General features: G+C 41.7%; 401 protein-coding genes, 5 tRNA genes and 1 pseudogene (2 of these 407 running past the window's edge). 180 read left to right on the plus strand and 227 right to left on the minus strand.

Features of this window, described 5'->3' with window-relative positions; translation table 11 throughout:
• The 8 genes in view from CRO16_RS00300 to CRO16_RS00335 are tightly spaced (at most 21 nt apart) and all read right to left on the minus strand, a layout consistent with a single transcriptional unit that may run on beyond the window.
• Positions 1-293 carry the start of an O-antigen ligase family protein gene (locus CRO16_RS00300; protein ID WP_097054365.1) on the minus strand. 1,081 nt of this gene lie to the left of the window's left edge, so the window shows 293 of its 1,374 coding nt (coding positions 1-293); it begins with the start codon at positions 291-293; its stop codon lies beyond the left edge, outside the window.
• Entirely contained in the window at positions 271-1,407 is a 1,137-nt protein-coding gene (locus CRO16_RS00305; RefSeq protein WP_097054366.1) for a glycosyltransferase, read from the minus strand. The genes CRO16_RS00300 and CRO16_RS00305 overlap by 23 nt, the downstream gene beginning before the upstream one ends.
• Complete coding sequence (locus CRO16_RS00310; protein WP_097054367.1) at positions 1,404-2,498, minus strand: glycosyltransferase family 4 protein; 1,095 nt, start codon at positions 2,496-2,498, stop codon at positions 1,404-1,406. Before CRO16_RS00310 ends, CRO16_RS00305 begins: the two co-directional genes overlap by 4 nt.
• Positions 2,485-3,813 (minus strand): glycosyltransferase family A protein, encoded by a 1,329-nt coding sequence (locus CRO16_RS00315; protein WP_097054368.1) that lies wholly within the window; start codon positions 3,811-3,813, stop codon positions 2,485-2,487. Before CRO16_RS00315 ends, CRO16_RS00310 begins: the two co-directional genes overlap by 14 nt.
• Positions 3,814-3,834: 21 nt before the next feature.
• The gene (locus CRO16_RS00320; RefSeq protein ID WP_097054369.1) at positions 3,835-4,707 is read right to left on the minus strand and encodes a polysaccharide pyruvyl transferase family protein; all 873 of its coding nucleotides are present in this window, start codon (positions 4,705-4,707) and stop codon (positions 3,835-3,837) included.
• A 12-nt stretch (positions 4,708-4,719) separates the two neighbouring features.
• Positions 4,720-5,787: a glycosyltransferase family 4 protein gene (locus CRO16_RS00325; RefSeq protein ID WP_097054370.1), complete on the minus strand. Its 1,068-nt coding sequence runs from the start codon at positions 5,785-5,787 to the stop codon at positions 4,720-4,722.
• Positions 5,787-6,392 carry a sulfotransferase family protein gene (locus CRO16_RS00330; protein ID WP_143544379.1) on the minus strand — a complete coding sequence of 202 codons (606 nt, stop codon included), beginning with the start codon at positions 6,390-6,392 and terminating at the stop codon, positions 5,787-5,789. Before CRO16_RS00330 ends, CRO16_RS00325 begins: the two co-directional genes overlap by 1 nt.
• Positions 6,382-7,272 (minus strand): hypothetical protein, encoded by an 891-nt coding sequence (locus CRO16_RS00335; RefSeq protein WP_143544380.1) that lies wholly within the window; start codon positions 7,270-7,272, stop codon positions 6,382-6,384. Before CRO16_RS00335 ends, CRO16_RS00330 begins: the two co-directional genes overlap by 11 nt.
• 135 nt (positions 7,273-7,407) lie before the next feature.
• Between CRO16_RS00335 and CRO16_RS16060 the strand changes: the two genes are divergently transcribed.
• Positions 7,408-7,575, plus strand: coding sequence for a hypothetical protein (locus tag CRO16_RS16060; protein ID WP_179670460.1), 168 nt, complete (start codon positions 7,408-7,410; stop codon positions 7,573-7,575).
• A gap of 5 nt (positions 7,576-7,580) precedes the next feature.
• Here the strand turns inward: CRO16_RS16060 and CRO16_RS00340 are convergent, their stop codons facing one another.
• The 28 genes from CRO16_RS00340 to CRO16_RS00475 all read right to left on the minus strand — a co-directional run bounded on the left by CRO16_RS00340 (position 7,581) and on the right by CRO16_RS00475 (position 37,171).
• Positions 7,581-8,474 carry an FkbM family methyltransferase gene (locus tag CRO16_RS00340; RefSeq protein ID WP_097054373.1) on the minus strand — a complete coding sequence of 298 codons (894 nt, stop codon included), beginning with the start codon at positions 8,472-8,474 and terminating at the stop codon, positions 7,581-7,583.
• Positions 8,467-9,669, minus strand: a complete 1,203-nt coding sequence (locus CRO16_RS00345; protein ID WP_245858829.1) for a glycosyltransferase family 4 protein — start codon at positions 9,667-9,669, stop codon at positions 8,467-8,469. The genes CRO16_RS00340 and CRO16_RS00345 overlap by 8 nt, the downstream gene beginning before the upstream one ends.
• The gene (locus CRO16_RS00350) at positions 9,641-10,498 is read right to left on the minus strand and encodes a sulfotransferase family protein (protein ID WP_097054374.1); all 858 of its coding nucleotides are present in this window, start codon (positions 10,496-10,498) and stop codon (positions 9,641-9,643) included. Before CRO16_RS00350 ends, CRO16_RS00345 begins: the two co-directional genes overlap by 29 nt.
• Position 10,499: 1 nt before the next feature.
• On the minus strand, positions 10,500-11,594 hold the full coding sequence (locus CRO16_RS00355; RefSeq protein ID WP_097054375.1) for a glycosyltransferase family 4 protein: 1,095 nt from the start codon (positions 11,592-11,594) through the stop codon (positions 10,500-10,502).
• The gene (locus tag CRO16_RS00360) at positions 11,578-12,975 is read right to left on the minus strand and encodes an asparagine synthase-related protein (protein WP_097054376.1); all 1,398 of its coding nucleotides are present in this window, start codon (positions 12,973-12,975) and stop codon (positions 11,578-11,580) included. The genes CRO16_RS00355 and CRO16_RS00360 overlap by 17 nt, the downstream gene beginning before the upstream one ends.
• Positions 12,972-14,153, minus strand: a complete 1,182-nt coding sequence (locus CRO16_RS00365; protein WP_097054377.1) for a glycosyltransferase family 4 protein — start codon at positions 14,151-14,153, stop codon at positions 12,972-12,974. Before CRO16_RS00365 ends, CRO16_RS00360 begins: the two co-directional genes overlap by 4 nt.
• Positions 14,153-15,151, minus strand: coding sequence for a glycosyltransferase family 2 protein (locus tag CRO16_RS00370; RefSeq protein WP_097054378.1), 999 nt, complete (start codon positions 15,149-15,151; stop codon positions 14,153-14,155). The genes CRO16_RS00365 and CRO16_RS00370 overlap by 1 nt, the downstream gene beginning before the upstream one ends.
• Complete coding sequence (locus CRO16_RS00375; protein ID WP_097054379.1) at positions 15,151-16,035, minus strand: glycosyltransferase family 2 protein; 885 nt, start codon at positions 16,033-16,035, stop codon at positions 15,151-15,153. The genes CRO16_RS00370 and CRO16_RS00375 overlap by 1 nt, the downstream gene beginning before the upstream one ends.
• Before the next feature lie 30 nt (positions 16,036-16,065).
• Positions 16,066-16,884 carry a class I SAM-dependent methyltransferase gene (locus CRO16_RS00380; protein WP_097054380.1) on the minus strand — a complete coding sequence of 273 codons (819 nt, stop codon included), beginning with the start codon at positions 16,882-16,884 and terminating at the stop codon, positions 16,066-16,068.
• A 2-nt stretch (positions 16,885-16,886) separates the two neighbouring features.
• Complete coding sequence (locus CRO16_RS00385) at positions 16,887-17,915, minus strand: glycosyltransferase family 4 protein (RefSeq protein ID WP_097054381.1); 1,029 nt, start codon at positions 17,913-17,915, stop codon at positions 16,887-16,889.
• Positions 17,916-17,963: 48 nt separating this feature from the next.
• Entirely contained in the window at positions 17,964-19,103 is a 1,140-nt protein-coding gene (locus tag CRO16_RS00390) for a glycosyltransferase family 4 protein (protein ID WP_097054382.1), read from the minus strand.
• Between the two features lie 87 nt (positions 19,104-19,190).
• Positions 19,191-20,150 (minus strand): glycosyltransferase family 2 protein, encoded by a 960-nt coding sequence (locus CRO16_RS00395; protein ID WP_097054383.1) that lies wholly within the window; start codon positions 20,148-20,150, stop codon positions 19,191-19,193.
• Positions 20,147-21,154: a glycosyltransferase family 2 protein gene (locus CRO16_RS00400; RefSeq protein ID WP_097054384.1), complete on the minus strand. Its 1,008-nt coding sequence runs from the start codon at positions 21,152-21,154 to the stop codon at positions 20,147-20,149. Before CRO16_RS00400 ends, CRO16_RS00395 begins: the two co-directional genes overlap by 4 nt.
• A gap of 43 nt (positions 21,155-21,197) precedes the next feature.
• Positions 21,198-22,052, minus strand: a complete 855-nt coding sequence (locus tag CRO16_RS00405; RefSeq protein WP_179670461.1) for a glycosyltransferase family 2 protein — start codon at positions 22,050-22,052, stop codon at positions 21,198-21,200.
• 11 nt (positions 22,053-22,063) lie between these two features.
• Entirely contained in the window at positions 22,064-22,906 is an 843-nt protein-coding gene (locus CRO16_RS00410) for a glycosyltransferase family 2 protein (protein WP_097054386.1), read from the minus strand.
• Positions 22,907-23,076: 170 nt separating this feature from the next.
• A complete protein-coding gene (locus CRO16_RS00415; protein WP_143544381.1) occupies positions 23,077-24,363 on the minus strand; it encodes a glycosyltransferase in 1,287 nt (428 codons plus the stop codon).
• Positions 24,364-24,365: 2 nt separating this feature from the next.
• Complete coding sequence (locus CRO16_RS00420; protein ID WP_097054388.1) at positions 24,366-26,063, minus strand: FkbM family methyltransferase; 1,698 nt, start codon at positions 26,061-26,063, stop codon at positions 24,366-24,368.
• Complete coding sequence (locus CRO16_RS00425; RefSeq protein ID WP_097054389.1) at positions 26,060-26,707, minus strand: class I SAM-dependent methyltransferase; 648 nt, start codon at positions 26,705-26,707, stop codon at positions 26,060-26,062. Before CRO16_RS00425 ends, CRO16_RS00420 begins: the two co-directional genes overlap by 4 nt.
• Positions 26,708-26,717: 10 nt before the next feature.
• Positions 26,718-28,004, minus strand: a complete 1,287-nt coding sequence (locus tag CRO16_RS00430; protein WP_097054390.1) for an ABC transporter ATP-binding protein — start codon at positions 28,002-28,004, stop codon at positions 26,718-26,720.
• A 31-nt stretch (positions 28,005-28,035) separates the two neighbouring features.
• Positions 28,036-28,896 (minus strand): ABC transporter permease, encoded by an 861-nt coding sequence (locus CRO16_RS00435; protein ID WP_097054391.1) that lies wholly within the window; start codon positions 28,894-28,896, stop codon positions 28,036-28,038.
• A gap of 127 nt (positions 28,897-29,023) precedes the next feature.
• A complete protein-coding gene (locus CRO16_RS00440) occupies positions 29,024-30,517 on the minus strand; it encodes a glycosyltransferase family 39 protein (RefSeq protein ID WP_097054392.1) in 1,494 nt (497 codons plus the stop codon).
• Entirely contained in the window at positions 30,505-31,209 is a 705-nt protein-coding gene (locus tag CRO16_RS00445) for a class I SAM-dependent methyltransferase (protein ID WP_179670462.1), read from the minus strand. The genes CRO16_RS00440 and CRO16_RS00445 overlap by 13 nt, the downstream gene beginning before the upstream one ends.
• Positions 31,206-32,153: a glycosyltransferase gene (locus CRO16_RS00450; RefSeq protein WP_097054394.1), complete on the minus strand. Its 948-nt coding sequence runs from the start codon at positions 32,151-32,153 to the stop codon at positions 31,206-31,208. Before CRO16_RS00450 ends, CRO16_RS00445 begins: the two co-directional genes overlap by 4 nt.
• A gap of 50 nt (positions 32,154-32,203) precedes the next feature.
• Positions 32,204-33,484, minus strand: a complete 1,281-nt coding sequence (locus CRO16_RS00455; protein WP_097054395.1) for an ABC transporter ATP-binding protein — start codon at positions 33,482-33,484, stop codon at positions 32,204-32,206.
• A 54-nt stretch (positions 33,485-33,538) separates the two neighbouring features.
• A complete protein-coding gene (locus CRO16_RS00460) occupies positions 33,539-34,399 on the minus strand; it encodes an ABC transporter permease (protein ID WP_097054396.1) in 861 nt (286 codons plus the stop codon).
• 121 nt (positions 34,400-34,520) lie between these two features.
• The gene (locus tag CRO16_RS00465) at positions 34,521-35,348 is read right to left on the minus strand and encodes a glycosyltransferase (protein WP_097054397.1); all 828 of its coding nucleotides are present in this window, start codon (positions 35,346-35,348) and stop codon (positions 34,521-34,523) included.
• A 13-nt stretch (positions 35,349-35,361) separates the two neighbouring features.
• Positions 35,362-36,168, minus strand: coding sequence for an FkbM family methyltransferase (locus CRO16_RS00470; RefSeq protein ID WP_143544382.1), 807 nt, complete (start codon positions 36,166-36,168; stop codon positions 35,362-35,364).
• Between the two features lie 175 nt (positions 36,169-36,343).
• Complete coding sequence (locus tag CRO16_RS00475) at positions 36,344-37,171, minus strand: sulfotransferase domain-containing protein (protein WP_097054399.1); 828 nt, start codon at positions 37,169-37,171, stop codon at positions 36,344-36,346.
• 746 nt (positions 37,172-37,917) lie between these two features.
• On the opposite strand from CRO16_RS00475, the gene CRO16_RS00480 reads away from it, so the two are divergent.
• Both CRO16_RS00480 and CRO16_RS00485 read left to right on the plus strand, forming a co-directional pair.
• Positions 37,918-38,850, plus strand: coding sequence for a glycosyltransferase family 10 domain-containing protein (locus CRO16_RS00480; RefSeq protein ID WP_097054400.1), 933 nt, complete (start codon positions 37,918-37,920; stop codon positions 38,848-38,850).
• Positions 38,851-39,774: 924 nt separating this feature from the next.
• A pseudogene (locus tag CRO16_RS00485) lies at positions 39,775-40,260 on the plus strand (FkbM family methyltransferase); the annotation flags it as partial.
• Positions 40,261-40,296: 36 nt separating this feature from the next.
• Here CRO16_RS00485 and CRO16_RS00490 read toward each other — a convergent pair.
• Together CRO16_RS00490 and CRO16_RS00495 are read right to left on the minus strand one after the other, a co-directional pair.
• Positions 40,297-42,765 (minus strand): exopolysaccharide transport family protein, encoded by a 2,469-nt coding sequence (locus CRO16_RS00490; RefSeq protein WP_097054402.1) that lies wholly within the window; start codon positions 42,763-42,765, stop codon positions 40,297-40,299.
• A 3-nt stretch (positions 42,766-42,768) separates the two neighbouring features.
• Positions 42,769-43,557, minus strand: coding sequence for a polysaccharide biosynthesis/export family protein (locus CRO16_RS00495; RefSeq protein WP_097054403.1), 789 nt, complete (start codon positions 43,555-43,557; stop codon positions 42,769-42,771).
• A gap of 153 nt (positions 43,558-43,710) precedes the next feature.
• Here CRO16_RS00495 and CRO16_RS00500 point away from each other — a divergent pair, with 153 nt between their 5' ends.
• Positions 43,711-44,541: an exostosin domain-containing protein gene (locus tag CRO16_RS00500; protein ID WP_097054404.1), complete on the plus strand. Its 831-nt coding sequence runs from the start codon at positions 43,711-43,713 to the stop codon at positions 44,539-44,541.
• Positions 44,542-44,609: 68 nt separating this feature from the next.
• On the opposite strand, the gene CRO16_RS00505 is transcribed toward CRO16_RS00500, so the two are convergent.
• The 3 genes from CRO16_RS00505 to gmd form a co-directional block, all read right to left on the minus strand.
• Positions 44,610-45,305: an outer membrane beta-barrel protein gene (locus CRO16_RS00505; RefSeq protein WP_097054405.1), complete on the minus strand. Its 696-nt coding sequence runs from the start codon at positions 45,303-45,305 to the stop codon at positions 44,610-44,612.
• A gap of 464 nt (positions 45,306-45,769) precedes the next feature.
• Positions 45,770-46,690 (minus strand): GDP-L-fucose synthase family protein, encoded by a 921-nt coding sequence (locus CRO16_RS00510; RefSeq protein ID WP_097054406.1) that lies wholly within the window; start codon positions 46,688-46,690, stop codon positions 45,770-45,772.
• A 116-nt stretch (positions 46,691-46,806) separates the two neighbouring features.
• On the minus strand, positions 46,807-47,940 hold the full coding sequence (gene gmd, locus CRO16_RS00515; protein WP_097054407.1) for a GDP-mannose 4,6-dehydratase: 1,134 nt from the start codon (positions 47,938-47,940) through the stop codon (positions 46,807-46,809).
• 650 nt (positions 47,941-48,590) lie between these two features.
• On the opposite strand from gmd, the gene CRO16_RS00520 reads away from it, so the two are divergent.
• The 13 genes from CRO16_RS00520 to tnpA all read left to right on the plus strand — a co-directional run bounded on the left by CRO16_RS00520 (position 48,591) and on the right by tnpA (position 62,131).
• Positions 48,591-50,456, plus strand: a complete 1,866-nt coding sequence (locus CRO16_RS00520) for an ABC-F family ATP-binding cassette domain-containing protein (protein WP_097055718.1) — start codon at positions 48,591-48,593, stop codon at positions 50,454-50,456.
• Positions 50,457-50,541: 85 nt separating this feature from the next.
• On the plus strand, positions 50,542-51,429 hold the full coding sequence (locus tag CRO16_RS00525; protein WP_097054408.1) for an O-methyltransferase: 888 nt from the start codon (positions 50,542-50,544) through the stop codon (positions 51,427-51,429).
• Positions 51,430-52,277: 848 nt separating this feature from the next.
• Positions 52,278-52,985 (plus strand): ABC transporter ATP-binding protein, encoded by a 708-nt coding sequence (locus CRO16_RS00535; protein ID WP_097054410.1) that lies wholly within the window; start codon positions 52,278-52,280, stop codon positions 52,983-52,985.
• Positions 52,986-53,111: 126 nt separating this feature from the next.
• Positions 53,112-53,276: a hypothetical protein gene (locus CRO16_RS16065; RefSeq protein ID WP_179670463.1), complete on the plus strand. Its 165-nt coding sequence runs from the start codon at positions 53,112-53,114 to the stop codon at positions 53,274-53,276.
• A gap of 82 nt (positions 53,277-53,358) precedes the next feature.
• Positions 53,359-53,553 carry a hypothetical protein gene (locus tag CRO16_RS16030; protein ID WP_143544383.1) on the plus strand — a complete coding sequence of 65 codons (195 nt, stop codon included), beginning with the start codon at positions 53,359-53,361 and terminating at the stop codon, positions 53,551-53,553.
• A gap of 313 nt (positions 53,554-53,866) precedes the next feature.
• The gene (locus tag CRO16_RS00540; protein ID WP_097054411.1) at positions 53,867-54,442 is read left to right on the plus strand and encodes a cob(I)yrinic acid a,c-diamide adenosyltransferase; all 576 of its coding nucleotides are present in this window, start codon (positions 53,867-53,869) and stop codon (positions 54,440-54,442) included.
• A gap of 153 nt (positions 54,443-54,595) precedes the next feature.
• The gene (locus CRO16_RS00545) at positions 54,596-54,817 is read left to right on the plus strand and encodes a DUF2795 domain-containing protein (RefSeq protein WP_008272287.1); all 222 of its coding nucleotides are present in this window, start codon (positions 54,596-54,598) and stop codon (positions 54,815-54,817) included.
• Positions 54,818-54,904: 87 nt separating this feature from the next.
• Complete coding sequence (gene secA, locus CRO16_RS00550; RefSeq protein WP_097054412.1) at positions 54,905-58,264, plus strand: preprotein translocase subunit SecA; 3,360 nt, start codon at positions 54,905-54,907, stop codon at positions 58,262-58,264.
• A gap of 428 nt (positions 58,265-58,692) precedes the next feature.
• Positions 58,693-59,211: a DUF4199 domain-containing protein gene (locus CRO16_RS00555; protein ID WP_097054413.1), complete on the plus strand. Its 519-nt coding sequence runs from the start codon at positions 58,693-58,695 to the stop codon at positions 59,209-59,211.
• A 192-nt stretch (positions 59,212-59,403) separates the two neighbouring features.
• Complete coding sequence (locus CRO16_RS00560) at positions 59,404-60,129, plus strand: VIT1/CCC1 transporter family protein (protein ID WP_097054414.1); 726 nt, start codon at positions 59,404-59,406, stop codon at positions 60,127-60,129.
• A 159-nt stretch (positions 60,130-60,288) separates the two neighbouring features.
• A complete protein-coding gene (locus CRO16_RS00565) occupies positions 60,289-60,786 on the plus strand; it encodes a DUF2383 domain-containing protein (RefSeq protein WP_179670464.1) in 498 nt (165 codons plus the stop codon).
• A 128-nt stretch (positions 60,787-60,914) separates the two neighbouring features.
• The gene (locus CRO16_RS00570) at positions 60,915-61,496 is read left to right on the plus strand and encodes a DUF2911 domain-containing protein (RefSeq protein ID WP_097054416.1); all 582 of its coding nucleotides are present in this window, start codon (positions 60,915-60,917) and stop codon (positions 61,494-61,496) included.
• Between the two features lie 173 nt (positions 61,497-61,669).
• Positions 61,670-62,131 (plus strand): IS200/IS605 family transposase, encoded by a 462-nt coding sequence (gene tnpA / locus CRO16_RS00575; protein ID WP_097054417.1) that lies wholly within the window; start codon positions 61,670-61,672, stop codon positions 62,129-62,131.
• 271 nt (positions 62,132-62,402) lie between these two features.
• Here the strand turns inward: tnpA and CRO16_RS00580 are convergent, their stop codons facing one another.
• The 5 genes from CRO16_RS00580 to CRO16_RS00605 form a co-directional block, all read right to left on the minus strand.
• Positions 62,403-63,089, minus strand: coding sequence for a peptidoglycan DD-metalloendopeptidase family protein (locus CRO16_RS00580; RefSeq protein WP_097054418.1), 687 nt, complete (start codon positions 63,087-63,089; stop codon positions 62,403-62,405).
• A 19-nt stretch (positions 63,090-63,108) separates the two neighbouring features.
• Positions 63,109-64,509 (minus strand): hypothetical protein, encoded by a 1,401-nt coding sequence (locus CRO16_RS00585; RefSeq protein ID WP_097054419.1) that lies wholly within the window; start codon positions 64,507-64,509, stop codon positions 63,109-63,111.
• A complete protein-coding gene (locus CRO16_RS00590; protein WP_097054420.1) occupies positions 64,490-65,104 on the minus strand; it encodes a hypothetical protein in 615 nt (204 codons plus the stop codon). Before CRO16_RS00590 ends, CRO16_RS00585 begins: the two co-directional genes overlap by 20 nt.
• Entirely contained in the window at positions 65,088-65,633 is a 546-nt protein-coding gene (locus CRO16_RS00595; RefSeq protein WP_097055719.1) for an RNA polymerase sigma factor, read from the minus strand. Before CRO16_RS00595 ends, CRO16_RS00590 begins: the two co-directional genes overlap by 17 nt.
• Before the next feature lie 297 nt (positions 65,634-65,930).
• Positions 65,931-66,365, minus strand: coding sequence for an organic hydroperoxide resistance protein (locus CRO16_RS00605; protein WP_097054422.1), 435 nt, complete (start codon positions 66,363-66,365; stop codon positions 65,931-65,933).
• Between the two features lie 71 nt (positions 66,366-66,436).
• Here CRO16_RS00605 and meaB point away from each other — a divergent pair, with 71 nt between their 5' ends.
• Positions 66,437-67,510, plus strand: coding sequence for a methylmalonyl Co-A mutase-associated GTPase MeaB (gene meaB / locus CRO16_RS00610; RefSeq protein ID WP_097054423.1), 1,074 nt, complete (start codon positions 66,437-66,439; stop codon positions 67,508-67,510).
• Positions 67,511-67,537: 27 nt separating this feature from the next.
• On the opposite strand, the gene CRO16_RS00615 is transcribed toward meaB, so the two are convergent.
• Entirely contained in the window at positions 67,538-68,476 is a 939-nt protein-coding gene (locus tag CRO16_RS00615) for an NAD-dependent epimerase/dehydratase family protein (RefSeq protein ID WP_097054424.1), read from the minus strand.
• 138 nt (positions 68,477-68,614) lie between these two features.
• Here CRO16_RS00615 and CRO16_RS00620 point away from each other — a divergent pair, with 138 nt between their 5' ends.
• From CRO16_RS00620 to CRO16_RS00630, 3 genes are read left to right on the plus strand one after another with little or no spacing between them, the layout of a single operon-like run.
• On the plus strand, positions 68,615-69,331 hold the full coding sequence (locus tag CRO16_RS00620; RefSeq protein WP_097054425.1) for a glycosyltransferase: 717 nt from the start codon (positions 68,615-68,617) through the stop codon (positions 69,329-69,331).
• Entirely contained in the window at positions 69,324-69,947 is a 624-nt protein-coding gene (locus CRO16_RS00625; protein WP_097054426.1) for a lipid-A-disaccharide synthase N-terminal domain-containing protein, read from the plus strand. The genes CRO16_RS00620 and CRO16_RS00625 overlap by 8 nt, the downstream gene beginning before the upstream one ends.
• Entirely contained in the window at positions 69,940-71,559 is a 1,620-nt protein-coding gene (locus CRO16_RS00630; RefSeq protein WP_179670465.1) for an ArnT family glycosyltransferase, read from the plus strand. Before CRO16_RS00625 ends, CRO16_RS00630 begins: the two co-directional genes overlap by 8 nt.
• On the opposite strand, the gene CRO16_RS00635 is transcribed toward CRO16_RS00630, so the two are convergent.
• The 4 genes from CRO16_RS00635 to CRO16_RS00650 all read right to left on the minus strand — a co-directional run bounded on the left by CRO16_RS00635 (position 71,525) and on the right by CRO16_RS00650 (position 75,413).
• Positions 71,525-72,115 carry a phosphatase PAP2 family protein gene (locus tag CRO16_RS00635; protein WP_097054427.1) on the minus strand — a complete coding sequence of 197 codons (591 nt, stop codon included), beginning with the start codon at positions 72,113-72,115 and terminating at the stop codon, positions 71,525-71,527. The two genes, CRO16_RS00630 and CRO16_RS00635, sit on opposite strands and share 35 nt — an antisense overlap.
• Before the next feature lie 5 nt (positions 72,116-72,120).
• Entirely contained in the window at positions 72,121-72,348 is a 228-nt protein-coding gene (locus CRO16_RS00640; RefSeq protein ID WP_097054428.1) for a hypothetical protein, read from the minus strand.
• 18 nt (positions 72,349-72,366) lie between these two features.
• On the minus strand, positions 72,367-73,725 hold the full coding sequence (locus CRO16_RS00645; protein ID WP_097055721.1) for an MATE family efflux transporter: 1,359 nt from the start codon (positions 73,723-73,725) through the stop codon (positions 72,367-72,369).
• A 269-nt stretch (positions 73,726-73,994) separates the two neighbouring features.
• Positions 73,995-75,413, minus strand: coding sequence for a M20/M25/M40 family metallo-hydrolase (locus tag CRO16_RS00650; RefSeq protein WP_097054429.1), 1,419 nt, complete (start codon positions 75,411-75,413; stop codon positions 73,995-73,997).
• Between the two features lie 165 nt (positions 75,414-75,578).
• Here CRO16_RS00650 and CRO16_RS00655 point away from each other — a divergent pair, with 165 nt between their 5' ends.
• A complete protein-coding gene (locus tag CRO16_RS00655; protein WP_097055722.1) occupies positions 75,579-76,166 on the plus strand; it encodes a hypothetical protein in 588 nt (195 codons plus the stop codon).
• A gap of 143 nt (positions 76,167-76,309) precedes the next feature.
• Here CRO16_RS00655 and CRO16_RS00660 read toward each other — a convergent pair whose 3' ends face one another.
• From CRO16_RS00660 to CRO16_RS00685, 6 genes are all read right to left on the minus strand, one after another.
• Positions 76,310-77,473 (minus strand): sigma-54-dependent transcriptional regulator, encoded by a 1,164-nt coding sequence (locus CRO16_RS00660; protein WP_097054430.1) that lies wholly within the window; start codon positions 77,471-77,473, stop codon positions 76,310-76,312.
• A gap of 4 nt (positions 77,474-77,477) precedes the next feature.
• A complete protein-coding gene (locus CRO16_RS00665; protein WP_097054431.1) occupies positions 77,478-78,374 on the minus strand; it encodes a DUF6268 family outer membrane beta-barrel protein in 897 nt (298 codons plus the stop codon).
• 60 nt (positions 78,375-78,434) lie between these two features.
• The gene (locus CRO16_RS00670; RefSeq protein ID WP_097054432.1) at positions 78,435-79,727 is read right to left on the minus strand and encodes an ABC transporter permease; all 1,293 of its coding nucleotides are present in this window, start codon (positions 79,725-79,727) and stop codon (positions 78,435-78,437) included.
• A complete protein-coding gene (locus tag CRO16_RS00675; RefSeq protein WP_097055723.1) occupies positions 79,720-80,649 on the minus strand; it encodes an ABC transporter ATP-binding protein in 930 nt (309 codons plus the stop codon). The genes CRO16_RS00670 and CRO16_RS00675 overlap by 8 nt, the downstream gene beginning before the upstream one ends.
• A gap of 219 nt (positions 80,650-80,868) precedes the next feature.
• Positions 80,869-81,993, minus strand: coding sequence for a molecular chaperone DnaJ (dnaJ, locus tag CRO16_RS00680; RefSeq protein ID WP_097054433.1), 1,125 nt, complete (start codon positions 81,991-81,993; stop codon positions 80,869-80,871).
• A 31-nt stretch (positions 81,994-82,024) separates the two neighbouring features.
• Positions 82,025-82,621, minus strand: a complete 597-nt coding sequence (locus CRO16_RS00685) for a nucleotide exchange factor GrpE (protein WP_097054434.1) — start codon at positions 82,619-82,621, stop codon at positions 82,025-82,027.
• Between the two features lie 149 nt (positions 82,622-82,770).
• On the opposite strand from CRO16_RS00685, the gene CRO16_RS00690 reads away from it, so the two are divergent.
• Positions 82,771-83,451, plus strand: a complete 681-nt coding sequence (locus tag CRO16_RS00690; protein WP_097054435.1) for a YceI family protein — start codon at positions 82,771-82,773, stop codon at positions 83,449-83,451.
• Between the two features lie 51 nt (positions 83,452-83,502).
• On the opposite strand, the gene CRO16_RS00695 is transcribed toward CRO16_RS00690, so the two are convergent.
• The 3 genes from CRO16_RS00695 to CRO16_RS00705 form a co-directional block, all read right to left on the minus strand.
• Positions 83,503-84,408, minus strand: coding sequence for a TIGR01777 family oxidoreductase (locus CRO16_RS00695; RefSeq protein ID WP_097054436.1), 906 nt, complete (start codon positions 84,406-84,408; stop codon positions 83,503-83,505).
• Between the two features lie 65 nt (positions 84,409-84,473).
• Positions 84,474-85,157 (minus strand): tRNA (5-methylaminomethyl-2-thiouridine)(34)-methyltransferase MnmD, encoded by a 684-nt coding sequence (gene mnmD, locus CRO16_RS00700; protein ID WP_097054437.1) that lies wholly within the window; start codon positions 85,155-85,157, stop codon positions 84,474-84,476.
• Between the two features lies 1 nt (position 85,158).
• Positions 85,159-85,650 carry a DUF4920 domain-containing protein gene (locus tag CRO16_RS00705; protein WP_097054438.1) on the minus strand — a complete coding sequence of 164 codons (492 nt, stop codon included), beginning with the start codon at positions 85,648-85,650 and terminating at the stop codon, positions 85,159-85,161.
• Positions 85,651-85,756: 106 nt separating this feature from the next.
• On the opposite strand from CRO16_RS00705, the gene CRO16_RS00710 reads away from it, so the two are divergent.
• On the plus strand, positions 85,757-86,830 hold the full coding sequence (locus CRO16_RS00710; protein ID WP_097054439.1) for a branched-chain amino acid aminotransferase: 1,074 nt from the start codon (positions 85,757-85,759) through the stop codon (positions 86,828-86,830).
• Here CRO16_RS00710 and CRO16_RS00715 read toward each other — a convergent pair.
• Both CRO16_RS00715 and CRO16_RS00720 read right to left on the minus strand, forming a co-directional pair.
• Positions 86,827-87,837: a Gmad2 immunoglobulin-like domain-containing protein gene (locus CRO16_RS00715; RefSeq protein WP_097054440.1), complete on the minus strand. Its 1,011-nt coding sequence runs from the start codon at positions 87,835-87,837 to the stop codon at positions 86,827-86,829. The genes CRO16_RS00710 and CRO16_RS00715 overlap by 4 nt on opposite strands.
• A gap of 163 nt (positions 87,838-88,000) precedes the next feature.
• Entirely contained in the window at positions 88,001-88,390 is a 390-nt protein-coding gene (locus CRO16_RS00720) for a pyrophosphohydrolase domain-containing protein (protein WP_097054441.1), read from the minus strand.
• Positions 88,391-88,422: 32 nt separating this feature from the next.
• Here CRO16_RS00720 and CRO16_RS00725 point away from each other — a divergent pair, with 32 nt between their 5' ends.
• A complete protein-coding gene (locus CRO16_RS00725) occupies positions 88,423-88,611 on the plus strand; it encodes a hypothetical protein (protein WP_097054442.1) in 189 nt (62 codons plus the stop codon).
• A gap of 64 nt (positions 88,612-88,675) precedes the next feature.
• Here the strand turns inward: CRO16_RS00725 and CRO16_RS00730 are convergent, their stop codons facing one another.
• Positions 88,676-90,715, minus strand: a complete 2,040-nt coding sequence (locus tag CRO16_RS00730; RefSeq protein ID WP_097054443.1) for a dipeptidyl-peptidase 3 family protein — start codon at positions 90,713-90,715, stop codon at positions 88,676-88,678.
• Between the two features lie 151 nt (positions 90,716-90,866).
• Here CRO16_RS00730 and CRO16_RS00735 point away from each other — a divergent pair, with 151 nt between their 5' ends.
• Complete coding sequence (locus CRO16_RS00735) at positions 90,867-91,895, plus strand: SRPBCC family protein (RefSeq protein WP_097054444.1); 1,029 nt, start codon at positions 90,867-90,869, stop codon at positions 91,893-91,895.
• Positions 91,895-92,263: a fluoride efflux transporter CrcB gene (gene crcB / locus CRO16_RS00740; protein ID WP_097054445.1), complete on the plus strand. Its 369-nt coding sequence runs from the start codon at positions 91,895-91,897 to the stop codon at positions 92,261-92,263. The genes CRO16_RS00735 and crcB overlap by 1 nt, the downstream gene beginning before the upstream one ends.
• On the opposite strand, the gene CRO16_RS00745 is transcribed toward crcB, so the two are convergent.
• The 4 genes from CRO16_RS00745 to CRO16_RS00760 all read right to left on the minus strand — a co-directional run bounded on the left by CRO16_RS00745 (position 92,260) and on the right by CRO16_RS00760 (position 95,317).
• Complete coding sequence (locus tag CRO16_RS00745) at positions 92,260-92,862, minus strand: DUF1684 domain-containing protein (RefSeq protein ID WP_097055724.1); 603 nt, start codon at positions 92,860-92,862, stop codon at positions 92,260-92,262. The two genes, crcB and CRO16_RS00745, sit on opposite strands and share 4 nt — an antisense overlap.
• A 13-nt stretch (positions 92,863-92,875) precedes the next feature.
• A complete protein-coding gene (locus CRO16_RS00750) occupies positions 92,876-94,276 on the minus strand; it encodes a hypothetical protein (protein ID WP_097054446.1) in 1,401 nt (466 codons plus the stop codon).
• Between the two features lie 159 nt (positions 94,277-94,435).
• The gene (locus CRO16_RS00755) at positions 94,436-94,627 is read right to left on the minus strand and encodes a cold-shock protein (RefSeq protein WP_029035283.1); all 192 of its coding nucleotides are present in this window, start codon (positions 94,625-94,627) and stop codon (positions 94,436-94,438) included.
• Between the two features lie 75 nt (positions 94,628-94,702).
• Entirely contained in the window at positions 94,703-95,317 is a 615-nt protein-coding gene (locus tag CRO16_RS00760; RefSeq protein WP_097054447.1) for a MarC family protein, read from the minus strand.
• Positions 95,318-95,492: 175 nt separating this feature from the next.
• Between CRO16_RS00760 and CRO16_RS00765 the strand changes: the two genes are divergently transcribed.
• From CRO16_RS00765 to CRO16_RS00780, 4 genes are read left to right on the plus strand one after another with little or no spacing between them, the layout of a single operon-like run.
• Positions 95,493-96,086 (plus strand): DNA polymerase ligase N-terminal domain-containing protein, encoded by a 594-nt coding sequence (locus tag CRO16_RS00765; RefSeq protein ID WP_097054448.1) that lies wholly within the window; start codon positions 95,493-95,495, stop codon positions 96,084-96,086.
• A 3-nt stretch (positions 96,087-96,089) separates the two neighbouring features.
• Positions 96,090-96,911 carry a non-homologous end-joining DNA ligase gene (ligD, locus tag CRO16_RS00770; protein WP_097054449.1) on the plus strand — a complete coding sequence of 274 codons (822 nt, stop codon included), beginning with the start codon at positions 96,090-96,092 and terminating at the stop codon, positions 96,909-96,911.
• 14 nt (positions 96,912-96,925) lie between these two features.
• The gene (locus tag CRO16_RS00775) at positions 96,926-97,354 is read left to right on the plus strand and encodes a YkvA family protein (protein WP_097054450.1); all 429 of its coding nucleotides are present in this window, start codon (positions 96,926-96,928) and stop codon (positions 97,352-97,354) included.
• A 33-nt stretch (positions 97,355-97,387) separates the two neighbouring features.
• Positions 97,388-97,840 (plus strand): hypothetical protein, encoded by a 453-nt coding sequence (locus tag CRO16_RS00780; protein WP_245858831.1) that lies wholly within the window; start codon positions 97,388-97,390, stop codon positions 97,838-97,840.
• Positions 97,841-98,255: 415 nt separating this feature from the next.
• On the opposite strand, the gene CRO16_RS00785 is transcribed toward CRO16_RS00780, so the two are convergent.
• A complete protein-coding gene (locus tag CRO16_RS00785; protein WP_097054452.1) occupies positions 98,256-101,687 on the minus strand; it encodes a methylmalonyl-CoA mutase family protein in 3,432 nt (1,143 codons plus the stop codon).
• A 180-nt stretch (positions 101,688-101,867) separates the two neighbouring features.
• On the opposite strand from CRO16_RS00785, the gene CRO16_RS00790 reads away from it, so the two are divergent.
• Together CRO16_RS00790 and CRO16_RS00795 are read left to right on the plus strand one after the other, a co-directional pair.
• Positions 101,868-102,572, plus strand: coding sequence for a DUF4197 domain-containing protein (locus tag CRO16_RS00790; protein WP_097054453.1), 705 nt, complete (start codon positions 101,868-101,870; stop codon positions 102,570-102,572).
• Between the two features lie 185 nt (positions 102,573-102,757).
• Entirely contained in the window at positions 102,758-103,030 is a 273-nt protein-coding gene (locus CRO16_RS00795) for a Lacal_2735 family protein (protein ID WP_245858834.1), read from the plus strand.
• On the opposite strand, the gene CRO16_RS00800 is transcribed toward CRO16_RS00795, so the two are convergent.
• From CRO16_RS00800 to prfA, 3 genes are read right to left on the minus strand one after another with little or no spacing between them, the layout of a single operon-like run.
• On the minus strand, positions 103,012-103,809 hold the full coding sequence (locus CRO16_RS00800) for a helical backbone metal receptor (RefSeq protein ID WP_097054454.1): 798 nt from the start codon (positions 103,807-103,809) through the stop codon (positions 103,012-103,014). The two genes, CRO16_RS00795 and CRO16_RS00800, sit on opposite strands and share 19 nt — an antisense overlap.
• A gap of 57 nt (positions 103,810-103,866) precedes the next feature.
• Complete coding sequence (gene pyrF / locus CRO16_RS00805) at positions 103,867-104,676, minus strand: orotidine-5'-phosphate decarboxylase (protein WP_097054455.1); 810 nt, start codon at positions 104,674-104,676, stop codon at positions 103,867-103,869.
• Between the two features lie 53 nt (positions 104,677-104,729).
• On the minus strand, positions 104,730-105,806 hold the full coding sequence (gene prfA / locus CRO16_RS00810) for a peptide chain release factor 1 (RefSeq protein WP_097054456.1): 1,077 nt from the start codon (positions 105,804-105,806) through the stop codon (positions 104,730-104,732).
• Between the two features lie 198 nt (positions 105,807-106,004).
• Between prfA and CRO16_RS00815 the strand changes: the two genes are divergently transcribed.
• Positions 106,005-106,505 carry a peptide-methionine (S)-S-oxide reductase gene (locus CRO16_RS00815; RefSeq protein WP_097054457.1) on the plus strand — a complete coding sequence of 167 codons (501 nt, stop codon included), beginning with the start codon at positions 106,005-106,007 and terminating at the stop codon, positions 106,503-106,505.
• A 21-nt stretch (positions 106,506-106,526) separates the two neighbouring features.
• On the opposite strand, the gene CRO16_RS00820 is transcribed toward CRO16_RS00815, so the two are convergent.
• The 5 genes from CRO16_RS00820 to CRO16_RS00840 form a co-directional block, all read right to left on the minus strand.
• Positions 106,527-106,904, minus strand: coding sequence for a GxxExxY protein (locus CRO16_RS00820; RefSeq protein WP_097054458.1), 378 nt, complete (start codon positions 106,902-106,904; stop codon positions 106,527-106,529).
• A 138-nt stretch (positions 106,905-107,042) separates the two neighbouring features.
• The gene (locus tag CRO16_RS00825) at positions 107,043-108,026 is read right to left on the minus strand and encodes a hypothetical protein (protein ID WP_097054459.1); all 984 of its coding nucleotides are present in this window, start codon (positions 108,024-108,026) and stop codon (positions 107,043-107,045) included.
• Positions 108,013-109,194, minus strand: coding sequence for an AIR synthase related protein (locus CRO16_RS00830; RefSeq protein ID WP_097054460.1), 1,182 nt, complete (start codon positions 109,192-109,194; stop codon positions 108,013-108,015). The genes CRO16_RS00825 and CRO16_RS00830 overlap by 14 nt, the downstream gene beginning before the upstream one ends.
• Positions 109,195-109,308: 114 nt before the next feature.
• Positions 109,309-111,495 (minus strand): glutamine synthetase III family protein, encoded by a 2,187-nt coding sequence (locus tag CRO16_RS00835; protein WP_097054461.1) that lies wholly within the window; start codon positions 111,493-111,495, stop codon positions 109,309-109,311.
• Between the two features lie 116 nt (positions 111,496-111,611).
• Complete coding sequence (locus CRO16_RS00840; protein WP_097054462.1) at positions 111,612-112,559, minus strand: calcium/sodium antiporter; 948 nt, start codon at positions 112,557-112,559, stop codon at positions 111,612-111,614.
• A 172-nt stretch (positions 112,560-112,731) separates the two neighbouring features.
• Here CRO16_RS00840 and CRO16_RS00845 point away from each other — a divergent pair, with 172 nt between their 5' ends.
• The 7 genes from CRO16_RS00845 (at position 112,732) to CRO16_RS00870 (ending at position 118,313) form a co-directional block, all read left to right on the plus strand.
• The gene (locus CRO16_RS00845) at positions 112,732-113,091 is read left to right on the plus strand and encodes a BlaI/MecI/CopY family transcriptional regulator (protein ID WP_097054463.1); all 360 of its coding nucleotides are present in this window, start codon (positions 112,732-112,734) and stop codon (positions 113,089-113,091) included.
• A complete protein-coding gene (locus CRO16_RS00850) occupies positions 113,091-114,584 on the plus strand; it encodes a M56 family metallopeptidase (RefSeq protein ID WP_097054464.1) in 1,494 nt (497 codons plus the stop codon). The genes CRO16_RS00845 and CRO16_RS00850 overlap by 1 nt, the downstream gene beginning before the upstream one ends.
• 126 nt (positions 114,585-114,710) lie before the next feature.
• Positions 114,711-114,860, plus strand: coding sequence for an SsrA-binding protein (locus CRO16_RS00855; RefSeq protein WP_097054465.1), 150 nt, complete (start codon positions 114,711-114,713; stop codon positions 114,858-114,860).
• A 485-nt stretch (positions 114,861-115,345) separates the two neighbouring features.
• On the plus strand, positions 115,346-115,501 hold the full coding sequence (locus CRO16_RS16035; protein ID WP_029038389.1) for a lmo0937 family membrane protein: 156 nt from the start codon (positions 115,346-115,348) through the stop codon (positions 115,499-115,501).
• 327 nt (positions 115,502-115,828) lie between these two features.
• Positions 115,829-116,197: a four helix bundle protein gene (locus tag CRO16_RS00860; protein WP_097054466.1), complete on the plus strand. Its 369-nt coding sequence runs from the start codon at positions 115,829-115,831 to the stop codon at positions 116,195-116,197.
• 125 nt (positions 116,198-116,322) lie between these two features.
• The gene (locus tag CRO16_RS00865; protein ID WP_097054467.1) at positions 116,323-117,078 is read left to right on the plus strand and encodes an SDR family oxidoreductase; all 756 of its coding nucleotides are present in this window, start codon (positions 116,323-116,325) and stop codon (positions 117,076-117,078) included.
• Between the two features lie 590 nt (positions 117,079-117,668).
• On the plus strand, positions 117,669-118,313 hold the full coding sequence (locus CRO16_RS00870; RefSeq protein ID WP_097054468.1) for a hypothetical protein: 645 nt from the start codon (positions 117,669-117,671) through the stop codon (positions 118,311-118,313).
• 327 nt (positions 118,314-118,640) lie between these two features.
• Here CRO16_RS00870 and kynU read toward each other — a convergent pair whose 3' ends face one another.
• Positions 118,641-119,912, minus strand: coding sequence for a kynureninase (gene kynU / locus CRO16_RS00875; RefSeq protein WP_097054469.1), 1,272 nt, complete (start codon positions 119,910-119,912; stop codon positions 118,641-118,643).
• 215 nt (positions 119,913-120,127) lie between these two features.
• Here kynU and CRO16_RS00880 point away from each other — a divergent pair, with 215 nt between their 5' ends.
• On the plus strand, positions 120,128-120,538 hold the full coding sequence (locus tag CRO16_RS00880; RefSeq protein WP_245858836.1) for an endonuclease domain-containing protein: 411 nt from the start codon (positions 120,128-120,130) through the stop codon (positions 120,536-120,538).
• Between the two features lie 204 nt (positions 120,539-120,742).
• On the opposite strand, the gene CRO16_RS00885 is transcribed toward CRO16_RS00880, so the two are convergent.
• From CRO16_RS00885 to CRO16_RS00920, 6 genes are all read right to left on the minus strand, one after another.
• Positions 120,743-121,387 (minus strand): O-methyltransferase, encoded by a 645-nt coding sequence (locus CRO16_RS00885; RefSeq protein WP_097054470.1) that lies wholly within the window; start codon positions 121,385-121,387, stop codon positions 120,743-120,745.
• 479 nt (positions 121,388-121,866) lie between these two features.
• A complete protein-coding gene (locus tag CRO16_RS00895) occupies positions 121,867-122,148 on the minus strand; it encodes a Sec-independent protein translocase subunit TatA/TatB (protein WP_097054472.1) in 282 nt (93 codons plus the stop codon).
• 812 nt (positions 122,149-122,960) lie between these two features.
• Positions 122,961-125,270, minus strand: a complete 2,310-nt coding sequence (locus tag CRO16_RS00905; RefSeq protein WP_097054474.1) for a M1 family metallopeptidase — start codon at positions 125,268-125,270, stop codon at positions 122,961-122,963.
• A 55-nt stretch (positions 125,271-125,325) separates the two neighbouring features.
• Entirely contained in the window at positions 125,326-125,829 is a 504-nt protein-coding gene (locus tag CRO16_RS00910; RefSeq protein ID WP_097054475.1) for a DUF6702 family protein, read from the minus strand.
• A gap of 587 nt (positions 125,830-126,416) precedes the next feature.
• The gene (locus tag CRO16_RS00915; protein WP_097054476.1) at positions 126,417-127,223 is read right to left on the minus strand and encodes a carboxypeptidase-like regulatory domain-containing protein; all 807 of its coding nucleotides are present in this window, start codon (positions 127,221-127,223) and stop codon (positions 126,417-126,419) included.
• Positions 127,224-127,456: 233 nt separating this feature from the next.
• Positions 127,457-128,242 (minus strand): hypothetical protein, encoded by a 786-nt coding sequence (locus tag CRO16_RS00920; protein ID WP_097054477.1) that lies wholly within the window; start codon positions 128,240-128,242, stop codon positions 127,457-127,459.
• A 356-nt stretch (positions 128,243-128,598) separates the two neighbouring features.
• Here CRO16_RS00920 and pepE point away from each other — a divergent pair, with 356 nt between their 5' ends.
• Both pepE and CRO16_RS00930 read left to right on the plus strand, forming a co-directional pair.
• Positions 128,599-129,306, plus strand: coding sequence for a dipeptidase PepE (gene pepE, locus CRO16_RS00925; protein WP_097054478.1), 708 nt, complete (start codon positions 128,599-128,601; stop codon positions 129,304-129,306).
• Positions 129,293-130,222 carry a glutaminase gene (locus tag CRO16_RS00930; protein WP_097054479.1) on the plus strand — a complete coding sequence of 310 codons (930 nt, stop codon included), beginning with the start codon at positions 129,293-129,295 and terminating at the stop codon, positions 130,220-130,222. The genes pepE and CRO16_RS00930 overlap by 14 nt, the downstream gene beginning before the upstream one ends.
• Here the strand turns inward: CRO16_RS00930 and CRO16_RS00935 are convergent.
• Positions 130,200-130,799, minus strand: coding sequence for an alpha-ketoglutarate-dependent dioxygenase AlkB family protein (locus tag CRO16_RS00935; protein WP_097054480.1), 600 nt, complete (start codon positions 130,797-130,799; stop codon positions 130,200-130,202). The genes CRO16_RS00930 and CRO16_RS00935 overlap by 23 nt on opposite strands.
• An 82-nt stretch (positions 130,800-130,881) precedes the next feature.
• Here CRO16_RS00935 and CRO16_RS00940 point away from each other — a divergent pair, with 82 nt between their 5' ends.
• Entirely contained in the window at positions 130,882-132,213 is a 1,332-nt protein-coding gene (locus CRO16_RS00940) for a S41 family peptidase (RefSeq protein WP_097054481.1), read from the plus strand.
• Entirely contained in the window at positions 132,210-132,968 is a 759-nt protein-coding gene (locus tag CRO16_RS00945; RefSeq protein ID WP_097054482.1) for a hypothetical protein, read from the plus strand. Before CRO16_RS00940 ends, CRO16_RS00945 begins: the two co-directional genes overlap by 4 nt.
• Here the strand turns inward: CRO16_RS00945 and CRO16_RS00950 are convergent.
• The 5 genes from CRO16_RS00950 to CRO16_RS00965 form a co-directional block, all read right to left on the minus strand.
• Positions 132,955-133,776: a type II CAAX endopeptidase family protein gene (locus tag CRO16_RS00950; RefSeq protein ID WP_097054483.1), complete on the minus strand. Its 822-nt coding sequence runs from the start codon at positions 133,774-133,776 to the stop codon at positions 132,955-132,957. The two genes, CRO16_RS00945 and CRO16_RS00950, sit on opposite strands and share 14 nt — an antisense overlap.
• A 36-nt stretch (positions 133,777-133,812) precedes the next feature.
• Entirely contained in the window at positions 133,813-134,625 is an 813-nt protein-coding gene (locus tag CRO16_RS00955; RefSeq protein ID WP_097054484.1) for a GNAT family N-acetyltransferase, read from the minus strand.
• 35 nt (positions 134,626-134,660) lie between these two features.
• Entirely contained in the window at positions 134,661-134,816 is a 156-nt protein-coding gene (locus CRO16_RS16070; RefSeq protein WP_179670466.1) for a hypothetical protein, read from the minus strand.
• A gap of 406 nt (positions 134,817-135,222) precedes the next feature.
• Positions 135,223-135,295, minus strand: a tRNA-Gly gene (locus CRO16_RS00960).
• 53 nt (positions 135,296-135,348) lie between these two features.
• The gene (locus CRO16_RS00965) at positions 135,349-135,801 is read right to left on the minus strand and encodes a GNAT family N-acetyltransferase (RefSeq protein ID WP_245858837.1); all 453 of its coding nucleotides are present in this window, start codon (positions 135,799-135,801) and stop codon (positions 135,349-135,351) included.
• 31 nt (positions 135,802-135,832) lie between these two features.
• Here CRO16_RS00965 and CRO16_RS00970 point away from each other — a divergent pair, with 31 nt between their 5' ends.
• The 4 genes from CRO16_RS00970 to CRO16_RS00985 are packed head-to-tail and all read left to right on the plus strand — an operon-like array spanning position 135,833 to position 138,759.
• Positions 135,833-136,393 carry a ClpP family protease gene (locus CRO16_RS00970; RefSeq protein WP_097054485.1) on the plus strand — a complete coding sequence of 187 codons (561 nt, stop codon included), beginning with the start codon at positions 135,833-135,835 and terminating at the stop codon, positions 136,391-136,393.
• Positions 136,394-136,395: 2 nt separating this feature from the next.
• Positions 136,396-136,692, plus strand: coding sequence for a GNAT family N-acetyltransferase (locus tag CRO16_RS00975; protein WP_097054486.1), 297 nt, complete (start codon positions 136,396-136,398; stop codon positions 136,690-136,692).
• 12 nt (positions 136,693-136,704) lie between these two features.
• A complete protein-coding gene (locus CRO16_RS00980) occupies positions 136,705-137,139 on the plus strand; it encodes a GNAT family N-acetyltransferase (protein WP_097054487.1) in 435 nt (144 codons plus the stop codon).
• Between the two features lie 6 nt (positions 137,140-137,145).
• A complete protein-coding gene (locus CRO16_RS00985) occupies positions 137,146-138,759 on the plus strand; it encodes a L,D-transpeptidase family protein (RefSeq protein ID WP_097054488.1) in 1,614 nt (537 codons plus the stop codon).
• A 1-nt stretch (position 138,760) separates the two neighbouring features.
• Here CRO16_RS00985 and CRO16_RS00990 read toward each other — a convergent pair whose 3' ends face one another.
• Positions 138,761-139,483, minus strand: coding sequence for a murein L,D-transpeptidase catalytic domain family protein (locus CRO16_RS00990; RefSeq protein WP_245858838.1), 723 nt, complete (start codon positions 139,481-139,483; stop codon positions 138,761-138,763).
• Between the two features lie 293 nt (positions 139,484-139,776).
• On the opposite strand from CRO16_RS00990, the gene gpmI reads away from it, so the two are divergent.
• The 6 genes from gpmI to CRO16_RS01020 are packed head-to-tail and all read left to right on the plus strand — an operon-like array spanning position 139,777 to position 144,454.
• Positions 139,777-141,294, plus strand: a complete 1,518-nt coding sequence (gene gpmI / locus CRO16_RS00995) for a 2,3-bisphosphoglycerate-independent phosphoglycerate mutase (RefSeq protein WP_097054490.1) — start codon at positions 139,777-139,779, stop codon at positions 141,292-141,294.
• Between the two features lie 3 nt (positions 141,295-141,297).
• Positions 141,298-141,849 (plus strand): thioredoxin family protein, encoded by a 552-nt coding sequence (locus CRO16_RS01000; RefSeq protein ID WP_097054491.1) that lies wholly within the window; start codon positions 141,298-141,300, stop codon positions 141,847-141,849.
• A gap of 36 nt (positions 141,850-141,885) precedes the next feature.
• Positions 141,886-142,302: a BT0820 family HAD-type phosphatase gene (locus tag CRO16_RS01005; protein ID WP_097054492.1), complete on the plus strand. Its 417-nt coding sequence runs from the start codon at positions 141,886-141,888 to the stop codon at positions 142,300-142,302.
• Positions 142,299-143,114 (plus strand): type I methionyl aminopeptidase, encoded by an 816-nt coding sequence (gene map / locus CRO16_RS01010; RefSeq protein WP_097054493.1) that lies wholly within the window; start codon positions 142,299-142,301, stop codon positions 143,112-143,114. Before CRO16_RS01005 ends, map begins: the two co-directional genes overlap by 4 nt.
• Positions 143,115-143,678 (plus strand): HNH endonuclease, encoded by a 564-nt coding sequence (locus CRO16_RS01015; protein WP_097054494.1) that lies wholly within the window; start codon positions 143,115-143,117, stop codon positions 143,676-143,678.
• Entirely contained in the window at positions 143,675-144,454 is a 780-nt protein-coding gene (locus tag CRO16_RS01020; protein ID WP_179670467.1) for a class I SAM-dependent methyltransferase, read from the plus strand. Before CRO16_RS01015 ends, CRO16_RS01020 begins: the two co-directional genes overlap by 4 nt.
• A gap of 216 nt (positions 144,455-144,670) precedes the next feature.
• Here the strand turns inward: CRO16_RS01020 and CRO16_RS01025 are convergent, their stop codons facing one another.
• The 8 genes from CRO16_RS01025 to CRO16_RS01060 all read right to left on the minus strand — a co-directional run bounded on the left by CRO16_RS01025 (position 144,671) and on the right by CRO16_RS01060 (position 152,122).
• Positions 144,671-145,684 (minus strand): FAD:protein FMN transferase, encoded by a 1,014-nt coding sequence (locus CRO16_RS01025; RefSeq protein ID WP_097054495.1) that lies wholly within the window; start codon positions 145,682-145,684, stop codon positions 144,671-144,673.
• A 2-nt stretch (positions 145,685-145,686) separates the two neighbouring features.
• Entirely contained in the window at positions 145,687-146,043 is a 357-nt protein-coding gene (locus tag CRO16_RS01030; protein ID WP_097054496.1) for a Na(+)-translocating NADH-quinone reductase subunit F, read from the minus strand.
• A gap of 94 nt (positions 146,044-146,137) precedes the next feature.
• Entirely contained in the window at positions 146,138-147,427 is a 1,290-nt protein-coding gene (gene nqrF / locus CRO16_RS01035) for an NADH:ubiquinone reductase (Na(+)-transporting) subunit F (protein ID WP_097054497.1), read from the minus strand.
• Positions 147,428-147,436: 9 nt separating this feature from the next.
• Positions 147,437-148,051 carry an NADH:ubiquinone reductase (Na(+)-transporting) subunit E gene (nqrE, locus tag CRO16_RS01040; RefSeq protein WP_097054498.1) on the minus strand — a complete coding sequence of 205 codons (615 nt, stop codon included), beginning with the start codon at positions 148,049-148,051 and terminating at the stop codon, positions 147,437-147,439.
• A gap of 25 nt (positions 148,052-148,076) precedes the next feature.
• Positions 148,077-148,832 carry an NADH:ubiquinone reductase (Na(+)-transporting) subunit D gene (locus CRO16_RS01045; RefSeq protein ID WP_097054499.1) on the minus strand — a complete coding sequence of 252 codons (756 nt, stop codon included), beginning with the start codon at positions 148,830-148,832 and terminating at the stop codon, positions 148,077-148,079.
• A gap of 5 nt (positions 148,833-148,837) precedes the next feature.
• On the minus strand, positions 148,838-149,578 hold the full coding sequence (locus tag CRO16_RS01050) for a Na(+)-translocating NADH-quinone reductase subunit C (protein WP_097054500.1): 741 nt from the start codon (positions 149,576-149,578) through the stop codon (positions 148,838-148,840).
• Positions 149,579-149,580: 2 nt separating this feature from the next.
• Positions 149,581-150,765, minus strand: a complete 1,185-nt coding sequence (locus CRO16_RS01055; RefSeq protein WP_097054501.1) for an NADH:ubiquinone reductase (Na(+)-transporting) subunit B — start codon at positions 150,763-150,765, stop codon at positions 149,581-149,583.
• Positions 150,766-150,775: 10 nt separating this feature from the next.
• Positions 150,776-152,122: a Na(+)-translocating NADH-quinone reductase subunit A gene (locus CRO16_RS01060; RefSeq protein WP_097054502.1), complete on the minus strand. Its 1,347-nt coding sequence runs from the start codon at positions 152,120-152,122 to the stop codon at positions 150,776-150,778.
• 159 nt (positions 152,123-152,281) lie between these two features.
• Here CRO16_RS01060 and CRO16_RS01065 point away from each other — a divergent pair, with 159 nt between their 5' ends.
• The 4 genes from CRO16_RS01065 to CRO16_RS01080 all read left to right on the plus strand — a co-directional run bounded on the left by CRO16_RS01065 (position 152,282) and on the right by CRO16_RS01080 (position 157,691).
• On the plus strand, positions 152,282-153,535 hold the full coding sequence (locus CRO16_RS01065; RefSeq protein ID WP_097054503.1) for a type IX secretion system plug protein: 1,254 nt from the start codon (positions 152,282-152,284) through the stop codon (positions 153,533-153,535).
• A gap of 16 nt (positions 153,536-153,551) precedes the next feature.
• Positions 153,552-154,646 carry a DUF3667 domain-containing protein gene (locus CRO16_RS01070; RefSeq protein ID WP_097054504.1) on the plus strand — a complete coding sequence of 365 codons (1,095 nt, stop codon included), beginning with the start codon at positions 153,552-153,554 and terminating at the stop codon, positions 154,644-154,646.
• 1 nt (position 154,647) lies between these two features.
• Complete coding sequence (apaG, locus tag CRO16_RS01075; RefSeq protein WP_097054505.1) at positions 154,648-155,034, plus strand: Co2+/Mg2+ efflux protein ApaG; 387 nt, start codon at positions 154,648-154,650, stop codon at positions 155,032-155,034.
• Between the two features lie 461 nt (positions 155,035-155,495).
• A complete protein-coding gene (locus tag CRO16_RS01080; RefSeq protein ID WP_097054506.1) occupies positions 155,496-157,691 on the plus strand; it encodes a vanadium-dependent haloperoxidase in 2,196 nt (731 codons plus the stop codon).
• An 82-nt stretch (positions 157,692-157,773) separates the two neighbouring features.
• On the opposite strand, the gene CRO16_RS01085 is transcribed toward CRO16_RS01080, so the two are convergent.
• Entirely contained in the window at positions 157,774-158,484 is a 711-nt protein-coding gene (locus CRO16_RS01085) for an NRDE family protein (RefSeq protein ID WP_097054507.1), read from the minus strand.
• A gap of 140 nt (positions 158,485-158,624) precedes the next feature.
• Here CRO16_RS01085 and pruA point away from each other — a divergent pair, with 140 nt between their 5' ends.
• The 3 genes from pruA (at position 158,625) to CRO16_RS01100 (ending at position 178,128) form a co-directional block, all read left to right on the plus strand.
• A complete protein-coding gene (gene pruA / locus CRO16_RS01090; RefSeq protein WP_097054508.1) occupies positions 158,625-160,250 on the plus strand; it encodes an L-glutamate gamma-semialdehyde dehydrogenase in 1,626 nt (541 codons plus the stop codon).
• Between the two features lie 299 nt (positions 160,251-160,549).
• The gene (locus CRO16_RS01095; protein WP_143544385.1) at positions 160,550-170,458 is read left to right on the plus strand and encodes an Ig-like domain-containing protein; all 9,909 of its coding nucleotides are present in this window, start codon (positions 160,550-160,552) and stop codon (positions 170,456-170,458) included.
• A gap of 194 nt (positions 170,459-170,652) precedes the next feature.
• Complete coding sequence (locus tag CRO16_RS01100) at positions 170,653-178,128, plus strand: HYR domain-containing protein (protein ID WP_097054510.1); 7,476 nt, start codon at positions 170,653-170,655, stop codon at positions 178,126-178,128.
• A gap of 40 nt (positions 178,129-178,168) precedes the next feature.
• On the opposite strand, the gene rsmG is transcribed toward CRO16_RS01100, so the two are convergent.
• Positions 178,169-178,798: a 16S rRNA (guanine(527)-N(7))-methyltransferase RsmG gene (gene rsmG, locus CRO16_RS01105; RefSeq protein WP_097054511.1), complete on the minus strand. Its 630-nt coding sequence runs from the start codon at positions 178,796-178,798 to the stop codon at positions 178,169-178,171.
• 106 nt (positions 178,799-178,904) lie between these two features.
• On the opposite strand from rsmG, the gene CRO16_RS01110 reads away from it, so the two are divergent.
• Together CRO16_RS01110 and CRO16_RS01115 are read left to right on the plus strand one after the other, a co-directional pair.
• Positions 178,905-180,005: a fatty acid desaturase family protein gene (locus CRO16_RS01110; RefSeq protein ID WP_097054512.1), complete on the plus strand. Its 1,101-nt coding sequence runs from the start codon at positions 178,905-178,907 to the stop codon at positions 180,003-180,005.
• A gap of 18 nt (positions 180,006-180,023) precedes the next feature.
• Positions 180,024-181,211, plus strand: a complete 1,188-nt coding sequence (locus CRO16_RS01115; RefSeq protein WP_097054513.1) for a pyridoxal phosphate-dependent aminotransferase — start codon at positions 180,024-180,026, stop codon at positions 181,209-181,211.
• A gap of 187 nt (positions 181,212-181,398) precedes the next feature.
• Here the strand turns inward: CRO16_RS01115 and CRO16_RS01120 are convergent, their stop codons facing one another.
• Together CRO16_RS01120 and trkA are read right to left on the minus strand one after the other, a co-directional pair.
• Positions 181,399-182,895, minus strand: coding sequence for a TrkH family potassium uptake protein (locus CRO16_RS01120; protein ID WP_097054514.1), 1,497 nt, complete (start codon positions 182,893-182,895; stop codon positions 181,399-181,401).
• On the minus strand, positions 182,895-184,244 hold the full coding sequence (gene trkA / locus CRO16_RS01125) for a Trk system potassium transporter TrkA (RefSeq protein ID WP_097054515.1): 1,350 nt from the start codon (positions 184,242-184,244) through the stop codon (positions 182,895-182,897). The genes CRO16_RS01120 and trkA overlap by 1 nt, the downstream gene beginning before the upstream one ends.
• Positions 184,245-184,381: 137 nt before the next feature.
• Here trkA and ubiE point away from each other — a divergent pair, with 137 nt between their 5' ends.
• The gene (ubiE, locus tag CRO16_RS01130; RefSeq protein WP_097055729.1) at positions 184,382-185,110 is read left to right on the plus strand and encodes a bifunctional demethylmenaquinone methyltransferase/2-methoxy-6-polyprenyl-1,4-benzoquinol methylase UbiE; all 729 of its coding nucleotides are present in this window, start codon (positions 184,382-184,384) and stop codon (positions 185,108-185,110) included.
• Positions 185,111-185,114: 4 nt separating this feature from the next.
• Complete coding sequence (gene porT, locus CRO16_RS01135) at positions 185,115-185,822, plus strand: type IX secretion/gliding motility protein PorT/SprT (RefSeq protein WP_097054516.1); 708 nt, start codon at positions 185,115-185,117, stop codon at positions 185,820-185,822.
• On the opposite strand, the gene CRO16_RS01140 is transcribed toward porT, so the two are convergent.
• Positions 185,809-186,552, minus strand: coding sequence for an RNA methyltransferase (locus CRO16_RS01140; protein WP_097054517.1), 744 nt, complete (start codon positions 186,550-186,552; stop codon positions 185,809-185,811). The two genes, porT and CRO16_RS01140, sit on opposite strands and share 14 nt — an antisense overlap.
• A 37-nt stretch (positions 186,553-186,589) precedes the next feature.
• Between CRO16_RS01140 and tamL the strand changes: the two genes are divergently transcribed.
• The 8 genes from tamL (at position 186,590) to CRO16_RS01180 (ending at position 198,699) form a co-directional block, all read left to right on the plus strand.
• The gene (tamL, locus tag CRO16_RS01145) at positions 186,590-189,154 is read left to right on the plus strand and encodes a translocation and assembly module lipoprotein TamL (protein ID WP_097054518.1); all 2,565 of its coding nucleotides are present in this window, start codon (positions 186,590-186,592) and stop codon (positions 189,152-189,154) included.
• A 42-nt stretch (positions 189,155-189,196) separates the two neighbouring features.
• Positions 189,197-190,264, plus strand: coding sequence for a class II fructose-bisphosphate aldolase (gene fbaA / locus CRO16_RS01150; protein WP_097054519.1), 1,068 nt, complete (start codon positions 189,197-189,199; stop codon positions 190,262-190,264).
• Between the two features lie 63 nt (positions 190,265-190,327).
• Positions 190,328-191,185 carry an acetyl-CoA carboxylase, carboxyltransferase subunit beta gene (accD, locus tag CRO16_RS01155; protein WP_097054520.1) on the plus strand — a complete coding sequence of 286 codons (858 nt, stop codon included), beginning with the start codon at positions 190,328-190,330 and terminating at the stop codon, positions 191,183-191,185.
• Positions 191,186-191,312: 127 nt separating this feature from the next.
• Positions 191,313-191,582: a 30S ribosomal protein S15 gene (rpsO, locus tag CRO16_RS01160; RefSeq protein ID WP_097054521.1), complete on the plus strand. Its 270-nt coding sequence runs from the start codon at positions 191,313-191,315 to the stop codon at positions 191,580-191,582.
• A gap of 305 nt (positions 191,583-191,887) precedes the next feature.
• Positions 191,888-194,131 (plus strand): polyribonucleotide nucleotidyltransferase, encoded by a 2,244-nt coding sequence (locus tag CRO16_RS01165; RefSeq protein ID WP_097054522.1) that lies wholly within the window; start codon positions 191,888-191,890, stop codon positions 194,129-194,131.
• Between the two features lie 170 nt (positions 194,132-194,301).
• On the plus strand, positions 194,302-196,644 hold the full coding sequence (locus CRO16_RS01170) for a TonB-dependent receptor (protein WP_097054523.1): 2,343 nt from the start codon (positions 194,302-194,304) through the stop codon (positions 196,642-196,644).
• A 43-nt stretch (positions 196,645-196,687) separates the two neighbouring features.
• Positions 196,688-197,758 (plus strand): PepSY-associated TM helix domain-containing protein, encoded by a 1,071-nt coding sequence (locus CRO16_RS01175; protein ID WP_097054524.1) that lies wholly within the window; start codon positions 196,688-196,690, stop codon positions 197,756-197,758.
• A 77-nt stretch (positions 197,759-197,835) separates the two neighbouring features.
• Positions 197,836-198,699 (plus strand): sigma-70 family RNA polymerase sigma factor, encoded by an 864-nt coding sequence (locus CRO16_RS01180; protein WP_029035204.1) that lies wholly within the window; start codon positions 197,836-197,838, stop codon positions 198,697-198,699.
• Between the two features lie 113 nt (positions 198,700-198,812).
• On the opposite strand, the gene CRO16_RS16375 is transcribed toward CRO16_RS01180, so the two are convergent.
• Complete coding sequence (locus tag CRO16_RS16375; RefSeq protein ID WP_262507399.1) at positions 198,813-198,938, minus strand: hypothetical protein; 126 nt, start codon at positions 198,936-198,938, stop codon at positions 198,813-198,815.
• A 124-nt stretch (positions 198,939-199,062) separates the two neighbouring features.
• Here CRO16_RS16375 and rpe point away from each other — a divergent pair, with 124 nt between their 5' ends.
• Both rpe and CRO16_RS01195 read left to right on the plus strand, forming a co-directional pair.
• Complete coding sequence (gene rpe, locus CRO16_RS01190; protein WP_097054526.1) at positions 199,063-199,725, plus strand: ribulose-phosphate 3-epimerase; 663 nt, start codon at positions 199,063-199,065, stop codon at positions 199,723-199,725.
• Complete coding sequence (locus CRO16_RS01195; protein WP_394341388.1) at positions 199,718-200,692, plus strand: YpdA family putative bacillithiol disulfide reductase; 975 nt, start codon at positions 199,718-199,720, stop codon at positions 200,690-200,692. The genes rpe and CRO16_RS01195 overlap by 8 nt, the downstream gene beginning before the upstream one ends.
• 290 nt (positions 200,693-200,982) lie before the next feature.
• Here CRO16_RS01195 and CRO16_RS01200 read toward each other — a convergent pair whose 3' ends face one another.
• From CRO16_RS01200 to CRO16_RS01210, 3 genes are all read right to left on the minus strand, one after another.
• Positions 200,983-206,094, minus strand: coding sequence for a YDG domain-containing protein (locus CRO16_RS01200; protein ID WP_097054528.1), 5,112 nt, complete (start codon positions 206,092-206,094; stop codon positions 200,983-200,985).
• 535 nt (positions 206,095-206,629) lie between these two features.
• On the minus strand, positions 206,630-208,756 hold the full coding sequence (locus CRO16_RS01205) for a Tex family protein (protein WP_097054529.1): 2,127 nt from the start codon (positions 208,754-208,756) through the stop codon (positions 206,630-206,632).
• Between the two features lie 98 nt (positions 208,757-208,854).
• Entirely contained in the window at positions 208,855-209,217 is a 363-nt protein-coding gene (locus CRO16_RS01210; protein WP_097054530.1) for a hypothetical protein, read from the minus strand.
• A gap of 232 nt (positions 209,218-209,449) precedes the next feature.
• Here CRO16_RS01210 and CRO16_RS01215 point away from each other — a divergent pair, with 232 nt between their 5' ends.
• The 7 genes from CRO16_RS01215 (at position 209,450) to CRO16_RS01235 (ending at position 215,858) form a co-directional block, all read left to right on the plus strand.
• The gene (locus CRO16_RS01215; protein ID WP_097054531.1) at positions 209,450-211,003 is read left to right on the plus strand and encodes a protein adenylyltransferase SelO; all 1,554 of its coding nucleotides are present in this window, start codon (positions 209,450-209,452) and stop codon (positions 211,001-211,003) included.
• Positions 211,004-211,189: 186 nt separating this feature from the next.
• Positions 211,190-211,315, plus strand: a complete 126-nt coding sequence (locus CRO16_RS16380) for a hypothetical protein (protein ID WP_262507400.1) — start codon at positions 211,190-211,192, stop codon at positions 211,313-211,315.
• Positions 211,316-211,395: 80 nt separating this feature from the next.
• The gene (locus CRO16_RS16275; protein WP_245858841.1) at positions 211,396-212,085 is read left to right on the plus strand and encodes a sensor histidine kinase; all 690 of its coding nucleotides are present in this window, start codon (positions 211,396-211,398) and stop codon (positions 212,083-212,085) included.
• A 43-nt stretch (positions 212,086-212,128) separates the two neighbouring features.
• Positions 212,129-212,473 carry a sensor histidine kinase gene (locus CRO16_RS16280; RefSeq protein ID WP_245858843.1) on the plus strand — a complete coding sequence of 115 codons (345 nt, stop codon included), beginning with the start codon at positions 212,129-212,131 and terminating at the stop codon, positions 212,471-212,473.
• The gene (locus CRO16_RS01225; RefSeq protein ID WP_317042507.1) at positions 212,463-213,143 is read left to right on the plus strand and encodes a response regulator transcription factor; all 681 of its coding nucleotides are present in this window, start codon (positions 212,463-212,465) and stop codon (positions 213,141-213,143) included. Before CRO16_RS16280 ends, CRO16_RS01225 begins: the two co-directional genes overlap by 11 nt.
• A 225-nt stretch (positions 213,144-213,368) precedes the next feature.
• Positions 213,369-215,159 carry a TrkH family potassium uptake protein gene (locus CRO16_RS01230; RefSeq protein ID WP_097054533.1) on the plus strand — a complete coding sequence of 597 codons (1,791 nt, stop codon included), beginning with the start codon at positions 213,369-213,371 and terminating at the stop codon, positions 215,157-215,159.
• Between the two features lie 3 nt (positions 215,160-215,162).
• Positions 215,163-215,858, plus strand: a complete 696-nt coding sequence (locus CRO16_RS01235) for a potassium channel family protein (RefSeq protein WP_097054534.1) — start codon at positions 215,163-215,165, stop codon at positions 215,856-215,858.
• Between the two features lie 224 nt (positions 215,859-216,082).
• Here the strand turns inward: CRO16_RS01235 and CRO16_RS01240 are convergent.
• Positions 216,083-216,156: transfer RNA gene (locus CRO16_RS01240), tRNA-Arg, on the minus strand.
• 85 nt (positions 216,157-216,241) lie between these two features.
• On the opposite strand from CRO16_RS01240, the gene CRO16_RS01245 reads away from it, so the two are divergent.
• The gene (locus tag CRO16_RS01245) at positions 216,242-216,511 is read left to right on the plus strand and encodes a hypothetical protein (protein WP_097054535.1); all 270 of its coding nucleotides are present in this window, start codon (positions 216,242-216,244) and stop codon (positions 216,509-216,511) included.
• 83 nt (positions 216,512-216,594) lie between these two features.
• On the opposite strand, the gene CRO16_RS01250 is transcribed toward CRO16_RS01245, so the two are convergent.
• The 17 genes from CRO16_RS01250 to mraZ form a co-directional block, all read right to left on the minus strand.
• On the minus strand, positions 216,595-217,032 hold the full coding sequence (locus CRO16_RS01250) for a hypothetical protein (RefSeq protein WP_143544386.1): 438 nt from the start codon (positions 217,030-217,032) through the stop codon (positions 216,595-216,597).
• Positions 217,033-217,198: 166 nt separating this feature from the next.
• Entirely contained in the window at positions 217,199-217,648 is a 450-nt protein-coding gene (locus tag CRO16_RS01255) for a GatB/YqeY domain-containing protein (RefSeq protein ID WP_097055730.1), read from the minus strand.
• Positions 217,649-217,716: 68 nt separating this feature from the next.
• Positions 217,717-218,142, minus strand: a complete 426-nt coding sequence (locus CRO16_RS01260; protein WP_179670468.1) for a sensor histidine kinase — start codon at positions 218,140-218,142, stop codon at positions 217,717-217,719.
• 86 nt (positions 218,143-218,228) lie between these two features.
• Positions 218,229-218,363, minus strand: coding sequence for a hypothetical protein (locus tag CRO16_RS16385; RefSeq protein ID WP_262507402.1), 135 nt, complete (start codon positions 218,361-218,363; stop codon positions 218,229-218,231).
• Between the two features lie 132 nt (positions 218,364-218,495).
• Positions 218,496-220,505: a cell division protein FtsZ gene (gene ftsZ / locus CRO16_RS01265; protein WP_097054538.1), complete on the minus strand. Its 2,010-nt coding sequence runs from the start codon at positions 220,503-220,505 to the stop codon at positions 218,496-218,498.
• Positions 220,506-220,574: 69 nt separating this feature from the next.
• The gene (gene ftsA, locus CRO16_RS01270; protein ID WP_097054539.1) at positions 220,575-221,927 is read right to left on the minus strand and encodes a cell division protein FtsA; all 1,353 of its coding nucleotides are present in this window, start codon (positions 221,925-221,927) and stop codon (positions 220,575-220,577) included.
• Positions 221,928-221,930: 3 nt separating this feature from the next.
• Positions 221,931-222,647 carry a cell division protein FtsQ/DivIB gene (locus CRO16_RS01275; protein ID WP_097054540.1) on the minus strand — a complete coding sequence of 239 codons (717 nt, stop codon included), beginning with the start codon at positions 222,645-222,647 and terminating at the stop codon, positions 221,931-221,933.
• Positions 222,637-223,992 carry a UDP-N-acetylmuramate--L-alanine ligase gene (murC, locus tag CRO16_RS01280; protein WP_097054541.1) on the minus strand — a complete coding sequence of 452 codons (1,356 nt, stop codon included), beginning with the start codon at positions 223,990-223,992 and terminating at the stop codon, positions 222,637-222,639. The genes CRO16_RS01275 and murC overlap by 11 nt, the downstream gene beginning before the upstream one ends.
• Positions 223,992-225,095 (minus strand): undecaprenyldiphospho-muramoylpentapeptide beta-N-acetylglucosaminyltransferase, encoded by a 1,104-nt coding sequence (gene murG, locus CRO16_RS01285; protein ID WP_097054542.1) that lies wholly within the window; start codon positions 225,093-225,095, stop codon positions 223,992-223,994. Before murG ends, murC begins: the two co-directional genes overlap by 1 nt.
• Positions 225,092-226,300, minus strand: coding sequence for an FtsW/RodA/SpoVE family cell cycle protein (locus CRO16_RS01290; RefSeq protein ID WP_097054543.1), 1,209 nt, complete (start codon positions 226,298-226,300; stop codon positions 225,092-225,094). Before CRO16_RS01290 ends, murG begins: the two co-directional genes overlap by 4 nt.
• 28 nt (positions 226,301-226,328) lie before the next feature.
• The gene (gene murD, locus CRO16_RS01295) at positions 226,329-227,699 is read right to left on the minus strand and encodes a UDP-N-acetylmuramoyl-L-alanine--D-glutamate ligase (RefSeq protein WP_097054544.1); all 1,371 of its coding nucleotides are present in this window, start codon (positions 227,697-227,699) and stop codon (positions 226,329-226,331) included.
• Positions 227,699-228,940, minus strand: a complete 1,242-nt coding sequence (gene mraY / locus CRO16_RS01300) for a phospho-N-acetylmuramoyl-pentapeptide-transferase (protein WP_097054545.1) — start codon at positions 228,938-228,940, stop codon at positions 227,699-227,701. Before mraY ends, murD begins: the two co-directional genes overlap by 1 nt.
• 25 nt (positions 228,941-228,965) lie before the next feature.
• Entirely contained in the window at positions 228,966-230,429 is a 1,464-nt protein-coding gene (locus tag CRO16_RS01305; protein WP_097054546.1) for a UDP-N-acetylmuramoyl-L-alanyl-D-glutamate--2,6-diaminopimelate ligase, read from the minus strand.
• Entirely contained in the window at positions 230,426-232,432 is a 2,007-nt protein-coding gene (locus CRO16_RS01310; RefSeq protein ID WP_097054547.1) for a penicillin-binding protein, read from the minus strand. The genes CRO16_RS01305 and CRO16_RS01310 overlap by 4 nt, the downstream gene beginning before the upstream one ends.
• Positions 232,433-232,438: 6 nt before the next feature.
• The gene (locus tag CRO16_RS01315) at positions 232,439-232,756 is read right to left on the minus strand and encodes an FtsL-like putative cell division protein (RefSeq protein ID WP_097054548.1); all 318 of its coding nucleotides are present in this window, start codon (positions 232,754-232,756) and stop codon (positions 232,439-232,441) included.
• Positions 232,753-233,655 carry a 16S rRNA (cytosine(1402)-N(4))-methyltransferase RsmH gene (gene rsmH, locus CRO16_RS01320; RefSeq protein WP_097054549.1) on the minus strand — a complete coding sequence of 301 codons (903 nt, stop codon included), beginning with the start codon at positions 233,653-233,655 and terminating at the stop codon, positions 232,753-232,755. The genes CRO16_RS01315 and rsmH overlap by 4 nt, the downstream gene beginning before the upstream one ends.
• Entirely contained in the window at positions 233,642-234,112 is a 471-nt protein-coding gene (gene mraZ, locus CRO16_RS01325; protein ID WP_097054550.1) for a division/cell wall cluster transcriptional repressor MraZ, read from the minus strand. The genes rsmH and mraZ overlap by 14 nt, the downstream gene beginning before the upstream one ends.
• Before the next feature lie 286 nt (positions 234,113-234,398).
• Here mraZ and CRO16_RS01330 point away from each other — a divergent pair, with 286 nt between their 5' ends.
• A complete protein-coding gene (locus CRO16_RS01330) occupies positions 234,399-235,163 on the plus strand; it encodes an alpha/beta fold hydrolase (protein ID WP_097054551.1) in 765 nt (254 codons plus the stop codon).
• 9 nt (positions 235,164-235,172) lie between these two features.
• Positions 235,173-235,781, plus strand: a complete 609-nt coding sequence (yihA, locus tag CRO16_RS01335) for a ribosome biogenesis GTP-binding protein YihA/YsxC (RefSeq protein WP_097054552.1) — start codon at positions 235,173-235,175, stop codon at positions 235,779-235,781.
• A gap of 114 nt (positions 235,782-235,895) precedes the next feature.
• Here the strand turns inward: yihA and gldC are convergent, their stop codons facing one another.
• Entirely contained in the window at positions 235,896-236,234 is a 339-nt protein-coding gene (gene gldC, locus CRO16_RS01340) for a gliding motility protein GldC (RefSeq protein ID WP_097054553.1), read from the minus strand.
• The gene (gene gldB / locus CRO16_RS01345) at positions 236,234-237,193 is read right to left on the minus strand and encodes a gliding motility lipoprotein GldB (RefSeq protein WP_097054554.1); all 960 of its coding nucleotides are present in this window, start codon (positions 237,191-237,193) and stop codon (positions 236,234-236,236) included. Before gldB ends, gldC begins: the two co-directional genes overlap by 1 nt.
• 104 nt (positions 237,194-237,297) lie before the next feature.
• On the opposite strand from gldB, the gene nadE reads away from it, so the two are divergent.
• Positions 237,298-238,086 (plus strand): NAD(+) synthase, encoded by a 789-nt coding sequence (gene nadE, locus CRO16_RS01350; protein ID WP_097054555.1) that lies wholly within the window; start codon positions 237,298-237,300, stop codon positions 238,084-238,086.
• Between the two features lie 140 nt (positions 238,087-238,226).
• Positions 238,227-238,868, plus strand: a complete 642-nt coding sequence (locus tag CRO16_RS01355) for a response regulator transcription factor (protein ID WP_097054556.1) — start codon at positions 238,227-238,229, stop codon at positions 238,866-238,868.
• Here the strand turns inward: CRO16_RS01355 and dnaG are convergent.
• From dnaG to CRO16_RS01375, 4 genes are all read right to left on the minus strand, one after another.
• Positions 238,861-240,816 (minus strand): DNA primase, encoded by a 1,956-nt coding sequence (dnaG, locus tag CRO16_RS01360; protein WP_097054557.1) that lies wholly within the window; start codon positions 240,814-240,816, stop codon positions 238,861-238,863. The genes CRO16_RS01355 and dnaG overlap by 8 nt on opposite strands.
• 94 nt (positions 240,817-240,910) lie before the next feature.
• Positions 240,911-241,933, minus strand: a complete 1,023-nt coding sequence (locus tag CRO16_RS01365; protein ID WP_097054558.1) for a hypothetical protein — start codon at positions 241,931-241,933, stop codon at positions 240,911-240,913.
• 70 nt (positions 241,934-242,003) lie between these two features.
• Positions 242,004-242,711 (minus strand): hypothetical protein, encoded by a 708-nt coding sequence (locus CRO16_RS01370; RefSeq protein ID WP_097054559.1) that lies wholly within the window; start codon positions 242,709-242,711, stop codon positions 242,004-242,006.
• Complete coding sequence (locus CRO16_RS01375) at positions 242,692-243,261, minus strand: RNA polymerase sigma factor (protein WP_097054560.1); 570 nt, start codon at positions 243,259-243,261, stop codon at positions 242,692-242,694. The genes CRO16_RS01370 and CRO16_RS01375 overlap by 20 nt, the downstream gene beginning before the upstream one ends.
• 185 nt (positions 243,262-243,446) lie before the next feature.
• On the opposite strand from CRO16_RS01375, the gene CRO16_RS01380 reads away from it, so the two are divergent.
• From CRO16_RS01380 to CRO16_RS01395, 4 genes are read left to right on the plus strand one after another with little or no spacing between them, the layout of a single operon-like run.
• Positions 243,447-244,346, plus strand: coding sequence for an alpha/beta hydrolase (locus CRO16_RS01380; protein ID WP_097054561.1), 900 nt, complete (start codon positions 243,447-243,449; stop codon positions 244,344-244,346).
• 9 nt (positions 244,347-244,355) lie between these two features.
• Positions 244,356-245,543, plus strand: a complete 1,188-nt coding sequence (locus CRO16_RS01385; RefSeq protein ID WP_097054562.1) for a CehA/McbA family metallohydrolase domain-containing protein — start codon at positions 244,356-244,358, stop codon at positions 245,541-245,543.
• Between the two features lie 11 nt (positions 245,544-245,554).
• Entirely contained in the window at positions 245,555-248,140 is a 2,586-nt protein-coding gene (locus CRO16_RS01390; RefSeq protein ID WP_097055731.1) for a glycoside hydrolase family 2 TIM barrel-domain containing protein, read from the plus strand.
• Positions 248,140-249,189, plus strand: a complete 1,050-nt coding sequence (locus tag CRO16_RS01395; protein WP_097054563.1) for a formylglycine-generating enzyme family protein — start codon at positions 248,140-248,142, stop codon at positions 249,187-249,189. The genes CRO16_RS01390 and CRO16_RS01395 overlap by 1 nt, the downstream gene beginning before the upstream one ends.
• A gap of 348 nt (positions 249,190-249,537) precedes the next feature.
• Here CRO16_RS01395 and CRO16_RS01400 read toward each other — a convergent pair whose 3' ends face one another.
• The 21 genes from CRO16_RS01400 to rsgA all read right to left on the minus strand — a co-directional run bounded on the left by CRO16_RS01400 (position 249,538) and on the right by rsgA (position 281,749).
• Entirely contained in the window at positions 249,538-251,238 is a 1,701-nt protein-coding gene (locus CRO16_RS01400) for a sulfatase family protein (protein ID WP_097054564.1), read from the minus strand.
• Between the two features lie 102 nt (positions 251,239-251,340).
• On the minus strand, positions 251,341-253,338 hold the full coding sequence (locus tag CRO16_RS01405) for a DUF4886 domain-containing protein (RefSeq protein WP_143544388.1): 1,998 nt from the start codon (positions 253,336-253,338) through the stop codon (positions 251,341-251,343).
• A 79-nt stretch (positions 253,339-253,417) separates the two neighbouring features.
• A complete protein-coding gene (gene bglX, locus CRO16_RS01410; protein ID WP_097054565.1) occupies positions 253,418-255,688 on the minus strand; it encodes a beta-glucosidase BglX in 2,271 nt (756 codons plus the stop codon).
• Positions 255,689-255,720: 32 nt separating this feature from the next.
• The gene (locus tag CRO16_RS01415) at positions 255,721-257,526 is read right to left on the minus strand and encodes a family 43 glycosylhydrolase (RefSeq protein ID WP_097054566.1); all 1,806 of its coding nucleotides are present in this window, start codon (positions 257,524-257,526) and stop codon (positions 255,721-255,723) included.
• Positions 257,523-258,323 carry a carboxylesterase family protein gene (locus tag CRO16_RS01420; protein WP_097054567.1) on the minus strand — a complete coding sequence of 267 codons (801 nt, stop codon included), beginning with the start codon at positions 258,321-258,323 and terminating at the stop codon, positions 257,523-257,525. The genes CRO16_RS01415 and CRO16_RS01420 overlap by 4 nt, the downstream gene beginning before the upstream one ends.
• Entirely contained in the window at positions 258,313-259,689 is a 1,377-nt protein-coding gene (locus CRO16_RS01425; RefSeq protein WP_179670469.1) for a glucoamylase family protein, read from the minus strand. The genes CRO16_RS01420 and CRO16_RS01425 overlap by 11 nt, the downstream gene beginning before the upstream one ends.
• 12 nt (positions 259,690-259,701) lie before the next feature.
• Positions 259,702-261,069, minus strand: coding sequence for a glucoamylase family protein (locus tag CRO16_RS01430; RefSeq protein ID WP_097054569.1), 1,368 nt, complete (start codon positions 261,067-261,069; stop codon positions 259,702-259,704).
• Positions 261,070-261,144: 75 nt separating this feature from the next.
• Positions 261,145-262,857, minus strand: a complete 1,713-nt coding sequence (locus tag CRO16_RS01435; protein WP_097054570.1) for a LamG-like jellyroll fold domain-containing protein — start codon at positions 262,855-262,857, stop codon at positions 261,145-261,147.
• Positions 262,858-262,860: 3 nt separating this feature from the next.
• Positions 262,861-264,438 carry a RagB/SusD family nutrient uptake outer membrane protein gene (locus tag CRO16_RS01440; RefSeq protein WP_097054571.1) on the minus strand — a complete coding sequence of 526 codons (1,578 nt, stop codon included), beginning with the start codon at positions 264,436-264,438 and terminating at the stop codon, positions 262,861-262,863.
• A gap of 12 nt (positions 264,439-264,450) precedes the next feature.
• The gene (locus CRO16_RS01445; protein ID WP_097054572.1) at positions 264,451-267,453 is read right to left on the minus strand and encodes a SusC/RagA family TonB-linked outer membrane protein; all 3,003 of its coding nucleotides are present in this window, start codon (positions 267,451-267,453) and stop codon (positions 264,451-264,453) included.
• Between the two features lie 216 nt (positions 267,454-267,669).
• The gene (locus CRO16_RS01450; RefSeq protein WP_097054573.1) at positions 267,670-270,414 is read right to left on the minus strand and encodes a helix-turn-helix and ligand-binding sensor domain-containing protein; all 2,745 of its coding nucleotides are present in this window, start codon (positions 270,412-270,414) and stop codon (positions 267,670-267,672) included.
• Positions 270,415-270,540: 126 nt separating this feature from the next.
• Positions 270,541-271,518 (minus strand): polyprenyl synthetase family protein, encoded by a 978-nt coding sequence (locus CRO16_RS01455; RefSeq protein WP_097054574.1) that lies wholly within the window; start codon positions 271,516-271,518, stop codon positions 270,541-270,543.
• A 65-nt stretch (positions 271,519-271,583) separates the two neighbouring features.
• Positions 271,584-272,639 carry a 23S rRNA (adenine(2503)-C(2))-methyltransferase RlmN gene (rlmN, locus tag CRO16_RS01460; RefSeq protein ID WP_097054575.1) on the minus strand — a complete coding sequence of 352 codons (1,056 nt, stop codon included), beginning with the start codon at positions 272,637-272,639 and terminating at the stop codon, positions 271,584-271,586.
• A 448-nt stretch (positions 272,640-273,087) separates the two neighbouring features.
• Positions 273,088-274,137 (minus strand): tRNA preQ1(34) S-adenosylmethionine ribosyltransferase-isomerase QueA, encoded by a 1,050-nt coding sequence (queA, locus tag CRO16_RS01465; RefSeq protein ID WP_097055733.1) that lies wholly within the window; start codon positions 274,135-274,137, stop codon positions 273,088-273,090.
• Between the two features lie 130 nt (positions 274,138-274,267).
• Complete coding sequence (locus tag CRO16_RS01470; protein ID WP_097054576.1) at positions 274,268-275,500, minus strand: 3-phosphoshikimate 1-carboxyvinyltransferase; 1,233 nt, start codon at positions 275,498-275,500, stop codon at positions 274,268-274,270.
• Positions 275,500-275,760 carry a hypothetical protein gene (locus tag CRO16_RS01475; RefSeq protein WP_097054577.1) on the minus strand — a complete coding sequence of 87 codons (261 nt, stop codon included), beginning with the start codon at positions 275,758-275,760 and terminating at the stop codon, positions 275,500-275,502. Before CRO16_RS01475 ends, CRO16_RS01470 begins: the two co-directional genes overlap by 1 nt.
• A gap of 1 nt (position 275,761) precedes the next feature.
• Positions 275,762-276,088 (minus strand): nucleotide pyrophosphohydrolase, encoded by a 327-nt coding sequence (locus tag CRO16_RS01480; protein WP_097054578.1) that lies wholly within the window; start codon positions 276,086-276,088, stop codon positions 275,762-275,764.
• Positions 276,089-276,351: 263 nt separating this feature from the next.
• Complete coding sequence (locus tag CRO16_RS01485) at positions 276,352-278,361, minus strand: DUF3857 domain-containing protein (protein WP_097054579.1); 2,010 nt, start codon at positions 278,359-278,361, stop codon at positions 276,352-276,354.
• Between the two features lie 2 nt (positions 278,362-278,363).
• Positions 278,364-280,292, minus strand: coding sequence for a DUF3857 domain-containing transglutaminase family protein (locus tag CRO16_RS01490; RefSeq protein WP_097054580.1), 1,929 nt, complete (start codon positions 280,290-280,292; stop codon positions 278,364-278,366).
• 51 nt (positions 280,293-280,343) lie between these two features.
• Positions 280,344-280,796, minus strand: coding sequence for a D-aminoacyl-tRNA deacylase (gene dtd, locus CRO16_RS01495; RefSeq protein ID WP_097054581.1), 453 nt, complete (start codon positions 280,794-280,796; stop codon positions 280,344-280,346).
• The gene (gene rsgA / locus CRO16_RS01500; RefSeq protein ID WP_097054582.1) at positions 280,793-281,749 is read right to left on the minus strand and encodes a ribosome small subunit-dependent GTPase A; all 957 of its coding nucleotides are present in this window, start codon (positions 281,747-281,749) and stop codon (positions 280,793-280,795) included. Before rsgA ends, dtd begins: the two co-directional genes overlap by 4 nt.
• 88 nt (positions 281,750-281,837) lie before the next feature.
• Between rsgA and CRO16_RS01505 the strand changes: the two genes are divergently transcribed.
• Positions 281,838-282,491 (plus strand): hypothetical protein, encoded by a 654-nt coding sequence (locus CRO16_RS01505; protein WP_097054583.1) that lies wholly within the window; start codon positions 281,838-281,840, stop codon positions 282,489-282,491.
• A 53-nt stretch (positions 282,492-282,544) separates the two neighbouring features.
• Here CRO16_RS01505 and CRO16_RS01510 read toward each other — a convergent pair whose 3' ends face one another.
• Both CRO16_RS01510 and CRO16_RS01515 read right to left on the minus strand, forming a co-directional pair.
• Entirely contained in the window at positions 282,545-283,630 is a 1,086-nt protein-coding gene (locus tag CRO16_RS01510; RefSeq protein ID WP_097054584.1) for a bifunctional 3-deoxy-7-phosphoheptulonate synthase/chorismate mutase type II, read from the minus strand.
• Positions 283,631-283,692: 62 nt separating this feature from the next.
• Complete coding sequence (locus CRO16_RS01515; RefSeq protein WP_097054585.1) at positions 283,693-284,565, minus strand: prephenate dehydratase; 873 nt, start codon at positions 284,563-284,565, stop codon at positions 283,693-283,695.
• Between the two features lie 264 nt (positions 284,566-284,829).
• Here CRO16_RS01515 and gldA point away from each other — a divergent pair, with 264 nt between their 5' ends.
• Complete coding sequence (gldA, locus tag CRO16_RS01520; RefSeq protein WP_097054586.1) at positions 284,830-285,729, plus strand: gliding motility-associated ABC transporter ATP-binding subunit GldA; 900 nt, start codon at positions 284,830-284,832, stop codon at positions 285,727-285,729.
• A gap of 248 nt (positions 285,730-285,977) precedes the next feature.
• Here the strand turns inward: gldA and CRO16_RS01525 are convergent, their stop codons facing one another.
• From CRO16_RS01525 to CRO16_RS01550, 6 genes are read right to left on the minus strand one after another with little or no spacing between them, the layout of a single operon-like run.
• The gene (locus CRO16_RS01525) at positions 285,978-286,748 is read right to left on the minus strand and encodes a head GIN domain-containing protein (protein WP_097054587.1); all 771 of its coding nucleotides are present in this window, start codon (positions 286,746-286,748) and stop codon (positions 285,978-285,980) included.
• Positions 286,745-287,836 carry an acyloxyacyl hydrolase gene (locus tag CRO16_RS01530; protein ID WP_097054588.1) on the minus strand — a complete coding sequence of 364 codons (1,092 nt, stop codon included), beginning with the start codon at positions 287,834-287,836 and terminating at the stop codon, positions 286,745-286,747. Before CRO16_RS01530 ends, CRO16_RS01525 begins: the two co-directional genes overlap by 4 nt.
• A gap of 18 nt (positions 287,837-287,854) precedes the next feature.
• Entirely contained in the window at positions 287,855-288,280 is a 426-nt protein-coding gene (locus tag CRO16_RS01535) for an OsmC family protein (protein WP_097054589.1), read from the minus strand.
• Positions 288,277-289,353 carry a homoserine dehydrogenase family protein gene (locus tag CRO16_RS01540; RefSeq protein ID WP_097054590.1) on the minus strand — a complete coding sequence of 359 codons (1,077 nt, stop codon included), beginning with the start codon at positions 289,351-289,353 and terminating at the stop codon, positions 288,277-288,279. The genes CRO16_RS01535 and CRO16_RS01540 overlap by 4 nt, the downstream gene beginning before the upstream one ends.
• Positions 289,316-290,326 (minus strand): alpha/beta fold hydrolase, encoded by a 1,011-nt coding sequence (locus CRO16_RS01545; RefSeq protein ID WP_097054591.1) that lies wholly within the window; start codon positions 290,324-290,326, stop codon positions 289,316-289,318. The genes CRO16_RS01540 and CRO16_RS01545 overlap by 38 nt, the downstream gene beginning before the upstream one ends.
• 53 nt (positions 290,327-290,379) lie before the next feature.
• Positions 290,380-291,684, minus strand: a complete 1,305-nt coding sequence (locus CRO16_RS01550) for an O-acetylhomoserine aminocarboxypropyltransferase/cysteine synthase family protein (RefSeq protein ID WP_097054592.1) — start codon at positions 291,682-291,684, stop codon at positions 290,380-290,382.
• A gap of 1,246 nt (positions 291,685-292,930) precedes the next feature.
• Between CRO16_RS01550 and metK the strand changes: the two genes are divergently transcribed.
• A complete protein-coding gene (gene metK, locus CRO16_RS01555; RefSeq protein WP_097054593.1) occupies positions 292,931-294,187 on the plus strand; it encodes a methionine adenosyltransferase in 1,257 nt (418 codons plus the stop codon).
• Positions 294,188-294,332: 145 nt separating this feature from the next.
• On the opposite strand, the gene CRO16_RS01560 is transcribed toward metK, so the two are convergent.
• Complete coding sequence (locus CRO16_RS01560; protein ID WP_097054594.1) at positions 294,333-294,713, minus strand: PH domain-containing protein; 381 nt, start codon at positions 294,711-294,713, stop codon at positions 294,333-294,335.
• A gap of 211 nt (positions 294,714-294,924) precedes the next feature.
• On the opposite strand from CRO16_RS01560, the gene CRO16_RS01565 reads away from it, so the two are divergent.
• The 3 genes from CRO16_RS01565 to CRO16_RS01575 all read left to right on the plus strand — a co-directional run bounded on the left by CRO16_RS01565 (position 294,925) and on the right by CRO16_RS01575 (position 297,938).
• Complete coding sequence (locus CRO16_RS01565) at positions 294,925-296,289, plus strand: acyl-CoA dehydrogenase family protein (RefSeq protein ID WP_097054595.1); 1,365 nt, start codon at positions 294,925-294,927, stop codon at positions 296,287-296,289.
• A 178-nt stretch (positions 296,290-296,467) separates the two neighbouring features.
• Entirely contained in the window at positions 296,468-297,388 is a 921-nt protein-coding gene (locus CRO16_RS01570) for a 2-hydroxyacid dehydrogenase (protein ID WP_097054596.1), read from the plus strand.
• 55 nt (positions 297,389-297,443) lie between these two features.
• Positions 297,444-297,938 carry a universal stress protein gene (locus CRO16_RS01575; RefSeq protein WP_245858845.1) on the plus strand — a complete coding sequence of 165 codons (495 nt, stop codon included), beginning with the start codon at positions 297,444-297,446 and terminating at the stop codon, positions 297,936-297,938.
• A 43-nt stretch (positions 297,939-297,981) separates the two neighbouring features.
• Here CRO16_RS01575 and CRO16_RS01580 read toward each other — a convergent pair whose 3' ends face one another.
• The 3 genes from CRO16_RS01580 to CRO16_RS01590 form a co-directional block, all read right to left on the minus strand.
• Complete coding sequence (locus CRO16_RS01580; RefSeq protein ID WP_097054597.1) at positions 297,982-299,709, minus strand: tetratricopeptide repeat protein; 1,728 nt, start codon at positions 299,707-299,709, stop codon at positions 297,982-297,984.
• Between the two features lie 143 nt (positions 299,710-299,852).
• A complete protein-coding gene (locus CRO16_RS01585; RefSeq protein WP_097054598.1) occupies positions 299,853-302,300 on the minus strand; it encodes a zinc-dependent metalloprotease in 2,448 nt (815 codons plus the stop codon).
• A 308-nt stretch (positions 302,301-302,608) separates the two neighbouring features.
• Complete coding sequence (locus tag CRO16_RS01590; RefSeq protein ID WP_097054599.1) at positions 302,609-303,145, minus strand: hypothetical protein; 537 nt, start codon at positions 303,143-303,145, stop codon at positions 302,609-302,611.
• A gap of 205 nt (positions 303,146-303,350) precedes the next feature.
• Between CRO16_RS01590 and CRO16_RS01595 the strand changes: the two genes are divergently transcribed.
• Positions 303,351-304,289, plus strand: a complete 939-nt coding sequence (locus tag CRO16_RS01595) for a pyridoxal-phosphate dependent enzyme (RefSeq protein WP_097054600.1) — start codon at positions 303,351-303,353, stop codon at positions 304,287-304,289.
• A gap of 160 nt (positions 304,290-304,449) precedes the next feature.
• Here CRO16_RS01595 and CRO16_RS01600 read toward each other — a convergent pair whose 3' ends face one another.
• The 7 genes from CRO16_RS01600 to CRO16_RS01630 all read right to left on the minus strand — a co-directional run bounded on the left by CRO16_RS01600 (position 304,450) and on the right by CRO16_RS01630 (position 311,260).
• Positions 304,450-305,157 (minus strand): hypothetical protein, encoded by a 708-nt coding sequence (locus CRO16_RS01600; RefSeq protein WP_097054601.1) that lies wholly within the window; start codon positions 305,155-305,157, stop codon positions 304,450-304,452.
• A 116-nt stretch (positions 305,158-305,273) separates the two neighbouring features.
• Positions 305,274-306,074: a CPBP family intramembrane glutamic endopeptidase gene (locus CRO16_RS01605; RefSeq protein ID WP_097054602.1), complete on the minus strand. Its 801-nt coding sequence runs from the start codon at positions 306,072-306,074 to the stop codon at positions 305,274-305,276.
• A gap of 5 nt (positions 306,075-306,079) precedes the next feature.
• Positions 306,080-306,760 (minus strand): hypothetical protein, encoded by a 681-nt coding sequence (locus CRO16_RS01610; protein ID WP_097054603.1) that lies wholly within the window; start codon positions 306,758-306,760, stop codon positions 306,080-306,082.
• Positions 306,761-307,075: 315 nt separating this feature from the next.
• Entirely contained in the window at positions 307,076-308,629 is a 1,554-nt protein-coding gene (locus tag CRO16_RS01615) for a glycosyltransferase family 39 protein (RefSeq protein ID WP_097054604.1), read from the minus strand.
• A 130-nt stretch (positions 308,630-308,759) separates the two neighbouring features.
• Positions 308,760-309,716: a hypothetical protein gene (locus CRO16_RS01620; protein ID WP_097054605.1), complete on the minus strand. Its 957-nt coding sequence runs from the start codon at positions 309,714-309,716 to the stop codon at positions 308,760-308,762.
• A 296-nt stretch (positions 309,717-310,012) separates the two neighbouring features.
• Positions 310,013-310,384, minus strand: coding sequence for a VOC family protein (locus tag CRO16_RS01625; RefSeq protein WP_097054606.1), 372 nt, complete (start codon positions 310,382-310,384; stop codon positions 310,013-310,015).
• A gap of 309 nt (positions 310,385-310,693) precedes the next feature.
• Positions 310,694-311,260 carry a hypothetical protein gene (locus CRO16_RS01630; RefSeq protein ID WP_143544389.1) on the minus strand — a complete coding sequence of 189 codons (567 nt, stop codon included), beginning with the start codon at positions 311,258-311,260 and terminating at the stop codon, positions 310,694-310,696.
• Between the two features lie 266 nt (positions 311,261-311,526).
• Between CRO16_RS01630 and CRO16_RS01635 the strand changes: the two genes are divergently transcribed.
• The 4 genes from CRO16_RS01635 to CRO16_RS01650 all read left to right on the plus strand — a co-directional run bounded on the left by CRO16_RS01635 (position 311,527) and on the right by CRO16_RS01650 (position 317,568).
• Positions 311,527-314,808 (plus strand): amidohydrolase family protein, encoded by a 3,282-nt coding sequence (locus tag CRO16_RS01635; protein WP_097054608.1) that lies wholly within the window; start codon positions 311,527-311,529, stop codon positions 314,806-314,808.
• A 509-nt stretch (positions 314,809-315,317) separates the two neighbouring features.
• Positions 315,318-315,686 (plus strand): DUF6122 family protein, encoded by a 369-nt coding sequence (locus CRO16_RS01640; RefSeq protein WP_097054609.1) that lies wholly within the window; start codon positions 315,318-315,320, stop codon positions 315,684-315,686.
• Positions 315,687-315,933: 247 nt separating this feature from the next.
• Entirely contained in the window at positions 315,934-316,551 is a 618-nt protein-coding gene (locus tag CRO16_RS01645; RefSeq protein WP_097054610.1) for a deoxynucleoside kinase, read from the plus strand.
• A gap of 318 nt (positions 316,552-316,869) precedes the next feature.
• Positions 316,870-317,568 (plus strand): protein-L-isoaspartate(D-aspartate) O-methyltransferase, encoded by a 699-nt coding sequence (locus tag CRO16_RS01650; RefSeq protein ID WP_097054611.1) that lies wholly within the window; start codon positions 316,870-316,872, stop codon positions 317,566-317,568.
• A 139-nt stretch (positions 317,569-317,707) separates the two neighbouring features.
• On the opposite strand, the gene CRO16_RS01655 is transcribed toward CRO16_RS01650, so the two are convergent.
• From CRO16_RS01655 to CRO16_RS01670, 4 genes are all read right to left on the minus strand, one after another.
• On the minus strand, positions 317,708-318,742 hold the full coding sequence (locus tag CRO16_RS01655) for an App1 family protein (protein ID WP_097054612.1): 1,035 nt from the start codon (positions 318,740-318,742) through the stop codon (positions 317,708-317,710).
• Positions 318,743-318,855: 113 nt separating this feature from the next.
• Positions 318,856-321,222 carry a sodium-translocating pyrophosphatase gene (locus CRO16_RS01660; protein WP_097054613.1) on the minus strand — a complete coding sequence of 789 codons (2,367 nt, stop codon included), beginning with the start codon at positions 321,220-321,222 and terminating at the stop codon, positions 318,856-318,858.
• A gap of 225 nt (positions 321,223-321,447) precedes the next feature.
• A complete protein-coding gene (locus tag CRO16_RS01665) occupies positions 321,448-321,963 on the minus strand; it encodes an inorganic diphosphatase (RefSeq protein ID WP_179670470.1) in 516 nt (171 codons plus the stop codon).
• A gap of 295 nt (positions 321,964-322,258) precedes the next feature.
• The gene (locus CRO16_RS01670; protein WP_097054615.1) at positions 322,259-323,239 is read right to left on the minus strand and encodes a pyruvate dehydrogenase complex E1 component subunit beta; all 981 of its coding nucleotides are present in this window, start codon (positions 323,237-323,239) and stop codon (positions 322,259-322,261) included.
• Positions 323,240-323,404: 165 nt separating this feature from the next.
• Between CRO16_RS01670 and CRO16_RS01675 the strand changes: the two genes are divergently transcribed.
• The 11 genes from CRO16_RS01675 (at position 323,405) to asnA (ending at position 333,061) form a co-directional block, all read left to right on the plus strand.
• Positions 323,405-324,151 carry an electron transfer flavoprotein subunit beta/FixA family protein gene (locus CRO16_RS01675; RefSeq protein WP_097054616.1) on the plus strand — a complete coding sequence of 249 codons (747 nt, stop codon included), beginning with the start codon at positions 323,405-323,407 and terminating at the stop codon, positions 324,149-324,151.
• 79 nt (positions 324,152-324,230) lie between these two features.
• The gene (locus CRO16_RS01680) at positions 324,231-325,199 is read left to right on the plus strand and encodes an electron transfer flavoprotein subunit alpha/FixB family protein (protein WP_097055735.1); all 969 of its coding nucleotides are present in this window, start codon (positions 324,231-324,233) and stop codon (positions 325,197-325,199) included.
• A gap of 85 nt (positions 325,200-325,284) precedes the next feature.
• Positions 325,285-325,908: a bifunctional nuclease family protein gene (locus CRO16_RS01685; RefSeq protein WP_097054617.1), complete on the plus strand. Its 624-nt coding sequence runs from the start codon at positions 325,285-325,287 to the stop codon at positions 325,906-325,908.
• Positions 325,909-325,920: 12 nt separating this feature from the next.
• Positions 325,921-327,633 (plus strand): NupC/NupG family nucleoside CNT transporter, encoded by a 1,713-nt coding sequence (locus CRO16_RS01690; protein WP_097054618.1) that lies wholly within the window; start codon positions 325,921-325,923, stop codon positions 327,631-327,633.
• Between the two features lie 250 nt (positions 327,634-327,883).
• A complete protein-coding gene (locus CRO16_RS01695) occupies positions 327,884-328,708 on the plus strand; it encodes a thymidylate synthase (protein ID WP_097054619.1) in 825 nt (274 codons plus the stop codon).
• A gap of 29 nt (positions 328,709-328,737) precedes the next feature.
• Positions 328,738-329,112 carry an energy transducer TonB gene (locus CRO16_RS01700; protein WP_097054620.1) on the plus strand — a complete coding sequence of 125 codons (375 nt, stop codon included), beginning with the start codon at positions 328,738-328,740 and terminating at the stop codon, positions 329,110-329,112.
• A gap of 17 nt (positions 329,113-329,129) precedes the next feature.
• Positions 329,130-329,543, plus strand: coding sequence for an energy transducer TonB (locus CRO16_RS01705; RefSeq protein WP_097055736.1), 414 nt, complete (start codon positions 329,130-329,132; stop codon positions 329,541-329,543).
• Between the two features lie 10 nt (positions 329,544-329,553).
• Positions 329,554-330,336, plus strand: coding sequence for a hypothetical protein (locus tag CRO16_RS01710; RefSeq protein ID WP_097054621.1), 783 nt, complete (start codon positions 329,554-329,556; stop codon positions 330,334-330,336).
• A gap of 116 nt (positions 330,337-330,452) precedes the next feature.
• Positions 330,453-331,427: an L-histidine N(alpha)-methyltransferase gene (gene egtD, locus CRO16_RS01715; protein ID WP_097054622.1), complete on the plus strand. Its 975-nt coding sequence runs from the start codon at positions 330,453-330,455 to the stop codon at positions 331,425-331,427.
• Positions 331,424-331,705 carry a DUF427 domain-containing protein gene (locus CRO16_RS01720; RefSeq protein WP_097054623.1) on the plus strand — a complete coding sequence of 94 codons (282 nt, stop codon included), beginning with the start codon at positions 331,424-331,426 and terminating at the stop codon, positions 331,703-331,705. Before egtD ends, CRO16_RS01720 begins: the two co-directional genes overlap by 4 nt.
• Positions 331,706-332,038: 333 nt before the next feature.
• The gene (gene asnA, locus CRO16_RS01725; RefSeq protein ID WP_097054624.1) at positions 332,039-333,061 is read left to right on the plus strand and encodes an aspartate--ammonia ligase; all 1,023 of its coding nucleotides are present in this window, start codon (positions 332,039-332,041) and stop codon (positions 333,059-333,061) included.
• A 151-nt stretch (positions 333,062-333,212) separates the two neighbouring features.
• On the opposite strand, the gene CRO16_RS01730 is transcribed toward asnA, so the two are convergent.
• Positions 333,213-334,286, minus strand: a complete 1,074-nt coding sequence (locus CRO16_RS01730) for an aminotransferase class V-fold PLP-dependent enzyme (protein WP_097055737.1) — start codon at positions 334,284-334,286, stop codon at positions 333,213-333,215.
• Positions 334,287-334,349: 63 nt separating this feature from the next.
• On the opposite strand from CRO16_RS01730, the gene CRO16_RS01735 reads away from it, so the two are divergent.
• From CRO16_RS01735 to CRO16_RS01760, 6 genes are all read left to right on the plus strand, one after another.
• Entirely contained in the window at positions 334,350-334,799 is a 450-nt protein-coding gene (locus CRO16_RS01735) for a 2TM domain-containing protein (RefSeq protein WP_097054625.1), read from the plus strand.
• A gap of 3 nt (positions 334,800-334,802) precedes the next feature.
• Positions 334,803-335,297, plus strand: a complete 495-nt coding sequence (locus CRO16_RS01740) for a dihydrofolate reductase (RefSeq protein WP_097054626.1) — start codon at positions 334,803-334,805, stop codon at positions 335,295-335,297.
• Positions 335,278-336,138, plus strand: coding sequence for a fructosamine kinase family protein (locus CRO16_RS01745; protein ID WP_097054627.1), 861 nt, complete (start codon positions 335,278-335,280; stop codon positions 336,136-336,138). Before CRO16_RS01740 ends, CRO16_RS01745 begins: the two co-directional genes overlap by 20 nt.
• A 92-nt stretch (positions 336,139-336,230) precedes the next feature.
• On the plus strand, positions 336,231-336,731 hold the full coding sequence (locus CRO16_RS01750) for a pyridoxamine 5'-phosphate oxidase family protein (protein ID WP_097054628.1): 501 nt from the start codon (positions 336,231-336,233) through the stop codon (positions 336,729-336,731).
• Positions 336,732-336,815: 84 nt separating this feature from the next.
• A complete protein-coding gene (gene fabD, locus CRO16_RS01755; RefSeq protein WP_097054629.1) occupies positions 336,816-337,697 on the plus strand; it encodes an ACP S-malonyltransferase in 882 nt (293 codons plus the stop codon).
• Between the two features lie 219 nt (positions 337,698-337,916).
• The gene (locus CRO16_RS01760) at positions 337,917-340,292 is read left to right on the plus strand and encodes a hypothetical protein (protein WP_097054630.1); all 2,376 of its coding nucleotides are present in this window, start codon (positions 337,917-337,919) and stop codon (positions 340,290-340,292) included.
• A gap of 39 nt (positions 340,293-340,331) precedes the next feature.
• Here the strand turns inward: CRO16_RS01760 and CRO16_RS01765 are convergent, their stop codons facing one another.
• Together CRO16_RS01765 and CRO16_RS01770 are read right to left on the minus strand one after the other, a co-directional pair.
• A complete protein-coding gene (locus CRO16_RS01765; RefSeq protein ID WP_097054631.1) occupies positions 340,332-341,609 on the minus strand; it encodes a metal-dependent hydrolase family protein in 1,278 nt (425 codons plus the stop codon).
• A gap of 7 nt (positions 341,610-341,616) precedes the next feature.
• Positions 341,617-342,750 (minus strand): DegT/DnrJ/EryC1/StrS family aminotransferase, encoded by a 1,134-nt coding sequence (locus tag CRO16_RS01770; protein ID WP_097054632.1) that lies wholly within the window; start codon positions 342,748-342,750, stop codon positions 341,617-341,619.
• 84 nt (positions 342,751-342,834) lie between these two features.
• On the opposite strand from CRO16_RS01770, the gene CRO16_RS01775 reads away from it, so the two are divergent.
• The 4 genes from CRO16_RS01775 (at position 342,835) to CRO16_RS01790 (ending at position 345,713) form a co-directional block, all read left to right on the plus strand.
• Positions 342,835-344,073, plus strand: coding sequence for a 3-deoxy-D-manno-octulosonic acid transferase (locus tag CRO16_RS01775; protein ID WP_245858846.1), 1,239 nt, complete (start codon positions 342,835-342,837; stop codon positions 344,071-344,073).
• A gap of 102 nt (positions 344,074-344,175) precedes the next feature.
• Positions 344,176-344,415 (plus strand): hypothetical protein, encoded by a 240-nt coding sequence (locus tag CRO16_RS01780; RefSeq protein ID WP_097054633.1) that lies wholly within the window; start codon positions 344,176-344,178, stop codon positions 344,413-344,415.
• 68 nt (positions 344,416-344,483) lie between these two features.
• Positions 344,484-344,708 (plus strand): hypothetical protein, encoded by a 225-nt coding sequence (locus tag CRO16_RS01785; RefSeq protein ID WP_097054634.1) that lies wholly within the window; start codon positions 344,484-344,486, stop codon positions 344,706-344,708.
• 141 nt (positions 344,709-344,849) lie between these two features.
• Positions 344,850-345,713 carry a glycerophosphodiester phosphodiesterase family protein gene (locus CRO16_RS01790; RefSeq protein ID WP_179670471.1) on the plus strand — a complete coding sequence of 288 codons (864 nt, stop codon included), beginning with the start codon at positions 344,850-344,852 and terminating at the stop codon, positions 345,711-345,713.
• Here CRO16_RS01790 and CRO16_RS01795 read toward each other — a convergent pair whose 3' ends face one another.
• Positions 345,714-346,082, minus strand: a complete 369-nt coding sequence (locus CRO16_RS01795) for a response regulator (protein WP_097054636.1) — start codon at positions 346,080-346,082, stop codon at positions 345,714-345,716.
• A gap of 3 nt (positions 346,083-346,085) precedes the next feature.
• On the minus strand, positions 346,086-348,722 hold the full coding sequence (locus CRO16_RS01800) for a sensor histidine kinase (RefSeq protein ID WP_097054637.1): 2,637 nt from the start codon (positions 348,720-348,722) through the stop codon (positions 346,086-346,088).
• Positions 348,723-349,273: 551 nt separating this feature from the next.
• Between CRO16_RS01800 and CRO16_RS01805 the strand changes: the two genes are divergently transcribed.
• The 5 genes from CRO16_RS01805 (at position 349,274) to CRO16_RS01825 (ending at position 353,538) form a co-directional block, all read left to right on the plus strand.
• Positions 349,274-350,575: a tyrosine-type recombinase/integrase gene (locus CRO16_RS01805; protein ID WP_097054638.1), complete on the plus strand. Its 1,302-nt coding sequence runs from the start codon at positions 349,274-349,276 to the stop codon at positions 350,573-350,575.
• A gap of 82 nt (positions 350,576-350,657) precedes the next feature.
• Positions 350,658-351,437, plus strand: a complete 780-nt coding sequence (locus tag CRO16_RS01810; protein WP_143544391.1) for a hypothetical protein — start codon at positions 350,658-350,660, stop codon at positions 351,435-351,437.
• Between the two features lie 90 nt (positions 351,438-351,527).
• The gene (locus CRO16_RS01815; RefSeq protein ID WP_097054640.1) at positions 351,528-351,803 is read left to right on the plus strand and encodes a helix-turn-helix domain-containing protein; all 276 of its coding nucleotides are present in this window, start codon (positions 351,528-351,530) and stop codon (positions 351,801-351,803) included.
• Positions 351,804-351,814: 11 nt separating this feature from the next.
• Positions 351,815-352,207 (plus strand): hypothetical protein, encoded by a 393-nt coding sequence (locus CRO16_RS01820; protein ID WP_097054641.1) that lies wholly within the window; start codon positions 351,815-351,817, stop codon positions 352,205-352,207.
• Between the two features lie 92 nt (positions 352,208-352,299).
• Positions 352,300-353,538 (plus strand): hypothetical protein, encoded by a 1,239-nt coding sequence (locus CRO16_RS01825; RefSeq protein WP_097054642.1) that lies wholly within the window; start codon positions 352,300-352,302, stop codon positions 353,536-353,538.
• A 178-nt stretch (positions 353,539-353,716) separates the two neighbouring features.
• Here the strand turns inward: CRO16_RS01825 and CRO16_RS01830 are convergent, their stop codons facing one another.
• Positions 353,717-354,187 (minus strand): DUF4468 domain-containing protein, encoded by a 471-nt coding sequence (locus tag CRO16_RS01830; protein WP_179670472.1) that lies wholly within the window; start codon positions 354,185-354,187, stop codon positions 353,717-353,719.
• A 576-nt stretch (positions 354,188-354,763) separates the two neighbouring features.
• On the opposite strand from CRO16_RS01830, the gene CRO16_RS01840 reads away from it, so the two are divergent.
• Positions 354,764-355,177 (plus strand): hypothetical protein, encoded by a 414-nt coding sequence (locus tag CRO16_RS01840; protein WP_097054645.1) that lies wholly within the window; start codon positions 354,764-354,766, stop codon positions 355,175-355,177.
• A 1,521-nt stretch (positions 355,178-356,698) separates the two neighbouring features.
• Here CRO16_RS01840 and CRO16_RS01850 read toward each other — a convergent pair.
• From CRO16_RS01850 to mutS, 3 genes are all read right to left on the minus strand, one after another.
• Positions 356,699-356,784, minus strand: a tRNA-Leu gene (locus CRO16_RS01850).
• A gap of 112 nt (positions 356,785-356,896) precedes the next feature.
• A tRNA-Gly gene (locus tag CRO16_RS01855) sits at positions 356,897-356,969 on the minus strand.
• 137 nt (positions 356,970-357,106) lie between these two features.
• Positions 357,107-359,695 (minus strand): DNA mismatch repair protein MutS, encoded by a 2,589-nt coding sequence (gene mutS / locus CRO16_RS01860; protein ID WP_097055740.1) that lies wholly within the window; start codon positions 359,693-359,695, stop codon positions 357,107-357,109.
• Between the two features lie 402 nt (positions 359,696-360,097).
• On the opposite strand from mutS, the gene CRO16_RS01870 reads away from it, so the two are divergent.
• Positions 360,098-362,500: a hypothetical protein gene (locus CRO16_RS01870; RefSeq protein ID WP_143544394.1), complete on the plus strand. Its 2,403-nt coding sequence runs from the start codon at positions 360,098-360,100 to the stop codon at positions 362,498-362,500.
• Positions 362,501-362,576: 76 nt separating this feature from the next.
• Positions 362,577-363,116, plus strand: coding sequence for an RNA methyltransferase (locus CRO16_RS01875; RefSeq protein ID WP_097054648.1), 540 nt, complete (start codon positions 362,577-362,579; stop codon positions 363,114-363,116).
• 85 nt (positions 363,117-363,201) lie between these two features.
• Here CRO16_RS01875 and folK read toward each other — a convergent pair whose 3' ends face one another.
• Entirely contained in the window at positions 363,202-364,323 is a 1,122-nt protein-coding gene (gene folK / locus CRO16_RS01880) for a 2-amino-4-hydroxy-6-hydroxymethyldihydropteridine diphosphokinase (protein ID WP_097054649.1), read from the minus strand.
• Between the two features lie 174 nt (positions 364,324-364,497).
• Here folK and CRO16_RS01885 point away from each other — a divergent pair, with 174 nt between their 5' ends.
• Positions 364,498-367,143 carry an AsmA-like C-terminal region-containing protein gene (locus tag CRO16_RS01885; protein WP_097054650.1) on the plus strand — a complete coding sequence of 882 codons (2,646 nt, stop codon included), beginning with the start codon at positions 364,498-364,500 and terminating at the stop codon, positions 367,141-367,143.
• A 45-nt stretch (positions 367,144-367,188) separates the two neighbouring features.
• On the opposite strand, the gene CRO16_RS01890 is transcribed toward CRO16_RS01885, so the two are convergent.
• Complete coding sequence (locus CRO16_RS01890) at positions 367,189-367,983, minus strand: DUF2797 domain-containing protein (protein WP_097054651.1); 795 nt, start codon at positions 367,981-367,983, stop codon at positions 367,189-367,191.
• Between the two features lie 108 nt (positions 367,984-368,091).
• On the opposite strand from CRO16_RS01890, the gene CRO16_RS01895 reads away from it, so the two are divergent.
• Positions 368,092-369,621, plus strand: a complete 1,530-nt coding sequence (locus CRO16_RS01895) for a GH3 auxin-responsive promoter family protein (protein ID WP_097054652.1) — start codon at positions 368,092-368,094, stop codon at positions 369,619-369,621.
• A 359-nt stretch (positions 369,622-369,980) separates the two neighbouring features.
• Here CRO16_RS01895 and hemL read toward each other — a convergent pair whose 3' ends face one another.
• Genes hemL through CRO16_RS01915 form a run of 3 tightly spaced genes read right to left on the minus strand, consistent with a single transcriptional unit; the run spans position 369,981 to position 373,035 of the window.
• On the minus strand, positions 369,981-371,270 hold the full coding sequence (hemL, locus tag CRO16_RS01905) for a glutamate-1-semialdehyde 2,1-aminomutase (protein WP_097054654.1): 1,290 nt from the start codon (positions 371,268-371,270) through the stop codon (positions 369,981-369,983).
• A 9-nt stretch (positions 371,271-371,279) separates the two neighbouring features.
• Positions 371,280-372,095, minus strand: coding sequence for a glucosaminidase domain-containing protein (locus tag CRO16_RS01910; RefSeq protein ID WP_097054655.1), 816 nt, complete (start codon positions 372,093-372,095; stop codon positions 371,280-371,282).
• 1 nt (position 372,096) lies between these two features.
• A complete protein-coding gene (locus CRO16_RS01915; protein ID WP_097054656.1) occupies positions 372,097-373,035 on the minus strand; it encodes a 1-aminocyclopropane-1-carboxylate deaminase/D-cysteine desulfhydrase in 939 nt (312 codons plus the stop codon).
• 121 nt (positions 373,036-373,156) lie between these two features.
• On the opposite strand from CRO16_RS01915, the gene CRO16_RS01920 reads away from it, so the two are divergent.
• Entirely contained in the window at positions 373,157-374,539 is a 1,383-nt protein-coding gene (locus CRO16_RS01920) for an FAD-containing oxidoreductase (protein WP_097054657.1), read from the plus strand.
• Here the strand turns inward: CRO16_RS01920 and CRO16_RS01925 are convergent.
• Positions 374,536-374,862: a hypothetical protein gene (locus CRO16_RS01925; RefSeq protein WP_097054658.1), complete on the minus strand. Its 327-nt coding sequence runs from the start codon at positions 374,860-374,862 to the stop codon at positions 374,536-374,538. The two genes, CRO16_RS01920 and CRO16_RS01925, sit on opposite strands and share 4 nt — an antisense overlap.
• 33 nt (positions 374,863-374,895) lie before the next feature.
• Between CRO16_RS01925 and CRO16_RS16075 the strand changes: the two genes are divergently transcribed.
• The 4 genes from CRO16_RS16075 to CRO16_RS01940 all read left to right on the plus strand — a co-directional run bounded on the left by CRO16_RS16075 (position 374,896) and on the right by CRO16_RS01940 (position 379,595).
• On the plus strand, positions 374,896-375,069 hold the full coding sequence (locus CRO16_RS16075; protein ID WP_168024351.1) for a DUF5522 domain-containing protein: 174 nt from the start codon (positions 374,896-374,898) through the stop codon (positions 375,067-375,069).
• Between the two features lie 6 nt (positions 375,070-375,075).
• Complete coding sequence (locus CRO16_RS01930) at positions 375,076-377,142, plus strand: urocanate hydratase (protein ID WP_097054659.1); 2,067 nt, start codon at positions 375,076-375,078, stop codon at positions 377,140-377,142.
• 13 nt (positions 377,143-377,155) lie between these two features.
• Positions 377,156-377,692, plus strand: a complete 537-nt coding sequence (locus CRO16_RS01935; RefSeq protein WP_097054660.1) for a DUF4136 domain-containing protein — start codon at positions 377,156-377,158, stop codon at positions 377,690-377,692.
• A gap of 142 nt (positions 377,693-377,834) precedes the next feature.
• Complete coding sequence (locus CRO16_RS01940; RefSeq protein WP_097054661.1) at positions 377,835-379,595, plus strand: aromatic amino acid hydroxylase; 1,761 nt, start codon at positions 377,835-377,837, stop codon at positions 379,593-379,595.
• Here the strand turns inward: CRO16_RS01940 and CRO16_RS01945 are convergent.
• From CRO16_RS01945 to alaS, 3 genes are all read right to left on the minus strand, one after another.
• Entirely contained in the window at positions 379,592-380,206 is a 615-nt protein-coding gene (locus tag CRO16_RS01945; protein WP_097054662.1) for a DUF4230 domain-containing protein, read from the minus strand. The two genes, CRO16_RS01940 and CRO16_RS01945, sit on opposite strands and share 4 nt — an antisense overlap.
• Before the next feature lie 57 nt (positions 380,207-380,263).
• Entirely contained in the window at positions 380,264-381,202 is a 939-nt protein-coding gene (locus CRO16_RS01950) for a GSCFA domain-containing protein (RefSeq protein WP_097054663.1), read from the minus strand.
• 288 nt (positions 381,203-381,490) lie between these two features.
• Entirely contained in the window at positions 381,491-384,103 is a 2,613-nt protein-coding gene (alaS, locus tag CRO16_RS01955; RefSeq protein WP_097054664.1) for an alanine--tRNA ligase, read from the minus strand.
• Between the two features lie 125 nt (positions 384,104-384,228).
• Here alaS and CRO16_RS01960 point away from each other — a divergent pair, with 125 nt between their 5' ends.
• Genes CRO16_RS01960 through CRO16_RS01980 form a run of 5 tightly spaced genes read left to right on the plus strand, consistent with a single transcriptional unit; the run spans position 384,229 to position 387,380 of the window.
• Positions 384,229-385,206 (plus strand): M23 family metallopeptidase, encoded by a 978-nt coding sequence (locus CRO16_RS01960; RefSeq protein WP_097054665.1) that lies wholly within the window; start codon positions 384,229-384,231, stop codon positions 385,204-385,206.
• A complete protein-coding gene (locus CRO16_RS01965) occupies positions 385,206-385,538 on the plus strand; it encodes a MerR family transcriptional regulator (RefSeq protein WP_097054666.1) in 333 nt (110 codons plus the stop codon). The genes CRO16_RS01960 and CRO16_RS01965 overlap by 1 nt, the downstream gene beginning before the upstream one ends.
• Before the next feature lies 1 nt (position 385,539).
• The gene (locus CRO16_RS01970; RefSeq protein WP_097054667.1) at positions 385,540-386,139 is read left to right on the plus strand and encodes a LemA family protein; all 600 of its coding nucleotides are present in this window, start codon (positions 385,540-385,542) and stop codon (positions 386,137-386,139) included.
• Between the two features lie 9 nt (positions 386,140-386,148).
• A complete protein-coding gene (locus tag CRO16_RS01975) occupies positions 386,149-386,583 on the plus strand; it encodes a TPM domain-containing protein (RefSeq protein ID WP_097054668.1) in 435 nt (144 codons plus the stop codon).
• Complete coding sequence (locus CRO16_RS01980) at positions 386,583-387,380, plus strand: TPM domain-containing protein (protein ID WP_097054669.1); 798 nt, start codon at positions 386,583-386,585, stop codon at positions 387,378-387,380. The genes CRO16_RS01975 and CRO16_RS01980 overlap by 1 nt, the downstream gene beginning before the upstream one ends.
• A 258-nt stretch (positions 387,381-387,638) precedes the next feature.
• Here the strand turns inward: CRO16_RS01980 and CRO16_RS01985 are convergent, their stop codons facing one another.
• The 3 genes from CRO16_RS01985 to era form a co-directional block, all read right to left on the minus strand.
• A complete protein-coding gene (locus CRO16_RS01985; protein ID WP_097054670.1) occupies positions 387,639-390,407 on the minus strand; it encodes an outer membrane beta-barrel protein in 2,769 nt (922 codons plus the stop codon).
• Between the two features lie 88 nt (positions 390,408-390,495).
• Positions 390,496-391,800 (minus strand): ribosome biogenesis GTPase Der, encoded by a 1,305-nt coding sequence (gene der, locus CRO16_RS01990; protein WP_097054671.1) that lies wholly within the window; start codon positions 391,798-391,800, stop codon positions 390,496-390,498.
• A gap of 183 nt (positions 391,801-391,983) precedes the next feature.
• Positions 391,984-392,874: a GTPase Era gene (gene era / locus CRO16_RS01995; protein WP_097054672.1), complete on the minus strand. Its 891-nt coding sequence runs from the start codon at positions 392,872-392,874 to the stop codon at positions 391,984-391,986.
• A gap of 167 nt (positions 392,875-393,041) precedes the next feature.
• Here era and CRO16_RS02000 point away from each other — a divergent pair, with 167 nt between their 5' ends.
• Positions 393,042-393,548, plus strand: a complete 507-nt coding sequence (locus CRO16_RS02000; protein WP_097054673.1) for a hypothetical protein — start codon at positions 393,042-393,044, stop codon at positions 393,546-393,548.
• Between the two features lie 60 nt (positions 393,549-393,608).
• Here CRO16_RS02000 and CRO16_RS02005 read toward each other — a convergent pair whose 3' ends face one another.
• Complete coding sequence (locus CRO16_RS02005) at positions 393,609-394,235, minus strand: DUF4403 family protein (protein ID WP_097054674.1); 627 nt, start codon at positions 394,233-394,235, stop codon at positions 393,609-393,611.
• A 357-nt stretch (positions 394,236-394,592) separates the two neighbouring features.
• On the opposite strand from CRO16_RS02005, the gene CRO16_RS02010 reads away from it, so the two are divergent.
• The 3 genes from CRO16_RS02010 to CRO16_RS02025 all read left to right on the plus strand — a co-directional run bounded on the left by CRO16_RS02010 (position 394,593) and on the right by CRO16_RS02025 (position 397,151).
• Positions 394,593-395,123: a gamma carbonic anhydrase family protein gene (locus CRO16_RS02010; protein WP_097054675.1), complete on the plus strand. Its 531-nt coding sequence runs from the start codon at positions 394,593-394,595 to the stop codon at positions 395,121-395,123.
• 482 nt (positions 395,124-395,605) lie between these two features.
• Positions 395,606-396,295 (plus strand): hypothetical protein, encoded by a 690-nt coding sequence (locus CRO16_RS02020; protein WP_097054677.1) that lies wholly within the window; start codon positions 395,606-395,608, stop codon positions 396,293-396,295.
• A 94-nt stretch (positions 396,296-396,389) separates the two neighbouring features.
• Positions 396,390-397,151 (plus strand): DUF72 domain-containing protein, encoded by a 762-nt coding sequence (locus tag CRO16_RS02025; protein WP_097054678.1) that lies wholly within the window; start codon positions 396,390-396,392, stop codon positions 397,149-397,151.
• Between the two features lie 358 nt (positions 397,152-397,509).
• On the opposite strand, the gene CRO16_RS02030 is transcribed toward CRO16_RS02025, so the two are convergent.
• The 3 genes from CRO16_RS02030 to CRO16_RS02040 form a co-directional block, all read right to left on the minus strand.
• Positions 397,510-397,582, minus strand: a tRNA-Met gene (locus tag CRO16_RS02030).
• 76 nt (positions 397,583-397,658) lie between these two features.
• Positions 397,659-397,841 (minus strand): CPXCG motif-containing cysteine-rich protein, encoded by a 183-nt coding sequence (locus CRO16_RS02035; protein ID WP_097054679.1) that lies wholly within the window; start codon positions 397,839-397,841, stop codon positions 397,659-397,661.
• Position 397,842: 1 nt separating this feature from the next.
• On the minus strand, positions 397,843-399,750 hold the full coding sequence (locus CRO16_RS02040; protein WP_097054680.1) for an ABC-F family ATP-binding cassette domain-containing protein: 1,908 nt from the start codon (positions 399,748-399,750) through the stop codon (positions 397,843-397,845).
• 54 nt (positions 399,751-399,804) lie between these two features.
• Between CRO16_RS02040 and CRO16_RS02045 the strand changes: the two genes are divergently transcribed.
• Positions 399,805-400,191: a DUF983 domain-containing protein gene (locus tag CRO16_RS02045; RefSeq protein WP_245858849.1), complete on the plus strand. Its 387-nt coding sequence runs from the start codon at positions 399,805-399,807 to the stop codon at positions 400,189-400,191.
• Here CRO16_RS02045 and CRO16_RS02050 read toward each other — a convergent pair.
• The 7 genes from CRO16_RS02050 to topA all read right to left on the minus strand — a co-directional run bounded on the left by CRO16_RS02050 (position 400,164) and on the right by topA (position 409,686).
• Positions 400,164-401,246 (minus strand): NAD(P)/FAD-dependent oxidoreductase, encoded by a 1,083-nt coding sequence (locus CRO16_RS02050; RefSeq protein ID WP_097054681.1) that lies wholly within the window; start codon positions 401,244-401,246, stop codon positions 400,164-400,166. The two genes, CRO16_RS02045 and CRO16_RS02050, sit on opposite strands and share 28 nt — an antisense overlap.
• A 69-nt stretch (positions 401,247-401,315) precedes the next feature.
• Positions 401,316-402,209, minus strand: a complete 894-nt coding sequence (gene porN, locus CRO16_RS02055; RefSeq protein ID WP_097054682.1) for a type IX secretion system ring subunit PorN/GldN — start codon at positions 402,207-402,209, stop codon at positions 401,316-401,318.
• A 10-nt stretch (positions 402,210-402,219) separates the two neighbouring features.
• The gene (gene porM, locus CRO16_RS02060) at positions 402,220-403,764 is read right to left on the minus strand and encodes a type IX secretion system motor protein PorM/GldM (protein WP_097054683.1); all 1,545 of its coding nucleotides are present in this window, start codon (positions 403,762-403,764) and stop codon (positions 402,220-402,222) included.
• A gap of 47 nt (positions 403,765-403,811) precedes the next feature.
• Positions 403,812-404,456, minus strand: a complete 645-nt coding sequence (porL, locus tag CRO16_RS02065) for a type IX secretion system motor protein PorL/GldL (protein ID WP_097054684.1) — start codon at positions 404,454-404,456, stop codon at positions 403,812-403,814.
• 59 nt (positions 404,457-404,515) lie between these two features.
• On the minus strand, positions 404,516-405,871 hold the full coding sequence (gene porK, locus CRO16_RS02070; RefSeq protein WP_097054685.1) for a T9SS ring complex lipoprotein PorK/GldK: 1,356 nt from the start codon (positions 405,869-405,871) through the stop codon (positions 404,516-404,518).
• A 113-nt stretch (positions 405,872-405,984) separates the two neighbouring features.
• A complete protein-coding gene (locus CRO16_RS02075) occupies positions 405,985-407,139 on the minus strand; it encodes a formimidoylglutamase (protein ID WP_097054686.1) in 1,155 nt (384 codons plus the stop codon).
• 3 nt (positions 407,140-407,142) lie between these two features.
• On the minus strand, positions 407,143-409,686 hold the full coding sequence (gene topA, locus CRO16_RS02080) for a type I DNA topoisomerase (RefSeq protein WP_097054687.1): 2,544 nt from the start codon (positions 409,684-409,686) through the stop codon (positions 407,143-407,145).
• A 176-nt stretch (positions 409,687-409,862) separates the two neighbouring features.
• On the opposite strand from topA, the gene miaB reads away from it, so the two are divergent.
• The 8 genes from miaB to CRO16_RS02120 all read left to right on the plus strand — a co-directional run bounded on the left by miaB (position 409,863) and on the right by CRO16_RS02120 (position 417,333).
• A complete protein-coding gene (gene miaB / locus CRO16_RS02085; protein WP_097054688.1) occupies positions 409,863-411,308 on the plus strand; it encodes a tRNA (N6-isopentenyl adenosine(37)-C2)-methylthiotransferase MiaB in 1,446 nt (481 codons plus the stop codon).
• Between the two features lie 71 nt (positions 411,309-411,379).
• Positions 411,380-412,633: a sigma-54 interaction domain-containing protein gene (locus tag CRO16_RS02090; RefSeq protein ID WP_097054689.1), complete on the plus strand. Its 1,254-nt coding sequence runs from the start codon at positions 411,380-411,382 to the stop codon at positions 412,631-412,633.
• 24 nt (positions 412,634-412,657) lie between these two features.
• Entirely contained in the window at positions 412,658-413,161 is a 504-nt protein-coding gene (locus tag CRO16_RS02095) for an LptE family protein (RefSeq protein ID WP_097054690.1), read from the plus strand.
• Positions 413,161-414,000 (plus strand): hypothetical protein, encoded by an 840-nt coding sequence (locus CRO16_RS02100; protein ID WP_097054691.1) that lies wholly within the window; start codon positions 413,161-413,163, stop codon positions 413,998-414,000. Before CRO16_RS02095 ends, CRO16_RS02100 begins: the two co-directional genes overlap by 1 nt.
• 3 nt (positions 414,001-414,003) lie before the next feature.
• Entirely contained in the window at positions 414,004-414,336 is a 333-nt protein-coding gene (secG, locus tag CRO16_RS02105; RefSeq protein WP_097054692.1) for a preprotein translocase subunit SecG, read from the plus strand.
• A 143-nt stretch (positions 414,337-414,479) separates the two neighbouring features.
• A complete protein-coding gene (locus CRO16_RS02110; protein WP_029038864.1) occupies positions 414,480-414,755 on the plus strand; it encodes a co-chaperone GroES in 276 nt (91 codons plus the stop codon).
• A gap of 101 nt (positions 414,756-414,856) precedes the next feature.
• Entirely contained in the window at positions 414,857-416,494 is a 1,638-nt protein-coding gene (groL, locus tag CRO16_RS02115; protein WP_097054693.1) for a chaperonin GroEL, read from the plus strand.
• Between the two features lie 173 nt (positions 416,495-416,667).
• Positions 416,668-417,333 (plus strand): porin family protein, encoded by a 666-nt coding sequence (locus tag CRO16_RS02120; RefSeq protein WP_097054694.1) that lies wholly within the window; start codon positions 416,668-416,670, stop codon positions 417,331-417,333.
• A gap of 76 nt (positions 417,334-417,409) precedes the next feature.
• Here CRO16_RS02120 and CRO16_RS02125 read toward each other — a convergent pair whose 3' ends face one another.
• From CRO16_RS02125 to CRO16_RS02180, 12 genes are all read right to left on the minus strand, one after another.
• Positions 417,410-417,874 carry an SRPBCC domain-containing protein gene (locus tag CRO16_RS02125; RefSeq protein WP_097054695.1) on the minus strand — a complete coding sequence of 155 codons (465 nt, stop codon included), beginning with the start codon at positions 417,872-417,874 and terminating at the stop codon, positions 417,410-417,412.
• A gap of 106 nt (positions 417,875-417,980) precedes the next feature.
• Complete coding sequence (locus CRO16_RS02130) at positions 417,981-418,565, minus strand: DinB family protein (RefSeq protein WP_097054696.1); 585 nt, start codon at positions 418,563-418,565, stop codon at positions 417,981-417,983.
• Positions 418,566-418,625: 60 nt separating this feature from the next.
• Positions 418,626-419,066: a VOC family protein gene (locus CRO16_RS02135; protein ID WP_097054697.1), complete on the minus strand. Its 441-nt coding sequence runs from the start codon at positions 419,064-419,066 to the stop codon at positions 418,626-418,628.
• Positions 419,067-419,159: 93 nt separating this feature from the next.
• On the minus strand, positions 419,160-421,535 hold the full coding sequence (locus CRO16_RS02140) for a GH92 family glycosyl hydrolase (RefSeq protein WP_097054698.1): 2,376 nt from the start codon (positions 421,533-421,535) through the stop codon (positions 419,160-419,162).
• Between the two features lie 173 nt (positions 421,536-421,708).
• Positions 421,709-422,941 (minus strand): ATP-dependent Clp protease ATP-binding subunit ClpX, encoded by a 1,233-nt coding sequence (gene clpX / locus CRO16_RS02145; protein ID WP_097054699.1) that lies wholly within the window; start codon positions 422,939-422,941, stop codon positions 421,709-421,711.
• 54 nt (positions 422,942-422,995) lie between these two features.
• A complete protein-coding gene (gene clpP, locus CRO16_RS02150; RefSeq protein WP_097055742.1) occupies positions 422,996-423,670 on the minus strand; it encodes an ATP-dependent Clp endopeptidase proteolytic subunit ClpP in 675 nt (224 codons plus the stop codon).
• A gap of 127 nt (positions 423,671-423,797) precedes the next feature.
• The gene (tig, locus tag CRO16_RS02155) at positions 423,798-425,111 is read right to left on the minus strand and encodes a trigger factor (RefSeq protein ID WP_097054700.1); all 1,314 of its coding nucleotides are present in this window, start codon (positions 425,109-425,111) and stop codon (positions 423,798-423,800) included.
• 85 nt (positions 425,112-425,196) lie between these two features.
• Positions 425,197-425,538 (minus strand): phage holin family protein, encoded by a 342-nt coding sequence (locus CRO16_RS02160; RefSeq protein ID WP_097055743.1) that lies wholly within the window; start codon positions 425,536-425,538, stop codon positions 425,197-425,199.
• Between the two features lie 87 nt (positions 425,539-425,625).
• Entirely contained in the window at positions 425,626-427,191 is a 1,566-nt protein-coding gene (locus CRO16_RS02165) for an SGNH/GDSL hydrolase family protein (RefSeq protein ID WP_097054701.1), read from the minus strand.
• 18 nt (positions 427,192-427,209) lie between these two features.
• The gene (locus CRO16_RS02170) at positions 427,210-428,457 is read right to left on the minus strand and encodes an OmpP1/FadL family transporter (RefSeq protein WP_097054702.1); all 1,248 of its coding nucleotides are present in this window, start codon (positions 428,455-428,457) and stop codon (positions 427,210-427,212) included.
• A 123-nt stretch (positions 428,458-428,580) separates the two neighbouring features.
• Positions 428,581-429,342, minus strand: a complete 762-nt coding sequence (locus CRO16_RS02175) for an alpha/beta fold hydrolase (protein ID WP_097054703.1) — start codon at positions 429,340-429,342, stop codon at positions 428,581-428,583.
• A complete protein-coding gene (locus CRO16_RS02180) occupies positions 429,342-430,058 on the minus strand; it encodes a pyridoxine 5'-phosphate synthase (protein ID WP_097054704.1) in 717 nt (238 codons plus the stop codon). The genes CRO16_RS02175 and CRO16_RS02180 overlap by 1 nt, the downstream gene beginning before the upstream one ends.
• Positions 430,059-430,146: 88 nt before the next feature.
• Between CRO16_RS02180 and CRO16_RS02185 the strand changes: the two genes are divergently transcribed.
• From CRO16_RS02185 to CRO16_RS02255, 14 genes are all read left to right on the plus strand, one after another.
• Positions 430,147-430,803, plus strand: a complete 657-nt coding sequence (locus CRO16_RS02185) for a CBS domain-containing protein (RefSeq protein ID WP_097055744.1) — start codon at positions 430,147-430,149, stop codon at positions 430,801-430,803.
• Between the two features lie 2 nt (positions 430,804-430,805).
• Complete coding sequence (locus CRO16_RS02190; protein WP_097054705.1) at positions 430,806-431,690, plus strand: NAD kinase; 885 nt, start codon at positions 430,806-430,808, stop codon at positions 431,688-431,690.
• A gap of 100 nt (positions 431,691-431,790) precedes the next feature.
• On the plus strand, positions 431,791-432,507 hold the full coding sequence (porG, locus tag CRO16_RS02195) for a type IX secretion system protein PorG (protein WP_097054706.1): 717 nt from the start codon (positions 431,791-431,793) through the stop codon (positions 432,505-432,507).
• A gap of 1 nt (position 432,508) precedes the next feature.
• Positions 432,509-433,249: an isoprenyl transferase gene (locus CRO16_RS02200; protein WP_097054707.1), complete on the plus strand. Its 741-nt coding sequence runs from the start codon at positions 432,509-432,511 to the stop codon at positions 433,247-433,249.
• On the plus strand, positions 433,182-435,917 hold the full coding sequence (locus tag CRO16_RS02205) for a BamA/OMP85 family outer membrane protein (protein ID WP_097055745.1): 2,736 nt from the start codon (positions 433,182-433,184) through the stop codon (positions 435,915-435,917). The genes CRO16_RS02200 and CRO16_RS02205 overlap by 68 nt, the downstream gene beginning before the upstream one ends.
• A gap of 43 nt (positions 435,918-435,960) precedes the next feature.
• The gene (locus tag CRO16_RS02210) at positions 435,961-436,773 is read left to right on the plus strand and encodes an OmpH family outer membrane protein (protein WP_097054708.1); all 813 of its coding nucleotides are present in this window, start codon (positions 435,961-435,963) and stop codon (positions 436,771-436,773) included.
• A 58-nt stretch (positions 436,774-436,831) separates the two neighbouring features.
• Positions 436,832-437,341 carry an OmpH family outer membrane protein gene (locus tag CRO16_RS02215; RefSeq protein ID WP_097054709.1) on the plus strand — a complete coding sequence of 170 codons (510 nt, stop codon included), beginning with the start codon at positions 436,832-436,834 and terminating at the stop codon, positions 437,339-437,341.
• A gap of 65 nt (positions 437,342-437,406) precedes the next feature.
• Positions 437,407-438,195 (plus strand): glutamate racemase, encoded by a 789-nt coding sequence (murI, locus tag CRO16_RS02220; RefSeq protein WP_097054710.1) that lies wholly within the window; start codon positions 437,407-437,409, stop codon positions 438,193-438,195.
• A gap of 359 nt (positions 438,196-438,554) precedes the next feature.
• Positions 438,555-439,466 carry a NifU family protein gene (locus CRO16_RS02225; protein ID WP_097054711.1) on the plus strand — a complete coding sequence of 304 codons (912 nt, stop codon included), beginning with the start codon at positions 438,555-438,557 and terminating at the stop codon, positions 439,464-439,466.
• A 79-nt stretch (positions 439,467-439,545) separates the two neighbouring features.
• On the plus strand, positions 439,546-439,842 hold the full coding sequence (locus CRO16_RS02230) for a hypothetical protein (protein WP_143544396.1): 297 nt from the start codon (positions 439,546-439,548) through the stop codon (positions 439,840-439,842).
• Positions 439,843-440,049: 207 nt separating this feature from the next.
• Positions 440,050-441,225 carry a tyrosine-type recombinase/integrase gene (locus tag CRO16_RS02235; protein WP_097054713.1) on the plus strand — a complete coding sequence of 392 codons (1,176 nt, stop codon included), beginning with the start codon at positions 440,050-440,052 and terminating at the stop codon, positions 441,223-441,225.
• 58 nt (positions 441,226-441,283) lie between these two features.
• The gene (locus CRO16_RS02240) at positions 441,284-441,832 is read left to right on the plus strand and encodes a hypothetical protein (RefSeq protein WP_097054714.1); all 549 of its coding nucleotides are present in this window, start codon (positions 441,284-441,286) and stop codon (positions 441,830-441,832) included.
• 142 nt (positions 441,833-441,974) lie between these two features.
• Positions 441,975-442,523 carry a hypothetical protein gene (locus CRO16_RS02245; protein ID WP_097054714.1) on the plus strand — a complete coding sequence of 183 codons (549 nt, stop codon included), beginning with the start codon at positions 441,975-441,977 and terminating at the stop codon, positions 442,521-442,523.
• A gap of 691 nt (positions 442,524-443,214) precedes the next feature.
• Positions 443,215-443,691 (plus strand): hypothetical protein, encoded by a 477-nt coding sequence (locus CRO16_RS02255; protein ID WP_097054716.1) that lies wholly within the window; start codon positions 443,215-443,217, stop codon positions 443,689-443,691.
• A gap of 17 nt (positions 443,692-443,708) precedes the next feature.
• Here CRO16_RS02255 and CRO16_RS02260 read toward each other — a convergent pair whose 3' ends face one another.
• Entirely contained in the window at positions 443,709-444,674 is a 966-nt protein-coding gene (locus CRO16_RS02260) for an IS110 family RNA-guided transposase (RefSeq protein ID WP_097054717.1), read from the minus strand.
• Positions 444,675-445,029: 355 nt separating this feature from the next.
• On the opposite strand from CRO16_RS02260, the gene CRO16_RS02265 reads away from it, so the two are divergent.
• The 5 genes from CRO16_RS02265 to CRO16_RS02285 all read left to right on the plus strand — a co-directional run bounded on the left by CRO16_RS02265 (position 445,030) and on the right by CRO16_RS02285 (position 450,242).
• Positions 445,030-445,695: a hypothetical protein gene (locus CRO16_RS02265; protein WP_218839719.1), complete on the plus strand. Its 666-nt coding sequence runs from the start codon at positions 445,030-445,032 to the stop codon at positions 445,693-445,695.
• A 281-nt stretch (positions 445,696-445,976) separates the two neighbouring features.
• Complete coding sequence (locus CRO16_RS02270) at positions 445,977-446,510, plus strand: dihydrofolate reductase family protein (RefSeq protein WP_097054718.1); 534 nt, start codon at positions 445,977-445,979, stop codon at positions 446,508-446,510.
• A 207-nt stretch (positions 446,511-446,717) separates the two neighbouring features.
• Positions 446,718-447,191, plus strand: a complete 474-nt coding sequence (locus tag CRO16_RS02275) for a hypothetical protein (RefSeq protein ID WP_143544398.1) — start codon at positions 446,718-446,720, stop codon at positions 447,189-447,191.
• Positions 447,192-447,393: 202 nt separating this feature from the next.
• Positions 447,394-448,227 carry an alpha/beta fold hydrolase gene (locus CRO16_RS02280; RefSeq protein WP_097054720.1) on the plus strand — a complete coding sequence of 278 codons (834 nt, stop codon included), beginning with the start codon at positions 447,394-447,396 and terminating at the stop codon, positions 448,225-448,227.
• A 521-nt stretch (positions 448,228-448,748) separates the two neighbouring features.
• Positions 448,749-450,242: a M61 family metallopeptidase gene (locus tag CRO16_RS02285; RefSeq protein WP_097054721.1), complete on the plus strand. Its 1,494-nt coding sequence runs from the start codon at positions 448,749-448,751 to the stop codon at positions 450,240-450,242.
• A gap of 302 nt (positions 450,243-450,544) precedes the next feature.
• Here CRO16_RS02285 and CRO16_RS02290 read toward each other — a convergent pair whose 3' ends face one another.
• Positions 450,545-452,833, minus strand: a complete 2,289-nt coding sequence (locus CRO16_RS02290) for an inorganic phosphate transporter (protein ID WP_097054722.1) — start codon at positions 452,831-452,833, stop codon at positions 450,545-450,547.
• 199 nt (positions 452,834-453,032) lie between these two features.
• Between CRO16_RS02290 and CRO16_RS02295 the strand changes: the two genes are divergently transcribed.
• The 3 genes from CRO16_RS02295 (at position 453,033) to CRO16_RS02305 (ending at position 454,940) form a co-directional block, all read left to right on the plus strand.
• Positions 453,033-453,539: a nicotinate-nucleotide adenylyltransferase gene (locus CRO16_RS02295; protein WP_097055747.1), complete on the plus strand. Its 507-nt coding sequence runs from the start codon at positions 453,033-453,035 to the stop codon at positions 453,537-453,539.
• Positions 453,540-453,747: 208 nt separating this feature from the next.
• The gene (locus CRO16_RS02300) at positions 453,748-453,951 is read left to right on the plus strand and encodes a dodecin family protein (protein WP_097054723.1); all 204 of its coding nucleotides are present in this window, start codon (positions 453,748-453,750) and stop codon (positions 453,949-453,951) included.
• A gap of 146 nt (positions 453,952-454,097) precedes the next feature.
• A complete protein-coding gene (locus tag CRO16_RS02305) occupies positions 454,098-454,940 on the plus strand; it encodes a mechanosensitive ion channel family protein (RefSeq protein WP_097054724.1) in 843 nt (280 codons plus the stop codon).
• A 221-nt stretch (positions 454,941-455,161) separates the two neighbouring features.
• Here CRO16_RS02305 and tsaB read toward each other — a convergent pair whose 3' ends face one another.
• The 6 genes from tsaB to CRO16_RS02335 all read right to left on the minus strand — a co-directional run.
• Positions 455,162-455,818 carry a tRNA (adenosine(37)-N6)-threonylcarbamoyltransferase complex dimerization subunit type 1 TsaB gene (gene tsaB / locus CRO16_RS02310; RefSeq protein WP_245858851.1) on the minus strand — a complete coding sequence of 219 codons (657 nt, stop codon included), beginning with the start codon at positions 455,816-455,818 and terminating at the stop codon, positions 455,162-455,164.
• Positions 455,819-455,835: 17 nt separating this feature from the next.
• Positions 455,836-457,095: an efflux RND transporter periplasmic adaptor subunit gene (locus CRO16_RS02315; protein WP_097054725.1), complete on the minus strand. Its 1,260-nt coding sequence runs from the start codon at positions 457,093-457,095 to the stop codon at positions 455,836-455,838.
• Positions 457,096-457,098: 3 nt separating this feature from the next.
• Positions 457,099-458,535, minus strand: a complete 1,437-nt coding sequence (locus tag CRO16_RS02320) for a TolC family protein (RefSeq protein WP_097054726.1) — start codon at positions 458,533-458,535, stop codon at positions 457,099-457,101.
• A 66-nt stretch (positions 458,536-458,601) separates the two neighbouring features.
• Entirely contained in the window at positions 458,602-459,714 is a 1,113-nt protein-coding gene (locus CRO16_RS02325; protein ID WP_097054727.1) for an efflux RND transporter periplasmic adaptor subunit, read from the minus strand.
• A gap of 27 nt (positions 459,715-459,741) precedes the next feature.
• A complete protein-coding gene (locus CRO16_RS02330) occupies positions 459,742-461,007 on the minus strand; it encodes an ABC transporter permease (protein WP_097054728.1) in 1,266 nt (421 codons plus the stop codon).
• 2 nt (positions 461,008-461,009) lie between these two features.
• Positions 461,010-461,373: the 3' portion of an ABC transporter permease gene (locus tag CRO16_RS02335; RefSeq protein ID WP_097054729.1), read on the minus strand. Its footprint extends 881 nt past the window's final position; the window shows 364 of its 1,245 coding nt (coding positions 882-1,245); the start codon falls outside the window, past its right edge — the gene reads right to left on this strand; it ends in the stop codon at positions 461,010-461,012.

Raw genomic sequence — 461,373 nt, forward strand, 5'->3', positions numbered from 1 at the left:
GCACCTTTATAGAACATTCCAATCAACAAAAATAGAATAACTGAATACTTTCCTGTTTCCCAAAAAACCGTTGCATGGGTCATCCGAAAAAAAACTTCGCCCCCGGCCATGTAGGCAGCAGCCATTAAGGCCTCGTTATTTCTATTGCGGTTATTTATGACCAGCAAAATAAGCATTACCAAAACTACCGGAAGAATCAAAGCAGCCAAAGGTCTGTATAAAAACACTACAAATCCCAGGGCTACATGAAGCAGCACAAGTGTAAAATAATTATAATTTAATATGCTCCCCATAACCCATTACCTCCTTCTGCAAAATTTTTTCCTGAACTTCGTTTAAAAAAGAATTAAAAGTAAATTGGTAGGACAACATATAATTCCGTTTCACAATTTCCCTGTAATCTTCGTTCTTCAGCAAGAAGCTTTTTTTCAAAATGGAAAATAATCTTTCTTTAGTTATCGGCATTATTAAAAATCCGTTTTCTCCATCTTTAATTATTTGTCCAATGCAGGAGACATCTGAAACTATAGGTACACACCCATAATTCATTCCTTCAGCTATCACCTTTGGGAAACCCTCACTTAGAGAAGGCAGAACAATAAAGTGACACTTTGAAAGAATTACATGTACCTTTTCTCTTGGTTGAAAACCGTGAAAGACAATTCCGGGGATCATTTGTTCATATTTCTCTTTTAATTGCCCATCTCCTACGATATGCACCTGGTTAAATTTTAGTCTGAGATCTACCAAAGCAGACATGAAAATATCGAAACCTTTCTTTTCAGTCAGGCTTCCTACAAAACATATATTGGCACCCTCTGTAATTGTTTTTTGTTCAATTATGCTCTTTCCTAATTCCCTATTCTGTTGAGTTAAACAGGGGTTTTCAAAAGGAACAATGTTCTCAGCCTGATCTGGCCAGGAACCATTCACAGTAACCTTACGACTCTGCTGCTTTAACATCCAGCGTTGCAAGGCATACCCGAAGGGAGGATTTTTTTGTTGCCAATTACCGGCATATTTGAACCAGCCCTTCTTCTTATATTTCATGGTTAGGTAAGGGATAAGATAGATACCTATTCCGGTCGGGGCCCGAAACTGAAATATATCTGATTTTTTCAATACCCCTGATACAATACCTATTGTTTTCCTCAATTGGCTTAAAACCGTCCATTTTTCTTTTAGAGAATTTCCTCCGGAAGGCGGCAGAGGTACAAATTCCACCTTGTTAGACTGGTAGGGAACCGCGCTGCGAGGAGCATTTTCATCATGTAGAAAGGCAACATGATAGATCTTTTTGAAAATTAATGACAGATGATCGATTTCAGCCACTGTTGGTCCCCATCCCACAATGCGTCCATCGGATGTTCTGTAGTGAGCAGTATGTGAAATAATTGCTAGGGTCATTCTTCCAGTATTTGTATATATTTCCCTACCACGTTTTCCCAACGGAACTTCTGGGCCCACTCCATAGCGTTAGAACTATATTCCTGATAATCCTCGAGAATTCTATTAACTGCTGCAAATACTTCTTCCGTATTGCTTTTATTAACCACCAATCCTGAAAAACCATCCTGAACAGCTTCTTCAATTCCGCATCCTTTCGAACCTACGGATGGAATACCAAGAGAATTGGCTTCAAGTATGGCAATACCAAATCCTTCTACATCACCCTCTTCCGTATTTTCACTTAACATCATGAAAATATCAGCTTTTCCAAGCAAGGTACATTTTTCAGCTTCACTCACAGCACCACAGAAAACAACTGCCTTTTCGACCTCAAGTTCTCTTGCCAGGTTTTGTAACTTCTCTATTTCACTAGGAATACCTACTATATAATATCTAAGATCGGGATATTTCTCAAGAAGGCGGGGAAGAGTTTTAATAACATTCTGTTGTCCCTTTCTTTGAGTTACATTCCCAACGGTGATCAGAATAGGCCCGGTTTCAGATCTACTATTTTCCATCGGGGAACAAAAAAGACGAAAACCATTATGGATAACATGTACTTCTTTTAAAGATGAAAGTTTAAGCAGGGATTTTGTGAAGTTACTAACAGAAATTACTTTATCAAAACGTCTTAAAGAAAATTCTGTAAAGCTCCGTAAACCTTTATGTGGTAGTAAAAGCTCACTTCCATGGACTATGGCAATATTTTTTTTCTTCTTACAAAATGATAACAATGCTCCTAACCACAATTGAAATTTGCCTGAAGCCAAAATCACTTCACTCCTACCCGCCAGATAAAAAGCCATTTTTATTCTGTGCAAATAACTTAAAATCATCAGCTTTTTTCTCGGAATTCTTATCACCTGGAACTCGAGAGCAGCATCAAACTTACTTTCTTCTTCTCCTTTTGCTGAACGTCTGTCAGTAAGAACAGTAACAGTATACCCGTGATCTGCCAAACCCTGAGCAAGATTATAGGAATGATTTCCAATACCGCCGGGCTGAGGTGGAAATTCGGAAGTAAATATGGAAATTTTACTTAAACTCATGAATTCGTGCTCCTTGCTCTAATTTTTTAGTTGCCAGTCTCCAGGAAATCAAAACCTGAAGCAAGACCAATGGAAACAAAAGTAGAGAGATAAATGCTCCAAACACTACAAATTTTCTTTCATTTCTGTACCGATAAGGTATTATAGAAGGCGGTACTGATTTTAGCAGAGCTAGAATGCTTCTTTTTGTACCAAAATATTTCCTGTAATAGTATAAGACACTGGGAACAGGTCTGGGAGAAAATAAATTTTTGGGTCGGAAAGAATCCCAACTACCCAGTTCTCTTAATCCTCCACTATGCGCTTTAAGATCAGTACAGTAAGCATAAGGATTGGAAATACTTCTAAAGCCAAAAAGAAAAGCTCTTAAACCAAATTCCCCATCCCCCATTCTCTGCTTTTCGAACTGCCTGTCGAACAGACCTGTTTTTTTAAAAATGTGTTTGTAGAGCATTGCGTTTCCGGAAGCAAATTGCGAGGCAATCGCAAAAAATGATCGGTCTTGAGGAATCTCCGCTCCCTCCGGGAAAAAAACCCCGGCTGAAATATCTGCATCGAAAAAATCCAGACAAACCAAATGACTGCTTAACCAGTCTGTAGGTATTCGCACATCATCTTCAGAAAATGCAACAATATTGGCTTTGGCCTCCTCTACCGCCCTGTTGCGGGCGAGCCACAGCGCTTTTTCCCTCTGTTTCAGCACCTTGATCTGCAGCCGAAAATCTGAATAGAAATCCTCCCTAAAGGGTTGTGATTGATCAACAATAATAATTTCGAAATTTTTATAATCCTGTCTCTCAAAATCAGATAAGACATCCCCCAGGTATTCATAGCGATTTAAAGTGGGAATAATAACACTAACGAGCGGATTTTCCTTTACCAGAGAAGATTGGTAATTGTCCCATTCCAAATCGTTATTTAGGATGGAAAAATTTGTTATCCTTTTTTTACTGCTACTCCGTCTCCAGGCAATGACCTCTTTAACGATGTTTTTGAAAGTCAGCACTCGTAGGAGAAAAACATACACCGCCCAAACCGGGTGAAAATATTTTCTGAGAAAACGATATTCATCCTCCAGAGGGATTTCTTTAAACTTTGAATATGTTGGAGCTGGACCTGTATACCCAAATTTTACAGCCCGCCAGGATCTGTCATATTCAGCGGCAGAGGAACTAATGAAATCCTGATCGGGAAGGATCTGTTCCAATACTCTCTCGGGCAGATGGGAAACAACAGGGAAGATCGAAGTTCCATCCTTTCGGTATAACTGGAAGTAATGTGTCGGTTGAAGATATTTCAGGAATTGGAACATCATAATTTTCTGAGAGAGAACATTTTATTTTTGACTGATTTCGGAAAAAACTGAATTATAAATTCTTTCAATTTCCTGCTGTTTTTCAACTAGATAATTTTCAGTATATCTTAGTTTACACCTTCCAATGATCTCCTCTACAGATAAATCCGGCCTATAATCAAGATGTTCAGGATCAACATCCATTCCCAGGTAATAATCGCAAAACTTAAAAATGCCGCCAACCGGCCTGTCTCCTAACCGAAGGTGAATATTCGGAATTCTGAATGAATCGGCAAAAATAAGTCCGTGAAGGGAAGAGGAAGCTATAAAACGACATTGCTTAATCTGTTTGGCTACCTTAAATGGATGATCTCTCGGATCTATGATCTTAGTTTCAGCAACACAAGATAAATGTTTAATAAAATCTATATCTCTTTTATGGGGGACTATTCCCAATTTAAACTTTTTCTTCTCCTGACATGGGTATATTTTAGAAGCAAGTATTCCCGGATCAGCATATAAAACTTCAGAGGGGGCATCACATCTTTTTCCGCTCAGGGGTCCTCTGATTATTCTTATTTTCCATTGATTAGAATTTCTTACATATCTTTCCGAAATAAAACCTGCACCAAGTATATATCCTGAATATTCTCTTTTAAAGTTTCCAAGAATCGATCCTGTGAAAACGGTTTGACTTTTTTCGGGAACAACATAAATTAATTCTGCATCAAAATAATTAACAAGATCTCTGTTAAAGCTATCTCCAAAATTATTGATGCGGGCATAATAAGAATAAATTATTCTTTGGTTAAAAATTTTGGCCTTCAATTTCCTCCAATTATTTACCTGATCAAGATATAACCGGTGAAAAATAAGATAGGTAGTTTTAAAAAAAGAATATTTCCCTTTTGCCATTCCTGAAATTTCTTATTCTATTAGAACGTCGAGAACTTCCCGGTATATTTTCTCTTTTTTAAAATGTTCTGTATACAAGGTTTTATAAAAATCCCGGTCTATTCTTTTCTGACCTACAATATCAGAAATTTTATTAGCTAACGCTTCAGGATCTTCAGGATCGAAAAGAATCTCTTTGACATCCTTGTTTTCTTTATTCACAAAATCAAGGGCCCCAAATCTATCTGATACAAGAACAGGTATACCTAAAGAAAGTGCTTCAATAAAAACCAATCCAAAAGATTCAAAAAGACTAGGTAAAACGATCAGATCCATTTTTTTATAAAAATCCACCATCTGGCCTGCTGACAAAACACCTAAAAAGTTCACTTCCTCTCCAAGGTTGAGTTTGCTCACCTGCATTTCCAGGTTTTTGCGGTTAGGTCCATCTCCCGCCAAATAAAATTTCAGCTCTTTCGAAGCATTAGCTTTTGCCGAGGCAAGAGCCGTTATAATTACCTGCTGATTTTTAATTATTGTAAATCTTCCGGGGCAACCTATTAAAAATTGATCGCTTGTTTCTCCTATTGCGATCAGGTTTGGTTTAACCTCCTGAATATTTGACCAAAAAGGTATAGGGATAATTTTTGACCCTTTAACGTGAAAAACCTCCTTTAGCTCTTTCTCAAGAATACAGGAATTGACTATGATCTTGTCGGCAAGTTTATAGAACTGCCTCTTTATCATAATTACATAATGTCCCGGATCACCGTGTTTTTTTAAAGAGTGTACCCAGACAATATTTCTTTTTATTTTCAAAATTTTACCGGCTAACATGGAGGGATTAGCATAACTAAAATTGGAAATAATAACATCGGGAGAAATTTCATTTATGGATCTAAAAATTCTAAAATAGTCGCTTCCATAACCTCCTTTTTTTTCTACAATAATTTCTATACTTCCAACCTTATATCTTCCCGGGTGTTCTTTTAAAGAATATACCTTTACTTCATGACCATCTTCAATTAGCTGTTGACCTAAGTCCATGAAAAAATCAGAGAGTAATCCTTTGTTGTAGGTAAAAAGAAATAAAATCTTCATTACTTCCAGTTATTCTTTTTATTCCAGTAAAAGGATCTCAGATCCCGGTATAATTTAATTTTTGCCCGTAACCTGGTATTTTTTCTACTATGAGGAAATTCTTCAGGAGGGATCCCCAAACTTAGAAAATCACACAAGGTTTTATAATCGAAATTCTTTCCTTGTTCCATAACCAAAAAATTGGGTTTATTTTGAAAGAAATCTAAAACCTTCTTATTATGGCCGGTATAGATCCTTTTGTAGGTTTCCTCGAATCCTTCAGCACAGGGAACATTATAGATCTTTCTATGCAATGGCACCCTAATGCTTCCCCAGTGCCTTACAACACTATTTATCCAGCCTTCGGTTTCTCTTAGGGTCATAATGAATTTTGCATCGGGATAAAGATCGTGCAATTCTTTATAGAACAGAGGCCAGGGCATATCCTGCACTGCATCCCAATCTTGCAATGCTCTATGGATATATTCCTTCAGATCCTTACTATCATCAAACTTCAAAAGATTCTTATCGCCTCCATAGACCCGGTAACCCAAATTTTCCAGTGCTGTTTCAAGCGAGGTTGTGCCTGTTTTATGGAATCCTATGACAAACACTTTACTCTTCATTCCCATTCCACGAAATTTCTGTAGCTAATATAGTTTTAAAATATGTCCCAAGAGTTAAGCGTTCCTCCCATAGTTTCCTGTTATTGATCAACAGTTTCTGAAACGCCCCCGAATCCATTTTTTTATGAAAATGATTGATCTTTTCTCCTATATAATTTATTTCGCTCTTTTCTACCCACACCACATGATCCTTCCATTCAATCTGGTTATCCAGTGGCAAACCTCCGTTGGTATTTACATAAACAGGAATTCTTCCCATAGCCAGGGTTTCATAAAACCGCACAGAAAAATTCCCTGATCCCCTCGCGCAAAAAACGTAGTCTGAGTCTTTAATATTATTAAAAAATTCTATTACGGTGTTATGGGAAATATCGTGCATTATACCTGCTCTATAATTCTTTCTAACTATAAAATTTGTTTTAATCCCGGGAGATTTTTTAAGAATACCCAGAACTCTACCTCTAAAGTAAGAACTCGAGAGGAATTGTTGTGGCTCTTCAATTCTCAGATCCAGGAGAGACAATATATTTTGAAGTTCAATTTTCATCAGTTCAATTGCTGCATCTACTCTTGATGTTTTAGCAAAACCACAAAACCCTACTTTGGGTTGATCAGCATAGGTTCTCATAAATATCTTGCGGGAACTGTAAAAAGTTTTTAGAGGATCCTGTATAAACGGTGGAATAACTATCTCATTGTCCTTCCTGGGGCTTTTATTAACTGCCAGTCTGAATATTAGGACATTTGGAAAAAACGGGATTTTAAGACCTATATCCCCGGCATTATAAATAAAAATTTTTTTGCCCAATTGGCTAAAGTGATCAATAAATTTTAATGCAGACTCCCTGTTCCCGGTAAGTACATAGTAATTCCAGGACATGGGAAGTATTAAAATATCCGCTAGTATGGGATCCTCAACAAAAGAAATATCACTTGAAGATATTCCATATAAACTTATTCGTTCCGAATCGGAATATCCTATATTTTTCAAAAAAGGCTTAAGAAGAGGAAACATATGGCCACGATAACCGGGATCATAAAGCTCCTTGGGGTAAAATATTTTCGCGATCTTCATTTCCATAGTCAATTCCATAATATTTTTAATATGGTAACTGTTGATCTTTTTGTAATGATGGTAAATATGTTCAACTTTTTTAACAGGTATTCTATAGATATTATATAAAAAAATTAAAATTCGTGTTTTTTAATTTTAATCGCTTTACTTCTCAAAACCCTGTTTTGAACCGCTTCTTCATCCCTGATGAAAATTGTATTGAATTTTTCTTTGTTGTAGGAATTAAGGACTATTAAGCTTCTGGTAATATAATTATAAGCATAAGGAGTAAAACCCATTTCGACAATTTCCTTAAAAATATCCTTATCATCAAAACCATACCTTTTCCCAGATCCGTTAAGTTCCATTATCAGCACATTAAGTTTTTCAGATCTCAATATTTTATTTGCTCCTTTTAGAGCAAAATATTCATATCCCTCAACATCCAGTTTAATGGCATCCGGGATTTCATTTTTTAATAATTGATCTATAGTGGTAACCTTGACCTGGACAGAGTTAGCGTAAGAATCAGAAACAATTCTGTCCATAGTATTTCGGTCAGTTGAAAAAAATAAATTATCCTCCGAATTTGAAATACCAAGGTTTAAGGGTTGTATTAAGTGTTCCAGACGGTTTAATTTAATATTACGACACAGTTGTCTGAAAGTTTGAGGAACCGGCTCTACAGCAATTGACCTGCATTTGGTAAGACCGGAAAGGAGCATAGAATAATGCCCTAAATTTGCTCCTATATCCAAAAAGAGATCATCTTTCTTCATGAAATGCCTCAAAAAGATTGATTCCTCGAATTCATACAGTCCGTAATAAATATTAGCAACTAAGCCTGCATCACCCTTTCTGGCATAAAATTTTAGTCCCTCGATCCAGGATATCGTTTGTTCCTGCTTAAACCTGTTCCTTATATGGAATAACAAGTAGCGCCCTAAGGCTGCCACTGCATTTTTGCGGGTAAGGGGATGGCTCCTGAACTCTTTATACCTCTGACTAATTCTCTTTAGATTATTCATAAAATCTCTGGAATAAGGTATTTTGCATATCAGTGGAAAAATTATTTTTCACCCTCCGAACTGCATATTCTGAATAATCCAATAGTATGGATTCAGGGAATGCCAGCACCTCTGTTATTTTGACCGCCAGTTCCTCTGCTGAAAGAGTATCTACCAAAAATCCGGATTTTTCATTCACAATATTTTCAGGAAGGCCTCCTACAGAAAAGGCAATACATATCTTTCCCAGGGCCTGAGCTTCTAAAACTGCGTTACAGAATCCTTCGCTTAAACTTGTTTGCACATAAATATCTGCATCATTAATATTTTGAATCGTCTGTGCATGGGGAAGAGCTCCTAAAAAAATAACATGTTTCTCCAGCTTTTTTTCATATACATGAAATCGGTAACGCTCCTCTTCCTTTTTATCCCCGGCTCCAGCAATTAACCATTCAAATTCAATATTTTTTTCTCTCAAAATTTCTGCTGCAGCTATTAGTAGATCTATGCCTTTGATCCAATGTAATCTTGCAACGGTTATGAGTTTTAATTTTTCATTTTTACTCCTAAACCTGGGAGAATTTTGAAGCATCACCGGGTTCACGGCCGGATGTATAATCTCAGCCGGTTTTTCTTTAGGTAAGCCCAGATGGATCGCTTGATTGAGAAGGTATTCAGAAATAGCATGTACCTTATCGACCTTTTTCCAAAGTAATTGATAACACCCGGAATTTTTTAATGGGTATACGTCAATATCAAAGCCCCGGAAACTTACTGCCATTTTAGCTCCAATAGCTTCTGCCACCAACTCCCGCTCCAACGCCATGGTGGCAAAACCAAAATGCAGCCAGTCCACCTCTGCCTTCAGCATGTGGGAATTCAAATATATTTTTTTCAGGATTTTAGATAAAGTCGTGCCTTCCTTCTTTTCTAAACCTATAAATCTCCGGACATTATTAAGAGAACCTACCAGTCCGATGTAAGTGAAAAGCGTATGAAAAATCTGAAATGCAGGGCTTTTGGATAGAGGTGGCCTGGAATATACCGGGCATAGATCAAAACCAATTTTATTCTCCTGACAGTATATATTTACTTTTAATCCTTTTTCCTGCAGCCCCTTGATCTTTGACCTGAAAAATGTTTCGGTATATCCCGGTGGTTTTGCAAGTACGATCCCTATGGTCATATTAAGAGGTTTGTCTTTGATAAAGCTCACATTTAAATTTATCAAGGATACCATTAATTTCCCTGTATTGCTGTGGTGAAAATTTTGCCTGATTTATAACCGAACCTCTTATCTCACTACCGGGGTGGGTTTTGCTTGAGGGTAAGCTATATTTTTTGGAAAGATCATTAATTGGCTGCAGCCCAAAATACTCACACAGTTCAAGAAAATTATCCATGTCGCTTCTCAAATGTTCATGGTAAACAATTTTGGATTTATAAGAATAAGGTTCTCTTACCTGAATCGGAATTACATTTTCCAGGCACCATCGTATGGCAAGAACTTCAATCTCAGAATATTTATCAACTTCATTTAAATTGACCTTAAATTTTGAGTATACCAGTTCCACCAATTCTTCCTGCTTCAGAAAATGGCTGAGATCATAAAGCCAGGAAAATCTCACCCTTTGCTGGGAATGAATAACGTCATAAGGATTCCGGAGTATGTGAATCAGGGGAATTTGAAAATGCTCATTCATGAAATGTGCAGCCAGGTTTGCACGAACAAATTTGACGATGATCTTTTTTGGGATCAAAGGCCAGAGATGTCTTTTAAATTTCCTGTTACTGCATTGGGCTATCCAGTCATTATCCACCTGATTTAAAAAAATCTTTTTGAAATAATTTTCAGTAAGAGGAGAAATATTACGGGAATTAAGGTCCTTATCACAGATCAGCTTTCCGAGTTCCGTATTAAATTCATGTTCCGGTTCAAATAACAGACGATACCGATGCTGCGCTGCAATGGTTTCAGCCAGCCAACTCGTACCGCTTCTGGCAGAACCCACTATTATTATATGTTTATTGTACCTGTTTTTCAAATTAAGAGCAAAGCTTTACATATAGTTTTTCATGATCCTGAATAAACTGATCCATAGAAAAATGTTCCACCGTATAATTTCTTAATGTGTGACCTAATTCCTTTCTGTAAATTTCCCCACTACCTTTTAATTCCCTTAATTTTTTGGCAAGTTCTTTCTCATTAGAGGCTTCGAACATAAGCTCGGGGAAATCTTTCAGGACAAAATTAATTCCTGAAATAGCAGATCCCAGCACAGGGATACCCATACTCATCGCTTCCACCAAAGCCATTGGCATTCCTTCTTTCCTTCCCTCATCCAGGGTTGGAATAACATATACGTCAGCTTCGGTAATAAAAGGCCTCACGTCTTTCTGTTTCCCTTTGAATTCCACTTGCTGCTCAAGATCTAACTGACCTGTAAGTTGTCGTAATTTTTCTGAATAAGGATCCCTGTCGTTTCCCACTATCGTTAACCTTACCATCTTATCATCAAGTAGATGTACTGCCTTAATCAAAATTTCAATTCCCTTGACAGGAACAAGATTGGCCACTGTGACAATTTTAAAAGTTTGATTTTCTTCTTTTTTTGTTGATCTGAAGATGCCCGGATTGTAATAACCGGTGTCAATACCAATTGGGATAAGCTGTTGGGATTTTTTGTAAGCAAAATAATCCCGCATTTCATGATTTATGGTGATTATGTAATTAGCCATAAAACTTCGTATTTTCCAGTGTCTGTTACCCCAACTCATCGCTTTCTTGGTATAGATCCATTTCACACCGGCCAATTTTGCTGCCAGGGCTTCGGTCCAGTCACTACTCCAGTGCCAGGAGTGGATAAGGTCAAAATGATTTTCTTTAAAAAAAGCGATTACAGGCTGCAGTCTTTTAATTAATGTAATATATGGCCGGTAATCGACATTCGTATTCATAATAATATTAGGAACGTTCAGCTTCTCTACTTCCTTAAAAAAATCACCTCCGTTATGTTCACAGGCTATGCAAATTTCAAACCTGTTCTTATCCAGGCCTTTGACCAGATCATACACCACCTTGCCGCTACCGGCAGTATCAAAATTAGGAATGGTAAATAAGATCTTAATTCGCCGTTCCATGATTGAATTTTTTATTCCAAACTGATAAAGTCAGCAAGGTACTTACTGAATGGGAGAATTGCACCCCATCCTCCTCTTTGAATTTCTTATAAAATTCTTTGACTATTGTTGGAGGGATAAATTCCTTAAATGAATCTTCATAAAGATAGTTAAGCAAATTCTGCTCATTTTTACTTCCCAGGAATTGCAGTTCCCAATTACGCTGTATATATTTTTTTCCAACCAGGGCAGCAGATTCCCTTTGAACTTTACTTATGACTCTATAGGGCAAATTATAAGGTACTTTATTAAAGGGGTAATTATTTAAATTAAAAGGTTTATGAGCTTCCCATGTAATTTTTCCCAGGTCCTTATGCTGTTTTATATAAGCAAGCTGTAAACGCCGGTTTGCGAGATAAGCTTCAGGTATTTCACAGATGAATTCACACATTCTGTCATCATAATAAGGCAGACTTACAGGATTCGCACTGGCAAAAATTGCAAGATTGGTTGAGGTCCACCGGGGGGCCCAGTACATAGATTTAAAAGCTCTTATCCTCGCACTGGAGTTTTCTATTTTGATAGCTGAAAGTAAATCTGATATTCTTTCTTTAATATATACCTCAAAGCGGCCTTCAAGACCCCAGGCTTCCCAAAGAGAAACCGCCAGTTCCATTCCGCTTTTCTTTACCACGCCTTTTAACAGGTGAGATACCTCATCTTTTTCTGTTAAATCTTCCGGAGCCCCTTTGTCGAATAATACATCTCCCCAGTGCCCAAGGGAAAATATTCCATGCATATTCTTTAATTCCGGCAGCACCGCCATTTGCCGTGGATGTGTGAATTCAGAAAAGCATTTATTGATCTGTGCAAGCTCATCGAGCTCCTGCCACAGATAACCTGCAGGAATTTGAAATTCCTTAAATGGGAATTTGCAAACTTCTGCAACTTTCCTCGCTATTTTACTTTCGGGGTACCCACCGGAAAAAGAATAACTATAGCTCGAAACTTCATTTCTTAACCTCAGTAAGGCCAATGCCTGACTCCTGCTATCCAGTCCTCCTGACAAGGGAAGGATCACGGGGGAATCCTGCACCTGATCTTTTACAATGTGTTCAAATAAGCTTGTAAATTCAGCTAAAGCCTGCTCAAAGCTAATTTGCCGGGGCTGGTAATACCATTCGAAACGGGAAGCGCTATTTATTAAGCAACCATGATCATCCAGTGAAGTAATGGTGCCGGGCCTCATTACTTTTTCATCTTTCCAATAGGTATCCTGATCCAGAAAAAAGCCGATAGCTGCAAATATACAAATGGCTTTAAGATCCGGCTCAGAGGGGGCATCCTTCACCTTATAAAAGGAAGGAAAAACAGGAATAATGCCGGTGCTAATCTCCTTCATATTTTACTCCTTTGTAAAACTTTTTTATATAAGCTTTCCATACCCCGGATCATCTGATTACTGGAATGCTGGTTCTCCACTTTTTCCCTTGCAGCTTTTCGAACAATTTCAATTGATTCTTCAGGCAAGGTGGTAAATAATTCGATTTGTCCTGCTAAAGCCGCCGGATCCCGTGTAGGCACGACCCATCCCTCCCTGTCATGAGCTATAAGTTCCTCAACACCCCCACAGGAAGTGCTAATTACCGGAATTCCAAGGACCATCGCTTCCACCAATACATTAGGTATCCCTTCTTCCAAACTTGAAACGATGAGTAGATCAGCTTCTGTCATAAGCTCGTAAACCTTCTTCTGAGGTAGTTTTCCTAAAATATTCACCCTCTCCTCCAGTTTGTACATATTTGTCAAAAATAGGATTTCCTCATTACCCTTACCTCCTATAATAGTTATTTCAAATTCAACATCTTTTTTAAACAGGATTGCGCAGGCATGGATTGCATCGTGTAAACCTTTTTTCCAGTGTGGCCTGCCTACTGTAATAAGTTTCAGCTTCTCATTTCTGGAATAATTTTCCTGAAATTGAAAACCTTGAAGGTCCAGTCCTGTGTAAACAACTTCATCTAACTTTGCAGGTGAATTCCATATCTTATCTCCCTCCTGAGATATGGCCTTAGAGACGGAATGAAAGCCTGATAATTTAGGGAAGATAGAGCTCAGTTTTTGAAAATAGCTATTATTAACAAATGGCTTTACGTTTATCTGATATCCCCGCTGACTAAGAACAACGGGATATTTTCCCTCATTTATCACCTCTTCCAACACCTCCAGAAGAGCCGGCCATTGAACATGAATAATGTCCGGTTCTAATTCATTGAGCAGAACCTTTAAATTCCTCTTTTGCAGGTTTTTTCTATTGCCGAGAACAATTTTTTTAAAAGTGAAAAAAGTTGCAAAAATGTTATAATCAAAAGCAATTTTAAGGCTTTGAAAAATTAACTGAATGTTATTTTGACTACTTCCAAGAGAAAGATATTTTAAATTTTCTTTGGATGGACTTATGTTTCCTCCAAAGTGCAGGAGGTAAATACTATGTCCCTCTTCAGCTAAACCTTCCATTAATCTTCTTATAAAGACCGGGGGCTGCAAACTACCTTCAAATACTACAATTTTTAAAGGCATTACTTTATCAAATTTTGAAAGACATTCTGAACAGAAGTGATTTCGGTTAAAACAGGTACTTCCCTTCTAAAGATCAGATAAACCCTATTCCTCTGCATTTTTCGGATTTCCTTTTCCTGAAACATAAGATTTTTTTCGAAGTAATCCTCAAGCTCCTTATTATCCTTCCCACAATGATTTACTACCGAAATCAAAAACATTTTCAACTTCTCTACCTTTCTCCCGGAGAGATAAGTTTTGGGGTGGGAATCAAAATTCTCGTACTTTTTTATAAAATCTTTGGCATCATAGGAGTGATAATGCAATAACATTCCCTTGACTAACGTGTTAGGCTTTTCACCTTCGTGATCGATAAAGCGATGAACATTAAATGGAGTTAAGCCTTTATTCAGGCGAATTGCCATTTTACCCATTTGATGACCATACCAATAAATATACTTCTCATGCCTGCTGGTAAATGGATTATAGAATTTTTTAAAAATATTTTGGAAATATCTTTTAAATCTGGGTTGAGATTTAAAACGAGTCTCTTCTGCGAAAACGTTGTGATAATTCTTCTTTGCCTGCAAAACTTCCTTCACCGGGAATTTTACCGCATTAAAGTCGACACTGATTTGGGAGAAAAAATCTTTAAGATTAGAAATTTTCTCTGTTCCGGTTGCTATTAATTCATCAGCATCGAGGGATATTAGCCATTCAAAACCATCTTTTTCTGCTTTAATTGATGCATCAAAAGCATTAAGGCATTGCCGGGCAGTATGATGTTCATCTGCCTGTCTCGTAAACTTTTCCAGATAAGAATATTGAAGCAAATTATCGGCAGAAACAGAATCGCTCATTTCTACAAAGTGCAAATCCTGAATATTGTCTCTCCCATTGTCTGTAGTGTTATCAAAATAAACATACACCTTCTCTACTCCTATGGCGTGGTGATACAAAAGATTACTCCTTAAGAGACGCTCTTCGTTTCTTACAGTGAGAATTAATGCAATCTTCATCAGGAAAGAATTTTTGTTTTAATTAATTCACTTTGATAACAGCAATAGAGTCTAAAATAATCAAGGGATAATTTCCTTTTTCTTGAAACGCGGTTTCTTACCCTTTTGAAAAACCGATGAATATAAGGATTAACCTTTTGATCCAGGGCTCCTTTTTCCTTTTTTGCAGCCAAACGAATAAATCTTACGTGTTCCTCGAAATACCTGGTCAAATAATCCAGATCCTTTTCTTTAAGATTAGAAAGCCCTGAAGTTTCCTTTCTAAAATATGCTGTTGTTTCCTTATTATCAATAACTGATTCATGCTGGAAAAACTCAAAATAAAAAACACGATCTCCAATGAGCTGAAATGTGGAAAATTGTGACCTTGCTATTTCTTCTAATGCAGGAGCTCTAAAAACAATTGCACTTACATTTAGAACCGGACAAAATAAGATCTGTTCATTTCCCATTATCGATGCATTTTCTTTAAATACAGGATGCTGGATTCCCCCCTGAATTCCTTCCTGATTAAATTTAAGGGTCTTTGCAACACTTATACCGGCACCTTCTAGCTGCTGAACCTGGGTTTCAAGAAAATTACTTTCACACCTATCATCACTTTCAGCGATCCAGATGATTTCCCCCCGGGCGAGTTCCAGGCCTTTTTTCCACTGCACAAAAGGACTTCCCGTATTTATTTCATTAACCAGAAATTGCGTTACCTTTTCGTGATCCCGGTATTTTTCAAATATTTCAAGACTTTGATCAGTGGAAGCATCATCGAGAATGATCAGTTCAAAGTTTCTATAAGTTTGATTTAGAATACTATCCAACCGCTCCTGCAGATATGCAGCGTGATTATAGTTTGGAAGTATTACAGATACCAGAGGCCTCTCAAACATTTGCTTGTTACTGTTTAGAAGAATATTCAATTAGGTATTTCGAAACAACATTGTCACCTGCATACAATGGTAAACCTGCTCGGGATCCTGTGCATTCCAGTCATTTTCAATGAGTTTTTTAATTGTTTTCTCTTTATACGCAGCTTTTAAAGGCAGCAGGTTAATTAAAAGACCATATTTACTTTTACCCAGGATTCCCCTCACTTCCTCAATTTTAAAGTGCCGCTCGAATTCTTTCATTGTCTTTTTAGTGAAAGGCCATTCCCAGTCTTTATCACTTTGAAAAGGCCTGTATAATTTTCTCAGTACTTTCACAGGTGCACTTGTATCTAAGGGATCATAGGATATCACTGTACCACCAATTTTCAATTTCTGCTTGATTCTTTCCATTAAGATCTCAAGATTCTCAAAATGATGCAAAACTCCATAGGCATATATAATATCAAAGTCTTTCTCTTTAAAATCTGAGGACAGGAAATCAACTGCAATTGCTTTTGCTCTTGGGCAATCTGCTTTTCTTAATTTTTTATTTAGGTCCTCAATAGCTCTGTCGCTAAGATCAATGCCAATGTATTCTTTGGCATTTTTTGCCATGTAAAGGGAAAGCGCGTTTCCCCTAAGACATCCCAGGTCCAGGATCTTTTTATCACTAAGATCGCCAAGCCATACCTTGTGTTGCTCATATACCCGGGATTTAATATTAAAAGTCCTTCTGAAAGGATCCAGAAACTTGTTTCGCAAACTGAACCACAGCCTGGTGGGCAGACTCTTTTTGGCCTCCCGTGTAGAATTATAAAATTCCTTTTGCCTGTCATTGGCTTTAAGAACCTCATCTATGTTTTGCTTCATTTCTATCCCTTTGATAAATCTTCATAAAAAGCTGTCACCTTCTGAGCAATTTTCTCCCAGCTTAGTCTGAGTGCTTTTTCGCGGGAAGAAATGGCCATTTCCAGTAAAGTTTCAGGTGTACTTAACAGGTGGACTATGGCATCAATATAAGCAATATTCTCCCCTTTTGGTAGCAATACATTTTTTGTTCCCTCCATGTATGATCTATTTCCGCCTACATCTGTGCTCACTATTGGGAGGCCACAGGCCAACCCTTCCAGTAAGGAATTACAGGCAGTAACATTTTTGAGGGGTAAAAAGAGTAAGGAAGAAAGATTATACAATTGTTTTAATTCCTGATCCCCCACATTTGAGTGAATTGAAATGCTTTTATGAGGTGTAATCCTGTTTTGGTGATCTTTAGGAAGCACTACATGCACCTTTAAACCCTTTACTTTTTCTGCAATCCTGGGAATACAAAAATTAAAAGCATCAAAATCTCTGAGATGGTTACCTACAAAGATAATGGTGTTTGATTCTTTCTTTACTGGATCTGGTGTAAAAAATCCAGTATCCACTCCATGTGGAATAAAAGCAATGTTCTGCAGTCGTAACTTTTCTTTCAGAAATTCAACCTGGTTCTCTCCAACTGCAATAGCCCCATGAAGGTTCTGCAATATTTTAAAGTCTGTTATAGTTTGATATAATACCTCCGGCGGCTTGTGAAATGTGCCGTAAAACTTTGTAACCGGGAAGAACTTCCTGAATTTGACGAAATAACGTACATCCCTTTCTGCATTAAGGTAATGAACTACAGAGCTTTCCTTCCTGCTCCTTCGCAAATGATCCAATAATTCTGCTTCCTTCCAGACGCTCCCGGCATTGTACAAACCTCTTTTGTTGGAATGAGGCTTACTCACTAGTTTAGCCACATAATAAGGTAATCGGGTATTTCCATAAATGGAGGTTACAGGCATATAATCAGTCAACCTGCTATAACCAGATTTACCTGCATGGTTTTGGGAACGATGGTGAATATGGATCAGGTTCAAGAGAGTTTATTTTGTTTCTATTATGTCGAGGGTATAAAAGATATGAGTTCAGGCTTTAGTATGGTAAACTGAATCTACAGAATTTTCTAAAGCTTTGTATGTTGCCTGAATACTGAAAGACCGCTCCACCTTTTCCCTTGCTCTTTTAGACAAATAAATTTGTTTCTCCTTCTTCTTAAAATATTGAAGTATCTCTTCCCCATAATTTTCAGGAGAAGCTATAATTCCATCTTGTCCGTGCTCAATGATTTCTCCTGGACCACCCGAAGAACTCATTGCAGCCACAGGAGTTCCGCAGGCCATAGCCTCAACCATAACCATTCCAAAGGATTCGCTCTTGCTGGGAAGCATCAACAAATCGGCTCCTTGATAATGACTTACCAATTCCAAATGTTCCATTTCCCCTAAGAAATGTACATTCTTTTCCAGCTGAAGCTTTAATACCAACTCCTTTAATTGAACAAAATAAACCTTAGAACTAACGGGGCCAATAATATCTAATTGAGCATTTAAAAAGCCATTCTCAACCAATTTTTTTAAAGCTTCCAACGCGAAATGTGTTCTTTTTAACTCCAAAATTCTTCCGACATATAATAAGTAAGGAGATTTATTACATTTTTCCACGGGAGTAAATACAGAACTATCCACACCCAATGGAAAAATATGAATATCTACATCTTTAAACAGATCAAGTTTCAGCATCTCCCTTTTCTGTAAAAGCGTATGAACCAGAATATGATGTGCATTTTTATAATAGTCCCTGTTTCTTTCATTATCACTGTAATGCTGTCCTCCCAACATGGCGATATACACTTTATCCCTGCTTTTAATTATCTTGGATAACTCATAAGAAAAAGGACTTGAATGGCCCGACATATTGATAATGGTGACATCAGGTGTGTTTTTATTATAATACCTTAAACAGGAGGTAGAGCTTTGTTTCTTCCATTTTTTATGATCCCCACTCCACTTATAAGTTACCGGGTAAAACCTATAGATGACATCTTCTATTTTTAAAGAGTATGCACGTGATCTTGAGGTGAAATATTCCATCGAACATTCAAAATTTCTCTCTTTTGAAAGAATTTGTAAAGCCTTCAAATGGGGCTGACTATGAATAGTTGGCAGATTCTTTTCATTTAATCCTACTACCTCAGGAGTAAAGGGGTGAAGAATTGATATTCTCATAAAACAAATATACTGATAACGGCAAAGGAGGAAGCCGGAGTTTAAGTTAAATAGAGGAATAGACAATTAATCTGATGTCCAATGAAGTTAATCAAAAAAATGTTTTAATCTTTTTTCAATTTTATAAGAGCCCTTCCCAATAAAGATAAAGATCCTACCCCAAAACAGTAGCTCTAAACTTAGTGCAAAATTAATCCTTCGAACTAACGGTACTAATTCACCTAATACATGTACTGAGTTTGACATTTGTCTCGTATCCAGCGATCTAAAAAACATCGACACAAGTTTTTTATAATAAAAATTTATAAGCTCAGTATCTTTCCTTTCAATGCCACGAGAAAGATTTTGAAGAGCGACATACATAACAGAGAACCTAAAAGCAGGATCAGGCTTTTCATTCTGCTTTGTTTTACTTGCATCGTGTTGGCGGTAAAGAAATAAAGGCTTATTGATAATAATATGAGAAGGTTCAGGTTCCCTATAAAAGATCCTAAGAAACAGTTCAGTTTCATCTCCATATTTCAGACCAGGTACAAACAAAATTTTGTCTTTAAAAATTTTCCTGTTAAACAGAACGGAGTTAGTTACCAACTTGAGTTCATATAGTGCATAACTCCTAAACAAACTAAAAGATTTTTTTAAGGACACTGCCGCTTTCCTGCTCAGCAATGGATCAACAGGAAAAAAGGAACAGATCAATACCTCCACTCCTTGGTTCATGTAGGGAGTGCGTTCAGAAAGAAAATCTGGCAACATCACATCGTCATCATCAAACCAGTTAATATAGTCACCTATACTCATTGCAAACCCATAATTCCTACAATTGTTAGCTCCATTTGTTAATGAATCAGGTCTTTTAAAATACTTTATGCGTTCATCCTTACTACAATAAAAATCAACTAGTTCTTTGGTATAATCCGTGGAGCCATCATCTACAATTATACACTCCCAGTTCGAATATTGCTGAACCAAAATAGAATCCATTGTCTCCCCCAGAAAAGCGCATCTGTTGTAGGTAGGTACAATAATGGATACTAAGGGATTCATTTGTTTCTCAGGACCTTTTTAATTTTATAACGAAATTTATAGGGATGCTGTTTAGGAGCAATTCTGGTAATTAAGGTATACAATTTCAACAGAAGATATTTTTGAAAAGATAAATATCCGGCCTTATAAAATCTGTTCAAAAGCTTTTCAATTTCCTGAAACAAGCCAAAATCAGTAACCTTCAGGAAATTTTGCCTTAGATAATTATTAAAAGCTTGCTTGGATGCGGGAAACTTCATTAGTGCTGAAAAAAAATAATTTATAATATCTATTCTTTCCTTATATATAATTCCGTTTTCAAAATTTAGTGCTGTTGTATTTCTTCCATGGATTCGTCTGTAATTTAAAGGCCTGTTAAGATAGATCATTTTGTGTTTGAGGTATAGCGCAATATAGGCAAACTGGTCACCAGTGTTTTTATATTGCTCTAATTGTTCAAGATCAACCCTCTCTCTAAGCTTCTTTAGATCAAAAAGAACAGAACTCGCATTTAAGATCAACATATTATCTATAAAATAGTCTGGGACCTTAGTATGATCGTCAAACCAGTAGAATTCCTGTTCTATTGAGGAAATGAGGGTGTGGCGTTCGGACACTTTTCCTTTCACATTTCCATGCTCATCTATATTAAATGAATCAGTAAAAACTAATCCGGCATTATCATGTTCTTCTGCCAGTTTTACAGTTTCTTCCAGAAAAGTTTCGTGAGCGAAGTCATCACTTTCTGCAATCCATAGATATTTTCCTGTAGCAAGATTAATCCCTTTAACCCATTGTCTAAAGACCGATCCTGTATTCTTCCCGTTCGAAATTACCGCCTTCACCCTCGGATACTCTTCGTACTGATTTAGAATCTCCAGACTTCCATCCGTAGAACCATCGTCAAGTAAAAAAACCTCGAAATTAGAATAAGTCTGTTTTAAAACACTCTCAATTCTTTGCCTTAAAAAATCAGCATGATTGTAATTGGGGATAATCACTGAAACCAAAGGAAAGCTGCACATACCGTTGTTTGATTTGGATCCCCAATTTAGGGAACCTCTATACTTACCGACGAAGATAATGATATAATTTGCCTATGGGATGGAATCGCTTTATAAGCTTCTTTTGGGTTTTATAATCCAGGTACCAGAAAAAATTCCTGTACAAGAGCCGGTAATACTTTTCGTAATCTTTCGAGATCTTGTTTTTATTGACATTCGTAGCCTGAGCAGGATGAATCCTGAAGGCAACTAATTCCTTGTCTACAATAAGGATCTTTCGGTGTTTTAATATGCGGTAGTAAAATTCAATATCTAAAACCTGTATCAGGTCTTCTCTAAAAAGACCTACTTTCTTTACCAGAGCACGTGAAAACAATACTGTGGAAGGTTCTCCCACCTTGTTATTTTTTATGAATTTTTCATCCTTTAAAAACGCAAAATCCAAAGTATAAGATTCTTTGGTATTCAGCTCAATTCCCTCCTGAAGATTTCCAAAATTACTTTTCCATCTCTCTGTCTCTGCAGAAGCTTCTCCTTCTACCAGGATGGATCGTTTACAGGCAACCAGTCCTACTTTTTCGTCACTGGTCAAGACATTAACCAGTTCTTCCACGCAGGTTGGATAAAGAATGTCGTCCTGAAATAGAAACTTAATATATTCCCCACTGGCATTTTTTATGCAATTATTCCAGTTAGCCCCTATTCCCGAAGGTCGATGATGATATATATGGATAGGGATATCCGTTTTTTGCTTAATTTTTTTTATGCACTTAAGCGTATTATCTGTTGAAGCATCATCTGAAATGATAATTTCCAGATTCGTATACGTCTGGGCGATTGCTGATTCCAGCGCTTCTAAAATATATTTTTCCCCATTAAAGGTGGGAATACAAATGGATACCAAGGGAAGGTTTTTCACTGAAGGAATATTTACTTTTTGAATTTATGGGAAATGAATTTATGGGAAATGAACTTATGGATCCTAAGAATAAACCTTACCACTTTTAAAAATCCAGGCAAAACAACCGATTTTTTCTTTTGGGATTCTTCTATGGCGAGATTACAAATATCCCTCCTGGCTGCAGGAGGTAATTTTGTAAAACCATGAATAAGCAATTTTAAATTTTTCCGCTTAATAAAAAGTACATCTTCATTAAGTGAGCTTAAACCTCCATCAGCATAATACGCAATAGTTGCATCAGTATAGTACTTCTTAATACGTGAAGAATAGAACCACCGGATATTATGATCCCAATCTGCCCAAATTTTATATTTGAGATTAAACTTACCTATTTTTTGAAAAACACTTCTTCTAAAAAAGATGGATTGGTGACAAATGTTCTTAGTGGCCAGTTTGTAATATGAAAATTCTCCATCATATGGATGAGCAAACCTTGTGGATTGGACATTTCCATAAATCACATCATGTGTTTGAGCTGCTCGAAGAGAAAAAATCTTTTCTAGAACATGTGCACTAAAGAGTGAGTCATCACTTCCCATAAAAAAAAGCCATTCCCCTTTAGCTAAACTGATTCCTTTGTTCATGGCATCATATATTCCTTTATCAGGTTCGGAAACCACAGTGAGAACTTGAAAATGCGATTTATATTTTTGTGCAATTTCTAGAGTGTTATCTGTAGACACTCCATCTATTATCAGAACCTCTAAATCCTTAAACACCTGTCTTTTAATACTGGCCAGGGCTATGGACAGAGTTGCACCCGAGTTGTAGGTGGGAATGATAACGCTTATAGTTGGTTTGGGTTGGATCAAGGTTTATTTAATTAACAAATGCTGGATTATAGACTTTAAAAATAGTTTCAAACAAAGCAATTTTACTGTACTATAAGAAGATTTTCGGCATTTAATCCTATGTACATTATCATCTTTGAAAAGAATTATCTATAACCCGCCCCACCTTATCGGTTCTTATTTTTCAACTTTTATTTTAATTTCTCGTCTTTTAAAATTTCCTGAAAAAGCCGGATATAATTATTAGCTTGGACCTGAAGCCCATACTTTTCAACTGCATCTTTTCTTATCTGTTTTCTATCAAAGCTCTCTATTGAATCCAAAAATAAATTAATAGTTTTAGACAAAGAGGAGACGCTAATTTCTTTGGTTAGCATTCCATTGATTCCTTCCTGTATCATTTCCGGTATTCCTCCAACAGGAAAACCAAGGACAGGAGTGCCACACATAAGAGATTCCAAAACTGTATTTGGCAGATTATCCATTAAAGAGGGAATAACAAAAACATCGGCTGCCGAATATGCAGAGCTCATTTCTTTTTCATCTTTTATTTCTCCTAAATCTACCATATGTTTATTAACCGACCTATCGGCATTGCTTCCCACAGCACAAAGAACTAAATCAGTCCTATTTAATTGTTCTATTGCTTTTTTAAGAAAAATAAAACCCTTTCTGTTATTTTGTATGGAGTCTGAAACAAATAAAATCACTTTCTTTTCTCCAGGTATATTAAATTTTTTTCTGGATGAAAATTTATCTTTTGGATAAAAAAGATCCTGATCCAGTCCATATGGTAAATGATAAACTGGCCTCCCCTTAAAGATTTCACTTTTTCTTGCCTTTTCGGCCAGCCATTTTGATGGAGCGACCAAAGTTAAATTCTCTACCAGAGATACTGCCTTTTTTTTGTATTCAACATTTTTATTTATAACAGACAGTTCTTCTTCTGAATATTTTCTTTTTAAAGGAAGTCCGGAATCACTAATGCCATAAAATTCTTCTTCATAATGTTCACCTCCCGTAAAAGGACTCATATCATGTAAAGTCCATACTACTGGTTTTGAATTCTTTTTAAAGAAAGATTCATAATCCATGAAATTCGCTACCCAATGCAAATTAATTATATCTCCCTCATTGTATAAGGGAGAATTAGTTATATCATATGGGGTTTCAGGAAAACTAAACATTTCCAGTCCTTTGGGTCTGCTTTGTAAAAGTTCGGCGTTATGATCTATAACTTTACCAGGCTTAAATTTCTTTAATTCCTGCGCCAGGCTTCTTATTTTTCTTTTAATCTTATGCTTTAAGGAGAATTTTGGCTCAATTTGGTCAAACTCGTAGCTTTCCGGCCAGTTGTTCTGCTTATGTTTTAATAGAACTTTAGAATGCACACCCCCATTCAGTAGAGCAAGATGTAACCTTTTACATGAATTGGCTGCTCCACCCCTGTCGAATGTATTTACAAGTAAGATCTTCAAATTCAATATATTTTGAAAGCATAAATATTTAATTGCATATCCATATTATTATAGGTGTTCAATTTCACAAAAGGAGATTTGCTCGAAATACCCGGGGAGTTAATATGAAATCTGAATCCTGCAGAGATCAAAATATTTAAAACTTCATCTAAATTCTGGGGTTTATCCTTAAAGGAATGGTACTCAATGAAAATACGCTTCACTTTATCCAGATTATGTTGTATATCCTTTAGCACTACTGTTTCTGCCCCCTCTATATCTAATTTCAACAAATCTACTTCCTGGTTTAAAAATCTCTTTAAAGAAACTGTTTCTATTTTGACAGAAGCCTTATTTGAACTATCGACTTTTGTAAATAGCCCACCATCTGCTCCTTCAGACCAGAAATCCAATTCTCCTTCCTTATCCCATAAACCTTTGTTGACCAGGTTTACTTCTTTATAATTGAATTTGTCAATATTTACCCTAAGAAATTCAAAAATTTCAGGATCAGGTTCAAAGGCAATTATTTTTGAATGAGGATATAGTTTTTTGAAATAAGTGGTAGAAAGACCTATGTTGGCTCCCCCGTCAATTATATATGGGGCTTTCTTTCCTGTATAAAACTTATAGATTTCATGTACGAAAATCTCCCTGTACATAAAATTGAATGAAGCCAGATCGGGTATATCAAACTCCTTCCCTAAAACCTGCTTCTTAGTCCTTGTATAGCGGGGAAATTGGTATTCATTCTTTGGATGCTTAATTTCACGATTTAATTTCCGGCGGGCGAACTGAATAAATTCCGGCGGCATTCTTCGTTTCAAAAATCCCATGATCCCCCCATCCCTTTTTACTTCAGAATGATAAGTACCTTTCTTAATATTTTCTACTATATCCCCCTCCAGTATAACTGCTTTTCTTTTAACCTCTATTTTTTCATCAGGTTTCTCAGAGCTATTATAATGGGAAGGTATTGAAGAGCCGGAATGGATCCCGGTACCATCGAAGCCAATATTTCTGAGCAAAGAGGTATTGGGGAAAAGAAAAACTCCTTTTTTTAAAAACATGGAAGCATAAAAGCAAATTGCCCAGGAATCAATCTTGCCTTTTACTTGATCCTGCAACATGTTATAAAAGGGAATATTTCCAAAGTCCAGCTCTTTGCCAATATGTCTTGAATTAATCTCTGCCTGTAATGCTCTAGCACTAAAGTTGATACTATTCCATCTGTCTGCCCAGGTTCCATACCCCCAGGAACTCATTAATGGCAAAAAAAATGTGGATTCCTGGATTTTTTTTATAGATTGAAATTTATAACCTGAAATTCCATAAATTTCTTTCTGGGTATCATATTCATTTAAACCGTCGTTTAGAAACTCCAGAAAGTACTTACCTAGTATCAAGTCATCTTCCAGGACAATTACTTTACCATGGTCAGAGATAATTTCAGAAACCCCACTTATGACAGACTGGGCCAATCCTAAGTTCTGCTCTCTTTCAATAATTTCTACTTCTCCACACCAATTGTCTTCACGTATTAGCTCCCTTACTTCCTGAATCCAGGAAATTTCATTATGACCAGCATTCTTTTTCGCTCCGTCACTAAAAATATATAGCTTACTATTACCGGCAAGAGTATTGGCTTTTAAAGATTCGAGCACCTGCCGGGTATGCCAGGGACGATTATAGACAAATATTATTACAGGTGCTAAATTCATGTTTTTACAGCATCCACAATTAAAGAAGTGTAATTTAGCTTGCCATCTATATTTCTTTTATCAAATTCTTTTGAACGATTTACTTTACCATCTTCGATATTCCATTTATTGGAATGAAAATTTCCATTCTCGTCCCAATATTCTATCAAGTTTACCTTAAATCCTACTTTCCGGAGCCTGGAAGAAAGGGTTATATAATCATATAAAACTTTATGGTCTTCAGAGCCAATACCCGTACCGTTAGGTTTAACATGGTTTAAGTAATCTTTTGAAGGATGAAATCCATCAGGAACTGCGAGCCTGAGTTTACCCTTTCCTCTTAAGAATATATAACAATTATAGTTTGCAGCACGGGCTTCTTCTTCCGTCAGGTGCTCCCATACATGTTCCGCAAAAATATTCTTTAGACGAGTTTTGCCTAATAGTCTTTTCCAGCTTTGCTCCATGGTAATATCCAAAATATCCTTATCACAATAAAACCATCCTCCATTAGACTCTGTTTTACCAGAACCAACGTTCAGCTTTTGATTATGGTTAAGATAATTTTTATATCTAAGTAACCTATAATTCTGTTTGTACTTATTATAAAATTTTTGAATTTGACTTCTTACTTTTTTAAGCAACCCTTTAATCCTCCTCTTCATCGAAAATCTATTAGAAATTGGATGGCAAATACCAGTGATGATTTACTAAAACACTAACATGACTTTTCGGAACAATTTTACCCTTACCAAAAAAATCTCCATCAATTACTTCAATTTCGAAAGCATTTTGCAAGTAATCAGCTATATTTTCATTTTCCCACACTATAATGCTGCAGTTGTACTTCCCTCCCATAAAAGGTAGTTTCTCTATTATACATCCAAAGATAATTTCATTTGAGTTTTTTAAACTGAAAGATTCATTGGTAAGCTGAGACATAAACGTGGCCAACAATTCACCATTTTTTTTATAAACGGTAAATGACACTTTTAAATTTTGAAGATTTTGGCTTCTTGATCTACATTTTAATTTAAAAATGACTTTCTGACCACTATATAATGAAGTAAGCCTTTTATTCTTTTCATCAGTTAATGAATAATCAATAAATTCCAATTTCCCATTTCCTTCGCGATCTATTCTATCCTGAAAATTTTCAGTTATTACAGAATTTTTACTATTTAAATAGAAGTTAATTGCATCATTAGTATTTCCCCCAAAACTCATCCCTCCATTCTCTAAAACAATTGTTCTTGTGCATAAGCTTTGAATGCTAGCCATATTATGGCTTACAAAAAGTACAGTTCTCCCCTGTCCTCTGGAAAGATCCTGCATTTTTCCGATAGCTTTTTTCTGAAATTCTGCATCTCCCACCGCAAGTACTTCATCAACCACAAGGATCTCCGGCTCAAGATGGGCTGCAACGGCAAAACCTAGTCGAACAGTCATTCCACTACTGTATCTTTTAATAGGAGTGTCGATGTACATTTCACAACCAGAAAAATCAATAATCTCATCAATTTTCCTGTTTATCTCCTGTTTGGTCATTCCCAAAACCGCGCCGTTCATGTATATATTCTCTCTTCCGGTAAGTTCACCGTGAAAACCTGTACCTACTTCCAGGAGAGATGCAATGCGACCCTTTGTTTTTATGGTACCGGTAGTTGGGGAAGTAACCCTGGATAAAATCTTTAACAATGTAGACTTACCCGCTCCGTTCTGCCCAATAAGGCCTAAAACTTCTCCCGTTTTCACTTCATAATTAATATCTCTTAGCGCCCAAATATATTCTTCAGTAGCTTTCTTGTCGCGATAATTTACGGCTCCCATTTTCAGATAAGGGTCCTCTTTACCATTAATTTTATGCCACCACCTATTGAGATCGTGCTTTAGACTTCCGGTTCCCACGAGTCCCAGTCTATATTGTTTGGATATATTTTGAGCTTTTAAAATGGTGGACATCCTCTGAAATTAGAATATTAAATCAATAAGTTTAAACAGTATCTATAAAATTCTTTTCAGTCCTGTTAAAAAATACAAGGCCTATGAAAAACAGACCAAAAGATATGGCCAATGTATAAAAAAAAGAATTCCAGCTAAAGATACCTGTATCCAGCAGCATATACCGGAAACCTTCAATAATATGAGTTAAAGGATTGTACTGTACAATCCAGGCATATTCCGGCATTTCCTTTTGTACTTCAGCGAGAGGATAAGGCACCGCAGATATGTATAATAAAAGGGATGTGGCGAAACCTACTAAAACAGACAAATCTCTATATTTAGTGGTGAAAGCAGAAATGATCATTCCTAATCCCAATCCCATTGTGGCCATCATTAATATATATATGGGAAACAGTAATAAGTTAGTATTAGGTGTAACCTTAATTCCTGTATAAAGCACATACAGATAAGCGATAAGTAAAACCCCTAACTGTATCCCAAACTTAAAGAGATTAGTAATTACATTGGAAAGAGGCATTATAACCCTTGGGAAATATACCTTGCCAAATATAGCTGCGTTAGATTTAAAGGTATTGGAAGTACCGGTTAAACATTGGGAAAAATAGTTCCATGCGGTAATCCCGGTTAGATTAAACAAAAATGGTGGTATTTCGCCAGTAGGAACTTTGGCTATATTGTTAAAAACTAAAGTAAAAGTTATAGCTGTAAATAATGGCTGGATAAAATACCACAGAGGCCCCAGGATGGTCTGCTTATAGACGGTTACAATATTTCTTTTTACAAAAAGTATAAGTAAATCGCGATAACGCCATATTTCTTTAAAATTCAGATCTATGATCTTACGCTTTGGAGAAATCTCATAAAGCCATCCCTCTTCATTTTCTGTCATTTAAAAAATATTAATTAAAACCCCGAAGGTAAAAGTTTTGTTTTTGCCCTAAAAAGACAAATTTAAATAAACTTAAATGCTTGTAATTCTTACAGCAAGCTTTGGATAAACTTTTTATATAGAAAGTTCATTTTTGTGTGTTAGAGATTAATTCATAAAGGTAATAATTGCGGTATTTAATTTTCAAGGAATAATGCTTCTTTATATCAATACCATATAAATTTGTTCTGTTAGGATGAATAATGATGAACCTGAGGTTTTCTTTCGCCCATTTTTTCAATACAGAATAGTCGTAAACTTCCCGCTTGTATGTTATAAGATGAATTGGAGTTGGAAATAATACTGATCTATTGGGAAAAGACTGAGCAATATCTATGTTATCAGAATAAAAATAGCCGCTCCCCAGGTTTGAATTTAAGAAACCTATTATTTCTGAAATATCACCCTCCTGTTCATTACCAGAAGTCAAATGAACAAAATTGTTCATTAATCTTGGTCCATAATTAAAAAAATGAGTGATTCCAATGGAAACACCAAAAACCATAAAGCCAATCAGGTATAATTTCTTTTTAATTATATGATAACTTTTCAAGAAAGATATGGTAAAAAGAATTAAACACAGTAAGAGCTCATTAAAGTAGTTAATTGCCGAACCAACTTTCAATGCCGAGAAAAAAGAGAAAACAGCAACGGAACAACTTAGTGTAATAAGAAAAAGTAAATCAGTATCTGTTTTTTCGTATTTCCAATTCTTCAAATAAATGATAACAAATAGGATAAAAATTAGGGAAAACAAACCGAAGTATAATAAATATGGCTTGTAAGATGTCTCCCATGCTAAATTAATGGAAATACCATTATTGACACCCTGGATTATATTTTCGTGAAGATATGATAAATCGTAACCTAATAGTTGAATTATTGCAGACATTAAGAACAACGACAGTACGCATGAAATAGCTGAAAAGAATGCCAGTCTCCATTGTTTTGCTATTATCATATAAAATCCAAAGGCCATTATATAAAGTCCCATCGTTAATTTCGACAGAATACCCAGAGCGAGAAAAATTCCTAACAGAATTGCTGTATTCGTTTTGTTGCCATCTTTTTGGTACAACATTACACTTCGAACAGACAAAGAAAAAAATAACAGGACCAAAACATCAGGCCTTGAAATATTAAACCAGGGAAAACTAATTACGAAAAAAGCTAAGGCAATAATTAGACTCGCATTCTTCTTAAACCCAATAAATTTTCGGAGAATGTCTCTTACCACTAAAAATGATAAAAGCAGTAACAATACTGATATGGTTCTCGTGACAACGCGAATTATAAAATATTCATCTGCCTCAATAAACAACGAGGTAATAATCACATCGCTTAGAATATAATACAATGGGGAGTACTGAGTTATATTGAAAGGAGGTGCTTCAGGAGAACTGTATAGTAATCCATTATCTTCCAGAGCCAATTGAACCGAATAAATTACATTAGATTCAACTCCCCTTAAATCAGATCGAAAAAAAATAGCTAAAAAAATCAGAAACACTAGTCCAATAACGACAAGATAAAAGGCTTTTTTGACCCACTTATAAATAAAATTGCGATCTATTTTTTCCATACCCCTACCAATGATTTTCCTACGGAATGAAAGATCAGCGGGTCAATTACTTTTGATAAAGGCACGATCATCTTGTCATATTTTAAAATTTGTTCTCTAGTAGGATAAGATTGTTTTAAAACAAACTTGTTTAACAAGGATGCGCATACTCCTACAGAGTCCAGGTAGAATAATCTTAGCATTGTCAATCCATCGGGTATGGTGTTAACGATCATTTTTTTATTATATCTTCTGTAGTGCCCAATGGCTTCATCAAAAGGACTAATTAAAAAATTATAGGAAGGAACCAGAATGATTAAAATACCTCCATCTTTTAGATGTAATTTTGCCCTTCTAAGTTCTCCAGCATCATCTTCTATATGTTCGATAACATCAATGTATATAATGGTATCAAATCTTTTATCAGGGGAAAAATCCTGTAAATATTGATTAAGTACTGTCACTTTTGAAGAACCCAGCGTCAAATTACTTAAGATTTGATCTGCCATTGATTTGTCTGGTTCAATAGATAAGAGACTTCTTATATTAGAATGACTTTGGAGGATTAGGTTAGTATTAATACCTATTCCCGCACCTACTTCAAGTACATCTCCTGAAATAAATTTACTGATTGAATTGAACCAATACTTTTTCCAGTTTACGGCATCTTTAAAGATGTCTAATTCATCACCCTTGTAATTAAAATCATTCACGGTTTTTGTGTAACAATATAGGATTTGTAAAAATCAATAGGTTTGGAAATAGGTTTATTTCGGTTGTGCAGGTGGGTAAGAATAATTAGTAAATTGAACAGTACCACTGTAATTAGTAAATTGAGAATAAATCCAAATACATTGGTAGCCCATCCTGGAATTGCGTATTCCGAACTATACTTAACATATATCACGAGAATACTTATAAAAATTAAGAATACAAAAACTATAAAACTTAACTTAAGTACCCTGATTATAACCGACTCGATATAAACAGACAGTGAACTTAGTCCATGAAGAATTAAGCTGTTATAATTCATTTTCGAATGCCCGGAATACCGTTTACCTCTTTCTGTAGAGATGATACTATATGGCAGCTTAGCTTTCATTACCGATGCAGAATAATGATTCCAAAAACTTGGATTGTTGCAAATTTTGGATAATAGAGAATTTGGGACACAACTGAAATTTCCAAAAGAAATCGAGGAACCTGTCAATATTCTAAATAATAGTTTATACAAAAAATAGAATAGCTTAAAAGACAAATTTTCTGAACGTTTTGACCTCTTTGCGAATATTATTTGATCCTTACCAGATGAATTCACTTTGTCCAGAAATTGACTAATATATTTCGGATTATCTTCTCCATCAGAATCCATAACAATTATATATTCAGTATCAATTGCCTGTTCAAAACAATAACATAGGCCAATCAGGATAGCCCTTTGATGACCAACGTTTGTAGCGAGATCAACCTTTGAATAAGTCATATATCCAGGAATTTCTAATGACTTGGAAGGTAATTCAGTAGAACAGTCATTTATAAAGACTAAATGGATAGCCTCAAACTTTCCTGCCAGTGCAATATTTATATTGTGGATTAAATGTTCAATACATTCCCAATCATTAAAAACAGGAATTACTATTGCGATATTATTTCTCATGATTTCTTATAACACACATTAATAGCACGATAATATTATTCTTTTTCCCTTTATATATCGGTTTTCAATTTCACTTCTGAAGGAAAATAAATTTGTCCCCAGTTTTTTTTCCAGTTCACAAAATATTCATTCCTTTCCTTCATTTCTATCTCAAAACTAATGGCTTCAAAGGCATGATCTACTTCAGATAAGTGGGCATTTTTCAGGCTTCCTTTTGAGATGGTCAGGTTAATATAATAAGAGCCCGGTGCCAGGTTATGATCTGCAATCGTTAAATTTATGGTACTTTCCTCCTGATGAACATAAATCTCTTCAGAGAAAAAAGAACCAATTTCCATATCTGAAAAGTTCATGATGGTACCGGTCAGGCAAACTGGAAAGGTGATATTCTTGTTCTTCCGTATCAGTACATCAAAACACATCCTGCTTCTTGTGTGAAGATCATTATGGGATGAACTTATACTCAAAAGCTCTAAGGCTCTGGAATTTTTATGCCGCCTATGAGACTCATTTATTTTATTTTGAATCTGCGGTATTCTCCTGTAATTAGAAAGATAATGATCAACACTTTCCCTGGCCTCGCCTGCAAAATCGACTTCACCATTGTGCAGCACCAGACCCCGTTGGCATAAGCTTTTCACGGCATCCATATTATGGCTCACAAAGAGGATGGTTCGCCCCGAATCACTGGAAAGGGTATTCATTTTTCCAATAGCTTTCTTTTGAAACTCGGCATCCCCCACGGCCAGCACTTCATCTACCACCAGGATATCAGGTTCTAAATGCGCGGCAACCGCAAAGCCCAATCTCACGGTCATACCGCTACTGTATCTCTTAACCGGAGTATCTATATAACGTTCACAACCCGAAAAATCAATAATTTCATCAAGCTTGGTTTTAATTTCACGTTTAGTCATCCCTAAAACCGCGCCGTTCATAAATATGTTTTCTCTACCCGTAAGCTCCCTGTGAAAACCTGTACCAACTTCCAATAGTGAAGAAATTCGACCTCTTACCTCAATAGATCCCGTGGTGGGCGCAGTGATCCTGGAAAGGATCTTTAATAAAGTGGATTTACCTGCACCGTTCTTTCCAATAATCCCCAGGATCTCTCCAGGTTTTACTTCAAAATTTATATCCTTTAATGCCCATACGTAATCACCGGAAGCCTTCGTGTCCTGCCTGTTCTTCTCTCCAATTTTAATAAAGGGATCTTCTTTTCCTCTTTTAAGATACCACCAACGTTTTAGATCATGTCTAATATTACCGGTACCTATCACACCCAGACGGTATTGCTTTGAGATATTTTCTGCTATTAAAATAGATTTCATTTAAAAATTTTGAGTCTCTTCTTGATTATAGGCTTACCCGTAATATTCTGGTATTTAAACAGTGTCAATAAATATCTTTTCAGACCTATTAAATAAAACTAAACCGGTCAAAAATAAAATTATTGAAAAGACAAAACTAAATACGAACCAGGCCCAGTTAAATGTTCCGGTGTTCAGAATAATATATCTAAAGCCCTCCATCACATGGGCTAATGGATTGTAATTAACAATCCATGCATATTCAGGAATTTTATTTTCCACTTCTTTAAGCGGATAAGGAACTGCTGAAATATATAATAATAAAGAGACTGCGAATCCTACTAAGAAACCAAAATCCCTGTATTTTATAGTCACTGATGAAACAATCAAGCCTAAACCCAAGCCTGATAAAGCCATTATTAGGATATAAACAGGTAATAAGAATAATTTTAAATTTGGATGAATATGAAACCCCCCGGAAAGTAAAAAAATATACACGACTATCACTATACCCAGCTGAATGCCAAATTTAAAAAGCATTGTAATAACGCTGGCAATTGGGGTTATTATACGTGGGAAATAAACCTTGCCAAAAATTTCCGCATTTGCCCGAAAGATATTTGAAGTACCAGTTAGACACTGAGAGAAATAATTCCAAGCGGTGATCCCAACCAGATTGAACAGGAATGGAGGAACCTTACCAGTAGGAATTTCTGCAATATTATTGAAAACCAGGGTAAAGGTTAATGCGGTTAATAATGGCTGAATTAAATACCATAGCGGACCAAGAATGGTTTGCTTATAAACTGTAATTATATCGCGTCTAACAAAAAGAAATAAGAGATCCCTGTACTTCCATATCTCTGGGAAATTTAGGTCTAGGAGTTTTCTCTTAGGCGTTATTCGATAATGTACTTGGTTACTAACTTTCCCCAAAAACTTGAAATTAATAAATCATCTTCATATTGATATTCTAGAATATCTAATCACAAAATTATTATACGTATAAAAGTTTTCTAATTACCCTCTTATAGTAAAAAAAATCAAAAAAATTACTTCAATCCCTCCCCGTTAAGGATATAAAATTCCAAAAAAGAAATTTTAAAAAATTTTTAATGCTTGCTCTGTCTATACCTAAATTAAAACTGTAATAAACTCTGTTTACAAAACTTATTTCCTCCCTTAAGAGTCTTTTATACCAAAAATTTCGAACTACACTTTTCTCCTGAGAATTGCAGATATCAAAATGGTATTTTCTTTTATGAAAATTTATTGATGACCTAATCCACATATTATCAAATTTGCCTAAGGAGTAATGAATTATTGGAATTCTTGAAGTTACAAAATTCTCGAAATTTTCAGAAGCTCTTAAAGAAATGTCTAAATCATAAAAATGAAAACCTTCTATTTCTTCACTAAATTTTAATTCTTCCCATCTCTTCCTGGTCAGACTTAAAAATACTCCATCTAAGGTTTTAACTTGTCTTAATTCATTTTTTGAAAAAAAATTGGTTGCTTGCTTTTCATTCCGTGGTATAAAATTATGTTTAAGTTGGTAGATTCCTGATTCGAAACCAGTTGGTAATAAAAATTTTTTAGTTCCCCCAGCTAAACCAATGATACCAATATTTTCATTGGAATTATGAATCTGTAGTAACTCCAACCCCCAATTATTTTGAAGAAATTTTATATCTTCGTGGATAAACAACAAATGGTTAAACTTAGCTTTTTTAGCACCTTTGTTATAAGCAACCCCAATGCTCATTATTCCTGGGTTGTTAATTCTTATGATTTCATAAGTAATATTACCAATAGTTTTTTTTATGTTTTCTTCTAATGAGAAAAACAGACCATCTTTAACAGAAGAAATGATTATGGTTATCATCTTGATAAGTCATTCAATTTCTGTAGCCAAAAATATTAATGGCAAGATCAAACTTCTCACATGAGAGTGTATGATCTACAAAAGGTTTATTTCTGGAAAAAGATTCTTTTAAATGATACCTAAATCCACTTTGCTTTAAAAGATTTAAAATATCATCTAGATGTTGACCCTCATTATATGTGCTATGATATTCAATAAAGATATGATCAACAAGATATAATTTTTCTTCACAATCCTTCAAAACATCAAATTCCGAACCCTCAATGTCTAATTTTAGCATGTCGATCTTCTTGGTGAGGATTTCTTTTAACCTTACTGTTTCTACCCGAGTGGATTTTTGCCCTGAATATTCCTTGTTTAGACGCCCTCCCAAACCTTTATCCGTATAAAAATCCAAAGAGGATTCACTAATCCATACAGCCTTCTCTTCTAAATGAACATTCTCCAGGATTTGGGATTTCATGTTTTTTTTAAGAAAAGGAAACACATAGGAATCTGGTTCAAAAGCTATGACCATTGCATCTGGGTAATACTTAGAAAAAAATAAAGTGCTTAAACCCATATTAGCTCCACAATCAATGATAGTGGGATTTTTACTTACTGGTTTAAATTGATAAATTTTTTTCTGAAAAATTTCTCTATAGGAATCATAAAAGGCTCTACCATGATGATAAAAAAAATTATTGTTAAACAGTAAGATTTGTCCAGCATTTTTTCTTTTGGTACAAATTAAACTTTTTTGGAAAGTGTTATACCATAGATAATATTTAGTATCCCTAAAAATCTTTTTCGCAACTTTCCGCATCCATAGTTTACTCACACCTTAAACTTTTAGATAATTAATTTAATACATTTTATTAATGCTTAATTTCTGTTAGAAGGAAGATTAAATAACTCTTTTCCTGCATTTTTTTAATAATTTTTTCACCTGATGACCAAAATTTATGTATTAATTGGAAATATTTTCAAATTTTCGTTTAAGGAGGTAACAGATTTTAGTAACTAATGCCCGTTAACTTAAACAATTCTTCATTTGCATTCGAATAAAGAGAATTAAGCATTTTTTCAGTTTCAACAGGCATAGTTTCTATATAATTTCCTTTAAAAATTTCTACGTTATGAAATCTTTCCCAATCAAAACTCTGGATTTTAAAAAACTCAGCAATTTCGATTAACTTTTCTGAAGTATTTTTTTTTAAATCTTCATTCTTAATAACAAGAAAATTATCACCAAAGAACCTTTGGAAAATTTTAATCCCCTTATAATACTCCCCCATCTTAATAATATCACATGCTATTTTCTGATTTTTATTAATAACAGCCAATTCGTTTTCAACATAAAGGTTAAAATCCTGATACTCTTTTTTAGTTCGGGAAATAGCTAAAGGTTTTCTGCCTGTTTTATTTTTCATCCATTCAAACCACCATTCATCACCTTTTTCGAAATATCTTTTTCTATACATATTCCACGCACTAAATGCTCTATCTGTTGGATTACGCACTAAACAGATCAATTTTATTTTAGGATTATAGGTATAGATTCTTTTAGCTGTTTCGGTTATATCTTCATCAGTCAGATAAGTTGGAGATGATTCCATAAATTTGACATTTCTATACCAATCTTTAATTGATCTTTTCAGAGAGTTATCCTTTCCAAAATGTGAATGGTAATAATTAAAACCTTTTTCATACACGTGCCTATAATTAAAAAAATCTGTTTCCTTAGGATTGGAAGTTTTTACTTGAGGATGATGTTTCATAAATTTATGAACAGCAGTTGTACCACACTTTTGTCCTCCGACAACAATAAAGTTCACCTTCATATCAACTGATATTTATATTCTAATAAGAAAAATTTATTTAGTTTTAAACCTTGTCCTTCAACAGAAACGTAGGGGTTGATATTTTAAATAATGGCATAACAGGCAGGTTGTTATTGAAAAACAAACCGAAATTTTGCCAAATATAGACAATTTCCGTGTGCAGATTATATTGGAGTGAACCTATGTAAGACCATCTTGTTATGAATGAAATAAAACAGAAGAATTCAACAGGATGAGTACCTAAGTTTTTAGGTGACAATTTTTAGCTGCTAATTTTACGAAAGGAAAAAATATTAAGGTGATTTTAGCAAAAAAAGTGATAAAAAATAAAATTAACCTTTTGTATAAAAATTTTATAAAGTCTGAATTATCCGAAATATTTTCAGAAATAGCATCATTATCCATGGTTCTGAATCGCCTGGAGAAAAAGTATGATTTATCACAAACAGGAGCTCACATTACGGAAACTATAATGGGATATAAATAATACCAGCCTATAGCTATTCACTTTAAATTTCTTAATAAATGAGATTTTCATTGCTGGTGAATACTCCTTTAATAGTCTCAAGAAGAATTCGAAGATATTTGATTGTGGGGCAAATATTGGTATCCCAATCTTGTGCTTTAAGAAAATATTGCCAAACTGCAGGATAATAGCTTTTGAACCAAATCAATTCCCTTTAAACTACTCAAACAAGATATAAAAGAATATTACCTTTATTATTTATATTAAACCAATAGTGATAATGAACACCTTAAAATTAAACTTTTCTGACTTTTGGCCAGGATTTAATAAGCACGATAATTATTTTATAAATTTATTAAGAAAGTATTATGATGTTCAAATTGTTGAGGATCCAGAGGTACTTATTTATTCCTGTTATAGCTTCAATTTTTTAAAATATAATTGTCATAAGATATTTTTTGCCCCTGAGAATGTTCGTCCAAATTACAACGAATGTGATTTCAGTTTCAGTTTTGATTATAGTGAGGCTAAAGGGAATAATTATAGGCTTCCATTATTTATCCTCTACGGCAATGTGGAGAAATTAATTGAGGAAAAAAATATTGATCAGATTTCTTCCGAAAAGAATAAGTTTTGCAATATGTTGGTAAGTAATCCCCGGGGAAAAGAGAGAAATCAATTTTTTCATCTTCTATCAGAATACAAAAAAGTAGATTCGGGAGGTAAATTTCTCAACAATATTGGATCTCGGGTCAAAAACCGGTTCCACTTTATAGAGCCGTACAAATTCACTTTAGCCTTTGAAAATTCTTCTTATCCTGGCTATACTACAGAGAAAATTTTTGAACCTATGAAAGTTAATTCAATTCCTATATATTGGGGAAACCCTAAGGTGGACACCGATTTTAATCCAAAAAGTTTTGTGAATGTACATGATTATGACAATTTCAATAATGCCATTGATGCAATTAAAGAAATTGATCAAAACGAGAACATATATAAAATTTATCTAAAAGAGCCATATTTTAAGGGAAATGAAATACCAAAAGAGTTCACCAATGAAGTTGTATTAGGTAAATTTATTGATGTAATTTCTTCTTTTAAGAAAACAAATCCTGTTTTAAATAGAAGAGACAAGCTATTTCTAGGCTACTCAAACATGGTTAGAAAACGTTTTCTGAATAAGTTCATTTTTGAGAAACGTATATATTGAATAATTTCTAAAAGACTAGGAAAATCCCTGGCTAGTCAAAATCTCCAGTGTGGGCAAGATTTTGATTTTATTTAAAAGCTTTTTTAGAAGCTTTTAAATTTCAGCTCTCATTTTTAGTCATCCCGTGGGTTGTTATTCCCGGCAGAATTTAGAAGATTCAAAAAGTCAGCAAAACACCAATTCCCCAAATCAAACTTAATAATAAAGCTGAGTTATCCAGATCTAATAATTGCTTTGGTGTTTAGCATCTATATTTCTATTACACAATCCTATCTATTAGCGCCTTAGTTACATTTTCGATTTCAAAATTATCTTTTAATCAGTATGCTAATTTTCAGTAAAATGCAACGTTTTTATCACTTACAGAGGATCGGACCATTGTGAAGGCTATAAAAACTGTTTCATTGAAATTGATTTCAATAAGACTGTCCTTGGAATTTTGTGTTACAAATATTAAGTAAGATGCTTAAAAAGCAATTATTTTCTTGGGTAGATCTGGTTTTCAGAAATATGAGTTCCAAAATTTTCAAGATAACAGAATGTCCCATATACATTTAAACATAGCATCGAAAAAATGATGAAATTTATTGTTGACAATTTTTAAAGAAGCTTTCTAAAGTCAAAATTAACTCACAAATTTTTAGAGAAAGTATCTTTATTTCTGGCCCTAAATCGACTACACAAAAAATCACAAATACCAAAAAAAAAAAAAACAATCATTTCTGAAAAAATACAGGGTTATAAAATCTATGCCTACCGCCATTCCACTTTATTTTATTTGGTGAATGAAATTTTTATTGCCGGTGAGTACTCATTCCGAACTACATTAAAAAAACCTTTGATAATTGATTGCGGTGCAAATATTGGAATCTCTGTTTTGTATTTTAAAAAAATTCTACCCAAGTGTAGAATTATGGGTTTGAACCAAATCCATATTCCTTTAAACTGCTGACTCAGAATATTAGAGCAAATAATATTACCGGTGTAGAGACATATGAAGCAGCCTTGTATAGTGAAGAAAAAGCTATACCATTTTTTATTCCTGAAGATATTGGAACCGCCAGTGCGTTTATAAGGAGCGACCGCGGAGGGAAACAAATGTTGGAGGTCCAAACAATGAGATTATCTACCTTCTTAAAAGAATTAGACTCTGTAGACTTAGTGAAAATGGATGTTGAGGGCGCAGAAAGCCTGATTGTTAAAGATCTGGTGGAAACCTCAACCATAAGTAAGGTGAAGAATCACTATATTGAATATCATCACAACCTGAAAACTGATAAGTCAAGCCTTTCCTCTTTTCTAAAAGATTTTGAAAATAATAGATATTCTTACAAGATTAGGGGAAGCTTCAGAAATCAGAAGGGTAGGCGCTTTCAGAATATATTTTTTCATTTCTTCAGGGAAAAATAATCCTCTCTTCTACAAATTTCTCTATTCCAGGCTTAATTATTCAAAATTTCTTTTAAATTCTGCCCACTTCCTTTTCAGGTTATTCCTTTTATTACTCTTTTCACCGTAGCCTTTTCCGTATTGCCCATACCCATAACCATACCCGTAGCCATAGCCGTAGCCATAGCCGTAGCCATATTTGGCCCGATGAACGAAATGGTTAAGTACGAAGCTGATGTTCTTTATCTCACCTTTTCTATACTTCTCATTGATGACCTCCAGCATTCCGCGTTTAGTGTAATCCTGACGTATCAGGTACAAAGTTGCGTCTGCATATTTTACAAGATTCAGGGCATCTGCAACTACTCCTACAGGCGGAGTATCCATAATAATATAATCATATCGCTCCTTCAGCTCATTCATAAGTACCTCCATCTGCTCGTTCATTAAAAGCTCGGAAGGGTTTGGCGGTATAGGTCCGGCAGTGATCACATCAAGATGTGGCACCATACTCGGCTGAATAATGTAATCAAGCGTCTCCTGCCCGATGAGATAATTTACGACCCCCACGTCATTGTTGATCTTAAAATCATCAAAGATCTTGGGCTTTCGTAAATCGGCACCTACCAAGACGGTTTTCTTTTCACTCAGCGCGAACACAGTGGCCAGGTTCATGGCGCAAAAGGTTTTTCCCTCTCCCGAAACTGAGGATGTTATCAGAACAGTCTTTGAACCAGTTACTCCCTGCTTTTTGTACATAAATTGAAGACTGGACCTCAACCCCCTGAATCCTTCTGCAATTGCAGATTTCGGTCTATTAAATACTGCAAGGTTGGTATCCATCCTGCTTCTACCTATCATACCGAGAATTGGAATTGGAGATAGCCGTGTCACCTCCTGTGCATTATGAACATTAGTATTGAGAAATACCAACAGGAATACAAATGTGAGCGGGATCATGCCACCCACCATTAAAGCCATCACATAGTTGAGTTGTGTATTTGGTCCAATTTTACCTCCTCCCGTATCTTTGGCCATATCAATTACCATTACATCGCTCACATTGGCTGCCTTTATCAATCCTGCTTCGCTACGTTTTTCAAGAAAGAGGTTATAAGTTTTTTCACTTAAGGAGTATTTCCTCTCAATCTTCAGAAGATCCTGCTGCTCCTGGGGTAACTTTCTTATCTCAGCTTCCGCCAGAGCCACATCTCTATTGATTTCCTGCAGCTCTCTTCGCAAAAGGCTTTGGGAGGAACTAAGATTTTCGAGCAAAACTGCTTTAACCGCGTTTATTTGCCGATCTATGTTATCAAATACAGGGGAATTTTGCTGTAAGGAATACTCATATTTCCTGCGTTCCTCTGCCAGGGTAAGAATTCGACTTACACCACCAACAATGCTACCTTCAGAAATGCCCGCAACAGAGGGCGCAGGAACTTCTGAGTAGTCACTCCGGGTTTTCAGATAATCCTCCAGAATTTCATAGTAGGCCAATTCTCTTTGAACTTCTTCCTTACGTACGTCCAATCCCTGGAGCCGGCTATTAAGTTGCCCCGTCTCAGCGCTTAGGTCAATGATCTGGTTCTCATTTCTGAACCTGTTCAATTCTTCTTCAACATTTTGAAGTTCCAGGGATTTAACAGAAAGGCTGCTATCTATAAAACGAATGGTTTTTGTTGCAAAGAGATTCTTCCGCTCCAGCATGTTTTGACTCAAAACTTTTACCGATCCATTGAGGTAATCCACTATCTCTGCTTTGTTATTTCCAGTTAGAGCTAGGTTTAATACAGATGCACCCTGGCCCTGGGCATTAACAGAGATCCCTTTCCACCTGTTCACCACCCTGTCAAAATTCTCAAAACTTACATAAAATGGCTTCCCAACAACAGGCTCAATACCGGTCGGTAAAAAACTACCGCTAAAGAAAGGTAAAACAACCTGGTCACCTAATTTGTAGTCCCTGCTGAATCTTCCCTGTTCTACCTCAACCTGCAGGTACTCCTGCGTAGCATAATTATAGGTTGTTGATTTCCCGCCGGAAAAGTTAGTACTCAACGAAAAAGTTTCCGGATCTTTAAAGCGTATTTCAAAAGTTGTGTTCAACGCCTGAAATCCGGCTGTATCTGCTACCACCTTAAAAGGAGTGTTGCCGTATGCATTAACTCTTTGGTACTCTCCATCCTCCAGGTAATTTATATAATACTGTAAACGTTCAACCACTTCTTCATTATGAGAACGGGATTTTAAAATTGTGATCGCTGTATTCACCTTATCTGAAGTTCCACCCCAATTAAAGGTGAGGCTGGTGTTAGTGGTAAAAAAAGGGTTTTGGTCGTCTTTTATACTTATGGAATTATCCAAGCGATATACGGGCAACTTCCGAACATTGTTGTAATAGGCAACTCCAAGGCTAATGGCAATAGAAAGTAGTATAAGTTGCCAATAACTCAGCACCTTAAGAATAAAACCCTTGAAGTCAAAGGTAGAGCCAATGTCTGTTATGTGATCATCTTCATGTGCCATACATCATCGGGTAATTAATAAAATTGTTGTGGTCACAAATGCCAAAAGACTCGTAATAGTACCTAATGCTTCCATCCCGGTTGTACCAAAGCCTAATGCTTTTTGAGGTAGCGGATTTACAATAATCAGGTCATTTGGCTGAATATAATAATACGGAGACCGCATTGCATCTATAGTGGTAAGATCTATATGGTGCCGCTTCTCCCCTCCCGGGTACTGTCTCACGATCACCACATCTGTGCGATCACCAAATTCATTAATATCTCCGGCCTGTGCAATGGCTTCCATGATAGTCACCTGCTCTTTGTAGATCACCTGACTTCCGGATCCTATTTCTCCTATGGTCGTATATCTTATCCCAGCCAGTTTAACAGTTACGAATATGTTTGCCTGTTCCCTAAAATAACTTTCTAAAAGAGCTTTTTCGATCTTCTCTCTAACCTCATCTACAGTAAATCCCAAAACGTTCACCTCCCCCAAAGTTGGTACTCTGATGTTTCCGTGGGCATCAACCAGAAAGCCGTCATAATAAAGTCTTTCCTCCCCGGTGGCAGTCGGATTATCTTCTCCAATTGGATTGAACATCCCCACTAGTTCCTGATCAAGTGCCTTTACTCTGATACTCAGCAGATCATTCACCTGTATGCGATATGGTTTTTGAATTCGCTCCACTGTAATAATACTGTCTGTCGCCGCACCATCTTCCTGCAGATACATTAATCTTTTAGTGGGGACACAGGAAGAAACAAAAAGCAAAACACTTAGAATAAAAATTAACTGCCTGTAACTCATTTGGGACTAATAGGTAAAGACAAATATAGGTGTTGAATGTTAATAATAAAATAAATGTATAGTATTGTTGTTCCTGCTATCATTATAACCCCGGTTCTTTAGAATGTTGTGATATCGGGACATTATTCTATTTTTGAAAACCTACCTTAAAGAATGGAAGTAAAGAATATATTATTTGAAACTGAGATAAAGCTCCTACAGGAGCTGCGTTTAATTCATGCCATTGCTGAAACCGGTCATAAGATAAATGTAAAACCATCAGAAAAATTTAAGTTAGAACCTCTTGAGAAAAAATTTAATTTTTCCGTAGGCACAGGATCAGAGGATGATTTTCCAATTGCCAATCTTGTAAAGATTGATCATAAAACACCAAAAGTCAGTATAGGAAATATTACCAGAACACTAATTTTTCCTCACTCCATAGTAACCTATTGCAAATCTCTATGGAAGGGGGAACGCACGTATAGATTTGTCTTCACAGGATGGATGAGTTATAAGCGAAAAAAAGAATTAGAGCATTGGATTAGCGAAAAATGGGGAATTAAACAGAGTATTCACAGTCACAAAGAATATTTACCCAAAATAAAAAATCATTTCCGTCTCCTGCTTGGTTTACCTGAAATTGAAATTAGTTATAATAGAGAATTAAGAATCATACCCTCCGGGAAAGGGAGAAAATTTCCCGATAAAGCCTGGGATGAGGAATACTATCGGACTTTAGCAAATTCAAAATTTGTACTATGCCCCAGCGGTAACAGTGTATGGACTTATAGATTCTTTGAAGCCATTCTTTGTGGTGCTATCCCGGTGGTTGAGGAAACATGTGAAGCTTATATCGGCTTCACCTATTTTTCATTCAATGATCCCATAGAAGAAATGAACTGGGATCAAAAAATCGTCGATGAAAACTTTAAACTTTGTCTGGAGAGAATAACGGTTGCACCGGAAATATCAAAGCGAGAACTGGAGAAAATTTTAACCTAATTATAATCCTAATACACCTCCTTACCTGGTTTGAACTGCCACTAAAAACTGCCTAGTGCAAACTTTTTCTAATAACAGGCTCTCCGTCTCCTTTCGTTCAGACCGGGTCCGCCGATTTTAAATATAATGCTCACGATTACCTGGTTTAATCTGGCGTCATTAAACCAGCCTTTATTAGCTCCTCCATTGGGACCCCCAAATAGATTATTATCAAGATCTATGTCCTGCCGCTCAGCAGTAGAAAGAGAATGTTCATATCTCACGTCAATTCCAAACCTACCAACTTCCACCTTTACCCCGGCCTGGGCATTAATAGGGGTATTTTGAACAACAATAAGTTGATCGTTTTGTTCTCCATATATTTTTGCATCCAGTACATTTGAATAAACCGGACCTGCATAAACATCAAGAGGACCATAAATATTATATCCCAGCAATAAGGGAATTGTAAAAGTTTGAACCGAGTATTCAGTATTATCCTCCCTCAGTGGTATTTCGAATTCCTGGGTAAGTGAACTGTAAACTACTTCGGGTCTAATAAAAAACTTGCCAAAGTTCACCTGTCCAAATATTCCACCATGATAACCTATTCCTCCAACACCCTGAACCGTTTCACCCCAATAGTTGGCATTTGATTTACTTCCTCTAATTTCTCCGCCCATGGAATAGTTTATTCCTCCTTTGAGGCCATATTCGAATGTGGTCTGGGAAAAACCGGAAAAAGTCATGAATATAAACAGGAGGGCAAAAAAATATTTTTTCATAAGGTCTGGTTGTGCTTCAATTGGTATACAAATAAAAAGGAAATTTTTAAATACCTCCAATAAATTTGCTCTAATCTAACGGGGAAGATAGAAATTTATTTTGTGAAGTGTTCAACTCAGTATGCAGTAGGCAGTGATTAGTAGCAGTTAAATTGGCAAAAAAGCTCTTAGCCTAAAAGGTTGCAGGTTGCAGGCTTTCGAACAGTTGCCGGTCAACCGTTGCCTGTTGCCGGTTGTGAAATGCGTATTGCGGATTACATTTTATTATTATTCCGGCATCTGATATTCACTCTGGCGCTTCCACCCTTTAGTCCCGATAGCAATCGGGAGGGGCAGAGAAGCGCGGGTAAATTATAAAATCACTACTCACTACTCCTACTCCTAACTATGGACTATCTACTGAAATATGGGTTGTTAATTCTAAATTCTACTTGGTGCCTAGAATTTAGAATTTGGTGCTTTATCTAGAGGAATCTCTCCCCATAAACTGTTCTTATCCCCTCCTTCAGAGAAATTGAATGTTTCCATCCCAGGCTGTGGATCAGCGCAACATCCAGCAGTTTTCTTGGAGTGCCGTCGGGCTTTGTGGTGTCCCAGGAAATTTCTCCGGAGTAGCTGGTAGTCTTCTTAATCAAATCTGCCAGATCTTTAATAGAAATATCCTCTCCAGTTCCTATGTTGACACTGACGTTTCCGCTGTAGGTTTGCATGAGATGCAGACAAGCTTCAGCCAGGTCATCAACATGTAAAAATTCCCTTTTTGGAGCACCTGTACCCCATACTTCTACTGAGGGTTTATTTTGCTCTTTAGCTTCATGAAATTTACCCAGCAACGCCGGCAGGACGTGAGCGGTTTCAGGATCATAATTATCATTGGGTCCGTAAAGGTTGGTGGGCATTACCGAAATAAAATCACGACCGTACTGCCGATTATAATTCTCACACATTTTAAGTCCGGCGATCTTGGCTATGGCATAAGGCTCATTCGTAGGTTCCAACTTGCCGGTGAGCAGGTATTCTTCTTTTATTGGCTGCGGAGCCATTTTGGGATAGATACAGGAAGAAGCCAGGAAAAGCAACTTTTTGACACCATAGACATAGCTTTGGTGGATCACATTGTTCTGGATCATGAGGTTCTCATACAGGAATTGCCCCCTGTAAGTATTGTTAGCCATGATCCCTCCAACCTTAGCTGCTGCCAGAAAAACATAATCGGGTCTTTCCTCTTCAAAAAAGTTTTTTACAGCCTGCTGTTCAGTAAGATCCAATTCGGAAGAGGTTCGAAAAATTAGGTTTTTGAAACCTTCCTGCTTAAGCTTCCTGACCAAGGCCGAACCCACCATCCCGGTATGTCCCGCTACGTATATTCTTGAATCTTTTTCCACTCGCCCAATTTAATGTTACTGTTTATGGTTGTTTTTTGAAGCCTTAGAATTTGGGATTTGGTGCCTGGAATTTTTTACTTACTGATCACTGAGCACCGAACACTGAACACTTATTTTCATTCTCCATTATAATTCAGCGTCCTATGTCCGCCGTCTCTCAGGTACTTTTCTCTGCGGAAGAGTTCCACATCTGCTGTCACCATCTCCTCTACAAGATCCTGCAGACTATGTTTAGGTTCCCAACCCAATTCTTTCCTACATTTGGAAGCATCACCAATTAACAGATCCACCTCTGTAGGTCGATGATACTTCGGATCAACCTGAAGCACAATAGTTCCCGGGGCTACCTGAAAATCGGAATTGTTACACTCCACTACTTTTGCCACTTCCCTTTCTCCCTTTCCAGTAAATTCCAGGGTGATACCCACGCAGCTAAAAGCCATCCGCACCAGCTCTCTTACGGAAGTAGTTTTTCCTGTAGCGATCACATAATCATCCGGCCTGTCCTGCTGCAGCATAAGCCACATAGCTTCTACATAATCCCTGGCATGTCCCCAGTCCCTTTGCGCATCCAGATTTCCCAGGAAAAAAACTTCCTGCATCCCCAAAGCAATTCGGGCTACTGCCCGGGTGATCTTTCGGGTGACAAAAGTTTCTCCCCTTAAGGGGGATTCGTGGTTAAACAAGATACCATTGCAAGCGAACATGTCATAGGCTTCCCGGTAGTTAACAGTGATCCAATAAGCGTATAATTTCGCCACTCCATAAGGGCTTCGGGGATAGAACGGAGTTTTCTCCGTCTGCGGCACCTGTTGCACCAACCCATATAATTCTGAAGTCGATGCCTGGTAGACCTTTGTCTTCTTTGTAAGACCCAACAGCCTCACCGCCTCTAAAATTCTCAGGGTGCCAAGTCCGTCAACGTTGGCTGTATATTCCGGGGTATCAAAGCTCACCTTTACATGAGACATGGCGCCGAGGTTATAGATCTCATCGGGCTGCACTTCCTGGATGATCCGCGTAAGATTCATCGAATCGCTAAGATCCCCGTAATGAAGTTTAAACCGAATATCCTTTTCATGCGGATCCTGGTACAGATGATCTACCCTTTCTGTATTAAAAAGACTGGATCTCCTCTTGATCCCATGTACCACATATCCTTTTTCCAGTAGAAGTTCTGCTAAATAAGCCCCATCCTGCCCGGTGATGCCGGTGATGAGTGCGGTTTTTTGAGAAGTTGTAGTTTCGATGCTGTTACAGATATTAATTAACTGAAAACAAATATAAGTTTTTATAATGGTCGGTCTTGTGGTTCCCTAATTTTCTGTTAGCTGTTGGCTGTTGACTGTTAGTTTTTAGCCTTTAGCTAATAGCCATTCGTTTTTCTGTTCGACGGAGGAAGTTAAAGCCTCTGTTCTTGAAATAATTATTAAAATAACCAGTCGAACGAACTGCAGAAAAATTCTTAGCACTTCCTCCTTTAATCCCGATGGCTATTGGGAGGGGCAAAATAGCGCGGATACGGAGACAAATTCGTGTTCTCATCAGGAGATTGCCGCGGTCGGGCTGCCCCCCTCCCTCGCAAAGACGGTGGAAATTGACCTCCCGCATCATAGCGCCTCCCTTTAGTCCCGATAGCTATCGGAAGGGGCAAAGAAGCGCGGATACAAAATTTTTCCTCTTATCATTTTGTTCGACCCCCACCCGACCTGCGGGCATCCATACCCCCACCCCAACCTGCGGCCCTCCTGAAACAAGTTCAGGACAGGCTCCCTCCAAAGGAGGGGACACTATTAATGAAGTTTTTTGGAATTTGGTGCTTGTAATTAGGAATTTACTCCTGTTAAATGTTCATTGCTAATTGATCATTGAAATACCTACTTTTGCCAAAAATAACTGCGTGAATTATTTATCTGTTGAAAATGTAGCCAAGGCCTATGGCGAAAGGGAGCTGTTCAGAAATCTTTCTTTCGGGATCAATGAAGGGGATAAGGTGGGATTTGTGGCGAAAAATGGAACGGGGAAAACTTCCCTGCTAAACATCCTTTCGGGTGCCGATACTCCCGATGCCGGGAATGTGGTTTACCGCAAGGACATCACCACTGCATTTCTTCCGCAGGAACCCAACCTCGATCCAAACTTAACGGTTGAGCAGACTATTTTCGCTTCAGACAATGAGATCCTCAAGGTGATAGAGCGCTATGAAAAGGCCCTTGAAAATCCTGATGATGCCGATGCGTACCAACAGGCATTTGAGCAGATGGATGCGCACCAGGCCTGGGATTTTGAGACGACCTACAAACAGATCCTCTTTAAACTGAAACTGGAGGACCTGCACGCAAAAGTGGGCAGTCTTAGTGGCGGACAAAAAAAACGCCTCGCCCTGGCCTCCATGATCCTCAACAAACCCAATCTCATTATAATGGATGAACCTACCAACCACCTGGATCTGGATATGATCGAGTGGCTGGAAGAGTTCTTCCGCAAGGAAAATTTCACAATATTTATGGTAACGCACGACCGCTACTTCCTAGAAAGGGTGTGTAACGAGATCGTAGAACTCGAGGACGGCAATCTCTATACTTACAAAGGCAATTACTCCTACTACCTAAGCAAAAAGGATGAACGCATTGCTTTAGAACAAACGAATACAGACAAGGCCAAGCAGCTTTTCAAAAAGGAACTGGACTGGATGCGCCGGCAGCCAAAAGCCCGTACTACAAAGTCAAAGTCGCGCATCGACGATTTCTTTGAAATAAAAGACCGTGCTTCCAAGCGTCGAAATGACCACGAGGTACAGCTGGAGATCAATATGGAGCGCCTCGGGAATAAGATAGTCGAATTCCACAATGTCTCGAAAAGCTTTGGAGATCTTACACTGCTTGATAAATTCAACTATAATTTCCAACCGGGAGACCGCATTGGGATCATTGGAAAAAACGGGACCGGAAAATCCACTTTTCTGAACATCCTTACCGGTGGCATTGAACCCGACTCCGGAAAGATCACCATAGGCGAGACTATTAAGTTCGGTTATTACACCCAAAGAGGAATCGAGGTCAAGGAAGGTCAAAAGGTGATCGATGTGATAAGGGAATTTGGGGATTATATTCCGCTGAAGAAAGGGAGACAGATCTCTGCTCAGCAACTCCTTGAGCGCTTCCTTTTTGACCGCAAGAAGCAATATGATTACGTGGAAAAGCTGAGTGGCGGGGAAAAGAAAAGATTGTACCTGTGTACCGTTCTCATTCAGAATCCCAACTTCCTCATCCTGGATGAGCCTACCAACGACCTTGACATTGTAACCCTGAACGTGCTGGAGAACTTCCTGCTCGATTTCCCGGGCTGCCTGGTAGTGGTTTCTCACGACAGGTATTTCATGGATAAGATCGTAGATCACCTCTTTGTATTCAAAGGAAAAGCCGAAATTGAAGATTTCCCCGGAAATTACTCCGATTACCGGGAGTATGAAGCCAGCTCTGTTTCTGAACCTTCTGAAAAACCTGAAGCTTCAACCGATAAAAAAGCCTGGAAAAAAGAAAGCAGCACTAGTGCCGGACTCACCTATAATGAGCAGAAAGAGTACAACAAGCTCGAGAAAGAGATCCACAATCTTGAAAAGAAAAAGGAAGAGGTGCAAAAAAAATTCCTGCAGGATCTAAATCCGGAGGAGATTGAAAAGGCTTCCAAGGAGTTGAGCAAAATCGAAGACGAGATAGTGCAAAAGACGGAGCGGTGGTTTGAGCTTGGGGCGAAGATGGAGTAATGGGATTGGTTAATTAGGGATTAATTAATCAGATAATTATTAGCCGTGTTAATTGTTAATTGATAATAGTTCATTGTTCATTGTAATGGCTTACATAAAGTTCCTTTTCCGCTCCACAAATCAGCATGGAGTGCATTCACCTTTTGTATACAGTCTTGTGACAAGATGCTTTAACGACAGGAAGAAATATTCCGCTTATAGAATTCTGAAAGATTACCGCAAATCTCTGCTGAAAGACAAAAGAACTATTCATATAAAGGATTTCGGAGCAGGAAGCAGAGTGTTCAGATCTGAGGAAAGAAAGGTGTCAAAAATGGCAAAAACCGCAGGGATTTCCCCCAAACGCGCCCGACTCCTGAATCGGCTGGTGAGGTATCTGGAGGTAGACAGTGCTCTTGAACTTGGGTCTTCCCTGGGACTAGGTACGGCAGCAATGGCAGCAGGAAATAGAGTAAAGATCACCACAATTGAAGGGTGCCCGGAAACAGCTGCGATAGCAAAGGAGAAATTTGAAGAATTCAACCTTAAAAATATTCAGCTAAAGGTTGGGAGATTTGAAGATTTTCTGAAGGAAAGTGCAAAAACAAATTCCAATTCCCAAATCCCAAATCCCAAAAAGTCCGATGGCGCGGATTTACAATCCGTGCCGACTCATTTCTCAATACTCAATACTCACAAATCACAACCCGCAACAGATAACTCTGAACTCTTAACTCATAACTTTGACCTACTATTCGTTGACGGTAACCATCAAAAAGAGGCTACTCTAACTTATTTCAAAAAACTACTTCCCACAGTCCATAATGACTCCGTCATGATCCTGGACGACATCCACTGGTCTAAAGGCATGGAAGAAGCCTGGGAAGAAATTAAAGCCCACCCACGGGTAAAAGTCACTATAGATACTTTTCAGTGGGGGCTGGTCTTTTTCAGAAGAGAACAGGAAAAGGAACATTTTGTGATCAGAATGTGAACAAGCTGTTGGCTATTGGCCATTAGCTTTTTTTCTGTCTTTGCGAGAAGCCGACAAGGCGACGAAGCAATCTGCCACTTCAGGAGTTTTTCATGACCTTCTTTCTTTCTTTTCTTAATTCTGCTACCCATCAGAGATTGCCGCAGTCGGGGTGTCCCCTCCCTTGCAATTACACTTGGAGTAAAAAAAGCTGTTGGCTGTTAGCCCTTGGCCATTAGCTTTTTTCCGTCTTTGCGAGAAGCAGACAAGGCGACGAAGTAATCTCCTTCTCCATGAACTTTTCACGTCATTCTTTCCTCCTTTTCCTAATTCTGCTACCCATCATGAGATTGCCGCGGTCGGGGTGTCCACTCCCTTGACACTCGGAGCAAAATAAAGCCGTTGGCTATTAGCTATCGGCCTTTGGCTTCTTTTTTTAGGAATATTTTGCTCCTCAAATGTTTTTGTGCGCTTCCTCCCTTCAGGGCCGGTGCAAGGAAGCGCGAAAAATTTTTATTTCTCCCCACTCCGACCTGCGGCCATCCTGAAACAAGTTCAGGACAGGCTCCCTCCGTAGGAGGGGACCACTTCACAAGCTTTAGTACAGGAAACAATAATTCAAAGCAGTTGGCGCGGATCTGTGAGCCGTGACGAGCTCCATCATTATAATAAAAACCGGCTTCGACCAAATTTCTACACCTGCCGGCTGTAGAAATAGCTCAGCCTGACAATGTGTGGATATCGAATGAGCACGAACAAATCTTCAATTCGATTATGTTCATTGCTAATTGATAATTGCTAATTGTTAATTGAACAGATTGTAACAAACTCCCCTACCTTGCGTCTAACTTTGTGAATTCAGACTTTATATGAGCAGCGTAATCAAGATCAGGCAAATTACCAGGGATTTTTTCCTGGGGCAGGAAATAGTAAAAGTTTTAAAAGGCATAGACCTGGATATTGAAAAAGGGGAATATGTCGCCTTTATGGGTCCGTCGGGATCGGGAAAATCAACCCTGATGAACCTGTTAGGGTGTTTGGATACACCAACTTCGGGACAATATATCCTCAATGGAAAGGATGTAAGCCAAATGAGTGACGACGAACTTGCCGAGATCCGAAACAAGGAAATCGGATTTGTATTCCAGACGTTCAACCTTCTCCCCCGCACCACCGCTTTGGACAATGTAGCCTTACCCATGATCTACGCCGGAGCCTCAAAAGCTGAGCGGAAGGAACGAGCAGAAAAAGTACTTGCCGATGTGGGACTTGCAGACAGGATGGACCATAAACCCAATCAGCTTTCGGGAGGTCAGAGGCAAAGAGTTGCTGTGGGACGGGCGTTGGTCAATAATCCATCCATTATTCTTGCCGATGAACCAACGGGAAACCTGGATTCAAAGACCTCCGTGGAGATCATGAACCTGTTCGATGAGATCCATGCCGCAGGAAACACAGTGATCCTGGTGACCCACGAAGAAGATATTGCCCGCCACGCCCACCGAATCATACGCCTCAGGGACGGAATAATCGAAAGTGACGAAAGGAAGGAAATGAATGTGGAAGTACGAAGTTAGAAGTACGACTTTTAAATTCTACTTTCATTGAAAATTTGCAATTGGAAACTGACAAAAAGACCCTTTTTCGGACTTCTAAGTTTTCAATCTACTTGCAAAAAATTATCACATCTAACTTCTCGATAAATGTCTTTTTTTGACAGCGATATACTCCTATACATCATCCTAATCGTGGTATTCCTGGCATTTTTTTTTGGAACAGAAATCAGTCGAAGAAGAACCGGAACAATAGCAGGAACAGGAGCTTCAGGAAACGATACAACGAGAGAAAGAAAAAATATTGATACATAATTATCTAGTTTTTAACACTCCTTCCCCTTCCGCATATCAGGTTTTTTAGGTAAATTATATTCCACTTTAAAACCGTGTTGCCATGGAAATCTCCTGGACCAACGAAATTTTCCTCTACCTCGCACTGTTATGCATTTGCGTCTCATTTTTCCTGTGGCTAAGAAGTCGTAAAAGAAGAAAAAAGGAGCTGGAATGGCGTCGTTCGCTCAGTGACAGGATCCGTGGAAAATTCAACAGAAGAAATAATTCCCCTCCCGAAGTTAATATTGGCGAGTAGAAGTATGAATTAAGAAATTAGAAGTAGGATTTTAGAAGTACGAAGGGATGAGGACTGGCAACGGGAAACCGGCAACAGTTTTTCCAACCGGCACTCTTCACTCGCAACCACCATGAAGCATTGCGTAATTTTAAGTTGCGGGGGCGCGGCAACCGGCAACAGGATCCCGGCACCACTTTTTCCAACCCGAGACCCCCAACCTTCACAACCTGAAACCAAACCTGCAACATTTTCGAACCTCCACCTCTTATATTAAACACAAATTTTTTCCTATTTTAGGCACCCTTCCGCAGAGGAAGCTTAAAGAGAAACTATGAAGATATATACCAAGACCGGGGACAAAGGTACTACTGCACTTTTTGGCGGTACCCGCGTTTCCAAACATCATATTCGTATTGAAAGCTATGGCACTGTAGATGAACTTAATTCCCACCTGGGCATGTTAAGGGATCAGCAAATTGATGAACACAGCCATGAGATCCTTTTGAGAATACAGGACCGACTCTTCACCATTGGTTCCACTTTGGCTACAGATCCCGAAAAAGCGGTCCTTAAAAGTGGAAAACAACGCCTGGAAATCCCAAAGGTTTCCATTGAAGACATTGAGCTGCTGGAGCAGGAAATGGACAAAATGAACGAAGAGCTGCCGCCTATGACACACTTTGTGCTTCCGGGTGGTCATCAAACCGTGTCAGTTTGTCACATTGCCCGCTGCGTCTGCCGCCGCGCCGAACGTCTTGCAACTGCCTTATATGAAATTGAACCCTTTGAAGATACCGTATTACAGTACCTCAACCGCCTAAGTGACTACTTGTTTGTGCTGGCACGAAAGTTGTCTCAAGATTTGCAGGCAAATGAGATCCAATGGATCCCCCAAAAGGAATCATGATCTTACGAACCACTACTTCCCTAAAAGCCCTTTAAATACAAGGCTTTACAGTTGAAGCCTACGTTCTTTTAAATTATTGATAAAAAAGTGATTTTTTTCTTGACTATCTCGTCAAAAAAATTATTTTTGCAGAAATTATAAACCGATTAACCAATGTATTGGACATTAGAATTAGCATCCTACCTTAGTGATGCCCCATGGCCCGCCACAAAAGATGAGTTAATTGACTACGCCATCAGGACGGGTGCCCCACTGGAGGTCGTTGAAAACCTTCAGGCAATTGAAGATGAGGGTGATTCCTATGATTCAATTGAGGAGATCTGGCCGGATTATCCTACAGATGAGGATTACCTCTGGAATGAAGATGAATATTAAACGCATACAAAGATAAACACAGAAAAAAGTCTCAGAATTGAGGCTTTTTTTTTGCGTAACTTTGATTTATTAAAACCACAAAAACATATGAGTTTTTTAGATACCGTATTGAAAGTTTTTGTTGGCGACAAGTCTAAAAAAGACATAAAAGAAATTCAGCCTGTCGTTGATAAGATCCTTGCCCTTGAAAAAGAGTTCGAAGCCTATAGTCTGGACGAACTTCGAGCGAAAACCACCGCTTTTAAAACCAGAATTCAGGAGGCCCTTAAGGAGGTAAATGAACAGATCGCCGCCCTTACCGCGGAAGCTGAGGAAACCGAAGATATCACGAGGAAAGAAGATATTTATTCTGAAATAGATGCACTTAAAGAAAGATCCTATGAGATTTCTGAAGGGGTATTGAATGATATACTTCCGGAAGCTTTTGCGACTATAAAAGAAACTGCAAAACGCTTTAAGAACAATCAGCAATTAAAAGTAACTGCCAATGCTTTTGACAGGGAAATTTCTGCCGAGAAAGATTACGTCAATCTTGACGGAGATTTTGCAATTTGGAACAACTCCTGGGATGCTGCAGGAAAACCTGTAACCTGGGATATGGTACATTACGATGTACAGCTCATTGGTGGGGTTGCCATGCACCAGGGAAAAATTGCAGAGATGCAAACAGGGGAAGGTAAAACGCTTGTGGCTACATTACCAATGTACCTCAATGCTCTTACCGGAAAAGGTGTGCACCTGGTTACAGTAAACGATTACCTTGCAAAAAGGGATAGTGCCTGGATGGCACCTTTGTTTCAGTTTCACGGCCTTACCGTTGACTGTATAGATTACCACAGACCAAATTCCGCAGCGCGAAGAAAAGCCTATAACGCAGATATCACCTACGGAACCAACAATGAATTCGGTTTTGATTACCTGCGCGATAATATGTCTCACTCCCCGGACGACCTTGTGCAGCGTTTTCATAATTATGCTATAGTGGATGAGGTGGATTCTGTATTGATCGATGATGCAAGGACACCGCTGATCATCTCAGGACCAATTCCTAAGGGGGATGTTCACGAGTTCGACCAGTTAAAACCTGCTATTGCCAATATCGTTGATGTACAACGAAAATACCTTACCGGAGTTTTAGCTGAAGCCAAAAAACTTATTGCTGCCGGTAATACTGAAGAAGGGGGACTACAATTACTACGCGTCTACCGCGGACTTCCAAAGAACAAAGCTCTTATTAAATTTTTGAGTGAGGAAGGCGTAAAAGCTCTCCTTCAAAAAACTGAAAACAAATATATGGCCGATAACAACCGGGAAATGCCTACGGTTGATGCAGAGCTGTATTTTGTGATCGAAGAAAAGAACAACCAGATCGATCTTACCGATAAAGGAATTGAATTCCTTTCCGGAAAGGATGATCCCGATTTCTTTGTGTTGCCCGAAATTGGGATGGAGATCGCTAAGATTGAAAATGAAGGCCTTTCTAAAGAAGATGAAGCCGAAAAGAAAGAAGAACTTTTCCGTGATTATAGTGTAAAGAGTGAACGTATCCATACCATGCGTCAGCTGTTGAAAGCATACACCCTGTTTGAAAAAGATACAGAATATGTGGTGATGGATAACAAGGTGAAGATCGTGGATGAGCAAACCGGTCGTATTATGGAAGGACGTCGCTACAGCGACGGTCTCCACCAGGCGATCGAAGCTAAGGAAAACGTAAAGATCGAAGATGCCACCCAGACCTTTGCAACGGTTACCTTACAGAACTACTTCAGGATGTATAGCAAACTCTCAGGAATGACGGGTACGGCAGTGACCGAAGCCGGGGAATTCTGGGAGATCTATAAACTCGATGTTGTCGAAATTCCAACGAACCGTCCTATTGCAAGAGCAGATAAGGAGGATCTGGTTTATAAGACCAAAAGAGAAAAATATAACGCGGTGATTGACCATGTAACTGAACTTTCCCGTGCGGGAAGGCCGGTGCTCATTGGTACGACTTCCGTAGAAATTTCAGAATTGCTTAGCCGTATGCTTACGCTTCGCAAAGTACCTCATAATGTACTTAACGCGAAACTGCATAAAAAAGAAGCCGATATAGTTGCCGAAGCAGGTAATTCAGGCGTTGTGACCATTGCTACTAACATGGCGGGTCGTGGTACTGATATTAAATTATCCAAAGAAGTGAAAGAAGCCGGCGGTCTTGCCATTGTAGGTACCGAACGCCATGATTCCCGACGCGTTGACCGGCAGTTAAGAGGTCGTGCAGGACGGCAGGGAGATCCGGGAAGTTCACAGTTCTATGTATCTCTTGAAGATAACCTAATGCGTCTCTTTGGTTCCGAAAAGATCGCAAAACTTATGGACCGTATGGGTCTTGAAGAAGGTGAAGTGATCCAGCATTCCATGATCTCAAAATCTATCGAGCGGGCCCAGAAAAAAGTAGAAGAGAACAACTTTGGAGTACGTAAAAGGCTGCTGGAATATGATGATGTGATGAACGCTCAGCGTGAGGTTGTTTACAAACGTCGCTATCATGCCTTGTTTGGAGAAAGACTTCGTGTGGATATCGCCAATATGATCTATGATACTTCGGAAAATATTGCGGAAACCAATAAACTTGCGAACGACTATAAGAATTTTGAATTTGAACTGATCCGCTATTTCTCCATGAGTTCTCCTGTAACTAAAGAGGAATTTGAAAAAATGGATTTCCAGAAGGTTGCCAACGTGGTCTATGAAGCTGCGTATAAGCATTACCGTGAGAAGATGAAGCATAATGCTGAAGCTGCTTATCCGGTGATCAAGCAGGTTTGGGAAGATAAAGGCAATAATTTCGAACGTATAGCGGTACCATTTACCGATGGGGTTAAATCCCTGCAAGTGGTCACAAATCTTCAGAAAGCTTATGAAACTGAAGGTAAACAGCTTATTACCGACTTTGAAAAGAACATCAGTTTAGCCATTATAGACGACGCTTGGAAAACCCATTTAAGAAAAATGGATGAGCTGAAGCAGAGCGTTCAGTTGGCGGTACACGAGCAGAAGGATCCTTTATTGATCTATAAGTTTGAAGCCTTTGAACTGTTCAAGGTTATGCTTGACCAGGTAAATAAGGATGTGATCTCTTTCCTTTTCAAAGGAGAACTTCCTGCACCTAACCCCGATCAAATTAGGGAAGCAAGACAAACCAGAAGAAAAGAACAGGTTGAAACGTCGAAAGAAGAAATCCCAAATATGGACGAGAGAGCTGCACAAAGCAGAGCGGCTGGTCAAACTCAGCAGCGACGCCCGCAGGTGACAGAAACCATTACCAGGGAACGGCCAAAAATAGGGCGCAATGATAAAGTCACTATTAAAAATGTGATGTCCGGTGAGAATAAAAGCATGAAGTTCAAACAAGCTATCCCGCTTCTTGATAAAGGGGATTGGGTGCTTGTTGATGAATAACCGCTAAATCAGAACACAAATATTTCTCCTCTTACAAAATGGAGAGGGGTGTGATCAGTGGTAAGTATATTTTTATTAAAAAGGTCTGAAGGCAAAATTGCTTTTCAGACCTTTTACTTTTTAGAATAACCTGCGCCGCTAAATTTATTCCTGTATCTCATCTTATTAAAGAGGGAACACCGTCATGCTGAATTTATTTCAGCATCCCTTCAGAATTTTTTTAACCTTAAAACTCCCTAAGACTAAGGACAGGTTGATAGGTAAATATTTATGTGAGACTGTATAAATTTTAGCATCTCTTCAAATTGCATTTTTATCGAGTAAACCTGAAAGCTCAGAAGGAAGTGTATCCTAAATTCAGCCTCTTTTTTAACGACTTATTTTAATAAGACTTTTTTCGTTAAATTTAGATCACTAACCTGAGCGTCATGAGCAAGTATCGCATTGAAATCAAATGGGCCATAATTTTTTCGGTAGTCATGATCCTTTGGATGATTGGAGAAAAATTATTCGGGCTGCATGATGAGTATATCTCCGAGCATGCTTTCTACACCAGCTTTTTCGCAATTGTAGCCATTGGGATCTACCTGTTTGCTCTTTATGACAAGCGTAAAAATTTTCATAATGGTTTCATGAGCTGGAAAGAAGGTTTTAAAGCGGGAGCTATTCTAACCTTGGGGATTGTGATCCTCTCCCCTTTTGTACAACTGCTCATAAGCCAGGTGATCACTCCGGAATATTTCAGAAATATCACGGAGTATTCCGTTCAAGCCGGTGAAATGACAAGGGAAGAAGCCGATACCTATTTTAACCTGAAAAATTACATTATCCAAAGTATGGTATGGGCAGCAATTACCGGCTTAATAACAGCAGCTATCGCTGCACTTATTCTCCGGCGAAAAGTTCCTAATCCGCATCAGGTAAAAGGCACTACTCCTTACAGGTAGTTAACTAAGAACCGTTTAAAGACTGCTTCCGTTGAAAAAGCACAAAAGAAAGATTATGATTTTCCAATCCAACGGCATAATGAGATCAAAGGAAACAGGTACAAAGAGGATGTGAATGTGGAGATCGAAAATGAACTGGAAACCGGTAGGGAACCTCACGGTCCCCAATAATTATATTTAATAATACTCCACATGCAGGAAAAACAACTCCATTCCGGCGGCAAAATTCTCTTTTTTAATAAAGACTATATATCTGAATTCGTTTACGGCGGAATTGACGGAGCCATCACCACCTTTGCCGTTGTCGCAGGAGCCGAAGGTGCCAGCCTCGGAATTTCAGTTGTGATCATTCTGGGCCTGGCCAACCTGATTGCTGACGGTTTCTCCATGTCTGTAGGGAATTTTTTCTCCACTAAAGCTGAAAGGGACGCTTATGAGCGCCACCGGCAGGTTGAGTACTGGGAAGTAGAAAACCTGAGAGAAAAGGAAGTGCAGGAAATAAGAGAAATCTATGCCGCTAAGGGATTTCAGGGAGAATTGCTGGAGCAGGTTGTGGGGGTGATCACTGCCGATAAAGATGTGTGGGTGGATACCATGATGAAAGAAGAACTGGAAATGGTGAAAAGCGATAAGACTCCATACAAGACTGCCGGAATGACTTTTATAAGCTTCCTGATAGTTGGCGCGGTTCCCCTACTCTCCTATGTTTTTGTAGGTTCAGGGCCTGCCATTCAAAAAGATCTTTTTCTCTACTCCTGTATCCTGACGGCGGTAGCACTTGCGATAGTAGGCAGTTTCAAAAGTTTTGTGACAGAGAAGAATATCTTCGTCGGGATCTTTGAAACCTTATTCCTTGGAGGGATTGCAGCAACTCTTGCTTATTTTGTCGGTGATGTTCTGGAAAAGCTTTTCCTGTAGAAGTAAGAATTTTCTATACCTACAGATTCTTAAGGTTTTAATTTCAATTCTTAAATTTTACTGAATATTCTATTAAAAATCAGCGTTTTAACAATTGCTTGGCAGATGTGATGGCTTTGGCGTGATTATCTTCGAATCATACTCTAAAAACGCATGTCTATGGAAGATCGTTTCTCTAAATTTAAAAAGTTGAACTGGCTGCTTTCAGAAAGTTTTGAAGCAGAACGTATTTATTATAATGCGGGCGAAGACGTACAGCAAGTGGAGTTGAAGCGATTTTTCAACCACGAAACTGTAAACAGGAACCGCTTTAGCTATGAAATTTCAGAACAACTTGTACAGGCGGGCGTAGAACCTGCCAAGGAATGGGTCCAAAAAGGTCATCTTGACCGCGACTGGAGAGAAGAGAAGAAAGCTCTTACCAAAAGTCGGCCCCTAAAACTGCTGAAAAAATGCAGAAAAAAGGATGAAGAGAATCTCGAACTTTACAATGAGCTTCTTGAGCAAAAGCAACTGCCAAAGGATGTTTTAAACATCCTGAAAAAACAGAAAAAGGTAATTACCGAAGCCATTGAAAAATGTCAGAGATTTGAATCCGGGGAACAGGCGCTGGATCCACAGAACAGGCCACGGGTTCGCAAACTTAAGGCCATGTAATGGAATTATTTACTTATCTGAACCATTATCAGCCCCTTATAGGGGCTATTGTTTTTCCCGGAAATAGAATCCCGAAATGTCATTTTTGAAAGTTCATGATACGGCCTGGAAATTGATTAAATTAGACCATGCTTACATTGAAAAGGACATTACTGGGCATGGGGATCGCGATAGCGGTGATCATGCTTTCTTACATCATCTATAAGAATAACACTAAATCATTTAGTCCCGAAGATACCGTAGAATACAGTAGCGGCGATCTCGTACTCGAAGTTTTCTATAACCGGCCTTATAAAAAAGACCGGCTGATCTTCGGCGGACTCGTCCCTTACAATGAGGTCTGGCGAACAGGTGCTAATGAGGCCACTACCTTTTTTACTTCAAAGGATATTTTAGTAGATGGCTCTCTCCTTCCCAAAGGGACCTATACTATTTGGACTATTCCTATGGAAAAATCCTGGAAAATAATCTTTAATTCAGAAATGTATCCCTGGGGAATTACGGCAGACGGAATTCCCTCCCGCCTTCCTGAATATGATGTTCTAACTATAGAAGCTCCCGTAAGAAATCTAAAAAACCCGGTGGAGCAGTTCACCATCTTTTTTAATGAAAAGCAGGGGTTCACACATCTCAATTTCGCCTGGGATAAAACCCTGGTGCGAGTCCCCATTAAAGATCCGGAGAACATGGAGCGGGTAAAGGGGGTGTGACTTGATTTGCGTTCAGAATTAAATTGTAAAACGGATAAAATTGTATTACGGCTGGCATCAGAATAAAGAGATTCTGGTTAGTAAAAATTTATGTCCTGCTAAGGACATCATACAGGTAGAAATTAATAATATTAAAACCATCCGTGCCTTTAGGTACGGAATCCAATTATTCTATGGCAAATACATACACGCAAATTCACATCCAGGTAGTTTTTGCCGTACAAAACCGACAGAGTTTAATTCAGCAGAAATTTAAGGATGAACTTTTCAAATACATTACGGGTATAATTCAAAACCATGAACACAAAGTGCTTCAAATAAATGGAATGAAGGACCATATCCACATTCTAATCGGAATGCGCCCCAGCCAATCTCTTTCAGATCTGATGAAGCAGGTAAAACAAGATTCTTCGAAATGGATTAATAACAAGAAATTTATAATGGGAAGATTTTCTTGGCAAGCGGGGTATGGTGCTTTCTCTTATTCTAAATCGCAGTTACCAGATGTGATTAGATATATCCAAAATCAGGAAAAGCATCATCAAAAAATGACCTTTCAGGAGGAATACCTGGCACTTTTAAAAACACATATGGTGGATTTTGATGAACGTTTTGTTTTTAAACCTATAGAATGATTTTACATGCCGTACCTAAAGGCACGGAATTCGAACCTGAAATATTTTTCTACCGATATGCTGTCCCTAAAGGGACAACTGCTTCTCAGCCCACTACCTAAAGGTCATGTTCCCCTTTTGAAAACCTTCTATCGTTCCTACGGAACTCATAATCCAATACCGAGATCTCTCATGCTACCGATCTGCCGCCCCTATGGGATTGTACCAATTTATCATCCCTGACGGGATCCTATCAACCTACCGCCCCTACAGGGCTTCATTTTAGATTGAATTACCTAACCTTCACCAACAAATCAGGATCCGGGCAATTTTGGAGAAAATGATTCAAATCCTTTTTATTGGTAACTCCGGGGTAATCACCTTCTTTGCCTTCCATATCATAAATGATCTGAAAATGTAAATGAGGGGCATAATTACCATTTTCACCGGCATCACCAAGAGCTGCAATTTGTTCCCCCTGCCCTACCTGCTTCCCTATATATAAACCCTGCAGGGAGTTTTTCTGAAGATGTCCGTAAAGCGTATAGAACTTTTCCTCATCCACCTCATGTTCAATAATAATCGTAGGTCCATAATCTCCAAAATTATCATTGTTTTTAAAACTATGAATTCTTCCTTCCAGCACTGCCAGAACTGCTGTCCCTGCAGGTGCCCAGATGTCCAGGCCCAGGTGAATATTTCGGATCAACTCCTCATCTTCAGCAGCCGAAAATAATCCGCTGCGCTTGTACAATCCGCGATGTTCATTGTAACCTCCAAAGGCTACCTGTTTTCCCTGCTTCCGAAGAAAATCATTCAGGTATTGCTGAAAAGCTTCAGGCGAATCAAGTTGTGCCTGAGAGAGTTCAGGGTTATTGATGGAAAGATCTACATGCTGGTAGGTGTCCAAAGAAAAACCGGCATCGATCACAGGAGTAAACCTTGTGGTGAGGCCGGTCAAAAATGTGTTTTCGGGCATTGTTTTTTGCCAAAAATAACTACTTCAGCAGAACATCGCTGAACTTTGCATGAATATTTATAGTACCTCCTGAATTTTGACTGCCGTTGTAACCCTTGAGTTTTTGGTTATCATAGTTACTGCTGGTGCTAAGCTTTAATCCCTTTGGATAATTGACTTCGCTATTGGTGCCGTTATAAGTAATATTGTAGGAAGATTCAGGTAAATCCAGTTCCAGATCACTGTTTTCAAGAGTGATGTCCAGGCTTTTAAAATTCGAAGCCAGTTTGTCGATCTTCAGCTCCCCAAAACTTCCTGCAAGGATCCCATTCTCACTTAATTCCCCAATATGTACGTCACTGGAATTGGAATCCAATTTTATACTCAGGGCTTTATCGATCCTTAGATCCTGTACATAGGCTGCATTAAGCACCCCATAATTCCAGGTCTTTACAGCCACAGGGGTATAGGCCACTTTTAAATTTGTATTCTTTCCGTTAATGCCTGCAGCACTGAATTTTGAATGGGAAATATTCCCCCTAAGATTGTTGGTGTTTCCCGCCAGTTTCACTTCTCCATATCGCACGTCAAGCTTAAGCTGACCGGATCCTGGCATTTTCACCTTAAGCACCTTTTTCGCTGAAGAACCATCTTTGATGATGATCACTCTTTTCTTGCCGTTACCCGGCTGTGACTCTGCCTGTCTTTCAATATTTGCGGCCCAGGCTTCCATTTCCTTACCAAATTCCTCTCCCCATTTCTCCATATCCTTACCGAATTTTTCTCCCCAGGCTTCCATATCCTTCTCAAAGTCTTTGCTCCAGGCTTCCATTTTTAATTCCTGCTTTTTCCATTTGGCAGAATCTTTTTCGAAATTGGCAGCCCATTCTTCCATAGCCTTCTCAAAATCTTTTCCGAAGTTCTTTTCCATTTTCTTCTCAAACTTCTGAAGGTATTTTTCGCCATCTTTCTGATATTCCTGGTAATCGAATTTTACCTCGCTCATACTCGCAAAGAATTCCGGCGGCAGGGGTTGTCCTGAAAGATTTTCCAGCATGGGACCAATCATTTCGGTTAATGGAGCTATCATTTCGGGAAGTTTAGCAAGAGGAGCCTGCAGCCCCGCCATGTTGAAATCTCCCGGATGTCCAGGTGCCCCGGTCGAATTGATCCTGACTTCGGAAGCATTTGCATCAACATCAAGCTTCCATTTCATCAAGGCCTCGTTGGAATTATCTTTTTGTCCACCTTCTAAAAAAGCAGAGACCTGTACTTCATTTTTATCCCAATACTCAACCAAAACCTGTGTATGTCGTGCATCTATGTGTACTGTAACATCTTTATTGGTCTTAAAGGTCTTGTCGAATTTGCTGGTCTGTGCTATCGTAGTGCCTGCACACAACAGCGCCAGCACCAGATATTTAAGCTCTATGATTTTCATTTTCTTTGATTTTAGATTGATTGATATCGTTTATTTTATTTTTCAGTTTATACAGCAGGTCCAGTCTAAGCTGTAGATTCGAGACCATCGCTTCTATCGTACCTTCTGTCAAACCTGTTTCATTTATTTCGGCATTCAATTTTTGATATTCCCTGTCCAATCCTGCGAGCTGCGTCATAAAAGAATCTATAAGCTCTTTGTTGGAATCGTTTACGTCCAGCTTTGCAAGTTCCATATTAAGACTGGCCAGGTAATAATCCTCAATTTTCTTGAACTCGGGAGAAACATCGCTTAACTGGTATTCCTTCGTTACCGGAATTTCCTCCGCAGATTCTTTTTCAGTTTTTACCGGGGCATCTGTGAACTGTTCCCCTCCCATTTCGCTCTCTCTGTTCAGAAAGAAAAAGCTTATTCCGAGCACCACCACTAGTACAGCGGCAATTCTAAGAAAGTAGAACATTCTTCCGGAATCCTTTTTATTTTCCTGCGGAAGGGCCTCCTCCAGCCTGGCCTCAAATCTTTTTTGATGTCCTTTAGGGGGGTTGGAAGGCAGGGTGGTGTCTTCCTGAAACATCTTTCTAATATCCTGTGCCATGTCTTTTATGTTTTAGTTCTTCCTGTAATTTTTTCTTTCCTCGATGCACCAGTGTCCTTGATGCAACCTGAGAGATATTTAATATTTCTGAAATTTCGTCATGATCATATCCTTCAATGAGGTACAACATCAATGGAACTTTATATTTTTCCGGTAGTTCTTCCATGGTTTTCTTCACCTCTTCAATTCCAATTCCATCCTCAACAGACCAATTTTCCTCCTCCTCTACCGTCCCCAGTACCTGTTCATTAATGGCAATTAATTCCAGGCGTTTAGCTTTTAACTTGTCTAAACATTTATTGATCACGATCCTTTTTAGCCATGCGCCAAAAGACACTTCGCCTGTGAACTGATGCAGTTTCGTAAAGGCTTTAATAAATGCCTCCTGCATCGCATCTTCAGCTTCAAACGGGTCGTTGATAAACCTTTGAGCCACATAGTACATGCCGTCGCAATACTTGTTGTAGAGCTTTAGCTGGGCCCTGCGGTCATTGTGTTTGCAAGCCTCTATTAATTGATGTTGTATCAAAATAACTTCAGTTTGGTTGGGTTTCACTTTAAAGACGACAGAAAATTTGTCGTGTTGCAAAAAAGAATTCTTTTTTGACAAATAAATTTAGTTAATAATAAGAAATGAGTTTTCAAGCTTCAATGGACAAGCACCAAATCCCAAATTCCAGAAAATCTTGATCAATTCTTGAGAAAAAAAGTGCAGCAGGAAAAATGCTCTTTTCAGGAAGATTGGGATATAAAAAAAAGGCTTCTCCCGAAGCCTCTTTATTCTAACAATTTTCTGATCACTGATCACCGTTCACTGATCACTAAATTACTCTTCCTCGTCATCAAGCATCAGGTTGAGCGTAACGTCAATGTTATCACGGGTAGCTCTTGAATAAGGGCATATCTCGTGTGCCTCATTTACCAACATTTCTCCTGTCTCCACATCTACTCCGGGAATATAGGAGTCAAGGATCACAGAAAGCTGAAGCTCATCCTCCTCTGTTTTTCCCAGATCTACAGATGCAGTTACAGAAAAGTCTCCCAGATCTATTTTATGTTTTTTTGCAACCACCTGTAAGGCGCTGCCATAGCAGGCAGAATAGCCCGCAGCAAAAAGCTGTTCGGGGTTGGTTTTTTCCTCTCCCTTACCTCCCATGCTCTTAGGTACGCTTAGGTCCAGGTCCAGTATTCCGTCATCACTGGTTACATGGCCTTCTCTCCCGCCGGTTGTTGTTGCCGTTCCGGTATACAATGTCTTCATAATGATGTTTATTTTATCTAAATTAGTTTTCAATATACAAATAAGATCCCACCTGATAATAATATTAAGATTTGACTAAGAAATCGGCATTAAATGAAGCTGAAGGCACCCGTCCCGCCTCGGGAATTAATCCGGGGGCAGCACAAAGGGTCAGGAGTTCCCGAAAAAAAGAGATTGTAATAGAAGAACTAACGCGGGAGATCCTTGCCGGCAATAAAAGGGCCTTAAGCCAGGGCATAACTTTAATTGAAAGCAGGCAGCCTTTACATGGAGAAAAAGCTGCAGCACTGGTAGAAAATTGCCTGCCTTATGCCAACAAATCTATTCGAATCGGAATCACCGGTGTACCGGGTGTTGGAAAAAGTACTTTTATTGAAGCCTTTGGCACCTTCCTGGCAGATCATGGTAAAAAAGTGGCAGTCCTGGCAGTAGATCCTACCAGCAGCGTTACCGGCGGAAGTATTCTTGGCGATAAGACCCGGATGGAAACCCTGGTCAATCATGAAAATGCCTTCATTCGCCCTTCTCCTTCGGGAGATTCCCTTGGAGGCGTGGCGAAAACCACACGTGAAACCATCATTTTATGCGAGGCTGCAGGATTTGATACCCTGCTCATAGAGACCGTTGGCGTTGGGCAAAGCGAAACCACAGTCCATAGTATGACCGATTTCTTTTTGCTGCTGAAATTGGCCGGTGCCGGGGATGAACTGCAGGGAATTAAGCGAGGCATCATGGAAATGGCCGATGCTATTGTCATTAATAAAGCCGATGGAGAAAACCTGAAGCCGGCTGAAAAAGCCAGATCTGAATTCCGGAGAGCCCTACATCTTTATCCGGCGAAGGAAAGTGGCTGGACCCCAAAAGTGCTTCTTACCAGCGCCACAGAAAAGACAGGAATAAAGGAGGTGTGGCAGTTGATCGTGGAATACGAACAGCTGGTAAAAGAGACGGGCCACTTCAGTCAAAAAAGGCAAAATCAGAATAAATTCTGGCTGCTGCAAACCATCAATGAGCATCTAAAGAACAGGTTTTATCAGGATCCGGAGATAAAGAAACTGCTTCCGAAGCAATTGGAGGCTATAGAAAAAAATGAGACTACCCCTTTTGAAGCTGCAGCCTTACTACTTTCAAAATACAGGGATTAGGTAAAACTTTATAAATAGAAATGCGCGTTACTGATTTTCTTTATACCATTCCACCTGCAGCCGTAGACCTTCTTTGAGGCTGGTTTTTGGGTTATAATCCAGTAACTTCTGTGCTTTTTGAATATTTGCCAGGGTGCGGGATTGATCTCCCTGACGTCGGGGTTTAACTTCTAATTGGATCTTTTTTCCCAGGAGCTCCTCCACAATGTCGATGCCCTCCTGGGTCTTATGTTCCTCATCGGCACCCAGGTTGATGATCTCTCCGTCAAGAATTCCATGCTTTTGAACTGCTTTTACTATTCCGTCAACAATATCTCCCACATAGGTAAAACTTCTAAGGTGCTTCTCACTTCCTTCAAAAATGGGAAAAACCTCATCTTTTACCCCGCAGGCGATAAGTTTGGTGTACAGCTTTTCGGGTCTTTCCCGCGGCCCGTAGACGGAAAACAATCTTAACGAAGAAGCTTTCATTTCATTAGACCTGCTCTTAGCAAGGACGAGTTGCTCCCCTGCCAGTTTTGAAACTCCGTACCAGGAAGCCGGTTTTGGGGCAACAGTTTCAGGAAATGTCGCCTCCAACCCATAGACAGATGAAGTGGAGATATAGAAAAAGTGTCTGAGATCCTGATTCTCTTCAGCAAAATTCAGCAGCAGTTGGGTTGCGATCACATTATTACTAAAGTAATCTTCAAAATAATTTTCAGAAGAAATACCGGGTTGTCCGGCGAAATGTAGAATAAATTGAAAATCTCTCCCCAGGTTTTCATAAGCTGAAGCATCACGCAGATCTATTCTTACAACTTCGATTCCTTTTTTACGAAGGGCGTCGGCATTCTTCTGCTTTAAGGAAACATCATAATAATCTGAAAAATTATCGGCCCCGGCTACCTCATAACCCTCCTGTTGCAAACGTTCCGCAGCATGAGAACCTATGAATCCGGCCGCGCCCGTCACCAGTATTTTCATCTTAAAAAGATTTTTTCCGAAGAAATTCCGGTAAATTGTTCTTACAAAGTAACAAGTATTTTTTTTTAAAAAGGCTTTTTAATCCACTGCCTTTCAGGAAAAGGAATATGTTTACCTTTGTTTTGCATATCTACTTCAATGGAATACGAATTTACCATCGTGGTCCCTCTCTTTAATGAAGAACCCAACCTGTTAAGAGTGGAACAGGAACTGGAGAACTACCTAAAAACTGCACCGGTGAAGACCTGCATCCTTTTCGTGGAGGACGGCTCTACAGATGGAAGCCTGCAACTGGTCCAGGAAATTTCCCGGAGAAATAACGATTTTAAATACATCTCCTTTGACCGCAACTATGGGCTAAGTAGTGCTATTAAAGCCGGGTTTGATCATGCCGAAACTTCCCTGATAGGTTATATAGATTCCGATCTGCAAACAGATCCCGCAGATTTTGACCTGTTGCTGGAGCATATAGGAGAATTTGATTTGGTAACTGGAGTACGCACCAACAGAAAAGATTCCTTCATAAAAAACCTTTCTTCGGTAGTCGCCAATGTTATAAGGCGCAGTTTTACCCATGATGGGATGGATGATACAGGTTGCCCGCTCAAGGTTGTAAAAGCAGACTATGCCAAAAGAATTCCCATGTTTAAAGGATTACACCGGTTCCTTCCTGCTATGATCCTGCTGCAAAACGGAAAGATCAAACAGGTCCCGGTGAGGCATTACCCCCGAATTGCAGGTAAAGCAAAGTTTCACCTGTTAAACCGGCTCGTAGGGCCTTTAGTGGATTGTTTTGCATATTTATGGATGCGAAAGAATTACATCAATTATAAGTTAGCCGAAAAACATGAGTAACTGGCAGATCTATACCATTGGATTTACGGCGCAGTTACTCTTCTCGGCCAGACTTCTTCTACAATGGATAGCCTCTGAAAAACAAAAAAAAGTTCTCACCCCTTCCAATTTCTGGAAGGTGTCCCTGTTCGCATCTTTTTTGCTCTTTGTCTATGGCTACTTACGCCATGACTTTTCGATCATGCTGGGGCAGGCGCTAACTTATTTCATCTACATTAGAAATATGCAATTGCAGGGAGAATGGAGAAAAATGTCCCGACTGCTCCAGCTGTTCCTGTTCCTTTTTCCGGTCATGTTGTTCATTTATTCCTATAACAACGACACCTATGACGTCCAAAACCTGTTTTTTAACGAAAAGATCCCATTGTGGTTATTAATCCTGGGATCTGCCGCACAGGTAGTGTTCACCTTAAGGTTTGTTTACCAATGGATCTATTCTGAAAGAATAAAAAGATCTGTTCTACCCCTGGGATTCTGGCTCCTGAGTTTTGCAGGAGCTGTTTTGATCCTGATCTATGCCGTGCTCAGGAAAGATCCGGTTCTTTTTCTGGGGCATATGGTGGGGAGCGTGATCTATGTTAGAAATATGATCCTTATAAGAAGAAGCGATGACTGAAGACAGAAAATACCTGTTCTACATCCTCCTTGTTTGGGCCTTGATCTTCCTGGCACACCTCGACCTTATCTACGTGAATATTATGGAAGCCCGGAATTTTATCACCGCCCGGGAAATGCTGGTGGACAACAACTGGCTCCTCACCACGATGAATGCCGAGGCGAGATATGAAAAACCCCCACTGCCTACCTGGCTTACGGCCATAAGCGCCGGGATCTTCGGAATACAAAGCCTTTTTGCACTACGACTTCCGGCTGCGCTGGTGACCCTCCTTCTTTTATACATCTTCTACAGGTTCATTCCGAAGTTGGAATTAAGCCTGAAGCAATCATTTTTGGCAACTCTTATCCTGGGCAGTTCATTCTACATTATTTTCATGGGTCGCAACGGGCAATGGGATATTTTCACCCATTCCTTCATGATGGTTGCAATCTATTTCCTCTGGAATTTTTTCAGCAGCAAAAAGAATCTGCTCAAAAATGCCATTTTTGCCGCCCTTTTCTTCGGCGCCTCTTTTATGAGCAAAGGTCCCGTTTCCCTGTACGCTTTGCTCCTGCCTTTTCTTATCGCTTACGGCTTTACCTATGGCTATAGAGGCTTCAGAAATAAGTGGAAAGAATTCCTGATCTTCCTGGTGCTTGCAGGATTCCTGAGTAGCTGGTGGTTTGTTTATGTAAGGCTTGCAGACCCAGTTTCATTCCTGGAGATCACTTCCCGGGAAGCCACCAGATGGACCAATTATAATGTAAGGCCTTTTTATTACTACTGGAGCTTCTTTACCCAAAGCGGGATCTGGACAATTCCAGCGTTTGTCGCGCTGTTATATCCCTATCTCAAAACCAGGGTAGTCAACCGAAAAGCCTATGATTTTGCCTTTTTCTGGACCCTGGCAGCAGTTATTTTACTCTCTTTAATTCCCGAAAAAAAGTCCCGCTATCTCCTGCCGGTACTTATTCCGCTGGCATTGAACACCAGCTTTTATATAGAATACCTTTTTAGAAGCTTTAAGGAACTTTCAAAAAAAGAAAAATGGCCTGTCGTTTTTAACCACGGTCTCATTGCCACAATAGGTATTGCTTTTCCAGTTGCAGCCTGGTGGATTCTTGACTTTCAGGGGCATCAAAATTGGTATCTTTTAACCTCCATTGTTCTTGCAGGCATTGGAATTGCCATTTTTTATTTTCTGAAAAAGCTTAAATACCCGCCTGTCTTCTACCTCACTGTTGCTTTTATCTGCGGAATTATGGTCTTTGGATTTCCGCTTTCAAATGCCCTGCTGAGCAATCCGAAATTCAGGAATTTTGGGGAGCTTCGGGAATTTGCTGAAGCTGAAAACTTTCAGGTGTACGAATATAATGCTGAAACTCCCGAGATCATCTGGGAGTACGGGAAACCCATTCCGAAGTTACATATAGAAGATCCTGTATTGGCTTCAGAAGAAAGATTTGGCATTATTCTTCAGGAAAAAGATTCCGCTTTCATAGACACTCTAAAAGGGGATTTTGAGGTACTGTCTTCAGCAAGATATGACCTCAACTATGTCAATCCGGAAGCAGATGGCTATAAGGACCGACTCATCAGGCTGTTTTACCTGCTTCAGAAGAAGGATTAAAATACTTTTTCAGTAAAAACAGGAAAAGCCGGTAGAACAGGAAGCCTATTAGAATTCCGAAGATCCAGCCTGTAAGGATGTCTCCGGGATAATGTACCCCAATGTAAATTCGGCTGTAGGAGACCAACAGGCCCCAAACTATAAGCACGGAAAAAATATTTTTCCAGTAATTCCGTAGGATCATCCCAAGAAACAACACCAATGCTGCCGAACTGGCGGCGTGGGCAGAAAAATAGCCATACCGCCCACAGCGGACGGCCACAAAACGGGCATATTCCATCACCCCTTCCTGCCTGCAGGGACGGGGACGTTCGAAAAAATGTTTAAAAAGATTAGACAGCTGGTCTGTACTGGTGATCACTGCCGCGATAAGTACGAGGCAAAGCAAAGTCTTTTTCCAGCCTAAGGCCCTGTAAAGAAAAAAAACCAGCAGTGCATAAAAAGGAATGGAAGCGAACTTGTTGGTAATAAAATTCCAAAAATCATCCCAGGCAGGGTTGCCAAGGTTGTTGAGAAACAAAAATAATTCCCGGTCCAGTTCTACCAGCTGCTCCATTTTCTCTAGTCTTCGTATCGCGAGATCTCCCGGTCATAGAAGTCGGTGGCCTGTTGGATGAGGCTTTCGGCTTCGGCTTCCAGTTCTTTTTCATCTGCAGGTTCAAAATCTTCCAGCCATTCTACCTCATCATTTCCGAGATTGAGAATGAAACGCGGGAATTCTGTGTGGACAATAAATATTGCATCGGGATAATCTGTGTTATCGCCAAGGAGGAATTTGGGAAAATCCATAGTGAATTATGATAAATTTTATGCTGAAGCTTCCGAAGAAAGCAACAGCTTTTTACTTAAATAATTGAATCGAATATACAACATTACCGCCGAAGCTGTTAAGCCGGCGAGCAATCCATACCAGATGCCCATGCTGCCCAGCACGTCTTCCTTTCCGAGGAAAAAAGATACGGGAAAGCCAATGATCCAGTAAGCTATAAAACAAATTACCGTTGGAATCTTTACATCCTGAAGCCCTCTCAAAGCTCCCAGGATCACTACCTGCATCCCGTCGCTTAGCTGGAAAAGAGCAGCCACAATAAGCAGTTGAGCGGCCAGCAGGATCACTTCAATATTGTCAATGTAAATGGTGGGCAACCAATCTTTAAAAACAATAAATCCAACTGCAAATACCGCTTCAATGAGGAACACCAGTAAAAATGTTGAAAAAGCGATCCGCCGCAGTTCCTTAAAATTGAATTTCCCTTTTTGGTTTCCTACCCGTATGGTTGCCGTCACTCCCAGACCAACGGCTACCATGAAGGTCATAGAGGCCAGGTTAAGCGCGATTTGGTTTGCAGCCTGCGGATTTGTCCCCAAAGTTCCTGCAAGAAAGACCGTAGCGGTAAAAATAGCAACTTCAAACAGCATCTGTAACGCCGTAGGGAAGCCGAGGGCAAATAACCTTTTAAAAATTGGCAATTTGAGAAACTCTTTTTTTGACCAGATAAAATATTGTTTAAACTTTTTCTTTCGCCTAAGGATCTCCCAGATAAACCAGAGCATAAAAAATCTGGAGATGAGAGTTCCCAACGCTGCACCCTGCAACTCCAGCCGTGGAAAGATCCAGATCCCGTAGATCAACAGGTAATTGAAAAGCACGTTTACCACGTTTGCTATTAAGGTGGCGTACATGGCATAGCGGGTTTGGGAAAGCCCGTCGGCAAACTGCTTGTACGCCTGGAACAACATCAGGGGAATCATCGAAAAAGCAACGATCTCCAGGTATGGAATGGCAAGGTCTACTACCTCGGGAGGTTGATCGAGATGGTATAAGATCGGTTTTGCCAGCAAAAGCACGATAAAAAGAAAGATCCCGTTGATACCGCACATGATGATCCCATGGTGAAAATAGCTTTTTCCGGTTTCTATATCTCCCGCGCCGTCAGCTTCCGCGATTAAGGGAGTAATGGCAAAAGAAAATCCTATACCCAAAGAAAGCGCAATGAACACCAGACTGTTTCCCAGGGAAACTGCAGCCAGAGGCGCGGCTCCCAACTGACCTACCATGATGTTGTCCACCAGTGCCACCATGACATGCCCCAACTGTCCCAGCATCACCGGATAGGCAATGTTGAGATTTTTACCAAATTCTCGTGTATAGGCAGAAATTTGCACCTGTGGAAATTTAAGGCGCAAAGATAGGAAGTTAATCCGTTCCGGATCGTGAATTAAGGGTTCAGATTTTTTGAGGACATGTTTCCGAGAAATCTGCTTCATCGGCGGGAAACCAACGGGTTGCAGAATCAATATTCCGTACCTAAAGGCCCGGGTGATGAGGAAGGATACTTTTTATCTACCCGGATTTAGTCCCTAAGGGTACAAAATTGAAAACCCCGGATTAAAATCCGGGGCTATAAATATTCATTCGGCCGGAGCCAATTTTTTCAATTACTTAAGGTAGGTTCCTCAGTTTGAATGTTATCAAATCCATACTTATCTACCAGGTAGATCAGCGAAGCCATGGTTGCGGCTCCCAGCTCCAGTTCTCTTTTATTCACGGCTTCAAAGGTATCTGTAGCAGCGTGATGATAATCAAAGTAACGCTGAGAATCGGGACGCAATCCTGCTAATACTATATCACCATTCTTTAACGGACTGATATCGGCACCACTACCGCCTTTTTCAAAGTAATGGATAAGATAGGGCTTGAAAAGAGGTTCCCAGCTTTGGATCTTTTCGAATTGTGATTGCCGGGCATCAATGGAAAACCCTCTCGGGGTAAATCCGCCGGCATCGCTTTCCAGGGCAAAAATGTGACTTTCATTGTTCTTTTTGGCTTCTTCGGCATATTTATTTCCGCCTCTAAGGCCATTTTCTTCGTTCATAAAAAGCACTACCCGAAGTGTTCTTTTTGGCTTTATTCCTGCTTCTTTCATTAGCCTTAGCACTTCCATGGATTGTACCACTCCGGCACCGTCATCATGAGCGCCATCCCCTACATCCCAGGAATCAAGATGACCACCAACAACAATATACTCATCTGGGCGCTCGCTCCCTTTGATCTCTCCTATCACATTATAGGATTCCACATCTTCATAATTGCGGCTGCTTGTTTTGAAGTAAAAGTCCAAATCTTTATTTAGCTTAAGCATGCTGCTCAAATATTCTGCATCTTTTGTACTTATTGCTGCTGCCGGGATTCTTTTTTCATTCGGCAAATCCCCATAGCTCATGGACCCGGTATGCGGATGCTCATCGATTTTGTGAGAAAGGGATCTTACAATAACTCCGGAAGCTCCAAATTTTGCCGCTTCGGCTGCACCAGAATAACGCTGGTCCACACAGGCACCATAGGCAGAAAAGGTATGAATTAGATCGGCAGGCATTGGCCGGTTGAAGAAAACTATCTTCCCCTGAATTTGCTCTTTTCCATAGCGGGCTATATCTTCTATTCCCTGTACTTCGATCACATTTGCACGTAAACCGGTTTCAGGAGTTGCTACAGATCCTCCCAAAGCTAAAATATTCACTGTATTTGTAGGTCCTCCCTGGGTCTGCACATAAGCATATTCCGCATTACCACGAGTCCATTTTGGCACCATCACCGGTTGCAACCAAACCCGGTCCAGGCCTAGCGCCTCCAATTCGGCTTTGGTATAATCCACTGCCTGCTGTGCACTCACAGATCCCGACAAGCGGCCGCCAATCTTGTTGGAAAGATGATCCAGCCATGCATAACTTTGCCCCTGGAGCAAAGCCAGGTCGTATATCTTTCGTAGCGCCAGAGAATCTTCCTGAAAATTATTTTGAGCCTGAATAGAAAGGCTAAGCATTATGAGTAGAAGGGCAGCTATTTTTTTCATGTTGGGTATGTTTAAAAAACAAATGTAAAAAACCATTTTTAAGCACCTTCAAAAATGGCAAATTTCACATGTTTTTTTCTCCGGTATCTTGGAGTGACATTTTTTAATCCACCGGAGGGGCTTAACTGCAGTCAATTTTTTATCTTTCGGCAAAATTTAAGCCCTTTGGATAAGCAGCAAATCATCAGGAACGTAGCCATTTTACTTCAGGAGATCCCTACCTCCATGGAAATTGTAAAAGACGATTCTAAAAGTAATCAGCGTTTTCATTACCTCGCAAAATATATGGTGGAAAAGGCTATTGAAAAGGATGCTTTGATCACTTCTGAAGATGGAAAAGGTATTGCTATTCTTTTTCGCACCAACAGCAAAGACAAGAACTTCTGGAAAGATCTCATCACCGATCTCAAATTGGCCTGGAACGTTACCGGAATAAAGAAAGGCCTCAAGGCCATGAAGGTGCAGGAGTATGTAAAGGCACAGCGACCAAAGGAGGGGGATTATCTATACTGCTGGTTTTGGGGAATTCTGACTGACGCCCGCGGAAGTGATGATGCCAAAACTGCGTATGATATGAAAAACCAGTTTTTTGTCATTGCCAAAGACCTGCAGCTTCCAATTTATGCCGAAACCCGTAACCGACGGATCAGCTTAGCGTACCAGCGCTACGGTTTTGAAATGTTCAATGAATGGAATCACCCAAGCGGAGATAAAATGTACTTTTTAAGGTACTCTCCACCGGCTAAAGATTAGTGTTCAGGAATCAGTGGTCAGTGATCAGGAGTTGGAAGGTGGCAGTAAAGATTAAAATCAGAAACTTTCTTTTCTCCATCGGTTTATGTGGGTAGACAATTTCCTTTACTCACTACTCAATACTCACTACTAACTACTCAATACTATTTACTCGCGAATAATCTTACATCTTCTTCGCTCACTTCCTGTCCGCCAAGAATAATAAGTCGCTCCACCACGTTTCTAAGTTCCCGGATATTTCCGGTCCAGTTGTATTCCTTCAGCAGTTCGAGCGCATCATCGGTAAAGGATTTCTTATTGATTCCCTGTTCTTCAGAAATTTTTTCAGCAAAGAAATTTACAAGTAGCGGAATATCGTCCTTTCGTTCGTTAAGTCCGGGGACCTTGATAAGGATCACTGCCAGCCTGTGATAGAGATCTTCTCTGAACTTCTTGTCTTCGATCTCCTTTTTAAGATCTTTATTGGTCGCAGCAATTACCCGCACGTCAACCTTAATATCTTTATCACTTCCAACCCTGGAGATCTTACTTTCCTGAAGGGCACGCAGCACCTTTGCCTGGGCAGAAAGACTCATATCCCCCACCTCATCCAGGAAAATAGTCCCTCCGTTTGCGGCTTCAAATTTTCCCGCACGGTCTTTAGCAGCAGAAGTGAAGGCACCTTTTACATGACCAAAGAGTTCACTCTCGATTAATTCTGAAGGAATCGCCGCACAATTCACCTCGATCATTGGGCCTGCAGAGCGATCACTCTTTTGATGCAGCCAGTGAGCTACCAGTTCTTTCCCGGTACCATTTGGTCCTGTGATAAGAACCCTCGCATCTGTAGGTGCGACTTTTTCAATAATATCTTTGATGCGGGAAATGGCTTCAGATTCTCCAACCATTTCAAGGTTTTTCCCAACCTTCTTCTTAAGTCGGGAATTTTCCACTACCAGCTCCTTACGATCTAAGGCGTTTCTCACAGTATTCAGTAGGCGGTTAAGATCTGGCGGTTTGGAGATATAATCGAAAGCTCCCAGTCTCATGGTATTAACTGCAGTGTCAAGATCGCCATGACCCGAGATCATCACCATGGGAATTTCGGGCTTCAGCTTTTTTACTGCTTCCAGCACTTCCACCCCGTCCATCTTTGGCATCTTTATATCGCACAAAATAAGATCGTATTCCTGCTCTTTAATTTTTTCTATTCCTTCAAGTCCGTCGGTAGCTTCATCTACTTCATAAGCCTTATTTTCTTCGGTAAGGATCTTGATCAATACCCTTCTAATGGCTGCTTCGTCCTCTATCAATAAAATTTTCGGCATGCTGTTATATTTTAAATTTTAGACCGCTACGGCCATAAAAGGTATTGGTGTCATTAATTATATAGACGTCATCCCTGTTATCATCCCTTAGCCGAATATCGTTCATCAAGGTATGGCCGGCATAGAGGTAATATACTAAATGTTTGGTGAAATTGTATTCATAACCCAGGCCGGCTAAAACGATAGTCATTGAAATATTTTCGGCTACCTGGCCGGTTGTGCTGAGAGTTCTGTTTTCCTGAACATTGGCATAAAATCCGTCTAAAGTGGCAAATGCCTGAAGATGATGCTTTTCGTTAAAGGAGTATTTAAGGTTGGATTTAGGAACTCCGGCAGAATATGACCATTTTGGGGAGATCTCCCGGTAATAATTGATCACCGGTAGTGGAAAAGGATATCCCGAGGTGGTAGAATAATGCAATCCAAGAACAAGCCTCCATGGCTTTAAGGCTTCTCCCTCCCCGGTTTTGTCTTTGATCATAAAAGCTGAACCTGTATAAAGAAAATCATCTTTTATTGCTTTGCCTTCTTCAAAATTCGAAGCCAGCATCCCACCTACGGTAGCGGCAAACCTCCAGTCATTTCCCGTCTTAAAAGTATAACCCAGGCTAAGAGTAAAGGATTGATATCTATCAAGTTCCCCATTTTTGTCAAACGGGGTGGCATCTTTAAACTTGAAATTGATGTTCTCATATTCCACTCCCGGCACCAAATACCTGTCTTCTCCACCTATCTTAATAGGAAAATTGACAAAGGTTCTGAATCTGCGGAAGGAATTATCTGAATCCGACTGCGGAAAATATGTGTATTCTATTCTTGCCAGGTCTGTCGACTGTGCCTGCAGGTTTTCGGCCGATATGAACAGAAGGGCGAAAAACAGGAAATAGGGGATAGTTCTCATTTTTTCGGTTTTACTAAGTAAAGTAAAGAATACTCTCTGCCGAACCTTCTCAAAAATTTCTTAATATTTAAGCCATTTATATAATTCCTTATATCCGGGCTTCTTCCCGTACATTAGTATTCCTACTCTGTAGATCTTCGCTGCCACCCAAACTACTCCCGCAATGGTTAAGACTAAAAGACTAAAAGAAATGGCAAGTTCCCACCAGGGCACTCCAAAAGGTATTCTCATAAGCATTACAATGGGAGAGGTAAGCGGGATCATCGAAAAGACTGTTGAAACCACTCCATGCGGATTTTCTATGACAGCAAAAAATCCCACGTAGATTCCCAGCATAAGCGGCAGGATCACAGGAAGCATAAATTGTTGGGTATCTGTCTCGTTATCTACAGCCGCCCCTATGGCAGCATAAATAGCACTATAAAGAAAATAGCCGCCAATAAAATAGACCAGGAAGCTCACCAGCAATAGTAACATAGGTAGCCTGGCAATATCCATGACCAGTTGCTGCAGCTCGTTATCACTCATCTGCTCGATGGCCTGCTGTTGTGGCCCCTGCATGGCAGACATGTCCACACCTGCGATCATAGAAACCAGAGTAAGCATTACGCCACCCAGGATCACCCAGATCACAAACTGGGTAATTCCGGCGAGGGAAGTTCCCAGGATCTTCCCCAGCATCAGGTGAATGGGTTTTACCGAGGAAATGATGATTTCAATAATACGGTTTGTCTTTTCCTCGATTACACTGCGCATTACCATATTGCCATAGATAATAATGAACATCATCAAAAGATAACCGGCCGCACCACCAAAAAACATTTTTACATAGGTCGACATTTTCGAGGTGCGTTCTCCTGAAAAATTCTGGATCCCGATTTCCACTTTTGCCTGTGAGGCCTCTATAAGATCTACATCAATACCGCGGTCCAGCAGTTGTCTATTGGTAAGTTTATCGGCTATGGTGCGTTCTATTCGATCGAGAAAACCGAATGCAGGAGCTTCCTTTGCAAAAAACTGGATTTCAGGAATAGTATTTTCTGCAAATTCTGAAATATGGAGCAGCCCGTAATATTCTTTTTCTTTTACTATTCCTTTCGCTGCCTCTGTTTCTACGGAAGACAGATCGATAAATTTTACCTCATCGGAATCTTTAAACTCATTGACAAACTGCCCGCTCTCATCATTGATCGCCACTACCCTTTGCACATCTGAATTTAGATTCACGAGGTAAGCGATAAGCACAATCATCCCCACGAAAATAAGGGGACTTAAAAAGGTCATTACCACAAAGGATTTATTCCTCACCCGTGCGAGGTATTCTCTTTTAATAATAAGCTTGAGGTTACGCATTGGTAGTGACAGTTTTTATAAAGATATCATTTACTGAAGGGATCACCTCCACAAAATGGTTGACCTGCGCCTTGCCTGTAAGGTAGATCAAAAGGTCATTGGGAGAATCATTTGGATCTATCTGGATCTGCAACTTTAGATCATCATTGATACTTTTGAATTCGGTATCAGAGATCCTGAACTTCGTCTCCAGTTCCTTCCGAAGGGCTTCGGCATCAGAACTTACAAGTCCTACCTCAAAGGTATTGGATTTATACCTGCGCTTAATATCGTTCACCTGCCCGTCAAGCAATTTATTGCCACGGTGAATGAGCGCCATATAATCACACATTTCCTCGACACTTTCCATACGGTGGGTTGAAAACAAAATTGTTGCCCCTTCTTTTCTTAATTGTAGTATCTCCTCCTTTATCAGGTTAGCATTGACAGGGTCAAAGCCACTGAAGGGCTCGTCAAATATGAGTAGTTTTGGACGGTGAAGTACAGTAACTACAAATTGGACTTTTTGAGCCATCCCTTTGGACAACTCCTGAATTTTTTTACCCCACCAATCCTGGATCTGTAACCTTTCAAACCAATATTGCAGTCGCTCTTTGGCTTCGGCTTTGGAAAGACCTTTCAGCTGTGCCAGGTAAAGTGCCTGCTCCCCTACTTTCATAGACTTGTATAAACCCCGTTCCTCGGGAAGATAACCTATGTGTTGAATATCATCGGGACGCAGCGGGTGACCATCCAGCAGCATCCTGCCGCTATCGGGCATTGTTATTTGGTTGATGATCCTTATAAAAGTGGTTTTTCCAGCGCCATTTGGTCCAAGGAGACCAAAGATACTGCCTTCCGGAATTTCCAAAGAGATATTATTAAGTGCTGTAAAGGTGCCAAATTGTTTAGAAATATTTTCGGCCACCAGGAGGTTATTCATAAATAAGGTTTGTATAAAGATAGAAATTAGGAAAAAGCCTTCCGGAAATTGGGAAGATTTTAAGATTCCCATTTGACAGGAAGACTGTGCCTCTTTAAAAGCAAAACCCACCCTTAATTGCTTAAGGATGGGAAAAAAATTGCTATGAAAAAGAAAAATTTATCACTAACCTGAATTAGTGATGCTCAAATATATGCAAAAATTTTTAACAATTACAAATTATGTAAACATATCTTTAACTTTTTCAAAAAACGATTTATCCGATTTTTCGGGCTTTGGCTGGAAGTGTTCATCTGTAGCCATACGCTCAAAAAATTCTCTTTGTTCCCTGCTTAAGGTTTTTGGGGTCCAAACATTTACGTGCACCAAAAGATCTCCTCTTCCGTAGCCGTTAATATTTGGAACTCCTTTGCCGCGAAGACGAAGGATCTTTCCGGATTGCACTCCTTCATCGACCTTAATCCGGACTTTTCCGGAAACTGTTTCAATTTCTTTTGAAGATCCCAAGACAGCTTCAGAAAGACTTATATAAAGGTCATAATGAAGATTGTCTCCTTCTCTCTGAAGGAATGGGTGCTCTTTTTCTTCTATGGCAACCAGGAGATCTCCCGGCACTCCATTTCCCGGGGCATCATTACCCTTACCTGACACCTTTAGTTGCATTCCTTCAACAACCCCGGCAGGGATCTTAATAGACACAGTCTCTTCACTCATCACCAGGCCTTGTGCATCGGCATCGGCAGGTCTCTTATCGATCATCTGCCCGCTACCGCCACAGGTGGTACATGGAGATGCAGTTTGCATCCTTCCTAAAATTGTATTGGTGATGCGGGTTATCTGTCCAGTTCCATTACAGGTAGAACAGGTTTTATAGGTTGTACCCGCAGCCTGGACTTTACGTTTTACTTTTATCTTTTTCTCTACCCCGTTGGCGATCTCTTCAAGAGTTAGTGCCACGCGAATTCTCAGGTTACTACCCTTCATTCTGCGCTGGCCACCGCCACCAAAGCCGCCAAAGCCGGAGAATCCACCACCACCGCCAAAGGCACCGCCAAAAATGTCTCCAAACTGGCTAAAGATGTCATCCATGTTCATACCTCCACCGCCGCCAAAGCCGCCGTTCTCGAATGCCTGGTGACCAAAGCGGTCATAACGTGCCCGCTTATCTTCGTTGCTTAGAACTTCATAAGCTTCGGCAGCTTTTTTAAACATTTCTTCTGCCTTGGCGTCTCCCGGATTTTTATCCGGATGAAATTCAATAGCTTTTTTCCGGTATGCCTTTTTAATCTCGGCCGTACTCGCGTTCTTACTTATTCCTAGTATTTCGTAATAATCCTGTTTCATTGCTTTTGTCTTGTGGTATGAAAGGGTTTAACTATTTCCCTGTAACAACTTTAGGGTAGCGAATTATTCTATCGCCCAGTTTATAACCCGTTTCTACTACGTCAACAATCTTGCCTTTTAATTTATCTTTTGGGGCAGGAATTTGCGTAATAGCTTCATGTACCTCTGCGTCAAAGGTATCTCCCTCTTTCACCTCAATCTCCTCCAGCCCTTTTGATCTAAGAGTGCTTCGGAATTTATTGCTAATAAGTTCCACTCCTTTAAGCAGCTCTTTATCCTTGGCTTTTTTAAGTTCTCCTAAAGCCCGATCAAAATCATCCAGAACCGGAAGCATTGACACTATGACGTCCTGACTGGCAGTCTTGAACATTTCTACACGCTCCTTGCTGGTGCGACGTTTGTAATTCTCAAATTCGGCAAATAGCCGCAGGAACTTATCTTTTTCCTTTTCCAGATCTGCCTTAAGCTGTTCCTTTTCATCGGGCTGCTCATTTCCGGAAGAGGATTTATCGCCCGCAGCGTCTTTTGAGTCTGCTTCTTCTATGGCCTCATCAAGTATTTCCTCTACCTGATCTTTTATACTTTCTTCGTTAGATATATTTTCCTGATTCTGCTCTTTTTCGCTCATTTGATCCAAATTTTAATTCTGTGAGACAACTGGCAAAAGTACTGCCAAGAAACCTTAAATGCCAATTTGTCACCAGAAACTTTTAATAAACATTTGGGAAAATAGAAATGTTAAAACCATAATTTTGCGCATTAATAAAATAAATACCCATGAAAAAAAGAGTTTTAAACTTTGTAGTTGTAGCAGGAGTCACTTTAGGTAGTGTTGCCTGTAAGGATGATAAATCAAATAAAGTAGAACCAGGCGAAGCGCAGGAAGCTGCTGTAGCCACAGAAGAGGCGGTTACCTATGAAATTGATACTACCGCTTCAACCATCGAATGGAGAGGTACCAAACCTACAGGAGAGCACAAAGGAACTATTGCTATCCAGGATGGAACTCTTAGCGCTACCCAGGAAGAAATTACCAGTGGAAGCGTGACCATCGATATGAATTCCATTGAGGTTACCGATGAAGGAATGGACGATAAAGACCGTACTTCTTTGGAAAACCACCTTAAAGGAACAGTTGAAGGAAAAGAAACAGATTTTTTTAATGTAAAGGAATATCCTACTGCGTCTTTTGAGATCACCGGAGTGACTGAAGAAAACGGACAAAAAATGCTTCAGGGTAATCTTACTCTTAAGGATTCTACCAAGAACATTCAGTTTCCTGTAAGTACGGATATCGACGAGGAGGAGATCACTCTTGAAAGTGAAACTTTTACTATCGACAGAACAAATTGGGGTGTGAACTACGGATCTAAATCTGTATTTGACAACCTTGGTGACAATTTCATCAGTGACGAAATGGAACTAACAATTAAGGTTACTGCAAAAAGAGCGCAGTAATATCCCGACTGTCTTATGATCTTTAAAAAACCGGCTAAAAGCCGGTTTTTTTTATTTGTAGATATCCCTTATTGCCTGCCTTAGATTAATAAACTGAAAATTAAATCCCTCCTCTTCTACTTTTTTACTGCTCACCAGTTGACTCCCTAAAACCACCGTAGACATTTCGCCCATCACAAGTTTTAGAGCGAATCCCGGCACTTTTGGCAACCAAATTTTTTTATCCAATACCGCGGCCACTTCCCGGGTGAGATCTTCATTGGTCACGGGATTCGGTGCCACCCCATTGAATACTCCTTTTGCACCATTAGAGATAAGGAATAAGAATAAACGGGCAAGATCTGTCACATGAATCCACGATTGCCACTGTTTACCGGAGCCCAGGGCAGTTCCCACATTATATTTCACGGGACGGGCAATTTGTGGTAAAGCGCCACCATCACGAGCCAGGACTATTCCAATACGCACAATGGCCACCCGCACGCCTAAATTTGAAAATTTTTGTGCCGCAACCTCCCATTTTTCTGAGACCTCTCCCAGGAAATTATCTGCCACTTCCTTCTCCTCCTCATAATGCATTTTTTGGGTAGAGCTGGGATATATACCAATTGCACTGGCCGATGCTAATTGCCCTACCTCATGATCATTTTCCTCTAATGTTTTATAGAGCAGGTTAAGAGAATCGATACGGCTGTTTAATATTTTCTTTTTATTGGATGCCGTCCATGGCTGAAATACGCTTGCCCCGGCCAAATTGATGATCGCCCCTACTCCTTCCAGGCACTTGGTATCAATTTCCCCTTTTGAGGGATTCCAATAAAATCCTTTATAGTTGTCGCTTTTTTCGATCTTGGATCTACTGGTAGTGAGATAGTTGATATTGATCCCCTTTTCGTGAAGCAGCCGTGTGATTTCAGAACCTACCAGCCCAGTGGCTCCGGTGATAAGAATGCGCATTTTATTTTATAATTTACAGGATTCTCAACTTTAATGCTGCCCGTTTATTAAAGCTTTAACAGGATTTACACCTGTTTGAGCTTAGTTGCCCGTAACATTTCCCTCTTTCCGGGAGGACCGGGTAATCTTTCCACCTCAAAACCTGCCGCCTGCATTGCCCTTCTCACACTTCCTTTTGCCGAATAAGTGACAAGCACTCCCCCTGGTTTCAAGGCGCTGTACATATTTTCGAAAACTTCTTCACTCCACAGATCCGGTTGAACCCGCGGACCAAAAGCATCAAAATAAATAAGATCATATGTTGATGTTGCAGCAATTTCACTGAAGAATTTCTTCTCTTTCTTAAGGTCGAAAAATGGAGAAATTACACTGCTTTTTTCCCAGTCGGCTTTGTGTATCTTTTTAAAAACTTCCGAAGCATTATCTTCAGTAATAGCAGCGGCATAATCCAAAGCCTGCAACTCTTCATTAGAAACGGGATAAGCTTCAATTCCCGTATAGGCAATCTTCACAGGGATCCTTTCAGCTTCAAAAAAAGTAAGCAATGCATTCAATCCTGTCCCGAAGCCTATTTCCAAAATTGAAATATCCTCTGGGTGATTTTTTTCCTGATAATAGAAAAGGCCGGTTCTTATAAAAACATGCAACGCCTCCTGCACAGCACCGTGCTTGGAATGATAGTGTTCATTCCACTCTGGCAGATAAATGGTGGCCGAGCCATCGGCAGTTTTGATGATTTCCCTTTTCAAATCAATTTTTGATCTTCACCCCGTTTGCCAGAAAGGAGAGAGTAATTTCAGGTTCATTAATGGCGCTCACTTCAGCTGCCGACTTCCCTGCGTCTTCGGCATAATGTCTGCGATCTTCAACAGACATTTCGGTTACATAAGCTTTGCCTTCCATGATTACCTCTTTGTTTTCAATATATTTAGGAACAAAGAAGGCATAATCTTTAAATTTTACCATTACCTCCCGGCCGTCCTCCAACGCCACTTTCATCCAGCAACCTTTATTCTTACAAACCGAAGTCACATCTGCCTTAAAAGTCACGTTTAAAGTATCTCCGGTTTTAAGACCCTGATATCTTTCCTGCATCTGCTGAGCAGAAAGAATATTAGCCACCTCAACGTCCTCACCCACAGAAAAGTAAGCGTCCTGTTTACCGGTATTTTTTTCCTGAGAAAAACCGGCAAAACTTATCATTAATAAAGACAATAGCAGTAAATAATTAAGATTCCTCATTATGTTCCTGTTAAAGGTTTAGAAAATTGAAATTAAGATTAAATTAGTTAAATCACACCTTTAGAACCTGTATTTATTTCGGTAAATTTGCAGCAAATATTCGAACATGAAAAATGTACCTCTCGCAATCGATGTAGTTGAAGCAAAAGCTTCAAGAATCGATTCGGTGGATTTTGAAAATCTGATCTTCGGTAATGTCTTTGCAGACCATATGATGGAATGTGACTTTAAAGATGGTCAATGGCAAAATCCGGTTATTAAACCTTATGGTCCTATTCAGCTGGATCCTTCAGCAAAAGTTTTCCATTACGGGCAGGCTATTTTTGAAGGAATGAAGGCTTTTAAAGATGACGAGGACCAGGTGTGGTTATTTCGTCCCGAAGCAAATATTGAAAGGTTCAATATTTCTTCTAAAAGACTGGCGATCCCTGAGTTTCCTAAAGAAGTATTCCTGGAAGGTTTAAAGACCCTGCTTAACCTTGATAGAGATTGGATCAAAAAAGGTTTTGGTAATTCTCTGTACATAAGGCCTTTTGTTATTGCAACAGAGCCCGGGGTTTCAGCTTCTCCTTCCAAAACATATAAATTCATGATCATTTGTTCCCCCGCAAAGGCTTACTACAGTGGAGAGGTACGGGTGTTCTTTGCAGATAAATATAGTCGTGCTGCCGATGGTGGCGTGGGTTACGCCAAAGCTGCCGGAAATTACGGTGCTCAATTCTATCCTACCAATCTTGCCAAGGAGCAGGGTTACCAACAGATCGTCTGGACAGATGCCAGTACCCATGAATACCTCGAAGAAGCAGGTACCATGAATATCTTTTTTAGGGTAGGTGAAAAATTGTTGACAGCTCCAACCAGCGACAGGATCCTGGACGGGGTTACCCGAAGAAGTGTAATTGCCCTGGCCGAAGAATACAATATCCCGGTAGAAGTAAGACGCGTTAAAGTTGCCGAAATCGTGGAAGCAGCGAAAAAGGGAGAGCTAAAAGAGATTTTTGGCGCCGGTACTGCTGCTACCATAAACCCTGTAAAAGGATTTGGCAATAAAGGTGAAAAATTCGAATTACAGGATCAGGAGGATTCCTATGCGACCTTCTTCAAGAAAAAACTAATGGAGATCCAATATAATAAAGCCGAAGATAAATTTGGCTGGAGAATGTTGGTCGAAAAAGATTAATTGAAAACAACCGGAATACGCATTACTCTGTCATGTTCCGGTTTTCCTGAAGCATTGGCGCGGTTAAAGATCAAATAGCCGCGCTTTTCTTTTGTTTTAAATTCAAGTTCGGCTTCAAACGGCACCCAATCCTCGGTCATCCAGTCATCTGTGGCAGAAATGTATTTTTCCGCAAGTACTTTACCGCTTTCGCTTACGAGTCTCACGGGAGCTGAAGCTTCAAAGAACCAATATCCCCTTGCTTTACCGGAGATTTTTAAAGGGGAAGAAACAGTACTATTTTCCTGCGGCTGTTCCACCTTTATCAATTCTTCGATCTCCCTTCGTTCCCGGTTGGGATCTGTAAAATACAGACTCTCTAAAATGTCATTTAAGGCACTCCTTTTTTCTTCGGAAACTTCTCCGTAAAATTTCATCGCATCTCCCTCCATAGGATTACACTCCTTCATATCGACTTCCTCTCCCGTATTGCTGCTGAAGCATTCTGCCCTAAAATTATTTACCTCATAAAACACATAGATGCTTCCGTATTCATTCCAGCCCGGAGGTGGCGTTTGAAACCTCACACTTATTGCCCATGGTTCCCCATTCTCCAACAAATACGCATAAGAAGATTCCGGATCTGCCTGAAATGACAATGGCAAATCTCCCTTCCACTCTTTAAATGACCTTCTGGGACCACCGGGAGCATCCACTCCAAATCCTTTTGGCAGAACAGCTATATAGGCATCTTCGGCATCATTGTGAATGGCAAAAGGTGGCTCTTCTTCAATTTCGGGATCAAAAAAGTTGATTACCGGCGACTCTCCCGGCAGCTCTCCTTCAAAGATCTCAAATCCCTCCGGGATCTCTGCTGAAAAATGCCATTTTTGAGAGGTATAGTTTTTAGTTGATGCTGTCATTTTGGGTTCGGGTGCTTCTGAGGTTGTCTCCTCCTGCTCCTTCTCGGCAGCATTGCGGCAGGAAAAGAAAATCAATGCTATCAGGGTGAAATATATTGGTCTCATCTTTACAAGATAATAAAAAAGTGAGGCAGGAACCAAGCGTCAGGATTCAAGACCTAAATTGTATTTGAGTTCCGGGTCTGAGCATTAGGTTTCGGGTTGGGAATCCATGGGCTGAAGGCTAATAGAAAATATAAATAAATAATAATCCTGTTCGTTTCTTTTTTTACCCTTGAATAAAGATCTTTTCCAATTCGGGTTTAGAAAAATTTGGGCCCTTAAGGACTTTTCCGTCTTCACGGTAAACCGGCTTCCCGTCTTCTCCAAGTTTGCTCATGTTGCTGCGTTGTATCTCCTCAAAAACCTGGGTGATTTTGTCCTGCATCCCGTGTTCTATGATAGTGCCGCAAAGGATGTAAAGCATATCTCCCAGAGCATCGGCAATTTCTACAAGGTTACCTTCTTTTGCCGCTTCCAGATATTCCTCGTTTTCTTCCTTCATTAGTTCATATCGCAATTGCACTTTTTCCGAAGAAAGATCTCCCGTGGGTTTCGGGGCAATACCAAGACCAAAAGCCCGATGAAACTCCTGTACTGCCTGTAAGCTTTTTCTCATTTTAAACCTGTAAATTTGCCTAAAATTAAAAAATGTTTAGCACCGGACAGTTAATATTCGCCGGATTGTTTTTTGTGGTTTTTGTAGCGGTTATCTTTTTTAGTTACCGTAAAGACCTGAAACTTCACCGCAAGTACTATAAAGGCACTTTTTACATCCTGCTTGGATTTATAGCTTTTATCCTCCTTTTATTCCTGATGAAGCTTTACTTAAAAGGCTAACCCAGGAGCAAAAAAAACCGCCATTCTGAAAAGAATGGCGGTTTCTTGTTAACTGTCTTCAATACTAGTTCTCCAGAGGAAGAACATCATAATTTTCAGAATAGTCAAGCATTTGTTCTTCAAAAGAAACAGGCTGCTCTACACGAATGGAAATGATCTCTCCACTTTCATCTGTTTCCGGTACCAGCACAGGATTTACGAATCCGCTGTAAGGAGCAGATTTAAATTGAACATTTCTCTCCAGCACTTCTTTATGAATATTCTGATCTACTTTTACTCCGTAATTCTCTACCAGATTCTTTGCTGCTTCATAATCTCCTTCAGACTTGATCCTCTGGGTTTCCTTAAGCAACTCTCCAAAAAGGTCACGCAGGGCAGCATAATCTGTAATATTAAAATAGGTCTTCCCATCTCTGGTCACTTTTTCAATAATATTTCTTTCACGACCTTTTTCAAAAACCCATGCACTTACCCACTGACGGTTTCTCATGTGAGCTTCTTCAATATTTGCTCCCGGCTCCAATCTTATTAGCTGAGTCATCAATCCATTTCTGATGTAACCATCATAGGCTGCTTTTCCCAGTTTTTCATAATCATCTACCAGCCCAAGTTCTTCAAGTTTTGGATCCATAAGATAATACAGTCCCACTAGGTCGGCACGTCCTTCTTCCATGGTAGAAGCATAGCTTTTAAGTGTTTCCTTTGTTTCGCCTACTCCGGGATTGATCTGCCCCGAAGCGTGCCCTACTACTTCATGCAGGGCAGTATGCAGTTTATCTGCCAGTTCACCATATTCCTTTTCAAGAGCAACTTCCTCTTCGTCATGAGCGAACTCTTGCAATCTTCCGGTACTACCGGCATTGTTGTAAGCTTCAATAATGTTTCCAAGAGATACAGATTTACTTCCGTATTCTTTTCTTATCCAGTTTGAATTAGGCAAATTCACACCTATTGGAGTAGCAGGTGATGCATCTCCGGATTCCCCGGCAACGATCACAGTCTTATATGTAACCCCAACCACTGAATCTTTTTTATGCTCTTCCATTAAAGGTGCATTATCTTCGAACCACTGTACATTATCCTCAAGAACGCTCATTTTCTCGCTCATATCAAAATCCTTGATCTGCACGATGTTTTCGTAAGAACCGGTATAGCCAAGAGGATCATTATACACTTCAATAAAACTGTTGATGTAATCGATATTCCCTTTGGTAGCCTGTACCCATGCAATATTATATTCATCCCAGGTTTTTAGATCTCCACTCTTGTAATAGTCGATCAAAAGACCAAGTGCCTTCGCCTGTTCCTCATTTTCAGCTACACCCTTAGCTTTTTCCAGCCAAAAGGTAATCTTGTCTATAGCAGGACCATACATGCCTCCGCTTTTGTAAACTTTCTCTACGATCTGTCCGTTCTCTTTTACAAGTTTGGAATTCAATCCATATGCAAGAGGTCTGTTGGGGTCCGGAGATTTTTTTGTAGCATAGAATTCTTCCACATCTTTTGCTGTGATCCCTTCCCCATAGAAGTTTACTGCAGAACCTTCCACTAATCCTTTAGATTCATCAAGATTAACTTTCTTAGAATCCTTGTCATTGAAAATCACTTCATAAGCCTCCCCGGTAAGTTCTGTCCCGGTCTCATCCAATAAGGTGTCAAAATATGCCTTGCTGAAACCTGGCTTTAGCTTGTCCATAGAATAATGATGGTGGATCCCGTTAGAGAACCATACCCGCTTAAGATAGGTCTCAAAATTCTTCCAATCTTCGGAAGATTTATCGCCCTGGTAAGTGGTGTAGATATTTTCCAGAGCTTCCCTTATCTTCAGGTTGTGACGATAATTTTGGTCCCAAATGATATCCCTTCCGCTAAGTCCGGCCTGCACAAGGTAATACACAAGTTTTTGCTCTTTTAGGCTTAGATCTTCCCAGCCAGGGATCTGGTAGCGTAATACCTTGATATCGGCAAATTCATCTACCTGGTAATCAAAATCTGAAGTTTGTGTAACTTCTCCTGTCTCAGTGGGGTTTACTACCGCAGTGTCTGCACAGGAAAATAAAATTGTTGATGCCATTAACAGCATCAGGTAACTTTTAATTTTCATTTTCAAGAATTAAGGGTTTATATAAATATTGAATCACTTTCACCTCAAAAACGGTTCGTTTTTTAGCAGCTTTTCAATAATTAACAAATGTAAGAATTAGCATCAAGCAAATTATTATCTTAGCGGTAATAATTAACCAAACCTCCCGGATATGAAGATCATTAAGTACCTGCTTTTCCTGTTCCTTATCATTTTTATTGCAGGTTCCATTTATGTGGCAACAAAAGACGGAAAATATGAAATCACATCCAGCAAAGTGATCAATGCTCCTGCCCCGTTGCTTTTTAGAGAAGTGGCAGATCTTGAGAACTGGAGGACCTGGAACGCATGGCAGGAGATTGAAGGCATGGAAATGAAGATAACCGGTGACGGAGCGAGGGAAGGAGGAGGAATTACCTGGCAGGCAGATGAAATTAGGGATGGTAGAATTCAAAATACCTCGGTAATTCCCTACAGCAATATTGAGCAGGAACTCATCATGCAAACCATCATTGGAGAAACCGACGGTAAGGTGACCTGGAATTTCGAACCCGAGGGAGAACAAACCAAAGTTACATGGCGATTGCAAGGGGAGCAGAGTTTTAAAGAAAAACTTGCCTTTACGGTACAGGACGAAGATCTCGCGGAACTTTTTCAACCCATATTCCAACAAAGCCTGGAAAACCTTGAGCAGAATGTGATAAGAAAAATGGAAGCCTATTCCATAAATGTGCAGGGTGTGACCCAACATGGCGGAGGTTACTATATGTTTACTACCACAGCTTCAAAAATGAGTGAAGTGAACACCAAAGCTGCCGATATGGTCAAGCAGGTGAGGATCTTTATGGAACAGAACAATATCTCCATTAGCGGTAAGCCATTGATCATCTATAATCAACGTGATGACCGCAACGGCACCACCATTTTTTCAACAGGAGTTCCTACTCCCAGCCAGGTGATCACCCCCTCGGGAAGTGAGATCCTTAATGGATATCTGGAGCCACAAAAAGTGGTGAAAACAACCTTGAAGGGACATCACAAAAATGCTTCGGAAGCCTGGGAAAAAACCTACCGTTACATTGAAGAAAACAACCTGATGGTTAACCCCCAGGGGCAGCCATTCGAGATTTTTATTACGGATATTACCGAAGTAGACAACCCTGCTTTATGGGTTACCGAAATTTACATTCCGGTAGAGTAATGAAACAGGCACTACTGGTTTTTCTTGGCGGCGGGGCAGGAAGTGTGTTGAGATTTGTGATCTCAAAAAACCTTAATCCGGTCACCACCCTTCCTTTGGGGACTTTGCTGGTAAATATAATTGGGAGTTTATTGATAGGTCTATTTCTGGGCCTGGGACTTAAAGAGGAATATCTTTCTCCCAACACCACTCTACTCCTTGCAACGGGTTTCTGCGGAGGATTTACCACCTTTTCGGCATTTAGTTATGAGAATCAGGCGCTGTTGAAGTCAGGCGATTACCTCAACTTCGGAATTTATTCCGCAGGGAGTATTTTCCTGGGAATAGCCGCCGTTCTTGCAGGACTTTGGCTCTCCCGTAACATTTAATGTTTTTCATATGCCTTTACCCCGGCAGTTATGGCAATTTCAAGATGATTTTCCTGCGGAACAATAGGACAGGAATATTCCCCACTGTAGGCACAGTAAGGATTATAAGCCTTATTGAAATCCAGAACTACCTTACTGCTTTCCGGAATCTTCATATCCAGATACCTCCCACCCGAATAGGAAGTCTCTCCATTGGTTAGGTCTGTAAAAGGTAAAAACAGATAATCCTTATACTCTTCCTTCCGGGAAAGGTCTTGACTTTGATAGATATTTAATTTAAATTCTTTTCCATCAAGTTTAAAATACACCTCCCCAAACTTTACATAAACCGGTTTTCTGTTTGTGGTGGTAAACATTTCAAATGGAACTTCATTTGGAGTCCTGACAAATTCAGCCTCCACTGTAAATTGGGGTGCTGCAGGAAAAAAGTCAAGAGTTTTAAAACTTTTAAGTTCCTTTTCAGGTAGGGGGGATTTTTCAGGATCCTTGAATTCAGCATTAAGGTGTTTCTGAAAAGCAGCAACTGCTGTATCCCTGACCTCCTGGGCGGCCGCACCAATACTAAAACAAACCAAAAGGAAAAGGGTCAAAAATTGCATTTTTGACGGGGCTTTAATTATGGTCCTCATGGAATTTTGCCTTTCCGAGATAATTTTCGATGATATTGTTATAATCCGGCGTGAGCCTTAACCCCAAAGTTCCTTCAATGTCATACAGTGCATCCATATCCTTGTAGCCATGCTTCAACATCTCTTCCAGGTAGAAATAGGCGGTTTGATAATCGTTATCCTGAGCACTTAATGAAATAATATTGCGGTAGGCATCAAATGCCTGCGGATCAAAAATTGTTTGCAGCATATTAGCAAGCATTCTGCTTTCCAGGGGAGTGCGGTTTTCCTGGAACTCATTTCGTTTTAGCCGTATATATTCCTGGATAAAACCTTTGAGCCTTAATGCCATTTTTGCCTCCCCATTTTGCTTTTGTCCCAGGGAATCCAACTGTTTCTTCTGGAAATTCCACCAGCCCAGGTTTTCAAAATTTGCGGTACGTATATCTTCCTCCAGGTAATAGACAAAATCGTCTAACAGCCTGCTTTCTTTTTGGTTAATCGTTTGCTGTTCTCTTTTTTGAACAATATAATTTCGGGACCGGGAAAGCTGATTTTGTTTTGCCTTTATTTCAGTTGCATTTACAAATCCATCATATTTTTCTTCCATTACCTCCAGCAAGTTTTGAGCATTCAGCAATTGATTCTGACTCATAAGCTTATTCACCCATCCCAGGTCCTGCTCATACAGTTGCTGAATTAATTGACGGTCCACCGGCCTCTTTTCTTTTCGCATGGCATCCAGAGTAAGGGCACCGACGGCACTGTCGAGAATATCTGCGGCAGGCCAGTCTTCTCCTCCATCATACGTATAGAGTTGGGAGGGGAATTTTAATTCAGAAAGACCATCGGTGGTCATCCCCATCCCCATTGCAGAATATTGTTCATCTCCCACTATTCCAATGAAGTTGAAACTTTTCTTCTGGTCCAGCAGGTTGAAATTCACCCAATGATCGCCTACAGCAACAGCCCCATGTATATTATCGAAGATCAGCGGAATAGAACTGGCGGCTTTGGCTCCCGCCATTGAACCTAAAGTTGAAACCTGGCTGAGATCAACAGGAAGTTTTTTGGTCACCTGTTGCAGCAAACGTGCAGCAACCATAACATTTTCCTCCAGGGTATTCTCCCTTTTTATATCATTGGAGGAAACTACAATATAGCCTTGTCGTTCGGCAGTACCCTTTAAAAGTTGTGCTGCAGTTCTCCCGCGGCCCCGGGAGTCAAAAACAAACAAAGTGGGCCAGGTCCTGCCATTCTCATATGTGGTGGGAAGATAAAGCGAATAGGTTTCTGTAAGGGTATCGGCCACCTTCAGGTCATCTACTACCACCCCTTTGCGCACAGAAAATTCCTGAGCCGACATATGAAGGGTCAGGAATAAAAAAAAGATCAGTTTTTTCATGGAATTAAGGTAAGAAAAATTCCAAAATGGAAAATCATTGGATAATAAACAATTAACAGGGATCTATAGCATGAAAATTTATTCCGGAATGGAATATCGGCAAATAAAAAAGCCTCACATTGCTGTGAGGCTTAAGAATATAAATATCAAAAATTAAGACTAAGCTTGTCTTACGTTTACTGCATTTACACCTTTTCTACCTTCTTCAAGGTCGAAAGTAACTTCGTCATCTTGTCTAATCTCGTCTACAAGACCATTAGCATGTACGAAATACTCATCATTTGATTCTTCGTCTTTAATAAATCCGTAACCTTTTGATTCGTTAAAGAACTTAACTGTACCTTTATTCATTATATAAAATTAAATTGATGGCGAAGGTACAACTATAAAAATGATAACCTACTATAAATCAATTTATTATTTATTTTATTCCATAAAGGCTATATGTATCCCCTCTATCAGCATGTTAACTCCAATAATTGCAATGATCAAACCCATTATCTTCTCTACCACCACGATCTTATTGGCGCCAATGTACCGCACAAGGTATTCACTGGAGAGAAAGGCTAAATGATTAAGATACATAACAAGGGCGAACATGACCAGAATAATTCCCAGTTGAAGATAGGAGGCTGTGGTAGTGAAGTTCATTGCGGTAACAATCGTCCCCGGCCCCGCAAGAATTGGAATTCCAAGGGGAGAAATGGAGATCTCTTCATTGAAGTTCACTTCCTTCTGGTTATCGATACTGGAGACCTGTGCCCTTATCATTTCAAAACCTACAAAAAAGACAAGAATTCCCCCGGTGATCTTAAAGGCAGGTATGGTCAGTCCAAAGAAATCAAAAATATACTTACCTAAAATGATAAAACCCGACACTATAATAAAGGCCGTAAAAGTGGCTTTTCGCGAGATCACTTTTTTTGTGGGTCTATCTGCCTGGCGGGTAAGGCTAAGAAAAATGGGCACATTGCCCACAGGATTATTGATGGCAATAAACCCGGTAAAAACGGCAATGGCAAATACCCAGATTCCCTCCATTATAAATTCCTGTTGTTTTTAGATTAAAGCGGTAAAAGTATCTAAAATAAATCAGCTGCAAAAATAGTCATGCTCCCTTTCTCCATTCCTTCACAAAACCAGAAGTTTTGAGACTTCTTTAACGAAGCTACAGGTGCAATTTTTGTATTTTTTCCGGTCAGGAAGAAAAAATTCCATGAAGAGTTACAACGAAAAAAGAGATTTCAGCAAAACCAGGGAGCCTAAAGATGCACCTTCAAAAAAGGGAAATAAGGATCCTATTTTTGTGATTCAGAAACATGATGCCACCAATCTTCACTACGATTTTAGGCTGGAGATCGACAATACCTTAAAATCCTGGTCGGTTCCTAAAGGTCCCAGCACAGACCCTTCAGTAAAGCGAATGGCAATTCCAACAGAGGATCATCCCCTGGCATATGCCGATTTTGAAGGCACCATTCCCCAGGGAGAGTATGGCGGCGGCACAGTAATGATCTGGGATAAAGGAACCATTGCAAGTAATAAAAAAGATGAAAACGGGAATATCATTTCTCTGGAAGAAAGCTTTAAAAATGGCAGCATTGAAGTTGTTCTCCACGGAAAAAAATTAAAAGGCGGCTACAATCTCGTTGAAATGAAAGGCGGAAAGATGAAAGGCAACTGGCTGTTGATGAAACAGGATGATGCCGAAGCCGATGCACGTCGCAACCCCGTGAGTACCCAGTCAAAAAGCGTAGTTTCGGGAAGGACCCTGAAGCAAATCGCCAAAAACGAATCTGAAACCGACTAAGGTATGGAAATAGCAGGAGTAGAGATTTCTCATCCCGATAAAATGCTTTTTCCGCAGAAAAAGATCACTAAAGGAGATATGGTGCAGTATTATGAGAGGATCTCCCCGCATATGTTGCCTTTTTTAAAAGACCGCCCCCTCACCTTGCACAGGTTTCCAAATGGTATAAATGAAAACGGATTCTATCAGAAAAATGCTTCGGAATATTTTCCGGATTTTATCAGGACCGTTGAAGTTGAAACTGAAGAGGGCACAAATACCCAAATTCTTTGTAATGACGTAAAAAGCCTGGTCTACCTTGCAAACCAGGGCACTATTGTTTTTCACATCTGGTTAAGCCGGAAAGATAAAATGCGGCAGCCGGACAAGGTGGTCTTTGATCTGGATCCTTCCGAAGCAAACTTTGATATGATCAAGGAAGCCGCCACTGAGCTACGGGATCTTCTAAGAAATAAAAATATTGACCCCTCTGTTATGACCAGCGGAAAAAGCGGCTTACATTTATACTATACTGTAAGACGCGGAAAAGATTTTGATGATGTAAAGGAAGAAACCAAAGAAATAGCTGAAGAGGCGGAAAGGCTGCGCCCCGACCTTTTTACTACCCAAATAAGGAAGAATAAGCGGGAAGGAAAGATCTTCGTGGATTTTTTGCGGAATGCCTACGCACAAACAGCAGTTTGTCCTTATTCATTAAGGGCAACAGAAGAAGCGGGAATAGCCACTCCTTTAGAATGGGAAGAATTATTTCGCATCAAAAGCGCTTCTCAATTCAATATGGAAAATATTTTTAGACGCTTAGGACAATTAAACAGAGATAAATAAAAAATACGACACAAATGAAAGAGATCAGCCCCGAAAAGGCCAATAAGGCATTGCACGACCAGGCAGAAAAAGTAACAGATAAAGACCTGGAAAAGGTACTGGCCAAGGAACAAAAGATCGAAGACAAATTCAGAAATAACGACAGTATAAGCGGGTATCTTGATCGCGCCAAAAGTATGTTTGGGCTTATACGTGACTATTGGAGCGGAAATTACCGGCAGGTGCCATGGAAAACCATCGCCGCTGTGGCAGGTGCCCTTCTTTACGTCCTTATGCCGCTCGACCTTATCCCCGATTTTATTCCTGTTGCCGGATTTCTGGATGATGCGGGTGTAATTGCCGCATGTTTAAAGCTGGTGAGCGATGATCTTGTCACCTACGAAAAATGGAAAGTGCAGCAGGACCACGGCATTACAGAGAAAGATAAAGAAAGACTGTCTTAGGCTCAAAGGATGAGAAAAGAAAAACTGGAATCAATGCCTTTGTATAAAAAGGCATTGGAGATCCTTAATATTGTAGATAGGATTGTACAGCTTGTCCCCGAAGAGAACGAGTTCACCACTACTATTGCCCAAAACATGTATGCAGATGCACTGCAGCTGGCACCAAAGATAGCCGGTGCAGAGGGCGTGGATCTTTACGACATCAAGATGGAAAATGCTGCCATTATCAGAAAATGCGCCCGGGAGATCTATGTGGGCTGCAACGGATTTTTAATAGAAGGTTTTAAAGAGGTGGAGTACCTGGAGATGCTCAGGGAGGAAATAGAGAAATTCAGGATACTTTTTGCCGAATGGGTAAAAACCTTTGATCAATGGAATTATATCATCGACCGTTGGGGGTTGTTCAATCCGCCGGGAGTGAATTATGATGATAAGGATCCAGATGATGATATTCCCTTTGACAATCCTTTTGATGAGGAGGATTGAGATTAAGAACCCTTTCAGAGTTTGAAACTCTGAAAGAGTTGAGGCTTCAAAAAAGGAAAAAACCTCAAAGGTTTTAATAACCTGTGAGGTTTATTTTTTAAGGTTCCCGAGTCGGCTGCGCCTCTCGGGATAAGCGATTCGCACAGCTTTCACACAGCGAACAAGATTTGTGAAAAAAAGATCCCGATATCGCTATCGCTTATCGGGATAAGCAGCCTGCACCTTTTTCTCCGCCCTTCGGTTGAAAACTCTCCAAAAGAAAAGATCCCGAGTCGGCTGCGCCTCTCGGGATAAGCGATTCACACAGCTTTCACACAACGAACAAGTTTTGTGAAAATAAGATCCCGATATCGCTGCCGCTCATCGGGATAAGCGATTCGCACAGCTTTCACAAAAGTGAAAACTGGCTCTCTGCTTACATATTTCTTCGATACTGCCCTCCTACTTCAAACAAGGCTGTGGTGATCTGGCCCAGAGAGCACACCTTCGTGGCTTCCATTAAGACCTCAAAAATATTCTCATTTTGAATGGCGGCATTTTTCACCTTTTCCAGAGTTTCATGCTCCAGTTCCTTTTTGGCCTCATGCAGGTCCTGTAAAGTTTTGATCTGGTTCTGTTTTTCCTCTTCCGTAGCTCTTATCACTTCTCCGGGAGTTACTGTTGGTGAACCGGTAGAACTCAGGAAGGTATTTACTCCAATAATAGGGAAATCTCCATTGTGTTTCAGGGTCTCATAATAGAGACTCTCCTCCTGGATCTTACTTCTCTGGTACATGGTTTCCATAGCTCCCAGTACGCCACCTCTCTCGGTGATGCGATCAAATTCAAGAAGTACGGCTTCTTCTACAAGATCTGTAAGCTCTTCTATAATAAACGATCCCTGAATTGGATTTTCATTCTTGGTGAGCCCCAGCTCTTTATTGATGATCAACTGAATGGCCATCGCTCTTCTTACAGAAGCTTCTGTCGGCGTAGTGATCGCCTCATCATATGCGTTAGTGTGAAGGGAGTTACAGTTATCATAGATCGCGTAGAGCGCCTGAAGCGTTGTTCTAATATCATTGAAATCTATCTCCTGCGCGTGTAAAGATCTTCCGGAGGTCTGGATGTGATATTTCAACATCTGCGCCCGCGGATTTGCTCCGTACTTATACTTAAGCGCCTTACTCCAGATCTTTCTCGCTACTCTTCCAATAACAGCATATTCAGGATCGATTCCGTTAGAGAAGAAGAACGACAGGTTAGGCCCGAACTTGTTGATGTCCATTCCTCGGCTCAGGTAGTATTCTACATAAGTGAATCCGTTGGCAAGGGTTAGTGCCAGTTGGGTAATTGGATTGGCTCCTGCTTCGGCGATATGGTAACCTGAAATCGAAACTGAATAGAAGTTCCGCACATTTTCACGAATGAAATATTCCTGCACGTCTCCCATCAACCTCAACGCGAATTCCGTTGAAAAAATACAGGTATTCTGCGCCTGATCTTCCTTTAAGATATCGGCCTGTACGGTTCCCCGCACCTGGCTTAGGGTCCTCTTCTTGATATCCTCATAAATATCGGCAGGAAGCACCTGATCTCCGGTTACGCCAAGCAACATCAATCCAAGGCCATCGTTCCCTTCAGGTAACTCGCCGCGGTATTTTGGCTGCCCCATTCCTTTTTCGGAATAGATCTTGTCGATCTTTTCCTGCACTTCTTTTTCAAGGCCGTTCTCCTTAATGTATTTTTCGCACTGCTGGTCTATAGCCGCATTCATAAAAAACCCGAGCAGCATCGGCGCGGGACCATTAATGGTCATACTCACCGAAGTCATAGGATCGGCAAGATCAAAGCCTGAATACAACTTTTTAGCATCATCCAGGCAGCATATGGATACCCCTGCATTTCCGATCTTTCCATAGATGTCGGGACGATGATCGGGATCATTTCCGTAGAGGGTAACAGAATCGAAGGCGGTGGAAAGCCTTTTGGCCGGTAAGCCCATACTCACATAATGGAAGCGGCGGTTAGTACGCTCCGGCGAGCCTTCCCCGGCGAACATCCGGGTTGGATCCTCTCCCTGTCGCTTGAAAGGATATAGCCCTGCAGTATATGGAAATTCCCCCGGCACATTTTCCTGCAGGCACCATCTTAAAATGTCACCCCAGGCCTGATATTTTGGAAGTGCCACTTTTGGGATCTGCGTATGTGATAAAGATTCAGTGTGGGTTTCGATCTTGATCTCCTTATCACGCACCTTAAATGAATAGATTGGATCTTTATACTTATTGACTTTATCATCCCAGCCGGTAATGATCTCCCAGTTATAGGGGTCGAGATCCATTTTTACCCGGTCAAATTCTTTTTTTAGAAGGTTTAGCAGGTCTTCATTTTCTGAAGTTGAGGCGTCCTTGAAGCCATCCTCATCAAGTCCGTACTGGTTCAGCCCCAGCTTTACTCCTGAAACTGATTCAATGGTCTTGTAAATTCCGTAGAGCTTTTGAGCCACTTCTGCCTGCGCAGCAGCTTTTTCATCGTAGGAGCGATTGTTTTCTGAAATTTCAGATAAATAGCGCGTCCTGCTAGGAGGGATCACAAAGATCTTCTCGCTCATCTCCTTAGAGATGTTGAAAGTAGAGTTAAAATGACCACCGGCTTTCTCATCGATCTTATCCATGATCTTTTTGTAAAGCGTGTTCATCCCCGGATCATTAAATTGGGAAGCAATTGTTCCATAAACGGGAAGATTATCCGGATTTTCATGCCACAGCCCATGATTCCGCTGATATTGCTTTTTCACATCCCGCAAGGCATCAAGCGCTCCCCGTTTGTCGAATTTATTGATCGCTACAAGATCGGCGAAATCGAGCATATCGATCTTTTCCAACTGCGTAGCCGCACCAAATTCCGGTGTCATTACATATAGCGAAACATCTGAGTGCTCTAAAATTTCGGTATCAGATTGCCCGATCCCCGAAGTTTCTAAAACAATAAGATCATAATTTGCCGCTTTAAGCACCTGAATGGCTTCAGCAACATATTTGGAAAGGGCAAGATTTGATTGTCGGGTTGCCAAAGAGCGCATGTACACCCTCGGATTATTGATGGCGTTCATCCTGATACGATCTCCTAAAAGAGCACCGCCGGTCTTCTTTTTAGAAGGGTCAACAGAAATGATCCCGATCGTCTTTTCAGGGAAATCGATAAGGTAACGACGCACGAATTCATCTACCAAAGATGACTTTCCTGCACCACCCGTCCCGGTAATACCAAGAACCGGAATTTCACGCTCCTTATTTTCTGAATGTATCTTATCAAGGGTGTCTTTGGCTACTTCCGGAAAATTTTCCGCAGCAGAGATCACCCTCGCTATCGCTCCCGGTTTCTTTTCGGCCAGCTGACTTACTTCCCCGTTCAGGTTGTCGCCCAAAGGATAATCTGATTGTTGTACAAGATCATTGATCATGCCCTGCAGGCCCATTTCCCGGCCATCATCGGGTGCATAGATCCTGGTGATCCCGTAATCCTGAAGTTCTTTGATCTCCTCGGGCAGGATTACTCCGCCGCCGCCGCCAAAGATCTTGATATGTCCCGCACCTTTCTCCTGCAGGAGGTCATGCATATATTTAAAATATTCGGTGTGCCCTCCCTGGTATGAGGTCATGGCAATAGCGTTGGCATCTTCCTGTATGGCGCAATTCACCACTTCTTCCACACTGCGGTCGTGGCCCAGGTGAATCACCTCCACTCCCGTGGACTGAATGATACGGCGCATAATATTGATGGCAGCATCATGGCCATCAAAAAGAGAAGCTGCAGTGACAATTCTTACTTTATTCTTGGGTTTATAAGGAGCTTGTTGTTCCATTATTTCGAAAACGTTTTAGGGCGTGCAATTTACGAATTTAGAAACGAAGTTGCCATTTTTCGTGGTTTATTCAATGGCCAATCCAATTTGGCACTATTGCTGAAGATCATCAGCAGCAGGATAACTTTTGTTTATGATTTTCATTCGCCATATATAGATACCTTTGTTAAAACTTGAAGCATGAAGAAATTTTTACTCCTGGCCATTGTGCCTTTGTTTATGGGTTGTGCAGAATTACAACAAATTGCCGATTCCCTGCCACAGGAAGGCCCGGCCATGACCAATACCCAAATCGCTGCCGGTTTACGCCAGGCACTTGACTTTGGAATAGAAAAACAGGTCACAAAACTTACTGAAGAAAATGGCTTCTGGAGCAATGAACTTGTGCGGATAGGTTTACCTCCCGAATTGCAGAAAGTAGATAAAACCCTACGCGACCTGGGCATGAGTAACCTGGCCGATGAAGGCCTGAAAGTGCTCAATCGTGCTGCCGAAGATGCAGTGAAAGAAGCAACACCTATTTTTGTGAATGCAGTAAAGGAGATCACTTTTACCGATGCTAAAAATATTTTGCTGGGGAACGACACCGCCGCTACGACCTACCTGTCCCAAAAAACCACAGATCCGCTTTACGCCAAATTCAATCCGGTAATCACTACCTCTCTAGACCGGGTGGGTGCGACGCAGGTTTGGACCAACATCATCAACCGCTACAATGCCCTGCCCTTATCCACAGATGTAAATCCAGATCTTGCAGATTATGTCACACAGCAGGCTTTGGAAGGTGTCTTTACAATGATCGCCGTGGAAGAAAAGGAAATACGAAACAACTTCGCCTCCCGAACCACAGATCTGTTGAAAAGGGTATTTGCGCTACAAGACTAACAAGGTTTAAGGTTTAAGGTTTAAGGTTTAAGGTTTAAGGTTTAAGGTTTAAGGTTTAAGGTCGAAAATTCAATATTCAATATTCAATATTTACGGTTATAAACAATTGAATTACTGTCTTAACCATAGTAGAATCTACAGAAGTGTCCTACATCTTATAAGTTTTTAACAAGAGCTGTAGGTAAATGGCGAACATTTATAAGAATGTTAACTTCAGGTTAGGAAAAGTTCGAAAACAGGCAGGATATCTTTGTCTCAATAACACAAAGCATATGTTCCGACTATTTGAACCCCGGTCTGCAATGGAAAGGCTTCAGGAGAAATATTGTTTCCTGATGCGCCGGTCTTTTGAGCTTGCCCTGGTAGATAAAACCAGAAGCGATCTGCTCAACGAGAAGGCATGCAAGATCTTACAGGAGATCCGCCGGATGGAGAAGACTCAGGAAAAATTTTCCTGAAGTTGCCTGAAGTAAGTAAACGCCGCCGTTAGACGCGAGCCGTACCAGCTAAAATATTCCCCGTCCACGATTTGGACCCGAGCCTTTCCCACCTCATTTCTCAACGCCTGTACATGATCCTCCTTAAAAGGATACGGCTCTGTTGACAAGAGCAATAAATCCACCTTTTTTTGCCCCAAATCCCCCAAATTGATCTCAGGATACCTGGAATCTTCTTCGGAAAATACATTCTGTAGTTTATTAAGCTGAAGAAGGTGATCTATAAAAGTATCTTTTCCTGCCACCATCCATGGATCTTTCCAGATAAAATAAGCCACCTTCCGTACCGGAAGATTGTGCATATCCTCCTGAAATTGACTTCTTAATAATGTGATTTTCTCTGCTATTTCTGAAGCTTTTGCAGTCACTCCGAAGATTTCTCCATACTGAAAAATGAGCTCCAGGGAATCATCTATAGATTTTATATCAGAAACATGAACAGGAGCGATCTTTTCCAGCTCTGTCACCATTTCTTCTGTATTCTCTTCCTTATTACAAAGAATAATATCAGGTTTCAGGGCAGCAATCCTGTCGAAATGCACTTTTTTGGTGCCGCCTACTATTTTTTTCTCCTTCCGCAGGTCCCGGGGATGCACACAAAATTTCGTGACTCCAAATATTTGCTCTCTAAGACCGAGATCTACCAATAATTCCGTCTGACTCGGCACCAGAGAAACGATGCGTCGGGGAGTCCCCTTCACTTCTATCTTTCGGTTTAACTGGTCCCTAAATACTTTCATAGACAAAAAGAAGTGTCAAAAAAGGCATTTTTGAAGCTCTTACTTCAGCAGCTGCTTTTAAAGATAGCTGGCCATTTCCTGCTGAAGTTTTTTAGCTTCAGTTGCAGCGGCTTCAGCAAAATTTTCATCTTCCGAAGCATAGATAACGGCACGGGATGCATTGACCAGCAGCCCCACCTTCCTGTTCATACCAAATTTACACACTTCTTCCAGGCTGCCTCCCTGAGCTCCCACTCCAGGAACCAACAAAAAACTTTCCGGAATGAGGTGACGGATCTCCCTGAGATGTTCAGCTTTTGTCGCACCCACTACATACATCAGGTTTTGGCCGTTATTCCAGTCTTTAGAAGTCTTAATTACTTTCTTATAAAGTTCCTCCCCATCAAAGCTCTGCGTCTGGAAATCAAAAGCTCCTTCGTTAGAAGTCAGCGCAAGTAAAATCGTGTGTTTATTCTCATAAGCCAAAAATGGCTCCACGGAATCCTTTCCCATGTATGGCGCCACTGTGACCGAATCAAAATTAAGGTCCTCAAAAAAGGCTTTTGCATACATGCCCGAAGTATTGCCAATATCGCCACGCTTGGCATCTGCAATAGTAAAGATCTCAGGATGATTCTCATTAAGGTAATCAATGGTCTTTTTTAAAGCCTGGAATCCTTTGATCCCCTGCGCCTCATAGAAGGCAAGATTGGGTTTGTATGCCACAACCAGCTGATGTGTGGCATCAATAATGGCTTTATTAAAAGCAAATATGGGATCTTCTTCTTTTAAAAGGTGCTTCGGAATTTTGTCGATGTCCACATCGAGTCCAATGCACAGGAAGGATTTTTTAAGATGGATCTGTTCGGTAAGCTGAGAAGTGGTCATGGGCTGGAAATAAAAAAGCTGCCGGAGTGCGGCAGCTTTGAATTTTTTATGATTTAAAAAACGTCTGAATTCTCTTTCAGTTTTTCGGTGTTTTCAACAAGTTGAAGTTCGTCGATGATCTTTTGAATATCACCATTGATGATGTTTCCAAGATCGTAAAGCGTAAGTCCTATCCTGTGATCGGTCACCCGGCCCTGGGCATAATTATAGGTACGGATCTTTGCACTCCTGTCTCCGCTGGAAACCATGGAGTTTCTCTTAGCAGCATCTGCTTCCATCTTCTTGGCAAGTTCCTGCTCATAAAGCCTTGACCTCAACACGCGGAATGCCTTCTCCTTATTCTTGTGTTGGGATTTTTGATCCTGACACTGCGCCACCAAACCGGTTGGAAGGTGAGTCAATCGTACCGCGGAATATGTAGTGTTCACCGACTGTCCACCCGGACCTGAAGAACAGAAGTAGTCAATTCTCACGTCTTTAGGATCGATCTCGACGTCGAACTCTTCAGCCTCCGGCAGCACCATTACTGTTGCGGCAGAGGTGTGCACGCGTCCCTGGGTTTCGGTTTGAGGTACCCGCTGCACACGGTGTACTCCCGCTTCAAACTTTAGAGTTCCGTAGACATCCTCTCCGGTCACGTCAAAGATGATCTCTTTGAATCCGCCGCTGGTACCTTCGCTAAAATCCACGATCTGGTGTTTCCAGCCACGGCTTTCAATATATTTGGTATACATGCGGTAAAGGTCTCCGGCGAAAATACTGGCCTCATCCCCACCGGTACCGGCACGGATCTCCATCACCACGTTCTTGGCATCCTCAGGATCTTTAGGAACAAGCATCATCCTGATCTTCTCCTCCATCCCCGGGATCTTCTCCTTGGCCTCTTCCAGCTGCATTTTGGCCATATCGGTCATCTCGGGGTCACTGCCATCGGCAATGATCTCTTCGGCTTCCTTCTTATTTTCAACAAGACTCAGGTATTCGGCGCGAACCTCCATGAGTTTCTTAAGCTCCTTGTATTCTTTGTTCAGCTCGATATAGCGCTTTTGATCTGCTATTACAGAGGGTTGAATGATCAGGTCATTCACCTCGTCAAAACGCTGCTTCACAATATTTAATTTCTCGATCATATCATCTCCTTAAAGTGGCAAATTTACAATAAATCCATTGGATTCCTGTAAAGGATTTATAAGGGAGTAAAAAATTCTTAAGCGGGAACGGAATAGAAAATTTTCCCTGTTTCACACAAAGATCACCGGGAAAAAAGCAAGAACACAAAGAAGAACAAAAGGTAAGAGATTCTTCTGATTTTCATTATTTTGATTGGCATGGAGAAGATGAAAAAAATCGGGTTGGGCGGAGGCTGTCACTGGTGTACGGAAGCGATCTTTCAGCAGGTGGAGGGTGTTGTAAAAGTTGAGCAGGGGTATATTGCTTCTGAAGCTCCCGCCGATACTCTTTCTGAAGCTGTTATTGTTCACTACCTCCCAAAAAAGGTGAATTTGGAGAGGCTTTTGGAGATACATCTTCATACCCACAATTCGACTTCAGATCATTCCTTCAGGAAAAAATACCGGAGTGCGGTCTATTTCTTCTCTGCGGAAGAGGAAAAGGAGATAAAAAGTTTACTTGTAAAACTTCAGAAAAAATTTGAGAAAAAATTGGTGACGCAGGTGTTGGCCTTTCGGAAGTTTGAAGCTTCAAGAGAATCCATTCAAAATTACTACAAGAGAAATCCTGAAGCTCCTTTTTGTAAAAGATATATAGAGCCGAAGCTGAAATTAATAAAAGAACTCGATCTTATTCCACGCAAAGAGCGCAAAGTCTAAAACGCAAAGGACGCGAAGAGTCTACAGATCATTGACAATCCTATGAATTCCCTCTTTAAGAGATTTCGTATTAAAATTCATTAGAAGTCCAAGCTTTAATCCGGAAAGTTTTAAATAAGTAAGTAATTGTGAGAAATGAACAGGCGCCAAATTCTCAACAGATTTGATTTCGATTATAACCTTATTATTCACCCAGAGATCAATCCTATATCCAACATCCATTTTTACTTCTTTATACAAAAAAGGCATGGGTACCTGTTGCTGAACATCAAAACCAGCCTTGCGAAGATCAAAAGCTAATGCATTTTCATATGCTGATTCCAGCAAACCAGGTCCTATTTTACGGTGCAATTCAAGAGCAGAACCAATAATCCTATATGAGAGCTCATTTTCTGTCATTCCTTTAAATTAGAAAAAATTGCTTGAACTAATAGAAAATCTTGTGGCTTGATTAAAAAAATCGGAAGAACTTTTCTAGTTAACTTCTTTGCGTCCTTTGCGAAATTCTTTGCGCTCTTTGCGAGAAAAATATTTCTATCACCTCTTATTCCCTAACAAAATTTCCTCCTTCATCCTCAAGATCAAAAGCTTTTCCACTTTCTCTGCATCGGGGAGTTGCCCGGCTTTTTCTGCGAGGGTGGTGAGGTGGCCGGTGGCAATGAGGTCGCGGTAGAGCTTTTGGAAACTTTCGCCTTTAGGTTCGTAAGAATCGACTTTGATCTCCAGGAGAGAAATGATCACCAGCATATAATACTGCAGCTGCTTCTCATCATGTATGTCCATCGCATCCTTCATCAACTCCTCAAAAGTGATATTCAAATAGTCCATTCCCTGTACAATGGTGCGGGCGGCATTATAGAATGCTTCCCAGTTAGGATCAAAAAGAGCATTTTTGAAGTAACTTTTTCCTTCTTCGCCACAAAGAGAAAAACTCAGAAAAATCCCTGCATTACAATCGGTAGAAATGATGGTTGCCCCAGATTGGTAGAGCTGCTCCAGAAGTTCCGCCCTATTCTCCAGTTTGCAAATGAGAGCAGGAAGATATTCCGGAAACAGGTTTTTATCGAGCACCTTCACAATACTATTACGGATCTCTTCCCGATATTCTTTGCAGTCAAAATTAAGCAGACCCAGTACAGCCGCTTTGTTCAAATAATATTCGGTGGAATTAAAAGCATAATGCGCCAGCAAAGGTTTTGCGGGCTCATATCCAAGTTGGCCTAAAATCTCCAGTACGATTTCAGGATAATTTTCCTGCAGCCGACCATCAGAGATTGAGGATCTGAAGATCTTTTCGGCATGAGTGGAATCTCCCCACCTGCCTACAATTTCAAGCAGGTCTCCGGCATAAGGATCTGTGGGGTTTTGAAGAAAATGCTGCAGAAGTTCTTCCGCATCGGCTTTGCTTCCGAAGCTGAGAATGGTATTTTTAAAAGCGTTGATGATCTGAAAATCTGCTTTTCCTGATATTTCCTTCAGCAGACCAAAAGTAGCGGGAAAAACAGCCTTAGCGGTATTCAAATTCCCCGAATTCACTTTTGATGGTCAGTTTTTTCTCTTCGGAAGCCTCTACCCTGCCCACGATCTTCGCATCCACATTGAAGGATTTTGAAATTGCGATCAAATCTTCAGCAATGGCTTGATCTACATACAACTCCATACGATGGCCCATGTTGAATACCTGGTACATTTCCTTCCAATCGGTTTTGCTTTCCTGCTGAATGAGTCTGAAAAGCGGCGGAACCTCAAAAAAATCATCCTTGATCACATGCAGCTTGTCCACAAAATGTAAAACTTTGGTCTGCGCACCACCGCTGCAGTGTACCATTCCAAAAATGTCATTTTTAGAATACTTTTCAAGGATCTTTTTAATGATTGGGGCGTAGGTTCGTGTAGGGGAAAGCACCAGTTTACCCGCGTTCAGCGGACTCTCTGCCACTTCATCGGTCAGGGTTTTTGAACCGCTGTACACAAGGGCTTCAGGTACTGAAGGATCAAAACTTTCAGGAAATTTTTCTGCCAGACTTTTTCCGAAGACATCGTGACGCGCAGAGGTGAGTCCGTTGCTGCCCATGCCGCCATTATACTCCTTTTCGTAGGTCGCCTGTCCAAAAGAAGCCAGTCCTACGATCACGTTTCCGGGTTTAATGTTAGCGTTATCGATCACTTCAATGCGCTTCATGCGGGCGGTAACGGTAGAATCAACAATAATGGTACGAACGAGGTCGCCAACATCGGCAGTTTCGCCCCCGGTGGAGTGAATATTTATTCCGAAGTTTTTAAGGTCTGAAAGCAATTCTTCGGTCCCGTTAATAATTGCAGAGATCACCTCCCCCGGCACGACATTCTTGTTACGGCCAATGGTAGAGGAAAGCATAATGTTATCTACTGCGCCGACACATAGGAGGTCGTCGATGTTCATTATGAGCGCGTCCTGGGCAATCCCTTTCCAAACACTCAAATCCCCGGTTTCCTTCCAGTACATGTATGCAAGGGAAGATTTTGTTCCGGCACCGTCGGCATGCATGATGAGGCAGTAATCTTCGTCGCCGGTAAGATGATCGGGGACAATCTTACAGAATGCCTTGGGAAAAAGTCCTTTATCAACATTTTTGATGGCGTTGTGAACGTCCTCTTTTCCGGCAGAAACTCCGCGGCCGGCATATCGTTTACTTATTTCCTCACTCATGCTTTTGGATTTGAGGTTCAAAGATAATTAGTTTAAATTTTTCAGCCTTCAGATTAGAAAAAATAAAGCCACCTTGAAAAAAGAGTGGCTTTAAAAATGTCATTTTTGACAGGATTAACGGGTAAACAATAATTCCCTGTACTTGGTCAATGGCCAGATCTCATCATCGATCAACAGCTCCAGCTTATCGCAATGGTAACGGATCACTTCAAAGAAAGGCTTCACCTCGTTGCAATAGGCAAAGGCTTTTTCTTCGGCCTCTTCCAGTTTATTTGCCTTTTTACGTGCCTCGATCATATCGGTAATTCCGGAATTGATCTTCTCAATATGCACAGAAATTTCTTTGGTGATTTCCAGCTGTTCCTTCGAGTGCATTTTAAAATCATCTCCAAAAATGTCTTTTAATCCACGTACGTTCTTGATCAAAATATTCTGGTAACGAATAGCCGTAGGGATCACGTGGTTACGGGCAATGTCACCAAGAATCCGACTTTCGATCTGTACTCTCATTATGTATTCTTCAAGCTGAATTTCGTAACGGGCTTTAATCTCCACATCGTTCATCACCCCCAGCTCCTTGTACATTTCAACAGTTTCCTTTTTTATAAGGGCTTTAAGGGCTTCAGGCGTGTTTCGGTTGTTGCTAAGACCACGTTTTGCGGCTTCTTTTTCCCATTCATCTGAATATCCATCTCCTTCAAAACGAATATTTTTTGAATCCTTGATGTATTCTCTAAGGACGTTAAAAATAGCGTCGTCTTTCTTCATTTTTTTGCCTTTGATAAGGCTATCTACCTCCTTTTTAAAATCCCGCAGTTGCTTGGCAACGATGGAATTCAAAGCGGTCATAGGTTCGGCACAGTTTGCAGTCGATCCAACGGCGCGGAATTCAAATTTATTTCCGGTGAAAGCAAAGGAAGAGGTCCTGTTTCTGTCTGTATTGTCCAGCAGAATTTCAGGAATTTTCCCAACCACATTCAGTTTTAGTTCGGTTTTTTCCGCAGGAGAAAGTTTTCCGTCGGTCACCTTTTCCAGCTCGTCAAGAACTTCAGTTAACTGAGAACCGATAAAAGTGGAAATTATAGCAGGAGGCGCTTCGTTGGCACCAAGCCTAAAGTCGTTTGACGCACTTGCAATAGTTGCTCTTAGCAGTTCCTCGTTATCGTGTACGGCTTTAATGGTATTGATGAAAAAGGTTAAAAACTGAAGGTTCTTCATAGGGGTACTACCCGGACCTAAAAGGTTTACTCCGGTATCTGTACTTAAGGACCAGTTGTTATGTTTCCCGCTTCCGTTGATGCCTGCAAAAGGTTTCTCATGGAACAAGACCACGAAATTATGACGCTCGGCCACCTTGTGCATAATATCCATAAGCAAAGAGTTATGATCTACAGCAAGGTTTGCCTCTTCAAAAATGGGTGCAAGCTCAAATTGATTTGGTGCCACCTCATTGTGACGTGTTTTCACCGGGATTCCCAGGAGCATCGATTCTTTTTCAAGGTCTCTCATATAAGAAAGGACCCGTGAAGGAATTGAACCAAAGTAATGATCATCCAATTGCTGACCCTTAGCAGGCGAATGCCCTAACAGGGTTCTTCCCGCAAGCTGAAGATCGGGCCTGGAGGCCGCCAAAGCCGAGTCGATAAGGAAATATTCCTGTTCCCAACCGAGGGTCGCCTGTACTTTATTTACATTCTTGTCAAAGTATTTAGCCACATCTGTCGCAGCCTGATCTACAGCATGCAGGGCTCTTAAGAGCGGTGTTTTAAAATCAAGTGCGTCCCCTGTATAGGAAACAAAAACGCTGGGAATACATAGGGTAGTCCCATAAATAAAAGCCGGAGATGTAGGATCCCAGGCCGTATAACCACGAGCTTCAAAAGTATTCCTTATCCCTCCGTGCGGAAAGCTGGAGGCGTCTGGTTCCTGCTGAACTAATTGTCCGCCGCCGAACTTTTCGATTGCAAGTCCATCTCCGATGGTTTCAAAAAATGCATCATGCTTTTCGGCAGTAGTCCCTGTAAGAGGCTGAAACCAATGAGTGTAATGTGTAACTCCTTTGGTGATCGCCCATTCTTTCATTCCGGTGGAAATATGATCGGCTATAGAGCGGTCGATCTTTTTTCCGGTGGCATTAGCTTCCATGACACTTTGAAAGGCCTCTTTAGTTAGAAACTGTCGCATTACGCTTTCGGTAAAAACATTTCTTCCGAAGAGTTCCGAGCGCCGCTCTTTTTCTTCAATGGGGATAGGTTTCCTGTTGAGGGTTTCCTTGAGTGCCTGAAATCTTAAAGTTGCCATGAGAATTTTTTAATGGTTTAACGGCAACAAATATATTTGTTTTTTTAATACACCCCCTAAAATTTTAGGGTAGGTTTATTAAAAATTATATTTTAATTATGAACACCCCCTATTTTTTAGCCCAATAGCGCCTGGCTCACAAAAAAAGCATAAGCTCCAACCAAAAGAAAACCTTTTAACCTTCCCAGAGAATATTTTGTTGGCAGGTAGGCCAGCGGGATAAGTACAAAGGCAATTCCCACCATCCAAAAAATATCATTGGTAAGGATCTCATTAGACTTTACAGCCACCGGTTGAATAATAGCTGTGATCCCCAAAACAGATGCGATATTAAAAATATTGGATCCTATTAAGTTTCCAAGAGAAAGAGCTTTTTCTTTTTTCACCGCTGCAATGACCGAAGCAGCCAATTCAGGAATACTTGTTCCTACTGCAATCATGGTAACTGATATTACCCTTTCACTTATTCCAAATGCCGAAGCTAAATCCACAGCGCCATCCACAAGCAGTTCAGACCCAAAGTACAAGGCCAGTCCTCCTATGACAAGCCAGAGGATCGTTTTAAAAGAGGAGGCTACTTTAAGGTTGGGATCGATCTCTTCTGCCAGTTCCTCGGGTTTATTGCGCGCACGTCGAATGAGGAACACCAGGTAAATCAAGATCGCCAACAGCAAAAGGATCCCCTCCATAGTGGAGAGCACATGTTCTGAAGAAAGGAAAAAGTAGAGCGCAATCGAAAAAAGCATCATTATAGGCCAGTTGAACCTTATAAAGTCCCTATCAATTAGTAAAGGAGAGATCATTGCTGTAATACCCAACACCAGACCTATATTGGCGATATTGGAACCTATTACATTGCCCAGAGACATATCTGAATATCCATTAAGAGCTGCCTGCAGGCTCACCAGTAATTCTGGTGCCGAGGTGGCGAAGGAGACCACGGTTAGACCTATCACCATTCGGGAAAGGTCCAGTTTTAAGGAAATTGCAACAGAAGACCTTACCAGAAATTCACCTCCCACGACCAATAAAACAAAACCAATAATAATAAAGATAACGCTCATTAAATTTTTTTCGCGAAGATAGGAGATTCTTGTTTAATGCCGGAAATGACCATTGGCAGTGGCAGTAATAATCCCTGAAGAAGTAAAATGTAAAAAATAACTATAAAAATAGTTATTAAACGAATTTTATAGTTATGTTTGTTTTCAGAAAATATTTAATTCCAAATCATCCATGGAAAAACTCACCAATAAAGAAGAAGAGATCATGAGGATCCTGTGGGACCTGAAAAAGGCTTTTGTAAAAGAAGTAATTGCAGAGATTCCCGACGAGAGCCTGCATTACAATACGGTATCAACCATCATTCGAAATCTGGAGGATAAAGGGTACGTGGGTCACAAAGCCTATGGAAAAACGCATCAGTACTTTCCTGTGGTGTCAAAAGAAGATTACAGAAAGCAGTTCATGAAAATGGCCACCAATAGATTTTTTGACAACTCCTATAAAAATGTCGTCTCCTTTTTTGCCAGGGAAGAAAAAATCAGCGCAGAAGAATTACGGGAGATCCTGGAACTCATAGAAAAGAAGAAGTAATGCAGGAACTGATCATTTATCTTTTGAAAAGCTCTGGGTTGATTAGCCTGTTTTATGTCGGCTATTACCTGCTGTTGAGGAACGACACCAGTTTTTGGGCCAACCGTTTCTATTTGCTTGCCGGCATTATCACTTCCCTGCTCCTGCCTTCCCTTCAAATCACGAGAAATATTGTAGCAGAAAAATCAGCCACGCAGCTATCCGAAAGTTTTTCCGGCCAGTTCCCTGATTTGCCGGTGGTGCAATCCGGTGCCGTGGATTGGTGGCAAGTCGCAGGAATCTTTTATTTAATTGGTCTCACATTCTTTCTGCTGAAGTTCTTTTTGGAACTCGTTTCCCTTCTGAAGCTGATCTACACCAACAAATCGGTACGAACTAAAAATTACACTCTAATTCAGAAACCGGGAATTTTCCAACCTTTTTCCTTTTTTAGATACATAGTCTTAGATCCCGCCCAACACAGCCCGGGAGAACTGGATATTATTCTGAAGCACGAGCAGGCACATGTGCGTCAATGGCATTCCCTGGATCAACTTTTTAGCAGCTTATGTATGTATGTTCTTTGGTTCAACCCCTTGTGTCGGCTGTACAGCAAAAGCATGGTTCAGAATCTGGAATACCTGGCCGACCAGGAAGTGATCCACGCACAGGTGTCAAAAAAGGAATATCAGCAAGCACTTCTAAAAATTTGTACTGCCGGGTTTCAACTGGCGCTCACCAATCATTTCTACCAATCCTTAATTAAAAAACGTATTATGATGTTAAACAAAAACACTCCTCAAAAATTGAATATCTGGAAACTAAGCCTTGTGCTGCCCTTTCTTGCCGTATTTATCTTCTTTTTTAATGTTAAGACTGTTGCTCAGGAATTAGAGAAGAAAACAGAAACCTCTGTTGATACAAAAACTAATCCTGACCAAAAATTTTTTAAACATGATCCTGAATTTAAATCTGATGATATTCCTGCAATGCACCTGGAAAATAAAGATGTAAAAATTCACAGCTTTCAGGAAGTAACCCCTTTAATGGTAGTAGACGGGAAAAAAATGGAACCGAATTTTGATGCCGGTTCTATTGCAACTTCTTCTATAGATAATATAAAGGTCCTTAAGGACGAGACCGCAGTTGAGAAATATGGAGAAGCCGGGAAACACGGGGTGATAGAAATTTACCTGAAGTCCAATGAAGCCGGCAACGAGGAAAAATCATCTTCTGAAGCAAAGGCAAATCCCACGACTTTAGAAGTTACCAAAGTAAGATTTGAAGAGTCGACAGGGCTATCTGTAAGAGATGTGGGCAATGCAGATCCTGATGCGTCCAAACCTTTATATGTCATCGACGGAAAAATCGCCGACAAAGATTTCGAACCCAAGGCTATCGCCCCTGAAAATATTAAATCTGTTACCGTACTTAAGGGGAATGAGGCTATTGAGAAGTATGGGGAGAAAGCTAAAGCGGGAGCAATAGAAATAACTCTAAAAAAACATAATTAGCCAGATTAAGAAAGTCTGCACTACCAGCAAAATGCACTTCCTTAGATTGGATCAACTCTGACCGCGGACTAAAGCCCCGGCCAGAGTTTTTTATTTCTTACCTTTATTAGAAATCAACCAACCCTTATGAAAAAGAAATTTTTCAGACAGCTTTCAAAACTCAACAAAAAACTCTTACCCAGTTACAGTAAACAACAGCTGGATCTTGCCAAAGCCACAAAACTTCAGAAGGCAATTATAGGATGGAAACTGTGGGTGACGAAGAATGCTTTATAGTATTGAGTATTGAGTAGTGAGTAGTGAGTAGTGAGAAAGTTATGAGTTATCAGTTGTCAGTTATCAGTTGTCAGTTATGAGTTGTGAGTTCAGATACCGGTTTTGAATTTTTAAATTTTGCCGTGAAACACGCTGTTGCCTAAGAAAGTCACGCTGAACCTGACTGCAGGGAGGAAGGTCTTATGTTTTTTTCTGCTGCAATTTTCCCTCATACTCCACATCCTCCTTCCAGGAGCAGTTAAGTTTATAAAGGAGGAGAAGAAGATTGAAATAATCCTGAATTTTAAATCCTAATCATAAGTAAGCCGCTGCGCGGCTCCCGTTAAACCTCCGTTAAAGTAGGAATTGCAATACGAAAGCTTTTGTACATTTATTAGATAATCGGCAGTAAAGGCTTTGGAAACCCGAAAAGTTTTCGGTTTTACTGTGAAAGCACAACCAAAAAATTTAACCAGCAGCCTAAAATGCTGCACAAACTAACAATTATGAGAGATTTAGTATGGCTTATTATCGTTTTACTGATCATTGGATGGTTGATTGGCTATTTTGCCTTTCCTGACCTTGGAAGCATCATTCACATCCTGATCGTGATCGCAGTAATTTTGATCATTTACAAACTTTTGACAGGAAGAAGCCTGTAAAGGGAAACTTGCAGGCCATTGAATAGAGGGCCGCTCCATTAAATACCAACAAGAATTTTTCTAGATCTACCAGATTTTGGAATGGTTTAATAATTTTTTCTTGTTTGTGTTTGGGGCGGCTTTTCAATTTAATGAAGTTAGAAAGACGAAGTTAGAAGTACGAAGTGGGGGGATTAGGGATTAGGGATTAGGGATTAGGGATTAGGGATTAGGGATTAGGGATTAGGGATTAGGGATTAGGGATTAGGGAAAATAAAAAACCTAACCAATCCCAATTAACCACTCCCCAATTAACCAATCACCAGTTAACCAATTATTTAAAAACAAATGGCTGAGAATTTTGAAAAGCTACAATGTTGGCAGGTATGTAATGAACTAAAAATTTACATCAGAACCATAATACTTCCTTCTTTGCCAAAAACGGAACGATTCGAATTGTATACCCAATTATTGCGAGCTTCAAGATCAGCTACAGCAAATATTGCTGAAGGTTGGGGAAGATATCATTATAAAGAAAACATCAAATTTCTTCTGAATGCCCGCGGCTCAGTAGCAGAGGTATTGGATCACAGCCTGGAAGCAAAAGGTTGGAATTACATCTCAGATAAAAACCTGCAAAACATCCGCCTCCAAACTGAATCCTGTATAAAACTGATTAATGGATATATTAAGTACCTTAGAAATCAAGGAGAGTAGGGATTGGAGAATAGGAATTATGAATTAGAAATCAGGAATAGAAAAATGAATTTATCTGTCTCCATTTAACTCAACACCAATCAACTAATCACCAATTCACCAATTAACTAATAACAAATCAAAAAATGTGGAACTTAAAAGGACAAACAGCAATTATCACCGGCGGCTCTAAAGGAATCGGGCGCGCGACGGTTTCAGAATTTCTAAAACTCGGAGCCGACGTGCTTTACACCGGCCGGAATGCAGATGACATTTTAAGAGTAGAAGATGAATTTACGGCAGCCGGGCACTCTGTAAAAGGAATAGTAGCCGATGTTACCGTTGCTGAAGACAGACACAAGATCGCCAATTGGGCAGAAAACAATTGGAAAGCAGTGACTATCCTGGTAAATAACGCCGGAATCAACATCCGGAAAAAAGCCATGGACTTTTCTGAACAGGAATACCGGCAAGTGGTTGAGACTAATCTCATGTCACCCTTTCTCCTTGCAAGAGAATTGTATCCTTACCTAAAGAAATCGGGCAACGGAAAGATCATTAATGTCGCATCCTCCGCCGCCACGCAGGACGTAGGCACAGGAACACCTTATGCCATGGCCAAAGCCGGCCTACTGCAGCAAACGAGAAGTCTGGCGGTAGAATGGGCCCGGGATAACATTCGTGTAAATGCCGTCTCTCCCTGGTACACCCGCACTCCGCTCACCGAAAACATTTTGGAGGGGGAGCGCAAGGAAATGATCCTCCGCCGCACTCCGCTCAACCGCATCGCCGAACCTGAGGAAATAGCTTCGGTAATTGCATTTTTAGCTATGGACAACTCCTCTTTCATCACCGGACAAACCATAGTGGCAGATGGAGGGATGAGCGTGAAAGCGCTTTAGGGCCTGCGGCCGTTTCGGGTTCAAGGTTTAAAGTTCAAGGTTGTTACAGGATGCAGGTTCAATTGGTGCGGGTTTAAAAAGCTATTAGCTCTTGGCTTTTGGCCATTGGCTTTTTTACGTCTTTGCGAAGGAGCTTCTCTGCGATTGAAGCAATCTCCTCCTCGAAAAACGGAAAGATCACTGCTAGATCCTCTCCCCTTTTTTCGGGATTCAAATATTGGTAGTTGCCCAAAAAGCTATTAGCTCTTGGCTTTTGGCCTATGGCTTTCTTACGTCTTTGCGAAGGAGCTTTTCTGCGACTGAAGCAATCTCCTTCTCGTGAAACGGAATAGGTAATGTACAGCCTCTCCGAAACTTTTTCCTGTTTTGCCCTTGCCCTATCTTGAAGGTTCGGGAGGAACCGGGAAAAAAGTTGGCAGTGCTCAGTGATCTTGAAAGCTTTTGGTTGTTGGCTGTTAGCTTTTAGCTTTTTTTATTTTGAGGCCTTTGCGCGCTTTGCGAGAAAGATTTCGGGTTCAAAATTCAGGATTTAAGATTCTTGTCAGCAACTCATCCCAGTTTTGCTATCTTTATTAATCTAATTCCAACCCATGAAAAAATATACTCTCCTCCTGTTTCTAATTTCCCTACTCCTTTCCTGCACAGATACACAACAAGAACAAACCATAGTCCAAAAAATAGCGAATGCTAATGGTTTTGAAAACTGGGAAGATGTAAAGGAACTCCGCTATACCTTCAATGTAAGAGTCAATGACACTTTAAGGACCAGCAGGGCCTGGACCTGGCAACCTAAAACTAATATGGTCACTCTCACTACTCCTGACAGTACAGTAACCTATAACCACAAAACAGAAGCTGCGGCTAATGAAAAGACAGATCAGCGGTTCATTAATGATCAGTACTGGCTACTCTTCCCTTTCCACCTGGCATGGGATGAGATGGAATGGGAGCATACAGAAGAAGCCACAGCTCCTATCAGCGGCGAACAAATGCAGCGGGTCACTGTGACTTATCCCGGCGGAGCCGGTTATACTCCGGGAGACCAGTACGAAGTTTATTTCGGAGACGATCATATCATCAGGGAGTGGGTATATCTCTCCGGCGGCAGCAGGGAAAATCCTTTCCCCGCCACCTGGGAAGATTACAAGGATTTCAGCGGAATCAATATCGCACAGATGCACAGGAGTAAGGATGGGAGTTTTGAGCTGTTTTTTACTGATGTGAGTGTGGAGTAGCTAGTATTGAGTAGTGAGAAAAAGCTTTTGGCCTTTAGCCTTTAGCTTTTGGCTTTTTCCGTTATCAGTTGTCGGTTGTCGGTTTATTCGGTTACACTCAAATCCCTAAATACCGACTTGCTATTACATACTGCTGAATATATTCCTGGTTGCGGTTTCTTCTTATCATCTCAACAGAGTTTTTTTCGGCAGAAAGAAGGCACGTTGAGCAATCTCATTTTTTCGTCTTTTGGCTTTTGTTCCCGTGTACGGTGATCAGTAGAAAACGAACTTAATTATTGTTAACTGTTCCCTGATCATTGAAAATTAAAAAGTCTTGGCTCTAATTTATTGGCTTTCAGAAAAATATCCCTTCAACACCTGCCCAAACTCATACATATTTTCAAAAGAGCAATAAAACGGTGCCGGTGCCAGCCGGATCACATTAGGTTCCCGCCAGTCGGTGATCACCCCGTTCTTCATTAGGTAGTGAAAAAGTTCCTTCCCCTGTCCGTGCAGGAAGACTGATAGCTGTGTTCCCCTTTCCTGTGGTGTGATGACCTCAAAGTTGCCGCCGACTTCTTCTTCAACTTCCTGAAGAATGTACTCAAGGTAAGCAACGATTTTGTTGCGCTTTTCAATTAATGCAGGCATACCAACTTCCTCAAAATATTCGAGCGACGCCAGGTAAGGGGCTAAAGCAAGTATGGGTGCATTGCTAATCTGCCAGGCATTAGCGCTGGGTTCAGGTTGGAATTCGGGTTCCATGAGGAAACGTCTCTCTTTGTTGTGTCCCCACCAACCTTCGAATCGGGGTATATCTTTTTGATCATGGTACTGTTCATGAACAAAACATCCCGATGCATTTCCGGGACCGGAATTCATATATTTATAACTGCACCAGGCAGCGAAATCGACATCCCATTCATGTAACTTCAACTCCACATTTCCCGCAGCATGGGCAAGGTCCCAACCTACATAAGCTCCGGCTTCTTTCCCGATTTTAGTGATGGTTTGCATATCCAGGACCTGCCCGTTATAATAATTCACTCCGCCCATCAAGACCAGGGCACACTCCTCTCCTACTTCCCTGATCTTTGCCAAAATATCCTCAGTTCTGAAATGATGCTCCCCCTCCCTCTTTTTGACTTCAACAATAACCTCCTTAGGATCCAGACCATGAAACCGCACCTGACTCGCGATCATGTATTGATCACTGGGAAAGGCTTTTTCCTCCATGATAATCTTATAGCACTCTTTGGTAGGTCGGTAAAAAGAAACCATTAACAGATGCAGGTTTACTGTGAGAGTATTCATCACAGTAATTTCAGAAGGCATTGCACCTACTATAGGTGCCAGTTTTTCTGAAAACCGCTCGTGGTAATCCCACCAGGCCTTCTCTGCCTGAAAGTGTCCCTCCACAGCCAACTCCGCCCAATCGGTCATCACCTCATCAACATATTTCTTTGCATTCTTAGGCTGCAAACCCAATGAATTCCCGGTAAAGTAGATCACTTTTTTGCCGTTGACTTTTGGGAAGTGGAATTTATTGCGGAAGTTTTTAAGAGGGTCTTGTTGATCGAGTTGCTGGGCGTATTGAAGAGTATTTTCAAAAGTCATTTCTGAAAGTTTGGCTCAAAAATACGTTTTTTGGAACGAATTAATTTCAATGAATGGTCGATCGGAGTCGAGACCTCATGATGGTATTTTTTCCTTATTTGCATGACTATCCCTTTTTCCGGTTCACTTTAGGTCCGGTGCCACCGGAAAAAGAAAAACTAATTCTTTTGCCCCTCCCTAAAGGGTGAGAATTAGTTTTTCCTAAATTTATTGTGGTGAAGAAAGATAATCCATATCATGATAATAGCATGTGGAAAGGTGCTCGATCTGAGATCTTTAAGCGGGCAGAGTATCTTCGCCACAATCCTACAGAGGCAGAAAAAGTTCTGTGGGAGAAATTAAATTGTGATCCCTATAAAAAATATCATTTCAGGAGACAACATCCTATATATCATTTCATTGCCGACTTCTATTCGCATAGGCTAAAATTGATTATAGAATTAGATGGAGGTTATCATGAAAAAGAAGACCAACAGAAGAAAGACGAAATACGCACAGATCTGCTCAGTTTTCAGGGGCTGGATATCATCCGTTTCACAAATCAGGAGGTAATGGAGAACATGGAAACAGTTCTAAAAACACTAGAAGAAAAAATTAAGACTATCCCTTTTTCCGGCTCCCTTTAGTCCCGATAGCTATCGGGAGGGGCAACCGGAAAAAGAAAAACTAATTCTTTTGCCCCTCCCTAAAGGGTGAGAATTAGTTTTACCTAAATTTAATTTGTTTCACACTACGAGTAAATAGGACCTTTTCCCGGCTCCCTTTAGGGCTGGGGCAAAACGGGAAAAAGTTGAAGCTTTACTTCATCACTCCGTTACTTCATTACTACATCACCGTATTCTCCTCGAAATAGTCAACCCATCCCTCACCGGTAACATCACCGTCTCCAGCCTGTCATCTTCAACCAACAACCGGTTGTATTCCAACAAGGCTTTGGTAGATTCATCATCTTCCTGCACGGGTTCTACTACTTTTCCGCTCCAAAGAACATTATCCGATAGGATCACTCCTCCCGGCCGCAGCTTTTCCATGATCTGTTGAAAGTAAACAGGATAATTCGGCTTATCTGCATCAATAAACACCAGGTCGAAATCCTCTTTTAGAGAGGGAATGATCTCTGTAGCATCTCCAAGATGCTGCACGATCTGCTCTTTCCGGGGAGAGGCTTCAAAATACCTTTTTTGAAGATCTATTAGCTCTTCGTTGATATCGATGGTGTGAAGGATTCCGTCCGACCTCATGCCTTCTGCCAAACAAAGTGCCGAATACCCGGTATAGGTACCTATTTCCAGAATATTTTTTGGATTGATCAGCTTCGACAGCATACTCAGCAGCCGCCCCTGGTAATGTCCGCTTAACATTCGTGGCTGTAATACCTTCTGATTAGTTTCCCGGTTGAGTTGCTGCAGCAATTCGGGTTCTTTAGATGAGTGTTGAACTACGTAATCATCGATGGCTTGTGGCAGGAAATGCATGTTGTTAGTATTGAGAAGTGAGTATTGAGTATTGAGAGGTCAAAAATACAATTTTTGAGAATCTGGAGCCTAGAGACGAAAGACTAGAATTTATACTTTTTCTGCTACAATTATTGTTTAGAATTTGGTCCTCCCCGGCTGAACCTCTAACGGATAAAATCATCGAGACTAAAAGATGGCGCGGATTTGCAATCCGTGACGGGGTATAATAAAAAGGATGTTTCAATTATTGAAAGAAGCAGATTGCTTCTTTCGCTATAAAGCTATTTTTCTGTGTAAACAATCTTACAAAAACGTAACGATTCAAATCCAAAAGCACTTCGACTTTTCCTCCTGCTACCGCATTCGGGCTCAGTGTAACATCCAAAAAATTAGAATTTGGGGGTGGAAAGCAGGAATGGTAGAGATAAAAATAACAGATGTAATAACCTTAATTTTATGAAGTTGAAAGCCAAAGACCAAAAGCTATAAGCTAATGGCTAAAACCTGCGTTTCACCGAACCGGTTATCTCCTCGATCTCTTCCTTGACTTTGTCGATCTCCTTCTTCACATCATTCCCCATGGAAGTATCCATGCCGTGTTTTTCTGCACTGCGCATGACCTCAGATTTAATATCGTTAGTGGCATTTTTGATGCTGCGCATACCTTTTCCCAAACCACGGGCTATCTCCGGAATTTTATCTGCACCAAAAACCATCACCAGCACAAACATGATGAACGCCATCTCGGCACCACTGATAAAAAGAGGAAGTGTTTGCATAAGACTACAAATATACTCAGATTTCTATTCAGAAGAAAAAGGGGCTTGTTAATTCTGTCTTGGCTGCAAATCCTTCTTTTTCAAGAAGTTTTTAGGAAGAAAAAGACATGTTTTCAACAGCTGCGCACCTCCTGCGGAGGGATTTGTCTCCGGACCACCCCGTCTGCCTGCGGCAGCCACCCCTCCTTATTAAGGAGGGGAACTTCTGAGGTGCCTTTGGCACCACTGCCTTCGGCAGGTTTCTGCCCGAAAAGTCAACTTATATGAATACTATTAGTCTACTACAAATAAGAGCGAAAATTGGAATCCAACTATCTCCCCTTCTTCGGAAGGATTGGGAGATAAGGAAAAAAGAGAACCAGGCCTGCTTTGTTGCCCAAGTTGTTTTTTCGGCTGCTGCGCACCTCCTGCGGAGGGATTTGTCTCCGGACCACCCCGTCTGCCTGCGGCAGCCACCCCTCCTTATTAAGGAGGGGAACTTCTGAGGTGCCTTTGGCACCACTGCCTTCGGCAGATTTTCGGCTCGAAATGGCAACCAAAATCTGTACTACTGGCTACTTCAAATAAGGGCCAAATTTTAATTCCAATCAGCTCCCCTCCTTTGGAGAGGGCGGGGGGAGGATGAGCACAAAAAAAACCCTCTAAAAGAGGGTTTTCTTTAAATTTAATTCCGGAGCCTCCTCCCAAAGGGAGGAGAAAACACCTTCAGGTGTTTTGAACCCCAACCGGCTCCCCTCCTTTTTTAAGGAGGGGTGGCAGGCGATAGCCTGACGGGGTGGTCCGGAGACGACACCGCCACAGGCGGCAAGGTTTTACTGCTGGGTTTTCTCTTTGAATTCCTGAAACTTATCTGCTTCAGCAGCCTGTGGCCATGAATTGTTGCTGGTATCAACATCGGCAGTTTCAAGATCGGGATCAACCACGATCTTTGTGATCTCTTTGTCTGTTGCCAAAGCTCTGCTAACCTGTGTGTCATTCTTTCTCCAGATCTGTACAGGATAAGTCACTTTTTCAGTACTGCCATCGGCATAAGTGTATTCCACAATGATAGGCATTACAAGTCCACCCGGTTTATTGAAGGTTACCTGGTAAAAATACTTCGGCATCTTCATCTCTGCTCTTTGCTGCGGAGTAAAATTGTCCATCAGGTATTCATTCAATGTAGGTGCATTTTCAGCAGGAGTCTTGCCTTTCATGCTCTCATTGTACTCTTCACCGCCTTCTTCTACCACGTAAAGCACATCCATGGAAGATGGATCTTCCACGCCGTAACGCTTCAGCAGTTCAGTTCCTTCTTTCGTAGGCTTATCGGTCACATAATATTTTTTCACTTCCTCCACGCCTATATCTACAAAGTCGGTAGTATAGAACCAGCCTCTCCAGAACCAGTCAAGATCAACGGCAGACGCATCTTCCATTGTTCTGAAAAAATCTTCAGGGGTAGGGTGTTTAAACATCCATCTCTGAGCATAAGTTTTAAAGGCATGATCAAACAGCTCTCTTCCCATCACAGTTTCGCGAAGGATATTTAGTGCAGTAGCCGGCTTTCCGTAGGCATTGTTCCCTAACTGATATACATTTTCTGGATTTGACATGATGGGGGAAATAAATGATTGATCACCCTTCATATAATCCACAATTCTTGCAGGCTCTCCTCTTCTGGAAGGATATTTAGTGTGCGGCGCAATATCCTCAGGATATTTATCACCATACTCCTGCTCGGCCACATATTGCATGAAAGTATCAAGACCTTCATCCATCCAGCCCCACTGGCGCTCATCTGAATTCACGATCATAGGGAAAAAGTTGTGCCCTACTTCATGGATGATCACGCTCATCATTCCGTACTTCACACGGTCGCTATAAGTTCCGTCCTCATTAGGCCTTCCATAGTTCCAGGAGATCATAGGATATTCCATTCCTTGGTTCTTGGCATGTACCGAAATGGATTTCGGGTAAGGGTAGGTAAAAGTGTGATCTGAATAAGATTTTAAAGTATGAGCAACCACTTTAGTAGAAAAATCTTCCCAAAGCGGATTACCTTCTTTTGGATATAAAGAAACAGCCATTACATCTTTTTCTCCCAGGTCAACAGCCATCATATCCCAGATGAATTTTCGGGAAGTAGCGAATGCAAAATCCCTTACCATTTCAGCTTTCAGTTTCCAGGTCTTTTTCTTGTCAGAAAAACCTTTTTCAGCAGCTTCAGCTTCTTCCTGGGTTACGATCATTACCGGCTTGTCGTAAGATTTTTTAGCCTGCTCATAGCGACGCATCATTTCCTTTGAAAAAACTTCCTTGCGGTTTACCAATTCCCCGGTTCCATCAAGCACATGGTCTGCAGGTACAGTAATATTCACTTCGTAATCTCCAAACGGAAGTGCAAACTCCCCATTCCCCCAAAACTGGTAATTCTGCCAGCCTTCTACATCATTATAAACTGCCATTCTTGGAAAGAACTGTGCAATTACGTAAGCGTTGTTACCGTCTTTCGGAAAATGCTCATAACCCGACCGCGCTCTGTCAGTCACGTGATTATTGACATTATACCACCATGCAATGTCAAAAGTGAACTTTTCTCCTGCCTTTAATGGCTGCGGAAGATCCACTCTCATCATAGTTTGGTTGATAAAAGTCTTCAGTGGCTGCCCATTGGCACTCACCTCTGTAATATTAAAACCTCCGTCAAAAGGCTCCTGCATATATTCATCCACGAAATTTCCTGGTTGCGCCACCGGGGCAATTCCATTGCCGTCCTTTAGCTTAGCCACAGATTCTTTGGTGCGGATATTTTGATCCAACTGCACCCACAGGTATTCGAGATCATCGGGGGAATTATTGTGATAGGTAATGGTTTCGCGGCCGGTTAGCTTCTGAGTCTTATCATCAAGCTCGATATCCATTTTATAATCGGCCTCATTTTGATAATAGGCAGGGCCGGGAGCACCGCTACCCGTGCGGTACTGGTTAGGGGTAGAAAATTCCTGGTAAAGTTGACGGAATTTATTTTCATTGATGTGTCCCCCTTCCCTCTGCTCGGTTTGTTGTTCTGTTTCCTGGGCAAAAACGCCGGCAGAGAACAAAATGAAAAAAGCCGCAAGGGCAGTTTTAATAGATCTCATAGATATAATTTAAGTTTAGGTTGCTAAAAATAATTGAATTCTGAAGTTTTGCAATTTAATTGCTGAAATTTAATGTTCCTTCCGGGTGGTCCCTCATTAACAACAGACTTTTGATCTTGCCGCCATAATCCACCTTAACAACATTTTTTTGCTCCGGAAAAATATCAGTCAAGACCGAATTCTCCACAGCTATATTTTTCACAGGTTCCACATCTTCCACTTCTAAATATACAAGCAGTTGATCCTTATCATATTCTTTTCCTATATAATTTAAGGTCCTCTGCTTACCATTAACGCTGATGCTCAATTTATCCTGAAAGTATCGCTCCACAAATTGATCTGCTGCGGAATGCTCCTCTTCTTTGGTAAGATAGATCTCTTTGTTGTAGCGCTTTTGCAAAAGATCTTCCATATCATCTGTAAACACATGCGAAATGATCTGAAGCGCCCGCTGTTCTTCATTATACTTGATATCTGTCGCACTTACGTAAAATTTGTGCACAGTAGTGAAAGCAAGTAAAGGCAACAAAGCCAGAAAAATTAAGTATGTCTTTTTCATGTAGTGTAAGTCTGAAGTCACTTCTGTTTAAACAAAGACTGTTCCACAGACATAATTCTTAGACTGCAGCAGGAGGAGAAGGTTTAATTCCGGAAGAAACAAGAATCAAGAAACTAGAACCAAGACTTTGATTCTTGTCCTGTTGGCGCGGATTTGTACCCGTGCCGACTTTTAAAAATAAACGAATTAGTACCATCAATTAGCTTATGCACCCCAATGCCCTTCGACCAGCTCTCCTTCTGGTCGAGCGCTCAGGGTGACATTTCTCTATAGAACCTAGAGTCTAGAGTCTAGAGACAAGACTTTTTTAACAGTTGTCAGGTTGAGCTATTTTCACGTCCGGGAGGGCGGGGAAATTTGGTTGAAACTGGTTAATGCCCACTAATTGGTTCTGTACATCAAAGCCCTTCGACCAGCCCTCTCTCTGGTTGAGCGCTCAGGGTGACATTTCTCTATAGAACCTAGAGACTATAGTCTAGAGACAAGACATTGCACAAATTGGAATTTGAAGTGTGATCCCTGGAATTTGGTTCAAGGCTCACTGCTCATTAGTGATTGTTTATTGATAATTGTTTATTGCTAATTGTTCACTTGGCATTGAACTTCGCGCTCTGCTCCAGCAGGAACTCAATTAGATCCATCTCCTTTTCTTTATCCAGAAGCCTGGAAGGAAATCCTAAAGCATTTAAATAGGTAATAAAATTGCTGATTTGCCGGATTTGAATATCCAATACCTCTTCAAAAAACTCATTATCGTAGCGGCTTCTTATTTCCTTTTCAAGATTGATCATTCCTCTTTGGTTCAGCGGAGAAGGAGGGCGTTCTTTTGCCTTTTTTGGAGGAAAGATCATCCCGACTATACCACCGATTATGGCTAATGGATCAGCTCCGTTGGTCAATCCCGGTCCAGGCATACCAACATTTGTCACGGCAGATTGTCCGTCCTGCCTCCATTCATACTCATAATCATTAATAGAAGCCGCGGTCATTGAGGGTAGATCCAATTTGATTGTTTCAATATTTCCGGCATCCACATCCAAATTCCCTGTGAGTTCATGAGGTTTCACGACAACTTCGGGTAAATCATTAATATTTTCTATAATTTCCACATTCAAAGTCCTGCTCTTTAAAGTCTGCTCATCTATAACGAAGAGCAGATCTTTATACTGAAGTGCCGAAAAATATAAGGAGTCATTTAACTTTGCGTAGATACTGAAGTTGCCTTTTTCTGATGACACACTCCCCTTTCCGGAGTTTTTATTATAGATCGTAATTCCCTGAAGATCGGCTTCCGCAGGAACTTTTATAGTACCTTCAATCTCCACCTCCCCAAATGACTGAGCAGCCGAACATGTGGTAATTATCAGAAAAATTAGAAGCAGCAGGTTCTTCATCCAGGATCAATAACGGGAAAATGTAGGAAATATTTTACACTAAGGCTGCCAGGATATTCTCATTTGTGCTTTAACCTAAATCTCGTCCCTATGGGATTTCTATCTTGTGTTGAGAATGTTTCTACCAATCATTTGGCCCTACAGTACAGATTGGTATTTAGAGTTTGAACTTAATTCACTACCCCTCGGCCACATTTTTCCCTGAACACTGCTCACTGCTCACTGATCACTGATCACTTATTATCTGCCTTTTTCTCCCTGTAACGTTGACTCTGTTTTACAAGAAAATCAATAAGTTGCAGCTCGTTTTCTTCCTTCAGCATTTGTGGAGAAAGACCATTATCTTCAGCAAAATAGATGAATTCATAAATATTATCTTTCTCAATATTTAAATTCTCCCTGAAAAAGTCATCATCATAAAGCTGTAGTACCTGTTCATCCAGGTCTTCATTTCCACCTATATTGGTCATGACGCTTCGGGTGGTAAAGATGTTCCTGAAAATGTTGGCAAAATTAGTTCCGTTATAGATCATAGCTTCCCTCATCGCCGCATTTGCCGGTGAAGTAAGAGAATCGGGTCGAAAAGTATACTCGTAAGAATTGATCTCGGCTGCCGATTGCGTGGGAAGATTAATTTCCGCTACAGGAATTCGTGCCACGTCAACCTCAACATTCCCGGATAGATCATAAGGAGTCACCACGACTTCCGGCAACTCGGTTACAGATTCAGAAATAAATACATTGAGCTGTTGGTTTTCTACTACCCCCTTATCAATTACAACCGAAAAATCCTGATATTGTAAAGCAGCAAAATCCAGTGTATCTCCCGCAGCCACTCTAATATTAAAATTTCCGGCTTCATTGGAAATAGTGGCCGACTTTGCAGTACGGTTAATTATAGAAATGCCCTGGGGATCTTCTCCCAGTGGCGGAGTGATCTTTCCGCTGATGGCTAACCGCTCCTGGGCAATCAGACTTACCGAAAAAAAGAAAATTGTAATGTAGAGAAGACTTTTCATGATGCTGCTTTTCTTAAAGAAACAAAATCAATTCTTTATAAAAATCTAATTGCCGACTAAACTTTAGTTAAAGGTGGGATGGGGATTGGTTAATTGGGGATTGGAAAAATGGGAATTAGGGATTAGGAAATGGCTTTTAGAATGGAATTAATACTACTCAAGTCAGCAGACTTTAAGGTTTTCTCGAGGCCCCAACAAGAGAGCCCGGTAACCGGAAACCGGAAACAGCAAACAGAAATACGGTCTCTAAATCCTGAATTTTGAATCCTGAATTTTGAATCCCTCCAGAATTAGCTCAATTTTAAAAACTGCCTGTTCCAGATTTAGTAATTTTACAGGTAAACTAATTCGACCCTATGAAAAACCTGATTCTTGCCAGTACTTCTACCCTCCATGGCCAGGAATATCTGGAGTATCTTACCCCAGTTTTAAATTCTCATTTTTCAGATTGTAATGAAATTTTGTTCATCCCTTACGCCAGGCCTGGCGGCATCACCCATGATGAATATACTCAGAGTGCCCAAAAAGCCTTTGAAAAGATAGGGCTTGCGGTAAAAGGCATTCATCAATTTGATTCTCCTTCAGAAGCTATAAAAAAGGCGGAGGGTATATTTACCGGGGGTGGAAATACTTTTTTACTGGTGCAGCAGCTCTATCACTTTGATCTTCTTCAGCTACTCCAGGAGGTACTCAAAACAGGTATTCCCTACCTCGGGACCAGCGCGGGCACTAACATTGCGGGGCTAACCATGAAAACTACCAATGATATGCCCATTGTTTATCCTCCATCATTCAAAACTCTGGGAATGGTGCCTTTTAATATCAATCCGCATTACCTCGATCCCGATCCGGATTCAACTCATAAGGGAGAGACGCGGGAAACCAGGATCAGGGAATTCCATCAATTTAATACCCCTCCGGTTGTAGGACTGCGCGAGGGGAGTTGGCTGGAGGTGAAAGGAAATAACATTAAGTTAAAGGGAGAACCTTTGGCCCGCATTTTTGAAGCCGGACTGGAAGCCTATGAAGTAGAACCCGAAACCCTGCTCAATGACCTCGCATAATGTCGATTACCAGAAGATCCTCAACCAGATAGGTCAGGAATTCGCCGACAAACCCCGGTCCGGGAAAGTTGCATCATATATTCCGGAACTGGCCAAGGTGCCTGCAGATAAATATGGGATGCACCTCTATGACCTCAATGGCAATAATTACTGTTTTGGGGATAGCAACGAGAGATTTTCCATACAGTCAATTTCCAAGGTGTTTACTCTTTCCCTGGCCATGAAGGTGGTGGGAGATCAACTATGGAACCGCGTGGGAGTGGAACCGTCGGGTGACCCCTTCAATTCCCTATCCCAACTGGAAAATGACTCGGGTATTCCCAGAAATCCATACATAAATGCAGGGGCTATGGTGGTTGCAGACGTACTGGTCTCAAATTTCACTAATCCAAAAGCAGCACTTCTTGCATTTTTACACGAGATCACCGGGGATACCAGTATCGATTTTGATCCTGTGGTAGCAGCTTCCGAAAGATCTGAGGGTTATCGCAACTACGCAATGGTGAACTATCTAAAATCTTTTGGGAACATTGAAAATTCAGTCGAGGACGTGCTGGATTTTTATTTCCATCAATGCTCCATCTCCATGTCGTGCCGGGATCTTTCCAATGCTTTTATCATTTTTGCCAATGACGGAAAGGTAATGGGTTCAGACCGGGAATTCCTTACCGGAAGACAGGTGAAAAGGATCAATGCACTCATGCAGACCTGCGGATTTTATGATGAAGCAGGGGAATTTAGTTTTGAAGTAGGGCTCCCCGGAAAGAGTGGGGTTGGCGGCGGAATTGTCGCGGTCCATCCCGAACGTTTTGCAGTCACAGTTTGGAGTCCACCGTTGAATCCCAAGGGAAATTCCGCTTTAGGTATGGCTTCTTTGGAGCGTCTTACCACGCTTACCGGGTTTTCCATTTTTTAATATTGCGAAAAGTAAGGTTGATCCGGGGTTCTTTCACTTTTTTTGTCTTCGGAAGGCTGTGCTGCCAGTGTTGCTGAGTTTCCCCAGCCATGAGCAACAGGCTTCCGGGCTCCAGCTGCAGTTCGATTTTTTCTGCGGAAGCTTTATGCTTCAACACAAATTTTCTTTGCACCCCAAGGCTTACTGAAGCAATTGCCGGATGTTTTCCAAGCTCGGCTTCCGCATCGCTGTGCCACGACATGCCTTCCTCTCCGCTTCGATACAGATTAAGAAGGCAGGAGTTGAAGGTAAGACCTGTCACCTCCTCTACCTTCTGTTTTACCGGAAGCAATTCCGGAATCCAAAGCCTTGCCTTTTTTGTCATTTTTGAATAGGTATATTCATATTCCTCCTTCCCATACCAGGCAGTTTTTCTCTGGGTCACGATCCTTTTTCCATAGATCATTACCTCGTCGTATTGCCATTGCACCTGTTCTAGAAGGTTCTTAAAGTGAACTTCAGCCTGAGCTTCAGAAAAAATTTTTCCGAAGTAATAAGCTTCACCTTCAAGAGGAAGTAAATTTTCCGGTTTAGACATAATTGGTTTTTAAAACAATTTTAACAGCAGCTTCAGCAACAATGCTCCTTTTTAGTATTTTTGATCGGTTATATTCAAGTTAATGAAAAAATATATTTTATTTCTGTTAGGTTGCTTTTGCTTCGGATTTATGAAGGCGCAGCAGTTTGATTCCGGGGCCTATAAAATGGCATACAAAGCACATTTTGAAAAGCTCGCCTATGGCGACAGCCTTACTCTGGAAACTAAAATTACCGGTTTAAGCAATGCCTGGGCCGAAGCTAAATTTAACTTCGCCAACTTTGACCTTATCCCGACGGTAAACTGGGACAGTATCTACAAAGCTTATATTCCCAGGGTGATGGCAAGCAAAGACCGGAAGGAATACTATTCGATCCTGAAGAAATTTTACACACATTTAAACGACGGTCATACGCTTATTGTGCCTCCGAAGGAATTGTGGAACGAATTTATGGCAGCTCTCCCTGTAAGGACCCAAATTATTGATGGACGGGTGGTGATTACCCAGCTTAAAAGCGATAAGCCGGAATATCAACTCCTGCAACCGCGAACCATCATTAATAAGATCAACGGAATGCCGGCCACTACTTATGCTGAAGAACATGTGGCTCCCTACGTTTCTGCCAGCACGCCTCACGATCTAACCGCCAGGCTCTACTCCTATTTCCTTACCCACGGAAGTCTGAAGGAACCGTTGCTGCTGGAACTGGAAAGTCCTGCCGGAAAAAAAATTACTCAGAGTTTCCGGAGAGAAAGCAGAAATCAGTTATTCCCGGCTTCGGAAGGTTACACTTACAGGCCTCTGAATAAATCCACAGGATTGCTAACCATCAATACCTTCAACGATCCTGAAGTGGTGAAGTTCTATGACAGCCTTTTCCAGACACAGCTTCCCAAAAATCTCATCATAGATATTCGCAACAATGGGGGAGGAAACGGAAATAACGGATTTGAATTGATCGGTTATCTTACCTCCAAGCCATTTCCAACGGGTAAGTTTGTTATAAGACATTATACTCCTGTACAACGTGCCTGGGGTGGCGACCCGGACAAGCTTGAGATAAATTCCTATGACTGGAAGCCTTACAAAAAACCCACTTTTGAAGGGAAAGTTATCGTGCTCGCCGGCCCTGATACTTATTCAGCTGCAGAAGATTTTCTTTCTTCCTTCAAACATATCAAGAGGGGTACGGTGATAGGTCAAACCACAGGCGGCAGCACCGGACAACCCCTCATGTATCAGCTTCCTTTTGGAGGCCTTGGAATTGTTTGTGCGAAAAGAGATGCATTACCCGGTGGTGAGGAATTTGTTGGCATTGGCATTTCCCCCGATGTTGAAATAAAACCAACTCTTAAGACCTATCTTGCCGGGAAAGATGAAGCTCTTGAAGCTGCTTTAAAAATGCTGAAATGAAAAACCTATTTCCCTTCCTTCTGCTCCTCACTGTATTGAGTTTTTCCTGTACAACAGAGCAGGAAACGCAGGTACTTGTACTACCCACCATTCACGGAGCACATGAAGTCAATGAAAATTATACCTACGATGACCTGCTGCAGCTGGTTAAGAGTTATGAGCCCGATGTGATTGGGGTGGAAATAAGGCCCGAAGATTTTAATTTATCTACAGATTCCCTTGACCTTTTTTATCCGCTGGAAATGATCATGGTACGGGATTCCTTTCCCGGAAAAGTGAGAGGGATCGATTATTACAATGAAGAAACCAGAAATATAACTGTGAGCAGGAAAATGTTTTCGGACACTGTTTCTGAAATGTACAGCATCAAACGACTTACACAGGACATGAGGCTGGATTCAACTTTTGTAGCATCTTACGAAAAGACCAAAATCCCAGAAATCCAGGAAGAACAGCGAAGAATGGCACTTAATTATTCCGCAGAAGAATTTTTAAAAGGGGAATATGACAGTATCACCGGCCTGCAGTATCAAATCGAAGACAGCCTGTTTGGAAACAGTCCATACGCTGCCTATCCGGTTTTTAATAATCGACGGGATCTGCAGATCACCCTCAATGCGCTGCAACTTGTGGAAGAAAATCCCGGAAAAAAGATACTTCTGCTCGTGGGTGCCAATCACCGCAACCGCCTTGTGGATTCTTTGGAAAATCGACAAGTGGACCTCATAAAAGATCTGAACTTCAGGAGAGATTAAACCGCGCCACTATCTTTTCTTTTGCAGGAGAACCTTTATACCAGGAGAGAATGATAGGAAGAGTCACAAGCAACCTTACCAGCGAAAAGACGACCTCCCCTTTTACATCCAGGTCCAGCGGATAAGCAAAATTGGCCATAAAATGTAGCAGTACAGCCGCGAGAATACTTTTTTGAGTATGATTGTAAACCCATGTAAAGATCACTGAAAGTACCATGATCTGAAGCGCCCAACTCCAGAAGGTGATTCCAAACCCTTTTTCAAATTGAGATGTACCTTCAATGAAAAAAAGAGGCAGGTGCCATAACACCCAAAAGGAACCCACCATAATACTTCCTCCTAACCTTCCCCATTTCTCCTGGAGCGGATCCAGAATGTATCCTCGCCAGCCTAATTCTTCTGCCAGTGGGCCGCCGAGCATCATAAAGATCAGGAAGAAAGCCACAGCTTCAAAATCAACTAATCCGGAGAAATAGGAAGAAAAATTGGGCAGCTCTTCCCCCAGGAGGAATAAAAAACTGTATCCCACCAGGAGGATCAAAGGGAAGATCAGGAAAATCAAAAGCAGCCATTTCCAACCAATTCTTCGAATGTCCACCACCCTTAACCAAAAACCTTTTATAACTCTACTATCCCGGGAAGTCTGCACCATATAGATTGCTACCAGCGATGGTCCAAATGCTCCGAGAAAAAGCAGGGGAATAAAAAATTGGGCTGAAATTGGGAACATGAGCATTCCTCCCCATACCAGCCAGGAAAAAAGAAAGCTGAGGGAAAGAAATGTGCGGGTTTTTTTAGCTGTTTTCATACCTTATAAACCAGCAAACTCCTAAGATGTTACAGTTTAAATAGACATTTCCATCTCAAATTGATTCACGGGGTTTGAAAAATGCCATTTTTGAAGGGTATTTATAAGCTGTTCCCTTTCAGCATCCACATTTTTCAGTTTCACTTCCTGTAAAAGCTCTCCCGCAGCCGACAGTAGTGCGTCATAATTTCCGGTTCTACTCTCCAGCTGAATGATATTCCCCGCATCGTCAATAGAAATGAAAGCTTCCGGTCCGGCGGCCTCTCCAAAAGCATAAGTCTTCACCTTGTCCCCCAATAATTGGATCGCCCCTGCAGAATTATCCCAGGAATAATGCTGCGGGCGGTAAAGTCCACTTTTCAATACTTCTGAAAAATCCCATTTTTGAAGAATATTTTCCGAGTTTGTTTTTGGCAGATTTCCGCTAAAAGTTTTTAAGGTTCTGGTGATCCTAAAGCCAATGCGCTCATAAACCTTTATTGCTTTCTCATTTTCACAGATCACCTCCAAAAGGCACTTTTCAATCCCCTTTTCCTTCAGCCGGGGAATGGCATGAGCGTATAATTTATCGACTATGGCCTTTCCCCGATATTCCGGAAGGATACCCGTGCCGGTATTGTAGGCAGTTAATTTGCCGTTATGGTTATCGATCCCGTTAATGATAAAACCTACAAGTTTTTCTTCCTCAAACATTCCAAAGGACAGACTCCAGTCAACCCTGGCAATAGTGAAACGATTTTTCCAGTATTCTACGTCTGCCGGAAGTTTTACGTAATAGTTTTCAAAAGCGGTAAGGAAGCAGGTGATCACCTCTTCCACCGGGAGATTAGCTAGGGCTTTAATTTTCATGGGCTGCAAAATTTGCGGCCCAAATTAACGGAAAATTATTCTTTGACGGCAGCTTTTCTTTTCATCATAATAAAAGTTCCCGAAATAAGGAATCCGGCGAAGATTGGATACATCACCCAAAATGAGGAAGCCGCAGCTTCTTCAGAAGTGAGAAGACCCATAAAAATGTGCAGGATCGAAGTAAACAACATTCCAAGGGTGCCAGTAAGAAAAAATTAACGTTTTGTAAGAAGGGTGGAATGACATGTCGTTTAGATCCTTTCAGAGTTTAAACTCTGAAAGGGTTCCTTGAGATATCATAGCCGCCTTTCCTGGATAGATTCCCTACACTTATAGGTTGTCCCTACGGTACAATAATTTGAAGGTGAGATTTTTTCTACCCAGATTTTGTCCCTGACGGGACAAACGAGAAACCAAAATCTGAGAAAACCTCACAGGTCTCCAAGACCTGTGAGGTTTCAACAAAAAAGCCCCGTCTATCGACAAGTCATGGAACGGGAAACCGGGTTCCCCTCGACCCCGAAGCCTCGGGACTCGGGATAAACTTCTCACCCGATCTCCCGCAAAAAAAAAGCCCCGTCTATCGACGAGGCTTTGAGCGGGAGACCGGGTTCGAACCGGCGACATTCAGCTTGGAAGGCTGACGCTCTACCAACTGAGCTACTCCCGCGTTGGTATTGCTCTGCAAATATATATGGAAAGTTTTTATTGCTCAAAATATTTTTACAGCTTTTTCAGAAAATGATAGCCTTTGATCTCGTAGCCTTCATTTAAATAAAATTTGTGGCTGCGGTAGTTGCTTACGTAGCTGTTCAATTCTGATGTTTCGCAACCTCTTTTTTCAGCATAGGCATAGATGAATTCAAACAGCTTCTTCCCTATTCCCTTGTTGCGGTGCTCGTCTTTTATGAAAATATGATCGGGTTCACAGGAGCGGCCGGCATAGTGACGGGTCATAAACCACATCCCAAAGACTCCTACCATTTCCTCCTCAAGAAAAATTCCGAAGCATTCATAATTTTGGTTGAACATTTCTCCAAAGCGTTGAGTGAGGATCTCATTGGAAAATGTATTACCCATCAACTGCTGGATAAGGGGCAGGATCTGCGGAATTTCCTCCTTTAAAATCTTGTTAAATGCAAGCTTCATCCACTTCTTTTCTGCAAAAATAGTCATATTTTTAGCTACTTAATACTTAAAAATTACCATGAAAGACACAGATAAAGCCGGTAAAATTCAGGATCAAATTGACCGTTCCCTTCTAAATGAAAGAAAGATCTTTCTATGGGGTACGGTAAATGAGAAATCAGCAAAGCACCTTATTGAAAGAATGCTTTACCTGGATGCAACCGGAGACGAAGAGATACAATTTTATATAAGCAGTCCGGGAGGTTATGTTACTTCAGGATTTGCAATTTATGATACCATGCTCGGTTTAAACAGCCCGGTTTCCACCATATGTACAGGCCTTGCCGCTTCAATGGGATCCATTTTGTTATCTGCCGGCACCAAAGGCCGCAGATTCATTCAACCTCATGCTAAGGTGATGATCCATCAGCCAAGTGGTGGCGCACAGGGGCAAGCTTCCAATATTGAAATTCAGGCAGCAGAGATCCTCAAGATCAAAGATCTTAGTGCCCGGATCCTGGCAGAAAATTGCGGACAGGATTACGAGCGCGTTCTAAAAGATTTCAACCGTGACTATTGGATGGATGCATCGGAATCTGTCGAATACGGAATCGTTGACAATATCCTCAAAAAACAATAACCATGAACAAAGAAATTCAGCAAAAAGAAACAGACGGGAAAGGTATGTTCTTCATTGAGAAAGACGGCGATATTATTGCTGAACTCACCTATACCCGGCAGGATAATAACATCATGACCCTAGATCATACCGAAACCAATCCTGAATATGAAGGAGAAGGTTTGGCCAGCAGTTTAGTCAAGCATAGTGTGGAATATGCTAAAGAAAAAGATCTTAAGATCGATCCACTTTGCAGGTATGCTGCCGCCCAGTTCAAGCGACATGAAGAGTATCGGGAGGTACAGGCCACAGAGGCTTAATCAGCCCATTTTTTGATCCGGAAAATCTCAGCAGAAGAAACTTACCCGGTACGGCAACAGGTGCTGCGGCCGGGAAGACCTGCCAGGGAAGTCTTTTTTGAAGGAGATCTCGAACCCGACACCTTTCACCTGGGTTATTTTGATGCCGGGAAGATCCTAGGGGTAGCTACCTATGTCTCCCGCAAAAATAACTTTTTTGAAGCCGCTGTTCAGTATCAGCTAAGAGGAATGGCTGTTTTACCAAATCATCGTGGAAAAAACATAGGAGAAGAACTTCTGCTTAAAGGCGAAAAGCTGCTCAAAAGTAAAGACCCCGAAATATTATTGTGGTTTAACGCCAGAGAAGTGGCAATTGGCTTCTATAAGAAATATGGTTACCAGGCAATAGGGAATCCTTTTATGATCCCAAACGTGTGCATGCATATTGTGATGCACAAAAAATTATAAACCGTTATGAAAAAGAATTTTTTTTACCCCCTGCTCCTCATCTTTTTAAGCCTTGGCGCCTGTAAGGGTGACAGCAATGAACCGGGTACCCAGGCTTCATCGGATAATGCTTCCGAAAATATTGCTGAAGCCACTCCCGACGGCATCAAAACAGAGATCTCTTCTAAAAATGACATTTTTGAAGGCGGTTTACTGGAAAAGATCTACAGTGAAAGAAACTACGAATCTCTCTGGAGGAACGGGGAACATATCTTTTCATTTTACAATAGCCTGGCCGGGGCAGATCTGGAAGGCCTCAACTTTGAGGATTACCACGGCGAAGAAATTGACCGGCTGCTTTCGGCAGGAGATCTTGATGAAGATGAGGCGGCACGGCTGGACCTGTTGCTTTCCGACGCTTTCCTTACTTATGCCCGCCATCTCTACTACGGAAAACTGGATCCCAGGGAACTCAATGAATTCTGGGGTGTGAAAAAGGAGGAAAAAGATCTTGCTTCCCTTCTGAAAAATACTATTGAAAAAGGAAATTTTGAAGAAGTCTTAGAAGGCCTTAAACCAAATCATCAGGTCTATCGCGATCTTAAGACAAGCCTTGCCGAATACGAGAAACTAAAAGAAGAAAATGGGGTGATAAATAAAATCCCCGAAGGCGAATTGATCAATCCGGGAGACAAGGATGGAAGGATTCCGGCAATTGCAAAAAGATTAAAGACGCTTCAGGTGGAGGTGGATACCACCGCCCTGGACAGCACCTATTCTGAAGTTTTGGTGGAAGCCGTTAAGAAATTTCAGCAGAGTAAAAGCATACAGACAGATGGGATCATTGGGAATTCCACAATTTCAGAATTAAATAAGAGTCCTAAAGACCGTTACAAGCAGATCCTTGCAAATCTTGAAAGATGGCGCTGGTATCCACGGGACCTGGGAGAGCATTATATTATGGTCAATATTCCTAATTTTAAACTTGCCGTAGTTAAAGACGGCGATACGGTGAGACAGCATAACGTTATTGCCGGTGCTAAGGAACGTCAAACCCCGATATTTTCAGATACTATTGACCACCTGGTGATCAATCCCACCTGGACGGTCCCCCCTACAATCAAATCCCAGGATGTTCTTCCAAAAATGGCAGCTGATCCCTCTTATTTGCAGCGAAATAACATGGCACTTACCGGACCTAACGGGGAAGCGGTAAATCCTTCTTCTGTAAACTGGAACAGTGAGGCTGCAAAAAGTTACACTTTTACACAAAGAGCAGGACCTTCAAATCCTCTTGGCCGGGTAAAGATCATGTACCCTAATAAATATTTGATCTATCTGCATGACACTCCTGCTAAAAGCCTTTTTAGCCAAACAGACAGAGCAGAAAGTTCGGGTTGTGTAAGAGTGGAAAATGCATTAGACCTGGCCGCGTATGTGGTAGAGAATCAAAGTGAATGGACCAGGGATAAAATTGAAAAGATCGTCGGGTCTGGTGAGACCACTATTGTAAAAGTGGACCGGCCCATCCAGGTCCATCATTTCTATTGGACAGCCTGGAGGGCCGGTGGTGAAACTGTATTTACTAATGATGTCTATGATCTTGATGAAAAGATCTATTCAAAACTGGTAAGAAAATAGTTTATGCTGACTGCGTCTTGAGATAAGTTGAATTTGCAATATAATTATCACTGTTGTGATAGATAAATAAAGCAGATCCTCCTTTTATGGTGTTGATGATTTCTTTAGAAACTTCGGTAGGTACGGCAGGGCATCCATAGCTTCTGCCTAATCTTCCAAGTCTTTTGATGGACTCTTCTTTAGCATAGTCGGCGCCGTGAATGACTACATAGCGTTCTCTCGCTTTAGAATTGAATTCCTTTTCCATGCCGTCAATGAACAGGGAAAGTCCGTTTTTACCGTAATAAGTTTCGGCTGTTACATAAAATCCAAGGGAACTCTGCAGGGAATTGGGTGTATTAGAAAAGTTGGTAGCCATGTTTCCACCGGTGTTCTTTCCGTGAGAAACATAAGTATGGTAGATCACCTCATTTTTATCCATGTCCAGGATCCACATCCTTTTTTCTGTAGAAGGAAGGCTAAAATCTACAATAGTCAATAAATTGTTCTCTATCTTCTTTTCGGCTTCAAGCTTGTTATAACCGGTGAGAGCATAGGTGAAGGAAACCTGGGAAGGCATATTTGCATTTAAAGTGACAAATTCCTCATATAAAAGGTTAATTTTTTCTTCGGCTGTAGGTTCAGCCTTTAGAGTGGGCTTAACTTCTGTTAAATCGGTAGAGGTAGGATTGGCAGTAGGTTCGTAAGTAGTAAAGGCAAAAGAGGCAGTTATAAAACCTGCCATTAAAATTATTTTGTTTATCATATCTTTTTGTTAAATAGTTAGTTGCCAATAAAGTTTCAAAGGTCATACCAAAAACAGGAAACAGACTATTAATACTGTTAAAATGAGATATTTAACATTCTCCTCCAGCTGATTTAAAAACTCAAAAATTGATAAAATATTGTACGAATAAAAATGTGTAGTGTTAAAATTTTGTCTAGACGTCTCTTTCCCCCGTTTGACATTTTCACAAGCATTTTCTTAATCCTCTTAAGGCGGGCATATTTCATATCTTTGCCTAAAATTTACTAAGCATGAATAAAAAAGTAATTTTAATGATCCTGGATGGCTGGGGGATTAGCAAAGATCCTTCAAGATCTGCCGTCGATGCTGCAAATACACCTTTCATAGATTCTTTATATAATCAGTATCCTCACAGTCGCCTGCGTACAGACGGGATGAATGTTGGTTTACCCGAAGGTCAAATGGGTAATAGTGAAGTGGGTCATATGAATCTTGGGGCAGGAAGAATTGTGTATCAGGACCTGGCAAAGATCAATCTGGCTGTTCAAAATAATTCTCTGGGAAAGGAACCTGTACTGGAACAGGCATTTAACTACGCAAAAGAGAACAATAAACCTATACACTTTATGGGGTTGGTTAGCGATGGAGGAGTCCATTCTCATATCAATCATCTTAAAGGTTTACTTACCGCTGCTGATGAGTTTGGAATTTCAGAAAAATACGTCCACGCCTTTACAGATGGACGGGATGTAGATCCAAATTCCGGAAAGGGTTTCATTGAAGACCTGCAAGTGCACCTGGAAAAAACCGGTTCCAAACTGGCTTCTATTGTAGGCCGCTACTATGCAATGGACCGGGATAAACGTTGGGAGAGAACAAAGGTGGCTTATGATCTCGTTGTCAACGGAAAAGGAGAAAAAACCACCAATGCTCCTGAAGCTATTCAAAAAAGCTATGACGAAGGAGTCACCGATGAATTCATCAAGCCTATCGTTATGACCGATGCTGCCGGAAATCCCGTGGCTACCCTTAAAAAGGAGGAAGTAGTGATCTTTTTCAACTTCAGGACAGACCGCGGCCGACAGCTTACAGATGTATTAACCCAGCGGAACCTTGAAGAGCAGGGAATGAAGGCTTTGCCTCTATATTACGTGACCATGACCCGTTATGATGAGAGCTTTAACAACATCAATGTAGTATTCAGCAAAGATGACATTAAAGCCACCCTTGGGGAGGTACTGGAACATGAAGGGAAATCTCAGATCAGGATTGCAGAAACAGAAAAATATCCTCATGTTACTTTCTTTTTTTCCGGCGGAAGGGAAAAACCTTTTAAAGGAGAAAGAAGAATTATGGTAAACTCTCCAAAAGTGGCCACTTATGACCTGAAACCGGAAATGAGCGCTTTTGAAGTAACTGCTGAAATTGTGCCTGAAATTAAGAAAAAATCGGCCGATTTTATCTGTCTTAATTTTGCAAACCCTGATATGGTAGGACATACAGGGGTTTTTGAAGCCGCCGTAAAAGCTTGCGAAACTGTTGATCAATGTGCAAAAGAAGTTATTGAAGCTGCGGTAGAAAATGACTACAGCGTTCTGGTAATTGCAGATCATGGGAACAGCGAATTCATGATCAACGAAGATGGCAGCCCAAATACAGCACATACCACTAATCCTGTACCCTGTATTTTAATAGACAAAGATGTAAAGACCATCAAGGATGGCATTTTAGGAGACATAGCTCCTACGATTTTAAAACTCATGGGAATCGAAAAACCGGAATTAATGACTCAAAAACCTCTTATATAATTTATGAAATTCTTAATGTACCTCATGCTGTTGATCACAGCAACCAACTGCGGAAGTTCCCAACAAAATAAAGCTAAAACTACCCAAACTAAAGCCCCACCGGTAGAAGAACAAAACGACCTGCTCATTGGTAGTATTGATAAAAATGATCTGCAACAGGCGCCGCATTCGGCCTGGTTCGATCCCATGTACCAGTCCTACAAACCCGATCAAAAAGCTCTGAAGACAATTCAGGAAAACATCAATGATTACGATATTAAGATGTTCATGGGTACCTGGTGCGCCGATAGTCAGCTGGAAGTACCAAAGTTCTATAAGCTTCTGGATTTAAGCAATTATGATCTGGACAGGCTTGAAGTTACTGCAGTACAAGAAGACAAAACCTTACCCGATGGGAGTCAAAAGGAGTTTGATGTGATCTACGTCCCCACGATTATCTTCTTTAAAGACGGAGAAGAAGTAGGACGTTTTGTAGAATATCCACAGGATGAACTTGAAAAAGACGTAGCAAAAATTGTTTCGGGGCAGGAATACGAACATTCTTACCAAAACTAGAAGCCATTTTAATGCTGTTTCTATTATTTTTGCATTATGCCCAAATTATTGACCATAGCAGTAGATTTTGACGGAACGCTTGTTGAAAACAGATATCCTCAAATTGGAAAACCTATACTGTTTGCATTTGAAACACTGAAAAAACTGCAGCAGGAAGGACATCAGCTCATTCTCTGGACCTACAGATGCGGCGTAAAGCTGGATGAGGCAGTGGATTATTGTGAAAATAAAGGAATAAAATTTTACGCGGTGAATAAGAGTTATCCGGAAGAGGAATATGACGGCCTTATGAGCAGAAAGATCCTTGCCGATATTTTTATAGATGACCGCAATATCAATGGTTTGCCGCCATGGGGAGAGATCTATCATCAATTAGCCGGTTCTAATGGCGCGAAAGTAAACACTCCCGAAAAAACCAAAGGTCTTTTGAACATATTTAAAAAGTTATCATGATCATACAAAAGTCACGGGAAGAGATCGAATTAATGCGCGAGAGTGCCCTCATAGTTTCTAAAACCCTGGGGATGCTGGCGAAAGAAGTGAAACCCGGAATCACCACTCTCAAACTGGATAAGCTTGCCGAAGAATTTATTCGGGACCATGGTGCCGAACCCGGTTTTTTGGGAATGTATGATTTCCCGAATTCTCTCTGTATGAGCCCCAATGCACAGGTAGTTCATGGAATTCCTAATGACGAACCTCTAAAAGAAGGAGACATTATCTCTATAGATTGTGGAGCTCTTAAAAACGGCTTTTACGGAGATCATGCCTATACCTTTGCCATAGGCGAAATAGATGCTGAAACCCAGAAGTTGCTGAAAGTAACAAAGGAATGCCTCTATCATGGAATTAGGGAATTCAAGATAGGTAATCGTGTGGGCGACGTAGGATTTGCAATTCAGCAGCATGCCGAAAAAAATGGTTTTGGTGTGGTGAGAGAATTAGTTGGTCATGGTCTTGGTGCAAAAATGCACGAAGATCCGGAAATGCCTAACTACGGAAAACGCGGCCGCGGAAAGAAATTTGTTGAAGGAATGGTTGTCGCCATAGAACCCATGATAAATGCAGGTACGCATCGCATCAAACAACTTCGTGATGGATGGACCATTCTCACTGCCGATAACAAGCCCAGCGCTCATTTTGAGCATGATGTCGCATTAATTGATGGCAAACCTGAACTATTGTCCACTTTTAGCTACATTTATGAAGCTTTGGGAATAAGCAGTGACGAGGAGGAAGAATTTATAGCTCATACCTTAAAATAAATGATTAAAAATTTTCGACAGGAGAAATGGCTTCCTTATTATAAGGATACCTGGCAGCCCCGCTTCAAATACGCCGTGTCCAATTACGGCCGCGTGGTGAGCTATGTGAAAAATCCTGAAGGAGATCTTTTAAAAGGCGGAAAATCGCAAGGCTTTCTCACCTTTGTTGCCAATCTCAAAAATGGCAAAAAACAAGCTTCCTATATTCATCGGGTAGTTGCCGAACTTTTTCTTCCGCGGAAGGAAAATGAAGAGTATGTAATCCATAAGAATTACATCAAAACTGAAAATAAAGTAAGTAATCTTGCCTGGGTCACCAAAACCGAATGGGTAGCACACCAGCAGAACAATCCGCAGGTGAAGGAGAATAAGCTGAAGCGTAAGTTGGGAACAATAAAATGTTATTCCAAGCTCACCTATGCCCAGGCCACCGTGCTCAAGAAAAAACTTCTGGATCCAAACCGAAGGACCAGGATAAGGGTGCTGGCAAAGCAATTCGGCGTTTCTGAAATGCAGCTCTACCGCATAAAGTCGGGAGAAAATTGGGGAGATATTAAAGTATGATAGGAAAAGCTTTCAGGTTTTTTCTGAACAGGATTCCCCGGCCTTTGCTCATCAGGCTGAGCTATTATATTAAACCCCTTTTCCTGCTCACGCTCCGCGGAAATAAATACACAGATCCCATCGATGGCCGAAGCTTCAGGAAATTCCTCCCTTACGGGTACGAACAACAGCGGGAGAATGTGCTCTCCCCTTCTACCCTTTCCCTGGAACGGCACCGGTTATTGTGGCTCTACCTGAAGGAACATACAGATTTTTTTACCGCTCCTCATAAAGTGCTTCACTTTGCGCCGGAACAGGCTTTCTATTCCCGGTTTAAAAAGCTGAAAAATCTTAACTACACCACGACCGATCTCAATTCTCCCCTGGCCGATGTAAAAGCTGATATTTGCAATCTTCCGTTTGAGGATAATACCTTTGATTTTATTCTATGCAATCACGTGCTGGAGCATATCCCGGACGACCATAAAGCAATGGCTGAACTTTACCGTATTTTAGGACCCGGAGGTACAGCTATTCTTCAAATTCCGCAAGACCTGCAGCGTGAGAAGACCTTTGAAGATAATTCAATTACAGACCCAAAGGAAAGAGCAAAGATCTTTGGTCAGTACGACCATGTAAGAGTGTATGGAAGAGATTTTTTTGAGCAGCTAAGGAAAACCGGCTTTCAAGTGGAAGAAGTGGATCTTACTTCCCGAATGGATCCAGGTTTTGTCGATAGATACAGGCTGGCCATAGGAGAGATCATTCCGGTGGCGAGGAAGTCTTTGGTTGATTAGTTAATTGGGGATTGGTTAATAGTTGTGGGTTGCGGGTTGCGGTGAAAAAAAATACCCGGCACCGATTACAAATCCGCGCCATCGGGACCTGAATTACAAATTGTAATCGAAATTTAAACAACTGACGAAATTTTTCCCGGATGTTTGAAAATGTCAACTTTTTTATTTCCCCTGCCCACTCCTAACTTCTACTCACGAGGCACTGAGCACTGAAAATTACAAATTTGTCATCACCTCTTTAAAGCCAGGTGTGACAAACTCTTTCATTTCGCCATCAAGCGCAGCATAAATAAAATAAACATCAATATTCTCCACCCGGGAAAGCATCATTTTTGAAAGGTCATATCCCATTGCCATAAATGCGGTAGCATAAGCATCGGCTAAGGCACAATTTTCGGCAAGGACAGTTACACTGAGTAGATCGCTTTTTTGCGCAAAGCCGGTAAGGGGATTGATCGTATGCACGAACATGGTATTGGTTTGAGGATCAAGACGGTGCTTCCGGTAATTGCCGGAGGTGGCCATAGCACGATCTTTAAGTTCTACTGCAGCAGTTAAAACTCTTTCCTCCTGTTGCTGGGGATCATCTATACCTACTGTCCAATAAGCTTCCTTAGAACGGTTCATGCCTTTTGCCAGCAATTCACCTCCAACTTCTATCAGATAGTCTTCAACTCCCTTCGAATCCAAATAATGACCAACAAGATCTATAGCATAACCTTTGGCAATAGCATTAAAATCCAGGTAAACTTCGGGGCTTGCTTTAATGACCTTATTACCCTTTAGTTGCAGCTTATCAAAACCTACATATTGCATAAGGGAATCAATGGTCACCGAATCTATGATCTTGGGACCTGTTTCAGGACCAAAGCCATATTGATTGACCAAATCACCCACAGTAGGATCAAAATAGCCATTGCTTTCCTGGTAAACTTCTTCAGCTAACAGATATACCTCCCTGAAAAGAGAATCCACTACTACTGTACTGTCGCCACGGTTAAGACGGGAAATATCGGAGGATTCCCTGTAGGTGCTCATGGAGCTGTTCACTCTCTCAAAAATAGAGTCTAAAGCCTTGTTCAGCTTGAGATCCTTGGGAGCATAGTACTTAATATTATAGGTAGTTCCCAGAGCTTCTCCCCCTGCCGATCTTTCTTCGGGTCCAGGGTTGCAGGAAATAAATAATAAAACAGAAAAGATAGGAACAATAACGGGTCTCAAAAATGTCATTTTTAGATCTCTTTTAATCCGGGGTAATTTACAACGTAATCTTCTGAACTTGATACAGGTAGTTCATAATCTTTGGAATTGGCCAGGCCAACTCCGGCATAAAAGGTCCTGGCTTCAAATTTTAGAGCATGTTGTTTGACCGATTCCAGGAAGATCATATCCACCTCCCGCGGGTCGTATGGATATTCTATCGCCCTCACAATTACAAAGTGCAGCTTCTTGTCTTTAAGAGCAACGAACTGCGGATCTTTCTTGAAATCACTATTCACTCCAAGAAATTCATATCCCTGATCTTCCAGGTCCTTTCCCACGATGTTCATCGCCAAATTATGTAATTCCTGATCTGTCAATTGCGGCATAGGCACAAAATTACCTCATTTTTTGAAAAGATGTTCAAACTTAAACAAAAACAGCTGCCAAAAGGCAGCTGTTTTATCTATAATTTGCTTTAGATTATCCTCCAAAGTCATCAAATCTTACATTTTCTGGCGGTACCCCAAAGTCTTCGGCCATTTTTTCAACAGCTTTGTTCATTAATGGTGGTCCACAGAAGTAGAATTCTATTTCTTCCGGTTCATCGTGATGGCTCAGATAATTATCGATCACCACCTGGTGAATGAAGCCCACAAATCCATCTCCTTCTCCTTCAATTCCATCTTTTACTTTCCAATTGTCTTCTTCAAGAGGTTCAGAAAGGGCGATGTAGAATTTAAAGTTAGGGAAATCTCTTTCCAGAGCTCTAAAATGTTCAGTATAGAAAAGTTCTCTTTTTGAACGTCCACCATACCAGTAAGTCACTTTTCGTCCTGTCTTAAGGGTTCTGAAAAGGTGATACAGGTGAGAACGCATTGGAGCCATCCCGGCACCACCACCTACGTAAAGCATTTCGGCATCGCTGTGGTTGATAAAGAATTCTCCATAAGGCCCTGATATAGTTACCTTATCTCCTTTTTTCTGATTAAAGATATAAGAAGAAGCGATACCTGGGTTTACAGACATCCAGTCATTCTTTGCACGGTCCCATGGCGGAGTCGCAACACGAACGTTAAGCATGATCCTTCTTCCTTCAGCAGGGTAAGAAGCCATAGAGTACGCTCTTTCCACGATCTCAGGGTTTTTCATTACCAAAGGCCACAGGTTGAATTTATCCCACTCCAGTTTGAACTTATCGGGTTCTCCCGGGTGTTCTTCAGGGTGAGCTTCAATATCCATATCGGAATATTTTACTTCACACTTAGGAATTTCGATCTGAATATATCCACCGGCTTTGTAGTCCATATCTTCAGGAATTTCAACAACGAATTCCTTGATAAAAGATGCCACGTTATAGTTACTTACTACAGTTGCCGTCCATTTTTTAATTCCAAAGACTTCTTCAGGAATAGTGATCTTCATATCCTGCTTCACCTTCACCTGACATCCAAGACGCCATCCGTCGGCAATTTCCTTACGGGTAAAGTGGGGCTCTTCAGTAGGAAGGATAGTCCCCCCTCCTTCAGAAACAATACATTTACACTGTATACAGGTTCCACCTCCACCACAGGCAGATGGCAGGAACAGTTTATTTTCACCAAGAGTAGAAAGAAGAGTTCCTCCCGATCCTACTTCAAGATCCTTTTCATTATTAATGTTGATCGTTACCGGTCCCGATGGCATTAATTTAGCCTTTGCTCCCAAAAGAACAGCAACCAGAATTAAAATAAGGACTAAAAATACAATTACACTTGCTACGATTACTTCCATTACTTCTCTCTATAATTTAATTCCCATGAAACTCATGAATCCCAGGGCCATAAGCCCGGTGATGATAAAGGTGATCCCCAATCCTTTCAAGGGAGCAGGAACATTTGAATAAGTGATCTTTTCTCTAATGGCAGCAATACCTAGGATCGCAAGGAACCAACCGATCCCACTTCCCAGACCGTAAGTAGCGGCATATCCAATTCCCGGGAAATCCTTTTGTTGCATGAACAATGCTCCTCCAAGAATTGCACAGTTTACCGCGATCAAAGGAAGGAAGATCCCAAGTGCTCCATAAAGTGCAGGGGCGAATTTCTCAACTACCATTTCTACCAGCTGTACCATCGCAGCAATTACTGCAATGAACATGATAAAACTTAAGAAACTAAGGTCAATGCTGGCGTATTCTTCGTTAAGCCAGCTTAGTGCTCCAGGTCTTAAAAGATATTTATCGAGTAAGAAGTTAATAGGTACAGTAATAGACAAAACGAAGATCACCGCGGCACCTAATCCAACTCCTGTTTTAACTGTTTTGGATACTGCAAGGTACGAGCACATTCCCAGGAAGTATGCAAAGATCATATTCTCGATGAAGATGCTCTGTACGAATAAATTTATATAATCCATAGTCGAATATTTTGTTGTTTACAGATTAGGCTTCAATTAATTTTCTGTTCCTTGCCCTTTGTACCCAGATAATAATACCTACTACAATAAGGGCCATAGGTGAAAGAAGCATCAATCCATTATTTTCATAACCAAAAGCGTATAGCCCGGTTGATTCTGCAAGAGTTGCCCCTTTATGTCCAAGAACCTCGTATCCGAATAATTTTCCGGCTCCAAGAAGTTCTCTAAAGAAAGCTACAATGATAAGGATAAGACCATATCCTGCTGCGTTCCCGATTCCGTCAAGGAAGGATTTGTAAACTCCGTTTCCAAGAGCGAAGGCTTCAAGCCGCCCCATCACAATACAGTTGGTAATGATAAGTCCGATGAATACCGAAAGCTGCTTACTCACGTCATAGGCATACGCTCTTAACACCTGATCAACAAGTGCCACCAATGAAGCCACAACTACCAGCTGTACGATAATCCTGATCCTGTTTGGAATCATGTTCCTTAAGGCTGAAATGATCATGTTACTAAAAGCCATTACTGCCATTACCGCAATTGCCATAACAATTGCCGGTTCCAGCTGAACGGTGATCGCAAGTGCCGAACATATCCCCAGTACCTGTACGGTAATTGGGTTGTCATCATCTAAAGGATCTGTAAGTAACTTCCTGTTTGCTTTTGATAAGAAATGCTCCTTTTCCTCTGAATCTGAAAGGAAGAGGATCATTGCATCTTTCTTTTCCTGGTCCACCTCAGCGCTATGCTCAGGTTTGTTATTTTTTTCCTGTGCCATAATTCTTAATTATTTGCAACGTTTACTTCAGTTTTGCTCTTGAAATAAGGCAGGTAATGTTTCAACCTTTCAGAGATCATATCACTAACACCGTCTCCCGTGATCGTTGCCCCGGAAATAGCGTCTACCTTATTATCATCTTTTGATGTACTGGTATTTCCTTTTACAACAGAAACGCCAATAAGCTCTCCATTATCATTAAATATCTTCTCATCGGTAAAACGCTGCCTGAACCATTCCTGGGTAATTTCGGCACCCAGCCCCGGAGTTTCCCCAAGGTGATCGAACACTGCACCTTTGATGGTGTTCACATCCTCCTGTAAGGAAATGTATCCAAAAATAGCATTCCAAAGACCTGCTCCTCTAAGCGGAATAATATAATAGGTCTCCCCTTCTACCTCGGCTATATATAGCGGGAAGTTCTGTTCTTCGGGAGTACGTTTGATCTCTTTTGCAAGATCCACGTCAAAGGCATTGACACCTTCTTTTTCCTGACCTTCATTATTAAGAACGATCTGCTCCTTAATATATTCGTTGAACAAGGCTTCTGCCCCTGCCCTGTCGGTTTGGACACCTACAGTGGCAAGAATGTTCTGCATTTTCTCCTGGCGGGCATTCTCATATTGCATTGGCTGCAAAGAAGTAGCCGCAAAGGCCAGTACCACTCCCACCACAATCACCATTACTATAGCAAAGATGAATGTATAGGAATTGGAATTCGTCTTATTTACTGCTTTCTCTTCCATAACTAAACTGCCGTATTAATTTGTGCGTTAATACCCTCATTCTTTCTTTTCAATCTTCGCTTAATATTTGCCTGGATCACATAATGATCGATGGTTGGTGCAAATACGTTCATCAAAAGAATTGCAAGCATCACTCCTTCGGGATAAGCCGGGTTAAATACCCTGATCATTACAGAAAAGAATCCTATTAAAAATCCGTAGATCCATTTCCCTTTTAAAGTTTGCGATGCAGATACAGGATCTGTTGCCATATAAACGATACCAAAGGCAAGACCTCCCACTATAAGGTGGTTATACCATGGGAAGTTTGTCAAAGCATTTCCTTCAACACCCATCATAGGAAGAGCATTAAAGATCAATCCCATTGCAGCTGCGCCTATGACGGCACTCAACATGATCCTCCAGCTACCTACTTTCGTAAAGATGAGGAACAAAGCGCCCAATAGGCATAATACCGCAGAGGTTTCTGAAACCGATCCGGGAATAAGACCCATGAACATATCCATGCTGTCATATTCTACAGGCTGGCCGGCTGCAAGAGTTCCTAAAATAGTTTCTCCCGATACCCCATCAACTTTAGCAGCATTCATTACCCACACCTGGTTTCCAGACATGTATGTCGGGTAAGCAAAGAAGGCAAAAGCACGCGCTGTAAGCGCAGGGTTAAGAATGTTCATTCCCGTTCCCCCAAAAGCCTCTTTTCCAATGATCACCGCAAAAACAACAGAGATAGCAAGCATCCAAAGAGGTAAACCAACAGGCATGATCATTGGGATCAAAAGTCCTGTTACCAGGTAACCTTCGTTTACTTCATGCCCTCTAAAAATGGCAAAGGCGAATTCGATTCCAAGTCCCACCGCATAAGATACCACGATCATTGGCAGGATCTCCAAAGCTCCATGTCCAAAAGCATCCCAGAAATCAACTTCGGGCTGAATTTGCTTCAGGTACTGGTATCCCGTATTCCACATACTGAAAAGCAGTACCGGAATAAGAGCAATAACCACAGTGATCATCACTCTTTTTAAATCTACAGCATCCCTAATATGAGCTCCTTTTTGGGTGGTATGATTTGGAGTATAAAGAAAAGTATCCAAAGCGTTGATCGCCGGGGAATACTTCTCAAGTTTCTTCCCTTTTGCAAAGGGCTCTTTAAATTTATCTAATTTTTGTCTAATCCATTCCATAGTAAATAGTTTATCCTACTTCGGTGATCATAAGATCCAGCCCTAATCGTATTATTTCTTGTGCCTCTATTTTTGAAGTATTCACGTAATCTATCAGCGCAAAATCTTCAGGAGCTACTTCATAGATCCCAAGATTTTCCATTTTTTCGATATCGGCACCCATGCAGGCCTTCAATAACTGCATAGGAAAAAGATCCATTGGCAAAACCTCTTCCATTTCCCCTGTAACCACAAGAGCTCTCTCCTCCCCATGAAGGTTGGTATTCACCTCGTATTTCCTTTTAGGAAACATCCAGGTTAGGGAGGTTCGGGAATTAGAAGGAATATTATTATAGGTAAAAGGCAGCCAACCAAACATACGATACTGGTTACCTTCAGGAATAAGGGTTAATTCATTGGGAAAGAATCCGAGATATTGATCCCTGTTCACCTGGGTTCCTGTAAGTACATCTCCCGAAATGATCCTTACATCTTTTGTTGAAACATCTCCAATAAGTTCTGCAACAGGAGCTCCAATTATGGTTCTGTAGTATTTTCTATCCTTAGCTTCACTTCCGCATACAGCAACTGTACGAACAGCTGTAAATCTTCCGGTTAGGAAAAGATCTCCAATATTCGCGACATCTTCCGGTTTTATGGTCCAAACTCTTTCCCCGGCATTAATCGGGTCGATCTTGTGGATCTGCACTCCAACATTGGCAGCTGGATGTGGCCCAAAAACCTTGTGGATCTCTACATTTTGAAGACCACTAAAAGTACCGGCGCCATTACCTGGAACAGAAACATGTACTTTTCCGGGAGTCAACCTTGAAAGCGCATTAAGTCCTGCCTGAAAAGCATCCAGACGATCTTTAAGAATAAATTCAACATCTGCAGAAAGTGGGGCGGTATTTAAAGCCGAAACGAAAATAGCTTTAGGCGTATCCTTTGGATCGGCAGGAATATCATAAGGGCGTTGGTTTAGAAAAGCTCCACCACCGCTCTCAAGAATTCTTGCTTTTACAGCATCTGCATCGGCAGAAAGTGGATCCATGGTGCCGAATTCACGATAGGAATCTGAAGCATCTGCTTCGATCACCACCTCAAGAATACGGCGTTTTTCTCCCCTTTTAATCTCCTTTAAAGTTCCGCTAACCGGGGATGTGAATCGTACCTCTCCTGTATATTTGGAAAAGAAAAGCTCATCACCTGCTTGTACTTTTGCCCCTTCTTTTACAACCATCTTTGGGATCACCGCATGAAAATCTGGCGGTTTAACAGCGTAAGTTTTAAAGCGGGACGCATCAACAAGGACTTTCTCGGCTTCCCCCTTAAGGCGAAGCGTCAATCCTTTGTTTATTCGAATGTCATTGGACATAGGATGAAGTGTTAAAATTTCATTTAAAATCGGGCAAATTTACTCATTTCCCACCCATACTTCCCAATTAAAAGTAAAATAATTCCTCCCCCTAATTGTTAAAGTGAGGAAATAATGATGGTAATCAGTTTTTCAGTATCTTTAAATTTATTTTCATGCATGAAGGCTATATTTACCCTCTCCTTTTATCTTTTTATCGCCACTCACACCCTAACCGGGCAGGGAGTTATTGAGACGCCGCCACCCAACTATATTCGTACAGTAATATTTCTGGGTGCTTCGGAATATAGCGGAGTTCCAATCATTCGGCTGGGAGAACCGCTTTATCTTGAATTTGATGATGTTATTGGGGATGAAGCCAATTACTATTACACAATCGAACATTTCAATTATGACTGGACGCCATCGGAATTATTAAAAACCGAATTTCTTGAAGGCTTTGATAACGTCCGCATTACAGATTACCAAAACTCCTTTAATACACTTCAGTTATTTTCTCATTATGAACTTGAAATCCCTAATACTGATACCCGCGGCTTAAAGGTAAGCGGAAATTATCTACTTAAAGTATTTAACGAGGAAAAAGAGCTGGTGTTTTCCCGAAAGTTCATGGTATATGAACCCCTGACTTCCGTAGAAGTAACCGTAAGAAAATCCCGGGAAGTCAAATTTATTCAAACCCGGCAGGTTGTAAACTTTGAAGTTAATTCTCCCGATTTCATCATTCGCACTCCCGAAGAATCGGTATGGGCGGTGATCCTGCAGAACAACAACCTAAAAACTGCCATTTTTAATGTGAGGCCGCAGTACCACGTGGGCACCTCCCTTATTTACAAATATGATCAGCTAACCTCATTTTGGGCAGGGAATGAATACCTCAACTTCGACAGCAAAGACCTTAGGGCGGCTACAGTAAAGATCCGTTATATCGATGTGCAGGAGCTGTACCATCATTATCTATTCAGGGACCAGATTAGAGCTTTTCAGCCTTACACCTACAACCCCGACATCAATGGGAAATTTGTAGTGAGAAATTATCAGGCAGAAAACGATGATATAGAAGCCGATTACGTTTGGACGCATTTTGCCCTGGCAACCCCAGAGCCTTTTGAAGATGGTGAAGTCCACCTGTTCGGGGAATTCAATAATTTTCAGCTTGATGAAACCACCCGGCTCAATTACAATTTTGAAACCGGAAATTATGAAACCGCCCGCCTTTTTAAACAGGGCTTTTATGATTATAAATATGTTTTTCTGCGGAATGAGGGAATTCTGGACGAAGGTTTTATAAGTGGGAATTTTGTGAGTACGGAGAATGAGTACACCGTGCTCATCTATTACCTGCCTCCCGGCGGAAGATATACCAGGATCATTGGCATGGGCCAGGCTACTTCTCTTAATATAATGAATTAGATTCTGAAGTTTATCTATGGAAAGGGATAAGAATTTGCCGGTTATCCGTTCTGAACGGCACAAGCTGAAATACCGCAGTACATTTTGCCTCAACTGTTATCATCCCCTGGACATCAGCGAACAGTATTGCCCCAACTGCAGCCAGTTAAACAGCACCAAAAAACTCGCTTTTAACGACTTTTTCAATGAGTTCTTTGCAGGAATCTTCGCCTATGACTCGCGCTTTTACAGGACCTTAGGAGTACTGCTTTTTAAACCGGGTAAGATATCGAAAGATTACATTGAAGGCAAGAGGGTACGCTATGCCAATCCATACCGGTTCTATCTTAGTGCCTCCATCATATTTTTTCTTCTCTGGAGTTTCACCCATGAGATTGAACCTCCGGTAAATATTGATTCTAAACCCACCACAGAAGAACTTAAGCAGGCAGATTCCCTAATTGCACAGCAACGGATCGAAAATCCTCAACTCGATCTCATCCTCCCGCCTCAAAGTATTGACACCTCTGCTTCAGATACACCCACTTATGTACCCGAAGCCGCTTTAGACACTATGAGTTTTTCTAAGAGGTTTACCACACGGTGGGAAGTTTTTTCAGACCACTACAAAAGGACCGAAATGATGAATTCCAGGGTAGCGCTCGATAGCCTGAATTATAAGAATTCTGCCTTTAATCAATGGTTCTATAAAAAGACTGTGGATGTAGAAAGGTTCAGTTCAGACGGGAATCTCTTCTGGAATTATTTCTACGGAAAACTACCTTTTATCATTTTCTTTTACCTGCCGGTTTTTGCACTCTTCATATGGCTCCTGTACCTGCGAAGGCCTTTTACCTACATGGAGCACCTCATCTTCACCTTTCATAACCAAACCACCTGGTTTGTATTATATGGGATAGCCATTTCCATAAATGCCATTTTTGACACCGCTGCACCAACCTGGATCGCTACTTTTATTTTCGGGTATTATCTTTACCGTGCCTTCCGCACATTTTATTGCCAGTCAAGAGTTAAAACCCTTTTAAAGTTTATTATTATAAATATTATATTCTTTATTTTAGCCTTAATCGCTGCTACTTTTTCGGTACTGGCATCTTTTGCGATTTACTAGGATGATACAACAAGTTACCAGAGGCATAAAGATCTCAATTGAAACAAATTTTGAAGGAACCTTTTATAAGAATTACAGGGTCCACTTCGCCTTTGGGTATCAAATAACCATTGAAAATCAAAGCAAGGATTCCGTCCAGCTCACTTCCAGGTTCTGGAAGATCAAGGACGCCCTTAACCGTACTGAGATCGTTGAAGGCGAAGGCGTAATCGGCAAAAAACCGGTAATCAAACCGGGAGAATCCCATACTTACAAAAGCGGATGCTTACTCACCTCTCCTTTTGGCTCCATGAGCGGGTTTTACAACATGATCAATTTCACCTCCACCAGGAAATTTAGAGTAGCCATTCCTTCCTTTAAACTTAGTGCCCCTTTTGCGCTGAATTGATTCAAAATTTAAGATTCAGGATTTTATATTTTCCCTTTAAGTATTATTGCGCTCTGCCAGGAGAACTTCTCTTGGTATACATGTAAAGCGCTAAATTGAAAAACCCTGTCAACGGTTGTAAACCCTGATAGCGGTTGAGAATTTAGTAATCCCAACTTTACTTCATCTTCAAATCCTCAAATTCTCAAATTATCGTTAGCAGGCTTGGGCATCTTCAAAATGAACAAATTTCCAAATTCTCAAATTTTCAAATTCTTTTATTTTTTAGGAATAAAAATGGGTGTATTCACCTATACCTCAATGTTTTAAATTGAGTAACTTTAGATGAATTTCTCCGAATTAACTCCCCCTTCCCTTTCCTCCATTTATTTAATGCTCCCCAAAAGTTGAAAAATTTTGACAATGACTTTTTCTGAAAAGAAAATGTAGATGACTCCTGACCAATTTTTAATCTGTAAAGTATGAAAAGAATTCAATGTTACCTGGTATTGATTACCTCCTGCCTCTTGCTCACCACTTCATGTAGCAAGGATGAGAACACTCTCAACGAAAATGAAACAGCGGTCCTTTCCTTTGGTCCTGTTTTAAATGATTTTACGGCCAATTCAACTGCCAAACAAGCTCTTGAAGACCTGCCGGAATGTACCAATGATGATCCTGCTTATGTAATGATCATTCTTTCCCAGGATGGTGCCGCTATTGTGGGGACTGAAGCCTCTCCCTTTAGAGTAAACCTGGCTCCCAACCAAGACTTTACAATGGAAGTTCCCGAACTGGAACTTTCACCGGGCCAGTATACGCTGGAATATTTTGCTGTACATAATGCGGCCGGAGATCTTATTTGGGTAGCACCTGCCGAAGGTGCCTTTTTAAATTTTGTAGATGATCCCTTACCTATGACGATAGATCTCGCGGCAGGTGTCAAAAAATATGTAGAGGTTGATGTATTATGTTTTGACGACAGGTTTGTCAATGAATACGGGTACCTGTTCTTTGATCTTAGTCCAACCGAGGTGATCGATTTTTGCATTTTTGGGAACTATTGTGATGATACGGGTCGACATTATCCCGCTGTTTTTAGTGTTGATGTTTGGAGGTACATAAACGGTGCACCGGGAGCTCAGATCTATTCGAACCTCACCAATGATGTAGCTTTAAATAGTGACGGCGATTATGCCGGAAGTACGGTTTGCATGGCTTTACCCGATACTGCCGGAGAAGATGAATATTACTTTGAAATTTCCCTCCTAAATTCTGACGCTTATGGAGAGATCACTGAAGAAGTAATTCGTTCCGGCGTAATAACAGACGAAGATGTAAGAGATCTCTTTGTCGGAGGGGAAGCAAATGATTATTACCATTTTAGAGAAGGTTGCGGTGGTGAAGATGCACCCGATCTTTTTGATGATGATAGAGTGACTGAAGCCTATAGCAGTGAGGCCGTTCTTCGCTGGAATGAATTAGTAGCTGCCTCAATTAACCAGGAGATCCCACAGCCCCTGGAAGTGAAAGCATACGCAATGATCACCCTTGCTATTCACGATGCTCTAAATAATGTAGTACCAAAATATGAAACCTATGCTTTAGATAACTCAGAAGTTGATGCTGCAGGAATTACTTCAGAAAATATCCATGTCATTGCAGATGCAGCTGTTTCCCAGGCGGCAAGAGATATGCTTGTACAGTTGTATCCTCCTGCCACTGCGGCGGCTGACGAACTTTTAAGCACCATGTTAGCTGGAATTCCTGATTCCGATCTAAAAACGGAAGGGATTAAAATTGGTAAAGCTGCCGCGGCTGCAGTTTTGGCAAAAAGATCAGGAGATATTGCTTTGTGGTGGTCCAGTTATTCAGGAGGAACCGCACCGGGAGAATATCAGGCGAATTATATGCCCTGGATGGTTGCGACAGGTCCATGGCCCAATAATGCCGTATTTGGAGCTAACATGGGAGAATTGACTCCTTTTGGTATCGAATCCAGCGATCAGTTTATGGATGAAGGTCCTTATCCATTAAATTCTGCTGAATATATTGCCGATTATAACGAGACAAAAATGCTGGGTTGTAACAGCTGTCCTGCAAGAACTGCAGAACAAACAGAAATCGGGTTGTTCTGGCTACAGACTTCTTCAGGAATGTTGAACAAGATCACCAGAGATTTGATTGCACAAAAGGATCTTGATGGTTGGGAAGCAGCAAAACTGATAGCTCTTATTCAAATGGCAACTATAGATGCATATATTGCCTCTTTTGAAGAGAAATTCCATTTCGATTTCTGGAGGCCTATAACTGCAATAAGAGCCGGGGATTCAGACGGAGTCGAGGCAACCGCAGGAGATGTCAACTGGACCACTTTTTCTGCTGTACCCACTCCGCCAAATCCACAGTTCCCTTCATCCCATTCCTATGCAGCAGGAGCTGCTGCCGAGATCTATGAGGCATATTTTGGTACCGACCAAGTGAATCTCACAATAACCAGTCAAACATTGCCGGGAGTAGAACGGCAAATGACCAGCTTCTCTCAAATAGCACATGAAAAAGGTATCTATGGCCTTTACATTGGTTATGACTTTAGACAGGCTATTGAAGTGGGTGAAGAAAACGGAAGGGAACTCGGAGATTATTTATTTGAAAATGCTTTAACAGAACTGGATTAAAATTCCCTTAAACCTCTTGTAAAAGTCCGGTCTAAAGGCCGGACTTTTACTTTTAAATATTAATCATCTTTTTTTAATCCCTTTAAAAGTTGAAACTTATTTCGGACTCTTTGCGGGTTACAAGGTCATAATAAAAGAATTCTGCTTTCCCTTCAAAAATGACGATCTGGGAGATGCTCTTAGTTTTTACAAATCCGCGGTCCATGATGACTCCGGAATTTTTATCCCCCTTTCCTGCGGAAAAGTGGAATTTCAAGAGGCTTTCCGGACTTAATTCCTGTTGCTTCTGAAGCTCCTCAAACCAATCTTCCCGAAGCTGCTTCATTTTGGGAGAATACAATGGGCTGGAGGACCAGATCTGCGGCTTCAGGAGAAGTTCTTTATAATGTTTCCGGCTTCCGTCCCATACAAATTCAGCAAAGAAAAGCTGCTTACGCCAGTCGGCAGCTATTATGGTGAAGGGTTCGACTTCAGAAAGATCAACTTTTTCCGAAGCTTCAGTAAATTCGGGGGCAGCAAGGAGTTCTTTAACCACCACTCCCCTGCTCTTTCCATAGGGCAATTTTCGCACATGTTTTTTAAACTCACCGTTCAGCAGGCAAATCACGCGTTTTTGTTCACTAATACCCAGCCAGGTTCCACCGGCAAGAACATCCTTCGGAAATGCCATTTTTAGCCCCTCTTCATTATAGAGCTTTGGCGGAAGGGTTTCCCGCCCCGGCGCTTCATCCCTGTTGGAGGTAAGGACGAAGGAATTTTCGGCTTTTAAAGGAGTAATGGTTACTGTGCACATTTTATGAAATGATTAAGAAATTTAACCGTTTAGCTGCTGATTTTGAGTAAAGTTCAGGAAAAAATGTAGGAAGTAAAATTCTTTTAATTTTTTTACCTTTACGACCACTCATTTAGAAATCAAAAAAATCTGAAAAAAGTATGGGAAAAGGTGTATTCCAGGTTCCACAGGCAGTAAATGAACCAATCAAATCATATGCTCCGGGAACCCCCGAAAGAGAGGCCGTTTTAAAGGCTTATAAAGAAATGTACAACCGCAAAATTGAAGTACCCCTTTATATAGGAAGTGAGGAGATCAAAACGGGTGATACTGCCCCCATGAATCCGCCGCACGACCACAAACATCACCTGGGTGATTATCATAAAGCTTCAAAAGAGCATGTTGAAAAGGCTATTAATGCAGCTTTGGAAGCTCGTGAAAAATGGGCCAATCTTGCATGGGAACAGCGTGCTGCCGTGTTTTTAAAAGCCGCCGAACTCATCGCAGGGCCTTACCGCTATAAGATCAATGCTGCCACTATGATTGGGCAGTCGAAAAATATTTTTCAGGCTGAAATTGATTCCGCGTGTGAGCTCATCGACTTTTTGCGTTTCAATGTGGAATACATGACCCGCATCTACGAAGAGCAGCCGGAATCTACGGCTGATGCCTGGAACAGGTTAGAATACCGTCCGCTTGAAGGATTTGTTTACGCAGTGACTCCTTTCAACTTCACCGCTATCGCCGGAAACCTGCCATCTGCACCCGCTTTAATGGGGAATGTGGCGGTGTGGAAGCCAAGTGACTCCCAGGTATATTCTGCCCAGGTGATCATGGAAGTTTTCAAGGAAGCCGGATTGCCTGATGGGGTGATCAATATGGTGATGGGAGATCCAAAAATGATCTCTGATGTGGTGATTTCGCACAGAGATTTCGCCGGACTCCATTTCACGGGAAGTACTACCGTTTTCAAACATCTGTGGAAACAGATTGGAAACAATATCGACAACTATAGATCCTATCCAAGAATTGTTGGAGAAACCGGTGGTAAGGATTTCATCATTGCACATCCAAGTGCCAGACCAAAACAGGTAGCAACAGCTATTTCACGAGGAGCATTCGAATTCCAGGGTCAAAAATGTAGTGCTGCTTCGAGAGTTTATATCCCAAAGAGCATGTGGGAAGAAGTGAAGAAATATTTGGTGGAGGATATAAAATCCTTTAAAATGGGATCTCCTGAAGATATGAGCAATTTTATCACTGCGGTGATCCATGAAGCTTCTTTTGACAAGCTGGCCAAATTTATTGATGCTGCCAAAAATGATGCTGATGCAGAGATCGTGGTAGGTGGTAATTACGATAAATCCAAAGGCTGGTTCATCGAGCCAACGGTTATACTTACCGATAATCCTAAATACAGCACCATGTGTACTGAACTTTTTGGACCAGTAGTTACCGTTTATCTTTACGAAGATGATCAATGGAGCGAAACCCTTAAGTTGGTAGATGATTCTGAATATGCCCTGACCGGGGCGATTCTTTCACAAGATCGTTACGCAGCTGCAGAAGCAACCCAGGCATTACAAAATGCCGCCGGAAACTTCTACATCAACGACAAGCCTACCGGTGCGGTAGTTGGTCAGCAGCCCTTTGGAGGTGCCCGTGGCAGCGGAACCAATGACAAGGCAGGATCAATATTAAATCTGTACCGTTGGATCTCTCCGAGAACGATCAAGGAGACCTTTGTAACTCCGACAGATTACCGTTATCCATTCCTTGGAAAATAGGTTAAAATCTTAAAAATGAGGTGCTGGAATTTTCTTACAAGGCACCTAAAAATGAATTTTAGAGGGGCTGAAAGTTAAAGAAGTGTAAAAACTTTAACTTTTGGCTCCTTTTTTTATGATAAAATTTCTGGCAGTTAGATTTCTTTTATCACAATATCTTCTTAAAATGTGTATTTCATCGGGTTATTAGTTACACTTATCTAAAAATCAGTAGTTTACCATTTTTTAATCTTAACTTAGCTTGTTAAACGGCTCCTTACGGAGTCGGTTGAGTCCCCCTACTCTTAATACTGCTACTTATGGTTAAAAAACTACTCTTAAAAGTACTAACTTTTTGGGCTTTACTACTGACCTCTGCATTGGGGTGGGGGCAGTGTCCAACTTCTGTATCGATTTCTTCTTCAGCAGGCAATACCATTTGTGCAGACACAGAAGTAACTTTTACAGCTAACCCAAACGGGGGGTCAGGAACTTTCAGTTTTCAATGGAAAGTTGATGGCGCCAATGCCGGAACCAACAGCCCTGAGTTTACAACATCGGCTTTATCTAATGGTGATAAAGTTACAGTAACTGTCACTTCTACCGATTCTACGACCTGTTCTACAACCAGTAGTGCATATACAATGACCGTTAATTCCAACAAAACTCCGACGGTTACTATATCAGCCAATAAGTCTTCAATTTGTCCAGGCGATTCTGTTATCTTCACTGCTTCCAATACCAATGGGGGTACTAGTCCGCAGTATGATTTTTTCCTCAATAATAACACTACACCTCTTCAATCTGGTTCATCAAATACTTTTACTTCAACAAGTTTAACTAATGGGGACCAAATCAGAGTTGTTTTAACCAGTAGTTTGGAATGCGTTACTTCTTCTACAGATGAAATAACTTCGAACCAAATTACTGTTCGTGCGGGAATACCTGCAACTCCGGCTGCTATAACCACCCCTGGATCAACAATTTGTCCGGGAACATCTCAAACTTATTCAATTGCTGCTGTAACAGGCGCCTCATCCTATCAATGGACACTTCCTTCCGGGTGGACAGGAAGCAGTTCTTCCACTTCTATTACCGCAACTGCAGGAACTTCAGGCGGCACAGTCTCTGTTAAAGCAGTTAATGATTGTGGGGTTGGTGAAGCTCAAACCATAGATATTACAGTAAAAGCAGGCACCCCGGCTGTACCTGGAAATATAACCGGAGAAACAGCAGTTTGTCCCGGGGTTTCACAAACATATTCTATTGGAGCTGTGCCTGAGGCCACAGAATATATTTGGACTTTGCCAGGCGGATGGTCTGGAACTAGCACAACAAATTCTATTAACGTAACTACAGGTGCATCGGGCTCAGGGAACATTTCAGTCCAGGCAAAAAATGACTGCGGTACAAGTACAGCTAAAACTTTGGCTGTTTCCGTCAAGGCTGGAACTCCGGCTCAACCGGGAACAATTTCAGGAACAGCAGCTGTTTGTCCGGGAGTATCTGAGACCTATGCTATTAATGCAGTAACAGGTGCCACCTCTTATGAATGGACCTTACCCGATACCAGCTGGACGGGTACAAGCACGACTAATTCTATCACTGTTACTACCGGTACAACCAATGGTGACATTACTGTAAAAGCGATTAACGACTGTGGTACCAGTGTGGTTCAAACTTTTGCTGTGACCGTAAAACCGGGTACTCCTCCAACTCCGGCATCAATATTTGGATCAGACATAGTTTGTCCCGGCACATCTGAAACCTACTCTATTACTCCCATAGACGGAGCAACAGAATACATATGGACTTTACCAAGTGGATGGACTGGTAATAGTACTACAGAGGAAATAACAGTAACAACTGCTCAATCCGGCAGCGGTACTATCACGGTCAAGGCAAAAAATGATTGCGGAACCGGGCCTGCAGCAAGTTTTGCTGTTTCTGTTGATAAGCCTGCTCCTGTTATGAGCGGAACTATCACAGGACCGGCCGAGGTTTGTTCTACAGCGACCAACCTGGTTTATTCTATACCTGCCATTACCAATGCGACAGATTATATATGGACCCTTCCTTCAGGGTGGAGTATTACATCTGGAACCGGTTCCAACTCTATTACCGTAAGTGCTACCTCATCAAGCGGTAATATTTCGGTTATGGCTAAAAATACCTGTGGAGATAGTTCTCCGTCAGCAAATTTTGTAGTAAACTCTGTTTCCGGAGCACCTGCAACACCAGGTGCTATTTCGACAAGTTTGCCTTCTACAGCCATTTGTCCGCCGGTGAACAATCAAACATTCAGCGTAACCCCTGTGAGCGGAGCCACTGGGTATAACTGGATACTTCCTGCAGGTTGGGAGATAACTTCTGGAGCAAACACCTCATCTATAACAGTAAATATAACCGCAGCTCAAACTTATGCCAGTCCTACAACAGTCAAAGTTGAAGCAACCAATATCTGTGGCAAAAGTGCTGTAAGTACTTCACAAGATATATTTTTAGATAATTACATCGTAGCAAACATAGGACCGGACCTAACAGTTTGTAAAATAGTGAACTCAATCCCTCAGCTGTCCCTTCAGGGAACAATGAATTTTGGAAATTCAAATTTAAGCCCAACCTTTAAAACAAGTGGGACAGGTACTTTTCAAAATGTTCCAAGTAATAAAAAGGGTGATTTCACAGTGAATTACACCCCTTCAGCGGCAGATTATCAGCTTGGGCAGGTTAAAATAACAATGACTATTCCTAAAATTACCACTGGCAATAGTCCATCATGCGGAACAGGAGTTGACGAAATGCTTATAAACTTTAAAGATCTTCCTACTGCAGCAATTTCCTCCACCGGTCCAATTTGTAGTGGGACCACTTCTGTCTTAACTTTCACCGGTACTCCAAACAGTAGAGTTACCTATAAATTGCCTAATAATTCAACTGCGACGGTTGACATAGGAGCTTCAGGATCCGCCGATGTGACCACAGCCGCCCTAACCGCCAATGCGACATATTCTTTAGTAAGTGCAATAAATCTAGATACACCTGCCTGTTCCAAAGCCTTAACAGGTTCCACCACTGTAACGGTGACCCCTAAGCCTACAGCGTCAATAACTTATTCCGGAGCACCTTTTTGTACCTCCCTTACTACGGGACAAAGTCCAACTTTAACAGGAACCGAGGCCTACACCGGTGGAACATATTCCTCCACTCCAGGATTAAGTATTGACAGTGCTTCAGGGGCCATTACTCCTTCCTCCAGTACTCCCGGAACCTATACTGTTACTTATTCTACGCCAGAAGGCGGTGGTTGTACTCCAGTGACTACAACTACACAAGTGACCATCACTAAACAACCAACAGCTTCTATTACTTATTCCGGCACTCCATTCTGCACGTCAGATTCTGTTGCAAAAACAGTAACTCTAACCGGAACTGATAGTTTTACCGGAGGATCTTTCACTGCCAGTCCGGAAGGATTATCCATTGATTCCGGCACGGGTGCTATTACTGCAAGCAGTAGTACGGCCGGCACCTATACCGTGACTTATGAAACTCCAACGGCCGGAGGATGTTCTCCTGTTCAGGCCACAACCGAAGTAGTTATCACTAAAGCCCCAACAGTAACTACTTTTACCTATCCAGATGCTCCATTTTGTATGGACGAAACCTCCGAAAAACAACCTTTGCTGGAAGGTACAGATGCTTTTTCAGGAGGAAACTACACCGTAGATAAAACGGGATTGTCCATTGATTCCTCTACAGGTGCAATCAATCCTGGAGCAAGCAGTGTAGGTATTTATACTATAACTTATACTACTCCTGCCACTGGCGGTTGTAATGAAGTGACAGCAACAACAGAAATTTCAATTACTGAAACTCCTTTTGTAGAAATAAGCTATGCAGGACCGTTTTGTACCTCTGATGCTACACCACAAGTTGTTAATTTTACTAACGGAGTGGGGGCTTATGAAGGTGGTACATTTTCCTCCTCCCCCGGAGGATTAAATATTGATCCTGAAACCGGTAATATAACCGGTCAGGGAACTAGTCCGGGAACTTACGTTGTTAATTACACTATCCCGGCAACATCAGGTTGCGATGAAGTAGTGGTCAACACCGAAGTAAAAATTACTCAGTTGCCACAAGTTTCAATTAGTTATGACACTCCTTTTTGTAATTCGGATGCAACTGTTTACCCGGTAAAATTTGGCAGTACAGCCGGTGATTATAGCGGTGGTGTATTTACCGCTACAAACGGACTGGACATAGACGCTGAAGGAAATATAAACCCGCAAAACAGCACAGCGGGGATACATACAGTCACCTACACCAAAGATACTGCTGATGATGGTTGTGCTGTTGTGGAAGCTACCACAAAAATTGAAATTTTTGAGAAGGTAATAATTACCACACAACCTGTGAACTTCGGAACATGCTCAAGCAATCCTGCTTCATTTGAAGTAGTTGCTACAGGTGATGATCTTATATATCAGTGGTATAAAAAAGATGCAGGAGGTACTTTTGTCAAAATAAATGGAGAGACAAATTCGATTTTATCATTTAACAATGCAACTTCAGCAAATGCAGGCGAATATCATGTAGTTGTTAGCAGTAGTAATGCTGTATGTTCTTCAGAAACTTCTGACCCTGTCACCTTAAACATAGATGAAGACATTATCATTATAAAACCCGCCGAAGATATTACCATATGTGAAAATGATGTGACCACAATGTCTTTTGAGTACGAGGCACATGCCAATGGCGCTGAATTGATTTTTCAATGGATAAAGGATGGTGTGGAGATAAATCCCACTTCTGGTAAATATGTGATGGAAGCAACAGGGCCCGAAGGAGAAAATGGAGTTTATACCGGAGTTCTCACTATTCAAAATATTGATGTTTCAGATGATGGGGTTTATGCTGTAAGAATAAATGGTCCGGAATCTTTTACTTGTCCGGAGGCAACTTCAAAAAGTTTCACTTTTAGAGTAAATCCCAGACCCGGTCCACCTGTTACAACAGCCGTGGAATATTGTCTTAATGAAACTCCCTCGGCTTTAACTGCAACTAAGGCTAGTGAAGAAAATGAGCTGCTATGGTATACCCACGATACTGCTACCGATGAATATATTTATTTGGGCACTTCAATCACTCCTAATACAGATACTTCCGGCCAAACCTCATACTGGGTAAGTCAAAAACAGCCCAATAGCTGTGAAAGTGATAAAACAGAGCTTGTTGTAACAGTATACGATAAACCTGCACCTATAGCAACAGAAACTATTCAATTCAGCTACTGTTTTAATGAAACAGTCACAGATCCTATCTCAATAACTCCTACTGAAGGATCTACCATAAATTGGTATGACTCAGAAGCTTCAACTACGGCATTGAGTTCTGCACCAACAGCAAATACCAGCGAAGCAAAACTGACCTCTTACTGGGTAAGTCAAACTTTAACCAGTACCGGGTGTGAAAGTGATCGCACTAAAGTGGATATTATTATAAATGAACTCCCTAATGTCAACATAGCTGTTGCTGAAGGTTACTCTGCAGAATTTTGTAAAGGCAGCGAAATAAAATTAGTAGCTTCCGGAGCAAACAGTTATATCTGGTATGATGGCGAAAATGAAATAGGAAACACCAGTGAAATTACTATTTTGGGAGAGAGTGCCGGCACCTTTGAATATAAAGTTGTTGGCACTGATGACAATGGCTGTGTTAATCAAAATGTAATTACTATAAAGGTAGAAGAGCCTACTGAGGGAGGAAATGTTTCTGGTCCTTCTTCTGTTTGTGAGACACAAAACGAGGGCACACTTACAGTAGCAGATTTTAAAGGAGAAATCCAGAGATGGGAAAGTTCTATCGATGGAATTAATTGGACATCAATTGCTGGCACCTCTGAAACTTTAGATTTTCAGAATATTTCCGGAACCACAACCTTTAGAGCTATCGTAAAAAATGGTGTTTGTGCCGAAGTTCCTTCAACAGAAATTTCAGTTTCTGTTGATCCGGTGCCGATTGGAGGAGAGTTAGCTTTTGCTGGCTTTGGCAGAACCATTGAAACCTGTTCTAACCCCGGACCCGATTATAATATCCCCTTAAGTTTAACTGGACAGGAAGGTGAAATCATCCGTTGGAGATATAAAGAAGGTTCTGCTACAAACTGGTCCTATGTAATGGAAGGAGAGGAATATTTCACAGGCACTACTTTGAGTCCAGAGTTGATAAGAAGCCTGGGGATTAATCAATCCACCATTTTTGAGGTGGAGATCACAAGCGGTGCCTGTACACCAAACGCCATTTCTCAAAATGCAACTTTAGGAATAGTATCTTCAGACATTGCTCCTAACCCTGTTACAGTGACTCCTGGAGTCGTTTGTATTGGAGAACTGGTTACACTGAGTGGTAGTACAGGATACGGCTCTGGCCCAGGATTTGAAGAAGGAGGAAGTTTCGACTTCTCATCCATAACAAATAAGGGATGGAGAATTAAGGATAAAAACGGTGTGGAATCCAATTTTGACTCCAGTGCTGATAATGGTGTTGCTGCAATATGGCTAAGAACAAATCCTTTGCCTTTAACTACCTCTAATCTTAATACTGGCTCACTCTACACTCAGAACTGGGATTCAAGCGCTGGCAATGAAGGAAATAAAGGTTTTGCGATAGTCTCGGGTCCGAATGAATCCACCATGGAAACTTCAGTATTTAACCTTTTTGCCGTGGAAGACCCTGTTCTTACTTTTGACCAGGCGTATAATCTTGCTCCGGGGTCTGCTATTTACGTGGATATCTCAACGGATGGAGGCGCAACTTACAATCCAGTGCCCTTGTTTGAACTTATAGCTACTAATGCTACTGATGGATCAAGTGGGTTCTATGATAGCTTTGGAGATGATGCTCCCGGCAATAGAGACAAGAATAAAATAGTTTTGGATCTAACAGATTATGCCAGTATGCCCAACCTTAGAATTAGGTTTAGATATGAAGGAAAAAAGGCAGGAGATGTTTGGGCAGTAGATGCTATTAGCCTTCCGGTTGAACCTACAAATGTAGATCTCACCTGGACAGATTATACAGATCCTGAAAATCCAATTGTAATTGGAACAGATAATTCTGAACAATGGGCGCCAAAACTGGTAGGATGGAATGACTTCGAAATTCGTACAAGACTCACCTTTGATAGCACAGGACAACAATGCCCTGTAGTCGAAAACTGGAAAACAATAAGTGTATTTGTTTTTGATCAATATACTTCGACTGCCTCGGCAGTTGCCGGTAGCTGCGGAAGTAACAATGTTCAATTAAATGGAGAGATAGTAAATAGCACCTCAACTTTAGTTACGGAATTTCCAACCAGAGATGATTACTCTGCCCGCTGGGAAGTAGTAACAGGCCCTACCGGATATACTTTTTCTGAAGCTCATTTTACCAACGGAGACAGCACTACCCCAGCAGTGAATGATCCTCAGGCAATTTTTTCTCCGGGGATGTTTGGCTCATATACTCTAAGATGGGCTCTTAACCGCTCCGCTGATGACGATTTGACGAATGAAACCTGCCCACCGATATACACAGATGTAACCATTGACATTAATGATTGTACTGCGCTGGACTTCGATGGAGTAGATGATTATGTGGATTTGGGAAATAATTACCAGGGTAGCTTCTTTATGGAGGCATGGATAAGACCTTTCGCACGACCACTTCCTGATGGATCGGGTAATACTAATCCGGCAGCAGGTACAATTATAAGTGGACGCGGTTTCGAACTCACTATGTCTGATCTTTCCACCAAAATAACCCCCGGCACCAGATGGTATCACATTGCGGTTTCAAATACTGGACAGTTGTGGGTCGATGGTATCTCTTCAGGTACCGTAAGTCTTAACGGTCATGGAGGTAATAGAACAATTATTGGGGCCAAATGGGATCCCTCAGCAAAAGAAGCTAAAAATCACTATTCCGGATGGATAGAAGAGGTAAGAATCTGGAGTAAAGAATTAAATGAGGAGCAGATCAGGTTTATGATGAATCAGCGTCTTATTTCTAATGGAGCAAAAATGGGTGAGCAGATCCCTATGGAGGTGCCCGACGGACTTACCTATTCAGATCTTGCAGGATATTACAGGCTTATATCTGCTGACCCAGAACCATTAGATGTAAGTCCCGTTGTCTATTTAGCTGAAGACATGCCTGCAAATGGTCTGACTCCGGATCGCGCAACTACAAAAGTTCCGGGTAGATTGATGAATATGGAAACGAACCAGGAAAACACCGCACCACTTCCTTATTATTCCGGCAACAATGGAGTTTGGGGAACCGATGCTACCTGGTTACGACCTGACGTTTGGGATCCACCACACACCGGAGAAATTGAGTGGAACATCGTTAGGACTTCCCACAATATTACCTCCGGTAGTAGAGATATAAAACTGCTGGGACTAATTTCTGAAGTCAACGCATTAGATATGGAGGGGCAAAATCCTCCTACCTGGACCGGTGGCGGAGGAAGTGGTAACCAATTATTCCTTTCTCACTATCTCCTACTCAACGGTATTATAGATCTAAACGGGCAATCTCAATTGCTTCAACCAATGGGAAGTATCGTTGACGCAAGTAGTGGAGGACATCTGGATAGAGATCAGCAGGGTACGGCGAGTAGCTACAATTATAATTATTGGGTATCACCTGTAGGACCAGACGGTAGTAATTCAGCATATTCTGTTGGAGCTGTAATGATGGATGGTTCCTCCCAAACTCCACAGTCCCTCGATTTTGGTGCCGCCTATGCTCATGCTGACGGAGGGCCTGCTACACCTCGAAAAGTCAGTGAATATTGGCTGCATAAGTTCCACGGAACTGCTAATGACTACTTCACCTGGGATCATATTGGAAGTACAGGCAAAATGAACGCTGGTGAAGGTTATAGTATGAAAGGGACAGCAGGGACTGCAGGAATTCTGGATTCACAAAATTATACCTTCCGAGGATTACCTAACAATGGAGACATTACTCCTGGAAGTACAGGACCGGAACAGAATTATTTAATAGGAAACCCTTATCCTTCTGCAATTGATGCGAATAAATTCATAAATGATAACCTCAACGTTGTTGGTGGAGGCAATACTAATGTCTTTAATGGAACCGTTTATTTCTGGTCCCATTTTGCGAACCAGACCCATTATTTGCAGGAATATATTGGAGGTTACGCAGCCTATAATCTTTCAGGCGGAGTTTTAGCGGCAGCTGTAGATGAAAGAATTAATGCCACTGATGAGGATGGAGGACAAGTCCCTCAACAATTCATTCCTGTTGGACAAGCGTTTTTCGTTAATACTATGTTAGATCCATCACTGGTAGGTGCTATGCAGGATGCAGGCCTTCCTGATGTTACTGGAGGTCCCGTTATTTTTAAGAATAGCCAGAGAGCATTTGTATTAGAAAATCAGGACAATGGAGGTTCCGTCTTCCACTCCCAGGAGAAAAAAAGAGCAGCTACATCGACTACTAATAACAGCTCCTCCCAGGAAGTAGAACAAAACAAGATATGGCTTAAGTTCAAGTCTCCAAAAGGCTATCACCGTCAAATTTTGGTGACTGCTGATCAAAGGGCAACTGAAAATTTCGACTTGGGATTTGATGCCCCTATGATAGATGAGAATGTGGAAGACATGTACTGGTATTTTAACAAATATCAGTTCGTGATCCAAGGGGTACCTGATTTTAATATTGAGCGCGTGCTGGATCTTGGAATCAATGTGGAACAAAAAGGTGCTTTAAGCATTTCCATTGATGATCTGGATAACATTCCAGATGAGATGAATATTTATTTGGCAGACAGTTTAAATCAGGTGGTACACGATTTGAGAGCAGAGCCATATGAAACAGAATCTGAAGCCGGAACTTTTACCGACAGGTTTAAGCTGGTGTTCCAGGATAAAACCCAGATAGAAGAACCCGACGTTCCCATTATTGAAGAAGGACCTTTTGAGGTGCTTTATGTCACAGGTACCCGAAACGTGCTGCTCAGGAATCCAGAATTACTGGAAGTTGACAGAGTTTACCTGAACAATATGCTGGGACAACAGGTACATGTTTATTATAATGTGCCTTCAGAGAAAGAAGTGGAATTACCTGTGAAGAGATTCGCTGCAGGAGTGTACATAGTCAAAGTACATTATGAAGGTGGAATTATTACCCGAAAGGTCATCCTCGAATAGCTACAAATAATTCCTTAAAGAAAAGCTCCTCAAAAGAGGGGCTTTTTTTATATTCTAGGACCTTTCGTACTCATTTTCAGAAGCCTTTCATCCATGAAATTTTACATTTAAACGTTTAAATTTTTCTTAAAATTATCTAAAGGTCATTTTTTTTCCTACTTTTGAGGCTGATTAAGTTTCTAATTATTAGGCCTATGGAGAAAATTTTTACCTCTCTGAAACTTCCCGGAATCTTTATATTGCTGACTTCAGCACTTGCTTCCTATTGGAATTACCCGGCTTTGGAAACCTATGAATATCCCAAAGACCAGGCAGAATTGCACATAAAGTGGTTCGAATCCCCTATGGGAATCTTTTCGCTGAACTATTTTGAAAGTAGTCAAAATCCTACAATTTCAGCTCCGGCTGATCTATCAGTTAAAACTGATACCGGTACGTGTACAGCCAGTATTGCAATTGACGAGGCAACATTTACGGGGGATAGTCTTTCCTGGGAAATGACCGGTGCCACAACAGGCACAGGGAATGGGCAAGTGGGAACTCACAGCTTTAAAATTGGAACGACTACAATAATATTCACTGCCACGGGGGAAGCTACTTCTGTCACCGACTCTATGGATGTAGTTGTTACAGACGAAGAAGATCCAAAAATCAGTCTTGGAAATGCCATTTCTCAAACCACAGATGCAGGGCAATGTACAGCTTCAATAGCCATTCCCGATACTACCTTCAGCGATAACTGCAGCGGAAGCAGCTTAAGCTGGAGCATTACCGGAGCAACAACAGGAGCAGGAAACGGGCAAATCGGAACCCACACCTTCAATATCGGCACAAGCACCATTAATTATACGGTGACTGATGCGGCCAATAATACTGTTTCTCAAACTCTGGCTGTAGAGGTTAAGGATGAGGAAGATCCAAAAATCAGTCTTGGAAATGCTATTTCTGAAATCACAGATGCAGGGCAATGTTCAGCTTCAACAGCCATTCCCGATGCTTCCTTCAGCGATAACTGTAGTGGAAGCAGCTTAAGCTGGAGCATCACCGGAGCAACAACAGGCTCAGGAAATGGACAAGTCGGAACCCAAACCTTTAATATCGGCACAAGCACCATTACTTATACGGTGACTGATGCGGCCAATAATACTGTTTCTCAAACTCTGGCTGTAGAGGTTAAGGATGAGGAAGATCCAAAAATTAGTCTTGGAAATGCCATTTCTCAAACCACAGATGCAGGGCAATGTACAGCTTCAATAGCCATTCCCGATGCTACCTTCAGCGATAACTGCAGCGGAAGCAGCTTAAGCTGGAACATTGCAGGAGCAACAACAGGTTCAGGAAACGGGCAAATCGGAACCCATACATTTAATATTGGCACAAGCACCATTACTTATACGGTGACCGATGCGGCCAATAATACTGTTTCTCAAACTTTGGCTGTAGAGGTTACGGATGAGGAAGATCCAAAAATCAGTCTGGGAAGTGCCATTTCTGAAACCACAGACTCAGGGCAATGTACAGCTTCAATAGCCATTCCCAATGCTACCTTCAGTGATAACTGTAGCGGAAGCAGTATAAGCTGGAGCATCACAGGAGCAACTACAGGTTCAGGAAACGGGCAAATCGGAACCCAAACCTTTAATATCGGCACAAGCACCATTACTTATACGGTGACTGATGCAGCAAATAATACTATTTCTCAAACTCTGGCTGTAGAGGTTACGGATGAGGAAGATCCAAAAATTAGTCTTGGAAATGCTATTTCTGAAATCACAGACTCAGGGCAATGTACAGCTTCAATAGCCATTCCCAATGCTACCTTCAGTGATAACTGTAGCGGAAGCAGTATAAGCTGGAGCATTGCCGGAGCAACAACAGGTTCAGGAAACGGGCAAATCGGAAACCATACATTTAATATCGGCACAAGCACCATTACTTATATGGTGACTGATGCGGCCAATAATACTGTTTCTCAAACTCTGGCTGTAGAGGTTACGGATGAGGAAGATCCAAAAATCAGTCTGGGAAGTGCCATTTCTGAAACCACAGATGCAGGACAATGTACAGCTTCAATAGCCATTCCCGATGCTATCTTCAGTGATAACTGTAGCGGAAGCAGTTTAAGCTGGAGCATCGCCGGAGCAACAACAGGTTCAGGAACTGGGCAAATTGGAAACAGTAACTTCAACATCGGTAAAAGCACTATCACCTATACTGTAGTTGATGCTTCAGGTAATACTGCAACAGCTTCATTAGATATCACTATAAGTGATCAGGAAAAACCGGTCATCACTGCCGCTGCTGATATCTCTGTACCCAATACGGCCGGACAATGTTATGCAGGAGTTTCAGTACCTCAGGCTACTGCTTCAGATAACTGTTCTGTTGGTACTCCTACAGGAACAAGAGACGATGGTCAACCCTTAAATACTACGTATCCTGTAGGCACAACCACCATCACGTGGAATGTAACTGATGCTAATGGTAATGCAGCTGAACCTGTGGTCCAAAAAATAACGGTTGAAGATAAAGAAGCTCCAGAAGTGCCTCAACTTGAAGACATCTTATGGGGGTGTGAGTATACTTTTGAAGCTCCCACAACCAGTGACAACTGTGATAATGTAATAACAGCTACTACAAACCAATCTCTCACGTTCACTACTTCCGGAGCAATTACATGGATTTTTAAAGACTCGGCTGGAAATACTACCACAGCTACTCAAAAGATCACCATTGATCCTGTTGAAATAGCACCTGTAGAAGTGCTGCATGTGCTCTGTAATGGAAATGCAACCGGAGCAATAACGGTGGAAGCTTCAGGTGGAGTAGCTCCCTATACCTATGATTGGGGCAGTCTTGGAGCCGGGGACACAAAGACCGATCTATCTGCTGGTACTTATTCAGTAAAAGCCTTTGACGCTAACGGATGTGAAACTGAAACTCTGCAAATAACCATTAATGAGCCTGCCACTTTTATTGAAGTAGTTAATGTTAAAACTACCTCAGGTTGTTATGGACAGAATAATGGTACTGCTTATGCAGAAGCAAAAGGTGGTACTCCTGGATATACTTTCAGATGGAGTAATGGCCAGACGACTCAAACTGCAACCGGACTTCCTCCAGGCAATCATAGTGTGACTATAACAGATGCTAACGGATGTTCAGCCCAAAGAACAGTTACTGTTTCTCAACCCACAGAATTGAAGATCACAGGGTTTTTAACGACAGAAACCACCTCCTATGGTACCGCGACAGGTACAGCTACTGTACAGATTACCGGCGGAACCCCAAATTATTCTTTTAAATGGTCAAATAACCTTACCGGACAAACTGCACAAGGACTGGCAGCAGGCACCTACTCAGTTACGGTTACTGATGCAAATGGATGTACAGCGACGAAAGAGGTTATCATCGTAGACTCTCTTGAAGCCAATATTGTACCTATATCAATTTGTGAAACCGGAAGTGTAATTAGAACCTCTTACTTTGAAGTAGAGAATCGCACAGCAAGAGGAGGTTCTCCACCATATTCTTATTCATGGAATTTTGGTAAAGATGCTACTCCGGCTACAGCGGTGGGAGAAGGCCGTCATACGGTACACTATTCCAGTGCCGAAGAAAAACTAATTACTCTTACAGTTACAGATGCAAAAGGAAGGACTTTTACGCAATCGGTAATACAAAACGTTGCAGGTTGCTTTTCTGACACCTGTGGATCAAACGACCTGGGGCTGGACAACTATTTTATTGGTGACAGCAACCAAAATCCCATTACTTCAAGTAATTGTAGTTCTGTTCCTGAAAAATTTATATACATAGATTTCCCTACCAATTCAGAAAGGTATTCCCTCTATATAGAATTGATCTATTCAGTTAAGAAAATCAATTCCGAAACGACTCAACATTATAAGGTGGAGGGATGTTTTTTCCAAAAACAGGCTATACCAGATATCGCCAAAACCTTCGCTATTGATTATGAATGTGGAGATGCTGTAAAAATTGAAGGAATTTACCTCACATTCCAAAACAATGTGAACAGAGAATGTGGTGCGACCCAGGGTAATGGAAATCATCCAAAATGTTATTCCACTAATAATGAAGCTACTGTTACTTCCCCACTTTACGCAGTAGCCTTTCCAAATGAACTTCTTTGTAACGGAGGTGAGACCGGAATTATCAATGCAAGAGCATCCGGAGGTTCCGGCAACTATACTTACAAATTAATTTCTGCAGTAGACCAGTCAGTAATTCGCACATCTCAACCTTCTAACAGTTTTACCGGTCTTCCTGCCGGAAGATATAAGGTGATCGTGAACGACGGAAATGAAGATTTTACCACTGCTGAAGTTGAAATTAAACAGCCTGCGAATACTCTGGCATTAGAAATCACTGCTCAAACTGAAATTACCTGCTTTGGCGGGAGTGACGGAACCGCTACTGTTCTTGCAACGGGTGGAACTCCCAATGTTACCGGCGATCCTTATATCTACATCTGGGAAGGAATTGGACAAACAACTGCTACTGCTACCAACCTTTCCGCAGGCACATACTTGGTCAGAGTATTAGATGCCAATGGTTGTGAAGCCTTTATAGATGTAGAAATCGCTCAACCTGCAGAAATTACGGCCAATGCCGGACCAGATCAGGTTTTAGAATGCGGAAACTTAACCACCTTTTTGGCTGCCGTTTTCGATCCCGTGGTCACCGAAGGAGAACCTGAACCACAGGGCACGTGGAGCATAGTGAATGGTCCCGCAGGAGGAGTAATAGATAATGTCAATGACCCAAATTCCAGATTTTCTGGTAATGTGGGAACCTATACCTTAAGATGGACAGTTCCGTGCGGCGCCTCAGATGATGTGAAAATTTCCCTAAGTAGTTGCAGTACCCTCGATTTTGACGGAGTGAATGACCATGTAGTCATTGGCGACAAATTTGATCTTCCTTCGTCAGGCTTTACAATAGAAGCCTGGGTGAAGCAGGATCCGGGAAAAACTTCCGGAATTAAAACAGTCCTGTCAAAAAGAGATAATTCAGCCTTAGCTTCCGGAGGATTCGATTTAATAGTTGAGAATAACATCCCTAAATTCCGTTGGAACGGAAGTTCAATAGTTTCAAGTTATCCTATAGGAACAGACCGCTGGTATCACCTGGCAGTTATTGTTGGAGGTGATGACGCAGGATTGTATGTTGATGGGATTAAGACCTCTACCGGTGCACCGGGAGTACCTACTTCGATATCAGCCCCTGTTATAATTGGAGCTTCAGCAAACTCTGCCACTTCTGCCCCTGAAAACTATTTTCACGGCTGGATCGAGGAGCTAAGGATCTGGAAGGAGCCTTTACTATTGGACCAGGTAAAATTCCTGATGAACCAAAGACTTAAAGTAGGTTCCAGTCCTCTTCGCGGGATGATCCTGCCAATGGATGCTCCGGGCCCTCTGAATTTTAATCAGGATCTCATCGCCTATTACCCACTCATAGTATCAGAAATCACTAACGGAACCACCCTTGATAAAGCCCCCAATGCTTACCATGGTAAAATGGTTAATATCAAGACCCTTCAGGAGAATACTGCTCCCCTGCCCTATTATTCAGCAAAAGACGGGCAATGGATAGCCGACAATACATGGCTGCGACCGGCGGTATGGGATCATCCAAACAGCAGAGGAGTGGATGGCGCAAGTATGATCGACTGGAACATAGTAGTGACCAAACATAACATTACCAGCCAGGCGAAAGACATCAGGGTCCTTGGCTTACTTTCTGAAACCGAAACCAAGCGTCTCACTATTGCTAACCCTTCCGGACCTCAAAATGAAACAAATTCAGGTCAATCGCTTAGCATAAGTCATTACCTGCTTCTTAACGGCGTAATAGATCTTGTGGGTGAATCCCAACTACTTCAGGATATTGGCAGTATTTTAGACGTTGCCAGTAAAGGATACCTGGAACGTGACCAGCAGGGAACTGCCAGCAGTTATACTTATAATTACTGGACTTCTCCTGTGAGTCCCGGAATAAACGCCAAATACTCGGTTAAAGGAACAATGAAAGATGGTACTATCACTACCTTTAGGGAATTGGTGTTCGGTACGCAATACCATTTCGCAGATGGAAACTACAGTGATCCGCGAAAAATTAGTAATTACTGGCTGCATAAATTCCATGGTACTGCCAATAATTATTTTTCCTGGGAACATATTGGCCACACAGGCACAATGGCTGTTGGCGAAGGTTATAGTATGAAAGGAACTTCTGGCTGGGCTGGAAATACAGACCTTCAGAATTATACTTTTGTGGGTTTACCCAACAATGGAGAGATCAGTTTAAATATTAATACAACTTCAGAAGGAGAAAACTATTTAGTTGGTAACCCCTACCCGTCTTCAATTGATGCAAACAAATTTATAGAAGATAATGTAATAGCTTCAAATCCTGCTAACAGTGCCTTTAACGGAACACTTTATTTCTGGGATCATTTTGCAAAAACAGACCATTATCTTGAGCATTATATCGGAGGATATGCAGCTTTTAACTTAGGAGGTTCTGTAGAACCGGCTTCATCTGTTGACAGCCGGATAGACAACAGCGATCCTTCCAGAACCGGAAGTAAACGTCCGGGGAATTTTATTCCTGTAGGCCAGGCGTTCTTCGTTAATACGGTAATAAATCCGGGTGAAGATGTTCTGCAAACCACAGGTCGCAAAACCCTGGTATTTAATAATGGTCAGAGGACCTACAAACGGGAAGGTATCGACAAGGCAAATGGGAGAGATGATGTGATCTTCTTCGGAAGTGATAAAAAAGGAAAGAGCACAAATAAGGCTTCTGAAGAACGTCAACGCATTTGGCTCAAATTCCAGTCTCCAAAAGGCTACCACAGGCAGATACTGGTTACTGCAGATGCCAGAACATCGAACGGTTTTGACCTTGGTTTTGATGCTCCACTTATTGACAACAATATCGAGGATATGTATTGGTTGATGAATGAGCAGGTAGAACTTGTGATACAGGGGGTACCGGATTTTAATGCGGACAGAGTTCTTCCTTTAGGTCTAAAAACAGCCGATGGCGGTAAATTTGTGATCAAGATCGATGAACTTGAAAATATTGGAGATGAATTTGCCATTTTTGTAAAGGACAGCCAGACGAATACTTACTTCAATCTTCGGGACGGAGACTTTACTGCCACGATTGAAAAAGGTAATATCCACCAACGTTATTCGATCGTCTTTAGTAAAGATGAAGATCCTGAAACCGGTGAGGAAACTCCAGGCGAAGAAGGTGAAGATGGAAGTGGTGAAGATGGCGGGGATGAAGATGGCAATGATGGTGACGGTGACAACGGTAACGGGGAAGGAGACGGTGACGGTGACGGTGACGGTACTGATATAACTAAACCAGACCAGCCTCAACCTACACCACCTGCAGATATTGAATTGCTGTACTCCAACAGGGAGGGGCATGTGATCATTAAAAACTCCGGAATGCTGCCTCTTAAAAAAGCTGTTTTATACAACTCTTTAGGACAGGAACTTGTCACCTTCGGAAATCTACCCGTTCAAAACTTCACGGAACTTCCTATTGAAGTGCCAAGCACAGGAGTTTATTATATAAAGGTGCATCTCAAGGATACCTCCCGATCCCTAAAATTTATTGTAGAATAAGAACAAAAGAGCCGGATTTAATCCGGCTCTTTTTTATAAGTTACTTTTTAAACTTCAGGGGAAGGTGGACCACTTTCTTGGTCTCAAAAAAATCTTCCTCAAAATAATCCTGAAGATCATAGATCTTTGCTCTTTTATAAGTAGCCAGTTCTTCAGACAGGTCCCCGCCTTTTAAATACAGAATCCCGTTCTTAAGTTCATGATTGCTTTCTTTGGCAATCTTACCTGTTGTCCAGTGCACAAAAGTAGGCATGGCCGCAACTGCACGGCTTACAATAAAATCATAATGCCCAGGCACCTCCTCTACTCTTGCATTTGTAGTATGGACATTTTTAAGCCTTAGACCTTCCATTACTTCATTCACCACTTTTATTTTTTTCCCAATGCTGTCTACCAGATGGAAATTAGTTTCGGGATGAAGAATGGCTAATGGAATTCCGGGGAAACCTCCGCCAGTTCCAACGTCAAGGATGGAAGAGCCGGGTAAAAATCGCTGCACTTTGGCAATGCCCAAAGAATGCAATACGTGACGCAGGTAAAGTTCATCAATGTCTTTTCGTGAAACCACATTGATCTTTAAATTCCAGTCTTTGTAAAGATCCTGTAGATTTGCGAACTTATTCTTTTGATCCTTAGTAAGATCGGGAAAATATTTTTCGAGAAGTTCCAATTTTCAAATTTTCAGCAAAAGTAGTTAATTTAAAGCAGTATTTTCCAAAGCAATAGCTTTAGAGAATTTAATCTCATACCTTTGTAGTTCAATTTTATTACAGTTAATGAATACATCTACCGTACGATTTTCCCGCACAGATTCAGCCAAATTCTTTCGCACATTGAATAGCAGGGTTAATTCCTATTTTAAAGAAAACAATCTTTCCAAAACCGGAAACTGGAAGCTGCACCTTAAAGCGGTCGTCATGTTTTCCCTTTTTCTTACTCCATATTTCCTCATCCTTACTCTTGACATTTCTCAATGGTGGATGTTACTCCTTACCGTTGTGATGGGAACAGGAATGGCCGGAGTAGGCATGAATATTATGCACGACGGGAACCATGGCACCTATTCCTCAAAAAGCTGGATTAATAAACTAATGGGGGGAACCATTTATATACTTGCAGGAAATGTTTACAACTGGCAGGTACAGCATAATGTGCTGCACCATACCTATACTAATATTCATGGTCATGACGAAGATCTGGATGCAGGTAGGATCATAAGATTCAGTAAGCATGCAAAATGGGAGAAATTCCACAGGTTCCAACATTATTACTCAATTTTTCTCTACGGACTCCTAACCTTCAATTGGGCTCTTACCACAGATTTCAAACAAACCAAAAGATACCTTTCCCGCCAGCTTTCCTACGGAAAAATGCCAAATCCGGTAAAGCAGTGGAGTATTCTTGCTATTACCAAGCTCATTTACCTGTCAATCTGGATCGTGATTCCCATGTTGATTCTTTCTATAGCCTGGTGGAAGATCCTCCTTGGTTTCTTCATCATGCATTACACAGCGGGTTTGATCTTAAGTGTAGTATTTCAGCTGGCTCATGTGGTTGAAAAAACCCAGATGCCGCTTCCTGATAGTACGGGATCGATGAAAAATACCTGGGCAATCCATCAATTATTTACCACGGTAAATTTTTCCACCAGGAGCAGATTCATAAACTGGTTTACCGGTGGCTTGAACCATCAGGTGGAGCACCATATTTTCCCAAACATCAGCCACATTCACTACAGCAAAATTTCGAAAATTGTACGCGAGACTGCACAGGAATGTCAGCTACCTTACAATGAATACAAAACAACCAGGGCTGCCATTGCCGCACATTTCCGTCACTTGAAGGAAATGGGAATGAAGCCGGCAATTTCAGCATAAACAATCAACCTTTTTCACATGTATCATTTATCTGACCGTATTAAAAGCATGTCTACCTCACAAACTTTGGCCATGGCAGCCAAAACCCGTGAGCTAAAGGCAGAAGGAAAAGACATTATAGGCTTAAGCCTGGGTGAACCCGATTTTAATACTCCCGATTTTATTAAAGAGGCCGCAATTCAAGCCATCAATGACAACTACAATTCCTATACTCCGGTTGACGGTTATGTGGAATTAAAGGATGCGATTATCCATAAATTTAAACGAGACAATGGCCTCACATATGACAGGTCACAGGTTGTAGTATCTACGGGAGCCAAACAATCTTTAGCCAATGTTGCAATGGTGATGTTGAATCCAGGGGATGAAGTGATCTTACCTTGTCCTTATTGGGTAAGCTATGCCGAAATTGTGAAGCTGGCAGAAGGAGTACCCGTCGAAGTTCCTACCTCTGTGGAATCTGATTTTAAGATGACTCCGCAGCAGCTTGAAGCTGCCATTACTCCTAAAACCCGCATGCTTTGGTACAGTTCTCCTTCCAATCCCAGCGGGATGGTGTACAGCAGGGACGAATTACGTGCTTTAGCTGATGTGCTGGTAAAACATCCGGATATTATAGTAGTAAGTGACGAAATTTACGAGCACATCAACTTTGTTGGAGAACACGCCTCTATGGCTCAGTTTGAGGATATGTACGACCGTGTGGTAACAGTAAACGGGGTATCAAAAGCCTTTGCAATGACCGGTTGGAGAATTGGTTATATTGGTGCTCCTGCCGAAATTGCCCGCGCCTGTAACAAGATGCAGGGCCAGATCACCAGCGGCGCAAATTGTATAGCACAGCGTGCAGTGATCACTGCTCTGGAAGCTCCCGTGAGCAAGATCCAATACATGATCGACAGATTTAAAAGCAGGAGAAAATTGATTATTGATCTCATGTCCGAAATTCCCGGTTTTGCTATTACCGAGCCCGAAGGCGCTTTTTATGTTTTCCCGGATGTGTCTTACTTCTTTGGAAAGACCATCAATGGTTATGAAATCAAAGATGCTACAGATTTTTCCATGTTCCTTTTGGAAAAGGCTCTTGTGGCCACTGTAACCGGAGACGCTTTTGGTAGTCCTAATTGCATCAGGTTCTCTTACGCAGCCAGTGAAACCGAAATAGAAGAAGCCATGAAGCGGATCAAAAATGCCCTTTCTGAATAGGCTTCAATAATGATATTTTTCGATCCCCATTCCGCCCGGAATGGGGATTTTTATTTGTCTTCTCCTGATAGCCTCAAATTAGCGAATAGTTTTCTCTGTATCTAACCTCCACGAATGGGTATAGTTGCTGAAGAACAATAAATTTTACTGACCACTGATTACTAATTACTGATGACTGACCTCTTAACTAACGGTTTCTCCAGAAGAAAGGCGTAAGTAAGATTAGTACGGTGAAAAGTTCAAGCCTTCCTATAAGCATAAGAAAGCCGCACCACCACTTAGCTGCATCAGGCAAGGCGTCGAAGTTATTTACCGGACCCAGGATTCCGAAGGCAGGACCAATATTTCCCAGTGATGAAGCTGCACCTCCAATGGAAGTCTCGAAGTCAAGCCCCATTGAAGCAAGTACTACCGCCCCTATAATAAAGGACAGCATATAAAGAATAAAGAAGCCCAGGATGTTGAAAACGATTTTTTTACTGATGCTTTTTCCATTGTAGTGAACAGGAAGAACTGCATTGGGATGCAGGGTTCTTTTAAATTCAATCAAACCATTCCTAATCATGATCACGTGCCGCATTACTTTCACCCCACCCGCAGTTGAACCGGCAGATCCTCCCAAAAAGAAAAGCCCGAAAAAGAAAACTGTGAGAAACGGAGTCCACATGGTATAATCGGCAGTAACGAAACCGGTCGTGGTAACAATAGCAAGGATCTGGAACAAAGAATGCCTGAAGGCGCTCTCAAATTCCCCCAGCACCATAGGGTGTTCAATGGACGAAAGGGAGGGATCTGCTTTATAGTAAACAATAAGCGTGGCAATTATTGTAAATCCAATTATAAAATAAGAATACCATTTGAATTCTTCATCACGCAACACTTTGTTGAACCTGCCTTTGAAACCAAAATAGCTGATAACAAAATTAGTACCGGCCAAAAACATGAATAAGCTTATGATATGCTGCACCAGCGGATTATCATTCCAATATGCTATACTTGCATTTTTAGTTGAGAATCCTCCCGTAGAAAGCGTGCTTAAGGAATGATTTACGGCATCAAATAAGCCCATTCCTGCAAGGTATAACAGGATAGTTTCAGCAAAGGTTAGTCCTACATAGATGAACCATAGCCTTTTAGCGGTATCGGTGATCCTGGGTTTAAGTTTATCGGCACTTGGTCCGGGCGCTTCCGCAGCAAATAACTGCATTCCCCCAATTCCCAGTAATGGCAAAATTGCAATGGCAAGAACAATAATTCCCATCCCTCCTATCCAATGGGTAAGACTTCGCCAAAATAAAAGCCCCCTGGGAATTGATTCAATATCATTTAAAATTGAAGCTCCCGTCGTGGTGTAACCCGACATGGTCTCAAAAAAAGCATTTGTAAAGGAGGGGATGCTTTGGCTTATTACATACGGAAGCGTTCCGCTAAGAGCCATAAAGATCCATCCAAGGGTAACTATGAGATAGCCGTCTCTCTTTTTCACCTCCCGCTTATGTCCCCGGGTGAGTAGCATGGCTAATGCTCCAACGCCCATAGTGATCAAGGCAGCCGCAAGGATCTCAAGGGTCACCCCATCGTTATAATAGAAGCTAACGACGGCAGCTGTTAGCATAAAACCTCCATTACACACCAGGAGCACCCCCATAATATGACTTATAATGGGCTTATTAAGTCTTGGCATTACAGGAACAATTTTTCAACTTTCTGAATAGCATGAGGCAAACAACAAATTACAATTCGGTCGCCGGGGAGAATTTTATAATTTCCAAGCGCAATTTGCCCAACCCCGTTGCGAATAGCACCACCAATAATCGCCGATCTTGGAAACTCCAGATCCACAATTCTTTTATTTGAAACTTTTGACGAGGGCTTTACTATAAATTCCAGCAGCTCTGCGTCCATATTGCTAAGACGGGTCATCGCCACAACTTCCCCTTTTCTTATATATCTAAAAATATTACTCGCAGCCAATAATTTTTTATTGATAAGCGTGTCAATACCTATGGAATGGCTCAGCTGAAAATAATCCATGTTTTCCACCAAAGCAATTGTCCTCTTTACATTTTTGGACTTTGCCACAAGGCAGGTCATAATATTGGTTTCAGAATTTCCCGTAACGGCAATAAACGCATCCATATCCTGAATGCTTTCCTCTTCCAACAATTCAACATTGCGGCCGTCCCCATGAATAATGAGGGCTTTAGGTAGTTCATCGGCAAGGTCAAAGGCGGTATCTTTATCACTTTCAATGAGCTTCACATTCATCTTCTTTTTGCAAAGATCCATGGAGGCTTTTCTTCCAATTTTACTTCCCCCCAGGATCATCACGTTCTTCATTTGCTGCCTCTTTTTCCCGGTAAGTTTATAGAGATCATTTACGCCTCCCCGCGTGGTCACAAAATACACCTGGTCTCCATCCTTAAAAGAAGTGTTACCTCTTGGAATAATAGTTTCTGTAGTATCCCTTCGCCTCATTGCAATAGGCATAAAATGTATTCCCGGGAAGATCCTGGCTGTTTCTTTTACAGACTTCCCTACAAAAGCAGCAGATTCCGTAAGCGTTAATCCTACCATGGTTAGCGCTCCTTCTTCGAACTCATAGCTGTCGTTAAAAGCCGATTGATTGAGCAACAACTCAATTTCACGGGCTGCTAGCGCTTCGGGAGAAATTAGTTCGTCTATACCAAATTGGGTGAAACCAATTTCCTCCTTATTTTCCAAAAATTCAGTATTGGCAATTCTGGCAATAGTACGCTTGGCACCTAATTGTTTTGCCAGTACGCATACGGTAATATTGGTGGTTTCACTGCTGGTCACTCCTATCACCAGATCGCAATATTTGACCTGGGCATCTTTTAGAACAGCAATTGAAGTAGCGTCCCCTCTCAAAGTGCGAATATCCAGATGTGCATCTGCATAGAGCAGGTGCTCTCTATTGTTATCGATCAAGGTGATGTCCTGTGATTCAAAAGACAACAATTTTGCTAAATGAAATCCTACCTCACCGGCACCGGCAATGATTATTTTCATATGGGACGTGTAAGTTCAAGAGGGACAAAGTTAAAGTATTTACCTCAACCAAAACAAAATACCCTTTAACTATTTATCTTACACGCTTCAGCTTTTGGGGGATAATCTTGTATCTTTGGCAAAAATTTTCTGCTTTCATGGCTAAAAAGATCACTCCTTATAAAGATTCTCAACTCGACAAAAAGAAACAGGTGGAACAGATGTTCGACACTATCTCCACAAATTATGACGGTTTGAACAGAGTTATTTCTTTTGGAATCGACGTCAAATGGAGGAAGAAAGTGGTTCAAATGGTATCTGAGACTAATCCGGAATCCGTTTTAGATATTGCTACCGGCACAGGGGATCTTGCCATTAGTTTGGCCAAAACAGGAGCTAAAGAAATAATTGGCCTTGACCTATCTGAAGGTATGCTTGCTGTGGGTCGTAAAAAGATCAATGAAGAAAACCTTTCAGGAAAAATAGAAATGATCCAGGGAGATTCTGAAGCACTTCCTTTTGAAGACGATCGTTTTGACGCCATTACCGTAGCTTTCGGAGTAAGGAATTTTGAAAATCTTGAAAAAGGACTATCAGAAATTCTACGGGTCTTAAAACCGGGAGGGATTTTTGTCATTTTAGAGACTTCTGTACCTACCAGATTCCCGTACAAACAAGGGTACGGCATCTACTCCAAATATTTACTACCACTTATAGGAAAGTTGTTTTCAAAAGATAAGGTAGCTTACAGTTATTTAAGTGAAAGCGCTGCTGCTTTTCCCTATGGAGAAAAGCTCAACAATATTTTGAGAAATATTGGGTTTATAGATGTACAGCATAAACCTCAAACTATGGGAGTAGCTACAATTTATGCTGCATCAAAGTAAGTATATGAAGAAATATCTTATCCTGGCACTGGTGCTGTTTTGTGCTCTTCCTGCACAGGCACAGCTTTTTGGCGGAGAAAAAGTGATCAATAGCCCAAATTTTGATAAGCAAAGGTTTTCCTGGGGATATTTCCTGGGATTCAATACCTACGATTTTGACATTGATTATAAGAATTACATAGCCAGTCCGGCTACAGGCAAAGATTTCTCTGTAGATCGAACTATTGGTTTTAATGTTGGAATGATAGGGAATATGAGACTTGGGGAACACCTGGACCTTCGCCTCGAACCCGGAGTTTCTTTTAACCGCATCAACTTTCAATTTACCAAAGCCGATCAAAAAACCTTTAGGGAGATCAATTCTACCTTTGTTCATGTTCCGCTTTTATTGAAGTTCTCAACGACCCGCATCAACAATTTCAAACCTTTTGTAGTTGGTGGTGTTTCGACCTCCATCAACCTTTCCAGTAACGAGAATAACCCTGACGATAATGATGACGGTCAATTTCGGATGACCACAAATAATTACTATTACGAAATAGGATTTGGAATAGACCTTTATCTATACTATTTTAAATTTACCCCTTCGATTCGGGGAGTTTTTGCAATTAATGATGAATTCGTTAGAGATGACAATCCAAACAATTTCTATTCGGGAAATGTGGATAAAATGTCTTCGCGCGGATTGTTCCTGAATTTTACTTTTCAGTAAGCGTTCTCCTTCTGAATTCACTGAGGAAGATCGCAGTTGCAGTGGCTACATTCAGGCTTTCAGTTTTTTGACTGCTTCCAAACTGAGGAATCGCCAGTTTTTGGGTGACCAGTTTTTCTATTTCAGAAGAAATCCCATTTGCTTCATTACCCATAACCAAGATCCCTTCAGCTGAAAGTGCCTGTGTATAGACATTTTCACCTTCTAAAAATGCTCCAAATACCGGGGTATTTTTATTTGCTTCAGCTAAAAATTCCGGAAGGTCCACATAATGAATCTGCACCCTTGCAATGGAACCCATTGTAGCCTGCACCACCTTTGGATTATAGCAATCTACAGTTCCGCGGGAACAAATTAACTGCTCTACTCCAAACCAGTCACACATCCTGATGATAGTACCAAGATTGCCGGGGTCCTTGATCCCATCAAGAGCTACCTGCAAGCCTTTTGCTTCAGGTTTTCCCTGCTTCGGAATGTGAAAAACAGCAAGAGCAGTCTGAGGTGTGCTTAGGTTACTGATCTTTTTTAATTCAGCTTCAGAAATAAAAACACTCCTCTCCCCTGGTGCTTCGAAAATATCCTCTGTGGTATAAAGAGAATGCAGTTTTAGCTGTGAATCGAGCAGTTCAAAAATGCCTTTTTTGCCCTCTATTACAAACAGCTCTTCTTTTATCCTGAATTTTTTTTGTGACAGGCTTTTTATAAGTTTAATTTGGCTTTTGCTAAACATACCAAAGTTGTATTTTTGAGCTCATTAAAAAGGCTACTTGAGACATATTTGGGCAAAAATATCATTAATTCTTTTAACCGCTTGTTTTCTCCTTTCCTGTAACGCTGTAAAAAGAGTTGAAGATGATCAAAGGCTACTAACCGACAACACTATTTATGTTGACGGAGAAGAAATTTCTCAACGCAATATTTACAACCAACTTTACCAGGAGCCGAATACCAGATTTTTAGGTCTTCCCCTGCAGTTGTATCTCTACAACCTGGCAAAACCTGATCCCGATACTACGTTTTTGAATTGGCTTCATGCCACCCCGAACAGAGAAGAAAAGCTGATCGACCTGCTATCTGAAAAACAGGTGGTTCGACTGGGAAATATTTACGTGAACATTAATGAATGGCTTAAAGAATCGGGCGAACCTCCCGCCATTGTAAGTGAAGATCAAAGTCAGCGTTCTGCCGAAAGACTAAAGGCCTGGTACTGGAACAACGGGTGGTTCAATGCAAAAACCAGCTATGAGATCATTCCAACGAAAAGAAAAAGAGCAAAGGTCAATTATTTTGTCACCCCCAGGGAACCCTATTTTGTGGATTCAATCACCACCAGAATTGCTTCCATTGTTGCCGATTCTATTTATAAGGCTCACAAAGCAGGATCTGCTATAGTACCGGGAGTACAGTATAAAACTCAGGATTACGGAGCAGAACGGGAACGGCTAACGCAACTATTCCGGAACAATGGACTCTATCATTTTGAACAGGAATATATAAGCTTCGAAGCCGACACAATAAATACCGGCAATAAGGTTAATACCGCTCTTATTATACAAAACAGGGAAGCCAACGTTGACGGGGTAGACACCCGAATTCCATTCAAGGTTCACAAAATAAGCAAGGTGAATATTTTTCCTGATTACAAATATGAAAATCGCAGCCTGCCTATTACAGATACTGCCTCCAATGAAGGTTATGACCTCTATAGTTTTGAAAAATTAAAATTCCGCCCCAATGCGCTCACCAATGCCATCTTTATCACTCCTGAATCCATATATTCTGATGCTGACCGAACCCTCACCTACAATAGGATCAATCAATTGAGGATTTTCAGGTATCCAAATATTCAGTACATGGAGGACCCTTCGGATTCCACTGGAACTAATCTTATTGCAAATGTTTTTCTCACCCCGAGGCAAAAATATTCTCTTGGGTTCGAATTTGATCTATCACAGAGTAACATTCAGAAATTCGGAATCGGATTTGGTGGTTCCCTGTTGATCCGGAATGTATTTAGAGGTGCAGAGATCCTGGAGATCTCCGGCCGCGGAAGCATAGGTTCCTCAAAAGATGCAGCTAATGATTCCGACAGGTTCTTTGACATTACTGAACTGGGAGTAGATGTGGATCTCACCCTACCCCGAATTCTTTTCCCATTTTCAACCGATCGTTTCATCCCCAAATACATGTACCCTTTCACAACGCTGGGAGTGGGTGCAAGTACTCAAACCAATATAGGCTTAGACAAACAAAGCTTTACAGCAGTTATGAATTATCGCTGGTTGCCAAATGAGCAGCTCACCTATTTGATGGACCTGGTAAATGTGCAGTATGTAAGAAATTTAAATACTGCAAATTATTTCAATGTCTACCGCAACTCTTATATTGAACTTAACCAGGTTGCCACGGCTGAAAATGTGGATTTTCCGGATCTTTATTTTGAATTAGATGGAACCGGAGACCGGTTCCTTACAATTCCCGAAGGTGCCAATATGTTCCTAAGGGCCGCAAGCCTGGGTGAAATTAACAGTCTTACCGGCAATCAAACCCAGGTCCTTAATGACATAAGAGAGCGAAAGAACAGGCTCACCGAAGACAACCTCATTTCGTCGACTAACTTCTCTTATATTCTCAATAAAAAAGAAAATATTTATGACGAGGACTTTTCACGGTTACGTGTAAAGCTGGAAACCGCAGGGAATATACTTTCTGCAATCTCTAAGTTGGGAGTCGTGGAAGAAGATGAAAGCGGCAGGTACAGCATTTTTGGAGTTAATTTTTCTCAGTACGTAAAGACTGAAATAGATTATATTAAACATTGGGACCTGGAAAGAGGAAATGTAGTTGCCATCCGCACCTTTGGCGGAATAGCTGTTCCTTATGGGAATTCCAACAGTATTCCTTTCATCCGTTCCTTTTTTGCGGGGGGACCAAATGATAACCGGGCCTGGCAACCATACTCCCTTGGCCCCGGAAGCAGCGGTGGCCGAAATGAATTTAATGAGGCCAATTTGAAGATCGCATTAAGTGCAGAATACAGGTTCAATCTTTTTGGAGATTTGAATAGCGCCCTCTTTGTTGATGCAGGCAATATCTGGAATGTTTTTGATGTTGTTGAAGAAGAAGCATCCACTTTTACAAGTCTGGCAGATCTCGAAGAGTTGGCAGTAGGTACAGGTATGGGACTAAGATACGATTTCGACTTCTTCGTCCTGAGGTTTGATGTCGGATTTAAAACCTACGATCCGGCCCTGGAAGCCGGGAACCGCTGGTTTAAAGGCTACAATCTTTCAAAAGCTGTATTTAATGTAGGGATCAATTATCCTTTTTAACCCGACTATTTTTCTTATTTTTGTTAGCCTAAATAACAAATCATGAGTCATAATATAAAACCCGGAGTAGCCACTGGAAAAGAGGTTCAGGAAATATTTAAATATGCCAAAAGCAAGAACTTTGCCTTACCGGCGGTTAACGTCATTGGGTCAAGTACAATAAACGCTGTTTTAGAAACTGCAGCAGAATTAAATTCCCCGGTAATTATCCAATTTTCCAACGGCGGCGCACAGTTCAATGCCGGGAAAGGCCTTTCTAATAAAGATGAAAAAGCCGCTATTGCAGGAGCTATTGCGGGTGCAAAGCACGTTCATGAATTGGCGGAAGCCTATGGCGCAACTGTGATCCTTCATACAGACCATTGCGCAAAAAAACTTACCGGCTGGGTGGATGGAATGCTGGACGCAAGTGAAAAACATTACGAGCAATTTGGAAAGCCTCTTTACAGCTCCCATATGCTTGACCTTTCTGAAGAGTCTCTTGAAGAAAATATCCAAACCTGCAAAAAGTATCTGGAGCGCATGAGCAAAATGGGAATGACTCTGGAAATAGAACTTGGAGTAACCGGAGGAGAAGAAGACGGTGTAGACAATACAGATGTTGATTCTTCCAAACTTTACACCCAACCCAATGAAGTAGCCTATGCTTATGAAGAGTTAAGCAAAGTGAGTGACCAATTCACCATTGCTGCAGCTTTTGGTAATGTTCACGGTGTCTACAAACCCGGAAACGTAAAACTCACTCCTGTAATTCTGAAAAATTCTCAGGATTTTATTTCCGAAAAATATGGAGTTGGGAAAAACACTATTGATTTCGTTTTTCACGGCGGGAGTGGTTCAACTGTTGAAGAAATTCGGGAGGCAATCACCTATGGAGTGATTAAGATGAACATTGATACCGATCTTCAGTATGCTTACCTGGAAGGAATTCGTGACTATATGGGCGAAAAAGCAGATTATCTAAAATCCCAGATAGGAAATCCTGAAGGCGCAGATGTCCCTAACAAGAAACATTACGACCCAAGAAAATGGATTCGTGAGGGAGAATTAACCTTTAAAGCCCGTCTTAAAAAGGCCTTTGAAGACCTAAATAATATTAATACACTTTAAACCTATTGCAAAGGCCTCAAAAATGTTATTTTTGCGGCCTTTCTTTTTTAATCCCTATACAATATGGCCTGGTTTAGAAGAACACAAAAAGGTATACAAACTGCAACCGAAGATAAAAAGGATGTACCAAAAGGATTGTGGTACAAATCTCCAACCGGAAAAATAGTTGATGCAGAGCAGCTGGAGAAGAATTTTTATGTGAGTCCCGAAGACGGTTACCATGTAAGAATAGGCAGCAATGAGTACTTTAAGATCCTCTTTGACGATAATAAGTACACAGAGCTTGATAAAAATCTTTCTTCCCGTGATCCTTTAGAGTTTGAAGACACAAAAAAATACACAGACAGGCTTGAGGATGCTCAGAAAAAAACAGGTTTAAAAGATGCTGTTCGTACAGCCGTTGGAAAATCCAAAGGTAAAGATCTGGTTATAGCCTGTATGGATTTTGCCTTTATTGGAGGTTCAATGGGCTCTGTAGTGGGAGAAAAGATCTCACGTGCGGCAGATTATGCTTTGGAACACAAGATCCCTTTGATGGTCATCTCTAAATCTGGGGGCGCCAGGATGATGGAAGCAGCGTACTCACTTATGCAGCTGGCAAAAACCTCGGCAAAGCTTGCCCAACTTGCAGATGCCGGCATCCCATACATTTCCCTGTGTACAGATCCTACTACAGGAGGAACTACAGCTTCATTTGCCATGCTGGGCGACATTAATATTGCTGAACCCGGAGCGTTAATTGGCTTTGCGGGCCCACGTGTAGTGAAAGACACCACAGGTAAAGATCTTCCTGAAGACTTCCAGACTTCAGAGTTCCTTAAAGAACATGGGTTCCTGGATTTTATCACGAAGAGATCTGAACTTAAGAACAAAGTGAATCAATATATTGATCTCATTCTTAATCAGCCAATAAGGGCTTAAAAAAAGCCATTTTTAGCTGGTAATCAGAAAAGTAAAAAATTAGCCTGCTAATATTTTATAATATATTATATTTGCGCCCTGGCAGAAAAACTGCCAATACATAAAAATCATTAAAATTAATATTGGAATGTATTTGACTAAAGAAGCAAAAGAAGAACTTTTTGCAAAACACGGTAAAGGGAAGAACGATACAGGATCAGCCGAAGGACAGATCGCATTGTTCACTCACCGTATTGAACATTTGACTCAGCACTTAAAGAACAATCGTCAGGATTTTAATACAGAGCGGTCACTGGTAAAATTGGTAGGTAAGAGAAGGAGCCTGCTGGATTATTTAATGAAGAAGGATATCTTGAGATATCGTGCGATCGTTAAAGAATTAGGATTAAGAAAATAAGAAAAAAGGGGCTCTTGCGGCCCCTTTTTTTATACCATTCTTCGAAAGAAACAGCTTTTTAAAAAATTTATCCTTGATTTTTCTGTTTCCGGAAAAATTCTGTGTAATTTTTACCTGAAATAATTTTGTTTAAAAAGCTCATTTTTGTCACCTGTGTTTTTTGACTCAGTTAGTGAGAAAACAAAAGGCAGTTTTTCATTGGTCTTCACAACCCACAACAACAACACAACCTGTCCCGTTCAGACTTAACGGGAGACCATTGTTTAACCAACCTGCAATGAGCAGGAAGTAGAATTAAAAAATTTATGATTCCAAAGACTTTTAAAGAGGTCATCGAGCTTGGAGATGGTAGAACCATTTCTATCGAGACCGGTAAATTAGCAAAACAGGCCCATGGTTCTGTTGTTGTTCAAATGGGTGATGCCATGTTGCTTTGTACGGTAGTTTCCAACTACACCAAAAGTACAGCCGACTTTTTCCCGTTAACAGTAGATTACAGAGAAAAATTTGCAGCCGCAGGTAGGTACCCTGGTGGATTCTTCAAGAGAGAAGCACGCCCAAGCGACGGTGAAGTTCTTGTAATGAGGATCGTTGACCGTGTATTGCGTCCGCTTTTCCCATCAGACTATCGTTATGAAACCCAGGTGATGATCCAGCTGATGTCTCACGATGAGGAAGTAATGCCCGATGCTCTTGCAGGATTGGCAGCTTCAGCAGCGATCCAGCTTTCAGATATTCCATTTGAAACGGCAATTTCTGAAGCCCGTGTAGGAAGGATCAACGGAGAATTCGTGATCAATCCAAGCCGCAGCCAGCTTGCAGAATCTGACATTGATATGATCATTGGAGCTTCTGCCGATTCTGTAATGATGGTAGAAGGTGAAATGAAAGAGATCAGTGAAGAAGAAATGGCCGAAGCTATTAAATTCGCTCATGAAGCCATTAAAAAACAGATCGAGGCTCAGAATAAATTAGCCGATACTGTTGGAAGAAAACAGGTAAGGGAATATGCTGTTGCTGAATCTGATGAAGATCTTTTTGCCAAAGTTCGAGAAGCTGCTTATCAAAAAATTTATGACATCGCGAAAGGTGCTCACAGCAAACATGAGCGTAGCGATGCATTTTCAGCAGTAAAGGATGAAGTTCTTGAAATGTTTTCTGAAGAGGAACTTGAGGAAAAGAAAGATCTTATTAAGAGCTACTTCAACAAGGTTGAAAAAGAAGCCGTAAGGGAATTGACCCTGGCTGAAGGTTTACGACTTGACGGTAGAAAAACCAATGAAATTCGTCCTATCTGGTGCGAGATCGACTATCTCCCATCTGTTCATGGATCTTCAATCTTCACAAGAGGGGAAACTCAGGCACTTGCCACAGTAACCTTAGGTACTTCGAGAGAGGCCAACATGATCGATATGCCTACCCACCAGGGTGAGGAAACTTTCTATTTGCATTATAATTTCCCTCCTTTTAGTACAGGTGAGGCTTATCCTATTCGCGGGACTTCCCGAAGAGAGATTGGTCACGGAAACCTGGCTCAAAGAGGTCTTAAAAATATGATACCTGAGGATTGCCCGTATACTATCAGAATTGTTTCTGAAGTACTGGAATCTAATGGTTCTTCTTCTATGGCGACTGTTTGTGCCGGTACTATGGCATTGATGGATGCAGGGATTCAAATGAAGAAGCCGGTATCTGGTATTGCAATGGGATTGATCTCTGACGGAGATCGCTACGCAGTACTTTCAGACATTCTTGGAGACGAAGATCACCTGGGAGACATGGATTTCAAAGTAACCGGAACTGCAGATGGTATCACTGCATGTCAAATGGATATCAAGGTAAAAGGTTTACCATATGAGATCCTTGTAAAGGCACTAAAACAGGCAAGAGATGGACGTCTTCACATTCTGGATAAATTGACTGAAACAATTGCACAACCAAATGCAAATGTGAAAGCTCATGCTCCAAAAATGGAAAAAGTGGAGATTCCCGGAGAGTTCATTGGTGCTGTTATTGGACCTGGTGGAAAAGTGATCCAGGAAATGCAGAAGGAAACCGGAACTACCATTGTGATAGAAGAGGTTGAAGAAATGGGTGTGATCGAAATTCTTGGTGTAAATCAGGAAATGATCGACGAAGTCAAAAAGCGTATAAAGGCTATTACTTTTAAACCTGAAGTTGGAAAAGTATACGAAGTTAAAGTTGTCAAGATGCTTGATTTTGGAGCTGTAGTTGAATATACTCAGGCAAAAGGCAATGAAGTTCTTTTACATGTTTCTGAACTTGCGTGGGAACGTACAGAAAATGTTTCTGATGTTGTGAAAATGGGCGACGTATTTGAGGTTAAATACCTGGGTATTGATCCAAAGACAAGAAAGCCTAAAGTCTCCAGAAAGGCTATTTTAGAGAAGCCTGAAGGTTATTCTCCCAGACCTCCAAGAGATAGTAATCGTGACAACAACCGTGACGGCGGTAGAAGAGACAGCCGTGACAACCGTGGCCGCGATGATCGATCAAGAGGAAACAGAGACAGAAATGACAGGAATTAATTTTCTGACATAAAATGTTAGCTAAAGCCCTGCCTTCCCGGTGGGGCTTTTTTTTTGCTGAATCTCAATGTCTTAGCACTTTCCCGAGAATTTTTGTGAAATTTTCTTTGTACTTATTTAGATTGAATCTACATTTGCACCTTATTTTTAATCAATCCAAATAAAAACCAATGAGAATTTTTAATCTTCTTTGTTTTATGCTGCTGGGAGTAATGGCTTCAGCTCAAACAGCTGCCATTAAAGGAACTGTTTCAGGAGCACAGAATGAAGAAGTCCCCTACGCCGTCGTTAGCCTTGAAGAACCAGGTAAAACAACCACTACAGACGTTAACGGAAAATTTAATATTTTAGATCTTACTCCAGGAAGTTACACGCTGACTGTTTCCTCTCCCGGATATACTACAGCTGTTGAAAAGATCAACCTTTCAGCGGGAGAGATCAGGATCCTCAATATTCAGCTTGAAGAAGAACTGAAAACTTTGGCCGAAGTGATGATCACCACCAATCGTCGGGTAGAGACGCTTGATGAAGTTCCTTCTTCAGTTTCAGTTTTGGGTCAGCGGGAGATCCAGCGCCTTAATCTTACCAGTAACTCTATTGCCGATGTAATGAATGAGGTACCAGGACTTGCCCTTAGTACCAGCCAAACAAGCAGTACAGGACAAACACTTAGGGGCAGGAACATGCTCGTGCTTATCGACGGGATCCCACAATCTACTCCCCTGCGCAACGGAAGCCGCGATGTAAACACCATAGATCCTAATGTAATCGAAAGAATTGAGATCATTAAGGGTGCAACTGCCATTTATGGTAATGGTGCCGATGGCGGGATCATCAATTATATCACCAAAAAACCAAAAGCCACCGGAAAACTTGAAAGCACTACTGAATTGAGTAGCGGCTTATCTCTTGTCAATCCCGAACATACCTTAAGCTCAAAATTATCCCAAACATTCTCCGGCCAAACAGGCAAACTTGGCTATGTCGCCAACGGAAGCTTTGGTCAAACCGGAATTTTCAGAGACGCTAACGCAGAAGTTATTTCTCCTTCCTATGGTCTAGGAGAAACAAATCAATACAATTTCTTCGGGAAATTGAATTATAAACTTGCCTTTGATCATGATCTTGAGTTGATGTATAACTACTTCAGCAGCAATCAGGACAGTGAATATACCAACCTCCCGGGGGTCTATGGAGAGCGTCCGGCTATTGGGGTAATTGGAGAAGAACCCGGTGTTGACCAGGGAAACCGCTACAATCACAACGGCCAGCTTACCTATAATGTTTACAGGTTGTTTGGCGAAACAGATTTTAACGCGAACCTTTATTTCCAGGATTTTAAAACCGTATATGCTTTTTCTCCTTTCTTCTTCAACGCCGAAACCGGTTATGACGGAGGTCAATCCATGATCGAATCGGACAAAATGGGTCTAAGAGCTAATTTTAGAACTCCGTATGCTTTAGGTTCGGAGATTTCAGGAGATATTCTTTATGGAATTGACATTTTGAACGACGTCACTTCTCAGCACCTGGTGGATGGCCGTCTTTGGGTTCCGGAAGTTGACATGAAGAACTTTGCGCCATACGCTCAATTTAAAGCTCTATACCAGGATTTTGTTCTTAAGGCCGGAATCAGGTTTGAGAACATCAATATTGACATTCCTGATTATACCACAATTTACATAGTGCCTAATGGAGGTACTCCACAAGGAAACGTTCCTGTGGAAGGTGGAGAATTAAAATATGATGCTACAACCTTTAACGCCGGTTTGCGATACAACCGCTGGGAACTGTTTAAGCCTTTTGTAAGCTTTTCTCAAAGTTTCTCTATTGCCGATCTTGGCCGTACGTTGCGTAGTGCAACAGAGAACACTGTAGGACAAATAGCTTCTGAAGCTGTTATTGCAAACAATTATGAAGTTGGTTTTAACAGCTACTTCGGAAATACTTCCCTTAGCGGAGCCTACTTTATAAGCACTTCGGAACTGGGTGCTACTTACCTCGAAGTAAATGGAATTTTCCAGATCGCACGTCAGCCTGAAAAAGTGTATGGTTATGAACTCGCTCTGGACACAAAGCTGCTTGAAAATCTCACTTTTGGCACCTCTGTATCTTACATAGAAGGCAAGTTAGATTCAGGTGATGATGGCTCTTACGATCGTTATATGAATGGGGATCGTATTCCTCCTGTTAAAATAGCTTCTTATCTCAATTATGGTTTATCGAACAAACTCAATCTTCGTCTGTCTCACATCTACAGCGGAGAAAGAAAAAAATTCGACCCCCGAGCCAACGGCACCTATGTTTATGGACAAGGTCCTGTTGATGCTTTCAATCTTGTTAACTTAACAGCAAATTATCAGCTATCAACAAATACCGGACTTAGCCTTGGGGTACAGAACCTTCTAAATGAAGATTATTACCTGCCTATTTCTCAATGGGATGCAAGACCCGACAATTACATAAAAGGAAACGGAGCCCGAATGAACCTGGCTCTTAAAGTTCAGTTATAAAATAAAATAGGGCAGCTATGTCAAACATAGCTGCCTTTTCCATATGAATAACAGGGATATCCTAAAATATCATTCCTACGCCGGATTTATCGTCGGGCTTTTCCTCGTGATCATGGGAATTTCAGGCGCGATCCTGGTGTTTCAGCATGATATTGAAGATTATCAGTGGAAGGAATATTCAAAAATACAGGATTACAGTGGTCGAAACATCGATAGAGGAATAAAGGCTATTCAGGAACGATATCCCGATTGGGACACCCGCCTGATGCATTTTGAAGAAAATGAGGCTCTGATCTTCAATCTTCGGAAACCAACGGAGCGGCTATTTGTTTTCGTACATCCTTCTACGGGAGAGATTATTAAAGAGATCAACGAATTGACCACTTTTACGCGTTGGTTGCTGAAGTTCCATTACTCATTCCAGGCCGGTCCTGCCGGAAGGATTTTGGTATTCGTCATTGGCATCATCTTTTTGTTTTCCTTATTAACCGGGATCTATCTCTACCGGAAAAGCGTCATTAAGACGCTATTTTGCAGCACCCGTTTGAACCTGAAGACAAAACGCACGCTCTACTCCTCTTTGCATCGAATTATTGGCACCTGGGCATTGTTGTTCAACCTGGTTCTGGTCATCACCGGTATATTTCTTGCCTGGACCGTAGCTGCTTCGGGATTGAAACCTCCCGCCGCGCCTCAAACCCCTGCTGTTGATGCGCCGGTTGAGCACCTGCTAATCCAAATTGAGCAGCAATTTCCTGACTTTACCCCCACATACATAAGGCTTCCCCTAAATTCAGAAGGAAGTCTCACGGTTTATGGCCTTTTTGATGACGATGCATTTTATTACTCTGAATTCTACAACAGCATTAGGGCAAATTTTAATTCAGGAGAAATTACGGGAGTAACCCGGGTTCAGGAAGCAGATCTTAAAACCAAACTTTCCAGCACTCTTATCCCGCTTCATTTTGGGCAATATGGCGGCATCTGGACCAAAATATTGTACTGTTTAGTAGGTCTTTCGGGACCCTTTTTATCTATCACCGGCTTTCTAATTTGGCGGCAGGGAAAACCTGTAAAAAAACGCCGGAAGAAAAAAGTTTTTCATTATCTTTAAATCTTGTAACATTTTCAACCCTTCTTACGTATAACTACTACAAGAGTTATTCTAATTAAAATCCAAGGAGACGATAGATGAGACAACTTAAGATTACGAAGCAGGTAACAAACCGTGAAACTGCTTCGCTGGATAAGTATTTGCAAGAAATTGGTAAAGTTGACCTAATTACCGCCGATGAAGAGGTGGAGTTGGCGCAACGAATTAAAGCGGGTGATGACCGTGCTCTGGAGAAACTAACAAAGGCAAACCTTCGTTTTGTGGTATCTGTGGCAAAGCAATATCAAAATCAGGGATTGACCCTTCCCGACCTTATTAATGAAGGTAATTTAGGATTAATAAAAGCTGCCAAACGATTTGATGAGACCCGTGGTTTCAAATTCATATCCTATGCCGTTTGGTGGATTCGCCAGTCTATACTTCAGGCTTTGGCAGAGCAATCACGTATTGTTCGACTTCCGTTGAACAAGATTGGCTCAATAAACAAGATCAACAAAACTTTTGCTTTCCTTGAGCAGTCACATGAGCGTCCACCAAGTGCAGAGGAAATTGCGAAAGAACTGGACATGACCATTAATGACGTGAAGGAATCCATGAAGAATTCCGGCCGTCACGTATCCATGGATGCTCCTTTGGTAGAAGGTGAAGATTCCAACCTTTACGATGTACTTCGTTCGGGAGAATCTCCAAACCCCGATAGAGAGTTATTACATGAATCTTTACGTACAGAGATCGAGCGTGCACTTGAGACGCTTACTCCGCGTGAAGCCGATGTGATCCGTCTTTATTTTGGCCTTGGAGACCAGCATCCAATGACTCTTGAAGAAATTGGCGAGACTTTTGATCTGACAAGAGAAAGAGTAAGACAAATTAAAGAAAAGGCGATAAGAAGGTTGAAACACACCTCCAGAAGCAAGATCTTAAAAACATACCTGGGATAACACCCGGTAAAGAAGCAACAGCTGATTACTGTTCGTTTTTTGATTGATTGATGAAGAACCCGGAGCTGATTACTCCGGGTTCACCTTTTATATAGGTTCTCAATCTCTTTACATTATTCCCAGGAATAGTTAATTATTCCTGTAGCAACCAAAATTATGATAATCACCAGGAATATAACTGCAATAAAACATCCCATTTTTCCGTAATTCCTTTTTTTACTTTTTTCTTCTACTTCCATAAACTTCTCTTTTAGGTTGACTATTATTCTAAAGATACAAAATCCTCCTACAGGATTTTTAGAGATTCCTGCCGGAAAGAGGTTAGCATAATTCTTGTTACTTTTGCAGAGCAACAAAGACACTATGAAAAACACACTTATTGCCCCCTCTGTTCTGGCTGCCGACTTTGGAAATCTACAGCGTGATATTGAAATGATCAACAACAGCGAAGCCGACTGGTTTCATATTGATATCATGGATGGCGTTTTCGTTCCGAATATATCCTACGGTATGCCGGTACTTGATGCCATTAAAAGGCATGCCAAAAAGACCATTGATGTACATCTTATGATCATCGATCCCGACAGGTACATCAAGGAATTTGCAGCCCTGGGCGCCAATATTTTGTCAGTTCATTACGAAGCCTGCACCCACTTACATCGTACCCTGCAAGCTATTAAAGCTGAAGGAATGAAAGCAGGGGTCGCAATAAACCCCCACACTAATGTAAGTCTGCTGGAAGACACCATTAAAGATATTGATCTGGTTTGCATGATGAGTGTGAATCCCGGTTTTGGCGGGCAGAGCTTCATTGAGAACACCTATAAAAAGGTACGACAGCTTAAGGAGATCATCAAGCGCAACAACGCCTCTACCCTTATTGAAGTTGACGGTGGAGTAACCAATAAGAATGCCGCTCAACTAGTGGAAGCAGGAGCCGATGTACTGGTCGCAGGAAGTTTTGTTTTTAAAGCCGAGAATCCCACCCAAACCATAAAAGAACTAAAAGATCTTGTCAATCAATAAGCAGGAAGAAATATTTGATATAATTATTGTAGGCGGTGGACCTATTGGAATCGCATGTGCCCTGGAGGCAAAAAAGAAAGGGCTCAAATATGTAATTTTAGAAAAGGGAACACTCGTAAATTCTCTTTATAATTATCCGTCGAACATGACCTTCTTTTCGACTTCAGAAAAACTGGAACTCGACGAGATCCCTTTTATCAGCACTAATCCCAAACCACATAAACAGGAAGCTTTAGAGTACTATAGACGAATAGTCACTTCAAACCATCTTAAAATTAACCTTTTTGAGAAGGCAGAAAGAGTAGAAACTGAAAGCGGTCAACACATCATAACCACTTCAAAAGCCACCTACACTTCTAAAAATGTTATTATTGCCACCGGTTTTTATGATATCCCGAATTACCTGAATGTTCCCGGCGAGGACCTGCCAAAAGTGGCTCATTATTATAGAGATCCCCATTTCTATGCCACTCAGAAGACCATAGTTGTTGGCGCCAGCAATTCGGCCGTAGATGCCGCCTTAGAGATCTACCGCAAAGGCGGGGATGTCACTATGGTGGTTCGCGGGCCGGCAATTGGGGAGCGCGTGAAATATTGGGTTAAACCCGATATTGATAACAGGATTGATGAGGGTAGCATTCAAGCAGTATTCAATGCCGAAATTAAAGAGATAAAGGAAAGAGAAGTGGTCATCACCTCGAAAGAAGGAGATCAAACCATAGAGAACGATTGGGTGCTTCTCCTCACAGGATACCGTCCTAATTTCGAATTTTTGAGGAGAATGGGCATTGAACTCTCTGACGACGGAAGAAAGATCCCGCACTACAATTCAGAAACCATGGAGTCAAACGTCAAAGGAATCTACCTAGCAGGAGTCATTTGCGGCGGAATGGAAACTCATAAATGGTTTATAGAGAACTCCCGGGTGCATGCGAAAATGATTGTGGAGGATATTGTTAAGAGTTAGGAGTTCAGGTTATTAGGCTTTTAGCTATTGTTGGCCGTTAGCTTTTAGCTTTTCCCCTTTTCCATTGCCACTTTTCCATTCTTTTTGTTGTTTCGAAGGAGCTTTTTCGCGACTGAGGAATCTCTTTTATTTTTTAAAATTTCCTTAGAACCAACTTTTAGAGGATAATTTTTTTAGGCGCGACTGCATACTAGGTACTGCTTACTGCCGGCTTAAAATAAGAAAGCCCTGAATTTCTCCGGAGCTTTCTGCTTCTAACTACTAATCCAAATATTAGTAATTCATCTATATTAATCTATAATTATTTGTTTGGTAAAGATTTGACCATTGCTGGCACTAACTTTCACAAAGTAACTGCCCCCGGGGAGTCCGTCCCTGTTCAAGGTAACTTCATTCACCTGGTTTGCTGTCACTTTTCCATTGAAAAGGCCTGCTACCTTACGATTACTGAAGTCAAAGACCTCTACCATCGCGCTTGCATCTGTATTAAATGTGAATCTAACTAAAGCTTCTGTACTTACCGGGTTTGGAGAAACACTCATGGAAGTCAGGATCTCCACCACAGGTTCGAAGGTTTGGGCTACAGTGGCTTCTTGTTGAGCTTTTTGACTGCCGCCACCTTTAACTTCATGTATAACGATGGAACCACCTCCTAAGATAGAAGCTTCATTAGAGTTTTCATCAGCTCCTAAGCCGTTGTCATACACTACCCCTTGTTCTCCCCAAATTTTTATCCGGAACCTGTCTGAAGTAGTACCATTGTTCCAGTTCCCGTCGAAAGCTACCAGGGTGAATTTGTAAGAGCCTGTACCATTTATGGTTCCCTGTCCGCGATAAGTTGCCTTACCGCCGGAAATCACCAGAGAACCAGATTCGTGAAGCTGACTTTTAAAGTTAAGTTCACCTGCCTTAAACTGGAATTCGGTATTTCCCTCTACTTCATTAGTCGCTGTCTTACCTTTTTTATACTTAGCCACAAATCCAAAGTTGGCTTTACCTTCCAGTGTTGCATCTGCAACATAGGCCCCGGCAGGCGACCAGATCCAACCTCCCCCGGTTACAAATCCGGCACTTGGATCATAAACAGGTAAGTAAGCTACAGATTCGGAACATCCTCCACCGGCAACGGCTGTTACTTTATAGACTTTGACATCCGGAACAGACACATTTGACAAAATGGCGACTCCATTTACATCTGTCCACGCGATTTTTGATGATGTGAGTTCATTATCAAAGTAGAACTTCACTACCACACCTTCTACTGGTACTTCATTTAAATCTTGTACTGTTGCTCTTAAAGTAGCAGTTGAACCAATGGCAACCGGATTGCTGCTTGCACTGGCGTCGATGGTTACTCCTTTGATCTCAAATTTATCAGATGCTCCTAAGTTTAGAGAGTAATTACCCCCGGCACTTAAATCTCCCAATATATAGGTATAGAAACCAACTCCCTCACCTTCTTCTCTTCCCAATGAACCTGTAAACGAATTACCTTCTATTAGTGTTTCGCTCGGGGTGTAGGTAAATGTTGGATCGTCCTGACCGCAGAATTTGGATTGATATGCAACTGGAGTGATAATAATTGAACGTGAAGAAATATTCGCACTGGTTGTCGCTGTGTTGTTGGTCAGGTTATAGTTACCTGCATCATCACCACTGATCGTAATACCCGATACAGAAACTTCAATTCCATCAGCTACATTAGCATCAGCAAAGCTGGCTGAAGTATAATCAGCAGTTACAGCATCATCCGTAAGCGCATCAGTAGAAAGATTCACAGTGGCATTTGTTGTTCCATCGTAAGTCTTATTAATGCCGCTGGCTAATACTACCAGGTCTTTTGCAGTGATATCTGCAGTGGCAGTTCCATTGATGGTAGACAGACTATAGTTATTGGCATCTGCACCTCCACTGATCACAATGGAAGTGTAGTTTACATCCTTTCCTGTATTAACATTCTTGTCTTCAAAGGCTACTGAATAATCAAATTCCAGGTCATCTCCAGTTACACGGTTATCATCAAAACCATCTCCGGTTACTGAAGTAGTTCCATCGTAAGTCTTGCTGTCTGCAACAAAATTGCTTAGAACCAGAGCCCTGGCAGAAATATCCGCTTTGGCAGTTCCACTGGTTGTAGACAGACTATAGTTATTTGCATCTGCTCCTCCACTGATCACAATGGAAGTGAAGCTTACATCCTTGCCTGTATCAACATTTTCGTCCTCAAAGGCTACGGAATAACCAAATTCCAGGTCATCTCCACTTACACGGTCATCTCCAAAACCATCTCCGGTTACTGAAGTAGTTCCATCGTAAGTCTTGCTGTCTGCAACAAAATTACTTAGAACAAGAGCCCTGGCTGTAATATCTGCAGTGGTAGTTCCAACCGAAGTCAGGTTGTAGTTACCAGCATCATCTCCTGATAATACCATACCTGAAGCAGTGACTACCTTACCAACTCCAACATTCTTGTCTGCAAAAGCAGCGGATCCTCCGGTTAAGGAAACATCATCGCCAACAACAGCACCATTCAATGTCTGGTCAACAACTTCGGCAACAGCGTAACCATCATAAACCTTGTCATTGGCAGTGAAGTTTCCGGTGATAGCCAAAGCAGTAATATCTGCCGTAGTAGTTCCAACAGAAGTCAGGCTGTAGTTACCAGCATCATCTCCTGATAATACCATACCTGAAGCGGTGACTACTTTATCAACTCCAACATTCTTATCTGCAAAAGCAGCGGATCCTCCGGTTAAGGAAACATCATCGCCACCAACAGCACCATTCAATGTCTGGTCAACAACTTCGGCAACAGCGTCACCATCATAAACTTTGTCATTAGCAGTGAAGTTTCCGGTGATAGCCAAAGCAGTAATATCTGCAGTGGTAGTTCCAACCGAAGTAAGGCTGTAGTTATCAGCATCGTCTCCTGATAGTACCATACCTGAAGCAATGACTACTTTATCAACTCCAACATTCTTATCTACAAAAGCAGCGGATCCTCGGGATAAGGAAACATCATCGCCAACAACAGCACCATTCAATGTCTGGTCAACAACTTCGGCAACAGCGTCACCATCGTAAACCTTGTCATTGGCGGTGAAGTTTCCGGTGATAGCCAAAGCAATAATATCTGCCGTTGTAGTTTCAATGGAAGTCAGGCTATAGTTACCAGCATCATCTCCATCCAGGAACATATCTGAGGCAGTGACTACTTTATCAACTCCAACATTCTTATCTGCAAAAGCAGCGGATCCTCCGGTTAAGGAAACATCATCGCCAACAACAGCACCATTCAATGTCTGGTCAACAACTTCGGCAACAGCGTCACCATCATAAACCTTGTCATTGGCAGTGAAGTTTCCGGTGATAGCCAAAGCAGTAATATCTGCCGTTGTATTTCCAGAAATTGCTGCAAGGCTGTAGTTGTTTTGATCGGCTCCACCGGAGATGGAAATATTGCTGAAGTTCACATCTTTACCAGTAGCAACATTCTTGTCCACAAAGGCAACATTATAGGTGAATTCCAATTCATCGTTTGCTACACGGTCATCATCAAAACCATCTCCGGTTACTGAAGTAGTTCCATCGTAGTTTTTATCATCTGCAATGAAATTACTTAGAAAAAGTGCCCTGGCAGTAATATCAGCTGTAGCTGTTCCCGATGTGGTCGAAAGACTGTAGTTGTTTTGATCGGCTCCACCGGAGATCACAATACTGCTGAAGTTTACATCTTTACCAGTAGCAACATTCTTGTCTGCAAAGGCAACATCATAACTGAAAGTTAGCTCATCACCCGCCACACGGTCATCATCAAAATCATCTCCGGTTACTGAAGTATTTCCATCATAGGTCTTATCATCGGCAACAAAATTGCTCAAAACAAGAGCCCTGGCAGTAATATCAGCTGTAGCTGTTCCCAATGTGGTCGAAAGACTGTAGTTGTTTTGATCGGCTCCACCGGAGATCACAATACTGCTGAAGTTTACATCTTTACCAGTAGCAACATTCTTGTCTGCAAAGGCAACATCATAACTGAAAGTTAGCTCATCACCCGCTACACGGTCATCATCAAAACCATCTCCGGTTGCTGAAGTAGTTCCATTATAGGTTTTATCATCGGCAACAAAATTGCTCAAAACAAGAGCCCTGGCAGTAATATCCGCTGTGGCAGTTTCAACCGAAGTAAGGCTGTAGTTATCAGCATCAACCCCATCCAAGTACAAATCTGAGGCAGTAACTGTTTTACCAGCACCAATATTCTTACCTGTAAAAGCAGCTGTACCACCGGTCAATGAAACAGCATCACTACCAATTACACCTGTTAAAGACCTGCCTGTTATAGTGGCACTAGTACTTCCATCATAGACTTTATCTTCAGCAATAAAAGAACCTGTTATTTCTTTTTTATTAATCTCCAAAGTAGCAGCATTACTTTCTGCAGGCGCCCCACAATTCCCGATTACTACAGCTCTGTATTGATAACCACTCATTTCCACTCCAGGCTTTGCCACATTTAAAGTAGCTGTACCCGTTCCGGAATAAATAGAATTGTCAGTAATATTGGTGAATCCACCGCCTGTATTGACCTGCCATTGATAACTCACAGCACCAACAGCCCCAATTGAAAAACTTGTATTTTGCCCATAAGTTAGTGAAGAACTTACTGGTTGTGAATTAATACCAAAATTAGAAACTGTAAAACCAGCATTTTGTATTAAATAATCATTCTGGCTTGCAGATGCCCAGACAGTAAAATTAGGAGAACTTCCAACCATAGCGGTTCCTGAAATCCGCAATTTAATATTGGCAGATTCATTCTTGTCTAAAGCAACAGAGGTAATCTCAGAGGAAAAAGTACTATTTGAGAAAAACTTTGCAGTTAGACCAGAAGGAAGATTTGTTACAGAAAGAGAAATTGCTTGAGAGTTATTGGCTCCCTGATTTGTTCTCCCTACCTGTACATCATACACTACTGAAATAGGGTTAACGACGCAACTTGGACTTTGGTTATTTACTATAAGAGATTGTACAATAGGAGCATCAGTAAAAAACACAGTATCCGTACTGCCTGAACTTAATCCTGTTGCAGTCAGTTGAAAAGAAACTCCAAAGTGACTCCAATCAAATATAAATTCGTCGTTGTAGATATTTCCATTAGAGTCCGCCTGAGCATACAAAACGTATTCACCCACATTTGGTGATTCTTCAATGATTTTAAGTTCAACTGTTTCTCCGACCTCCCAGTTAAAACCGGAAATTTCGAGAACATCACCCGGGTAATAATCCCCTTTGTCGGTCAAAACCGTCTGCCCCACCACCGTCGTTGCCGAAAGCGTTAAGATCATTAGCAACAGCCATAACCGTGTTGCTCCGGTAAATTGGAGTAAAAATTCACGCATATCAATAAGTATTAAAAATGAACAAATTATGGAGATATCCAGGTAGGGATGGATAGCTTTTACACTACTTGAGGGGGAAAGTATGTCTCACGCACTTTATCAAATCCTTAACAGATTTGTTAAAACAGCACCAGTACGGGAGAGCTAATTAAAGTCATTTTTTACAACTGTAGAAGAAGATAGGGATAATTTCTATCAAGAGTAAAACTCCATCGATAAAGAGTCTAATTGATTGAAAAATAATAAATAATGATGCTAATATTTATAAGAAACACCTACAAGAAAGTGGGTTTTAGAGATCATTTTTCAAAGCTTAAAAATGCTAAAGTCAGCAGCAGAGGCTGCTGAGGAATTTATAAAAGTTTTAGATTCATAGTAGCGGGTTTCCAGTTCCCTAATGCCTTATTGAGAGAGCAGTTCTCAGGTACATGGCTTGAAAGAAAATTACGCAAAATTTAAAATAATTATCTATTCCTGATCACTGATCGCTGTCCCCAGACCCCCACTTCTACCTTCGTCCTTCAAAAATCTAACTTCAATCAATCATCGACAATTGTATCCTCTTCCTGGCCTCATCCACCTCCATCACGGTTACCTGTACGTGCTGATGTAATTTTACGACCGAATTTACATCACTCACGAATTCATTTTTCAATTTTGAGATATGTAAGAGTCCACTTTCTTTGATGCCGATATCCACAAAACAACCAAAATTGGTGATGTTATTGACGATTCCCGGCAGCTTCATCCCGGGCTGGAGATCCTTAATAGTTTTTACATTGGGATCAAACTCAAAAACTTTGGCTGACTTCCGGGGATCTACTCCCGGTTTTTCAAGTTCCCTAAGAATATCATTAATTGTTGGTAATCCTACAGCGTCAGAAATGTAATTTTCAGGAGTAATTTTGGAAATGAGCTCTTTGTTGCCCACGAGTTCCTTCAGCGGCACCTTAAGATCACCTGCCATTTTTTCAACCAGGGAGTAACTTTCGGGATGGACGGCAGAATTGTCCAGCGGATTTTCAGAAGCAGGGATCCTGAGGAATCCTGCGGCTTGTTCAAAAGCCTTGGCTCCCAACCGCGAAACCTTCAGCAGCTCCGGCCGGGAGGAGAATTCCCCGTTTTCGCTTCGATAAGCTATTATATTTTCAGCTAAAGCAGGTCCAATTCCGGAGACATAGCTCAACAGCGGGGCACTTGCGGTGTTAAGGTTCACTCCTATTGAATTAACACAGCTCTCCACCACACGATCCAGTTCATTCTTTAGCTTTGTTTGATCCACATCATGTTGATATTGACCTACTCCAATCGCTTTTGGATCGATCTTCACCAATTCGGCCAAGGGATCTGCAAGGCGGCGGCCAATAGAAACCGCACCCCGTACTGTGACGTCAAAAGTGGGAAATTCTGCCCGTGCTATTTTGGAAGCCGAATACACCGAAGCCCCTGCTTCATTTACAACAAACACCTGTACATCCCTGTCAAAACGTATGTTTTTAATGAAGAATTCCGTTTCTCTGGAGGCAGTCCCGTTTCCTATGGCGATAGCTTCGATATTATAGGCATTGACCAGGGATTTCACCTTTTTTGAAGCCATAGCTATCTCTTTTTGCGGCGGATGCGGATAGATGGTCTCATTGTGCTGCAGCTCTCCTTTCTCATCCAAGCAAACTAATTTGCAACCAGATTTAAAGCCGGGATCAAGTGCCAGAATTCTTTTGGAGCCTAATGGCGGTGCAAGCAGCAACTGGCGAAGATTATCGGCAAAGACCTTAATAGCATCCTCATCGGCTTTTTCTTTGGCTGCCGCCACTGCTTCATTGGAGAGAGCAGGTAAAAGCAGCCTTTTTAAGGCATCTTCAACAGCTTCTTCTAAGTATGGAGTACTGGAATTGCGTTGAGGCTTCAGAACGAATCCATTCACGATCCTTACCACCTCTTCCTGCTCCACCTCAATTTTCACCCTCACAAAGCCTTCTTTTTCTGCGCGAAGAATGGCCAACAGCCGGTGGGAAGGAATAAACTTCAGTTTCTCCTCCCATTCAAAATAATTTTGATATTTCTGCGCCTCCTCCTCTTCAGCCTTCTTTTTCACCACCTTGGAGGAGATCATTGCCTTTTGCTGAAACAGCTTCCGCAGCCGGGTTCTTACTGCCTGATTTTCATTGATCCATTCTGCAGCAATATCTTTAGCCCCGCTAAGGGCTTCTTGAGCAGAAGTAACCTGCTTAGCTACAAATCTTTCCGCAGCAGTTTTAATGTTTGGCGAGTTTTGAGCCATCAGCATTTTCGCAAGGGGTTCCAATCCCAGTTCGCGCGCGATATCGGCCTTTGTCTTTCGCTTCTTTTTGAATGGAAGGTAAAGGTCCTCCAGTTGAACAAGATCTTTAGCACCTGTAATTTTTGCTTCCAGTTCAGGTGTTAAAGCTTCCTGTTCAGCAATAGCTTTCAAGACTGCTTTTTTACGCTTCTCAAGTTCTTCAAATTCGGTTTTAAACTTGAGGATATCTGCGATCTGCACCTCATCAAGATTGCCTGTCATTTCCTTCCTGTAGCGCGAAATAAAAGGAATGGTTGCATCTTCTGCCAGCAGTTGCAGGGTGTTTTGAACACTTTTTTCCGAAAGGGTGGTGCGGGCAAGAATGAATGCAGTCGTTGTCATGGATTTCTTCTGAAGTTATTTGGGCAAAGATAAAACCTTGAACAAAAAAAGCCTTCCGAAAAACTTCAGAAGGCTATATATTTAAACAGATGGTCTTATTATACCAGTACTACATCCTCAATTCGGGTTGTAGAACCCTGGCCGGCAAGTAATCTACCATAAAACTTGAGGTCAAGGTCTGAATTTCTAAAGGTCTTTTTAAGCTGCGAAACTGCTTTCTCCAGAGGGATCCTATGCACTTTAATCTCGGGATAGGAATTAGTGAATTCCTGTTTTTCAACACCCACTTCAATGCATCCACTGGCCTTATCGTAGCAAACAAATTTTGCCTGATAATTATGTTTTATAAACTCTGCAAGGGACGCAGGTAATTCATCGCATTTTTTGCATTCCTCAATTTGATGTGGTATTAAATTCAGTAAATGATCCTGTATTTGGTTTCTGCTTTGGTATGATACCATAACTTTGTCCTTTTCAATTTTTTTCTAAAAATAATTCAGTTCTTCCTGCCATAGATGTACTTTAATTTAGGTTTAACTTATTTTACTCCTATTGGCTAAGCAGTTGTTAATTTTCTAAAGAAATTTCTGACGTACTCCGGCTGAAAAAGAAGAAGTTGTAAGTAATTTTTGGGGAAACCTCTTCCGTGGAAATGCTTCTAAAGTTTTGTAACTTGAAAATAAAAGATCTGCTATGACTGCACTACACAAGAAGGAATTTGGCAATGCCTTTACTGAAGCCTTTGAAGGAGATGATAGTGGCGATCGCACTCCACGACAAACTCCCGGAAAACTTTACAGTAAGGCTCAACCCACTCCTGTTTCTGCACCTCAATTGCTGTCATGGTCCAAGAATCTCGCTGAAGAACTGGAAATAACCTATCCTTCCCCTGAAGATCTTGAGATCCTTGCGGGAAATCGCGTTACAAAAAGTATGAGGCCTTATGCTTCCTGCTATGCTGGGCATCAATTTGGGAATTGGGCAGGACAGTTAGGTGACGGCCGTGCGATCAATCTGGGAGAATGGAGTTCTAAAAAGGGCATTTTTGAACTTCAGTTAAAAGGAGCCGGTCCTACAGCATATTCCCGTCATGCCGACGGGCGGGCAGTTTTAAGATCCTCTGTTAGAGAGTATTTGATGAGTGAGGCTATGCATCACCTGGGCATTCCCACAACCCGTGCTCTTGCCCTTGTTGCAACAGGTGACCAAATACTCAGGGACATGTTCTACAATGGTAATCCTGCCTTTGAACCGGGCGCGATCGTTACCCGTGTAGCACCTTCATTTCTGCGCTTCGGAAACTTTGAACTCCTGGCTGCCCAGCAGGACAGGGTGCAATTGGAACAGTTAATTAACTGGACCATTGACCGATATTTTCCGCATTTGACGGAAGAGAACCGAATCCTTAAATGGTTTGCAGAAGTAGTCGAAAAAACCGCTTTTTTGATGAGCGAGTGGCAGCGGGTTGGTTTTGTTCATGGAGTTATGAATACAGACAACATGTCAATTCTTGGCCTCACCATAGATTACGGGCCGTATTCTTTTCTTGATAATTATGATCACAATTTTACCCCCAACACCACTGACCTTCCCGGGCGCCGCTATGCCTTCGGGAACCAACCTTCTATAGGTTACTGGAACCTGGGCAGACTCGCAAACGCCATTTCTTTGCTCTTTGAAGAAACCGAAGGTCTGGAAGAGGTTTTGAGCACCTATGAAAAACATTTCTGGGATCATTACTACGGAATGATGGGCAGAAAGTTAGGATTGGACCAGGTTGGAAAAGAGGAAAAGGAACTTATTTCTGATTTTGAAAAAGCGCTTTCGGGAATCCAGCCGGACATGACGATCTTCTACAGGTTACTGGCAGACCTTCCTTCAGAAATTACTCCTGAAAATATTCTTCAGCATTTCGCCCCTTCTTTCTACCATGATTTGAAACCCGTTGAAGAGGACCTTTTCACAAAACTGATCACTGATTATGCAAAAAGGCGAAAAACCAATAACACATCCCCCGAAGCTTCACGCAACCTTATGAACAGGAACAATCCACGAATAATCCTTAGAAATTACCTCCTGCATGAGGCCATAGAAGGGCTGGAAAAGGGGGACAACAGCTTGTTCGAAAAACTTCAAAAGGCGATGCAGGCTCCGTATGCAGGACAAGGATTTGAAGAATTGGTCAAAAAACGTCCTCAATGGGCAGAAACAAAAGCCGGGTGCTCTATGCTTTCCTGTAGCTCATGACCTGGATTTAACAGAGCATCCCGTTTTAAATGTTAAATTTATTGGTCAGAATTCGAGAACAAAATTTCTCAAGTTCAGAGATTTAACAACAACTAATTTGTAAGAATTCTAAAAATTTTTATATTAGATGCTCCTTCTGTTTAGAAAATATTTAGAAAACGGATTCGAACCTTAAAAATTCAAAAGATGAGCACTTCAAAAAAATCTGAAAATGACAAAGACAAGGTATCGATCATTGAAGCCTGGTCAGACAATCTACTGGTAGCTGCGCTTTTTATTTTCTTAGTATTACTTGGTTTTATAGTAAGATAATCTGGCATACTTTTAGTCAACTCCTTCATTAATCTTTCCTAAAAATCACCGGCATGTTTATCTTTGGAGAAAATTAGCCGGTGGAGCTTTTAAAAAAGATTGAACATAGTCAACCCCTGCAATATATTATTGGGCTGGGGTCTATTTTGTTCTTTTCGCTCATTTGCTACCTGTTTATTGACATCATTGGTTATCATGTTGTCGCCCTCATTTTGCTTCTGGTGGTGTCTATCCTGGCCATGTTCCTGGAGACTTTGCCAATTGTTATAGCTGCAATAGCAAGTGCCTTTATCTGGAATTTTCTTTTTATTCAGCCGCGAGCAACATTTAATATCACCACCCCTCAGGACGCTTTGCTCTTCCTTATGTATTTTGTTATAGCTGTTATGAATGCAGTTTTTACCTCCAGGCTCCGCAAGGTCGAAGCTGTAGCCAGGCAACGGAAGGCACGGGAAAAAACACTTCACTTATACAACACTCTTCTTAATTCACTTTCCCATGAACTTAAAACCCCAATTTCCACAATTATTGGGGCAATTGACACCCTAAAGACAAATTCTGATAAAATTTCTGAAGTCAACAAATCCGACCTTTATCATGAAATTGATTTGGCCGGCAACAGGCTTCACCGGCAGGTCAACAACCTTTTGAGCATGAGCAGGCTCGAATCAGAATTTTTTAAACTTCAGCTTGACTGGTATGATCTTAAGGAAATAATTCATGGGGTCATTGAGCGAAACCGGAAAGAATCACATCCTATTTTTTTTTAATTCTTCAGAAGAGATCCCTCTGTTTAAAATAGATGGTGTTCTTATGGAGCAGGTATTTCATAATATAATACATAATGCCATTGAATACTCCCCTGCCGGAACTACCATTACAATAAATCTAATGCGAGTGCAGAAAGGATTTAAAGTAGAAATATCTGACACCGGCCCCGGGTTTCCGGAAGATAAACTGGAGCGGGTCTTTGAAAAATTCTATAGGCTGCCTCACACGGCTACCGGAGGAACGGGCTTAGGCCTTTCTATAGCACAAGGATTTGTAAGAGCACATAACGGAACTATCACTTTGGAAAATCTTACTACAGGAGGAGCGAAGTTTATTATTGAAATTCCTGCCGAAATGGCTACTTTAACGACCAAAGATGATGAATAAACAGGAAATCCTTGTTGTTGACGATGAACCACAGATCAGAAAGCTGTTAAAGATCATTCTGGAAAGTCACGAATATAAAGTGGTGCTTGCCTCCAACGGCATTGAAGGTATTAATCTCGCCGCCAATCATTCTCCTGAATTGATCATATTGGACCTCGGTCTACCCGATAAAAGTGGACATGAAGTATTGCACGAGCTTCGTACGTGGTATGAAAAACCTATCATAATCCTTTCCGTTATTGATTCTGAAGAGGATATTATCAATGCACTTGACAGTGGCGCTACAGATTATTTAACCAAACCCTTTCGAACGGGGGAACTATTAGCCAGAATACGCTCTTCCATTCGGCTTACGCAACATGTGGAGGTGCAGCAGGTCATAACTTCCGGGGATCTTGAAGTGGACCTCACTTCCCGAACCGTACTTAGGGAGAAGGAGATCGTAAAACTAACTTCTACGGAATATAATCTTTTAGTGCTTCTTGCAAAAAACCAGGGAAAAGTACTTACACACCAGTATTTACTCAAAAGCATTTGGGGCCTTGGTGCCCAGACTGAGACACAGTATTTACGGGTTTTTATCGCGCAGCTTCGAAAAAAGCTGGAAAAAGACCCTAACCATCCGGAGCACTTCATAACCGAAAGCGGGGTTGGCTACAGATTTTTATAATCTTTATAAAATCTTTATGGCCTGCTTCTAATCCTTACACTCTCCTTATACTTTCCAGCCTAACTTTGTTCTTTTATAGATGGAAAAGAAAAAGAGTAAAACACCAACGGGTTCAAATTCCTTTCGCCACCTTAAATGGCCGGTGATTATTATGCTTGTTCTCCTTTTTCTTTTGGTCCTGCTAATGGATCATTTCTACAGAACCGGTAATTTATAATTTGACCATTGAACTTCCCTAAACATCAAAAATGGGAGAAAATCGAACAAAGGCTTGCCAGCCTACAGAAATTCTCCTTTTGGTTAAGTCTTTTTGCAGTTTGCCTGATCATCTTTGACATCGGCTTTACTCACAGATCTGAAACTGAACTCTATCTTACCGACTTCTATTTAATAGCCTTACTCATTGGTAGTACTACGATCCTGGTGAGATATACAATATCGAAAGAAAAATTCCCTGTTAAGGTTCGCTTCTTTGACGGTACTATTTTCATCCTTAATCTCCTGCTGGTCTTAATAAAACTGGATCTCCTGCTGGAAACTTTTCCCTTTTTAAGCTTCTTCAACAATATGGGGTGGCTTTATCTTGCATTGCTCATCTATTTTATAAGGGAATTTTCGGCTAGGCGTATAAATTTCAACAGGGAGTTACTAAATCCGGCACAGTTGTTCATTGCAAGTTTTCTGGGAATGATCTTAGTAGGAACACTTCTCCTTATGCTTCCGCGTGCCACTCATGAAGGGATCTCGGCATTAAATGCACTTTTTACTGCAACCAGTGCAGTTTGCGTGACCGGCCTTATTGTAGTCGACACAGGAACCTATTTCACTAACCTTGGACAAACCATCATCCTTATTTTAATACAAATGGGAGGTTTGGGGATCATGACTTTTGCCAGCTATTTCTCTTATTTCTTCAGGGGCAAAAGTTCTTATGAGCATCAGATCATGCTAAAGGATATGACCAATTCTGAAAAGATAGGAGAAGTTTTTAGTGTCTTAAAAAAGATTGTTCTTCTTACCTTTGCCATAGAATTAGTTGGAGCCTTATTCATCTTTATAAGTCTGGAACCGGGAATAGTCCGCGGTTTTTTCAATCAGGTATTCTTCTCCATCTTTCATAGCATTTCGGGATTCTGCAACGCAGGATTTTCTACTCTCGAGAATAGCTTGTACGAACCTGAATTCCGGTTTAATTATCCGCTTCAGTTGATCATCGTCTCCCTTTTTATTCTTGGAGGAATAGGTTTTCCTATTCTATTTAATGTTTATAAATATTTCACCTACTACTTCAGGAACCAATATGCCAAGTGGAAACATCCGGCCAATTCAGTCTACACCCCTTGGGTCATTAGTCTCAACACAAGAATTGTTTTGGCTACTACATCAATATTACTCGTAGTAGGAACGGTATTATTTTACTTCTTTGAGTATGACAACACGCTAGCGGAACATACCGGATTCGGAAAACTTGTGGTATCCTTATTTGGTGCCGCTACTCCCAGAACTGCGGGATTTAATTCTGTAGATACCAGCGCACTTAACTTTCCCACTATTATGATCGTATTTATACTTATGTGGATTGGAGCTTCCCCCGGATCTACAGGGGGTGGTATTAAAACCAGCACATTTGCCCTGACTACGCTTAACTTTTTGAGCCTGGGCAGAGGGAAAAACCGGGTTGAAGTATTCCGCAGGGAAATTTCAGATCTTTCTATAAGAAGAGCTTTTGCCATCATTTCCCTATCACTAATGGTGATAGGGACCTCGATCTTCCTGATCGCTTCTTTTGATGAAGAAAAAACGCTTTTAAGTATTGCTTTCGAGTGTTTTTCCGCCTATAGTACAGTGGGACTTAGTATTGGCATAACCCCGGAGTTAAGTTCGGCATCAAAAGTGGTGATTATAGCTACAATGTTTATTGGGAGAGTAAGTATGCTTACTATTTTAATTGCCCTCCTGAGAAGGGTGAAATACCTGAGTTACAGATATCCACAGGAAGAAATACTAATGAATTAGAATATGAAATACATCATCATAGGACTGGGAAATTTTGGTGCCTCTCTTGCCGAAAAACTTACAAAAATGGGCAATGAAGTTATTGGAGTAGATGTCAACATGAGCAAGGTCGAAGCGATAAAAGACAAGATCACTCACGCTGTAAATCTTGATTCTACAGATATTACCGCGGTTTCAAGTTTGCCACTTAAAGACACAGATATTGTTATTGTGGGAATTGGAGAAGACAAAGGAGCGAATATCATGGCAACTGCGCTAATGAAGCAGCTGCATGTAAAAAGGCTTATAAGCCGGGCTGTTTCTCCTTTACAGGAGATGGTCCTGGAAGCAATGGGCGTGGATGAGATCATACATCCCGAAGAGGAAACCGCCGAAAGATGGTCTAAAAAACTAAATCTTCAGGGAGTTGTAGATTCCTTTGAAGTAAACAGGGATTACAGTATCATAGAAACAGAAGTGCCTGATGCCTTTGACGGGAAGACTCTTGAAGAGATTGGGCTCAAAAGAAAGTATGACATCATTGTTCTCACAACAATAAAGATCACCCGGGAAAAAAATGAATTGGGCACAAACAAAGATGTTTCGAACGTGCAGGGTGTGGCTTCAGCAAAAACTGTTATGTACAAGAACGACATTATGGTTCTATATGGACATAATAAGAACCTTAAAAAGCTGCTTAAAGATCAGGATAAGTATTAATTTGATTTGCAAAATCAATTATTCACTCTTAACCTGCTTTACTGTCAAAGCGGTTCCATAAGAATTGGCTGCGCCCTTTCCCTTGAGCTCCCGCCTGAAAATAGAAAGTCCGCCCCGGCTATCGCCGGATCGGTTTTTTATTTCCCTTCAAAGGTACGAGCAAGCTCAACCTTTTCGGGAAACAAAAAAGTCCGCAGCTTTCGCTGCGGACTTTCTGCTTTAAGTGACCCCGGAGGGATTCAAACCCCCAACCCTCAGAGCCGAAATCTGATGCGCTATTCAGTTGCGCCACGGGGCCTTTTAAGAAGGCGCAATTTACATAAAAAGTTTTAACCCCGATAACCAATTTCTCTGAAAATACCGGGCGACTATTTTATTTTTCAGTGCCTTTATTTACTGACATCAACCAACAGGATAAGAACTACTTGTTTCTGAAAGGCGGCAGTGGGATTTCCCCCGACGAACGTTTTCTAATTACTCGGAAATTGGAACAACCGGGCCTCAAAACCTATTTTGGACAGGCAGGGGTGAATTTCTCTTTAGCAACTTATCACCTGTTCCAGGCAGGTGCAGGGATACTCCAGGAGGAGATCACTGGTGAGAATACCGGAACACAATTCTTACTGAATGTTTCCTACAGGTATAGATTTTAAAATCAATCCCGTGTAAATTTTCCGGCAGGAACAAAAAAAATCCGCAGCTCTCACTGCGGATTTTTTATTTTACTATTTCATTTTTACGAGTTCCCCATGATGGAAACCTTTAGCGGCTTCAGGGATTCTCCACTTCTTTCTACTTCTACTTCAATTTTTTGACCTTTTTGAAGCGCATCAAAAGCTACAGTTTGCCCGTCACGCATAATTTGGGTCTCATTTGAGAAGTAAAGTTCAATAGTTGTGGTATCATTCAATTGAACATAAACTTCATTCTGTTCAGCATCTACTACCAGTGCGGTTCCTGTATAAGTTCCGGATTCCACAAGATCTGTATCTTCCAATTCCTTGTCACTGCTCATGGTAGTGTCCACCTCGCTCATGCTGTCATCCATTTCATTCATGGTAGCTTCCCCGGTCATTTCAATGGTCTCGGAATTATTTTCTTCAGCATTCTTACAGGAAATTGCTGTTGAAAATATCATTGAGGAAACGGCTAAAATCATTATTGATCTTTTCATATTATTCATTTTTAATTAATTGAATCCCTTTAAAACAAAGGTTCTTTTCAAAACAATCCACGAATATACAACCGTTAAAAGCCCTATGAATAAATTTTATAACAATTTAAGCCTCAGAAATAATATTTTAACCCGTCTTTAAGACGATTATAGCGATTCACTATTCTTAAGCCAGCTTTTTTCGCACTATTGTCGAAATAGTTTTACCGTCTGCTCTCCCCGCCAGTTCTTTGGAAGCCACTCCCATAACTTTTCCCATATCCTGCATCCCGCTGGCACCGGTTTGGGTGATGATCTTTTCTACTTCAGCTTCGATTTCCTCTTCGCTCATTTGCTCCGGAAGAAAGCCTTCAATGACTGCCGCCTGGTCGAGCTCAGGCTGTGCCAGGTCTTCTCTCCCCTGCTCCTTGTATATTGCAGCACTTTCCTTACGTTGTTTTACCAGCCGTTGCAACAATTTTAGCTCCTCGTCCTCGCTGAGACCGTCTCGTCCTGAAGCATCTGTTTGTGCAAGAAGGATCGCACTTTTTACGGCTCTTAAAGCTTCCAGTTTATTACTGTCTTTCGCGCGCATAGCATCCTTCATTTCGGCCATTACCTTATCTTGTAAACTCATCTGTATGAAATTTTGATCACTGCGAAGATAGGCAGGAAAACGAAGCACCACAAAACTGAGGTGAAATTTTAGTTCTTTTCAGACCTTTTAGAAACAACTTCCTTTTCTTCAGGTTCCCTTATCAATGGGAGCAAAATACCAAAGCTCGAACCTCTTCCTTCTTCAGTATCAAAATTAATTTCTCCTCCATGCGTCTTCACAATATCAAATGATAGTGACAGGCCCAGGCCGGTTCCTTCACCAGAAGGTTTCGTACTAAAGAAAGGCTGAAAGATCTTGTGCCTTATATCTTTTGGAATTCCGGTGCCGTTATCTGAAACCCTAACTTCTGCTTGTGTTTCCAACTCTTTCGTTTGAACAGAAACAACAGGTCGATAATTCTCCTCGTTAACCGCAGCACTCGCTCGCCGGGCAAGTACAGCATAAAAAGCATGCGTGAACAAATTTATGAGAACCCGCCCCAAATCCTGAGGAACAGCATTTATCTTTCCCAAATCCTTTTCATAGGTCGTGACAATCTCAACATCAAACCCCTTGTGTTTGTTTTTAAAACCGTGATAAGCCAGTCTAAGGGAATCTTCTATAAGTTTATTGGATCTACCGGCTCTTTTTTACCTGTACTGGCGCGACTATGATGCAACATTCCTTTCAAAATGGCATCGGCCCGCTTTCCATGACTGTCTATTAATTCCAAATTGTGCTGAATATCTTTCATCAATAGATTCGCCTCTTCAAGATTACCTTTTTTAGCTCTTCATAGATTGAAATTTAGAACCCAGAATTTTTAAATAAAAAAACCCGAAACCGGGGGGCTGGCTTCGGGTTAAAAATTGAGGGGCCGGAGGGCCTAATCTACATTATCGTGTAAAAAAGAATTATTAGTCCTGAATCTTATTTCATCATCATCCCCTGTACCTAAAGTAGTACGGGACAATTTTCCTTCTCCAGGGCGTGAACTATCCAAATCTATGCCCTGTCTTTTATAGGCCGGTTGTCTCTCATATTCATCAACCTTAGAAGGATGATTTCTGAATTTATAATTGAATTCTTTCATTTTCGCCTTTCGTTCAGCAGATCTTTTTATGAGACTCTCACTGATGGGTACATTGAAAGGATCCATCTCCTCGTCATGTGAAGGTTTAACTTCTTCAGGTTTAGGAGCAGTTTTGGCAACAGGCGCCGGAGCTGGTGCTGGTGCCGGTGCAGGTGCAGGTGCCGGAGCCGGTTTCTTAAGTTCCGGTTCAAATTCCGGCTTTTGCTTTGCAACAGGCTTGGAATTTTTCAGCATTTCTTCTACCTGCATATAATCATCTAACGAGTATCGTGTAACCCCGTTATGAGTATTCCTGTTTTGAGGACTAAGTTCTGTTTTCTTTACCGGTTCATCCATTTCTTCGGTGAGCCTGTGCACGATCTTTTCTTCTCTCTGAGCCTGCGCGTTTTCTTCATGCTTTGGCTGTGGCTGTTCTCTTTTTGGCTCCTCTCTTTCTGAAGAAGGTGCATTCCTGGGCATATCAAAAGTGAACATGAACTGTTGTTCCCTGGGTTCAGGATTTACAACTTCAGGCTCTCTTACCTCTATTTCTTTAGTACTATCTGTAATAATGAAGTCAGGTTCTTTAGCAGGCTTCACCTCCTCATAAACAACATCCATATTTTTTACAGCTTCCGAAGGATAGTTACTCTCCGGCTCTTCTTCGATCTCCTCTTCCTCCTCTAAAGACAGGGTGTGGACAATTTTATTTTCCTGTGCAGGGGCAGGACCGTCAAAAACCGAAGATGTTTTCTTTGGAGAAAGTTCGTGTTCGGCTTTTTGCTCATCCTCCAGGGTGTGGATGATCTTTTTGGCTTCGGTATTTACGATCTCATTTTGTTGCTCCACGTCAAAACCCGTAGCAATTATGGTTACAGAAATGGCGTCATCAAGGCTTTCGTCTTCACCTACACCCATTATGATGTTGGCGCTGTGGCCGGCTTCTGCCTGGATATGATCTGAAATTTCCCCAATCTCATCAATAGTGATCTCTTCGGAACCGGAAATGATAAGCAGCAACACATTTTTGGCACCGGTGATCTTATTATCGTTAAGAAGTGGAGAATCAAGAGCTTTAATAATGGCATCCTGAGCACGGTTTCCACCGGAAGCCTGTGCAGATCCCATAATAGCTGTACCACTATTGCTAAGAACGGTCTTAGCATCACGTAAGTCAATGTTTTGGGTATAGTGATGAGTAATTACTTCGGCAATTCCTCTGGAAGCTGTAGCAAGAACTTCGTCTGCCTTGGAAAATCCGGCTTTAAAGCCAAGGTTTCCGTAAACCTCTCTAAGTTTATTATTATTGATCACAATAAGTGAATCCACCTGCTTCCGAAGATTTTCTACTCCGTGTTGGGCCTGTTCACATCTTGTTTTTCCTTCAAACTGAAATGGAATAGTTACGATCCCCACCGTAAGTATCCCCATATCTTTTGCCTGTTTGGCGATGATTGGCGCAGCTCCTGTACCTGTACCCCCACCCATTCCGGCAGTGATAAATACCATTTTGGTATTGGTGTCTAAAAGTGCTCTTATCTCGTCAAAACTTTCCTCTGCTGCTTTGCGACCGACTTCAGGATCGGCGCCGGCTCCCAGACCTTCAGTTTCTCTAACTCCCAACTGAATTTTGTTTGGAACGGGGCTGTTTTCAAGGGCTTGTGCATCTGTGTTACAAATCACGAAATCAACCCCCTTGATCCCTTGCTGGAACATGTGGTTGATCGCGTTACTTCCTCCTCCACCTACACCAATAACTTTTATAACGTTCGATTGATTCTTGGGGAGATCGAATGTGATGTTTCCGAATTCTGTGCTGCTCATAAATTCTGTTTTACTGGTTTTGTACTTCTTTTATCTTTCTTTTTCATAGTTATTTCTTCGCCGATTTTTCTACTCGGCGTTGTCTAAAAAATCCTTGAACTTTTCAAACCATTTCTCAAATATTGTCTTGCGCGGCTGACTGATAGTCGTTTGCTCCTCACGCTGATATTCTTCTTCGGAAGGTGTAGCGGCTGGCGTTTCACTTTCCTGCCGAATTTCTTCGGTAGCTGCTGCCTCTTCTTCTTTTGCCGGAGATTTAAGGTTGATCTCCAGACTGTTCAACACCAATCCTACTGCCGTAGCATAAACCGGGCTGGTAGTTTCTGAATCGCTGTCACCGGCTAAATGTTCGTTTGGATAACCAATCCTGGTATCCATCCCGGTGATATACTCAACTAACTGCTTGATGTGCTTCAACTGTGCACCCCCTCCTGTTAGTACGATCCCCGCGATCAGCTTTTTCTTTTGCTCTTCATGGCCGTAGTTCTTGATCTCCAGGTAAACCTGATCAATGATCTCCACAACTCTCGCGTGGATGATCTTGGAAAGGTTCTTTAAAGTGATCTCTTTGGGTTCTCTTCCACGAAGTCCGGGTATGGAAACGATTTCGTTATCCTTATTCTCTCCCGGCCATGCCGATCCAAATTTCACTTTCAGTAATTCTGCCTGCTTTTCAATGATCGAACAGCCTTCCTTGATATCTTCGGTGATCACCCCGCCACCAAAAGGAATTACGGCAGTGTGACGAATAATTCCGTCTTTGAAGATGGCGAGGTCTGTTGTTCCGCCTCCAATATCTACCAGGGCAACTCCGGCCTCTTTTTCTTCCTGGCTTAAAACTGCATTTGCAGAAGCCAAAGGTTCCAAAGTAACAGCCGATAATTCCAATCCTGCACTTTTCACACATCTTCCCACATTTCTAATGGAGGAAACCTGTCCTACTACCACGTGGAAATTCGCTTCCAGCCTTCCCCCGTACATTCCTATGGGTTCTTTGATCTCTGCCTGCCCGTCAACCTTAAATTCCTGCGGCAACACGTGGATGATCTCCTCACCCGGAAGCATTACCAGCTTATGCACCTGGTTGCAAAGGGTCTCAATATCACTGGCATCGATCACCTCATCGGGATTAGGACGCGTGATATAATCACTATGTTGTAAACTGCGTATGTGCTGGCCGGCAATACCTACCACCACATCTTTTATTTTCATTCCACTATCTGCTTCAGCCTCCTGTATCGCCTGCTGGATAGACTGGATTGTTTGTGTAATATTATTTACCACCCCACGGTGTACCCCAAGGCTCTTTGCCTTTCCAATGCCAATGATCTCCATTTTCCCGTAATCATTTTTACGGCCAATCATGGCTACGATCTTAGTAGTTCCAATATCTAAGCCTACTGCGATGTCGTTTTGTTCCATACTTTATTTTTTAGTGCACACAACCTGGTCGCCAAATTGTAGATCCACTTTTTCATATGCGTCAAGCTTTTTATCCTTTAGCGCCTTTTGATAAAAAGCTTTAAAATTTTTAAACTTCAATTCAATATCCTTCACCTCTCCAAACATCAGCACAAAATCGAGCTGCCTCAGGTGAATTTGATACTTCCCGTTTGGCAACCGATGAAGACCGGTAACGTGCCGCGTGAGGAATTCATCCTTGGTGATAAAATCCATCAATGGATATACTTCTTTCAACTGGTCTTCTCTCACCCCCGTTACCAGAGGCACCCTTGCCGAATAATATTCTGAAAGCGGCATTTTAAATCCGTGTCTGTCAAGGTAAAATGGCGCACTTGCCAGGACTCTGGCCAAAGGTTTCCTTTGTGTAATCTCTGCCCCCAATTTTCCATCAACAGTAAGAAAGACTTCAGCGTTTTCAACCATCTCATGAGCCTCCAGCAGGGTCTCCACCCTATTCAAATCTAAAGCTTCTTTACCTATGCTCTTAACCCTTACCTCATTTTGTATTAACAATTTATTAACCGCTTCTTCAGTGAGATACAGGTTTTCATTGTTGGTGAAATGAAGATTTACATCGGAAAGAATTCTCGTGCTGTTGCGCTTTTCAGCGAATGCAAATAAAAAGAACACCACGCCAAGGAGCAAAAAGATCTTTATGTAATTCCAGTTAATTTTCACCTGTCAGATTTTTCCTGATTTTCTCTACTTCTTCCCCTATGTCACCGGCTCCCATAAGTACAACAACCTCAGCATTTTTGCTTTTGATCACTGCAGAAAGCTGCTCTTTTTGAACCAGCTGTTTTTTATCATTTTTGACCAGCTTCAGGAGCCATTCTGAAGTTACTCCATCAATAGGTTTCTCCCTCGCCGGATAAATATCAAGCAGCAGCAATTCATCGAACAGGCTGAGGCTTTCTGCAAAACCTTCAGCAAAATCCTTTGTTCTGCTAAAAAGATGCGGCTGAAAAACCGCCAGCACGCGCTTCCCCGGATGCATTTCGCTCACCGCCTGATGCACTGCTGCAATTTCTGCAGGATGATGGGCATAATCGTCGATCAAAACAAGGTCTTCCATCTTGATGCGATAGGAAAATCTCCTGTGCACCCCTTTAAACGAAGCCAAAGCCCCGGCAAGCAATTCGGGGGGGGCACCGAATTCCATTGCCATTGCAAGGGCTGTGACTGCATTTTGTAAGTTATGTTTTCCCGGAAGGCTTAGTTCAAAGCCATTGTAGGTTCCTTTCTGTGTTTTGAGATCGAAGTGATAACTGCCGTTTTTGACGCTTATGTTAACGGCAGCAATATCTGCATCATCATCAATTCCTATTGAGATACCATCAAGTGGCAGACCATTGGCATAAAACAGTTTGCCATCTTCCGGTACCAGGGAGGCAAATTCCTTAAAAGAGGCCTTGATAGTATTATCATCTCCATAGATATCCAGGTGATCTGCATCCATTGAGGTGATAGCAGCAATGTTTGGTGCCAGTCGCAAAAATGATCTGTCAAATTCATCGGCTTCCACGACCATGGCCTCATTTCCATCAAGGAGCAGGTTCGAATTAAAATTCTCTGCTATTCCTCCCAAAAATGCGGTTATTTTACTTCCGCTTGCTTTAAGCAAATGCGCCAACATGCTGCTGGTGGTAGTTTTACCGTGTGTTCCTGCAACTGCCAGGGTAAAATGGCCCTTGGTAAGATTCCCCAGTACCACAGAACGTTTTTCCATGGTATAACTGTCGGCTGTAAAATGTAGGTATTGAGGATGCTCCTGCGGAATGGCGGGGGTGTAAACGATGAGGCTTTCTCTGTCTTCCAGAATTTCCAACGGCAGATCTTCCACTTTGTCTGAAGTGATCACCTCAATACCTTCAGCCTCTAGTTTTCTTGTGAGTTCGGTTGCAGTACGATCATATCCTGAAACATTCTTCCCTTCAGCATTAAAATAGCGGGCCAGGGCACTCATGCCTATGCCGCCAATGCCTATGAAATATATGTTCTTTATGTGCTCGTAATGGCTCACTATCTTCTTGTTTTAAGCAACTTTTCTACTTCGTTCACGATATTAGCCGTTGCAAATGGCTTTTCAAGTTTTTTGATATTTCTGGCCAGACTTTTCATTTTTTCGTCTGTCTCCACCAATGGAAAAAAGATCGACCTGAAGCCCTGTTCCAAATGACTTTCTGAAAGCACGATGGCAGCATCACTTTCGGCTACCGCCATGGCATTTTTCGTTTGGTGATCTTCAGCAACATTAGGTGACGGAATGAACACCACCGGTTTCCCTACAATGCACAATTCTGATACCGTTCCGGCTCCGGCCCGGGATATAATAATATCGGCAGCTGCATAGGCAAGGTCCATCCGCTTCAAAAATGCGAAAGTCTGAATGTTTTCTTTTTCGGCATATTTGCTGTACTCTTCAAAATAGAGGCTTCCCGTTTGCCAGAGGAGCTGCAAATCATGTTTGGCAAATTCCTTCAGGTTTTCCTCGACCAACTGGTTTATCTTACGGGCACCCAAGCTTCCGCCAAGCACCAGCACGGTCTTTTTTGCAGGATCAATTCCGAAGAAAGCCAAGGCTTCCTCCCTTTTGGAGCTTACATCAAGCAGGTCCTGCCGTACAGGATTTCCTGTAAGCACGATCTTTTCTGATGGAAAGAACCGCTCCATATCCGGGTAGGCAGTACAAATAGTATTTGCACCTTTTGCCAGTAATTTATTAGTGATGCCAGGATATGAATTCTGCTCCTGGATCAAAGTGGGGATATTTTCCCTGTTTGCCATTTGCAGTAAAGGTCCGCTGGCGAATCCGCCGGTCCCGATCACCACATCGGGTTGAAATTTTTTAATAATATCCCGAGCTTTCCACAAGCTCTTAACAAGCTTAACCGGAAAAAGCAGGTTTTTAGCAGTAAGCCTGCGCTGAATTCCGCTTATCCAAAGGCCTTCGATCTTGTAACCGGCTTCGGGAACTTTTTGCATTTCCATGCGATCTTCGGCCCCTACAAAAAGGATCTCGCAGGTAGGGTACCGCAATTTCAACTCATTGGCAATAGAGATCGCCGGGAAGATGTGCCCTCCCGTGCCGCCGCCTGATATAATTACCCGTAGCTGATTTGTCATATTGCCTCGCTTAAAATTTCTAATGGATTATCTGCATCTCCCAATCTTTCCTCTCTTTGTTGTTGCAGCTCTTCTTCCCGTTTGGCACTAACACTTAACACCATTCCCAATGCCAGGCAGGTCATCCAGATCGAGGATCCCCCGCTACTGATTAAAGGCAGGTTTTGCCCCGTTACCGGGAATAACTCCACAGCTACCGCCATGTTTACCAACGCCTGAAAAACAATTGGCAGGCCAACACCTATGACCAGCAGTTTTCCAAAAATTGAATTAGCCTTGGTTGCAACAATTATGATCCTAAAGAACAGCAGCAAATAAACACTCATTACTCCAAGGCCGCCAATAAGGCCCATTTCCTCAATAATTATCGCATAAATAAAATCTGAAGAAGACTGCGGCAGGAAGTTACGCTGCACGCTCTTTCCAATTCCCTGCCCTGTTACTCCGCCACTCGCAATTGCGATCTTGGCTTTTTCTATCTGGTAATCGGCTTCAGTAACTTCATCATTTGAAAAGTTTTCGACTCTGCTTATCCAGGTATCAACCCGGTTGGGAAACAACCCCGGAAAAGCCTTTGCTGTCAGCATAAATATTGACAGGAAGATAATTCCGGCGCCAAGGATAGCGGCCAGATACTTCAAGGGATAACCTCCAATAAAAACTACCAGCAGCACCATGGCAAATAAAATAGCCGTAGTAGAAAAATTGGCCGGCAAGATCAAGCCCAACACTAGTGCCACAGGCAGCCAGAGAGGGATGATGGATTGCTTAAAAGTGAAAGGTTTATCCTTCATTTTCGCCATATATCTCGCTACATAAGTGAGCAGTACGACCGATGCTAACGTGGAGGTTTGAAAGGTTTTATTTAAAAATGGAATGGTAACCCAGCGACTTGCGTTGGCCCCGTCTATCACCATTCCCTGCGAAACTGTAAAGGCTAGCAGCAGAACTAAAATGGGTAACACCAGTATCGATAGGCCAACAAAATAATGGTAGGGAACTTTATGTACGAAAAACATGATCACGAAGCCAAGGAAAAGGTAGATGAAGTGGTTTACCAGGTACGGGAACGTGCTTCCGTCACCGTAAAGGTACGCCAGGTTACTACTGGCACTGTACACGGGCAGGAACGAAAAAATCGCCAGCAACCCGGCCGCAGCCCAGATAGTTTTATCACCTTTTATCCTTGAAAAAAATTCTGTCATGAATTCTCCTTTTTGACCTTTTATATTTTTACAGCTTTCTTACTGCTTCTTTGAATTGTCTCCCCCTGTCTTCGTAATTCTGAAACAGATCAAAACTTGCACAAGCCGGAGAAAGCAATACTGTATCTCCTTTTTCAGCCAGTTTATAAGCCTGGTTTACGGCATCTTCCATAGAGCGGGTTTCCACAATGGTATCCACACAATTCCCGAAGGCATTGAGGATAGGCTCGTTATTGATTCCCAGGCAAACGATCGCCTTTACTTTTTCATTGACCAGTGGAAGCAGATCTGAATATTCATTGCCTTTATCCACCCCTCCAACGATCCATACGGTTTCAGATTCCATGCTTTCCAGGGCATAGTAAGTGGCGTTCACGTTAGTGGCTTTTGAATCATTGATGTATTGAACATTGTTGATCTTAAGCACCTTTTCAAGCCGGTGTTCCACCCCCTGAAAACTTTCCATGCTCTGTCTTATTGTTTCTTTTCTTATGCGTAATAATTGTGCAACAGTAGCTGCAGCCATCGCATTCTTGGCGTTGTGTTTTCCTTCTAGGGTTAAATTTGATGTTGGCATGGTCAATTCTGAATTATCTGTACGAATAATAATTTGTTCATCTTTTATAAAAGCTCCTTTTTCGAATTCCTCCCGGAGGGAAAAAGGCAATTTTTGGGACTGGATTGGATTTTCCTGCAGCCATTTCATGATCACAGGATCATCGGCATCATATATGAAATAGTCTTTCTCTGTTTGGTTCTTTACAATCCGGAATTTACTTGCGATATACCGGTTAAAATCATACTTATAGCGGTCAAGATGATCTGGGGTAATATTGGTTAATACTGCGATGTGGGGACAAAAATTCTCTATCCCGTCCAACTGAAAACTGCTTAGCTCCAAGACGTAATGATCTGCGTTGGTTTCGGCTACCTGTTTGGCAAAACTTTGCCCCACATTGCCGGCCATTCCCACATTGAGACCGCCCTCTTTCAAGAGGTGGTGCGTAAGCATGGTGGTAGTGGTTTTCCCATTGCTGCCGGTAATTCCTACCAGCACTGCGTTGGTATAGGTATAGGCAAACTCAATTTCAGAGATTACCGGAATTCCTTTTTCTCTTAACCGACTGACGAGGGGGGTATCGTCAGGAATTCCCGGACTTTTCATGACCAGGTCGGCTTTGAGAATTTTTTCTTCGGAATGTTTTTCATCTTCCCATTCTATCCCGTGTTCTTCCAGCTGAAGCCGGAATTTATCTGCAATCTTACCCCTGTCTGAAACAAATGTGCGAAAGCCTTCCTTCTTTCCAAGGATGGCAGTACCGACACCGCTTTCTCCACCGCCAAGGATGACGAGGAAATTTCGATGCTCTCTTCCGCTATTTGCTGCTCCTGCGCTCATTATCGAATCTTGAGGGTTACTACAGTTACAATCGCCAGGAAGATCCCAATGATCCAGAACCTAACGACAATTTTGCTTTCATGAAATCCTGCCTTTTGAAAATGATGATGTAAAGGCGACATCAGAAAGATCCTTCTTCCTTCCCCGTATTTTTTGCGGGTATATTTAAACCATCCCACCTGCATCACTACCGAAAGGTTTTCTATCAGGAAAACTCCGCACAGGATAGGGATCAACAATTCTTTTCTTGTAGCCAGGGCAAGTACCGCGATGATACCTCCTATGGTCAAACTTCCTGTATCTCCCATAAAGACCTGGGCCGGAAAAGTGTTGTACCAAAGGAATCCTACCAAGGCTCCCGCAAAAGCTGAAATATAGATGGTCATCTCCCCTGTCCTGGGGATATACATCACATTTAGGTAGTCTGAAAAAATTATGTTACCCGAAACCCAGGCAAAGATTCCAAGGGTAAGTACAATTATTGTTGAGGTCCCTGCTGCCAGTCCATCGATTCCATCGGTGAGATTAGCACCATTGGAAACAGCAGTTACTATAAAGATCACAATTGGTATAAAGATCAACCACGCATATTTTGCATAGTCAGGATTGATCCAGGTGATCAAACTGGCATAATCGAACTCATTATTTTTGACAAACGGAATGGTCGTTTTGGTAGACTTTTCTTCCGCAGAGGTTGTTACCGGATTTTCCGCCGAAGAGATCAACTCTACCGCCTGAGCATTGCCTGGCAGCTGCGGATTCTCATTAATAGTGATCCCAGGATGAAAATATAGCGTCGCACCAACGATGATCCCAAGACCCACCTGGCCAATTACTTTAAAAATACCTTTTAAGCCTTCCTTATCTTTTCGGAAGGTTTTAATGTAATCATCCAAAAATCCAATTATTCCCATCCATAGGGTAGTAACGATCAACAGGATGACATAAATGTTGTCCAGCTTGGCGACCAGCAGCACAGGTATAAGTGTGGCAATAATGATAATTATGCCTCCCATTGTCGGGGTACCCGCCTTCTGAGTTTGCCCTTCCAGACCAAGATCTCTTACGCTTTCGCCAATCTGCTTCTTTTGAAGATAATTGATGATCCTCTTACCGTAAATGGTCGAAATTCCCAAAGAAAGAATTATAGCCACAGCCGATCTAAAGGAGATATACTGGTAAAGTCTCTCCCCCGGAAAGGTATAAGCGTCTTCAAGATATTCGAACAGGTGGTATAACATATGCTTTATTTTCCCTGCCGGGATATTATTTCTTCAATTCTTTTAGAGTTTCACTTACGATCTTGAAATCATCAAAATCCTTCCTCACACCATTGATCTCCTGGTAGGTTTCATGACCTTTACCTGCGATAAGGATAATATCATTTGGATTTGCCAACTGGCAGGCAGTTTTTATGGCCTGAAGCCTGCTGCTGATCGACATGACCTTCTTAAAATTCTGAGGTTCTACCCCGCCTTCCACTTCTTCGATGATCTTATCGGGGTCTTCGGTCCTTGGATTATCGCTGGTGAAGATCACTTTGGTGCTCAAAGCCGAAGCAATATGCCCCATTTTAGGCCTTTTAGACCGGTCACGATCTCCGCCACAACCCACAACAGTGATCAATTCCTCATTTTTAGTACGGATGCTGTTGATGGTCTCCAGTACATTTTGCAAAGCATCCGGCGTATGTGCGTAATCTACTATTGCGGTGATCTTTCCTTCGGAAATATAATATTGAAAGCGGCCGCTTACTGCGTTAAGTTCACTGATATACTTAAGGCTTTCCAACGTGGTCAATCCCAATAATTCTGAAGCTGCGTAGATCGCCAGAACGTTATAGGCATTGAAATTACCTATCAGTTTTGTCCATACCTCATGCTCATTGATCTTCAGTAGCATTCCGCCGAAGCCGTTCTCCAGGATATTCGCCTTATAATCGGCTACGGATTTTAATGCGTAGGTATATTTTTTTGCTTTTGTGTTCTGCAACATCACCGTTCCATTCTTGTCATCCACATTGGTCAACGCAAAAGCGGAAGCAGGAAGCTGGTCAAAAAAGGCTTTTTTGACATCTCTGTATTCTGCGAAGCTGTTATGATAATCAAGGTGCTCGTGAGTGAGATTAGTAAAGATTCCGCCGGCGAATTTCAGTCCGGTAGTGCGATGTTGTGCGATCCCATGGGAACTTACTTCCATAAAACAATACTCCACTCCCGCTTCATTCATTTTTTGAAGATAGCTGTTGATGGTAAGGGAATCTGGAGTGGTATGCGTCGCAGGAAATTTGTCTTCAGCCACCATCACTTGCACGGTAGAAAGAAGTCCGACTTTAAAACCTGCTTTGGTAAAAAGCTGGTACAATAATGAAGCTACAGTTGTCTTTCCATTGGTTCCGGTTACGCCGACCAATTTTAAATTTGCAGAGGGATTACCGTAGAAATTGTCGGCCATATAAGCCAGAGCCTGCTGGGCATTTTTCACTTTTACATAGGTAATGCCGTTTACGGTTTGCTGCGGCATCTCCTCGCATACTATTGCAAGTGCTCCCTGCTCAACCGCTTTATTAATATACTCATGCCCATCGGTTTGAGTTCCACGCACCGCAACAAATACATCATTGAAACCCACTTTTCGCGAGTCAAAATGTATGTCATTTACAGCCAGGGTGGTATTACCAACCACTGCCTCCAGGGAAACCCTGTATAATATGTCTTTTAAATAGATCAACTTAACTTTAGTTTTATTACCTGATCTTCCTGAATTTTAGTACCGGGTTTCACCGATTGCTGACTCACCTCTCCATTGCCGGAAAGTTCATATTTTACTCCAAGGTTCTCAAGCAGGGAAACTGCATCCATAGCCGGCATTCCGGTAAGATCTGGCATTACCTCCTTCAGGTTTCTGGCAACAGCATAATATTTCTCGTAATTCTTTTCGATCGCAGGATTAGTAGCTTCCAAAGTTTCAAATTCATCAAGCACCGGGGTATCTGTAAAAATCTTTTGGGCAATCCTCTTGAAAACCGGACCACTTACATCGGCACCATAATAGCCTGTTTTATTATTAGGTTTATGGATCACTACAATGCAGGAATATTTAGGATTTTCTACAGGGAAAAAGCCTACAAAAGAAGAAATGTACTGCGGGTTCTGAGCCCAGCCTTCTTTCCAGTATTCAGTTTGAGCGGTTCCGGTTTTGCCGGCCATAGAAAAATTAGGCTCATAAAGGCTTTTTCCGGTACCGCGTTCCACTACATTCTTAAGCATTTCTGTCACTTTCGCCACAGTTTCAGGACTACAAATAGAAGGATCGATCACCTTCTTTTCAAATTTTTCAATGGTCTTGTCCCACTCCTTAACTTCTTTTATGAAGCGTGGCTTCACCATTTCCCCACCGTTGGCAATTGCATTATAAAAAGTTAGCGTTTGCAATGGTGTGATCTGGATACTTCCGTAGCCATAGGCCATCCACGGTAAGGAAAGTCCGCTCCAGGTTTTGTCTCCGGGAGTAGGAATATATGGTGTGCCTTCTCCCTTTATAGCAAGATCAAGACCTTCATCCAAATGCATCTCTTTAAGTCCGTCAACAAATTTTTGAGGCTGGTCTTTATAATTCTCATAGATCAATTTTACTATCCCTACGTTTGAGGAAACTTCAAAAGCTTTGCCTGCAGAGATCTTTCCGTAGCCGCCATGTTTGGAGTCGCGTACTCTTCGACGGTAAATGGTGATCTGCCCGTTCTCTGTATCAACCACAGTACTGGTATCGATCACCTTATCCTCAAGTGCCACGACCATAGCCATAAGCTTAAATGTGGATCCGGGTTCATGCGATTCCCCAACGGCATAATTGAGTTTCTCAAAATAGGTTCCCTGAGAAGTACGGCCAAGATTTGAAATCGCCTTGATCTCGCCGGTCGCAGTTTCCATTACCACCACAGAGCCATGATCGGCTTCATATTTTTCAAGCTGCTTTAAAAGCGCATGATGTGCAATATCCTGTATCTTTACATCTATGGTAGAAATGAGATCATAGCCATCTTTTGGCTCCACCTCGTTGTTGTCGCTAATTGGTTTCCACTGGCCTTTGGCTATTCTCTGCTTAAGCCGCTTTCCTTCTTTTCCTCTTAAATAAGGCCCAAAGGCTCCTTCCAGCCCCACACGGGTATAATAGCCGCTGTCATCCTGTCTTTCATAACCCACGGTTCTTTCGGCCATACTTCCCAGAGGATGCTCCCTAACCGTACGTTGCTCTACGATGATCCCACCGCGGTTTGACCCCAGTTTAAACATGGGAAAATTCTTCACTCTTATATATTGAGAATACCCGAGGTTTCGGGCGATCAATAAATACCTGTGTTTATTTGCACGGGCCGTACGCAGCTTTTGCGCCCAATGGGATGAAGACTGACCAAACATTCGGGAAAGCTCTTCAGCCAGAGGCCCAACATTTTCCTGGAAATGTTTATCTGAAACGGTTACCGCGTCAAACCTAATGTCATACTTTGGAATTGAGGTTGCAAGAAGGTTTCCGTTAGTATCATATAGATTCCCTCGGTTAGCCGGAATTACGAAATTGCGGTAGGTACGCTCTTCAGCTATCTTTTGATATTTCTCTCCCTCTACGATCTGAATATTAAGCAGTTTTACCCCCACCGCAGTTGCGAATAAGAACATGCAGGCGGCTACGAAGTAGATGCGATACAATATTTTCTTTTCGGTGGTGGCCATTTGCCGTTACTGTTTTTCTTTGACTACAATTTTCGTTGGAGGAACGTCTGAGGGCTTGATGCCACTTGTTGCCATTCTCCGGGTGATGGTAGATTCCATCTTTATTTTCATAAGGTTTGACCTGCCGTCAAGGAATTGAGTCCTTAACTCCAAAACCTCATCATTTAGCCGGGCAATCTCATGCACCTTTTGCTCTGCACTATGTGAACTGCCAATCATAAAGATTGCCAGCAGGGTGCAAAAGAGAATAAAACGCCAGTTCTTAAAAGCATCATTGCTTATTAGAAACTTTCCCTTTAGAATGTCGTAAAAGCTCTCTTTCATTGCTCTATCCTTTCCGCTATTCTCAACCTTGCGCTGCGGGCACGATTATTCCTTCTAATTTCTTCTGCAGAAGGCACGATCATTTTTCCCACTTTTTGAAAGGGTACAGAAATATTTCCGTAGAAATCCTTTTCAGGCTCCCCTTCAAACATACCACTGCGTATGTATCTTTTAACCAACCGGTCTTCAAGGGAATGGTAAGAGATTAGACTTAACCTTCCTCCCGGATTTAAAAGACCTTCTGTCTGTAATAAAAACTCCTTCAAAGCCTCGATCTCCTGGTTCACTTCAATTCTTATAGCCTGATACACCTGAGCCAGAACCTTATGCTCTCTGCCTACAGGCAAAAAAGGCTGCAAAACTTCCTTTAGTCTTTCACTCGTAGCGATCTCACCTTCTTTACGGGCAGAGATAATGGTACGGGCAATCTTGGGAGCACTTCTTAATTCGCCATACTGGGCCAGCACATCCCGAAGTTGTTTTTCCTCGTAGTTATTGACAACCTCGTAAGCACTTAATGAACTTTGCTGGTTCATCCTCATGTCCAACCTGGATTCGAACCGGGTGGAAAAACCTCTTTCAGCCACATCAAACTGGTGGGAAGAAACGCCGAAGTCCCCCAGGATTCCATCCACTTTCCGGATTCCGTAGAATCTCAAAAAGCGTTTGATGAACCTGAAATTTTCATTGATGAGCGTAAACCGTTCATCTTCTATCTTGTTGGCAAGGGCATCTTTATCCTGATCGAATGCAAAGAGTTTTCCTTTCGGCCCCAGCCGGTTTAGGATTTCCTGCGAATGTCCTCCGCCTCCAAATGTGATATCCACGTAAACGCCCGAAGGCTGAATATTCAGCCCCTCAACCGTTTCTTCCAACAAGACCGGATTATGGTAACTCATTTGCATTTCTTTTGTTTCCCATTACACGCTCGGCAAGTGCAGCAAATTCTTCCGCAGGAGTATCAATAGATTTCTCGTACAACTCCTTATCCCATATCTCCACCTTCCCAATAGAAGACTGAAGCACGACTTCTTTTTCTATTTTTGCCACTCTCACAAGATCCTTAGGGATCAATAATCGCCCATTGGTATCTACCTCCACAATTTTAACACCTGCTGTAAACATTCTTATAAAATCCACATTCTCCTTTACATATTGGTTGAGCTCCCCAATCTTCTCCATTTCCTTGTTCCACTGCTCCATGGGATACAGCTCCAAACAGGGATTGAAGACCGAGCGTTTCAACACAAAACCCTTCTCCAGAACAGGCAGGAGCTGCTTCTTCATAGGCGCCGGCACCATTAGCCGACCCTTGGCATCTACCTTACATTCATATGTTCCTATGAGTATTACCACTGCAGTTGTTTACGATTCAAATATATTGAAATTTAAACCACATTTTACCACTTTTTACCACATTGTTGATAAATTATCTACTTCTTCCCCCACAACCACCCCATAAACCAACTACTTGAAGCACTTTTAGTTGTAAAGAAAAATTGTTAAAAAAATTTGCTTTTATTTTTCAGGATCCGTGGAAGAAATGTGAAATTTGCTTAAGTAAAAATTATGGCAGCTTCCGCAAAATCTATATACTTGTAGGGAAATCACTATATTTGCGAAGCTAACAGCAAAGGCATCAATGGAAAATAATTTAAGGGAAGAAGGAAAGTTTAAATTTGTGGAGGAAGGGGAAGGAACCCCGATTATTATTCTCCATGGGTTAATGGGCGGATTGAGCAATTTTGAAGGTGTTCTTGATTTTTTCCCGAAACACGGCTATAAAGTAGTTTTACTTCAATTACCACTTTACGAGCTTTCTCTTTTAAAGACAAGTGTTGCCACTTTTGCAAAGTATCTAAAAGAATTTGTTGATCAGAAAGGCTATAAAGAAATTATTCTGTTAGGGAATTCCCTTGGCGGACATATTGCCCTTTTGTGCACAAAATTATATCCGGAATCAGTTAAGGCTCTGGTGATCACCGGCAGCTCCGGCCTTTACGAAAGTGCCATGGGAGAAAGCTATCCTAAAAGGGGAGATTACGAATACATTCGTAAGAAAGCCGAAAATGTGTTTTATGACCCCAAGATCGCTACAAAAGAAATTGTGGATGACGTTTTTGAGACCGTGAATGATCGCAACAAACTGATCAAGACTCTGGCGATTGCCAAAAGCGCCATTCGTCACAACATGTCAAAGGATCTGCCTAAGATGAAAACCCCCACCTGCATCATTTGGGGAAGAAATGATAATGTTACCCCTCCCGAAGTAGCCGAGGATTTTCATCGCCTGTTGCCCGATTCTGATCTGTATTGGATCGAGAAATGTGGCCATGCGGCAATGATGGAACACCCAGATGCTTTTAATGAGATCCTGTACCGGTGGTTGACCGCCAGGCAGTACTAAAACGCGCACATGAAAATCAAGTCGGCCGAATTTGTGATCAGCAATTCTGATGTTTCCAAATGTCCGGATTCAAAATTGCCTGAGTATGCTTTTATTGGCCGCAGTAATGTTGGCAAGTCCTCTCTCATCAATTCCCTTACCAACAGAAAAGATCTTGCAAAGACTTCCGGAAGACCCGGAAAAACACAGCTAATCAATCATTTTTTGATCAACCAGAGCTGGTATCTTGTAGATCTCCCGGGTTATGGATATGCCCGGGTGTCCAAAAGGGAGAAAAAAACCTTTCAAAAATTTATTACCGCCTATTTTGAAAAACGGGAGCAGATGCTCTGCGCTTTTGTGCTTATTGATAGTCGGCATAAACCACAACCCATCGATTTGGAATTCATGACCTGGCTGGGAGAGCACCAGGTGCCTTTTTGTATCATCTTTACAAAAGCAGATAAGATGAAACCAAAGGCTTTGGAAAGGAACATCAATGATTACAAGGCAGAAATGCTCCAAACCTGGACTGAGATGCCGCAATACTTTGTCACCTCCTCTTCCAGCGGACTCGGAAAAGAGGAGGTGCTGGCTTTTATTCAGAGTATTAACGAAGGCTTTCTTCCACAGCATTAGGATTAGAAGAAATGTCACGCTGAGCCGTCTTGAAAACTGCTCAACCCTGACAAGACAATTTCAGCAGTCTTATTAACTTCCTACTGCTGACTGACCCTTACACTATAAAGAAAACTATTCCTTCTTGATCTCCATCTTTTCTGCAAAAAATTCACAGAAATCTTTCATGGTATCCCTCATTTTTTCATCCTGGGTCGCACGATAAAAGGTGTCGCTCATAGTCACCAGAGTTTGATGGAAGAACATCTTCATATCATCAAGAGGCATATCCTTGGTCCAGAGATCGATCTTAAGGGTTTCCTTTTGCTCCCCATCCCACATAGACAAGAGCATCGCCTTGGCTTCCTGGTTTTCAACCCCGCCATCTTCGGCACTCCAGTGCAGTTCTTCGGGCACCCGGTTTTCGTCAAGAGATACATTGATATTGATATTTGATTTCTTAGCTATAGCCATTACTTTATGGGTTTATAATTTGATTGTTTAAAAATTGTTTCTGCATCGGCATTGATCATTTCTTGGACAGTAACATCATTCTTTTGAATATACTGCCGCACGATCTGCCATCCTATATACTGCCCTAACCGCGGTGGAGCTTCAGCATCCAGCTCCAGATAAAATTTCGAGAAAGGCGCCGGAAAAAGAAATCTTGTTTGCAGATCGGAATCTGAAGAGTACAACAGCTCCCGCTCCACAAAATAACGCCAAATCTGCTCTTCATTACTTTCGGCCCATTCCATTTCTTCGGGCAGGTAGCTCATTTTCTGCGCATCAGTCTTAAAGGGAATCAGGCGATCCTGAAGCGCCAGAATCTTTCCGTAGTAGATCATGTGCATGAGAAAGCTCCTTGATGTGGGTCGGGGTACAACGGTTTGCGCAAAAGCTTCAGCAACATCGGCAGTAATCTGGTCCTTTTGCAAATGCTTTTTAATATAATCCTGCATCCCCATATATAACGGATGTTCGCGCCCCAGATAGGTATCAAGCCCAATCAGCAGAAGGGAGTCAGCATAAACCACCTGGTTTCGGTAATCCACATCAGAGGTTAACGTGATCACCCTGGGAACTTTTTTTTCAGGGAAGTAGTATTTTATATGCTGAAATAGCCGCTCGAGCTCCTCCTTTGTTTCCTCAAACTTTGGAAATTCTTCAGCAACCGCTTGATTCAATTCCAGCTGAATGCTATCATTCATTTTCTCCACCCAAAGTATATCCGGGTATTGCCGCGGAAAAAGAAAGGAAAAATCCCTTTTTAGAGCAGGAAGACTATCGGCTGTAGCGTTTGCAAAGCGGCGGTCAAATCTTTCCACCTCTAACTCGACTGGAATCTTTGAAATCTCCTCCTCTTTTTTATCCTCTTCTGCACATGAGATAAAGCTAAAAATAAGAATTAGAAAGGCGAATTTATTAAGCATATGCAAATTAAGAAGGGTTTAACGCGCGCTATTTCCTGAAAATAGGTTGAAGGGTTATATTTGTTAACAAAGATATTATTTCCAATACAAATTGACCAATAAATATGCAAACTAAACAAGTGATCGACCATATTGTGGACTGGTTGAAAGATTATGCTGCGAATGCGAAAATGAATGGTTTTGTTGTTGGAATAAGTGGAGGTATTGACTCGGCTGTAGTATCGGCCCTTTGTGCAAAAACAGGATTAAGGACCTTATGTGTGGAACTTCCAATCCATCAGGCGGCTGCACAAGTAACCCGGGGTCAACAACACATAGAAGGATTAAAGAAAAAATTTGCAAACGTAAGTAACGTAGAGGTAAACCTCACCAAAACTTTTGACACTTTTAAAAAGGCAGTACCAGAGGTGGGAGAAAGTCCAAATCTGGACCTGTCTCTGGCTAATGTACGGGCGCGGTTAAGAATGACCACGCTCTATTATTTCGCAGGTCTTCACAAATACCTGGTGGCCGGGACAGGAAATAAGGTAGAGGATTTTGGGGTAGGCTTTTTTACAAAATATGGTGATGGCGGTGTGGATCTTAGTCCCATTGCAGATTTAATGAAAAGTGAAGTATATGAGATCGCAAAAGAACTTAATGTGATCAATAGTATAGTTACAGCTGCCCCTACAGATGGGCTCTTTGGCGACAGTCGCAGTGATGAAGACCAGATAGGAGCGAGCTATGACGAATTGGAATGGGCCATGAAAATGGTTGAGGAAGGAAAAACAGAAGAAGATTTTTCAGGACGAGAGAAAGAAGTAATAGGAATATATAAATCCCGCCACCGCGCAAATCTGCATAAAATGCAGCCAATCCCGGTGTGTGAGATTCCAGTTCATCTGAAATAAATGCTTTTAATCGAAAAAATTATTTATACAGAAATTTCCGCATTACCTTTTCATTCTCCCCTGTTAAGTGTATTAAAAACTTACAATCAGAATTTTACAAGACCCTCACAAATGAAATTCTTTGTGCTAAAATTCAAACAATGACAAAAATTCTAATTGCAGACCATCACCCCATCACAAGAATGGGGATCTCTTCTCTCCTGGAGAAGGAAGGGGTATATGAAGTAGTAGGAAAAGTAACAAACGGAAAGGATTTATTTAAGGCTCTTAAGAGCAAAAATCCGGATGTGGTGATCCTTGAAATCGACCTGCCAGACATTAACGGCATTACCGCCCTGAGAACCATAAAAGCTGAAAATCCGGGCACCAAGATCCTTATTCTTAGCTGCCATCCCGAAGAAATGTATGCGCTTAATGCCATAAAGGCCGGAGCTGCTGCATATCTTTCAAAAACGGCATCTACAGACATTCTTAAGGAAGCTGTTCACCAGGTTGCAAGAGGCGGGATCTACCTCAACAAGGAGATCAGCGAAAAGATCAATTCCGGAACTACCAGATCCAACAATCTGGTTTCCCGCTACAAAAAACTATCTACGAGGGAAATTGAGGTACTAAACCTGCTTTCCACCGGAAAAAGAAACAAAGATATCGCCGAAGCTTTAGACATCAACGAAAAAACAGTTAGTACCTATAAGACGAGATTACTTAAAAAACTACGGGTTGACAACCTGGCCGATCTTATCAATCAATCGCGCCTGTTGCAAATTAGAACTACTACATAACCCGGTTGAGCTTGCTTGAAAGTATCTTTTTTAAGGAGATGTAATCCATAATATCCTGAAGGATTCCCGGGGATTCCTCGGGAGGCACTTCTTTTATCTCTCTGTTAAGCTCGTTGATCTTTTGATTAACCAGATACCGCCGCAGAGCCAGGATGGTTTCATTGACCAGCCGGCCAATACTTTCTTTTTTACCTTTTACAAAGATCTCCATCCTCTCCCAGTCATGAAGAACATACTGTTCCTCATCCATGAGGATACTGGTGACTTCGGAAGCATTTTCAGGGGGTAATCCATTAATAAAGGTCTCCAGGGAGAACTCATCCTCTTCATTATATTTATTGATCACCTGCTGGTAGATCCTCTGGAAATGTTCATTGGCAAAAGCCACCTCATCTTCCTGAAGATCCAAAAAAACCTTTTCATAAACCTTTGCCCGTACCAGTTCCGGCTCGAGGGAAAATTCCCCCTTATCATCAACCTTAACCACCAGGTCCTCGAAATCTTCTTCCACCATTCCGTAGTGAAGCAGTAAACTTATTATTGTACGCTCCAGGATGTAGAGCTCATCCACCTTGACCTGTGGAGTCGCGGGATCATCCCTTACCACCTCAAATTGCTGTGTCTTTTTGGGAGCTGCCTTTCCGGTTTGCCTGCCGCTCATTTGTGCCAGGGTCGTGAAAAGCACTTCTTCAGAAATATCCATGATGCGGGAAGTCTCCTGCACATAAACTTCCTGTTGAATATTATCAGGAATTTTCGAAATACTGCTCACCATGTCCCTGATTAATCCCGCCTTCTTCACCGGATCATTCTTCGCCTCCTCCATAAGTAGAGAAGCCTTATAATTGATGAAATCCTTGGAGTTCTCCTGAAGATAAAGCCTGATGTCTTCTTCGGAATTCTTTTTTGCAAAACTGTCGGGATCCTCTCCTTCCGGAAAGGCACAAACTTTCACGTTCATTCCCTGCTCCAGGATAAGATCGATTCCCCTAATGGAAGCCCGCTGTCCCGCAGCATCACTGTCAAAAAGAACCGTGATATTTTTGGTGAGTCGGTTTATCAACCTAATCTGCTCTGGCGTAAGTGCAGTTCCCGACGAAGAAACCACATTCTCAATTCCGGCCTGGTTGAATTGGATCACATCTGTATATCCCTCCACTAGAAAGCAATTATCCTCCTTCGCTATGGCCTGCTTCGCATAATAAATACCATATAGCACCTTGCTTTTATGATAGATCTCACTTTCGGGGCTGTTGAGATATTTTGCAGCTTTTTTGTCGTTGGTGAGGATCCTTCCCCCGAAACCGAGCACTCTGCCGCTCATGGAATGGATAGGAAACATCACCCTGCCTTTGAACCTATCGAAATGTTTATCCTCTTTTACGATAGTGAGCCCTGTTTTCTCGAGATAATCCAGCTTATATCCCTTTTTTAAAGCTTCAGTGGTAAAGGCATTCCAGTCATCAAGGCAATATCCCAAACCAAATTTTTGAATGATTTCATCGGTAAAGCCACGCTCCTTGAAGTAGCTTAGCCCAATGGCCTTACCCAGTTCATTTTTGTGCAGATTGTTTTGAAAGTATTTTGCAGCAAACTCAGATACCAGATACATACTTTCGCGCTCATCTGCCTGCTCCTTTTGCTCCTGACTCTGCTCTGTCTCCTCTATCTCAATATTATATTTCTTTGCCAGGTATTTAATGGCTTCGGGGTAAGTAAAATGTTCATGTTCCATTAGAAATGCAACCACATTTCCACCTTTTCCGCTGGAGAAATCCTTCCAGATCTGCTTCACGGGAGACACCATAAAACTCGGGGTGCGTTCGTCACTAAAAGGACTCAAACCTTTGTAGTTGCTGCCGGACTTTTTGAGATTGACAAAGTCGCCTAACACCTCCTCTACCCGGGAGGCTTCAAAAACACGATCTATGGTAGATTTGGAGATCAAATTTTAATGCAGAAAATTTTTCAAATGTACATAAAAGAAGAGCCTTCTAAAAGCTATTTTTAGAAGGCTCCTGGAAATATGAAAAAGGCCAATTCTAATCCGCATCAAATCGTAATCCCACAGAAATATTATGAAGTTCGGGGTTAGGATCTTTAAAAATAGGATTCAGGTCATACTTTACGTAAAGTGAAGTTCCGCCGAAACCAACATAACCGCTAAGCCCATAAATAAATTCATTAGTGTTGTAGTCTCCCTTAAGCTTAAGCTTTTCCTTATCTCCGTCGACTTCGTACTTAAGCTTTTGACGTTCCCCCAGGTTAATACCGGCGTAACCACCTAATCCAACCTTGAACTTATTGTGAGTCGAAAACCATACGCTACGCGAAGATTCTACTTTTTTTGAAGGACCAAATTCGAAATGAACAGGAAACACCAGGTTGTCCATTCTAAATTTTGATTTATCCAAATTTATCGGATATTCCTCAAGCAGGGTCAAACCATCTTCGTCTACGAAATATCGGTTCTCTGTGGGTTTTAATCCGTTAAACTGAAATGAAAATCCATAGCGAAATCTCAGAAAATTGGACCTTTCAAAGACACGGGTCCTCCAGGCAATCCCTATCTCAAAAAACCGGCTTCCCCCTACCTTAAAGTCTGAATCATTGATCGATTGATCTTCTCCTAAGGCATTGTTGAACCCTGTAGCGACAACAAGATGAGTGGATGTACGACTGTAACGGCTTTTGTTGTACCAGTGATCATCATCTTCCTCTTCTTCCTCATCTTCCCATACGAACTCCCCGTCACCTTCTTCCCTGTTGAGCAGTGCGATCTGGTTATCAATGATCGCCACCCTGTTCCTAATATTGAGGGCATGTTTTTTTGCCGCTTCACTTTTTAATTTTTCGGCCTCTTCCCAGTCTATCTCCTTAGCCTCTGCCCTGCGATTGATCGCCTCTACCTCTTTTTTGAGGGCCTCTTTTTCTTCATTGATGATCTGTTGCTTTTGCTCCTCGAGTTTTTCGATCTTCTCCCGGTTTGTTTTTTCCTGGGCTACCGCAGGTACTACGGCAAATGAGAAGAAAAAGAGCAGCATTAAAATGGTAAATTTTTTCATGATTTTGATTTTTGGTTAAAAGCTTCCTTCGGGAAACCCGTTTAATGATTGATTGATGAAAATTAATTATCTAGAAATCGCTGGCTACAGCAGTTTTTGCCTTGAGCAGGCCTTCTTTGACCACTTCGAATACTTTTTGCCTAAAGGACTGGTCCAGCTCGTATTCCACCTGGTCAAGCAGCTCATCGGGATTCACTGAATAGACAGGATCAGCTTCCAGCTCGGCGGTAGCGAGCAACAACAAGGCTTCGATCTCGTGTTCACTCACGTCCTGCGGAATTTCTCCGGCGGCCAGTTCTGTCTGGATCTCTTCAAGAAGACCGGGAAATTTTTCGGTTACTGCTTCAGGTTCTTCGGAAGCTTCTTCGGAAACTTCAGCAATTTCTGCGGAAGGTTTAGAGACAGGAGCTTCAAAAATGGCATTTTTGACACCTCTTTCTGCGGAAAGTCTTTTATCCTCTTTTATTTCCTTTTTTTCTTCAGAAACAGCTACCCGGATCATTTCAGGCTCATCCTGCTTTTTTTCCAGAACCGGTTCCTGCACGGGTTCCTCAACGATTTGTGGTTCTTCTGAAGGCATTGGAGAATTAAAATAGCTCCCCAACACGAAGAAGATGGCAGCAATGGCTGCAGCGGAGCTCATCCATAGCAAGAATGGTCGCTTTTTCCTGTTTTTATTAAGCCTTTGCTCCAGCTTTTCCCACCCGGCGGCAGAAGGTTTGATCTCCCGCTCCCCAAGCACCTTTTTTACCCTATTTTCAAATTTTTCCGGTTCCATATTCTGTCTTGTTTTCCTGTTCCAGCTTTTCCTGCAGCATTTTCCTTGCTTTGAACAGCTGTGATTTAGAAGTTCCTTCTGTAATGTTCAGCATTTTGGCTATTTCATGATGTTTGTATCCTTCAACAGCGTACATTAAAAACACCATTCTGTACCCTTCCGGCAAACCATCGATCAACTCCTGGATGTGCGCCGCATTAAAGTCGGATGTAAAGGAGTAGGAAAAATCCCCTTTTTCGGGCACCTCATCTTCAGCAAACATGGAGCGCTTATCGGTTCTTAAAAAGGAAATTGCTTCCCTTACCATGATCCTGCGCATCCAGCCCTCAAAGCTGCCCTCATCCCGAAAATCCTCCAGGTGCGTGAACACCTTGAAAAATCCGTTGAGCATCACTTCCTCGGCATGCTGAAGGTCCTTCACATATTGCCGGCACACGCTTAGCATCTTCCCCGAATGTTTCTCATAGATCTTACGCTGCGCCTGCCGGTTGCCCGCGGCTGCACGTTTGATCAAAAGAGAATCATTTTTAAAGAGTTGAATTACTTTCACCTGCTTAGCTTTTCAAAAGGCCTTCTATTAACATAGACGAAGGAAATTTACAAAAGGTTGCCTGAGGGGAGATCTTTTTTAAAAAATTTCTTTCCAAATGAATTTGAAACCGGGCACTTTCCCTTTCTGAAGCCTTGAAAAACCTCGAAAAAAGTTTATCTTACCCGACTAAAAATCATTGTGAAATGAGACTCTTTTTCTTCCTCTTCTTTTTTAGCATTAGCACACTCTCACAAGCACAAGAAGGCTTTACAGAAGATCTTTTTGAGGTAGGAGAAAGTATAACTGAAACTTATGCTGTCAAAGATGGGGAAGAGCTCAGGCTGGATGTTTATCAGCCGCTTAATGACACTGCGCAGCTTCGTCCTGTGATCATCTTTATGCACGGCGGCGGATTTGCCGGTGGCACCAGAAAAAATGATGCGGAAGTGAAATTTGCACATGCAGCGGCCCGGAAGGGTTATGTCGCGGTACAGATCACCTACCGGCTTACGCGGAAAGACAAGTCTTTTGGGTGCGACTATGAAGCTTCCGGGAAAATTGAGACCTTTCAAAAAGCTGCTGAAGATTTTATGGATGCCGTGCAGTTCATGCTGAACAAAAAGGACGAATACCGCATAGATCCCGGGAGGGTGATCGTGGGTGGCAGCAGCGCCGGGGCTGAGGCTGTTCTTAACGCAGTGTATAACGACCGACTCATGTTTGAAGATCCGGAAAAATATGAGGACATAGATTTTGCCGGGGTTTTCTCTCTAGCAGGAGCTGTGGTCGACGCCCGTTATATCACAAAAGAAAATGCTGTTCCGGCAGTTTTCTTCCATGGGACCGATGATAATCTGGTGCCCTTTGCTACCGCCCCTCACCACTTTTGTGATCCTGATGCACCGGGTTACCTGATGCTGGATGGCTCCAAAACAATTGCTGAAAAACTGAAGAAACTGGACAAGTCTTTTCTGCTCTATGCTTTTGAAGGCGGCAGGCATGAGCATTCAGGCATGCCCTTCAAATATTTAGATATAGTTTTTGACTTCTTCAACCGAGTTTTTCTGCATGGAGAACAATTGCAAATAGAGGTATTAAAATAAAAATAGCTCATGAAACCCTACTTCATAACATTATTATCTTTTCTCTTACTCACTTTTAATGCAGCTTCTGCCCAGGAGAAATATTACAAGGGAAATCTCCACACCCATTCCTACTGGAGTGATGGAGATGAATTTCCTGAAATGATCATGGATTGGTATAAGGACAACGGTTACGATTTCCTGGCCTTGTCTGACCACAACATCATTGCCGAAGGTGAAAAATGGAAGACGATCCCCAAAGATTCCCTTTATCAAAAAGCTTTCATAGATTACCTGGACAAATACGGCGAAGATTGGGTGGAGTACCGGAAGGATTCCGCAGGAACCCATGTAAAACTGAAAACCCTGGAGGAATTCAGGCCGCTGTTCGAAAAGGAAGAGGAGTTTCTCATTTTTAAGGCCGAAGAAGTCACTGCCTACCTGGGAAAAAAAGCAGTGCACATGGGGGCGATCAATATTCAGGAAGAATTGCAGCCTGTGGAGGGAAACACTATCGTCGAACTCATACAGAACAACCTGAACGCGATCAAAGAGCAGAGTAAACGCACGGGGGAACCTATTCTTCAACATCTCAACCATCCCAATTTTACCTACGCTATCACAGCCGAAGATATCATCCAGATCGATGGGGAAAGATTTTTTGAGGTCTTTAATGGACATCCCTACGTGAACAACTACGGCGACAGCATCCACAACAGTACAGAGGAGATGTGGGACCAGGTGAATATCGCTTACGTCCAGGCGGGAAAGCCCCTGCTGTACGGACTCGCAACAGATGACAGTCACCACTACCACAAATTTGGCAGCCGTTACAGCAATGTCGGTCGTGGCTGGGTGATGGTCAAAGCACGTGAACTGCACCCACACAGCTTAATTAAGAATATGGAAGCCGGAAATTTCTATTCCACTACCGGGGTAGTATTGAAAGAAGTGGGCTTTGTTGAAAATGAGTTGACCGTGAAGATAGAACCTGAAAAAGGTGTGGAATATAAGATCCAGTTCATTGGTGCGAAAAAGGGCAAAATGAATAGCGAAATTTTAAAAACTGTGGAAGGCACAAGTGCCACTTATAAACTCCCTGAAAATATCCTTTTTGTAAGGGCCAAGATCGTATCCAGTAAGCCTAAGGAGAATCCTTACCGGGAAGGAGATGTGGAAGTGGCATGGACACAGCCGGTCTTACCTCAACAACCTTAAATTTTTCTGTGATGCATCTCAAAAAATATTTAATTCTGGCTGTTCTGCTTTCGAGCTGCCTTACCTATGCCCAGCGACAGGTACAGACTTTAAATTCTGCCTGGAAATTTTCTTCGGAAGCACATGCCGAAAAGATCGTGGACCTTCCCCATACCTGGAATGCTGAAGATCCATTCAAGGATGGCAAGGAATATTTCCGCGGAGAAGGAACCTATACCAAAACTTTATTTGCGCCTCAAAAATGGGACAACAGGCAGGTATTTCTGAAGTTTGAAGGCAGCAATCAGGTTACAACATTATTTGTTAACGATCGGCTAGTCGGCGAACATCGCGGCGGCTATACCGGGTTTGTTTTCGATCTCACCGAAGCATTAGTTCCGGGCACCGAAAACCAGATCAGGATTGTTGTTGACAACAGCCATAATGTTGATATTCCTCCGCTAGATGCCGACTTCAATTTCTACGGCGGAATTTACCGGGACCTATGGCTAATTACCACTCCAAAACTGCATTTTGAGACTGCAAATGAGGCAACAAGCAATTTCTTGATCAGAACTCCTGAAGTATCTGCGGAAAATGGCAGGATCTTGATTGAAAGCAGCATTAAGAATAGCTCCGCCAAAAGAGAAGCAGTGACAGTAGAAGCTGAGATCTTTGATCCGCAGGGAAATTCAGTAAAGCTTTTAAAAAATAAGAGCAGGATAAAGACCGGAGAAGTTGTGGAAGTCACTTTTGAAGGCGACATCATATCTCCGAAACTTTGGTCTCCTGCAGCTCCCAACCTCTACAGGGCAGAGATCAGACTTATCTCGGAAGGTAAAGTACAGGATGTGTTAAACTCTAATTTCGGCTTTCGCTGGTTTGAAGTGGATCCTGAAAAAGGCTTCTTCCTGAATGGGGAACCCATAAAACTCATAGGTGCCAACCGGCACCAGGATTTCCAGGGATTAGGGAATGCACTCCCCGATCGTCTCCACCAGAAGGATTACCAGATGATCAAGGAAATGGGTGCAAATTTCATCCGCACGGCACATTATCCGCAGGATCCTGAGGTGTACAGGATCTGCGATGAGCTTGGACTATTGGTTTGGAGTGAAGTGCCGGTGATCAATGATGTAACGGCTTCTGATGCTTACCACAATGTTTCTTTAAAAATGCAACGGGAACAGATCAAACAGTTCTTCAACCATCCTTCGGTGATCATGTGGGGACATATGAACGAGATCTTCATAAGGCTCGTTTTCAACAACAAAATGACCGAGCCCGAAAAGGCAGCAAAGATCAAAACCTCTGTAGAACTGGCCGAAAAACTTGAAAAGCTAACCAAGGAATTGGATCCTGACCGACTCACCGTGATGGCCCTGCACGAAAACGAATTGTACAATACCAGCGGGATTGCCGATATTCCCGATGTCATAGGCTGGAACCTTTATTTTGGCTGGTATTCACCCGGCCTGGAAAGCTTTGGGAAATTTCTGGACGATCAACACCAACGTTATCCCAACAGGCCACTCTTCATTTCAGAATATGGCCCCGGTGCCGACGCAAGAATACAAACCACAGATCCGCAGCCATGGGATTACAGTGAAGCCTACCAGTTAAAGCTGCACCGGAGTTATCTTAACCAGGTTCTGGAGCGGGATTATGTCTTTGGAATGGCAGCCTGGAACTTTGCCGATTTTGGATCCTCCTTCAGGCAGGATGCAATGCCGTACATCAATCAAAAAGGCCTTGTCAATTTTGACCGCAGCAAAAAGGATATTTACTACTACTATCAGGCGCGGCTACTTAAAGAACCTATGGTCTATGTAGCAGGAAAGAACTTTACAGATCGTTATATTCATTCTGATGAACAGGTGGAGATCACGGTTTTCTCCAATGCCCCACAGGTAACTCTTAGCAGCGGAGACAAAACTTATTCCGCAGAAACCAAAGACGGAATTGCCATTTTTGAGATACCATTGCCCGAAGGAAAGAATAAAGTAACAGCTACTGCCGGAGATGTTTCTCACTCCCGGGTATTCGAGGTGCATTTTCGGGAGAATCTTTTAGATAAAATTGATGAAAAAGCCATCCTTGTGAACGTGGGAGCCCATGTTCAGTATAAAGATCCTGTTACGGGAGAAGTCTGGATCGCCGATCAACCTTACCGCGAAAATAGCTTTGGTTATATTGGTGGAGAGGTATTTCAAAAGGATAAAAATAAGATCCAGGGTACTGCTTCAGACATACAGGGAACTGAAAATGATCCGCTTTTCCAGACCATGAGGGAAGGAATTGAGGCCTATAAATTTGATGTGGAAGAAGGTATTTACCTGCTGACGGTTATGCTGGCCGAACCTCAATTCAATGCTTCGGAAGCACTCATTTATAACCTTTCATCTTCAGAAGAAAAAATCAAGGAGAGCGTCCGCAGTTTTGATATCCTGATCAACGAAGAGCCGGTACAGCAAGATCTTAATCCGGCGCGGGATTATGGGAAGATCAGGGCGATCAGCATTACATATAAAGTAAATTCCAAAGATGGAATAACCGTGAAGTTTGCTGAAAATGCAGGTAAGTCACTACTTTCAGCCATTAAACTTGAGAAGCTGTAATGAAGAAGCCATTATTTTTTCTGTTGCTTATGCTGATGGCGAGTTGTAAAAAAGAAACTTCAGTTATGGTGGAAAAACCCGCCGAGCTGGAAGTTCCGAAAGGAATGGTATGGATCCCCGGAGGTGAATTTAGCATGGGAGCGGTAAAAAATGACCCAATGGCACTTGATCACGAAAAACCTGCCCATCCCGTCGCTGTAGAAGGCTTCTTTATGGATGTTACTGAAGTGACGAACAAGGAGTTTGAGAAATTTGTCAATGAAACAGGCTATGTAACAGTAGCCGAAAGGGAAATAGATTGGGAAGAGATGAAAAAACAGCTTCCTCCCGGCACTCCAAAACCCCATGACTCCATTTTACAACCCGGCTCGCTGGTCTTCAAAAAACCGGGAAAAAAGGTGCCGAATCTCTATGACTTCTCACAGTGGTGGGAATGGAAAATTGGGGCCAACTGGAAACATCCCGCCGGACCTGATTCCAACCTGGAAGGAAAAGAGGACTATCCTGTAGTGCACATCGCTTATGAGGATGCGGTTGCTTATGCCGAATGGGCCGGAAGAAGGTTGCCCACTGAAGCTGAGTGGGAATATGCCGCAAAAGGAGGTGCCAAAAATGCCATTTTTGGATGGGGTGATGATGAAACTTTAATAAAAGAAAAAGCCAATACGTGGACCGGAATTTTCCCAACTGAGAACAATCTGGCTGATGGTTATGAACGTGTGGCTCCCGTGAAAAGTTTCCCACCCAACGATTACGGGCTTTATGAAATGACAGGAAATGTTTGGGAATACACCTCAGACTGGTACAACACCAAATATTACACTGAGTCCCTGGAAAAAGGAACTCTGCTAAATCCTTCAGGTGCAAAAGCACCTTACAACTCGCACAACCCACAGGTGCCAGAAAAGGTCATCAAAGGTGGTTCTTTCCTTTGCCACGTTTCCTACTGCGCCAGTTTCAGACCTTCAGCAAGGATGCAAAATTCCCTGGATTCTTCACATGAACATCTTGGGTTTAGAACCATAGCTACCCCGGAGATGTTGGAATAGTGATCAGTGGTCGGTGATCAGTGGTCAGGAAAATTTTGTCATTCAGGACGAGCGGCAGCGAAGTGAAGAATCTTTTTGAAGTACGATTTTAGAAGGAAGAAGTTAGAATCTTTCTGTCTTTCAAATTTCACACAAAGTCCACAAAAGGTTCGCAAAGGCCGCAGAGATTTTTTAAAACATTGCTAAAGCAATCCTGAAGGTTTCCCGCAGATCTCACAGATCTCGCGGATCAAATAGGCCCCAATCTCCAATTAACTTATCACTAATTAACTATTTTGGAATTTGGTGTTGGTAAAATTGGTGCTTCAAAGTTTGTCTTGGCTCTTATTTCCTGCAGCGCAGCGGTCTTTATTTTACATTCTTCGGCACCTTCCCTGAGCCATATTTCCTTACGTAACCTTCATAATTCCGCACATCGTCATCTGCCAGGCGGGCGAAGTTGCGGTAGGCACGTTCTACCCTTTCTGGCGGTGTCTGCTCGAATTCCTTTTCGGTCACCTGGTACTGCTCCTGCAGAGAAATTAATGTCTCATGCAGCTCCTTTTGAACTTCGGCATAATCGGGATGGTCATAGATATTCTTGATCTCCCGCGGATCTTCCTGCAGGTCATACATCTCCCATTGATCGATATCATCGTAGAAATGCATGAGCTTATATCTGTCTGTCCTTACGCCGTAGTGACGTTTCACCATGTGGAATGCCGGAAAATCATAATAGTGGTAATAAATTGCATTTCTAAAATCCTTACCGCTTTCGCCTTCAGCTAGAAGACCTCTTAAAGATTTTCCCTGCATCTCTGCAGGAATTTCTGCCCCCGCAAAATCGAGGAAAGTAGGTGCAAAATCAAGATTTTGAGTTAAGGCATCGATCTCTATACCGGCAGGGATCTCTTTTGGATACTGCACTAAAAGTGGCATAGCAAGAGATTCTTCATACATGAAGCGCTTGTCAAAAAAACCTTTTTCGCCCAAATAAAATCCCTGATCTGTAGTGTAAACGATGATCGTATTTTCCATTAGACCATTCTCCTCCAGATAATCGAGGATCTTGCCCACTCCTTCATCCACAGAGGCTACGGTGGCAAGATAATCTCTCAAGTACCGCTGACCTTTCCATTCTGCCAGCTCTTTCCCTTTTAGATTGGCTTCATGAAAAGCATCATTTTTGGGTCGATAGGCATTGTCCCATATTCTTCTTTGCTCAGCAGTCATGCGGTTAAAATCACTGGTCCAAGGGTTATGAGCCAGGGAATCACTCCCTTTTTTCACGCTTAATTTAAGATCATGCCCTTCATACATATCATCATAGATGGTTTGCAACTGCTCCTGTGAAGCTATGGAACCTTCATGTTCAATAAAGTAGGTTTCGGGCAGCGGGAACTGTACGCTATCATACAAGGTAAGGTGTCTTAAGGCGGGCATCCAGTTACGGTGCGGGGCTTTATGCTGAACCATCAACAAAAAAGGCTCCTCTTTCCCGGCGTTTCTTTTGAGCCAGTCGAGACCCATTTGGGTAACAATATCTGTGGCATAGCCTTCAATTCTGGTAGTGTCGCCTTCCCTGATAAAGTCGGGATTATAGTAATTGCCCTGATCCACCAAAATGTTCCATTCATCAAATCCTTCGGGTAGACCGTGCAGATGCCACTTCCCAAAAAGGGCGGTTTGGTAGCCGACTTCTTTTAAATATTTTGGTAAGGTAGGTTGGGATCCGTCAAAAACCTCCCCGTTCATCCTGAAACCGTTAAGGTGGCTGTGCTTTCCGGTAAGGATCACGGCACGACTGGGTCCGCAGATGGAGTTGGTGCAGAAGTTGGTGTTGAACTTTGCTCCATTCTTTGCTATGCGATCGATATTTGGCGTAGGTGCCAATTTACTGAGGGGATGACCGTAGGCGCTAATGGCCTGTGCAGCATGATCATCGGTCATTATGAATACGATATTCGGCCTTTTTGCCTCCTTCGATTGTGCCTCTTTTTGACCCTTATTACAGGAAATCGTAAGCATGGTAATTACCAACAGGAAAATGGAATGAAATTGAAACTTCATCTATTCTATTTTTTGGTTCTGTATAATTCTTCTTCAGAAGAAATAGAACAAGCCGTCATAAAATGATATTTTGACGGCTATGCTCTCTATTTCATTACACTTCTATTCCGCCGGGCTTATCCTCATCGCGTTAAGGTAGAAGAAGCCGTTGTTATTGGTATTATTAGGGCCGGCTGTAACTTCAATGATAATCTCTCCGTTACTGTTAGCTTTAATTCCGGTAACACATGCAATTTCATCTGTGTTGCTGGCGGCGTCCAAAGAAGCGGTTTCAGTATTTTCACCTATTACGGTATACTGGGTTTCCCTGTTATCGGTTGCAGTTCTGGAGCCAAAAAAGCAAAATTCGTAGGTTTGATCCCCTTCAAATCCAGTTAATTTAAGAACTCCTTTCTCAATGAGCATTCCGGCCCATTCTGCTTTTGCATTTCCAAAAAAGGAAGTACCAGATACTCCTTCAGGCATATCGAAATCTGTAGTTGTGACTTTTTCGCCATTGGTATTTATCCCATTAAATCTACTTTCAACAGCCAGCTCTATCCCTGTGAATTCATTGTTGGCGTAGGTGAGGTTTGGCACCGTTGCATCCTCTAGAAAACTGCTTAAAGTATTCCATCCTGCCGTAGTAGAAGAATTTCCGAAGTTGATATATACATCATCCTCAATGATCCCATTACCGCCGGCACTCTGGTATTCGGTAAGCTCAGTGATTTCCCCGGGAGATTCCACAGCTTCATGAGCCGCATGCTGTGCGATCTCAATTTCAATGGGTGCAAATGCTTCAGGCGTATAGGAATTACCTACCACACTTTGTGAAAATAAAACTTCAAACCAGGTGCTGGCTGCAGTATAGCGGCCAATTTCATTAAGGTGATAACCATCCCTGTTGAAATTATCTCCAAGGTAGCTCGTTCTTGCATTTTGAATAGCCGTACCCGATGGAACTACTGCAAAAGCAGGTATCAGGTTCATAGCCTGGTCATAAGCATCAACAATAGCCTCATACATGGTCATTTGGTCATTGTTGTAATTGACGAATCCCGAATGAGTCGAGTTTTGAGCATAAGCCCAGGTTTGATGAAGCAGGTACTTAACATTTTCGTTATCCACCTGCTCTTCAACATAGTTGTATAGAGCCGGCAAATCCTCAACAAAGGTTTCGTACTGGCCTGAGTATTGACTTACCTGCTGAAAACTGATATAATCCCAGTTCTCATCGGCCAGGGCCGAAGCTATAGACACATCTGCAGTAGTACTTTTATTTCCGGAAACCCCAATTTTCCTGTAACTATAGCTTTCGGCATTTGCAGTTGCATTTGCCACGTGCTGTGAGAGCTCTGCACCTCCAATATAGAGATTCCCGATTACTATGTCTTCACCGGCTGCCTTTGCCAATCCGTGTAAGTAATATTCAATAGCATCTTCAGAGAAACTATTTCCTATGGCCAGAATCTTGAGAACACCATCATTTTCATTTTCTACTGTTACTGTTGTAGAGCCTACGACCTCCCCATCATCCGAAGTTATTGTAAGTTCGGTAGTTCCAACAGTTAACCCCTGAATTTCAATTTCATAGGTCTCAGGATCCGTTTCAAAGGAAATGATATCACCGGGATCAGCAGTCCAGGTATATGTTCGGCTGGGCACATCCACAAGGTTGAATTTGGGTTTTATGCTAACCTTGGATTGGGTATAAGCCGTTATACTTTCCGGCAATTCAACCTCCGTTTCCTGGATCATGTATGTTTCAATGGTTGTTGAAGCCTCCTCAGCACCATCTTCAGATCGTACTGTGACGGTAGCTGTTCCTTCCCCCACAGCTGTAACAGTAGCTTCATAGCTTCTTGAAACCGAAGACACAACTACCACACTTGAATCTGAAACCTCCCAGGTGTAATCCTGTAAAGTATTTATATCAAGTCTTGGCTTTAAAACCAGATCCTGCCCTACCTTAATACGGGCAAATTCCAGGTCAATCGCTAAGGGTCTTTTGGGCTCTTGCAAGTCATCATCACTACTACAACTCAGCAAGGGACTCGCCAGGAACAATAGTAAAAATATTGAATACAGAATTTTGGAATAGGAGGTTAGAGGTTTCATAGGATATAATTTAAGTGAACATTCAGTTGTATTTTAAGCAATGAGTATATTGAACTTTTAGCAAGTTTTCAAGACTTCTTTATTCTAACAGTGTAAAGCTTCCCTGCATCTCACAATCTGAGGTGCCGCCAACAAAGAATTCGAATTCTCCGGGTTCAGCTACATATTCGAGCTGCCCATTATAAAATTTTAGATCTTCTACAGTCACAGAAAATTTTACAGTTTTTGATTCCCCTGGTTGCAGCACTATTTTTTCAAAGGCAATAAGTTGCTTTTTTGGCGGAGTAAGACTTCTAACCTTGTCATGAATATAAAGCTGCACTACTTCCTGCCCTGCCCTTTCACCGGTATTGGTAACAGTGGTACTAATCATCAAACTGTCTCCCGGACGCAGCGTTTCGCTGTGTGCTTTGATCTTTGAATACTGGAAAGTGGTATAGCTTAAACCATGTCCAAAAGGTAAAAGCGGAGAATTGGGTACATCGAGATAGTTCGTTTTAAATTTCTGAAATTCCTCTGTGGGAGCAGGTCTTCCGGTAATTCTGGATCCGTAATAAACCGGGATCTGTCCCACATTTCTTGGCCAGCTCATGGTAAGCTTTCCTGAAGGATTTACATCTCCAAAAACAACATCGGCAATTGCGTTCCCGGCTTCCACTCCGGGGTGCCAGGCCTGTAAAATGCTTACCGGCAGTTCCATTTCTTCTGAAATATCAAGCGGGCGACCGCTCATTAGAACAAGGGCAACAGGTTTTCCTGTGGCAACAAGTTCTCTGATAAGTCTTTTTTGACTCTCCGGGATCTGAATATTGGTACGGCTGGCAGCTTCCCCACTCATCTCACTGGCTTCCCCAACCACGGCAATAACAACATCTGATGCTTTTGCCACTCTCAATGCTTCCTGAAGCAATTCATCGGGGGAGCGATCGGAAATTTCCACTTTAGGACCAAAAACATTCACCTTTTTAGCAAATACGCTGTCGTTAGTAATGTTTGCACCTTTAGCATAAGTGATTTGTGCATTTGGCGCTACATTTTTAAAACCTTCAAGTACAGGAACAGATAACTTAAAATCTCCGGTAGGAGCCCACGTACCAAGCATGTTTGACTGGTCGTTCGCCAGCGGACCAATGAGGGCGATTTTTGCCCTTTTGGACACCGGAAGTATGTTGTTATGATCTTTCAGAAACACGAAAGACTGAGTGGCTGCACGACGCGCCAGCTGACGGTTTTCTTCTGTTAGAATATCTTTTTCGGGCCTGCTGGCATCAGAATATTTATAAGGATCATCAAGAAGTCCCAGTTTATGTTTTGCTTCCAGAATTCTGCGGGCCGCAGTGGTGATCTCTTCTTCAGAAACTCTTCCTTCTTCCACAGATTTCTTCAGCGTTGTCAAAAATCCTTCTCCCACCATGTCCATATCCAAACCTGCTTTTAGCGCCATGGCCGATACATCCTGAAGGTCTCCCATTCCGTGAGCTATCATTTCATTAACTGAAGTATAATCGGATACCACAAACCCGTCAAAGCCCCATCGCTCCCTAAGCAGGTCTGTGAGCAACCACTTGTTCCCTGTTGCAGGCACTCCATCAATGTCATTGAAAGAAGTCATTACACTTCCTACCCCGGCATCTACAGCCGCTTTGTAAGGCGGCAAATATTCGTTGAACATCTTGGTGCGGCTCATATCCACGCGGTTATAATCCCTCCCTCCTTCGGGTGCACCGTACAGCGCAAGGTGTTTAACAGTCGCCATCATGGTATGAGGCTCGGTGAGATCGTCCTGCTGGTAACCCTGCACCATTGCACGGGCAATCTGTGAACCGAGATAAGCATCTTCCCCTGCCCCTTCGGCTACACGGCCCCATCTTGGGTCGCGCGAAATGTCGACCATTGGCGAAAAATTCCAGTTGATCCCATCGGCAGTAGCTTCTTTTGCCGCCACTTTTGCTGTTTCCTTAATTAATTCCATATCCCAGCTGGAAGAAAGCCCCAACGGAATAGGAAAAGTGGTTTTATAACCGTGAATAACATCAGATCCAATAAGCAGTGGGATTCCCAGGCGGGAATTCTTTACCGCCAGCTCCTGGGCCTGTCTTACCCTCTCCGGACTTGAAACTCCGAAGACCCCTCCTACATTTCCGGCTTTGATCTTGGCTTCCACGTCTTCACTCACCACAGATCCTGTGGCTATTCCCCCACCCGGGGTGAGTAGGTTGAGCTGTCCTATTTTCTCTTCTAAAGTCATTTTTTCCAGCAGGGCTTCCACCTGCGGAATTCTTTCCTGTGCCTGAAGGCCCGAAAGCCCCAGAAAAAGCAGAAATACGACGGATAGATTGAAATTTTTCATTTTTTATTCTTTAAAATTATAACTGGCTTTTCTTATTCCACTTCCTGAATTTCAGTTCTTTCTGAAATTCCATTTTGATTGAATGCTTCAATATTGAAGTAATATTTAGTACCCCGGTCAAGGTTGCGCATAAAATGTTCATTTTCGCCGTAGATCAACCATGACTGGTATAATTTATCCGGAGCTATTCCCCAGCGAATGTTGTACCCCTGGGCTCCTTTCACCGGCTCCCACTTAAAGGCGGCATCCCTTCTGTCTTTCTGCCGGTCAACCTGGAAACCCTTCACTTTAGAAGGCTTTTTTCCCAAACCTTTACCAAACACCCTGATCTCTGATAAGGCCAGGTTATTCCCCGGAACCTCCACATTGTTGTAGCGCACATATTTACCTCTCACAGGTTGATTTAAAGGCAGGTAAGCATTGGGAGCATCTTCAAAACTGTTACTTCTGTCTACAAGGGTTTTCCAGTTCTTTCCATCATTGGATACCTCTAGAATGAATCTATGTCTTAACCCCTCGGTACGAGTGTAAATACCTGCATCCTGATCATGAAAATTAAGTTGTACGGCATAAATGTCTCCCGGAGCCAGCATTTCAATTTCAACCCACTGCTCCTCATCATTGGCTTCAGCGACCCAAAAGGATTTTGGGCTTTCATCGGTCAGCACTTTTGAAATGATCTTCCCTTCGCTGTTTCTTTCCAAAGGCATCTCCTCTATGTCATAATCCCCATCTGTAGATGTGCTTTTCCTAACCTGCATCCGGGAAGAAGAAACAGTAGTATTTCCTTTATATGACAGCAACATCCATCCCGTGTGAAGTCCGGCTTTGGTAGGATGATCGGGTGAATGCAAAGGATAATCCCCGTAGCTGGTGTTGGTATACATGAGGCCTTCATCATCAAAATAAGTGGGCCACATCGCGAGGCGACGCTCCCAGTGGGAATTAGAAGCCAGGGCCATAGTCGCAAAATGCCAGTACTGACCATTGGTTTGCTTCACGGTAATTCCATGGCCTGCCCCATTGGCAAAACCTCCGGGTTTAAAACTATAGGGATTGTTCTTCATGTATTTAAACGGGCCGAGAGGAGTTTCTCCAATGTACGCAGCATCAGCATACACGTTGAATTGGGTTCCCGGGGCCGCATATTGAAGGTAATATTTCCCATCATGTTTGGTCATGGAAGCCCCTTCCATGTAACCTTCCTTTAAAGTGGGATGAAAATTATTTTCACCGAAACGTTCCCACCCGTGCTCTTCTTCCACAAGATTGATCAATTCCATTTCCACGCCTGTTTCAAGAAAACGATCATCCTTGTCCAGCATCTTTACTTTTAGCGGATGTACATTGGATGAACCCCAGTACAGATAAGCTTTCCCATCATCATCAATGAACAACTCGGAATCCTGAATATTACTGGTGATTGAAGCTGTGGGTGTCCAATTTCCGCTTTTTGGATCATCGGTATATAAAATACTTCCATATCCTGCAGGGTCACCGGCAAAATAGACCAGGGAATCCTTGTAGTTGAAAGCCGTTGGCGCATTGGAACCTTCAAAGAACCATTGCTTAGGCTTGATGAACTCCCAGTTAATCAGGTCTTTAGAATGCCAGTAGCCAAATGAACGCGTAACGAACATATAGTATTCCCCGCGGAATTCAATCACGGCAGGATCTGCACCCGAGCGATAGGAGATATTTTTACTGGAATTATAGACCATGTAGGTATAGTCGATGTCCAGCGGATTGATATAGGTCTCCGGCACTACTTCCTGCGCGTAAGTGAAAAAGCAGAAAAACAGAGCTACTAATGTGGATATATGCTTGATCTTTTTCATTTATGATTTCGTTCATTTTTTCTCTGGGCCCATAACCAGGGCAAAAGATAAGGTTCCGAAAAGGCCGAATCCCAGCTGTTGTGGTTATCATTTGGGTATAGGGATAATTTGGCATTTCCTCCATGTGAGTTGATCTCCCGTGCCATAGTTTTGGACCAGGCGGGAGGAACAACGTCATCTTTTTCTCCATGGAAGATCCAGATAGGAAAACCCACGGGATATTCCTTCACAATTGCCGGATCTGCTCCGCCGCAAATAGCAAAGGCTGCCGCGAACATTTCGGGTTGGCGGTAAATGATCTCATAGGTACCCATACCTCCCATAGATAAGCCGCCCACATAGATCCTGTTTTTATCCACATATTTTTTGGCAGAAACAGAATTCAGAAGGGCCATGACCAACTGTAGGGATGTTGTAGGCCCTTCCTCCTCCTTAAAATTAAATTCAAACGGCTTTACTTCTCGATCCACTTCCACTTTAGCCCAATAATCTTCTTTTGGAGCCTGTGGAAAAATGACAATTGCAGGAAACTTTTTTCTGACTTCCGGCTTTAGGAAAAGATCACTTCCGTGGGTTAATTGTGCAGCATTGTCATCGCCCCTTTCTCCCGCTCCATGCAGGAACAGGATGAGAGGGTACTTTTTGTTCTTCTTAAAACCTTCCGGATAAAGAATACGATATCGAAGCGTATCTCCTTCAGAAATAAAATTCTCGCGTTCGAATAGCTCCCGGTCCTGTGCTTCCACAGAAAACTGGAGTGTTAAAAATGCCAATATGAACAGGATTTTATTTTTCATAGGTAAAGCCAAGTTTTTTAAGTCCGCTCTTCACCTCCGGTGCCTGCATGAACAGATCCCAGATGAGACCGGTGCGATAATTTTCAATCATAACCACCTGCGGTCCCTGGTCGATAGCCAGATAACGATCGGCTACCCAGGGTTCACCTACCAGACTGTAGGCATCGTAAAATCCTGCAGGACCCCATAATAGATCGTGTTGGTCTTCATAGAAATGCCGGATGGCGCGCATTGATTCTTCGGGAGTATAAGGCAGAGAACTTACTGCAGCAGTGGGAGAAACTACTCCGCGGTCATTATCGGGGGAATGGGCCGTATATCCTATACTTCCATCTTCCCGGCGGGTATAACTGGCAGTTAAGCCCCAGGAATTCTCATTATAAGTTTCATAGTCTTTTGGGTTCTCCTGGCAGTAGCGGTAATTAATAAGGGAGTGATTGCGATTTAGATCCCAATAGTTAGCATATTTATCCTCGAGGCCTGTTGGATTGAGACCTAAATAAGAATAATGCGCCCAGAACAAGGGGCCTCCTTTATTTCCCCTGGTGTTATGCTTAAGGATAAGCGGGAGATCATAAGATTCTCCATAGGATTTGATATTCCCGCTTCTTGCCCATCCTTCATGGTAAACTTCCGGCTCAATGGCATGATCTGGGGAGGCTGCGGCCATCACGTAGGTAATGAGGCACTCATTATAGCCCTGGATCATAAAGTTCATTTCCCATTGATAATTAGGCGACCAGTGCCAAAAAAGTCCATTTTTTTTGTTGGTGTACCAGTTCCATTCAATGCCTTTCCACAACGCATTATATTTCTGAGCTACGGCCTGTTCTTCTGGATTTCCATTCTTTAGGTATTCCCTTACCACCAGGAATCCCTGGGCTAAAAAAGAAGTCTCCACCAGGTCTCCCCCATTATCTTTTGCACTAAAAGCCTGCGTTTCTCCTGTCTCGCCATTGATCCAGTGGGGCCAGGCACCATGGAAACGGGTAGTGCCGGCAAGAAAATCTGCTATCTTGTTTAGCCTTACAACAGCCGAATCCCGCGGAATAAATTCTCTTTCGATTCCCACAACAATTGACATCAGGCCAAAGCCGGTGCCTCCGGTAGTTACTACATGAGCATCGTTCTTTGGATAATCTCCATCGGGGTGAAATCGCTCCCTGGCCATACCCGAATTAGGTTCGGCATAGTCCCAGAAATATTTCAGGGTTTGCTTCTGAACCAGGTCCAGCAGTTCATCATCGCTAATGGTTTGGGAGATTGGAGGTTCTTCGGTCAAAATCAGTGCAGTCTCTTCAGCATTTTTGCAACTTCCGAAAGGGAAAAGCATACAAAGAAAAAGAGTCCTGTATAAAAGTTTCATGTATTTAAAGATTTATGGGGTACTGTAACTAAATCCTAATTTTTCCAAACCGGCCAAAACTTCCTCATTGCTCATAAACAGGTTCCAAAGTAAACCGGTCCTGTAATTCTCTATCATTCCAATGATGGGTCCCTGATCAATAGCTAAATATCCATCGGCAAACCAATTCCTTTCTTCAGAAAAAGCATCATAGAAACCATAAGGTCCCCACAGTTCATCTCCCAATTCTTCATAATAGTAGCGAAGTGCCTGCATGGACTCTTCGGGAGTATAAGGAAAGGAGGAGAGTGCTGCCGTGGGTGCTATGACCCCCAGGTCATTGGTGGGACTGTGAGCCGAATAGCCTTCATAGCTGTCACTTGCAGTAAGCCCCCAGGCATTTTCACCATAGCCTTCGAAGTTCTTAGGATTAGCGAGGGCGTAATTATAATGTATCAATGCATGTGCTTCGTTCTGTTCCCGGTAATTGGCATATTGATCCTCAAGTCCGTTAGGATTAAGTCCTAAAAAGGAATAATGTGCAAAGAAGAGGGGACCTCCGTAGGATGGACCGAGCGGCATTTGGATATTGTAATGGTTCCTGTTGGTGACCATATTCCCGTTTGAAGCCCAACCTGCATCATAAACTCCCTTTCCTATTGGAAAAGTTGGGGAAGAGGCCGCCAAAACATAGACAATAAGGGCCTCGTTCCAGCCTTTGACAGGCAGGTTCATTTGAAAATTGTAAGTGGGGGACCAATGCCAGTAGAGTACATTTTGGCCATTTGTATACCACGACCATTCCACTGCTTCCCATAAATCGCTTATCCTTTCACGGATAGCACTTTCTTCTTCCCCATCTCCTGAAAAGTATTGCCTGTTGATCAATAGCCCCTGCATTAGTAATGCAGTTTCTACCAGGTCTCCTCCATCATCCATGGTGCTAAAAGCAATAGTTTGAGCAGTCTCACCATTGTACCAGTGAGAAAAAACTCCGTGGTAGGTGGGCACATCTTCTAAAAAGTTGAGAATCTTATCCAGTCTTTGAACCGCATCATTTCTACTGATCCAGCCTCTTTCAACTGCAGCGGGAAAGGAAGCCAGGCCAAGACCAGTACCTCCTGTGGTCACCAATCGTGGAGACAAGCCGCCATAAGCATCGTCCTGAGACCGTTCTCTGGCCATACCGGAATTTGATTCGGCAAAATCCCAGAAATATTGAAAAGTCTGTTCCTGCACCAGGTCCAGGAGTTCTTCATCAGAAAGTTGGGGTGCCGGTTCTTCTCCGTTTCCGGGATCAGGAATGTAGGGTTCCTGATATCCGGGGCCTGAATCATCTGAACAGGCCAGGAAAAGCACCACAATATTCAGCACCGAAAAGTATTTTATCAGACTTTTCATCTTTCTACGTTTTTAAATTAGGGGAAATAACAGTCCTCAAAAATGCCTTTTTGAGGACTGTTTAAGCTTCATTTTTTATTGAGCCATATCGGCTTCTATTTCTTCCTCTGTTAAGGCTACTCTGTAAAAACGCAGGTCGTCGATGTAGCTGGTATCAGATAAATGGTTCCATTCCACAAAACGGGGAGCGCCAGACATAACAGAAACAAGATCGGCGCCTGTCCAATCCACTCCGCCCGTAACATTTGCTTCATTCACCAGGTCTCCATTGATGTAGATCCTGCTCTTGGTAGCTGTTATAACAAAAGCTATATGCACCCATTCGCCCGTGGTAGCATCTATAAGTCCGCCGTCATTCCAGTTATTACCTTCTCCATTTCCAACACTGGCTTTAATACGTTGACTTTCAGCGCTACCTTCTCTAAATAATTGAAAACCTTTTGTCAGGTTATTTTTATTAGGATCAGCTTCATTTGGTGCACTTATGGAAATTATTCCAGCCCTGTTGGGGGAAGCGTTTACTTTATACCAGAAGGTTGTTGAGAATTCATCAGTTAAAAGACCATTTGAAGGAAAGGTTAAATAAGCCCCTTCAGCCCCTGCGTATGCATTAGTACCTACCTTTCCTTCTCCTGCAAATGAGGGAGAACCTACCACGGTAATGTTGCGTCCGGTGGCTTGCTCGACGTAATCCCCGTCAAATGGAAGGTAAAGAGAAATTTCTTCGGAAGGCGGATTAACCATCATACTTACCTCTTCCGCGGTTAAGGCCGCATCAAAAATCCGAAGTTCATCTATGAGGCTTGGATCTGAGTTATGTCCCCAGCCGCTAAAATTTAAACCTGAGCCTATTACTAAATTTTCAACCCCTGTCCAGTCTATAGTAACATTGTTGAGCACCGTGGCTCTTTCTAAAACGCCATTAAAATAAATTGCTGTTCCTGATGGCGAAACTGTCAAGGTAATATGCGTCCATTCTGGCTCCACACTAGAGATATTCCCCCCATCATTCCAAATATCACTATCGCCGGTGCCTGCATTAAATTTTATTACCTGAGCATCGGCACCTGCAGCTTCCCTGAAGAGACGGAATCCTTGATTGCGATCACTGTCATCTGTAGCTGTTAATATTCCGGCTCTACCCACACTTGGATCCAATTTGTACCAGAAGGCGATGCTAAATTCATCCCCTAATTCAGGCAAAGGAATGGTGAGGTAGGAATCTGCCGCACCTTTATAGGAACCCGTACCTTCCTGCGCATCATCAGAAAATCCAGGATTTCCTGTCTGAGAAGGAGTTTCAAGGCCAATGAGTTCCATGAAGTCCTTGTTAAACGGCATATAGAAGATCTCATTTTCGAACATGGGCGAATAGGGAGGTTCCTTAGAGAAATTTACTGTTTTCTCGCTCTGCTTTCCCTCCATATCTGTTGCTCTTACAGTAACAGTATGTTCCCCAATGGGAAGTCCTTCAAAAGTGACCTTTTTGAGAGCTATCCTATAGTCGGTAAAGTCGGAAAAGGTAGCCACCTGTTCTCCATTAACAAGCACCACTATTTCCTGAAGCTCAATATCATCTTCAACCTCCAAATCAATGGTGATGTTCGACAATTCTTTTGGTTCATTGATCACCGTGCCTTCCTGCGGATATTTAATATTAATTTCTGGCGCTCCCTCATCCTGTCCGGGTTCAATTTTGGTTATGGGATCAATTCCTTCGCGCTCACAGCCTGCAAGAATGAACAGGAAAGCAAGAATACTTATATAATTTAATTTAAAGCTTTTCATTTTTTACCGGTTTAAGGTTGAAAGTACATTGTTCATGGCAGTATTTCTATCTACCTCTGTCGCCTCCAGGGGCAATGCATCCACCTGTGCCTGTGGATAAGGTAAATATTCATCAGCGGCAGTGAAAGTTCTGCCGTCATAGCTCAGTTCATTATAGTTGTCCAGACGAATCATATCATAGTAACGAATACCCCATTCCATAGCGAGTTCGGCAAATTTCTCATCCAGCACATCCTGTGTAGTCACGCCGGACAGCGCAGGCATATCTGCTCTTTCCCTAACCAGATTAACAGCTTCTGTAGCCGTCATTGCAGTTCCACTCGCACCTCTTGTAAGAGCTTCAGCATACATTAAAAGGATTTCGGCATATCTTATTATGATAAAATTTTTACCTCCTCCATAACTGTTGCGGCCTTCCGTTAACTGAATGCTTGGCAGGTAATGTTTACCACTGGCAAAATCTGCCCTTACATAGTTATTGATCACATCTCCGGAAGGAGTAACATTACTCACAAATCCGGGTACGGTATAACCTTCCGCTCTGATAGCATTAATTCCGTCAGGGGTAAATAAAACGCTGGTTTGCAGCCTAACAGTTTCATTCCTGTCCAGCATAAAACCAATAAATTTCATGCTGGGTTCATAGAATCCCCATCCTGAGGAGGCATTTGCCCTTGCCGGGGTCCAGTTTTGCGGACCAAAAGGGTCGTAATTATGGTAGAATTCTCCTCCAGATGCCGTTCCATAATCTGAATATTGTAATTCCCATAGACTTTCATTGCTCAATTCCCCCGGCTTTTTAAAGAGTTGGTAGAAATCGGGGTACAGAGAAAAAAGACCTGAACTTATGATTGCTCCTGTAGCATCTGCCACTCCCTGATAATTTTGAAGCTCCTGTTGTGCCATTGCCTTCAATGCATATGCAGTGTACCTTGTAATTCCTCCGGTAAGATCGGGACGCTGATTAGGTCTCATATCCGGCAGATGAGGTATAGCCTCATCCATTTGATCTGAGATAAACTGCATTACCTCTTCTTTTGTAGCCACACCTTGCTCAAGTTCAGCTTCGGGTTGGTTTGAAGTGATGATGAAAATATCTTCCCAGGTCCTGGCCAGGTTCAGGTGAAGCCAGGCTCTGATCACCTGAATTTCTGCAACATATTGCTGCCCACGTTCAAAATCTGCTTCATTGGCAAACTCCATAAAGTTCTCGATCTGGAGAATGGCCGTGTTCATATTGATTACATCATTATAATGAGAATTCCACACCTGATTGTACATCCAGAAATCCTTGTTATAATTAAAGAGATCGGTCTCGGCATAAAGAGGCTGGTCACCAAGACCTCCCGCATTCACATCATCACCTCTTACTCCCAGAAGTAAAGGCTCTTCCCAACCGAGGGAACTTATTTCTGAATATGCTCCAATTAAAGGTTCGACCATTTGGCTGGCATCGGTATAGTCAATGTCTCCTGTATTAAGCTGTCCCTCCTGAGAGTCCAATTTATCGGAACATGAACTTAACACCAGCGCGAAGGCCAGTGCGGAGAGGCGGATAAATATATTTTTTGAGATTTTCATTTCGTCTGTAAATTAAAATTTCACATTAACTCCTACTGTATATATAGAAGGTACGGGGTAAGTTTGTCTGTCTACTCCATCGGACACTTCAGGGGTAAATCCATTGTAGTCGAAGAAAGAGAATGGTCTTTCAGCAGTCAAATAAACCCTGGTCCAGGGCATGTTTTCATTATCCATAGTGTATCCAAACTGGATATTCTGGATCCTGAAAAAATCACCGTCTTCAACCCAGAAGTTACTTAACCGCTGGTTCCAGGCCTTTCGCATTCCTGCGGAAGAAGGGTAAATATTACTTGTCCCTTCCCCATGCCATCTGTTCACGGCAAGATCTGCATCCATATTGGTATCATTGGTGAAAATAATCTCCCCTCTTCTTCTGTTAAGGATCTTGTTACCTGCCTGTCCGTAAAAGTTCATTGAGAAATCAAATGCCTTATAATTCATTGCGATGTTTCCTCCGTAAGTGATATCAGGTAAAAAGGATCCAAGGATCACCCTGTCCTCATCATTAATAGCTCCGTCTCCGTTTTGATCCCGGTAAATTAAATCTCCCGGAACAAGATTATTAGCTACAGCAATAGGGTCTGCATCGATCTGGGCCTGATTTTGATAAACTCCCAATCTTTCATACCCGTAAAATGCAAAAAGAGGACCGCCTTCTATAGTTCTTTGCCTGAATTCTGCTGAACCGGCGTCAAGATAACCACGTTGGTCTTCTATTTCTGTAGCTTCATTCTCCAAAGTGGTAAAATTAGCACCTACAGAAAACTGAAAATCATTTCCAATTGAGCCACTGTAATTAGCGCTGAGTTCCAGACCCTGGTTTCTTATCACTCCTGAATTTCGGTCAACGCTGCGGTCAACTATAGGAATATATACTGGCAGAATAGCGTTTTCTGTATCTCTTATATAGTAATCTGCGGTAACTGCAAGTCTGTTCTCAAGAAGTTCCAGATCCACACCAAAGTTCATCTCCTCAATGACTTCCCAGGTATTATTAGAGAATACACTTGTAGAGGTAATCCCGGTTCGCGGTTGATCTCCAAAGGGAACAGAAACTACAGTAATGGTATTTGAACCTGCACTGGCTGCAACATTGTCATTCCCAAGTTTACCCCAGGCAGCTCTGAACTTCAGGAAATCGACAACTCCCACGTTATCCATAAATGCTTCTTCAGAAAGCACCCAACCAATACCTACAGATGGAAAATATCCCCATGGATCCAGAGTGAATTTCGAAGAACCGTCTGCTCTGAATGTTCCATAAAGTAAATACCTGTCTAAGTAATTATATGAAATCCTTCCGAAGTAAGACATTCCGTAAAACCTGCGGCCAATTTCACTTACATTATCATTAAAAGATTCCGGATCGGCAAAATCAAGATACCAACTGGACTCAAATCTTATCCCTGCAATATTTCGTCCTGTAGCCGAAAAATTATTTGAAGCCTCATCTCTAAAAGAGGTTCCTGCCATGGCTGTGAATCTGTGCTCCCCAATCTGATCCTGATAGGTTAATACGTTATCCCAGTATTGATTTGAGAAAGTGTTATTAGCCCTGCGAATTGCCGATTGCACCTCTGTTGTAAATCCAAGATTATAAGGTAAGGTAACGTACCTCTCTTCCAGAGCAGTTAAGTTATGACTGTAAGTGGTTTTAAAATCCAGCTTATCTTCAATTATGTCATACTGAAAATCAAGTGTAGCCAGTAACTTTCTTATTTTGATCCTGTTTTCATTGAAATCCATAACCGGGAAGGGGTTTTGAGGACTTCTATATCCAAGGCTTCGTGCATTGGCATATTGTATTGGAGTAGCATCTGTATTAGAAGGATCAATAATGGGAAGAATAGGGACAGCAAAGTAAGCATTAAACCAGGCTGCATTTTCGGGAGCGTACTTGGTAGCGTTACTAAATACAAGGTTAACCCCTGTTTTGAACCTGTCAGTAATATCCACATCCATTTTAGAACGGATATTGAATCTTTCATATTCGTTCTTCATATCCAGGATACCTTCCTGTGAGAAGTAGTTAGTTCCTACAGAATAGGTAACGCTTTCTCCGCCTCCTGAAACTCCCACACTATGGCTTTGAATAATTCCCTCTCTTAAAATCTCATCATACCAATCGGTATTCACAGCTGGAATATTTGGATTTATTCTACTGCGGCCAAACCTTTGCATGGCATTCAAAACAAACTGAATGTCGGCCGTAGAACCAGACTCATAAGCCATGGTGGTAAATTGTTCGGCATTGGCCATTTGTACGATATCCTGCGCCCTTTGAATACCCGTGTAACCGTCATATTCAAATTGTGGCTTTTGGTTGCGTCGTCCAGACTTGGTTTCAATGATGATAACCCCGTTGGCGGCTCTTACACCATAAATAGCTGAAGAAGAAGCATCCTTTAAAACATTGATAGACTTGATATCTTTGGTACTCAGAAAATCGATATTGTCATATAGGGCACCGTCAACCACATAAAGTACGTTGGTTCCACTGGTATAAGTTCCCAGTCCACGCACCCTAACATTTGGAGAGTCACCTGGAGAACCAATGGCAGTGATCTGCACCCCCGCAACCTTACCCTGTAAAGATTGCATCACATTTGAGGTAGGAGTCTTTTCGATCTCCTCTGCCTGGATACTTACAATAGAACCTGTGAGGTCGGCCTTACGTTGTGTACCGTAACCGACAACCACAACTTCATCAAGAGTTGCAGCATCTGTTTCGAGGGTAATGGCATAATCATCGGCATCCACTACAGGTAACTCCTGCGGCTGGAATCCCAAAAATGTTATACGGAAGGTGTCTCCTTCCACCACTCCCTCAAGAGTAAATTTTCCGTCAAAATCTGTAATGTCAAAAATTTCCTTTCCAATGACCTTGACTTCTGCTCCGGGTAAGGGCATCCCATCTGGGTCAACCACAGTTCCCGTAATTGTTTTTGGTTGCTGAGCATAAGCCACCGTCGTAAGGAGCAATGCAAATAGCGCTAGTAGTTTAATTTTCATGTGGTAAATCGTTTACAAATTGTTAGTTAAAGTACTTTACTGACTCTAATTCACGAAAACGATGTAGTACACAATTGCTACATCAACAGTCTTCATCCCGTAATTTACTCATTTTAAAAACATTAAACCCGATTTGAAGTATCATTCAGAGTGTTAAAATTTTTAATGATGTAGTAATGATGTAGTCCTTTTAAGGCCTAAAGATGCCCTATTCCCTCAGAAATTTGCTATTAACCAGTTGGTAAGATTATCCTCTTTATCTACATTGATCTTCTTGCGCAATCTGTACCTGTGCACTTCCACTCCCCTCACACTAATCCCCATTAAGGGAGCAATTTCCTTGGAAGTAAGATTCATTTTGAGGTATGCGCATAATTTTAAATCCCTATTGCTCAATTTCGGATATTTTGACAGCAAAACCTTAAAGAAGTCCTCATGAAGTTCATTAAAGTTAGTTTCAAAGACCTTCCACTCATCATTGTTCTTTACTGCAGCATTGATCTTATTCATAATGTGCTTTAAGCGATACTGATTCGAAAATTTATCCTTGTCCTTATTCAATTCCCCCTGGATCTGCATCAGCACTTCATTTTTCTTGGCTGCCATTAAAGTGGAATTGGCAAGTTCCTTTCTCTTTAAGTCTATTTCGCTTAGCAGCTGCTCCTTTTCAATCCTGTTCATTCGTTCTTCATGCTCTCTTTGATATTTTTGCCGTAGTAGCTTACGATGCTTTTGAAGCTTCATCCTATTGACCCCGTAAACCGTCAGGGTGAGGAGCAAGAAAAGAAAAACATATAACACTTTCATATGAGTTTTCAGGTACCACGGAGGGTCCACAATGAACTTAAAGCTCCCAAGAGCTGCAACTTCCTTTTGCGAATTAAGTGCGGTAAGCTTGAGATCATATGAATAATAAGGTAAATTTTGAAATTGTATCTTCCCGTTCTGCACTCTTCCTCTAATACTGGAATTATTCCCGGCTTTCAATTCATAATTAAGTGCAACGGCATCAGACGACGGTAAACCGGCTAAGATCGTCACCTCTTTTGCACCCCTATTTGGGATATGAGGTAACTGGTCCAAATCATAATATCTGTTAGCGTCGTACAATTTCTGAATGATGGGAGCCGTGATTTGCTCTGTATGTGTAGCAGCTTTGAATTGGTGTAGATTCAGCTTTGCATAGCCGTCGTGAAGAGTAATGTAAAAAATGGAGTCATTCACCATGAGAACCTGCTCATTGTTCTTTACCGTGCGGTTATTGAGCAATTCTGCAGGAACCAATATTCTATTCTCCTTTAGATCTGTTATTTCCAGCACATTTTCTTCTGAATTGATAAACCAAAATTGCTCTCCATCCTGTCCCAGCAGTCTGTTATTCTCAAAAATCCGCCATTCAGGAAAATCTTCAAATTTTTCCCTAAAAGGATTGTATCTGGACCATTTCCCGTTGGCAAGCGCCAGGATCTGACCGTTAACCATATGAACTGCTGCATTATAATCTCCCCCATTCGTACCCGTAGGGATCTTTTTGACTACGGTTGTGCTATCTCCCTTTTTAGACAGCGAAATTCTATATATGCCTTCATAGGCGTCTGTAGCCCACAAAGTAACCGGGTTTTCAAGCAGGAGCTTTTTTACCGGAAAATTAATTCCGTTAAGGCGCTTTACCACTCCTGTTGACTTATTGTATAAATCAACTCCGGTATAATTGGCTATAAGAAATTTATCCTCCCTTAGATTGACTATCTCAAAACTTCCAGTTCTCTGGTCCACAGGAATGAACTCATCATTCACAATTTTGTAGGTCCCATTATTGTGGTTGCTATAAAGGACGTTATCGTGTATCTGCAAATTCCACGAATGTCCCTCAGCACCCTTTAACAACTTCATTTCTCCATTCTCCTGCTTAAAAACGCCGGTATTGGTTGCCACAAAAAGTTGATCTTTGTAGAAAACAAGGTCATAGACAGAGCCCAGCTCTCCACTTTCATCGGTAAAAAAGCTAACCGAAGAATCCACCTCAACCAGGTCTATTCCATTATCTAATCCCAGCCACACCTTTCCGTTTTTCCCTGCCATGGAAAGCACGGTGTTATTCTGTAAGCCATCCTTTCGATTATACATTGAAATTTTATCTGATTGCTCCTTGAAATATATAATCCCGTTTTTAAGAGTACCAATTAATAATTCATCAGGAGATAACGACAACACATGGTTTAACTCATATAGTTCCAGGGCTTCATCCAGAGCCTGATTTTGAAGTCTTACCACATCCTCTCCATTGAATAAATAAAGCCCATCCTTTACACCTATGAGTAATTGGTCACGATGGATTATCAATTCTCTTATTGATTCCCCCTTAAGAATTTCCTGATTAGGAAGAGGTTCCAGCTCGCCATCTTCTTTCAGAAAAAACAGACCCGTCCCGCCAACACCTATAACCAATTGACTATCATAGACTTCCATTTGGTTGATATTGATTCTTTTAACGGGCACAATGGATTTCCCGTCATACTTATAGATGGCTCCAAAGGATCTGAAATAAATATCTTCTTTAAAAGGAATGATTTCCCAAAACTCTTCACTCTGTAGCTCGTGATCCCCTAAAAGAGAAATCAGAGAGGTATAACACATATCTCCCTTGCTATCCCTTTTCCAGTAACCAAACTCTTTATAGGCCCCGGTATAAATCCTGTCCCCCAATGGCAGTACAGATCTAATTATTGACCGACTATAAAGAGGAAACAACTCCCACCTCTGCCCGTCAAAGGTTAATAATCCTTCATGGTTGGCAGCATAAACAATCCCTTGTTTATCGAGGGCAATATCCCAGTTTTGGCTCGCTGCCTTATACACTAGGGATGAATAATTATGTATAGGTGGGGAAAGTTCTTGTGAAGTAGCCGACAATAACCCAAAAACCATGATTATCAATAATATATAAAATGACTTTCCCATAGACAAGAAACCAATTGAGCAGGTGGTGGACGAATAATCTTAAACCCTAAAAGTAATAATTTTAGAGAAATTAGGGATTTAGGAGGGGAAATACAGAGAAAGCTGCGAAGAAATTTAAAAGGCCTCTTACTTTTTACGTTCTATAACGTAATTAACCATTAAAATAAGTGAATCCTTATAAGGAGAATCAGGATATTGATCGAGCAGGGCGAGTGCCTCCTGCTGAAATTGCTTCATACGGGTAACGGCATAATCGAGACCCCCTTTTGCTTTTACAAAGTTGATGACCTCTCTCACCCGTTTACTGTCTTTATTATGATTTTTCACGGAATTTATTACCCAGGCTTTTTCCTTATCAGAAACCTGGTTAAGGACATGTATTAGTGGCAGGGTCATTTTCTGCTCCTTAATATCTATACCGGTGGGTTTGCCTATCCGCTCATTGCCATAATCGAACAGGTCATCCTTGATCTGGAAAGCCATTCCAATAAGTTCTCCAAAATTCCGCATTTTTTCGACCTCAGGAGAATCGGGCTTTACTGAAGCAGCCCCCAGGCTACAACATGCTGCAATCAAAGTAGCCGTTTTTTGCCTTATGATCTCGTAATAAATATCTTCAGTAATATCCAGACGGCGTGCTTTTTCTATCTGTAACAATTCGCCTTCGCTCATCTCTCTAACAGCGACAGAAATGATCTTGAGAAGATCAAAATCATTATTGTCAATTGAAAGTAAAAGACCTTTGGAAAGCAAATAATCTCCTACCAGAACTGCGATCTTATTCTTCCAGAGCGCATTGATGGAAAAGAAGCCGCGACGACGGTTAGAATCATCTACAACATCATCATGAACGAGAGTGGCGGTATGGATCAATTCGATAACCGAAGCTCCCCTGTAAGTACGTTCATTCACCTTCCCATCAGATACCATTTTGGCGACAAGAAAAACGAACATGGGACGCATTTGCTTCCCCTTGCGGTTGACGATAAAGTGAGTGATACGATTTAGAAGAGCAACCTTGGAAGACATGGACTGCGTGAACTTCTTTTCGAAAAGTTCCATCTCAGTCTCTACCGGAAGTTTAATTTTTGAAATCACCTTCATAAGGGCAGCTAAGATAGTTAAAAGATTAAATTTTTAACCCTCTCATATTTTCCCTTTTTGGGAGCTTAAGCGCTAACTTCTGAAGATTTATTTGCCAGCTGACCGCAGGCTGCATCAATGTCTTTTCCACGGGAGCGACGCACTGTAACTGTAATGCCGCTTCTCTCCAGTTGATCAACATACATATTGGTAGTTTCTGAAGGTGCCTGCCTAAAGGTTTCATCGCCAATATCATTATATTCAATAAGGTTCACCTTACAGGGTACATACCTGCAGAACCTCACCAGAGCATCTACATCTTTCTTTGAATCATTAATGCCTTTCCAAACCACATATTCGTAGGTAATACGGCTTTTGGTTTTGGCGTACCAATACTCCAGCGCCTCCCGCAGATCATTTAAAGGGAAGGTCGCATTAAATGGCATAATAGAAGTTCGCACCTCATCAATAGCCGAATGTAAAGAAACCGCCAGTTTAAATTTCACTTCCTCATCGGCCAGTCTTTTTATCATTTTCGGCACCCCTGAAGTGGAAACGGTAATCCGCTTTGGCGACATGCCCAAACCTTCGGGAGAGGTGATCTTTTCTATTGCTTTTAAAACATTGTTGTAGTTCATTAGCGGCTCCCCCATTCCCATGAAGACGATATTCGAAAGCGGCTTGTCAAAATACAACCTGCTTTCATTATCAATGGCCACCACCTGATCGTATATTTCATCAGGATTAAGGTTTCGCATGCGCTTCAGTTTTGCGGTAGCACAGAATTTGCAATCCAGGCTACATCCAACCTGGGAAGAAACACAGGCTGTGGTACGCGATTTGGTAGGGATCAACACAGATTCTACGGTAAGATCATCATGCAGCTTAACTGCATTTTTAATGGTGCCGTCGCTACTTCGCTGCATCTGGTCCACCCGAATGTGGTTGATCACGAAATTTTCATTCAGCATTTGACGCGTTTCCTTCGAAATATTGGTCATATCTTCAAAGGAATGAGCACCTTTTCCCCAAAGCCATTCATACACCTGAGTTCCACGGAAGGATTTATCTCCCTGGGAAACAAAGAATTGCTGAAGTTGCTCTTTGGTTAATGCCCGTATGTCTTTCTTCTTTTCTTTCACGCTGCAAAAGTACGAAGTAATTGTGATTTTTAGTACTTGTATATAAGGCCATTTTTGAAAGTCAGAAGGTTAGCCAAATTTTTAAAGAAAGATTTCTTCAATATTTGTACTTTTATTTATGACCTATTTTAAATTACTCTTTACTAAGAAAAACATTCTCACCTTTTTCAAAGCAGTAGTAAAGATTCTGAAGTATTGTATTATTGGTATATTCTATTTCTTAGTCACAATTCTTTTAGTCATTTTAACTAGTAAGCCTCCTAAACGAAGAAGATCTCCTAATGGAACACGTATGTTTCGATAGAAAGGATTATCAATTTTTTCAAAGACTAATTAAAGAGGATGCTGAAACAAGTTCAGCATCACGTGAAAAAGAAAAACCTCACAGATCTTTGAGACCTGTGAGGTTTGTTATAAAACTGCCTACTGCAAACTGCGCACTGCCTGCTTAAAGTATCAACATCGCGTCTCCGTAGGTATAGAATTTATATTTTTCCTTCACTGCTTCCGCATATGCTTTTTTCATGAAGTCATGACCTGCGAATGCAGAAACCATCATCAACAAAGTGGATTTTGGCGTGTGGAAATTGGTGATCATACAGTTTGCTATACTAAAATCATATGGAGGAAAAATGAACTTATTGGTCCATCCACTGAATTCATTAAGCGTCCTGTTCGAAGAAACCGAACTTTCCAAAGAACGCATCACGGTTGTACCTACTGCACAAACTTTACGTTTTTCAGAAATTGCCTTGTTAATGGTATCCACAGCTTTTTTCTCGATAAAGGCTTCTTCGCTATCCATTTTATGCTTGGAAAGATCTTCTACCTCAACGGGGCTAAAGGTTCCAAGACCAACATGCAAGGTAACCTCGGCAAAATCAATTCCTTTGATCTCAAGTCTTTTTAAAAGGTGCTTTGAAAAGTGAAGTCCGGCAGTTGGCGCTGCAACAGCCCCTTCAGATTTTGCATAGATCGTTTGGTAACGCTCCTTATCTTCGGGCTGCACTTCTCTTTTGATGTATTTTGGCAGCGGAGTTTCCCCTAGTTCAGTAAGTTTATCACGAAATTCCTCGTAAGAACCGTCGTAAAGGAAACGTAAAGTTCTTCCGCGGGAAGTAGTGTTGTCAATGACTTCAGCAACAAGGCTTTCATCCTCTCCAAAATAGAGTTTGTTCCCTATCCTTATTTTTCTGGCAGGATCTACCAGCACATCCCATAAACGGGTTTCAGCATTTAATTCCCTCAACAAAAACACTTCGATACGGGCACCGGTCTTCTCCTTATTTCCAAACAAACGTGCAGGAAAAACCTTGGTATTGTTCAATACCATTACGTCATTTGGTTCAAAATAATCGATAAGATCCTTGAATTGTTTGTGCTCAATAGTTTGATCTTTGCGGTTTAAAACCATTAGGCGTGCTTCATCCCTGTTTTCTGAAGGATATTCGGCTAAAAGTTCCGGCGGCAGATCAAAATTGAAGTGCGATAATTTCATTCCCATATAAGATAGATTTTTTGAAGTTGCAAATATACGACCTCGGGATAGGCGTTGTCAAGTAAATGCGGGTTTATTTAAGAAATCTGTTAATTGACGCGGCCACACACCCGGTTCTTTTGAAAAATACTTAACCTTTATCCCAATCTTCTACGGAAAATTTTAGTTGCTGCAGGTTTTCCCAGTACTCAGGAAAAGATTTGCTCACCACTTCTGCATCTTTGATCACAATAGGAGTTATTAGAGCAAGGGGAGCAAATGCCAGGGCCATACGGTGGTCATTATAGGTATTGATCGCAACATCGGTCTTTATTTCTTCGGAAGCTGAAAGCCACAGCGAATCGGCTGAAATTCCAACTTCTCCCCCTAACTTTTCCAATTCAGTTTTTAAAGCCTGAAGCCTGTCTGTTTCCTTGATCCTTAAAGTATGCAGGCCGGTCATTTTAAGTCCCACTCCCAGGCCGAAGCAGGTGACAGCAATTGTCTGGGCAAGATCAGGGCTGTTCGCCAGATCAAGTTCGAGTTTTTCCGGAAGCTGAGCAGGAATCTTCTCCAGCTTTATCTCCCCTTTCAAAAAAGTAGTTTCTACACCTAATTTTTGGTAGATATCCGCTACGATCCTGTCACCCTGCAGGCTTTCTTCTCTATACGAAGTTAGTCTCAGCTCTGCCGACTCACTTAAGGCGGCAATGCTGTAGAAGTAAGACGCAGAACTCCAATCGGATTCTACGGTGATCTCAGTTTCAGGCACAGAGAATTGTTGAGAAACTGAAATGATATTGTTTTCAAATTTCCCGGAGATCCCACACTGCATTAGGAGTTCCAGGGTCATCAGAATATAAGGTACAGAAGTCACCTTTCCCTGTAGATGGATTTCAAGACCTTTAGGTAAGGAAGGAGCAATCAGCATCAAAGCCGATATATACTGGCTGCTGATGTTCGCCTGCACCTTCACCTCTTTTTTCAGCAGCTTACGTCCTCTTATACGTAACGGCGGATAACCTTCCTCTTTTTCATAATGAACATCAGCACCCAAATTCCGCAAGGCATCGACAAGAATCCCAATTGGCCGTTCCTGCATCCTGTGGCTTCCGGTTAGCACCACTTCCCTTCCTTCTCTTGCTGCAAAACAGGCGGTAAGAAAGCGCATGGCAGTACCGGCGTGATGGATATCCACCAAATCTTCAGAAGAAGCCAGTGCTTTTTGTAAAACCCGGGTGTCATCGCTGTTCGAGAGATTTTTCACCTCTATCCGGGGAAACTGTGCCTGCAGAATAAGCAATCGGTTTGATTCACTTTTTGAGCCGGTAACTGCTATAGTTCCGAAGAGATCTTTGGAATGAGTGGAGAGCCGCAGATCCATTATTGTGGCCTGAAATTCCTTCGCCTGCTGGTCATATACATTGCATAAACCAGGCTAATCACGAGTTTAATTAGAAAATATTCAACCCATTTTCCATCAGAAAATTCATCCTGATAGATCGCGGCAAAATCTCCTGAAACAATCTGTCTAAAATGAGAAATGATCAAAGAAAGTCCGACGAAAATGACGAAGAAAATAGTTCCCAACTGCAAAACTTTGATCCAATATTCGGGGTTTTTAATGTCTTCTAAAATGCGCATGCTATTGAAGTTTTTCGTTATTCTTGTGCCTATACTTATCGCGCTGAGTCTTTAGATTAAGCTTTTTATCAAAAGCCTCCTGGAGGTTAATACCCGTTTGGTTAGCGAGACACAGCACCACAAAAACCACATCTGCCAGTTCCTCCCCGAGGTCTTTTTCCTTATCGCTCTCTTTTTCGCTCTGCTCCCCATAACGGCGGGCAATGATACGGGCTACTTCCCCTACCTCCTCGGTAAGCTGAGCCATATTTGTTAGCTCATTGAAGTAACGAACGCCGTGTTCTTTGATCCATTCATCTACGGATTTTTGTGCATGCTGCAGATCCATACTTTATATTTTAAGAGGATAATTACTTTAGATCGTTTCCGTCACATACAGACATCGATCCTGTTTCTGTGTACTTCGCAAATTTAGAAGTTCCAGTGCCATTGTTCAAATCATAGGCAAGGTTTCGGGAAGAAAATTTTCTCCATGACCTTCCGGGGTCCCAAGACCAACCTTTTTCCTTTTCTGAATAAGGACAATAAGAGATAACCTGGACCACTGGACCAGGTAATTCAGCTTTAATTTTTAACAGGGCAGGCTTTTATTTAAACCTTGGTTAAAACAATAGGTTCTGTTTCCTTTTCTACAATATAACTGAAGAATTTCTTCAGGTTGGTGTAATCCTGCGGATTATAAATTATAGTCTTTAAATCAAATACAGATTCAATCCTTAAAAAATTCCCGTTTTGCACCATAGTGATACGGTAATTACACGCGCCATTATTGAAAGTCGTTATGGAAGGTTCAGGTAAAGTCTCGACCGCAAAGCCTTCGGGCAGAAGAATATTTACCACTTTTACCTGCTTTGATGGATAATCAAAGAAAATGGGATAAATCCTGTCGTCTGCTTTAAAAGGGTTTTCATCCATGGCCGTAAACAACAGGGGTTTCAAAAGTATTTTGTCCCCAATTAATTCGGCAGCATCAGAAAGCTCGAATTCATAAACCTCCTTCAGCTTTTCCCCGAGCTCTTTCTCATTCTCTTTCTCCAGATTTTCAATTTTAATATTCCCTTTGTTTTTCTCCAGAATCTGAACATAATCATCTGAATTTAGATCCAGGTAACTATCCCTGTATTCTTTGGCAAACAAGCCGGAAAAGAGACTGATATTTTTACCCTTTAGAGTGCCATCGGCCATAACAGTGATATTCAGGTTCAACTGCTCTTCGGATTGAGAAGCAGGCATAAGGCTTACCCAGCCTGATGTTCCATCCTCCCTTAGAACTCTTCCCTGCCAGTTCCGCGCTCTTTTAGGAAGCTCACCAAAATTAGCATACATGTCTGAAGCATCCAGGAGGAAACTTCCTCCCGGCAGCTCGACGAGCGAAACAACATAATTGAATCCTTCACGGGTAGGATATATGGGAATTCCATTGTCCTGAGTACTCAGTAAAACAGGATCTGCTTTTAAGCCCGCGTATTTTAAAATAGCAGTGAGCAGGAGGTTTATATCCCCAATATTTCCAGCCCCATCTTTGTATGCAGATTTAGTACCATTTTCGGGGATGAAGCCGACGTAACCATTCCACTTCAACCTTTCCTTTACAAAAGAATAGATCAACAGAGCTTTTGAATAATTGTCTTGTCCTCCCGCAAGAAGTTTATCAATTTCATCTTTAAAAAACCCGTCCCTGTTCAATTCTTTACTAAAAGTATCATCATAAATGCTTTTAGCTACACCCTCCCAGGTTTGGGAAAAGTTTTCGATACTGGATCGGGGAAACTTCGTGTACTGCAACTCCCACTTTAAAACCGCGGCATAATTTTGAAGATAATCCACATGCGGTTCGGTTTTGAGGGAAGGGATATCATCTGCATTTATCTCATACAGGTTTTGCATGTATTCCACGTTGGCCGTCTTTGAAGAATATGTGACAACCTTTTGCCCGGAACGCTCATTATAGGTTCTGCTATAGCGGAAAGGTTCTCTGCCTTCTTTGATTTGAAAAAGGACTGCAGCCTTGGGATTAAAGTGTTTCTTGTAACCTAGAAACTCCGGCACCTTTACGCTAACCTCCAGTTTATTGATTGGTATGGTGTATTGTAAGGTTATATCATCTATACTGGTAAGGAAAGGGGACCGTATACTGTACTCATATTCAATTACGCTTCCTTCTGTAACCGCCGGCATGGCAAATTTAGTTTTGAGACGATACTTATTGATCTCCTCTTCAAAAATATTCTCTTTACGCAGTTTTTCCTCCTCCAACTTTCCTTCGATGAGATTATAGGTGTAAGCTTTTAAACCGGAAATCTTTTCCTTATCCCCCGAATTCTGGTAATAGACAATTTCCTGATTTGCCCATTCAAAACCGTCTTTGTTGTATATCTTGATTCGTTCATGTACATCTGTAACTAATGTAAACCCAGAGTTTCCGTTATATTCATAATAGGTACTAACTTTTCTGTACAAAACGGCAGCACCGGCTTCTTCGTCCTTTGGATGAACCTTTTCCATCACCTCTTCTTTTGAGACGTGGCCAAATTTGAAGTCCTGGGCATGCGACTGCAAACTGCATAGCAGTATACAGAAGCTGAAGATTAAAAATTTCATGATCAGTTATGTATTTTAGCTGCAATGATCACAGCCTTGAGGTTACTAAATGAGTTAATGGTATTGATGAAGTCCCTGAAATCATCATATTTTTCGGCCGGCCAGGTGCCTTCGTTAATACTGTAGAACCTCTCGGCCACCAATACCTGTTCCCCTTCTTTTTCAGTCTCAACCACAGTGAAACTGAAAGACCCGAATTCGTTTTGCAACTTAAAATTGTCTGGAAGTGCCTCCAGCTCAAAAGCCTCCGGGAGCCGGAGCTCGACATGATCTTTAAAACTGAGTCCGCGGGAGATTTCCAGGGCCTGCCTGCGTTCCTCAAGCCTGGGCAGATCATAAGTTGAAGCCCTGAAAAAATTTAAGGGCAGCAGCATTATCTTGCCTGTCTTTGAGCCGTAGCCTTCTCCGCTAAGGTTCAGAGTTTCGGTAAACACCTGTTTCTCCCTGTCATTATTAAAGGCTACTTTGGAAATATTCAGGCTACGAAGGTGTTTGAGTAACTTTTTGTAGTATAGCTCCTGATCTTTTGCCAGGGCAGTTGAAATTCCATAGATGTTCCCGTAGGGAACTCCATAACTCCTTCGTTCTATCGCCGCCGAGAAACTTCCGTCTTCGTTTAGAGCAATCCTGCTGCTGCTTTCCCTTAGGTTTTCTGAAGTCGAATAGCTTTTCGTCCTCACGATTTCCCCACCTTCAGGTTTTACCAGCAGCACATTTCTATTATCAGTAAAATCTCCCAGATAATTAAAAGGAAGAGTCTGACTCGTGCACTCCAGCCATACATCTTCATCTTCACCTGCCTGTGGCAGGTTGAGAATTACATGATTGCCCTGCATCGAGGCAAAAGAAGGCTCCAAATCCTCCTGTTCCTCCCCGGCGATTACCACTGCATAATAAGATGGTATATTCTGAGAATCCAATAAGGCTTTGGTGTAGTTGGTAAGTCCTTTACAGTCACCGTATTTTAACTGGTCAACTTCTGAAGCCGGTGCGGGAGACCAGCCGCCAATTCCCAGCTGGACACTAATATATCGTGAATTTTCCTGAACATATTCATAAATCAGCTTCGCTTTTTCCACGTCTGATTTTGCCCCGGCAGTTAGTTTTTTTACTTTTTCAACAGTAGTCTCCGGCAGCTCGTTCCGGTCTTTCAGTAAATTTTCATATTGCCATTTCCCCAGCTCTTCCCAGGTTGCAGCACTTCCTTCAACACCCACAAGACTAAAACGGTCAAGGGCCACCTGTACTCTTGGTGTTATCTTTTCAAGCGAAGGGCTAAGTTTTTCATAGTCTACAGCAGGAAAATCTTTTAAAATATAAACCGGTTCCAGCTCTGTGCCTTCTTTGCTAATATTTGCTCCCTCAAAATTATTCTCCCTTGTACGCAGATTAATTCCTGCACGATTTTTTATCGAATAACTGGATCTTTCCACACTCAAATTATGCTCTCCTACAGGTTCCCAATCGTTAAGGAAAATGGTGTTTTCCTTTTCTATAATACTTTCGTAAACGATAGTGAAGGGATAGGCCCTGGGAGTATAGTCAAAGTAGCTCAGCCTGTTATCATTATACAAGGTTCCCGAAGCCACGAGGCTGCGATCCTCAAAATCCCTTTTTTTCACTACCTTAATCTCATTCCCCATCGCATCATAAACAACAGCTTTTTGATTGTTTATTTTGCTGCTTTTATCGTAGGAATCTCCCACGAAGGCGTAACGATTCCCATGCTCATTGAGCACCGTCACGATCCTTTTGGTGTGGATATACAGCTTATCTATGGCCGCTATTTCAATTTCCACGATTTCTTCCCTCACCACCGCATTGGCATGCCTGGTGAGGGAATCGTTGATCGATAAGAAAGAAAGGTGGAGGTCCTGTGCCGAAAGCCCTACTGAACAGCACAGGGCAAGAAAGATAAATATCCTCTGCATTTCTTGGGATAGATGGTTTGTAAGGCTAATGTAATAAAAATTTAACCTTTTTTAACATCTATTTTTAGAATCTATTAAAATTGTAACCGGGCCGTCATTTATAAGTGCAACTTTCATGTCTGCACCAAATTCCCCGGTGCCTACCTTTTTTCCAAGGTCGTTTTCAAGCTGCCTTACAAACTTCTCGTACAGCGGAATAGCAACATCGGGCTTAGCTGCCTTAATATAGCTTGGACGGTTTCCCTTTTTTGTGCTCGCATGCAGAGTAAACTGGCTCACCACAATGGCATCCTCATTCCGGTCGAGCAGAGATTCATTCATCACCCCGTCATAATCATTGAAGATGCGCATGTTTGCGATCTTTTTTGAAATCCACGTAATATCTTCATCGGAATCTGCATCTTCTATCCCAAGCAGGATCAATAAACCAGAGCCGATTTCAGCCCTTTTGACACCTTCTATAGTCACTGAAGCCTCTGAAACCCTCTGTATGACTGCCCTCATTCCTGAACAAAATTATCCATACGGTATTGCTGATCATCTTCGCCTTTTAGGATCTGCACATAACTCTTATAGCGGGACCAGGGAATTTCTCCTGCTTCGAGTGCCTCCTTGACTGCACACTTAGGCTCCTCGAGGTGCAGACAGTTATAAAACTTACAGTCCTGTTTTCTGGCAAAGAATTCAGGGAAGTAATTTCCTAATTCCTCTTTTTCAATGTCTACCACTCCAAAACCCTTAATACCCGGGGTATCAATGATCCTTGCTCCAAAGCTAAGATCATACATCTCAGCAAAAGTAGTGGTATGCTGGCCCTGTTTATAGAGATCTGAAATTTCACGGGTTTTTAATTCCAACCCTGGTTCTATGGCATTTATCAAAGTAGATTTTCCTGTACCGCTGTGTCCTGAGATCATACTGGTCTTGTCATGCATAAGCTCCTTCACCTGCTCCACGTTCTTCCCGTTCTTTGCCGATATTCCTATGCATTGATATCCGATTTGGCGATACATCGCGGCCAGAAATTTCACCTCGGCCAGCTCATCTTCATTATAGGTGTCGATCTTGTTGAACAGCAGGATCACCTTGATGTCATAGGCTTCTGCAGTTACCAGAAACCTATCTATAAAAACAGTGAAAGTTGGCGGATTGTTCAGAGTAATTAGTAAAAAAGCCTGATCAATGTTGGAAGCTATTATATGGGTTTGTTTTGACAGATTTACCGATTTCCTGATGATGTAATTGTCACGGTCTTTAATTCCCGTTATCACCCCATTCTGTTCCTCATCCTGAGGATTTTCCAGATCAAAAATCACCCGGTCACCCACGGCTACAGGATTGGTGCTTTTTATTCCCTTGATCCTGAATTTCCCTTTGATACGGCACTTATAGAACCTGCCGTCATCGGCTTTGACCTGATACCAGCTTCCGGTAGATTTATATACAGTTCCAGTCATTAATTTTGTTAATAATTTCCCAATATTTCTTTTTGACGGTTAAAATATTGATTTACATTTAGATCCTGAATTTTCACCTTAAAACAATATGAGCAAAATTACATTTAAATTCTTCATTACCCTATTCTTTTTGGGAATTGGAGCCGTTGCCACTGCACAAACAAAGCTATTTGTGCACCCACAATTTGATGAAATAGCAAAAGATCATAAGACCATTGCTATTGTCCCTTTTGATGCTTACGTATCTCTCAGGCCCAAGCAAATGAAGGAGATCACTCCGGAACAATTGGCCGAAATGCAAAAAGGAGAAGGTCTTGCTATTCAGCAGTCGATGTTCACCTGGTTCCTTCAGAGGCAAAAAAAGGGAAAACTGAAACTGAATGTTCAGGATCCTAAAAAGACAAATGCTTTACTTCAGAAGCATGAAGTGATTAATCCCTCCCTGCTGACTCCTGAGGAGCTTGCCGGCATCCTGGAAGTAGATGCAGTGATCACCGGAAGATTTGAGACCGATAAACCAATGTCTGAAGGTGCTTCGATAGCATTAGGATTATTGGTAGGCTTTTGGGGGCAAACGAACTCTGCCACCATTAACATGAGTGTAAATAACGGGCAGGATGGCACTTTGCTTTGGAACTACAACAAACGTGTTGCAGGCAGCCTTGGCAGTAGCACAGACAGTTTGATCAACACCTTGATGAGAAAAGCTTCCAGACGTCTTGCCTACACCAAAAGATCCTGATCCTGATTTTTTAATAACTTTCAAAAAACCCCGACAGCGATGCCGGGGTTTTTTTATGACTTTTTCATCACCTCTTCCTGGTGATTGATCGATTCCTGGTGAATGGCTTTAAAAATGCGCATGATAAACTCTTCACTTAAACCGTTTTGCTCCCCTTCTGCTGTCATTTTATCCAGGATCTGACTCCAGCGCTGATTTTGAAGAATCGCCACATTTTGTTCTTTTTTCGCTTTTCCTATTTCATCGGCAATTTTCATTCTTCGGCTAAGCACGTCCAGCAGCTGAGTATCGGCAATATCGATCATGGCTCTTAGACTTTTTAGTTTTGTCTGAAATTCTTCACTTTCAGAAACCTCTTTCCTAATTCTCAGATCTTTCATGACCTGCACCAGGGTGGCAGGTGTGATTTGTTGTTGGGCATCGCTCCATGCATTGTCAGGATCAAAATGTGTTTCCACCATCAGGCCGTCATAGTTAAGATCCAGAGCCGTCTGACAAAGATCGAAAATGGAGGTCCTGTTTCCTGCGATGTGGGAAGGATCCAGGATCAAAGGCAGATCGGGAAATTTTGTCTGCAGGTCGATAGGGATCTGCCATTCCGGATTGTTCCTGTACCTGGTCTTCTCATAGGTGGAAAATCCACGATGGATCACCCCCAGGTTTTTGATGTCGCTGGTGTAGAACCTTTCTACCGCTCCCAGCCACAGGGAAAGATCGGGGTTAACCGGATTTTTCACCAGGACAACCTTGTCGGTTCCTTTAAGGGCATCGGCGATCTCCTGGATGATAAAAGGAGAAACCGTAGTACGGGCACCAATCCACAAGATATCAATATCGTGCTTCAACGCGAGATCCACATGGTTGGGATTAGCAACTTCAGTCGTAGTTAACATTCCGGTTTCTTCTTTCGCTTTCTGAAGCCATTTCAATCCTAAAGCGCCAACTCCTTCGAAATTCCCCGGGCGGGTTCTCGGTTTCCAGATTCCTGCTCTTAATACTGTGGCGTCTGTATCTTTTAACTGGTGCGCGATCTTAAGCACTTGCTCTTCGGTCTCAGCACTACAGGGACCGGCAATCACTAATGGATGTTCCAATCCAAAATTATCAAGCCAGGTTCTAAGCTCTTTTTTATTTTCCATTTTTGAATCTTATAATTGCGGAAGGCTCTTCAGGAGGTCTCCCGGTTTTGCAAATTTATTTTTTATAACTGAGAAGCGGTTGCTTTAGCAGGTGCTGCTGCCACAGCTGCCAATCCATTTTGATAGATGCCGAGGATTTTTAATGTTTCGGTCATTACCTCCAGAATTTCCATGGCACGACGAAACCTTTTGGGATCATCAAATACTACATCTATAAAAAAAGCATATTTCCATGGCATTTCTATGACAGGAACACTTTGGATCTTGGTCATATCAAGGTTAAAGTCGCGAAGGATATTCAATGCGCTTACCAGACTTCCTTCTTTGCTTTCCATTACAAATTTAATCGATGCCTTATTGGAGCTAAGGTTTTTAATGCCTTTTTCTTCTTCCGCCGAAAGCACCAGAAATCTGGTGGTATTGCTCTTAATGGTGTGGATATCGGCTGCAATGATCTCCAGACCAAAAAGCTCGGCTGCAGTCTTGCTCGCCACAGCTGCGGAATGCTGGGAATTATTTTCTGAGATCCTTTTAGCCACTGAAGCTGTATCTGCATCTTCTATCAGTCTTATGTGAGGATAATTGCTGAAGAATTCCTTGCACTGCAGCAAAGCCATGGGATGAGAATATACTTTTTTTATGTCTTCGATCTTTCGGCCGGGCACCGCCATCAGGTTCATCTGAATAGGAATATAATGCTCCCCGATGATCTTCAGGTTGTTCTCGTCAATGAGCGCGTAGTTCGGTAAAATTGAGCCTGCAATAGAGTTCTCTATCGCCATTACTGCCCTACCCGACTCCCCACGGGTGAGACTTCTTACCACGTCTCCAAAAGACATACATTCATCTACCTGTACATCCTTTCCGAAGTATTCCCGTGCCACCTGGTGGTGAAAAGATCCTTCTATTCCCTGAATAGCAACTTTTTCTCTCATAGCATCAAAAAAAAAGATCCCGATGTTACCATCGGGATCCAGTTATTTTATCTTTTACATAATTACATGGCGCTCCCGATTCTATCTCTTGAATAGAAATAAAAATAATACCAGGCGCTCCAGCTAATGTTTTGCATTGTAAAATGTGTGAACTGCTAAAGTAGCATTAAAATCGAAACCGCGTATAAATTTTTCATTTTTTTCACACCACAAGTTTTTCACTTCGGGAAAATTAGAATCCTTATTTTTGATAAAAAACCTGCTATGTCTATTCACGTTGATAAGATCTCTAAATTCTACGGGGAGCAAAAAGCGCTCGATGAAGTTTCCTTTTCTATTCAAAAAGGAGAAATTGTAGGCTTTCTTGGTCCCAATGGTGCTGGTAAGTCAACTTTGATGAAGATCCTAACCGGCTATTTGCAGCCATCCTCGGGAGAAGCAGGCGTGAATGGCTTTGCACTTTCTGAAGCAATGCTGGAAGCACAGAGAAGCACCGGATATTTACCCGAACACAATGCTCTTTATACCGATATGTATGTAAGGGAATATCTGGAATTCAATGCGCTCATTTATAAAGTACCAAAAATGCGAATTGAAGAAGTAATTCTTCAAACTGGACTTTTACCCGAAGCCAATAAAAAGATCGATCAACTTTCCAAGGGATACCGACAAAGAGTGGGCCTGGCAAATGCCCTTTTACACGATCCTGAAGTGCTTATTCTTGATGAGCCCACTACAGGACTCGATCCAAACCAACTGGTGGAGATAAGGGAGCTAATCAAAAATATAGGAAAGGAGAAAACCATTTTGTTCTCTACACACATCATGCGGGAAGTCGAAGCCCTTTGTGAACGGGTTATCATCATCAACAAAGGAAAAATAGTAGCCGATAAGCACCTGGAAGACCTGCGTGAGGAACAGGTACAGATCATAGAAGTGGAATTCGATTACCGCATTGAGGAAGTGGCTTTGCAGCGCCTGCCCCATCTTATGCAGATCAAAAATCCGGTAGGTTTTGTTTATGAACTTTATTTCGAAACAGATAAAGATATGCGCTCCACGGTCTTTGACTTTGCTCATGATAACGGTCTAAAGACCTTACAGCTGAACAGAAAGAATAAAAACCTTGAAAGCTTATTTTCTGAACTGACGCTGGAAAAGTAGTAGTTTACATCAACCCTTTCAGGGTTTTATCCACAGACCTGCAAGGTTTTCAAAACCTTGTAGGTCTTTCCTTTTTGGAGTGTAAACCTAACAGGTTTCAAAAACCTTGTAGGTCTATTTTTTTTCAGATATACCTACAAGGTCAAAACAAGACCTTTGCAGGTTTCAACAAATCTCGTCGCGGATTGCAAATCCGCGCTATCTTTTTATTGTTGGCGCGGATCTGTGATCCGTGCCGATCTTTAAAGTCATTTAAAGATCAATTTTCCCGTATAAAACACCTCTACCTCCACCACCGGCGGACGGTTTACTGAAATGGCATCTCCGGTACTCCTTATCTCTCCTTTTAGCACCTGCTGCGGATTCACAATTAACTTATTCGTTCCCCGATGCTGGATCTCCACGGTACCTGCAATTAAATCCTGTGCCTCTACCCTGCCGTCGCCATTAGCGATGTACAGGTTGAGATAATCTGTGCTGCCACGGAGAAAGAAATTAGAAAAATCATCCCCCGTCACCCGCACATGATCTGATACCAAATGCAGGTCAAAATCCCCTACTGTATAAACTCCCTTCGCTCTTTCCTGATTGAGGCTGCGGAGCCAGATATTTGGAAAATGTAATTCTCCGACACTTTTTATCACCCTGTTTCCCGAATTCTGCAACCAGCTGAGATCGGGGACGGTGACGCGGATGTCAGTAATATTGTAATCGCGAACGAAATTACAGCCATTGTCATTTCGTAGAATTAATCGGCCGTCAACAACCTCAGCAGAGATCTCATTGATCAGGTTTTCGCCTGTCCTGACCATCACTTTATGTTCGCCTCCCTGCTCAATAAAAAGATTGATCCCTTCATACACGATGAGCTCGTCAAATTCCTCAACCTGAAATTCCTTTTCGATCATGCTTCCGGCGGTTTGGAAACAATCGGGCGCGTCTTCTGTATCACAGCTCACCAGAAACAGGAGTACCAAAAAGGGCAAAACAGGCAGATATTTTTTCAGCAGCTGTTTCATAAGCGATATCCTATTGAGAATTCTACTGCTTCGGCATTGGCTCCATGTGAGCGGACGGTAACCGATCCAAAAAGGTCATTCCAGATCTCTCTTTGCAGACCTACTCTATTGTAAATTCTATCCACGTATTTGTCGTAGGGATAGTAAACATAATATCCCAAATGCGTTATGAGGCTAAGCTTCCTAAAAGTCAGCTGATGTCCCGCGAAGATCCCTACCCGCTTCGCGTCTTCATCTCCGGCAGAACCATCCAAAGGAAAGGCAACAGAATGGAAATAGATATATTCCTCCATGGCCCTTGAAAGGAACAGTTCTGTCCCTGCCTGCAGCGTGCTTTTGTGATTTAGGGCTTTATCTGCATACGCCGACAAAGTTAAAAAAGGATAGGATTCAGATCCTATGACTCCGGTAGTATTTACTCCGCCGCGCAACACCAGGTTATACCTAAAGGGTGCCGAAAATGGCATTTTTGGATCCTTGGGAATAAATTGTCTCTGGATGCCGTGATTCAGATCATAATTTAATCCGGCGCTCCAGGCCAGGGTGTTGGTGGAGCTGTTGGGAGACTTGAAATCTGCGTTGGAATAATGGATAAGCGAAAGACCGGTCTGGAAGCCCAAGCCACCAATCAGGTTATCGAACTGCAGATTTCCGGTGAAGATCGTGGAACTGAGGATGCGGGAGCCGTAGGCATTGTTTCGGTAATTATCATCCGGATGATAAGGATTCGTAGTCACTGCCAGACCTTGTCCAACCTTCAGCAAAAGGTGTCGCTTCAGAAAATAGAATCCAAGGTGCGCATAGGCTCCGAAATTCTCTCCCAGATGTTCATTTTTGAGATCCTGATAAGAAAGTGAAAATCCTACATTTGGATAATTGTACCGCCGCTCCCAGGCCTGATCTCCGTACGTTTTCCGGTTGAAGTGCAAGAGCAGTCCGTAAGGATGTTCCGTGATCAAATGCGAAATATTCGGGTTGTGCTCCCAGATGCTGCCGTAGAAATAATTCGCCTCTATAGAATAATGCTTCTCTTGTGAAAAAGCAGTCTGGCTAAGGCAAATTAAAAAGAGGAGCAGCAGTTTTCGCATGGGGGACGAGCGCCGGAATTATTTCTTTACCGGAGAACCGTTAAGAATGACCTCGGTAGTGATCTCGGCGGTTTTCTCCAGCATTTTTGCAACTGAACAGTACTTTTCCAGGGAAAGATCTACTGCTCTTTTTGCTTTGTTTTCAGGAATTTCCCCGTCAATAGTGATCTTTAGGTGAATTCTGGTAAAAACATTGGGAACGGCACCATCAACTCTAAAACCTTCAACATCCATCTCCAGATTTGTCAACTCAAGTTGTTGTTTTTTGAGGATCATCACTATGTCAATTCCGCTGCAACCGGCAATTCCCATGAGTAGCAATTCCATTGGGCTTGCCCCCTGTGGGTTCGGTTCACTCTTGTTATCGAGGTGAATTACGTTGCCGCGCTCGTTCACGGTTTCAAAGTGATAGTTTTCGTTAAGCCTTTTAAGATGGATCTTCATGAGGGTAATTTTTCCGCTAATTTAATTAAATCTGTAAGAACTCCGCGTGCCGTCACTGCGGCTCCTGCCCCTGCTCCTTTAATGACTAAAGGCTGCTCTCCATAGGACTCGGTGAAGATCTCAAAAGAAGAGTCGGCATTTTGAAGGCTTCCAAGAGCCGAAGTTCTTTTTTCGGTCACCAGTTTTACATCCAGGATCCCGGTTTGCAGGTCCAACTCGCCTACATGTCTAATGACTTCATCCTGCTTCAGTTCTTTTTTTAGCTTCAGAAAAATTGGATCCAGATCCTTCTTTTTTTCGTGAAAATTCTTCAGCGTGGACTGCCCGTTAAGATGTGGCGGCACCAGATCCTGAATCGTGATCTCTTCAAATTCCTTTTCCAGCCCCAGTTCCCGGCCAAGGATCAACAGCTTTCTGGCCACATCCTTTCCCGAAAGGTCCACACGCGGATCGGGTTCTGTGAAACCTTTGACACCGGCTTCGGAAAGCACTTCGGAAAATGCTTTTTCTTCGGCACAATAGGTATTGAAAATATAGCTGAGGGAACCTGAAAATACCCCTCTTACCTTTGTTACCCTCTCATTGGAACGGTGGAAGCTCCGAAGGGTTTCTACAATTGGCAACCCTGCGCCTACGTTGGTTTCATAGAAAAAAAATTTATGATGCTCCCGAAGCTTTTTCCGCAGCTCCAGATAGAATTGAGAGGAGCGGGTATTTGCTACTTTGTTAGCAGCAACAATATGGAACCCGGATTCAATGAGGCTGAAATAGTGATCTACAAATTCCTCGCTGGCCGTGGCATCGACGGCAATCAGGTTTTCATAGTTCTGCTGTCGCACATACTCCAGAATATCATTAAGTTTATATGGAAAACCGAACTTTTCCAGGTCGGTTTCCCACGACGGCTGCTGATTCTCCTTTTGGAAGAAGGCAATAGTGGAATTCGCAATGACCGGAATATTGATTTCGAGGCCTTCCTTCTCCTGAAGAATCTTTCGTGCCTGCAGGACCTGGTGTACCAGTTTACTTCCTACGTTACCTGTCCCAAACAGGACTAAGTTTATCTTTTTCATGTTTAATAGTTTCAAATTTAAAAATGGGATTCAGGATATTTTCGAGTTGTTCGAACTCTATAAGAAAAGCGTCGTGTCCATGGATGGAGATGATCTCGGAGTAATTGATATTTTCCTTTACTTCAGAAAGCTGCCGGTATGTTTCCCGGATCTCCTGCGGAAAAAAGAACAAGTCAGAATCAATAGAGACCAGATGAATATTGCTTTCGATGTCGGTTGCCACAACTGAAGCTTCCGCAACACAACCTGAAATATCTATGGTAGTCAGCAGGTGATTCATAAATTTATAAGCTTGCAATTCAAATCTGCTTTCAAGTTTTCTTCCATGATGCTCAAGCCAGTTTTCCACCTCAAAACGGCCATTGTCGCTATTTTTCTTTCTCCGGAATTTTTCTGAAAGGGAAAGCGGATGGCGATAGAAGGTCATGGCATGCATGCGGGCATCACGTAAAGGTTCAGCTGAATTTTCCAGGATCTGCTCCTGCACTTTACAATGCGCCAGCAGCCAATCTGTAGCTTTGAGATCTGTGGCTATAGGAATTAGATTTTTGATAAGGTGGGGCTTAAGGGCAGCAAGTTGCCAACCCAATGCTCCCCCTATAGATCCGCCAATAGCAGCAAAAAGGCTCCTGATCTTCAATTTAGCGAGTACTCTGGCATATATACGGGCAATGTCGGCAAGTGTGAAGTCCTTATAATTATAGAAAACGTCCTCTTTACCTCCTGCCCCATTTCCCGGAATATTCAAACATAGTACAGTGAAAATGTTGGTATTTATGCATCTCCCTTCTCCCACCAGTTCTTTCCACCATCCACCTTCTCCTGAAACCTCAGCATTGCCGGTAAGGGCGTGATTTACCAGCACCACCGGGCCATAGCCTAACTTCCTGCCAAAAACCTGGTAGTAAACCTTTACATCCTGCCGGTTTCCAGCAGAATTTTTAAAGTTGGGGATTAGAATTTCCTGTAACATATTTTAAAAGTTTTCCGGAACAGCAGAAAGGTTCTCCTGCTCCGGATAAGATTTCAGACCGTTTTTAGTTTCTTTCCTGAATTCACTTGTGCCAGCGCCTGTTCCAGATCGTTCTTTAGATCTTCAAGATCTTCCAACCCGACAGACAATCTTACCAGGTCCTTGGTTACTCCCGTAGATTCCTGTTGTTCATCACTGAGCTGCTGATGGGTAGTGCTGCCGGGATGGATGATAAGAGATTTTGTATCTCCAATGTTGGCAAGAAGAGAGAAGAGCTTGGTTTCATCTACCAGCACTTTTGCTGCTTCATAGCCGCCCTTCACACCAAAGGTCACCACGCCGCTTTGTCCTTTTGGAAGATATTTTTGCGCCAGGTTATAATACTCACTGCTCTCCAGCCCCGGATAGTTCACCCAGCTTACCTCCTCTTTTTGCTGCAGCCATTTGGCCAAAGCCAAAGCATTTTCGCTGTGCTTTTTGATCCTTATCTCCAGTGTTTCCAGTCCCTGCAGGATCTGAAAAGCATTGAACGGACTCAGCGCTGCACCAAGGTCCCGAAGGCCTTCGATCCGTATTTTTGCTATAAAGGCCGCTTCTTTTAAAACATCATAATAGACGAGGCCGTGGTACCCCGGAGAAGGCTCAGTGAATTCAGGGAACTTGCCGTTGCTCCAGTCAAATTTACCGGCGTCGATGATCACACCGCCGAGAGAGGTTCCGTTGCCTCCAATGTATTTGGTTAAGGAATGGATCACCAGGTCGGCACCATGGTTAATTGGTTTAACTAGAGCAGAAGTCGCTACAGTATTATCAACTATAAAAGGAACTTTATGTTCTTTAGCGACTGCAGAGATCGCCTCCAGGTCAAGCACGTCAAGTTTTGGATTGCCTAAGGACTCTACAAAAACTGCACGGGTGTTTTCTTTCACAGCTTTAGAGAAATTTTCAGCGTTCTGCGGATCTACAAAGGTGGTGGTGATGCCAAGGCGTGGTAAAGTAACGCTAAGCAGGTTGTAAGTTCCGCCGTAGAGGCTGCTGGAAGCGACAATATGATCTCCGGCTTTGAGAAGGGTAAGCAAGGTAGTACTAATGGCTGCTGTGCCCGATGCTGTCACTACAGCCCCGATACCACCTTCCAGTGCTGCCAGTCGCTGTTCCAACACATCGTTCGTTGGATTATTGAGTCGGGTGTAAATGAATCCGGGTTCTGCAAGCGAAAAGAGGTTCGCTGCGTGATCTGAATCTTTAAAGACGTAAGAGGTGGTTTGATAAATAGGCACTGCTCTTGTTCCTCCGTTTGCTGTGACATTATGTCCTGCATGGAGCGCTTTGGTCGAGAAATTTTGTTGTGTACTCATCTTTTTAAGGTTTAAGGTTTAAGGTTTAAGGTTTAATTGTTTATTGTTCATTGTTTATTGTTGCGGGTTGCGAGTTGCGGGTTAAAAAGGCCACGAATTCACGAATGCTTCAAAGTCTTACCTCTTCCCCCAAATTGGAATTAGGAATTTGGTGCCTGGTGCTTCTTTACTGATCATTGCTAATTGTTAATTGCCAATTGTTTAAAAAGAAAAAATCCCTTTAGCCGGCTTGCCAAAGGGATTTTTAGTAACTGAATATATAACTAACTAGATCCTAATTTTTTGGCAATAGCGGGGTGGTGCGCACATCATGCACATCATGCAACACATCATCATCTTTGCTACTGCTTTGTAATTTTTCATGTTTTTATTTTTTGACTCTCGGGTCCTCTGAATTTTATGAGGACTCAAAAATGCCATTTTTGGCATCTACTGTTATTCAAAATTTACTCCAACAAAAAAGCCGCTGCGGTGGCAGCGGCTTTTTGCGAATTTATCTTTTTCAGATTCATGCAATAGGACGCGCTGCGGAAGTTTTCCACATCATACACATCATATTACAAATCACCTGGTTCATTTCTTGTTTTGGTATGAAGCAAAGTTAACGACAGAAAAATTTAAGGAACAAATAAATTTCGGATTAATTTGATTTCTTGAGGAATTTCGGGGCCAGCAAAGAAATATTGCCAGGAATTCACTAATATTTTCAGGCGATTGGCGTTTTTCCTTAAGGCCGTAAAGATTTCGCGAATTGGTGAGAGAATCGACAATTCTTAAAGGTTTAATTCAAAGGTCATCTCAAGCTTCCCCGGCACGGATTGCAAATCTGCGTCATCGGTGAAGGACTACAAATAATCATAAGTTCCCGCTAAGGCCTCAAAGTCTCTGCCGAGAAGGCAGAATTGCACTTCACTGTTACCTGATCATTGTTAATTGCTCATTGTTCATTGAACTTCGCGCTAGGGATTGAGCGGTTGTTGGAGCTCTCCTGATGCCGGGAGGCAGCGGGAAGCGACCCGCGAAAGCCTGACGGCCCGCCCGGGAGGGAGGGCCGGAGCGCCCAAATTATTCTTAAAAATAAGATTATGCGGTGGGTTTAAAACTATTTTTATACATTTGTTCCTCAATAAAATTCAGGGAAAAATTTGACTGATTGCAACCCTTAAAAATGCTAAAGCAGTGAAAAACTCCTCTAGCGCTTCACGTCAAATTTCTCCTGAAATTAATCTTTTAAAAAAGACGAAGCATGCCATATTTATTTACTTCAGAAAGTGTTTCTGAAGGCCACCCCGATAAAGTTGCAGACCAGATTAGCGATACCCTTTTAGATAATTTCCTTGCTTTTGATCCTGAATCCAAAGTTGCCTGCGAAACCCTGGTAACTACCGGACAGGTGGTGCTTGCCGGAGAGGTGAAGAGCGATACCTACCTCGATGTGCAAACCATCGCCCGCGATGTGATCAACGACATTGGTTACACTAAAGGTGCATATAAATTCAGCGGCGATTCCTGCGGCGTGATCTCTTTGATACACGAACAATCCCAGGACATTAACCAGGGAGTGGATCGCGGCAATAAGGAAGAACAGGGTGCCGGCGACCAGGGAATGATGTTTGGTTATGCTACTAAGGAAACCGAAAATTATATGCCGCTGGCGCTGGATATTTCTCACAAGATCCTTATTGAGCTGGCAAAATTACGCCGCGAGAATAATGAAATCACATACCTGCGACCAGATTCAAAAAGCCAGGTAACTATAGAGTATAGCGACGACAATATTCCGCAGCGCATTGATTCTATCGTTGTTTCTACCCAGCACGACGAGTTCGACGAAGAAGACACACGAATGCTGGACAAGATCAAAAAAGACATTCTTGAGATCCTAATCCCCAGAGTGCAGGCACAGCTGCCGGAATATGTTCAAAAGTTGTTCAACGACAAGATAAAATATCATATCAACCCAACAGGAAAGTTTGTGATTGGCGGACCTCACGGGGATACCGGCCTTACGGGAAGAAAGATCATCGTGGATACCTACGGTGGAAAAGGAGCCCATGGTGGAGGTGCGTTTTCGGGAAAAGATCCGAGTAAGGTGGACAGATCGGCTGCCTATGCGGCCAGACATATTGCCAAAAATCTTGTGGCTGCAGGAGTGGCTGATGAAGTATTGATCCAGGTTTCCTATGCAATTGGAGTAGTGGAACCTACTTCCCTGCTCGTGGAAACTTACGGCACCAAAAAAGTAGATCTAAGCCACGGCGAGATTGCAAAAAAAGTATTGAAAATCTTTGACATGAGACCCGCAGCCATTGAAGAAAGACTTGGCTTGAGAAATCCTATCTATCGTGAAACTTCGGCTTATGGTCACTTTGGGAAGGAGCCCCGTACCGAGAGAAAAGTCTTTAAAAGTCCTTATAACGGAGAAAAAACTGTAGAGGTGAACTTGTTCACCTGGGAGGAGATCAACAAAGTGGAAGAGATTAAGAAAGAATTTGAAATTTAGGTACTGGTAGTGAGTATTGAGTAATGAGTATTGAGTATTGAGTATTGAATATTGAGTATTTACTACTATGTATTTAAGAAGTACAAATAAAAAACCCGGATTTATTCCGGGTTTTTTATTGTCTCACGGATTTTATAAGCACCGGTTATTTTAGAACATAAGTGGCCAGCAGTTGCTGTACCTCATAAACATTGACAGATTTATTGAACCTCCTGGAAATACTAGGTTGTTGTTCACTGGAGATCCAGATCTTTAGTTCTGCATCCAGGTCAAAGGTTCCGGCAGTTTCAATGCTGAATCTCGAAATGCTTTTATATGTGACAGATAAATATTCGGATTTACGGCCGGTTAGCCCTTGCTTATCGACGAGGATCAGCCTTTTATCCGTAAAAATAAAGGTGTCCCTTATCAGTTTAAAGCCTACCTCGATCTGCTCATTTGGCGTTAAAAGTTGTCCGTAATCTGCGCGTAATTTTTCTTTATCTACGGCTCCTGCATTGCCCATTAAGGAGGAGAATAATCCCATTTTTTTTGCTGTTTAAAAATTATAACTGGAAAGTTAATTTAAATTTTTGGATGATTTTCTATGGAGGTATTCCCGTTCCTGCAAACCTTGTCTCCTGCTCCGGAAAAAATCTCTATACTCAGTACTATTTACTCTATACTGATGGTTGTTTGAGAAAGCTTTAACAAGTTGCCATTTCTTTAATACCTATTTTTAGAAAAACCTAAAAAATATGGCCTTCTTCGGAAAAGTTAGAAATACCATCAACCTCTTAAAAAACATCGACCTGGACCAACTGACAAAGATCAATCAGCAAATTGATCTTTCGGAAGCTATGAAAACCCTGGGAAATTTAGATGAGAATCAGCTTAAAGGTCTCATGAAAATGCTCAAGACAAAGCGCCGCAAAGGTCAGCATGACCTTCCACCTATTGATGGGGATTTTTACAACCTGGACCTCAAGCTAACCGAAGAGCAGCGTGAACTGCAACTTAAGGTGCGCAATCTAATGGAAGACGAGGTGCGGCCATTGATCAATGACCATTGGAATCGTGCTAAATTCCCTTTTGAGGTCATCGAAATGTTCAAAAAACTTAATATCGCCGGAATTCCTTACGAAGGTTACGGCTGCCCTAATTTGCCATTTCTAATGGAAGGCGTCATTGCCCAGGAGATCGCGCGGGTTGATGTTTCTATATCCACCTTTTTTGGCGTACATAGCGGCCTAGCCATGGGGTCCATCTACCTCTGCGGAAGTGAGGAACAAAAGCAGGAATGGTTGCCAAAAATGCAAAAACTGGAGGCTATTGGTGCTTTCGGATTAACCGAACCAAACGTAGGTAGCGGGGTCGCCGGCGGATTGGAAACCACCTGCAGGTTTGATGGAGAGCACTGGGTGATCAACGGACAGAAAAAATGGATTGGGAATGCCACTTTTGCCGATGTTATAGTGATCTGGGCGCGGGATGAAGATTCAAATCAGGTGAAAGGATTTTTAGTGAGGAAAGGAAATCCCGGCTTTAAAGCTGAAAAAATGGAAGACAAAATGGCGCTGCGAATTGTACAGAATGCTCTCATTACCCTGACGGATTGTAAAATACCCGACAGCGACCGTCTTAAAAAAGCAGAATCTTTTAGAGATACCGCAAAGGTGCTGAAGATGACCCGCGCAGGGGTAGCCTGGCAGGCTGTAGGATGTGCCCGGGGTGCCTACGAAAGTGCTTTAAAATATACCAAGAAAAGAGAGCAATTTGGAAGACCTATTGCTTCCTACCAACTGATCCAGAATCATCTGGTGGAGATGCTTTCAAACCTTACGGCTATGCAAACCCTGTGTTTTAGATTATCTGAACTACAGGACCAGGATCTCCTGAAAGATGAACATGCTTCCATGGCAAAAGTCTTTACCAGTATGAGAATGCGGGATGTGGTAAGTCGGGCCCGGGAAGTTATGGGCGGTAACGGTATTCTGCTGGAATACGATGTTGCAAGGTTCGTCGCCGATGCCGAAGCTATATACAGCTATGAAGGCACCAAGGAGATCAATTCCCTTATTGTGGGAAGAGCGATCACCGGTTATAGTGCGTTTGTGAATTAGGAGACTGGACCGCTTCGCTTCCAGAGCCAGGAATCAAGACTACGTATGCAGTCCGCAGTAAAAAGTTGGCAGATTAATAGGAGTGGTCACGAGTCAGAAAATGATTAAAATAGAAAATAAAAAAGTCTAGGTTCTAGTTTCTAGCATCTAGTCTCTTAACCAGAAAATTAACTAACCAATGTCATTTCTAATCGTAAGCTCCCAAAGAGATCCCAAAGCCTGGGTACAGGCACTAAAAGAACAAGACCCGGACCTCGACCTGGAGGTTTTTCCCGAGGTGGCCGATCCTTCCAAAGTGGAGTTCGCTCTTTCCTGGAAACATCCGCACGGGATCTATAAGAATTATCCCAATTTAAAAGCCATCGCCTCTATGGGTGCAGGCATTGATCATATCATCAACGATCCCGATATTCCGCAGCACATCAAGATCACCAGAGTAATTGACGAACAGCTTACAAAAGATATGAGCGTGTTCGTTCTTTCCCTGATCCTGGACCACCTGCGGAACCTTTCCCATCACTATTGCAGCAAAGAGTGGAAGCCTGTAAAATATCTTCGACCAGAAGAGGTGCAGGTAGGGATCATGGGAATGGGCGTACTGGCAGTAGGCGTGGCCGAAAAACTTATCCGGAATAAATTCAATGTCACCGGCTGGTCCCGCTCTCAAAAAGAGATCCTGGGAGTTACTACCTTTCATGGGGATGATCAACTACAGGATTTTCTTGAGCAATCTAATGTTTTACTGTGTCTACTACCGTTGACATCTGAAACTGAAAACATCCTTAATAAACGCCTTTTTGAAAGGTTACCTCAAGGCGCTTATGTGATCAATGTTGCACGGGGTCCGCACCTGGTAGAGGAAGATCTGCTGGAAATGATAGATTCGGGACATCTTTCGGGGGCGAGTCTTGATGTTTTCCGAAAAGAACCTTTACCTGAAGATCATCCTTTCTGGAAACATGAAAAAATTCGTATCACCCCACACATCGCCAGTGTTACTAATCCATCGACTGTGGTGCCCCAGATCCTTGAAAACTATGAAAGAATTAAACAGGGAAAGGAATTGAATAATGTGGTTGACAGAGAGAAAGAATATTAGTGTTCAGTGTTCAGTGTTCAGTGAGCAGTGATCAGTGGTCAGAAAAAATATTTAAATGACCCTTCTAAAAACAACAAACCATAAACAACAAATTGACATCATGAAAGAATTAAAGAACATACTCGTAGCTATTGATTTTAATGACGCTGTTGGGGAACTGCTGGGATATGCCGAAGGTTTGGCTGAAAAGTTTGATGCCAAGGTTTGGGTGCTGCATGTGGCGGAACCCGATCCCGACTTTGTAGGTTATGAACCGGGTCCACAATACATCAGGGATTTTAAGGCAGAAGAGTTCCGGGAGGAACACCGAAACCTGCAAATGTACTGTGACACTTTCTTGAATGATACCATTGAAAAAGAAGCATTACTCATCCAGGGTTCTACCGTAGAAGCAGTACTTGAGGAAGCACAGAAGCTGGAATCTGACCTGTTGATTGTAGGGACGCACAAGCATAGTTTTTTACACAACCTGCTGCAGGAAAGTGTTTCATTAAAGCTGCTGAAAAAGGTAAATATTCCCCTTTTAGCAATCCCTATTGATGAAGACTAGTTTAGCGTCAAAATAAACCGCAGCAGAGGGTAACCCGATGCTTTTATTTTATCCTGGAAGTTTTAATTTTCACATCTGCAGTGGCCCAGGATCTTTGGATATCTCCCTCCAGTTGTTCCACCATCTCGCGGTCGTTCATGTGTTCATAAGCGAGCTTAAGTCCATGCTGAGCCCAGCCGTTTTTAGGCAGCACCTCAAGATCCTTTTCCAGGGTCCTGATAGCATCTGAATATTTCCCCGCTTCGATCTGCACAGCACCTAGAGTGTGTCGAACAGAGAAGAACCAATCCGGCGGCTCCTGAAAGTTCAGATGATCTTCCAGACGAACAGCTTCGGAAAGCAAACTGATGCTCTGGTCATATTTTCCTTCTGAAGCGAGGATCTCTCCTTTCAATACTTTTCGTGCGATATCCACTATGTCCCCCATAGAATTGATCCCCCAGATGCTCATCTCCTGCAGGCGTTCATCCTTTGCCAGTTTTTCCAGTTCCTGAAGTTCGGCTTTGGCCTTTGGTAAATTCTTTTTTCCGAGGTAAGCCATTCCGCGGGCATAACGGGAAATTGCCCGGGGATAAAGCAGGGTGTCCTGCAAATCCCTTTCCAGGATCTTATCCCATTCACCGAATTTCACCTCCACAAAATAAGGGATCATATAAAAATGCTGCAGGGTGGTCCATCCCTGCTCCTTCATCACCTCGGGGTGGATCTTTTCGGCGAGTTTGTAGGCCCCTGTAAAGGCACGTTCTTTATTGCCTTCCAGAGTAGCCGTAGCCGCAAGGAAATGATAGTTGTGCGGATAATACGCCAACGGATATACCCCCTGGGCATGACAGGTGGTCACATAAGCGCTATCTACCTCCACCGCTTTTAGATTTGCAAGGCTGCCTTTGTGGTAATCTCCTGTTTGAATATAAGTGTGCGATGGCATGTGAATAAGGTGACCTGCTCCCGGCACCAGACCTGCATCAAATTTTTCAGCACTGCCAAGAGCACGTTCAGGGGAATTAGAAGCTTCGGTGGCGTGAATGTAAAAATGATGAGCTCCGGGATGATCGGGATAATCCTTCATTACCTTTTCTAAAAGGGCAATTACTGTTGGGGTCCATTCTTTAGGCTCTCCGTTCTTATCGTATAGATCCCAGGGGTACAGATCCATTACCGATTCGGCATAAAGTGCGGCGATCTCCGGATCTTCCCTGTATTTCTCAAACAGCTCCTTCATGGCTGCAGAATATTCGACATCCAGGCTCCGCCTGTCCTCCACCGGTTCTTCCACATACCTTTTTAAAAGGGCATTAATAAGGTCCTTCTCCTTTTGAGTCGCGTTGCCCGCAAGTTCTTTAGCTTTCTGAATTGCTTCATATGCTCTCTTATAATTATCGGGTTCCATCCCGGCATTGTAGTTAGGCCCCAGCACATAGGCGAAGCCCCAGTAGCACATTGCGCACTCAGGATCAAGTTTGCTGGCGTAGTAGAAAGACCTGGCCGCCTCGGCATGATTGAAGCCGTAGGACAATACCAGCCCCTGGTCGAAATATTGCTGAACTTTGGGATTATCTGTAGAAATAGGATAATGTAAAACGTCAAGGCCATCTAAGAGTGGGGCAACGTTATCTTTTTGGTACCACTCGATATCGACAGTTTTAGGGGCACAGCCGTAAGATGAACTCACCTTTTCACCCACCAGTATCTCCTCTTCAGCCGTTTGCCTGTTCTTACATGAGAAGAGGACAAGCGACAGGATCATCAAAATTATACTTCCCTTTTTCATAGCACATAAAATTCATCCTAATAAAAATAATCTAATTATTTGATAATCAGTAGTTAATAAATAAATTTATTCAGTAGGCATAAACAAAAAGCCCCACTCTACAGCAGGGCTTTTGTAAAATATCAGGTGAGCCTGATAAAAAATTATGCATCTACATCAAGGGCAGCATCAATTCTTGCCAGCAGGTCTTTCCAGTGATAAACAGTTAATTTATCATTAGATCTGGAGCTTCCGGCCCTCAGGTCTCTCCTTAGCTGTTCCAGTTCTCCACGCATTAGCGCTATAATATCGGTAGAAGTGACCTCTCCCGGTTCTTCTTTCTCCAGATTTTGTATATACTCTGCAGCAGTATCTACGTAAGAACGCTGAATGTTCCTGCGGTAAGCATCTGCTTTAGTTCCCTTGTATAGTTCACTAAAAATGCCTTTTCTAAGGTCATCCATCATTTCTACCGGAGAATAAGCTTCTTTACCGTTGATCTGTTCATTGGTGAACATACGTTCCAGGCGTTCTTTATCCAGCAGGTTGTCCAGAGATCTTCCCTGCAGCCCCTGAATGTTCTCTATACTACCCGAAGCCTGTATCCTTCCCAGTAACTCTTCATTCAGTAACCAGTGCGGTGTGGTAAAAGCATGTTCATTTAAAAAAGCAATTGCAGCCTCTTGTTTTTCACGGGGCACATGGGTGTAAACCGTTCCCTCCTGGTCGGCTGTTTTTCGGGTTTCGTAGATTCCGCCCACATTGCTTATCACATGGCTAATGTAGCCTCTCCACATGCCGCCCAATTCACGGTAAACTTCCTCCAGGTCATCATAGTCCTGGTTATCTTTTGAGGTCCACTTTACTAAATTGGGTACAACCTTTTTGAGGTTTGCAAGGCCATATTCGCTGGCTTTGATCTGGTCATCCCCAAGGCTTTCCCTTTGAGACTGCGGATCTATGCCACGATAACCACTTCCAAATTCGTAAACAGGATCTCCTGCCTTTTCCAGGATCCAGTTGCTCAGGATCTGTTTTTCTTCCTGTGCAGATTTTCCCGGGATATACCTGTAACCCCAGTTGATGGCATAAAGATCATAAGGTCCCATCATCCTGATATATCTCACTCCTTCATCTCCCGGCTGCGCCACATAATTCACCCGGGCATAATCCATAATGGAAGGGGTAAGCCCATATTTTTGGGTGAATCCAGGATCCCGTAAAGAATCTGTAGGATAAGCCGAACTCGCTTTCATGTTGTGCGGTAAACCAAGGGCATGGCCTACTTCGTGGGCGATCACCATACGCATCATCTCGCCTATCTCTTCTTCGGGTGTTTCCAGGGAACGGGCTGCAGGATTTTGTGCCCCTGCTTCTATCATAAACCTGTTACGGTATGAACGCAGGTGGTTATGATACCAAATAATGTCACTTTCTATGATCTCTCCGGTACGGGGATCGGTCACCGAAGGTCCCATTGCATTCCGGGTAGTGCTTGCCACATATCGCACTACAGAATAACGCACGTCTTCGGGACTGAATTCAGGATCTTCTTCTTTAGTAGGTGGATCTTTGGCAATTACTGCATTTTTGAAACCTGCAGCTTCAAAAGCTACATTCCAGTCTTCTATTCCCTGCTTGAAGTAAGGCCTCCATTTTTCAGGCGTTGCAGGGTCCAGATACCAAACAATGGGTTTTACCGGTTCAACAAGTTCGCCCCTTTTATATGCTTCCATATCTTTAGGTACAAGTCTCCATCGGTTGATGATCTCGTAATCATCGGCTTTAAGCGCCTGGGAATTGTAATCATATTTGCGGGTAGTAAACCAACCTACGCGATGATCGGCCAGGCGGGGCTGCATCTTATCTTCCGGAAGCAGGATCATAGACTGGTTCATCAACATTGAAATGGTCCCGGCCTGTTCTCTTGCGGGTGGTTCTTCCGCCTCATAGGTCATCACATGCTTCACCTCAACATTCTTTGGATATGCATGAGCCGACTGGATGTAAGATCTTGATTTATCCAGCTTTTTAACTTTGTACTGTTTCCGAAGCTCGGGAGAAACACCGTTTATAGCGGCAACTTCCTCTGTGAAAAGGTCACTCACTTCAATTACTGCGGAAGTTTTGTTGTCATTATAAGCCGAAATTTTAGCGCTGAAGAGGATTGGAAAGAAATTGTTCGCCTGCACCGATTGATAAATTGGAGATCCTTCCTCGCTCTCATTCTCAAAACTGATCACCTTCATATCAATATGATCTCCCCGCTTTGACCAGCGCACTACCTGTTCGTTTACTTTGGAGCCGGCGTTAACGTACCCACCACCAAAGCCTGCAGGAACTCCTGCAATACGGCTCACCAGCAGCATATCTTTTTCAAGCAGCTCCAGCGGAACCTCGAAATAGAGTTTATCTCCAACAAAATGTGAGGTAAAAAGACCTTGATCGCTTTTGGCTTCCGAAGTGATCACCTCGTTATAGGGTTTAATATCGGATTTCATTTGTCCTGGTTTTTTTGCGACATCTTTTGGGGAGTCGGTGACGATTTGCTGCGTCTGGCAACTTACACCTACCGCGAGCAACAGCCCGTACATCGGTAATTTTTTTATCATGGGTCAATGGGATTTAAGTTTCCCAAGATAAAAAATGAAATTAGAAGTACGAAATGGAAGTTAGAAGTACGACGTTAGAAGTACGAAGTTAGAGGTACGAAGTTAGAAGTACGAAGTTAGAAGTATGAAGAATTAATCCCCGCAAAGGCCGAAAAGGTGTCGTAGAATAAATTCGAATCCTCATATCTTCGAATTATATTTGGAATTTAGTGCTCGTAATTTGGGATTCAATTTCTTTGTTTCCCCCAGATTTCAGCTCCCCGAAGAGCTAATGTTAAATGACCATTGCTAATTGATAAGTGTTTAGTTCATTGCCCGAGCCTGTAGAAAATTTTGAGTCCGGCAGAGGGTAAGATAAATCCGGAGCCAATAAGGTCGAGATCGCCTGTTACGGCATCTGTCCTCTCCTTTTTTGCCGTGTTCCTGTCCACAAGCATTAACATTAGCCCGGCCTCGAGGGCTACACCAAACTGCGGAGTAACATTGAATTCTCTCCCCAGTCTCGGAACAAACAGCAGGTTCATCCGTTTTTCCCACTCCCCTTCACTGTGCATATAAGTAATTCCGGCTTTTCCGTACCAGGGTGGCAAATCGGTTTGTTGAGATCTTCCCGCGAAATGGTAGTAGAAGTCAGCCGAAGCATTAAAATTCTCATTCTTGTAACCCGGACTGGTTCCAATGCTTAATCCATATTGATATTGATCCAGCTGTATTCTAAAGCCCACATTTACCATCTCGGGAGTTCCCGCTCCTCCTGTGAGATTAAATTCTCCCTGCGCTAGAGTTATATTGGCAGAAAATAAAAAGAGCAGGCCAAATACGAAAGGAATAAAACTGTTCTTCATATCATAATTATTATGCAGGCAAAGGGCCCTTACTATTTTTTCCCGAGGGCAGTCGGAGTTGCCTTTTAATTTTTGATAGCAAAAGTTAAAGCAATGTAGATTAAATAATTGAAATATAGTTTTTGGGTACTAATTTCCGCAGCTGTTTTGCGATTAATCTACAGGTTGTTTTTATCTTGTTATTGCTTAAATAACCTAAAATTTAATGATTAACAAACAAGAACTTTCTGCTGTTCACGAGCGTATAAGGCCGTTTATCCACAAAACTCCTGTGATCACTTCAAAACTCCTTGATGAAATATCGGGAGCTGGTTTGTTCTTTAAATGCGAAAACTTCCAGCGAATGGGAGCTTTTAAAATGCGGGGAGCGACTAATGCAATTTTAAATCTTTCCCGGAAGCAACAGGAAAAAGGCGTGGTAACGCATTCCTCCGGAAATTTCGCCCAGGCCATATCCCTGTCGGCCAGGAGTATTGGGATTCCTGCCTACATTGTGATGCCGTCGACAGCACCGCAAGTGAAGAAAGAAGCGGTAAAAGGTTATGGGGGAAGGATCACCGAATGCCTTCCCACCCTTGATGCAAGAGAGAAGGCAGCCGAAAAGATCATAGATGAGACCGGAGCCACTTTTATACATCCGTCTAACGACCTGGATGTGATCTATGGGCAGGGCACCGCAGCTATGGAGTTGTTGGAAGATTATCCGGATCTCGAGCTGATAGTAACGCCGGTTGGCGGTGGCGGACTCATTGCCGGAACAGCACTTGCCGTACATTACTTCGGAAAGAATTGTAAAACCATTGGCGCCGAACCTTTTGAAGCAGATGATGCCTTTCGCTCCCTGCAGAGCGGAAAGATCGAAGAAAATGAATCGGCAAACACTATTGCCGATGGCCTGAAAACCCAACTTGGCGATAAAAATTTCCCGATCATACAGGAGCTGGTCTCTGAAATAATCAGGGTGGAGGAAGAAGAGATCATCTCTGCCTTAAAGCTAATTTGGGAACGCATGAAGATCGTAGTTGAACCTTCGAGTGCCACGGCACTTGCCGCAGTGCTGAGAGAGAAAGAAAAATTCGAAGGTAAAAAAGTGGGAATCATCATTTCTGGTGGAAATGTAGATCTGAAAAATCTTCCGTTTTAAAAATTCGATTCAGAACAAATCCTGCTCATCGTTAGCCGGTTATAGCTATTGCAAAGGTAACCGGAGTGATGATCTTGCGGAACCTATCCCCTGGTGCAAAAATGTAACCGGAAAAAATCAATTGGTAAAAAATTGAGTTTTCAGACTGGGAGACTCCGGTTCAAGGAACCCGGTTATGTTCCCGATACACTTTCTCTCCAATCTTGCCTTCATCTCCCAATGCCCTACCTTTGATCAACCATGCGGTTCCAAAGAAGAAAAGGATAAGAGCTTCCAGTATCAATGTTGAATAGTTGAAAAGATAATACACTTCAGAAACAGGGATTAAAACCATCAGCACAATAATAGCGCTGCCGCAAAAAATATAGATATGGTTTTCGTTGAAGGTGCTCACGGGTATATCTTCAGCTTTGTTCTGCCCTATGGTAAAAACATTAATGGAGATCAATGCGAACGCAAGGAAAAGTAAGGCAGCAAAAATGTAATGCAACCAACCTAACCACGAAAACTGATAAGGGAAGAGGGTAAAAATATTTTGTAGGTCGGTTTCAGGTGCAACGGGCACAAGAGACACTCCCACGGCCATGATGCCTGCAATATTGGTAAGCAGCTGGTCATTCTTCAAAAGTGATGCATTCCAGTGCCCTTTATAAGAGATCATGAACAAACCAACCGCAGCAAGAGTACCGGTGAAAATGTCGCGAAGATTGGTGTAATAATAATCGCTGATTGACGGCTGCACTTCCGTCTTAAAAAAGGGAATAAAAGAGAGTCCTACCAGGAGAATAGGAAGCGCAAAACCCAGGTATCCAATTACCCGTCTGATCCTGCGGTAAGTGAAAACATCGTTCTTGCTCCGGGTTTTCAAATTAGAAAAAAGATTAGGTGCTCCCTAAGATAAACTTTCTCAGGGATAAAAAACAAAATTCGGGCTGTAGGTGATCTTGACATCCATTCTAAAAATGAAATTTTCAAGAAGTATTCCTAATCAAAATTGCTGCTGACGTTTTTAATCTTACTCATAGCGAAATAGGTAATAACTATTCCCAAGAGGAACATCATCCAAAAAATATAATTGTATTTGAGTCCAAAAATCCAGTTGTAAAATGGTTCTCCCAGATACTGAAGTGAAAACCATAAAATATTAGCAAGACTATGCAGGAAAATTGTGTAAAAAATATTTCCGGTTCTTTTATAAATGATACAGGCGATCATTCCAAGAAGGAAGGCGGGCAGTAAATTGCGCAAGCTGGATATATGCAAAAGTGAGAAACAAAGGCTGGAAATAAGCATAGCTGTCGTCACTGAATATCTTTTCAGCAACTCTCCAAAAAGGTATTTTCTAAAGAACAATTCTTCGAGTACCGGTGCTAAAAGAATGGCAAAGATGCCCTCGTAGAATATAAACCTGTCTGCCTCAGGAAAGTGGTATGGTTCGGCTTTTTCCAAAAGGTAAAAATTCCAGATCTTTTCCAAATCGAAAAGAGGCCGCTCAATTAATTCCAATCCTATAGCGATAAACAGTACATAAACGAGAAATTCATGCTTTAAAGCGCTTATTTTTTCAGGTGCAGCGCGTAGACTCAACTTAAATCCTGAAATTTTAAACATTATGGCGTAGGCAGTGAGGGGGGCAAGCCAGGTAATTAACCCGAATAGATGTTTAAAACCCTCTTCAGTAAGATCATTTTCAAACAGATCCAGGAGATATAGTGCTGCAATTGCGCTGGTCAACATGGTAGCCACAAGACCAACAAAATATATTCCTGCTTTCGTGATTGTCATTTCTGCTATGCTCCTACCGGAAAGTATTCTGTGACTTTTAATGCTTCGGAAGCAAGATCCACATAAAAATAGTGCAACTTTTCTTCTGCATCGGGTTGGCCATTGTCATTCGTATCCTGAAGGCTTCTAAAATAGAGACGCTTCATTGCCGGTACCACCCGGAACCCGAGCACCACCTGATTTAAAGGGCTGATCTTTTTAAAATTTCCGCCATTAATCGTGCTGATATAAAGCGCTTCCCGGTCTTCGGAAGTTAATTTTTCATCGCTATTGGTGTCTGTGTCCACAACATTGTAGAGGAGCAACTGTTTTCCTGTATTATCAAAGATCTCGCGCAGAAAATGAACAGACCGTATTCTTATATTTTGAGCTGTGAGCGCAGTAAATGCTTCGGAATTAAGCTCCTGAAACCTCAGATTGGAAAAGTTCCCATAGAAACTGTCTCCGCTAACCGGGCTTCCAGAATTATGACTGTCTGATCCATAGTATTCTTCCCTTACCTCAATTTTCCCCACCGGGTGAATTAGGTAACTGGTACTGTCAATATGCACCGGAAGAGTGGCAACGGCAAGAAATTTGCCTTTCTCCTCCCCCGGCTCTTCAGGATTGAGCGGGCGTTTGATTTGGTCTCCAATACAACCAAGGCACAACAGGCATAAAGGCAGAAGGCATAAAAAATTTCTCATTTTTGGAAGGTTTAGAAATGGGGGTAAAATAATAAGATCCTTGAGTTAATAAATTAAATTACGGCCGGTCGCGGAGGTAGGGATGCAGACTTTAACCCGATTCGCTGATCAATTTAGTTATTTTATTTAAAAACCAGGATAATATGTGCCGGTGCCGCTGTTTAAGGGTGAATTGAAATCTGCTTTATAAGGTCTCCCCGGAAGATCTCGGGGTTAAAGCGGTTTCAAAAACCTGGTTATAAGGAGGTATTTTTTATCGGATATCAGATAAGGCTTCAAAAATGCCATTTTGAAGCAGCATTACTAAAGAAAATATTACAGGTTTTTTTCTTTAGCAATTTCCTCTTTAATTTTTTGATTCATATCGAACTTAGCACCTTCCAGAAAATATATCCGGGTTTTGTGTTCCCGTGCATAGGGATGGGTTATAGAATCGGCAAGTATTACTTTTTCAAAGAAAGCTGCCTCGGGTAAATCATCCTCTCCCTCCTCATAATCTCTGATCCTGATTAGATTGAAGTAAGGACGATCTAAATTGAACCAGTTAATATAATCTGCACTAAAAGAAACGGCCTTTATCCCTTCGTCAGTATAAAAATTGATGGCTCCGGCCTGCCCGTAATTGTCTGCAAAGACAAGAGTTTGTTCTTTTTCGGGTATATTCCTATAAACGGAATCGACTTTTCGGGCCAGTTCTTTCCAGCCTAACATATCGGCAAAATCCTGGGGAATTTCATGATCTTTTCCATCCTCCCATCGAAGCATGCCCAGCTCTTTGTATTTTTCAGAATTTGCGATGATTTCTTCAGGAGCTTTATTCGGAAATACTACCCCAAACATGGGGATGAATACTACAACAGGAATGCCTATTACTACCGGTCTGAGATATCTTTTCCAGCCTCCCTTCAGAATTTTCTCAAGATAAACCGCACCAAATGCAATGTAAACCGGATACAGACCTATGGCGTAATAAGGTTTTGCCTGGAAATATAAAAAGACCGCCAGAGTTAGAAAAAATGCCCATAAGAACGATCGGAATTTCTTAAAGGGTTCATATTTGATCAATGCATATAAACCTGCAATGTTTGTGAGGAGAGAACCAAGAAAGAACAGGATCTGGGTGACTAAAAAGTCTTTCCTGCTTACGTTGACTAATTGCATCTCGGCCAGATTTCGCATGTGATCCACAACCGGAAAATCATTGTTATACTGCCACAGGAGATTGGGTAATATCAGAACCAACGCGAGCAAAAGAGACAGGTAAAGTTTTTTCTTTCTGAAGATCTTTCTTTGCCCTGTCAGCAGAACAGCGGGTAAAAAGCCCAGCACCAAAAAAACTATATTATACTTGTTTAAAAAACCCAGAGCAAAAATAAAAGCTCCCCAAAAAAGCCATTTTGGCTGTTCAGAATTAAAATATTTAATAATGATAAAGTAAAGCGTAGTCCAGCAGAGAATATCAAAAGAATTAGGCTGGTAGAGCGTGTTCAGCCTTAGGATCGCAGAGAGGAGCACACCTGTCGCACCCAAAACCAGGGCGAAAAGATTTCCTTTCAATTCCCGTATGGCTTCCCATACTACCACCATGGTCAATGCGCCAAACAAAGCAGGAAAGAACTTTACCCAAAAAACGGAATTCCCCAGGAGAAAGATGATCCTGGAGATCCAGGCAGTAAATGGCGGAACTGAAGCATAGCCTCCGGCGAGATGATGGCCCAAATCCAGGTGAAGAAACTCATCCCGGTGCAACTCATAAACGGGATGTATAAGCTGATACTGGAGAAAAAATTTCAGCATTACAAACCCAATAAGAATCAGAAGATTCCCGGGTGCGAACTGTGTTTTTGGAGCCGGTGCAGTTTCTCCCATAGATAAGGGATTAGGATCTTAAAGATAGAATTCTTTCTAAAATTCGTATCTCACCCGTTTAAAATTCTTCCGAAATAAACCCTTCTCACCAAAAGCTATTTTTCAATCTCAAATAGTTTAGGTGAAAGTCCTAAAAACTACAATCGGTCACCACTACCGTATTTTCATCTCTTAGCGTAGCGATCTGCTCGAACTCCTCCGAAATATCATCAATACAGATATATTCAACATGTGGCAGATATGAATTAGGAGCGCTTCCAATGTCCCGGACCAGAAGGGTGGTAAGTACAGAGGAATTTTTGAGGATCAGGTTATCAATGTGGTTTTCAGAAATGTTGAGCCATTCAAGTTTTGTCAAACAATGAAAATCAAAGGTCTCGGGCTCTCCTCCCTCCAGGTACCACATATCCAAAATTTGTAACGCCGGCACCTCACAGAAATCCACATATAAAAAACTGTTGAGGAAGCTCATTTTTTTCAACCTGTTCAACCCTTGCATCTTTACCTCAATAAAATTGTAAGGCTCCTTGTAATCTTCATCATCACCATACCAGGTAGGCCTATTGTGAGATAGATCCAATTCTACGAGATTAGTTAAACCCCTTAGATCAAATTTTTCAAAATAATTTGATGCGAGATGATTGACCTGGAGGAACTCCAGCTTTTTTAGTGCTGTAAAGTCATAGGTAAGCAATTTGGGATCTGGTTTATTAATATCGTATATTCCTCCTTTTCCTGTCACCGTGAGACTTGTAACATTAATAAAGTGTTCTATTCCCGAAAGATCCACATACCTTTCAATGGTTGTATAATCAAAATGAAGAAGTAATCCTTGAACTGCTTCTGCTTCACTTCTCTGGATCTCCCCGTCATTATTCAGGTCGATATCGCTGTCACCCTCCTGGTCTCCGTTGGTGTCGATAGAATTAGTATTTACCAGCAAATGTTTAAAATGCTCATCAGGAATTTCAATGATATCTTCGGCCACGGGAGGCTCCGGTTCTTTGTCGGCCGGACCTTCGGGTTCACATGAAGCAGCAAGAAAAAGTGCAGAAAATAACAACAGGGGTACAAAATACCTTTTCATGAATGATGGATTGATTAGTTCAGTAAAAATGCAATAGGACCGGCCGGTTGCGGAGGTAGGGATGCAGACTTTGACCAGATTCGCTGATCAAGTTAAATATTTTATTTGAAAATCAGGATAGTATGTACGGGTGCAGCGAAAAAAGGGAAATATTTATTTGCTTCTTAAGATTTCTGCGGAAGAGCTGAGTTCTATTAGAGGTGTCAAAAATGGCACTTTTGAAAGGTGATTTGGAATGGGAATGCAGTATTAGATCTTACTTCAGACTTAGGTATAGCTTTGCCATTGGCCATTTTTTATCGATGCTGATCCAGCAGGATCATATTCCCATCGGGGTCGGTGAGCATAAGACTGGCAGGACCCGAACTATTCTCATCAGCCTCAGATAGCAGATTCAGGTTTTTGTTTTTTAGCTGTTTCTGAATTTCCCTGATATCAGAAAACTCTTCCAGGTTTCGGGCATCTTCATCCCACCCGGGATTAAAAGTGAGAATATTACCTTCAAACATCCCGTTAAAAATTCCAATAAGGGCGTTCCCGTTTTTCAGGATGAAATAATTTTTATCGGCGCTTCCAGCAAAAACATGAAATCCCAGGTCTTCATAGAATTGCCTGGATTTTTCCAGGTCCTTTACACTAAGACTAACAGAGAATGCTCCCAATTTCATATGATCAGATTTAAGAGGTTTTAATAAAGGTAGTCAAAAATGCCATTTATGGAGTCCCTTTCTTTATCTGCATAAATAGACTATTAAAGATTTTTTCTCACTCCTTTTTAGCGGAATCAAGCCTTACCACCCACTCAATACCGAATTTATCTCTAAACATCGCAAAGAAGGAACCCCCGCTCCTGTCATCATTGGGCACTTCCACATTTCCCCCTTCAAATAAAAAACCGGCGAACAGTTTTTTGGCTTCTTCCAGAGTATCGGTAGTAACTGAAATTTTGGCGGTTTGCTCTACATCTTTAAAAGTTGTTATCTATAATACCCAACAGGGAAAGACAAGCCTATGGCAACCGCCCCCGTAACCTGCGCCGGACTGTTATGAAGAAACCCCGTGAGTTCCAGAGTCACATTGTGGTCGGGGCCTAATTCAAATCCAACGGAGACGGGAAAATGTAAAAAAATTCCGCTTTTTTCAAATTTCCTTTTGGCGGTGACAGTTTCAAAAGTACCCACGGTACTCCCTACTCCCAGTTCCAGGTAAGGAGCAACCCACTCAGTCGGGAGTGTCAACCTCGCTTTGCCGCCAAAGAGGAATGCGTTAACTGTTGCTTTATCTTCGGGTTTGATGGGGCCACCAAAGCTTTCATTCATTTCTGTGAAGATATATCCTGCATAAGGCCGAAGATCCACCCACTCATTGATGCCCAGCACATATTCCCCCTGTGCAAAATAGCCTGTGCCGTAGAAGCCCACCTCATCATAAGGCACGCTAAGGCCATAGCCTACAGAAACTTCAATCGCCTCGTCAGAAATAAATTGAGCCTGCACCCGGGTGAGGCCAAAAAGGGTAAATAAGATCAACAGCGTTTTTTTCATATTTCGAAAGTCGGTTTCTTTGCTTCCGCGTGTGGCAGGGAAGAAAAAGCGGGACATTCGGCTTCCGAAAATATGAAATATTCCTAATTTTTTTAAAAGATTTGGAGGATTGAAGACCAACTGCAGATAATTCCGTTGAAACCCAGAAATGATTTTCCGCGCTATTTTAAAACCCGGGAATCAATTATTGCAAACCTTCCGCAGGAATATTTAATCTCCGAAAACTCCTTATATTTAGCGCTCTTAAAATTTTCAAAAATTTATCTATGATCCATAAATCGCTACTGGCATTGCTACTGCTAATGTCAACCTCCTTAGTATTTGCGCAGGAAGAAGAAAAGAAAGATGACAAAAAATGGAATGTCAACGACCCCTATACCGACGACTGGAATATCAAGGAAGTTCCCCTCAATACCGATGAAGGTACCTGGATGAACCTGGACGTAAGCCCCGATGGAAAGCAGATCGTTTTTGACCTTTTAGGGGATCTGTACATCATGCCGATAAGTGGTGGAAAGGCTACCGCGCTTACCAGCGGGATGGCTTATGACGTACAGCCACGGTTTAGCCCAGATGGAAAAAGCATCTCCTATACCAGCGATGCAGGTGGCGGGGATAACATCTGGATCATGGATGCAAACGGCAAGAACGCAAAACAACTTACCCATGAAAACTTCAGGCTGCTCAACAACGCCGAGTGGATGCCTGACGGGAACGCGATCGTGGCCCGTAAGCATTTTACCTCCGGCCGCTCCCTTGGTGCCGGGGAAATGTGGATGTACCATTTAGGCGCAGGAAAAGCAGGGATCCAGCTCGTGGAAAAGAAGAACGAGCAACAGGATATGAACGAACCCAGTATTTCCTCCGATGGCCGTTATCTTTATTACAGCCAGGATGAGTATCCCGGCGGATTTTTCCAATACAACAAAGATCCCAACAAGCAGATCTATGTGATCAATCGCTACGACTTTAAAACCGGAGAGATCGACCGAGTAACCGGCGGGCCCGGTGGTGCTGCAAGACCGCAGGTATCCCCTGACGGAAAAAAGCTGGCTTTTGTAAAGCGGGTGCGCACAAAATCTGTACTGTTCATCCACGACCTGGAAACGGGTGAGGAATGGCCGGTATACGACCAGTTGAGCAAAGATCAACAGGAGGCATGGGCGATCTTCGGGGTATATCCCGGTTTCAGCTGGATGCCGAACAACAAAGACATTGTGATGTGGGCAGAAGGAAAGATCAAAAAAGTGAACATTGACAACACCAATGTTTCAGAAATACCTTTCAACGTCGACACCACCATCAAAATAGCTGAAAGCCACCACACCGATCACCAGGTGCATACAGATGAATTTAATCCGAAAGTGATCCGTCATGCGGTGACATCCCCCGACGGAAAGACCTTGGTCTTTAATGCCGTGGGTTACCTGTGGAAGAAAAACCTTCCTAACGGAACTCCGCAGCGCATCACCGATGCTGAAGAATTTGAATTCGAACCCAGTTTCTCTCCCGACGGAAAGAGCATCGTATATGTGACCTGGAGCGATAACAATATGGGCGCAGTAAGATCTATTAGCCTTAACGGCAGAAATTCAAAAAAACTGACTGCCGAAAAAGGCATTTTCAGGAACCCATCTTTCTCCAGTGACGGCAGCATGATCGTCTTCAACAAGGAAGGCGGAAACTCTGACCTGGGAAGGACCTTCACCAAGAACCCCGGAATTTACCTGATGAAGGCTTCCGGAGAAAATATGAAAAAGATCCACGATGAAGGCGAGTTTGCCATGTTCAACACCAATGATGACCGTATCCTGTTCCAAACAGGCGGGTATTTATTCGGAAACCTTACCAAATCCCTGAAGAGTATCGACCTCAACGGAAAGGACGAGCGCACCCACATCGAATCCAAATACGGCGGACGCCTTGTTCCAAGTCCCGACAATAAATGGGTAGCCTTTAGCAACCTGCACAAAGCTTACGTTGCTCCGCTTGTTATGACCGGAAAAGCTGTGGAAATAGGGCCTGAAAGCAAAACCCTCCCGGTGAGTCAGCTGGCGAAAGATGCGGGGATCAACCTGCACTGGTCGAACGACAGCCAGAATGTACACTGGACATTGGGAGATGAATACTTTACCAATAAGATCACTCAGCGTTTCACCTTTTTAGAGAATTCTGTAGATTCCATTCCGCCCATTACTGAAGAGGGAACCAAGATCGGGCTGCAGGTGAAGACAGATGTTCCGAAGGGACAGATCGCTTTCACCAATGCGCGCATCATTACCATGGACGGCGATAAGGTGATCGAGAACGGAAGTATTGTGATCGAAGGTAACAAGATCGTGCAGATAGGAACAGCTGCTGAAGTGAATGTTCCGAAAAACGCGAAGGTTTACGACGTAGCCGGAAAAACCATCATGCCCGGAATGGTGGATGCACATGCTCACATTGGCGCCTTTAGATATGGATTGACTCCGCAGCAGCACTGGCCGGCATTTGCCAACCTTGCTTACGGAGTGACTACTGCACATGATCCTTCGGCTTTAAGTGAAACCGTTTTTGGAATGGCCGAATTGATCAAAAGCGGGGAAATGGTTGGTCCACGCCTCTACTCCACGGGGATCATCCTGTACGGGGCCGAAGGGGATTTTAAAGCAGAGATCAACAGCCTGGAAGATGCACGTTCGGCTTTGAGAAGGACCAAGGCTTTTGGGGCGACATCAGTGAAGAGTTACAATCAGCCGCGCCGTGAGCAACGCCAGCAGGTGATGCAGGCAGCAAAAGAACTCGATATGAACGTGGTGCCCGAAGGGGGAAGTACCTTTTTGCATAACATGAACATGATCGTGGACGGGCATACCGGGATTGAGCACAACATTCCCGTGGCGCCGGTTTATAAAGATGTGCTTACCCTTTGGGGCAACAGCAACACCGGCTACACTCCCACACTCATCGTCAACTACGGCGGAATTAACGGAGAGTATTATTTCTATGACAAGACCAATGTTTGGGAAAATGAAAAACTGCTGAATTTCACTCCGAGGTCAGTAATTGATTCCCGCTCAAGGCACCGCACGACTTTGCCTGAAGAAGAATATGAGCAGGGACCAATATTGGTTTCAGAAACTGCCAAACAACTTTCTGATGAAGGCGTAAAAGTGAATATGGGTGCCCATGGACAAATTCAGGGGCTTGGAGCACACTGGGAGCTTTGGTTGATACAGATGGGCGGCATGAGCAACATGGAAGCCCTAAAGACTGCTACCATCAACTCTGCAGAATACATAGGACTGGGCAGCGAGATAGGTTCCCTTGAAGAAGGAAAACTGGCCGATCTTATTGTGATGGAAGAGAATCCGCTGGAGGATATTAAGAATACCAATACCATCATTTATACCATGGTAAACGGAAGGCTCTATGACGCTGAAACCATGAACGAGATTGGAAACGAGCCAAAGGAAAGGTTACCATTTTACTGGGAGAACAACCGCTACAATCCTTCTTTGGGATGGCATGAGGAGAGCACGGGGCATGGGTGTATGGCTCATTAATGAGACCGCTGGCGCTGTTGGATCTTAGATCGCTGCGCTGTGAGATGTGAGACTTACTCTAGCGCGGGAGGAGGCTAGAAACTAGAGTCTAGACTAGAGCAGATTTAAAAAGCTGGAACCCTTTGGGTTTCGGCTTTTTCTTTTTTTCCGTTTTACCCCTGCCCTTAAGGGAGCCGGAAAAAGAGGTAAAATTTAAAAGCCCCGGAGGGGTGACCCATATTTGAGGGAGGGATCTTTCCTTGGGCTAAAGCCCGGGATTATCTTCATTATTGATCCCGCACCTGAAGGTGCGGGCAATTCATGACTGTTTAATAATTATTATGATAAATGAATTGCCTCCGGCTTTAGCCGGAGGATTAAAAATAGCAAGAACAAAAGGCTTTAGCCCAACCTATTCTAATTGCCGATCCTGCATAGAATAAAATGTAACTTTGCAGCCAATTCTGAATCCTGAATTTTGAATTTTGAATAGATCTGACCTTGAACTTTAGACATTAAACTTTGAACCATTGTTGCAAACAATTACACATTACTTCCTCCACTTCATCTTCATTGGTGCCATCGCTTACTGGTACGATAAAACCAACTGGAAGAAGTACTGGTTGATCCTGCTGGCTACTATGCTGGTTGATCTGGACCATTTACTCGTGACACCTATCTTTTCTCCCGGCCGGTGCAGCATCCGATTCCATTACCTGCATTCAGAATATGCGATCCCATTCTATTTCCTGGGAGCGATGTTTATAAAGCACAAGATCATTCGGCTGGTGATGATCGGGCTGGCATTTCACATGATCACCGACTTCATCGATTGTGTGTGGATGTATTCGAAATGTGAGGAATGTTCTGCAAAAGAGGCATTTGAAGGCTTATGGTAGAGTTTTAAAGGCCATTTGCTTTTAGCCTTTAGCCATTAGTCATTGCTCTTATGGTCTTCATATTAACAAAAACAGGTTCCGAGCTTTATCGCCTTTCCCCATTTAACCAATCTCCAATTAACCATTCCTAAATTAACCGTTTCCCAATCACTATTCCCTAATTTAACTTTTATTAAAAAATCAAAATCCATTATATTTACCAGCGGAGTTTTCACTGCTCCGTCACCAACAGCCAAAAATCTCTAACATGCACGTAGCCATTGCGGGAAACATAGGGGCGGGAAAAACGACCCTCACCAAATTACTAGCGAAACATTTTAACTGGGAAGCACAATACGAAGATGTACTGGAAAATCCGTACCTCGAGGACTTCTACAATAAAATGGAACGTTGGTCCTTTAACCTGCAGATCTATTTTTTGAACAGTAGGTTCCGTCAGATCCTCGATATTCGCGAGAGCGGAAAAGCTATTATTCAGGATAGAACTATTTACGAGGATGCGCACATCTTTGCTCCCAACCTGCATGCAATGGGCCTTATGACCAATCGGGATTATGAAAACTACAAATCCCTGTTTGACCTGATGGAAAGCGTAGTTAAAGGTCCCGATCTTTTGATCTACCTGCGCAGCAGCATTCCCAATCTGGTTTCCCAGATCCACAAACGTGGCCGGGATTATGAGAATTCCATTTCCATCGATTACTTAAGCCGACTCAACGAACGTTATGAAGCCTGGGTGCATAACTACAACAAAGGCAACCTGCTCATCATTGATGTGGATAACATCAACTTCGTGGACAATCCCGAAGATCTTGGAAATATCATTACAAGAGTGGATGGGGAATTGCATGGGCTTTTTAAGTAGGGAGTATTAAGTATTGAGTATTGAGTGTGAGTATTGAGTAGTGTGTATTGAGTATTGAGTATTGAGGAATTAAATTTTCATCAGGCACCTCCGGAATCTCCGTATTACCAATTTCCCGGGTGGATAGTGGGCCGTGGATAAAAAATTATTCCCTGGTCTTTTCATTAAACAGTTGAATCCGTCTAAACCATCAGGAGATTGCTTCGGTCGCCTGGCGGCTCCCTCGCAAAGACGATACACCACTCATTGTTTGCTATTTATTGGTCATTGTAAATTGCTTATTGCATTGATTTTCATTATCTTAAACAGAAAATACTCATGAAAGCCAGTATGTTTTTCTGGAGTTTTATTCTGCTCTTTTTTTGGTCCTCTTCCAGTCAGGATAGATTCCAGCAACAAAGGGAGAATCTTGTGAAAAATCAGTTGATTCCGAGAGGAATAAAGAATAAGGCGGTATTGGAAGCCATGCGAAGCGTGGAAAGGCATCTTATGGTCCCAAAGGACGTGCAGAAACATGCGTATGAAGACCGGCCCCTACCCATTGGCAGCGGACAAACCATTTCCCAACCCTTTATTGTTGCCTTTATGACCCAGGCCATTCAACCTGAACCCGGAATGAAGGTGCTGGAAATAGGAACCGGTTCCGGCTATCAGGCAGCCGTACTTGCAGAAATTGTTGATGAAGTGTACACTATTGAAACTGTTGAAGCACTCGGTAAAAAGGCTGAAAAAACCCTGACGGGAATGGGTTATAAGAATATTTTTTACAAGATTGGCGACGGTTACCACGGCTGGGAGGAACATGCGCCTTTTGATGCAATAATTGTGACTGCAGCTCCTGAGGAGATTCCGCCAAGGCTCATAGAACAACTCAAAACAGGAGGTAAAATGGTGATCCCCGTTGGCCCTTCTGCCAATCAACACCTTAAACTTATTGAAAAGAAAAAGAATGGAAAGATCACAAGCAAAGAGCTGCTGCCGGTAAGGTTTGTGCCGTTTACCAGGAGAGATAATTAGTGATCAGTGATCAGAGTTCAGTAACGGTAAATTCCAAAGCGGGGTTAGAAAACCTGCAACTTGGAACCTAAAATAGGCAAATTGTAGCAGTGAACTTAAAAACCGCAACAGGGAACTCATCACTCTGAACTCATAACTCCTAATTTATAAACCCAATTTCCCTCGCATGTTCTTCGGCTTGTTTAGAGGTTTCGACCATGATAACCGGAACGGTTTTAAAATTATCCACAATACTTCTTACCCGTCTCATTTGTCGTTTGTGTTTTACACTTCGCAGGTAAATGGCCAGGACACGGTCCGGGTATTGGGCAGCGATTTCTGTATAAATAGCGGGATCATGTTCGCCGCTGTCGCCAATGAGGATGAAATTAAGGTGCGGATAAGTCTTAAGGATGTTGATGATCTCCTTTTGCTTATGCTGCTTTTCGGGACGTAAGGTTTTATCAAACGGAGTCCTAAAATCACGCAGCAAGATTGGCCCTTTAGGAAAGTCATTAACCTCCAGGAACAGCTTGAGGTATTCGTAAAGATTCCATGGACTATTACTCAGGTAGATGATGGGATTTTGTTCATGCCCCTTTTTCCCGTCGTGCAGATCACGATAGAATTTTGGTGCTCCTTCCAAAGAGATCCTTTTATAGGCGTGCTTAAAAAGCGAATTTTTGATCACTCTCCATTTTAAAAACGAAGTTACTCCGGTATGTAAAATGGTATCGTCAATGTCACTTATTACTCCGTAGCTGGCTTTAACCGGCGGAATTAGCAATTCGGCATCGAATTCATTGTCATTATTGATGATGCTGTTCGGCACCTCATTTACAAAGTGGGTTTTCAGCTTTACCCAGCCCTCATCATCTGCAAATTCCTTCAGGTTGAGAGAGATCGTTTTATCAAAAAGGAAATAACCTTCAGCATTGGTTTTGGTAGTAAGCGTGACCTTATTTGGCAGCACAAGGGCGATCTCTGTATCTGCGATCTCGTAGCTGTCAAATTGTTTGTACGTATTGGCAAGGGTCCTGAAGAAGGATTGATCCTCATGCATCTTCAGTTTATCATCATCAATTGCACGCCCCAGCAGGTAAAGGTGACTGGCCGTACCATAACTGCGGTAGGTGGCCAGCTTGACCTCTGGTTTTGCGGTGAGATGGTTTTTTAGCCTGGAAAGGATACGCATGAAAAGGTCGTTAAAACGTCATTTTTTAAACTTGAGTGAAGTTACACTGAAAAACAAAAATCCCCTGCAAATACAGGGGATTTTAAAAATAATTTAGGAAATTTCTTTCAGGATTACTCTTTTTGAGCTGCTAATTCAGCTGCCTGTTGTTCTTCTAAAGTCTCTAATTCTGAAACAGTCAAAGCTATTTTTTCCGCAGTAGTTAAAACTTCAGACTTGTCTTCTGAAAACTGAGCAGAAGACTTCACCTCTGCCTCTTCCTGAATAATGGTCACCTCTTCAACCTCCGGAGTGGTGGCTACCGCCATATCCTGACCCAATATTGGAGCGATCACTAATCCAATCAAACAGGTTAGCTTGATAAGGATGTTCATAGACGGCCCGGAAGTATCTTTAAAAGGATCTCCTACGGTATCTCCGGTTACGGCAGCCTTGTGGGCTTCAGATCCTTTGTAGGTCATCTCGCCGTTAATCATTACTCCGGCTTCGAAAGATTTCTTTGCGTTATCCCATGCTCCACCGGCATTGTTCTGGAAAATTGCCCAAAGCACTCCACTCACGGTCACCCCGGCCATATAACCTCCAAGCATTTCTGCAATAAGACGGTTCTCATAACCAAGTCCCATTGGGACAAGTACAATGATGATGGGGAAGCCGATAGTAAGAAGCCCCGGCAGAAGCATTTCCCTTAAGGCAGCTTTTGTAGAGATCTCCACACATTTGTCATATTGAGGTTTTCCGGTTCCTTCCATAATTCCGGGAATCTCACGGAACTGGCGACGAACTTCATTTACCATATCCATCGCAGCTTTCCCTACAGATTGCATGGCAAGGGCAGAGAATACCACAGGGATCATACCTCCAATGAATAGCATTGCTAAAACAGGGGCTTTAAAGATGTTGATCCCATCGATCCCTGTAAATGTTACGTAAGCCGCAAAAAGTGCAAGGGAAGTAAGCGCTGCAGAAGCGATCGCAAAACCTTTCCCGGTCGCAGCCGTGGTGTTCCCTACAGAATCCAGAATATCTGTTCTTTCTCTAACTTCTGAAGGCAATTCGCTCATTTCGGCAATTCCTCCCGCGTTATCGGCGATAGGTCCAAAGGCATCAATGGCCAGCTGCATTGCAGTGGTAGCCATCATGGCCGATGCTGCAAGTGCTACTCCGTAGAAACCTGCAAAGGCATAGGAAGCCCAGATAGCAAGTGCGAACAGAAGCACAGAATAAAAAGTAGAGATCATCCCGGTAGCAAGTCCGGCGATGATATTAGTTCCGGCACCGGTGCTTGAATTTTGTACGATAGAAAGTACCGGTTTCTTACCAAGTCCTGTATAATATTCGGTCACGGCAGAGATCACTCCTCCTACGACCAAACCAACTAAAGTGGCATAAAATACTCTCATCGAAGAGATCTGCTGCGGCCCTTCCCCGAAGAATTCCATTTGCATGGTTTCAGGCAACATCCAGGTCACCAGGAAGAAAGAAGAGATCGCCACAAGTACGATAGAGATCCAGTTACCACGGTTAAGTGCTGATTGTACTTCTGCTTCTTTAGCCGAATTACTGCTGATCTTTACCAGTAAAGTACCAACTATAGAGAAGATAATTCCGAAACCGGCGATCGCCATTGGCAACAGGATTGGTCCAATTCCGCCAAAACCTTCAGAAATTATATCTCCGCCCATATCCTTGATCACATAATTACCCAGAACCATGGCTGCAAGAACGGTAGCCACATAACTTCCGAAGAGGTCTGCTCCCATTCCCGCAACATCTCCCACGTTATCACCTACGTTATCGGCAATAGTGGCAGGGTTACGTGGATCGTCTTCAGGAATACCGGCTTCCACCTTCCCAACAAGGTCGGCCCCTACATCGGCAGCTTTGGTATAGATACCCCCACCCACACGGGCGAAAAGTGCAATAGATTCAGCTCCAAGAGAGAAGCCTGCAAGAGTTTCAAGGACAATAGTCATCTGGTGAACATCGGTCCACTCACCACCCATAAAAAAATGGAAAAAGATGATAAAGAAGGTGGTTAAACCAAGAACGGCAAGACCGGCAACTCCAAGACCCATTACGGTTCCTCCTCCAAATGACACTTTTAGTGCCTGTGGCAGACTGGTTCTCGCTGCCTGGGTGGTTCGAACGTTGGTTTGGGTTGCAATGCGCATTCCGATATTTCCGGCAAAAGCCGAAAAAATAGCCCCAAAAATAAAGGCTACAACAATTAAAATATGTGTGGTAGGAACTATGAAGGAGATCCCTGCCAGCAGGATACTGGCCACAATAACGAAAATAGTAAGGATCTTGTATTCGGCATTAAGAAAAGCCAAAGCTCCTTCATAAATATGAGAGGAAATATCTTTCATTTTTCCATCTCCCGCATCCTGTTTTAAAACCCAGGTGCGTTTTGCCCACATAAAAATGAGCCCAATGATCGCCAGAATAGCCGGCAACCAAATCATCAATGATTCCATAATTTTTTGTTAAAATTAATTTGCGGTGCTAAAGTTAGCAAAAGAGGGGAAATTATGGCTCACTAAATATGACCTTTATCAAATAAGTGGTAAAAAGTAATAAAAGTCTCCTCCACAACGGTTTTTAGAGCATTCTCTCAATTTTCCTCCCGATGTTGAGTAGCTTAAAAAAGAAAAGGCAGCTATTCATGGAACAGCTGCCTTAAAAATTTGTTTTGAGGAAAATTACTGGATCGAAAAATTACCTTTTTCGCCGTTACTGTCCTTATACCTCTGAATACAGTCGGCAATGATCTGGTCTGCTTCCTTTACATCTCCCCAACCTTCTACATCTACTTTCTTTTGTTCAAGATCCTTATAAACCTGGAAGAAGTGCTCGATCTCCTTAATTAGGTGACCATTCACATCACTTAGATCGTTCAACCTGTTCCAGATAGGATCTGAAACGGGAACACAGATCACTTTCTCATCGGGCCCTTTTTCATCGGCCATATGGAAAACTCCGATGGCTTTTACTTCCATTACACAACCGGGAAAGGTAGACTCTGTAACCAGGACAAGCACATCAAGAGGATCGCCATCCAGGGCAAGGGTTTCGGGAATAAATCCGTAATCGGCAGGATACATCATGGAGGAGAAGATCATCCTGTCGTAACGCACCTTCTTCAGTTTAAAATCATACTCGTATTTGTTTCGGCTCCCTTTTGGGATCTCGATAAGAACGTCAAATGTTTTATTCATTATAATATGTTTATTCTATTTTCTCTTAGGGGCGGCAAATATACTACTTCCTTCGGTTTATCGAAGAAACATGTATTCAAGAAGTTGCTCCTGCCCAAAAGTTTATGGTTTTTTTCACAAAAGCCGGAGGCAAATTCCAGATCCCAAAATCCAAAATCCAATGGAGAGGTTTGGTGCTTGGTGCTTGGTGCTTGGTGCTTGGTGCTTGATCCTTGATGCTAGGCTTGGGCCTTAAGGCTTAAAAATAATAAAGCTTCCACGAAGGAAGCTTTATTATGCTATTTCTAAAAAGGTCTTAGTCCTTATACATTACTTTCTTTACTGCTTTGATCACATCATTGTGATTTGGCAACCACTCTTCCAAAAGAACCGGAGAGTAAGGCGCCGGAGTATCGGCAGTGTTGATCTTCACGATAGGTGCATCAAGGTAATCGAATGCCTGAGACTGTACCTGATAGGTGATCTCGGTAGCCACGTTGCCAAATGGCCAGGCTTCTTCAAGAATTACCAACCTGTTCGTCTTTTTCACCGATTCCAGGATAGTTTCATGATCCATGGGGCGAATGGTGCGTAAGTCGATGATCTCACAGGAAATATCTTCTTTCTCCAATTCTTCAGCAGCCTTATAAGCCTGTTTGATGATCTTTCCGAAGGAAACAATTGTAACATCTGTACCTTCTCTTTTAATATCTGCTTTTCCGATAGGCAATACGTATTCTTCTTCGGGCACTTCTCCCTTGTCACCGTACATTTGCTCAGACTCCATAAAGATCACAGGATCGTCATCGCGAATAGCAGCCTTTAAAAGGCCTTTTGCATCATAAGGATTTGAAGGCACGATCACTTTTAGTCCCGGAGTATTAGCGTACCAGCTTTCAAAAGCCTGAGAGTGCGTTGCACCCAACTGACCAGCTGAAGCTGTAGGTCCGCGGAAAACTATAGGTATATTGAACTGCCCGCCGCTCATTTGTCGCATTTTGGCAGCGTTATTTATGATCTGGTCAATTCCCACCAGGGAAAAGTTGAAGGTCATGAATTCAATAATAGGGCGGTTTCCATTCATGGCGCTACCTACACCAATCCCCGAAAAACCTAATTCTGAAATAGGAGTATCTATCACCCTGTCCGGGCCAAATTCGTCCAGCATTCCTTTTGAAGCTTTGTAAGCTCCATTATATTCAGCAACTTCTTCTCCCATAAGGTAGATGGTTTCATCCCTTCTCATCTCCTCGCTCATGGCCTCTGCAATTGCTTCCCTGAATTGGATTGTCTTCATTATGAATTTTTGATTAAAATTTTCGAACCACAAAAATAGTAATTCAAAAAAGGATTACCGACTACTTCAGGACAAAAATTTCTTATGCATGCACAGTAATTTTCCTCATGTTTTTCATATCTTCGTAAACCATTTATAAACTTTATTTAAAAAATTCCGAGATATATGAAAATATTAGTGTGTATTAGTCACGTACCTGATACTACCTCGAAGATCAATTTTTCTGAAGGAGATACCAAATTTGATACAGCAGGGGTTCAATTCGTGATCAATCCAAACGACGAATTTGGCCTTACCAGGGCCATGTGGTTCAAGGAAAAACAAGGCGCCAGCGTAGACGTGGTAAATGTTGGAGGTGCCGAAACAGAACCTACTTTAAGGAAAGCTCTGGCCATTGGTGCCGATAATGCAATAAGAGTGAATACTCCCGCTACAGATGGTATCTATGTTGCAAAACAACTTGCCAAGGTAGCCCGCGAGGGAGGTTATGATCTTATAATCGCCGGTCGGGAATCTATAGATTATAATGGCGGAATGGTTCCCGGAATGCTTGCTGAACTTATAGGAGCTAATTTCGTGAATACCTGTATAGGCCTGGAAGTAGAAGGAACTGAAGCTACAGTGGTGCGAGAGATCGATGGCGGTAAAGAAACTTTAAAGACCGGACTACCCCTGGTAGTAGGTGCTCAAAAAGGAATCGTACAGGAAAGCGATCTTCGTATTCCAAACATGCGCGGGATCATGCAGGCACGTAAAAAGCCGCTTAACGTGGTCGAAGCTGTAGAAGCAGGAACCCATTCTAAAGCAGTGAAATTCGAAAAACCACAGCCAAAAGGAGACATTAAGCTTATCGATCCCGATAATCTTGATGAGTTGGTGAATTTGCTTCACAATGAGGCGAAGGTGATCTAAGGTCTAAGGTTTTAAGATTAAGGTTTAAGGTTCCAGATTGGGATCTGGAATTTGATAATTGGAATTTAAAGAAAAAGATATGTCAGTTTTAGTATATACAGAATCAGAAGAAGGAAAATTTAAAAAGACCGCATTTGAGGTGGCTTCCTATGCTAAGGGAGTGGCCGATATGTTAGGGACAGAGGTCACTGCCGTTTCCTTCGGCGCACAAAGTGCAGGTGACCTTGGAAATTACGGAGTGAGCAAATTGCTTAAGGTGAACGATGAGAAACTTCAGAAGTTCAACGCAAAAGCCTATGCCGATGCGCTCAAACAAGCTGCCGAAAAAGAAGGCGCAAAAGTAATTGTGCTTAGCCAGAGTGCTAATGCAAAATATTTGGCTCCCATCTTAGCAGTACAACTGGAAGCAGGATATGCTTCAAATGTGGTGGCGCTTCCGGAAGGAACAGAGCCGCTACAGGTGAAAAGAACCGCTTTTACAAATAAAGCATTTAGCTTCACCACTATATCTACAGATGTTAAGATCATTGGTCTTTCAAAAAATGCTTTTGGCTTAAAGGAAAATCAGACACAAACTACCGAAGAGGATTTCTCTCCTTCTTTAACAGAAGGTGATTTTGCTGTGAACGTAGTTTCTGTAGATAAAGCAGCAGACAAAGTAACCATTGCCGATGCCGAGATCGTTGTAAGTGGCGGAAGAGGAATGAAAGGTCCCGAGAATTGGGGAATGCTGGAAGAACTTGCTGAGACCCTTGGGGCCGCAACAGCCTGTTCAAAACCTGTGAGTGATATGGGTTGGAGACCGCACAGTGAGCACGTAGGCCAAACAGGAAAACCGGTTGCGGCAAACCTTTATATAGCGGTAGGAATTTCTGGAGCAATTCAGCACCTGGCAGGGGTTAGTGCCTCCAAAACCAAGGTGGTGATCAATAACGATCCCGAAGCTCCTTTCTTTAAGGCAGCGGACTACGGAGTGGTTGGAGATGCCTTTGAGATCGTTCCAAAGCTCACCGAAAAATTAAAGGAATTTAAGGCGAATAACGCATAATTTTTATAAATTGCGTGCCGTTAAAAGGGCTGTCTAAAGTAGGTTTTTTGCCCGTTTAGACAGCTTTTTTTTGTATTTTAGAAGTATGAGTTTAGTGCGCCTTAACATCAAAGGAATTTCTTACAGCCAAACCCAGAATGGGGCGTATGCCCTAATTCTCAGCGAGGTGGAAGGAGAACGCAAACTTCCTATTGTTATAGGAGCTTTTGAAGCACAATCTATTGCAATTGCTCTTGAAAAAGAGATCAAACCTCCCCGCCCCCTCACCCATGACCTATTTAAGAATTTCGCCGACAGGTTTGAAATCGTTGTAAAACAGGTGATCATCCATAAATTGGTGGATGGGGTATTCTATTCCAGTCTTATATGTGAACGTGACAAGATCGAAGAGATCATTGATGCAAGGACCAGCGATGCCATTGCACTCGCCCTTAGGTTCCAGGCTCCCATTTTCACTTATAAGAACATTTTAGACAAGGCCGGGATCTATTTAAAGGGAGATGCAGGCAAAGAAGCAGAAGAAGAGCAGCAAAAGGAAAATATTATTGTAGACGAACTATTTTCCAACGAAGTAGAAATTAAGAGTGACAGACCGGATTATAAAAAATTATCTCTCAACGAACTCAATAACATGTTAGATCAGGCCGTAAAGAGCGAAGATTACGAAAAAGCGGCCCGCATTCGAGATGAGATCTCCAAGCGAAAATAACTCCCCCCTTTTATGAATAAAATCTGGTACTGCCTGTTCCTGATCTTCTTCGGAATTTCCTTCTCTTTTGCCCAAACTATTTCTAAAACCTGGAACTTTGAAGCTGTTGAAGACAGTACCAAAAATGCCTTTTTTGAGGTCTCTCCCGGGAATGATTATCTAAAACTCGACAAAGGAAGTTTCCAACTGAAGCTTACCCAATCTGAAGCGCCTGCTGCCACCGGGAATTACGTATTCCAAAATGAAGTTCTGGTTCTTTTTCATGACACTCCGCCGGACAGTATTCAGAATTTTAAAGTCACTACTCTTACAGATTCTACACTTGTACTTTCTTCCCGTAATGCACAATACTCTTTAACAGAAGTTCCCCAAACCATTGAGGAAGTTCTTCCCGTGGAAACCGCAAAGCAAATGATCCCCAATGCAGGCTTTACATTTGAAAGCTTTTGGAGAGGTGCCATTGGAATGATATCACTTATTTTGCTTGCATTCCTTTTCAGCAGCAACAAAAGAGCCATCAACTGGAAAACAGTGCTGGTAGGTCTTGCAGCCCAGCTTTTACTCGCTATCGGAGTTCTCCAGGTAGAAGTTGTTCAGAATATATTTGAATTTGTAGGGGGAATTTTTGTCCTGATCCTCGATTTTACCGCAGCAGGAAGTGAATTTCTTTTAGGCGGCTTAATGGATGTGAACAGCTATGGCTTTATTTTTCTTTTCCAGGTGTTGCCAACCATCATTTTCTTTTCTGCCCTAACCTCTGTACTATTTTACCTGGGAGTGATCCAGGTGGTGGTAAAAGGAATGGCATGGGTACTCACAAAATTAATGGGCATTTCGGGTCCCGAAAGTTTAAGTGTGGCAGGAAATATCTTTTTAGGACAAACTGAAGCCCCACTTATGATCAAGGCTTACCTGGAGAGAATGACGCGTTCAGAAATACTGCTTGTAATGGTAGGTGGAATGGCCACGGTAGCCGGGGGAGTGCTTGCTGCTTACATCGGCTTTTTAGGAGGGGATGACCCGCAGTTAAGATTGGAATTTGCGAAGCACCTGTTGGCAGCTTCAGTAATGGCAGCGCCCGGAGCTATCGTAGTTTCCAAGATCCTTTATCCGCAGCAACAGGAAATTGATTCCAACGTAGAGGTTTCTTCGGAAAAAATTGGTTCCAATATTCTTGATGCCATTGCAAACGGTACGACGGAAGGTCTAAAACTCGCAGCAAACGTGGCAGCGATGCTGTTGGTTTTTATAGCTTTTATTGCCCTTATCAATTACGTGCTGGGGTGGATTGGCGACTGGACCACCTTAAACGCATTAATGGCTGAAAATACTCCTTACGCCAAGTTATCGCTGGAATCTCTTTTAGGACTGGTCTTCGCACCACTTATGTGGTTGATTGGAGTCGCCACCGAAGATATGATGCTCATGGGACAGCTCCTGGGTATCAAATTGGCAGCAAGTGAATTTGTAGGTTACATTCAGCTTGCAGAGCTAAAGAATCCGGTGAATGCCTTGAGCCTTACCTATGAAAAATCCATCATTATGGCCACCTATATGCTGTGCGGATTTGCAAATTTCGCCTCTATAGGAATACAGATCAGGGGAATTGGCTCCCTGGCCCCCGGGCAGCGCAGGACCTTATCTGAATTCGGAATGAAAGCCCTTATTGGCGGTACCATTGCTTCCCTGCTTTCGGCAACTATTGCAGGAATGATCATTGGGTAATTTGCATTTGTAGCTCCTGAAGGATTCAGAAACCAAAAGCCAGGTGTCAGGATTTTTAGGAGTTGGACTCAATTCAAAAATCGGTATACTTTATTCTAAATGCGATAGTTAATAAGTCTGTAAAAACTCAATTTCCTAATTAACTTTTTTAATCGGACTAGTTTTCTATTTTAGCTGAAGATCAGTTGAAAAATCCTTTTTCGACCTGCAAGGTTTCCAAAACCTTGCAGATTAGCAAATAGTTAAAAACATGAAGCAGTACCACGACCTTATAAAGCATGTTCTGGAAAATGGAAATGAAAAAGGGGACCGCACCGGCACCGGCACCAAAAGTGTGTTTGGATACCAGATGCGTTTTGACCTTAGCGAAGGTTTTCCCATGGTCACCACCAAAAAACTCCACCTTAAATCGATCATATATGAATTGCTGTGGTTTCTTAACGGTGATACCAACATCAAATATTTACAGGAGAACGGGGTACGCATCTGGAATGAATGGGCAGATGAAAAGGGAGACCTTGGCCCGGTTTACGGTCATCAATGGCGTAACTGGAACAGTGAAGACATCGACCAGATCAGGGAAATTGTAGAGACCCTTAAAAAGAATCCCAACAGTCGCCGAATGCTGGTTACTGCCTGGAATCCTTCAGTTTTACCCGACACTTCCAAAAGCTTTTCAGAAAATGTAGCAAACGGAAAAGCCGCCCTTCCCCCCTGTCATGCCTTCTTTCAGTTCTATGTGGCCGATGGAAAATTATCCTGTCAGCTTTACCAGCGTAGTGCAGACATCTTCCTTGGGGTGCCTTTCAATATTGCGTCCTATGCCCTCCTCACTATGATGATGGCCCAGGTTTGCGGCTATGAGCCCGGAGATTTTATCCATACCTTTGGAGATGCCCATATTTACAACAACCACCTGGAGCAGGTAAACCTGCAGTTATCGAGAGATTTCCGGCCTTTACCTACTATGAAACTCAACCCCGAGGTGAAGAATATTTTTGATTTTAAGTTTGAAGATTTTATATTGGAAAATTATGATCCGCATCCTGCCATAAAAGGTCGGGTCGCAGTATAATTTTTTTAATCTAAAATTTTTTAAACACTATGAAGAAGTTCCTTGTTATCACATGTTTTTTATTCGGCGGTATCGCAGCAGCACAGGCACAGCAAACCTCACCCGTTTGGCCCGGATGCGAAGAAGTTGAAGATCAATCAAAATGTTTTAACGAAAAACTGGCAGAACACGTAAGGAACAACTACGAATTTCCCATGAAAGGCAATGAATACATTCGTGGAAAAGTGACGGTTTCCTTTGATGTCACGGAAAACGGAGAAGTAGTTGTAAAATCTGTAGAAGGTCCGAAGCCAGAAGTGAACGCCGCGGCAAGAAAAATGCTTGAAAAAATTCCCGACATGAAGCCGGGTACGCTAAACGGAGAACCCGATACGCGGAATTTCACAACCACCTATCAGTTCTAGGTGATAAAACCTAAATGATGAAAAAAATATTTTTAATACTGTTCCTTTTCACTGGTGCTGCTTCTTTTGCACAGGATGGTGTGAATTTCTCAAAGAATACCATGACCACCAAAGAAGTGCCACCGGTTTGGCCGGGCTGTGAAAATTCAAAAGCATCTTCTAAAGCCTGTTTTAAAGAAAAGCTTACCCAGCATCTAAAGGAGCATTACCGTTATGCACGCGATGCAGAAGGGAATATCATCAGGGGGAAATCTGTGGTTTCCTTTGTGATCAATGAAGAAGGAAGACCCGTGATCACCAAAGTAGAAGGGCCGGAAAAAGCATTGAATGAAGAAGCAAAGAAGATCATTCTTGCCATTCCACAAATGAAGCCGGGAGAACTGGCAGGAAAGCCTACTGCCATCAAATATAAAGTTCCCTTCACCTTCTAAAATCAGGTCTTTGAAAAATATTTTTTTAGTCATTGCCTTACTCTTTTCTTCGGAAATATTTTCGCAGGAAAATGGAGCACAGGGAGGTTTTATTCATTTGTCTAAAGTGGAAAAACCTCCCTTGTCATCAGATTGTAAAGTAAGTACTGCTTTATGCACAGCAAATTTGATCGAAAGCTTTTTGGTCAGAAATATCACCTCGGCAGGTGCCCTTACCACAGGAACTTCAGGTAAAACTGAAATAACAACTAAGGTAATTATCGACACTCTGGGCCAGATAAGTTGGGCTTCCATTAAAGGTATTCCTTTAGAAACAGGAAAAAAACTTGCAGAACGATTGAAAGAAATGCCTGCCTTTGCTCCCGGCGAACATAATGGGCAAAAAACAAATGTGATCGTTGATCTCATTACTCCATTTCACTTCTGGGAAAAAGAGAATTTTTCTTCAGAAGCTGTTCATTATTCAAACGCAGACTCAAAAGCCATGTGGCATCGCTGTCGGAAAAAAGAAGACGAAAATTGCACTCCTCTGGAGATTCATGATTGGATGAGCAAAAGGATCAATTTGGATAAGGTGACAGAGCCGGGGTTCTATGCGTTCACCACGAGTTTGGTATTAAACGAGACAGGGAATGTGAGCAGAATAGCATTTCATGGAGGGACAGACAATCTGGCCAGTGAAATTATAGATAAATTGCAGAAACTGCCTCAATTTGAACCTGCTAAAAATGAAGATAAGGCAATATCAACCTATTTTATTATTCCAATGACATTGCAAAAAAGTGCTCAATAGCGGGCGTTCTATGTTAGTATTCCTTTAACTAAAAGGGAATTATAATATTTTATATTTGAAGGAAGCCACCCGGCTTCCTTCTTTGGTTTTAACCAGAGCGCGCAAAACATTTCTATATGAACCAAACCAAACCTCCGGAATTCAAAACGCCTTTTGCCGAAGATGTTTTTAAAGGCCTCACCTCCTATCCAAAAAAGATAAGTTCAAAGTTCCTTTATGATGAGAAAGGAGATGAACTCTTTCAAAAGATCATGGACCTTCCGGAATATTACCTTACAGGAAAGGAATACCAGATCCTTATGCGCAACCGGGAAGAAATAGGAAACGAATTTGCCTCTTTTGAAGGTTTTGATCTTATAGAACTTGGGGCAGGAGATGGGAAAAAGACCAAGGTGCTGCTAAGGCATTTTGAGGAAAAGAATTATGATTATAAATACCTTCCGGTAGATATAAGCAGAAATGTACTGGACCAGTTAAGCGAAAGCCTAGAACAGGAAATTCCCGGAGTGGAGGTCTCCCCGCAACAGGGTACCTATGCTATGGTTCTAAACCGCCTGGCAGATTACCGGGAACGCAAAAAGGTCATTTTATTCCTGGGTTCCAATATTGGAAATCTCACTCCCGAAGAAGCAGTAGCTTTCCTTAAGAAGATTGCTTCTGCCATGAATCCTGGAGACATGTTCTTTATGGGCGTGGATCAAAAGAAGGATCCGCAGGTGATCCTCGATGCGTATAATGACAAAGCCGGCGTGACCGAAGCTTTCAACAAGAACCTTCTGGTGAGGATGAACCGGGAACTGGAAGCAGATTTTGATCTTGATGCCTTCGTTCACTGGCCGCTGTACAACCCCGAGACCGGGGCGGCAAAAAGTTACCTGGTGAGTACCAAAGAACATACGGTACAGATAAATGCTCTCAATCTGGAAGTTCATTTTCAGAAATGGGAAACCATTCATACCGAAGTCTCTCAAAAATATGATGACACCTCCATAGCCTGGCTGGCGGAAGAAGCAGGTCTTAAGCTCAGTCGCAGCTGGGCCGATAAAGAAAATACCTTTAAAAATTACCTTTTTCAAATCTCCCGAACATGAAAGCTATCTGGAATAATACCGTAATTGCCGAAAGCAACAACACCATAGAAGTAGAAGGAAATCAATATTTCCCTCCTGAAGCCATTAATTCAGAATTCTTTCAGTTAAGCGATAAACATACAGTCTGTAGCTGGAAAGGCAGAGCTTCCTATTTTCACTTGCAGGTGGGAGAAGAGAAAAATGGCGATGCCGCTTGGTTTTACCCGCATCCAAAGGCTGAAGCTGAAAAAATTAAAAATTATGTAGCCTTCTGGAATGGTGTGGAAGTGAAAGAATAATTTTGTAAATCGAAAAAAAGAACTAAGTTTACAATTCACAAAAGCAAGAACAAGTGATCTTCAATATCAACAATAATAATTTCAATAACAATCTGAATCGACTCAGGTTGCGGAAAGCTATTATTGTATAACAAGATCCCTTAAACAATATTCAAAGCCTTTCCCACACCAGGAAAGGCTTTTTTTTACACGCATATGAAACGACTGCAAAATAATAACATCAATAATAATGGTCCGCCACCCGGGGGAAAGGAACTCTGTGCTTATAAGCCTGTTTCTTCCCGGAAGCAGGCTTTTTTATTTTTTTTTTAAACAACATCTAAAACTTAAAACATGAAAACAATTGCTCAACCCTTATCACAAAGATTAGCCGCAGAAGAAGCTGTGGATTTTTTAAAATCAACCTTTGAAAAACATCTTAAATCAAAGCTTTCCCTTAGCAAAGTGGCCGCTCCCACTGTAGTGCTCCATGGCACCGGAATTAATGATGACCTTAACGGAATTGAACGCCCCGTAGGATTTCCCATTAAAGAGATGCAGGAACAACGCGCCGAGGTGGTGCAATCTCTTGCTAAATGGAAAAGGTTACGGCTAAGGGAATATGAATTGGAACCCGGCTCCGGAATTGTGACGGATATGAAGGCGCTGCGCCCCGATGATGAGCTGGGGCCAATGCACTCTATTTCGGTAGACCAGTGGGACTGGGAAAAAGTGATGGCTCCTGAAGAAAGACATCTGGATTTCCTGAAACAACAGGTAAGCAGTATCTATGAAGCCATACTTACTACCGAAGCTGCCCTGGCTGCTCAATATCCTCTTATCTCTCCCATTCTTCCTTCGGAAATCACCTTTTTGCATACAGAAGAACTTCAACAAAAATATCCCCATCTTACGCCGAAACAAAGAGAAGACATGGCTGCCAGGGAATTTGGGGCTGTTTTTCTAATTGGGATAGGAGGGGAACTTGAAGGCGGAGAACCACACGACGGCCGGGCTCCCGACTATGATGACTGGAGCTCCCCAACCTCTGCTACCACAAAAGGTCTCAACGGAGATATCCTGGTGTGGAACCCCGTGCTGGAAAAGGCTTTTGAACTCTCCTCCATGGGTATTCGCGTTGATGCTCCTGTTCTGGAAAAACAATTAAAAATCAGAAAAGCAGAAACAAGAAACGCACTTTTTTACCACAGCCAACTGCTGACAGGGAAACTTCCGCAAACCATTGGGGGCGGTATTGGACAGTCGCGGTTGAGCATGTTCCTGCTCAGGAAAAGACATATTGGAGAAGTACAGGTAAGCATCTGGCCGGAAGTGATGAGGCAGGAAATGCATTCTGAAGGAATATTTTTGTTGTAATAGTTAAGAAAAAGAGGTTTCAACATTTCGTATCCACCTTACAGCCTGATGATGATCCAGGCCCGATTAGATCTGCTGCAAAAGACCTCCCAGGTTTTGGAAACCTGGGAGGTCTGCTTATTCGGGTTTATCCTGAAGGACCAAAATTGAACTAGTTTATGTTTTTGAGCAACTTTTCAAGATCGGCTACAGAATTGAAATAGTTAAAACTAACCCTGATTCCATCTCCCCTCATGGAACAAAGGATCTTATTGCTCCGCAGCTTTTGAAAAAGCTTTTCATCACCTTTGATATTAAAGATGGAAGAATGCAATTTCCGGTTCACTACGGCAGGCTCCAAAAGGTTAAGTTCAGAAAGTTCTTTTTTAGCAACTGCCGCCAGGTCTTTGATCCTGAGCTCTATTTCATCCATTCCTGTGTTGTTAATCAAATCAATAGCGGTTTTTAAACTTCCGAAGTTGAGCGTGTCCAGGTGACCGGGCTCAAACTTACCGATAAAACTGCCCTTATGCGGCTTGTTCTTACCCTGAAGATCTTTTAGCTCCAGCCCTTTTGGAGCAATTTTCTCCTGCATATGTTCTTTAAAGAGAAAGAAAGCATTTCCATAGCCGGCATTGAGCCACTTATATGCACTGGCCCCAAGTACATCCAAAGCTGAAGCTTCAAAATTAAATTTTTCGGTTCCGCAATACTGGGTACCATCAGCAAAAAGCAGCAGTTCCGGGTATTGTTCCTTCAGCTTCAGAAGGAAATCGGGATCTATTTTTATTCCGTTGATGTACTGTACCAGGCTAAAAGCGAAAATATCTGGTTTGTGCTTTTCTACTGCTTCAGCAATATTTTCTTCCAGGTTTCCATCGATTTCTGCATAGCAGATTTTAAATCCGCGGGATTCCACTGCCCAGTTTACCGAAGGATAATCATTCCGCAGCAAAAGCACCTTTTTAGAAGCCTCCATGCCTTCCATGAGCAGGTTAAAACCATAGGAAAAATTAGGAGTGAGCGCGACCCTGTTGGCGGCACAGCCAAAAAGAGCACCAACAGCTTTCCGCGTCTTCAGGAAAAGCTCATCCCGTTTCTCCCTAAACAAACTGCCCCCTACCAGGAAATCGAGATCATGATCCTGCCGGAATTCCAAAACATCATCAGACAAAAGTCCGGAAGCAGCTGTATTGAGATAGGTATATTGTTCCAGGAGTGGGAACTGTTTCTTAAAATTCTTCATGTTCATGAAATATTCCGACGGAAAATCGATAAATTTGAGATGTATCTCTAAAATACAGTAAAAATGGCCTCAAAAAGCAATACTTCGTCAAAAATTGATCACGAACAGCGCAGGTTAATCGAACGCGCCCAGGCCAGGGCGAGGCAAAAAAAGAGGCTTTATCAGCATTTTATCGTGTTCCTGCTGGGTTCTGTGGTGTTAATTCTACTTAATGTCATTTTTGAAATTGGAAGAGACATCAATCCTTTTGGAATTGACTGGTTCGTATGGGCGATCATTTTCTGGGCGGCCATACTTTTGATCCATGTCTTCAATGTGTTTATCACTAATAAATTCTTTGGAAAAGACTGGGAAAATGAGCAGGTAGAACGCCTGGTTGCAAAGCAGGAACACAAGATCGCAGAGCTTCAAAAGCAGGTAGAAAGAGAGCACCCACTCCCAAAAAAGAATGAACCTTACATTCCGCCAACCACTCCCCGACCTATTGACCCTGACAGACCGATAAACTCCTAGAAAATGGGAAAAGTAACTCTTATTGCCGCCGCAGGCGAGAACAATGAACTGGGAAAGGACAAGGACCTCGTTTGGCACTTGCCCGATGATTTTAAAAGGTTTAAAAGTCTCACTACAGGACATGCTATAATTATGGGCCGCAAAACTTTTGAAACCTTTCCCAATTTGCTGCCTAACCGAAAACATATCATCATCACCCGAAAAGAGGATTATACTCCTCAGGGTGCCGTTGTAGTGCATTCGCTTGAAGATGCGCTTAAAGTGGCTAAAGATGATCCACAGCCTTTCGTGATTGGCGGCGGGGAGATCTACAAACTTTCCATGGAAAAGGCAGACGCTATAGAGCTTACCCGCGTTCATGGCAGCTTTGATGCAGATACTTTTTTTCCTGAAATTGATGAAAAGGAATGGGAGTTGGTTTCCCAGGAAGAACATCCTGCAGACGAGCGCCATAAATATGCCTTTACTTACCTAACCTATGAGCGTGCAAAGAGATGAGCAGCTTATATATGATCTCGAAAATTCCCTTGGTTTCAAGGTAAAATCTTTCAGCTCTCTCGCCGGCGGCAGCATCAACAGGGTTTATTTACTGAATACTTCGGAAGGAAAAAGAGTGATCAAGATCAATGCTGCAGAAAAATTTCCCGGCATGTTCGCAGCGGAAAAAGCAGGTCTCGAAACTCTTAAAAATGCTGAAGCCTTTGACATTCCTGAAACCTATAGTAGTGCTGAAGCGAATGGACTATCCTTCCTGTTGCTGGAATACAAAAAAGAAGGGGCTCAAAAACCTGATTTTTGGAAGGTATTCGGGAAACAGCTGGCAAATTTACACAGGAACACTTCTGAAGCCTTCGGATTTTCATCCAACAATTATATCGGCAGCCTGCCACAGTACAATGACCATAGGGAAACCGCTGCCGATTTTTATATTAGTCAGAGGTTAGAACCACAGGTGAAAATGACTTCCAAAAATGGTTTTTCATTAGGGAACCTTTCAGGCTTTTACAGGAATGTTTTAAAAGCAATTCCGCAGGAACCTCCGGCCTTGTTACATGGGGATCTGTGGAGCGGCAATTATCTAATCAATATAGACGGATTGCCATGCCTGATCGATCCTGCAGTATGTTATGGACCACGGGAGATGGATTTGGCGATGATGAAGCTGTTTGGAGGATTTCCGGGAGAGGTTTTCGAGGAGTATGAGGCGAACTTTCCGTTGCAGCCGGAATGGCAGGAAAGGATTGGCCTCTGGCAACTTTATTACCTCCTGGTCCACCTCAACATTTTTGGCCGCAGCTATTTTCCGCAGGTAAAGGAAATAATTCTGCGCTTTTCATAATCTTAACAGGCTTTCCCGTTGTTTTAGGAGTTCTTTAGTGGAAGAGCATGCTCAATTAATTTATATTTAAGTAGTTAAATAAAAAAACAGCTATGAGCACAGAAAATTTGAATAAAGAAGAATCCTGGGACAGACTAAGAGATATGGTTGATGACATTAAGGTTGCCATGATGGTAACCGGTCTTGAGAAAAGACCTATCAATGCCGTTCCCATGAGGACTAAAAAAGTTGACGATAAAGGAAATATTTGGTTCGTAAGTATGGCCCATAGTGACCATAACAAGGACCTGCAAATCAATGGAGACATACATTTATTATACAGTGCTCCAGATGACAACGAATTTCTCACTGTTTATGGCCAGGCAGAGATCACCAAAGACAAGTCTGTTCTTAAAGATCTCTACAGCGCCACTTCAGATAACTGGTTTGACGGTGTAGATGACCCAAATCTTACCGCTATAAAAGTAAAACCGGCAGAGGCTTACTATTGGGATTCCAAGACTAACAAATATGTCACTTTACTAAAGATGGGGATAGGAGCCCTCACAGGCGAAAACCAGGATGTTGGTGAAAAAGGAAAATTAAATTTATAAGCGTTTTACCCGCCCCGGAAACCTTACAGCACAAACCTGTAAGGTTTTTTTATTTTCTTAATTTTGCAATTCTAAACCAAACATATGAAAGCATATATTTTTCCCGGACAAGGCGCTCAATTTGTAGGCATGGGTAAAGATCTTTACGACAGCTCTCCCCTTGCTAAAGAATTATTTGAACGAGCAAACGAGATTCTCGGATTTTCCATAACCACGGTGATGTTTGAAGGAACAGATGAAGACCTTAAACGTACCAAAGTGACGCAGCCGGCGATTTTTCTACATTCGGTGATCCTTTCGAAAGTTTTAGGAGATTCATTTAAACCTGATATGGTAGCCGGGCATTCCCTTGGGGAAATATCGGCACTGGTAGCAAATGGTGTTTTAGAATTTGAAGATGCTTTAAAACTGGTTTCCAAAAGAGCCCTGGCAATGCAAAAAGCCTGTGAGCTGGAAGAATCAACGATGGCTGCCGTGTTAGGACTGGAAGATGAAATGGTAGAAGCAGTTTGCGCCGACATAAAAGGAACTGTGGTAGCTGCAAATTATAATTGCCCGGGACAACTGGTCATTTCAGGAGATGTTTTAGCGGTGGAAAAAGCCTGTGAAGAGCTAAAAGAAAGAGGAGCCCGCAGGGCGATGGTTCTTCCTGTAGGTGGCGCTTTCCATTCCCCCCTTATGGAGCCGGCAAGGGAAGAACTTGCAGCAGCAATTAAGGAAACAGAATTCCGTACACCCCTTTGCCCCATTTATCAAAATGTCTCCACCTTCGCGGTTACAGACCCTGCTGAAATAAAGAAAAACCTCATCTTCCAATTGACCGCACCTGTAAAATGGACACAGAGCGTACAGAACATGATCAAAGACGGTGCTACAGAGTTTATTGAAGTTGGCCCAGGAAAGGTTTTACAAGGTTTGGTAAAGAAGATCGACAGAAATGCGCAGGTAAGTTCTGCTGAATTTTAGAATTTATAAACTACAGTATTATAGGACAACAAAGATTTTTTTTGAGAATCAGGTAAAAATCTGCAGATTCGGTATAAGGTTTAAACGTTTTCAAATAGGAAAAGGTTTTTTCCTATATTTGGAACAACTATGAAGTACCGGTTAGAATAACTCCGGTCTTCAAGATTAATCTCTCGTCTATTTCGGCCTCCCTACTTTCCGGAATATTAACTTTACTGCATGAAAAACTTTTACAGTTTATTCGTGGTGGTGGCGTTGCTTTCCGGCATCTCCGTTTTTGCCCAACTTCCACCCCGAATTGCAGAACTTCAAAAAAAGTATGAATCATATTTTGATTTAAACAGGGAAACAATTTTTCTCCACCTTAATAAAACTGCCGTTGTTCCCAACGAGGATCTCTGGCTTTCTGCCTATGTCTACAATAACAAACTGGACCTTCCAAACCGGCAAACGGTCAATCTTAATGTGCAGGTGTATGACGAGAATGGTGAGTATATAGACTCCCATATCGTTTTTATATCGGAAGGAAAGGGATCGGTTTTTCTGGATCTTGATCCTGAAAAATATAAACCCGGACACTATTTTTTAAAGGCTTCTACGGCTTATATGCAAAACTTCGAGGAAGACCAGTCTTACATACAAGGCTTCACCGTAATTGGACAGGATGAGGAACCTCCTTTAGTTACAAAAGAGCGTGATTTACAGTTATTACCCGAAGGGGGAGTTCTTTTAACAGGAGCTATTAATTCTGTTGGTGTAAAACTTATAAATGAAAAAGGGGAAGGGGCCAGATTTCAAAACGCTGTACTGTTAGATTCAGGACAAAATGAGATCACCAGGTTTGATTCCAATAAATTCGGAATGGCAAGATTCTTTTTTACTCCTGAAAAGGAAAAAAATTATAGGGTTGTTTTAAAGACCGAAACGGGAGAAGAAATTTCGAAAGAAATAGCAGAGCCGGAAAAACAAGGTTTTTCACTCGTCAGCATTGATAGAGGTGATCATTTCCTGTTCACCATAAGAACTAATAAGGCTACTCAAAATTCAATTAAAGACAAAGATTTTCTTATTGCCTTACATAAAGATGGAAACCTGAAGACCTTGAATTTCAGTTTTACAGAAAGCAACCTGGAAGCTAATATAATTGTTAGCAAAGATCACTCTTTTGGAGGCGTAAATACGGTTACAGTTTTCGACCCACAATTGCAACCGGTATTGGAGCGTAAGATCTTTAACTCCAATAAAATTAAGAGAGGCAGGATTGTTTCCGAAAGAAGAGCCTTGCAAATGGACTCGCTTTTTATTGAACTTTCTTCATCTACCCCTTTACTCAGTGAGGCTTCTTTAAGTATTTCCGTTCTTCCCTCTGAAACTAAGGCATATCATCCCAAACATAATATTCTTTCAGCTTTTTTATTGAAACCCTATGTAAAAGGACATATTGAAGAAGCTTCTTATTACTTCTCTGATGGCAATAAAAACCGAAAGGCTTATGACCTGGATTTACTTTTACTCACCCAGGGGTGGAGTAAATTTGACTGGAGTGAGGACAAATCCGGTATACCCGGGGAAAGGTTCGGGCCGGAAATAGGATTCACCATTGAAGGCAGCGTGATTGGCAGGAGGAAGAAAGAAAATGACCTTTTTATAAGATCTGAAAACACAGGATATTTTGAAATGGTGGAGCTCCAGAACAATGACAGGTTCTCTGTTAAAAATGCTTTCATTATTGATAGCACCTTATTATCTTTTGGCGTATTGAATACCAGGAACGATAAAGTTTCGAAACCATCATTAACAGCAAAGATCCTCCCTATAAAAGACACTTCAAATCATCCTACTGCTTTCAAGTCTTCGGAAAAATATTTTATCCCGGAGAAAAAAATTACGATCCCCGAAAATTTCCTTGGTGGCTCTATTGCCCTCGATACTGTTATGATCAAATCAGAAAAACAGGAAAAAGAAAAAGATCGCTATGAGTCTCAGGGGTTTGGTGAAGAAATTGAAATTACTGAAGCAGTGGCAAACAGATTTCAGTTTATTACAGACTATCTTTCTACCAAAGGATTTGAAGTAACTCATGGCCATGGCACAGTTCAGGTGAAAAACCGGATGAGCTCTACCCTTAGCAGCAGTAACCGGAATGTATACCTCTACTGGAACGGTGCACCGATAGGTACCGACCATAGCATCCTTTACGGTTTACATTCCAGTGAAGTTGAATCGATTGTTATTAATAAAATGGGATACGGAATGGGAGGTAATGGCTTTAATGGAGCGATTAGGATCACCACCAGAAAAGGTGGCCTAAGGCGTGATAGAACAGAAACTGTAAAAACCCTTATCGCAGGGAACGGATTTAGCACTAACAAAGAATTTTATTCTCCTAAATATAATTCTTACTCCAATAAGAATTTTCGCGACTATGGAGTCATTCATTGGGATTCTGATTTTATTATTGAACCAAATGGCCATAATATTCTCAAAATATTCAACGTATTACAGCCCAATGTAAACTTATACATTGAGGGAATGAATGCGGATGGTATGTTATTTTCGGAGGTATTGACTGTACCCCTTACAAGTAATAAATAGTAAAGCTGAAAACGGTGGGTTAGATTAGAGGAGTAGGTTTCATTTCTTATAAACCTTCCCCTCCTTCATTACAAATTCTACTTCCTCAAGAGTTTTTATGTTCCTGGAAGGATCTTCTTTAACGGCTATAATATCTGCAAAAAACCCGGGAGCGATCTGTCCCAGTTCGTTTTCCATCTTCAGGATCTGTGCAGGAACAAGAGTTGCGGACTGGATAGCTTCCATTGCCGGCATTCCTGCCTCTACCATATAACCAAATTCTTTGGCATTTTTCCCATGTTCAAAAACTCCGGCATCTGTACCAAAAGCTATTTTTACTCCTCTTTTATAAGCTTTTCCAAAGGTATTCTGGATCTTGGGACCTATTTCCCGGGCCTTAGGCACTACGAGTTCGGGATAATAGTTTTTTATTTCAGATTTTTCGGTCACTTCTTTCCCGGCGGTAATAGTAGGAACAAGATAGGTACCGTGCTGTTTCATAAGATCCATGGTAGCTTCGCTCATAAGGGTCCCGTGTTCAATTGTAGTCACACCTCCCTTTATTGCACGCTGCATGCCTTCATCTCCATGGGCATGGGCAGCAACATGAAAATCATAATCTTTAGCCATATCTACAATAGCTTTAATCTCTTCAAGAGTAAACTGCGGATTGGAACTACTTTTCGCCACACTTAACACGCCGCCGGTAGCGGTGATCTTGATAAGATCTGCACCATTTTTATAGCGCTGGCGAACTGCTTTTTTGGCATCTTCCACACTGTTCACTACTCCTTCTTTAGGACCCGGATCTCCGGCTAATTCCCGGTTCATTCCGTTGGAAGGATCGGCGTGACCACCTGTGGTCGCCAGTGATTTTCCGGAAGTAAAGATACGGGGGCCCTTCACTTTACCTTTGTTGATGGCATTACGCAAAGCTATATTCACACCGGAACCACCCAGATCTCTAACCGTGGTGAATCCTGCCAATAAGGTAGTTTCAGCAAAACCTACTGAATTAAAAGCATCATCGGCTTCATTGTTGGTGAAACGCTCAAGGTATTTGGAAGGATTGGTCTCACTTTCCAGATGCACATGCATATCTGTTAAACCCGGAAGCACATACATATCCCGCAAGTCAATGAGACTGTCTGAAGTCTTTGCCGGCTGTACAAATCCTTTCTCCACACTTTTGATCTTATTGCCTGAAACAATGATGGTATGGTTACCAAGCACCTTCCCTGATTTGGTGTCAATCAAATTTCCGCTTTGAATATAGATATCCTGTGCAGCAGCAGTAAATGTGAAGATTAGGCAAATTGCCGTCAAAAGTACTTTCATGTGAGAATTATTGGTTAAGAAAATCTTTTATTGTCTTGGTAATATAGTCAATTTGTTCCTCATCCAGTTCTGTATGCATAGGCAGGGAGATCACTTCCTGTACCAATTGATTGGTCACCGGGAAATCGGCCTCATTGTAGCGTTCGTCCTTATAGGCTTTTTGGCTGTGAAGTGGAATTGGATAATAGACCCCGAAAGGAATTCCCTTTTCTAAAAGATGTTTTGCCAGGGCATCTCTTTTTCCATTAGCAATTTTGAGGGTGTATTGGTGATAGACATGAGTATCTGCTTCGCCTTCAGTAAATGGCACTATTACTCCCTCCACATCTTTAAAAGCTTCAGAATATTTGCGGGCAGCTTCCTGCCTCGCTTTATTGTATTCGTTTAGATTTGGAAGCTTAGCACGCAGCACCGCAGCCTGTATACTGTCCAACCTTGAATTCACTCCCACCACATCATGGTGATATCGCTCATACATCCCATGGTTTACAATTCCGCGGATGGTATGTGCCAATTCATCATCATTGGTGAAGATCGCTCCCCCATCACCGTAACATCCAAGGTTTTTAGAAGGAAAAAAGGATGTGGAAGCCACATGACCTATGGCACCTGCCTTTTTGGTGTTACCATTTTTGAAATGATAATTGGCACCTATAGCCTGGGCGTTATCTTCAATTACATATAAACCATGCTCTTCCGCAATTTCCATGATGGCATCCATATTGGCCGATTGTCCAAAAAGATGTACGGGAACTATAGCTTTGGTTTTTGGAGTGATCGCTTTCCTGATAGCTTCCGGATCGATGTTGAAGGTATCGGGCTCCACATCTACCAGGACCGGAGTCAACTGAAGCAGTGCAATGACTTCCACAGTTGCCGCAAAGGTAAAGTCGGCTGTGATCACTTCATCTCCGGGTTTCAATCCCAGACCCATCATTGCGATTTGCAGGGCGTCTGTTCCGTTGGCGCAGGGGATGACATGTTTTACATCCAGGTACTCTTCCAGTTCTTTTTGGAAAGATTGTACCTCGGGCCCGTTAATAAAGGCGGTGGTATCTAAAACCTCTAAAATTGAATAATTTACAGTATCTTTTATCTTCTCATATTGACCTTTAAGATCAACCATTTGTATTTTTTTCATCTCGTAAAGTTGTAAGCACGAAAATACAAAGAATGCCACCTTTCTCAATGGGTTTTTCTTAATTTAGCACTCAAATCACCGGCTTTGCATTTCCTTTATAATTTCCTTGTTAATACTACCGAAAAGCTATTACCTCTGTCGGGCAGGTTCAATGAGAAACTGAAGCTTTTTACTGAAGGCAGAAGGGGGCTTTTTGAAAAACTTGCTTCGGAAATTTCCCCACAGGACAAGACCATTTTAATACATGCAGCTTCTTTGGGGGAATATGAACAGGCTGTTCCCGTGATCTTAAAGCTGAAAGAGATCTTTCCGAAACATAAGATCGTATTGAGTTTTTTCTCCCCTTCGGGCTATGAAGTAAAAAAAGATAGATCTCTGGCAGATGTAGTGACTTATCTCCCTTTGGATACCCAAAAAAATGCCGAAGGATTTCTTGACCTGGTGCACCCCGATTGGGTGCTGTTCGTAAAATATGAATTCTGGCCTAATTTATTGAGAACGCTCCAAAAAAGGAATATCAGAAGTCTTTTAATTTCCGGAGCATTTAGGGAAGATCAGCTGTTTTTTAAGCCCTACGGAAGATGGATGCAGAAATACCTGGAGGCTCTTGAGTTTTTCTTTCTGCAGAATAAAAGCTCCCTTGAATTGCTTCAGGGTATAGGATTTGAAAATGCAAGAGTAAGTGGAGATACCCGCTATGATCGCGTCTCGGCACAACTGGAACAAGACAACCGGCTCATTTTTATTGAAGAATTCCTGCAGGATAAGCTCTGTTTGGTTGCCGGCAGCACCTGGCCCGAAGATGAAGAACTGCTGGTAGATTACCTTAATGCAGCAGGAGACGAAGTGAAATTTATCATTGCACCACATACTTTAAAAAAGGAAAAGATCAGGGACCTGCAGGAGAAAGTAAAGGTACCCACAGTCCTTTATTCAGATAAAGCAGATAAAAAATTAGAAGATTACAAGGTGTTTGTCATAGATACCATTGGATTGCTCACCCGCATCTACAGCTATGCAGATATAGCTTATGTAGGAGGCGCAGCGGGAGACACAGGTCTTCATAATGTGCTGGAGCCTGCTGCCTTTGGGATTCCTGTGATCATTGGAAAAAACTATTCCAAATTTCCGGAAGCCTCAGCTTTAAAAGAGGCCGGAGCATTGTTTTCAGTAAAAAGCAAGGAGGAGGCCGCCGAAGTTTTAAACAGGCTGTTGCAGAATGAAGATTTCAGAAGAAGAAAGGGAAAGGCAGCGGCAGATCTTATTGAAGAACAGCGTGGGGCAACACTAATGATTTCAGACTATCTCCTAAAAAACAAATAAAAAAGAGGCTTTCTTCATGGCTGCCTCAGCACTTTCTTCAAAGACTTCTTTGGATATATAAAAAATAGTTTAAATTTGTTTTAACTAATTAAACATACTAACATGAAAAAATTATTTTTAGGATTACTTGTAGCTGCATTTACTCTTTCTATCTACTCTTGTAGAGAAACAACTGAGGAAAATGTAGAAACTGACATTGAAGAAGTAGAAACTGATCTTGAAGAGGCAGGAGACGACATCGAAGAAGGTCTTGAAGAGACAGGAGACGAGATAGAGCAAGCTGGTGAAGAAGCCGGTCAGGAGATCGATGAAGAAATTCACGAAACTGACGATATGCAGTAGGCATTTTTCTTCAAAAAATTTCAAGCCATAAGTTCTCTTATGGCTTTTTTAGATTAAAAGAAAAAGATATGAAAAAGCTGTTTTTAAGTTTTGTGGTCGCAGTATTTACTTTAACTGCTTATTCCTGCAGGGAAACCACTCAGGAAAAGACCGAAGATGCTCTTGAAGCAATTGGCGAGGACGTGGAAGACGGAACCCGTCGTGCCGCTGAAGAGATCGAAGAAGGAGCTGAGAAAGTCGAACAGGAGATCGATGAAGAAATTCACGAGACCGACGACCAGGTTCAACAGTAAAATCTGATTTGAAAATCATTTATAAGCCGCTCCTGTTGAGCGGCTTTTATTTTAATAATTCCTTACCTTAAGGAGAGAAAGTAAACGATGAAAATAGCTGCTTTTTTCCTTTTACTACCACTGTTCTTAACTACTGCCTGTATGAGATCCATCACAGAACTGTCCAACCCCAACGTTCAGGTTATCGGACACAGGGGCCATGTCTCAGCCTATCCCGAAAATAGCATCGAAGGATTTATTAGCGCTGTTGCCCTGGGAGCCGATGCTTTGGAGATGGATCTGGTTATTTCTAAAGATCATCAGGTAGTTGTCTCTCACGAACCATATATGAAAGCGTCTTATATGATCTCTCCTGAAGGTAAAAGGATCAATAAGAATGGAGAAAGAGATTATAATCTATACGAAATGCCTTATGACAGTATTCAACAATATATTCTCGGAATGTTGCCCAATGCTAAATTCCGCAAGCAGAGGCAAATTAACACTCATAAACCATTATTGACCTCGGTTTTAGATACTGTGCAAGCATTTATAAAGCATCAGAATCTGGAACCTGTAAAATATTATCTGGAAATAAAATCAGATCCCGGGGAATATAACATTTTTCAGCCACAACCGGAGGAGTTTGCAGCTGTGGTCATGGAGATAGTAAAGGAAAAAAATCTTGAGGACCAGGTCGTCCTGATGTCCTTTGACAGTAACATTATCAATACCATCCAAAACAAGTATCCCCATATTAAAGTTTCCTACCTGCTGTACAGGAAAGGTATAGAAAAAGGCCTCAGGGAATTAACTATACAACCCGAATATATAAGCCCATATTATAAGCAGTTAAAAAATGCACAAACAGTAACCTCTTTACAAAACCGGGGATTAAAAGTAGTTCCCTGGACTGTAAACAGGAAAAATGATATTTTAAATATGTTAAACTATGGGGTAGACGGGATCATAACCGACTATCCCGAACCTGTGCTCAAAGAGAAGAATAAACTCAGCCCGAAATAACTATTTATTAGCCATTACTTCATTGATCTTGGCGATCAAATCTTCCATTTCAAATGGTTTGGCTATAAAATCATTTGCACCCGCTTCCCGGCATTTCTTTCCCGCGTCATGTAGTGCAGACATCATAAGCACGGGTGTATCTTTTGTCTCCTCGTTGTTGCGCAATCTTGCACACACATCTGTTCCATTGACGCCTGAGATGAGCATGTCCAAAAGAACAAGATCAATATCGTTTTCTACAATTAGCCTTTCCGTTTCTTCCGGCTTCGGGGTAACTGTAACTGTATACTTATAATATTCCAGCAGGGTTTTCAGCATTTCGCCAATTCCGGAATCATCGTCAACAACAAGAATTTTATTATTTTCCATAACTTAATTTTCTATTGATATTGCAGAAAGTTTAAAACAAAAATCAGATCCTATTCCTTTCCGGCTTTTGATTTCTATGCTGCCCTTGTGCCGCTCTATAATTTCATTAGCCAGATATAAACCAATTCCAAAACCTGAATAGGTTTCCTCATTGACCCCTCCTATTCTATAGAATCTTTTAAATATTTTTCGGTGATATTCTTCATCAATGCCTATACCTTTATCCCTAACACTTACTCCCACCTTTTTTGTCCCTGCCGCTACGATATGTATTTCTATATCCCGGTTTTCGGGAGAATACTTGATAGCATTGGTTATAAAATTGATTAAAACCTGCCCTATTCTATCCCTGTCGGCATTTACCTCTGCACGACACTCATGAAAAATTCTTATTTGATGCTGGGTATTGGTAAGTTGAATATCCTGTACAGTTTGTTCTACCAGTTCATTGATACCGAATACACTTGTCCTTAATTCCAGTTTATTCTCTTCAAGTCTGGAAAGATCTAACATTTCAGAAATGAGCCTGGTCAATCTTACCACCTGATTATCTATTCGCTCCAGGGAAGGCTTGAGAGGAATACCTGCGGGAATTTTATCCTCCACCATCTTTAACATACTTAAGAGTAGCTGTACATAACCTTTAATGGAAGTTACTGGGGTCTTTAGTTCATGACTTACCATTTTTAGGAAATCTCCTTTTCTTTTTTCTTCTTCCTTAAGGCGCTGGATTTCGGTATTGGTACTAATCCACATTTTGATCTCCCCCTGTTCATCCTTCACTGCTTCGGCCCGGTTTAAGTGCCACAGATATTTTCCGGTTTTATTTTTTATTCTTACTTCTGTTTCAAATCCTGCTCCTATTTCTAAAGATTCCTGCCAGTGTGTCTGAATCTGGTTTCGGTCTTCAGGATGGAGCAACTCTTTCCAGCCGGAATATTTTAATTGTTCTCTTGAGAGCCCCGTGTAATCCAGCCAATTTTTATTAAAGTAGATCGCCTCCCCCTTTGCGTTGGTGTTCATTACTTTTTCGGGCATAAGATTGGCAAGTAATCTAAAATGCTCCTCCCTTTCCTTTAATAAATTACGGGATTTGACCATGTCCGAAACATCTACGGCCATATTAAGGATACCATAGATATTACCCTGCCCGTCACGCAGGGGCTTATAGGTGAAATTAAAAAAGCCGGTCTCCATTTTGCCATTTCGCATGAGATCTACCCGATCTTCTTCTCCCCAATAGGTTTCCCCGGTGTCGAATACATTCTCCAACAATTCATGGAAAGGTTGTCCTTCCAATTCCGGCAGAGCTTCCCTAAGGGTAGTTCCCACTACAGAACGATCTTTTCCCCATACTTCAATCATTGCATCATTGGCAAACTCAATTTTCATTTCCTTGCCATAATAAATTGCTGTGGCGACAGTGGCCTCTTCGACAATAGAACGGGTACGATGTTCTTTTTCAATGATCACCTGTTCCTTTATCTTGTCCTCATGCACATCGATGACACTTCCAATAAGACCCTGAAATTCCCCATTTGATCCGTATTTTGGTCTTCCTCTATCAATGACCCACCGGTATTCCCCCTCTTTGGTCTTAAGGCGGTAAGAAACATTGAATTCTTTTTGTTCCCGGTGCGCTTTTTCAAATTCCTCCAGAGTTTTATGATAATCCTCGGCATGTACCGCCCTCAACCATCCTGCTCCTAAAGATTCATCCAGCTCCTGCCCGGTATAATTATACCAGTTTTTATTAAGATAAAATCCCTCTCCATTTTGATTTGTAATCCAGATAATCACCGGCACAGTATCTATCCAATTGCGAAGCTCCTTCTCACTTTCCTCAATTTTTTTACGATTGAGGACTTTTTCGGTTACATCTACTGCATGAACAAAAATCCCGTTAACCTTTCCGGATGAATCATGCATAGGCTGATAGACAAAATCCAGATAGATTTTTTGATCGGACGAGTTACTTCCTTCGAGTTTTAAAGAAATCTCTTCTCCAACAAAGGGTTTGCCCGATTGATAGACATTATCTAACATGGTGATAAACCCCTGGTTTTCCACTTCAGGCAGGGCATCTTGCACTTTTTTTCCAATAATGTCCCTGTAGCTCAGCAACTGCAGATACTTTTCATTGGCAATTTCAAAAATATGTTCGGGACCTTTTAAAATACAAATGAATGCAGGGGCTTCGGAAAGAATTTCGTTGAGAAGTTTTCTATAGGTGATCTCACTACCCGTTTCTTTGGCAGTAGAGAAAGAAAGCAGAAAAAGGTCATCTCCTCCTACCGGAATATCAATTTTTTTCCCACTAATGCTAATCGGTATCTGTTCCTTAAGTGCAGAGGGCAGCAGTAGATAAAATTGCGGCATCGCCTCTGGTGAGCTCTTTAGGCGGGATATAAATTCCCTTAGTTGCGGACTATCCCAAAGCTTATCCTCAAAAAAAAGAAGATTTTCCCCTAAAACCATTTTTCTTTTGAACCCAAACCGGGAGTAGAATTCCTGATTTGCTGCTTTAACAGTTCCTTCCGGGTCTATCACGAGGACTGGGTGCGGAAGAGCATCTATTATAGAAGAGGCAAACTTTATATTATCAGGATTTTCCGTGTGCGGCACCTGGGAGTGATTCATTAATTGGAATTAGTAAGGGAAAAAGCTAAAATACTTTTTTATAAATCCCTTTTTCTAAAAGAAATCAAAAAATTACTCCCTTTTTCCCTTTGGTAAATAAGTTACTTTAAATCATTCAGGCCGTGTAGCGCAGGACGATATATACAGCAAGGACCACGCTTAGGATGAGCACTAAAGTTCGCCAGTATTTATAAGATTGGTCGAGCATATCAGAATTTTAAACAGAGTAAATTAGCAGATGAAAACGGGAATAGCTATGGGGGAAAACCCGTAATTTTTCAGAACAAAAAACCCTCTAAATCAATAAGATAAAGAGGGTTTCTGTACTCGGAGCGGGAGCGGAAACCATCATTTTTAACTATTTTATCAACCCCTATAAAACCTACATAAACCTGCAGTTTTATTAAACACCTCAACAATATCAATAGGTTACAAAGATATTAATAGAATAGAATAAAATAGAATAGTGTTCAGAAGATGTTCGGAAGATGTTCGGAAGATCAAAAAAAGTTGTAATTTAGTTTTGTTCAAATGTTCAAATACTTCTAATTATGGCAACAGTTATTTACAGAATACGCGGAAAATCTTCTATTTATATTTCCTTAACCATGGGCAGGGGCATTAAATTAGAAACTAATACAGGTTTTAATGTAAACCCCAGAGACTGGAGCAAGATTACCAGTAAACCAAAACAAAATTCTGAAACCAATAAAAAAACCTTTGCAGCCTTATCAAAATTAGAAACCTTTATATATGATGAGGTTAACAACGCACAGGGGCAAGGGCAGTTAATAGACTTATTTTGGTTAAAGGATAACATAAATAAATGTTTTAACCGGGTTAAGAAAACCGACCAAAATTTAATGGTTAATCATATTCAGTACATTATTGACAATGCCAATACAAAGAAAATTAAAGGCAGTAATAAAGTCGGACTATCCCAAAACCGGGTTACAGGTTATAAGACCTTTAAAAAGGTTGTTGAGGAATATCAAAAGGAATTAAAAAAGAAGATCCATTTCCATGATATTAATAAACCCTTTGTTGACCGTTTTACAAATTGGTTAATGAAGAAAAAGAACTATTCTACAAATTACGCGGGCAAGATTTTAGACAACCTTAAAACCGTTTGTTTAGATGCCGAAAAACTGGAAATAAAAGTTAACCCTTATGCAAAGCAAATAACAGGGTTTAAAGAGCAAAACAGCGAAAGATTAATAGTTACCTTATCTTTTGAAGAATTGGAGCAAATACGAACCGCAAATCTAGAAACCGAAGCACAGGAAAACGCGCGCAAATGGTTGTTATTAGGTTGTGAAATAGGACAAAGAGCAGGCGACTTGTTGAGGTTAACCCCGGACAATTTACGATACAAAGGAAACCGCATTTATATTGATATTGAACAACAGAAAACAGGTAAAGCCGTAACAGTCGGAATTATTGGACCGCACGTTATTGAAATTGTAGAAAATAACTTTCCGTACCCGATCTCACAACAGAAGTTAAACAAACATATAAAACAGGTATGTAAACTTGCCAAATTAGAGGAAAAAATAGAGGGCAAGAAGTTTGACAAAAAGACCGGGCGCAAAAAAACAGATACTTATTTCAAATGGCAATTAATAACCTCTCACACCTTTAGAAGATCATTTGCAACCAATTATTACAAGAAGATACCAACAGCCGTTTTAATTGGTATTACGGGGCACTCTAAAGAAAGTATGTTTTTAGAATATATCAACAGGCGCGAAGATAAAGACTTAAATGCCGATCTCTTTATGCAGTTTTATGAAACCATACACCAAGACAAAGAACCGCAGTTAAAAGTTATTAAAAACGCGTCAAACCAATAAATAAACACCTCAACACCCATTGCACCTGGCAAGGGGGTTTTTTATTTTATATTAGCAATGGCAACGTATAAAAATTGTTTAAATGGTATATAGACCACCCCACATTGTTTTCGACAGGTTACATATCATGGCCCAAATAATAGCAAGTGAAATTGAGATTAAAATCAGCAGTAAAGCGGATAATCTACGCCTTAATTATGCTTTGCGAAAAAAGGAGCAAGACAAAGATCAGTTTACTTCAGAGAAATTAAAAAAGGTAAGAAAACAACTGGGAAAATATGAAGGCGATATTGCATTGTACTTGCGGGAAATGGTAATAGACAAAAACAATTCTTTAGATGATATTGAAGAAGATGAAAGAATAGAAAGGCTTTGCTATAATTTTTTAGACTCACTTTTTTGGCCAGAAGATTTAATTAAGTTAGACCCTAAACTGCTGGAGAATGAGGACTACACATGGGATTCCAGAATAGAAGGAAATCAAGATAAAATCAATAAAATTGAAGTCTTTATAGAAGCGATGGCACTTGCAGGTCTCTATGTTGATCTTCAATCATTAGAAGGAGTTGGAGTCCATGAAGAAGATAAAAGGATAGATTTCAAACCATTGCCTTCAAACCAAAGCCTTCTCTTCAATGGCAAAAAACTCAACCTGACAGAACGGATTTTAATTGCAAATAAAGTCTTAGATTTTGAAACCAAAATAAGAACGTTGAACATTTCTGATACTGAAAAATATCAGTTAATGTCCTACGTACTAGGAAATGATGTTAGTAACGTGCGCAATGTAATTAATGGCACGCGACCTAACAAGGTTAGAGAAAACGAAATAAATTCTTACCTAAAAGATTTAATGAAATAAAGTTTGTGCAAAGTTGGTTTTGCACATCTTTTACACACTCCTCTTTCTGACGATATCATTGCACTGTATTAATCTATAAAACAGTTTGCAATGAGCAACGTAACACAACTTCACAACGCAACCCCAGAGCAATTAACAGATGCAATTCTTCAAGGGGTAAAACAGCAATTAGAAGAATTAAAAAAGCAATATAAACCTAAAGAGCCGGAAGAGTATCTAAGCCGTTCAGAGGTTGCAAAATTGCTTAAAGTTGACATTTCCACGATTCACAACTGGGGTAAAGCCGGAAAACTCAAAAGGCACGGTTTAGGAAACCGCATATACTACAAACGTTCGGAAGTAGAACAGGCAATCCAAGAACTCTAAACTCCGGACAAATGACAGTAGCACCCCCAACAGTATATAAATACAAGGAAATTAACGTGGGTAAATATGCCACCGTTAAACATTACGAACTTCAGGAGGTTTTAAATGGAAGTAATCTACTTTCCAACAAGATCAATATAAGTAAAAGCCGAGATTTTGCGAGAAGCAGACCCGATTACTGGTTATATCTGAGAGAAGACAACAAGTGGAAGAAACCGGCAGTTACGGGACTGTTCAAAACCTCTAAACCACTCGTATACAAAGGCGACCAGCATGATAAAAAGAACTTAATGTTATTTTCGTTCTCGAAAAATGCAGAAGAGGTTATCATTCATTACTTCCCAGATTTCTTTACTGCCGATTTAACACACGTTCTACCACTCATAGTACAAGATTCTAAATAACCAAAAAGAGGGGCGCATAGCCCCTCTTTAAGTGTTCAAATGTTGCGATAATACGGCAACGCATACCTCAACACCCAAATATAAATAATAAATTGATTGATTTTATAAAATATGATCTTTTAGGAATTGCACCCGATCACCTGGAGCAAAACATTCTATTAGATTTTCATTATAAAGTTAACAGCAAAACAGGGGAATTAGGGAAGTATAAAAATGCATACTTCAGAGGTTTAGAATTTAAAATATTTGAAGCAACAACCGCACACCCGGAGCAAAGAATAACAGTTGAAGGAAGTTTCCATAAATACTGGAATAAAGGCGCGCACAATTTTAATGACTTTGGAATAGTCGAGGTTAAACAAGTCTTAGCCGATCTTCAGAAGAAATTTAATATTAAACCTGAAAATTGCATTTTAAGACAGTTAGAAATCGGGGTTAATATAAAACCACCTGGAAAGACAAAAAGCATATTAAAACAATGCCTATTACACAAAACTGACCGTCTAAAATGGATCTTCACCAAAGATGAGGGTAATTATATTCAAGCAAGACACCAAAGACATATTTTAAAAATCTACGACAAGAAAACTCACTACATCAAAAAAGGTTTTAAAATAGAAGATGAGGTTATGAGAGTCGAAATAAAATATTTGAAGATGCACGATTTGAACAAGAAAGGCATTAGGACTCTTGCCGATCTTCTTAAATACGGTTTAGAAAATTTCACTCCAGAACTTTTAAAGCAATGGCAGAACGTTATATTTTATGATTTTAAAGCCTTACAGGGCACTAAATATGAAAACCTATATAGCAATCCAAATTACTGGGAAAACTTGCCGTACGAAAGCCTAAAATATCACAGGGCAAATCTCAACAGATTAACCCAATCACACCCGGATAACTATAAATGCAGAATAGCAGAATTAATAAAAACAAAAGCCGATTTATTAAATAAAGAAACTACCGAAATTAACCCTTTACATATAGAGTTAGAATCGGTAGTTAGCACCTCTCAAGAAATCAACCTCAATAGGAAAGTTTGTAAAGTCACAGGGTTGAACATTTCCATGCAAAAAGAGGAAAGTATTTTGCTCTCACACACAGGTTTGAGATACTATTTCAAAACCGATCGTAAAGTATATGAACAGGTAAAAAGAAAATATCTCTCAAGACAATGGAGTAAAGAAAACCATGACATCCAAATAAAAGAAATAGCACATAATATTAGAAACAGATATAACACTCAAAAGATAAAACGTGAGAAACTTTATATGCCAGGACAACCATTGTTGTTTGATCTTAACACTCTTACCCCCACCTCCCCAATCTGAGGGAAATGAAAAAGACATACTACCAGGCACACAAAATTTTCTGAATTTTTAAAACCTTATTTGACCTTTTAAATGTTTATAATGTTTCGATTTGACATCTATATATACACAATCCCCTTTGCACACACACTTGTGAGCATTTGTGAAACTAAAAATGACATTAAGAAACATTAAGTTCCTACCATTCAGTACTTTCTTTTTTCTGTATTTCTTCTTCAAAAGAGGCAATCAAAGCCTCTATTTGTGCTTGGGCCTTTTCTTCATTGTAAAGAGTATACATATTCCCTTTCATATACTGGAAAGACTCAGGCGTGACAGTTATTTTACTTGCATTGTCCTTAACTTGAATATTAATAAGAGCATAAGCATCACTCCCCGGACCATACTGGCTGGGTGCTGTTACAGGACTTAAATAATATTTGCCTGTTATTGTACCTGATTCTTTATCGGTAAATTGAACAACGGATTTCGCATTATTAAATGCCCCTACCATCCAATTATTTGCGCGTACGTAGAGATCATCTTTTGAAGCATTCTCTACTGGCACCACCTTTACAATTGGTTCTGAATTAGAGGTTGCAAGTGATCCGCAACTTTGCAGAATAATTAATACAAAACATAATGGAATAAAAAGTAAAACTCTTTTCATTTTAAATAAAATTAAGTTAGATAATTGTTTAGTGTGAGGAATTCTGAGGTAGGGATTTGAATTCCTTTTGAATAAATGTAAGAAATTAAAAGAATAGTAAAAGTAAAGGCAAAAAAAATTATTTAGGTATTTTACTGAATTGCACCGACATACTGTCATTATCTGGTTTATTATTATCTTCAATAAGTGAAAACCTTTTTTTTTATATTATTCTTTGCACCCTATTACCTTTTAGGGCAAGAGGTATTTTACTCTCCCTTTACACAAACATTTCCTTCGATCTTTAAAAGTGAAATTGAAGATATAAACCGAAAGATTTATTTCGAACCAAATACCATTACCATTGCCACAGATACAAAGGAGGGCAAGGAAATTGAAGTTTTAGTTATTCAGTCCACAAACATTATAAATGGCAACCTTGTTTTTTTATGCCAAAACAAGAGTAATAAAAAGGTTACAATTGCAATACCTGAAGAACAAAAGCAAGTTGAGGTTATAGATTACTATTACCGATCTTCAAAGACAGATGAAGAAATACAGTTGAGATTTCACGTGGAGCAACTGAAGTAGATTTAAATGGATTTATATAATACCCCTTTACTGGAAAAAACCAGAGAAGATAAACAAACAGCACCGACCATTAAAGAAGCAATTAAAGGAGTTAAATTAGAATTTTATTACACTGGCAAAAGATTTAATAAATATCTAATTGAATTAAACGTATGCTCTTTAATAGAAGATCACACAGAAAATTTATTTCTAAGGCATTGCACCTACAGAGGATCTCCGGAGCAATGGAAAGGGGTAATAATTAACCAAGTTAAAAAGCAGTTGCAGGATTTAGAAGTAGAAGAAGGATTTATAAAAAGTGAAACCCGGTATTTAGAAGTAACTCCAGAGCAGCACCTCGAAAAAGAAAGTTTTGAAAACCTATATAGAATTCTAATGGTAAAAGTGAATAAGAAAAAAGATGAAAATAACTCTTTATGAATTCAAAGGGTTACCGGAGCAAGAGCAATATAATATTACCTTCAATTACGGCACTTTTATAGATTACCTGGAGCAGAAAAACAAGAAGTTAGTATTGTATGCCGTTGATCTCTTTTTTGTTCAAGTAGTTTATAACACTACTACTAATAAAATTATAAATATTACCTCTTTTAAGACTGGCAAAAGATTATTTAAGTACTCCAACTTCAAAGGCAAAACCCTTTAAAAAAATCCAATTATAACCGATAATTACGGCAATTTAGCGTTAGATCAACACCCGGTTATACTTCAAATCCTTTAAAGCCGAAAACACCAATCAACCGCAATAATAACGGCAACTTCAGCACTTTTACTAAACTTCAATTTAGTGCAGGCTTTTTAATATCTCCCTATCTGTTCGCGCGTATTATACAACCTGTTAAATATGGGTATCTGTTCGCATGTAAGAACCTGACAAAACCTGACATTTAAAATACTTCATTGGTATCTGTTCGTGCATTAAAACAACGAGGTAACAACGTTGAATTAGTACAAGTTTACTGCAAGGTTAATTGTTTCTCGAACGCATAAAAAGAGAATATCTCGCTATCTGTTCGCGCGTATAGATTAGAGCAAAAATAACCTTATTCTAAAATCCGAACAGTACGCGCACGCGCGCGAGGAATTGCACCCGGTTAAACTCTATTAAAGCAAACAAAGGTTTTATTACAGTCATAACGCACGCGCGAAAAATCATTAATGATCTTTTTTAATTATTCTTTTGATTAATCAAACGTTTTTCAAAAGGTTGTTTTTGACCTGTACACGCAAAGCAGGAATTTAACGAATTGAACGACCTAAAAGAGAATTAAACAAATTAGACAGCCTTAAAAAAAAATTACCCTAAGATTACCCTATGTTTTCGGGAACTACGCGCGTGAAGAATTAATTCACTATAAAATTTAAAAAGGCCAGAAGAAGTACAGGAAGGCAACAATAATACCTAAGGAAACAAGAACAATAAAGCACTTGTTAGAGTTCTTAAAAAGAAAAGAGAAATTTACTTTCATAATTGGATATATTTTTTCCGCAGACAAACAGATAGGAGGGGTATCCAATTGAAAGAGATGGTTATTCTGACATAAGTCGAACAAGTAGAATAAACTTACAATTTATTTTAAGATTTAATTAAGAAATTAAACAATTAATCTTCAGTTGTTTTTTCATTAGGGCAATAGGGGTTAAAACACCTGGAGCAATTAAATAACTACTTCGCCACCTAATAAATATTTTACTCCAAAAGAAAATTTGAGGGGGGGGTTACCTATTTTCGGGAACCGTAAAAGGGAATTTTCGGAAACCGTAAAAAAGGCAACAAAGAGTTTTCTTACCCGATAAAAAGAGCAAAGGAGTAAACCGGGTTTAATTGATACTCGAACGCATAAAAAGAGGTAAATAATGATTTGTTCGGAATATGTTCGGAAGATTAAATAAAAAAAACCCGCAAAGCCTTGGGGGAAAGGACTATGCAGGTTTTCTAAGTACTCGGAGCGGGACTTGAACCCGCACGAACATTGCTGTTCATTGGATTTTAAGTCCAACGTGTCTACCAATTCCACCATCCGAGCGTGGATTGTAAAATAAAAACCCCGGGACCGGGGTTTATTTCTGGCCGAGCGAAAAACGGCCCCGAAGCCTCGGGGAACCCGCGACCTCAAAGAAAGTTTTTCTCGCTTTCAGAGCGAAAAACGGGATTCGAACCCGCGACCTCCACCTTGGCAAGGTGGCGCTCTACCAACTGAGCTATTTTCGCATTTCTAAAGAACGTCCCACCATTGGTGAGTATTGCGGTGCAAATTTAATATATTTCTGAAACTGGCAAAGATTTTTTTAGCAAAAATAAACAGTAAAAAAAGACCTCTGAAAGCCTGGTGCCTTTTAAACCTTTAGCTATGCGATTCCGGCATTTTGCCTGCTGGTAAGCATTCGCTTGATCTCATTTAATTTCATAAGGGCTTCTACAGGGGTAAGCGTGTCAATATCTGTATGAAGGATCTCCTCCTTTAGCTCCTCCAGAATTGGATCATCCAGATTAAAGAAACTCAGTTGCATATCTTCCTCCAGCGATTTTTTTAATTTTTTGCTGTTATCCTGCATGCCATGTGAGGCTTCAAGTTTTTCTAAAATTTTGTTTGCCCGTCTTATTACCTGCTGCGGCATACCCGCCATTCTTGCCACATGTATTCCAAAACTGTGTTCACTCCCTCCAGGCACCAGTTTTCGTAAAAACAGAACGTTGTCTTGCAACTCCTTTACGGAGACATTAAAGTTCTTAATACGTTTAAAAGTTTCACTCATATCATTAAGCTCATGATAATGAGTAGCAAAAAGGGTCTTAGCCCTTGCCGGGTGCTCATGCAGATATTCGGTAATAGCCCAGGCAATAGAGATCCCGTCATAGGTACTTGTACCTCGACCAATTTCGTCGAGGAGCACAAGGCTTCTTTGAGAGAGGTTATTTAAAATACTCGCAGTCTCATTCATTTCTACCATAAAAGTAGATTCTCCCATAGAGATATTATCACTGGCCCCGACCCTGGTAAAGATCTTATCAACCAGGCCGATTTTCACGGCATCGGCAGGTACAAAACTTCCCATTTGAGCTAAGAGGACAATGAGGGCAGTTTGACGTAGAATAGCAGACTTACCACTCATATTAGGACCTGTGATCATAATGATTTGCTGGCTTTCTCTATCAAGGAATATGTCATTAGCTACATAAGATTCAGAAATTGGAAGTTGTTTCTCAATGACAGGATGCCTGCCATTGTTTATTTCCAATTCATAGGAATCATCTATTTCGGGTTTACAGTAATTATTAGAAACAGCCTGATGGGCAAAAGAGCACAGGCAATCGATTTGCCCTATTAGAACAGCATTTTGCTGTACCGGCTGAATGTAGTCTCCAATCCACACTACAAGACTATTAAAGATCTCCTGTTCCAGCTGCAGGATTTTCTCTTCGGCCCCCAATATCTTCGCTTCATACTCCTTTAGCTCCTGGGTGATATAGCGTTCGGCATTTACCAGGGTTTGTTTTCGGGTCCAATCCTGGGGCACTTTATCCTTATGGGAATTCCTGACTTCAATATAGTAACCAAAAACATTATTGCTGCCGATCTTCAAAGAGCCTATTCCGGTTGCGGCACTTTCCCTTTCTATGATTTTATCGAGATAATCCTTCCCTGAAAATGCTATTTTTCGCAGCTCATCGAGTTCGGCAGAAAAGCCCGGGGCAATCGTATTTCCTTTGGCAATATTTACCGGCGCCTCTTCAAACAAGGTTTCTTTTATCTTGCTTCTTAAAAGATCACAGCCCTGCAGAGTATCTCCCAACACCTGCAGCGCTTCATCCTTTGAAGCCGAAGCTAAGGTTTTAACGGGAATTACTGCTTCCAGGGAGTTTTTAAGTTGTACTACTTCCCGCGGACAGACCTTTCCTGTTGCCACTTTTGAAATTAGCCTCTCCAGATCGCTTATTTTTTTTATGTGATTCCTCATCTCCCGAAGCAATTCGGGATCTTTTGAAAAATATTCCACCACCTGATGCCGTTTTCTGATTTTATCGGCATTTTTAAGAGGCAGAGCCAGCCATCGCTTGAGCATTCTCCCACCCATAGGAGAAATAGTGTGATCTATGACATCAAGTAAGGTGACTGCATTTTGAGCATGTGAGTTATAGAGTTCGAGGTTACGTATGGTAAATCTATCCATCCAAACATACTCCTCTTCGGCAATGCGGGAAATAGTGGTGATATGCTGTAGCCGGTGATGTTGAGTTTCCCCAAGATAATAAAGCACCGCTCCCGCTGCGACCACTCCATCTTCAAGATGCTCCACTCCAAATCCTTTAAGGGATTTCGTCCCGAAATGGGAATTTAAGGTTTCATAGGCATAGTCTTTTTTATAGACCCAGTCTTCCAGGAAAAAAACATGTTGCTCTTCCCCAAAAATTTTAAAAAATTCCTTCTTCCGCTGCTTAGGCACTAAAACTTCACTCGGCCTGAAATTTTGAAGCAGCTTGTCTATATATTCTTCGGAACCCTCGGCAGTAAGAAATTCTCCTGTAGAAACATCTAAAAAGGAAATTCCAAGAGCCTTTTTTCCGAAGTGCACTGCACAAAGAAAATTGTTGCTTTTGCTTTGCAGCACTTCATCATTCATGGATACTCCCGGCGTCACCAACTCGGTCACCCCCCGCTTCACTATTTTTTTGGTAAGTTTTGGATCCTCAAGTTGATCACAAATTGCCACCCGTTCTCCTGCCTTTACTAGTTTTGGCAGGTACGTATTCAGTGAGTGATGTGGAAATCCAGCCAATTCACTGCGTTCACTTCCATTATTGCGATTGGTAAGCACAATGTTAAGTATACGTGCAGCCCTAACTGCATCTTCTCCAAAAGTCTCATAGAAATCCCCAACACGAAACAACAACATGGCATCGGGATATTTCCTCTTGATCCTGTTGTATTGCTGCATTAATGGGGTTTCCTTCTTTTCGGCTTTATTTGACACGCTGTAATTTTTAGTGAAGGTAAAAATATAACATCTCCTTCTTTAAAGATAATCTTCCCTTTCTTGATTTTCAAACTTTTATCCACAGCCTGTGGAGAATTTTTTCTTAGAAAGCTAAAATTTTTAAATCCAGCTCCTACAAAGGTTAAGAAGATTTTGATAAGAATATTCCTACCTAACTTACTGCCATTCAAAAACATAAATTGTGCATTTCATCGAATTTTTTTGCAGTTTGACTGATTTAGTTCTTTATTTGCTTTGTGAAATGAATGAACTATGAAGAAAAATTTTACTCCTGGAAATTCTGTATCTCAAAACCTTAAGTTTTTCTTAACCTTTTTTGAAGGAAGAATTTTGGTTTTCTTTATGTCTTCAATCTTATTGCTTTCCTGCACAAAAGATGAAATTGAAGATCTTAATCTCGAAACCACCCCCCCTGTTGAAGCTAATAAAGAAACCCACCTCTATAAAGGTGTTTTTGCCAGTCAGCATTCCGGTAACAGGGGAACAATTGAAATTCACCTTACACGGGATGAAAAGAATTCCGAAGAGATCCTGGAAGGCAATGCCCTCTTAACACTTCACACCGGAGAGACCTATAAAGCTAACCTCACTTCGAACAAATCTACCAACAAGATGGCCGAAGACTTTAAGGTCTTCTTTTATTCCCAGGATATGGAATTCAGCTTTTATCTTGATGAAAATGATGTTCCCATTGTTGCAGACGTGGTGATCAATGATCAATCGGGATCGGTTGTTGTTGCAGAACATACTGCCGACTCTCCAGTTACTCCTGTAACCGGCGTTTACAGATGTACCAACTGCGAAAATCAAACCTCAACTTTAGACGGCATTCCATTAAATAATAATGACCGCGTATTCAATATGTTGTTGACCACTAAAGACGGACAAACAGGATTAACGATTCAGGCAGTGCTCGGTTCCCTTATCAATGCTCAATTGGTGGTGGAAGAAGCCTGTACCACAGATGGCCGTTACACCTTTTGCACCCTTAAAGGAGGCGCTAATGCCACCACAGAACCGGTTCAATGGTCCGGGATCCACCGGTATACTACAGACGCTACTGAGGCCGATGCCTGCTCAACCCTCTGGGGAAATCTTACCTTTAACTCCCCAAATAACGGAGTTATTGAAGCTGAATTTATAAGTGATAACACCTGTTCTAACAACACCTACTATGTAAGTGCTGCAGGAGATGATAATAATTCCGGATTAACTCCAAATGATGCCTGGAAAACTATTCAAAAAGTAAACAGCATTACCGTGAAACCCGGGGATGCAGTGCTTTTTGAAGGAGGAAAGACTTTTAACGGAAGCCTTAAATTCGACAGCAACGATGCTAACGGAGGTTCAAATGCTGTTACCGTTTCATCTTACGGAACCGGAAGAGCTACTATTTCTTCTGGAACTGCTCATGGAATAGATATATACAACACCGCCGGATTCAAGATCAACAACCTTATTGTTTCAGGTACTCCTGGTGAAAAAAACTCAGGAATACAGTTTTACACCGATCTGGATGGAGATGTGAAATTTGATTTCGCCGAAGTGAAAAATGTTGAGGTTCATGGCTTCAGCGATTTCGGAATTGTCTTTGGCTCATGGAAATATCAATCTGTAAATAATTCGGGATTCAAAAATGTGGTGGTCGAAAATGCCAGGGTCTATGACATCATGAATGTTGGAATAGGTTCCTACGGAAATTTTTCCGCCTCTAAGACCGGATATGCACATTCAAACATAGTGGTTCGCAAGTGTGAAGTATTCAACATTACCGGAAATCCGGCGATAACAGAAAAACACACCGGCAATGGGATCATGTTGTCAGACGTTCAGAATTCAGTGATAGAATATTCCACAGCCTATAATTCCGGTCAATTAAATGCCAATTCCAATGGAGGCCCGGTAGGGATCTGGTATTGGGATGCAGACAATGTAACTATTCAATATAATGAAGTTTACGGAATGAAATCGGGCACCAAAAAAGATGGTGGCGGCTTTGATCTGGATGGTGGGGTAACCAATGGTACTATGCAGTATAACTATTCTCATAACAATTATGGAGCGGGTTATCTTATAGGCCAGTTTGGAGGAGCACGACCAATGCGCAATATTAAAGTAAGATATAACGTGAGTGAAAATGATGCAGCTACCAATGGAGGAAGCATCTATCTCTTCAACGGAGCATCACCTGCTTCTATGAAAGACATCTTTGTCTATAACAACACGCTTTATATCGAAGAAAAAGCTTCGAACACTGCTACCGCTGCAATAAAACTCCTGAAATGGCAAACGATGAGCGAAAACATCAATTTCCATAACAACATTCTGGTAGCCGAAAACGGCGCCGATTTGGTACAGGTTCCTTCAGGGTACCATGCCAATTTCTTCGGAAATCTCTATCATACTTCCGGCACCTTCAACATCAGCTATAAAGGAATTTCTTATGGATCCCTGGCTTCCTTCCGCACTACACAAAATGAGATTTATAACGGAAACGAAGCAGGAATTGAGGCAGACCCTCTGCTACAGGCTCCCGGAGAAGGCGGAACGATAGGTTTTGGCAACTCACTTACAAACCTTTCAGCTTATAAATTACAAACCAATTCCCCTGCCATCGATGCCGGAATCTCATTCTCAGAGGAGTCAGTTGAAAATGACTTTTACGGAAACAATTTATCCACTAATTCCATTCCAGAAGTGGGAGCCCATGGAAATTTAAGCACTGGAGCAGTAGCTTCTAATTAATTCCCCCATTATTAGATTTGCTGCTTAAAAGCCACTCCTCCCCAAGAGTGGCTTTTTAATTTTCTATTTTTGCCAAATGGAAAAACGTAAGCTTAAGAACAGCGAACTTGACAGAAAATCTACCGAAGAATTTAAGTCGGCAGAAAAGACTCCTGTAATTATCATTTTAGATAACATAAGAAGCCTCAACAATATAGGCTCCGTCTTTAGAACAGCAGACGCTTTCTTAATTGAGAAGATCTGGCTTTGTGGTATTACTGCCACACCTCCCCATAAGGACATTCACAAAACCGCTTTGGGAGCTACAGATACTGTAGATTGGGAGTATACTGAAGATGCCCTGGAACTGGTAAAGCGGTTACAGCAGGAGAAAACAAAGGTTTATTCTGTAGAACAGGCCGAAAATGCGATTTTCCTATATGATTTTAGCCCCAAAAAAGATGAGAAATATGCCCTGGTCTTTGGGAATGAAGTCAAAGGCGTGCAGCAAGAGATAGTTTCCGCAAGCGACGGCGTGATTGAGATCCCCCAACTTGGCAGCAAACATTCCCTGAATATTGCCGTAAGCGCTGGAGTAGTGCTGTGGGATGTATTTTCGAAGATAAATTCATTATAATAGAGGTTGGTCGATAGTCGGGGCCTTTGCGCCGCCTGCGGGTGTCTGCGCAAAACTCGCAACTGGCAACTCGCAACTTTTTCAACTATCCTATGATCTCTCCCAGCAGCTGTAAATAATCTTTCCTGTTATTTACGAAATCCAATTCAGAAATATCGATGATCTTAACGTTCAGCCCCGGTTGCGACTTAATAAAGGACAAATAGCTGCGGTTGATGTTCGCCAGGTAATCGGCTTCAATATTCTGTTCATAGTCTCTGCCTCTTTTTTTAATGTTTTCAAGCAAACGATCGGTGTTCTGGTAGAGATAAACGTAAAGATCGGGCTTTACCAGCTCTTTATACATAAGATGAAAGAGCTTTTGATATAACGAATATTCGTCATCATGCAGCGTAATCTTTGCAAAGATCAGTGACTTAAAAACGTCATAATCTGAGATCACAAACTCGGTAAAAAGGTCGTATTGGGCCAGATCATCAGAAAGCTGCTGATAACGATCGGCCAAAAATGACATTTCCAAAGGGAAAGCGTAACGCTGCCCGTCTTCGTAGAATTTAGGGAGGAAGGGATTGTCTTTAAACCTTTCCAGAATGAGTCGGGCGTTAAAATCCTGTGAGACCATAGTAGAGAAACTGGTCTTTCCCGCACCAATATTACCTTCTACAGCTATATAATTGTGACCTGAAAAGGAAAATTTCTTCGGAAGCTGTATTTTTTCCGGAAGAAGTCGAATTCCTTCTTTTTCTGAAGCTTCAAAAAGCTCCTTTATTTTTACCTTTTTAAGTGGGTGCTTTATTTCCGAAGCAATATCGGCAAGCGGCGCCAATACAAAATTTCGGTTTTGAAGTTCGGGATGAGGGATAATAAGATCCGGGGTTTGGATCACTTCATCTTCTATAAGTAGAATATCAAGATCAAGTGGCCTGTCGCTATAGCCTTTGGCTGCACCTCTTTCCCTTCCAAAATCGAGCTCGATATTAAGCAGCTGCTTCAGGATTAGCTCCGGTGCAAACCTGCTTTTTACTGCGACACAGGCATTTAAAAAAGCATTACCTTTAAAACCCCAGGCAGGAGTTTCATAAACTCCCGAAATGGCAATTACATCACCTGTTATTTGCTGAATTTTCTCAACAGCTTCCTGTAAAAAATCAAATCTGGCACCCTCATTGCTTCCAAGGGCTATATAAACTGTTTTTAAAGGGTTCAAGAGTCGTTAAGAAAAATTTAGTAAGACAGCAATAAGTAATTTCACAGCAAATTAAACAAAACAAAATAACATACTCTTAACTTTGAGGTAAAGAGTTTCAACAATGTAAACCTCCCCAAAAACCAGGGATAAAACCTTAATTTTAAAATGGATGGAACTTAAAATATATCTGTAATGAAAAAGTTTTTAAAAATATTTGGAATTATATTAGGAGTGATCCTCCTGTTGCTATTCCTGGCTCCTTTTCTTTTTGAAAAGCAGCTTAAGGATCTGGTGCAGGACACTATCAATAAAAATGTGAATGCGCAGGTGGCCTTTGCAGATATTGATCTGAGTATCTTCAGGAATTTCCCCGATGCCACCCTGGGGATAGAAAATATAAGCGTCATCAATAACGCCCCTTTTGAGGGAGATACTTTGGCAATAAGCGACGAGGTAATCCTGCAAATGTCAATTAAAGAACTCTTTAAAGGTGGCGATGAACCCAAGAAGATCGACGTACTAAAGATAAGGAACACGCTGCTTAACATCAAAGTGGATTCCCTGGGCAACAACAACTACGATATTGCCATTGAAGATACACTCTCTACCACTACTTCTTCCGGCGGCGGCTTCAGTTTTGACGTGGAGCATTACGAGATCACTAATTCCAGAGTAAATTATGATGACAGAGCTGCGAACATGCGACTCGTCGTAGAGGATCTCAATCATGAAGGTACCGGAGATTTTTCCGCTAAAACTTCGACTTTAAGCACCTACTCCACTGCTCTTGTTAGTTTTGAGATGGACAGCATCAATTATCTTAACCGCAACAAGCTGCAGCTGGACGCCGATTTTGAAATGGACCTGGAAAGGATGCGCTACACCTTCCTGGAGAATGAAGCCTTGATAAATCAACTGCCGCTTACTTTTGACGGTTACGTGCAGGTGAATGAGGATAATAATGAGATGGACCTGCAATTCAAAACCCCCACCTCTTCCTTTAAAAATTTCTTGGCGGTAATTCCGGAAGAATATTCTAAAAACATTGAAAATGTAAAGACCAGCGGAGATTTCGTGGTAGATGGCTTTATCCGCGGAATTGTGGATGAAACTTATATTCCAAAAATGCAGATTAATATTGCTTCCAATAATGCTTCTTTTAAATATCCCGACCTGCCAAAAGCAGTAGAAGATATCACCATTGCTGCCGTGGTCATGAATGAGACCGGCATTGCTGAAGATACATACGTCAATATTGACAAACTCAATTTCAGGATCGATCGGGATGCTTTTAGAGCAAACGGAAGCATCAGGAACCTAACTGAAAATATGCTGGTCAATATGGCACTTCAAGGCACTATAAATCTGGCAAATATCACCCAGGCCTATCCCTTGGAACTGGAACAGGATCTTAACGGAATTGTTACCGCAGATGTCACTACCAGCTTTGACATGAATTCGGTAGAAAATGAGCAGTATCAAAATGTGAAGAGCAGCGGTACCGCTATCATCAGGGATTTTAAGTATAGTTCTCCTGAAATTCCCAACGAAATCAAAGTGGCCACTGCACAAATGAAATTTAATCCTGCCACTGTAACTCTGGAGGATTTTGTTGCTACCACAGGGCAAACTGATTTGGCGGTGAATGGTACCATCCAGAATTTAATGGGTTACTTGTTTACAGACCAAAAGCTCAAAGGAAACTTCAATGTGAGATCCAACACCTTTTCTGTAAACGATTTTATGGTTAAGGAAGCAGAAACAACTGCCGAAGATGGAAAGGCCGAAACCACTACTGTGGCAGCTTCGGAAAAAGAGGCGATCAAGATCCCGTCTTTTCTTGATGCTAACCTGGATTTCGTGGCTAATAGGGTGTTATACGATAATCTTGTTCTTGAAAATACTACCGGAAACCTGCGCATTGTGGATGAAACCGCCACCCTTAGCAACGTCTCCTCGAATATTTTCGGCGGAAATATCCTCCTTAACGGTACTGTTTCTACAAAACAAACGGTACCTAATTTTACTATGCAGCTTAATCTAAAGTCCATTGACATCGCTAAATCTTTCAATGATATGGAACTGCTAAGGAATCTTGCACCTATAGCCCAGGCACTTCAGGGGCAATTGACCACAGATATTGACCTGCGCGGAAATTTAAATGATGATCTCACACCTCAATTGCAAACCCTTGCAGGAAATGCTTTAGCCGAGATCCTTGGCGCCCGTGTTAATCCGGGACAAACACCTTTACTGGCAAAACTAAATGAAAGCCTCAATTTTATAGACCTGAATGATCTAAACCTGAAGGACCTAAAGACCAAACTCACCTTTAACAATGGGCAGGTAGAGGTACAGCCTTTTGATTTCAATATAAAAGGCATAAAAGGAAAAGCTTCAGGATCTCATGGGTTCGATATGAATATGAACTACCAGGTGGCCCTGGATATTCCGGCTAAGTACCTGGGTAGTCAGATAGGAACTACCCTTGCCCGGCTTAGTGCACAGGAGCAGGGAAATATGACCGTAGCCTTACCTGTAAGTATTTCAGGAAGCTTCAGCAATCCTAATGTGAATCTCAATGTACAGCAGGCGGTAAATAATCTTACCCAGAGCATTATTGACACTCAAAAAGACCAGTTGAAAGAAAAAGGAAGGGATGTGCTTAGCGATATAATTTCAGGAAGGCAGCAAAAAAAGGATACTACTGCGACCACTCCCGGGGATTCGACTGCTACCAAACCAAAACCTAATGATGCCGTAAAAGAAACTGCAAGGGATATCCTCGGCGGAATCCTGGGATCGAAAAAGAAAAAGGATACAACAAATCAGCAGTAGAAGGGGTAAAATTGTTTTAAGCTTTTTGCACCCGGCTACACCTTGTTAAATCACAGAAAGATTAACATTGAAGCCCTCGTGTTTCCGCACGTTGAAAACCATTCCGTCTTCAAAGATGAGATATTGACCTTTGATACCTTTTAAAACTCCCTCATAAAAAGGCATTTTTGCAAGGTTTAGAGTTTTGCACTTGTGGGGATAAGTAATTACGGGAAATTTCAGCTCAAGCTCCTTCGAATTTGCCAGGTAATAATCTTTTACTTCTTGGGGCAGGTACTGCCTCATATCTTCGCGGATGGCCGCCAGATCCAGGTCCTTTAGGTCATTAGTGAGCATACTGCGCCAGTTGGTCTTGTCGGGCAAATGTTCTTTTAAAGCAACTTCTGTAATTCCTGCGAGATACCGGTTTGGCACCTCGACGATCTCAATAGCTTCATGAGCCCCCTGGTCGATCCACCGCGTGGGAATTTCCGATTTCCTGGTCACCCCTACCTTAACATTGCTACTGTTTGCCAGGTATACAACGTGAGGTTGTAGCTGGGCTCTCTTTTCAAATTCCAGGTCCCGGTCTTCCTGATCCAGGTGAGCCTTGCTCAATTCCGGCCGAATCACCCACTCACCATTTTCGGGACGCTCCATAAAGCAGTTGTAGCAAACTCCGTTCGCAAAGATCTTCTTCCTTTTTTGACAGGTCGTACATTGATAGTTGAGAAAATTGATACTCAGTTTCTTATCCAGCACCTGATTCATATTGATAAAATCCTGCTCAAAAATGAGATAATACTGCACCTTTTCGGCAAGCTCTGTTTTCATTTTGGTCAGGACGCCCTCGTAAGTCATAAAAGAAGATATTTTTTAAGGCCTGAGTTTATTTTGCAGGCTTTGAGAATAGTTTTAATTTTAACCGGTTTCACGGCTTTTTGAAAGGCCTAAAGATAAAAATAAAAAATGCCAATTCCGTTAGTTCATTCCGTTGCTTCCTGGTTCCTCAAGAAGCGCATCCATCAAATGGAATTGTTCATTAAATATCCGCACGAGGTCCAGTATGAGCTACTTAAAAAGCTTATTTCCAAAGCTCAAAATACAGAAATAGGCCGAAAATATAACTTTGCCTCGATCAACACCTATGAAGATTTTGCATCCCGGGTACCTTTACAGCAGTACGAGGATTTTGAACCGCAAATTGAACGAAGCCGCCGCGGAGAGACCAACATTTTTTGGCCTACCCCCATCAAGTGGTTTGCTAAATCCAGTGGCACTACCAATGCGAAAAGTAAATTCATCCCTGTAAGTGACGATTCTCTGGAAAAATGTCATTACGCCGCAGGAAAGGACATGCTGTGTATGTACCTTAACAACAATCCCGAATCCAAACTTTTTAACGGAAAAAGTCTGAGGCTTGGCGGCAGCAAAGAATTATACAGCCGTAACGGAACCCAATTTGGAGATCTTTCAGCAATACTAATCGATAATATGCCTTTTTGGGCGGAATATAGCAGCACTCCCAGTAATGAGGTATCTCTAATGAGCAACTGGGAAGTGAAGATGCCTGCCATTGTCAACGAAACCATCAAGGAAAATGTGACCAGCCTTGCCGGAGTACCTTCATGGATGCTGGTACTGCTCAACAATGCCTTGGAAGCCTCCGGAAGAGAAAACCTGTTCGAGATATGGCCAAACCTGGAGGTCTACTTTCACGGCGGAGTGAACTTTGCGCCCTATGCAGATCAATACCAAAAGATCCTGCCATCGAGCAGTTTCAGGTATTACGAGATCTATAATGCTTCGGAAGGATTTTTTGCTATTCAGGATTCCAACGATTCCAAAGAGTTATTGTTGATGCTGGACTATGGTGTGTTCTATGAATTTATACCCATGGATACTTTTGGGACTTCAGAAGAAAAGGTGATTCCTCTCTCTGAAGTTGAAAAGGGAAAAAATTACGCCGTCCTCATTACCACAAATGCAGGGCTATGGCGTTACAAGATCGGCGACACCGTGCGTTTCACCTCTTTAGATCCATACCGCATCAAGATAACCGGAAGAACCAAACATTTCATCAATGTTTTTGGGGAGGAATTGATCATCGAAAATGCAGACGAAGCCTTAAAAAAAGCTGCGCAGCAAACAGATTGCGAGATTGTGGATTATACCGTCGCTCCCGTTTTTATGAAAGAAAAGGAAAAAGGAGCGCATGAGTGGATCATCGAATTCAAGATCCCGCCGCAGGATCATGAATTCTTCACATCCTGTTTAGACACTCATCTTAAGAGCATCAACAGCGATTATGAAGCCAAGCGTTTCAATAATATGACCCTTAACCCTCCTAAGGTACACCAGGCAAGGGAAAAGCTGTTCTATGACTGGTTAAAAAAACATGACAAATTAGGAGGACAGCACAAGATCCCGAGATTATCCAACCAGCGGACCTATGTAGAGGAGTTGCTGGAGATGAATGATGTTAGATTTGAGATCTGAGATCTGAGATTTGAGACATGAAATTTTACTACAGGACCCTTTTCCGGGTGAAAAACTCTATTAACTTCTCAAAGTCCTATGCCGCTCCTCCGGAGCTAATAGTCCTGAATTCAAAGGCAATTTTGGGAGCCTGTAAGGCTCCTATAACAAAAGTCCGGGGAAACGCCCCGGGTTTAATTTGTACTACCCCTCATAATCCAGCCTTTAAGGCTGGGACAAAATTCCGGTACGTGTAAAAACCTTTTATTCCTCTCTGAATTTATAATGAGATTACCTCAAAAAAAAACCTAACAGGTTTTGAGTACCTGTTAGGTTTCTATTTTTAACTCCCTGTAATTGGACAGGAGCGGAAGTGAAAATTACAACTCCTTCGAAACCTGATGAACAGCTTCTATGGTAGCATCAAGATCTTTATAAGAAAGTGCATCGGTGATGAACCAGGTTTCAAATGCGCTGGGCGCAATATAGATCCCGTGATCCAGTAAACCGTGGAAGAATTTATTAAATTTCCCGTTACCTGCAGATCGTGCGGCAGATTCAAAATCTGTCACCGGCTCTTCTCCGAAATGGACTGAAATCATTGAACCCTGCCGGTTAATTGTAAAGGCCACCTCATTTCTGTTAAGAACATTATTGATCCCTTTATGAAGGTAAGCCGTTTTCTCCTCCAGCCTCTTATAAATTTCTGAATCTCCATTAAGTTCCTGTAGCATTGCAAGTCCGGCGGCCATGGCCAGCGGATTTCCACTAAGAGTTCCGGCCTGATAAACAGGTCCTGTTGGAGCAAGGTAATCCATGATCTCATTGCGAGAGGCGAAGGCTCCTACCGGCAAACCTCCACCAATCACTTTTCCGAAGCAAACGATGTCGGCATTTACACCATAAATCTCCTGTGCCCCTCCTTTGGCCAGCCTGAAGCCGGTCATTACCTCATCAAAGATCAACAGTACATCATGCTCATCACACAAATTTCTAAGACCTTCCAAAAAACCCTTTTTTGGAGGTATACATCCCATGTTCCCTGCCACAGGTTCAAGGATGATACAGGCAACCTCTCCCTTATTTGCATTGAGCAAATCCTGAACATTCTCAAGATCATTGTAAGTGGCAAGTAAAGTATCTTTTGCAGTTCCTTTCGTCACCCCAGGACTATTAGGAGTTCCAAAGGTCACTGCTCCGCTGCCCGCCTGGATCAAAAATGAATCACTGTGTCCATGATAGCAGCCTGCGAACTTGATGATCTTGTCCCGATTCTTAAAGCCGCGGGCAAGACGTACCGCACTCATGGTTGCCTCGGTGCCCGAATTCACCATGCGAATTTTGTCAATATTAGGCACCATGGAAACAGCAAGTTCAGCTATAGTGGTCTCCAGCTGAGTAGGCGTTCCAAAAGAAGTTCCTTTCCTAGCCCTCTCCACCACCGCATTCACCACTGGATCAAAAGCATGACCCAAAATTAGCGGCCCCCAGGAATTGATGTAATCAATGTATTTATTTCCATCTTCATCAAACAGATAGGCCCCTTTAGCTTCTTTGATGAAAATTGGTTCTCCCCCCACGGCGCTAAACGCTCTCACAGGAGAATTCACCCCGCCGGGAATTACTTTTTTAGCTGCAGTGAATAATTCGCTGCTTCTTTTATAGATCATAATAATGTTTTATTGAGACACATAAAGAGTTTGTCCAATGCCAATATTAGTGTCCCTGAGATTGTTCATTTTTTGCAGTTGTTCTACCGATAGGTTATGCCTTTTGGCAATGGAATACAAAGTATCCCCCTGCTTTACGGTATAAGCCCTGGCTGCTGAAATTCGTTCCCGCTCCGGCTCAGAGTAAGCTATGACATCTCTAACTGGCGAATCCCCGTCATAACGGTAGAGTTGATATCTCTCAATTAAACTTATAAGCTTATCGGGATATTTCCTGTCCGTAGCATAACCTGCGGCTCTCAGGCCACGTGCCCAACCTTTATAATCGGTAATATCCAGGTCAAAAAGAGCTGCATAACGTTTTCTTTCGGTGAGAAAGAGCGAATGATCGCGATAGGAATATTTCGGATCCTTATATTTTCGGAAACATTCCTGTGAGCGGTCATCGTCGTGATACACACTGCCGCCGTTCCAGCCATGGCATTTGATCCCAAAATGGTTATTTGCCTTACGGGTAAGTTCCCCTTCTCCTGCCCCACTTTCCAGAATTCCTTGGGCAAGCGTAATACTGGCAGGGATCTTATAAAGTTCCATCTCTTCCCGGGCTATAGGTGCAAATTCATGGATATATGCTTCGATTTTGTCACTGTAGGTCCTCGGAGTGGACGGCACCTGTGTCTTTTCTTTTACAGGAGCATTTTTATCAACCACTGCAGGAATATCCCTCTCCTTGTTGGTGGTTTGTTGCCGCGCCTTTTTACCTGTACCACAGGCGACGCTGAACATTAACATTAAAAGTGCAAAAAGTTTAAAAACAGCTCTCATCTTACGTCAAAATTGGGGGTAAATTCTTCATTTTAAGCACCTCATTCATACCCGAAATCCCCTGCAGGCCTCCCGTATGAATGGCTAAAATACGAGTATTTTTCAAAAAATATCCTTTCCTGGCCAGGTGAAAAATCCCGTACATCATCTTCCCTGTATAAACAGGATCCAGCAACACCCCATAATTGCTTCGGAAGTCATTCATGAATTCAATTAGCTCCCTGTCCACCTTAGCATAACCTCCAAAATGGTAATTTGGTATAAGTTCCCAATTACTTTTTTTGCTGAAGCGTTCAATTTCAGACTTTAGAAAATCTCCTTTCAGCGCCGGAAAACCCAATATTTGCTGATGTTCCGCAGAAGAATTTATAATTCCGCTGATGGTTCCTCCCGTTCCCACTGCACAGGAGATCACATCGAATTCCGCATCCCCCTGAAGCAGGATCTCCTCACAACCTTTTATCGCCAGCTCATTGGTCCCCCCTTCGGGCACCAGATAAAAATTTCCGAATTTCTCATGCAGCTCTTCAATGAATGCTTCGGAAGTCTTTTGCCGGTAATCGCTTCGACTTATAAAATGAAACCGCATACCGCAGACATGAGCGAATCTCAAGGTAGGATTCTCCTGAAGCGTCTTCTCGAGATCTTTTCCCAGCTCCTCTCCTCTTATAACGCCAATTGTCTTTAATCCTGAAATTTTTCCGGCAGCGGCTGTGGCAGCAATATGATTGGAATAGGCCCCGCCGAAAGTGAGCAGGATTTCCCTTTTTTGGGAGATAGCTTCAGCAATGTTGTACTTGAGCTTCCGGAATTTATTTCCTGAAACTTCAGGATGCAGCAGGTCTTCCCGCTTAAGGTGAATGGAGATTCCATTTACTTCAGCAATAAACCGGTTGGGAACTATTGGAGCATGGGTAAAAAGATTTACCGACTGAGACATTTTTTTCGGAAGCTAAACTGTTGAAACCTGAGATTCACCTTGCAAAGATTGGGAACTAATTATAAGAAACAAGTACCGTTTGTCAAAAAGTATTTTTAATTTCTGAAATTAATTAGAACACATGAGAAAATTTGATGCCATCATTATAGGAACAGGCCAGGCAGGCCCTCCTCTTGCCACAAGCCTTGCGGGAAAAGGACAAAAAGTTGCCATCATTGAAAAAAGTGATCTGGGCGGCACCTGCGTTAATACCGGCTGCACGCCGACAAAAGCGTACGTGGCTTCGGCCAGAAGGGCTTTTGTGGCAAGGAACAGCGAAGAGCATGGCATTTATATTGAAGGAGATGTTCAGATAGACCTGAAAAAGATCAAAGCCAGGAAGGATAAATTGGTTTCTGAATCTCATCAAGGTCTTGAAAAAATGCTTCAGGGAGAGAAAAACATCAGCCTAATCCGTGGCAAAGCAACTTTTCTTGATGATCACAGCATAGAAGTCAATGGAGAAAATTTTTTCGCAGAAAAGATCTTTATCAATGTTGGTGGGAGGCCCAGAGTTCCGGAAGAATTTAAAACAGTGGATTATCTCACCAACCGTACAATGCTTGAATTGGAAGAAATTCCGGAAGAGCTGGTGATTGTGGGCGGAGGCTATGTGAGCCTGGAATTTGCGCAGATGTTTAGCCGCTTTGGAAGTAAAGTCACGATCCTGGAACGGGGCGATCAATTAATGAAAAAAGAGGACGATGACATTGCGGAAGCCGTTACAGAGATCATTAAGAACAGTGGAATTAAGGTATTGCTTAATTCCAATTGCATCAAGGCTGAGAAAGAGAGCGGAAGGATTGCGGTGATTTATAATTGTGAAGAAGGTTCGAAAAAGATAATGACTTCGCATCTTCTCCTGGCAGTGGGACGCGTGCCGAATACAGATGACCTGGGCCTCGAAAAAACTGGAGTGGAATTGGATGAAAGCGGATTCATTAAAGTAAACGACGGGCTCCAAACTTCGGTTTCACATATTTGGGCGCTGGGAGATTGCAATAGAGAGGGAGCTTTTACGCACACGGCTTATAATGATTTTCAAATTGTAAATTCCCAGCTTTTTGAAGAAAGGAAAAGGAAACTTTCTGACCGACACCTTTGCTATGCAGCTTATATTGATCCGCCCCTGGCCCGCGTGGGTCTGAACGAAAAACAGATCAGGAAAAAAGGTATTAAAGCAAAAGTTGCAGAGATGCCTATGAGCCAAATAGCAAGGGCAAAGGAAAAGGGAGAAACTTTTGGCAAGCTAAAAATCTTCATAGATGCTGAAACAGATAAAATTCTCGGGGCGACCTTCCTGGGCACGGGAGCAGACGAATTTATCCATACGGTTCTCGATCAGTTGTACGCCGGAGCGTCATATCAGGTGATTCGGGATGCCGTTCATATACATCCTACGGTAAGTGAATTAATTCCCACCATGCTGGAAAATCTGAAAGATCCTGTAGAAAACCGGACTTAGAGATAATTACGGAAATTCCATAGAGGTCTTTTCCTTAGATAAATCAGATCCCTTTCCCTTGCGTATGCCTCCCGCTCAAAACAAATACGGCTATAGGCTTTATAAGAATCCCGGTACTTAATAAGCCTGATGAAATATTCGAAAAAATACCAGATAAAGAAGAAGATGATAAGCAGCTCCAGCTGTTGCCTAAGGTGAATGCGTTCGTGATTCATAAAAACGGGATTTCGCTTTAACTCCTTTCGCTTCACTACAATGAATGGCCACAGGACCACGCCGTCAAAGTGTTTGGCAAGAATAAATTTATTTACCACCACAAACATGAGGGCAAGATAAGAAAATGCTATTTTTGTGATATGAGTTTTTTCAAGAAAAAAATCCCGCTCGAAGAAGGAGACTTTTATATAACTCCCGAAGGTTACCGCTGCTTTACCGAACAATACCACCTCAAAAGGGGTTACTGCTGTGAAAGCGGCTGCCGCCACTGTCCTTACGGCTTCAACAAAAAAACCAACCAACAGAAAAAATAATTCTATATGGACTTCAAAAATGCCATTTTAGAAGGCATTCCCGCCACTCTGCCTCCTGTCAAAGAATATGACCCTGCAGTGAATCACGCTCCAAAACGCAAAGACATACTTTCTTCTGAAGAAAAGCAGCTGGCCCTGCGAAATGCGCTGAGGTATTTTGATAAAAGTCAACACGAGGAGCTCCTTCCTGAATTTCATAAGGAACTGGAAACCTACGGCAGGATCTATATGTACCGCCTTCGGCCCGATTATGAGATGTACGCCCGGCCAATTTCTGAATATCCGGGAAAATGTGAACAGGCAAAAGGCATAATGCTCATGATCCAGAACAACCTGGATCCAAAGGTGGCACAGCATCCGCACGAATTGATCACCTACGGCGGCAATGGAGCTGTATTTCAGAATTGGGCACAATACCGCCTGGTGATGAAATATCTGGCCGAAATGACCGAAGAACAAACCCTGGTGATGAACTCCGGACATCCTCTTGGTCTTTTCCCTTCCCATAAAGATGCTCCCCGCGTGGTGGTTACCAACGGCATGATGATCCCCAACTATTCCAAACAGGATGACTGGGAAAAATTTAATGCGCTGGGCGTTACGCAGTACGGGCAAATGACTGCGGGAAGCTATATGTATATTGGTCCGCAGGGAATCGTTCACGGTACCACGATCACAGTTTTGAATGCATTGCGGAAAATTGCTCAAAAGTCTACTTCTCCAAAGGGTACGGGTGTCAAAAACGGGGATTTAGGAGCGGGCTCCCTCTTCGTGACATCGGGGCTTGGGGGGATGAGCGGCGCACAACCCAAGGCCGGAAATATTGCCGGCTGCATCACTGTTTGCGCTGAAGTGAATCCAAAAGCAGTGGAAACCCGTCACTCCCAGGGATGGGTGGATGTTGTGGTTGAAGACCTGGATGAACTGGTACAAAAAGTGACAGAAGCCAAAGCAGCTACAAAAACTATTTCTTTCGCCTATTTAGGAAATGTGGTGGATGTGTGGGAGAAATTTGATGAAGAAAATATTCACATCGACCTGGGCAGTGATCAAACTTCCCTGCATAACCCATGGGCAGGAGGATATTACCCGGCAGGTTTAGGGTTTGAAGAGTCAAATGAAATGATGAGTTCCAATCCGGAGAAATTTAAAGAAAAGGTCAGGGAAAGTTTGCGCAGGCAAACCGAAGCCATTAACCGCCACACCAAAAAAGGCACCTACTTCTTTGATTACGGCAATGCTTTTTTACTGGAAGCTTCCCGTGCCGGGGCAAAGATCTATAAAGATGAAGAAGGTAATTTTGTAAGCGGGGCTACAGCAGGAGAGGATAAGGATTTTGCCTACCCCAGTTACGTACAGGATATCATGGGACCTATGTGCTTTGATTATGGCTTTGGACCTTTCCGCTGGGTATGTGCTTCAGGAAAAGAAGAGGACCTGGAGAAGACCGACTCTTTTGCGCGGGATGTTCTTAAGAAGTTGAAAGAACAGGCCCCGGAGGAAGTTCAGCAGCAAATGCAGGATAATATCAAATGGATAGAAGGGGCAAGAGCTAATAAACTGGTAGTTGGTTCCCAGGCGCGGATACTTTATGCCGATGCCGAAGGACGAATAGAAATTGCAAGAGCATTTAATAAAGCTATTGAAAAAGGGGAAATTGGAACAGTAATTTTAGGCAGGGATCATCATGATGTTTCGGGTACCGATTCTCCTTACCGGGAGACCTCCAATATCTACGACGGTTCCCGCTATACCGCCGATATGGCCATTCAGAATGTAATTGGAGACAGCTTTAGAGGAGCCACCTGGGTGAGCATCCATAATGGCGGCGGAGTTGGTTGGGGAGAGGTCATTAACGGAGGGTTCGGTATGGTTCTTGAGGGTAATAGAGAGTCAGAAAGACGACTCAACGCCATGTTGTTCTGGGATGTGAATAACGGTATCGCAAGAAGGTCCTGGGGCCGTAATCCGGGTGCCCTTTTTGCCATTAAACGTGCAATGGAAAAAGAACCCCGTTTAAAAGTTACCATTCCGAACATAGTCGATGACAGTCTGCTGGACAATTTAACCTAAAAACCTATTTAGTATGAAATCACTAAAACTCACCTCGGTTTTGATCCTGCTGGTATTGGTCATGACCTCCTGTAGCTCGGTTAAAGTCGCAACTGATTATGACAGGGAAGCTAACTTTAATCAATACCAGACTTATGCTTTTTTCAAACCCGGAATTGATAAAGCTGAAATATCCGATCTTGATAAAAAGAGGATCCTACGCGCAATAGATATGGAAATGCAACAAAAAGGCCTTACCAAATCTGAAAATCCGGACATCCTGGTGAGTATTTTCACTAAGACAAAGGAAAACGTGAATATCTACAATAATCCTTACGGCTACGGTTACGGTTGGGGATGGCATCCCTGGTATTGGGGTGCTGGCGCTAACACCATCAATCGCACTACCGAAGGGACTCTCTATATTGATCTTGTAGATGCCGATAGAAAAGAACTGGTTTGGCAGGGAATGGGTACTGCCGCTCTCGCCAGCAAAGTAGACAAGAAACAGGAAAGGATCAACGAGATCGTTGAAGAGATACTGGAAAAATATCCCCCTTCTTTAAATTAAGTTTTTAGCCCCCCATGAAAAGCCGCTGAAGTCTCAATTTCAGCGGCTTCTTATATTTTACAGAAGCTAACCATAAGGGAGTCAAAAGATTAGGATGACGATATTTTTGTATCTTTAAAAGCTGTTCAATATTGCATGAGTTATGGAACAAGAATTTGAATCAAACGAAATTATAGACAGGCTTCCGGCCCACCTGAAGCAATTTATAAAACCCCAGAATTACGCAGATTATACGCCTATAAATCAGGCCGTGTGGAGATATGTGATGCGCAAGAATGTGGACTACCTTAGCAAAGTAGCGCATTCCTCGTACCTGGATGGATTAAAGCAAACCGGAATTTCCATAGATCACATTCCCAACATGTACGGGATGAACAGGATCCTTAAGGAAATTGGCTGGGCTGCGGTAGCGGTGGATGGCTTTATTCCCCCCGCAGCCTTTATGGAGTTCCAGGCATATAATGTGCTGGTGATCGCCAGTGACATCAGACAAATTGAACATATCGAATATACTCCCGCGCCCGATATTATCCATGAAGGCGCAGGCCACGCACCCATTATTGCTAACCCTGAATATGCCGAATACCTCCGACGCTTCGGGGAAATAGGTTGTAAAGCCATTTCCAGTGCCAAAGATTATGAGATCTATGAAGCCATACGTCACCTTTCCATAATTAAAGAAGCTGAAGACACTCCGCAGGAGGAAATAGAAGCTGCTGAAAAGAAAGTGGACGAACTTCAAAATGACCAGCGGGAACAAAGTGAAATGGCCCAAATAAGGAACCTGCACTGGTGGACCGTAGAATACGGACTCATCGGAACTGTTGAGAACCCGAAGATCTATGGCGCCGGACTCCTCTCCTCAATTGGCGAAAGCACCTGGTGCATGACCGACAAAGTAAAAAAGATCCCATATAGCATTGAGGCAGCACAACAGGAATTTGACATTACCAAACCTCAGCCTCAGCTATATGTCACCCCGGACTTTGCTCATCTGAGTTCTGTACTTGAAGAATTTGCCAATAAAATGGCATTACGTGTTGGCGGGCTGGAAGGTTTACAAAAGTTGATCCATTCAAAAAACATCGGCACCATAGAGCTTAGTACCGGGGTACAGGTTTCCGGAACTTTTACCCGCGTCATAGAGCATCATGCTAAGCCGGTTTATTTTCAGACAACGGGAAAAACGGCATTGGCTTCACGGGAAAAAGAACTTGTAGGTCACGGAACTCAAAATCATCCCGATGGTTTTGGTTCTCCTGTGGGAAGGCTCACCGGCATCAACCTGGCGATTGAGGATATGGGGCCAAGAGACCTGAGGGCATACGACATTTACGAGGGTGAGCAGGTAAATTTCGAATTCGAAGGCGGCATAAAAGTCAGTGGTGAGATCATTACCGGCACAAGAAACCTGCAAGGCAAGATCATCCTCATTAGCTTAAAGAATTGTACTGTTACCTATGAAGATGAAATTTTGTTCAAGCCGGAATGGGGTAAATATGATATGGCCGTGGGAAAAGAAGTCATCTCTGCTTTTGCCGGGCCTGCCGATGCAAAATCATTCGATCTCATCACTCACATTCCTTCTTCCACAACGATCAAAAGCAAGAAAACTGCAGAGAGACAGGAGCTGGAAAATCTTTATGAATCGGTGAGGAATATTCGGCAGGGAAAAGACACTAAATTTTCTCTGGATGCGGCTTTTGACCTTGTGAAAAAGTATCATCCACGGGATTGGCTGCTTTCAGTAGAGATCTTTGAGCTGGTAAACGGTAAGGATGAGAAACTTGCCGCGCAGGTCCTGGAGTATCTTGAAGATGTGAAACAGCGGCGTCCCGAAGTTGCTCACCTCATCGATAATGGTTTGGAGTTGGTAAAACCCAGTTTGGTAAAGACCAATTAAAGTTTTAGCTCCTCCATATCACGCGCAGTACCAAATTCTTCATTGTTGTAGGTAAGAGTCCAGCCAAGAGTACTGGTAAGGATGTAGATCTTTTGCAGCTCGCTTATCAGCCGGTTTTGCGCATTTGATTTCAGCGTGGACTTCTCCACCTTTTCCCGCATGGATTTGTTAATGCGGGTTTTGATCTTGTTGTAATCTTCGGCACTAAACTGGTTGAGATAATCCTGGGTGATGTCGTAATATTTGATATCCGGGTATATATTGATCTCTTCTTTAGGAATATGGGTAATATGCACCGTTTTGTTCTCCTCATCCAATTCGATCTCAAGTTTACTCAGATCATAAGCAACAGTAGCCCTTGTGTTCACTACAATTAAAGCCTTTTTACGGGCAGGCAAAACATCAAAAAACCTGTTCCTGGTGTCATTATAGGTAAAGACCTGCGAAAAAGTTCCCTCGGTAACTACAAGCTTTCCAACATTTTTGATCTGTTGCTGGATCATGGCCGTACTCTCCTCCAGCCTATCCCTTTCTGCATTTCTGTTCTCAAAATACCGGTAGGTGAGGAAGATGATCAAAACCACGAGGGCGCCAACAATATATTTCTTCATGTTTTAAAAATAAGGATTTGGTAAAGGCTTTTCTTGAAGAAAATGTGAAGATTTACCTTAAAATCTGATATGCGGTAATTTTTCCTCCAGTTTTTCAATTTTTTGCTGAAGATCTCTGCGGAAGTTTTGATGTGCTTCGGAAGCTTCATTAAAAGGCCTGTGCAAAAGTCCTTTTTGGATGGTATCAACTTCTTTCATTACCGCGGAAGCTTCTGAAGCTATCCACGCCTCCTGAAATTTCTGCCATATATAATTTACAGCTGTTAGATTCGGGTGCACCATGTCTTCTGCATAGAACCTGTAATCCCGAAGTTCATCCATCATGATCTCATAGGCCGGAAAATAAGTGCAATTTGCTTTTATAGCCACTATTTCCTGTACTGCAGTTATTAATTTCGCCTTACTCAGCTGATTTTCCATAAAACCATCCTTTAGATGCCTTACAGGGGAGACTGTAAAAATGATTTGCGCTTCAGGATTTAACTCGTTCACAATTGTTGCAGCCTCAATAAGGGCATTTTGAGCATTGGTTAATTCTTTGCTGAAATTCTGTTGCGGGATTTTATGACAATTCGCTACCATTTCTCCTGATTCTTTCAACCTGTAGCCCCAGGCAGTACCCGGCGTAATGATTACGTGCGTCGCCGACCTCAAAAATTGCGATGTTTCCTGTACGGCAGCATTCAGCTGCTCCAGGATCACCTCCTTCTCTACCGAATTAAGATCTGAATGTGCTTCATAGCTGTGCCAGGCTTCGTTGTGATAAAAAATGTCAGCTTCGGTAAAAACATGGTTTGATTTTACCCTTTTTAGCAGGTTAAGGATGGCTTCGGGATGAAATAGAATTCCGAAAGGATTGAGCAGGTTCGGGAATTTAAAGTACTCCAGTTTCTTCCCGATATTTTCCACAAAACAGGAACCTATAAGCAGCACTTTCGAGGAGTGGGCTATTTTAGGTTCTTGAGGTTGTATGGGAACGGGAGTTCGAAATTCCATTTTTTAAATGATTTATCATTCCAGACCTGCAAGGTTTTCAAAAACCTTGTAGGTCTAATAAGTATAAAGAGCTAAAATACACATTTTACATCACCACTTTTGTCTCAGCCTTACAGGCTGATAGATCCCAACAACAAAAAGACCCGGAGCGTTGCTCCGGGCTATGAAGTTAGAGGCTTGCAGCCTCCGACAATAAAAAAACCTACAAGGTCAAAAAAGACCTTGCAGGTTTGGACGATGTTTGAACCCTTTCAGGGTTTGGAATCCTGAAAGGGTTATTTGACAATCTTATTTTACAAACTCTTCAGCTTTCCGCAGCGCTTCATCCAATCCGGAAGGATTTTTTCCTCCGGCTGTGGCGTAAAAAGGTTGTCCGCCGCCGCCTCCTTGTATATAGCGGCCAAGTTCTTTCACTACTTTGCCTGCGTGCAGATCTTTTTGCTTTACAAGGTCTTTAGAGATATAGCAGGAAAGCACCGCCTTCTCCCCGTGTTGGGCACCAAAAAGCAGGAAAAGATTGTTCATTTCATCTCCCAGTTGGAAGGAAAGGTCTTTAATTCCGCCTATATCAAGATCAACTTTTTGAGCTAAAAAATTGATCCCGTTGATCTCTTTAATCTGATTCTTTAAATCCCCTTTCAGGTTTTTAGCCTTGTCACGAAGTAAAACTTCAATCTGCTTTTTTAGCTCTGCATTCTCTTCCTGCAGGTTGACCACCGCTTTGACCGGATCCTTTGCATTTTTAAGCACTGCCTTTAGCTCACTAAAAGCTTCGGTTTGCGCAGTGAAATATTCCTTTGCAGCTTCATTGGTAATGGCTTCTATCCTGCGGATACCCGATGCTACAGCACCTTCAGAAATGATCTTAAAGTGCCAGATATCGGCAGTATTTCCCACATGGGTTCCGCCGCAGAGCTCCATAGAATCTCCAAAGCGAACTGCACGAACCTTGTCTCCGTATTTCTCTCCAAAAAGGGCAATAGCACCATCGTTTATGGCTTCCTGATAAGTCATCTCCCTGTTGTCGACGAGGGGAAGTCTTTCAGCAATTCTTGAATTTACAAACTCCTCCACCTGCTGCAATTCTTCCGCAGAAACCTTGCTGAAATGAGAAAAATCGAAACGCAGGTAATCGCTTTGCACCATAGAACCTTTCTGCTCCACGTGTGTCCCTAATATTTTCCGAAGCGCCTGATGCAGCAAATGAGTGGCACTATGATTTGCAGCTGTTCTTGCTCTTTGTGCAACATTTACTTTGGCAATAAAAGTCCCCGAAAGATCTTCGGGCAAATCTTTGGTGAGGTGAATGATAAGGTTGTTTTCCTTACGGGTGTCTAAAATATAGATTACGTTTCCGTTTTTTGCCTGCAGGGTTCCTTTATCCCCAACCTGGCCACCGCCTTCCGGATAAAAAGGAGTTCTACTGAAAACCAGCTGGTAGAGCTCACCTTCTTTTTGAGATTCCACTTTCCTGTAGCGAAGTATCTCCACTTCGGCTTCAAGACTGTCATAGCCAACAAACCCTTCGGTCTCTGCTTCTTTTACCACCTGCCAGTCTCCCGAAGTAACTTTTGAGGCATTTCTTGAACGGTCTTTCTGCTTCTGAAGTTCCTCCTCAAATCCTTTCTGATCCAGGGTATAACCTTTTTCACTCAGGATCAAAGCTGTCAGATCAATTGGAAATCCGTAAGTGTCGTATAATTCAAAGGCCTTTTTGCCCGAAACATTTTTGTCTTTGCTTTCGTTCATGATCTGGTCCAGCAGCACCAATCCCTGATCCAGAGTGCGTAAAAAGGAATTTTCTTCCTCCCTTATCACGTTCTCAATAAGATTTTGCTGAGAGCGTAATTCCGGGAAAGCTTCTCCCATTTGTTTAGCCAGGGTATCCACAAGCTTAAAAACGAAAGGTTCTTTCTGGTTTAGGAAGGTGAATCCATAACGAATAGCCCTTCTTAGGATTCTTCGGATAACATATCCTGCTCCTCCACTATTTGGCAACTGTCCGTCGGCAATAGCGAAAGATACCGCCCGCACGTGATCTGCAATTACCCGAATGGCTATATCGGTTTCTTCATCTTTTCCATATTCCGAGGCAGTGGTCTCGCTTATTTTTTTAATGAGCGGAGTAAACACATCTGTGTCATAATTCGATTTTACTCCCTGCAGCGCCATACACAAACGCTCAAAGCCCATCCCTGTATCCACATGTTTTTCAGGCAGTTTCTCCAGGGAACCATCGGCCTTCCGGTTGAACTGGATGAAAACCAGGTTCCATATCTCTACAACCAAAGGATGATCGTTGTTCACCAGATCTCTCCCGGGCACTTTCGCCTTTTCTTCAGCAGAACGCAGGTCCACATGAATTTCAGAAGAAGGTCCGCAGGGACCCTGGTCTCCCATTTCCCAGAAGTTGTCTTTTTTATTTCCGTAGATAATACGTTCCTCGGGCAGAATAGCCTTCCACAGGTCAAGAGCTTCCTTATCTAAAGGTAAATCTTCCTCCTCATTCCCTTCAAAAACTGAAACGTAAAGGTTTTCCTTGTCGAGCTTATAAACTTCGGTTAGTAATTCCCAGGCCCAGGTGATTGCTTCCTTTTTAAAATAATCTCCAAAACTCCAGTTCCCGAGCATTTCGAACATGGTGTGGTGATAGGTATCTTTCCCTACCTCCTCCAGGTCGTTATGTTTTCCGCTCACGCGCAGGCATTTCTGGGTATCGGCAATACGACGGTTTTTGGGAATTCCGTTGCCAAGAAAGAACTCCTTGAACTGGTTCATCCCTGCATTGGTGAACATAAGGGTAGGATCATCCTTCACCACCATAGGAGCTGATGGCACAATGCTATGGGCTTTATTTTGAAAAAATTCGAGGAATTTTGAACGTATCTCCTGAGACTTCATGAAAAGTTAAATTTTTTATATTATGCTGTCGGAAAAACAATTTTTATATTTGTTCGTTTCTCAAGCTGACTGTTGCACCGTTTTTGCAACAATTTTAAGTAAGCAAAAATAGAATAATTTAACTTATGTCTAAGGTTAAATATTATTACGACAGCGAGACGCTTTCCTATAAAAAGATAGAGCGCAAGAAGGGCCGGCGTCTTGGAATTGCGGCGCTTTCTGTATTAGGAACCTTCCTTGCAGGCTTTATTCTCCTGGTGATCTATCTCAATATTCCGCAGCTTGAAACTCCCAAGGAAAGAGCCCTTGCAAGAGAGCTCGAAAACATGAAATTACAATATAACCTGCTCAACCGAAAGATGGAGCAGGTAGAGAATGTTTTGGCCAATGTGGAGGACCGTGACAACAATATTTACCGTCTCTATTTTGAAGCCAGCCCCATTCCCGAAGAACAGCGACTTGCGGGATTTGGAGGGGTCAACCGCTATAAGGACCTGGAAGGATTTGACAACTCAAAACTCATTATGGACAGTCATAAGAAACTGGATATGCTCACCAAAAGACTGGTGGTGCAATCCCGTTCTCTGGACGAGATAGTCGCCCTTGCCGAAGATAAAGAGAATCTGCTTGCTTCCATTCCTGCGATCATGCCGGTTAAAAATGAAGACCTAAAAAGAATGGCTTCCGGATACGGCTGGAGGACAGATCCTTTTACTAAGATCCGGAAATTCCATTACGGCATGGATTTTACCGCACCACGTGGCACTCCTGTATATGCAACAGGAGATGGTGTAGTGGAAAGAGCCGATAATAAATCAAGCGGGTACGGTAATCACATAAGAATTGAACATGGTTTTGGCTACGTGAGCCTCTATGCACATTTGTACAAGTACAACGTGAGAAGAGGTCAAAAAGTACAACGTGGAGACCTAATTGGTTTTGTAGGAAGTACCGGCCGGTCACAGGCTCCTCACCTGCATTACGAAATCTTCAAGGACGATGAAAAGATCAATCCGATTAACTTCTACTATGGACATCTTTCTCCTGCAGAATATGATGAGATCCTTGAGCAATCACAACTTGAAAACCAATCCCTGGATTAATGCACGTCAACCTGCCAGATAAACTGTACTACGGAATTGGAGAGGTGGCCGAAGCCTTTGGAGTGAACACTTCCCTCATTAGATTTTGGGAGAAGGAATTTGATGCCATTAAGCCGAAAAAGAACGCTAAAGGAAACCGAAAGTTCACTAAAGAGGACATTAAAAATCTGGAACTGATCTTTCACCTGGTCAAGGAAAGGGGATTTACCCTGGAAGGTGCTAAAATCCACCTAAAGGAAGAGAAAAGCCGAAAAACATTATCTAACTTTGATGTGATTCGAAAACTGGAGAATATAAGATCTCAACTAATCAAACTAAAACAGGAATTATAATATGAAAAAATGGCTCGTCCCCGTTCTAATCATTGGGGCAATTATCCTTGGATTATACCTACTAACGGTAGGGAAATATAACAATGCAGTAGAAAAGCAGGAAAATGCAAAGACTGCATGGTCTCAGGTGGAGAGTGCCTACCAACGTCGAAGCGATCTTATACCGAATCTTGTAAATACCGTAAAAGGCGCTGCTGATTTTGAAAGAGGAACCCTTACCGATGTCATAGAGGCAAGAGCAAAAGCCACTTCGGTAAATGTGGATGCCGATAACATTACTGAAGAACAAATGCAGCAATTCCAGCAGGCACAGGGACAGGTAAGTTCTGCTCTATCGCGGCTGCTGGTAACGGTTGAAAGATATCCTGAGTTAAAGGCAACACAAAACTTTCAGCAGCTACAGTCACAGCTGGAAGGGACCGAAAACAGGATCAATGTAGAAAGGAACAGGTATAACGAAGCTGTAAATAATTATAACGTCTACATCAAACAATTCCCAACAAATGTAATTGTTGGAATGTATGGTTTCGATGAAATGCCACGCTATGCTTCAGATCCCGGAGCAGAAGATGCGCCAGATGTAGACTTTGATTTTGAATAAGCAACAAAAATGTCAAAAATAGAAGAATTTCTTTCCGAAGAGGAAGAAGCAGAAGTCGTTGACGCTATAAGGCGGGCCGAGAAAAAAACTTCGGGAGAAATTCGCGTGCATATTGAAAAAACCAGTAATGGTGAGATCTGGGATAGAGCAATGGAAGTCTTCCACCTGCTCAAAATGGATAACACCAAGGAAGATAATGGTGTGCTCATCTATGTCGCAATTGACGATCGCAAGTTCATCATCTACGGTGACAAAGGCATCAATGCCGTGGTACCAAAAGATTTTTGGGAAACCACCAAAGATGCTATTGCTTCAGAATTCAAAAAAGGCAATTTTAAGCAGGGTTTGATCGACGGCATTTTACGGGCAGGTAAAGAATTACGGGCACATTTCCCATGGGAAGAAGGAGACACCAACGAACTTTCGGATAAAATATCCACATAATGAACTATCTACAGCGGAATTACCTTTTACTCATTCTTTTGCTTTGTACCGCATTTACGGCTTTAGCACAGAGGGAAATTCCGCCAAAACCATCTGAGCAGACGAGTGTCTATGACGGCGCAGATGTCTTAAGTGCTTCAGAAGAACAGGCCCTTGAGCGAAAACTGATCAATTATGCCGATACGACTTCCACACAAATAGTAATTGCCACCATAGCCTCTTTAAATGGGGAATATATTGGTACCTATGCGGCAGAATGGGCACATGACTGGGGAATAGGACAGGCAGAACAGGATAACGGTATTCTGATCCTATTAGCTGAAGCCGAAAGAAAGATCTGGATCACCACCGGATACGGAATTGAAAGCACGCTTACCGATGCCCTTTCAAAAAGAATTATTGATGAAGTAATTCTTCCTGAATTTAGAGCAGGAAGTTATTACGCAGGTTTAGATGCAGGTACAACTGCCATTTTTCAGGTCATGGCGGGCACCTATCAGGGCAGCAGACCTACCGGTGACGGCGGAGGCGTGGGACCCCGCTTTATCGTACTTGCCATCATTTTTATTTTCTTCCTTATTGTTTTAAGTTCCCGCAATAAACGCGGAGGCGGCCGTGGTGGATATCGCCGTGGCGGCGGACTTCTGGACATCCTTGTGCTTAGCAGCCTTGGCCGTGGCGGATTTGGCGGCGGCAGCTTCGGCGGAGGTGGTGGAGGCTTTGGCGGCGGCGGCGGATTTGGAGGAGGCTTCGGCGGCGGCGGATTTGGTGGTGGTGGCGCAGGGGGTGGATGGTAGTTTTTAGTGATCAGTGATCAGTGATCAGTGATCAGTGATCAGTAAAAGTGGGCAGTGTAAACTGAAGCACCAAATTTCCTTTCCAAATTCTAATTTTCTGATTTTTTGCGTGGGCTGGAATTAAATTATCCACGGCACGGATTACAAATTTGCTCCAACAGGTGGAAATAATTTCAAATCCTTAATTCACAAAAAAGGGTTTAAAAACTGCATTATTAAACCCATCACAATCCTTAAAATTATGTTCTCAATACTTAATTAGAACATCATGAACCCGCCTTTACCCTTGTTCGGATCTTTTCCACCAAACCTGCTAATTTTATACGTGAAGCTTAGCATAAAATATTGTTCCAGGATCAACTCCCGTGTGTCCTGAACATAATCTTCCGCAATCGTCCTCCGGGTACTTACATTTTCGTTTAAAAGGTCATACACCTTTACTTTAAGAGTGGCGTCATCATTCAGAAATTTGTATCCAAGGCTCATATTCCATAATACCGAGGTAGGATCAAATCCCGGAGCTACATTCCCATAGGAAACAAAAGAAATATCATTCCCAAAAACCACATTTTTAGGCCAGTAGGTAGTAGCTTCAAGGGCAACAGTATGGTTAATGTATTCTTCCTCTCTCCTATTGCTAATGTCATAGTTTGACAGGTTATAGTTCATTTCATACCGGGGGTTGATCTCTATTTTGTCATTATAGTTATAACCCAGTCTAATTGAGGGATAGACTCCAAAGCGGTCTGCCCTATACCTAAATCCATTGGAAAAGCCTATCTGGCGGTTGTAATTTCCATACAACCCGAACCTGTAGCTGAATTCCTGTTCCTCTTTCTTGATACGTTTACTCAGGGAAATTCCGGCGTAACTTGAAATTCCGCCGTCGAGATTGCGGTAAGTAGTGGTGGTAATCAGATCTTCTGTAATACTATATGGCACCACCTGATCTTCATAAAAAGTGGTGGAAGCATAGATGCTCATCCCACTGCGGGTCGCAAAATCAAAATTTTGGTATCCCATGCTAATTCGATGGGAATATGTGGGATCCAGTTTTGGGTTACCTATAAAGATATTCAGGGGATCGGTAAGGTTGGGTACAGGTTGCAATTCCCTAATAGAAGGAATTTGGGTATCATTCTGGTAATACGCGTATACAGATTTCCCACGAGCCAATTCATAGCGTACGTTAGTCCTAAGGAAAAGATCATTGTAATTATTCTTAAAATCAACATCGGCCAAAAAATTCTGATTTTTGAGAGTAGTATTTAAAAGCCCTATATCAAAACTCGCCCGCAATTTCTTTCCTTCGTAATTCAATCCTGCATTTGGAATATGCTTAAAACTTTTAACTTCGAAGTCATTGGAAAGCAAATTATTAAACAGGTTATAACTATTCGTCTCCCCATCATATTCATACACGCTACGGGTACTATTCATCTGCCGGGTACTAAAATCATAGGAAAGGTCTAAGAACAGCTTTTCTGCAAGTACAGAGCGCTGGGAAATGGCCGCCTCATATTCATCTGTGGTGTTCCTGTCATCAATGAATTGATCCTGTATCCCGGTTTCCTGAAGCACATCTCCATCGGTGTCAAAAAGTTCAGAATAAAAAAAGTTTTCACTTTCCCGCAGTTGGTTAGAGTTTTCAAAGGAGGCTTCAAGATAAGCTCCTCTCTTCCCAAATTTCCTGGTGAAGCTCAACCTGTTGCTAAACTCTTTACTTAAGATATCTTCCTTATCAACTATATTGGTGATCAATTCCCGGGAGTTATCCATTCTTTCCGAAGCACTTGTTCTATGGGCAAAACCGTCACTAAAGGTAATTGCAGGACGTATTGCTATCCTGGTCATGGTATCCAGCTCCACTTCAAAATTAAAATTAGCACGGTGATTTTGATTTATGATATTGGCTTCAGAAACAATATCGGTGTAGAAACTGCCTTCCGGCAAAAAAGTTTCCCTTTCCACTACACTGGCTGTTTCTGTATCGCTTTTTGCGTAGAAATAATCCCCGGCAACTTCGTATTTCTTGTTCCACTCATTGGTAAAATTTAATCCGGCGGTTTCACTTTTGGTAATTCCCTTATCGCTGCCAAAATTCATTCCATTAACAGCGAAACTGCCGTTACTCCTTATCATTATTGATCTTCCACGATTTCCCATCATGTCGAATACCTCATCCATACTAAAGCCCGAACTATTGATGTTATTGGAACTCGCAAGAGCGCTAATTCTAAGATCATCTTTAAAGTAATTCCCTATTCCGCTGAGCTCATATCTCTCATCTGTTCCACCGCCGGCGGTAGCACGGGCAAAATATCCTTTGTTCTTATCTTCCTTAATCGTAACATTAATGGTCTTATCATCTGGATCTCCAGCCTTTCCTGTAAATTCTTCAGATTTGGTCTTGGTATCTACCACCTGAATCTTATCAATGATCTCCTTCGGAAGGTTTTTGGTGGCGATCTTGGGATCATTTCCGAAGAATTCCTTTCCATTTACCAGGATGCGGGAAACAGGTTTTCCATTCACGGTAATATTCCCCTGGGCATCAATTTCAACACCTGGTAGTTTTTTCATGACCTCTTCAAGGTTCGCGTCCTGGCGGGTGTTGAAAGAGCCGGCATTGAACTCGAGGGTATCTTTTTTTACCGTGACAGGCGCTCTTTCTGAAACTACGGTCACCTCTCCCAAAATATTGTTGGCTATTTCCATTTTTAGAAGACCAAGCTCGATCTTTCTTTGTTCAAGACTTAGCATTCGGGATAAGGAAGCATAACCGTTAAAGATACTTACCAGCCTCAGGGAATCCATTTTTCCGGAACCTTCAATAATAAAATTACCGTCCTGATTTGAGATGGTATAGGAAACAAGGCTACTATCCTGCACCTTTTCCACAAACAAGGTGGCCGATTCAAGTGGCACATTGGTCTGGGCATCCACAACTTTACCCGAAATAGAAAATTGTTGGGCCCAGGAGCCGGTAGTAAGGAAAATAAGGAAAAGGAGAAAAAAATGCTTCATTATAAGGGGGATATAAAATAAAATGCTGTCACTTTTGGAGCAACAGCATTTATTTGACCCTCAAAAAGGGAAAAAGTTACAATAATTCTTATTTTTTCCTGAAATAAACCGAAACCGGCACTCCTGAAAAATCGAATTTCTCCCTTAATTTATTTTCAATGAATCTTTTATATGGATCTTTCACGTACTGTGGAAGATTACAGAAAAATGCAAACTGTGGCTGCGGAGTGGGTAACTGCATACAGAATTTGATCTTCACATATTTTCCTTTATAGGCCGGCGGCGGATAGGCTTCAATAAGTGGCAACATCTCCTCATTAAGCTCACTGGTCTTGATCTTTTTGCTTCGGTTGTTATACACCTCGACTGCCGTTTCTATAGCCTTAAAGATCCTTTGCTTAGTAAGGACAGACATAAAGACAATAGGCACATCTGTAAAAGGCTCCATCTCCCGTCGAATGTTAGCTTCATATTCCTTCATGGTATTGGTTTCCTTTTCCAGAAGATCCCATTTATTCACCAGAAGAACAATTCCTTTCCGGTTTCTCTGGGCCAGCCAGAAAATGTTTTGAACCTGCCCGTCAAATCCGCGTGTGGCATCCATCACAACCAAACATACGTCACAATGTTCAATGGCCCGAACTGACCTCATCACCGAATAAAATTCCAGGTCTTCCTTTACCTTGGATTTTTTTCTAATCCCCGCAGTATCTACAAGATTGAATTCAAACCCGAACCTGTTGTATCGGGTATCGATAGCATCCCGGGTAGTACCTGCTACATCTGTTACTATGTAGCGGTCTTCTCCAATGAGCGCATTAATAAAAGAGGATTTTCCCGCATTGGGACGCCCTACTACTGCAAAACGAGGCAACTCAGCTTCTTCCTGGTAAGTATCTTCAGGAAGAGCTTCTACCAAAGCATCCAGCAACTCTCCTGTCCCGCTCCCACTGGTACTGGCAATAGGAAAATATTCTCCCAATCCTAAGGAATAGAATTCAACCGCATTTTCAAGGCGTTTGGAGTTGTCCACTTTATTTACTGCCAGGAAAACTGGTTTATTGACCTTCCGCAGTAATTGTGCAACATCTTCATCCATGGCAGTAACTCCGGTTTCAACGTCTACCATAAAAATAATAGCATCTGCCTCTCCAATGGCAAGTTCTACCTGCTTGTCAATTTCAGCTTCAAAAACATCATCACTTCCAAGGACATATCCCCCGGTATCGATAACGGAAAAATTTCGTCCATTCCAATCGGTTTTTCCGTAGTGACGGTCACGGGTCACCCCGCTTACCGAATCAACAATGGCTTCCCGGCGCTGGATCAAACGGTTAAAAAAAGTCGATTTTCCAACATTAGGTCTCCCTACAATGGCTACTATACTGCTCATAATTTCGTATTCTTAATAAGGCTGCAAAATTACAGGAATTAATGCAATAGACGTGCACTTATATCTACCTAATTTTCAGCAAATACAGAGAAATAAGTTCTTAAAAATTCCGGAGAAAAGAAAACAACGGCAACAGAAGAAAATACTGCTGCCGGTAAAATTTTTCAATATTCCTTAGGAAGTTTACCGGTTGTCTCCGCCATATCCAAAGCGTCTTAACTGCTTTGAATCACTGCGCCAGTTTTTATTTACCTTGACATACAGCTCCAGGTGCACCTGTTTCCCAAAGAATTTTTCGAGATCCTTACGGGCTTCCACGCCCACTCTTTTAAGCGCTGCTCCTTTATGTCCTATAATGATTCCTTTTTGAGTCTCCCTTTCCACCATGATCACGCTGCGCATACGAATGATGTTCTCCTCTTCAAAGAATTCTTCGGTATCGATCTCAACACTATAAGGGATTTCCTTTTTGTAGTGCATTAAAATCTTTTCACGGATTATTTCATTTACGAAAAAACGTTCAGGCTTATCGGTAAGGGTATCTTTAGGATAAAAGGCGGGAGATTCAGGCAGAAGTTCAACAATCCGGTTGAAGACCTGCGGCACATTGAAACCTTCAAGAGCAGAGACCGGAAAAATTTCTGCATTTGGAACTTTTTCCTGCCAAAGCTGTACCTGCTCTTCCAGTTGTTCCTGATTTGATTTGTCGATCTTGTTCAGAAGCAACAGCACCGGGATCTCGGAATGTACAATTTTATTAAAAAATGACTCATCCTTAAGCTCCTTCTCCCCTATTTCCACCATATAGATGAGGACATCTGCATCTTCAAAGGCAGACTTCACAAAATCCATCATAGATTCCTGGAGCTGATATGCCGGCTTGATGATTCCCGGAGTATCACTAAGGATCACCTGGAAATCTTCCCCGTTAACAATACCAAGGATCCGGTGGCGGGTGGTTTGTGCTTTAGAGGTGATGATACTTAATTTCTCTCCCACAAAAGCGTTCATAAGAGTAGACTTCCCTACGTTAGGATTCCCAATAATGTTTACAAAACCTGCTTTATGAGCCATCTTCAATTTTTTACAAAGATAGGTAATTTTAGTGGTCAGTAATCAGTGCTCAGTGTTCAGGCCAGGCTGTCCCTGATTTAAATGCGGCTCCTTTTAACAGAGAATTATAACTACTACACCCTCACTTTCGTAATTTTGATAGGAATAACCTTCAAAACCAACTAAAAATGAAAAAATTTATGATCTTGATCTTCAGCATGAGTTTACTTGTGGCATGTGGAGACAGCGAAAAAGAAAGCCTATCAAATGAATTGGATGAACTAATGGCCGAAAATGACAGCATACAGCAGGTTCATACAGAATTCCAGTCCACCCATCAAAAAATGCAGCAAAGCCACCGGGAACTTTCCCAGCAGCTGGAAACCATGAAGGTTTCAGATTCTTCTTATTTTGAACAAATGGCCCAGAACGAAGTGATTCTAAAAAAGCATGAAGGATTGCTTGCGGGACATGAAAAAATGATGCAGGGACACAAAGATCTTAAAAGTGACTTTGGAAACCTGAGCAGTGAGGAGATGAAGGCTCAGATTGAGCAAATGAGAAAAGTTCACAATGAGATCTTAAACGACCACAGCACTATTAAAAGCGAGCATGAAGAAATGATGAATACGCACGATGAAATTCGTAAGAACCTTATTGATAACAATCCTGAAGGAGAGCAAATCGAGGAGTAAATTCAAATAAAATTATAAAGATCCCACAGCTGCCAAAAATAGCAGAAGTGGGATCTTTTTTTATAAATCAATTTTATGAATGTTCAATACATTATTACCCAGGATATGAACAGCAACCAGTAAAGTCTTTTGCCCGGGGATCACTTCTTTAATTCGAAATTCATTTACTTTCCCGCTTATATTAATCCCGTCTGCCACCTCTAATCCATTCCCCAACTTTTTATTAATCCCTTCAAGCTTTTGAGCAACCAAAGGCCTTATGTCAAACTTCATTTTTTCTTTAAGTTTGGAGTATAGGAAATTGTTGATAAGGGTCTCGACGGCTGTATTTATAAGCCACCCATTATTCTCTCCTTCCAGTTTGTATCGTGGGACCAGGACCTCCTGTTCCCGTTCTCTAAAAGCAAGGGAAAGATGAACCACCATCTTTATCTCTTTATCTCTAAAAAAGGTGGTTAACATTTTTAGCTGCAGGTGTACTGCAAGATCAAAGTCTTCAAGGGAGCTTCTTTCCAGGGCAATCTTTTGAATTCTGGCAGTATCTGAAGTGCTTCCATTTGCTTTTCCTTTACTCAAAACTTTACCTAAGAGTTTCTTTTGAAGATAGGTTTCCAGAACCCTATAGCTAATCTTTACAGGTAGATTCAGTACAATGTTATACCTGCTTTCCGGCAATGTCGTTTCCATAGTTCAATCTAAAATTGAGGAAAAAGAAGATACGTAATTTTCTCCAGCAAATCAACTTCAGACACCTGAGAGATTTAGTAGTGAGGAGGGCTTTTAAGGTTTTTGTCTGAGAATGAACTTTTCATTGCTGAAAATTTTTCAGCAGGTATTATATATAATCTCTTTAGGTAATAGCCCTTTAGCCTCAAAAAAGGCGTTTTAATCATATTCTTTTTTTAGCAGGATAGCCTTTTTTTTTCCAATTTTCTTCGGAAGGCAACTATTTTACAAGCCTGAAATTTTATTGAAATCCAGGAAATAATCTCAGACAAAATCCTAACAGGCTACTGACAATTCTTTAATTTTATAAAAAAATCCATGGCTTTAATTATACCTGTAAAAGATAAATATCCTGAAATTGGAAAAGATTGCTATTTAGCACCAAACGCCACGATAACGGGAGACGTCAAAATGGGAGCGCAGTGCTCTGTATGGTTTACGGCAGTTGTACGCGGAGATGTAAATGCAATAAGGATTGGGGACAGGACTAATATACAGGATGGAGCGGTGATCCATTGCACCTACCAAAAAGCTGCCACTACTATTGGTAACGATGTTTCCATTGGCCACCGTGCGATCGTTCACGGGTGTACGGTTGAAGACAATGTTTTAATTGGCATGGGAGCCATTGTTATGGATAAAGCAGTCGTGCAAAAGAATTGCATTATTGCTGCAGGTGCAGTGGTTCTGGAAAATACCGTTTGTGAAGCCGGACATATCTATGCCGGGGTCCCGGCAAAAAAAATAAAAAAGCTGTCAGAAGAACAAATTTTAAACATGAAAAAGACTGCCGGTAATTACATTATGTACAGCGGGTGGTTTGAAAAAAAGGAGATAGAAGGCTCTTAAAACCATAATTTAGGAAGGGAAAGAATAAGGACTATGCCGCCCACAGCTGCGAAAAGGAAAATTACTATCAATTTCATATTGGGGCTGTTCAAAATCCTAAAAATATCCTGCTTCGACATAACCTCCTTTTTGCCTTATGCTGCAAAATGAATGCCATTGTCTATGAAGAGGAGGGTGAAAAATATAAAATAGAAAACCGGCCAATAGCCGGTTTTCAGTTGTCCGGGAAATCTCTTTTAACAATAACCCAAACAATACTCCGGAACCATTTGAAATTTTCCCTACTTCTGTTTTTGCTCAATAGATCATTGACACAAAAACCGGCTCCTTATATACATGACCCGGGAAATTCAAAAGGTTGCGTAAAATTTGAAAAAATCCTTTCAGAAGATAAAGATTAATCCCGTAAAACGAAAAGGCTGCGGTGTTAATGGGAAAAACAGGAGAAAATCCTATCTTGCCTTAAGATTCTTCTTACATCTATGAAATTTAAATCTGATGTTATTTGGGCCTTACTGCTCATCGTTATTGCAACAATTTCTTTTTACCTGGGCATCCAGACCGGTCACTTTGAGACAGAAAAAGCTCTTGACATCACCATTCAACAAAAGGAGGAGCAAATCTCCGGTTTAGAACAAAAGATCCACCAGCTTTCTGAAGAGCTTACCTCAAGAGGTATCTTTAGTTATCCCCAGGCCACTGTAATGCCGGGAAAGAATAATTCAGCAGCCAGCGTGCTAATAAACCTGAATGGTAAGGATGCAATAAAAAATCTGGAGATTGAAAGAAGACTCATCAGAGATTATACAGACACAGCTATTAGTCCTTCCGATTTTCCCAGGCGGGGCACTAAAACTTCCATTGGTACTCTAAATGCTCATAATCCTGTGGCTTTTGAAATTGGAAGTTTCAAATCTGAAATGGCAGTAGATCTTATTTACAGGTCCCAGGGCAAAAAATGGCACCAGTACATCAGGGCCAGGAAAACTCCTTCGGGGGAATTAAAAACTTTTTGGGTTATTACTAACGACGAGTCAGAGGTTATAGACAAACATATTGACGAAGGCTTTCCGGTGAATGAAGAAGGTGAATTTACTTTTGGAGCCAATAGGGATTTGAAGTATTCTGAGATCCGGATGAATTCTATTTTCCACCCCTACCCGGGAGAATAGCATGAATTAAAATACGGAAGCAGGAGAGCTTTAAGAATAACCTGTTCAGAAAAAAAAGTAATAAAGATCATCCTGAAATGAAAAACAACAGCCAATGAGCGATGTTTCCAATCTTCAGCATCAACTTTATTCGGGCCTTAGCGGACTACAATTGCCCATACCAAAATACCTGTTTCCGCCTCCCTTTGAAAATGCAAGTAGACTCACTTATTATGCTTCCCATTTTAACAGCATAGAAATCAATAGTTCGTTTTACAAGATTCCCAGAGCTTCAACAGTAGCCAATTGGAGTAATTCGGTGCCGGAAAATTTCAGGTTCACTTTTAAATTGTGGAAAGAAATTACACACGCAAAAAACCTGGATTTTAATAAGGAGGATATAATTGAATTTTTCGAATCCATTAATGCTGTCAATGACAAAAAAGGATGTTTGCTGATTCAGTTTCCTCCGGGTATAGGGAGAGCATATGCCCTTCAATTGGACCGCCTTTTAAGCTTCATTAAAGAATCTGATCCTGCACAGGATTGGAAGATAGCTGTAGAGTTCCGCAATAACTCATGGTATGAGGAGGAGATCTACGAGCTTTTGGATTTTCACAAAGCGACACTGGTAATTCACGATATACCAAAGTCGGCAACCCCGTTGCGGGATCAAAAATCGTCTTTTTTGTATCTTCGGTTCCATGGTCCTACCGGCAACTATCGCGACAGCTATTCCGAAGATTTTCTAAGGGAATACGCTTTGCTGCTAAATGAATGGGTTGAAGAAGGGAAATCTGTTTACGCATATTTTAATAACACCATGGGTGACGCCTTTGATAATTTGAAGATGCTGAATAATTTCGTGAAGTTGTAGTGTAAGAGAGAGGAAGTCGAGTCTAAAAATTCCACAATAAGATCAATCCCCTCAAATGCCTGAAGAGCCTTCTTTATTTCTGGATATTAACCAACATTCCGGCCGGAATACAGATGTAAGGAATGAACATCGGGATTAAGAAAGTGATCAAAAAGCGAAATGAAATTCCTGAAAAGTTGATGTGTGATGCCCTTTTAGATCAGGATATTTTTTAAGGAGCTGGAAATATCTTTCTGCACTAATTGCTACTAAGTGTATACCTAATAATGCTATAGAAGCTGATTGGGTTATAATTCCGGCATCTATTTAATAATACTCTGCATAAAAAAAGCCCTTCATTTCTGAAGGGCTGTTCTAGTAGCGGGAACTGGACTCGAACCAGTGACCTTCGGGTTATGAGCCCGACGAGCTACCTACTGCTCTATCCCGCGATATTGGACTGCAAATATACTGTCAAATTTCATTTCTCCAAAGATTTTTCTTCAAAAAATTTAAAAGAAGCCTCCTTTACTGTCCCAGTTCCCGTACTTCAAAATACACCAGCTCTGCATTTGTAAATTCTGCGCTGATCTCCATGGGATTACAACAAACCTCGCAATCTTCTACATAAACCTGTTGCCTAACCGAAGGGTCTAACAGCATGGAAATTTCTTCTCCGCAGTAAGGGCAATTAAAAAAGTGTTCCAGCATCTTATCCGTTTTCCTCCAAAGCCAGCTGTACTTCTTCCCAATCTTTCATCAGCTTTTCAAGCTCTTTTTTCTTTTCCTGGTACTTGTTCAAAAAGTCCTTTTGAGCTACACTTTTTTCATAATTCGTAGCCAGCTCTACATCTTTAGCTTTAATTTCTTTTTCCAGCTTTGAGATCTTGCTTTCTATATTGCTGAGTTTGTTATTGAGGGATTTAAGCTTTTTCTGATTTTGGTAAGAATCCTTATTACTCTCCTTTGGCGCCTGCTTTTCCACATCCCGCTTCTCCACCTGCCGCATATCGTCAAGTTTCCGCTGATCAAGATAATAATCGATATCTCCTAAATATTCTTTGATCCTGTGATCTTTGAATTCATAAACCTTGTTGGTCAATCCCTGAAGGAAATCCCTATCGTGAGAAACCAGGATCAAAGTTCCCTCAAAGCTTTTTAAAGCGTCTTTTAAAACGTTCTTGGATTTGATATCAAGGTGGTTCGTAGGCTCATCCATTACCAGCACATTGAAAGGCTGTAACATCAATTTAGCTAAAGCAAGGCGGTTACGCTCCCCTCCTGAAAGTACCCGAACGTATTTTTCCACTTCATCTCCACGAAAAAGAAAAGACCCGAGAATATCCCTAACCTTGGCCCTGTTACTTTCATTAGCGGCATCGATCATGGTATCCAGAACAGTTTTAGAGCCATCAAGATATTCAGCTTGATTTTGGGCAAAATATCCTATTTGCACATTGTGGCCCAGTTTAAGGGTTCCCTCATGACTTAATTCCCCCACGATGATCTTTGCCAGCGTTGACTTCCCCTGACCGTTCTGCCCTACAAAGGCAGTTTTGGAATCCCGCTCAATGAGCAGGTTAATATTCTTTAATACATTTTTGTTTCCGTAGTTTTTGGAAATATGATGAGCTTCCACAACCACTTTTCCGGGAACTACCGATACCGGAAATTTAAGGGTCATTACAGAATTATCATCCTCATCTACCTCGATCCTGTCTATCTTATCCAGCTTCTTGATAAGGGACTGTGCCATACTGGCCTTTGACGCCTTTGCACGGAATTTCTCTATGAGCTTTTCTGTCTGCTGAATTTGTTTCTCCTGGTTCTTTTGAGAAGCGAGTTGCTGCTCTCTTAGTTCCTGCCTTAACACCAGGTATTTTGAATAAGGTTTATTGAAGTCATAGATTCGGCCCAGAGAGATCTCAATAGTTCTGTTGGTCACATTGTCCAGGAACATCTTGTCGTGAGAAACGATCACAACTGCCCCGGGGTAATTATTAAGAAATCCTTCCAGCCATATAATGGATTCGATATCAAGGTGGTTCGTAGGCTCATCGAGCAACAGGATGTCATTTTGCTGAAGCAAGAGCTTCGCCAGTTCTATCCTCATCCTCCAACCTCCCGAAAAGGTATCTGTAAGTTTATTAAAGTCCTCGCGTTTGAAACCCAAACCCTGGAGAATTCTTTCCGTTTCTCCCTGATAGTTATACCCGCCATGAATCTCGTACTGGTGCTGCACATCATTAAGGTCTACCATGAGCTGATGATATGCCTCACTTTCATAGTCGGTGCGTTCGGCAAGCTGGTGGTTGATCTCCTCCAGTTTTTTCTCAAGTCTTTTGATCTCCTCGAATGCCTGGTACGACTCTTCAAGGACTGTTCTTCCCTCAATAAAGTCAATATCCTGCTTTAAAAATCCTATTTTAAGATCTTTATCGGCTGCAATCTGGCCCGTATCCGGTTCCATTTCGCGTGCAAGGATCTTAAGCATGGTCGATTTCCCGGCCCCGTTCTTTCCTATAAGCCCCACCCTGTCACCGGCTCCCAGCCTAAAGGTGATCTCTTCAAATAAATACTCTCCACCAAAGGAGACCGACAAATTGTGAATATTCAACATTCTTCTTCAAAATTTTTGCAAAGATGCTTAAATTTACGGGTCTAAAAAAGCCCTGTGAAATCTTTAAAAGGTAATAAGTTGTACAGCATTTTTACCGGTACCTGTCCTGTATGTCAGGAGGAAAGCATGTACAAGGAATCCAATCCCTATAAGATCTCTAAATTGTTTGATATGCACGAAAGATGTTCCAATTGTGGTACCAAATATAAAATGGAACCCTCTTTCTTCTTTGGTGCCATGTATGTGAGCTATGCTGTAGGTATAGCATTTGCTGCCGCAGCTTTTGTTATAGCTTATTGGCTGTTAAACCTTTCCCTGCTCAATACCTTTATTGCAATAGTTCTTACCCTTCTAATATTTTTGCCCGTCATAGTGCGATGGAGCAGAAATATATGGGTGAATTTTTTCTTTTCCTATGACCCCGGAAAAGCAAAACCCTGAGATTTTTTAAACCACTTTTTGGTAAATCGGGAAATATCCGTTTCCGGATCGAGACTTTTTCCTGTTTCGACAAAATCCACCAGTTCTTTAGAAATTGAAGGCGCAATCAAAATTCCCCTGCTTCCAAACCCATTACAGGTATAGAGATGCTCATGTTCAGGATGCCTTCCAACCAATGGCCTCCTGTCGATGGTAGAAGGCCTTAATCCCGCCACCTGGTCCACTACTTCAAATTCTACATCGAGCAAATCCTTAAGTTTCTCTACCAGCTCTTCTCTGGCTTCTGTTGTAGGCTCCGGAGTTTTATCGGTATTGCTGTAAGTGGCGCCAACCGCATAATGATCGCCTCCTGCAGGAAAAATAAAAATCGAAGATTTTACTCCCACCTCGAGATCTAATTTTGGGGCTTTGATAATAATATATTCTCCCTTGTTCCCCCTTAAGGGAAGGTAATTAAAAAAAGGATTTTTCTGAAGCCCAAAGCCTTCACAAAAAATCACATTTTTGGCATCTATTCCTTTATAGGAAACCCCTGAAGCCGAGACCTGCAGTTCATCATACTCAAAAGAGTCATTTTTGAACCATCCCTTTTCCTCGAGATGTTCAGCATAGGAATCCAGTAAATATCTTGGATCTATCCGGGAAGTTTTTAAGACCCTCCCAAAGGAGAACCTGCCGGGAACGTGATCATTCACCTGTGGCACCAGTTTAGTATCAAGAAAAGGCGCTAAACGAGGTTTATCGGCTGCAGCAAACCAGTTGTTCTGCTCTTCTACAGAGGAGAATCTCCTGTAGACTTCCAGCGGACTCAAAAATTGTTTTTCCAGGTGCCTTTCCATATCAGAATAAAAAGCATAGGCTGCTTCCAAATGTTCATCGGCCTTCCAGGCGAGGGTAAACCGCTTCAGGATCACAGGATTCATAAATCCGCCGGCTACTTTTGAGGCTTCCTGGCTGCCGTCATCGAACACCACGAAGGATCTTCCGGATTTCTCGAGCCTGTAGGCAAGGCAGGTGCCGCTAAGGCCTGCCCCAACAATAATGTAATCTTTCATAACGCAAAATTAGTCATAAAAAAAACGCCTTTCAGAGAAAGGCGTTCTTGTTATTTCAGAAAGGAAACTTTAATAGTTCCACATATCCTGTTCAAAGTTCCTGATCTGTTCTTTTATACGTTCAGACTCCAGCAACTGCATAAAGGCATTATTACTAATGTAGTCATCCACCTGTCTATCCCCCTGCACGTTATCTTCGGCATAAATAGTCGCATTAAACCTGCGGGCATTCAGCAGATGATCGAACGAGAAGGAATTGGAAGAATTCTCGGGATTGAAAGCATAAGCCTCATTTAGCACCTCGCGTGCTCCCGGGAACCAAACCCAAAATAATTCAACAAGTGCCTCTGCACCTCCTTCGTCAATAAAGTTAACATCGGGTGCTACAGGAGCGATTCCAAGTAACCTGTACTTTAATTCCGCCTGGCGCTTATCAAAGTACCAGTATCCGCGGATGTGATATTCAGCAATATCCGCAGAAGATATATCCCTTCGGCTAATGTATTGCTGATCGATCTCTTCCCCTGCGTTGTACTGCTCGATCCCAAGATCTGTAGTATCCACCTTAGAAAGTGCTGCAGAGATATCCTTTAACGTCCGCTTATCATTAAAATAAGAATCTGCATAGATGTTCTTGATTTTACCGCTTTTAATACCGGCAACCAAAACATCATATAAGGAACGTCTTGAACCTCCTATTTGATTAGTATCTATGGGATAATACAGAGGGAAATTCACCCTTTCGTCAAGATCTATAACCTCCCAGGTAGTTTTTGCCCATAGCACATCTCTCTCATCCACATATCCATATTCTAATGGATCATTCTTTCCATAGGTAATCTCTGCCTTCGTTGGGGCTCCTATCTCATCTGGTGATTTGGCATTTAAAATATTTGTCTGGCCAAAAGATGTCCCCGAAACGAGCAACCCACAAAATCCTAGCAATAATCGGTTCCAGTTCATGTTCTAATGTTTAATTTGTTAATTCAACCAGGACAGGAGATACCTGCTTGAGCTTGTAGCTTGAATTACCTGCTAATTGTGCCTCCACATCAAAGATCTGGATGGTTTCCCCTCTTCCTGCTCTTCTAAGTGCTCCAATTGCACTTTGATCAAGCTTTTGTCCTCTAACCTGAATTGTTGGTTGTCCCGGTACCCGGAATTTAAAGCCTGTAACCCTCAGATCAACATCGAATTCAAAGTCGGGCAGAGCTGCACCAATAGTGGAGATCTCAAGGTTTTGACGCTGCATTCTTACAGTTCCGTCTTCCCCTCTAACAGTTCCCACAGGTCTTGGAATATCTCTTACCCTAAAGGTTTTGCTGTCACTTACCCTATCACCTCCCGGAAGTTCACCACTCACGTTGATGGTTACTTCACGAGCCTGAAGCGTAGTTACATCCATAATGTAATTTCCGGCACCACCGGCTGGTCTCAGACCCGGTGCGTTAGCAGAAACACTTCCTACTCCTGGAATGGATATAGTCATTGGGTTAGCTACACCGCGGTACACCACGTTCATCTTATCTGCAGAAATCACTGCGGAATTTGGTCGTGGAATTACACTATAGCTCTTGTTCACATCAATAGTTACAATAGAATCTCCTTCTTTAAACTGAAGCTGACCCTTAATTTGGTTTTCACCTACATTACCTGCAGGAAATTCTAGTTTTACCTGCCCGGCCTTAGTGCTTTTAATTTCTTTGCCATTAATGACAACTTTGTCAAATTGCAGGGTATTATCTACCCTTCCTAAAACAACAGTTCCGGTAAAGTTCTCCCCGCTGAAAAAAGCGGTTTTGTCAGGAATTACAAGAGCTTCATAGTTAGTTAAGGAAACTTCACTAATAAGTTGCCCGGAAAGCATGGTAGAAAGTATATCATTCTCATTAGCCATTGCATCTCCCTGCATCTGGGTCAATTTAGTAATAGAAGCGATCAAAGGGAAACCTTCAAAATTGTAAGCTAACCAGGGACGTTTTACCCCTTCCCCGTCAACAACCTCTTCTGTACTAAACTCTCTTCTTACTTCTGCAGCGATCTGTGAGTATTCTTCTCCCAGGATATTCGCTACTCCTTCTCTATATCTTTCAATTTGGGCAAGAAATTCTTTCCCGTTCTCGCTTGGTTTACCACTGGAAAATAGATATTCATCTAATTTCGCAGACTGGTCCATTGCCTCGTAATCATTGCGATCTTCGGCTTCTTTATCCTCCAGTGCTTTTTCTTTAAGGTTTTCCACATAAGTGGTAAACTCCTGAGTTAGCTGGTGGATTTGATCTGCCTTTTCTTTTAAGGGAACATATTTTGCAGGCTGCTCTTCGGCCTTGGTGGCCAATCCTGCAATTGCTGCATTATTTCTTTCAGTAACAGAAGCGTTTGATTCGGCGAGACTCTCGTTGATCATTCCAAAAGCAGTAAGCACTTCTTTGGACATGTTAAGAGCCATCATCGCGATGAAAACCAGATACATCAGGTTAATCATCTTCTGTCTTGGTGTTTGTTTTCCAGACGCCATTCTCTAATTTTAGTTTGTTATAATAATATTTTTGCTATTGCAGGCAATTATGCCTTAACATGCATAGCAGATAACATTCCTCCATACACGCTGTTTAGAGAAGAAAGATTAGAAGCAAGTGCGTCCATCTGGTCGTTCAATCTTCCTGCATTCTCAGCAACGGCCTCATTCACCTCTGCCTGGCGGGCAGCAGATTCAACCTGTACTTTGTATATGCTGTTTAATGACTCAAGCTGATTTGCAGCAAGGCTCATTTCTTCGCTGTACTTCTTTTGAGAAGCCATGGCATCTACTGTAGGAGTAATATTTTTAGCGGCACCTTCGAAATTACGGATGCTGTCTCCCAAACTGCTCATAAGATTTGCATCGATCTTGGCTTCACGAAGGATCTCATCAAGTTTTTTAGATAACATACCTTCAGTTTCCTTCTCACTGATCAAAGCCTGATTGTTTCTGGCGGTTGGTTCTCCACCTGCCAATTCAGGGTACACTAAAGACCAGTCCACTTCATCATCTACAGGTTCAAATGCAGAAACAGCGAATACAATTGCTTCTACGATAAGACCGATGATAAGCATCAGGTTACCAAATGGCCAGTGCATGATCTTAAACAGTGCTCCCAGGATAACCACAGATGCACCTAGACCGTACACCATGTTCATTAACTTCTTACTTGACTTCGATTGTGCCATAATAATTAAAAATTTAGTTCTTCTTTTTTAAATAGGTTGTTGTGAAAAATAGGGATTTTTTATCTTGTTTGATTAAGGGTAAGGTCGGTACCCAAATAATCCTGAACTGTCCTAAAGCCAATATAGCTTCGTGCAGAATCTGCATATTCATAATCGCGGGAGCTAACCTGCAGGAAGTAGGCCACATCTTTCCACGAACCACCTCTTACCACTTTCTTCATGTTGGTCTCATCGTTTACAGATGGGTTCATGGAAGAAGAATATTCGTAAGAAGCCGGATCATATGAAGAAAAAACCCATTCTGCCACGTTACCGGCCATGTTATAAAGGCCATAATCGTTTGGCTCGTAAGACTTGGCTTCTACAGTGTAAAGCGCCTGGTCTGCAGCATAATCTCCTCTTAAAGGTTTAAAATTAGCCATAAAACAACCCCGGTCATTTTTGGTGTAGGGACCACCCCATGGATAACTGGCAGATTCAAGACCGCCGCGGGCGGCATATTCCCATTCTGCCTCAGTTGGAAGTCGGTAAGAATTTACATTGTGTTTGCCTCTTTCCTTACGGTAGGCATTGTGATAAAGTGTTCTCCACTGTGCAAAGGCACGGGCCTGTTTCCAGCTAACACCTACCACCGGATAATCGCCATACGCATCATGCCAAAAGTAGTCATTGTGCATTGGCTCATTATAGGAATAATTGAAATCTTTGATCCATACAGTAGTATCCGGATAGATCTGGATCTCTTCAGTTTTAATAAAATCGGCACGACGTCCCGGCTCTGCTCTGGCAGCCTGCCCCACATCCATCCAGGTATATCTGAATTTTAAGTGATTAACATCAAAAGAACGTTGCCCGTTATATGCCTCTTCAATAGGAATATAAAGGGTATCCATAACTTCGGCATAATACTCATCGGGATAATCTCTGGTGTCCCAGATAATATCTACACGCTTATTGATCTTTCGACCTTCATAACCTCCAAGGCTATAGTAGTTGTCGTACATGTACTTCTCGTACGGGGTCATGTCTGCCTCTTCGGTGTCTGCAAAAGCAAACTCGCCTATTCCTCCTGTCCCCGGAGTTTCTCCGATTTCTTCAGCAAAAATGGCAAGCTTCATCCGGGTAACCGAATCTTTCACCCAGTTTACAAATTGACGATACTCAGCATTGGTAATTTCGGTCTCGTCCATGTAAAAGGAACGAACCGTTACAGTTTTTGGCGGTGCATTGTTCAAAGCAGCGATATCATCATCACTTTTACCCATGATAAAAGCCCCACCGGGAATTAAAGTCATACCCAAAGGCTTTTCGGGATGCCATTTTTTTCCCTGCGCACCTACCAATTGCCCCTGATCACCGCGGCCACAAGAGGCCAAAACAGAAATAACAGCAATAAGCGAAAAAAGTTTCCTCATAATATCTCTCAAAGTTAGGACATAATAGCTTCAAGGCAGTAAACCTATTTATTTATTTTCTAATAAACAATTTATTTAGGTAAAATGCAGGAGCTACAGATGTCTGTAATATATTAAATTTCGTTCTTCCTCTTTGTTTTATACCACCTTTCGGGGATAATTTGATTACAGGCATCCAGATAATCTCCTTGCGTGCAAGGTAATAACGTATGCCTTTTAAGTTTATTATTTGCAGGTGAAATAAAAGGAATTTCTATCCACCAGCGACCACTCACGGGGCTTTTATAAAATACTAATATCTCATCATCAATAGGGACCTGATATCTTATAAACTCTTTTTTTGCAGAAATAGTATTTTCATTTTTCCTAAAATTTACTCCCTCAATAAAATACCATATCATTTGGGCTACCAACATGTTGGAAGCAGGAAAATTATATTCTGAAGTGTATTCATAGATCCCAAAGGAAGATACCTTATCGCTTATGCCCGCATAACGGGATAAAGCACAGATTTCCTTTCCATCAAAACCATTGGGAGACTGCAATCTGTAATTTCCTAAGGCTCCACCGCTAACAGCACCCAGATCAACTCCCACTAAATTGGCGTCTCTCATTACAGGCTCTACTACAGTAATATCACTACTCACCTCTCCCAACCGGTAAGCATCAAAGAACAACCGGTCCATTAACTCGATCTCATCCTGGGAATTAAAGTAGGTTTGATAACCCAGGCTGGAATAATTAAAAAGATTATAAGGCTTGGTAACGACAATCTTTCCCACATAAGAACGGTTGCTCAAAGGTTTATCTGCATCTCCCAGGTCAAAACGGGAATCTATGTTTACCATATTGACCATTTGCTCCACCCCGTCATACGCCCGGTATTGTGCATATAACAGATCCTGGCTCCCCCCAATCACCACTGGAATTATACCTTTTTTGAGACATTCGGCAACTGCAGATTTTACCGCATAAAAGGTATCCTCAACTGTTTCCCCTTTATGGATATCTCCAAGATCGGCCATCCTGAAATGCCAGTTCCCGGGGAACAGATTATAAAATGCCTTCCGGATTCCGTCAAAGTCAAAGGGTTCTGAGCTGCGGTTTTCATCCAGACGATCTTCCAGTACTCCAAAAATGGCAATTTTCACACCTTCCAGGTCCGGAAAGGCTTTATCTTCAAGGTGCAGCACTAAATTTGATCCCAATTTATTGCCCGCACCGGCTATCAACTCCTTGTTAACAGGGCTAAAAAAATCCAATTCCATTAATTACTTCTTTTTAGCAGCTGTTTTTTTGCGGGTAGTTTTCTTGGCCGCGGTTTTCTTTGTGCCTGTAGCTTTCTTTGCTGCCTTCTTTTTTGGCGCCTTCTTCTCAATGATCTCCTTCACCTCTTCCAGGCTAAGTTTTGCAGCGTCAACAGTTTTAGGCAGTTCTATTTTTGTTTTTCCCTTTAAAATATTTGATCTGCCCCATCTGGCTTTCTCCACTCTAATTCCTTCTTCTTCCCAGTTATGGATCACCTTTTCCCGCTCTTTTTTGATCTTATCTTCAATGAGCTCCTCAATATCTTCTGCGGAAAGGTTATCGAAATCATATTTTTTGTTCACATTGATGAACATGTCGTTCCATTTAAGGAAAGGACCAAAACGGCCAACTCCTTTTTGCACCGGAAGGTTCTTATATTCATAAATAGGAGCATCTGCCTTTTCCTTCTCTTCAATAAGCTCCAGGGCACGGTCCATGGTTACCGTTATCGGGTCTTCCCCTTTTTCAAGGGATACAAATTTCTTTCCGTAGCGAACGTAGGGTCCAAAACGGCCGTTATTCACTTCTACCGACTCTCCTTTATATTCTCCTAATTCCTTCGGAAGCTTGAATAGCTCCATGGCCTCTTCAAAAGTGACAGAATCCAGGGTCTGATCCGGAGAAAGGCTGGCAAATTTCGGTTTTTCCTCGTCTTCTACAGATCCCATTTGTACCATTGGTCCAAATTTCCCCAATCGTACGCTGACAGGCTTTCCTGTGGCAGGATCCTTTCCTAATATCCTTTCCCCAACTTCACGATCGGCATTTTCGGCTACGTCTTTTACATGAGGATGAAAATCATTGTAAAAATCCCTCATCATCTTGGTCCACTCCTCGTTGCCTTCGGCTATTTCATCAAAATCCTGCTCTACCTTGGCAGTAAAATTATAATCCAGAATACCTGAAAAATGATTGACAAGAAAGTCGTTCACCACCATTCCAACATCTGTTGGCACTAACTTTCCTTTATCGCTACCTACAGTTTCAGTAAGTTTTTTCTCATTTATTTTCTCTCCCTTCAGGGTTAGCTGTACGTAATTCCGGTCGGTACCGTCCACTGAGCCTTTTTCTATGTAGTTCCTGTTCTGTATGGTAGAAATAGTCGGGGCATAAGTGGATGGACGGCCAATCCCCAACTCTTCGAGTTTTTTCACCAAAGAAGCTTCAGTGTATCTGTAAGGCGGCCGGGTAAATCTTTCCGTAGCAGTTATATAATTATTTTCGAGTTTTTCGTTGACCCTAATTGCCGGCAGCATTCCTTCCTGCTCCTGTAATTCCTCATCTTCATCATCCCGACCTTCCAGGTACACCTTGAGAAAACCATCAAATTTCAGCACCTCCCCGCTTGCGGTGAATTGTTTATCATGCTTATCAGCTTCAATCTTTACATTGGTGCGTTCCAGTTCTGCATCGCTCATTTGAGAAGCGATAGCGCGTTTCCATATCAAGTCGTAAAGCCGCTGCTCATCCCTGTCTGCATTTACGGAATGGGCTGCAAAATTGGTAGGGCGAATTGCCTCATGAGCTTCCTGCGCGCCTTTAGTTTTTCCTTTGAACTGCCTCGTTTTGCTGTACTTTTCCCCATAGGCGTCTAAAATCTCTTTTTTGGCACCTTTTCTTGCGTCATCAGAGAGGTTAACACTGTCTGTCCTCATATAAGTAATATGTCCCGCTTCATAAAGACGCTGGGCCATGGTCATGGTCTTACTTACTGAAAAATATAATTTTCTTGCCGCTTCCTGCTGAAGCGTAGAGGTTGTAAATGGTGGCGCCGGAGATTTCCTGGCAGGCTTGGTAGTAAGGTCGGCTACCTTAAAATTAGCTCCCAGGTTTTCTGAAAGGAATTGTTCGGCTTCAGCTTTGGTATCAAAGTTCTTCGGAAGTTTTGCCTTGAAGGTCTTTCCTTCTTCCGTAGTGAATTCAGCATCTATTCTAAAAGAAGCTTCCGGCTTGAAACCTTGAATTTCCCGCTCGCGTTCAACGATCAACCTAACAGAAACCGATTGCACCCTTCCGGCCGAAAGTCCGCCTTTCACTTTTCTCCACAGCACGGGAGAAAGTTCGTAGCCTACCAACCTATCAAGTACTCTTCGTGCCTGCTGTGCATTTACCAGGTTATAATCTATATCCCGCGGATTTTCAATAGCCTTTAAAATCGCAGATTTTGTGATCTCGTGAAAAACAATTCTCTTGGTTTTGTTCTTATCAAGATTCAGTTCTTCGGCCAAATGCCAGGCGATGGCTTCTCCTTCCCGGTCCTCATCACTCGCGAGCCAAACCATGTCGGCACTCTTTGCTAAGGCTTTGAGTTTTTTGACGACCTCCTTCTTATCTTTTGACACTATATATTTAGGAGTAAAATCACCCTCGGTATCCACTCCCAGCTCTTTGGTGGGGAGATCGGCGATATGACCAAAACTCGAGGCAACAATATAATCCTTGCCCAGGAATTTTTCAATGGTCTTCGCTTTTGCGGGGGACTCTACAATCACTAAATTCTTTGCCATAGTATCTTTTTTAGTTCTGCAAAAGTATAGGAATTTTTAAATATCAGTTTTTTATTTTCAAAAATGCCCTTTTTGAGAGCTTCCCAAAATGAATTATTTCCTCCTGTCACTTTGTCATAACTCAACTAATATCTTATCTTTGCCCGTTCAATTACCTAATGGTACTTTTTTGAATTATGGAGAAGATAATAGACGAAAAACAGCAGGGAAATGCACTGGTGATGGAGCCTAAAACGGGCAACGGAAAGAAGCTGATGATCGAAAGCTACGGTTGCCAGATGAATTTTAGCGACAGCGAGATCGTGGCCTCCATTCTGGCCAAAGAAGGATTTGACACCACTCAAAATCTTGAAGAGGCAGACCTTGTCCTTATTAACACCTGTTCCATTCGCGATAAAGCCGAACAAACGGTACGAAAGAGACTTGAAAAATACAATGCGGTTAAAAAAATAAATCCGGGAATGAAGGTAGGCGTATTGGGCTGTATGGCCGAACGGCTTAAAGCCCAGTTCCTGGAAGAAGAAAAGATCGTGGATCTTGTAGTGGGACCCGATGCCTATAAAGATCTGCCCAACCTCATCAACGAAGTTGAGGAAGGAAGAAATGCAGTAAATGTGATCCTTTCCAAAGACGAAACTTACGGAGATATCTCTCCTGTGCGTCTTCAGAGTAACGGAGTTTCAGCTTTTGTTTCTATTACCCGTGGCTGTGATAACATGTGTACATTTTGCGTAGTGCCTTTCACCCGCGGAAGGGAACGCAGCCGCGATCCGCAGAGCATTATGGAAGAAGTGAATGATCTGGCTCAAAAAGGCTTCAAGGAAATCACACTTTTGGGACAGAATGTGGACAGCTATCTATGGTACGGCGGCGGACTCAAAAAGGATTTTAAAAATGCTTCTGAAATGCAAAAAGCCACCGCTACTAACTTCGCGGCGCTATTAAGAATGGTTGCTGAAGCCCATCCAAAAATGAGGATCAGGTTCTCGACTTCCAATCCGCAGGATATGACGCTGGATGTGATTGAGGCAATGGCAAAATACCCGAACATTTGTAAATACATTCACTTACCGGTACAAAGCGGAAGCGACAGGATTTTAAAAGCGATGAACCGCCTGCACACCAGGGAAGAATATTTTGAATTGATCGACAACATTAGAAGGTTAATGCCCGAATGTGCCATTTCTCAGGACATGATCACCGGATTCCCAACTGAAACAGAAGAGGATCACCGGGATACGCTCTCTTTAATGGAGTATGTAAAATATGACTTTGGATTCATGTTCGCCTATTCTGAAAGGCCTGGAACTATGGCTGCAAGAAAGCTGGAAGATGACGTACCCGAAGAAGTGAAGAAAAGAAGGCTAACCGAAATTGTAAACCTGCAGCAAAAACATAGTCACTACCGCACACAGCAATTCGTCGGCAAGACCGTAGAAGTTTTGATCGAAAAGGAATCTAAAAAATCTGACCTCCACTGGAGCGGAAGGACCAGCCAGAATACCGTAGCTGTATTTCCGAAAGAAAATTATAAGGTGGGAGATTTCGTGAATGTAAAGATCAACGATTGCACCAGCGCTACTTTAATAGGAGAAGCGGTTGGATTAAGTGAGAACAATTAGTATTCAGTGCTCAGTGTTCAGTGATCAGTAACTGAACCTTGAACTTTAAACCTTGAACCTTGAATTTATAGATGGAAAGTATACAGGCGATAAAACAGCGGTTCGGTATTCTGGGGAATGATCAAAAATTAAACCGGGCGGTGGAGAAAGCCATGCAGGTTGCTCCAACAGATATTTCCGTATTGGTGACCGGAGAAAGCGGGGTTGGGAAAGAAAGCATCCCCAAGATCATCCATGCCTTATCCCATCGCAAACACGGGAAATATATTGCCGTTAACTGTGGTGCTATCCCGGAAGGCACTATAGACAGCGAACTCTTTGGGCACGAAAAAGGTGCTTTTACAGGAGCTACCCAAACCCGAAGCGGGTATTTTGAAGTAGCCGATGGCGGCACGATCTTCCTTGACGAAGTGGGAGAACTGCCTCTAACCACCCAGGTGCGTTTGCTGAGGGTCCTGGAAAATGGAGAGTTCATCAAAGTTGGATCTTCAAAAGTGCAAAAAACCAATGTTCGTATTGTTGCAGCCACAAACCTGAACATGGCAGAAGCCATCAAAAAAGAAAAATTCAGGGAGGATCTTTATTATCGTTTAAGTACCGTCGAAATTTACCTGCCTCCTCTAAGGGAGCGTAAAGACGATATTCACCTGCTCTTTAGAAAGTTTGCGGCAGACTTTGCCATGAAATACAAGATGCCTACTGTGAGGTTGGAAGATGACGCGGTAGAGCTGCTTCAGAAGTATCGCTGGAACGGGAATGTGCGGCAACTGCGAAATATTGCAGAGCAGATCTCTGTGCTGGAACAGGAACGAAATATCAATGCCATAATTTTAAGGGAATATCTTCCCGGCATAGGCAGCAATTTACCTGCGGTCATCGAAGAAAAGAAAAAGGAAAGCGACTTCAGCAATGAACGCGAGATCCTTTATAAGGTGCTTTTCGACATGAAGAGCGACCTCAATGATCTCAAAAAGCTTACCCTGGAGCTCATGGAGAATGACGGGCATAAGAATGTAAAAGAGGAGAATGAAAGCCTGATCAAAAAGATCTACGGAAATGATGAAGAGGAGATCATTCCTGAAGAAATAACAGACGAACAACTGGAAGTACTTCAAATTCCGCAGCAAAAAACGCCCGATAAGCAGGATAAATATTATTTTGCTGAAGAAATCGAGGAAGAAGAAACGCTGTCCCTGCAGGATAAGGAGTTGGAGCTAATTAAAAAATCTCTGGAACGCCATAACGGAAAACGCAAGGCAGCTGCCGATGAATTGGGTATAAGCGAACGCACCCTTTACAGAAAGATCAAACAATACGACCTCTAAAATGTCATTTTTGACACCTTATATATGAAGAAATTTCAATTGCTGTTCGCCTCCCTCCTACTGTTCACCTCAGTTTCGTGTGGCATCTATTCTTTTTCGGGAGCCGACACAGGGGCCGCGGAAACTTTTCAGGTGAATTATTTCCAGAATGCCGCGCCCATTGTGGAACCGGGAATCGACCGCACCTTCACCTTGCAGCTTCAGGACCTTATTCAGAGCCAAACGAACCTCAACCTTACGGATTCAAACGGAGATCTTGTCTATGAAGGAGAGATCGTAGATTACTATGTGTCTCCAATGAGTGCCACGGCAGAGAGTACTGCCGCTCAAAACCGGCTGACAATCGTGGTACAGGTAAGATTCTTTAACACCCTTGATCCAGATAAGGATCTTGACCGGAGATTCTCTTTTTATTATGATTATCCGGCAAACGCGCAGTTACAGGGTGCAGTTTTAGCTACCGCCCTGGAGGAGATCTTTACCCGTATCACCCAGGATATTTTTAATGCCACCTTAGCGAACTGGTAATGAAACAGAAGGAAATAGTCACATTGCTGCAAGATCCCACCACCCTCAATTTTGAGCATACTAAAGCTCTGCATGAGGTTTTGCGACAATATCCTTATTTCCAGGCGGCCCGTGCCGTTCGGCTAAAAGGCCTTAAAAATCTCAACAGCCTACATTATAATAAAGAGCTTAAATTAACCGCTGCTCATACAGCAGACCGGGGAGTGCTGTTTGACTTTATCACTTCGGAAGAATTCAACCAGAATCAGATCGCCGAAACTATAAAGGAGCAATCCCAAAAGGATAATCAGCCGCAAAATGCAGCAACCCCTGACGAGAACATGTCGCTGGACAAGGCTCTTAAAATGAAGTATCGGGAGTCTGAACAGGTATTTGATCCGGAACTTTTTAGAAGCAGGGAGGAAGAGGAGAAAGCTTCAGGCGGGGAAAATACTTTGGAAATAGGCAAACCTTTATCTTTTGACAGGAATGAAAATCATTCTTTTTCAGAATGGTTGAAGCTGGCTTCGGCTAAACCCGTAAAACGGAGGAAAAACACTTCAGAAGAAGAAGATGAAGAACCCCGCAACAGAAAGTTTGAACTAATAGAAGAATTCATTGCCAAGAGCCCAAAGATAAATCCGACAAAATCTGCCAAAAAGATCAACCTGGCCGAGGAGCATCTTACCGCGCCTGAAGCCTTAATGACAGAGACTTTAGCAAGGGTTTACCTGGAACAGAAAAACTATAAAAAAGCCATACAGGCATATAAAATTTTAATTTTGAAAAATCCGGAAAAAAGTGGTTTCTTTGCGGACCAAATTCGGGCGATCGAAAAATTACAAGACAATAACAGTTAGAGAATGAGCACGTTTACAATCTTTTTAGCATTAATCATCATAGTAGCATTTTTGCTGGTAGTAGTTATCATGGTTCAAAATCCTAAGGGTGGCGGACTTTCTTCTGCATTTGGCGGAGGCGCAAATCAAATTGGAGGAGTTCAAAAAACTTCAGACTTTCTTGATAAGAGTACATGGACTTTGGCTACCTTATTATTAGTGCTTATCCTGCTTTCCAATGTCACTATTATGGATGGCAGCGGTGTTGGAGAATCAAAGATCATGGGTGGCGAACCTGAAGTAGAAACTAATGTTCCTGCGCCTATTCAACCTCCGGCAGATACGCCACAGGAGTAAACGACATTACACCATATAATAAATGCCGGCTTATGACAAGCTGGCATTTTTTTTTGGCTTTTGTCAGCATTTTTCAAGTGGCACAATTTTCGTCCTTAAGGCAGTTCAAAAAAAGAATTAATTAACTAAAATACATTTGTAAAATGGCACTAAACATTAAACCTCTTTCAGACAGAGTACTTGTTGAGCCTGCGGCAGCCGAAACTCAGACTGCATCGGGTATTTACATTCCGGAAACCGCAAAGGAAAAACCACAAAAAGGCACAGTAGTAGCCGTAGGTGGTGGTAAAAAAGACCATGACATGACCGTTAAGGTTGGAGACAGCGTTCTTTACGGAAAATATGCAGGTACCGAACTTAAGCTTGAAGGTAAGGATTACCTTATCATGAGAGAGGATGATATTCTTGCCATAGTATAATTACTGTGGTCTAACCGTCCATTCACTTCCCGACGGTTTCCTCCCAATCATTTAAAAACACTAACACATTCCCGCGAGAGGGATAAAAAAATTAAATTAAAATGGCAAAAGAAATAAAATTTGACATTGAAGCCCGCGACGGTATTAAGCGCGGTGTGGATGCATTAGCAAATGCGGTAAAAGTTACATTAGGACCAAAAGGTCGTAACGTGATCATCAGCAAATCTTTTGGAGCTCCTGTAGTGACCAAAGATGGGGTGACCGTTGCAAAAGAAATCGAACTTGAAGATGCTCTTGAGAATATGGGAGCACAAATGGTGAAGGAAGTAGCTTCCAAAACCAATGATATAGCCGGTGACGGTACAACTACTGCAACCGTACTTGCACAGGCAATCGTAAAAGAAGGTCTTAAGAACGTTGCTGCCGGTGCAAACCCAATGGATCTTAAAAGAGGAATTGACAAGGCTGTTGAAGCTTTGACTGCTAACCTTAAAGAACAAACTCAGCAGGTTGGTGATTCTTCAGAAAAGATCAAGCAGGTAGCTTCTATTTCTGCCAACAACGATGACAAGATCGGGGAACTTATCGCCCAGGCTTTCGGAAAAGTTGGAAAAGAAGGAGTGATCACTGTGGAAGAAGCAAAAGGAACTGAAACTCACGTGGATGTTGTAGAAGGAATGCAGTTTGACCGCGGATACCTTTCTCCTTACTTCGTTACCAACAGCGAGAAAATGACTGCAGATCTTGAAGATCCATATATCCTTATCTATGACAAGAAGATCTCTTCAATGAAAGACCTGCTTCCTGTACTTGAGCCTGTTGCTCAAAGCGGAAAGCCACTTTTGATCATTGCTGAAGATGTTGACGGCGAAGCTCTTGCTACCCTTGTAGTGAACAAATTGAGAGGTTCTTTAAAGATCGCTGCTGTTAAGGCACCGGGATTTGGAGACAGAAGAAAAGCAATGCTTGAAGATATCGCTATACTTACTGGTGGTACTGTAGTTTCTGAAGAAAGAGGTTTTACTCTTGAGAACGCAACTCTAGATATGCTTGGTACTGCTGAAAAAGTAGCTATCGACAAAGACAATACAACTGTAGTAAACGGTGCCGGAGACAACCAGGCGATCAAAGATCGTGTGAACCAGATCAAATCTCAGATGGAGAGCACTACTTCAGATTATGACAAGGAAAAACTTCAGGAGCGTCTGGCTAAACTGGCCGGAGGTGTTGCCGTACTTTACGTTGGTGCAGCTTCAGAAGTTGAAATGAAAGAGAAGAAAGATCGTGTTGACGATGCGCTTCACGCAACCCGTGCGGCTGTAGAGGAAGGAATCGTTGCCGGTGGTGGTGTAGCTCTTGTTCGCGCAAAAGCTGTACTTGCTAACCTGGAATCCCTAAATGCAGACGAAGCTACAGGAATTCAAATCGTGAGCCGTGCTATTGAAGCTCCGCTAAGAACAATCGTAGAAAACGCAGGAGGCGAAGGCTCTGTAGTGATCAATAAGGTACTTGAAGGAAAAGATAACTACGGTTATGATGCCAAAACAGACACTTATGTTGACATGATGACCGCCGGTATAATCGACCCTAAGAAGGTAACCAGAGTAGCTCTTGAGAACGCTGCATCTGTTGCCGGAATGATCCTTACTACCGAATGTTCTTTGGTTGATATCAAAGAAGAAAGCGGTGGAGGCGGAATGCCACAAGGAATGGGTGGAGGTATGCCCGGAATGATGTAAGCTTCATGAGAGACTAGAAATTAGAACCTAGAGTCTAGACTTTTTTTGAATATACAAACCCGCTTCATTGCTGAAGCGGGTTTTTTATTTTTATTTTTTTGTAACAAGATGTTGGTTTAGGAGTCTATAGGCTAATTAAATCTATAAAACTAAAAACACTAACATCTAATCTTATGAAAACAAAAAATCTATTTCTGGTTATTTTCATTTCAGCCATGAGCTTCTCAACTGCACTGGCGCAACAGGCAAATTTTGGAATTAAGGCCGGAGGAAATTATGCCACCCTTACAGGCAACGAGGTTGGTGAAACCGATTATCTGTTTGGCTTTCACGTTGGTTTAGTAGCAGAATACAAACTTTCTCCAATGTTTGCTCTACAACCTGAATTGCTCTACTCTATGGAAGGTGCCGAATCTTCAATTGACATGCAGCTTGATGAATTCTTTTTAAAATCTGACCAGGAATTAAAACTTGGATACATCAATCTTCCTGTGATGGCTAAATTCTATGCCACTGAGGCTCTAAGTCTACAGGCAGGTCCTCAAATTGGATATCTTGTTTCTGCCAAGAACAAGTATGATATATCCACTAATTTTGAAGAGGACATGGAAATGAATATGTCCGGAACTGAGGATGTTCTGGATGAATTGAAAAAACTTTCTTTCGGTCTAAATTTTGGTTTGGGGTATGAAATCAACCAAAATCTGTTCCTGCAGGCAAGATATCATCTGGGCTTGTCTGACATCAGCGATTATGAAGATCAGGATGAAGAAATTGAGATGGAATTCGAGAAGATCAAGAACCAGAGTTTTCAGTTGTCTCTCGGTTATAAATTCTAATTGAATTTTTGAATAAAAGGGGCTCCAAAAATGACATTTTGGAGCCCCTTTTACTTTACTTTTTAATAGCAAATTTCTATTTTCCGGCAGCTTCTTTCATAAAATCAAAGGCACCTTTTCTCAGGTTGATCCCGTATTCAAGGTAGGCCTTAAGGGAGGCAAGGAAGTTAGCCCAACCTTCGGTGTTTTGAGCCAACCATTTAATACCGGCTTCATTGGCCGGCATTCCTTCTTCGGTTACTTTGACCAGAGTGTTATCTCCCGGCATAGGCAACAAAGTGATCTCCACCAGCAGTTTTTTTCCCTTAGCACCCTCCCACTGAAAAGAAACATATTCCAGCGGCGTCACCTCCACAACCCAGACCTCTGCTTCTTCGGGAAATTCCGGGAATTTCCATTTCAGGGTCTTCCCTTCCTCCATTCTTCCTGAACCTTCAGAAATGAAATAGTTAGACATTTTTTTTGGATCGATAATAGCTTCGTAAACTACATCTACCGGTTTGGAGATCTGGATAGCGGTGTTGATCTTTAAATCTTTCATAGCTTCTTTTTATTGGATATCAGCAAATTAAAAATTCTCATTCAAACCTGCCTCCTCAAAAGCGTTAGAACTTCGTTATAATTTTTCTTCAGAATTAAAACGATCTTCAAACTTTGACTTTCTCTGTGCCGGCGGTTTCCATGGAAAGAATTTTCAAGACGTTCTGCCCCTGTTTGATATGCCGCTGATTATGATATATGACCACCCTCATGGTATCTCCCAGCCTCAAACGCAGGTATTTCGTGATGCTGATCCCTGTCTTGGTCCTGGTAAGACTTACCTTTTTAGCCTTATCCAAAAGGCTTATCATTTGAAGCTGATGGTCTACAAAAATGTCGAGCACCTTTTTGTCCAGGACCTTGCCAATGGGATTCTGACTTTTAAGGGTCTTCATTTTCTTAAGCCTGTCCTTTGGTAGCATACTTTCAGCAAAATAGTTCCCTAAAAATCCGCTTTTAAAGAATTCTTCTGCAGGATATGGGGAATTGGCGATCTGCTTTTCCATTTCGGGGAGGTAAAAGTTGCCGTAGAAGTTAAGATGCTCAATACATTCCAGAACACTCCAGGAATCGGGCTCAGGTCTAAAATTGAGCTCTTCAAAAGAGCAGGACCTAAATTTTTCAACAGCCGACAGGTTCTGTCTAATACGCTCCAAAAGATCACTAAGAAGCGAGGTGGATTTAATTTTCATATGAAGCATTATTTAAAAAGTGACCAACTTCACAATAAATCAGGGCTACGGCTAAAACGATTAGGAGTTGCCTTCAGGCTTTACATAATTGATCATCCAGGTCACCCCGTATTTATCTGTACACATGCCGTAATAGCTGCCCCAAAAGACGTCGCCGATTTGCATATTGATCTTACCGCCATTACAAAGGCCTTCGAACAATTTATCTGCCTGCTCGCGACTTTCCACGTTGATGGAAAGGGTAACATTATTACCCACAACTACTTCGGGACACCAGCCTTCATCGCAATCACTGCCCATTAAAAGGCATTCCTTACCTAAGGGGAGGGCAATATGCATGATCTTATTCAGTTTATGTTCCGGGATGACCATTCCTTCATCTGAAGGGATATCGGCAAAGCGACCCAAATAGGCAAACTCACCTCCAAAAACCGATTTATAGAAGTTGAAGGCTTCTTCGCAATTGCCGGGAAAATTCAAGTAGGGATTCAATTTTTCCATTTTTTGCTGATTTACAAAACTTTACATTCTATCTAATTTACATTATAAAGTCATTTAATGTATTAAAATTTTCCAAAAATGAGACTTTTTAAGTTAATTCAAATTGGGGATTTTTGAAGTCATGTAAAACTCCAGTTTTCCGCCTTTCATGATGTCGTGATGATCCAGAAACGGATCCTTCAGGATTTTCCCGTTCAATACTGTCTTTTCTACATAAACATTCTCTTTTGTCTGATTAATAGCCGAAATGAGGAACAGGTTACCATTCTCAAGGTGAATGACTGCTTTGTTTAGAGAAGGGCTTCCCAATGCATATTTTGTAGATCCGGGGGCGACGGGATAGAAGCCCATACTACTGAAGATGTACCAGGCGCTCATTTGACCAAAATCGTCATTTCCGCTAAGGCCATCGGGCCCGGTTTTGTATTTATCCCTAAGGATCATCCTGATTTTATCGTGAGCTTTCCATGGGCTATTTGTCCAGTTATAAAGATAAGCCACATGATGAGATGGCTCGTTGCCGTGAACGTAGTTGCCAATGATCCCTTCGCGGGAAATATCTTCGGTATTGGCGAAATAAGCATCGGGCAATTCCATAGTAAACAGAGAATCCAGACGTTGTTCAAATTTTTCCTTTCCCCCCATTAACTCTATCATTTCCGCGGGAGCATGCGGTACATACAAACTATAGTTCCAGGCATTACCCTCAATGAACCCCTGCCCATGTGTATCAAGGGGATCAAATTCCTTCTTAAATCTGCCGTCGCTAAGACGGGGCCGCATGAATCCTGATTTGGCGTCAAAAACATTCCTGTAATTTTTGGCCCGCTCACTAAATTCTTCAAAAATGGCATTTTCCCCCAGCTTTTTGGCGGCCTGTGCAATGGCCCAGTCGTCATAGGCATATTCCAGGGTTTTGGAAACTGAAGCCCTGTTTTTATCTTCCGGTACATACCCAAGGTCCATGTAGTACTGCAGCGCGTCGTAGTAACCGACTTTCGCCGTAGTTGTCATAGCTTCCAATGCTCTACCTGTATCAAAATCAACATTGTTCTTCACTATAGCATCTGCAATAACCGAAGCGCTATGGTATCCAATCATACACCAGTTCTCATTGGCGTAATGAGACCAGATGGGCAACATCGAATGTACACTTTGATCATAATGGGCCAGCATTGACTTGATCATATCTGCATTGCGTTTTGGCTGCACTATATTAAAGAGAGGATGCAGCGCCCGGTAGGTGTCCCAGAGGGAAAAGCTGGTATAATTTACAAAATCTTTTGCCTCGTGGATATTCTGATCCAGACCTTTGTATTGCCCGTCCACATCCATGTATTCTGTAGGACCAAGAAAGCTATGGTACATGGCGGTGTAAAAATTGATTTTCTCCTGCTTCCCGGCGGGTTCAATATCGATTTTGTTAAGCTCCCTGTTCCATAGCTCCCGTGCCTCTTTCTTCACCCGGTCAAAATCCCAGTGTGGAATCTCTGTTTTCAAATTTTCTACTGCCCCACGGGTACTAACAGGGGAAAGTGCAAATTTCACCTGCAGCTCTTTATCTGTTTTGGTATCAAAATCAAAATACATCCTGATCTTCTCCCCTGCGATATCGGGAAAATTCTTTGATTGATCGAATTTTCGCCAAAAGCCATTGTAAGGCCGGTTATCATATTGTTCCCTCCCGTACTCCAGAATGGGTTTATCAAATGCCATTGCAAAATAGACCGTACGGGTGCGGGCCCAGCCGGTGGTTTGCCTGTAACCCGTCACCAGCGTATCATTTTCCACCCTTACAAAGGTCCAGACGTTCTTGCCATCGTAGTTGTAGATGCCGTGCATCGGGTCAAAAATAAGATGGGAAACAGCTGCATCTTCTGGAAAGCTGTAGCGGTGAATTCCCACCCGCGTTGAAGCTGTCATCTCGGCTTTAATATTATAATCATCCAGCATCACACTGTAATAACCCGGTTCTGCGGTTTCGCGATCGTGCGAAAATCTTGAACGGTAGCCGCTTTCAGGATGGGCTTCGGTGCCGGGGTTAAGCTGCAGCTCTCCGGTGGTAGGCATCAGCAGGAAATCTCCAAGATCGGAATGCCCGGTACCACTAAAATGCGTGTGACTAAATCCTACAATAGTCGGATCTTCATATTGGTATCCGGCGCAATACTTATAGACCTCCGGATTATAGCGACCGTTAACAGCATAGGGAATCGTATCTGTATCGGGGCTTAGCTGCACACTTCCAAAAGGCACTGTTGCTCCTGGATAGGTATGCCCCATTTTTGCAGTGCCTATCATGGGATCCACAAATTGGGTGAAATCTTTTAATTGAGGCTGCTCTTTTTCCTGAATTTTCTCTTGTGCCCGAATACTCACGAAAGCAAAATAAAGACATAAAAAAAGAAACAGTCTTTGGAAGTTAAGGCTACTAATGATATAGCGGGCGGCGGGAAGGTTTTTAATCATGGATTCTGGGTTGAGGAGGAAAAATTTATCTGTTAAGACTTTTGGATCATCCAAAATAACAATTCCCCCTGAAATATAACGGAATAAGGAGCAGCGTCTTTAATATCATCTTTTCCAAAAAAACAAAAAGCCACGCAAATGCGTGGCTTTAAAATGGTATTTCTGACAAGCTTTTAAGAAACTGCTTTCAATCTTTTAATTCCGGATTTATCCAGTTTCTCTTCAGCGTATTCTTTATCGACTACAAGTTTGTTCGCAGAACCTTCGGGCATTTCGAACATGGCATCGGTTAAAATAGCTTCACAAAGAGAGCGAAGCCCACGGGCACCAAGTTTATATTCGATAGCCTTTTCTACTATAAAGTCCAGAGCTTCATCTGTAATGGTGAAATCAATATCATCCATTTCAAACAGTTTTTGATACTGCTTGATAATTGCATTCTTTGGCTCGGTCAAAATAGATCTTAGGGTACTCCTGTCTAACGGGTTCATGTGAGTAAGTACCGGCAACCTTCCAATGATCTCGGGGATCAATCCAAAATCTTTCAGGTCTTTAGGAATAATATACTTGAGCAGGTTCTCCCGCTCAATAGCGTCATCACTCTTGGAAGCACTAAAACCTACGGCCTGCATATTCAATCTTTTGCTTATATTCCTTTCGATCCCGTCAAAAGCTCCTCCGGTAACGAACAGAATATTTTCGGTATCTACTTCAATGAATTTTTGATCGGGATGCTTACGGCCTCCTTTTGGTGGCACATTTACGGTGGTTCCTTCAAGCAACTTCAGCAAAGCCTGCTGCACTCCTTCCCCCGAGACATCACGCGTAATGGATGGATTGTCACTTTTACGGGCGATCTTGTCGATCTCATCTATAAAAACAATCCCGTGCTGTGCTTTTTCCAGGTTATAATCTGCGGCCTGCAATAACCTGGTTAAAATACTTTCCACATCTTCTCCCACATAACCTGCTTCGGTAAGAACCGTTGCATCTACAATGGCCAAAGGCACATTAAGCATTTTGGCAATGGTCTTAGCCATTAGGGTTTTTCCGGTTCCGGTTTCCCCGACCATAATGATGTTACTTTTCTGGATCTCGATATCATCATCGCTTACCGGTTGCAACAATCTTTTATAATGGTTATAAACCGCAACAGATAAAACTTTTTTAGTGTGCTCCTGTCCTATTACATATTGATCTAAAAACGCTTTTATAGCCTGCGGTTTCCTCAGTTTTAATTCTGAAGAAAGTTCTCCTGTGCCATCCTGTCTTGATTCCTCTATAACAATGCCATGGGCCTGCTCGATACAGCGGTCGCAGATATGAGCATCCAGCCCGGCAATGAGCAGGTTAGTTTCAGGCTTTTTCCTTCCGCAGAAGGAGCATTCTAATTCTTCTTTTGCCATAAATTTTTTATTTCAGCCCAAATTGAGGCCTCTGTACATTCTTTTTTCGGGGAATTAATCCCGCGTCAAAATTTCATCTATCATTCCGTATTCCAAAGCTTTATCGGCTTTCATCCAGTAATCCCTGTCACTATCCTCATGGATCTTTTCATAGGATTGCCCGGTATGTTTTGCGATGATCTCATATAATTCCTTTTTTAGGATAAGAATTTCGCGGGCAGTGATCTCAATATCACTTGCCTGTCCCTGTGCTCCTCCCAGTGGCTGGTGGATCATTACACGGGAATGCGGCAAGCCGCTGCGTTTTCCTTTTTCTCCGGCACATAACAATACAGCTCCCATAGAGGCGGCCATTCCTGTACAAATTGTAGCTACGTTTGGCTTAATGAACTGCATGGTGTCATAGATCCCAAGGCCTGCGTAAACACTTCCTCCGGGAGAATTAATATATATCTGGATGTCCTTCGAAGAGTCTGTACTCTCCAAAAACAATAACTGCGCCTGAATAATATTTGCCACCTGATCGCTAATTCCTGTTCCCAAAAAGATGATACGGTCCATCATTAGTCGGGAAAAAACATCAAAAATTGCAATATTCATTTGCCTTTCTTCAATGATGTTGGGAGTCATTCCCTGCGGATACATGCTGCTTATGATCTTGTCGTAATAGTTGCTGTTGATCCCGTGGTGACGGGTAGCATATTTTTCAAATTCTTTTGCGTAATCCATTGAATTTCTTTCGTTTTTATTCGGGTTAAATAAAGAGGTGAGCACCCCTCTCTTAGTTGCCAAAAAAGGCGTTATCCCGCATTTGGTCTAACGCCCTTAAAGATATAAGTATTAATTAAGAAAATTTCTATTCGTAAACTTCTTTAACAAATTCTTCATAAGTTACTTCCTTCTCCTCAAGATTGACCTTCTCCTTGTAAAGTTCAAGCAGTTTTTGGTTCATCAATTGTTCAGAAAGACGCTTCACCTCATCCTGGCGTGAAAGGATACGGGCAGCAATATCATCAAGCTCTTTTTCTTCAGGATTCATTTGGCCAAACTGTGCCATTTGTTCTTTGATCCTGTCTTTTGCGAAAGATTTAAGATCTTCGAATTTCACCTCAAGCTTATGCTCCTGGATCAATTTCCCTTCGATCAACTGGAACCTTAGTCCTTTTTCGCTTTTTTCGTATTCTTCACGGGCTTCTTCAGGCGTAAGTTCTTTTTCACCTGCAGTTTGGATCCACTTTTGAAGGAATTCCTTCGGAAGGTCGAATTTTGTGTTTTCGATCAACATTTCAGTAACATCATTCAGCAGTTGCTGGTCACTTTGTTGCTCGAATTGCTTGGCAGCATCTTCTTTGATCTTATCCTTAAGTTCGGTGACCGAAGTAACTTCTCCTTTTCCGAAGAGCTTATCAAATAATTCCTGATCAAGATCTGCAAGTTCCTGAGTGTTCACTTCTTCAACAGTGAATTCCACTTCCACTTCCAGACCATGGGCTTTATCATGCTCCACTTTTAAGAAATCCATCAACTGATGATCGTCCTCAAAAAGACCTTTAGTGTTCACTTTTACAGTGTCACCGGCTTTAGCTCCAAGGAAAGGCTTCTTGTTTTTTACCTTTTCAAGAGGTAAGGTAGTGTGAGCGTCGATACCTTCTTCTTCATTTTTGAAAGTTCCGGTTAGCTGGTCACCTTCTTCGGCAGCATCTTTGGAAACAAGTTTTCCATATTGCTTTTGAAGGGTCTTCACCTGATTGTCGATCATCTCGTCACCGGCAACGATCTTATAATGAGTAATAGGTTTTTCGTTATCAAGGCTTACCTCGAACTGCGGAGAAAGTCCCAGTTCAAATTCGAAACTGTAATTCTCTGCATCCCAATCAAAATTATCCTGTTCTTTAGGAAGCGGATTGCCAAGAACATCAAGCTTTTCTTCGGTAAGATATTTATTCAGTGCATCCTGAAGCAGCTTATTTACCTCATCTACCAAAACAGCTTTTCCATACTGTTTTTTCACCATTCCCATGGGCACATGACCTTTACGGAAGCCCGGGATATTTGCATTTTTACGGTAATCTTTCAGGACCTTTTCAACTTTGTTGCTGTAGTCTTCTTTGGCGATATCTACCTTAAGAACGGCATTAAGTTCGTCAATATTCTCTCTCGTTATATTCATTATAAGCGCTTATAAAAATTGGTCTGCAAAAGTACAACTTTTTTAAGAGCAAGCAAAGTTTCAAAAACCTGAAATTCAGCAGGCTTTATTTCCTTTCGGCAATGGAATAAAACAGGGATTGAAAAATGGATAGGAGCAAACTGAACAGCACTGCGATCCAAAAGCCACTTACCTCAAAACCATCTACAAAAGCGTCAACCAGTAAAATGATGATGGCATTGATCACAATTAAAAAAAGACCTAAGGTAAGAATGGTCACCGGCAGGGTAAACAGGACCAGCACAGGCTTTACGATGAGATTGAGCAACGCGAGAACCAGGGCCACCACAATTGCTGTCCAGTAACCTGTAACGGTCACACCCGGAAGAAAATTCGCAAGAAAAACTACCACTACGGCTGTAAGAAGAATGCGTAAAAGAAAAGTCATGGTTAGAAGATTTTTATCTAAGATACTATTTTGAACGAAAAAACGCCGGGGAAGACCCGGCGTTTTAAGCATAGTTTATAAAAAGTCCTAGTCGTTGCTCGGAGTAATGGTTTTGTAGTTCCCAATGTTCACTTTTGGAACAGTAGCATTATAAGTACTATTGATAGCTTTAATAACTTCATTAGCTACAAGAGCATAACCCCGGGGAGTAAAGTGAACCCCGTCCAGAGAGAAAAGTCCTCCCACGGCAAATTCTCCCGTAAGAGTACCTGCATCATAAGGAATTCCCTCATTGCTTACTTTAATAGACAGCGCGTTCATATCAACCAGGGCAAGATCATTAGCCTGAGCGACCTGATTTATCGTTTGATTGTATGCTGCAGTTGCTGCATCAATAGCCTGGATCTCGCTTTGATCAAGCGCATCTTTATCATCTATAGCGTTAACCGCATTGAGCACCAACTGAGCCTGTTCCTGAGTAGGTTGACCTCCAGCCTGAAGGATTCCCAAAACTTCCATTACCTGAGGAGTAATAGCTGCAGTCCCATAACCCTGTTGTTTTAAGGCAGCCTGGTTTATAGTTAGCAGAAGTAATTCTTCCTGGGTCATTTGACGGAAGCCCAAAGGATTGGTTTGAGTCACAGGAACTTCGATCAAAAACCTGTTTGGGCCTTCATTAAAGGTAATCGCATACTGGGAAGCAATTGCCTGCGCCTGTGCAGCAGGTACTTGTTGAGACATAAGGTATTGGGTGAATATCCCTGCAACAGCCTGGAAGTAACCGGTAAGTCCCGCAGCCTGCTCTGCATTTAAGACAAGTGCATTATTAGGCACTGTATTAAAAAACGCAGCAGAAGTTACATCGGGAATATTTAAAAGAACTCCTTCCTCTGCCCCTGCTTCAACCATTTCAGAAACTATTTGAGAATATGCTCCGGCAAAAACCTGAGGATCTGAAATGTCATTTCTACCATACTCGGAAGGATCCAGATTTCCTGTTTGATCAACCCCTACACCTCCGGAAACTGCATAAAGGAATACATCATTATTCCCGATCCAAAGAGTAAAGAAAGTAGGATCCTGGGCTATAGCGTCAGCAACAACAGTAGTGTTTGGAGCAGAAGCAAATCTCACAAAATAAGGATTTGCCCTTTGCTGCATTAAAGCTTCCATGCTGCCGTATCCCGGAGCAAGAAGCTCATAGGATTTTGCTCCCGGAACCGCCATATTATTAAAGGGTCCGGTAAGGATATTACTAACGTCTGTAGTTATAGCGCCACCGTAATTTCTTGGTGCCGGCCCACTTTCAGAAACTCCTAAAACCAAACGGGTATTATATCCCGGCAATTGGGTGCCATTAAGAAGTAATCCACCGCTATTATCGGCAACTAAAGGTTGCGTAAAGCCATTTGTTTCCTGCACTTTAGCAAATTGCTGAGCAAGGATGTTGGGATAAGAATTTTGCTGTCCCGAAAGGTACAGAGTTCCATCTGCATAACCTGCAGTAAGAGAATTCCCAAGGGCTACATAATTCGAAAAATCTGCTTCCCCGCTGGTGTAGGCATCCTGGTCATCAACCGGATTTTCAAATTCCGGCTCACAGGCAACCATCCCAAGAGCAAGAATTCCGAAATATTTAATATAGTTTTTCATATTCAAAAATGTCTTTTATTATAATTTATAAGTTACACCTATACCGGGGATGAAAGCAACAGATTTGTAAGTCCCGCCAAAAGGAACATTCTGCCCGTTCTCATCAATGTAATGGTTATAAGAAGCATCAACCTCATCAAATCTTATATAAGCGAAAGATGCATCAATGGCCAATCTTGACGTTACGTCAAGTGAAAGACCTGCGGTGAAGCCCATGGAGTCATTTCTTGGAGTCTCGGGAGCAAAATAGCCTTCCTGTACGGGAGATTCATCAAAGTAGTATCCGGCACGAAGAGTAAGCTTGTCTGTAGCTTCATACTGAGCTCCAAATCTCCAGGTACTTGAATCTTCGTATGCGCGTGGGTTTGTAGAAGTTGTTCCGTTTGCGAACTGGATATCAAGAGATTCGTACACTCCCCAGAAAGTTCTGTTGTAATCAAAGGCCAATAACCATTTTTCATTCAACTCGTAAGATAAACCTACGGTCAATTCGGCGGGAAGAGGAAGTTCGGCGTCAAAAGTAGTATCCTGAAATGGCGCCAGAGGCGTATTTGGAATATTTTCAAAATCGGCTTCTCCACCTTCGGCGTGCATAATAATTTCTGATCGGTAATTTACTCCCAGTCTAAGATCTTCAGTAAAGGTGAAAAGTCCGCCTACAGACCAACCCCATTCAGTTACTCCTGAAGCATCAATGGTCACATTGGAGCGATTTCCATCGATATCGGAAAGGGTACGGGTAAGGTTTCTGTTAAAGTTCACAGACCCCGTCACGAAGATAGGACCACCTCCAATACTGAAAAAGTCGGCTATTTTATAGGAAACAAGCGGCTGAATATAGATCGCCTGCAGCTGAATATTATTTACCAGGTGAGATCCGGCCCAGTCGTCTTCCCATTTTACGGTACTTCCGTAAGGGGTGTAAACACTTAAGCCAAGGGCAAGGTTCTCGTTCAATTTGTAAGAAGCATTAAAATAGAAAGGAGTTCCTGCAGGATTATCTGTACGGGCAATATCTCCTGTATCTGAATTTTGCCAGGCTACTTCAGCAAACACTGCGCTCACCCCGGCAGAGATGGTAAGTTGATTTTCAAGATGTACCAGTCCGGCCGGGTTAAAGAACCCAAGCTCAGCACTGTTAACAACGGCAACCCCGGTGTGTCCCATAGCCAGCGCACGCTGCCCCTGTACACCTACGCGATAACCGCCGGCATAAGTCACGGCACTTGCAAGCGCAAACACCGTTAGCAATAAAATTTTTCTCATAATAGATTGTAATAGATTGTGTAGATTAATATAAAAGGATCAATGGCTCAAAAATAGCATAAAATGCATATTATGCAATAAAAACATTGGTTTGTTGTGCGTGCATAATAAATTTTACGAAAGTTATATAAAATTCATTACAGTTCGATAAAATTCATCTTTATTTTCGGCATGAACCCAGTGCCCGGCTTTAGGAATGGAAACAATTGTAGCCTTGGGAAAATGTTTTTCTATAAGTGCCTTATCTTCAGAAGTTATATAATTTGAGCGTTCTCCCTTAATAAACAGCGTGGGATTGTTGTAAGAATATTCTCCCGGAAGCGCTTTTCCTAACTCTTCCACCTGTGAAGTGAGCACTTCCAGGTTAAGCCGAAGTCCAAGTTTTTCTTTTGTTTTCCAATAAAGGTTCTTAAGCAGGAACATTCTCACCGCTTTTTCCTTTATATATTGCGACAACAGCTCATCTGCATCTCCCCGGGATGTTAGGGAGGCATTATCTATTGCAGCCAGGCCTTCCAGAATGGTTTGATGGTGCGGAGCATAATATTTTGGCGCAATATCCACCACTACCAACTTCTCTATTAAATGCGGAAAAAGAGCAGCCGCAGTCATGGCAGTCTTGCCTCCCATGGAATGCCCTATTAAAATCACTTTCTCAAGATGATGGGAATCTATATATTCCTTTATGTCCTTTGCCAGTTCGAGATAATTGAAGGTATCACTGTGAGGGCTGCGCCCATGGTTTCGCTGATCGATAAGATGCACCTGGAAACCTGCTTCAGCAAAATCATTTCCCAGTGTTTTCCAGTTGTCGCTCATCCCCAGAAATCCGTGCAGGATAAGCATGGGACGGCCTTCGCCAATTATTTGTGAGTGTAATTTCATTAGTCTCTGAGTAAGCTAAGGTATTGGTTAATTACATATTCCAACCCCTGGTACAGGGCTTCTGCAATAAGTGCGTGCCCAATGGACACCTCCAGCAGTCCCGGAATATTTTTCTTGAAGTATTCGATATTTTCCAGGGAGAGGTCATGACCTGCGTTGATGCCAAGACCCAGTTTATTAGCAACTTCGGCACACTCTACATAAGGTCTTATGCCTGCTTTGTTCCCTTTGGAATATTGCCTGGCGTATTCCTCGGTATAAAGTTCAATACGATCTGTGCCTGTATTTGTTGCGGCCTCTACCATTTTTGGATCGGGATCTACAAAGATGGAGGTTCTAATATTGTTGCGCTTGAATTCGGCGATCACCTCCTGTAGAAAATCCCTGTGTTTTAGAGTATCCCATCCTGCATTTGAAGTAATGGCATCTTCGGCATCTGGCACCAGGGTCACCTGTTCAGGTTTTACTTTAAGCACCAGATCTATGAATTTCTCTACGGGATTTCCTTCAATATTGAACTCTGTTTTTACCACCGGCCGCAGGTCTAAAACATCCCGATATCTAATGTGTCTTTCATCTGGCCTGGGATGGACGGTAATCCCTTCGGCTCCAAATTTCTGTGCATCCTTTGCTACCTGCACCACATTTGGCACATCTCCTCCCCGGCTGTTTCTCAGGGTAGCAATTTTATTAATGTTTACGCTTAATTTCGTCATATATAGCTCGTGTTTTCAACAAAAATACGAAGTTGAATAAGCATAAAAATACTTTATTTTGCCTAATTTGCAGAAAATGCGCGGGGCTATGAACATCACTCCATATATCTTAAATGAAATCCAGATTCCGGATTTCGGCACTAAAGTAGCCGAAGTCCTGGAGATCTTTAACCGAAATCCATATTCCCACCTTCCGGTGACAAATGAAGGAATTTACATGGGCAGCATTCCCGTTGGAGATGCCAGGATGTTTGATCCTGAAAAGAAGCTCGAAGAATTCCAGTATGCCCTGGAAGGGTTCTATGTGAGACAAAATGATAACTGGATCGATGTACTGCATACTTTTTCCAAGAACGATGCTAACATAATGCCTGTACTGGATGCCGAAAATAAATTTTTGGGATACCTGGAACTGCAGGATATCATGAATATTTTTACAGAATCCCCATTTCTCAACCATCCGGGAGGAATTCTTACGGTTGAAAAAGGCAGGAAAGATTACTCCTTTAGTGAGATCTGCCAAATCGTGGAATCTAACGGGGCTCATGTCCTGGGGGCTTTTATTTCGGGAATGGAAAACGATCGTGCACAGATCACCATTAAAACGGGAACCACTCCTTTTAATGCCCTTTTTCAAACCTTCAGGAGATACGGTTATGAGATCATTTCCCAACATGATGAAGACTCATTTTCCTCGAATCTTGAAGACCGGTCTCGCTACCTGGATAAATATTTAAATATTTAAGAATGAAGGTTGGGATCTACGGGCAATTTTATCATGCAAATTCGGGCATATATATAGAGGAGCTGCTTAACGTGCTTGACGAGGAGAATGTTGAAGTCGCCATAGAAGAGAATTTTCTAAGGCTTATCGATGAGAATAACGAGATAAAAAAAGATTTTCATCACTTCAATACCTTTCAAAGGCTGGATGGTTCCTATGATGTTTTTATAAGCGTGGGAGGTGACGGTACTATTTTACAATCTGTAAATTTTATAAGGAATCGTGATATTCCCATCCTGGGAATAAATACCGGAAGGCTTGGATTCCTGGCCACGGTAAATAAAGAAGACATAAGGCACACCATCAAGCTGCTACTCAACAACGAGTACAAGATCTCCCAGCGCTCCCTTTTAAGCATAAGGGCAAATCCAAAGGTGGAAGAGCTGTATGATAATCACTATGCCCTTAATGAGATCGCCGTAAGCCGAAAGAATACCACTTCCATGATCACCATAGATACATGGCTTGATGAAGAATACCTCACCGCTTACTGGGCAGACGGGTTGATAGTTTCAACCCCTACAGGATCTACAGGCTATTCTTTAAGCTGTGGCGGGCCCGTGGTAACGCCGGCAACAAAGGCTCTTGTCATAACACCTATAGCTCCACATAATCTAAACGCGAGGCCGCTGGTGATCAAAGACAATACGAAGATCACCTTAAAGGTGTCGGGGCGGGCAGATGATTACCTGGTATCCATGGATTCCAGGATCGCTTCTTTAAAGAACAATACCACGATAACCATTCAAAAAGCTTCATTCAAGTTAAAGATGATAGAATTCACAGAAGACACCTTCCTGAAAACGCTTCGGAAAAAGCTTTTATGGGGAGAAGATAAGCGCAACTAAACAATAAAAACTCCCGAAATCTGTTAATGCTAAGGTACAAACCTGCTCAAATTGTTGTGGGGCAAACAATATTGTTATATTTGCAAACTTTTGAAAACCTATGAGGTATCTTGTTGTTATGGTTCTTATGGCATTCTGTGCAAACAAGACATATTCCCAAAATTTTGAGATTGGTCCTTTTATAGGAGGCGCAAACTACATTGGGGATGTGGGAAATACCACCTATATCAATCCAAATACCGTAGTTTTTGGAGGTTTACTAAAATGGAATCGCAGTGAAAGGCATGCCTTCAGGTTTTCCCTGATGTATGCCAATCTGGAAGCCGATGATGCGAAGTCTAATGAAGGCAGGAGACAGCAACGGGGATATTCCTTCAAAAATACTATTGCCGAAGCTTCTCTGGGGCTTGAATTTACCTTTTGGGAATGGGACCTCCACTCCAACACCTATCAATCTACGCCTTATCTTTACACCGGAATCAGCTATTATTTTGCAAACCATTACATGCTAAAGAACAAGGCCTATACCAATCCTGCCAATAACGAACTGCAGGAAGCCGGCAATAACTGGGAATTTTCTGTTCCCATGGTATTTGGCTATAAACAAACATTGAATAATTTCCTTTCCGGAGGAATAGAGATAGGAGCGCGTTATACCTTTACAGATAATCTTGACGGTAGTCAACCCTCTGAAGTGAACGGCGACTACAACCTCTGGAATTTTGGAAACAGCAATACCACAGATTGGTATGTCTTTACAGGAATTTACCTCACCATTAATTTTGGGCGGGGATCTGACTGTTTCAACAAATATTAATATGGACTTTAAGGAAAAGATCGACCCTGCAAAACTACCCCGTCACATCGCCATCATCATGGATGGTAACGGCAGGTGGGCAAAGAAGCAGGGATTGATGCGAATAAGAGGCCATGAAAAAGGCACAAAAGCCGTACGGGAAGTAGTGGAAGGCAGTGCCGAAATAGGTGTCAAAAATTTAACTTTATATGCTTTTTCTACCGAGAACTGGAACAGGCCAAAGCTGGAAGTCGACACCTTGATGAAACTTTTAGTTTCCTCTTTAAAAAAGGAAATCAAGACCCTGCAGGATAACGACATCAAGCTTAACGCTATTGGATGCCTTGAGAATTTACCCGAAAAAGCTTTACGGGAATTGCAGGAGGTGATCAAGCAAACCGCGGGAAATTCCCGAATGACCCTTACCCTCGCCCTTAGCTACGGCTCCCGTGAGGAAATCACCAGCATGGTCAAAGAAATTTCAGAAAAAGTAGCCGGCGGTGAGATTTCCGCAAAAGCTATTGATGAATCGGTTATAAATAAGCATCTTTACACCCGAAATTTACCCGACGTTGATCTCATGATCAGGACGAGCGGGGAACAACGCATCAGCAATTTCCTTTTATGGCAAATGGCTTATGCCGAATTATATTTTTCAGAATTACTGTGGCCCGATTTCAGGAAGAATGACCTGTATGAAGCCATTTACAATTATCAAAACAGAGAACGAAGATTTGGAAAAACAAGTGAGCAACTTAGTTAGTGCCTTTACATCAAAGCATATTTTAGCACTTTTAGCATTAAGCCTTTTTATAAACTTTACTTCAGCAGCACAGGACCTGCCACTCGCAAACGGCAAAGAATATACTATAGGAGAGATCAACGTCACGGGTACGATATCCTATAATGAACAAACCGTAATTGCCTATACAGGACTTAAAAAGGGAGAAAAGATCTTCATTCCCGGAGACAGGATCTCCAAAGTCCTCAAAAAACTTTGGGACATTGGCCATTTTAGCGATATCAATATTTACGTGACCAGTATTGAAGGAGACGTTGCCAATCTGGAACTGGAGATCCAGGAAGTACCTGCCCTGGCCAATGTAAGAATTCAGGGAGTAAAGAAGAAAAAGCAGGAAGAACTTATCAAGGAAAATAAACTTGATAAAGGAGTGAGAGTGACCGAAAACCTGGAGACTACTACCCGAAATTATATTCAGAACACCTTTAGAGAGGACGGATATTTAAACACCAAGGTTGCCATTAACACAGTGCCGGTAGAAGATACCCTAAACACCAACCTGGTGAACATGGTGATCAATGTGGATAAGGGAGAGCGCGTAAAGATTGAAGATATCGAAATTATTGGGAACGATGCCCTTTCTGATGCCCGTCTTAAAAGAGCCCTGAAAAAGACAAAGGAGGAGAAATTCTTCAGGTTCTGGAAGCGTTCCAAATTTATTCCTGAAGAGTATGAGGCAGACAAAGAAAAACTAGTCAATGTTTATAAGGAAAAGGGTTTCCGTGATGCAAGAATAATTTCAGATACGTTGATTCGTATAGATGAAGATGATGTTGCCCTTAAGCTGAATATTGAGGAAGGGAACCGGTATTACTTTGGAAATATCGAATTCATTGGAAATTCCGTTTACAGCGACAGGGAATTACAGCGAATTCTTGGGATTAGCAAGGGAGATGTGTACAACGGGGTGCTACTTGAAAAGCAGATCGCCGATAATACCAAGCCCGATGCCAATGACCTTACCAACCTATACCAGAACAACGGATACCTATTCTCCAACATCAATCCTGTTGAAGTTAAGGTTTACAATGACACCATTGATTTCGAAATAAGAATCAGGGAAGGAAAAGTCGCTTATTTTGATGAAATCACCGTAGTAGGAAATGATAAGACCAAAGATCACGTGATCTACAGGGAAATGAGGACCAAACCGGGACATAAATACAGCAAGGAAGCCGTGGTAAGAACCGTAAGGGAACTTGGCCAGCTTGGTTTCTTTGATGCTGAAAACCTTTCTCCCGACTTTAAGAACGTGGACCAGAACAGCGGAACCGTTGATCTTGAATATTCTGTTGTGGAAGCCGGTGCCAGCCAGATCGAACTGCAGGGTGGTTACGGTGGCGGTGGATTTGTTGGAACCCTTGGGCTTTCCTTCAACAACTTCTCGTTAAGCGGACTTTTTGATAAAGAAGCTTATAAGCCTCTTCCAATGGGAGACGGGCAAACCTTATCCCTGCGAGCGCAGGCAAGTACTTACTATCAAACCTACAGTTTATCATTTTCTGAACCCTGGTGGGGCGGGAAAAAGCCTGTAAGGCTTTCTACATCCCTGCAACATACCGAGCAGTATTCCTATGATTACAGGAACAGGGAAGCAGACAAGGACAAGAAATTCTCTATTTCGGGGATTACCCTGGGACTTGCAAAAAGGCTTACCGTGCCCGATGATTTCTTTGTACTATCCACTGCAGTCGCTTTTCAACATTATAACCTAAGCAATTACAACACCGGCTTATTTACTTTTGGAGACGGATATTCCAACAACTTCTCCCTTACCCTGGGACTAACACGGGATAACACTTTTAGCAACCCTATCTTCCCTATGGGAGGTTCAAAGTTTGAGGTGATTGCAAAAGTAACTCCGCCGTATTCTCTTTTCAACGATGTAGATTATGCCAATCTTGCCGATCAAAGGGAGTTCCAGTTAGAGAATGAATTTGGAGTTCTTAGCCAGGGTGAGTATAACAGCGTGGGACAATTAGTTCCCACCAGGCCTTTAAGACCGGGAGAAACTCCGCTGGGAGATCCTTCAAAGATCGACCAGGAAAAGTATAAGTGGCTTGAATTTTACAAGATCAAGTTCAACGGAACCTGGTATAATACCTTATATAATTTTGGAGGCAGCAACAGCATTGTGCTTCGTACCCATGCAGAATACGGCTTCCTTGGAGCTTATAACAATGACCGCGGGGTACCTCCTTTTGAAAGATTCTACCTTGGAGGAGACGGAATGGGAACTTACAGCATGGACGGCCGGGAAGCTATTGCCATGAGAGGTTATCCCAACCAGTCCCTTATTCCCCTTGACCGTGGCGTAATGAGCCGTGAAACAGATAATGACGGGGCTACCATTTATAACAAATATTCTTTGGAATTGAGATATCCTATAACTTTGAAGCCTGCTGCATCAATATTTGCGCTGACCTTCCTGGAAGCCGGTGCATCTTATGACGGCTTCAGGGATTATAATCCTTTCCAGTTGAACAGATCTGCCGGGGCAGGATTGCGTATATTTATGCCTGCATTCGGGTTATTGGGTATTGACTTTGGGTATGGGTTTGATCCAATACCCGGGGAAACCCAGCGTAATGGCTGGGAAACCCATTTTATTATTGGACAGCAGTTTTAAAAAAGATTATTTGGCACGGTATTTTCTATAAACCACTTCGAGTATGAAAAAGTCAATTCTTATCCTCGCTTTAGTAATGTTAACCGGTTTTGCGGTGCAGGCACAGCAAACGGTAAGAATTGGTTATGTTGATATGGAATACATCCTGGAGAATGTTCCGGAATATCAGGAAGCTTCGGCACAGCTGGAAAAGAAAGTTCAGCAATGGAAGCAGGAGATAGAGAAGGAAATGACCAGAATAGAGAACATGAAGCAGGAACTGGCGAACGAAAGACCGCTTTTGACCAGCGAATTGATCGCCGACAGGGAAGACGAGATAAGGTTTGAAGAAAAGAAGATCCTTGACTATCAGCAAAAGCGATTTGGGCCTAACGGAGATCTGATCACTCAAAAATTACAATTGGTAAAGCCAATTCAGGATCAGGTTTTTGTTGCCGTGCAGGAGATCGCAAAAGCGAGGAATTACGATCTTATTTTTGACAAATCTGCAGATGTGGTTACCCTTTATGCTGCGGAAAGACTGGACGTAAGCGACCAGGTTTTGAGAAGCATTACCAGAGCTTCAAACCGGGAAGAACTGGAGACGCGTCAGGAAAAGCGGGAGTTGATAAGAGCAGAATCAAAGACTGCTGAAGAAGACGCTGTACTTTCAGAAAGAGAGCAACTTCAAGAGCAACGCAAAAAAGAGAGAGAAGCTTTACTGGAGGAGCGTCGCAAGACCAGGGATTCCATAAGAGCTGCAAAACAGGCAGAAGCTGAGCGTCGCAAGGCAGAAATCCTGAAGGAACGGGAAAGGAAAAAAGATTCCGTAGCCAAAGCCCGGGAAGAGAAACAGAACAACAAAGAGAATAATTAGTATATAAATAGAACCTACAACAAGTAAAATTCAACAATTAATAATCAATTTTAAAACAATGAAACAATTCAAGACCCTTCTAATAGCTGTAGCTTTAATCCTGGGAGCAACTTCTTTTGCCAATGCACAAACAAAAGTAGCTCACATCGCAACCCAGGAATTGATCGAACAAATGCCGTCATATAAAGCTGCAATGAATCAATTGGAAAAGCTTCAGAAGACTTACGATACAGAGATCAAAGACATGGTAACCGAAGCACAGAATACCATGAAGAGATATGAAGCCGAAGCACAAACAAAGACAGACGAAGAGAACCAAAAGAGAGCTACAGAGCTTCAGCAAACTCAAAGAACAATTGGAGAGTACCGTCAAAACGCAATGCAGGAACTTCAGAAAAAAGAAATGGAGCTTCTAAAGCCTGTACTTGAAAAAGCTCGTACCACTATTCAAAAAGTAGCCCGTGCAAAAGGATTTGACTATGTACTTGACTCCACTACCGGAACAGGGGTGATCATGGCAGATGGTTACGATCTTATGCCAGATGTGAAGAAAGATCTTGGGATCTAATTCCTCAACAAAAATAAATTTAAGAAACTGCGCATCATTGATGCGCAGTTTTTATTTTTACAGGAATGAGTAAAGACAATCCTATAGGTATTTTCGATTCGGGTGTTGGGGGAACCTCGATCTGGAAAGAAATTCATGAATTACTCCCCCTCGAGCATACCATTTATCTCGCCGATAGCGTCAATGCTCCTTACGGGGAGAAACCCGCAGAAGAAATTATAAGGCTCAGCGTCAAGAATACCGAGAAACTGCTGCAAATGGGCGCCAAGATCATTGTAGTGGCCTGTAATACCGCTACCACGAATGCTATTCAGCATTTAAGATCTTCCTACACCATTCCTTTTATTGGAATTGAACCCGCAATTAAACCGGCAGCTTTACATACCAAGACCAAAAGCATTGGGATCCTGGCGACCAAAGGAACTCTTACAAGTGCACTTTTTGCGAAGACCTCCGATCTTTATTCCAAAGACAACCGGGTGGTGGAAGTAGTGGGCAAAGGCCTGGTGGAGCAGATCGAAAAAGGACAAAAGGACGCACCCCGGGTGGAGCAAATGCTCCGGCAGTTGTTGCAGCCTATGCTGGATGCCGGGATCGATTACCTGGTGCTTGGCTGCAGTCATTATCCGTATTTAATTCCCACTTTAAAAAAGATCCTTCCGCAACATGTGACCATTATAGATTCGGGCATGGCGGTGGCAAAACAAACCAAACATGTGCTGCAAAGCCTTGGCCTGCTCACAGATGAACAGCAAAAAACTCCGGAATTCTTTACCAATGCTGATCCTGAAATCCTTAAAAACCTCCTGCCCGAACCAAGGGAGAGATTCATTGTGAGGCATTTGGAGTTCTGAATTCTCAGTTGTCGGTTATCGGTTCTCGGTTGTCGGTTGTCAGTTGTCGGTTCTCAGTTGTCGGTTGTCGGTTCTCAGTTGTCGGTTCTCGGTTCTCGGTTCTCGGTTCTCGGTTGTCGGTTGTCGGTTGTCGGTTGTCGGTTCTCAGTTGTCGGTTGTCGGTTTCCGGTTCTCGGTTGTCGGTTGGGTTTCTTTTTTATAATGATTAAAACAATTCTCTAATTAACCAATCCCCAATTAACTAATTAACCAATCCCCAATCGCACTTCCAACTCCGCACCTCTACCTTCCCATTGAATCATTCTAAATAAGCTGCAAAAGACCAACATAAAGTTGTATTTTTGCGCAAATTTTCAGTCATGCAGAACATCACTATAAATATTCAGCCTACAGCCAAACCAACCATAGTTAAGTTTGAAGCCAATACCTTCCTTACCAAACACGAAAGCTTTGAATTTCATAACATAGAAGAAGCTGACCGCTCTCCCCTTGCCCGCCAATTATTTCACCTTCCGTTCGTAAAGACAGTTTATATCGCGCAGAATTTTGTGGCGCTTGAAAAATATAATATTGTGCACTGGAAGGATGTACAACAGGAGATCGCAGAGCAAATCGAATCCTTTTTGAACAGCGGCGGACAGGTAGTGACCCCTTCCGAAGAAGAAACCGGAAAAAAGATCCCTGTCACCGTTTATGCAGAGAGCACGCCAAATCCTACGGTGATGAAATTTGTTTCGAACAAGAAACTCGTCCTGCAAACCGTGGAGTTCAAAAATATTGATGATGCAAAAAATGCACCTTTAGCTAAGGCTTTATTCCATTTTCCGTTCGTGAAGGAGGTTTTCATTGATGAGAACTATCTTTCTATCATGAAGTATGACATTGCCGAATGGGAAGAGATCACCCAGGTGCTCAGGGAATTCATTCGGGAATACCTGGAACAGGGGAAAGATGTACTTACTGAAGACAGCGTGCAGCCCTCCCCTGCTATAGCCGAAGAAAAAGCACCTGTAAGGGAACTCAACCTCGATGACACCTCTAAGGAGATCGTTGCCATTCTTGACGAGTACATCAAACCTGCAGTAGCAAGTGACGGGGGAAATATCCTTTTTGACAGCTATGATGAAGACGAAAAGGTGGTGAAAGTCATCCTTCAGGGCGCCTGCAGCGGATGTCCTTCCTCTACTTTTACGCTTAAGAACGGGATCGAAACCATGTTAAAGGAAATGCTTCAGGGGCGTGTAGAGCGTGTGGAGGCGATCAACGGATAATTTTAGAAATCAGTATTTAGTGGGCAGGGAGCAGTCACAGCCCCAAATAAATGCAACAGCTCACTTCTATATAGAAAAGATGAAAAACAACACGAACATAGCAATAATTCTGATCCTTATGGCCACCGGTTTATTTACAGGTTGCCAGGAGATGAATTCCCGGGTGGAAGACCAGTTAGATCATATCAATAAACGCGCAGAAGAACTGGATTCGGCCGTAAACAGCGGATTGGACAAGGTTGAGGACCTGGATTCCACGATTTCTGCAAAAACAGAAAAGATCAGGGATCTTGATTCCATTGTTCGCAAGACAGGCAGCAGGATCGATTCTATAGTCACCAAAAGTACAGAGAAGGTCAACTTCATAAGAAATTAGCTCCGGCAACAGGATTCCGGGTAAAACTTCTGAAACAATATTTTTTAAAGTCCTTTCTTCCTGAAGGGACTTTTTTTATATCATTTTTTCGGGTAAGAATCCAAAAGAGGAATTTTTGAAAGGGCAGATCCGTAGGCATTCTACAGCAGGAATAAACGCACATTTTCGGAATCGGTTTTAATTTATATTTACTTTAAAATCAGCAGGATGAAGAAAATTTACCTCACCCCCTTATTGCACAAAGATGAGTGGCAAATTGCAATAAGATTCAGGTTTGACCAGGCGCTTAAAGATCTTATCACCTCCATAGAAGGCGTAAAATGGTCGGCCACTCATAATTGCTACATCACTACCTTGAACCGGGCCAATAAGCAGCTGCTCTATTCCAAAATTAGAGTTTCCGGCTTTTATATTGACTATACCGCATTGCAGCATTTTAGGCTGCCACAAGAACAGGAGGAAAAGCCTGGTGCCAGATTTAGTCGGGAGCAGAAGAAAATGCTACATGAATACGTCGCCTATTTACGTGGGCAGCGGCTTAGCGAGAGCAGCGTTCGCACCTACTACAATTTTATTCTGAAGTTGGTGGATTTCCTGGGAGACCGCAACGTAACCGATCTTAGCCACAGGGATCTTGAACTTTTCATTGAACAAAGGATTGCTGCGGAAAATTACGCTAGCACGCACCGGCAGTGTATTAGTGCGATAAAACATTTCCTGGAGCTTTATGACTGCGGAAAAATAGATACAGCCGCAATCAAGCGTCCTAAAAAGAGCAGGTATTTGCCAACGGTACTTTCCAAGGAAGAAGTGATTTCATTACTGCGGGCTACCCGCAACCTGAAGCATCGGGCTATCCTGGCCATGATCTACTCGGGCGGTTTACGTGTTGGGGAACTCCTCGATTTAAAATTGCAGCATATTGACGTTTTGCGCAGGCAGATCATTATCAAAAATGCGAAGGGTCGCAAAGACCGGGCAGTAGTTTTGGCCGAAAGTATGCTACCCCTGCTTAAGAATTACCTTTCCACCTATAGCCCAAAAGTCTATTTCACCGAAGGCCAGGCCGGCGGATCTTATAGTGCACAAAGTATAAGGGCTTTTTTACAAGACTCCTGCCGTCGTGCCGGAATAACGAAAAAAGTCACCCCGCACACCCTAAGGCATTCGTATGCCACGCACATGTTGGAAAACGGAATTGATTTACGGTACATCCAGGAACTGCTGGGGCATTCAAAACCGGAAACCACGATGATCTACACCCACGTTTCGCGCAAAGACATTTTAAAGATCGAGAGCCCACTTGACGTCACTGTGAAGGAAATGCTGAATTCTGATAAAAACAATGACAACCTGTTGTTATCCCGTCATTTTAAGGGATAATTAACTATATTAGTTTTCATATAACGAGTTGCCACCAATTTAAAGAACCTCCGATTCGATGAATATTATTGAAGAATTATCTAAAAAATACAATGGAAACTATTCGGAGGAACAGCCAAAGAGTGTAAACAGCCCTATAGGAAAATACCTCTATCAGCCGAAAACGGGACTCATTGAATTTGACGGCTCAAAGATCGGAGTTAATATTGACTCAGTTGGTGGTGCAATACCTGTAGCAGAACCTTTTCGGATCACACTTTACCTGGACAAAAATTATCTAACGGATCTGACAATCTTTCCTAAGAGTACATGGAATCGAATAACGGATCTGGTTTTCATCAAAAACAAAGAAAATCTACCTAAGCAGATAAGAAAACAATTCACGTTCGTTGGCGAAAGAAACTTGATAATGCAGCTCGGATCAAACGCTGAGTTTACAAATGGTTTGATGAATGAAAAAGTTTACATCAGAACGGACAGTAAAAAACCCACGCGGATTGTTCTAACTCCTGCACATGGTATTGAAGACATAGAACAATTTGAAAAATTTATATCACTTTTAAAGATCATTGAAAAGGCAATAAAAACTGGTGGCAACATCGGTTAACGAGCAAATAGCGGCAGACCGCTCAAAATGACATTTTTGACTACCTTTAAAAAGATAACTTAACCGACCAATAATCGTTTCCCAGGTCCGCTACTTGCGTTAACCGGGAACGTTGCCACCAATTTAAAGAACCTCCGATTCGATGAATATTATTGAAGAATTATCTAAAAAATACAATGGAAACTATTCGGAGGAACAGCCAAAGAGTGTAAACAGCCCTATAGGAAAATACCTCTATCAGCCGAAAACGGGACTCATTGAATTTGACGGCTCAAAGATCGGAGTTAATATTGACTCAGTTGGTGGTGCAATACCTGTAGCAGAACCTTTTCGGATCACACTTTACCTGGACAAAAATTATCTAACGGATCTGACAATCTTTCCTAAGAGTACATGGAATCGAATAACGGATCTGGTTTTCATCAAAAACAAAGAAAATCTACCTAAGCAGATAAGAAAACAATTCACGTTCGTTGGCGAAAGAAACTTGATAATGCAGCTCGGATCAAACGCTGAGTTTACAAATGGTTTGATGAATGAAAAAGTTTACATCAGAACGGACAGTAAAAAACCCACGCGGATTGTTCTAACTCCTGCACATGGTATTGAAGACATAGAACAATTTGAAAAATTTATATCACTTTTAAAGATCATTGAAAAGGCAATAAAAACTGGTGGCAACATCGGTTAACGAGCAAATAGCGGCAGACCGCTCAAAATGACATTTTTGACTACCTTTAAAAAGATAACTTAACCGACCAATAATCGTTTCCCAGGTCCGCTACTTGCGTTAACCGGGAACGTTGGCAAACATGTGGCAAATCATTAGAGCTCACAGCGTTTTAGCCATTAAAAAGTGATTAAACGGACTCAATGATTTTCTTTGAACATCTATTCATTGTTATAGCTAAATTTTACATCAACACCTGGAGTAAATACAAAAATTGGTGGGTGAGTGTAAGATATGGTATTACTGTACTCGTGCTGTTAAATTTGCTATCTGTTCAGGCCATGATTGATAATCGGATGAATAAAATAACTTTTCTCTCCATTTTTGGGATTTGTTATTTAACTTCCTCCTTCATTTATCCCAAATTAAATGATAAGGACTTTGTTAAAAACTATAGCTTAAGTAAATCGTGGCGGACAGTTTCACTGATCTATATTTTTGGCTCAATAACAATCGGTATTCTGACTTTCTGGATTTTTATTGTGGGGATTTAAAATAACACGTTTGCCAACACTGTATAAAAAAAATGCTCAAATCTGTCCCAATTCGAAAGTCCGTGCTCGCTTGCAACGCCTGATTGTCCTGCGGACAATCAAGCCATCGCCAGCTCGCACTATTTTTTATACGGGACGTTGTGCCAAATGTAAACTGAATGAAGGCAACATTTAAAAACTTAGGAAAGCATCTTTTGTGGGGAATTTTAATAATCCTCGGCGGATTATTCCTTTATATGGTCGGAGCACAAATATTAGGTTATCTGCCATACTCTGACCGACCCGGACCCGGATGGTACAAAGGAGAAATCCTGGTGGATTGGGACGGATTAAAGTTCGTTTTAGATTTTATCCTGTTTTTAGGAATTTATATCATCGGATCTCTGATTTTGGTTTACGGATTATTTCGGATTTTTCGCCTGTTCGGTTATAATAGAATAATTTACTCCATCCTTGGCGGACTGATTATCGGATTCATATGTCTTTATTGGACTCTTGGGATTGGCTGGTACATTGCGATTGACGGTTCAACAGTAACTGCTGGAGGGATTCTTGGATTAATTTACGGAGCAACAATTTTTCCGAAACTGCTTAGACCTAAAGAAGAACAAACACTTGGCACAACAAAGAACTGAGTTAAAAAACAAGTCCTCTAAGCTAATTTCGAGACAAAATTTTCCTGATAAGGCAAGCCTGATTTAGCGATAGCAAATGCCTGTTTCAATAGCTTGTTACATACAGCGATTAGAGCTAACTTTTTACTTTTCCCTTTTGCTACAATTCGTTCATAGATCTCCCTACAGGCTTTGTTATGTTTGCAAGCCGAAAAACTGCACATAAACAAAAGATTCCTGAGCTTTGCATTTCCCATTTTTGTTATCCGGCTACGGCCTCTCACACTGATGCCTGATTCTCGTAAGCTGGGCGTAATCCCGGTGTAGCTGCAAAGTTGTCTGGCGTTTTCAAAATTTGAAAATCCGTCGGTTAAGACAATCAACATAATGGCTGTTTTACTGCCCATTCCGGGAATGCTTTTGAGGAGGGTCAATTGTTTTTGTTGTTCTTCTTTGACGATCTCCATCAGGCGGTCCTCCAGGATCTGGATTTCCTTCTGTACAGCTTTTAAGGAGCGGTTTAAAGAATGATATACTGCTTTAGAAGGTTTCCCCAGGGTTTTCTCTCCGTGCAGCTTATTCTTTAAGGCAGTGCTTTGTTTCAGGTAAATATCGATCAGGCGCATGAGCTGTAGACATTCCGCCTGGTTCTTATCCCTTGCAGTATATAGAGGAACTTCATTTATCGTAGCATATTCACAGATGGCTTTTGCATCAGATTTATCTGTTTTTATTCTGAAAAGTTTCATTTGGATAAATCTTTTAACTGAAAATGGATTTACTACAGAGACCTTTACCCTTTGCTCATAAAGGAACTGAGCCAACCGGTAATGATAATATCCTGTAGCTTCCATTATAACTAAAGCATCGGCAGGAAGAGCTTTTTGAAAGGTTTTAAATCCATTACCATCGTTCTTGAATTGAGAATGATTTCCTTCAGAGTCTACAACATCAAATACATTTTTACTGATGTCTACTCCATAAATTTGGCTACATTTATTCATAGATAATTGATTACGAAAGGACACCTACTTTGCTTTCAACAACTTAAAATCGAGATCAAAGTCTCACAGAACTGAACGAAATTGAAGTAGAAAAGAGAGGGGATTTTCAATGTTGACGGAATCTCAAGGTTCCCACATATAACATAACCTTACTCCTCTCTTTTGTTCTTTCTGGTTAGTGAGTAAAAGTTAGAAAATCAAACTTAAGCTGTATAAAAACAATGCTAAAACCTGTCTCAAATCGAAAGTCCCTGCTCGTTTACAACGCCTGATTGTCCTGCGGACAATCAAGCTCGCCAGCTCGCACTGTTTTATATAGGACGTTGGAAGCAATTTGCATATTTAAAACCGTTAAATGAAAGAATCAATCTTACTAACCTGCGCTTTAATATTTTTTAGTATCAAACCTAGTAGTGCTCAAAAGTATATACCTGCCGATCTAATTCCCAAAGGATATGTATTATTTGAGGAATATAGTGGAGACCTAAATAATGATGACAGAAAGGATTATGTACTAATAATTAAAAATACAAAGGAAGAGAAGATAGTTAAAAACAGATTTGGAGATGTAATTGATCGTAATAGAAGAGGAGTTATCATAATTCTCACCAAAGACAATGAATACGAAAAAGTAGTTGAAAATAAAGATTGCTTCTCATCAGAAAATGAAGATGGCGGAGTTTATATGCCGCCAGAATTATGGATTAATATTGAGGACAATAAGCTGAAAATTCATTACGGTCACGGCAGATATGGTTATTGGGAATATATCTTTAAAAACCTGGATTCTGAATTTAAACTAATTGGGTATGAATCAAGTGAAAGTAACGGACCAAAAGTGCTTTATCAAACTAAAATAGACTTCTTAAAAAAAGAAAAAACATTATCCGAAAACACAACTAAAGATCCTGCGGTTGAAGAAGAAATCTTTGAAGTAATCTCTTACGATATAAAAATAGATGATTTATTAAGATTAACTGAAATTGAAAATTTTGAAGATCTCGATATGACAAAATATTAGGTTGGCAAACAGACAACATCGGTTTAACGGGCAAATATGGGGAAACCCTTCTAAAATACCATTTTTGACTACTTATAAATAGATAATTTATCCGACAAATTGAGTTTCCAGGTCCGCCACTTGCGTTAACCGGGACCATTGCCAGTAATTTGACCAAACCCTGGAAATAACAAAATGGACATAAAAAAATTAGTAGAAGTTGAAAAAGCGGCCTCTTTATTTTACAGAATGTAATGGTTGTCTAAAATTAATTTTGACAAAACATTAAAAATTTAAAACAGATGCGAAAATTATCACTTTTCATTGCCACAAGTTTAGACGGCTACATTGCAAAACCTAATGACGACTTGAGTTTCTTAAAACTCGTAGAAAAAGAAGGTGAAGATTATGGTTATAACGAATTTACAGATACAATTGACACTTTGATTATTGGTAGAAGAACTTATGATTATGTGCTTAAGGAAATTGGCTCATCATTTTACGACAATGGCCAAAGAGACGTATATGTGATAACAAGAAGCCCAAGACCAAGTGTTGGTAGAACGACTTTTTACACAGGTAATTTAATCGATTTGGTAGAGCAACTCAAATCAGAAAACGGGAAAAACATCTATTGTGATGGTGGTGCAGAAGTAATTAATGAACTATTAAAAAATGACTTAATTGATGAATTTATTATTTCCGTGGTTCCTGTTTTGTTGGGGAATGGTACAAGATTATTTAAAGACGGACGACCTGAACAAATACTTGAATTGGTAAAAGCAAAAACATTTGAAACAGGCTTGACGCAACTCCACTACAAACGGAAAAATTAAAAAACGAACCGCCAACTATGTATAAGCGTAATGCGGGTGAAAGATCCCGATAGGCATCGGGACCGTGCTTGCTTGCTCAGGGGATTGTCCTTTCCCCTCCGCTGAACCTACAGGTAACGCGACCAACAATCAAGCTCTCCAGCTCGCACTGTTTTTTTACGTGAATGTTGTACCCTTTTAATGAAAACAAAAACTAAACTTACAACCATGAAAAAAGTGTTATTACTAATTGCCGCAACTCTCATCACCGCTTGCTCTACCGAAAAGGATGAGAAAATTTGTTGTACAATTATAGACACAGAAGTTTCTATAAAATATGTAAATGAAGATGGGCAAAATCTTTTTGAAATTGAAGATGGCTTAACCGCAGACGAAATTACCATCTATCATAAAATAAATGATGAGTGGATAGAATACTATAAGGGAAATCTGGACCATCCGAAAGGTATTTTTGTCGTAGAAAGAGAAGAAGGAAGTTTTTTAAAAATATTCCCAAGTTCTACCATTGTTGAAGACACCTATTCAGAGACAAAAATAGAATTTTCTGAATCTGATTCTGATGTTTTGAGAACGGAAATCGAGAAGAAGAATTCCAATGAAATAGTAACAAAAGTGTGGTACAATGATGAATTGAAATGGGAAAGAAATCAGTCCGAGAGAATGTTTGAAATATTAAAATAAAACGGTTTGCAACATTTTATAAAAACAATGCTGAAATCTATTTCTAATCCAAAGTCTCTGCGTACTTGCTGCGTCTGATTGTCCTTTCCCCTCCGCTAAAGCTACGGCGAACACGACGGACAAGCACGATAGACAGCTCTCACTGTTCCTATACGAGACATTGTGTTCAACCAACAGGAACGTCATTGCATAATGTACTTTAATGGAAATAAAAATAATAGATACTGATAAAGGACAGGTTGAATACTCAATTGTCGGAAAAGAAAAACCTGTTTTATTTCTGCATGGAGGACATTCCAATTGCAAAGAGACTCTATTTCATAAAGGATTTGACACAAATAAATTTCAGCTTATAACACCTTCCCGTCCTGGATATGGAAAAACTCCCCTCGACGATAAATTTACTCCAGGAAAGACAGCCGATTTGTTAATCGCATTATTGGACTATTTGAAAATTGATAAAGTAGTATTATATGGAATATCCGCCGGTGGATTGACCTCCATTGAATTGGCTTCTCGATACCCGGAAAGAGTTGATAAATTAATTTTAGCTTCAGCTGTATCAAAAAAATGGTTAGATGAAAATGGACAGGTTTATAAAACAGCAAAGAAACTATTTAATCCAAAAACGGAAAAAATCATATGGGGCATGACAAGGATATTTTCGAGAATATTTCCCAAAATGATTGCAAATAATTTTCACCCGCAGTTTTCAAAAAATAAACTTCAGAAATTAGATAAGGGGGATGTGAATGAGTTATTAGCGACCTTAAGGCACTATAATTCAAAAACCGGTTTTATAATTGACATAGAACACAATATTGAAAGGGAAATCATTTCGAATATTCAATGTCCCACTTTAATAATACACAGTAGGAATGACAATAGTGCTTCATTTGAACATGCCGAACATGCTAACAAAATGATAAACAATTCCAAACTTATTGGATTAGATAATGAGTGGGGGCATTTATTTTGGATTGGAAAAGACTCTAATGAAACGATAAAAAAGATAATAGAATTTATAGAGCATTAATGCCGGCACATAACACGTGGTATAATCAAAGGGTTTCAGTGCTATGCGAAGGATTGTAGTTTGATTTAATGTCTCGTGTACCTTGAAGTGATTCACCCGCACTCCCTTAACGGCCATATCACCCACGTTGAGCTTAATACTGGCAAAAACCCGGTTAATACCGAAAAAGATGAGATATTGAGGAAAAAGTTTCAAGTATGTTACAAGCAAATCTAAACAACTACAAATTCAATTATGTTGAGAATGGAAATGGAGACAGACTTGTATTTGTTCACGGTTCTGCAAGCGATTACCGAACCTGGAACAACCAATTGGAATACTTTTCCAAATATTATCACACTATAGTATATAGCAGACGATATCATTGGCCAAATGAACGAATACCAGACGAAGAGGATTATTCTATGGCAAAACACGTCGAAGATTTAGAAGAATTAGAAAAGTGCAGGCGCAATTAAAAAATTTATAAGGCCGGGTGTAACATTTTGAATAACGGCAGGTCTTTTTTGGAAACGAACCCAATGAAAGAAATCTTCGCAATCTTATTAACCGGTTTACTTTTTTTATCCTGTAAAGAAGCTCAAAACGAAGAAGCTGTTATCTATACAGTTGCATTTGATAAGGACAATTTAAAAAGTGCTGAGGTAAAGGTTGAACTTAACCTTAGAGACAGCATTCTGTTCATGGATCCTGGTGCCAACGATCTGGAAAGAGGTTGGGCGACCTTCATCCATGACTTGAAGGCTGTAAACTTAAAAGGGGAACCGGTCACATTGGAAGAACTCCCCGGTGCCAAATGGAAGATCCACTCCCCCCTTGACGGAAAGATTGTATTGACCTATGATGTGCACTTGGACCATGAAGACTTCGAGTGGGACGGGGGTATAGACGGGGTGGCCTATCACACCGACAGGGGCATATTTTTTACGGGAAGAACCCTGTTCATCATGAATGGAGAAAAACGAAAAAATATCAAGGTTGATTTTCAGCTGCCTGAAAACTGGAAAGTTACCACTCCCTGGGCCGATAACCGGGATATTGTTCCTTCCTATCTTGTAATGAATAACACCGAACTGGCCAACGCAATGGTCTTTGCCGGAACACATAAGGAACTTACTCTCAAAAGGGAGGATTTTGAGTTTGTCTTTGCGCTTGGCAGTAACGAAATCATTGCTGATGAAGCCATTTTTAAAGATCTCGCGGAAGGGGTTTTGGATTATTATATTGAACTTATGGGAGGCATCCCGAGGCCTTCACCCGATGATCCTTTCAAAAAAATGGTAGTGGTTATTAGTTCACATCCATCGGTTACAGATGGAGAAGTTATAGGAAATAACATTAGTATCCTGATTCAAATAGGTGCTGATCAATTTTCAAAAACGATTTCAAGGTTCATTTTCGCTCATGAATTCTTCCACCTCTGGAACGGTAAATCTTTTAGCCCAAATAGTGAAAACGCGGAGTGGTTCAAGGAAGGCCTGACCAACTATTACACCTTGAAAGCCTTGCACCACGTCAATTTTTTGACAGACGAATCTTATTTGGATTTCCTGAGCAACTTTTTTTACAAACGCTACCGGGAAGATGAAGGTCTCGGGGAAATAGCCATGGCAAATGGTGAAGAGAAGCACGATCACTGGGGTTTGATATACGGAGGCGGTATGCTTGCGGGTATCGCGCAGGATTTGATCATTCGTGATGCCACTAACAATGCAAAATCCATGGATGATTTGATGCGCGGTTTATGGGTTAAATATGGAAATACCAATGATCATTATAGCCTTGAAGAACTTCAAAAGCTTATGTCCCAACTCAGCGGAAAGGATCAAACTAAGTTCTTTGATTCCTATGTTCTGGGCACCGAAAGCATCCCTATTGAAGCCTATTTAAAATTGTCCGGACTGGACGCGAATACTGAAAATGGAAATTTGATCTTATCAAAAAAAGAACAACAAACTCAGATGCAAAGGGCTATTATGAAGGGAATGTTTGGCCAATTAGAAGATGAAAGATAAAGGGTATCTGCACCTGATGTTTAACGCAGGGTTCCAAAGTGAAGCCCGGTTCCATTTCTAAAGATCTGTTTTTCCAAGCAGGAGGAATCTCCCAATTCCCTTATATTAGTTGAGCTAAAGTAAAAGTATAAGTTTCAATGAAACCGCTTCTCCTCTTTTTTCTAATGGCCACTACAAGCCTTAGCTGTCAAACCCCGGTTACGGAAGTCATTTTCCACCCCCATGAAGATACTGTTGTTTATCAACAGGAACCGAACCCGTTAAGGCGGGTATTAAAACAAAGTGTGGTTTTCCAAGGCTTGCTACTTAACAGGCAACTCCCGCTTTGGAAAACTTGTAGTTTCCACTGCAATATTGAATTCCCGGTAAAGTTCCAGCAGGTTCATGGTGGAGGTTACAAGATCACGGGTTTCCAGTAGAAGTCCGAAATAAAGTTCAGAGTTCTTGGGACTGCTTTCTGTTGTTCGAATGCGTTTGATCTGCTTCTCAATGAGCTGCGATACCTCGTTAAAAAGTTCCTGTTTTCCGGCCAATACATTTTCAATACGTGAAAATTGCTGTTGCTCAAAGATATCTTCTATTTCATCAAAGAGTTTCTTAATCTTTTCATCCACCCGTTTAAGGTCCTTGATCTGGTTGAACTTTAAATTCTTATGGTTATTGTTCACATGGTTGTAGCTGTTCCTGGTGATATAACCAATAGACTGTACCATGTCCTGCAGATAGTCCAGAATAAGTATGTAAAAACGGTTGGAATCGAGAGAATTTTCTTCAATGGTCTTAATAAAATAGAAGACATTCCGTTTAAGCTCATCGATTTCAGACTCCAGTTTTTTAATAGCCTTTTTGTTCTTTTTAAGCTTTGATTTATCGTAATAACCAAGGTTTTCTACTGTTTTTGAATACATCTTGTTAACTCCTCCAATGATGCTGGAAATGTTCTTGGAACTTTCTACAACAATATCATTGATGGTACTAAGCTCTTTTCTTCGGAAAGGTTTATTTAAGGCTTCCTCTTTTTCTTTGCGGGTGTGGATCACAAAACTACGGGCTATACTAAAGATGGCCAGACCAAGTAAAATGGTTATAGCGATGATGCCTCCAAAATAGATAATAGAAGCAAATAGGGCTGCTGCCGAAAAAGCAACCAGAGCAGTAATAAACCAACCTCCTACAACATTGACTACGCCGGCCACCCTGTAAACCGCACTTTCTCTATCCCAGGCCCTGTCGGCCAGAGAAGTACCCATGGCAACCATAAAGGTCACATAGGTGGTAGATAGCGGAAGCTTTAAACTGGTACCAATAGAGATCAGTATTCCCGCCACTACCAGGTTTACAGACGCCCTTACCAGGTCAAATGCAGGAGTATCCTCATCATCTTTGGTAAAGGATTTTTGGTTCTGAAATTTTTCATCAATTTTTTTACTTACTACTGCCGGGGTGATCGCTTCCAGGACATTCCCCATGTAAACGGAATACCTTACGATCCCACGGGAAATAAAATTAGGATCAAATCTTTCTGAAACCTCTCCCTGTCTTGAGAGATTCACTCCGGTTTTGACCACGTTACGGGCCTTTCGGGAAAACCAAAGCGTGATCACCATCACCGCCCCTGCCCCCAATAACAGGAATGGCGGAGTAGAAACTTCTCCCTGCAGGCCACTCATTAAAAATTCCGATGGCAATGCACCCGAGGTGAGGTAAGCATCCTGCCATAAAACAAATGATTGCCAGGCTGCAATGGGAACACCTATAAAGTTCACCAGGTCATTCCCCGCAAAGGCCAGGGCCAGGGAAAACGTACCTATCAGGATAATGACCTTTAAAATATTCATTTTTAAAAGGCTCATTAGCAGTTGTGAAACAATAGTAAAGAGAATTAAACCTGCACCAATAATGATAAAAGTATTTTCTTCAATGTATTCGAGAAAACTTTCCGGAATAAAGGTCACAGATTTTAATCCCTTCAGTAGGATAAAATAGAGAATAGCGGTTAGAGACACTCCTCCAAAAACAGCACCGGCATATCTGATCTTTTGTTCATACTGAAAGGAGAAAATAAGGCGTGAGAAATACTGCACCACCGCTCCAATAATAAATGCAATGACCACGGCCATTAAGATCCCAATAATTATTTCGGTGGCTTTGGAGGTGTTGATATAATTCAGGATCTCCCCATAATCTCCCGAATCCTTATAGATCTTTATGGCTGCCATACTTACGGCTGCACCAAGTAATTCAAACACAATGGACACTGTGGTAGAGGTAGGAAGGCCAAGGGAATTGAAGAAATCCAGGAGCAGCACATCGGTGATCATCACTGCCATAAAGATGATCATGATCTCCTCGAAATAGAACTGCCCCGGGAGAAAGATACCTTTTCGGGCCACTTCCATAATGCCACTGGAAAATATTGCTCCCACTGCTACTCCAATACTGGCCACGATGAGGATCTTTCGCATTGAAAAAGCCCTGGAACCAATTGCCGAACTTAAAAAATTGATAGCATCGTTACTTACACCCACTACAAGATCTGTAATGGCAAGTGCAAACAATGCAACCAGCATTAAAATATAAATATCTTCCATGGGGGAATATGATTTTGCGCTAATGCAAAATATGAATTATTTAAAGAAAAGCAGGGAAACCTTTGTTTTAAAAATCTCATAAGAACTTATCGAAAACTGATAAATGTCATAGTATCAGTAATTTAAAAGTATTAAATTGAAGATTCCCCGATTCGGAAATAATAAAAGAAAAACAATATTAATTAAAAACCTGGAAATCATGAAAAAGTTACTTTTAGGATTATTCTTATTTGGAATAATGAGTCCGGTGATCGCTCAGATCACTAAACCTGAGGTTCTTAAAGAGGTAAGATTGGTGGCGGTGAACTATAAATACCTTAACGCCGTAACAAATGAGGAAGTCGCTGTACCGGTTAAAAATCTGGAACAACATGTGGCCAATTTCGACATTCGCTCTTCTGAAATATACAGCGATGACTATGACACTTATGAGGTAAGCTTTTTTATACCTGAAGGAACCATACTTGCGGCATATGACAGGGATGGTCAATTAATAAGGACAATCGAAAGGTATAAAAATGTGGGTCTTCCACAAGCTGTCCGAACTGCAGTCAAAGAAAAATATCCCGACTGGAAAATCTCAAAAGACGCTTATCTCGTGAATTTCCACGACGAGGAAGGTGCAGAAAAGAGATATAAATTAAAACTTGAAAACGGAAAAAAAGTACTCAGAATTAAAGTTGACGAAAAAGGAAATTTTCTTTAATTGAAATCAATTTTAGAGATTGCCTCCCTATTTGAATTACACCTTTAAAGGGCCCGCCTGAATTTCTTTACCGTGTGATCATTATTCCCCTCCTCCTCTTTACATAGTTATTAAGGTTTAACAATTCTTTTCCAAATGTGGAGTTTTCGTTTTGTAAATTGATAATCAATCAGTTAAAACAAATTTAATCATCTAAAAATTAGAAATTATGGCAGTAATGAAAGTAGTGGAAATTATGGCGAACTCCAGCAAAAGTTGGGAAGATGCCGTGAAGAATGCGGTAAAGACCGCTGCAAAAACCATTAAAAATATTAAGTCTGTTTATGTCAAGGATCAAACCGCACATGTGGAAGGAGAAAACATTACAGATTACCGGGTTATTGTAAAGATAACTTTTCAGGTTGAGGCTTAATCCCTAAAAAATAGTATTCTTAATTAGTTCTAAGGCTCCCCATAGGGGAGCTTTTTGTTTGCATAAGCTGTTCCGTTAAGATTATTTTAACACCTCCAGGCCTGCCAAAAAAGGCATAAACCCTCATCTTTGCACAAATTTTGAATATGAGGGAAATCAACGAGTTAAAAGACGTTTCGCAGGAGTATTTAGAACGATTTATTGCTTTTTTGCCTGATCTTCTTGGGGCTATTCTCTGGTTAGTAATTGGTTGGTGGCTTATTAAACTAGTAGTAGGCTACATGCGCAAATTCTTTGAGAAAAAAGGGCACGATCCCGCTTTGTCCAAATTTTTACTCAATCTTACCAACGGTGCCCTTATAGTTCTGCTTCTCATTAGCGTGGTGGGGATGTTAGGTATTGAAACCACCTCATTTATTGCCATTTTAGGAGCTGCTGGTTTAGCCATAGGCCTGGCATTGCAAGGCTCCCTGTCAAATTTTGCCGGAGGTGTATTAATTTTGTTGCTTAAGCCCTTTAAGCTGGGAGACTGGATAGAGGTTAACGGGATATCTGGAACTGTAAAAGATATTTCCATGTTCTATACCAGGCTCAATACCTTTGGAAATCAACTGGCGATTATTCCCAATGGAGAACTGTCTAATGAAAACATTGTAAATTATTCTGCCGAAGCCACCAGGAGGGATGCGATCACCATAGGAATTTCTTACGACAGCAATATCAAACTGGCAAAAGATACCTTGATGGGACTGTTGAAGGAACAGGAAAACATTCTTGAGGACCCTGCTCCTGCCGTTGTTGTTACAGAGCTTGCAGATAGTTCCGTCAACCTTTCGGTAAGGTACTGGGCTAAGCTGGACCATTTCTGGGACTGTCACTGGTATACCATTGAAGAAGCAAAATGCAGGCTTGAAGCAGCAGGAATTTCGATCCCTTTCCCGCAACGCGATGTACATTTCTTCAATCACAGTGAAAAGAGTGGGCAGTGATCGGTGATCAGTGTTCAGGAAGTAGGCAGCAGTAGTCAAAGTGATTAGAAAGTCAAAAGGCATAGCGGTAATCCAAAAATCATGTTTAGAACCGGCACGGATTGCAAATCCGCGCCAACAGGTAAAAGATCGGTGATCGGGTTATAAGTCTGATAAGAATTCCGAATTATGAATTACTAATTCACTTTTGACTTTGAACTTTGAATTTTAAACCTTGAATTTTAGCCCGCCTGAAAATCTTTTAGATAATACGGCTCGAAATAGGCTACATCTTCAAATTTTCCTTTCTGAAATTTTTCTTCGGCCAAAGCGATCATTTGTTCTGCCGAGGGTAATTTGTCCTTTATGAAAGTGGCATTTTTGTGGCCACAGATTTTGCTGAACTTCTCCACCCCGCTCCCAATAAAAGCAACATTTGCATTCTCCAGGTATTCCGAAAAAGAATCGGGAACTAGGATCTCTGCGCGGGTGTCAAAAACCTTCTTATTTTCAGAATTAAAACCTGCCGTATATACTTCCATTCTACGGGCATCTAAAAGGGGAATAATAAAGCCGTCTTTCTCCTGCTTCACCTGTAAGGCAAGAGATCTTAGAGTAGGAATGGAGATCAAAGGAAGGTCCAGTGCAAAACAAAGACCTTTTGCTGCAGATACACCTATTCGAAGTCCCGTATAAGAACCGGGACCTTTGCTCACGGCTATTGCCGAAAGATCCTTAGCCTCAAGATCATTTTCGCGCAGGATCTCTTCAATGAAAAGGTGCAACCTTTCGGCATGTGAATAACTGCTGCTGTAGTCCTCTTTTAAGGCCAGCAATTTCCCTTTTTTCCCGATTGCTACAGAACAGTTTGTGGTAGCAGTTTCAATACATAAAATCACCGGCGCAAGTTATGCAATTATTCTTTTTCTGTCTTCACTTCCACTTTATCTCCGGGCTTAAGCAATTTTGTAACCGTGTTGTATGGTCCCGTGATCACCTCTTCGTCTTCTTTAAGTCCCTCTTTGATCTCAATGTTAGCGTCATCCTGGATTCCGGTTTTCACCACTCTCATTTTCGCCTCATCGCCCTCTTTTACATAAACGGTTTCGAAAAGCTGATCTGTAGCCTTTTCAGAGGTTTCCGGTTTCCTGGCGGTACTGGTATCGGTTTTAACAACCACGGCACTAATTGGCACTCCTATGACATCATTCCTGCGATTAGTGATGATATCAACCGTGGCGGTCATTCCCGGTCTAAAAGGGGAATAATTTGAAGGTTTTCCTTCCAGCAGGTCCTCATAGGATTCCTTCAGGATCTTTACTTTCACCTTAAAGTTGGTCACCTGGTCTGCCGTGGCAGTTGCATTTGCCGAGTTGGAAATTTCTGTAACTATGCCTTTGAATTCCTTTTTAAGATAGGCATCCACTTCCACCAGGGTTGAATCTCCAATGGAGATCTTTACAATGTCATTTTCATTCACATCCACCTCAACTTCCATGTTGCTAAGGTCTGCCACCCGAAGAATCTCGGTTCCTGCCATTTGTTGCGTCCCTACCACTCTCTCTCCTAATTCAGCATCAAGGGAAGAAATGGTTCCGGACATAGGAGCATAAATATTTGTTCTTCCCAGACTTTCCTGGGCTTCATTCACACTGGCTTCGGCACTTCGCACGTTGTAGAAAGCAGCCTGGCGGGTTGCCTGGGCAACTTCATAGGCAGAAATGATCCTGTCCCATTCGGCTTTTGAAATGATCCCCTTCTCAAAAAGAGATTTGTTACGTTCATAATTGGCTTCGGCTTCTTTTAAAGAAGCTTCCGCCTGCGCCAGGCCAGATCTTATATTCTGAAGCCCGGCACGGGAGCGCTCCAGGTTAGATTGGTATATTTCGGGGTTGATGCGTACCAGCAGATCTCCTTTTTCGACCTGCTGTCCTTCCACAACCGGAAGTTCAATGATTTCCCCGGAAACTTCCGAAGAAAGCTTCACCTCTATTTCCGGCTGAATTTTTCCGGTAGCAGAGACTTTTTCAATGATATCTATTCTTTCAACCTGCGTGATCTCTACTTCTTTAAAATTACCTGATTTTCCAAACCAGCCGGCTTTTTTACCTACCACGAGCAAAATGATAAGTACTAAAGCAATTGCGGCAATTATAAAAATTGTTTTTTTCTTCATTTTTTAGAATTTAAGATCTGTGATGGGCACGCCGAAATAAAGTTCCAGCACTTTTAATTTAAAGATGTAATCGTATTTTGCTCTTACCAATTCGCTCTCGGCGTTTTCGAGGTTAAAAGAGGCCTGACTAAAATCAAAAGCATTCGTCATTCCTACATTATAGCGCTCTGTCGCATAATCAAATGCCTGCACCTGAGCTTCACGGGCGATTAGCGCAGCTTCGTAAGCTTTTAAAGCTCCGCGGGCATCTGTATACGCCTGGTATACATTAGCTTCCAGATCCAGCTTTGTCTGCTCCAATTGATACTCTGAACGCAATACGTTCACTTTATTCTTTTTTACCTGGTTCCTGGTAGCAAAGCCATTAAAAATGGGAACGTTCAGTTGCACCCCGTATGATATCCCGTCATTGAGCTGTAGCTGCTCAAAAAACGGAAGGGGATTTCCAATTTCTGTAGCCATGTTAGGAGCTACTACCACCTCCTGTGTGGATTCCACGAATCCTATTTCTCGGTAAGGCTCATCGGGATCCAGGCCTGCTGCAATAAACCGCCCTGCACCGGACTCCCTGGTGTTGTAGTTAAAAAAGGCTCCAAAGGTTGGCCAGTAGGCGCCTTTTGCGATATCAAGTTGTTTTTCGGCAAGTTCGCGGTTCATTTCGGCAACCTTCACCTCATACCGCTCTTCTTCGGCTACTTCTATCACTTCAGAAACAGGTACTTCAAGTACTTCACTTCCAAAGACCTCGTAATCTCTTTCGGCAATATCAAAATTCTCATAATCCTTGATCAACAGTAGTTGAGCCAGGGAGATCAGGGAGATCTTGATCTGGTTTTCTGCAACGATCATACGCTGCACTTCATTTGCCGAAGTTGCTCTTATTTCCAGCAGGTCCCCTTTGGGTAATGATCCCGCCTCCACCAAAGCTTCGGCTCTTTCAAGTTGCTCCAGGGTGATTTGATGTTGAGCCTGGATGACCTTTAGGTTCTCCTTGTTGAACAACACTTCCAGATAAGCATTGGCTACAAAAAGTGCCACATCATCTTTCATTTGTTCCAGTGAATATTCACTGGCCAGTTTTGCCATTTTAGCGTACTGGTACTGGCGAATGTTCCTTAACCCGTCAAAGAGGTTAAGACCGGCTGTAACCCCTGCGGAAAAATTCCGGGTGGTTTGCGTCTGGAGTATTCCGGTGGTAACATTCTGGGTAAGCCCCGTGTTCCAGGAATTGGAAGCGGATGCATTTACTCCCGGAAGAAAATTTCCGAAGGCGTCGGAAATATCGATATCAGCCAGCTCTACATCAAGTTCGGTTTGTTTAATGGTTATGTTATGTTCAAGAGCACGTTCAATACATTCCTGAAGCGTCCATTCTCCCTGCTGTGCCGAGGCAAAAATGGTAAAGGAGAGGAGACCTGCAGTTAAAAATATTCTTTTCATAATGGTTGTTCTAAAATATAAGTCTTTTGATTGCCCTAATTGTTACAGCAGAGGCTTAAAGGAGGTTTAGTTGGCTATTCCTGCCGGTTTTATCTGGTTCCAAACTTTGATCTTGTCATCTTTGCCAACGCCCTTTTTAACCTCCACAAAAATCCCGTCGCTCACACCTAGTTCGATCTCTCTTCGTTCGAATTGTTGGTCGCCGGTAGCCACTTCCACAAAAGGCTGTTGTGTTTTAGGATCGAATTGCACCAGAGCTTCTCTTATAGCGAGCACATTTTCTGCACGTGCAAGAATAATTGAAGCGTTAGCACTTAATCCTGCTCTTATAAAAGTAGTGTCGGCTTTATCAAGAGTTCCTTCAATATCAAACTGGATCGCGCCATTCTCCTCTACTCCTTTGGGTGCGATATAATCGAGCATGGCATTGAAGGATTTATTTTCGATCGCTCCAACGGTCACCTCCAGCGGCAAACCTTCTTTGATCTTCCCAACTTCACTTTCATCCACCTTGCCTTCAAAGATCATTTGGTTCACATCGGCAAGGGTAGCGATGGTGGTACCATCATTAAAATTATTGCTTTCAATGACCTGGTTCCCCACCTTCACCGGCACATCGAGTACCATTCCTTCTACTGTGGAGCGTATGTTGGTGTTTGCAGCACTGCCAAGCCCACTGGTGGTACCTGTACGTACGATCTCATAATTCTGCTGAGCCGAACGGTAATTTTGCTCTGCCCTTTTATAAGCTACCTCGGCATTCTGGAATTCATTGGCCGAAATTACTCCCTTCTCAAAAAGAGTCTTTTGACGGTCATAATTTGTGCGCTCATTATCGAAATTGATCTTTGCAGTTTGCACAGCATCCTTGGCGCTTTGCAGAGAAGAAACATTTGGAATAACCCTGATCTTTGCAATAAGATCCCCGGCTTTTACCCTGTTCCCGGCTTCAATGTAGATCTCCTCAATTATTCCTGAAATATTTGGTTTGATGAGCACCTCTTCCTTGGGAACAATGTTTCCCGTAGCGACCGTCTTCTTTACTATGGTTTGTTCTGAAGCCTTTTCGGTTTCATAAACAGTGGGATCCTCCTGATTTTTGGAATACAAATAATACAATGCCCCACTAAAGGCTACTGCAATTACAACCAGGATTAGGATCGTTACAACTCTTTTCATTCTGTTTAACTTATTTGAATTTATTTTTTATTCTGTTCTTAAAGCATCAACCGGCTTGATTCTTATAGCGTTCTGCGCAGGGATCAATCCTGCGAGTAATCCGGAGATCACGAGGATGGCAAGGGCAGTCATGACTACTCCAAGGTCCACACTGGGGTTGAGAAACATCATTTCTGAAGTGTCCATCCCGCTAAGGGCGTTATTCACCAAAAAGATCACAGCGGTAGCCATTGCAATTCCCGCCATCCCCGACATGATCGTGAGAAAAATGGATTCCATGAGGATCTGCCCTCTTATCGCCCAGGGCGTTGCCCCCAGCGCACGCCGCACCCCTATCTCATTGGTGCGTTCTTTCACCACGATCAACATGATATTACTAATCCCGATAATTCCCGAAAGCAGAACAAGGATTCCCACGAAATAGGCTACTCCTTTTAAAGCCACAAATAATCCATTGATCTTGTTGAATTCCTCGTAAAGGTCAAAATGCCCTACTGCGCGGTCATCTTCAGGATGTATGGTATGTCGGTCCTTAAGCACATCAAAGACCTGATTCTTTAGACTGGTGATAGAATGATCATCATTTGCTGTAATAGCCATCCAACCTACATCTTCACCCCTGTTAAAGGCCTGGGAAAATGCGGTAAAGGGTACGTAGATCTGTTTTTGAGCCTCCTCCACATTACCATTGCCCCCGCCTTTTTTCTTATAGGTGCCAATAACCATAAAGTTTACTCCGCTTATCTTAATATAAGATCCCAGTACCTTTTCTCCCGGTTCATACAACCCGCTACGTACAGACTCTCCGATTACGGCAACTTTTCTCTTTTCTTTTATGTCTGAATGGTTGATAAACCTCCCTGAGGTAATGTCCATTGGCTCCTGCTGAATGATCTCGGGATAATCACCATACACATTATAAGCACCTGTATTGAGGCCTCTCACCACATTGTTTGCACCTCCAAAACCTCCTAATTGGTTTCGTGGCGATATGAATCTTAAATGCGGAACCTGTTCTTTGATAGCTTCCACGTCTCCCGTTTTAAAACTGAAACGTCTTCCCTGCGGCAAACCTTTATAAGGTTTAGAGGTAGTTTGACTCCACATGAACATGGAATTGGTTGCCATACCACCAAATCCCTGCTTTACCCCGTTCTCCAGGCCTTTACCTGCAGCGAGCAGGATAACGAGGATAAAGATCCCCCATAGCACCCCGAAAGCCGTGAGCACCGTCCTAAACCAGTTGGCGCTTAAAGCTTCAAGTATTTCGTCCCAGTTATCTCTGCTGAACATAATTATTCGTCTCTAAGTGCTACAATGGGTTTGATCCTGGCAGCCCTGTAGGCCGGGAAAAAACCGGCGAGTGCTCCCGCAACAATCAGTATGATCACCGTGGTTAGGGCCACCCGAAAGTCTACGGCAGGATTCGCAATAAATTCTGTCTCTATAATCGGTCCAACAAGTTCAAGTAGAGCAAGGCTGCTAATGAGTCCTATAAGCCCTGCAATGGCGGTCACAAAAATGGATTCGTGAAGCACCATGCCAACAATAGACAAGGGTTCGGCTCCTAAAGCCTTTCTTACGCCAATCTCACGCGTACGTTCCTTAACGATAATGAGCATGATATTGCTTACCCCCACAATTCCCGCGATGATGGTG

Origin of the sequence: Salinimicrobium sediminis (assembly GCF_900215295.1) — a bacterium.
In the GTDB taxonomy this organism is placed as follows: Bacteria; Bacteroidota; Bacteroidia; order Flavobacteriales; family Flavobacteriaceae; genus Salinimicrobium; species Salinimicrobium sediminis.

Excerpts from the sequence above, each read along its gene's own strand:
- CRO16_RS00305 (WP_097054366.1), bottom strand. The coding sequence starts at position 1,407 with ATGACCCTAGCAATTATTTCACATACTGCTCACTACAGAACATCCGAT.
- CRO16_RS00310 (WP_097054367.1), bottom strand. The coding sequence starts at position 2,498 with ATGAGTTTAAGTAAAATTTCCATATTTACTTCCGAATTTCCACCTCAG.
- CRO16_RS00315 (WP_097054368.1), bottom strand. The coding sequence starts at position 3,813 with ATGATGTTCCAATTCCTGAAATATCTTCAACCGACACATTACTTCCAG.
- CRO16_RS00320 (WP_097054369.1), bottom strand. The coding sequence starts at position 4,707 with ATGGCAAAAGGGAAATATTCTTTTTTTAAAACTACCTATCTTATTTTT.
- CRO16_RS00325 (WP_097054370.1), bottom strand. The coding sequence starts at position 5,787 with ATGAAGATTTTATTTCTTTTTACCTACAACAAAGGATTACTCTCTGAT.
- CRO16_RS00330 (WP_143544379.1), bottom strand. The coding sequence starts at position 6,392 with ATGAAGAGTAAAGTGTTTGTCATAGGATTCCATAAAACAGGCACAACC.
- CRO16_RS00335 (WP_143544380.1), bottom strand. The coding sequence starts at position 7,272 with ATGTCCTGGAATTACTATGTACTTACCGGGAACAGGGAGTCTGCATTA.
- CRO16_RS16060 (WP_179670460.1), top strand. The coding sequence starts at position 7,408 with ATGGCCACGATAACCGGGATCATAAAGCTCCTTGGGGTAAAATATTTT.
- CRO16_RS00340 (WP_097054373.1), bottom strand. The coding sequence starts at position 8,474 with ATGAATAATCTAAAGAGAATTAGTCAGAGGTATAAAGAGTTCAGGAGC.
- CRO16_RS00355 (WP_097054375.1), bottom strand. The coding sequence starts at position 11,594 with ATGGAACGGCGAATTAAGATCTTATTTACCATTCCTAATTTTGATACT.
- CRO16_RS00360 (WP_097054376.1), bottom strand. The coding sequence starts at position 12,975 with ATGAAGGAGATTAGCACCGGCATTATTCCTGTTTTTCCTTCCTTTTAT.
- CRO16_RS00365 (WP_097054377.1), bottom strand. The coding sequence starts at position 14,153 with ATGCCTTTAAAAATTGTAGTATTTGAAGGTAGTTTGCAGCCCCCGGTC.
- CRO16_RS00370 (WP_097054378.1), bottom strand. The coding sequence starts at position 15,151 with ATGAAGATTGCATTAATTCTCACTGTAAGAAACGAAGAGCGTCTCTTA.
- CRO16_RS00375 (WP_097054379.1), bottom strand. The coding sequence starts at position 16,035 with ATGTTTGAGAGGCCTCTGGTATCTGTAATACTTCCAAACTATAATCAC.
- CRO16_RS00380 (WP_097054380.1), bottom strand. The coding sequence starts at position 16,884 with ATGAAGCAAAACATAGATGAGGTTCTTAAAGCCAATGACAGGCAAAAG.
- CRO16_RS00390 (WP_097054382.1), bottom strand. The coding sequence starts at position 19,103 with ATGAGAATATCAATTCTTCACCCCTTTACTCCTGAGGTAGTAGGATTA.
- CRO16_RS00395 (WP_097054383.1), bottom strand. The coding sequence starts at position 20,150 with ATGAATCCCTTAGTATCCATTATTGTACCTACCTACAACAGATGCGCT.
- CRO16_RS00400 (WP_097054384.1), bottom strand. The coding sequence starts at position 21,154 with ATGTGCAGCTTTCCTTTGGTTTCAGTGATTATCCCCAATTACAATCAT.
- CRO16_RS00420 (WP_097054388.1), bottom strand. The coding sequence starts at position 26,063 with ATGAATTTAGCACCTGTAATAATATTTGTCTATAATCGTCCCTGGCAT.
- CRO16_RS00425 (WP_097054389.1), bottom strand. The coding sequence starts at position 26,707 with ATGAAGAGGAGGATTAAAGGGTTGCTTAAAAAAGTAAGAAGTCAAATT.
- CRO16_RS00430 (WP_097054390.1), bottom strand. The coding sequence starts at position 28,004 with ATGTCCACCATTTTAAAAGCTCAAAATATATCCAAACAATATAGACTG.
- CRO16_RS00435 (WP_097054391.1), bottom strand. The coding sequence starts at position 28,896 with ATGACAGAAAATGAAGAGGGATGGCTTTATGAGATTTCTCCAAAGCGT.
- CRO16_RS00440 (WP_097054392.1), bottom strand. The coding sequence starts at position 30,517 with ATGGAAAAAATAGATCGCAATTTTATTTATAAGTGGGTCAAAAAAGCC.
- CRO16_RS00450 (WP_097054394.1), bottom strand. The coding sequence starts at position 32,153 with ATGAGAAATAATATCGCAATAGTAATTCCTGTTTTTAATGATTGGGAA.
- CRO16_RS00455 (WP_097054395.1), bottom strand. The coding sequence starts at position 33,484 with ATGAAATCTATTTTAATAGCAGAAAATATCTCAAAGCAATACCGTCTG.
- CRO16_RS00465 (WP_097054397.1), bottom strand. The coding sequence starts at position 35,348 with ATGATAACCATAATCATTTCTTCTGTTAAAGATGGTCTGTTTTTCTCA.
- CRO16_RS00475 (WP_097054399.1), bottom strand. The coding sequence starts at position 37,171 with ATGAAGGTGAACTTTATTGTTGTCGGAGGACAAAAGTGTGGTACAACT.
- CRO16_RS00480 (WP_097054400.1), top strand. The coding sequence starts at position 37,918 with ATGAACACCTTAAAATTAAACTTTTCTGACTTTTGGCCAGGATTTAAT.
- CRO16_RS00490 (WP_097054402.1), bottom strand. The coding sequence starts at position 42,765 with ATGGCACATGAAGATGATCACATAACAGACATTGGCTCTACCTTTGAC.
- CRO16_RS00495 (WP_097054403.1), bottom strand. The coding sequence starts at position 43,557 with ATGAGTTACAGGCAGTTAATTTTTATTCTAAGTGTTTTGCTTTTTGTT.
- CRO16_RS00500 (WP_097054404.1), top strand. The coding sequence starts at position 43,711 with ATGGAAGTAAAGAATATATTATTTGAAACTGAGATAAAGCTCCTACAG.
- CRO16_RS00505 (WP_097054405.1), bottom strand. The coding sequence starts at position 45,305 with ATGAAAAAATATTTTTTTGCCCTCCTGTTTATATTCATGACTTTTTCC.
- CRO16_RS00525 (WP_097054408.1), top strand. The coding sequence starts at position 50,542 with ATGGCTTACATAAAGTTCCTTTTCCGCTCCACAAATCAGCATGGAGTG.
- CRO16_RS00535 (WP_097054410.1), top strand. The coding sequence starts at position 52,278 with ATGAGCAGCGTAATCAAGATCAGGCAAATTACCAGGGATTTTTTCCTG.
- CRO16_RS16065 (WP_179670463.1), top strand. The coding sequence starts at position 53,112 with ATGTCTTTTTTTGACAGCGATATACTCCTATACATCATCCTAATCGTG.
- CRO16_RS16030 (WP_143544383.1), top strand. The coding sequence starts at position 53,359 with ATGGAAATCTCCTGGACCAACGAAATTTTCCTCTACCTCGCACTGTTA.
- CRO16_RS00540 (WP_097054411.1), top strand. The coding sequence starts at position 53,867 with ATGAAGATATATACCAAGACCGGGGACAAAGGTACTACTGCACTTTTT.
- CRO16_RS00545 (WP_008272287.1), top strand. The coding sequence starts at position 54,596 with ATGTATTGGACATTAGAATTAGCATCCTACCTTAGTGATGCCCCATGG.
- secA (WP_097054412.1), top strand. The coding sequence starts at position 54,905 with ATGAGTTTTTTAGATACCGTATTGAAAGTTTTTGTTGGCGACAAGTCT.
- CRO16_RS00555 (WP_097054413.1), top strand. The coding sequence starts at position 58,693 with ATGAGCAAGTATCGCATTGAAATCAAATGGGCCATAATTTTTTCGGTA.
- CRO16_RS00560 (WP_097054414.1), top strand. The coding sequence starts at position 59,404 with ATGCAGGAAAAACAACTCCATTCCGGCGGCAAAATTCTCTTTTTTAAT.
- CRO16_RS00565 (WP_179670464.1), top strand. The coding sequence starts at position 60,289 with ATGGAAGATCGTTTCTCTAAATTTAAAAAGTTGAACTGGCTGCTTTCA.
- CRO16_RS00570 (WP_097054416.1), top strand. The coding sequence starts at position 60,915 with ATGCTTACATTGAAAAGGACATTACTGGGCATGGGGATCGCGATAGCG.
- tnpA (WP_097054417.1), top strand. The coding sequence starts at position 61,670 with ATGGCAAATACATACACGCAAATTCACATCCAGGTAGTTTTTGCCGTA.
- CRO16_RS00580 (WP_097054418.1), bottom strand. The coding sequence starts at position 63,089 with ATGCCCGAAAACACATTTTTGACCGGCCTCACCACAAGGTTTACTCCT.
- CRO16_RS00585 (WP_097054419.1), bottom strand. The coding sequence starts at position 64,509 with ATGAAAATCATAGAGCTTAAATATCTGGTGCTGGCGCTGTTGTGTGCA.
- CRO16_RS00590 (WP_097054420.1), bottom strand. The coding sequence starts at position 65,104 with ATGGCACAGGATATTAGAAAGATGTTTCAGGAAGACACCACCCTGCCT.
- CRO16_RS00605 (WP_097054422.1), bottom strand. The coding sequence starts at position 66,365 with ATGAAGACATTGTATACCGGAACGGCAACAACAACCGGCGGGAGAGAA.
- CRO16_RS00615 (WP_097054424.1), bottom strand. The coding sequence starts at position 68,476 with ATGAAAATACTGGTGACGGGCGCGGCCGGATTCATAGGTTCTCATGCT.
- CRO16_RS00620 (WP_097054425.1), top strand. The coding sequence starts at position 68,615 with ATGGAATACGAATTTACCATCGTGGTCCCTCTCTTTAATGAAGAACCC.
- CRO16_RS00625 (WP_097054426.1), top strand. The coding sequence starts at position 69,324 with ATGAGTAACTGGCAGATCTATACCATTGGATTTACGGCGCAGTTACTC.
- CRO16_RS00630 (WP_179670465.1), top strand. The coding sequence starts at position 69,940 with ATGACTGAAGACAGAAAATACCTGTTCTACATCCTCCTTGTTTGGGCC.
- CRO16_RS00635 (WP_097054427.1), bottom strand. The coding sequence starts at position 72,115 with ATGGAGCAGCTGGTAGAACTGGACCGGGAATTATTTTTGTTTCTCAAC.
- CRO16_RS00640 (WP_097054428.1), bottom strand. The coding sequence starts at position 72,348 with ATGGATTTTCCCAAATTCCTCCTTGGCGATAACACAGATTATCCCGAT.
- CRO16_RS00650 (WP_097054429.1), bottom strand. The coding sequence starts at position 75,413 with ATGAAAAAAATAGCTGCCCTTCTACTCATAATGCTTAGCCTTTCTATT.
- CRO16_RS00660 (WP_097054430.1), bottom strand. The coding sequence starts at position 77,473 with ATGCCGAAAATTTTATTGATAGAGGACGAAGCAGCCATTAGAAGGGTA.
- CRO16_RS00665 (WP_097054431.1), bottom strand. The coding sequence starts at position 78,374 with ATGAGAACTATCCCCTATTTCCTGTTTTTCGCCCTTCTGTTCATATCG.
- CRO16_RS00670 (WP_097054432.1), bottom strand. The coding sequence starts at position 79,727 with ATGCGTAACCTCAAGCTTATTATTAAAAGAGAATACCTCGCACGGGTG.
- CRO16_RS00675 (WP_097055723.1), bottom strand. The coding sequence starts at position 80,649 with ATGAATAACCTCCTGGTGGCCGAAAATATTTCTAAACAATTTGGCACC.
- dnaJ (WP_097054433.1), bottom strand. The coding sequence starts at position 81,993 with ATGAAACAGGATTATTACGAAATACTAGGAATAAGTAAGAACGCGAGT.
- CRO16_RS00685 (WP_097054434.1), bottom strand. The coding sequence starts at position 82,621 with ATGAGCGAAAAAGAGCAGAATCAGGAAAATATATCTAACGAAGAAAGT.
- CRO16_RS00690 (WP_097054435.1), top strand. The coding sequence starts at position 82,771 with ATGAAAAAAAGAGTTTTAAACTTTGTAGTTGTAGCAGGAGTCACTTTA.
- CRO16_RS00695 (WP_097054436.1), bottom strand. The coding sequence starts at position 84,408 with ATGCGCATTCTTATCACCGGAGCCACTGGGCTGGTAGGTTCTGAAATC.
- CRO16_RS00705 (WP_097054438.1), bottom strand. The coding sequence starts at position 85,650 with ATGAGGAATCTTAATTATTTACTGCTATTGTCTTTATTAATGATAAGT.
- CRO16_RS00710 (WP_097054439.1), top strand. The coding sequence starts at position 85,757 with ATGAAAAATGTACCTCTCGCAATCGATGTAGTTGAAGCAAAAGCTTCA.
- CRO16_RS00715 (WP_097054440.1), bottom strand. The coding sequence starts at position 87,837 with ATGAGACCAATATATTTCACCCTGATAGCATTGATTTTCTTTTCCTGC.
- CRO16_RS00720 (WP_097054441.1), bottom strand. The coding sequence starts at position 88,390 with ATGAGAAAAAGCTTACAGGCAGTACAGGAGTTTCATCGGGCTTTTGGT.
- CRO16_RS00725 (WP_097054442.1), top strand. The coding sequence starts at position 88,423 with ATGTTTAGCACCGGACAGTTAATATTCGCCGGATTGTTTTTTGTGGTT.
- CRO16_RS00730 (WP_097054443.1), bottom strand. The coding sequence starts at position 90,715 with ATGAAAATTAAAAGTTACCTGATGCTGTTAATGGCATCAACAATTTTA.
- CRO16_RS00735 (WP_097054444.1), top strand. The coding sequence starts at position 90,867 with ATGAAGATCATTAAGTACCTGCTTTTCCTGTTCCTTATCATTTTTATT.
- crcB (WP_097054445.1), top strand. The coding sequence starts at position 91,895 with ATGAAACAGGCACTACTGGTTTTTCTTGGCGGCGGGGCAGGAAGTGTG.
- CRO16_RS00745 (WP_097055724.1), bottom strand. The coding sequence starts at position 92,862 with ATGCAATTTTTGACCCTTTTCCTTTTGGTTTGTTTTAGTATTGGTGCG.
- CRO16_RS00750 (WP_097054446.1), bottom strand. The coding sequence starts at position 94,276 with ATGAAAAAACTGATCTTTTTTTTATTCCTGACCCTTCATATGTCGGCT.
- CRO16_RS00755 (WP_029035283.1), bottom strand. The coding sequence starts at position 94,627 with ATGAATAAAGGTACAGTTAAGTTCTTTAACGAATCAAAAGGTTACGGA.
- CRO16_RS00760 (WP_097054447.1), bottom strand. The coding sequence starts at position 95,317 with ATGGAGGGAATCTGGGTATTTGCCATTGCCGTTTTTACCGGGTTTATT.
- CRO16_RS00765 (WP_097054448.1), top strand. The coding sequence starts at position 95,493 with ATGAAGAGTTACAACGAAAAAAGAGATTTCAGCAAAACCAGGGAGCCT.
- ligD (WP_097054449.1), top strand. The coding sequence starts at position 96,090 with ATGGAAATAGCAGGAGTAGAGATTTCTCATCCCGATAAAATGCTTTTT.
- CRO16_RS00775 (WP_097054450.1), top strand. The coding sequence starts at position 96,926 with ATGAAAGAGATCAGCCCCGAAAAGGCCAATAAGGCATTGCACGACCAG.
- CRO16_RS00780 (WP_245858831.1), top strand. The coding sequence starts at position 97,388 with ATGCCTTTGTATAAAAAGGCATTGGAGATCCTTAATATTGTAGATAGG.
- CRO16_RS00785 (WP_097054452.1), bottom strand. The coding sequence starts at position 101,687 with ATGGAACAACAAGCTCCTTATAAACCCAAGAATAAAGTAAGAATTGTC.
- CRO16_RS00790 (WP_097054453.1), top strand. The coding sequence starts at position 101,868 with ATGAAGAAATTTTTACTCCTGGCCATTGTGCCTTTGTTTATGGGTTGT.
- CRO16_RS00795 (WP_245858834.1), top strand. The coding sequence starts at position 102,758 with ATGGCGAACATTTATAAGAATGTTAACTTCAGGTTAGGAAAAGTTCGA.
- CRO16_RS00800 (WP_097054454.1), bottom strand. The coding sequence starts at position 103,809 with ATGAAAGTATTTAGGGACCAGTTAAACCGAAAGATAGAAGTGAAGGGG.
- pyrF (WP_097054455.1), bottom strand. The coding sequence starts at position 104,676 with ATGACCACTTCTCAGCTTACCGAACAGATCCATCTTAAAAAATCCTTC.
- prfA (WP_097054456.1), bottom strand. The coding sequence starts at position 105,806 with ATGATCGAGAAATTAAATATTGTGAAGCAGCGTTTTGACGAGGTGAAT.
- CRO16_RS00815 (WP_097054457.1), top strand. The coding sequence starts at position 106,005 with ATGGAGAAGATGAAAAAAATCGGGTTGGGCGGAGGCTGTCACTGGTGT.
- CRO16_RS00820 (WP_097054458.1), bottom strand. The coding sequence starts at position 106,904 with ATGACAGAAAATGAGCTCTCATATAGGATTATTGGTTCTGCTCTTGAA.
- CRO16_RS00830 (WP_097054460.1), bottom strand. The coding sequence starts at position 109,194 with ATGAGTGAGGAAATAAGTAAACGATATGCCGGCCGCGGAGTTTCTGCC.
- CRO16_RS00835 (WP_097054461.1), bottom strand. The coding sequence starts at position 111,495 with ATGGCAACTTTAAGATTTCAGGCACTCAAGGAAACCCTCAACAGGAAA.
- CRO16_RS00840 (WP_097054462.1), bottom strand. The coding sequence starts at position 112,559 with ATGAGCGTTATCTTTATTATTATTGGTTTTGTTTTATTGGTCGTGGGA.
- CRO16_RS00845 (WP_097054463.1), top strand. The coding sequence starts at position 112,732 with ATGGAAAAACTCACCAATAAAGAAGAAGAGATCATGAGGATCCTGTGG.
- CRO16_RS00850 (WP_097054464.1), top strand. The coding sequence starts at position 113,091 with ATGCAGGAACTGATCATTTATCTTTTGAAAAGCTCTGGGTTGATTAGC.
- CRO16_RS00855 (WP_097054465.1), top strand. The coding sequence starts at position 114,711 with ATGAAAAAGAAATTTTTCAGACAGCTTTCAAAACTCAACAAAAAACTC.
- CRO16_RS16035 (WP_029038389.1), top strand. The coding sequence starts at position 115,346 with ATGAGAGATTTAGTATGGCTTATTATCGTTTTACTGATCATTGGATGG.
- CRO16_RS00860 (WP_097054466.1), top strand. The coding sequence starts at position 115,829 with ATGGCTGAGAATTTTGAAAAGCTACAATGTTGGCAGGTATGTAATGAA.
- CRO16_RS00865 (WP_097054467.1), top strand. The coding sequence starts at position 116,323 with ATGTGGAACTTAAAAGGACAAACAGCAATTATCACCGGCGGCTCTAAA.
- CRO16_RS00870 (WP_097054468.1), top strand. The coding sequence starts at position 117,669 with ATGAAAAAATATACTCTCCTCCTGTTTCTAATTTCCCTACTCCTTTCC.
- kynU (WP_097054469.1), bottom strand. The coding sequence starts at position 119,912 with ATGACTTTTGAAAATACTCTTCAATACGCCCAGCAACTCGATCAACAA.
- CRO16_RS00885 (WP_097054470.1), bottom strand. The coding sequence starts at position 121,387 with ATGCATTTCCTGCCACAAGCCATCGATGATTACGTAGTTCAACACTCA.
- CRO16_RS00895 (WP_097054472.1), bottom strand. The coding sequence starts at position 122,148 with ATGCAAACACTTCCTCTTTTTATCAGTGGTGCCGAGATGGCGTTCATC.
- CRO16_RS00905 (WP_097054474.1), bottom strand. The coding sequence starts at position 125,270 with ATGAGATCTATTAAAACTGCCCTTGCGGCTTTTTTCATTTTGTTCTCT.
- CRO16_RS00910 (WP_097054475.1), bottom strand. The coding sequence starts at position 125,829 with ATGAAAAAGACATACTTAATTTTTCTGGCTTTGTTGCCTTTACTTGCT.
- CRO16_RS00915 (WP_097054476.1), bottom strand. The coding sequence starts at position 127,223 with ATGAAGAACCTGCTGCTTCTAATTTTTCTGATAATTACCACATGTTCG.
- CRO16_RS00920 (WP_097054477.1), bottom strand. The coding sequence starts at position 128,242 with ATGAAAAGTCTTCTCTACATTACAATTTTCTTTTTTTCGGTAAGTCTG.
- pepE (WP_097054478.1), top strand. The coding sequence starts at position 128,599 with ATGAAAAACCTGATTCTTGCCAGTACTTCTACCCTCCATGGCCAGGAA.
- CRO16_RS00930 (WP_097054479.1), top strand. The coding sequence starts at position 129,293 with ATGACCTCGCATAATGTCGATTACCAGAAGATCCTCAACCAGATAGGT.
- CRO16_RS00935 (WP_097054480.1), bottom strand. The coding sequence starts at position 130,799 with ATGTCTAAACCGGAAAATTTACTTCCTCTTGAAGGTGAAGCTTATTAC.
- CRO16_RS00940 (WP_097054481.1), top strand. The coding sequence starts at position 130,882 with ATGAAAAAATATATTTTATTTCTGTTAGGTTGCTTTTGCTTCGGATTT.
- CRO16_RS00945 (WP_097054482.1), top strand. The coding sequence starts at position 132,210 with ATGAAAAACCTATTTCCCTTCCTTCTGCTCCTCACTGTATTGAGTTTT.
- CRO16_RS00950 (WP_097054483.1), bottom strand. The coding sequence starts at position 133,776 with ATGAAAACAGCTAAAAAAACCCGCACATTTCTTTCCCTCAGCTTTCTT.
- CRO16_RS00955 (WP_097054484.1), bottom strand. The coding sequence starts at position 134,625 with ATGAAAATTAAAGCCCTAGCTAATCTCCCGGTGGAAGAGGTGATCACC.
- CRO16_RS16070 (WP_179670466.1), bottom strand. The coding sequence starts at position 134,816 with ATGTTGTTTACTTCGATCCTGCACATTTTTATGGGTCTTCTCACTTCT.
- CRO16_RS00965 (WP_245858837.1), bottom strand. The coding sequence starts at position 135,801 with ATGACTATTTTTGCAGAAAAGAAGTGGATGAAGCTTGCATTTAACAAG.
- CRO16_RS00970 (WP_097054485.1), top strand. The coding sequence starts at position 135,833 with ATGAAAGACACAGATAAAGCCGGTAAAATTCAGGATCAAATTGACCGT.
- CRO16_RS00975 (WP_097054486.1), top strand. The coding sequence starts at position 136,396 with ATGAACAAAGAAATTCAGCAAAAAGAAACAGACGGGAAAGGTATGTTC.
- CRO16_RS00985 (WP_097054488.1), top strand. The coding sequence starts at position 137,146 with ATGAAAAAGAATTTTTTTTACCCCCTGCTCCTCATCTTTTTAAGCCTT.
- CRO16_RS00990 (WP_245858838.1), bottom strand. The coding sequence starts at position 139,483 with ATGGCAGGTTTTATAACTGCCTCTTTTGCCTTTACTACTTACGAACCT.
- gpmI (WP_097054490.1), top strand. The coding sequence starts at position 139,777 with ATGAATAAAAAAGTAATTTTAATGATCCTGGATGGCTGGGGGATTAGC.
- CRO16_RS01000 (WP_097054491.1), top strand. The coding sequence starts at position 141,298 with ATGAAATTCTTAATGTACCTCATGCTGTTGATCACAGCAACCAACTGC.
- CRO16_RS01005 (WP_097054492.1), top strand. The coding sequence starts at position 141,886 with ATGCCCAAATTATTGACCATAGCAGTAGATTTTGACGGAACGCTTGTT.
- map (WP_097054493.1), top strand. The coding sequence starts at position 142,299 with ATGATCATACAAAAGTCACGGGAAGAGATCGAATTAATGCGCGAGAGT.
- CRO16_RS01015 (WP_097054494.1), top strand. The coding sequence starts at position 143,115 with ATGATTAAAAATTTTCGACAGGAGAAATGGCTTCCTTATTATAAGGAT.
- CRO16_RS01020 (WP_179670467.1), top strand. The coding sequence starts at position 143,675 with ATGATAGGAAAAGCTTTCAGGTTTTTTCTGAACAGGATTCCCCGGCCT.
- CRO16_RS01025 (WP_097054495.1), bottom strand. The coding sequence starts at position 145,684 with ATGACATTTTTGAGACCCGTTATTGTTCCTATCTTTTCTGTTTTATTA.
- CRO16_RS01030 (WP_097054496.1), bottom strand. The coding sequence starts at position 146,043 with ATGCCGCAATTGACAGATCAGGAATTACATAATTTGGCGATGAACATC.
- nqrF (WP_097054497.1), bottom strand. The coding sequence starts at position 147,427 with ATGGAAGTAATCGTAGCAAGTGTAATTGTATTTTTAGTCCTTATTTTA.
- nqrE (WP_097054498.1), bottom strand. The coding sequence starts at position 148,051 with ATGGATTATATAAATTTATTCGTACAGAGCATCTTCATCGAGAATATG.
- CRO16_RS01045 (WP_097054499.1), bottom strand. The coding sequence starts at position 148,832 with ATGGCACAGGAAAAAAATAACAAACCTGAGCATAGCGCTGAGGTGGAC.
- CRO16_RS01050 (WP_097054500.1), bottom strand. The coding sequence starts at position 149,578 with ATGGAAGAGAAAGCAGTAAATAAGACGAATTCCAATTCCTATACATTC.
- CRO16_RS01055 (WP_097054501.1), bottom strand. The coding sequence starts at position 150,765 with ATGGAATGGATTAGACAAAAATTAGATAAATTTAAAGAGCCCTTTGCA.
- CRO16_RS01060 (WP_097054502.1), bottom strand. The coding sequence starts at position 152,122 with ATGTCCAATGACATTCGAATAAACAAAGGATTGACGCTTCGCCTTAAG.
- CRO16_RS01065 (WP_097054503.1), top strand. The coding sequence starts at position 152,282 with ATGAAGGCTATATTTACCCTCTCCTTTTATCTTTTTATCGCCACTCAC.
- CRO16_RS01070 (WP_097054504.1), top strand. The coding sequence starts at position 153,552 with ATGGAAAGGGATAAGAATTTGCCGGTTATCCGTTCTGAACGGCACAAG.
- apaG (WP_097054505.1), top strand. The coding sequence starts at position 154,648 with ATGATACAACAAGTTACCAGAGGCATAAAGATCTCAATTGAAACAAAT.
- CRO16_RS01080 (WP_097054506.1), top strand. The coding sequence starts at position 155,496 with ATGAAAAGAATTCAATGTTACCTGGTATTGATTACCTCCTGCCTCTTG.
- CRO16_RS01085 (WP_097054507.1), bottom strand. The coding sequence starts at position 158,484 with ATGTGCACAGTAACCATTACTCCTTTAAAAGCCGAAAATTCCTTCGTC.
- pruA (WP_097054508.1), top strand. The coding sequence starts at position 158,625 with ATGGGAAAAGGTGTATTCCAGGTTCCACAGGCAGTAAATGAACCAATC.
- CRO16_RS01095 (WP_143544385.1), top strand. The coding sequence starts at position 160,550 with ATGGTTAAAAAACTACTCTTAAAAGTACTAACTTTTTGGGCTTTACTA.
- CRO16_RS01100 (WP_097054510.1), top strand. The coding sequence starts at position 170,653 with ATGGAGAAAATTTTTACCTCTCTGAAACTTCCCGGAATCTTTATATTG.
- CRO16_RS01110 (WP_097054512.1), top strand. The coding sequence starts at position 178,905 with ATGAATACATCTACCGTACGATTTTCCCGCACAGATTCAGCCAAATTC.
- CRO16_RS01115 (WP_097054513.1), top strand. The coding sequence starts at position 180,024 with ATGTATCATTTATCTGACCGTATTAAAAGCATGTCTACCTCACAAACT.
- CRO16_RS01120 (WP_097054514.1), bottom strand. The coding sequence starts at position 182,895 with ATGCCAAGACTTAATAAGCCCATTATAAGTCATATTATGGGGGTGCTC.
- trkA (WP_097054515.1), bottom strand. The coding sequence starts at position 184,244 with ATGAAAATAATCATTGCCGGTGCCGGTGAGGTAGGATTTCATTTAGCA.
- ubiE (WP_097055729.1), top strand. The coding sequence starts at position 184,382 with ATGGCTAAAAAGATCACTCCTTATAAAGATTCTCAACTCGACAAAAAG.
- porT (WP_097054516.1), top strand. The coding sequence starts at position 185,115 with ATGAAGAAATATCTTATCCTGGCACTGGTGCTGTTTTGTGCTCTTCCT.
- CRO16_RS01140 (WP_097054517.1), bottom strand. The coding sequence starts at position 186,552 with ATGTTTAGCAAAAGCCAAATTAAACTTATAAAAAGCCTGTCACAAAAA.
- fbaA (WP_097054519.1), top strand. The coding sequence starts at position 189,197 with ATGAGTCATAATATAAAACCCGGAGTAGCCACTGGAAAAGAGGTTCAG.
- accD (WP_097054520.1), top strand. The coding sequence starts at position 190,328 with ATGGCCTGGTTTAGAAGAACACAAAAAGGTATACAAACTGCAACCGAA.
- rpsO (WP_097054521.1), top strand. The coding sequence starts at position 191,313 with ATGTATTTGACTAAAGAAGCAAAAGAAGAACTTTTTGCAAAACACGGT.
- CRO16_RS01165 (WP_097054522.1), top strand. The coding sequence starts at position 191,888 with ATGATTCCAAAGACTTTTAAAGAGGTCATCGAGCTTGGAGATGGTAGA.
- CRO16_RS01170 (WP_097054523.1), top strand. The coding sequence starts at position 194,302 with ATGAGAATTTTTAATCTTCTTTGTTTTATGCTGCTGGGAGTAATGGCT.
- CRO16_RS01175 (WP_097054524.1), top strand. The coding sequence starts at position 196,688 with ATGAATAACAGGGATATCCTAAAATATCATTCCTACGCCGGATTTATC.
- CRO16_RS01180 (WP_029035204.1), top strand. The coding sequence starts at position 197,836 with ATGAGACAACTTAAGATTACGAAGCAGGTAACAAACCGTGAAACTGCT.
- CRO16_RS16375 (WP_262507399.1), bottom strand. The coding sequence starts at position 198,938 with ATGGAAGTAGAAGAAAAAAGTAAAAAAAGGAATTACGGAAAAATGGGA.
- rpe (WP_097054526.1), top strand. The coding sequence starts at position 199,063 with ATGAAAAACACACTTATTGCCCCCTCTGTTCTGGCTGCCGACTTTGGA.
- CRO16_RS01200 (WP_097054528.1), bottom strand. The coding sequence starts at position 206,094 with ATGCGTGAATTTTTACTCCAATTTACCGGAGCAACACGGTTATGGCTG.
- CRO16_RS01205 (WP_097054529.1), bottom strand. The coding sequence starts at position 208,756 with ATGACAACGACTGCATTCATTCTTGCCCGCACCACCCTTTCGGAAAAA.
- CRO16_RS01210 (WP_097054530.1), bottom strand. The coding sequence starts at position 209,217 with ATGGTATCATACCAAAGCAGAAACCAAATACAGGATCATTTACTGAAT.
- CRO16_RS01215 (WP_097054531.1), top strand. The coding sequence starts at position 209,450 with ATGACTGCACTACACAAGAAGGAATTTGGCAATGCCTTTACTGAAGCC.
- CRO16_RS16380 (WP_262507400.1), top strand. The coding sequence starts at position 211,190 with ATGAGCACTTCAAAAAAATCTGAAAATGACAAAGACAAGGTATCGATC.
- CRO16_RS16280 (WP_245858843.1), top strand. The coding sequence starts at position 212,129 with ATGGAGCAGGTATTTCATAATATAATACATAATGCCATTGAATACTCC.
- CRO16_RS01225 (WP_317042507.1), top strand. The coding sequence starts at position 212,463 with ATGATGAATAAACAGGAAATCCTTGTTGTTGACGATGAACCACAGATC.
- CRO16_RS01235 (WP_097054534.1), top strand. The coding sequence starts at position 215,163 with ATGAAATACATCATCATAGGACTGGGAAATTTTGGTGCCTCTCTTGCC.
- CRO16_RS01250 (WP_143544386.1), bottom strand. The coding sequence starts at position 217,032 with ATGAAAAGATCAATAATGATTTTAGCCGTTTCCTCAATGATATTTTCA.
- CRO16_RS01255 (WP_097055730.1), bottom strand. The coding sequence starts at position 217,648 with ATGAGTTTACAAGATAAGGTAATGGCCGAAATGAAGGATGCTATGCGC.
- CRO16_RS16385 (WP_262507402.1), bottom strand. The coding sequence starts at position 218,363 with ATGAAAGATATTCAGCACAATTTGGAATTAATAGACAGTCATGGAAAG.
- ftsZ (WP_097054538.1), bottom strand. The coding sequence starts at position 220,505 with ATGAGCAGCACAGAATTCGGAAACATCACATTCGATCTCCCCAAGAAT.
- ftsA (WP_097054539.1), bottom strand. The coding sequence starts at position 221,927 with ATGGAACAAAACGACATCGCAGTAGGCTTAGATATTGGAACTACTAAG.
- murG (WP_097054542.1), bottom strand. The coding sequence starts at position 225,095 with ATGACAAATCAGCTACGGGTAATTATATCAGGCGGCGGCACGGGAGGG.
- CRO16_RS01290 (WP_097054543.1), bottom strand. The coding sequence starts at position 226,300 with ATGACAGAATTTTTTTCAAGGATAAAAGGTGATAAAACTATCTGGGCT.
- murD (WP_097054544.1), bottom strand. The coding sequence starts at position 227,699 with ATGAGCGCAGGAGCAGCAAATAGCGGAAGAGAGCATCGAAATTTCCTC.
- mraY (WP_097054545.1), bottom strand. The coding sequence starts at position 228,940 with ATGTTATACCACCTGTTCGAATATCTTGAAGACGCTTATACCTTTCCG.
- CRO16_RS01310 (WP_097054547.1), bottom strand. The coding sequence starts at position 232,432 with ATGGCCACCACCGAAAAGAAAATATTGTATCGCATCTACTTCGTAGCC.
- CRO16_RS01315 (WP_097054548.1), bottom strand. The coding sequence starts at position 232,756 with ATGAAAGAGAGCTTTTACGACATTCTAAAGGGAAAGTTTCTAATAAGC.
- rsmH (WP_097054549.1), bottom strand. The coding sequence starts at position 233,655 with ATGAGTTACCATAATCCGGTCTTGTTGGAAGAAACGGTTGAGGGGCTG.
- CRO16_RS01330 (WP_097054551.1), top strand. The coding sequence starts at position 234,399 with ATGGAAAATAATTTAAGGGAAGAAGGAAAGTTTAAATTTGTGGAGGAA.
- yihA (WP_097054552.1), top strand. The coding sequence starts at position 235,173 with ATGAAAATCAAGTCGGCCGAATTTGTGATCAGCAATTCTGATGTTTCC.
- gldC (WP_097054553.1), bottom strand. The coding sequence starts at position 236,234 with ATGGCTATAGCTAAGAAATCAAATATCAATATCAATGTATCTCTTGAC.
- gldB (WP_097054554.1), bottom strand. The coding sequence starts at position 237,193 with ATGCTTAATAAATTCGCCTTTCTAATTCTTATTTTTAGCTTTATCTCA.
- nadE (WP_097054555.1), top strand. The coding sequence starts at position 237,298 with ATGCAAACTAAACAAGTGATCGACCATATTGTGGACTGGTTGAAAGAT.
- CRO16_RS01355 (WP_097054556.1), top strand. The coding sequence starts at position 238,227 with ATGACAAAAATTCTAATTGCAGACCATCACCCCATCACAAGAATGGGG.
- CRO16_RS01365 (WP_097054558.1), bottom strand. The coding sequence starts at position 241,933 with ATGAAAAAATTTACCATTTTAATGCTGCTCTTTTTCTTCTCATTTGCC.
- CRO16_RS01370 (WP_097054559.1), bottom strand. The coding sequence starts at position 242,711 with ATGGAACCGGAAAAATTTGAAAATAGGGTAAAAAAGGTGCTTGGGGAG.
- CRO16_RS01380 (WP_097054561.1), top strand. The coding sequence starts at position 243,447 with ATGAGACTCTTTTTCTTCCTCTTCTTTTTTAGCATTAGCACACTCTCA.
- CRO16_RS01385 (WP_097054562.1), top strand. The coding sequence starts at position 244,356 with ATGAAACCCTACTTCATAACATTATTATCTTTTCTCTTACTCACTTTT.
- CRO16_RS01390 (WP_097055731.1), top strand. The coding sequence starts at position 245,555 with ATGCATCTCAAAAAATATTTAATTCTGGCTGTTCTGCTTTCGAGCTGC.
- CRO16_RS01395 (WP_097054563.1), top strand. The coding sequence starts at position 248,140 with ATGAAGAAGCCATTATTTTTTCTGTTGCTTATGCTGATGGCGAGTTGT.
- CRO16_RS01400 (WP_097054564.1), bottom strand. The coding sequence starts at position 251,238 with ATGAAGTTTCAATTTCATTCCATTTTCCTGTTGGTAATTACCATGCTT.
- CRO16_RS01405 (WP_143544388.1), bottom strand. The coding sequence starts at position 253,338 with ATGAAACCTCTAACCTCCTATTCCAAAATTCTGTATTCAATATTTTTA.
- bglX (WP_097054565.1), bottom strand. The coding sequence starts at position 255,688 with ATGAAAAATTTCAATCTATCCGTCGTATTTCTGCTTTTTCTGGGGCTT.
- CRO16_RS01415 (WP_097054566.1), bottom strand. The coding sequence starts at position 257,526 with ATGAAAAAGATCAAGCATATATCCACATTAGTAGCTCTGTTTTTCTGC.
- CRO16_RS01420 (WP_097054567.1), bottom strand. The coding sequence starts at position 258,323 with ATGAAAAATAAAATCCTGTTCATATTGGCATTTTTAACACTCCAGTTT.
- CRO16_RS01425 (WP_179670469.1), bottom strand. The coding sequence starts at position 259,689 with ATGAAACTTTTATACAGGACTCTTTTTCTTTGTATGCTTTTCCCTTTC.
- CRO16_RS01430 (WP_097054569.1), bottom strand. The coding sequence starts at position 261,069 with ATGAAAAGTCTGATAAAATACTTTTCGGTGCTGAATATTGTGGTGCTT.
- CRO16_RS01435 (WP_097054570.1), bottom strand. The coding sequence starts at position 262,857 with ATGAAAAGCTTTAAATTAAATTATATAAGTATTCTTGCTTTCCTGTTC.
- CRO16_RS01440 (WP_097054571.1), bottom strand. The coding sequence starts at position 264,438 with ATGAAAATCTCAAAAAATATATTTATCCGCCTCTCCGCACTGGCCTTC.
- CRO16_RS01445 (WP_097054572.1), bottom strand. The coding sequence starts at position 267,453 with ATGAAAATTAAACTACTAGCGCTATTTGCATTGCTCCTTACGACGGTG.
- CRO16_RS01450 (WP_097054573.1), bottom strand. The coding sequence starts at position 270,414 with ATGGGAAAGTCATTTTATATATTATTGATAATCATGGTTTTTGGGTTA.
- CRO16_RS01455 (WP_097054574.1), bottom strand. The coding sequence starts at position 271,518 with ATGAAGGTGATTTCAAAAATTAAACTTCCGGTAGAGACTGAGATGGAA.
- queA (WP_097055733.1), bottom strand. The coding sequence starts at position 274,137 with ATGAAATTATCGCACTTCAATTTTGATCTGCCGCCGGAACTTTTAGCC.
- CRO16_RS01470 (WP_097054576.1), bottom strand. The coding sequence starts at position 275,500 with ATGGATCTGCGGCTCTCCACTCATTCCAAAGATCTCTTCGGAACTATA.
- CRO16_RS01475 (WP_097054577.1), bottom strand. The coding sequence starts at position 275,760 with ATGCGCATTTTAGAAGACATTAAAAACCCCGAATATTGGATCAAAGTT.
- CRO16_RS01480 (WP_097054578.1), bottom strand. The coding sequence starts at position 276,088 with ATGGATCTGCAGCATGCACAAAAATCCGTAGATGAATGGATCAAAGAA.
- CRO16_RS01485 (WP_097054579.1), bottom strand. The coding sequence starts at position 278,361 with ATGAAATTTTTAATCTTCAGCTTCTGTATACTGCTATGCAGTTTGCAG.
- CRO16_RS01490 (WP_097054580.1), bottom strand. The coding sequence starts at position 280,292 with ATGCAGAGGATATTTATCTTTCTTGCCCTGTGCTGTTCAGTAGGGCTT.
- dtd (WP_097054581.1), bottom strand. The coding sequence starts at position 280,796 with ATGAGGGCAGTCATACAGAGGGTTTCAGAGGCTTCAGTGACTATAGAA.
- rsgA (WP_097054582.1), bottom strand. The coding sequence starts at position 281,749 with ATGACTGGAACTGTATATAAATCTACCGGAAGCTGGTATCAGGTCAAA.
- CRO16_RS01505 (WP_097054583.1), top strand. The coding sequence starts at position 281,838 with ATGAGCAAAATTACATTTAAATTCTTCATTACCCTATTCTTTTTGGGA.
- CRO16_RS01510 (WP_097054584.1), bottom strand. The coding sequence starts at position 283,630 with ATGGAAAATAAAAAAGAGCTTAGAACCTGGCTTGATAATTTTGGATTG.
- CRO16_RS01515 (WP_097054585.1), bottom strand. The coding sequence starts at position 284,565 with ATGAGAGAAAAAGTTGCTATTCAGGGAATAGAAGGATCTTTTCACCAC.
- gldA (WP_097054586.1), top strand. The coding sequence starts at position 284,830 with ATGTCTATTCACGTTGATAAGATCTCTAAATTCTACGGGGAGCAAAAA.
- CRO16_RS01525 (WP_097054587.1), bottom strand. The coding sequence starts at position 286,748 with ATGAAACAGCTGCTGAAAAAATATCTGCCTGTTTTGCCCTTTTTGGTA.
- CRO16_RS01530 (WP_097054588.1), bottom strand. The coding sequence starts at position 287,836 with ATGCGAAAACTGCTGCTCCTCTTTTTAATTTGCCTTAGCCAGACTGCT.
- CRO16_RS01535 (WP_097054589.1), bottom strand. The coding sequence starts at position 288,280 with ATGAAGATCCATCTTAAAAGGCTTAACGAAAACTATCACTTTGAAACC.
- CRO16_RS01540 (WP_097054590.1), bottom strand. The coding sequence starts at position 289,353 with ATGAAAAAGATAAACTTAGTCCTGTTTGGGACAGGTAACGTAGGAAGT.
- CRO16_RS01545 (WP_097054591.1), bottom strand. The coding sequence starts at position 290,326 with ATGTTACAGGAAATTCTAATCCCCAACTTTAAAAATTCTGCTGGAAAC.
- CRO16_RS01550 (WP_097054592.1), bottom strand. The coding sequence starts at position 291,684 with ATGAGTACACAACAAAATTTCTCGACCAAAGCGCTCCATGCAGGACAT.
- metK (WP_097054593.1), top strand. The coding sequence starts at position 292,931 with ATGCCATATTTATTTACTTCAGAAAGTGTTTCTGAAGGCCACCCCGAT.
- CRO16_RS01560 (WP_097054594.1), bottom strand. The coding sequence starts at position 294,713 with ATGGGATTATTCTCCTCCTTAATGGGCAATGCAGGAGCCGTAGATAAA.
- CRO16_RS01565 (WP_097054595.1), top strand. The coding sequence starts at position 294,925 with ATGGCCTTCTTCGGAAAAGTTAGAAATACCATCAACCTCTTAAAAAAC.
- CRO16_RS01570 (WP_097054596.1), top strand. The coding sequence starts at position 296,468 with ATGTCATTTCTAATCGTAAGCTCCCAAAGAGATCCCAAAGCCTGGGTA.
- CRO16_RS01575 (WP_245858845.1), top strand. The coding sequence starts at position 297,444 with ATGACCCTTCTAAAAACAACAAACCATAAACAACAAATTGACATCATG.
- CRO16_RS01580 (WP_097054597.1), bottom strand. The coding sequence starts at position 299,709 with ATGAAAAAGGGAAGTATAATTTTGATGATCCTGTCGCTTGTCCTCTTC.
- CRO16_RS01585 (WP_097054598.1), bottom strand. The coding sequence starts at position 302,300 with ATGATAAAAAAATTACCGATGTACGGGCTGTTGCTCGCGGTAGGTGTA.
- CRO16_RS01590 (WP_097054599.1), bottom strand. The coding sequence starts at position 303,145 with ATGAAGAACAGTTTTATTCCTTTCGTATTTGGCCTGCTCTTTTTATTT.
- CRO16_RS01595 (WP_097054600.1), top strand. The coding sequence starts at position 303,351 with ATGATTAACAAACAAGAACTTTCTGCTGTTCACGAGCGTATAAGGCCG.
- CRO16_RS01605 (WP_097054602.1), bottom strand. The coding sequence starts at position 306,074 with ATGACAATCACGAAAGCAGGAATATATTTTGTTGGTCTTGTGGCTACC.
- CRO16_RS01610 (WP_097054603.1), bottom strand. The coding sequence starts at position 306,760 with ATGAGAAATTTTTTATGCCTTCTGCCTTTATGCCTGTTGTGCCTTGGT.
- CRO16_RS01615 (WP_097054604.1), bottom strand. The coding sequence starts at position 308,629 with ATGGGAGAAACTGCACCGGCTCCAAAAACACAGTTCGCACCCGGGAAT.
- CRO16_RS01620 (WP_097054605.1), bottom strand. The coding sequence starts at position 309,716 with ATGAAAAGGTATTTTGTACCCCTGTTGTTATTTTCTGCACTTTTTCTT.
- CRO16_RS01625 (WP_097054606.1), bottom strand. The coding sequence starts at position 310,384 with ATGAAATTGGGAGCATTCTCTGTTAGTCTTAGTGTAAAGGACCTGGAA.
- CRO16_RS01630 (WP_143544389.1), bottom strand. The coding sequence starts at position 311,260 with ATGAAAAAAACGCTGTTGATCTTATTTACCCTTTTTGGCCTCACCCGG.
- CRO16_RS01635 (WP_097054608.1), top strand. The coding sequence starts at position 311,527 with ATGATCCATAAATCGCTACTGGCATTGCTACTGCTAATGTCAACCTCC.
- CRO16_RS01645 (WP_097054610.1), top strand. The coding sequence starts at position 315,934 with ATGCACGTAGCCATTGCGGGAAACATAGGGGCGGGAAAAACGACCCTC.
- CRO16_RS01650 (WP_097054611.1), top strand. The coding sequence starts at position 316,870 with ATGAAAGCCAGTATGTTTTTCTGGAGTTTTATTCTGCTCTTTTTTTGG.
- CRO16_RS01655 (WP_097054612.1), bottom strand. The coding sequence starts at position 318,742 with ATGCGTATCCTTTCCAGGCTAAAAAACCATCTCACCGCAAAACCAGAG.
- CRO16_RS01660 (WP_097054613.1), bottom strand. The coding sequence starts at position 321,222 with ATGGAATCATTGATGATTTGGTTGCCGGCTATTCTGGCGATCATTGGG.
- CRO16_RS01665 (WP_179670470.1), bottom strand. The coding sequence starts at position 321,963 with ATGAATAAAACATTTGACGTTCTTATCGAGATCCCAAAAGGGAGCCGA.
- CRO16_RS01670 (WP_097054615.1), bottom strand. The coding sequence starts at position 323,239 with ATGAAGACAATCCAATTCAGGGAAGCAATTGCAGAGGCCATGAGCGAG.
- CRO16_RS01675 (WP_097054616.1), top strand. The coding sequence starts at position 323,405 with ATGAAAATATTAGTGTGTATTAGTCACGTACCTGATACTACCTCGAAG.
- CRO16_RS01680 (WP_097055735.1), top strand. The coding sequence starts at position 324,231 with ATGTCAGTTTTAGTATATACAGAATCAGAAGAAGGAAAATTTAAAAAG.
- CRO16_RS01685 (WP_097054617.1), top strand. The coding sequence starts at position 325,285 with ATGAGTTTAGTGCGCCTTAACATCAAAGGAATTTCTTACAGCCAAACC.
- CRO16_RS01690 (WP_097054618.1), top strand. The coding sequence starts at position 325,921 with ATGAATAAAATCTGGTACTGCCTGTTCCTGATCTTCTTCGGAATTTCC.
- CRO16_RS01695 (WP_097054619.1), top strand. The coding sequence starts at position 327,884 with ATGAAGCAGTACCACGACCTTATAAAGCATGTTCTGGAAAATGGAAAT.
- CRO16_RS01700 (WP_097054620.1), top strand. The coding sequence starts at position 328,738 with ATGAAGAAGTTCCTTGTTATCACATGTTTTTTATTCGGCGGTATCGCA.
- CRO16_RS01705 (WP_097055736.1), top strand. The coding sequence starts at position 329,130 with ATGAAAAAAATATTTTTAATACTGTTCCTTTTCACTGGTGCTGCTTCT.
- egtD (WP_097054622.1), top strand. The coding sequence starts at position 330,453 with ATGAACCAAACCAAACCTCCGGAATTCAAAACGCCTTTTGCCGAAGAT.
- CRO16_RS01720 (WP_097054623.1), top strand. The coding sequence starts at position 331,424 with ATGAAAGCTATCTGGAATAATACCGTAATTGCCGAAAGCAACAACACC.
- asnA (WP_097054624.1), top strand. The coding sequence starts at position 332,039 with ATGAAAACAATTGCTCAACCCTTATCACAAAGATTAGCCGCAGAAGAA.
- CRO16_RS01730 (WP_097055737.1), bottom strand. The coding sequence starts at position 334,286 with ATGAAGAATTTTAAGAAACAGTTCCCACTCCTGGAACAATATACCTAT.
- CRO16_RS01735 (WP_097054625.1), top strand. The coding sequence starts at position 334,350 with ATGGCCTCAAAAAGCAATACTTCGTCAAAAATTGATCACGAACAGCGC.
- CRO16_RS01740 (WP_097054626.1), top strand. The coding sequence starts at position 334,803 with ATGGGAAAAGTAACTCTTATTGCCGCCGCAGGCGAGAACAATGAACTG.
- CRO16_RS01745 (WP_097054627.1), top strand. The coding sequence starts at position 335,278 with ATGAGCGTGCAAAGAGATGAGCAGCTTATATATGATCTCGAAAATTCC.
- CRO16_RS01750 (WP_097054628.1), top strand. The coding sequence starts at position 336,231 with ATGAGCACAGAAAATTTGAATAAAGAAGAATCCTGGGACAGACTAAGA.
- fabD (WP_097054629.1), top strand. The coding sequence starts at position 336,816 with ATGAAAGCATATATTTTTCCCGGACAAGGCGCTCAATTTGTAGGCATG.
- CRO16_RS01760 (WP_097054630.1), top strand. The coding sequence starts at position 337,917 with ATGAAAAACTTTTACAGTTTATTCGTGGTGGTGGCGTTGCTTTCCGGC.
- CRO16_RS01765 (WP_097054631.1), bottom strand. The coding sequence starts at position 341,609 with ATGAAAGTACTTTTGACGGCAATTTGCCTAATCTTCACATTTACTGCT.
- CRO16_RS01770 (WP_097054632.1), bottom strand. The coding sequence starts at position 342,750 with ATGAAAAAAATACAAATGGTTGATCTTAAAGGTCAATATGAGAAGATA.
- CRO16_RS01780 (WP_097054633.1), top strand. The coding sequence starts at position 344,176 with ATGAAAAAATTATTTTTAGGATTACTTGTAGCTGCATTTACTCTTTCT.
- CRO16_RS01785 (WP_097054634.1), top strand. The coding sequence starts at position 344,484 with ATGAAAAAGCTGTTTTTAAGTTTTGTGGTCGCAGTATTTACTTTAACT.
- CRO16_RS01790 (WP_179670471.1), top strand. The coding sequence starts at position 344,850 with ATGAGATCCATCACAGAACTGTCCAACCCCAACGTTCAGGTTATCGGA.
- CRO16_RS01795 (WP_097054636.1), bottom strand. The coding sequence starts at position 346,082 with ATGGAAAATAATAAAATTCTTGTTGTTGACGATGATTCCGGAATTGGC.
- CRO16_RS01800 (WP_097054637.1), bottom strand. The coding sequence starts at position 348,722 with ATGAATCACTCCCAGGTGCCGCACACGGAAAATCCTGATAATATAAAG.
- CRO16_RS01805 (WP_097054638.1), top strand. The coding sequence starts at position 349,274 with ATGGCAACAGTTATTTACAGAATACGCGGAAAATCTTCTATTTATATT.
- CRO16_RS01810 (WP_143544391.1), top strand. The coding sequence starts at position 350,658 with ATGGTATATAGACCACCCCACATTGTTTTCGACAGGTTACATATCATG.
- CRO16_RS01815 (WP_097054640.1), top strand. The coding sequence starts at position 351,528 with ATGAGCAACGTAACACAACTTCACAACGCAACCCCAGAGCAATTAACA.
- CRO16_RS01820 (WP_097054641.1), top strand. The coding sequence starts at position 351,815 with ATGACAGTAGCACCCCCAACAGTATATAAATACAAGGAAATTAACGTG.
- CRO16_RS01830 (WP_179670472.1), bottom strand. The coding sequence starts at position 354,187 with ATGAAAAGAGTTTTACTTTTTATTCCATTATGTTTTGTATTAATTATT.
- CRO16_RS01840 (WP_097054645.1), top strand. The coding sequence starts at position 354,764 with ATGGATTTATATAATACCCCTTTACTGGAAAAAACCAGAGAAGATAAA.
- mutS (WP_097055740.1), bottom strand. The coding sequence starts at position 359,695 with ATGCAGCAATACAACAGGATCAAGAGGAAATATCCCGATGCCATGTTG.
- CRO16_RS01870 (WP_143544394.1), top strand. The coding sequence starts at position 360,098 with ATGTCTTCAATCTTATTGCTTTCCTGCACAAAAGATGAAATTGAAGAT.
- CRO16_RS01875 (WP_097054648.1), top strand. The coding sequence starts at position 362,577 with ATGGAAAAACGTAAGCTTAAGAACAGCGAACTTGACAGAAAATCTACC.
- CRO16_RS01885 (WP_097054650.1), top strand. The coding sequence starts at position 364,498 with ATGAAAAAGTTTTTAAAAATATTTGGAATTATATTAGGAGTGATCCTC.
- CRO16_RS01890 (WP_097054651.1), bottom strand. The coding sequence starts at position 367,983 with ATGACTTACGAGGGCGTCCTGACCAAAATGAAAACAGAGCTTGCCGAA.
- CRO16_RS01895 (WP_097054652.1), top strand. The coding sequence starts at position 368,092 with ATGCCAATTCCGTTAGTTCATTCCGTTGCTTCCTGGTTCCTCAAGAAG.
- hemL (WP_097054654.1), bottom strand. The coding sequence starts at position 371,270 with ATGATCTATAAAAGAAGCAGCGAATTATTCACTGCAGCTAAAAAAGTA.
- CRO16_RS01910 (WP_097054655.1), bottom strand. The coding sequence starts at position 372,095 with ATGAGAGCTGTTTTTAAACTTTTTGCACTTTTAATGTTAATGTTCAGC.
- CRO16_RS01915 (WP_097054656.1), bottom strand. The coding sequence starts at position 373,035 with ATGTCTCAGTCGGTAAATCTTTTTACCCATGCTCCAATAGTTCCCAAC.
- CRO16_RS01920 (WP_097054657.1), top strand. The coding sequence starts at position 373,157 with ATGAGAAAATTTGATGCCATCATTATAGGAACAGGCCAGGCAGGCCCT.
- CRO16_RS01925 (WP_097054658.1), bottom strand. The coding sequence starts at position 374,862 with ATGTTTGTGGTGGTAAATAAATTTATTCTTGCCAAACACTTTGACGGC.
- CRO16_RS16075 (WP_168024351.1), top strand. The coding sequence starts at position 374,896 with ATGAGTTTTTTCAAGAAAAAAATCCCGCTCGAAGAAGGAGACTTTTAT.
- CRO16_RS01930 (WP_097054659.1), top strand. The coding sequence starts at position 375,076 with ATGGACTTCAAAAATGCCATTTTAGAAGGCATTCCCGCCACTCTGCCT.
- CRO16_RS01935 (WP_097054660.1), top strand. The coding sequence starts at position 377,156 with ATGAAATCACTAAAACTCACCTCGGTTTTGATCCTGCTGGTATTGGTC.
- CRO16_RS01940 (WP_097054661.1), top strand. The coding sequence starts at position 377,835 with ATGGAACAAGAATTTGAATCAAACGAAATTATAGACAGGCTTCCGGCC.
- CRO16_RS01945 (WP_097054662.1), bottom strand. The coding sequence starts at position 380,206 with ATGAAGAAATATATTGTTGGCGCCCTCGTGGTTTTGATCATCTTCCTC.
- CRO16_RS01950 (WP_097054663.1), bottom strand. The coding sequence starts at position 381,202 with ATGGAATTTCGAACTCCCGTTCCCATACAACCTCAAGAACCTAAAATA.
- alaS (WP_097054664.1), bottom strand. The coding sequence starts at position 384,103 with ATGAAGTCTCAGGAGATACGTTCAAAATTCCTCGAATTTTTTCAAAAT.
- CRO16_RS01960 (WP_097054665.1), top strand. The coding sequence starts at position 384,229 with ATGTCTAAGGTTAAATATTATTACGACAGCGAGACGCTTTCCTATAAA.
- CRO16_RS01965 (WP_097054666.1), top strand. The coding sequence starts at position 385,206 with ATGCACGTCAACCTGCCAGATAAACTGTACTACGGAATTGGAGAGGTG.
- CRO16_RS01970 (WP_097054667.1), top strand. The coding sequence starts at position 385,540 with ATGAAAAAATGGCTCGTCCCCGTTCTAATCATTGGGGCAATTATCCTT.
- CRO16_RS01975 (WP_097054668.1), top strand. The coding sequence starts at position 386,149 with ATGTCAAAAATAGAAGAATTTCTTTCCGAAGAGGAAGAAGCAGAAGTC.
- CRO16_RS01980 (WP_097054669.1), top strand. The coding sequence starts at position 386,583 with ATGAACTATCTACAGCGGAATTACCTTTTACTCATTCTTTTGCTTTGT.
- CRO16_RS01985 (WP_097054670.1), bottom strand. The coding sequence starts at position 390,407 with ATGAAGCATTTTTTTCTCCTTTTCCTTATTTTCCTTACTACCGGCTCC.
- der (WP_097054671.1), bottom strand. The coding sequence starts at position 391,800 with ATGAGCAGTATAGTAGCCATTGTAGGGAGACCTAATGTTGGAAAATCG.
- era (WP_097054672.1), bottom strand. The coding sequence starts at position 392,874 with ATGGCTCATAAAGCAGGTTTTGTAAACATTATTGGGAATCCTAACGTA.
- CRO16_RS02000 (WP_097054673.1), top strand. The coding sequence starts at position 393,042 with ATGAAAAAATTTATGATCTTGATCTTCAGCATGAGTTTACTTGTGGCA.
- CRO16_RS02005 (WP_097054674.1), bottom strand. The coding sequence starts at position 394,235 with ATGGAAACGACATTGCCGGAAAGCAGGTATAACATTGTACTGAATCTA.
- CRO16_RS02010 (WP_097054675.1), top strand. The coding sequence starts at position 394,593 with ATGGCTTTAATTATACCTGTAAAAGATAAATATCCTGAAATTGGAAAA.
- CRO16_RS02020 (WP_097054677.1), top strand. The coding sequence starts at position 395,606 with ATGAAATTTAAATCTGATGTTATTTGGGCCTTACTGCTCATCGTTATT.
- CRO16_RS02025 (WP_097054678.1), top strand. The coding sequence starts at position 396,390 with ATGAGCGATGTTTCCAATCTTCAGCATCAACTTTATTCGGGCCTTAGC.
- CRO16_RS02035 (WP_097054679.1), bottom strand. The coding sequence starts at position 397,841 with ATGCTGGAACACTTTTTTAATTGCCCTTACTGCGGAGAAGAAATTTCC.
- CRO16_RS02040 (WP_097054680.1), bottom strand. The coding sequence starts at position 399,750 with ATGTTGAATATTCACAATTTGTCGGTCTCCTTTGGTGGAGAGTATTTA.
- CRO16_RS02050 (WP_097054681.1), bottom strand. The coding sequence starts at position 401,246 with ATGAAAGATTACATTATTGTTGGGGCAGGCCTTAGCGGCACCTGCCTT.
- porN (WP_097054682.1), bottom strand. The coding sequence starts at position 402,209 with ATGAACTGGAACCGATTATTGCTAGGATTTTGTGGGTTGCTCGTTTCG.
- porM (WP_097054683.1), bottom strand. The coding sequence starts at position 403,764 with ATGGCGTCTGGAAAACAAACACCAAGACAGAAGATGATTAACCTGATG.
- porL (WP_097054684.1), bottom strand. The coding sequence starts at position 404,456 with ATGGCACAATCGAAGTCAAGTAAGAAGTTAATGAACATGGTGTACGGT.
- porK (WP_097054685.1), bottom strand. The coding sequence starts at position 405,871 with ATGAGGAAACTTTTTTCGCTTATTGCTGTTATTTCTGTTTTGGCCTCT.
- CRO16_RS02075 (WP_097054686.1), bottom strand. The coding sequence starts at position 407,139 with ATGGAATTGGATTTTTTTAGCCCTGTTAACAAGGAGTTGATAGCCGGT.
- topA (WP_097054687.1), bottom strand. The coding sequence starts at position 409,686 with ATGGCAAAGAATTTAGTGATTGTAGAGTCCCCCGCAAAAGCGAAGACC.
- miaB (WP_097054688.1), top strand. The coding sequence starts at position 409,863 with ATGGAGAAGATAATAGACGAAAAACAGCAGGGAAATGCACTGGTGATG.
- CRO16_RS02090 (WP_097054689.1), top strand. The coding sequence starts at position 411,380 with ATGGAAAGTATACAGGCGATAAAACAGCGGTTCGGTATTCTGGGGAAT.
- CRO16_RS02095 (WP_097054690.1), top strand. The coding sequence starts at position 412,658 with ATGAAGAAATTTCAATTGCTGTTCGCCTCCCTCCTACTGTTCACCTCA.
- CRO16_RS02100 (WP_097054691.1), top strand. The coding sequence starts at position 413,161 with ATGAAACAGAAGGAAATAGTCACATTGCTGCAAGATCCCACCACCCTC.
- secG (WP_097054692.1), top strand. The coding sequence starts at position 414,004 with ATGAGCACGTTTACAATCTTTTTAGCATTAATCATCATAGTAGCATTT.
- CRO16_RS02110 (WP_029038864.1), top strand. The coding sequence starts at position 414,480 with ATGGCACTAAACATTAAACCTCTTTCAGACAGAGTACTTGTTGAGCCT.
- groL (WP_097054693.1), top strand. The coding sequence starts at position 414,857 with ATGGCAAAAGAAATAAAATTTGACATTGAAGCCCGCGACGGTATTAAG.
- CRO16_RS02120 (WP_097054694.1), top strand. The coding sequence starts at position 416,668 with ATGAAAACAAAAAATCTATTTCTGGTTATTTTCATTTCAGCCATGAGC.
- CRO16_RS02125 (WP_097054695.1), bottom strand. The coding sequence starts at position 417,874 with ATGAAAGATTTAAAGATCAACACCGCTATCCAGATCTCCAAACCGGTA.
- CRO16_RS02130 (WP_097054696.1), bottom strand. The coding sequence starts at position 418,565 with ATGAAAATTAAATCCACCTCGCTTCTTAGTGATCTTTTGGAGCGTATT.
- CRO16_RS02135 (WP_097054697.1), bottom strand. The coding sequence starts at position 419,066 with ATGGAAAAATTGAATCCCTACTTGAATTTTCCCGGCAATTGCGAAGAA.
- CRO16_RS02140 (WP_097054698.1), bottom strand. The coding sequence starts at position 421,535 with ATGATTAAAAACCTTCCCGCCGCCCGCTATATCATTAGTAGCCTTAAC.
- clpX (WP_097054699.1), bottom strand. The coding sequence starts at position 422,941 with ATGGCAAAAGAAGAATTAGAATGCTCCTTCTGCGGAAGGAAAAAGCCT.
- clpP (WP_097055742.1), bottom strand. The coding sequence starts at position 423,670 with ATGGATTACGCAAAAGAATTTGAAAAATATGCTACCCGTCACCACGGG.
- tig (WP_097054700.1), bottom strand. The coding sequence starts at position 425,111 with ATGAATATAACGAGAGAGAATATTGACGAACTTAATGCCGTTCTTAAG.
- CRO16_RS02160 (WP_097055743.1), bottom strand. The coding sequence starts at position 425,538 with ATGACTTTTCTTTTACGCATTCTTCTTACAGCCGTAGTGGTAGTTTTT.
- CRO16_RS02165 (WP_097054701.1), bottom strand. The coding sequence starts at position 427,191 with ATGAAAAACTATATTAAATATTTCGGAATTCTTGCTCTTGGGATGGTT.
- CRO16_RS02170 (WP_097054702.1), bottom strand. The coding sequence starts at position 428,457 with ATGAGAAAAATTTTATTGCTAACGGTGTTTGCGCTTGCAAGTGCCGTG.
- CRO16_RS02175 (WP_097054703.1), bottom strand. The coding sequence starts at position 429,342 with ATGAAATTACACTCACAAATAATTGGCGAAGGCCGTCCCATGCTTATC.
- CRO16_RS02180 (WP_097054704.1), bottom strand. The coding sequence starts at position 430,058 with ATGACGAAATTAAGCGTAAACATTAATAAAATTGCTACCCTGAGAAAC.
- CRO16_RS02185 (WP_097055744.1), top strand. The coding sequence starts at position 430,147 with ATGAACATCACTCCATATATCTTAAATGAAATCCAGATTCCGGATTTC.
- CRO16_RS02190 (WP_097054705.1), top strand. The coding sequence starts at position 430,806 with ATGAAGGTTGGGATCTACGGGCAATTTTATCATGCAAATTCGGGCATA.
- porG (WP_097054706.1), top strand. The coding sequence starts at position 431,791 with ATGAGGTATCTTGTTGTTATGGTTCTTATGGCATTCTGTGCAAACAAG.
- CRO16_RS02200 (WP_097054707.1), top strand. The coding sequence starts at position 432,509 with ATGGACTTTAAGGAAAAGATCGACCCTGCAAAACTACCCCGTCACATC.
- CRO16_RS02205 (WP_097055745.1), top strand. The coding sequence starts at position 433,182 with ATGAAGCCATTTACAATTATCAAAACAGAGAACGAAGATTTGGAAAAA.
- CRO16_RS02210 (WP_097054708.1), top strand. The coding sequence starts at position 435,961 with ATGAAAAAGTCAATTCTTATCCTCGCTTTAGTAATGTTAACCGGTTTT.
- CRO16_RS02215 (WP_097054709.1), top strand. The coding sequence starts at position 436,832 with ATGAAACAATTCAAGACCCTTCTAATAGCTGTAGCTTTAATCCTGGGA.
- murI (WP_097054710.1), top strand. The coding sequence starts at position 437,407 with ATGAGTAAAGACAATCCTATAGGTATTTTCGATTCGGGTGTTGGGGGA.
- CRO16_RS02225 (WP_097054711.1), top strand. The coding sequence starts at position 438,555 with ATGCAGAACATCACTATAAATATTCAGCCTACAGCCAAACCAACCATA.
- CRO16_RS02230 (WP_143544396.1), top strand. The coding sequence starts at position 439,546 with ATGAAAAACAACACGAACATAGCAATAATTCTGATCCTTATGGCCACC.
- CRO16_RS02235 (WP_097054713.1), top strand. The coding sequence starts at position 440,050 with ATGAAGAAAATTTACCTCACCCCCTTATTGCACAAAGATGAGTGGCAA.
- CRO16_RS02240 (WP_097054714.1), top strand. The coding sequence starts at position 441,284 with ATGAATATTATTGAAGAATTATCTAAAAAATACAATGGAAACTATTCG.
- CRO16_RS02245 (WP_097054714.1), top strand. The coding sequence starts at position 441,975 with ATGAATATTATTGAAGAATTATCTAAAAAATACAATGGAAACTATTCG.
- CRO16_RS02255 (WP_097054716.1), top strand. The coding sequence starts at position 443,215 with ATGAAGGCAACATTTAAAAACTTAGGAAAGCATCTTTTGTGGGGAATT.
- CRO16_RS02260 (WP_097054717.1), bottom strand. The coding sequence starts at position 444,674 with ATGAATAAATGTAGCCAAATTTATGGAGTAGACATCAGTAAAAATGTA.
- CRO16_RS02265 (WP_218839719.1), top strand. The coding sequence starts at position 445,030 with ATGAAAGAATCAATCTTACTAACCTGCGCTTTAATATTTTTTAGTATC.
- CRO16_RS02270 (WP_097054718.1), top strand. The coding sequence starts at position 445,977 with ATGCGAAAATTATCACTTTTCATTGCCACAAGTTTAGACGGCTACATT.
- CRO16_RS02275 (WP_143544398.1), top strand. The coding sequence starts at position 446,718 with ATGAAAAAAGTGTTATTACTAATTGCCGCAACTCTCATCACCGCTTGC.
- CRO16_RS02280 (WP_097054720.1), top strand. The coding sequence starts at position 447,394 with ATGGAAATAAAAATAATAGATACTGATAAAGGACAGGTTGAATACTCA.
- CRO16_RS02285 (WP_097054721.1), top strand. The coding sequence starts at position 448,749 with ATGAAAGAAATCTTCGCAATCTTATTAACCGGTTTACTTTTTTTATCC.
- CRO16_RS02290 (WP_097054722.1), bottom strand. The coding sequence starts at position 452,833 with ATGGAAGATATTTATATTTTAATGCTGGTTGCATTGTTTGCACTTGCC.
- CRO16_RS02295 (WP_097055747.1), top strand. The coding sequence starts at position 453,033 with ATGAAAAAGTTACTTTTAGGATTATTCTTATTTGGAATAATGAGTCCG.
- CRO16_RS02300 (WP_097054723.1), top strand. The coding sequence starts at position 453,748 with ATGGCAGTAATGAAAGTAGTGGAAATTATGGCGAACTCCAGCAAAAGT.
- CRO16_RS02305 (WP_097054724.1), top strand. The coding sequence starts at position 454,098 with ATGAGGGAAATCAACGAGTTAAAAGACGTTTCGCAGGAGTATTTAGAA.
- CRO16_RS02315 (WP_097054725.1), bottom strand. The coding sequence starts at position 457,095 with ATGAAGAAAAAAACAATTTTTATAATTGCCGCAATTGCTTTAGTACTT.
- CRO16_RS02320 (WP_097054726.1), bottom strand. The coding sequence starts at position 458,535 with ATGAAAAGAATATTTTTAACTGCAGGTCTCCTCTCCTTTACCATTTTT.
- CRO16_RS02325 (WP_097054727.1), bottom strand. The coding sequence starts at position 459,714 with ATGAAAAGAGTTGTAACGATCCTAATCCTGGTTGTAATTGCAGTAGCC.
- CRO16_RS02330 (WP_097054728.1), bottom strand. The coding sequence starts at position 461,007 with ATGTTCAGCAGAGATAACTGGGACGAAATACTTGAAGCTTTAAGCGCC.